The 450,498-nt window shown below is 66.7% G+C and carries 391 protein-coding genes, 2 tRNA genes, 4 pseudogenes and 3 riboswitches (2 of these 400 running past the window's edge); of the genes and pseudogenes, 192 read left to right on the top strand and 205 right to left on the bottom strand.

Going from position 1 to position 450,498, the window contains the following annotated elements; all coding sequences use genetic code 11:
* Positions 1-218 carry the final stretch of a LysR family transcriptional regulator gene (locus ACRSCF_RS16455; protein ID WP_244451707.1) on the top strand. The gene continues 724 nt to the left of window position 1, outside the view, so only the last 218 of its 942 coding nucleotides appear in the window; its start codon lies beyond the left edge, outside the window; the stop codon is at positions 216-218.
* On the opposite strand, the gene ACRSCF_RS16450 is transcribed toward ACRSCF_RS16455, so the two are convergent.
* Genes ACRSCF_RS16450 through ACRSCF_RS16440 form a run of 3 tightly spaced genes read right to left on the bottom strand, consistent with a single transcriptional unit; the run spans position 215 to position 3,499 of the window.
* A complete protein-coding gene (locus ACRSCF_RS16450; protein WP_244386101.1) occupies positions 215-1,780 on the bottom strand; it encodes a PhnE/PtxC family ABC transporter permease in 1,566 nt (521 codons plus the stop codon). The genes ACRSCF_RS16455 and ACRSCF_RS16450 overlap by 4 nt on opposite strands.
* Entirely contained in the window at positions 1,771-2,595 is an 825-nt protein-coding gene (locus ACRSCF_RS16445; protein ID WP_034363970.1) for a phosphonate ABC transporter ATP-binding protein, read from the bottom strand. Before ACRSCF_RS16445 ends, ACRSCF_RS16450 begins: the two co-directional genes overlap by 10 nt.
* 19 nt (positions 2,596-2,614) lie before the next feature.
* Positions 2,615-3,499, bottom strand: a complete 885-nt coding sequence (locus ACRSCF_RS16440) for a putative selenate ABC transporter substrate-binding protein (RefSeq protein WP_034363968.1) — start codon at positions 3,497-3,499, stop codon at positions 2,615-2,617.
* Between the two features lie 587 nt (positions 3,500-4,086).
* On the opposite strand from ACRSCF_RS16440, the gene lldP reads away from it, so the two are divergent.
* The 4 genes from lldP to dld all read left to right on the top strand — a co-directional run bounded on the left by lldP (position 4,087) and on the right by dld (position 9,698).
* Complete coding sequence (lldP, locus tag ACRSCF_RS16435; RefSeq protein ID WP_432675064.1) at positions 4,087-5,790, top strand: L-lactate permease; 1,704 nt, start codon at positions 4,087-4,089, stop codon at positions 5,788-5,790.
* A gap of 185 nt (positions 5,791-5,975) precedes the next feature.
* Positions 5,976-6,782: a transcriptional regulator LldR gene (gene lldR / locus ACRSCF_RS16430; protein WP_016446781.1), complete on the top strand. Its 807-nt coding sequence runs from the start codon at positions 5,976-5,978 to the stop codon at positions 6,780-6,782.
* Positions 6,783-6,792: 10 nt separating this feature from the next.
* Positions 6,793-7,932: an FMN-dependent L-lactate dehydrogenase LldD gene (lldD, locus tag ACRSCF_RS16425; RefSeq protein WP_016446782.1), complete on the top strand. Its 1,140-nt coding sequence runs from the start codon at positions 6,793-6,795 to the stop codon at positions 7,930-7,932.
* The gene (dld, locus tag ACRSCF_RS16420) at positions 7,929-9,698 is read left to right on the top strand and encodes a D-lactate dehydrogenase (RefSeq protein WP_244386100.1); all 1,770 of its coding nucleotides are present in this window, start codon (positions 7,929-7,931) and stop codon (positions 9,696-9,698) included. The genes lldD and dld overlap by 4 nt, the downstream gene beginning before the upstream one ends.
* Before the next feature lie 41 nt (positions 9,699-9,739).
* On the opposite strand, the gene ACRSCF_RS16415 is transcribed toward dld, so the two are convergent.
* The 4 genes from ACRSCF_RS16415 to ACRSCF_RS16400 all read right to left on the bottom strand — a co-directional run bounded on the left by ACRSCF_RS16415 (position 9,740) and on the right by ACRSCF_RS16400 (position 16,765).
* Positions 9,740-11,248: an aldehyde dehydrogenase family protein gene (locus tag ACRSCF_RS16415; protein ID WP_034363964.1), complete on the bottom strand. Its 1,509-nt coding sequence runs from the start codon at positions 11,246-11,248 to the stop codon at positions 9,740-9,742.
* Between the two features lie 43 nt (positions 11,249-11,291).
* On the bottom strand, positions 11,292-12,173 hold the full coding sequence (locus tag ACRSCF_RS16410) for a transporter (protein WP_034363963.1): 882 nt from the start codon (positions 12,171-12,173) through the stop codon (positions 11,292-11,294).
* 115 nt (positions 12,174-12,288) lie between these two features.
* A complete protein-coding gene (locus ACRSCF_RS16405) occupies positions 12,289-14,412 on the bottom strand; it encodes a PQQ-dependent dehydrogenase, methanol/ethanol family (protein WP_244386098.1) in 2,124 nt (707 codons plus the stop codon).
* Positions 14,413-14,554: 142 nt separating this feature from the next.
* Positions 14,555-16,765, bottom strand: coding sequence for a TonB-dependent receptor domain-containing protein (locus ACRSCF_RS16400; RefSeq protein ID WP_244386096.1), 2,211 nt, complete (start codon positions 16,763-16,765; stop codon positions 14,555-14,557).
* A gap of 125 nt (positions 16,766-16,890) precedes the next feature.
* Between ACRSCF_RS16400 and ACRSCF_RS16395 the strand changes: the two genes are divergently transcribed.
* Positions 16,891-18,057, top strand: a complete 1,167-nt coding sequence (locus ACRSCF_RS16395) for a helix-turn-helix domain-containing protein (RefSeq protein WP_244386095.1) — start codon at positions 16,891-16,893, stop codon at positions 18,055-18,057.
* Here the strand turns inward: ACRSCF_RS16395 and ACRSCF_RS16390 are convergent.
* A complete protein-coding gene (locus ACRSCF_RS16390) occupies positions 18,054-18,962 on the bottom strand; it encodes a LysR substrate-binding domain-containing protein (RefSeq protein WP_070080360.1) in 909 nt (302 codons plus the stop codon). The two genes, ACRSCF_RS16395 and ACRSCF_RS16390, sit on opposite strands and share 4 nt — an antisense overlap.
* A 105-nt stretch (positions 18,963-19,067) precedes the next feature.
* Between ACRSCF_RS16390 and eno the strand changes: the two genes are divergently transcribed.
* Positions 19,068-20,411: a phosphopyruvate hydratase gene (gene eno / locus ACRSCF_RS16385; protein WP_244386094.1), complete on the top strand. Its 1,344-nt coding sequence runs from the start codon at positions 19,068-19,070 to the stop codon at positions 20,409-20,411.
* Here the strand turns inward: eno and ACRSCF_RS16380 are convergent.
* A complete protein-coding gene (locus ACRSCF_RS16380) occupies positions 20,348-21,325 on the bottom strand; it encodes a class I SAM-dependent methyltransferase (protein WP_203399483.1) in 978 nt (325 codons plus the stop codon). The genes eno and ACRSCF_RS16380 overlap by 64 nt on opposite strands.
* A gap of 156 nt (positions 21,326-21,481) precedes the next feature.
* The gene (locus tag ACRSCF_RS16375; protein ID WP_016446792.1) at positions 21,482-21,796 is read right to left on the bottom strand and encodes a hypothetical protein; all 315 of its coding nucleotides are present in this window, start codon (positions 21,794-21,796) and stop codon (positions 21,482-21,484) included.
* Between the two features lie 163 nt (positions 21,797-21,959).
* Here ACRSCF_RS16375 and ACRSCF_RS16370 point away from each other — a divergent pair, with 163 nt between their 5' ends.
* From ACRSCF_RS16370 to ACRSCF_RS16350, 5 genes are all read left to right on the top strand, one after another.
* A complete protein-coding gene (locus ACRSCF_RS16370) occupies positions 21,960-22,679 on the top strand; it encodes a methylated-DNA--[protein]-cysteine S-methyltransferase (protein WP_034363960.1) in 720 nt (239 codons plus the stop codon).
* A gap of 137 nt (positions 22,680-22,816) precedes the next feature.
* Complete coding sequence (locus ACRSCF_RS16365) at positions 22,817-23,608, top strand: SDR family oxidoreductase (RefSeq protein WP_016452876.1); 792 nt, start codon at positions 22,817-22,819, stop codon at positions 23,606-23,608.
* A 117-nt stretch (positions 23,609-23,725) separates the two neighbouring features.
* Positions 23,726-24,148: a PaaI family thioesterase gene (locus ACRSCF_RS16360; RefSeq protein WP_016446794.1), complete on the top strand. Its 423-nt coding sequence runs from the start codon at positions 23,726-23,728 to the stop codon at positions 24,146-24,148.
* Positions 24,149-24,246: 98 nt separating this feature from the next.
* Positions 24,247-25,263 (top strand): NADP-dependent oxidoreductase, encoded by a 1,017-nt coding sequence (locus ACRSCF_RS16355; protein ID WP_013802725.1) that lies wholly within the window; start codon positions 24,247-24,249, stop codon positions 25,261-25,263.
* A gap of 28 nt (positions 25,264-25,291) precedes the next feature.
* Complete coding sequence (locus ACRSCF_RS16350) at positions 25,292-26,197, top strand: SDR family oxidoreductase (RefSeq protein ID WP_244386086.1); 906 nt, start codon at positions 25,292-25,294, stop codon at positions 26,195-26,197.
* 3 nt (positions 26,198-26,200) lie between these two features.
* Here the strand turns inward: ACRSCF_RS16350 and ACRSCF_RS16345 are convergent, their stop codons facing one another.
* Positions 26,201-26,899 (bottom strand): DUF1566 domain-containing protein, encoded by a 699-nt coding sequence (locus ACRSCF_RS16345; RefSeq protein ID WP_017407324.1) that lies wholly within the window; start codon positions 26,897-26,899, stop codon positions 26,201-26,203.
* A gap of 183 nt (positions 26,900-27,082) precedes the next feature.
* On the opposite strand from ACRSCF_RS16345, the gene ACRSCF_RS16340 reads away from it, so the two are divergent.
* The 6 genes from ACRSCF_RS16340 to ACRSCF_RS16315 all read left to right on the top strand — a co-directional run bounded on the left by ACRSCF_RS16340 (position 27,083) and on the right by ACRSCF_RS16315 (position 36,343).
* Entirely contained in the window at positions 27,083-28,324 is a 1,242-nt protein-coding gene (locus ACRSCF_RS16340; RefSeq protein WP_034363958.1) for a multidrug effflux MFS transporter, read from the top strand.
* Positions 28,321-29,745, top strand: coding sequence for an MFS transporter (locus tag ACRSCF_RS16335; RefSeq protein ID WP_034363956.1), 1,425 nt, complete (start codon positions 28,321-28,323; stop codon positions 29,743-29,745). The genes ACRSCF_RS16340 and ACRSCF_RS16335 overlap by 4 nt, the downstream gene beginning before the upstream one ends.
* Positions 29,746-29,911: 166 nt before the next feature.
* Entirely contained in the window at positions 29,912-31,291 is a 1,380-nt protein-coding gene (locus ACRSCF_RS16330) for an efflux RND transporter periplasmic adaptor subunit (protein WP_244386083.1), read from the top strand.
* A gap of 18 nt (positions 31,292-31,309) precedes the next feature.
* Entirely contained in the window at positions 31,310-34,498 is a 3,189-nt protein-coding gene (locus tag ACRSCF_RS16325; protein ID WP_016446800.1) for an efflux RND transporter permease subunit, read from the top strand.
* An 8-nt stretch (positions 34,499-34,506) separates the two neighbouring features.
* Entirely contained in the window at positions 34,507-35,964 is a 1,458-nt protein-coding gene (locus ACRSCF_RS16320) for an efflux transporter outer membrane subunit (protein ID WP_411165063.1), read from the top strand.
* A 49-nt stretch (positions 35,965-36,013) separates the two neighbouring features.
* The gene (locus ACRSCF_RS16315) at positions 36,014-36,343 is read left to right on the top strand and encodes an antibiotic biosynthesis monooxygenase family protein (RefSeq protein ID WP_016446802.1); all 330 of its coding nucleotides are present in this window, start codon (positions 36,014-36,016) and stop codon (positions 36,341-36,343) included.
* Here ACRSCF_RS16315 and ACRSCF_RS16310 read toward each other — a convergent pair.
* Positions 36,328-37,410, bottom strand: a complete 1,083-nt coding sequence (locus ACRSCF_RS16310) for a DUF72 domain-containing protein (RefSeq protein WP_034363953.1) — start codon at positions 37,408-37,410, stop codon at positions 36,328-36,330. The genes ACRSCF_RS16315 and ACRSCF_RS16310 overlap by 16 nt on opposite strands.
* 205 nt (positions 37,411-37,615) lie before the next feature.
* On the opposite strand from ACRSCF_RS16310, the gene ACRSCF_RS16305 reads away from it, so the two are divergent.
* On the top strand, positions 37,616-39,967 hold the full coding sequence (locus tag ACRSCF_RS16305; protein WP_047218270.1) for a Tex family protein: 2,352 nt from the start codon (positions 37,616-37,618) through the stop codon (positions 39,965-39,967).
* A gap of 28 nt (positions 39,968-39,995) precedes the next feature.
* Positions 39,996-40,835 (top strand): HDOD domain-containing protein, encoded by an 840-nt coding sequence (locus tag ACRSCF_RS16300; protein ID WP_016446805.1) that lies wholly within the window; start codon positions 39,996-39,998, stop codon positions 40,833-40,835.
* Between the two features lie 15 nt (positions 40,836-40,850).
* Here ACRSCF_RS16300 and ACRSCF_RS16295 read toward each other — a convergent pair whose 3' ends face one another.
* The 4 genes from ACRSCF_RS16295 to ACRSCF_RS16280 form a co-directional block, all read right to left on the bottom strand.
* Entirely contained in the window at positions 40,851-42,095 is a 1,245-nt protein-coding gene (locus ACRSCF_RS16295) for an SEL1-like repeat protein (protein WP_016446806.1), read from the bottom strand.
* 47 nt (positions 42,096-42,142) lie between these two features.
* Positions 42,143-43,780 carry a DUF4384 domain-containing protein gene (locus ACRSCF_RS16290; RefSeq protein WP_034363952.1) on the bottom strand — a complete coding sequence of 546 codons (1,638 nt, stop codon included), beginning with the start codon at positions 43,778-43,780 and terminating at the stop codon, positions 42,143-42,145.
* Positions 43,781-44,022: 242 nt separating this feature from the next.
* Positions 44,023-44,448 (bottom strand): hypothetical protein, encoded by a 426-nt coding sequence (locus ACRSCF_RS16285; protein WP_016446808.1) that lies wholly within the window; start codon positions 44,446-44,448, stop codon positions 44,023-44,025.
* Positions 44,449-44,546: 98 nt separating this feature from the next.
* Positions 44,547-45,008 carry a hypothetical protein gene (locus ACRSCF_RS16280; RefSeq protein ID WP_016446809.1) on the bottom strand — a complete coding sequence of 154 codons (462 nt, stop codon included), beginning with the start codon at positions 45,006-45,008 and terminating at the stop codon, positions 44,547-44,549.
* A gap of 672 nt (positions 45,009-45,680) precedes the next feature.
* Here ACRSCF_RS16280 and ACRSCF_RS16275 point away from each other — a divergent pair.
* The 3 genes from ACRSCF_RS16275 to ACRSCF_RS16265 all read left to right on the top strand — a co-directional run bounded on the left by ACRSCF_RS16275 (position 45,681) and on the right by ACRSCF_RS16265 (position 50,114).
* Positions 45,681-46,460, top strand: a complete 780-nt coding sequence (locus ACRSCF_RS16275; RefSeq protein ID WP_016446810.1) for a LuxR C-terminal-related transcriptional regulator — start codon at positions 45,681-45,683, stop codon at positions 46,458-46,460.
* Between the two features lie 60 nt (positions 46,461-46,520).
* On the top strand, positions 46,521-47,390 hold the full coding sequence (locus ACRSCF_RS16270) for a sensor histidine kinase (RefSeq protein ID WP_227740768.1): 870 nt from the start codon (positions 46,521-46,523) through the stop codon (positions 47,388-47,390).
* Positions 47,391-47,540: 150 nt separating this feature from the next.
* On the top strand, positions 47,541-50,114 hold the full coding sequence (locus tag ACRSCF_RS16265) for an AI-2E family transporter (protein WP_034363949.1): 2,574 nt from the start codon (positions 47,541-47,543) through the stop codon (positions 50,112-50,114).
* A gap of 25 nt (positions 50,115-50,139) precedes the next feature.
* On the opposite strand, the gene ACRSCF_RS16260 is transcribed toward ACRSCF_RS16265, so the two are convergent.
* Entirely contained in the window at positions 50,140-51,276 is a 1,137-nt protein-coding gene (locus ACRSCF_RS16260; protein ID WP_016446813.1) for an iron-containing alcohol dehydrogenase, read from the bottom strand.
* Positions 51,277-51,548: 272 nt separating this feature from the next.
* On the opposite strand from ACRSCF_RS16260, the gene ACRSCF_RS16255 reads away from it, so the two are divergent.
* On the top strand, positions 51,549-52,553 hold the full coding sequence (locus ACRSCF_RS16255; RefSeq protein WP_244386081.1) for an alpha/beta hydrolase: 1,005 nt from the start codon (positions 51,549-51,551) through the stop codon (positions 52,551-52,553).
* Positions 52,554-52,599: 46 nt separating this feature from the next.
* Positions 52,600-53,463 carry a YbgC/FadM family acyl-CoA thioesterase gene (locus tag ACRSCF_RS16250; RefSeq protein ID WP_013802704.1) on the top strand — a complete coding sequence of 288 codons (864 nt, stop codon included), beginning with the start codon at positions 52,600-52,602 and terminating at the stop codon, positions 53,461-53,463.
* Between the two features lie 35 nt (positions 53,464-53,498).
* Here ACRSCF_RS16250 and ACRSCF_RS16245 read toward each other — a convergent pair whose 3' ends face one another.
* A complete protein-coding gene (locus ACRSCF_RS16245) occupies positions 53,499-54,446 on the bottom strand; it encodes a YgfZ/GcvT domain-containing protein (protein ID WP_244386079.1) in 948 nt (315 codons plus the stop codon).
* A gap of 46 nt (positions 54,447-54,492) precedes the next feature.
* On the opposite strand from ACRSCF_RS16245, the gene mltG reads away from it, so the two are divergent.
* The 6 genes from mltG (at position 54,493) to ACRSCF_RS16215 (ending at position 59,396) form a co-directional block, all read left to right on the top strand.
* Positions 54,493-55,494 carry an endolytic transglycosylase MltG gene (gene mltG, locus ACRSCF_RS16240; protein WP_016446816.1) on the top strand — a complete coding sequence of 334 codons (1,002 nt, stop codon included), beginning with the start codon at positions 54,493-54,495 and terminating at the stop codon, positions 55,492-55,494.
* A 69-nt stretch (positions 55,495-55,563) separates the two neighbouring features.
* Positions 55,564-56,250, top strand: a complete 687-nt coding sequence (tmk, locus tag ACRSCF_RS16235) for a dTMP kinase (RefSeq protein ID WP_016446817.1) — start codon at positions 55,564-55,566, stop codon at positions 56,248-56,250.
* Positions 56,247-57,296 (top strand): DNA polymerase, encoded by a 1,050-nt coding sequence (locus tag ACRSCF_RS16230; protein ID WP_034363947.1) that lies wholly within the window; start codon positions 56,247-56,249, stop codon positions 57,294-57,296. The genes tmk and ACRSCF_RS16230 overlap by 4 nt, the downstream gene beginning before the upstream one ends.
* A gap of 128 nt (positions 57,297-57,424) precedes the next feature.
* The gene (locus ACRSCF_RS16225; protein ID WP_034363945.1) at positions 57,425-57,784 is read left to right on the top strand and encodes a PilZ domain-containing protein; all 360 of its coding nucleotides are present in this window, start codon (positions 57,425-57,427) and stop codon (positions 57,782-57,784) included.
* An 83-nt stretch (positions 57,785-57,867) separates the two neighbouring features.
* Positions 57,868-58,674 (top strand): TatD family hydrolase, encoded by an 807-nt coding sequence (locus ACRSCF_RS16220; protein ID WP_244386078.1) that lies wholly within the window; start codon positions 57,868-57,870, stop codon positions 58,672-58,674.
* The gene (locus ACRSCF_RS16215; protein ID WP_160853397.1) at positions 58,671-59,396 is read left to right on the top strand and encodes an ankyrin repeat domain-containing protein; all 726 of its coding nucleotides are present in this window, start codon (positions 58,671-58,673) and stop codon (positions 59,394-59,396) included. The genes ACRSCF_RS16220 and ACRSCF_RS16215 overlap by 4 nt, the downstream gene beginning before the upstream one ends.
* A gap of 55 nt (positions 59,397-59,451) precedes the next feature.
* Here the strand turns inward: ACRSCF_RS16215 and msbA are convergent, their stop codons facing one another.
* Positions 59,452-61,269 carry a lipid A export permease/ATP-binding protein MsbA gene (gene msbA, locus ACRSCF_RS16210; RefSeq protein ID WP_016452860.1) on the bottom strand — a complete coding sequence of 606 codons (1,818 nt, stop codon included), beginning with the start codon at positions 61,267-61,269 and terminating at the stop codon, positions 59,452-59,454.
* Positions 61,270-61,458: 189 nt separating this feature from the next.
* On the opposite strand from msbA, the gene tolB reads away from it, so the two are divergent.
* From tolB to ACRSCF_RS16185, 5 genes are all read left to right on the top strand, one after another.
* Positions 61,459-62,778, top strand: coding sequence for a Tol-Pal system beta propeller repeat protein TolB (tolB, locus tag ACRSCF_RS16205; RefSeq protein ID WP_016446823.1), 1,320 nt, complete (start codon positions 61,459-61,461; stop codon positions 62,776-62,778).
* A 78-nt stretch (positions 62,779-62,856) separates the two neighbouring features.
* On the top strand, positions 62,857-63,399 hold the full coding sequence (gene pal / locus ACRSCF_RS16200; protein ID WP_016446824.1) for a peptidoglycan-associated lipoprotein Pal: 543 nt from the start codon (positions 62,857-62,859) through the stop codon (positions 63,397-63,399).
* Positions 63,399-64,181 (top strand): tol-pal system protein YbgF, encoded by a 783-nt coding sequence (ybgF, locus tag ACRSCF_RS16195; RefSeq protein ID WP_034363943.1) that lies wholly within the window; start codon positions 63,399-63,401, stop codon positions 64,179-64,181. Before pal ends, ybgF begins: the two co-directional genes overlap by 1 nt.
* Positions 64,181-65,008 (top strand): tRNA threonylcarbamoyladenosine dehydratase, encoded by an 828-nt coding sequence (locus ACRSCF_RS16190; RefSeq protein ID WP_244386077.1) that lies wholly within the window; start codon positions 64,181-64,183, stop codon positions 65,006-65,008. Before ybgF ends, ACRSCF_RS16190 begins: the two co-directional genes overlap by 1 nt.
* Positions 65,009-65,076: 68 nt before the next feature.
* Positions 65,077-65,152: transfer RNA gene (locus tag ACRSCF_RS16185), tRNA-Lys, on the top strand.
* A gap of 25 nt (positions 65,153-65,177) precedes the next feature.
* Here ACRSCF_RS16185 and ACRSCF_RS16180 read toward each other — a convergent pair.
* Both ACRSCF_RS16180 and ACRSCF_RS16175 read right to left on the bottom strand, forming a co-directional pair.
* A complete protein-coding gene (locus ACRSCF_RS16180) occupies positions 65,178-66,236 on the bottom strand; it encodes a tyrosine-type recombinase/integrase (RefSeq protein WP_034363942.1) in 1,059 nt (352 codons plus the stop codon).
* Between the two features lie 269 nt (positions 66,237-66,505).
* Positions 66,506-66,658, bottom strand: a complete 153-nt coding sequence (locus ACRSCF_RS16175) for a hypothetical protein (RefSeq protein ID WP_198818628.1) — start codon at positions 66,656-66,658, stop codon at positions 66,506-66,508.
* A gap of 66 nt (positions 66,659-66,724) precedes the next feature.
* Between ACRSCF_RS16175 and ACRSCF_RS16170 the strand changes: the two genes are divergently transcribed.
* From ACRSCF_RS16170 to ACRSCF_RS16125, 10 genes are all read left to right on the top strand, one after another.
* Positions 66,725-66,928, top strand: a complete 204-nt coding sequence (locus ACRSCF_RS16170) for a hypothetical protein (RefSeq protein WP_244386075.1) — start codon at positions 66,725-66,727, stop codon at positions 66,926-66,928.
* A 515-nt stretch (positions 66,929-67,443) separates the two neighbouring features.
* The gene (locus ACRSCF_RS16165) at positions 67,444-67,869 is read left to right on the top strand and encodes an IPTL-CTERM sorting domain-containing protein (RefSeq protein WP_244386074.1); all 426 of its coding nucleotides are present in this window, start codon (positions 67,444-67,446) and stop codon (positions 67,867-67,869) included.
* Between the two features lie 843 nt (positions 67,870-68,712).
* Positions 68,713-69,036: a hypothetical protein gene (locus ACRSCF_RS16160; protein ID WP_082254695.1), complete on the top strand. Its 324-nt coding sequence runs from the start codon at positions 68,713-68,715 to the stop codon at positions 69,034-69,036.
* Between the two features lie 7 nt (positions 69,037-69,043).
* The gene (locus ACRSCF_RS16155) at positions 69,044-70,132 is read left to right on the top strand and encodes a glycosyltransferase (RefSeq protein ID WP_244386072.1); all 1,089 of its coding nucleotides are present in this window, start codon (positions 69,044-69,046) and stop codon (positions 70,130-70,132) included.
* A 71-nt stretch (positions 70,133-70,203) separates the two neighbouring features.
* The gene (locus ACRSCF_RS16150; protein WP_244386070.1) at positions 70,204-70,872 is read left to right on the top strand and encodes a hypothetical protein; all 669 of its coding nucleotides are present in this window, start codon (positions 70,204-70,206) and stop codon (positions 70,870-70,872) included.
* The gene (locus ACRSCF_RS16145) at positions 70,869-72,218 is read left to right on the top strand and encodes a PBSX family phage terminase large subunit (RefSeq protein WP_324622357.1); all 1,350 of its coding nucleotides are present in this window, start codon (positions 70,869-70,871) and stop codon (positions 72,216-72,218) included. The genes ACRSCF_RS16150 and ACRSCF_RS16145 overlap by 4 nt, the downstream gene beginning before the upstream one ends.
* A gap of 84 nt (positions 72,219-72,302) precedes the next feature.
* Positions 72,303-72,800, top strand: coding sequence for a hypothetical protein (locus ACRSCF_RS16140; protein WP_244386067.1), 498 nt, complete (start codon positions 72,303-72,305; stop codon positions 72,798-72,800).
* Between the two features lie 68 nt (positions 72,801-72,868).
* Entirely contained in the window at positions 72,869-73,165 is a 297-nt protein-coding gene (locus ACRSCF_RS16135; protein WP_034363937.1) for a hypothetical protein, read from the top strand.
* The gene (locus ACRSCF_RS16130; protein WP_099733836.1) at positions 73,162-73,632 is read left to right on the top strand and encodes a lysozyme; all 471 of its coding nucleotides are present in this window, start codon (positions 73,162-73,164) and stop codon (positions 73,630-73,632) included. The genes ACRSCF_RS16135 and ACRSCF_RS16130 overlap by 4 nt, the downstream gene beginning before the upstream one ends.
* Complete coding sequence (locus ACRSCF_RS16125) at positions 73,629-74,141, top strand: hypothetical protein (RefSeq protein WP_082254121.1); 513 nt, start codon at positions 73,629-73,631, stop codon at positions 74,139-74,141. The genes ACRSCF_RS16130 and ACRSCF_RS16125 overlap by 4 nt, the downstream gene beginning before the upstream one ends.
* A 15-nt stretch (positions 74,142-74,156) precedes the next feature.
* On the opposite strand, the gene ACRSCF_RS16120 is transcribed toward ACRSCF_RS16125, so the two are convergent.
* Positions 74,157-74,888: a discoidin domain-containing protein gene (locus tag ACRSCF_RS16120; RefSeq protein WP_082254120.1), complete on the bottom strand. Its 732-nt coding sequence runs from the start codon at positions 74,886-74,888 to the stop codon at positions 74,157-74,159.
* 455 nt (positions 74,889-75,343) lie between these two features.
* A complete protein-coding gene (locus tag ACRSCF_RS16115; protein ID WP_158528222.1) occupies positions 75,344-75,781 on the bottom strand; it encodes a hypothetical protein in 438 nt (145 codons plus the stop codon).
* 215 nt (positions 75,782-75,996) lie between these two features.
* Here ACRSCF_RS16115 and ACRSCF_RS16110 point away from each other — a divergent pair, with 215 nt between their 5' ends.
* A complete protein-coding gene (locus ACRSCF_RS16110) occupies positions 75,997-76,275 on the top strand; it encodes a hypothetical protein (RefSeq protein ID WP_244386066.1) in 279 nt (92 codons plus the stop codon).
* The gene (locus tag ACRSCF_RS16105; RefSeq protein ID WP_034363934.1) at positions 76,272-76,541 is read left to right on the top strand and encodes a hypothetical protein; all 270 of its coding nucleotides are present in this window, start codon (positions 76,272-76,274) and stop codon (positions 76,539-76,541) included. The genes ACRSCF_RS16110 and ACRSCF_RS16105 overlap by 4 nt, the downstream gene beginning before the upstream one ends.
* A 300-nt stretch (positions 76,542-76,841) precedes the next feature.
* On the opposite strand, the gene ACRSCF_RS16100 is transcribed toward ACRSCF_RS16105, so the two are convergent.
* The 4 genes from ACRSCF_RS16100 to ACRSCF_RS16085 all read right to left on the bottom strand — a co-directional run bounded on the left by ACRSCF_RS16100 (position 76,842) and on the right by ACRSCF_RS16085 (position 79,399).
* The gene (locus ACRSCF_RS16100; protein WP_016446827.1) at positions 76,842-77,039 is read right to left on the bottom strand and encodes a hypothetical protein; all 198 of its coding nucleotides are present in this window, start codon (positions 77,037-77,039) and stop codon (positions 76,842-76,844) included.
* Between the two features lie 121 nt (positions 77,040-77,160).
* The gene (locus ACRSCF_RS16095) at positions 77,161-77,580 is read right to left on the bottom strand and encodes a hypothetical protein (protein ID WP_026062346.1); all 420 of its coding nucleotides are present in this window, start codon (positions 77,578-77,580) and stop codon (positions 77,161-77,163) included.
* Between the two features lie 263 nt (positions 77,581-77,843).
* On the bottom strand, positions 77,844-78,917 hold the full coding sequence (locus ACRSCF_RS16090) for a linear amide C-N hydrolase (protein ID WP_133072352.1): 1,074 nt from the start codon (positions 78,915-78,917) through the stop codon (positions 77,844-77,846).
* A 296-nt stretch (positions 78,918-79,213) separates the two neighbouring features.
* Positions 79,214-79,399 carry a hypothetical protein gene (locus ACRSCF_RS16085; RefSeq protein ID WP_017405224.1) on the bottom strand — a complete coding sequence of 62 codons (186 nt, stop codon included), beginning with the start codon at positions 79,397-79,399 and terminating at the stop codon, positions 79,214-79,216.
* Between the two features lie 266 nt (positions 79,400-79,665).
* Between ACRSCF_RS16085 and ACRSCF_RS16080 the strand changes: the two genes are divergently transcribed.
* Together ACRSCF_RS16080 and ACRSCF_RS16075 are read left to right on the top strand one after the other, a co-directional pair.
* Complete coding sequence (locus ACRSCF_RS16080; RefSeq protein WP_016446832.1) at positions 79,666-80,145, top strand: GNAT family N-acetyltransferase; 480 nt, start codon at positions 79,666-79,668, stop codon at positions 80,143-80,145.
* A 136-nt stretch (positions 80,146-80,281) separates the two neighbouring features.
* The gene (locus ACRSCF_RS16075; RefSeq protein ID WP_016454857.1) at positions 80,282-81,583 is read left to right on the top strand and encodes a UDP-N-acetylglucosamine 1-carboxyvinyltransferase; all 1,302 of its coding nucleotides are present in this window, start codon (positions 80,282-80,284) and stop codon (positions 81,581-81,583) included.
* Between the two features lie 24 nt (positions 81,584-81,607).
* On the opposite strand, the gene ACRSCF_RS16070 is transcribed toward ACRSCF_RS16075, so the two are convergent.
* Entirely contained in the window at positions 81,608-82,000 is a 393-nt protein-coding gene (locus tag ACRSCF_RS16070; protein WP_034363933.1) for a hypothetical protein, read from the bottom strand.
* A 165-nt stretch (positions 82,001-82,165) separates the two neighbouring features.
* Between ACRSCF_RS16070 and ACRSCF_RS16065 the strand changes: the two genes are divergently transcribed.
* Together ACRSCF_RS16065 and ACRSCF_RS16060 are read left to right on the top strand one after the other, a co-directional pair.
* Complete coding sequence (locus ACRSCF_RS16065; protein ID WP_016446835.1) at positions 82,166-82,531, top strand: Arc family DNA-binding protein; 366 nt, start codon at positions 82,166-82,168, stop codon at positions 82,529-82,531.
* Between the two features lie 132 nt (positions 82,532-82,663).
* Positions 82,664-82,843 carry a CsbD family protein gene (locus ACRSCF_RS16060; protein ID WP_016446836.1) on the top strand — a complete coding sequence of 60 codons (180 nt, stop codon included), beginning with the start codon at positions 82,664-82,666 and terminating at the stop codon, positions 82,841-82,843.
* A 111-nt stretch (positions 82,844-82,954) separates the two neighbouring features.
* Here the strand turns inward: ACRSCF_RS16060 and ACRSCF_RS16055 are convergent, their stop codons facing one another.
* Complete coding sequence (locus tag ACRSCF_RS16055) at positions 82,955-84,130, bottom strand: GGDEF domain-containing protein (protein ID WP_244386064.1); 1,176 nt, start codon at positions 84,128-84,130, stop codon at positions 82,955-82,957.
* Positions 84,131-84,482: 352 nt separating this feature from the next.
* On the opposite strand from ACRSCF_RS16055, the gene ACRSCF_RS16050 reads away from it, so the two are divergent.
* The gene (locus ACRSCF_RS16050; RefSeq protein WP_034363864.1) at positions 84,483-86,045 is read left to right on the top strand and encodes a methyl-accepting chemotaxis protein; all 1,563 of its coding nucleotides are present in this window, start codon (positions 84,483-84,485) and stop codon (positions 86,043-86,045) included.
* Positions 86,046-86,514: 469 nt separating this feature from the next.
* Here ACRSCF_RS16050 and ACRSCF_RS16045 read toward each other — a convergent pair whose 3' ends face one another.
* Positions 86,515-86,808, bottom strand: coding sequence for an H-NS family nucleoid-associated regulatory protein (locus tag ACRSCF_RS16045; protein WP_016446839.1), 294 nt, complete (start codon positions 86,806-86,808; stop codon positions 86,515-86,517).
* 795 nt (positions 86,809-87,603) lie between these two features.
* Between ACRSCF_RS16045 and ACRSCF_RS16040 the strand changes: the two genes are divergently transcribed.
* Positions 87,604-89,424, top strand: a complete 1,821-nt coding sequence (locus tag ACRSCF_RS16040; RefSeq protein ID WP_016454855.1) for a methyl-accepting chemotaxis protein — start codon at positions 87,604-87,606, stop codon at positions 89,422-89,424.
* Between the two features lie 32 nt (positions 89,425-89,456).
* Here the strand turns inward: ACRSCF_RS16040 and ACRSCF_RS16035 are convergent, their stop codons facing one another.
* Positions 89,457-90,944: a GGDEF domain-containing protein gene (locus ACRSCF_RS16035; protein ID WP_244386063.1), complete on the bottom strand. Its 1,488-nt coding sequence runs from the start codon at positions 90,942-90,944 to the stop codon at positions 89,457-89,459.
* Positions 90,945-91,648: 704 nt separating this feature from the next.
* Between ACRSCF_RS16035 and ACRSCF_RS16030 the strand changes: the two genes are divergently transcribed.
* Positions 91,649-92,128 (top strand): Lrp/AsnC family transcriptional regulator, encoded by a 480-nt coding sequence (locus ACRSCF_RS16030; RefSeq protein ID WP_016446843.1) that lies wholly within the window; start codon positions 91,649-91,651, stop codon positions 92,126-92,128.
* 176 nt (positions 92,129-92,304) lie between these two features.
* The gene (locus ACRSCF_RS16025) at positions 92,305-94,752 is read left to right on the top strand and encodes a penicillin acylase family protein (RefSeq protein ID WP_016446844.1); all 2,448 of its coding nucleotides are present in this window, start codon (positions 92,305-92,307) and stop codon (positions 94,750-94,752) included.
* Positions 94,753-94,856: 104 nt separating this feature from the next.
* Here the strand turns inward: ACRSCF_RS16025 and selD are convergent, their stop codons facing one another.
* Positions 94,857-95,915 carry a selenide, water dikinase SelD gene (gene selD / locus ACRSCF_RS16020; RefSeq protein ID WP_016446845.1) on the bottom strand — a complete coding sequence of 353 codons (1,059 nt, stop codon included), beginning with the start codon at positions 95,913-95,915 and terminating at the stop codon, positions 94,857-94,859.
* Positions 95,916-96,015: 100 nt separating this feature from the next.
* Between selD and ACRSCF_RS16015 the strand changes: the two genes are divergently transcribed.
* From ACRSCF_RS16015 to ACRSCF_RS16000, 4 genes are all read left to right on the top strand, one after another.
* Positions 96,016-96,828, top strand: coding sequence for a GNAT family N-acetyltransferase (locus ACRSCF_RS16015; protein WP_047218171.1), 813 nt, complete (start codon positions 96,016-96,018; stop codon positions 96,826-96,828).
* Positions 96,829-97,028: 200 nt separating this feature from the next.
* Positions 97,029-97,598, top strand: a complete 570-nt coding sequence (locus tag ACRSCF_RS16010; protein ID WP_016446847.1) for a YfiR family protein — start codon at positions 97,029-97,031, stop codon at positions 97,596-97,598.
* Complete coding sequence (locus ACRSCF_RS16005) at positions 97,595-98,824, top strand: sensor domain-containing diguanylate cyclase (protein WP_034363866.1); 1,230 nt, start codon at positions 97,595-97,597, stop codon at positions 98,822-98,824. The genes ACRSCF_RS16010 and ACRSCF_RS16005 overlap by 4 nt, the downstream gene beginning before the upstream one ends.
* Position 98,825: 1 nt before the next feature.
* A complete protein-coding gene (locus ACRSCF_RS16000) occupies positions 98,826-99,332 on the top strand; it encodes an OmpA family protein (protein WP_016446849.1) in 507 nt (168 codons plus the stop codon).
* Between the two features lie 32 nt (positions 99,333-99,364).
* Here ACRSCF_RS16000 and ACRSCF_RS15995 read toward each other — a convergent pair.
* The 8 genes from ACRSCF_RS15995 to ACRSCF_RS15960 all read right to left on the bottom strand — a co-directional run bounded on the left by ACRSCF_RS15995 (position 99,365) and on the right by ACRSCF_RS15960 (position 110,442).
* Positions 99,365-99,460: transfer RNA gene (locus ACRSCF_RS15995), tRNA-Sec, on the bottom strand.
* A 197-nt stretch (positions 99,461-99,657) separates the two neighbouring features.
* Positions 99,658-101,610 carry a selenocysteine-specific translation elongation factor gene (gene selB, locus ACRSCF_RS15990; RefSeq protein WP_244386056.1) on the bottom strand — a complete coding sequence of 651 codons (1,953 nt, stop codon included), beginning with the start codon at positions 101,608-101,610 and terminating at the stop codon, positions 99,658-99,660.
* Positions 101,611-101,620: 10 nt separating this feature from the next.
* Complete coding sequence (gene selA, locus ACRSCF_RS15985; RefSeq protein WP_034363867.1) at positions 101,621-103,075, bottom strand: L-seryl-tRNA(Sec) selenium transferase; 1,455 nt, start codon at positions 103,073-103,075, stop codon at positions 101,621-101,623.
* Positions 103,076-103,089: 14 nt separating this feature from the next.
* Positions 103,090-104,064: a formate dehydrogenase accessory protein FdhE gene (gene fdhE, locus ACRSCF_RS15980; RefSeq protein WP_244386054.1), complete on the bottom strand. Its 975-nt coding sequence runs from the start codon at positions 104,062-104,064 to the stop codon at positions 103,090-103,092.
* A 206-nt stretch (positions 104,065-104,270) separates the two neighbouring features.
* Entirely contained in the window at positions 104,271-104,897 is a 627-nt protein-coding gene (locus tag ACRSCF_RS15975; RefSeq protein ID WP_012205324.1) for a formate dehydrogenase subunit gamma, read from the bottom strand.
* Positions 104,894-105,823 (bottom strand): formate dehydrogenase subunit beta, encoded by a 930-nt coding sequence (gene fdxH, locus ACRSCF_RS15970; RefSeq protein ID WP_016454846.1) that lies wholly within the window; start codon positions 105,821-105,823, stop codon positions 104,894-104,896. Before fdxH ends, ACRSCF_RS15975 begins: the two co-directional genes overlap by 4 nt.
* A 10-nt stretch (positions 105,824-105,833) precedes the next feature.
* Complete coding sequence (gene fdnG / locus ACRSCF_RS15965; protein ID WP_080650104.1) at positions 105,834-108,899, bottom strand: formate dehydrogenase-N subunit alpha; 3,066 nt, start codon at positions 108,897-108,899, stop codon at positions 105,834-105,836.
* Between the two features lie 355 nt (positions 108,900-109,254).
* Positions 109,255-110,442 carry an AI-2E family transporter gene (locus tag ACRSCF_RS15960; RefSeq protein WP_046985511.1) on the bottom strand — a complete coding sequence of 396 codons (1,188 nt, stop codon included), beginning with the start codon at positions 110,440-110,442 and terminating at the stop codon, positions 109,255-109,257.
* A gap of 231 nt (positions 110,443-110,673) precedes the next feature.
* On the opposite strand from ACRSCF_RS15960, the gene ACRSCF_RS15955 reads away from it, so the two are divergent.
* The 5 genes from ACRSCF_RS15955 to ACRSCF_RS15935 all read left to right on the top strand — a co-directional run bounded on the left by ACRSCF_RS15955 (position 110,674) and on the right by ACRSCF_RS15935 (position 118,326).
* On the top strand, positions 110,674-113,553 hold the full coding sequence (locus ACRSCF_RS15955; RefSeq protein WP_016446856.1) for a 2-oxoglutarate dehydrogenase E1 component: 2,880 nt from the start codon (positions 110,674-110,676) through the stop codon (positions 113,551-113,553).
* A 54-nt stretch (positions 113,554-113,607) separates the two neighbouring features.
* Positions 113,608-114,873 (top strand): 2-oxoglutarate dehydrogenase complex dihydrolipoyllysine-residue succinyltransferase, encoded by a 1,266-nt coding sequence (gene odhB, locus ACRSCF_RS15950; protein WP_034363869.1) that lies wholly within the window; start codon positions 113,608-113,610, stop codon positions 114,871-114,873.
* A 90-nt stretch (positions 114,874-114,963) separates the two neighbouring features.
* On the top strand, positions 114,964-116,391 hold the full coding sequence (gene lpdA / locus ACRSCF_RS15945; protein ID WP_016446858.1) for a dihydrolipoyl dehydrogenase: 1,428 nt from the start codon (positions 114,964-114,966) through the stop codon (positions 116,389-116,391).
* Positions 116,392-116,486: 95 nt separating this feature from the next.
* Complete coding sequence (zapE, locus tag ACRSCF_RS15940; RefSeq protein WP_016446859.1) at positions 116,487-117,590, top strand: cell division protein ZapE; 1,104 nt, start codon at positions 116,487-116,489, stop codon at positions 117,588-117,590.
* A gap of 40 nt (positions 117,591-117,630) precedes the next feature.
* Entirely contained in the window at positions 117,631-118,326 is a 696-nt protein-coding gene (locus ACRSCF_RS15935) for a hypothetical protein (protein ID WP_026062213.1), read from the top strand.
* A 78-nt stretch (positions 118,327-118,404) separates the two neighbouring features.
* On the opposite strand, the gene ACRSCF_RS15930 is transcribed toward ACRSCF_RS15935, so the two are convergent.
* Positions 118,405-119,178 (bottom strand): PP2C family protein-serine/threonine phosphatase, encoded by a 774-nt coding sequence (locus ACRSCF_RS15930; protein WP_026062214.1) that lies wholly within the window; start codon positions 119,176-119,178, stop codon positions 118,405-118,407.
* Between the two features lie 136 nt (positions 119,179-119,314).
* On the opposite strand from ACRSCF_RS15930, the gene ACRSCF_RS15925 reads away from it, so the two are divergent.
* Complete coding sequence (locus ACRSCF_RS15925; protein WP_244386052.1) at positions 119,315-121,438, top strand: ATP-dependent DNA helicase; 2,124 nt, start codon at positions 119,315-119,317, stop codon at positions 121,436-121,438.
* Here ACRSCF_RS15925 and ACRSCF_RS15920 read toward each other — a convergent pair.
* Complete coding sequence (locus ACRSCF_RS15920) at positions 121,401-122,192, bottom strand: outer membrane protein assembly factor BamD (RefSeq protein ID WP_016446863.1); 792 nt, start codon at positions 122,190-122,192, stop codon at positions 121,401-121,403. The two genes, ACRSCF_RS15925 and ACRSCF_RS15920, sit on opposite strands and share 38 nt — an antisense overlap.
* A gap of 212 nt (positions 122,193-122,404) precedes the next feature.
* On the opposite strand from ACRSCF_RS15920, the gene dnaE reads away from it, so the two are divergent.
* The 5 genes from dnaE (at position 122,405) to sbcB (ending at position 131,864) form a co-directional block, all read left to right on the top strand.
* Positions 122,405-125,938: a DNA polymerase III subunit alpha gene (gene dnaE / locus ACRSCF_RS15915; RefSeq protein ID WP_017404787.1), complete on the top strand. Its 3,534-nt coding sequence runs from the start codon at positions 122,405-122,407 to the stop codon at positions 125,936-125,938.
* Positions 125,939-126,071: 133 nt separating this feature from the next.
* On the top strand, positions 126,072-126,449 hold the full coding sequence (gene clpS / locus ACRSCF_RS15910; protein WP_016454840.1) for an ATP-dependent Clp protease adapter ClpS: 378 nt from the start codon (positions 126,072-126,074) through the stop codon (positions 126,447-126,449).
* Between the two features lie 63 nt (positions 126,450-126,512).
* Positions 126,513-128,849 (top strand): ATP-dependent Clp protease ATP-binding subunit ClpA, encoded by a 2,337-nt coding sequence (gene clpA, locus ACRSCF_RS15905; RefSeq protein ID WP_126312738.1) that lies wholly within the window; start codon positions 126,513-126,515, stop codon positions 128,847-128,849.
* Positions 128,850-128,932: 83 nt separating this feature from the next.
* Complete coding sequence (gene cls, locus ACRSCF_RS15900; protein ID WP_126312737.1) at positions 128,933-130,387, top strand: cardiolipin synthase; 1,455 nt, start codon at positions 128,933-128,935, stop codon at positions 130,385-130,387.
* Positions 130,388-130,424: 37 nt separating this feature from the next.
* Positions 130,425-131,864 carry an exodeoxyribonuclease I gene (gene sbcB, locus ACRSCF_RS15895; RefSeq protein WP_244386050.1) on the top strand — a complete coding sequence of 480 codons (1,440 nt, stop codon included), beginning with the start codon at positions 130,425-130,427 and terminating at the stop codon, positions 131,862-131,864.
* 133 nt (positions 131,865-131,997) lie between these two features.
* On the opposite strand, the gene ACRSCF_RS15890 is transcribed toward sbcB, so the two are convergent.
* Complete coding sequence (locus tag ACRSCF_RS15890) at positions 131,998-133,227, bottom strand: nucleoside recognition domain-containing protein (RefSeq protein WP_017404792.1); 1,230 nt, start codon at positions 133,225-133,227, stop codon at positions 131,998-132,000.
* 148 nt (positions 133,228-133,375) lie between these two features.
* Between ACRSCF_RS15890 and ACRSCF_RS15885 the strand changes: the two genes are divergently transcribed.
* A complete protein-coding gene (locus ACRSCF_RS15885) occupies positions 133,376-133,771 on the top strand; it encodes a VOC family protein (protein WP_016454836.1) in 396 nt (131 codons plus the stop codon).
* Positions 133,772-133,790: 19 nt separating this feature from the next.
* Here ACRSCF_RS15885 and tam read toward each other — a convergent pair whose 3' ends face one another.
* Complete coding sequence (tam, locus tag ACRSCF_RS15880) at positions 133,791-134,564, bottom strand: trans-aconitate 2-methyltransferase (RefSeq protein ID WP_193616005.1); 774 nt, start codon at positions 134,562-134,564, stop codon at positions 133,791-133,793.
* 107 nt (positions 134,565-134,671) lie between these two features.
* On the opposite strand from tam, the gene ACRSCF_RS15875 reads away from it, so the two are divergent.
* Positions 134,672-135,580, top strand: a complete 909-nt coding sequence (locus tag ACRSCF_RS15875) for a LysR family transcriptional regulator (protein ID WP_193616004.1) — start codon at positions 134,672-134,674, stop codon at positions 135,578-135,580.
* A 9-nt stretch (positions 135,581-135,589) separates the two neighbouring features.
* Here ACRSCF_RS15875 and ACRSCF_RS15870 read toward each other — a convergent pair whose 3' ends face one another.
* Positions 135,590-136,507 (bottom strand): LysR family transcriptional regulator, encoded by a 918-nt coding sequence (locus tag ACRSCF_RS15870; protein ID WP_016446874.1) that lies wholly within the window; start codon positions 136,505-136,507, stop codon positions 135,590-135,592.
* Positions 136,508-136,582: 75 nt separating this feature from the next.
* Between ACRSCF_RS15870 and ACRSCF_RS15865 the strand changes: the two genes are divergently transcribed.
* The 5 genes from ACRSCF_RS15865 to ACRSCF_RS15845 all read left to right on the top strand — a co-directional run bounded on the left by ACRSCF_RS15865 (position 136,583) and on the right by ACRSCF_RS15845 (position 141,652).
* On the top strand, positions 136,583-137,452 hold the full coding sequence (locus ACRSCF_RS15865; RefSeq protein WP_016446875.1) for an HpcH/HpaI aldolase/citrate lyase family protein: 870 nt from the start codon (positions 136,583-136,585) through the stop codon (positions 137,450-137,452).
* Positions 137,453-137,533: 81 nt separating this feature from the next.
* Entirely contained in the window at positions 137,534-138,529 is a 996-nt protein-coding gene (locus tag ACRSCF_RS15860) for a tripartite tricarboxylate transporter substrate binding protein (protein ID WP_244386049.1), read from the top strand.
* Positions 138,530-138,587: 58 nt separating this feature from the next.
* Positions 138,588-139,751 carry a CoA transferase gene (locus tag ACRSCF_RS15855; RefSeq protein WP_034363872.1) on the top strand — a complete coding sequence of 388 codons (1,164 nt, stop codon included), beginning with the start codon at positions 138,588-138,590 and terminating at the stop codon, positions 139,749-139,751.
* Positions 139,751-140,596, top strand: coding sequence for an amidohydrolase family protein (locus ACRSCF_RS15850; protein WP_034363874.1), 846 nt, complete (start codon positions 139,751-139,753; stop codon positions 140,594-140,596). The genes ACRSCF_RS15855 and ACRSCF_RS15850 overlap by 1 nt, the downstream gene beginning before the upstream one ends.
* 63 nt (positions 140,597-140,659) lie before the next feature.
* Complete coding sequence (locus tag ACRSCF_RS15845) at positions 140,660-141,652, top strand: tripartite tricarboxylate transporter substrate binding protein (RefSeq protein WP_244386048.1); 993 nt, start codon at positions 140,660-140,662, stop codon at positions 141,650-141,652.
* A 20-nt stretch (positions 141,653-141,672) separates the two neighbouring features.
* On the opposite strand, the gene ACRSCF_RS15840 is transcribed toward ACRSCF_RS15845, so the two are convergent.
* A complete protein-coding gene (locus ACRSCF_RS15840) occupies positions 141,673-142,815 on the bottom strand; it encodes a PQQ-dependent sugar dehydrogenase (RefSeq protein WP_034363876.1) in 1,143 nt (380 codons plus the stop codon).
* 275 nt (positions 142,816-143,090) lie between these two features.
* Between ACRSCF_RS15840 and ACRSCF_RS15835 the strand changes: the two genes are divergently transcribed.
* Positions 143,091-143,792 (top strand): YebC/PmpR family DNA-binding transcriptional regulator, encoded by a 702-nt coding sequence (locus tag ACRSCF_RS15835; RefSeq protein WP_016446881.1) that lies wholly within the window; start codon positions 143,091-143,093, stop codon positions 143,790-143,792.
* 81 nt (positions 143,793-143,873) lie between these two features.
* On the opposite strand, the gene upp is transcribed toward ACRSCF_RS15835, so the two are convergent.
* From upp to ACRSCF_RS15820, 3 genes are all read right to left on the bottom strand, one after another.
* Entirely contained in the window at positions 143,874-144,503 is a 630-nt protein-coding gene (upp, locus tag ACRSCF_RS15830; RefSeq protein WP_012205354.1) for a uracil phosphoribosyltransferase, read from the bottom strand.
* A gap of 56 nt (positions 144,504-144,559) precedes the next feature.
* On the bottom strand, positions 144,560-145,537 hold the full coding sequence (locus ACRSCF_RS15825) for a threo-3-hydroxy-L-aspartate ammonia-lyase (RefSeq protein WP_034400215.1): 978 nt from the start codon (positions 145,535-145,537) through the stop codon (positions 144,560-144,562).
* Positions 145,538-145,684: 147 nt separating this feature from the next.
* Positions 145,685-147,208: a helicase HerA-like domain-containing protein gene (locus ACRSCF_RS15820; RefSeq protein ID WP_016446883.1), complete on the bottom strand. Its 1,524-nt coding sequence runs from the start codon at positions 147,206-147,208 to the stop codon at positions 145,685-145,687.
* A 78-nt stretch (positions 147,209-147,286) separates the two neighbouring features.
* Between ACRSCF_RS15820 and ACRSCF_RS15815 the strand changes: the two genes are divergently transcribed.
* The 9 genes from ACRSCF_RS15815 to ACRSCF_RS15775 all read left to right on the top strand — a co-directional run bounded on the left by ACRSCF_RS15815 (position 147,287) and on the right by ACRSCF_RS15775 (position 157,425).
* Positions 147,287-148,006, top strand: a complete 720-nt coding sequence (locus tag ACRSCF_RS15815; RefSeq protein ID WP_012205357.1) for a YebC/PmpR family DNA-binding transcriptional regulator — start codon at positions 147,287-147,289, stop codon at positions 148,004-148,006.
* A complete protein-coding gene (gene purD / locus ACRSCF_RS15810) occupies positions 148,003-149,286 on the top strand; it encodes a phosphoribosylamine--glycine ligase (RefSeq protein ID WP_126312730.1) in 1,284 nt (427 codons plus the stop codon). The genes ACRSCF_RS15815 and purD overlap by 4 nt, the downstream gene beginning before the upstream one ends.
* 4 nt (positions 149,287-149,290) lie before the next feature.
* A complete protein-coding gene (hemF, locus tag ACRSCF_RS15805) occupies positions 149,291-150,265 on the top strand; it encodes an oxygen-dependent coproporphyrinogen oxidase (RefSeq protein WP_052013937.1) in 975 nt (324 codons plus the stop codon).
* A 249-nt stretch (positions 150,266-150,514) separates the two neighbouring features.
* Positions 150,515-151,267: a ribosome silencing factor gene (gene rsfS, locus ACRSCF_RS15800; RefSeq protein ID WP_034363878.1), complete on the top strand. Its 753-nt coding sequence runs from the start codon at positions 150,515-150,517 to the stop codon at positions 151,265-151,267.
* A 21-nt stretch (positions 151,268-151,288) separates the two neighbouring features.
* The gene (rlmH, locus tag ACRSCF_RS15795; RefSeq protein WP_012205361.1) at positions 151,289-151,756 is read left to right on the top strand and encodes a 23S rRNA (pseudouridine(1915)-N(3))-methyltransferase RlmH; all 468 of its coding nucleotides are present in this window, start codon (positions 151,289-151,291) and stop codon (positions 151,754-151,756) included.
* Positions 151,757-151,860: 104 nt separating this feature from the next.
* Positions 151,861-152,475, top strand: a complete 615-nt coding sequence (locus ACRSCF_RS15790) for a Maf family protein (protein ID WP_046239338.1) — start codon at positions 151,861-151,863, stop codon at positions 152,473-152,475.
* A 136-nt stretch (positions 152,476-152,611) separates the two neighbouring features.
* A complete protein-coding gene (rng, locus tag ACRSCF_RS15785; protein ID WP_016453532.1) occupies positions 152,612-154,099 on the top strand; it encodes a ribonuclease G in 1,488 nt (495 codons plus the stop codon).
* A 179-nt stretch (positions 154,100-154,278) separates the two neighbouring features.
* Positions 154,279-156,180, top strand: a complete 1,902-nt coding sequence (locus tag ACRSCF_RS15780; RefSeq protein WP_244451696.1) for a LodA/GoxA family CTQ-dependent oxidase — start codon at positions 154,279-154,281, stop codon at positions 156,178-156,180.
* Positions 156,181-156,189: 9 nt separating this feature from the next.
* Positions 156,190-157,425, top strand: a complete 1,236-nt coding sequence (locus ACRSCF_RS15775; RefSeq protein ID WP_223275126.1) for an NAD(P)/FAD-dependent oxidoreductase — start codon at positions 156,190-156,192, stop codon at positions 157,423-157,425.
* On the opposite strand, the gene ACRSCF_RS15770 is transcribed toward ACRSCF_RS15775, so the two are convergent.
* From ACRSCF_RS15770 to lptF, 8 genes are all read right to left on the bottom strand, one after another.
* A complete protein-coding gene (locus ACRSCF_RS15770; protein ID WP_074922362.1) occupies positions 157,361-158,353 on the bottom strand; it encodes a Bug family tripartite tricarboxylate transporter substrate binding protein in 993 nt (330 codons plus the stop codon). The two genes, ACRSCF_RS15775 and ACRSCF_RS15770, sit on opposite strands and share 65 nt — an antisense overlap.
* Positions 158,354-158,786: 433 nt before the next feature.
* Entirely contained in the window at positions 158,787-161,006 is a 2,220-nt protein-coding gene (fauA, locus tag ACRSCF_RS15765) for a TonB-dependent alcaligin siderophore receptor FauA (RefSeq protein WP_244451695.1), read from the bottom strand.
* A 77-nt stretch (positions 161,007-161,083) separates the two neighbouring features.
* Entirely contained in the window at positions 161,084-162,046 is a 963-nt protein-coding gene (locus ACRSCF_RS15760) for a helix-turn-helix transcriptional regulator (RefSeq protein ID WP_244451694.1), read from the bottom strand.
* 83 nt (positions 162,047-162,129) lie between these two features.
* On the bottom strand, positions 162,130-163,296 hold the full coding sequence (locus tag ACRSCF_RS15755; RefSeq protein WP_244451693.1) for a pyridoxal phosphate-dependent aminotransferase: 1,167 nt from the start codon (positions 163,294-163,296) through the stop codon (positions 162,130-162,132).
* A 58-nt stretch (positions 163,297-163,354) separates the two neighbouring features.
* Positions 163,355-164,296 carry a CysB family HTH-type transcriptional regulator gene (locus ACRSCF_RS15750; protein ID WP_016445880.1) on the bottom strand — a complete coding sequence of 314 codons (942 nt, stop codon included), beginning with the start codon at positions 164,294-164,296 and terminating at the stop codon, positions 163,355-163,357.
* A 64-nt stretch (positions 164,297-164,360) separates the two neighbouring features.
* Positions 164,361-164,774, bottom strand: coding sequence for a sirohydrochlorin chelatase (locus ACRSCF_RS15745; RefSeq protein ID WP_016445881.1), 414 nt, complete (start codon positions 164,772-164,774; stop codon positions 164,361-164,363).
* A 10-nt stretch (positions 164,775-164,784) separates the two neighbouring features.
* Entirely contained in the window at positions 164,785-165,894 is a 1,110-nt protein-coding gene (lptG, locus tag ACRSCF_RS15740) for an LPS export ABC transporter permease LptG (protein WP_034363881.1), read from the bottom strand.
* A complete protein-coding gene (gene lptF / locus ACRSCF_RS15735; protein ID WP_016445883.1) occupies positions 165,894-167,021 on the bottom strand; it encodes an LPS export ABC transporter permease LptF in 1,128 nt (375 codons plus the stop codon). Before lptF ends, lptG begins: the two co-directional genes overlap by 1 nt.
* A gap of 23 nt (positions 167,022-167,044) precedes the next feature.
* Here lptF and ACRSCF_RS15730 point away from each other — a divergent pair, with 23 nt between their 5' ends.
* From ACRSCF_RS15730 to ACRSCF_RS15720, 3 genes are read left to right on the top strand one after another with little or no spacing between them, the layout of a single operon-like run.
* Positions 167,045-168,622 carry a leucyl aminopeptidase gene (locus tag ACRSCF_RS15730; protein ID WP_244451692.1) on the top strand — a complete coding sequence of 526 codons (1,578 nt, stop codon included), beginning with the start codon at positions 167,045-167,047 and terminating at the stop codon, positions 168,620-168,622.
* A gap of 45 nt (positions 168,623-168,667) precedes the next feature.
* Positions 168,668-169,099, top strand: a complete 432-nt coding sequence (locus tag ACRSCF_RS15725) for a DNA polymerase III subunit chi (protein ID WP_034363882.1) — start codon at positions 168,668-168,670, stop codon at positions 169,097-169,099.
* Positions 169,100-169,102: 3 nt separating this feature from the next.
* Positions 169,103-169,918, top strand: a complete 816-nt coding sequence (locus ACRSCF_RS15720) for a hypothetical protein (protein WP_034363884.1) — start codon at positions 169,103-169,105, stop codon at positions 169,916-169,918.
* A gap of 51 nt (positions 169,919-169,969) precedes the next feature.
* Here the strand turns inward: ACRSCF_RS15720 and ACRSCF_RS15715 are convergent, their stop codons facing one another.
* From ACRSCF_RS15715 to ACRSCF_RS15705, 3 genes are all read right to left on the bottom strand, one after another.
* Positions 169,970-170,986 carry a D-2-hydroxyacid dehydrogenase family protein gene (locus ACRSCF_RS15715; RefSeq protein WP_016445887.1) on the bottom strand — a complete coding sequence of 339 codons (1,017 nt, stop codon included), beginning with the start codon at positions 170,984-170,986 and terminating at the stop codon, positions 169,970-169,972.
* Positions 170,987-171,422: 436 nt separating this feature from the next.
* On the bottom strand, positions 171,423-171,941 hold the full coding sequence (locus tag ACRSCF_RS15710; RefSeq protein ID WP_410172269.1) for a DUF4124 domain-containing protein: 519 nt from the start codon (positions 171,939-171,941) through the stop codon (positions 171,423-171,425).
* The gene (locus ACRSCF_RS15705; protein ID WP_244451691.1) at positions 171,842-172,066 is read right to left on the bottom strand and encodes a DUF4124 domain-containing protein; all 225 of its coding nucleotides are present in this window, start codon (positions 172,064-172,066) and stop codon (positions 171,842-171,844) included. The genes ACRSCF_RS15710 and ACRSCF_RS15705 overlap by 100 nt, the downstream gene beginning before the upstream one ends.
* Before the next feature lie 167 nt (positions 172,067-172,233).
* Positions 172,234-172,297: riboswitch (Fluoride riboswitch) on the top strand.
* 81 nt (positions 172,298-172,378) lie between these two features.
* On the opposite strand from ACRSCF_RS15705, the gene crcB reads away from it, so the two are divergent.
* Both crcB and ACRSCF_RS15695 read left to right on the top strand, forming a co-directional pair.
* Positions 172,379-172,765, top strand: coding sequence for a fluoride efflux transporter CrcB (crcB, locus tag ACRSCF_RS15700; RefSeq protein WP_016445889.1), 387 nt, complete (start codon positions 172,379-172,381; stop codon positions 172,763-172,765).
* Positions 172,766-172,943: 178 nt separating this feature from the next.
* Entirely contained in the window at positions 172,944-173,495 is a 552-nt protein-coding gene (locus ACRSCF_RS15695; RefSeq protein WP_016445890.1) for an AAA family ATPase, read from the top strand.
* Between the two features lie 57 nt (positions 173,496-173,552).
* Here the strand turns inward: ACRSCF_RS15695 and ACRSCF_RS15690 are convergent, their stop codons facing one another.
* The 3 genes from ACRSCF_RS15690 to ACRSCF_RS15680 form a co-directional block, all read right to left on the bottom strand.
* The gene (locus ACRSCF_RS15690) at positions 173,553-174,530 is read right to left on the bottom strand and encodes a FecR domain-containing protein (RefSeq protein WP_034363887.1); all 978 of its coding nucleotides are present in this window, start codon (positions 174,528-174,530) and stop codon (positions 173,553-173,555) included.
* 4 nt (positions 174,531-174,534) lie between these two features.
* A complete protein-coding gene (locus tag ACRSCF_RS15685; protein ID WP_017405010.1) occupies positions 174,535-175,011 on the bottom strand; it encodes a sigma-70 family RNA polymerase sigma factor in 477 nt (158 codons plus the stop codon).
* A 157-nt stretch (positions 175,012-175,168) separates the two neighbouring features.
* Positions 175,169-176,050, bottom strand: coding sequence for an AraC family transcriptional regulator (locus ACRSCF_RS15680; RefSeq protein ID WP_046239634.1), 882 nt, complete (start codon positions 176,048-176,050; stop codon positions 175,169-175,171).
* 141 nt (positions 176,051-176,191) lie between these two features.
* Here ACRSCF_RS15680 and ACRSCF_RS15675 point away from each other — a divergent pair, with 141 nt between their 5' ends.
* Positions 176,192-177,373, top strand: coding sequence for an MFS transporter (locus ACRSCF_RS15675; RefSeq protein WP_034363889.1), 1,182 nt, complete (start codon positions 176,192-176,194; stop codon positions 177,371-177,373).
* 83 nt (positions 177,374-177,456) lie between these two features.
* On the opposite strand, the gene ACRSCF_RS15670 is transcribed toward ACRSCF_RS15675, so the two are convergent.
* Entirely contained in the window at positions 177,457-177,864 is a 408-nt protein-coding gene (locus ACRSCF_RS15670) for a hypothetical protein (protein ID WP_016445895.1), read from the bottom strand.
* Positions 177,865-178,026: 162 nt separating this feature from the next.
* The gene (lexA, locus tag ACRSCF_RS15665) at positions 178,027-178,701 is read right to left on the bottom strand and encodes a transcriptional repressor LexA (protein ID WP_016445896.1); all 675 of its coding nucleotides are present in this window, start codon (positions 178,699-178,701) and stop codon (positions 178,027-178,029) included.
* Between the two features lie 98 nt (positions 178,702-178,799).
* Here lexA and ACRSCF_RS15660 point away from each other — a divergent pair, with 98 nt between their 5' ends.
* Positions 178,800-179,789 carry an asparaginase gene (locus tag ACRSCF_RS15660; RefSeq protein ID WP_034363891.1) on the top strand — a complete coding sequence of 330 codons (990 nt, stop codon included), beginning with the start codon at positions 178,800-178,802 and terminating at the stop codon, positions 179,787-179,789.
* 90 nt (positions 179,790-179,879) lie between these two features.
* On the opposite strand, the gene adk is transcribed toward ACRSCF_RS15660, so the two are convergent.
* From adk to ACRSCF_RS15610, 10 genes and pseudogenes are all read right to left on the bottom strand, one after another.
* A complete protein-coding gene (gene adk, locus ACRSCF_RS15655; RefSeq protein ID WP_016445898.1) occupies positions 179,880-180,536 on the bottom strand; it encodes an adenylate kinase in 657 nt (218 codons plus the stop codon).
* Between the two features lie 256 nt (positions 180,537-180,792).
* Positions 180,793-181,587 carry a 3-deoxy-manno-octulosonate cytidylyltransferase gene (kdsB, locus tag ACRSCF_RS15650; RefSeq protein ID WP_034363893.1) on the bottom strand — a complete coding sequence of 265 codons (795 nt, stop codon included), beginning with the start codon at positions 181,585-181,587 and terminating at the stop codon, positions 180,793-180,795.
* 53 nt (positions 181,588-181,640) lie between these two features.
* On the bottom strand, positions 181,641-181,823 hold the full coding sequence (locus ACRSCF_RS15645) for a Trm112 family protein (protein WP_016445900.1): 183 nt from the start codon (positions 181,821-181,823) through the stop codon (positions 181,641-181,643).
* A 64-nt stretch (positions 181,824-181,887) separates the two neighbouring features.
* On the bottom strand, positions 181,888-182,904 hold the full coding sequence (lpxK, locus tag ACRSCF_RS15640) for a tetraacyldisaccharide 4'-kinase (protein ID WP_034363895.1): 1,017 nt from the start codon (positions 182,902-182,904) through the stop codon (positions 181,888-181,890).
* 13 nt (positions 182,905-182,917) lie between these two features.
* Positions 182,918-183,307, bottom strand: a complete 390-nt coding sequence (locus ACRSCF_RS15635; RefSeq protein ID WP_324623346.1) for an ExbD/TolR family protein — start codon at positions 183,305-183,307, stop codon at positions 182,918-182,920.
* A 17-nt stretch (positions 183,308-183,324) separates the two neighbouring features.
* A pseudogene (locus tag ACRSCF_RS15630) lies at positions 183,325-183,759 on the bottom strand (cytidylyltransferase domain-containing protein); the annotation flags it as partial.
* A 53-nt stretch (positions 183,760-183,812) separates the two neighbouring features.
* Positions 183,813-183,995 carry a Trm112 family protein gene (locus tag ACRSCF_RS15625; RefSeq protein ID WP_016445900.1) on the bottom strand — a complete coding sequence of 61 codons (183 nt, stop codon included), beginning with the start codon at positions 183,993-183,995 and terminating at the stop codon, positions 183,813-183,815.
* Between the two features lie 64 nt (positions 183,996-184,059).
* Positions 184,060-185,076: a tetraacyldisaccharide 4'-kinase gene (gene lpxK / locus ACRSCF_RS15620; protein ID WP_034363895.1), complete on the bottom strand. Its 1,017-nt coding sequence runs from the start codon at positions 185,074-185,076 to the stop codon at positions 184,060-184,062.
* A 13-nt stretch (positions 185,077-185,089) separates the two neighbouring features.
* Positions 185,090-185,515 (bottom strand): ExbD/TolR family protein, encoded by a 426-nt coding sequence (locus ACRSCF_RS15615; protein ID WP_012205405.1) that lies wholly within the window; start codon positions 185,513-185,515, stop codon positions 185,090-185,092.
* A gap of 22 nt (positions 185,516-185,537) precedes the next feature.
* Positions 185,538-186,170 carry a MotA/TolQ/ExbB proton channel family protein gene (locus ACRSCF_RS15610; protein WP_016445902.1) on the bottom strand — a complete coding sequence of 211 codons (633 nt, stop codon included), beginning with the start codon at positions 186,168-186,170 and terminating at the stop codon, positions 185,538-185,540.
* 395 nt (positions 186,171-186,565) lie between these two features.
* On the opposite strand from ACRSCF_RS15610, the gene xseA reads away from it, so the two are divergent.
* Both xseA and ACRSCF_RS15600 read left to right on the top strand, forming a co-directional pair.
* The gene (gene xseA / locus ACRSCF_RS15605; RefSeq protein WP_026062284.1) at positions 186,566-187,891 is read left to right on the top strand and encodes an exodeoxyribonuclease VII large subunit; all 1,326 of its coding nucleotides are present in this window, start codon (positions 186,566-186,568) and stop codon (positions 187,889-187,891) included.
* A gap of 318 nt (positions 187,892-188,209) precedes the next feature.
* Positions 188,210-188,791, top strand: a complete 582-nt coding sequence (locus ACRSCF_RS15600) for a Fe-Mn family superoxide dismutase (RefSeq protein ID WP_034363898.1) — start codon at positions 188,210-188,212, stop codon at positions 188,789-188,791.
* Between the two features lie 103 nt (positions 188,792-188,894).
* On the opposite strand, the gene ACRSCF_RS15595 is transcribed toward ACRSCF_RS15600, so the two are convergent.
* Positions 188,895-190,439, bottom strand: a complete 1,545-nt coding sequence (locus tag ACRSCF_RS15595) for an MFS transporter (protein ID WP_244451689.1) — start codon at positions 190,437-190,439, stop codon at positions 188,895-188,897.
* 113 nt (positions 190,440-190,552) lie between these two features.
* Here ACRSCF_RS15595 and ACRSCF_RS15590 point away from each other — a divergent pair, with 113 nt between their 5' ends.
* Positions 190,553-191,434, top strand: a complete 882-nt coding sequence (locus ACRSCF_RS15590) for a LysR family transcriptional regulator (protein ID WP_016445906.1) — start codon at positions 190,553-190,555, stop codon at positions 191,432-191,434.
* Between the two features lie 34 nt (positions 191,435-191,468).
* On the opposite strand, the gene ACRSCF_RS15585 is transcribed toward ACRSCF_RS15590, so the two are convergent.
* On the bottom strand, positions 191,469-192,689 hold the full coding sequence (locus tag ACRSCF_RS15585; RefSeq protein WP_034363900.1) for an MFS transporter: 1,221 nt from the start codon (positions 192,687-192,689) through the stop codon (positions 191,469-191,471).
* A 122-nt stretch (positions 192,690-192,811) separates the two neighbouring features.
* Here ACRSCF_RS15585 and ACRSCF_RS15580 point away from each other — a divergent pair, with 122 nt between their 5' ends.
* Entirely contained in the window at positions 192,812-193,408 is a 597-nt protein-coding gene (locus ACRSCF_RS15580) for a TetR/AcrR family transcriptional regulator (RefSeq protein WP_026062285.1), read from the top strand.
* A 17-nt stretch (positions 193,409-193,425) separates the two neighbouring features.
* On the opposite strand, the gene ACRSCF_RS15575 is transcribed toward ACRSCF_RS15580, so the two are convergent.
* The 3 genes from ACRSCF_RS15575 to ACRSCF_RS15565 are packed head-to-tail and all read right to left on the bottom strand — an operon-like array spanning position 193,426 to position 196,396.
* Positions 193,426-194,286, bottom strand: coding sequence for an isocitrate lyase/PEP mutase family protein (locus ACRSCF_RS15575; RefSeq protein ID WP_017405020.1), 861 nt, complete (start codon positions 194,284-194,286; stop codon positions 193,426-193,428).
* Positions 194,287-194,330: 44 nt separating this feature from the next.
* Positions 194,331-195,341, bottom strand: coding sequence for a Bug family tripartite tricarboxylate transporter substrate binding protein (locus ACRSCF_RS15570; protein WP_034363901.1), 1,011 nt, complete (start codon positions 195,339-195,341; stop codon positions 194,331-194,333).
* A 44-nt stretch (positions 195,342-195,385) separates the two neighbouring features.
* On the bottom strand, positions 195,386-196,396 hold the full coding sequence (locus ACRSCF_RS15565; protein WP_017405022.1) for a tripartite tricarboxylate transporter substrate binding protein: 1,011 nt from the start codon (positions 196,394-196,396) through the stop codon (positions 195,386-195,388).
* A 219-nt stretch (positions 196,397-196,615) separates the two neighbouring features.
* On the opposite strand from ACRSCF_RS15565, the gene prpR reads away from it, so the two are divergent.
* Complete coding sequence (prpR, locus tag ACRSCF_RS15560; protein WP_070080990.1) at positions 196,616-198,613, top strand: propionate catabolism operon regulatory protein PrpR; 1,998 nt, start codon at positions 196,616-196,618, stop codon at positions 198,611-198,613.
* Here the strand turns inward: prpR and ACRSCF_RS15555 are convergent, their stop codons facing one another.
* The gene (locus ACRSCF_RS15555; protein ID WP_016453509.1) at positions 198,614-199,534 is read right to left on the bottom strand and encodes a LysR family transcriptional regulator; all 921 of its coding nucleotides are present in this window, start codon (positions 199,532-199,534) and stop codon (positions 198,614-198,616) included.
* Between the two features lie 67 nt (positions 199,535-199,601).
* On the opposite strand from ACRSCF_RS15555, the gene ACRSCF_RS15550 reads away from it, so the two are divergent.
* A complete protein-coding gene (locus tag ACRSCF_RS15550; protein WP_026062287.1) occupies positions 199,602-200,534 on the top strand; it encodes a pyridoxal-phosphate dependent enzyme in 933 nt (310 codons plus the stop codon).
* 34 nt (positions 200,535-200,568) lie between these two features.
* Here the strand turns inward: ACRSCF_RS15550 and prpF are convergent, their stop codons facing one another.
* Complete coding sequence (gene prpF / locus ACRSCF_RS15545; protein WP_016453507.1) at positions 200,569-201,780, bottom strand: 2-methylaconitate cis-trans isomerase PrpF; 1,212 nt, start codon at positions 201,778-201,780, stop codon at positions 200,569-200,571.
* Between the two features lie 583 nt (positions 201,781-202,363).
* Between prpF and ACRSCF_RS15540 the strand changes: the two genes are divergently transcribed.
* The 5 genes from ACRSCF_RS15540 to ACRSCF_RS15520 all read left to right on the top strand — a co-directional run bounded on the left by ACRSCF_RS15540 (position 202,364) and on the right by ACRSCF_RS15520 (position 213,894).
* The gene (locus ACRSCF_RS15540) at positions 202,364-205,645 is read left to right on the top strand and encodes a bifunctional diguanylate cyclase/phosphodiesterase (RefSeq protein ID WP_046238712.1); all 3,282 of its coding nucleotides are present in this window, start codon (positions 202,364-202,366) and stop codon (positions 205,643-205,645) included.
* 133 nt (positions 205,646-205,778) lie between these two features.
* The gene (smc, locus tag ACRSCF_RS15535) at positions 205,779-209,306 is read left to right on the top strand and encodes a chromosome segregation protein SMC (RefSeq protein ID WP_244451688.1); all 3,528 of its coding nucleotides are present in this window, start codon (positions 205,779-205,781) and stop codon (positions 209,304-209,306) included.
* A gap of 57 nt (positions 209,307-209,363) precedes the next feature.
* Positions 209,364-210,704 carry a cell division protein ZipA C-terminal FtsZ-binding domain-containing protein gene (locus ACRSCF_RS15530; protein WP_016445918.1) on the top strand — a complete coding sequence of 447 codons (1,341 nt, stop codon included), beginning with the start codon at positions 209,364-209,366 and terminating at the stop codon, positions 210,702-210,704.
* Positions 210,705-210,751: 47 nt separating this feature from the next.
* Positions 210,752-212,887: an NAD-dependent DNA ligase LigA gene (gene ligA, locus ACRSCF_RS15525; RefSeq protein WP_034363903.1), complete on the top strand. Its 2,136-nt coding sequence runs from the start codon at positions 210,752-210,754 to the stop codon at positions 212,885-212,887.
* Positions 212,887-213,894 (top strand): patatin-like phospholipase family protein, encoded by a 1,008-nt coding sequence (locus ACRSCF_RS15520; protein ID WP_244451687.1) that lies wholly within the window; start codon positions 212,887-212,889, stop codon positions 213,892-213,894. Before ligA (ACRSCF_RS15525) ends, ACRSCF_RS15520 begins: the two co-directional genes overlap by 1 nt.
* Positions 213,895-213,913: 19 nt before the next feature.
* Here ACRSCF_RS15520 and ACRSCF_RS15515 read toward each other — a convergent pair whose 3' ends face one another.
* The 3 genes from ACRSCF_RS15515 to ACRSCF_RS15505 all read right to left on the bottom strand — a co-directional run bounded on the left by ACRSCF_RS15515 (position 213,914) and on the right by ACRSCF_RS15505 (position 218,378).
* Positions 213,914-216,724 (bottom strand): chemotaxis protein CheW, encoded by a 2,811-nt coding sequence (locus ACRSCF_RS15515; RefSeq protein WP_244451686.1) that lies wholly within the window; start codon positions 216,722-216,724, stop codon positions 213,914-213,916.
* A 247-nt stretch (positions 216,725-216,971) separates the two neighbouring features.
* Complete coding sequence (locus ACRSCF_RS15510) at positions 216,972-217,535, bottom strand: NUDIX hydrolase (protein ID WP_016453500.1); 564 nt, start codon at positions 217,533-217,535, stop codon at positions 216,972-216,974.
* Positions 217,536-217,682: 147 nt separating this feature from the next.
* Complete coding sequence (locus tag ACRSCF_RS15505; RefSeq protein ID WP_016445923.1) at positions 217,683-218,378, bottom strand: fumarylacetoacetate hydrolase family protein; 696 nt, start codon at positions 218,376-218,378, stop codon at positions 217,683-217,685.
* Positions 218,379-218,465: 87 nt separating this feature from the next.
* Between ACRSCF_RS15505 and maiA (ACRSCF_RS15500) the strand changes: the two genes are divergently transcribed.
* Positions 218,466-219,131 (top strand): maleylacetoacetate isomerase, encoded by a 666-nt coding sequence (maiA, locus tag ACRSCF_RS15500; RefSeq protein ID WP_016445924.1) that lies wholly within the window; start codon positions 218,466-218,468, stop codon positions 219,129-219,131.
* Entirely contained in the window at positions 219,128-220,009 is an 882-nt protein-coding gene (locus ACRSCF_RS15495) for a polyphenol oxidase family protein (RefSeq protein ID WP_052151630.1), read from the top strand. The genes maiA (ACRSCF_RS15500) and ACRSCF_RS15495 overlap by 4 nt, the downstream gene beginning before the upstream one ends.
* On the opposite strand, the gene ACRSCF_RS15490 is transcribed toward ACRSCF_RS15495, so the two are convergent.
* Positions 219,929-220,273 carry a hypothetical protein gene (locus tag ACRSCF_RS15490; RefSeq protein WP_016445926.1) on the bottom strand — a complete coding sequence of 115 codons (345 nt, stop codon included), beginning with the start codon at positions 220,271-220,273 and terminating at the stop codon, positions 219,929-219,931. The genes ACRSCF_RS15495 and ACRSCF_RS15490 overlap by 81 nt on opposite strands.
* A 144-nt stretch (positions 220,274-220,417) precedes the next feature.
* On the opposite strand from ACRSCF_RS15490, the gene ACRSCF_RS15485 reads away from it, so the two are divergent.
* The 3 genes from ACRSCF_RS15485 to phbB all read left to right on the top strand — a co-directional run bounded on the left by ACRSCF_RS15485 (position 220,418) and on the right by phbB (position 224,562).
* Positions 220,418-222,307, top strand: a complete 1,890-nt coding sequence (locus ACRSCF_RS15485) for a PHA/PHB synthase family protein (protein ID WP_034363921.1) — start codon at positions 220,418-220,420, stop codon at positions 222,305-222,307.
* Positions 222,308-222,430: 123 nt separating this feature from the next.
* The gene (locus tag ACRSCF_RS15480) at positions 222,431-223,612 is read left to right on the top strand and encodes an acetyl-CoA C-acetyltransferase (RefSeq protein ID WP_016445928.1); all 1,182 of its coding nucleotides are present in this window, start codon (positions 222,431-222,433) and stop codon (positions 223,610-223,612) included.
* Between the two features lie 212 nt (positions 223,613-223,824).
* Positions 223,825-224,562 carry an acetoacetyl-CoA reductase gene (gene phbB / locus ACRSCF_RS15475; RefSeq protein ID WP_016445929.1) on the top strand — a complete coding sequence of 246 codons (738 nt, stop codon included), beginning with the start codon at positions 223,825-223,827 and terminating at the stop codon, positions 224,560-224,562.
* Positions 224,563-225,274: 712 nt separating this feature from the next.
* Here the strand turns inward: phbB and ACRSCF_RS15470 are convergent.
* From ACRSCF_RS15470 to dapC, 15 genes are all read right to left on the bottom strand, one after another.
* A complete protein-coding gene (locus tag ACRSCF_RS15470) occupies positions 225,275-226,249 on the bottom strand; it encodes an isoaspartyl peptidase/L-asparaginase family protein (RefSeq protein ID WP_244451685.1) in 975 nt (324 codons plus the stop codon).
* Positions 226,246-227,328: an amino acid ABC transporter permease gene (locus tag ACRSCF_RS15465; protein ID WP_034363905.1), complete on the bottom strand. Its 1,083-nt coding sequence runs from the start codon at positions 227,326-227,328 to the stop codon at positions 226,246-226,248. The genes ACRSCF_RS15470 and ACRSCF_RS15465 overlap by 4 nt, the downstream gene beginning before the upstream one ends.
* Positions 227,329-227,345: 17 nt before the next feature.
* Positions 227,346-228,404, bottom strand: a complete 1,059-nt coding sequence (locus ACRSCF_RS15460; RefSeq protein ID WP_324622267.1) for an ABC transporter permease subunit — start codon at positions 228,402-228,404, stop codon at positions 227,346-227,348.
* 20 nt (positions 228,405-228,424) lie between these two features.
* Entirely contained in the window at positions 228,425-229,462 is a 1,038-nt protein-coding gene (locus ACRSCF_RS15455) for an amino acid ABC transporter substrate-binding protein (protein ID WP_244451683.1), read from the bottom strand.
* Positions 229,459-230,388, bottom strand: a complete 930-nt coding sequence (locus tag ACRSCF_RS15450) for a MurR/RpiR family transcriptional regulator (RefSeq protein ID WP_231574450.1) — start codon at positions 230,386-230,388, stop codon at positions 229,459-229,461. Before ACRSCF_RS15450 ends, ACRSCF_RS15455 begins: the two co-directional genes overlap by 4 nt.
* Before the next feature lie 282 nt (positions 230,389-230,670).
* Positions 230,671-232,743, bottom strand: coding sequence for an ABC-F family ATP-binding cassette domain-containing protein (locus ACRSCF_RS15445; RefSeq protein WP_160852510.1), 2,073 nt, complete (start codon positions 232,741-232,743; stop codon positions 230,671-230,673).
* 94 nt (positions 232,744-232,837) lie between these two features.
* Positions 232,838-233,848 carry a tripartite tricarboxylate transporter substrate binding protein gene (locus tag ACRSCF_RS15440; RefSeq protein ID WP_070080396.1) on the bottom strand — a complete coding sequence of 337 codons (1,011 nt, stop codon included), beginning with the start codon at positions 233,846-233,848 and terminating at the stop codon, positions 232,838-232,840.
* Between the two features lie 65 nt (positions 233,849-233,913).
* Entirely contained in the window at positions 233,914-235,137 is a 1,224-nt protein-coding gene (locus tag ACRSCF_RS15435) for an acyl-CoA dehydrogenase family protein (protein WP_016453489.1), read from the bottom strand.
* Position 235,138: 1 nt separating this feature from the next.
* On the bottom strand, positions 235,139-236,731 hold the full coding sequence (locus tag ACRSCF_RS15430) for a class I adenylate-forming enzyme family protein (RefSeq protein ID WP_034363907.1): 1,593 nt from the start codon (positions 236,729-236,731) through the stop codon (positions 235,139-235,141).
* A 162-nt stretch (positions 236,732-236,893) separates the two neighbouring features.
* Positions 236,894-237,901 carry a LysR family transcriptional regulator gene (locus ACRSCF_RS15425; protein WP_244451682.1) on the bottom strand — a complete coding sequence of 336 codons (1,008 nt, stop codon included), beginning with the start codon at positions 237,899-237,901 and terminating at the stop codon, positions 236,894-236,896.
* Position 237,902: 1 nt separating this feature from the next.
* Positions 237,903-238,880: a 50S ribosomal protein L3 N(5)-glutamine methyltransferase gene (prmB, locus tag ACRSCF_RS15420; RefSeq protein ID WP_034363908.1), complete on the bottom strand. Its 978-nt coding sequence runs from the start codon at positions 238,878-238,880 to the stop codon at positions 237,903-237,905.
* A 22-nt stretch (positions 238,881-238,902) separates the two neighbouring features.
* A complete protein-coding gene (gene dapE, locus ACRSCF_RS15415; protein ID WP_034363910.1) occupies positions 238,903-240,063 on the bottom strand; it encodes a succinyl-diaminopimelate desuccinylase in 1,161 nt (386 codons plus the stop codon).
* An 85-nt stretch (positions 240,064-240,148) separates the two neighbouring features.
* Positions 240,149-241,318: a PilT/PilU family type 4a pilus ATPase gene (locus ACRSCF_RS15410; RefSeq protein WP_016445943.1), complete on the bottom strand. Its 1,170-nt coding sequence runs from the start codon at positions 241,316-241,318 to the stop codon at positions 240,149-240,151.
* 180 nt (positions 241,319-241,498) lie between these two features.
* Positions 241,499-242,323, bottom strand: coding sequence for a 2,3,4,5-tetrahydropyridine-2,6-dicarboxylate N-succinyltransferase (gene dapD, locus ACRSCF_RS15405; protein WP_012205450.1), 825 nt, complete (start codon positions 242,321-242,323; stop codon positions 241,499-241,501).
* A 51-nt stretch (positions 242,324-242,374) separates the two neighbouring features.
* The gene (gene dapC / locus ACRSCF_RS15400; protein WP_026062293.1) at positions 242,375-243,580 is read right to left on the bottom strand and encodes a succinyldiaminopimelate transaminase; all 1,206 of its coding nucleotides are present in this window, start codon (positions 243,578-243,580) and stop codon (positions 242,375-242,377) included.
* Positions 243,581-243,768: 188 nt separating this feature from the next.
* On the opposite strand from dapC, the gene ACRSCF_RS15395 reads away from it, so the two are divergent.
* The gene (locus ACRSCF_RS15395) at positions 243,769-245,307 is read left to right on the top strand and encodes a methyl-accepting chemotaxis protein (RefSeq protein WP_034363912.1); all 1,539 of its coding nucleotides are present in this window, start codon (positions 243,769-243,771) and stop codon (positions 245,305-245,307) included.
* Between the two features lie 36 nt (positions 245,308-245,343).
* Here ACRSCF_RS15395 and rsxB read toward each other — a convergent pair whose 3' ends face one another.
* The 3 genes from rsxB to dusA form a co-directional block, all read right to left on the bottom strand.
* Positions 245,344-246,060: an electron transport complex subunit RsxB gene (gene rsxB / locus ACRSCF_RS15390; protein ID WP_154834383.1), complete on the bottom strand. Its 717-nt coding sequence runs from the start codon at positions 246,058-246,060 to the stop codon at positions 245,344-245,346.
* A 23-nt stretch (positions 246,061-246,083) separates the two neighbouring features.
* Positions 246,084-247,457, bottom strand: a complete 1,374-nt coding sequence (locus ACRSCF_RS15385; protein ID WP_016445947.1) for a polyhydroxyalkanoate depolymerase — start codon at positions 247,455-247,457, stop codon at positions 246,084-246,086.
* Positions 247,458-247,624: 167 nt separating this feature from the next.
* Positions 247,625-248,602: a tRNA dihydrouridine(20/20a) synthase DusA gene (dusA, locus tag ACRSCF_RS15380; RefSeq protein ID WP_034363914.1), complete on the bottom strand. Its 978-nt coding sequence runs from the start codon at positions 248,600-248,602 to the stop codon at positions 247,625-247,627.
* On the opposite strand from dusA, the gene ACRSCF_RS15375 reads away from it, so the two are divergent.
* The 3 genes from ACRSCF_RS15375 to ACRSCF_RS15365 all read left to right on the top strand — a co-directional run bounded on the left by ACRSCF_RS15375 (position 248,592) and on the right by ACRSCF_RS15365 (position 250,838).
* Positions 248,592-248,822, top strand: coding sequence for a hypothetical protein (locus ACRSCF_RS15375; protein WP_198818626.1), 231 nt, complete (start codon positions 248,592-248,594; stop codon positions 248,820-248,822). The genes dusA and ACRSCF_RS15375 overlap by 11 nt on opposite strands.
* Before the next feature lie 335 nt (positions 248,823-249,157).
* The gene (locus ACRSCF_RS15370) at positions 249,158-249,325 is read left to right on the top strand and encodes a hypothetical protein (RefSeq protein WP_156493777.1); all 168 of its coding nucleotides are present in this window, start codon (positions 249,158-249,160) and stop codon (positions 249,323-249,325) included.
* Between the two features lie 97 nt (positions 249,326-249,422).
* Positions 249,423-250,838, top strand: a complete 1,416-nt coding sequence (locus ACRSCF_RS15365) for an HD domain-containing phosphohydrolase (RefSeq protein WP_244451681.1) — start codon at positions 249,423-249,425, stop codon at positions 250,836-250,838.
* 42 nt (positions 250,839-250,880) lie between these two features.
* On the opposite strand, the gene ACRSCF_RS15360 is transcribed toward ACRSCF_RS15365, so the two are convergent.
* Positions 250,881-251,372 carry a hypothetical protein gene (locus tag ACRSCF_RS15360; protein WP_324622244.1) on the bottom strand — a complete coding sequence of 164 codons (492 nt, stop codon included), beginning with the start codon at positions 251,370-251,372 and terminating at the stop codon, positions 250,881-250,883.
* 166 nt (positions 251,373-251,538) lie between these two features.
* Between ACRSCF_RS15360 and ACRSCF_RS15355 the strand changes: the two genes are divergently transcribed.
* Positions 251,539-251,817, top strand: coding sequence for a hypothetical protein (locus ACRSCF_RS15355; RefSeq protein ID WP_016445950.1), 279 nt, complete (start codon positions 251,539-251,541; stop codon positions 251,815-251,817).
* A 60-nt stretch (positions 251,818-251,877) separates the two neighbouring features.
* On the opposite strand, the gene ACRSCF_RS15350 is transcribed toward ACRSCF_RS15355, so the two are convergent.
* Together ACRSCF_RS15350 and ACRSCF_RS15345 are read right to left on the bottom strand one after the other, a co-directional pair.
* Positions 251,878-253,344: an IPTL-CTERM sorting domain-containing protein gene (locus ACRSCF_RS15350; protein ID WP_244451679.1), complete on the bottom strand. Its 1,467-nt coding sequence runs from the start codon at positions 253,342-253,344 to the stop codon at positions 251,878-251,880.
* A 57-nt stretch (positions 253,345-253,401) separates the two neighbouring features.
* Positions 253,402-253,812: pseudogene (locus tag ACRSCF_RS15345) on the bottom strand (hypothetical protein); the annotation flags it as partial.
* A 188-nt stretch (positions 253,813-254,000) separates the two neighbouring features.
* Here ACRSCF_RS15345 and ACRSCF_RS15340 point away from each other — a divergent pair.
* Both ACRSCF_RS15340 and ACRSCF_RS15335 read left to right on the top strand, forming a co-directional pair.
* Positions 254,001-254,345, top strand: a complete 345-nt coding sequence (locus ACRSCF_RS15340; protein ID WP_244451678.1) for a hypothetical protein — start codon at positions 254,001-254,003, stop codon at positions 254,343-254,345.
* Between the two features lie 199 nt (positions 254,346-254,544).
* Positions 254,545-255,684: a hypothetical protein gene (locus ACRSCF_RS15335; RefSeq protein ID WP_244451677.1), complete on the top strand. Its 1,140-nt coding sequence runs from the start codon at positions 254,545-254,547 to the stop codon at positions 255,682-255,684.
* 212 nt (positions 255,685-255,896) lie between these two features.
* Here the strand turns inward: ACRSCF_RS15335 and ACRSCF_RS15330 are convergent, their stop codons facing one another.
* The 7 genes from ACRSCF_RS15330 to ACRSCF_RS15300 form a co-directional block, all read right to left on the bottom strand.
* Complete coding sequence (locus ACRSCF_RS15330; protein ID WP_209803569.1) at positions 255,897-256,586, bottom strand: ANTAR domain-containing response regulator; 690 nt, start codon at positions 256,584-256,586, stop codon at positions 255,897-255,899.
* 2 nt (positions 256,587-256,588) lie between these two features.
* Positions 256,589-257,737 carry a transporter substrate-binding domain-containing protein gene (locus ACRSCF_RS15325; protein ID WP_017405054.1) on the bottom strand — a complete coding sequence of 383 codons (1,149 nt, stop codon included), beginning with the start codon at positions 257,735-257,737 and terminating at the stop codon, positions 256,589-256,591.
* Positions 257,738-257,817: 80 nt separating this feature from the next.
* Entirely contained in the window at positions 257,818-259,542 is a 1,725-nt protein-coding gene (locus tag ACRSCF_RS15320; protein WP_244451676.1) for a nitric oxide reductase activation protein NorD, read from the bottom strand.
* Between the two features lie 12 nt (positions 259,543-259,554).
* Positions 259,555-260,412 carry a CbbQ/NirQ/NorQ/GpvN family protein gene (locus ACRSCF_RS15315; RefSeq protein ID WP_016454627.1) on the bottom strand — a complete coding sequence of 286 codons (858 nt, stop codon included), beginning with the start codon at positions 260,410-260,412 and terminating at the stop codon, positions 259,555-259,557.
* Positions 260,413-260,484: 72 nt separating this feature from the next.
* The gene (locus tag ACRSCF_RS15310) at positions 260,485-261,522 is read right to left on the bottom strand and encodes an aliphatic amidase (protein ID WP_012205469.1); all 1,038 of its coding nucleotides are present in this window, start codon (positions 261,520-261,522) and stop codon (positions 260,485-260,487) included.
* A gap of 307 nt (positions 261,523-261,829) precedes the next feature.
* The gene (locus ACRSCF_RS15305) at positions 261,830-263,239 is read right to left on the bottom strand and encodes a GntP family permease (RefSeq protein ID WP_016454628.1); all 1,410 of its coding nucleotides are present in this window, start codon (positions 263,237-263,239) and stop codon (positions 261,830-261,832) included.
* A 364-nt stretch (positions 263,240-263,603) separates the two neighbouring features.
* Complete coding sequence (locus ACRSCF_RS15300) at positions 263,604-264,791, bottom strand: IS481 family transposase (RefSeq protein WP_409354021.1); 1,188 nt, start codon at positions 264,789-264,791, stop codon at positions 263,604-263,606.
* A 416-nt stretch (positions 264,792-265,207) separates the two neighbouring features.
* On the opposite strand from ACRSCF_RS15300, the gene ACRSCF_RS15295 reads away from it, so the two are divergent.
* On the top strand, positions 265,208-267,442 hold the full coding sequence (locus ACRSCF_RS15295) for an NADP-dependent isocitrate dehydrogenase (RefSeq protein ID WP_016454629.1): 2,235 nt from the start codon (positions 265,208-265,210) through the stop codon (positions 267,440-267,442).
* A gap of 155 nt (positions 267,443-267,597) precedes the next feature.
* Here the strand turns inward: ACRSCF_RS15295 and ACRSCF_RS15290 are convergent, their stop codons facing one another.
* Together ACRSCF_RS15290 and ACRSCF_RS15285 are read right to left on the bottom strand one after the other, a co-directional pair.
* The gene (locus ACRSCF_RS15290) at positions 267,598-267,945 is read right to left on the bottom strand and encodes an RNA recognition motif domain-containing protein (protein ID WP_016445960.1); all 348 of its coding nucleotides are present in this window, start codon (positions 267,943-267,945) and stop codon (positions 267,598-267,600) included.
* Positions 267,946-268,057: 112 nt separating this feature from the next.
* The gene (locus ACRSCF_RS15285; protein ID WP_016445961.1) at positions 268,058-268,267 is read right to left on the bottom strand and encodes a hypothetical protein; all 210 of its coding nucleotides are present in this window, start codon (positions 268,265-268,267) and stop codon (positions 268,058-268,060) included.
* Positions 268,268-268,582: 315 nt separating this feature from the next.
* On the opposite strand from ACRSCF_RS15285, the gene ACRSCF_RS15280 reads away from it, so the two are divergent.
* From ACRSCF_RS15280 to fur, 6 genes are all read left to right on the top strand, one after another.
* On the top strand, positions 268,583-269,026 hold the full coding sequence (locus ACRSCF_RS15280; protein ID WP_126312237.1) for a Fur family transcriptional regulator: 444 nt from the start codon (positions 268,583-268,585) through the stop codon (positions 269,024-269,026).
* Between the two features lie 66 nt (positions 269,027-269,092).
* Positions 269,093-270,313 (top strand): zinc metallochaperone GTPase ZigA, encoded by a 1,221-nt coding sequence (zigA, locus tag ACRSCF_RS15275; RefSeq protein WP_026062298.1) that lies wholly within the window; start codon positions 269,093-269,095, stop codon positions 270,311-270,313.
* Between the two features lie 95 nt (positions 270,314-270,408).
* Positions 270,409-271,299 carry a GTP cyclohydrolase FolE2 gene (folE2, locus tag ACRSCF_RS15270; RefSeq protein WP_016445964.1) on the top strand — a complete coding sequence of 297 codons (891 nt, stop codon included), beginning with the start codon at positions 270,409-270,411 and terminating at the stop codon, positions 271,297-271,299.
* A 44-nt stretch (positions 271,300-271,343) separates the two neighbouring features.
* Positions 271,344-271,493 (top strand): type B 50S ribosomal protein L36, encoded by a 150-nt coding sequence (gene ykgO, locus ACRSCF_RS15265; RefSeq protein WP_013802515.1) that lies wholly within the window; start codon positions 271,344-271,346, stop codon positions 271,491-271,493.
* Positions 271,490-272,050 (top strand): hypothetical protein, encoded by a 561-nt coding sequence (locus tag ACRSCF_RS15260; RefSeq protein WP_016445965.1) that lies wholly within the window; start codon positions 271,490-271,492, stop codon positions 272,048-272,050. The genes ykgO and ACRSCF_RS15260 overlap by 4 nt, the downstream gene beginning before the upstream one ends.
* A gap of 17 nt (positions 272,051-272,067) precedes the next feature.
* Positions 272,068-272,517: a ferric iron uptake transcriptional regulator gene (gene fur, locus ACRSCF_RS15255; RefSeq protein ID WP_016454632.1), complete on the top strand. Its 450-nt coding sequence runs from the start codon at positions 272,068-272,070 to the stop codon at positions 272,515-272,517.
* Here the strand turns inward: fur and ACRSCF_RS15250 are convergent.
* The 7 genes from ACRSCF_RS15250 to ACRSCF_RS15220 all read right to left on the bottom strand — a co-directional run bounded on the left by ACRSCF_RS15250 (position 272,504) and on the right by ACRSCF_RS15220 (position 278,927).
* On the bottom strand, positions 272,504-273,289 hold the full coding sequence (locus ACRSCF_RS15250; protein ID WP_017405060.1) for a DNA alkylation repair protein: 786 nt from the start codon (positions 273,287-273,289) through the stop codon (positions 272,504-272,506). The genes fur and ACRSCF_RS15250 overlap by 14 nt on opposite strands.
* Positions 273,286-273,777 carry a MarR family winged helix-turn-helix transcriptional regulator gene (locus tag ACRSCF_RS15245; RefSeq protein ID WP_034367385.1) on the bottom strand — a complete coding sequence of 164 codons (492 nt, stop codon included), beginning with the start codon at positions 273,775-273,777 and terminating at the stop codon, positions 273,286-273,288. The genes ACRSCF_RS15250 and ACRSCF_RS15245 overlap by 4 nt, the downstream gene beginning before the upstream one ends.
* A gap of 23 nt (positions 273,778-273,800) precedes the next feature.
* Positions 273,801-275,333: a PepSY domain-containing protein gene (locus ACRSCF_RS15240; RefSeq protein WP_244451675.1), complete on the bottom strand. Its 1,533-nt coding sequence runs from the start codon at positions 275,331-275,333 to the stop codon at positions 273,801-273,803.
* Positions 275,334-275,347: 14 nt separating this feature from the next.
* Positions 275,348-277,561, bottom strand: coding sequence for a TonB-dependent receptor (locus ACRSCF_RS15235; RefSeq protein ID WP_034367388.1), 2,214 nt, complete (start codon positions 277,559-277,561; stop codon positions 275,348-275,350).
* Positions 277,562-277,659: 98 nt separating this feature from the next.
* Positions 277,660-278,031 (bottom strand): DUF2946 family protein, encoded by a 372-nt coding sequence (locus ACRSCF_RS15230; RefSeq protein WP_013802509.1) that lies wholly within the window; start codon positions 278,029-278,031, stop codon positions 277,660-277,662.
* 9 nt (positions 278,032-278,040) lie between these two features.
* On the bottom strand, positions 278,041-278,490 hold the full coding sequence (locus ACRSCF_RS15225; protein WP_126312310.1) for a DUF192 domain-containing protein: 450 nt from the start codon (positions 278,488-278,490) through the stop codon (positions 278,041-278,043).
* A 215-nt stretch (positions 278,491-278,705) separates the two neighbouring features.
* Complete coding sequence (locus ACRSCF_RS15220; protein ID WP_016445972.1) at positions 278,706-278,927, bottom strand: hypothetical protein; 222 nt, start codon at positions 278,925-278,927, stop codon at positions 278,706-278,708.
* Positions 278,928-279,136: 209 nt separating this feature from the next.
* Here ACRSCF_RS15220 and icd point away from each other — a divergent pair, with 209 nt between their 5' ends.
* Positions 279,137-280,399 carry an NADP-dependent isocitrate dehydrogenase gene (gene icd / locus ACRSCF_RS15215; protein ID WP_012205489.1) on the top strand — a complete coding sequence of 421 codons (1,263 nt, stop codon included), beginning with the start codon at positions 279,137-279,139 and terminating at the stop codon, positions 280,397-280,399.
* 66 nt (positions 280,400-280,465) lie between these two features.
* Here icd and ACRSCF_RS15210 read toward each other — a convergent pair whose 3' ends face one another.
* On the bottom strand, positions 280,466-281,233 hold the full coding sequence (locus tag ACRSCF_RS15210) for a DsbA family protein (protein WP_016445973.1): 768 nt from the start codon (positions 281,231-281,233) through the stop codon (positions 280,466-280,468).
* A 17-nt stretch (positions 281,234-281,250) separates the two neighbouring features.
* Here ACRSCF_RS15210 and ACRSCF_RS15205 point away from each other — a divergent pair, with 17 nt between their 5' ends.
* The 3 genes from ACRSCF_RS15205 to mnmH all read left to right on the top strand — a co-directional run bounded on the left by ACRSCF_RS15205 (position 281,251) and on the right by mnmH (position 284,413).
* Positions 281,251-281,958, top strand: a complete 708-nt coding sequence (locus ACRSCF_RS15205) for a retropepsin-like aspartic protease family protein (RefSeq protein ID WP_074922219.1) — start codon at positions 281,251-281,253, stop codon at positions 281,956-281,958.
* 39 nt (positions 281,959-281,997) lie between these two features.
* Positions 281,998-283,122: a serine hydrolase domain-containing protein gene (locus tag ACRSCF_RS15200; protein WP_034367391.1), complete on the top strand. Its 1,125-nt coding sequence runs from the start codon at positions 281,998-282,000 to the stop codon at positions 283,120-283,122.
* A 226-nt stretch (positions 283,123-283,348) separates the two neighbouring features.
* Entirely contained in the window at positions 283,349-284,413 is a 1,065-nt protein-coding gene (gene mnmH / locus ACRSCF_RS15195; protein WP_034367412.1) for a tRNA 2-selenouridine(34) synthase MnmH, read from the top strand.
* Positions 284,414-284,440: 27 nt separating this feature from the next.
* On the opposite strand, the gene ACRSCF_RS15190 is transcribed toward mnmH, so the two are convergent.
* Positions 284,441-285,076, bottom strand: a complete 636-nt coding sequence (locus tag ACRSCF_RS15190) for a LysE family translocator (RefSeq protein ID WP_034367414.1) — start codon at positions 285,074-285,076, stop codon at positions 284,441-284,443.
* Between the two features lie 126 nt (positions 285,077-285,202).
* Here ACRSCF_RS15190 and ACRSCF_RS15185 point away from each other — a divergent pair, with 126 nt between their 5' ends.
* A complete protein-coding gene (locus tag ACRSCF_RS15185) occupies positions 285,203-286,732 on the top strand; it encodes a PLP-dependent aminotransferase family protein (protein WP_016445978.1) in 1,530 nt (509 codons plus the stop codon).
* 112 nt (positions 286,733-286,844) lie between these two features.
* Complete coding sequence (locus ACRSCF_RS15180; RefSeq protein WP_411165106.1) at positions 286,845-287,642, top strand: hypothetical protein; 798 nt, start codon at positions 286,845-286,847, stop codon at positions 287,640-287,642.
* An 11-nt stretch (positions 287,643-287,653) separates the two neighbouring features.
* Here the strand turns inward: ACRSCF_RS15180 and ACRSCF_RS15175 are convergent, their stop codons facing one another.
* Both ACRSCF_RS15175 and ACRSCF_RS15170 read right to left on the bottom strand, forming a co-directional pair.
* On the bottom strand, positions 287,654-287,989 hold the full coding sequence (locus tag ACRSCF_RS15175) for a cupin domain-containing protein (RefSeq protein ID WP_016445980.1): 336 nt from the start codon (positions 287,987-287,989) through the stop codon (positions 287,654-287,656).
* A gap of 100 nt (positions 287,990-288,089) precedes the next feature.
* A complete protein-coding gene (locus ACRSCF_RS15170; RefSeq protein WP_034367400.1) occupies positions 288,090-288,542 on the bottom strand; it encodes an SRPBCC family protein in 453 nt (150 codons plus the stop codon).
* A gap of 221 nt (positions 288,543-288,763) precedes the next feature.
* Here ACRSCF_RS15170 and ACRSCF_RS15165 point away from each other — a divergent pair, with 221 nt between their 5' ends.
* The 5 genes from ACRSCF_RS15165 to ACRSCF_RS15145 all read left to right on the top strand — a co-directional run bounded on the left by ACRSCF_RS15165 (position 288,764) and on the right by ACRSCF_RS15145 (position 293,776).
* Entirely contained in the window at positions 288,764-289,747 is a 984-nt protein-coding gene (locus tag ACRSCF_RS15165) for a Bug family tripartite tricarboxylate transporter substrate binding protein (protein ID WP_034367403.1), read from the top strand.
* An 11-nt stretch (positions 289,748-289,758) separates the two neighbouring features.
* A complete protein-coding gene (locus tag ACRSCF_RS15160; RefSeq protein ID WP_052151727.1) occupies positions 289,759-291,054 on the top strand; it encodes a CaiB/BaiF CoA transferase family protein in 1,296 nt (431 codons plus the stop codon).
* Complete coding sequence (locus tag ACRSCF_RS15155) at positions 291,039-291,434, top strand: cupin domain-containing protein (protein ID WP_012205502.1); 396 nt, start codon at positions 291,039-291,041, stop codon at positions 291,432-291,434. Before ACRSCF_RS15160 ends, ACRSCF_RS15155 begins: the two co-directional genes overlap by 16 nt.
* A 57-nt stretch (positions 291,435-291,491) precedes the next feature.
* A complete protein-coding gene (locus tag ACRSCF_RS15150) occupies positions 291,492-292,655 on the top strand; it encodes an acyl-CoA dehydrogenase family protein (protein ID WP_016454642.1) in 1,164 nt (387 codons plus the stop codon).
* A 167-nt stretch (positions 292,656-292,822) separates the two neighbouring features.
* Positions 292,823-293,776 carry a LysR substrate-binding domain-containing protein gene (locus tag ACRSCF_RS15145; RefSeq protein ID WP_203399416.1) on the top strand — a complete coding sequence of 318 codons (954 nt, stop codon included), beginning with the start codon at positions 292,823-292,825 and terminating at the stop codon, positions 293,774-293,776.
* Here the strand turns inward: ACRSCF_RS15145 and ACRSCF_RS15140 are convergent.
* The 3 genes from ACRSCF_RS15140 to ACRSCF_RS15130 all read right to left on the bottom strand — a co-directional run bounded on the left by ACRSCF_RS15140 (position 293,757) and on the right by ACRSCF_RS15130 (position 297,917).
* Positions 293,757-294,089 carry a hypothetical protein gene (locus ACRSCF_RS15140; protein ID WP_244451674.1) on the bottom strand — a complete coding sequence of 111 codons (333 nt, stop codon included), beginning with the start codon at positions 294,087-294,089 and terminating at the stop codon, positions 293,757-293,759. The genes ACRSCF_RS15145 and ACRSCF_RS15140 overlap by 20 nt on opposite strands.
* A gap of 185 nt (positions 294,090-294,274) precedes the next feature.
* Positions 294,275-294,952: a hypothetical protein gene (locus ACRSCF_RS15135; protein ID WP_244451673.1), complete on the bottom strand. Its 678-nt coding sequence runs from the start codon at positions 294,950-294,952 to the stop codon at positions 294,275-294,277.
* Between the two features lie 472 nt (positions 294,953-295,424).
* Positions 295,425-297,917: a hybrid sensor histidine kinase/response regulator gene (locus tag ACRSCF_RS15130; protein ID WP_244451672.1), complete on the bottom strand. Its 2,493-nt coding sequence runs from the start codon at positions 297,915-297,917 to the stop codon at positions 295,425-295,427.
* A 63-nt stretch (positions 297,918-297,980) separates the two neighbouring features.
* On the opposite strand from ACRSCF_RS15130, the gene ACRSCF_RS15125 reads away from it, so the two are divergent.
* From ACRSCF_RS15125 to ACRSCF_RS15110, 4 genes and pseudogenes are all read left to right on the top strand, one after another.
* Positions 297,981-298,241: a hypothetical protein gene (locus tag ACRSCF_RS15125; RefSeq protein WP_158528296.1), complete on the top strand. Its 261-nt coding sequence runs from the start codon at positions 297,981-297,983 to the stop codon at positions 298,239-298,241.
* Positions 298,242-298,514: 273 nt separating this feature from the next.
* Positions 298,515-299,615, top strand: a complete 1,101-nt coding sequence (locus tag ACRSCF_RS15120) for a porin (RefSeq protein ID WP_324623341.1) — start codon at positions 298,515-298,517, stop codon at positions 299,613-299,615.
* Between the two features lie 123 nt (positions 299,616-299,738).
* Positions 299,739-301,319 carry an esterase-like activity of phytase family protein gene (locus ACRSCF_RS15115; RefSeq protein ID WP_244451670.1) on the top strand — a complete coding sequence of 527 codons (1,581 nt, stop codon included), beginning with the start codon at positions 299,739-299,741 and terminating at the stop codon, positions 301,317-301,319.
* A 517-nt stretch (positions 301,320-301,836) separates the two neighbouring features.
* Positions 301,837-303,614 (top strand): annotated as a pseudogene (locus ACRSCF_RS15110) (DEAD/DEAH box helicase).
* Positions 303,615-303,741: 127 nt separating this feature from the next.
* Here the strand turns inward: ACRSCF_RS15110 and ACRSCF_RS15105 are convergent.
* The 3 genes from ACRSCF_RS15105 to ACRSCF_RS15095 all read right to left on the bottom strand — a co-directional run bounded on the left by ACRSCF_RS15105 (position 303,742) and on the right by ACRSCF_RS15095 (position 307,718).
* The gene (locus ACRSCF_RS15105; protein WP_016454741.1) at positions 303,742-304,200 is read right to left on the bottom strand and encodes a sel1 repeat family protein; all 459 of its coding nucleotides are present in this window, start codon (positions 304,198-304,200) and stop codon (positions 303,742-303,744) included.
* Between the two features lie 136 nt (positions 304,201-304,336).
* Positions 304,337-305,785 carry a DUF1501 domain-containing protein gene (locus ACRSCF_RS15100; RefSeq protein WP_034367406.1) on the bottom strand — a complete coding sequence of 483 codons (1,449 nt, stop codon included), beginning with the start codon at positions 305,783-305,785 and terminating at the stop codon, positions 304,337-304,339.
* 43 nt (positions 305,786-305,828) lie between these two features.
* Positions 305,829-307,718, bottom strand: a complete 1,890-nt coding sequence (locus ACRSCF_RS15095; RefSeq protein ID WP_244451668.1) for a DUF1800 domain-containing protein — start codon at positions 307,716-307,718, stop codon at positions 305,829-305,831.
* Positions 307,719-308,312: 594 nt separating this feature from the next.
* Between ACRSCF_RS15095 and ACRSCF_RS15090 the strand changes: the two genes are divergently transcribed.
* Entirely contained in the window at positions 308,313-308,624 is a 312-nt protein-coding gene (locus tag ACRSCF_RS15090; protein ID WP_158528297.1) for a hypothetical protein, read from the top strand.
* Between the two features lie 467 nt (positions 308,625-309,091).
* Here ACRSCF_RS15090 and ACRSCF_RS15085 read toward each other — a convergent pair whose 3' ends face one another.
* Positions 309,092-312,703 (bottom strand): P-loop NTPase fold protein, encoded by a 3,612-nt coding sequence (locus ACRSCF_RS15085; protein ID WP_244451667.1) that lies wholly within the window; start codon positions 312,701-312,703, stop codon positions 309,092-309,094.
* Between the two features lie 680 nt (positions 312,704-313,383).
* Here ACRSCF_RS15085 and ACRSCF_RS15080 point away from each other — a divergent pair.
* Positions 313,384-313,761, top strand: coding sequence for a hypothetical protein (locus ACRSCF_RS15080; RefSeq protein WP_034367409.1), 378 nt, complete (start codon positions 313,384-313,386; stop codon positions 313,759-313,761).
* A gap of 109 nt (positions 313,762-313,870) precedes the next feature.
* Here ACRSCF_RS15080 and ACRSCF_RS15075 read toward each other — a convergent pair whose 3' ends face one another.
* From ACRSCF_RS15075 to ACRSCF_RS15035, 9 genes are all read right to left on the bottom strand, one after another.
* Positions 313,871-314,416 (bottom strand): PepSY domain-containing protein, encoded by a 546-nt coding sequence (locus ACRSCF_RS15075; RefSeq protein WP_016454747.1) that lies wholly within the window; start codon positions 314,414-314,416, stop codon positions 313,871-313,873.
* Positions 314,417-314,558: 142 nt separating this feature from the next.
* Positions 314,559-315,770: a tryptophan synthase subunit beta gene (gene trpB / locus ACRSCF_RS15070; RefSeq protein ID WP_244451666.1), complete on the bottom strand. Its 1,212-nt coding sequence runs from the start codon at positions 315,768-315,770 to the stop codon at positions 314,559-314,561.
* A gap of 434 nt (positions 315,771-316,204) precedes the next feature.
* Entirely contained in the window at positions 316,205-317,101 is an 897-nt protein-coding gene (gene mmsB, locus ACRSCF_RS15065) for a 3-hydroxyisobutyrate dehydrogenase (RefSeq protein ID WP_016446001.1), read from the bottom strand.
* Between the two features lie 37 nt (positions 317,102-317,138).
* On the bottom strand, positions 317,139-317,633 hold the full coding sequence (locus ACRSCF_RS15060; protein ID WP_034367515.1) for a DUF488 domain-containing protein: 495 nt from the start codon (positions 317,631-317,633) through the stop codon (positions 317,139-317,141).
* A gap of 22 nt (positions 317,634-317,655) precedes the next feature.
* Positions 317,656-318,120 (bottom strand): TfoX/Sxy family protein, encoded by a 465-nt coding sequence (locus ACRSCF_RS15055; protein ID WP_034367518.1) that lies wholly within the window; start codon positions 318,118-318,120, stop codon positions 317,656-317,658.
* A 23-nt stretch (positions 318,121-318,143) separates the two neighbouring features.
* Entirely contained in the window at positions 318,144-319,310 is a 1,167-nt protein-coding gene (locus tag ACRSCF_RS15050; protein WP_432676059.1) for an acyl-CoA dehydrogenase family protein, read from the bottom strand.
* An 83-nt stretch (positions 319,311-319,393) separates the two neighbouring features.
* Positions 319,394-319,795 carry a lysozyme inhibitor LprI family protein gene (locus tag ACRSCF_RS15045; protein WP_052151730.1) on the bottom strand — a complete coding sequence of 134 codons (402 nt, stop codon included), beginning with the start codon at positions 319,793-319,795 and terminating at the stop codon, positions 319,394-319,396.
* A gap of 61 nt (positions 319,796-319,856) precedes the next feature.
* Entirely contained in the window at positions 319,857-321,380 is a 1,524-nt protein-coding gene (locus ACRSCF_RS15040; protein WP_012205523.1) for a CoA-acylating methylmalonate-semialdehyde dehydrogenase, read from the bottom strand.
* A gap of 202 nt (positions 321,381-321,582) precedes the next feature.
* The gene (locus ACRSCF_RS15035; protein WP_223275353.1) at positions 321,583-322,122 is read right to left on the bottom strand and encodes a MarR family winged helix-turn-helix transcriptional regulator; all 540 of its coding nucleotides are present in this window, start codon (positions 322,120-322,122) and stop codon (positions 321,583-321,585) included.
* A gap of 122 nt (positions 322,123-322,244) precedes the next feature.
* On the opposite strand from ACRSCF_RS15035, the gene ACRSCF_RS15030 reads away from it, so the two are divergent.
* Together ACRSCF_RS15030 and ACRSCF_RS15025 are read left to right on the top strand one after the other, a co-directional pair.
* Entirely contained in the window at positions 322,245-323,225 is a 981-nt protein-coding gene (locus tag ACRSCF_RS15030; RefSeq protein ID WP_034367524.1) for a tripartite tricarboxylate transporter substrate binding protein, read from the top strand.
* A gap of 50 nt (positions 323,226-323,275) precedes the next feature.
* Positions 323,276-324,514, top strand: a complete 1,239-nt coding sequence (locus ACRSCF_RS15025; protein WP_034367527.1) for a flavin-dependent oxidoreductase — start codon at positions 323,276-323,278, stop codon at positions 324,512-324,514.
* Positions 324,515-324,528: 14 nt separating this feature from the next.
* Here ACRSCF_RS15025 and ACRSCF_RS15020 read toward each other — a convergent pair whose 3' ends face one another.
* The 5 genes from ACRSCF_RS15020 to ACRSCF_RS15000 all read right to left on the bottom strand — a co-directional run bounded on the left by ACRSCF_RS15020 (position 324,529) and on the right by ACRSCF_RS15000 (position 329,352).
* Positions 324,529-325,566: a Bug family tripartite tricarboxylate transporter substrate binding protein gene (locus ACRSCF_RS15020; RefSeq protein ID WP_244451665.1), complete on the bottom strand. Its 1,038-nt coding sequence runs from the start codon at positions 325,564-325,566 to the stop codon at positions 324,529-324,531.
* A 116-nt stretch (positions 325,567-325,682) separates the two neighbouring features.
* The gene (gene maiA, locus ACRSCF_RS15015) at positions 325,683-326,324 is read right to left on the bottom strand and encodes a maleylacetoacetate isomerase (RefSeq protein ID WP_034367530.1); all 642 of its coding nucleotides are present in this window, start codon (positions 326,322-326,324) and stop codon (positions 325,683-325,685) included.
* Between the two features lie 19 nt (positions 326,325-326,343).
* Positions 326,344-327,051 carry a fumarylacetoacetate hydrolase family protein gene (locus tag ACRSCF_RS15010; protein WP_126312313.1) on the bottom strand — a complete coding sequence of 236 codons (708 nt, stop codon included), beginning with the start codon at positions 327,049-327,051 and terminating at the stop codon, positions 326,344-326,346.
* A 38-nt stretch (positions 327,052-327,089) separates the two neighbouring features.
* Complete coding sequence (locus tag ACRSCF_RS15005) at positions 327,090-328,127, bottom strand: cupin domain-containing protein (protein WP_244451664.1); 1,038 nt, start codon at positions 328,125-328,127, stop codon at positions 327,090-327,092.
* Between the two features lie 16 nt (positions 328,128-328,143).
* Positions 328,144-329,352 carry a 3-hydroxybenzoate 6-monooxygenase gene (locus ACRSCF_RS15000; RefSeq protein WP_034367533.1) on the bottom strand — a complete coding sequence of 403 codons (1,209 nt, stop codon included), beginning with the start codon at positions 329,350-329,352 and terminating at the stop codon, positions 328,144-328,146.
* Positions 329,353-329,556: 204 nt separating this feature from the next.
* Between ACRSCF_RS15000 and ACRSCF_RS14995 the strand changes: the two genes are divergently transcribed.
* The 3 genes from ACRSCF_RS14995 to ACRSCF_RS14985 all read left to right on the top strand — a co-directional run bounded on the left by ACRSCF_RS14995 (position 329,557) and on the right by ACRSCF_RS14985 (position 332,133).
* Entirely contained in the window at positions 329,557-330,093 is a 537-nt protein-coding gene (locus tag ACRSCF_RS14995; RefSeq protein ID WP_034367535.1) for a MarR family winged helix-turn-helix transcriptional regulator, read from the top strand.
* A gap of 14 nt (positions 330,094-330,107) precedes the next feature.
* Positions 330,108-331,010: a LysR family transcriptional regulator gene (locus tag ACRSCF_RS14990; protein WP_016446014.1), complete on the top strand. Its 903-nt coding sequence runs from the start codon at positions 330,108-330,110 to the stop codon at positions 331,008-331,010.
* 76 nt (positions 331,011-331,086) lie between these two features.
* Positions 331,087-332,133 carry a patatin-like phospholipase family protein gene (locus ACRSCF_RS14985; protein ID WP_244451663.1) on the top strand — a complete coding sequence of 349 codons (1,047 nt, stop codon included), beginning with the start codon at positions 331,087-331,089 and terminating at the stop codon, positions 332,131-332,133.
* Between the two features lie 21 nt (positions 332,134-332,154).
* On the opposite strand, the gene glyA is transcribed toward ACRSCF_RS14985, so the two are convergent.
* From glyA to ACRSCF_RS14965, 4 genes are read right to left on the bottom strand one after another with little or no spacing between them, the layout of a single operon-like run.
* Positions 332,155-333,429, bottom strand: a complete 1,275-nt coding sequence (glyA, locus tag ACRSCF_RS14980) for a serine hydroxymethyltransferase (protein WP_034367537.1) — start codon at positions 333,427-333,429, stop codon at positions 332,155-332,157.
* A 46-nt stretch (positions 333,430-333,475) separates the two neighbouring features.
* Positions 333,476-334,714 carry an aspartate aminotransferase family protein gene (locus tag ACRSCF_RS14975; protein ID WP_244451662.1) on the bottom strand — a complete coding sequence of 413 codons (1,239 nt, stop codon included), beginning with the start codon at positions 334,712-334,714 and terminating at the stop codon, positions 333,476-333,478.
* A 57-nt stretch (positions 334,715-334,771) separates the two neighbouring features.
* Positions 334,772-335,623 (bottom strand): YggS family pyridoxal phosphate-dependent enzyme, encoded by an 852-nt coding sequence (locus ACRSCF_RS14970; protein WP_074922174.1) that lies wholly within the window; start codon positions 335,621-335,623, stop codon positions 334,772-334,774.
* Between the two features lie 4 nt (positions 335,624-335,627).
* On the bottom strand, positions 335,628-336,884 hold the full coding sequence (locus ACRSCF_RS14965) for a benzoate/H(+) symporter BenE family transporter (RefSeq protein ID WP_034367542.1): 1,257 nt from the start codon (positions 336,882-336,884) through the stop codon (positions 335,628-335,630).
* Between the two features lie 191 nt (positions 336,885-337,075).
* On the opposite strand from ACRSCF_RS14965, the gene ACRSCF_RS14960 reads away from it, so the two are divergent.
* Complete coding sequence (locus ACRSCF_RS14960) at positions 337,076-338,608, top strand: PLP-dependent aminotransferase family protein (protein ID WP_244451661.1); 1,533 nt, start codon at positions 337,076-337,078, stop codon at positions 338,606-338,608.
* 30 nt (positions 338,609-338,638) lie between these two features.
* On the opposite strand, the gene ACRSCF_RS14955 is transcribed toward ACRSCF_RS14960, so the two are convergent.
* Entirely contained in the window at positions 338,639-339,919 is a 1,281-nt protein-coding gene (locus tag ACRSCF_RS14955) for a serine hydroxymethyltransferase (protein WP_174538920.1), read from the bottom strand.
* 495 nt (positions 339,920-340,414) lie between these two features.
* Here ACRSCF_RS14955 and ACRSCF_RS14950 point away from each other — a divergent pair, with 495 nt between their 5' ends.
* The 4 genes from ACRSCF_RS14950 to ACRSCF_RS14935 all read left to right on the top strand — a co-directional run bounded on the left by ACRSCF_RS14950 (position 340,415) and on the right by ACRSCF_RS14935 (position 343,672).
* Positions 340,415-341,377 (top strand): AurF N-oxygenase family protein, encoded by a 963-nt coding sequence (locus ACRSCF_RS14950; protein ID WP_012205541.1) that lies wholly within the window; start codon positions 340,415-340,417, stop codon positions 341,375-341,377.
* Positions 341,374-342,453: a 2Fe-2S iron-sulfur cluster-binding protein gene (locus ACRSCF_RS14945; protein WP_034367551.1), complete on the top strand. Its 1,080-nt coding sequence runs from the start codon at positions 341,374-341,376 to the stop codon at positions 342,451-342,453. Before ACRSCF_RS14950 ends, ACRSCF_RS14945 begins: the two co-directional genes overlap by 4 nt.
* A 51-nt stretch (positions 342,454-342,504) precedes the next feature.
* Positions 342,505-343,209, top strand: coding sequence for a glutamine amidotransferase (locus ACRSCF_RS14940; RefSeq protein WP_034367554.1), 705 nt, complete (start codon positions 342,505-342,507; stop codon positions 343,207-343,209).
* Between the two features lie 94 nt (positions 343,210-343,303).
* Positions 343,304-343,672: an antibiotic biosynthesis monooxygenase family protein gene (locus ACRSCF_RS14935; RefSeq protein WP_012205544.1), complete on the top strand. Its 369-nt coding sequence runs from the start codon at positions 343,304-343,306 to the stop codon at positions 343,670-343,672.
* A gap of 211 nt (positions 343,673-343,883) precedes the next feature.
* Here ACRSCF_RS14935 and ACRSCF_RS14930 read toward each other — a convergent pair whose 3' ends face one another.
* A complete protein-coding gene (locus tag ACRSCF_RS14930) occupies positions 343,884-344,225 on the bottom strand; it encodes an H-NS family nucleoid-associated regulatory protein (RefSeq protein ID WP_016446025.1) in 342 nt (113 codons plus the stop codon).
* Between the two features lie 253 nt (positions 344,226-344,478).
* Positions 344,479-344,742, bottom strand: coding sequence for a hypothetical protein (locus ACRSCF_RS14925; protein ID WP_034367556.1), 264 nt, complete (start codon positions 344,740-344,742; stop codon positions 344,479-344,481).
* 212 nt (positions 344,743-344,954) lie between these two features.
* Here ACRSCF_RS14925 and ACRSCF_RS14920 point away from each other — a divergent pair, with 212 nt between their 5' ends.
* Both ACRSCF_RS14920 and ACRSCF_RS14915 read left to right on the top strand, forming a co-directional pair.
* The gene (locus ACRSCF_RS14920; protein ID WP_432676049.1) at positions 344,955-345,359 is read left to right on the top strand and encodes a hypothetical protein; all 405 of its coding nucleotides are present in this window, start codon (positions 344,955-344,957) and stop codon (positions 345,357-345,359) included.
* 155 nt (positions 345,360-345,514) lie between these two features.
* Positions 345,515-345,835 carry a heavy metal-binding domain-containing protein gene (locus ACRSCF_RS14915; RefSeq protein WP_012205554.1) on the top strand — a complete coding sequence of 107 codons (321 nt, stop codon included), beginning with the start codon at positions 345,515-345,517 and terminating at the stop codon, positions 345,833-345,835.
* A gap of 40 nt (positions 345,836-345,875) precedes the next feature.
* On the opposite strand, the gene ACRSCF_RS14910 is transcribed toward ACRSCF_RS14915, so the two are convergent.
* Together ACRSCF_RS14910 and ACRSCF_RS14905 are read right to left on the bottom strand one after the other, a co-directional pair.
* The gene (locus ACRSCF_RS14910) at positions 345,876-346,826 is read right to left on the bottom strand and encodes an ABC transporter substrate-binding protein (RefSeq protein ID WP_034367560.1); all 951 of its coding nucleotides are present in this window, start codon (positions 346,824-346,826) and stop codon (positions 345,876-345,878) included.
* A gap of 5 nt (positions 346,827-346,831) precedes the next feature.
* Positions 346,832-348,745 carry a TonB-dependent receptor domain-containing protein gene (locus ACRSCF_RS14905; RefSeq protein WP_034367574.1) on the bottom strand — a complete coding sequence of 638 codons (1,914 nt, stop codon included), beginning with the start codon at positions 348,743-348,745 and terminating at the stop codon, positions 346,832-346,834.
* Between the two features lie 70 nt (positions 348,746-348,815).
* Positions 348,816-349,041, bottom strand: a riboswitch (cobalamin riboswitch).
* 96 nt (positions 349,042-349,137) lie between these two features.
* On the opposite strand from ACRSCF_RS14905, the gene ACRSCF_RS14900 reads away from it, so the two are divergent.
* Complete coding sequence (locus ACRSCF_RS14900) at positions 349,138-349,527, top strand: hypothetical protein (protein WP_432676046.1); 390 nt, start codon at positions 349,138-349,140, stop codon at positions 349,525-349,527.
* Positions 349,528-349,552: 25 nt separating this feature from the next.
* The gene (locus tag ACRSCF_RS14895; protein ID WP_013802457.1) at positions 349,553-349,744 is read left to right on the top strand and encodes a helix-turn-helix transcriptional regulator; all 192 of its coding nucleotides are present in this window, start codon (positions 349,553-349,555) and stop codon (positions 349,742-349,744) included.
* A gap of 9 nt (positions 349,745-349,753) precedes the next feature.
* Here ACRSCF_RS14895 and ACRSCF_RS14890 read toward each other — a convergent pair whose 3' ends face one another.
* A complete protein-coding gene (locus tag ACRSCF_RS14890) occupies positions 349,754-350,560 on the bottom strand; it encodes a sulfite exporter TauE/SafE family protein (RefSeq protein WP_034367565.1) in 807 nt (268 codons plus the stop codon).
* A 128-nt stretch (positions 350,561-350,688) separates the two neighbouring features.
* On the opposite strand from ACRSCF_RS14890, the gene ACRSCF_RS14885 reads away from it, so the two are divergent.
* Positions 350,689-351,456 (top strand): AraC family transcriptional regulator, encoded by a 768-nt coding sequence (locus tag ACRSCF_RS14885; RefSeq protein ID WP_017406627.1) that lies wholly within the window; start codon positions 350,689-350,691, stop codon positions 351,454-351,456.
* On the opposite strand, the gene ACRSCF_RS14880 is transcribed toward ACRSCF_RS14885, so the two are convergent.
* Positions 351,453-352,664 (bottom strand): MFS transporter, encoded by a 1,212-nt coding sequence (locus tag ACRSCF_RS14880; RefSeq protein WP_151020440.1) that lies wholly within the window; start codon positions 352,662-352,664, stop codon positions 351,453-351,455. The genes ACRSCF_RS14885 and ACRSCF_RS14880 overlap by 4 nt on opposite strands.
* A 76-nt stretch (positions 352,665-352,740) precedes the next feature.
* On the opposite strand from ACRSCF_RS14880, the gene ACRSCF_RS14875 reads away from it, so the two are divergent.
* Together ACRSCF_RS14875 and ACRSCF_RS14870 are read left to right on the top strand one after the other, a co-directional pair.
* Positions 352,741-353,190: a winged helix-turn-helix transcriptional regulator gene (locus ACRSCF_RS14875; protein ID WP_034367568.1), complete on the top strand. Its 450-nt coding sequence runs from the start codon at positions 352,741-352,743 to the stop codon at positions 353,188-353,190.
* Positions 353,191-353,193: 3 nt separating this feature from the next.
* Positions 353,194-353,685 carry a rod shape-determining protein gene (locus ACRSCF_RS14870; RefSeq protein WP_244451659.1) on the top strand — a complete coding sequence of 164 codons (492 nt, stop codon included), beginning with the start codon at positions 353,194-353,196 and terminating at the stop codon, positions 353,683-353,685.
* Between the two features lie 95 nt (positions 353,686-353,780).
* Here ACRSCF_RS14870 and ACRSCF_RS14865 read toward each other — a convergent pair whose 3' ends face one another.
* From ACRSCF_RS14865 to ACRSCF_RS14820, 10 genes are all read right to left on the bottom strand, one after another.
* Positions 353,781-355,775, bottom strand: coding sequence for a TonB-dependent receptor domain-containing protein (locus tag ACRSCF_RS14865; RefSeq protein ID WP_034367571.1), 1,995 nt, complete (start codon positions 355,773-355,775; stop codon positions 353,781-353,783).
* Between the two features lie 310 nt (positions 355,776-356,085).
* The gene (gene cycA / locus ACRSCF_RS14860) at positions 356,086-357,546 is read right to left on the bottom strand and encodes a D-serine/D-alanine/glycine transporter (RefSeq protein WP_244451658.1); all 1,461 of its coding nucleotides are present in this window, start codon (positions 357,544-357,546) and stop codon (positions 356,086-356,088) included.
* 216 nt (positions 357,547-357,762) lie between these two features.
* A complete protein-coding gene (locus tag ACRSCF_RS14855) occupies positions 357,763-358,173 on the bottom strand; it encodes a polyhydroxyalkanoate granule-associated phasin (protein WP_016453442.1) in 411 nt (136 codons plus the stop codon).
* 123 nt (positions 358,174-358,296) lie between these two features.
* Positions 358,297-359,388 (bottom strand): MBL fold metallo-hydrolase, encoded by a 1,092-nt coding sequence (locus ACRSCF_RS14850; protein ID WP_016446038.1) that lies wholly within the window; start codon positions 359,386-359,388, stop codon positions 358,297-358,299.
* A gap of 169 nt (positions 359,389-359,557) precedes the next feature.
* Positions 359,558-361,168 (bottom strand): DHA2 family efflux MFS transporter permease subunit, encoded by a 1,611-nt coding sequence (locus tag ACRSCF_RS14845; protein WP_016453441.1) that lies wholly within the window; start codon positions 361,166-361,168, stop codon positions 359,558-359,560.
* Between the two features lie 45 nt (positions 361,169-361,213).
* Positions 361,214-362,569, bottom strand: a complete 1,356-nt coding sequence (locus tag ACRSCF_RS14840; protein WP_244451657.1) for an efflux RND transporter periplasmic adaptor subunit — start codon at positions 362,567-362,569, stop codon at positions 361,214-361,216.
* 132 nt (positions 362,570-362,701) lie between these two features.
* Positions 362,702-364,177, bottom strand: coding sequence for an efflux transporter outer membrane subunit (locus ACRSCF_RS14835; RefSeq protein ID WP_034367017.1), 1,476 nt, complete (start codon positions 364,175-364,177; stop codon positions 362,702-362,704).
* Positions 364,178-364,246: 69 nt separating this feature from the next.
* On the bottom strand, positions 364,247-364,783 hold the full coding sequence (locus ACRSCF_RS14830) for a MarR family winged helix-turn-helix transcriptional regulator (RefSeq protein WP_013802445.1): 537 nt from the start codon (positions 364,781-364,783) through the stop codon (positions 364,247-364,249).
* Positions 364,784-364,949: 166 nt separating this feature from the next.
* Positions 364,950-365,264 (bottom strand): DUF4148 domain-containing protein, encoded by a 315-nt coding sequence (locus tag ACRSCF_RS14825; protein WP_034366946.1) that lies wholly within the window; start codon positions 365,262-365,264, stop codon positions 364,950-364,952.
* A 10-nt stretch (positions 365,265-365,274) separates the two neighbouring features.
* The gene (locus ACRSCF_RS14820) at positions 365,275-365,583 is read right to left on the bottom strand and encodes a hypothetical protein (RefSeq protein ID WP_143044593.1); all 309 of its coding nucleotides are present in this window, start codon (positions 365,581-365,583) and stop codon (positions 365,275-365,277) included.
* Here ACRSCF_RS14820 and ACRSCF_RS14815 point away from each other — a divergent pair.
* From ACRSCF_RS14815 to ACRSCF_RS14800, 4 genes are all read left to right on the top strand, one after another.
* Positions 365,574-366,311 carry an AzlC family ABC transporter permease gene (locus ACRSCF_RS14815; protein WP_016446045.1) on the top strand — a complete coding sequence of 246 codons (738 nt, stop codon included), beginning with the start codon at positions 365,574-365,576 and terminating at the stop codon, positions 366,309-366,311. The genes ACRSCF_RS14820 and ACRSCF_RS14815 overlap by 10 nt on opposite strands.
* 3 nt (positions 366,312-366,314) lie before the next feature.
* Positions 366,315-366,611 (top strand): AzlD family protein, encoded by a 297-nt coding sequence (locus ACRSCF_RS14810; protein WP_034366948.1) that lies wholly within the window; start codon positions 366,315-366,317, stop codon positions 366,609-366,611.
* 62 nt (positions 366,612-366,673) lie between these two features.
* On the top strand, positions 366,674-367,018 hold the full coding sequence (locus ACRSCF_RS14805) for a FlxA-like family protein (RefSeq protein WP_016446047.1): 345 nt from the start codon (positions 366,674-366,676) through the stop codon (positions 367,016-367,018).
* A gap of 284 nt (positions 367,019-367,302) precedes the next feature.
* The gene (locus ACRSCF_RS14800; RefSeq protein WP_034366951.1) at positions 367,303-368,904 is read left to right on the top strand and encodes a methyl-accepting chemotaxis protein; all 1,602 of its coding nucleotides are present in this window, start codon (positions 367,303-367,305) and stop codon (positions 368,902-368,904) included.
* Positions 368,905-369,042: 138 nt separating this feature from the next.
* Here ACRSCF_RS14800 and ACRSCF_RS14795 read toward each other — a convergent pair whose 3' ends face one another.
* Both ACRSCF_RS14795 and ACRSCF_RS14790 read right to left on the bottom strand, forming a co-directional pair.
* Positions 369,043-370,986, bottom strand: a complete 1,944-nt coding sequence (locus ACRSCF_RS14795) for an AMP-dependent synthetase/ligase (protein WP_244451656.1) — start codon at positions 370,984-370,986, stop codon at positions 369,043-369,045.
* A gap of 219 nt (positions 370,987-371,205) precedes the next feature.
* A complete protein-coding gene (locus ACRSCF_RS14790) occupies positions 371,206-371,841 on the bottom strand; it encodes a GntR family transcriptional regulator (RefSeq protein ID WP_016446050.1) in 636 nt (211 codons plus the stop codon).
* 114 nt (positions 371,842-371,955) lie between these two features.
* Here ACRSCF_RS14790 and scpA point away from each other — a divergent pair, with 114 nt between their 5' ends.
* The 4 genes from scpA (at position 371,956) to ACRSCF_RS14770 (ending at position 379,019) form a co-directional block, all read left to right on the top strand.
* Positions 371,956-374,133 (top strand): methylmalonyl-CoA mutase, encoded by a 2,178-nt coding sequence (gene scpA, locus ACRSCF_RS14785; RefSeq protein ID WP_016446051.1) that lies wholly within the window; start codon positions 371,956-371,958, stop codon positions 374,131-374,133.
* 25 nt (positions 374,134-374,158) lie between these two features.
* Positions 374,159-375,169: a methylmalonyl Co-A mutase-associated GTPase MeaB gene (gene meaB / locus ACRSCF_RS14780; RefSeq protein WP_016446052.1), complete on the top strand. Its 1,011-nt coding sequence runs from the start codon at positions 374,159-374,161 to the stop codon at positions 375,167-375,169.
* 57 nt (positions 375,170-375,226) lie between these two features.
* Entirely contained in the window at positions 375,227-376,759 is a 1,533-nt protein-coding gene (locus tag ACRSCF_RS14775) for an acyl-CoA carboxylase subunit beta (protein WP_034366954.1), read from the top strand.
* A 211-nt stretch (positions 376,760-376,970) separates the two neighbouring features.
* Positions 376,971-379,019: an acetyl-CoA carboxylase biotin carboxylase subunit gene (locus ACRSCF_RS14770; RefSeq protein ID WP_016446054.1), complete on the top strand. Its 2,049-nt coding sequence runs from the start codon at positions 376,971-376,973 to the stop codon at positions 379,017-379,019.
* An 83-nt stretch (positions 379,020-379,102) separates the two neighbouring features.
* Here ACRSCF_RS14770 and ACRSCF_RS14765 read toward each other — a convergent pair whose 3' ends face one another.
* Positions 379,103-380,197: a LacI family DNA-binding transcriptional regulator gene (locus ACRSCF_RS14765; RefSeq protein WP_052151712.1), complete on the bottom strand. Its 1,095-nt coding sequence runs from the start codon at positions 380,195-380,197 to the stop codon at positions 379,103-379,105.
* A gap of 156 nt (positions 380,198-380,353) precedes the next feature.
* Here ACRSCF_RS14765 and ACRSCF_RS14760 point away from each other — a divergent pair, with 156 nt between their 5' ends.
* From ACRSCF_RS14760 to ACRSCF_RS14700, 13 genes are all read left to right on the top strand, one after another.
* A complete protein-coding gene (locus tag ACRSCF_RS14760) occupies positions 380,354-380,941 on the top strand; it encodes a gluconokinase (RefSeq protein WP_370690597.1) in 588 nt (195 codons plus the stop codon).
* An 18-nt stretch (positions 380,942-380,959) separates the two neighbouring features.
* The gene (locus ACRSCF_RS14755; protein ID WP_016446057.1) at positions 380,960-381,466 is read left to right on the top strand and encodes a TRAP transporter small permease; all 507 of its coding nucleotides are present in this window, start codon (positions 380,960-380,962) and stop codon (positions 381,464-381,466) included.
* Between the two features lie 12 nt (positions 381,467-381,478).
* Complete coding sequence (locus tag ACRSCF_RS14750; RefSeq protein WP_016446058.1) at positions 381,479-382,759, top strand: TRAP transporter large permease; 1,281 nt, start codon at positions 381,479-381,481, stop codon at positions 382,757-382,759.
* A gap of 28 nt (positions 382,760-382,787) precedes the next feature.
* Complete coding sequence (locus ACRSCF_RS14745; protein ID WP_034367023.1) at positions 382,788-383,807, top strand: TRAP transporter substrate-binding protein; 1,020 nt, start codon at positions 382,788-382,790, stop codon at positions 383,805-383,807.
* A 109-nt stretch (positions 383,808-383,916) separates the two neighbouring features.
* Positions 383,917-385,743: a phosphogluconate dehydratase gene (gene edd, locus ACRSCF_RS14740; RefSeq protein ID WP_244451654.1), complete on the top strand. Its 1,827-nt coding sequence runs from the start codon at positions 383,917-383,919 to the stop codon at positions 385,741-385,743.
* Complete coding sequence (locus ACRSCF_RS14735) at positions 385,728-386,366, top strand: bifunctional 4-hydroxy-2-oxoglutarate aldolase/2-dehydro-3-deoxy-phosphogluconate aldolase (RefSeq protein WP_133073874.1); 639 nt, start codon at positions 385,728-385,730, stop codon at positions 386,364-386,366. Before edd ends, ACRSCF_RS14735 begins: the two co-directional genes overlap by 16 nt.
* Before the next feature lie 87 nt (positions 386,367-386,453).
* Positions 386,454-387,356 (top strand): LysR family transcriptional regulator, encoded by a 903-nt coding sequence (locus tag ACRSCF_RS14730; RefSeq protein ID WP_244451653.1) that lies wholly within the window; start codon positions 386,454-386,456, stop codon positions 387,354-387,356.
* A 110-nt stretch (positions 387,357-387,466) separates the two neighbouring features.
* A complete protein-coding gene (locus tag ACRSCF_RS14725; RefSeq protein ID WP_034367026.1) occupies positions 387,467-388,450 on the top strand; it encodes a Bug family tripartite tricarboxylate transporter substrate binding protein in 984 nt (327 codons plus the stop codon).
* Between the two features lie 9 nt (positions 388,451-388,459).
* Positions 388,460-389,647, top strand: coding sequence for a CaiB/BaiF CoA transferase family protein (locus ACRSCF_RS14720; protein WP_034366958.1), 1,188 nt, complete (start codon positions 388,460-388,462; stop codon positions 389,645-389,647).
* Entirely contained in the window at positions 389,644-390,408 is a 765-nt protein-coding gene (locus ACRSCF_RS14715; RefSeq protein ID WP_034366961.1) for an enoyl-CoA hydratase, read from the top strand. The genes ACRSCF_RS14720 and ACRSCF_RS14715 overlap by 4 nt, the downstream gene beginning before the upstream one ends.
* A 156-nt stretch (positions 390,409-390,564) precedes the next feature.
* On the top strand, positions 390,565-391,401 hold the full coding sequence (locus ACRSCF_RS14710; protein ID WP_034366965.1) for a lectin: 837 nt from the start codon (positions 390,565-390,567) through the stop codon (positions 391,399-391,401).
* 9 nt (positions 391,402-391,410) lie between these two features.
* On the top strand, positions 391,411-392,253 hold the full coding sequence (locus ACRSCF_RS14705) for a YdcF family protein (RefSeq protein ID WP_034367029.1): 843 nt from the start codon (positions 391,411-391,413) through the stop codon (positions 392,251-392,253).
* Between the two features lie 76 nt (positions 392,254-392,329).
* A complete protein-coding gene (locus tag ACRSCF_RS14700; protein ID WP_026062485.1) occupies positions 392,330-392,800 on the top strand; it encodes a VOC family protein in 471 nt (156 codons plus the stop codon).
* A 6-nt stretch (positions 392,801-392,806) separates the two neighbouring features.
* On the opposite strand, the gene ACRSCF_RS14695 is transcribed toward ACRSCF_RS14700, so the two are convergent.
* Positions 392,807-394,786, bottom strand: a complete 1,980-nt coding sequence (locus ACRSCF_RS14695; protein ID WP_244451652.1) for a UvrD-helicase domain-containing protein — start codon at positions 394,784-394,786, stop codon at positions 392,807-392,809.
* Positions 394,787-395,200: 414 nt separating this feature from the next.
* Here ACRSCF_RS14695 and bioB point away from each other — a divergent pair, with 414 nt between their 5' ends.
* On the top strand, positions 395,201-396,262 hold the full coding sequence (gene bioB, locus ACRSCF_RS14690; RefSeq protein WP_012205605.1) for a biotin synthase BioB: 1,062 nt from the start codon (positions 395,201-395,203) through the stop codon (positions 396,260-396,262).
* A 36-nt stretch (positions 396,263-396,298) separates the two neighbouring features.
* Here the strand turns inward: bioB and ACRSCF_RS14685 are convergent, their stop codons facing one another.
* On the bottom strand, positions 396,299-397,450 hold the full coding sequence (locus tag ACRSCF_RS14685) for a site-specific integrase (protein ID WP_244451651.1): 1,152 nt from the start codon (positions 397,448-397,450) through the stop codon (positions 396,299-396,301).
* Positions 397,451-397,703: 253 nt separating this feature from the next.
* Between ACRSCF_RS14685 and ACRSCF_RS14680 the strand changes: the two genes are divergently transcribed.
* Complete coding sequence (locus ACRSCF_RS14680; RefSeq protein WP_034366969.1) at positions 397,704-398,684, top strand: DNA-binding protein; 981 nt, start codon at positions 397,704-397,706, stop codon at positions 398,682-398,684.
* Between the two features lie 32 nt (positions 398,685-398,716).
* Here the strand turns inward: ACRSCF_RS14680 and ACRSCF_RS14675 are convergent, their stop codons facing one another.
* Both ACRSCF_RS14675 and ACRSCF_RS14670 read right to left on the bottom strand, forming a co-directional pair.
* Positions 398,717-400,513, bottom strand: a complete 1,797-nt coding sequence (locus ACRSCF_RS14675; RefSeq protein WP_034366971.1) for a methyl-accepting chemotaxis protein — start codon at positions 400,511-400,513, stop codon at positions 398,717-398,719.
* A 118-nt stretch (positions 400,514-400,631) separates the two neighbouring features.
* Positions 400,632-401,957 carry a serine hydrolase domain-containing protein gene (locus ACRSCF_RS14670; protein ID WP_198818702.1) on the bottom strand — a complete coding sequence of 442 codons (1,326 nt, stop codon included), beginning with the start codon at positions 401,955-401,957 and terminating at the stop codon, positions 400,632-400,634.
* A gap of 166 nt (positions 401,958-402,123) precedes the next feature.
* Here ACRSCF_RS14670 and ACRSCF_RS14665 point away from each other — a divergent pair, with 166 nt between their 5' ends.
* Positions 402,124-403,080, top strand: a complete 957-nt coding sequence (locus ACRSCF_RS14665) for a LysR family transcriptional regulator (protein WP_034366977.1) — start codon at positions 402,124-402,126, stop codon at positions 403,078-403,080.
* On the opposite strand, the gene ACRSCF_RS14660 is transcribed toward ACRSCF_RS14665, so the two are convergent.
* The 9 genes from ACRSCF_RS14660 to ACRSCF_RS14620 all read right to left on the bottom strand — a co-directional run bounded on the left by ACRSCF_RS14660 (position 403,052) and on the right by ACRSCF_RS14620 (position 412,023).
* Entirely contained in the window at positions 403,052-403,624 is a 573-nt protein-coding gene (locus ACRSCF_RS14660; RefSeq protein WP_052151713.1) for a zinc-ribbon domain containing protein, read from the bottom strand. The two genes, ACRSCF_RS14665 and ACRSCF_RS14660, sit on opposite strands and share 29 nt — an antisense overlap.
* Before the next feature lie 37 nt (positions 403,625-403,661).
* The gene (locus tag ACRSCF_RS14655) at positions 403,662-404,441 is read right to left on the bottom strand and encodes a (2Fe-2S) ferredoxin domain-containing protein (RefSeq protein WP_244451650.1); all 780 of its coding nucleotides are present in this window, start codon (positions 404,439-404,441) and stop codon (positions 403,662-403,664) included.
* Entirely contained in the window at positions 404,428-405,216 is a 789-nt protein-coding gene (locus ACRSCF_RS14650) for an ABC transporter ATP-binding protein (protein ID WP_034366983.1), read from the bottom strand. Before ACRSCF_RS14650 ends, ACRSCF_RS14655 begins: the two co-directional genes overlap by 14 nt.
* Positions 405,213-406,298 (bottom strand): FecCD family ABC transporter permease, encoded by a 1,086-nt coding sequence (locus ACRSCF_RS14645; RefSeq protein ID WP_202758723.1) that lies wholly within the window; start codon positions 406,296-406,298, stop codon positions 405,213-405,215. Before ACRSCF_RS14645 ends, ACRSCF_RS14650 begins: the two co-directional genes overlap by 4 nt.
* Entirely contained in the window at positions 406,285-407,337 is a 1,053-nt protein-coding gene (locus ACRSCF_RS14640) for an ABC transporter substrate-binding protein (protein ID WP_160853893.1), read from the bottom strand. Before ACRSCF_RS14640 ends, ACRSCF_RS14645 begins: the two co-directional genes overlap by 14 nt.
* Complete coding sequence (locus ACRSCF_RS14635) at positions 407,337-409,463, bottom strand: TonB-dependent receptor (RefSeq protein ID WP_034366985.1); 2,127 nt, start codon at positions 409,461-409,463, stop codon at positions 407,337-407,339. Before ACRSCF_RS14635 ends, ACRSCF_RS14640 begins: the two co-directional genes overlap by 1 nt.
* 121 nt (positions 409,464-409,584) lie before the next feature.
* A riboswitch (cobalamin riboswitch) is annotated at positions 409,585-409,903 on the bottom strand.
* Positions 409,904-409,915: 12 nt separating this feature from the next.
* On the bottom strand, positions 409,916-410,599 hold the full coding sequence (locus ACRSCF_RS14630) for a 2OG-Fe(II) oxygenase (protein ID WP_034366987.1): 684 nt from the start codon (positions 410,597-410,599) through the stop codon (positions 409,916-409,918).
* Between the two features lie 14 nt (positions 410,600-410,613).
* Positions 410,614-411,264: a DNA oxidative demethylase AlkB gene (alkB, locus tag ACRSCF_RS14625; RefSeq protein ID WP_034366988.1), complete on the bottom strand. Its 651-nt coding sequence runs from the start codon at positions 411,262-411,264 to the stop codon at positions 410,614-410,616.
* 27 nt (positions 411,265-411,291) lie between these two features.
* Positions 411,292-412,023 carry a 2OG-Fe(II) oxygenase gene (locus ACRSCF_RS14620; RefSeq protein WP_034366991.1) on the bottom strand — a complete coding sequence of 244 codons (732 nt, stop codon included), beginning with the start codon at positions 412,021-412,023 and terminating at the stop codon, positions 411,292-411,294.
* Between the two features lie 205 nt (positions 412,024-412,228).
* Between ACRSCF_RS14620 and ACRSCF_RS14615 the strand changes: the two genes are divergently transcribed.
* The 3 genes from ACRSCF_RS14615 (at position 412,229) to ACRSCF_RS14605 (ending at position 416,653) form a co-directional block, all read left to right on the top strand.
* Positions 412,229-413,050, top strand: coding sequence for a hypothetical protein (locus tag ACRSCF_RS14615; protein WP_034366995.1), 822 nt, complete (start codon positions 412,229-412,231; stop codon positions 413,048-413,050).
* A gap of 148 nt (positions 413,051-413,198) precedes the next feature.
* A complete protein-coding gene (locus tag ACRSCF_RS14610) occupies positions 413,199-414,449 on the top strand; it encodes a hypothetical protein (RefSeq protein WP_016446084.1) in 1,251 nt (416 codons plus the stop codon).
* Positions 414,446-416,653, top strand: coding sequence for an AAA family ATPase (locus tag ACRSCF_RS14605; protein ID WP_279613728.1), 2,208 nt, complete (start codon positions 414,446-414,448; stop codon positions 416,651-416,653). The genes ACRSCF_RS14610 and ACRSCF_RS14605 overlap by 4 nt, the downstream gene beginning before the upstream one ends.
* A 105-nt stretch (positions 416,654-416,758) precedes the next feature.
* Here ACRSCF_RS14605 and ACRSCF_RS14600 read toward each other — a convergent pair whose 3' ends face one another.
* Together ACRSCF_RS14600 and ACRSCF_RS14595 are read right to left on the bottom strand one after the other, a co-directional pair.
* Positions 416,759-417,319, bottom strand: a complete 561-nt coding sequence (locus ACRSCF_RS14600) for a chemotaxis protein CheW (protein WP_034369077.1) — start codon at positions 417,317-417,319, stop codon at positions 416,759-416,761.
* Positions 417,320-417,368: 49 nt separating this feature from the next.
* Positions 417,369-419,231 carry a methyl-accepting chemotaxis protein gene (locus ACRSCF_RS14595; protein WP_209669250.1) on the bottom strand — a complete coding sequence of 621 codons (1,863 nt, stop codon included), beginning with the start codon at positions 419,229-419,231 and terminating at the stop codon, positions 417,369-417,371.
* A 341-nt stretch (positions 419,232-419,572) separates the two neighbouring features.
* Between ACRSCF_RS14595 and ACRSCF_RS14590 the strand changes: the two are divergent.
* A pseudogene (locus tag ACRSCF_RS14590) lies at positions 419,573-419,874 on the top strand (IS3 family transposase); the annotation flags it as partial.
* On the opposite strand, the gene ACRSCF_RS14585 reads toward ACRSCF_RS14590, so the two are convergent.
* Positions 419,822-421,000, bottom strand: coding sequence for a porin (locus ACRSCF_RS14585; protein ID WP_244451648.1), 1,179 nt, complete (start codon positions 420,998-421,000; stop codon positions 419,822-419,824). The pseudogene ACRSCF_RS14590 and the gene ACRSCF_RS14585 sit on opposite strands and share 53 nt — an antisense overlap.
* Before the next feature lie 116 nt (positions 421,001-421,116).
* Positions 421,117-421,569: a nuclear transport factor 2 family protein gene (locus tag ACRSCF_RS14580; RefSeq protein WP_034369080.1), complete on the bottom strand. Its 453-nt coding sequence runs from the start codon at positions 421,567-421,569 to the stop codon at positions 421,117-421,119.
* Positions 421,570-421,738: 169 nt separating this feature from the next.
* Here ACRSCF_RS14580 and ACRSCF_RS14575 point away from each other — a divergent pair, with 169 nt between their 5' ends.
* Positions 421,739-423,010 (top strand): LysR family transcriptional regulator, encoded by a 1,272-nt coding sequence (locus tag ACRSCF_RS14575; protein ID WP_244451647.1) that lies wholly within the window; start codon positions 421,739-421,741, stop codon positions 423,008-423,010.
* Between the two features lie 18 nt (positions 423,011-423,028).
* On the opposite strand, the gene ACRSCF_RS14570 is transcribed toward ACRSCF_RS14575, so the two are convergent.
* The 12 genes from ACRSCF_RS14570 to ACRSCF_RS14515 form a co-directional block, all read right to left on the bottom strand.
* A complete protein-coding gene (locus tag ACRSCF_RS14570) occupies positions 423,029-423,748 on the bottom strand; it encodes an alpha/beta fold hydrolase (RefSeq protein WP_244451646.1) in 720 nt (239 codons plus the stop codon).
* A complete protein-coding gene (locus ACRSCF_RS14565) occupies positions 423,745-424,617 on the bottom strand; it encodes a class III extradiol dioxygenase subunit beta (protein ID WP_244451645.1) in 873 nt (290 codons plus the stop codon). Before ACRSCF_RS14565 ends, ACRSCF_RS14570 begins: the two co-directional genes overlap by 4 nt.
* A gap of 1 nt (position 424,618) precedes the next feature.
* Positions 424,619-425,026, bottom strand: a complete 408-nt coding sequence (gene ligA / locus ACRSCF_RS14560) for a protocatechuate 4,5-dioxygenase subunit alpha (protein WP_047328087.1) — start codon at positions 425,024-425,026, stop codon at positions 424,619-424,621.
* Between the two features lie 76 nt (positions 425,027-425,102).
* Positions 425,103-426,443 carry an MFS transporter gene (locus ACRSCF_RS14555; RefSeq protein WP_244451644.1) on the bottom strand — a complete coding sequence of 447 codons (1,341 nt, stop codon included), beginning with the start codon at positions 426,441-426,443 and terminating at the stop codon, positions 425,103-425,105.
* Between the two features lie 290 nt (positions 426,444-426,733).
* Complete coding sequence (paoC, locus tag ACRSCF_RS14550; protein ID WP_034368911.1) at positions 426,734-428,986, bottom strand: aldehyde oxidoreductase molybdenum-binding subunit PaoC; 2,253 nt, start codon at positions 428,984-428,986, stop codon at positions 426,734-426,736.
* Positions 428,987-428,990: 4 nt separating this feature from the next.
* Positions 428,991-429,941 carry an FAD binding domain-containing protein gene (locus tag ACRSCF_RS14545; RefSeq protein WP_244451643.1) on the bottom strand — a complete coding sequence of 317 codons (951 nt, stop codon included), beginning with the start codon at positions 429,939-429,941 and terminating at the stop codon, positions 428,991-428,993.
* A complete protein-coding gene (gene paoA / locus ACRSCF_RS14540) occupies positions 429,938-430,582 on the bottom strand; it encodes an aldehyde dehydrogenase iron-sulfur subunit PaoA (RefSeq protein ID WP_047470280.1) in 645 nt (214 codons plus the stop codon). The genes ACRSCF_RS14545 and paoA overlap by 4 nt, the downstream gene beginning before the upstream one ends.
* Positions 430,583-430,828: 246 nt before the next feature.
* Entirely contained in the window at positions 430,829-436,375 is a 5,547-nt protein-coding gene (locus ACRSCF_RS14535) for a DNA repair ATPase (RefSeq protein WP_244451642.1), read from the bottom strand.
* A 166-nt stretch (positions 436,376-436,541) separates the two neighbouring features.
* Positions 436,542-438,617: a flotillin family protein gene (locus tag ACRSCF_RS14530; protein ID WP_016446960.1), complete on the bottom strand. Its 2,076-nt coding sequence runs from the start codon at positions 438,615-438,617 to the stop codon at positions 436,542-436,544.
* A 131-nt stretch (positions 438,618-438,748) separates the two neighbouring features.
* Entirely contained in the window at positions 438,749-439,417 is a 669-nt protein-coding gene (locus ACRSCF_RS14525; RefSeq protein ID WP_016446961.1) for a hypothetical protein, read from the bottom strand.
* A gap of 75 nt (positions 439,418-439,492) precedes the next feature.
* Positions 439,493-440,203, bottom strand: a complete 711-nt coding sequence (locus ACRSCF_RS14520) for a PspA/IM30 family protein (RefSeq protein ID WP_016446962.1) — start codon at positions 440,201-440,203, stop codon at positions 439,493-439,495.
* A gap of 40 nt (positions 440,204-440,243) precedes the next feature.
* Entirely contained in the window at positions 440,244-440,714 is a 471-nt protein-coding gene (locus tag ACRSCF_RS14515; protein ID WP_223275219.1) for a YjfI family protein, read from the bottom strand.
* 440 nt (positions 440,715-441,154) lie between these two features.
* On the opposite strand from ACRSCF_RS14515, the gene ACRSCF_RS14510 reads away from it, so the two are divergent.
* From ACRSCF_RS14510 to ACRSCF_RS14495, 4 genes are all read left to right on the top strand, one after another.
* A complete protein-coding gene (locus ACRSCF_RS14510; RefSeq protein WP_244451641.1) occupies positions 441,155-443,803 on the top strand; it encodes a bifunctional diguanylate cyclase/phosphodiesterase in 2,649 nt (882 codons plus the stop codon).
* 123 nt (positions 443,804-443,926) lie between these two features.
* On the top strand, positions 443,927-444,931 hold the full coding sequence (locus tag ACRSCF_RS14505) for a diacylglycerol/lipid kinase family protein (protein WP_133073226.1): 1,005 nt from the start codon (positions 443,927-443,929) through the stop codon (positions 444,929-444,931).
* A gap of 27 nt (positions 444,932-444,958) precedes the next feature.
* Positions 444,959-445,768, top strand: a complete 810-nt coding sequence (locus tag ACRSCF_RS14500) for a metallophosphoesterase family protein (protein WP_016453389.1) — start codon at positions 444,959-444,961, stop codon at positions 445,766-445,768.
* Positions 445,769-445,953: 185 nt separating this feature from the next.
* The gene (locus ACRSCF_RS14495; RefSeq protein WP_034368902.1) at positions 445,954-446,325 is read left to right on the top strand and encodes a response regulator; all 372 of its coding nucleotides are present in this window, start codon (positions 445,954-445,956) and stop codon (positions 446,323-446,325) included.
* A 45-nt stretch (positions 446,326-446,370) separates the two neighbouring features.
* Here ACRSCF_RS14495 and ACRSCF_RS14490 read toward each other — a convergent pair whose 3' ends face one another.
* The 4 genes from ACRSCF_RS14490 to ACRSCF_RS14475 all read right to left on the bottom strand — a co-directional run.
* The gene (locus ACRSCF_RS14490) at positions 446,371-447,501 is read right to left on the bottom strand and encodes a hybrid sensor histidine kinase/response regulator (RefSeq protein WP_432676018.1); all 1,131 of its coding nucleotides are present in this window, start codon (positions 447,499-447,501) and stop codon (positions 446,371-446,373) included.
* Between the two features lie 48 nt (positions 447,502-447,549).
* Positions 447,550-448,164 (bottom strand): chemotaxis protein CheB, encoded by a 615-nt coding sequence (locus tag ACRSCF_RS14485; RefSeq protein WP_034368905.1) that lies wholly within the window; start codon positions 448,162-448,164, stop codon positions 447,550-447,552.
* Positions 448,164-448,994, bottom strand: coding sequence for a CheR family methyltransferase (locus tag ACRSCF_RS14480; protein WP_016446970.1), 831 nt, complete (start codon positions 448,992-448,994; stop codon positions 448,164-448,166). The genes ACRSCF_RS14485 and ACRSCF_RS14480 overlap by 1 nt, the downstream gene beginning before the upstream one ends.
* 108 nt (positions 448,995-449,102) lie before the next feature.
* A protein-coding gene (locus ACRSCF_RS14475) for a response regulator (protein ID WP_034367184.1) crosses the window boundary here: on the bottom strand, positions 449,103-450,498 show its 3' portion. It continues 2,108 nt past the right edge of the window; the window shows 1,396 of its 3,504 coding nt (coding positions 2,109-3,504); the start codon falls outside the window, past its right edge; it ends in the stop codon at positions 449,103-449,105.

Genomic DNA, 450,498 nt, shown 5'->3' with positions numbered 1-450,498 from the left:
AGGGCATCGGCGTGGTAGCGGACTTTGCGGCGCAGGCGGCGCTGCAGGCCGGGCAGCTGGCGCCCGTGCTGCCGGGCTGGGCGCTGTGCGGCAAGTACGCGCCGCGCGTGGTGCATGCGGTCTATGCGCCCACGCGCCATGTGCCGCTGAAGCTGCGGGCGCTGATCGACTACCTGGTCGAGGTGGAGGGTGACGGCGCCACGGCCCCCGCCACCTAACCCATGCGCCTTCGCAGCGCCGCGCTGGCCCAGTCCACGGCCACGGACAGCGCCAGCATGGCGATGATGACGGTGCTGGCCTGGGCATAGTGGAACAGCGACAGCTCGAAGTACAGCAGCTGCCCCAGCCCGCCCGCGCCCACGAAGCCCAGGATGGCGGCCATGCGGATGTTCATCTCCCAGCGGTACAGCGTGTAGGCCAGCAACTGCGGCGCGGCGCCGGGCAGCGTCGCGTAGAGGAAGGCCATGGCGCGGCCGCTGCCGGACAGGCGCAGCGCTTGGGTGGGGGCGGCGGGCTGGTTCTGCAGGGCCTCGGCATACAGGCGCCCCAGCACGCCGGCCGTGTGCAGCGCCAGCGCCAGCGCGCCTGCGAACGGGCCCAGGCCCACGGCCAGGGCGGTGATGGTGGCCCAGACCAGCTCGGGCACGGAGCGCAGCACGTTGAGCACCAGGCTCCAGGGGGCGCGCCAGCGCGGCAGCGCCAGCAGCAGGCCCAGCACGGCCGCCAGCAGGGTGCCGACCACGGAAATGGCCAGCGTCTCCCACACGCCCACGGCCACCTTGCGCAGCCATTCGGCGCTGGTGTCGGGCGGGAAGAAGCTGATGACGAATTCCAGCATGGACCGGCCCGCCGCGCCGGTGAACAGCGAGGGCAGGTCCATCTCCAGCATGGCAAAGCTGGCGGCTACGCCCAGCGCCAGGGCGGCGCAGGCGAGGGCGCTGCGCCAGCCCCAGGCGCTGGCACGCGCGGCGGGTGGCGTGTCCAGCGCGCGGCGCAGGCCGCGCGAGAGCAGGTCGGCGCCCCAGACCAGCAGCATGAAGGTCAGCAAGATGGTGCTGGCCTCGCCGCCGTTGAGCATCTTCATGGCCTGGTCCATGAGCTGGCCCAGGCCGCCCGCGCCCACAAAGCCCATGACCACCGAGGCGCGTATGGCGCACTCCCAGCGGTAGACGGTGTACGAGGTCAGCTCGCGCGCGGCCTGGGGCAGCAGGCCGTACAGCATGGCCAGCGGCCGGCGCGCGCCGGCCTGCGCCAGGGCACGCGCGGGTGCGGGGTCGGCCGATTCCAGGATTTCCGCATAGACCTTGGCCAGCATGCCGCCATAGGTCAGGCCCAGGGCCAGCACGCCAGCGGCCGGCCCCAGGCCGAAGACGCGCACGAAGACCAGGGCCCAGACCAGCTCGGGCACGCCGCGCAGGATGGTGAGCAGGCCGCGCGTGACGGGGTTGAGCGCCCGCCGCTCGCGCGCGGCGCCCGTGACCAGGTAGGCCAGCGGCACGGCCAGCACAAAGGCCAGGGCCATGCCGGCTGTGGCAATGGCCAGGGTCTCCAGCGTGGCGCGGCCCAGGTAGCCGAGGAAGTCGCGCCCGGTTTCGGGCGGCAGGAAGGTGGCCAGAAAGCGGCTGATGACCTGCAGGTTGCCGGGATCGAACAGCGCGCCCAGGCTGAAGCCCGCGCCCTGGAACAGCGGCCACAGCACGACGGCGGCCAGCACCAGGGCGCCGAGGCGGCGGGGCGCGGCGGGATCACGCAGCGCGTGCAGATCGGAACTCAACGGCATGCGGATGCGGACAGCGGTGCGGCAAAGGCGGCGGGCGCGGGTGTCCACGCAGGGCGGGAGGGATCATCGCCAGCATGCTCGGACCCATACAGCGCACGCAGGTGTTCCTGCGTGACTTCTGCCGCCGGCAGGTCGAAGGCGATGGCGCCATCGCGGATGCCCACGATGCGCGCAAAGCAGGCCAGCGCCAGGTCCACGGCATGCAGGCTGGCCACCAGGGTGGCGCCGCGCGCGGCGGCTTCGTGCACCAGCAGTTGCACGGTGGACAGGGCCAGGGCCGGGTCCAGCGCGGCCACGGGCTCGTCGGCCAGGATCAGCTCGGCCTGCTGGTAGAGCACGCGGGCAATGCCCACGCGCTGCAGTTGCCCGCCCGAGAGCTGGTCGCAGCGCGCGAACAGCTTGTCTGCCAGCTGCACGCGGGCCAGGGCCTCGCGCGCGCCAGCGGTGTCCTGTGGGTACAGCAGCGAGGCCAGCGCCTTCCACGCCGGCCACCGGCCCAGGCGCCCGGCCAGCACGGCTGTGACCACGCGCTGGCGCGGCGGTATGGGCGGCGCCTGGTGCACCGTGCCGATGCGCGCGCGCAGCAGCCGGGGTGCGCCCGCGCTGGACGCAGGCACCTCGTCGCCCAGCACGCTGCGCCGGCCCTGGCTGGGCGCCAGCGCCGTGCCGATGACGGACAGCAACGTGGTCTTGCCCGCGCCCGAGGGGCCGATCAGCGCAATGGCTTCGCCCTGGCGTGCGGCCAGCGTCACGCCGCGCAGCGCAATGCCGCCGCCGGCGTGGGTCAGGCCCACGCCTTGCAGTTCAAAGCTCATGGATTGCGCCTGCCGCGGCTTACTTGAGCAGGCCGGCCGACTTGGCGGCGGCCTCGATGCCTTCGTAGTTCGAGGCCTGGGTGGGAATGAAGCGCGCGGCACGCTGCAGCTCCAGGATGGCCTTGTGCTCGGGCTTGGCCGGGTCCAGCGCCAGGAAGGCGTCGGTCAGCTTCTTGACCAGGGCCGGGTCCAGGTCGCCGCGCACGGTCCAGTTGTAGTCGAAGTAGGGCGGCGTGGTGGCGAACACGCGCACCTTGCTGGTATCGACCTTCTTGCTCTCCACCAGCTTGTCCCAGACCGATGCGTTGAGCACGCCGGCCTCGGCCTTGCCTGCAGCCACGAAGGCCACGGTGGCGTCATGCGCGCCGGAGAAGGCCACGGTCTTGAAGTCCTTCTCGGGGTTGATGCCGTCCTGCTGCAGGAAAAAGCGCGGCATCAGGCTGCCCGAGGTGGACGAGGGCGCGCCAAAGGCAAAGCTCTTGCCCTTGAGGTCGGCCAGGGTCTTGATGGCGGGGTTGGCCGTGATGAACTTGGAGGTGAACCTGGCGTCTTCCTCGCGCTGCACGATGGGGATGGCCGTGCCGTTGGTGCGGATCTTGGTCTGCACGAAGGTGAAGCCGCCCAGCCAGGCCAGGTCCAGCTTGCGCGTGGCCAGCGACTCGACCACGGCGGCGTAGTCGGTCACGGGCGTGAACACCACCTTCATGCCGGTCTGTGCCGAGAGGTACTTGCCCAGCGGCTCGAACTTGCGCTGCAGCTCGGTGGGGGCTTCATCCGGGATGGCCGAGACGCGCAGCACGGCGGGTTCGGCGGCCAGCGCAGGCAGGCTGGACAGGGTGGAGGCGGCCAGCACGCAGGCAGCCGCCTGGCGCAGCGCCGAGCGGCGCGCAGGAATGTGGTTCATGGATGGGCTCCGTTCAATCAGCCACCGCCGTCCGGATACACGGCGGTTTAATAAGGCGCCCGGGGTTGACACGGGCGCCGAAGGTACAAGGGCGGTACACCGACCGCTGAGGCTGCATTGTAGGGAGCGGGCTTTTCCGTTGGGGAGCGTCAGGCTTGAGCGCCGGACCTGCCGGCACAGCGCGGCCGCCGATCTTTTTCCCGCGTGCGCTGCGTTTGTGCACCGCCTGGGACCTTGCTTGGTCGGGGACTTGAACATGCGTTGCACCAAAATATCCATTATTGGTATGACCAATAAATATCCTGGTGCGTTATCTGCACTCTTTTAGGTGTTTACCCTGTTCATCTGCCCACTTGAAAGCTCTGAGAATCGCACCACTTCGCGCAATGGTCTGAATTTTGGCTTAATTGGTTGGACCAATTTGCCAATGGCCCACAAGGCGCCAGCGCGGGGAACACTCCCAGACACCGTTGCAGCCAGCCAGCAGACATCCTGTGCGGATCGCACCGTGTGCCAACGCTGCAACGAGAGGGAGTGGCCGACAAGGGGCGCTTACCGCGCCCTCCCCATCATCTAGAGACACGGTCATGCAAACCATCTGGCAGCAGAACTACGATCCCGCCGGGAACATCTGGATCTCGGCGCTGATCGCGCTGATTCCCATCATCTTTTTCTTCCTGGCGCTGACCAGGTTCCGTCTCAAGGGCTACCAGGCTGGCACCGTCACCGTGGCGCTGGCGCTGGGCGTGGCGCTGCTGTTCTACAAGATGCCCGTGAGCGCGGCACTGGCCTCGGCCGTGTACGGCTTCTTCTACGGCCTGTGGCCCATTGCCTGGATCATCGTGGCGGCCGTGTTCCTCTACAAGATCTCGGTCAAGACGGGGCAGTTCGACGTGATCCGCTCGTCCATCCTGTCGGTCACGCCCGACCAGCGGCTGCAGCTCATCCTGGTGGGTTTTTGCTTCGGCGCCTTCCTGGAGGGCGCGGCCGGCTTCGGCGCGCCCGTGGCCATCACGGCCGCGCTGCTGGTGGGCCTGGGCTTCAAGCCGCTGTATGCGGCGGGCCTGTGCCTGATCGCCAACACGGCGCCCGTGGCCTTCGGCGCCATGGGCATTCCCATCATCGTGGCGGGGCAGGTCTCGGGCGTGGATGCATTCGCCATCGGCCAGATGGCCGGACGCCAACTGCCCTTCATGACGGTGCTGGTGCTGTTCTGGCTGATGGCCATCATGGACGGCTGGCGCGGCGTCAAGGAAACCTGGCCGGCCGTGCTGGTGGGCGGCGGCTCCTTCGCCGTGGTGCAGTTCCTCACGGCCAACTACATCGGCCCCGAGCTGCCGGACATCACCTCGGCCATCGTCTCGCTGGTGGCGCTGACGCTGTTCCTCAAGGTCTGGCAGCCCAAGCGCATCTTCCGTTTCGACACGGAAGGCGAGGGCGGCAAGGCTGCTGCCATTGCGAAGACAGCCAAGGCGGTCAAGGCTCCCGCCGCCGCTTCCGGTGCACCGCTGACGGCCGGTGCCGTCATCAAGGCCTGGTCGCCCTTCATCATCCTCACGGCCATGGTGACGGTCTGGAGCATCAAGCCCTTCAAGGCGCTGTTCGCCGCAGGCGGCCCGCTGGCCTCCACCGTCATCAACATCCCCGTGCCCTTCCTGCACAACCTGGTGAAGAAGACGCCCCCCGTCGTGGCCGCCGCTGCGCCCTACGGCGCGGTCTACACCTTCAACTGGCTGCTGGCCACCGGCACGGCCATCCTGATCGCGGCGCTGATCACCATCACCTTCACGCGCCTGTCTCCCGCCAAGGCCGTGGCCACGCTGGGCGAGACCTTCAGGGAACTGGCTGTGCCGATCTACTCCATCGGCATGGTGCTGGCCTTCGCCTTCGTGGCCAACTACTCGGGCCTGTCGGCCACGCTGGCCCTGGCGCTGGCACACACGGGCCAGGCGTTCACGTTCTTCTCGCCCTTCCTGGGCTGGATCGGCGTGTTCCTCACGGGCTCGGACACTTCGGCCAACGCGCTGTTCGCCGCGCTGCAGGCCACCACGGCGCAGCAGCTGGGCCTGCCCCAGGTGCTCACGGTGGCGGCCAACACCACGGGCGGCGTGACGGGCAAGATGATCTCGCCCCAGTCCATCGCCATTGCCTGCGCGGCCGTGGGCCTGGCAGGGCGCGAGTCGGACCTGTTCCGCTTCACGGTCAAGCACAGCCTGATGTTCGCCGTGATCATCGGGGTGATCACGACGCTGCAAGCCTATGTGTTTACGTGGATGATTCCGGGGTATTGACATGAAACACCCCCTGAGTCGCTGCGCGCCTTCCCCCTCTCTACCCGCTTCGCGGGGGAGGGGGACGACACCCTCGCGGCGGGGCGGCCCTTGCTCGGTGTCCCTGGCTTGGGCAGTGCGGGTTTCATGCGATGAGGCTGGCGCATAGCGCCGTGAATCACTGAAAACCAATTCTGAGAATCCCCATGCGCGTTGCCGATCAAGTTGTCGAGAAATTGCTTGCCCTGGTGCAGGCCAGCGGAGTGCAGCCCGGACAGCGGCTGCCCGCGGAGCGGCAACTGGCGGCCGAGCTGGGCGTCTCGCGCACCTCGGTGCGCGAGGCGATACAGAAACTCACCAGCCAGGGCGTGCTGGTGGCGCGGCGCGGCGATGGCACCTACCTGCAGGAGCCGGCGCCGGCTGCCGAGCCTGCGGACTGGCTCAAGGACGCCATGCGGCCGCTGGCCGGCCTGATGGAGTCCGACTCCCACTACCGCTACGACGTGCTGGAAACCCGCCACGCGCTGGAGACCAGCACGGCCTGGCTGGCCGCCCAGCGCGCCACGCCGCAGGACAAGGACCATATCCAGCGCTGCTTCGAGGTGATGATCCAGCACCAGCAAAGCGGCCACGCCGAGCTGGCGGCGCGCGCCGACGCGCAGTTCCACCTGGCCATTGCCGAGGCTTCGCACAACCTGGTGCTGGTGCAGGTCATGCACAGCCTGTTCACCGTGGTGCTGTCCACGGTGGAACGCAACCGCCACGACATGTTCCGCCTGAGCGCGCCCCAGACCCTGCAGGAGCTGACCGTGCAGCACCAGAGCCTCATGCAGGCCATCCTGGACGGCGACCCGCAGCGCGCCCGCGAATGCATCGGCGAGCACCTGGAGCATGTGCGCACCACCATCCAGCGCCTGGACGAGGACCGCGCGCGGCGCGAGCGCTCCATGCGGCTGCCTCTGGACGCCGCGCCTGCGCTGCTGCCCACTTCAGACCTGATACGAAAGACATGAGACACCCATCATGATCATCTCCTCTACCTCCGACTACCGTGCGGCGGCGCAAAAGCGCCTGCCGCCTTTCCTGTTCCACTACATCGACGGCGGCGCCTATGCCGAGCAGACGCTGCGCCGCAATGTCGAGGACATGGCCGCCGTGGCGCTGCGCCAGCGCGTGCTCAAGGACATGAGCCGGCTGGACACCAGCATCGAGCTGTTCGGCGAGAAACTGTCCATCCCCGTGGCGCTGTCGCCCGTGGGCCTGACGGGCATGTACCGCCGCCGCGGCGAAGTGCAGGCCGCGCGCGCGGCCGACGCCCATGGCATTCCGTTCACCATGTCCACGGTCTCGGTCTGCCCCATCGAAGAGGTGGCGCCCAGGATCAAGCGCCCCATGTGGTTCCAGCTCTATGTGCTCAAGGACCGGGGCTTCATGCAGAACGCGCTGGAGCGTGCCCAGGCGGCCGGCTGCTCCACCCTGGTCTTCACCGTGGACATGCCCGTGCCCGGCGCGCGCTACCGCGATGCGCATTCGGGCATGAGCGGCCCGAATGCCGCCATGCGCCGCTACTGGCAGTCGGTCACGCATCCGGCCTGGTCCATGGACGTGGGCCTGCTGGGCCGCCCGCATGACCTGGGCAACATCTCGGCCTACCGGGGCAGCCCCACGGGCCTGGCCGACTACATCGGCTGGCTGGGCGCCAACTTCGATCCCTCCATTTCCTGGAAGGACCTCGAATGGATACGCGCCTTCTGGAAGGGGCCCATGGTCATCAAGGGCATCCTGGACCCCGAGGACGCCAAGGACGCCGTGCGCTTTGGCGCCGACGGCATCATCGTCTCCAACCATGGCGGCCGCCAGCTCGACGGCGTGCTGTCCTCGGCCCGCGCGCTGCCGGCCATTGCCGATGCGGTCAAGGGCCAGATCAAGATCCTGGCCGACTCCGGCATCCGCAACGGCCTGGACGTGGTGCGCGCCATCGCCCTGGGCGCCGACTGCGCCATGATCGGCCGCGCTTTCATCTACGCGCTGGCCGCTGCCGGCGAGGCCGGCGTCAAGCACCTGCTGGAGCTGCTGGAAAAGGAGATGCGCGTGGCCATGACGCTGACCAGCGTCAGCAAGGTGGCAGACATCACCGGTGACCTGCTGGTGCGCGAAGCATGAGCGCGCCGGCCATCTCCGCCATGCCCCAGGTGTCCCGCGAAACCCTGCTGCAGCAGCTGCGCCAGGCCGTGGGCGCGGCCCATGTGCTCACCGACGACCAGGCCACGCGCCGCTTCCGCAAGGGCCACCGCACGGGCGAGGGCCCGGTGCTGGCCGTGGTGCGGCCCGCGACGCTGCTGGAGCAGTGGAAGGTGGTGCAGGCCGCCGTGGCGGCCGGGCGCATCGTCATCATGCAGGCCGCCAACACGGGCCTGACGGGCGGCTCCACGCCCGACGGCGCGGACTACGACCGCGAGATCGTGCTCATCAACACCTTGCGCATCACCGGCGTGCAGGTCATTGGCGGCGGCGCCCAGGTGGTGTGCCTGCCCGGCGCCACGCTGGACCGGCTGGAGCAGGCGCTGGCGCCGCTGGGGCGCGAGCCGCATTCGGTGATCGGCTCGTCGTGCATCGGCGCCTCGGTGCTGGGCGGCATCTGCAACAACTCGGGCGGCGCCCTGGTACGGCGCGGCCCGGCCTACACCGAGCTGGCGCTGTACGCGCGCGTCTGCGACGACGGCTCGCTGGAACTCGTCAACCACCTGGGCATCGCCCTGGGCCGCACGCCCGAGGAAATCCTCACGCGGCTGCAAAACGGCGACTACACCGAGTCCGACATCGCTCACGATGCGCAGCGCGCCGCCTCCGACCCGCGCTATGCCGATGCCGTGCGCGCCGTGGACGAGGACACGCCCGCGCGCTTCAACGCCGACCCCTCGCGCCTGTTCGAGGCCTCGGGCTCGGCCGGCAAGCTGTGCCTGTTCGCCGTGCGGCTGGACACCTTCCCCAAGGAGCCCAGCACCGTCTTCTATATAGGCAGCAATGCGCCCGACGACCTCACGGCCGTGCGCCGCGAGCTGCTGACCGCGCTGCCGCGCCTGCCGATCGCCGGCGAGTACATCCACCGCACGGCCTACGACATCGGCGAGAAATACGGCAAGGACACCTTCCTGCTGATCGACCGCTTCGGCACGGCCAGGGTGCCGGCCGCCTTCGCCCTCAAGAGCCGCATGGACGGCTTCTTCGAACGCTTCGGCCTGCGCGGCGTCACCGACCGCGTGATCCAGGCGCTGACCAACCTGCTGCCCAGCCACCTGCCCGCGCGCATGCGCCAGTGGCGCGACCGCTATGAGCACCACCTGCTGGTGCGCGTGTCCAACGACACGGCCGAGGCCACGCGTGAATTCCTCACGCGGCACTTCAGCGGCAGCACCACGGGCGGCTGGTTCGAGTGCGATGCCGACGAGGGGCGCAAGGCCTTCCTGCACCGCTTCGCCATCGCGGGCGCGGCCATCCGCTACCGCGAGGTGCACCGCGCCCAGGTGGAGGACATCGTGGCCCTGGACGTGGCCCTGCGCCGCAACGACCGCGAATGGGTGGAGCAACTGCCCGCCGAGGTCGAGCGCGACATGGTCCACAAGCTCTACTACGGCCACTTCTTCTGCCATGTCTTCCACCAGGACTACATCGTCAAGAAGGGCGTGGACCCGCTGGCCATGGAGCACCGCATGTGGGAACTGCTGGACGCGCGCCGCGCCGAGTACCCGGCCGAACACAACGTGGGCCACTTGTACGTGGCCAAGCCCGCGCTGGCAGGCTTCTACCGTGAGCTGGACCCCACCAACACCTTCAACCCCGGCATAGGCCACACCTCGCGCAAGCTGGGCTGGGAGGAGTGTTGCGACCGGCCGGGGGGATGGCCCAAGGGGTATTCGGAAACGCCGTAGAGCAGGAGCAGGCGGGCCCGGGGGCAGCCCGCCGCACCCCCTCACAGATTGATGAACACCGACTTGGTCTCCAGATAGGCATCCAGCGCGGTGCGGCCCATGTCGCGGCCCATGCCGGACTGCTTGTAGCCGCCGAAGGGCATGCCCGGGTCCAGGGTGCTGTGGCAGTTGACCCAGACCGTGCCGGACTGGATCTTGGGGATCAGCCGGTGGACCTTGGACAGGTTGTTGGACCAGATGCTGGCGCCCAGGCCGTAGGGCGTGTCGTTGGCCCAGGCGGCGACTTCGTCGAGGTCGTCATAGGGCATGGCCACGAGCACGGGGCCGAAGATTTCCTCGCGTGCCACGCGGTGGTCGTGCTGCACGCCGGTCATCACTGTGGGCTGCACGAAGTAGCCGCGCTGGCCTGAGCGGGCGCCGCCCGTCACCACCTCGGCGCCCTGGCTGCGGCCTATGTCGATGTAGCTGCAGACACGCTCCATCTGCTCCTGCGAGACCAGCGGGCCCATCTGCGCGCGGGGGTCCAGGCCATGGCCCAGGGTGAGCCGGGCGGCCTGGTCGGCCACGTCGGCCACCACGCGGTCGAACATGCTTTTGTGCACGTACAGGCGCGAGCCCGCGCAGCAGACCTGGCCGTGGTTGAAGAAGATGGCATTGGCCGCGCCCGCCGCCGCCGTGGCGGGGTCGCAGTCATCCAGCACGATGACGGGGGACTTGCCGCCCAGCTCCAGCGTAATGCGCGTCATGTTGTCCATGCAGGCATGGCCGATGAGCTTGCCCACCTCGGTAGAGCCCGTGAAACTGACCTTGTTGACCAGCGGGTGCGAGACCAGGGGCGCGCCGGTACCGGGGCCGTCGCCCGTGACCACGTTGAACACGCCGGGCGGAAAGCCCGCTTCCTGGATCAGCTCGGCCAGCATCAGCGCGGTCAGCGGCGTCTGCTCGGCGGGCTTGAGCACCAGGGTGCAGCCTGCGGCCAGCGCGGGCGCCAGCTTCCAGCTGGCCATGAGCAGGGGGAAGTTCCAGGGCACGACGGCGGCGACCACGCCCACGGGCTCGCGCAGGGTGTAGGTGAACATCTGGGCCTCGGGCGCGAAGGGCACGGAGTGCTCGTGCGTCATGCCCTCGATCTTGGTGGCCCAGCCGGCCATGTAGCGGATGGAGTCGATGGCCATGGCGATGTCCACGGCGCGCGCAATGGCGGCGGACTTGCCGTTGTCCAGCGATTCGACCTCGGCCAGGGCCTGGGCATGGGTCTCCATGAGGTCGGCCAGGCGCAGCATCAGGCGCTCGCGCTCCACGGGGCGCATGCGGCCCCAGGGGCCCAGGTGCAGCGCGCGGTGCGCGGCGCGCACGGCCAGGTCCACGTCCGCCGGGCCGGCGCTGGCGACTTCGGCGATCACGGCTTCGGTGGCCGGGTTGACGGTGGACAGGCGCTGGCCGGTCCGGGCCGCCACCCATTGGCCGTCGATGAAGAGGTCATGCGTGCCCCGGTTGAGGAAGGCGCTGGCGCGCTCGGTGATCTGGTGCTGGATGTCGCTGAGGTTCATGGTGTGCTCCTTGGGGGTGAACGGGGGAAAGGGGGGTGTGGGATCAGAAAACCTGCAGCAGGCGCAGGTTGATGCGGGCGTTCTCCTTGAAGCCCTGGCGCACATGCAGATCGCGGCCCACGGTGGCCAGCAGCTGCGTCTTGGGCGCGACAAAGACCGCGCCGCCGAATGAGACCTTGGTGGTGGACTGGCGGTCGCCTTGCGACACGCCGTTGACCTGGGTCTCGCCGCCCGTCAGGTGCGACAGGCCCAGGCGCAGGTCCGAGGTCTCCGACAGGTGGTAGCGCAGCAGGCCCTGGAACTGGAACTGCGCCTTTTGCTTGAGCGTGGCACTGTGGGCGCCGAAGTCGTCGTTCTTGCCGAAGACGGTGACATCGGCCGCCAGGTCCATGGTCACGCTCTTGCCCAGCGGCTTGATCCAGCCGGCCTGCAGCGCGGCCTTCCAGCGGTTCTCGCCCAGGCTCAGCGGGTCGTTGCGGTTGTACTGGCCCGTGGGCAGCCAGACAAAGGGGGTGATGCCGAAGTGCTCCTTGTCGCCGGGCTTTGTCAGCCACAGGGTGGCGGCCAGCATCAGGTCGCCCACGCCGGTGTTGCTGCCCATGGCCGCGATATCGCGCGAGGCCGACAGGCGCCCGAAGGGCAGCAGGAACTGCGGGTCGATCACGTAGTCGCCCAGCTTCATGAAGTGCACGCCGCGCGCTATGCCGATGTCCGAGGTCAGCCTCGGCCGTATGGGCGCCTGGTCGCCATTGGCATAGAGGCTGTCCCGCGTGGCGTGCTGGTAATAGACCATGCCCAGCGTGGTGCCGGGCGGCAGGGCGGTGTAGTCGCCCGCGTCGATATCGACGGCGTGGGCATTGAAGGTGGCGCATGCGGCCATGGCTGCCAGGGCCAGGGATGCGCGGGTGAAGGGCTTGGATGGCATGGCGAAGAGTCCGGTCCGGTGTTTTCAGGCAAAGCCCTGCCCAGGCCTGCTGCAGGACAGCAGGGCCGGGGAGGGGAATGGGAGGTTGGGGGAGGGGGAGGGCGGCTCGCGCTGGCTACTTGGGCCGCACTGCGTCGGCCGTGCCCTGGATGAAGGCCTTGATCTTTTCCACGTCGTCCATGCTCAGCTTGCCCGTGAAGTCGGGCATGCCGCGCGACATGGCCGGGCCCTTGAAGATGAACTTGTCCAGGTGCTCGATATAGGCCGGGTCCAGGTAGCCCAGGTTGGGCAGGTTGCCCCCCCGGTCCACGCCGGGCACGCCGTGGCAGAAGGCGCAGTTGCTGACGTACAGGGCCGTGCCTTCGGCCACCAGGCTCTTGTCGTAGGGCACGCCCTGCAGCAGCTTGCCCTGCTGGTAGGCGACGAAGGCAGGCGCCTCGGCCTTGCCGTCCAGCGCGAAGGTGTAGACCGTGCCCGGGCCCTTGCGCTCGGTGTGGCGCGCGGCCAGGCCGTAGACGCCGCCCCAGCCCACGGCGATGGAGACGTACTGCCGGCCATCGACCTCATAGGTGATGGGTGCGGCCACCACGCCCGTGCCCGTGGGCTTTTCCCAGAGCTTCTTGCCGTTGCGCGCGTCATAGGCCACGAAGCGGCCGTCGGCCGTGCCCTGGAACACCAGGTTGCCTGCCGTGGCCAGGGTGCCGCCGTTCCAGGGCGAGGCATGCTCCACGCGCCAGCGCTCCTTCTGTGCCACCGGGTCCCAGGCGATCAGGCGGCCGAAGGGCGTGCTCTTGGGCGGCTCCATGTTGACCAGCGTGGCCGTATTCCAGCCGATATTGCTGTGCGGCTCGGGCAGGGAGCCGCCGTTGAACTTCCAGTTCTTGTTGTCTTGCAGGGTCAGCGGCACATGCTGGGCCGGCAGGTAGGCCAGGCCCGTGTCGGGGCTGTAGGACATGGAATGCCAGTTGTGCGCGCCGAAGGGGCTGGGGATCACGTCGCGCGCGCGGTCGCCGCTGCGCGCAATCGGTGTCTCGATGGGGCGGCCCTTGGCGTCGTAGCCGCTGGCCCAGTTCACGTCGACGAAGTTCTTGGCCGAGATGAACTGGCCGTTGGTGCGGTCGATCACGAAGAAGAAGCCGTTCTTGGGCGCATGCAGGATGACCTTGCGCGGCTTGCCGCCGATCTTGATGTCGGCCAGCACCATGGGCTGGGTGGAGGTGAAGTCCCAGCTGTCGCCCGGCGTTTCCTGGTAGTGCCAGACGTACTCGCCCGTATCGGGGTTCAGCGCCACGATGCTGGCCAGGTACAGGTTGTCGCCACCGGCCGGGCTGCGCTTGGCTTGCGCCCAGGGCGAGCCGTTGCCCGTGCCGATGTACATGAGGTTGAGCTCGGGGTCATAGGCCATGGTGTCCCAGGCCGTGCCGCCGCCGCCGGCCTCCCACCACTTGCCGGCCGGGTCCCAGGTCTTGGCGGCGCGGGCCATGGCCTCGTTCTCGAAGGGCTTGGACGGGTCGCCGGGCACGGTGAACCAGCGCCATTGCTGGGCACCGGTCTCGGCGTCATAGGCCGTGACATAGCCGCGCACGCCGTACTCGGCGCCGCCGTTGCCGATCAGCACCTTGCCCTTGATGACGCGCGGTGCGCCCGTGATGGTGTACGAGTAGGCGCGGTCGATGATGGTGTCCTGCTCCCAGACCTTCTGGCCCGTGGCCGCGTCCAGCGCCACCAGGCGGCCATCGAAGGCGCCCACATACACCTTGCCCTTGTAGACCGCCACGCCGCGGTTGACCACGTCGCAGCAGCCCTTGAAGCCGTTGGCACGGTCCACGCCGGGGTCGTAGCTCCACAGGCGCTTGCCGGTGCGCACGTCCACCGCATGCACCACGCTCCAGCTGGCCGTGACGTACATGATTCCATCGATCACCACGGGCGTGGACTCCACGCCGCGCGTGGATTCCAGGTCATACGACCAGACCAGGCCCAGCCGCTTCACATTGGCCGTGTCCAGCTGCCTGAGTTTGGAAAAGCGCGTCTCGCTGTAGTCCATGCCGTAGCTGGGCCAGTCCTTGGAGCTGCGCGCGTTGTCGCGGATGCTCTGCGAGTCGATGCGCGAGGTGACGGCGCGTATGTGCTCGGGCGAGCCTTTGCTTGGCAGGCCTGCCTGTGCCAGCGCGGCGCCGGGCAGGGCCAGCGCCAGGCCGGCGGCCAGCAGCGTGGAGGAAAGCACGTGGGTCTTCATGTTGTCTCGTCTCCTGTGTGGTTTGTTTTTGCGTGCATGGCGCTGGGGGCAAGGGCACCATGTGGGAGACGATAAAAAAAGCGGCCTTCGGTCACAACATTCGGACTTTCCCGGGGGCGGATGTGTACCGCCATGGAACAGCTCAGAACGTCCGGCTGACCGTCACCCCGGCCGACAGCCCGCGTCCTGCACCCGGTTCGAAGAACCGCTGGTTGCCCTCGTTGACGATGACCGACCCCGCATAGCGCCGGTCGAACAGGTTGTCCAGCCGCACAAAGGTCTGGGCGCTCCACTTCTGCCATTGCCGTGACCAGCGCAGGCTGGAGCCCCAGACGGTGTAGCCGGCCGCGCGGTCGGTGTTGCGGTCGTTCACGGCCACGGGGCCGCTGTGCAGCATGTCCACGGTCCAGGTCCATTGCGGCGACAGCTGCCAGGCCAGCTCGCTCCACAGGCGGCGCGGCGCGGTGCCGGCCAGGCGCGCGCCGGCATCCACCGGGGCGGTGGGCGTGGTGCAGGGCGTGGCCTCGCAGGTCAGGAAGCTGTCGCGGTAGCGGGCCTGCAGCAGGGTCAGGGCGGTGCTGGCCGTGAGCGGCCCCCACTGGGCGTTGCCCGAGAATTCCAGCCCCCGGCGCAGCGTGCGGCCTGCGTTCTGGTAGGTGGCGCGCCCGCCCGTGTTGGACAGCACGGTGAGTTCGCGCTGGGTATGGGTCTCGAACAGCGTGAGGTTCCAGCCCGCGTTGCCATGGCGCCCGCGCAGGCCGACCTCGACGGTGTTGTGGGCGCTGGCGTCCAGGCCGGTGTTCAGGCCGCTGTTCATGCCATTTTGGCTGCCGGGCCGGTAGGCCACTTCGTTGAGCGTGGGCGTTTCCATGCCCCGGCCCACCGATGCGTGGGCCACCAGGTCCGGCAGCAGGTTCACGCGCAGGCCCAGCGAGGGCAGCCAGCCGCGCCAGGCCATGCTGCCGCTGTCGTCGCCATTGCCTGCGACTATGTAGTGGTCCTCGGAGCGGTAGCGCACCCGCGCCTGGCGCAGGCCGGCGCTCAGGCCCAGGCTCTGCGTGCTCCACTCGGCCTGCAGGTAGGGGTCGGCGGAGCGCGCCTGGTTGCGTTCGTCGCGGCGCAGCCGGCCCTGCACGCCGAGCTGGCTGCCGATGAAGTTCTCGTAGCCGCGCCGGGTCTCGCCCTGCCAGTCGTAGGCCAGGCCTGCCGACCAGTCCAGCCGGCCGCCGGCCACGTCCTCATGGGTGCTGCGCCAGCGCAGGTTCATGCCCGCGTAGTCGCGGTCCAGGTCGATCACGCCGCCTGAATGCGAGGGCGGTGCCTGCGTGGCCATGGGAATGGACTGGTACTGCAGCACGGAGCGCGTACCCGCATAGGCCATGAGTTCCAGGCGCTGGCCCGCGCCGAACTGGTGCTGCCAGGCGGCGCCCAGCTGGCGCTGGCGCACGCTTTTGCGCGTATTGAAGCGCAGCGCGCTGGCCGTGGTCTGGCCGGGGTCGGCCTCGAACTCCGCGCGTGTCAGGCCCAGCGGGTCCTGGGCGCTGGAGCGCTGCTCCTGGTACTGCAGCAGCCACTGGTCGTCGCCCTGTTTGCGTGACAGCTTCATGTGGGCCGTGCTGCGGTCGGTGGCCGACTGGGGGCGCATGCCGTCGGTGGCGAAGCGCTCGATGTGGATGGCATAGCGCCATGGGGCGGAGCCGCCATCCGCCTGGTCCGGCTTTCCGCCCCCGATCGTGCCGCGCAGCTGGGTGGACAGGCGCCACAGCCCGTCCGGCCCCACGGCCATGCCGCTGCGCCACAGGCCGGGCTCCTCGCCGTCTTCGGTGTACAGCAGCAGTGCACCGCCTGCGCTGTTGCCGTAGAGCACGGCGGCCGGGCCGCGCACCACGTCCAGGCGCGCGGCGTTGCCCAGCGTGAAGTTGGCGGCCTGGCCCTGGCCGTCGGGCGCGCCGGCCGGGATGCCGTCCACGTACAGGCGCAGCCCGCGCACGCCAAAGGTGGAGCGCGCACCGAAGCCGCGCACCGAGATCTGCAGGTCCTGGGCGAAGTTCTGGCGGTTCAGCACCACCAGGCCCGGCACGCGCGCCAGGCTTTCGGACAGGTTGACCTGCATCTGCCCCTCGCGCAGCACCGTGCCGTCCACGCTGTCGATGGCGGCCGTGGCGCGCCACAGGTCGGGGCCGGTGCCGGGCTGGCTGGCCGTGATGACCACGGGGGCGAGCAGGGCCTCGCTGGAGTCCTGCGCTGCGTTTGCCGCCTGGGCGGGCAGGGCGTGCAGCGTGCAGGCCAGTGCGGCGCCCAGGGTGGGCAGGGCGGGCCGGGGGTGTCCTGTGCTGTGGGGGGAGCGTGTCATTGCGGGCGGGCCTGTGGCGATGCCCGAGGTTACCGAGCCCGGCAAGCCGTTCCAACACGGGTGATTTCCCTAGTGCTGTCCTGTGCCGTGGCGGAACAACAATCGCGGCAGTTTTGATGTCCGTCATGCAACAGCCGCCTCCCGCCCCACTGCCCTCCAACCCCTTCTATGCCTCGCGCCAGGACCGGGTGGCGCTGGCGCGCGAGCGCTATTTCGAGCGCGGCGAGCGCCCCTCGGGCCTGGTGTCCGAGCCCGTGCTGCAGTCCTGGACACGCTGCCTGGGCGCCAGCCGCAGCCCCGACGAGAAGATCAGCTTCGACCCGGTCAGCAAGATCCGCACGGCCACCTTGCTGACCCACAACCGCGCGCTGATCGAGGCGGCGCGCGACCCCATCGCCGAACTCGAGACCGTGATCGCGGGCAGCCAGGCGCGCGCCATGCTGACCTGCAGCGAGGGCGTGGTGCTGATCGCCTCGCGCCCCACGCCGGGCGACGGCCCGCTGCTGCTCACTGCGGCTCGCGTGGGCGTGAACATCGCCGAGGATGCCGTGGGCACGGGCGCACCCGGCGTGGCCGTGCGCACGGGCGAGGTCTGCCATGTGCGTGGCGGCGAGCATTTCTTTCGCTGCCTGGCCTCGCTGCACTGCGCGGCCGCGCCCGTGCGCGACGCCAGCGGGCGCACCGTGGCCATGCTGGACCTGAGCAGCGAGGCGGGCCCCTTTCGCTTCGACGCAGGCGCCATGGCCCACATGTACGCCACCTGCATCGAGAACCGGCTGCTGGTGGGCGCCGCCCGCATGCACCTGCTGCTGCGCTTCCAGTCCAGCCGCAGCATGTTCGGCACGCCGCTGGAAGGACTGGCCGCCGTGGATGGCGACGGCATGGTGCGCTGGTTCAACGGCGTGGGCGCCCAGTTGTTCGACTGCCCGCGCCGGCCCGCCGAGGGGCTGGCGGCAGAGGAAGTCTTCGGCCTGGGCCTGAACCAGTTGCTGGAGCTGGCCCACCACGGCCAGGCGCGCCCGCAGATGCTGCCTACGGGGCTGACGCTGTGGATGCAGGTGCAGCTGGATGAGGCATCTCCCCCGATCGAGGAGGGGCTGCCGGCCATCGAAGCCCTGCCGCCGCCCGCCGAGGCGCCGTCCGAGGCACCGTCTTCCCTGGGCGAGGCCAGCCGCGAGCTGATCGAGCAGGCCCTGGCCCGCTGCCAGGGCAATATCTCGCAGGCCGCCCGCATGCTGGGCGTCTCCCGCGGGCTGCTGTACCGGCGCCTGCGGGAGTGGGGGCGGCTCTAGCTGGCCAGCGCGCTGCGCATCCATTCGATGAAGACCCCTGCCTGGGCGGGCAGCGCACGCCCTGCGGCGGGCACGGCGCGCAGGCCACCCTCGAAGGGCACGAAGCCATGGGGCGCCACCAGCAGCCCCTCCTGGAGCTCGCGTGCGATCAGCCGCTGCTCCACGAGGGCAACGCCCAGGCCCGACAGTGCTGCCTCTATGCACAGGTGGGTGTGCGGGAACGCCAGCGTCTCGCCCAGGGCCACGGGCTGGCCCGTCAGGGCTTCCCATTGGTTCCAGGCGCTGGCCGTGTACTCATGTGCAATGCGCGCGCGGTTGGCGGGCCGGCGCCGGGCATAGGCCGGCGTGCAGACTGCGCCGAAGTGCACGGGCGCCAGTTCGATGGCGCGGCGGCGGTCTGCCTCGCCGTAGGTGGACAGGTCCCAGGCAATGATCAGGTCGGCGCCTTCATTGCGCATCTCGCGCGCCGAGGTCATTGACAGGCGGATGCGGATATGCGGGTGGCAGCGGTAGAACACCGCCAGCTGCGGCACCAGCCAGCGCATGGCAAAGGTGGCGCTGCAGGCTACATGCAGCCCCGGTGCCTGGGCGTCGCGCGCCAGCTGGGCATAGGCGGTCTCCAGCTGGTCGAAGGCCGTGCGCACCGAGGCATGGAAGGCGGCGCCGGCCTCGGTCAGGCGCAGGCCCGTGCCTTCTTTCTCGAACAGCGCCGCGCCCGCGTGCTCCTGCAGCAGGCGCAGGTGGCGGCTGATGGCACCGTGGCTGCGGCACAGTTCCTCGGCCGCGCGGGTCACCGAGCCGGTGCGGGCAATGGCCTCGAAGGCGCGCAGGGCGGCCAGCGGTGGCAGTTGTCTCATGGCAATCAATTCGTCAGAAAAGCTGACGCATGGGCAGAAAAACTGCATTGTCCCGCATCGCCGTGATTTCTAGCATGGGTGCCTGTGTATTGGAGTTTTGCAGGCTTGCCAGCTCCTTTGCACAGTTCAATTTATTGACGAAAAGGAGTTTCCATGCAGATCACCGATATCGCGGCCCATGAGGCGCTGGACAGCCGGGGTCACCCCACCGTGGAGGTCGAGGTCGAACTGGAGGACGGCGCGCGCGGCCTGGCCCTGATGCCCTCGGGCGCCTCCACGGGGCGGCATGAGGCGCTGGAGCGGCGCGACGGCGATGCCTCGCGCCATCTGGGCAAGGGCGTGCTGGGGGCGGTGCAGGCCGTCAACACCGAGCTGCGCGATCTGCTGCGCGGCATGCAGGCCGACGCCCAGGGCCGGATCGACACGGCCATGATGGCGCTGGACGGCACGCCCGGCAAAAGCCGGCTGGGCGCCAACGCGCTGCTGGGCGTGTCGCTGGCCGTGGCGCGCGCGGCGGCGGCCAGCCAGCGCATGCCGCTGTGGCGGCACATGGGCGGTGCCCAGGCGCGCGTGCTGCCCGTGCCCATGATCAATGTCATCAACGGTGGCGCCCATGCCGACAATCCGCTGGACTTCCAGGAGTTCATGCTGCTGCCGGTGGGGGCGGACAGCTTCGGTGAGGCGCTGCGCATGGGCGCCGAGGTCTTCCACACGCTGCGCCATGCGCTCAAGGCCGCAGGCCACAGCGTCAACGTGGGCGACGAGGGCGGCTTTGCGCCCGCCCTGCGCAGCGCGCCCGAGGCGCTGGACCACCTGATGGCCGCCATCGAGCGCGCCGGCCTGCGCCCCGGCAGGGACATCGCCCTGGCCCTGGACCCTGCGGCCAGTGAATTCCATGGCGAGGACGGCTACCGCTACGCGGGCGAGGGCCTGGTGCGCAGCCGCCAGCAGCAGGTGGACTACCTGGCGCAACTGGTGGAGCACTACCCCATCGTCTCCATCGAGGACGGCATGGCCGAGGACGATATCGAGGGCTGGCAGGCCCTGGGCCGGCGCCTGGGCGGACGCTGCCAGCTGGTGGGCGACGATGTGTTCTGCACGAACCCCGGCCTGTTCGAGAGCGGCATTGCCCGGGGCGTGGGCAATGCCATCCTGGTCAAGATCAACCAGATCGGCACGCTGACCGAAACCTGGGACGTGCTGCGCCTGGCGCATGGCGCCGGCTACGGCGTGGTGATGTCGCACCGCTCGGGCGAGACCGAGGACACCAGCATTGCCGACCTGGCCGTGGCGGCCCAGTGCGCCATGATCAAGACCGGCTCGCTGTCGCGCGCCGACCGCACGGCCAAGTACAACCGGCTGCTGCGCATCGAGCGCGAACTGGGCCCGGCCGCCGTCTATGCGGGGCGCCGTGCGCTCAAGGGCCGGGCGGGTCAGGAAGCCGTGTCGGCCGCTGCGGGTGTTGCGGGGGTTGCGGGGGTTGCGGGCGCCCTGTAGACCAGCACCTTGAGGCTGCGCTCGGCGTCGATGTCGGCGAAGGTGGCCGGATTGGCCAGGCGCTCGACGAACTCCAGCTCGGGCGCCACTTCCTGCATCTGCGATGTCAGGAACTGCGTGCCCATCTCGGGCGCGTTCAGGCACAGCAGCACATGGCCGCCGGGGCGCAGCAGGTCGGGCAGGCGGCGCATCAGGCGGGCATAGTCCTTGGTGGCGACGAAGCTGCCCTTCTGGTAGCTGGGCGGGTCCACCACGATCAGGTGGTACGGCCCGCCGCGCGTGATCTTGCCCCAGCTGCTGAAGATGTCGTGGGCCAGGAAGCTGGCGCCCGACAGATCGTTGAGCCGGTGGTTCTGCTGGCCCGTGGCCAGCGCGCCCTGGGCCATGTCCATGTTCATCACATGGCGCGCCCCGGCCTGCAGGGCCACCACCGAAAAGGCGCAGGTGTAGGCGAACAGGTTGAGCACCTTGATGCCATGGCGGTGCTCGGGATGGTTGGCCACATGCGCGTGCACCCAGCGCCGGCCTTCGGCCATGTCCAGGAACAGGCCGTGGTTCTGGCCGCGCAGCACCTGCACGCGGTAGCGCGTGCCGGCCTCGGTGACGATGTGCGGGTCTGGCACTTCGCCGGCCATGAGCCGGGTTTCGGCGGGCGCGGCGGGCTGGCGCAGCTGGTAGACCCAGTTCAGGGGCTGGCCCGGTGCCAGTTCGCTCCAGCGCAGTGACAGCGCCGTGCCGATGGCGGCCAGGGCGTCTTCGTCCAGCGGCTGGAAGCTGGTGAGCACCAGCACGGGCGGAAAGGCATCGAGCACCAGATGCTCGCAGCCCGGGTACAGGCCGCCACGGCCGTGGAAGATGCGTTGGGCGTCGGAGGGCAGGGCCATCCGGGCGATGGCGTCGAGCAGGGCTTGCATGGGAAAGGCTGGGTCTGGCAGGGGCGCCGGGCATGCCCGGTGGAACCGCTTGGAACCAGGCAGGGGCCGACGAAAAGGTCTGCCAGTGTATGCAGTTTGGGGCCCAGCCCAGGCAAACCCGGGCTCAGGCCCCATTCAGCGGTGCTGCGGGCAGGCTCAATGCCGCCAGCCGCGGCGCACCTCGAAGAAGCTGCACTCGCCATCGCCCAGGCCCTGCATGCCGGCCTCGGTGGCGGCGCGGGCGGCTTTCATCCAGCGGGTGAAGGCGAGCTTGGCGTCTTCGCTGATTTCCTCTGGAGGCATGTCCTCCAGCCCCTGTACAAGCGACAGGGTTTCGCTGACCTGCTCGGCACTGCCGAGCTGGCGTTCGAGCACGCGGGCATAGCGTGCCTCGGCCTTGTTGCGTTCCTGCTCGGGCAGGTTGGGGTAGTCACACAAGGTGACGGTGAAGGCGGCTTCTTGCATGTCCATGGTTCATGAGATGAGGATGATGACTGGCGAAATATACAGTAATAACTGGCTGCACATCCAGTATTTATCCAGTGTTTTTTTACAGTGTCGTGCCGGTGGGGTCGCTGCGGGCAGCGGCGGCAGCCATGCGGCCACAATCGCCTGCAAGGAGAAAACCACCGCCATGACGAACGAATCGACCACGGGCAGCCCGGCCTGGGACCCCGAAGCCACGGGCCATGCGCTGTTTGCCACGCGCTTGGGGCCCTGCGGCGTGGCCTGGGGCGAATGCGGCCTTGCGGCCTTTCAGTTGCCCGAGGTGGACGGCCCGGCTGCCACGCGCATGCGCATGCTGCGCGGCGTGCAATTGCGCAGGCCCGGCAGCTATGCGGCAGCGGTGCGCGCCGAGGACCTGCCGGCCGCCGTGGCGCAGGCCATCGCCGGCGTGCAGGTGCTCATGGCGGGCCATGGCGAATGGACCGTGGAGCCTTCCGCGCCCAGCGCGCAGCAGTTGCGTGACGGCCCGGTGCTGCCCGATCTGCGGGCACGGCGCATGCTGCCCGCAGGCCTGGCATTGCCGGATCTGGCCGAACTGGCGCTGGACTGGCACGGCGTGTCGGAATTTCACCGCCGCGTCTACGAGCTGACGCGTGCCATCGCTCCCGGCCATACGCGCACCTATGGCGAGATCGCGCGCGAGTTGGGCGAGGTGGGCCTGTCGCGCGCCGTGGGACAGGCGCTGGGCCTCAACCCCTTCGCGCCCGTGATTCCCTGCCACCGCGTGCTGGCCGCCGGCGCCCAGCCGGGCGGTTTTTCGGGCGGCGCAGGTGCGCTGACCAAGCTGCGCATGCTGGAGATCGAGGGTGCGGCCTGGGGCGGCACGCGCTCGCTGTTCGGGGATTGACGGGCCGGACACGCATGTGACATGCGGCACGGCGGGGCGGCTTGCACAATCGCCGCTGCAGGCCGTCCCGGCAAGGGAGGGCCGCCCTCCATTCCACCCATGACCGGCACACAAGACCCGGACCAGGAGACAGACGAATGACTCGCAATGTGCAGCAACTTTTCGACCTCACCGGCAAGACCGCCCTGGTGACCGGCGGCTCGCGCGGCCTGGGCCTGCAGATGGCCCATGCGTTGGGCGAGGCGGGCGCCAGGATCATGCTGAGTTCGCGCAAGGCTGCCGACCTGGAGGAAGCCGCCGCCGAGCTGCAGGCCGCCGGCATCGACGCCCGCTGGATTGCCGCCGACTGCGCCAACGAGGCCGACATCGAGCGCCTGGCCGCCGAGACGCTGGAGCGCCTGGGCCAGGTGGACATCCTCATCAACAACGCGGGCGCCAGCTGGGGCGCGCCGGCCGAGGAGCACCCCGTGGCCGCCTGGGACAAGGTGATGAACCTCAACGTGCGCGGCTACTTCCTGCTGAGCCAGCAGATCGCGCGGCGCAGCATGATCCCGCGCAAGACCGGGCGCATCATCAACCTGGCCTCCATCGCAGGCCTGGGCGGCAACCCGCTGGGCATGAAGACCATTGCCTACAACACCTCCAAGGGAGCCGTCATCAACTTCACGCGCGCGCTGGCCGGCGAGTGGGGCGTGCATGGCATCACCGTCAACGCCATCTGCCCGGGCTTTTTCAAGACCAAGATGGCCAGCGTGCTGATCGAGACCCTGGGCGAGGACGAGATGAAATCCCATGCCCCGCTGCGCCGCCTGGGCGACGACGAGGACCTCAAGGGCCTGACCCTGCTGTACGCCAGCGACGCGGGCAAGCACATCACGGGCCAGTGGATGGCCGTGGACGGCGGCGTCAGCGCCCTGGTGGGCGGCTGAACGCGGTGGCGCTGCTGCCGAGGTGACAGTTTTTCCCGCAGATCGTGCCGCCGCGCGCCATGGTGCCTTCGGGCGCCCTTATGCTCACCTGCATTGCGATCTGAACTGGAGAATTTCGTGCTGGATTTTGGCCACCCCATCCCCTTCGTCGACCACCTGGGTTTCACCCTGCACCGCATGGAGGACGGGGAGTCCGAACTGCGCTTCGAGGCGCGTCCCGAGCACCTGAACACCTTTGACGTGACCCACGGCGGCGCCACCATGACCCTGCTGGACGTGACCATGGCCGTGGCCGCACGCAGCCTGCAGCGCGACATGGGCTGCGTGACCATAGAGATGAAGACCAGCTTCATGCAGCCGGCGCGCGGCCCCCTGGTGGCCAAGGGCGTGGTGCTGCACCGCACGCGTTCCATGGCCTATACCGAGGCGCGCGTGTTCGATGCCTCGGGCCGGCTGTGCAGCCATGCGACCGGAACGTTCAAGTACATGCCGCGCGTGGCCAAGCCGGCCGCCGCCGAGACAACCCTCGCCACGGACTGATCCGCACGGCGAATTTGCCAGATACCCAATGCCACACGCCAGCCCCGGCAGCACCGGGAACTGGTTCCATTGTTTGTGATGCCACCGGAGGTTTTCCCATGCCCGTGAACCAGCAGATCCTGCTCGACAACCGCCCCGAGGGCGAAGCCGTGGAAAGCAATTTCCGCCTTGCCAAGACCGAGACCCCCGCGCTGGCCGAAGGCCAGGTGCTGGTGCGCCACCACTACCTGAGCCTGGACCCCTACATGCGCGGCCGCATGAATGACAGCAAGAGCTACGCCCAGCCGCAGCCGCTGGGCGAGGTCATGATCGGCGGCACCGTGGGCGAGGTGGTGGAAAGCCGCCATCCCAAGTTTGCCGTTGGCGACAAGGTCGTGGGCATGGGCGGCTGGCAGGAATACAGCGTGGTCGATGGCGATGCGCCCGGCATGCTGCGCAAGGTGGACACCACCCATGTGCCGCTGTCGCACTACCTGGGCGCCGTGGGCATGCCTGGCGTGACGGCCTGGTACGGCCTGGTCAAGATCATTGCCCCCAAGGCCGGCGAGACCGTGGTGGTCAGCGCCGCCACGGGCGCCGTGGGCAGCGCGTTCGCAGCCCTGGCCAAGGCACGCGGCTGCCGCGTGGTGGGCATTGCGGGCGGCCCCGAGAAGTGCCGCTACGCCACCGAGGAGCTGGGCTTCGACGCCTGCATCGACTACCGCGAGCACCCCGACACCAAGACCATGGCCAAGGCGCTCAAGGACGCCTGCCCGCAGGGCATCGACGGCTACTTCGAGAACGTGGGCGGCTACATCCTCGACGCCGTGCTGCTGCGCACCAACGCCTTTGCGCGGATCGCGCTGTGCGGAATGATCGCGGGCTACGACGGCACGCCGCTGCCCATGACCAATCCCGCGCTCATCCTGATCAACCGCATCCGCATCGAAGGCTTCATCGTCAGCGAGCACATGGAAGTCTGGCCCGAGGCGCTGCAGGAACTGGGCCGCCTGGTGGGCACCGGCAAGCTGCGCCCGCGCGAGAGCATTGCCGAAGGCATTGCCTCCGCACCTTCCGCTTTCCTGGGTCTGCTCAAGGGCAAGAACTTTGGAAAGCAACTCGTCAAATTGATCTGAACCACCACAAAAACCAGGAGACAAGGGAATGATCAAGAACTTCAAGGGCAAGACGGCGGTGCTGACGGGCGCAGGCTCGGGCTTCGGCCTGGAGTGCGCGCGCATCGGCGCGAAGCTGGGCATGAACCTGGTGCTGGTCGATGTGCAGCAGGAAGCGCTGGACAGGGCCGCCGCCGAGTTCGAAGGGCAGGGCGTGCGCGTGCTGGCGCGCCGCGTGGATGTGTCCGACGCAGCCCAGATGCAGGCCCTGGCCGATGAGGTGCGCCAGCAGTTCGGCGCGCCGCACTTCGTGTTCAACAACGCAGGCGTGGGCGCGGGCGGGCTGGTCTGGGAGAACACGCTGGAAGATTGGCAGTGGGTGCTGGGCGTCAACCTCTGGGGCGTGATCCACGGCGTGCGGCTGTTCACGCCCATGATGCTGGAGGCGGCCAAGGCCGACCCGTCCTTCGAGGGCCACATCGTCAACACGGCCAGCATGGCCGGCCTGCTGGCGCCGCCCAACATGGGCATCTACAACGTCAGCAAGCATGCCGTGGTGAGCCTGACCGAGACGCTCTACCAGGACCTGGCCCTGGTCTCCGACCAGATCAGCGCCAGCGTGCTGTGCCCCTTCTTCGTTCCCACGGGCATCAGCCACAGCGAGCGCAACCGGCCCAGCCACCTGGCCGCCCAGCCGCTGACGGCCAGCCAGAAGATCGGCCAGGCCATGAGCGAGAAGGCCGTGGGCTCGGGCAAGGTCACGGCCCCCGATGTGGCGCAGAAGGTTTTCGACTCCATTGCGGCCAACCAGTTCTACATCTACAGCCATCCGCAGGCGCTGGGCTCGGTCCAGACCCGCATGGAGGATGTGGTGCAGGGCCGCAATCCCACCGATCCGTTCGCGCACAAGCCCGAACTGGGCGCCAGCTTGAAGGCCTCGCTGCGCGCGGCCTGAGCGTCAGTCCTCCTCGTCCGGGTCCGGCCGGTGGGGGGCTGGCCTGGCGGGAGCCTCGGCCTTTTCCTCTGGCGGCGCGGAGGGCAGGGGCCGCACCAGCCGCACCATGAGCTGGTTGCCGCGCCCCATGTCGGGCCGCGTCTCCAGGCTGTCGAGGTCAATCGCCCAGGCCTGCTGGGCCGACAGCTGCGTACCGGCGCTGCCCGAGATGTTGCTGTAGTTGTAGGGATTGACGGGCCGTGCGTTCACCGCTGCCGTGCCCGTCCAGTGCCAGCCGCGCGGCGCGCCCGGGAACAGCTCGGGCGACAGGCCTTGCGGCCGTATATCGCGCGAGATCAGCCGGCGCATCTCGTTGACGCGCGGCAGGCGCCAGCGCACGCCGTCCTGCTTGGCCCGCTCGGCGGCCAGGGCCTGCGCCTGCTTGTGCGTGAACAGCTCCGGCAGGCCCGCGCAGGTCTTGCCATTCCAGTGCATGCCTTCCACGCAGCGCGGCCACAGCAGGCGGGCGCGGCGGTCGATCACGTCGCGGCCGTCTTCGGACACTTCCAGCATGGCAGTGGCGCCGGCCTTGGCGTCACCGCGGGCCTGCGGCGGCGCCGCATGGGCCGGGCCCTGCATGCACGCGCCCAGCAGCAGGGCGGCAAGCAGGGGCCTTGGCAATGCGTTGAGGGTCGGCAGGAAGAGGGGCGTGGATGAGTGCATGGGGTGTCTATGCTGCTGTGTTGGCAATCTCGTATCCGAGCGTAACAGGGTTGCGGCCCCGCAAACTTGTGCCACGGCAAGCCGGCAGCGCCGCACGCGCCGGCCTGCCTGCCCAGGAAATGTGAGCACCGCCCTGCAGCCCGCAGCGCTTGCCGCCACAATGGCGCGTCTATGTCTGCGTCTATGCCTTCTCCCTCTTCGTCTCCCGCTTCCCCTGATTCCCACACGCTGCGCCTGGTGCTGATCCTGGGCCTGCTCTCGGCCATCGGTCCGTTTGCCATCGACATGTACCTGCCCGCGCTGCCCCAGATCGGCAGCAGCCTGGGTGCCCAGGTGGGCGCGGTGCAGGCCAGCCTGACGGCCTTCTTTCTTTCGCTGGGCGTGGGCCAGCTGCTGTACGGGCCGGTCTCGGACATGGTGGGGCGCAAGCCGCCGCTGTACTTCGGCCTGGCCGTGTTCGCGCTGGCCAGCGTGGGCTGCGCCATGGCCACCAGCATCGAGACGCTGGTGGTGCTGCGCTTCATCCAGGGCCTGGGCGCGGCCGCCGGCATGGCCGTGCCGCGCGCCGTGGTGCGCGACCTGCACACCGGCCATGCGGCGGCCCGCATGATGTCGCTGCTGATGCTGGTGTTCAGCGTCTCTCCCATCCTGGCGCCGCTGGCCGGCAGCGGCGTGATCGCCGTGAGCAGCTGGCGCGGCGTGTTCTGGGCCGTGGCCGTGGCGGCCGTGATCGGCCTGGCGGCCGTGTTCATGGGCCTGAAGGAAACGCGCGGGGCCGCCGCGCGGCTGGACAGCAGCGTGGCCGGCGCACTGCGCGCCTACGGCGTGCTGCTGCGCGACTGGCATTACCTGGGCCTGGTCTTCATCGGCGGCTGCGCCATGGCGGGCTTTTTCGTCTACCTGGCTGGCTCTCCCTTTGTGCTGATCAACTACTACGGGCTCAGCTCCACCCAGTACAGCCTGGCCTTCGGGCTCAACGCCATCGCCTTCATCGGCGCGGCGCAGTTCACGGGCTGGCTGGGCCAGCGTTTCGGCCTGGTGCGCGTGGTCAAGGTGGCGGCCACCGGCTCGGGCCTGGTGATGCTGTCGCTGCTGTCGTACTACCTGCTGGGCGGTGAGCGGCTGGCCGTGCTGATCGGCCTGTACTTCGTGGCCAGCGCGCTGATGGGGCTGGTGATTCCGACGACCTCGGTGCTGGCGCTGGAGGAGCACGGCGCCATCGCCGGCACGGCCTCGGCGCTGCTGGGCACGCTGCAGATGCTGTCGGGTGCGGCGGCCATGCAGATCGTGGGCCTGTTCTCCACGGGCAAGCCCCTGCCCATGGTGGTGGGCATGGCCACGGGCGCGCTGATCGGCGTGGCGCTGGCCTGGATCACGCTGGGCGGCGCACGTGCCCACCGCGTGGGTGCAAAGGGCCATTCATGAGCCTGGCACCCGCGGCAGAGGCTGCGCCTGTCCACGATGGACTTCCGTCAGGCCCTCGCGGCCAGTCGATGCTGGTCATCATCCTGGGGCTGACGCTGTCGGTGCTGGACAGCACCCTGGTCAATCTGGCACTGCCTGCCATGGCGCGCGAGCTGCAGGCCAGCTCGGCCCATACGCTGTGGGTGGTCAATTCCTACCAGCTTGCCAGCCTGGTGCTGCTGCTGCCGCTGGCGGCCCTGGGCGAACGCCTGGGCTACCGCCGCGTGTATCTGGTGGGCATGCTAGTGTTCTCCCTGGCCTCGCTGGCAGCCATGCTGGCCACATCGCTGCCCACGCTGGTGGCGGCGCGGGCGCTGCAGGGCCTGGGCGCTGCGGGCGTGATGAGCGTCAATGCCGCCCTGGTGCGGCTGATCTATCCGCGTGCCTTGCTGGGCCGGGGCATGGCCGTCAATTCGCTGGTGGTGGCCACGGCATCCATGGCCGGGCCCTCGGTGGCGGCGGCCATTTTGTCGGTGGCCAGCTGGCCCTGGCTGTTTGCGGCCAACCTGCCGCTGGGCCTGTTCACGCTGTGGCTGGGACGCCGGGCGCTGCCGGCCAATGCGGTGCCGGCACACGCGGGCGCGCGGCTGTCGCCGCTGGATGTGCTGCTCAACATCCTCATGTTCAGCCTGATCTTCCTGGGCGGCGAGCAGCTGGGCATGCGCGCCGGCGGTGCCCAGTCGTCCCTGCCTTCGGGTTGGTGGCTGCTGGGCGCGGGCCTGCTGGTGGGGCTGTGGTATGTGCGCCGCCAGTGGCGCCTGCCTGCGCCGCTGCTGCCGGTGGACCTGCTGCGCATTCCGGTGTTCGCGCTGTCCATGTGCGGATCGGTGAGCGCCTTCTGCGCGCAGATGCTGGCCTACCTGGCCCTGCCTTTCCTGCTGCTGGAGTCGCACGGCATGTCGCCCATCGAGGCCGGGCTGCTGATCACGGCCTGGCCGCTGGCCACGGTGATGACGGCGCCCATTGCGGGCCGGCTCATCGGCCGCTATGCGGACGGGCTGCTGGGCGGCATCGGCATGGCCATGTTCGCCTGCGGCCTGTGGGCGCTGGCGGCCATGCCCGATGCGCCCTCGACCCTGGACATGGTCTGGCGCATGCTGCTGGCGGGCAGCGGCTTTGCGCTGTACCAGTCGCCCAACAACCACACCATCGTGACCTCGGCGCCGCTGGCGCGCAGCGGCGCGGCCGGCGGCATGCTGAGCTCGGCGCGGCTCACGGGGCAGACGCTGGGGGCCGTGGTGCTGGCCACCATCTTCACCGTCTCGGGCGGGCATGGCGGCCATGCCGAAATCGTGGCCCTGGCCGTGGCGGGCTGCTTTGCGGCCATGGCGGGCGTGTTCAGCATGCTGCGCGTGCGCACGGCGCCCGCCGCCAGGCACTGAACAGACCGGCAAATGGCATTGAACTTGCATGTGTCGGCGCGCTCCGACACCTGCATCATCCTGGATGGTCTTGCCGCGAGACTGCGGTGGCATGCCATCCACTTTACAAACAAGAAATATGGGCACTGCACAATCGTGCGATGCCCCCAACGACTTCGCTGTTCCTATGAATTTTGACGTGCCTCTTTCGCCGAGTACGCGCCTTGCGGCGCCTTCCGATTCCCAGCCCGGCGCAGGGCACGCACAACCTTCTGCCTCGCTTGCACGCAGCAAGCGCCCCGGTGCTGCCGTGCTGTGCGCGCTGGCACTGGCCGCCAGCCTGGCCGCCTGCTCCAGGCAGGATGCAGCGCCCGCCGCCGCAGCCAAGGCTGCGCCCGAGGTGGGCGTGGTCACGCTGCAAAAGCAGAGCCAGCAGCTGGAGGCCACGCTGCCGGGCCGCACACGCGCCTCGCTGACCGCCGAGGTGCGGCCCCAGGTCTCGGGCATCGTGCAAAAGCGCCTGTTCACCGAAGGCGCCCTGGTGCGCCAGGGCCAGCAGCTCTACCAGATCGACGCGGCCTCGCTGCGCGCCACCGAGGCCAGCGCCCAGGCGGCCCTGGCCAAGGCCGAGGCCAGCGCCCGCACGCTGGAGGCCACGTCGCGGCGCAATGCCGAGCTGGTCAAGATCGATGCCATCAGCCAGCAGGCGTTTGAAGAAAGCCAGGCCGCCGCAGCCCAGTCGCGCTCGGACGTGGCCGTGGCCAAGGCCAATCTGGAGACCGCGCGCATCAACCTCAAGTACAGCCGCATCGAGGCGCCCATCAGCGGGCGCATCAGCCTGTCCACGGTGACGCCGGGCGCGCTGGTGACGGCCAACCAGACGGAGGCGCTGACCTCCATCGTGCAGCTGGACCCCATGTATGTGGACTTCACCCAGTCCACCAGCGAGCTGCTGCAGCTCAAGCGCGACTGGGATGCCGGGCGCTTCCAGAAGGTGGAGGGCGACAAGGTCGCCGTGCGTATCCGCCTGGACGATGGCACGGAATACGGCCACCAGGGCAAGCTGCAGTTTGCCGGCGTGATCGTCAATGCCACCACGGGCAGCGTCACGCTGCGCGCCGTGGTGCCCAATCCGCAGGGCCTGCTCATGCCCGGCATGTATGTGCAGGCGCTGCTGCCCACGGGCCTGGCGCCCGAGGCGTTGCTGGTGCCGCAGCAGTCGGTGACGCGCGACCTGACCGGCAAGGCCAGCGTGCTGGTGGCCAAGGCCGACGACGTGATCGAGCGCAGGCCCGTGAACATCGACCGCGCCGTGGGCAATATGTGGCTGCTGCAGGACGGCCTGTCGGCCGGCGAGCGCGTGGTGGTCGATGGCTTCCAGCGCATCAAGCCCGGCGACAAGGTGCGTGCCGTGGAGGTGGACCTGCGCGCCAAGGCCCAGGCCCGCAATGGCAAGCCCGCTGATGGCCCGGCAGCGGCGGCCGCGCCTGGCGCTGCCGACAAGGCTTCCGCGGCCGCTGAACCAGCTCCTGCACCCGCAGCGGCTCCGGCCCCTGCGGCCCGGTAAGCCGCAGGAACCCGTCACATGGCTCAGTTCTTCATCAACCGGCCCATCTTCGCGTGGGTCATCGCCATCGTCATCATGCTGGGCGGCGCGCTGTCCATCTTCACGCTGCCGCTGGAGCAATACCCCGACATCGCGCCGCCGCGCGTGACCATCGGCGCGCAGTACACGGGCGCCTCGGCCGAGACGGTCGAGAACTCGGTGACCCAGATCATCGAGCAGCAGCTCAAGGGCATCGACAACATGCTCTACATGAGCTCCACGTCCGACGCCTCGGGCCGCGCGCGCACCACGCTGACCTTTGCGCCGGGCACCAACATCGATGTGGCCCAGGTACAGGTGCAAAACAAGCTGCAGTCCGCCGTGAACCGCCTGCCCGACGCCGTCAAGAGCCGGGGCGTGTTCGTGAACAAGGGCGGCCAGGACTTCCTGGTCACCTACAGCTTCTTCTCCAAGGACCCGGCCATGACCGCGGTCGACATCGGCGACTACCTCACCAGCAACCTGGTCGACGTGATCGGCCGGCTGGACGGCGTGGGCGATGTCAACGTCTTCGGCACCAACTATGCGATGCGCATCTGGATGGACCCGGCCAAGATGGAGAAGTACGCGCTGATGCCGTCGGACCTGGTCAATGCGCTGAACTCGCAGAACGCCCAGGTCTCGGCCGGCCAGCTGGGCGCGCTGCCTGCCGTGGCGGACCAGCAGCTGAACGCCACCATCACGGCGCGCACCAAGCTCAAGACGGTGGAGCAGTTCGAGGACATCGTCCTGAAGTCGTCCGTGGACGGCTCGGTGGTGCTCATGAAGGACGTGGCCCGCGTGGAGCTGGGCGCCGACAACCTGACCATCAAGGCCAAGCTCAACGGCCTGCCGGGCGCGGGCATGGGCATCGTGCTGGCCGATGGCGCCAACGCCATGAACGTGGCCGACACCATCGCCGCCAAGCTGGCCGAGCTCAAGCCCTTCTTTCCCAACGAGATCGACTACTTCGTCAGCTCGGACTCCACGCCCTTCGTGCGCGCCTCCATCAAGGAAGTGGTCAGCGCGCTGGGCGAGGCCATGATCCTCGTGGTCATCGTGATGTTCATCTTCCTGCAGAACTTCCGCGCCACGATGATCCCCGCCATCGCCGTGCCCGTGGTGCTGCTGGGCACCTTCGGCGTGCTGTCGCTGGCCGGGTACTCGATCAATACGCTGACCATGTTCGCCATGGTGCTGGCCATCGGCCTGCTGGTGGACGATGCCATCGTCGTGGTGGAGAACGTCGAGCGCGTGATGCACGAGACGGGCATGTCGCCCAAGCAGGCCACGCGCCAGTCCATGCGCGAGATCACGCCAGCCCTGGTGGGCATCGGCGTGACGCTGTCGGCCGTGTTCGTGCCCATGGCCTTCTTCGGCGGCTCCACGGGCGTGATCTACCGGCAGTTCTCCATCACCATCGTCGCGGCCATGGCGCTGTCGGTGTTCGTGGCGCTGACGCTCACGCCGGCGCTGTGCGCCACGCTGCTCAAGCCGCCCGCAGCGGGCGGGGCAGGGCATGACCGCCCGATCCGCAGCGGCATCCTGGGGGTGAACGACCGGTTCTTCCGCTGGTTCAACCACCATTTCGACGCCACGGCCGCGCGCTACCAGGGCACGGTGGCGTACTCGCTGCGCCGCGCCAAGCGCATGATGCTGATCTTCCTGGCCGTCTGCGGCGTGGTCTGGCTGCTGATGGCGCGCCTGCCCACGTCCTTCCTGCCCGACGAGGACCAGGGCTTTGTCTTCGTCAACATCAACCTGCCCTCGGGCGCGGCCGACACGCGGCTGCAGGGCGTGCTCGACGAGGTGCGCGACTACTTTGCCAAGCAGCCCGACGTGCTGAGCTTCTACCAGGTCTCTGGCCTGAACGGCGACCAGGCCTCGGCACGCGCCTTCGTGCGGCTGAAGACCTGGGAGGAGCGCCCGCTGCCGGGCCAGTCGGCCTCCGAGATCGCGCACCGGGCGACCCGGGAGCTGGCCTCCATCCGCGATGCGCGCGTGCTGGTCATGCTGCCGCCGGCCGTGCGCGGCCTGGGCTCCAGCTCGGGCTTCAACTTCATGATCAAGGACATGAACGGCCTGGGCCACCAAGCGCTGCTGCAGGCCAAGGAAAAATTCCTGACCGAGGCCCGCAAGCGCCCCGAGCTCACCAATCTGCGCATGACCAACCTGGAGGACGCCAGCGAGCTGCGCCTGGACATCGACGACCGCAAGGCCGCTGCGCTCGGCCTGTCGTACACCGACATCAACAGCGTGCTGTCCAGCGCCATGGGCGGCACCTATGTCAACGACTTCCTGAACAACGAGCGCGTCAAGCGCGTCTACATCCAGGGCGATGCGCCGCACCGCATGCTGCCCCAGGACATCGCCAAATGGACGGTGCGCAACGGCAAGGGCGAGATGGTGCCGTTCAGCGCCTTCTCCAGCAGCTACTGGGCCTACGGTTCGCCCCAGCTCATGCGCTACAACGGCAACCCGGCCTACGAAATGGAAGGCCGCGCCGCGCCGGGCGTCAGCTCGGGCACGGCCATGCAGATCGTCGAGGACATCCTGCGCACGCTGCCGGCCGGCATAGGCTACGAGTGGACGGGGGCCTCGCTGCAGGAGCGCCAGTCGGGCGCGCAGGCGCCGCTGCTGTACGCCATCTCCATCCTCTTCGTGTTCCTGTGCCTGGCGGCGCTGTACGAGAGCTGGACCGTGCCGCTGTCCGTGATGCTGGCCGTGCCGCTGGGCGTGGTGGGCGCGCTGGCCGCCACCTATACGCGCGGGCTGACCAATGACGTGTACTTCCAGGTGGGCCTGCTGACCACGGTGGGCCTGGCATCCAAAAACGCCATCCTGATCGTGGAATTTGCCGTGCAGCTGCAGGAGCAGGGCAAGAGCATCTTCGACGCCGTGGTCTCGGCCGTGCGCCTGCGCCTGCGGCCCATTTTGATGACCTCGCTGGCCTTCGGCTTCGGCGTCATTCCGCTGGCCATCGGCACGGGTGCCGGCGCGGGCGGGCGCAATGCCATCGGCACGGCCGTGCTCGGCGGCATGCTGGCCTCCACGGTGCTGGGCATCTTCCTGGTGCCGGTGTTCTTCCTGCTGATCCGCAGCTGGTTCAAGAGCCACTCGCGCACGGATGAAGAAAGCCCGCAGCAGGCAACCGACTCACCCCATACCACCAAGGAGAGCGCAGCATGAGGCGCCGAATGCACCGTTCCACCCTCGCCGCTGCGGCCGCGCTGGCGGCCCTGCTGTCCGGCTGCAATCTTGCGCCGCAGCACCGCACGCCGGACATGCCCGTGCCCGACACGGTGGGCAGCACCGCAGCCAATCCGGCACAGGCCGACGAGGCCAGCCTGCAGGCGGCCGCCGCGCTGGACTGGGTGCAGTCCCGGCAGCTGCGCGAGGTCATTGCGCTGGCCCTGGCCAACAACCGCGACCTGCGCGTGGCCGTGGAGAATATCGAGCGCGCGCGTGCCCAGTACGGCATCACGCGCGCCGACCTGCTGCCCAGCGTCAACGCCCAGGTTCAGGCCAGCCGTGCGCGCACGGCCGCCGGCATGACCAGCGCCACGCAATCGGCATCTGTCACCACCCAGTACACGGCCCAGCTGGGCTTTGCCAGCTACGAGATCGACCTCTGGGGCCGCGTGCGCAACCTCAGCGAGGCCGCGCTGCAGCAGTTCCTGCAAAGCGAGCAGAACCGGCGCAATGTGCAGATCGGCCTGGTGGCCGACGTGGCCAACGCCTGGCTCACGCTGGCCGCCGACCAGGCCCGCCTGCAGCTGGCACGCGACACCCTGGCCAGCCGCGAGAAGGCCTACGAACTGACGCGGCGCATGCATGAGATAGGTTCGACCTCGGGCCTGGTGCTGGCCCAGAACCAGACCACGGTGGACACGGCGCGCGGCGACGTGGCCAGCTTCACCTCCCAGGTGGAGCGTGACCGCAACGCCCTGCAGTTGCTGGTGGGCGGTCCGCTGCCCGACAGCCTGCTGCCCGGCGCCGCCACGCTGCGCGCCGGCGCCCAGCCTGCGGCGGCGCTGCAGCCCGTGCCTGCACCGCTGCCCTCCAGCGTGCTGCTGGTGCGCCCCGATATCCAGGCCGCCGAGAACAACCTGCGCGCCATGGAGGCCAACATCGGCGCCGCCCGCGCAGCCATGTTCCCCACCATCAGCCTCACGGCCAGCGTGGGATCGGGCAGCCGCGAGCTCGATGGCCTTTTTGGCGGCAGCAGCAGCACCTGGAGCTTCATCCCCCTGGTGCGCCTGCCCATCTTCGACGGTGGCCGCAACCGTGCGGGCGTGCAGGTGGCCGAGGCCAACCAGCGCATCGCCATCGCCCAGTACGAGAAGGCCGTGCAGACGGCCTTCCGCGAGACCGCCGACGTGCTGGCCGACCGCGCGCAGTGGGACGAGCGCCTGGCCGCCCAGACCAGCATGGTCGCGGCCACGCAAAAGGCCTTCGACCTGTCGGAGGCACGCTTCAAGGCCGGCGTGGACAACTACCTCACCGTGCTGGATGCGCAGCGCAGCCTCTACACGGCCCAGCAGACCCTGATCGGCCTGCGCCTGTCCGAGCAGCTCAACCGCGTCACGCTGTGGAAGGTGCTGGGCGGCGAGCAGGTGCAGGCGCCGTCCGCCTCTGAGCCGGCGAATTCCTGAGCGCGGGCGGTGTATTCTGCGGGCCCGCAGAACTTGCCGCCCGACCACGATGAGCCCCTTTGCCAACACCCCCGAGCCGCCTTACTACGCCGTCATCTTCTCGTCGCGCAGAACGCCGGACGACGATGATGGCTACGGCCTCATGGCCCAGCGCATGGTGGACCTGGCCGCGCAGCAGCAGGGCTTCCTGGGTGCGGAAAGCACGCGCGGCGAGGACGGTTTCGGCATCACCGTGTCCTACTGGTCCACGGCCGAATCCATCGCGCGCTGGAAGCAGGATGCCGAGCACCTGGTCGCCCAGCAACTGGGCAAGGACGCCTGGTACGAGCACTATGAATTGCGCGTGGCCCGCGTGGAGCGCGCCTACGGCAAGCGCTGAACCCGGGCCGCCTCCGCCTGGACCACGGCATCGGCCAGCAGCGCGATGGAGCGCGGCGCGCAGCCCTCTGCATCGTTGCTCACCGTCACGAAGGCGGGCAGCCCGCGGCTGGTGATGCCATCGATGGTCTTGGCGAGGATGGCACGCGTGTGCGCATCGGGCGTGCGGATCTCGTCGAAGGGGTCGTGCTTCTTTTGCGCATCGGGATAGCCGTAGGCACCGAACTCGCGGTTCAGGTTCCAGCGGCAGACCAGCGGGGTGGGCCACAGCCCGCGCAGAAAAACCAGTTGCTCCTCGATGGGGGGCATCTTGCCGTGCAGTCCCAGGCAGAAGGTGGCGCCACTGGCGCGCAGGGTATCTGCCAACTGCGGCGTCAGCAGCTCCGGGTCGCGCACCTCCACCGCCACGATGATCTGCGCGCCCAGCGGATGGGCGGCCAGCGCCGCGCGCACGGCCTCCAGCATGGCCTGCAGCCGCGCCAGCAGTTCGGTGGGGCGGCTGAGCAGGCCCCAGGTCATCGGGCTGAGCTGGAACACCAGCACGCCCAGCCGCTCGCCCAGCCCTTCGAGCGTGGGCTCGACGAAGCTGGTGACGGCCAGATCGGGTTGAAGGAACACCGGGTTCAGCGACATGCCCTTGCCGTCCTCGTCACGCACCTGCGCGTCGGTAACCACGGATGGGCACTTGACCACGAAGCGGAAATCGGCCGGCACCTGGCCCGCGAAGGCCAGGTACTGGCTGGCCGTCAACGGCCTCCAGAAGCTGCGGTCCACGCAGACCGTTCGCATCAACGGATGCCGGCCATAGGCCTCCAGTCCCTTCTTGGCCAGCACGCTTTTGTCATAGGCGCCATCCCAGATCAAGCCTTCCCAGCCCGGGTAGGACCAGGTGGAGACCCCGATGCGCAGGCCCTGCGCAAGCTGGTCCGCCAGCGCCTGCCATTGCAGGGCCTGGGGCGCCAGCTGCACGGCGCCGGCGGCCTTGCGCGGTGCCGGTGTGCGGCCGGCAGGCGCAGGCGGCGGGGCAGGGGCCGATGGTGGGGGAGAACCGAACAGATCGTCTTGCATTCGAAGCTGGTGATTGTGGCAGAGGGTGCCTGCCTGCCGCAGGGCCCCGGCAAAAGCAGGCAGTGGATTGATTTTGCAAGCCCTTGAATTCATTGGCCTGCAAGAAATGCTTGCATTTGCGGGTCGGCCGTGAGCGGCCCGGCCCGAATCGCGTGTGGCACACTTGGCCGCTTTTCCGGATTCCACGCCACGGGGCGCCTCTCGAATGCAAAAAATCATTGCCCAAATCGCCGCAGAACTGAATGTCAAGCCGCAGCAGGTGGGTGCCGCGGTCGAATTGCTTGATGGCGGAGCCACGGTTCCGTTCGTCGCGCGCTACCGCAAGGAAGTCACGGGCGGACTGGACGACGCTCAGCTGCGCCAGCTCGACGAACGCCTGGGCTACCTGCGCGAGCTGGAGGACCGCCGGGGCGCGGTGCTCAAGGCCATCGACGAGCAGGGCAAGCTGACCGACGCGCTGCGCCTGGCCATTGCCAATGCGCCCACCAAGCAGGAGCTGGAGGACATCTACCTGCCCTTCAAGCAAAAGCGCCGCACCAAGGGACAGATCGCCAAGGAATTCGGCATCGAGCCGCTGGCCGACAAGCTGTTTGCCGACCCCACGCTGGACCCGCACAAGGAGGCCGAGGCCTTCTGCAAGCCGGCCACCACCCTGGACGACGGCAAGCCGGGCCCCGATTTCTCGACCACGTTGGCCGTGCTCGATGGTGTGCGCGACATCCTGTCGGAGCGCTGGGCCGAAGACCCGGCCCTGGTGCAGAAGCTGCGCGAATGGCTGTGGGAAGACGGCCTGCTGCGCTCCAAGAAGGTCGAATCCAAGAACGAGAACGACCCCGAGGTCGCCAAGTTCCGCGACTATTTCGAATACGACGAGCCCATTGGCCGCGTGCCTTCGCACCGCGCGCTGGCGGTGTTCCGCGGCCGCGCGCTGGAAATCCTCGAGGCCAAGCTGGTCCAGCCCGTGGAGCCCGAGCCCGGCCAGCCCAGCCTGGCCGAAGGCAAGATTGCCCTGCACCTGGGCTGGAGCCACGCCAAGCGCGCCAGCGACGACCTGATCCGCAAGTGCGTGGCCTGGACCTGGCGCGTCAAGCTCAGCCTGTCCACCGAGCGCGACCTGTTCTCGCGCCTGCGCGAAGACGCCGAGAAGGTGGCCATCAAGGTCTTTGGCGACAACCTGCGCGACCTGCTGCTGGCCGCCCCTGCGGGGCAGCGCGCCGTGATCGGCCTGGACCCGGGCATCCGCACGGGCGTCAAGGTGGCCGTGGTGGACAGCACGGGCAAGCTGGTGGACACCACCACCATCTACCCGCACGAGCCGCGCCGCGACTGGGACGGCTCCCTGGCCGTGCTGGCCCGCCTGGTCGAAAAGCACCAGGTCAACCTGATCGCCATCGGCAACGGCACGGCCAGCCGCGAGACCGACAAGCTGGCCGCCGACCTGATCAAGATCGCCAGCAAGGCCGACCGCCAGATCGAGAAGGTCGTGGTCAGCGAGGCCGGCGCTTCTGTGTATTCCGCCAGCGAGTTCGCCTCGCAGGAAATGCCCGACGTGGACGTGAGCCTGCGCGGTGCCGCCAGCATTGCGCGCCGCCTGCAGGACCCGCTGGCCGAGCTGGTCAAGATCGACCCCAAGAGCATTGGCGTGGGCCAGTACCAGCACGACGTGAACCAGAGCGAGCTGGCGCGCCAGCTCGACGCCGTGGTCGAGGACTGCGTGAACTCCGTGGGCGTGGACCTGAACACGGCCTCGGCGCCGCTGCTGTCGCGCGTCTCGGGCCTGTCGGGCAGCGTGGCCAAGTCGGTGGTGCGCTGGCGCGATGCCAACGGCTCCTTCAGGAGCCGCAAGCAGCTGATGGACGTGGCCGGCCTGGGCGCCAAGACCTTCGAGCAGGCGGCGGGCTTTCTGCGCATCCGCGGCGGCGACAATCCGCTGGACATGACGGGCGTGCACCCGGAAACCTACCCGGTGGTCGAACGCATCATTGCCACCACGGGCAAGAGCGTGGACCAGCTCATGGGCCGCTCCGAAGTGCTCAAGGGCCTGAAGGCCGAGCAGTTCGTGAGCGAGCAGTTCGGTGCCATCACCGTCAAGGACATCCTGGGCGAGCTGGAAAAGCCCGGCCGCGATCCGCGTCCGGACTTCGTCGTGGCCCGTTTCAATGACGGCGTGGAGGACATCAAGGACCTCAAGGAAGGCATGACGCTGGAGGGCACGGTCAGCAACGTGGCCCAGTTCGGCGCCTTCGTGGACCTGGGCGTGCACCAGGACGGCCTGGTCCACGTCAGCCAGATGAGCCACAAGTTCGTCGAGGACGCTCGCGAGGTGGTCAAGACCGGCCAGATCGTCAAGGTCAAGGTGCTGGAGGTCGATGTGGCGCGCAAGCGCATCAGCCTGACCATGAAGCTCGATGCGGCACCGGCGCGGCGCGACGGCCCCCGTGACAACCGCTTCGAGAGCGCAGGCCGCGGCAGCCAGGGCGGGCAGCGCCGTGCGCCCGAGCCGGTGCAGCAATCGGCCATGGCCTCGGCCTTCGCCAAGCTGCAGACCCGCAAGTAGTCCCGCGCACGGCAAGGCAGGAAACGCGATGGCTGCGCATGCACTGGACCTGCAGACGCTGTTGGCACAGGCCCTGGCCCTGCCGGCGCAGCCGCGCATCGTGGCCTTGCTGCTGCGCGAGCTGGTGCCCGAGCAGCCCAGCCTGCGCCGGCTGAGCCAGCTCTTCGCAGCCGATCCTGCGCTGGCCGCCGGGCTGCTGGCCCAGGCCAACGGCCCGGTGTTCGGCATGGCGGGACGTGTCACCGGCATTCCCGAGGCGCTGGCCCTGCTGGCGCCCGCGCAGCTGCGCCAGATCGTGCGGGGCATACCGCTGGGCGTGGGCGCCCATGCCGTGCCGGGCATGGCCATGCCGGCCTTCTGGCGCTACAGCGTGGAAGCCGCCCGCGTGGCGCGCGCGCTGGCCGGCACCGTGCAGGCCAGCCCCACGGCGGCCTATGCCGCAGGGCTGATGCACGGCCTGGGGGAGCTGGCCATGCACATGATCGACCCCGGCCGCGCCGCCACCATCACCGAACTGGTCGGCCCGCTGGACCCGCGTCGCGCCGAGCTGGAAATGCGGCTGTGCGGCTACACATACAGCCATGTCAGTGCGGGCCTGGCCCGCCGCTGGAACCTTCCGCCACTGCTGGCCGATGCGCTGCAGCACCTGTACGCGCCGCTGGCCCAGCCGGGCTTCGATCCGCTGGCCTGCGTGCTGCACATCGCTGCCTGGCGCGCCCGCTCGCGCGAGGCGCAGTGGGACGAGCGTGCCCTGGCCGTGAGCTTTCCCGGCGAAGTGGGCGTGGCCCTGGGCCTGGACATCGACATGGTCCTGCGCCAGGACCCGGTGGACTGGATGGCCGACACCGGCCTGGACGTGGTGCTGTAGCGCCTCGCTCCTGCCTCAGTGCCTGTGCCAGGGCGCCGGCACCATGTCGAACAGCGGCGTGGGATCGCGCCGGTAGGGCGCGGGGCTGACGGGCGCCATGGGCTGCATGGTCATGGGGTCTATGCGCGCCAGCTGCTGCATCCATCCGATGTCCACGCCGCCGCCCGGTGCGGGGCGCGAGTAGATCAGCTCCAGCATGCGACGCGATGCCACATGGCCGTGGGATGCGGCCTGCTGGTACAGGCGCAGCGCCTCGGTGTAGTTGGCCGGCACCCCGTCGCCGCGGTGGTAGCGCTGCGCCTGCTCCCATTGCTGCTGGGCCGTGACGGGCTGGCGCACCTGGATGTCCTGCTCGCTGGGCGCTCCACTCAGCTGCGGCGTGCGCTGCATGGCCTGCGGCCCCTGCGCTGCAGGCGTGGAGCTGCCCTGCGCCGACACCAGCTGGCCTGCGGGCCGCAGGCGCTCGCCCAGCATCTGTGCATTGGTCGCGGCGCTGGATGAGCGCGCCGCTGCCGCGCGGAACTGGCGCAGCGCTGCCTCGGGCTCGTCCTGCGCGAGCAGGGCCAGGCCCCATTCCAATTGGGCGCCGGGGCTGCCGGAGCGCGCTGCGCGCTGCAGCAGTTCCTGGTCGGGCGTGCCTGCCACGGCCAAGGCCTCGCCCACGGGTTCGGCCGTGGACAGCGGCGCCAGGCGCCGCGCCAGCAGCCATTCCAGATATTGCGCACGGGCCGGGTCGGTCTTGGCCAGCTGGGCGATCCAGGGTCTTGCGGCCGGTGGGTCGGGCGGCTGGCCGCAGCCATCCATGGCGCACCAGGCCAGTCCCGCACTGGCCAGCGGATGGCCGGCGCGCTGCGCGCGCTCGAACCATTGCCTGGCCTGCGGCCCGTCCTGCGCCATGGCAATGCCATGCAGTGCCAGCAGGCCCATCACCCATTGCGCCTCGCGCTGCGTGGCCAGGCTCACGCCCTTGCCTTCGGCGCGGCTGCGCAGCTGGGACAGGGCCCGTTGCTGGGCGGTGTCGGAGGTGGATGAGATATTGCTGGTGCCGGGCTGTGCGCTGAACAGGCCGGTGGTTGCCACCCGGATGGGGGCCACCGGCGTGAAGCGTGCGGCAGCCTGCACATGCGCCGGCATGGCGGGCGTCACGCCGGGCGGCAGGACCAGCAGGCCCGCCAGCACGAGCCTGACGGACAACCGCAGCGCAGTTGCGAGCCGCTGCGCACGGGCGGCGCACAGCGGTTCGTGGGCGTGGGACGGCATGGCGTGTGCCTCCGGTGGGTTCGTGGACGGGGCGGTTGTCAGGCGCATCAGCGCTTGGCCTGGGCCGGAACCACTTGCCAGAAGCGGGCCATGCCTGTGTACTGGTCGGCGCCCAGTCCGCTAGCCATGGCCTGGTTGACATCCTCCAGTGTGCGCATGCCCGGGATGGCGATGAAGGCCTTGTTCTGCAGCAGTTGGGGCAGCTTGTCGCTCATGTTCTGCTCGGTGGCAAAGCAGGCCACGCCTTCCTTGCCTGCCGGGCCGGCATTGATCACATAGCCGGGGTTGGGGCTCATCCAGTCGGGCAGGCGCACGGACTGGGCGGCCGTGATCCAACCCGAGCGGTTCACATCGTTGGGCAAGAGCCTTACCACCTCGCCGTCGGCACCCGCCATGAAGCACGACAGATAAGAGGCGCGCGACACGGTGGCGGACAGGAACAGTTGCTCACCCGTCTCGAAGGAGGTGCGCGTGGGCGTGATGTTCTCCAGCCACAGGTCCAGCTTGCGGTCGGGCGCGGGGGCGCCGTAGCGGTAGTCGCCCGTGGCCACGGCCACGTTCTCGGCGGCAGCGGTGACCGGTGCCGCGCTCTTGGTGTTCCAGCCGATGCGCGTCATGTGTCCATCGGCGCTGACGGCCACGAAGTCTCGCAGTGCGCGCTCGTAGGTGCTGAAGTCCACCACGCCATTGACCACCATGCCGCTGTCGGCCTGGAAGCGCCCTATGGCCTCGCGCCACTGCGGGTTGCCTGCGGTGAAGGCCGGTGCGTCGGGCGGCAGATAGCCCTTGCTGATCAGCGATTGGCGTACCAGCTCCTGGTGGATGCCGGCCCCGCCCTCCTCATACCAATCGCGCAGCTGGCGCTGGAAGTCGGGATGGGTCTGGTCCAGCGTCAGGCACTGCCAGTAGGGCAGGCGTGACCATTTGCCCAGCAGTTCGATCATGCCCAGCTCGACCAGCGTGCGCACGGCCGGGCCCGAGCCCTGGGCATAGTCGCGGCCCACGCTGAACTGCACGCCGTAGGAGCCGATGCGGCCGGCCAGATCCAGACCCTGGCTGCCGTTGCCGATGACGACTTCGTTGGCCGAATCCAGGCCCGGAATGATGGTGCGCGTGCGGAAGTCGCCCAGGTGCAGCTCCATGCCCAGCACGGCGCCGCTGCGGTTGGCGCTGTAGCCGGTTTCCAGGCGCGAGGCGCTGGTGCCTATGTCCACGTTGTTGCGCAGCACGTTCTGGTCCATGAAGGACACGGCGCCCGACACATACAGGGCCGGGCGCTGCAGCTGGATCTGGTTGTTGTTGAGCAAGATGGTGGTGAGGTTCTGCACCGTGTCCTGGCGGGCGATGTCCACCTCATAGTCCACGTAGCGGAAGGCGCTGCTGACGCGCGACATCTGGGACAGGGCGGTGACCACCATCTCCTTGGCGGCCACGGCCACGCGGCCCGTGTAGTCGGGCAACTGCTTGCTGGTGATCAGCACCGTGGGCATGTGGCTGTTGCGGAACATCCTGTCCATGCACATCAGCGAATCGGAGAAGCTCGATATGGAGCGCACCGGCCGCACCACCGGGCGGTCGGCCGCATAGACTTTTTCCAGGTATTTGGAATCCTTGCGCGCATCCAGCGGCGCGCAACCCGACAGCAGCACGATGGAGGCTGAAACGGCGCTGGCGACAACCCGCATGCAGCCCTGTCTGCCAGACCATCGCTGGCGCCAAGCCCCTCGGTAGTCCGCGTGGCCGCTGTCTGCCGGCCGGGGCGCGGCATCGTGGCGGGGAAGTCCTGGCGATGGGAGGCTGTTGCGCATGATGGACCTCTGCTGGAAAACGGCGAGCCAGTGCACAGGCGCGCACAGGCGCCGGCGCCGGAAATATGGGACGAGAGTGGCGGGGCGGCCCAGAGCCCGATGGCTGGCCGCCGGCCGCGCTATCGGCAGACGTTGACCAGATCACCCTTGAGAACCACGATCTGGTCCTTGGTGGTCTGTGGCCCGTAGCGATTGAATGCGCTTGCGTTGGTATTGCTGGCAATGTCCTGCGTGCAGGTGCGCTTCATGCCGGCACTGCTCATCGTGGTGGTGGTCACCACGTCGGCATCTGTGGCGACGCCCGGAGCATTGTTCATCGACATGGCTTCATAGCGCGCTATCTTGGCCTTGATGTTGATGGGTATGTCGGTCACGGTTTCCAGCCCCGTCGATGTCGTGGGCTTGGCCGTCGGCAGCCTCAGATAGTCCACGGGCTTGTTCAGTACCACCGGGTCTTCGCCCGGAGCGGCTGCGTGGATGGAGGACGCTCCGAGGGCGAGCCAGGCCAACAGGGCAGCCGAGCAGAGAATGGCGGCGTTATGCATGGTGGGCTCTCCTGGTGCGGAGGGCTGGGTCGGTGCCGGGAAGGCTATGCCGGTTGGCCGGGGGCCGTCCGGCAGTTGCCTTCACCCGGCAGCCAGGCTCAGCGATTGTTGTAGCAGGTCACGCAGCCGTTGTTGCTGGAGATGTTCTGCACTGCGGTGGAGCCGTTGCCGGCATAGTTGACGATGCCAGAGTTCTTGGCCGCCACGACCTGAATCGACAGGTCATTCACGTCGACTTCGCCGTAGTTGGAGGCGAGGTTGTTGACGGCCACGGCGCCCCAGCCATTGGCGACGTTCATGATGCCGGTTCCCGAGGCTGCCACGATCTGCAGAGAGCTGCCGCCGTTGTCGATGGACACATTGCCCGCATTGCTGGCCAGATTCTGGGAGGCCTTGCCGCCACCCGTGGCCATGTTCAGTACCCCGCTTCTGTTCAGCACCGTGACCTGGACGCTGGGTCCGTCGATTTCGATCTTGGAGCTGCTGCTGTAGCGGTTGTCTTGATCTGCCATGGCGGCGGTTGCGATCAGGCACAGGGAAAGAATTGCAAGCGATTTCATGATGGCTCCTTGGAAGGATCGGACTATCAGGAAGAGGTGTGTAAGCACCCGTTTTTCAGACACTTTGCGGAGGTTTCCGGCCTTGTCTCCCTGGACCCCAGCTCGTTGTCTGGACTCCAATGTGCTTGGGGTGCCCCTGCCGTTCCATCTCTTGTACGGGGTAGCCGTGAGCGCTGAGCCACGTGGCGGGTACTTACCCGTCCAAACCTTTGATTGGTGGGCTGCATCGCGTTAAAGCAGCGGCATTGGGAGGTGAATGGAGTTGGGTAGTTTCAAGGTGTAACGACAGAAAATTTGCAGTTGCAGCTTCGCTTCAGGCCGTTGATCCGGCGGGCATGGGGCCATCCAGACAACCCGGTGTATCGAATTGCATACGCTCGGTGCAGGCGCAGGAGGAAGGCGTTGGACCGGCGGCTGTCATGGGCCCGGATCCAGGGGAGGATGGCGGGCATCGGCAAGGGTATGGCCTGCCAGGCCCGACAGGCCTGCCGGTCAGGTGATCAAGAAAGTACGGACCCGGCTTCTCACACAAATGTGTTAATTTGCAAGCTACGCAATCTTTCACAAACTTCGTCAAAGATTGTGGATATCGGTGGCGATTTCTCTTAATGTGAAAGGCGCGTATGTGATCGGTTGCGTCATATACATGACGTGACATTTGAGGAGAACAGCATGAATCCATCCGACGTTCCCGCCGATGCCCGTCCCCTGATCGCCGATTCCTCGCGCGCCCAGGCCATGCTGGGCACGGGTCTGAGTTCCGCCATGTGGCCAGACTATCTGGCCGGCCAGCCCGACAAGCCCGTGCGCGTGCTGCTGGTCGATGACGATGCCCACATCCGCATGGTCATTGCCCAGGAAATCATGAACGACCCGCGCACCCTGGTCGTGGCCCAGGCCGGAAGTGTCCGAGAGGGTCGCAAGGCCATTCGCCAGCACGAGTTCGACGTAATGCTGGTCGACCTGAACCTGGGCGACGGCGAGGGCTTCGAGCTGCTGGACATGATGAAGACCGTGCGGCCCACGGCCGAGGCCGTCATCATCTCCGTGATGGAAAACGACGAGCAGGTGCTGCGCGCCTTCGAGCTGGGTGCCACGGGCTACCTCGTCAAGAACTCCTGGTTCGGCAACTACCCCCAGGCCGTGCTGCAGGTGGCCAATGGCGGCGCATCCGTCACTCCCAGCCTGGCGCGCAGGTTGCTGCAGCGCTTCGACAAGACCCAGGGCGCCGAGCCCAAGCGCCGCTCGCCCGACGAGGCAGACCGCCTGTCCACCCGCGAGCGCGAGGTGCTGCGCATGGTGGCCAGCGGCTACACCAGCGCCGAGATCGGCTCGCGCCTGATGATCAGCGCCATGACGGTCAACACGCACATCAAGAACATCTACCGCAAGCTGCAGGTGCGCACACGCGCCCAGGCGGTGCGCTTTGCATCGCTGCGCGGCCTGTTCTGATTGGCTGGCGGCGCAGGGGCCCGTGCGGACCGCCCCGCCGCCGCTTCCCACCGCATGGCCATGAAGGACTCCCTTCGCGCATTGGCAGTCTGCCTGGCACTGGGCCTGCTGCAGATGCTGGCGCTTTGCGCCTGGCTTTGGCAGCAGGGCGACCAGGCTCCGCTGTGGCTTCGCCTGTGCAGCCTGTCCCTGCTGGTCTTGACGGCCTTGCTGTGTGCGATGGGCGCCTCGCGCCTGCGCAGGCTGCTGCTGTGGCGGCGCAGGCGCAGCCCCCGGCCCTCGCGTGAGGTGCAGGCCGAGCGCCGGCGCATTGCCGCCGATCTGCACGACGGCGTGGGCGGCCTTCTGGTGAATGCCATGGCCTTGCTGGAGCCGAGCGAAACCCGGCAGCGCCAGGCGCAGGAGTTGCTGGAGCAGGCCTTGCTGGACCTGCGCCTGCTGGTGGACGCCATGGACGCCGTGGAGGACGCCTTGCCCGTGCGCCTGGCGCGCCTGCGCCACCGGCTGCAGCCCGTGCTGGACCGCCGTGGCATGCAGATCCGCTGGAGCGTGGCCGATCCGCAGTCCGAGCCGGGCCTGCCCGATCTGCCCGATCTTCCTCGAGGCCAGTCGTCCCAGCACCTGCTTGCCATCACCCAGGAGGCCGTGAGCAATGTGCTGCAGCACGCACAGGCCAGCACGCTGTGGCTGGTGCTGCAGCCCCTGGAGCCGGGTATTGCGCGGGCGAACGGCGCCCATCCCGGCGCGCGCCGCGAGCTGCGCTGGGAGTTGCGCGTGGAAGACGACGGCCGCGGCCTGCCGCCGCGTACACCCGATGAGGCGCAGGGCATGGGCCTGGCAGGCATGCACCGCCGTGCCCACGCCATAGGGGCTACGCTGGACCTGGCGCCGCGTGCTGGCGGCGGCACGGTGGTGCGTGTGCGCTGGTGAGCTGGCGCGCTGTGGCAGCGACGGCGGCGGAGTTCCAGCGATTGCGGTGCCCGCTGACAGGGCCGGCCCGCAGCGCGCTGTGCAATCCCACGATGGGCGCAAGTGCGGCAGCATCCACGCACGTATCCAAGCCCTGATGCCTGTCCCCCCATGAATCCACATCCCGACCTCACACCAGCGCCTTCCAGAAAACCAGGCGCTGAGAACGCCGCAGCCGATGCGGCCGGCAACGCGGCCGCTGCCGACGCGGCTTTCGCACGCAGCGTGCGTTCGGCCCTGCCGGGCCTGGCACAGCTGGCCGACATGGTGCCTGCGCTGCGCCTGCTCACCGGCCTGCTGGTGGCCAGCATCATCATCGCGGGTCTGTATTTCGGGCAGGGACTGCTGATTCCGCTGGCCCTGGCGCTGCTGTTCGGCTTTTTGCTCGATCCTGCGGTCTCCCGGCTCAGGCGCTGGGGCCTGCCGCGCATGGCGGCGACGCTGCTGGTGGTGGTCATGGCACTGGCAACGCTGGCCGGAATGGGTACCTATCTGGGCAGCCAGGTGCAGCAGCTCAGCGCCGACCTGCCCACCTACCAGAGCACCATCCGCGACAAGCTGCGCAGCCTGCGCAGGAATGCCAACATGCCCAGCGCCTGGGACGGCGCCCTGCGCACCTATGACACGGTGGAGCGTGAGATCTCCCGCGGCGCCACCACGCCCCGCGTGCAGAAGGTGGAGATCCAGTCGCCCGAGCAAAAGCCCACGGCGCGCATGCTGCAGTGGCTGGGCCGAGTGGCCGAGCCCGTGACCACGGCCGGCATCGTGCTGCTGTTCGTGATCCTCATCCTGCTGGACCGCGATGACCTGCGCGACCGGCTGCTGCGCCTGATGGGCGGCAACCTGCATGTGGCCACCGACGCGCTGGACGAGGCCTCGCAGCGCATAGGCAAGTACCTGCGCATGCAGTTCGTGGTCAACATCACCTATGGACTGCCCATGGCGGCGGGGCTGTGGTTCATCGGCGTGCCGGGCGCCATTCTCTGGGGGGTGCTGGCGGCCATCATGCGGTTCGTTCCCTATGTGGGCGCCATGATCTCTGCCGCCTTCCCGCTGGCGCTGGCCTTTGCGGTGGATCCGGGCTGGCAGATGCTGCTGATGACGCTGGGGCTGATCATGGCGCTGGAGCTGATCAGCAACAACCTCATCGAGCCCTGGCTGTATGGCAGCAGCACGGGCCTGTCCACGCTGTCCATCATTGCGGCCGCGACCTTCTGGACGGCGCTGTGGGGGCCGATAGGGCTGATCCTGTCCACGCCGCTCACGGTCTGCCTGCTGGTGCTGGGCCGCTACATACCGGCGCTGCAGTTCATGGAGGTGCTGCTGGGCAGCTCCCCCGTGCTGGGTCCGGCCCAGCGGCTGTACCAGCGCCTGCTGGCCGACGATGTGGAAGATGCGGTCACGTTGGCGCATGAACTGGTGGACGCAAGGCTGCCAGCGCGGGCCTCGGCGGACGAACGCTCGGCCGCAGTGGCCGGCTTCTATGACGAGGTGGCGATCCCCGCGCTGCGCCTGGCCACCCAGCAGCACCTGGAGTCGGCCACGGCCGAGCACCGGCTGCGCCTGTCCAGCGGCATGGATGCCTTGGTCGAGGAGCTGCGGGAAAGCCATCCCGCGCCCGCAGACCTGTCCTCGCGGGCCCTGCGCATCCATTGCGTGGGTGCGCGCTGGGAGGTCGATGCCCTGGCAGCGGCCATGGTGGCGCACAGCGAGGCGCTGCGCGGCCACGTGGTCAGCTGCTCGGACTGGGCGCTGGCGGCCGATCCGCAATGGCGCCAGCTGGGGCAGGGCGAGGGCGGCGGCCTGCCGCAGGGCCATGCAGGCGCACAGGCCCTTGCCGAGGCGCAATTGCTGGTGCTCTCGGTCTTCAGCGCCCAGCCCCAGACCGTGGCGCGCCAGATCATGCGGCGGGTGCGCCGCCACTGGCCGCATCTGCGCGTGGTGCTGGCGCTGTGGAATGCGCCGGCCGTGGTGTCCGACCCCGAGTTCGCGCGCCACTGCGGCGCCGCCGCCTGCGTGTCCAGCCTGCGCGAGCTGCAGTTGTGGGTGGACGCCTTGCGCCTGCCCGACGCGGCAGGCCAGGGCCTGGCCGCGCCCATTCCCGATGACGATGAGCAGCGCGTGCGCCAGCTGCGCGACAGCGGCGTGCTCGGGCCCGGCCTGCCGCCGCTGTACCACGAGGCAGCCCAGCAGGCCGCCAATGCCTTCGACGTGAAATGGGCCCAGGTCTCATGGGTCGATGCCGACCGCGTGCACACGCCCGGCAGCCTGCTGGTGGCGGACCAGGGCGACCCCGCATCGGCCGGGATGCCGCGCGGGCAGTCCATCTGCTCGTATGTGGTGCACGGCGGCGAGCCCCTGGTGGTGCACGACGCAGCGCGCGACCCCCGGTTTGCCGGCAACCCCGCACTGCAGGCCATGCGGCTGCGCTTTTACGCAGGCGTGCCGCTCAGGAACCGCCACGGCGCGGTGCTGGGCAGCTTCTGCATCATGGACGACGCACCGCGCGAGGTCTCGCCGGCAGATCTGGAGCTGCTGGCCGTCATGGCCGAGCAGCTGATGCAGACCGTGGAAGTGCGCCGCATGATGGAAAGCGGCGCAGCGCCGGCGCCGGCTCCCGCTCCCGCGTCTGTACCGGCGCCGCCACCGGCCCAGTCACCGGAGCAGTCACCGCCCGGCCACTGAGCCCGCTCACAGCGGCTACGGCGGCTCACAGCGAGGTGGCCAGCATCTGCTCGTAGTCGTCGGCGCTGGCCAGGCGCGGGTTGGTGCCGTGGCAATGGTCCTTCAGCGCCCCGCCGATCACGGCCGCGAACTGGGCGCGCTCCACGCCCATGGCGGCCAGGCCCGTGGGCAGGCCCAGGCGGGCGTTCATGTCGCGTATGGCTTCGGGAATGTCGCTGCCCGAGGCCAGACCCATGGCGTGGGCCATTCGCTGCAGGCGCTGTTCGGCGCGCACGCTCTCGGCCTCGGCATTGAAGCGCACCACGGCGGGCAGGAACATGGCGTTGAGCGTGCCGTGGTGCAGGCGCGGGTTCACGCCGCCCAGGCTGTGGCTGAGGCTGTGCACGCAGCCCAGGCCCTTCTGGAAGGCCATGGCGCCCTGCATGCTGGCGCTCATCAGCTGGCGGCGTGCCTCGGCGTCCTGGCCATTGCGGGTGGCGCGTTCTATGTGCGCCCAGCCGCGCGTGAGGCCGTCCAGCGCAATGCCGTCGGCAGGCGGATTGAAGGCGGCTGCCATGAAGGTTTCCATGCAGTGGGCGATGGCGTCCATGCCCGTGGCGGCCGTCAGCATGGCGGGCAGGCCGTAGGTCAGTTCCGGATCGCAGATGGCGGCGCGCGGCACCAGGTGCCAGCTGTGAAAGCCCAGCTTGCGGTGGTCGTCCACGATGATGATGGCGCCGCGCGCCACCTCGCTGCCCGTGCCGCTGGTGGTGGGCACGGCAATCAGCGGTGCCACGCGCTCGGTGATGCGCGGCGAGCCGCCCTCGATGGTGGCGTAGTGCGACAGCGGCCCTTCGTGCGTGGCCGCAATCGCCACACCCTTGGCGCAGTCGATGGCGCTGCCGCCGCCCACGGCGATCAGGCCGTCGCAGCGCTGCTCCTGGTAGATTGCAGCGGCCGCACGCACGGCAGCCTCGGTGGGGTTGGAGGGCGTCTGGTCGAACACTGCGTGCGGCATGTCGCCCAGCCCATCCAGCGCCTTTTGCAGCACGCCGGCCGCCTTGACGCCCTGGTCAGTGACGATCAGCGGCCGCGTGATGCCCACGCGCTCGCACTCCTGGCGCAACAGGCGCACGGCGCCGAAGTCAAACTGGATCTGGGTGACGTAGTTGATGAAAGCCATGGTCGGTGACTCGTTGCGGGCCGCTGCGGCCCGTGGTGGGGATCAGTGGGAGTGCGCCGAATCTAGACCGCGCGTGCTGCACTGCAAACAAAGCAAACCCTGAGAGGGCGCCTGCGCGGTCACGGGGGCGACAGCACGGGCGTGCACTGCCATCGCATGGCTGCCAGGGCCTTGTGCTCGCGGCACAATGCCTGCTGCGCGGCGCCTGCCGTGCCTTGCCGGCCGCGCCGCATTGCCTTGCCAGATGGCTCCGATCGAACCTGTCCCTGAACTTGCTCCTGAACGTGCCCCAGCCCGAATCCCGCCCCCACGCCACGCCGCTGCCGGCGTCCCTGACCCACCAGATGCGCGATGTGCTGCGTCGCATGGAGCGCGCCGCACGCACGCCCATGCACCAGCTGGGCGCCGAGGGTGCGCGCGCCGCCTATGAGGCGGGCGCCGGCGTGCTCGAAATTCCCAAGCCCGTCCTGCCGCGTGTCGAGGACCTGCAGATTCCCGCGCGCGATGGCGCCTTGCTGCCCGCTCGGCTCTATGCGCCTGAGGAGCGTGCCCAGGCACCGGCCCCTGGCCTGCCCGTGCTGCTGTACCTGCATGGCGGCGGCTTCACCGTGGGCAGCGTGGCCACGCACGACGTGCTGTGCCGCCAGTTGGCCCACCTCTCGGGCGCCATGGTGGTCTCGCTGGACTACCGGCGCGCGCCCGAGCACAAATTCCCCACGGCCCACAACGACGCCTGGGATGCGCTGCAATGGCTGGCTTCGCAGGCCGCCTTGCTGGGCGCCGACCCTGCACGCCTGGCCGTGGGTGGCGACAGCGCGGGCGGCACGCTGGCCGCAGCCTGCGCCATCCATGCGCGCGATGCAGGCCTGAAGCTGGCCCTGCAACTGCTGATCTACCCGGGCACGACGGCCCACCAGGACACTGACTCGCACCGCCGTTTCGCCCACGGGCTGGTCATTGACGAGCCGGCCATCACCTGGTTCTTTGCCCAGTACCTCAACAGCCCTGCCGACCGCGAGGACTGGCGCTTCGCCCCGCTGCTGGCGCCTGACGTGGACGGCGTGGCCCCGGCCTGGATAGGCCTGGCCGAATGCGACCCGCTGGTGGACGAGGGCGTGGAATACGCCGACAAGCTGCGCATGTCGGGCGTGCCCGTGGATCTGGAGATCTACCGGGGCGTGACCCATGAATTCGTCAAGATGGGCCGCGCCATTGCCGAAGCGCGCCGTGCACATGCCGACATGGCGCGCGCCTTGGCCGACGCCTTCGCGGCCTGAGAGCCAGGGCACCCAAGACACCCAAGACAACAGGAGAGAAAAACCCATGCAACGCCAAGATTTCCGCACGCTGCAACGCATCGAAGTGCGCTGGTCCGAAGTGGACGCCCAGAAGATCGTCTTCAACGCCCACTACCTGATGTACGCCGACGTGGCCGTCACCGACTACTGGCGCCAGCTGGGCATGCCCTATGAGTCATCCTTCGCGGCCCTGGGCGGCGAGCTGTTCGTCAAGAAGGCCACTACCACCTACCACGCATCGGCCACGCTGGGCGACGTGCTGCATGTGGGCATACGCTGTGCCAGGCAGGGCAATACCTCGCTGTTGTTCGAGGCCGGCATCTTCCGGGGCATGGAACTGCTCAACACCGTGGAACTGGTCTATGTGTTCGCCGATGCCACCACGCGCCAGCCGCTGCCCGTGCCGCAGCAGCTGCGCGACGTGCTCACCGCCTATGAGGCAGGCCAGAGCGTGGTGCGCGTGGCATCGGGCAGCTGGAACGACCTGGGCCGCGACGCCGAGCGCCTGCGCCTGGCCGTGTTCGTGCACGAGCAGGGCGTGCCGCGCGAGATCGAGATCGACGAGTTCGACCCCGTGGCCCGCCACGCCGTGGTCTACAACGGCCTGGGCCAGCCCATTGCCACCGGCCGCCTGGTCAGCGACAGCCCCGGCGCGGGCAGGATCGGCCGCATGGCCGTGGACCGCAGCGTGCGCGGCGGCCGCTGGGGCCGCATCGTGCTGGACAGCCTGGTGGAGGCCTCCCGCCAGCGCGGCGACCGCGAAGTCGTGCTGCACGCGCAGCGCCATGCCGAGTCGTTCTACCTGCGCGCGGGCTTCACGCCCGAGGGCGAGCCCTATGAAGAGGCCGGCATTCCCCACATCACCATGAGGAAAGTGCTCACCGCCTGAGCTGCAGGCAGCTCAGGCGGTGCAAGGCCCAAATCTCAAATGTCCTCGCGCAGCGCGTAGGGCAGGGGCTTGAGTTGCAGCGCCACGGCCTGCGCGGCATCGGCGCGCTGGCCCTCGCCCAGGGCGGCGTGGGCCAGCAGGCGCTGCTCAGCCGAGCTGATCTGCATGGAGACAATGGCGTCCCAGCCGCCGCCGGGCGCCGGGGCGGCCTGGACCACGGTGCCGTTGGCCTGCTCCAGATCCTCGGGCGTGAAGACTTCCATGCCGGCTGCCAGCGGCTGCTGGGCATGGGCGATGTAGGCGCGGCGCTTGAGCGTGCCCCGGAACTGGCTGCGGGCCACCACCTCCTGGCCCGGGTAGCAGCCCTTCTTGAAGTTCACGCCTTCCACCGATTCGTAGTTGAGCATCTGCGGCACGAAGGCATCGACCACGGGTGCCGACAGCGTGGCGATGCCGCTGGCGACTTCGCTCCAGAGCCAATCGGCCTCACTGAGTGCGGGGCCTTCGTGCAGGGGCGCACCGACAGGGGCCACGCGCAGGGCGCGCGGCTGGCCGGCGGCCGGGTACAGGGCGATCAGGCTGGCGTCGCCGTCATCGGTCTTGGTCCAGGGCACGGCTGCCGGGCCCATGGCCTGTACGGCGGCATCGCCAGCCAGCCCGTGGAGCGTGAATTCGGCCGTGGCATCGCTGAGCTTGCACTTGGCGCGCAGCACGAACATGGACAGGCGCTTGAGCGTGGGTGCCAGCAGGCTGCGGTCGCACAGCAGCAGGATCTCGTCCTTGCTGCGCTTGAAGCCGATGAAGCTGGCCAGCATGCGGCCCTTGGCCGTGCAGAACGCCGCCAGACGCGCATGCTGCAGATCCAGCAGCGCGAAGTCGTTGGTCAGCTGGCCATGCAGGAATGGGGCGGCGTCTTCGCCGAGGGCGCGTATCACGCCGAGATGGGAAACGGGGGCGATGCCGTTCAGTAAAGGCTGGGTCATGGCTGAATTATGATCAGCCGCTCTATTGCTTGCTTGGACCGAGGTTGTGCGCTTTATCTTTCGCGCTTTGATGATGCTGCTGGTGCTGGCAGCCGTGCTGGCCGGTGCCGGCTGGTGGTGGCTGAACCAGCCCCTGCCGCTGTCCCAGCCCACGCTGGAGCTGGAGGTCGAACCCGGCACCACGCCGCGCGGCGTCGCCCGCGAAGTGGTCAAGGCCGGGGTGCAGACCGATGCGCGGCTGCTGTATGCCTGGTTCCGCGTCTCGGGGCAGGACCGGCAGATCAAGGCCGGCAACTATGAACTGACCACGGGCCTGACCCCCTATGTGCTGCTGCAAAAGCTCGCGCGTGGCGAGGAATCGCTCAAGGCGCTGACCCTGGTCGAGGGCTGGAACTGGCGCCAGGTGCGCGCAGCCCTGGCCCGCGAGGAATTCCTGCGCCAGGAAAGCGCGGGCATGGACGATGCGGCCCTGATGCAGGCCCTGGGCCGTCCCGGGGTGGCGCCGGAGGGCCGGTTCTTCCCCGATACCTATACCTATGCCAAGGGCAGCTCCGACCTGGCCGTGCTGCGCCGGGCCCTGCATGCCATGGACCGGCGCCTGGCCGATGTCTGGGCGCTGCGCTCGGCCGACACGCCACTCAAGAGCCCCGACGAGGCCCTGACCCTGGCCAGCATCGTCGAGAAGGAAACCGGCCGCGCGGCCGACCGTGCCCAGATCGCAGGCGTGTTCACCAACCGCCTGCGCATCGGCATGCTGCTGCAGACCGATCCCACCGTGATCTACGGCCTGGGCGAGAAATTCGACGGCAACCTGCGCCGCCGCGACCTGCAGACCGACACGCCCTGGAACACCTACACCCGCGCGGGCCTGCCGCCCACGCCCATCGCCATGCCCGGCAAGGCCGCCCTCATGGCCGCCGTGCAGCCCAGCCAGACCAAGGCGCTGTATTTCGTGGCGCGCGGAGACGGCACCAGCCATTTCAGTGCCTCGCTGGACGAGCACAACCGCGCCGTCAACCGCTACCAGCGCGGCCAGCAAAAGCCCTGAGCAAAAGCCCTGAGATATTCCCCAGGGCTGCTGCGCTCTGCGCAGCGCTTGCGTATCCTCTCTTTCCATATGACCAATGCAACCCCCGCCGGCCTGTTCATCAGCTTCGAAGGCATCGATGGCGCCGGCAAGTCCTCGCACATCGCGTCGCTGGCCCAGGCTTTCCGTGACCAGGGCCGCACGGTGACGCTCACGCGCGAGCCCGGCGGCACGCCGCTGGCCGAAAAGCTGCGCGCGCTGATGCTGCACGACGCCATGGACCCGCTGACCGAGGCGCTGATCGCCTTTGCCGCGCGACGCGACCACCTGGTGCAGGTGATCGAGCCCGCGTTGGCGCGCGGCGAGGTCGTGCTCTGCGACCGCTTCACTGATGCCACCTTTGCCTACCAGGGCGCAGGCCGTGGCTTCGACCTGCAGCCGCTGGCCACGCTGGAGCGCATGGTGCAGACGGGCACCGCCCCCCAGCCCGATCTGCTGCGCGAGCCCCACCTGACGCTCTGGTTCGACCTGCCCGCCGAGGTGGCCGCCGAGCGCCTGGCCTCGGCCCGCGTGCCGGACCGCTTTGAGTCCGAACCCGGCAGCTTCTTCGCCCGCGTGGCCCAGGGCTATGCGTCGCGCGCTGCAGCAGCGCCCCAGCGCTTTGCCCGCATCGACTCCAACGCCAGCCGGCATGCGGTCTGGCAGCAGATCACGCAGGTCATGGTGCGCCGGGGCTGGCTGGCCATCATGGTCGGCGGCCAGGGAGGTGCGGCATGAACGAAGCCCTGCCACAGCCGGCCGAGACCGACACCTCCTGGATTGCCGAACAGCGCACACGCCTGCTCGCACAGCGCGGCCATGCCTGGCTGCTGCAGGGGCCTTCGGGCCTGGGGCAGTACGCGCTGTCGCTGTCACTGGTGCGTGCCTGGCTGTGCGAGTCGCCGTCGCCGCAGGGCGCCTGCGGCCACTGCGGCAGCTGCCATGCCATCGACGTGCGCGCCCATGCCGACCTGTGCGTGCTCATGCCCGAGGTGCAGATGATGGCGCTGGGCTGGCCCCTGCCCGAGAAGGCCCAGGCCGACATCGACGACAAGAAGCGCAAGCCCAGCAAGGAAATCCGTGTCGAGGCCATGCGCGACGCCGTGGAGTTCTGCCAGCGCACCAGTGCGCGCGGGCGCGGCAAGGCCGTGCTGGTCTATCCGGCCGAGCAGATGAATGCCATCACGGCCAATGCGCTGCTCAAGACGCTGGAGGAGCCGCCCGGCGATGCGCGTTTCGTGCTCGCCAGCGAGGCATCGCACCAGCTGCTGCCCACCATTCGCAGCCGCTGCCTGATCCACACCATGGCCTGGCCGGATCAGCAAGAGGCCCTTTCCTGGCTGGACACGCAGGGCGTGCCCCCTGAAGCGGCCGCCGTGGCGCTGCGCGCAGCAGGCGGGCGGCCCGGCGATGCGCTGGCATTGGCGCAAAGCGGTGGCGGCAGCGACATGGCGTCGTGGTCACAGCTGCCGCGTGCGCTGGCCAAGGGCGATGTGGCGGCCCTGGCCGCCTACGCGCCGCCCCATGCCGTGGAGGCCTTGCAAAAGATCTGCCACGACCTGATGGCACTGGCCGCAGGCGCCGCGCCGCGCTACTTCACGCCGGCCGACCTGCCTTCGCGGCCGCTGGACATAGGCCTGCTTTCCGAATGGTCGCGAACCCTGGCCCAGGCCGCGCGCACGGCCGACCATCCCTTCAACGCAGGCCTCATGGCAGAAGCCCTGGCCGCAGAAGCGCGGCGCGTGCTCATGTCCGGCCAGCCTGCCCGCCAGCGCCGGGCATGAAGGGAGGGGCACGGGAGAACATGGCCAGGCGCTTTTCGCCACATGAAAGCCCGGCCTGTTAACCTACGGCCCTGGGCCCGGTGCCGATTGCGCCGGCCGCTCACCGAACCAATGTCTGCAAACCATCCATGAGCACCGCACCCTCCACACCCCGTCCCAGCGTGATGCAACTGGCGATCAAGGAAAAGGCCGCGCTGTACGCCGCCTACATTCCCATGTTCGCCGAAGGGGGCGTTTTCGTGCCCACGCAGCGTGAGTACCGTCTTGGCGATGATGTCTACGTGCTGCTGACCCTGCCCGACGAGCCCCAGCGCTATCCCGTGGCCGGCCGCGTGGCGTGGATCACGCCCGCGCGCGCCTCGGGCAACCGCACGCAGGGCATAGGCATACAGTTCCCCAAGGACGAGAAGTCCGCCGAGCTCAAGGCCAAGATCGAGAACATCCTGGGCTCGGCACTGGCCTCGGACAAGGCCACGCAGACGGTCTGAGTCCTGCGCCTGCCTCTGCCCGCATGCCGACACGGAGGAAATGCTCTCCGGTCGGCATGCCTGTTTCTGAACCACGAGATTCCATGTTTACCGATTCCCACTGCCATCTGAATTTCCCCGAGCTGCAAAGCCGCCTGCCCGAGATCCGCGAGGCCATGGCGGCCGCGCGCGTCACGCGTGCGCTGTGCATCTGCACCACGATGGAGGAGTTCGGCGATGTGCACCAGCTGGCGCTGGACCACGACAATTTCTGGGCCACGGTGGGCGTGCACCCCGATACGGAACACATGACCGAGCCCAGCGTGGCCGACCTGGTCGAGCGCGCCGCACTGGCGCGCGTGGTGGCCATCGGCGAAACGGGACTGGACTACTACGGCATGGAAGACCGCAAGGGCGGGCGCACCATTGCCGACCTGGAATGGCAGCGCGAGCGCTTTCGCGTGCACATCCGCGCGGCGCGTCAGACGCAAAAGCCCCTGGTCATCCACACGCGCAGCGCCTCTGATGACACGCTGGCCATCCTGCGCGAAGAAGGCGAGGACGGCTCGGCAGGCCAGGCTGGCGGCGTGTTCCACTGCTTCACCGAGACCATGGAGGTCGCGCGTGCGGCGCTGGACCTGGGCTACTACATCTCCATGTCGGGCATCGTCACCTTCAAGAACGCCCAGCACCTGCGCGACGTGGCCGCCTTCGTGCCGGCCGACCGCCTGCTGATCGAGACCGACAGCCCTTATCTGGCGCCCGTTCCCTATCGCGGCAAGACCAACAATCCGTCGTATGTGCCGTACGTGGCCCAGCAGATTGCACAGGTGCGCGGCATTCCGGTCGAGGAGGTGGCGGCCCTGACCAGTGCCAACTTCGATCAGCTTTTCAAGGGGGTTGTCGCATGAGACTGAATGCTGCGGCCGTCGGCCGCGTGGACCGTCGCCGCTGGCTGGCCCGGGCCGGCCGCGCCCTGACGGCCGTGGCTGCAGCCGGTGCCGGGCTGGCGCACGCCAGCCAGTACGACGACTACGTGCGTGCCATCGTCAGCGACAACGAGCGCGCCATGGTCAACCTGATCTTTCGCGGCTTCGATCCCAACACGCGCGACACGCGCGGCCGCCCGGGCCTGGTTGCGGCCCTGCACCAGGGCTCCCTGGGCGTCTTCGACGTGCTGCTCAAGTCCCCCGGCATCAAGGTCAACGAAGCCTCGCAGCAGGGCGAAACGCCGCTGATGATGGCCTGCATCAAGGGCCACCTGGACCTGGTCAAGGAACTCATACGCCGGGGCGCCGATGTCAACCGCCCCGGCTGGACACCGCTGCACTACGCCACCTCGGCCGACCTGCCCCAAACGCTGGACATCATCAAGCTGCTGCTGGACAAAAGCGCCTACATCGACGCCGAATCGCCCAACGGCACCACGCCGCTGATGCTGGCTGCCCAGTACAGCAGCGAAGCCGTGGTGGACCTGCTCATCGCCGAAGGCGCCGACGTCATCCTGCGCAACCAGCGCGGCTTCACCGCCGCCGACTTCGCCAGGCAGGTGGACCGCCAATACATGGTCGACAAACTCACCAAGGCCATCAAGGCCGAACGCAAGACCCAGCCCTCGCGCGGGAGCTGGTAGCCGCCAGCTGCAAGCCGCAAGCGAAAGCGGCGTGGCCGCCCCCAATCCTGTCCGCTCAGGTGGCGTGGTTCCTGCTCAACCTGGCATACAGCCCGTCGCGCGCCAGCAGTTCGGCATGCGTGCCTTGCTCGGCGATGCGGCCGCGCTCCATCACCACCACACGGTCGGCATGCTCGATGGTGGACAGCCGGTGGGCGATGACCAGCGTGGTGCGGCCCTGCATCAGCCGTGTCAGCGCCTCCTGCACCAGGCGCTCGGATTCGTTGTCCAGTGCCGAGGTGGCCTCGTCCAGAATCAGGACCGGCGCATCCTTGTACAGCGCCCGCGCAATCGCCAGCCGCTGGCGCTGGCCGCCGGACAGCTGGCTGGCGTTGTGTCCCACCACCGTCTGCAGGCCCTGGGGCAGGCCGCGCACGTGCGAGCCCAGGTTGGCGGCGTCCAGCGCCGCCCACAGCAGTGCCTCGTCTTCCACGCCACCCAGCGCCACATTGGCGGCAATGGTGTCGTTGAACATCACCACGTCCTGGCTGACCATGGCGAACTGCTGGCGCAGGGCGGCCAGATCCCATTCGGGCAGGGGGGTGCCGTCCAGCAGCAACTGCCCATCCGTGGGCTGCAGAAAGCGCGGCAGCAGGTTCACCAGCGTGGTCTTGCCCGCGCCAGAGGGGCCGACCAGGGCCACTACCTCGCCCGGGCGCACGCGCAGGTCCACATGGCTCAGGGCGGGCGCCTTGTCCTCGCCAAACTGAACGGACACGTCGCGCAGCTCGATCTCGCCACGCGCCTTGCCGGGCACCTGGGTGCCGCCGGTCTCGTCGCCCGAGCCCTCCAGCAGATGCAGGCCCCGCTCCAGCGCCGCCACGCCGCGCGTGATGGGGTTGGCCACATCGGCCAGGCGGCGGATGGGGGCAATCAGCATCAGCATGGCCGTGATGAAGGCCGCGAAACTGCCCACCGTCACATCCTGCACATTGGCCGCGGCGGCTCCCGTGCCCCGGCTTTGCCACAGCGCGATGCAGATCACGGCCGACAGGGCAGCAGCGGCCAGCAGTTGGGTCAGCGGCGTCATCGCCGCAGAGGCGATGGTGGCCTTGATGGCCAGCTTGCGCAGTTGCCCGCTCAGGCCGCCAAAGCGCTTTTGCTGGCCCTGCTGCGCGCCATGCAGGCGCACCATGCGGTGGGCCAGCACGTTCTCCTCCACCACATAGGCCAGGGAGTCCGTGGCTTCCTGGCTGATCTTGGTGATGCGGTACAGGCGGCGCGACAGCGTCTTCATGATCCAGGCCACGCCCGGCACCACGGCGGCCACCACCAGCGTCAGCTGCCAGTTCAGATACAGCAGGTAGCCCAGCAGCGCCACCAGGGTGAAGCCATCGCGCGAGATGCCCAGCATGGCCTGCACCAGCAGGGTGGAGCCGGTCTGCACCTCATAGACCACGGTGTTGGACAGCGATGAGGCCGACTGGCGCGAGAACAAGGCCATGTCGGCCGCCAGCAGCCGCTCGAACAGGCGCCTGCGCAGCGCCAGCATGCCCTCGTTGGCAATGCGCGCCAGCGCGTACTGGCCCACGAACTGCGACAGGCCCCGCACCAGGAACACGCCGATGATAGCCAGCGGCACCGACCACAGGGGCAGCGTGCCGTCGGTGAAGCCGCTGTCCAGCAGCGGCTGCAGCAATGCCGGTATCAACGGCTCGGTGACCGCACCCACCAGCGTGGCGGCCACGGCCATCGTCCAGGCCAGGCGCTGACCACCAAAATAGGGGGACAGGCGCTTCAGGCGCTGCGACAGGGTCAGGGTGCTGGCGAGATCATGGGCCGCCGGTGCGGCGGACGGCGCAGGGGCCGGCGGCGGTGAGGATGGTGCGTGCATGAAGCGCGGATTTTACGGCGGGCTTGCCTGGGGCTGCCCCATGGGGAACCGATGCGGCTGGCGGGGATCGACAAAGCCTGGGCCGACAGACCCTACAGTGCACGTTCTTACATCGTGACGCATCCAGTGTGTGTAACATTCGCACCTGTGCAAGTACCGGGGTCTTCCCGTAGATATTGATGAATGCCAATGACTATTGACCGACTCCTTTCTCCTTCCTCCCTGGCGGCCGTGCCGCGCCCTTCGCGCCGAACCCTGCTGGCCGCTCTTGCCTCCACTCCTGCAATTCCCGCGCTGGCCCAGTTCCGCGTCGAAGTGACGGGCGTGGGCCTGACCCAGTTGCCCATCGCCATTGCAGCATTCAAGGGAGAAGGGCAGGCGCCACAGAAGATCTCGGCCATCATCCAGGCCGACCTGGAGCGCAGCGGTCAGTTCCGCGCCGTGGACACGGCCGGCGTGCAACTCGATGAAACCTCGCGCCCCGATGTCGCCATGTGGCGCCAGAAAAGCGCAGATTCCCTGGCCGTGGGCAGCATCACGCGCCTGGCCGATGGCCGCTACGACGTGCGGTTTCGCCTCTGGGACGTGGTCAAGGGCCAGGACCTGGGCGGCCAGGGCTTTGCCGTCACCACCGGCGACCTGCGCCTGGTGGCCCACCGCATCTCCGACTACATCTACGAGAAACTCACGGGCGAGAAAGGCGTGTTCTCCACACGCATCGCCTACGTGACCAAGGCAGGAAGCAACTACCGCCTGTGGGTGGCCGATGCCGATGGCGAGAACGCGCAGTCCGCCCTGTCCAGCCCGGAACCCATCATCTCGCCCGCCTGGTCGCCCACCGGCACCCAGCTGGCCTATGTGTCCTTCGAGTCGCGCAAGCCCGTGGTCTATGTGCACGATGTGGCCAGCGGCCGCCGTCGCCTGGTCGCCAACTTCCGGGGCTCCAACAGCGCGCCGGCCTGGGCTCCCGATGGCAACTCGCTGGCCGTCACGCTCAGCCGTGATGGTGGTTCGCAGCTGTACCTGATCAGCGCCCAGGGCGGCGAGCCCCGCCGCCTGATGCAAAGCAGCGGCATCGACACCGAGCCGAACTTCTCCAGCGATGGCCGCTCCATCTACTTCGTCAGCGACCGTGGCGGCGCCCCGCAGATCTACAAGGTGCCGGCTTCCGGCGGCAGCGCGGAGCGCGTCACCTTCACCGGCAACTACAACATCTCGCCCAGTGTCAGCCCCGATGGAAAGTGGCTTGCGTACATCTCGCGCGTGGGCGGCGGCTTCAAGCTCCACGTCATGGACCTGGGCACCGGCACCGTGAATGCCATCACCGACACCACGGCGGACGAAAGCCCCAGCTTCGCTCCCAACAGCCGCCTGATCGTCTACGCCACGCTGCAGCAGGGCCGCGAGTCCCTGATGACCACCACGCTGGACGGCAAGATCAAGGCGCGGCTGGCAGGGCAGGGCGGAGACATCCGCGAGCCCGACTGGGGTCCGTTCCAGCGCCAGTGATAGCCCGGCTTCCTCGATTTCTTTTCAGTCAACAAGTCAACTCAGCACGAAGTCCATCCGGACATACGGAGATTTTTCATGATCACCATCAAACGACTTTCCCTGGCACTTGCAGTCACCGCACTCATGGCAGGTTGCAGCTCGGGCGTCAAGCTCGACGAAACCCCGGTCACCGACGCGGGCGCCTCCAGCACGGGCCAGGGCAGCGGTGCCGGCACCGGCAGCACCTCGCAAAGCGGCATCTCGGGCGTGGACCTGACCGGCTCGGCTGCCGACAAGGCAGGTCCCCAGGGCGTCAGCCGCATCGTCTACTTCGACTTCGACAGCTACGTCGTCAAGGCCGATGCCCAGCCCCAGATCGAAGCCCATGCACGCTTCCTGAAGGCGTCTTCTGCACGCAAGGTCCAGATCGAAGGCCATACCGACGAGCGCGGCGGCCGCGAATACAACCTGGCCCTGGGCCAAAAGCGCGCCGAAGCCGTGCGCCGCTCGCTGGGCCTGCTGGGCGTGAGCGACGCGCAGATGGAAGCCGTGAGCTACGGCAAGGAAAAGCCTGCCTCCGAAGGCCATTCCGAAGACGCCTACGCGCAAAACCGCCGCGCTGAACTGTCCTACCGTTGATGAACATGCAGCGCTCCCCGATCCTGCATCGCACCGCGCTGCGCACGCTGCTGGCTGCCGGCCTGATGGCCGGCTACGCCGCCAGCGGCCATGCCGCGCTGTTCGGCGATGACGAGGCGCGCCGCGCCATCCTGGAAATGCGCCAGCGTGTCGACAGCATGCAGCAGTCGCAGCAGCGCATGACCGAGGAAAGCGCGCAAACGCGCCGTGGCCTGCTCGAACTGCAGTCGCAGATCGAGCAGCTCAAGTCCGAGCAAGCCAAGCTGCGCGGCCAGAACGAGCAGCTGCTGCGCGATGTGGCCGAGCTGCAGCGCGGCCAGCGCGACATCGCCAAGGGCGTGGACGAGCGCCTGCGCCAGTTCGAGCCGGTCACGGTGACGGTGGACGGCCAGGAATTCGCGGCCGACCCGGCCGAGAAGCGCGACTTCGAAGCCGCGCTGGCGCAGTTCCGTGCCGGCAGCTTTGCCGAAGCCGGCACGGCATTCTCGTCCTTCCTGAACCAGTGGCCCAAGAGCGGCTACGTGCCCTCGGCACGCTTCTGGCTGGGCAACGCGCAGTACGCCAATCGCAACTACAAGGACGCGATCTCCAACTTCCGCGCGCTGCTGGCGGCAGCCCCCATGCATGGCCGGGCGCCGGAGGCGGCGCTGTCCATCGCCAACTGCCAGATCGAGATGAAGGACACCAAGGGCGCGCGCAAGACGCTGGAAGACCTGATCAAGGCCTATCCCAACGCCGAAGCCACAGCCGCGGCCAAGAACCGTCTTGCCAGCCTCAAGTGATGAGCGATACGGTCTCTTCATCCCCTGCGGGAGAAGACAAGACAGCGCCTGAAGCAGGCGCTGTTTTTTCTGATGCCGACCTGCAGCGCCGCTTCGGCGGCCTGGAGCGCCTGTATGGCGTGCCGGGCGCCGCGCGCATCCGCGCCGCGCACGTCGTCGTGGTGGGCATCGGCGGCGTGGGCTCCTGGACTGCCGAGGCGCTGGCGCGCAGCGGTGTGGGCGAGCTCACACTCATCGACATGGACCATGTCGCCGAGTCCAACATCAACCGCCAGATTCACGCGCTCTCCACCACCGTGGGCCAGGCCAAGATCGAAGCCATGCGCGAGCGCATTGCCCAGATCAACCCGGCCTGCCGCGTGCACTGCATCGACGACTTCGTGGATCCGGACAACTGGCTGCGCCTGCTGCCCCAGAACGCGGACGCCGTCATCGACGCCTGTGACCAGGTCAAGGCCAAGACTGCCATGGCCGCCCATGCGCGCGCCACGCGCCAGTGCTTCATTTCGGTCGGAGCGGCCGGCGGCAAGCGCCTGGCGCACAAGGTGGACATCGAAGACCTCAGCGCCACCACGCACGACCCTTTGCTGGCCCAACTGCGCTACCGCCTGCGCCGCGAGCATGGCGCACCCAAGGAAGGCAAGCGCATCGGCATCGCCTGCGTCTTCAGCCGCGAGGCCGTCGCCCCGCCCGATGCCTCTTGCGCCATCGAAGGCGACGGCACGCTCAACTGCCACGGCTACGGCTCGGTGGTAACCGTCACCGCCACCTTCGGCCAATGCGCCGCAGGCTGGATCATCGATCAACTGAGCCGCATCAAGAATTGAGGCGTAAAATTTGGTGCTAGAATCTATGTCTTCGCTGAGCAGCATCTGATGCATGCAAAGCGTGGTTCGGGTCTTTAGCTCAGTCGGTAGAGCAGCGGACTTTTAATCCGTTGGTCGCGAGTTCGAATCTCGCAGGACCCACCAACTAAATACCAATGAAATCAAGCCCTTACGCCACAAGCGTAGGGGCTTTTTTCTTGTCCTCGGTGGTCTGCTCTGACCAAAACATGACCGCGTTTGCGTACTGGGCCAAGTGCTCCGGCGCCAGGTGGGCATATTTCTTCACCATCTCCAGCGTCTTCCAGCCTCCCAGCTCCTTCAGGACGAACAGGGGCGTGCCGGATTGGACATGCCAGCTCGCCCAGGTGTGCCGCAGGTCGTGGAAGCGGAAATTCTCGACACCGGCAGCGGCGAAGGCCCGGGCAAGAATTCGCGCATCGACCTGCTTCACAGGTGCCCCGGTAGGCCGCGTGAAGACGTTGACGCCTTTGGGGCGCGCGTTCAGCACGTCGAGCGCTTCGCTGTTGAGTGGGACCACTCGCGCGGAACCCGACTTGGAGGCGTCGGCGCTGACCCAGGCCGTGGAGCGCTTGAGGTCTACCTTGTCCCAGGTCAGCGTGAGGATCTCTGCGCTTCGCATGCCCGTGGCAAGGGCGAAGCGGCAGATGTCCCGCATCCAGTCCTGAGACAAGGCCATGATGAAGGCGCGGGCCTGCTGGCGGGTCAGGAACCGAATGCGAACCGCCGGCTCCCGGTAGTTGCTGAGAATGGGCGCGCGGCCAAGCCACTGCATCTTCTCGCACATGTTGAGCAGCGTCCGCAGTGTGGCGATGTACCGATTCTTTGTGCTCTGCGATGTGGGCCGCTGCATCGTGGAGCCGTGGCGCACGAAGTGCGTGGGCAGGTTGTCAAGGATCACGTCGCTTGTTAAAGAGCTGATGGGCTTGCCGCCGAAGACGGTGCGCCAATATGCGACGTGCCGAACCTTGGTGTCGTAGTCGCTCTGTCCAGCAGAGGCGCGCAGGAATTGAACGGCAGCTTCCTCGAAAAGGCGCTGCGGCTGCTCCCCCAGCTTGTCCTGCCGCCACATCTCCGCCTTCAGGCGGTCGTGGTATTCCTGAGCTGCCTTGCGCTCGGTCGTTTTAGAAGATCGTCTAACTCTTTCGCCGCTTGGCGTGCGTAGATCGATCCACCAGATTCCGGAAGTTTGATCTTTGCGGATGGGCATTCACTATCCTGGTTCCGCAACGATAGCCGGGTGACATTGTTGCGAGGTTTATTGAGGGCCGCAAGGGCAGATGGCCAGATGCGCCATATGCGCGATCCGGGTAGGCGAAAGGCGATCTCATGCCGCCTTTCGAAGACGGTTCCGTAGGAAACCTGCAGCCGTTCGGCCGCCTGTTTGAGGGTGAGAGCGGTTTCACTCATGTGGCGTGCTGCGGTTCAGCAATGCAAACGCCCCGCCAGGTGGCGGGGCGTGGTTGACGGGGTGGTGGGTCAGTGGGGCAGGTCCGTGGCCTGGAGTCCCTGCAGCTGGATCTGCTGCAGCAAGCTGGCGTGCTCGTCGGTAAAGGCCTGCCAGGCAGCTGCAGGAATGGTGATTCCCTCGCCCTCGTGTTCCGGTAGCTTGGCCAGCTGGAGGGCTGGCACGAGGAGGGGGCACGACACAACAACCCGCGCCCCGCGGGCGTCATCCGCCCGGGAAGTGGCACCGACGTGCTGCTGCGGTTTCTGCGCCAGGCCCCCGGGCGCTGGTTCTTCCATTCCGAACTGGTGCTGGCCCTGGGCCGCAGCAAAGGGGAGATCGATTGGGCACTGCTGTACCTGGTGCGTGAGGGCCAGGTGGAAAGCCGGCTCACCGAGCTGCCGGCGCGCAAGCCAGTGCTTCGCTACCGACTGAAAGAGGGATCGGCAATATGACCACAACCACGGAGCCCAGCCCCAGGTGGGCGACACCTACGCATAAAGAGTGCACGCCTTTAGATAGCGCGCTAATAGTTAATAGCTTTCGATAAATGAAACGAGGCTATCAATTGTTAATTTTTGTTAACTAAATGCTATTTTGTATCTGATGATCATGCCGCTGGGGCCTGCACCAGGGAGGTTGCGTGCCCGCTTGAAAACTTAGGGGCCTTACGCCCCGTCGCGGAGATCATCAAATGGTAGGACTTGGTAAGCGTAGCTTTGCTTCGCTGGTTCTGAGCGCAGCGGTGTGTGGATCGGCATGGGGACAGATGGTCATGCCGCCGGGGAGCAGCATTGATCTTGCTGGAGGCTCTTTTCAGCTTCCTTGCACGGCGGTCATCATGCAGGGCGAGTTGACTTTGGGTACGGGGAGTTTTGACACTGGCTCGTTCGCTTTCGACTCAGGGGCTACGGTCACTGGGACAGGGGGGCAACTGAACGTCAGTGGTGACCTTACGAGCACAGTGCCATTGAACCTGGGCACCAGCAGCGTGGTGCTGTCGGACACCTGCGCACCTGGTTCCACCCTTCAACTGAGCGGCAACATCGTCGTGAAGGACCTGACGTTGATCAGCACGGGTCCCTTGCCGCCCACCATCGTCCTTCCTGCGGGCACCAACCTCACGGTGCTGGGCACACTTACCCTTGGCACGCCTGGAAAGCCGGTGATCCTGACCTCTTCGGGCCCCGGCACTGCCGTCGTCACGATGGGGCCTGGCGCCACGCTGTCAAACCCCAGTGGAAGCATCGTGCCTGGCAATGTTCAGATCGGGGCTGTTGTAGCAGCCTCTCCGGCCAGTATTCCAACGCTCAGTACCTACGGGTTGATGTTGCTGAGCCTGATGCTCGGTGGTGTGGCTGTTCGTCGACAAAGCCGCACCCGCACAACGTCTTGAACTGATCCTTCGTTTTCGTCCTCGTGTGGCTGTTGTGAGCCTGCATGGACGTGCTTCTATCTCATCGGCAGCTAAACCATGTCCCGTAAAGAAACTTCTATCCCCTCACGCCTTATGCTTGCTATGTGCATGGGCGCCGGTTTCCTGGCTCCCACAGCGCATGCTGCAGACATCAGCATCACGATGCCTGCAGGCGGCAATTTCGTGATCAAGAATTCGGCAGGCGCCGAGCGGTTGCGAGTGCAAAACACCGGCGAAGTTCTGGTACCAGCACTGCCTGCTGATGCGGCCACTGGCAACCAGCTGCTGTGTGTTGACGGCGCGACTGGACAATTGGTGCATTGCGCTCCCGGCGTGGGTGGAGGGGCTACTGGAGCGACAGGTGCCACGGGCGCGACGGGGGCAACAGGCGCTATTGGCGTGACGGGCGCCACGGGGGCCACAGGACCCACTGGGCCTACGGGCGCAACGGGTCTCACTGGCCCGACTGGGGCCACCGGTGCTGGCACACCAGGCGCCACGGGTTCGACGGGGGCCACTGGCGCGACTGGACCTACCGGACCTACAGGGGCCACGGGTGCAACCGGCCCGACGGGCCCGACCGGCATGACAGGAGCTACGGGCGCGACCGGGGTCCAGGGTGACACAGGTCCCACAGGGCCCCAGGGCGCGCAAGGCATTCAGGGAATCCAGGGCATCCAGGGCGTGACGGGTGCCACAGGAGCTGGACTTCAAGGCCCCACAGGCCCTGCAGGAGTCCAGGGGCCTGCAGGCTCGGGTGGGTTTTTCCAGACGTATACAACTCCTGCCCGCGGCAACAGCGCTGGCAACGGCACAATTTATTTGTTTGCCAACGGCGGCGGTAACACATTCGAGACCGATGCGCAGCGCATGGTACACACCTCATGCACCAATGCATCATTGCGCGCCATGCTGACAGAGAACAGGGCGTTGAGCCTGACGCTGCAGCTGCGTCGAGGCGTGAACGAGAACTTCTCCAATGTGTCGGGCGTGCCGATCTGTACGCTTTCCAATGCCAACCCCACATGTGATGTGTCCGGCCCCGCCACTTACGCACCAGGCGACACCATGACTGTGCAGTTGGTTGGCACCCAGGCCTTCAATACGGCGGTTACCGGTTTGATCGTGGTGGCCTCCTGCCAGTGAGCTCGCTATGCGACCTGCGCGCCGCGTCCATATCTGCCTGAACATGATCGTCAAGAACGAGGCCCCGGTGATCGCGCGTTGCCTGGCCTCGGTCAAGCCGTGGGTGGACCATTGGGTGATCGTGGACACGGGCTCCAGCGATGGCACGCAGGACCTGGTGCGCCAGTGCATGGAGGGCATACCCGGCAGCCTGCACGAGCGGCCCTGGGTGGACTTCGCCCACAACCGCAACGAGGCGCTGGAGCTGGCGCGGCCGCACGGTGACTACCTGCTGTTCATTGATGCCGACGAGCAGCTGCGCGTGCCCGAAGGCTTTGCATGGCCGGCGCTGGAGGCGGACGGCTGCATGCTGTCCTGCCACATGGCGGGCACCGAATACCAGCGCAATGCGCTGATCGCCACGCGCGTGGACTGGCGCTGGGAAGGCGTGCTGCACGAGTACCTGACCGCCCCGGCGCACCAGGCCTGGCAGATGCTGGCGGGGCCGTACATCGATGTCTCGCACGACGGCGCGCGGGCGCGGGACCCGCAGACCTACCTGCGCGACATCGCCGTGCTCGAAAAGGCCGTGCGCGAGCAGCCTGGCAACACGCGCAACGTGTTCTATCTGGCGCAAAGCCACCGCGACGCGGGCCAGATCCAGCCCAGCCTGCATTGGTACCGGCAGCGCGCCGCCATGGGCGGCTGGGCCGAGGAGCAGTGGTTTGCGCTGTTCCAGATCGGCGTGCTGCTGGAGCGCTCGGGCGCCGAGCCGGCCGCCGTGCGCGAGGCCTATCTCACCGCCTATGCCGCGCGACCGCAGCGGGCCGAGCCCCTGTGCGAGCTGGCGCGCTACCACCGCGAGCGATCCGAGTTCGCCCTGGCCTGCCTCTATGCGCGCCAGGCCGCCGCGCTGCCGCGCCCGGCCGAGGACATCCTGTTCATCGACGCCCAGGTTTATGCCTGGCGCGCACTGGACGAGCTGGCCGTCAGCGCCTTCTACACCCCGCTGCGCGACCTGGGCCGCGCCGCGCTGCAGCAGTTGCTGGCCGAACGCCGCTACCCCGCCAGCGAGCAGGCACGCATCGAAGCCAACCGCCCGTTCTACGGCCTGTAGAAGACTCGAAAGTGCACTGACTTTAGTGCTCGAGTAGTTTGAAGCGTCCCAAGCCTGCCAGCTTCGGGCGGATGAGCAAGGAACACAAGCAGTCCCCCCAGTGGGAGCGCATCGAGCTGGACTACAGGGCGGGCATCAAGAGCCTGAGGCAGATCGCAGCGGAGCAGGGCATCAGCGAGGGGGCGATCCGCAAGCGGGCCAAGCGTGACGACTGGAGCCGTGACCTGTCGGAGCGCATCCAGGAGAAGGCAGAGCAGCTGGTACGCAAAGAGGCGGTACGCAGCGAGGTACGCGCGGAGCGTACTGCGTCCGAACGTGAGGTGGTGGACGCGAATGCGCAGGCTGTGGCCACCATCCGGCTGGCGCACAGGCGGGACATCCAGCGGGCACGCAAGATCACCAACGCGCTGCTGGATGAGCTGGAGCAGATGGCAGACGCGGACACGGTGGCCTACCTGCAGGAGCTGGGCGAGATGCTGCGCGCGCCAGACGACAACGGCATGGACAAGCTGAACGACCTCTACCAGAAGGTCATCAGCCTGCCGGAGCGCTCCAAGACCATGAAGGTGCTGGCCGAGAGCCTGCGCATCGTGGTGGACATGGAGCGCCAGGCCTTCGGCATGAACGACAAGGACGCGGGCAAGGGGCCGAACGGTGGCGGCAACGTGGGCCACTTCGAGCTGCACTTCGTGGATGCGCCAGCGCGTGAGCACGACCCGCGCGACGGGGAGGGCGCATGAGCTTGCTGTCTGCCAGCATGCAGGCCGCGCACCTGGCCGGCGAGGACCCGGAGCCAGATTTTGCCGAGGACTACGAGGTAGACCGCTCGCGCGTTCGTGTCGAGTTCCCCTCCAAGCTGCGCGGCCTGTTCCAGCCCAAGCGCTTCAAGGTCATGTACGGCGGGCGCGGCGGCGCCAAGTCCTGGTCTGTGGCCATGGCCCTGCTGGTGATGGGCAGCAACCGGCCGCTGCGCATCCTGTGCGCGCGCGAGATCCAGAAGTCCATGCGGGACTCGGTACACCGCCTGCTGTCCGACCAGATCGCGGCGCTGGGCCTGGGCGGCTTCTACGAGGTGCTGGACACGGAGATCCGCGGCGCCAACGGCACGCTCATCCTGTTCGCGGGCCTGCAGAGCCATACGGTGGACTCCATCAAGTCCTACGAGGCCATTGACATCGTGTGGGTGGAAGAGGCCCAGAGCGTCAGCGCGCGCAGCTGGGAGGTGCTGGTGCCGACCATCCGCCGGCCTGGCTCGGAAATCTGGCTCACGCTGAACCCGGACCTGGCCACGGACGCCACCTATGCGCGGTTCATCGAGGCCGCCGACAGCGACACCTGGCTGTGCGAAATCAACTGGCGGGACAACCCCTGGTTTCCGGAGGTGCTGGAGAAGGAGCGCCGCCGGCACTTCAAGCGCGACCCGGACACCTACTGGAACGTGTGGGAAGGCCGCCCCAAGCGCACCCTGGCCGGCGCGATCTACGCCAAGGAGGTGGAGCGCCTGTACAACGACGACCGCGTGTGCCTGGTGCCCTACAACCCCAAGCTGCCCGTGCACACGGTCTGGGACCTGGGCTGGGCCGACAACATGGCCATCGCCTTCGTGCAGCGCACGGCCATGGATTTCCGCGTCATCAACTTCATGCAGGACAACCAGAAGACGCTGGAGTGGTACGTGGAGCAGATGGAGAAGCTGCCGTACCGCTGGGGCACGGACTTCCTGCCGCACGACGGCGCCCACGGCGACTTCAAGACCGGGCAGACGGCCCAGCAGATCCTGGAGGACATGGGCCGCGAGGTCGAGGTGCTGGAGCGCGCGGGCCTGGAGTCGGGCATCCGCCTGGCGCGCGGCATCTTCTCCTCGGCCTACATCGATGCCCAGCGCTGCGCCAAGCTGCTGGACTGCCTGAGCCGGTACAAGCGCCAGATCGACCCGCGCACGGGCGAGCCGGGGCCGCCGCTGCACGATGACGCCAGCCACGGCGCAGACGTGTGGCGCTACATCAACATGGCCCTGCCGCTGATGGACAACGACACAGCGGGCGCTGTGCCTCTCAGGCGACGCGCGGGCGGCATGGCGCGCTGATCCCGTACCAAGCCTGCCACTTTCGCGGGCATGCCTGCATGTATCGACCTGCGCAAAGCGCACCTTCACCGCCAGCATGGGGACTTGCTGGCCGTCTACACCTGGATCAACGCCGAGCGCGCGCTGGTCCTGATCCCGGCCTACCGCCCCAAAGCCCCGTGGTACGTGGTGATGGAGAGCGCGGCCTATCTCTACGATGACCCCGCCTACCTGGCCAAAGCCTGCGTCAAGGCCTGCGAGGTGCTAGGCATCGAGCCCATCGCAACGCCCGAGGTTGCGGAGCAGCTGCATCAAGGCGCTTGGCGCGTAGCGGCCGAGCCGTACGAGCCCACGCCTTCGGTGGCGCACATCTCCTGCACTCGTCGCCAGGGCCGGCTCGCGCTGCTGATGCTGGGCCTGCTCGAAGCCGCAGAGGCAGCCATTGCCGCAATGCCCGATGGCGCCGACAGGCGCGCGGCTCAGATCGAGTACGAGGCGGACACCTGGGAGCGGCACAGCCCGTTTCTGTCCGCTCTTTGGGCGCAGCTCGGCGGCACGCCGGAATCGCTCGATACCGCTTTCGGTCTCGCTGTGACGCTCTGATCCACCCCTACCAACACCAACCCGCTTCGGCGGGTTTTTTCATGCCCGAACAGCCCGGAGGAGGGCCAATGCAAGACGACTACGGCGATGCCATCAACACGCAGACAGCTGCGGCGATCAATGCGCGACTGGATGAGGGGGACGCGCGAATGACTCGCATGGAGCGGGAGCTTTCCGCGAATACGGCGGCCACCGAGCAGGTGCGGGCGAACACGGCCGACCTGGTCGAGGTCTTCCGGGCCGCACAGGGCGCTTTCCGCGTCCTGAACTGGATCGGCAAGGCTGCGAAGCCGCTGGGCTACATCGCTTCAGCCTGCGCCGCGTGCCTCGGCTTCTGGGCGGCGCTGAAAGGACACCTGAAATGAGCAACAAGGCAAAGCTGATCGCCGCCATTGGCGCGGCCGCTGCGGCACTGGCTGTACCTCTGGTTGCCAAGTACGAGGGCGCGGTGCAGGCCACATACCGCGACCCCATCGGCATCATCACCGCCTGCACTGGGCACACTGGCCCAGAGCTGGCCATGGGCCAGACGTTCACGCGCGAGCAGTGCGAGGAAATGCTCTACAAGGATCTGCTCAAGCACACGGCCGCGCTGGAATGCGTGCGACAGCCCATGACGGACGGTCAGAAGGCCGCATTCCTGAGCTTTGCGTTCAACGTGGGCAATGGGGCGTTCTGCGGAAGCACGCTGGCACGCAAGGCCAATGCTGGCGACATGGCAGGCGCGTGCGCGGAGCTGAGCCGCTGGACCTGGGCGGGTGGCAAGCAACTGCCGGGCCTGGTCAATCGCCGCGCAGCTGAGCGGCAGCTTTGCGAAAGGGGGCTGTCGTGATCCCCGCGCTCTACACCCACCTGGGTGCCGCCGCCGTGGCCGCTGCGCTGGTGTGGCAGCTCCAGGGCGCGCGCCTGGGCACCGAGCTGGCCGAGGCCCGTCTGGAAGCCGCCACCCAGCAGCTGGCCACCAGCACCGCGCAGCGCGCGGCCGACGCCCGCGTGCGCCAGGCCGAGCAGGCCATGAACACGAAGTACCAAGGAGCACTCAATGCCGCCCGTGACCGCGAGGCGCTGCTGCGCCGTGATCTTGACCAGCTGCGCGCTGTTGCTGACGGCCTGCGCGAGCAATCCGCAGATGCCGCCCGCCGACTTGCCAGCGCTCCCCCTGCTGCCGTCCTTGAGTACGCCGCTGCCCTCGGAGTCGTATTTGAAGACTGCCGCGCAGCGTATGGGGACATGGCAGCAAAAGCTGCAGGGCACGCAGCTGATGTCCAAACCCTCGGCGTCGCCTGGCCCGTGACGCCGAGTATGCTGGCCGCAGACTTCTCTGAAGACAGCAATCGATGACCAAATTATTGCGATTTAATCTTTCCGCAATATGAAGCGTTCGGAGTTCTGATAGGCATCGCATTGCCCGCTGAATTTCGAACTGCTGACTATTGTCCAACCTTGTAGGCCATAAAGCGAGCAACTATTTATCAGAGTCCCTGATGGTTGATTTCTGACGTCACGATACTTGACGAGAAAATGACCTTGTGTATCGGGACATTTGCTTGACCCAGGAAGTGTGGCATAAATGGCCCAACCATAGCCATGTTCGTTCGAGTAGCAAGACTCAGATAGATCTCCTCCATCATAGACTTGTATTTCTCTCCATGCTACCCAAGAATTGACCTGTGTTGTGAGCACACGAACATATCTCACAGGTATCTCTAATTGATTGAATATCTCAATCCATTGATTGTCTTTGGTGAAGTTCCCATATGTAGTGAAATTTACCTCCTGTCCCGCCGAGGTTTTGCCAATGATTCTGTGGACGCTGTAGCCTGGATCGCTCTGCGCGGGTAGCAAGCGTACCCTTGAGAACATTCGATCAGAGCCTAGGTCTACCTCTATAAATTGTGGAGCTGGACCTTGAGAGTTCCACATAGTGTTGGGATTGCCGTCAACTGCGCTATTGACCTCGTTCCAGCCACCTGATGCGTTTACTACAGTAAGCGGGAGAACAACATTTTGGCCGAGCGACGCTGTCGCTGTGAGCCCGAGGAGCACCGAGAGCGATAGTGAGGAAAAGAGCTTTGATTTGAGATGCATTTGGATATGTGTCTTGCAAATTTATATCCTCCTACCGTATCACGGAAATTTGGTGTCATCAATAAAAATTACAATTTTCCGCAGAACAAAATCGCATAGCATGCAACCTAAATTCCGAATCCTCATTGAGATGCAAATGCTCACTTGGTAGAAATTACGCATCGTTTAAAGTTTCAGCAGGAAAATCATTGCTTCTTGCTTTGTGCTCACGACTCGTCAATCCGTAGTTGTCATTTCGATGGTGAATTAGGTATAGATGTTGCCGTGTGGTGAGTGCTGGCTTCAGCTTTGCTGAGAGTCCTTTGGAAGTCGTCCCGTACCAAGCCTGCCACCCTGCCGTGATCCAAACCACGAAAGGGCGTACACATGAGCTCGAACGACGACCACCTGCGCGCCCTTTCCGATACCGAGCGCTGATGGCGTGCACGCGGCCGATCAGGCAGTAGCTTTGAGGTTCACTCGACGTACCACTGCATCTGTGCGTTGATGGTATTCCGAGACACCACCGATCCATTGCTCACTTGCATGTCCACCTGCGCATACTGACCAAGGGTGTTAGCTGCAAAGAATGCGAATTTGGTGGGATTCGGTACTTGGCCGAACTGCGCCCCTGGTGTCACGTCGATGTGAAATTCGCTGCCTTTGGTGCAGATTACCGCCTGTGTTGAGTCATTCCTCACGGAAACATGCGCACATGGAACCTGCCAAGTGTGGCCCGCCGTCAGAACGAGCACCTTGACCGATGAACCGCCATTGGCAGCAGCACGAAGGGCTTGCAATGAGCCTGCAGTGGTAGCACCGCTTGCATCGTTTGCATACACCAAGCTCCAGGCGTGGGATGTACCTGCGCTGAGAGCCAAAGCTGCAATTGCGATAGTCTGTTTGATGAACATGATTGTTTCCGGGTGTAAGTGAGCCCGCATTGTATGCAGGCTTCATTTGCAAATCAGTCCTCGGGACACCGCTCCATAGCCCAGTCCAGAGCCGCCTCGGCCGATTCGTGCGGCCCGTCGAAGGTTTTGACGCCGCACTCATCGTCCCAGCGCGCGCCAGTCCATCGCCGTGCAGCCGGGAAGGGCAAGCGGCTGGTCTCACGTACCATGTACCCATGAGCCTCGATCAGATCGCAATTGCCCTGCTGGGCGCCCTGGCGGCCTGGCTCTCCCAGGCCCGGGGAGAGGGCTCGCGCAAGTGGGCGCCTGTGTTCGGCATGCTCGGTCAGCCCTTCTGGTTCTATGCCAGCTGGCAGGCCGAGCAGTGGGGCATATTCGCCGTGTCGATCATCTATGCCTGCGCCTGGGCTCGGGGTCTGTGGGTCTACTGGATCTCGCCGCGGCGGCAGCATGGGACGGGCTCAATCCAACTGGTGCTAGGCCGAAAGCCATGATCCTCACACTGCACATAGACAAGGAAGAGCCCGGCCTCTACACGGCTCGCGTTCTACATTGCCAGGCTGAAGTCGAGGAGTTCCAGTCCGGAACGATTTCCGAAGCTATTCGCAATTGTGCGGAGGCGTCTCTGCAGGGCCTCGATGGATTCCATATCTGGTACGGCCATGTCTCCATCGGCACGACGTCGCTCTATGCCATGCGCCACGACGCCGAGACGCTGGCTCAGCGGCTAGTCAGCCTGCATTCTCAGTTCGATGTTTAGGCATGTTCCATTTAGGCCCTCCCCAAAGGCTGTGGGTGCGGGAATAAGCCCTTGGAGGGCCCATCTGTGCTTGCGCTAGTTTCAGTAAATATTCCCGAAAATTCACGTAACCCATTGATTTATATGGTTTGCGGGCCTGACTTTTAATCCGTTGGTCGCGAGTTCGAATCTCGCAGGACCCACCAAAGAACACAAGGCCCCGTAGCGATACGGGGCCTTTTTTCTTTGCTATCGAAGAAGTAGCAAGATGGGGCCGAGGTTTACAGGCCGCGTTCCCCAACTCTCCCCGTGTTCCGCAATTCACCGAACGGGCTTCACCTTCTTGCCCACCTTGTGGCGGATGTACTGGGCGGCCATGCGCTCCGTCGTGTGCTCCAGCCGTATCCCGCCGTCGTCATCCAACGTGGTGGCGGCCGTGGCGCGCAGGCCCCGAGGCTGGAACTGCGCCTTGGGAATGCCGGCGGCATCCCGAGCGGCGTCGAAGCGGTCGCGGAGCATGTTCTTGGTCAGAGGCTGCCGGCTTCGTTGAGCTGGCCGAGCAGGATTCGAACAAGCCGAGCATGTGTTGCGCGTGTCTGCGGGACGAGCAGGTTGTGGATCGTCTTGACGCCGCGCTACGTCAATCTACTACGGAAATCTTGAGCGCGTACGCCGAAGACTTGCCTTGGCGGGCGGCTGCGCGGTTGAGGAAGACACGCACACGGTAGTCACCGCTGGCGGGCAATGCACCGGTCCATGTGGGGCCGTCTGCCACCTCGCCCCGATACAGCGCTTCCTCGCTGCCGGGCGGCAGCACGTTGAAGTAGGTGGAGGTGGATTTCGTCTCCATGTGCACGGTCATCTTCTGCCCGGCAACCGCACGCACTATGTAGTCGTGCGCCTGCTCCTTGTTGCCTTGGAGCTTGCCTTGGACAGTCGCGCCCGACGTGCCTTTCTTGAAGGTCACCGCAGTGGACGGAACGTCCGCCTGGGCGATCGCCGGCATTTGTACAAGCGTGATGGCAGCGAAAAATGCAGCTGCGCAAATTCTGGAAAGCATGCTGATCCTTTCTAAGAGGCACTGATCGCCTCGCTTGCATGCAGGCTACCAGATGATTTTCCGCTTGGGCGCACCCGACGGGCGCGGTTTGCAGGAAGAACTCCGATCAGTGCCGAGGCCTGCCCTGACGGGCCCTTCCGTCGCGCCGCCCGCGCCGATGACGGTAACGGTCATGGTTGTGATGCCTGCAGGCACCGTGCAAAGTTGGGGGCCGCCAGCGGCCGTTGTTGATTTGGTGTTTCTGGTCGCATTTTTCCTCTTCCCTAGATGCCTAGAAATTGAAACGGTACTGATTCCTGAAACTGCCGCGTGGCATCGCCCGAGAAGGTGTGGTTCTGGTCTGGGCCCAGATCCAGCTTGAGAACCTTGCCGGTTTTCTGGCTGAAGTCGAGTGCCTTGAGGTCTATCCAGAAGGTATTTGGCGTCAACGCTGATTCGAAGAAGTAGAGCTTGCGCTGGTGGTCGAAAACGGTTCTCCAGCGGGTTGACGAGATATTGGGTTCCTCGGGCGTATTCAGGCCGTAGGGCACCGAGGCGTTGCGGATCACGCTGAAGACGCTGGCCAGCGCCTTGTTGGGGTCCTGACTTTTGGGGATGGCGTTGACGTAGAAGGATGCGCGGGCAAATCGATCGGCGGCGCGATTGGTGCCGGGCAGCATGGTGGTGCCGCCCACTTGCTGCCAATAGGTGTTGAGAGCCAATTGCTGATCAAACGTCGGTGAATTGGTCATGACCTGGTATTGCCGGCCGTGATGTATCACCTGCCGGCCATTGATGTACTCGACGATGGCGCTGTCGCCGCTGGCGTCGGACATCGAGAGATGCAGCGTCGTCAGCCGGTTCTCTCCGGGAACGTTGTCGGAGACGATGGTGAAAGGTTCTTTCTCCAGCGCCGCAACGGCTTCCTGGACGGTGGCGAAGTTGTCTAGCACGTATTGCGCCCAGGCTGCAATGGTCAGGCCAGGCTTGCTGCCCGCACCGAAGGCCGGGTATTGGGACTCCACCAGCCAGAGCAGGTTGGCGTTGAGGCCGGCTTCATTGACTCCATCGGTGGTGGAGACGTCATAGCCCGAGGTGATGACGCTTCCGTATTTGGACGTCCAGCGCAACGAGTTGGGGCCTGCCTTGCCTGAGCGCTCCATTCCACGCGGGAGCACCCAGAGATTGCTGACGATGTCGCTTTTCCAATCCATGGAGCGCGCGGTGACGACCTGGCCATTCGCACCAAGAAAGACAAGGCGGGTGCAGGCCCAGGTGCTGGGCAGGGCCGTAAGGCCGGCAATTCCCATCAGCAATGCGCCCACTACGGGGTGAATCTGCAGTCTGCGTTTCTTCATGGCAACTCCTTTGCAGGCAAATGGACTGGCGCAGTGTAGTGCGTCATTCGTACCCAGGTCAGAAGTGGCCGCCTTGTGAAAAGGCGGGCCGGCAAACTGGCGGTCATTGGAGATGCCGCGCATGGGCCTGCGCGCATGCGGGTGCAGAGGGCACCGCTGTCAGATGGCGTGGCTGAACATGGGGCTGGCCAGCATCGCCACCGCAAAGGAGATGGCGCAGATTGCAGACCACAGGAAGACGAGGAAGAGGTGGCGCATCGTGCAGCTCTCGGGAGTGTTTGGTGGTTCTTGCCAGTTCAATTGCGGATGCGGTTCAGAATGCGCAGCCCGAGCATTGAAAGGCGTTCCAGCAGAGGCCGTGGCTCCATGCGCAGCAGCAACAGCTGCTGGCCGCCACGCACGGGAAAGGCTTCCAGCAGGCTGCGGTGGTAGCGGGCATCCGGGTCCGGGTTGAAGCTTTCTGTGGGAACGACTCGATGCATCTTGTATCTCCGTCATGTGATTTCGGAAGCCTTTGGGGAGCGCGGCCTCTGACGGGATCTATTTCAATTGGTTTCGCGGCGTTTCCGTGCGGGTCAAGTTTGTGGCCGCATGTAGGCCGGGTCTGTACGCTGCGTATGTGTTTTGCGCACGCGCTGTGCGGCCTGTCCGCAGGTCTTCACAGGTGTGAGCAGCGCGTCTGCAACGGCTTTGCGGCGGCTGGCAGTCCCTAGAATTCGGGATCCCCATCTCATTTGCCAGGAGTTCCATGTCCTCCGTTCCCACGCTTCAGATCCGGCCCGTTGCACAGGCGGACCATCAGCAATGGCTTCCTCTTTGGCAGGGCTACAACGCCTTTTACGGGCGCGCTGGCGAGACGGCGCTGCCCGAGGACATCACGCAGGCGACCTGGGAGCGCTTTCTCAATCCGCTGGAGCCGGTGTTTGCGCTGGTGGCAGAGAGCGAGGGTGAGCTGGTGGGCCTGGCGCACTACCTGTTCCACCGCAGCACCACGCGGCTGGAGCCCGTGTGCTATTTGCAGGATCTGTTTGCCGATGCACGCCGGCGCAAGCAGGGCATAGGCAAGTCGCTCATCCGCGCGGTCTACGAGCAGGCATCCCTGGCGGGAGCGCGCCGTGTCTACTGGCAGACGCAGTCTTCCAACGAAGCGGGCCGTGCGCTGTATGACCAGGTGGCCGAGCATCGTGGCTTCATCGTCTACGGGCACGAACTCCAGGGCAGAGCCTGACGCTTTGTTGTCAGGTTGGCGATCCAGAGAAGAAACCTGTTGAAACAGCGGGTGCGCGCAGCCGATGCAGGTCCGCCGGGGGGCTTGGCAACCCTAGAATCACGCGTTGTCCTTTCGCTGCTTGCGCTGCACCCCCATGTCCAATCTCATCGTCCACGGCGGCACGCCCTTGCGCGGCCGCGTCGTTCCTTCCGCCAACAAGAATGCCGTGTTGCCGATCCTGTGCGCCACGCTATTGACCGATCAGCCGCTGCGGCTGCATGGCGTGCCGGACATCACCGATGTGCGCAAGATCCTGGACATCTTCCGCACGCTGGGCAGCGAGGTGCAACTGGACGAAACCACACGCACGCTGCAGTTGCATCATCGCGATACGCGCTTTGATGCATCGTCGCATCGCCTGCCGGAGGAGATGCGCTCTTCCATCATGCTGGTGCCGCCGCTGCTGGCGCGCTTTGGCGTGGCGCGGCTGGAGGACAACGTCAAGGGCTGCACGCTGGGCGTGCGCGAGATCGATCCGCACGTGGACATCTTCCGCTCCTTCGGAGGTGAGGTGGAGCGCGCCAGCGGCTCGCTGCTGATCCACAGCGCACAGCCGCTCAAGGCCGTGCGCCACTGGCTGGACTACGCCTCCGTCACGGCGACAGAGAATTTCGTGCTGTGCGCCGTGGCCGCGCAGGGCGAGTCCATGCTGACCAATGCGGCCTGCGAGCCGCATGTGCAGGAGTTTTGCCGCTTCATGGTGATGATGGGCGCCGACATCGACGGCATCGGCACCTCGCGGCTGACGGTGCGTGGCGGCGCACCGCTGAGCGGCGGCGAGTTCACCTTCGAGGAAGACTTCCACGAGATCACCACCTTTCTCGCGCTGGGCGCGATCACGGGCGGCGATGTGGAGGTGCGCAACAGCACGCCGGACAACTTTCCGCTGATCGACCGCACCTTCGCCAAGTTTGGCGTGCAGGTGGAGCACAAGAACGGCTGGTCACGCGCGCTGCGCTCTGGGCCGCTGAAGGTGCAGACGCCGTTCACCAGCAATGTGCTTACCAAGGTGGAAGCCGCTCCCTGGCCGTACTTTCCGGTGGATCTGCTGCCCATCTTCATTGCGCTGGGCGTGCATGCGCAGGGCAATGCGCTGTTCTGGAACAAGATCTACGACGGCGCGCTGGGCTGGACGGGCGAGCTGTCCAAGTTCGGCGCCCATGTGTTTTCTTCGGACCCGCACCGTGTGGTCACCTTCGGCGGCAATCCGCTGACGCCGGCCGTGGTGGAGAGCCCCTACATCATCCGCGTGGCGATTGCGCTGTTCATGGTCGCCAGCAGCATCGAGGGCCGCTCGGAGATCCGCAACGCCACGCCGATCCGCCGGGCGCATCCGCACTTCGTGGAGAACCTGCGCAGTCTGGGCGCCCGGGTGGAGTGGACCAACGAGGAGTGATGGAAAGCGGCGATGCGCAGGCTGCTAGGCCTGCGGCGCCGCATCCGAGAATCTCTTGGCCGCCCTGAGCAGGTAGCTCACGGCATAGAGGATGGGGTCGTCCGTCTCGTCGTCGTTCACGCGGTCAATGATTTCCAGCAGGCCTTGAAGGTCGGCGGACATCTGTGGCAGCACGCTGCTGGCCAGGGCCTCCACCGGTTGCTCGGCAGCGGCGCGGTCCGCCTTGTAGTGATAGCCGCGCAGCAGGTCGCGGACACCGATCAGCATGGCGCGGCTGGATCTTTCCACATGCATTTCCAGCACGCTCAGCGCTGCGCTGATGTGGCATAGCGCGTCTGTTGCCAGGGTCTCCGGGTCGGGCGGGCTGGCGACGGCCTGCGCAGGATGCACGGAGGCTGGCATGTCTGTGTCCGGCATGGTTCTGTCCTTGCGCAATGTGTCCTGGATTCAGGGCTGGTGGTTCGAGGGCGTGGATGTGGGCTTGCACAGCCCCCGGGCGGGTCGTTTCGAGTTTTATGCCAACTTGGAATCATGTCAACTAGGCATGAATCTGAATTTGCATCCGGCAGGTACCATCGCGCAATGCAACGCAAACCCTTTCCCAGCGAAACCCAGGAGCGCTTCATCGTCCGTTTTCCGGATGGCATGCGTGATCGCATCTCGGAAGCGGCAAAGGCCGGCCACCGTTCCATGAATGCAGAAATCGTTGCGCGCATACGGCGCAGCTTCGAATTGGACGAAGCCGGCGATGCCGACCAGGCCGGGGTCGAGCAGGGTGCGGCGGGATTGAGAGAGGAAATTTCGCGCCTGTGCCAGTTGCTGCAAGAGCACAAGGACGCTGCGGCAGGCCTGTTCGAGGCGCACAAGGAAGCGGTGGTGGACGAGGCACTGAAACGCCTGCGCTCCGAAACAGGCATGGCGGCAGGCCGCGCCCCGGGGAAGAGATGAGGCTGTAGGCCTGAGACCACGCTCATCGTTGCCGAGCGCTGGCGCCTGTCCTTGCGGGGCGCGCTTATCGTTGCGTCGGGTCTGCAAGGATCCATCCCTTTTTTAGAAGCTCTTGCAGCAAAGGACGCAGCTATGAACACGGATCAGATCAAGGGCACGCTCAAGGATGCCGCAGGCAAGGTGCAGCAAAAGGCTGGCGAGTTGATCGACAGCCCCGAACAGCAGGCCAAGGGCATTGCCAAGCAGGTCGAAGGCACGGCTCAGAAAAAGCTGGGCGATGTGAAGGAAGCCCTGAAGGATGCGAAAAAGTAAGGCGCCCACGCTGCCTTGATGACGAACAAGCCCGCCACTGCCTGGCGGGCTTTTCTTTTCAGCGAGTTTTGACGGGCGCAAGCCCGAGCAAGGCGTTCCTTGCTTCCTTTGTCAGGCGGTCTGGGGCAGCTTGCGGCCGGGGTCCGCGGCCACGTGCACACGGTCACGGCCTGCCTGCTTGGCGGAGTAGAGCAGGGCGTCGGCGCGCGTCAGCGCATCGGTCAGGGCGGTGTTGGCGGCCACGGGGGCGATGCCGAAGCTGATGGTGATCCGCTGGCCGGCTGCCAGCACATAGCCGTCCGCGCTGAGCTGAGCGCGTATGCGCTCGGCCACGCGCTCGGCCTCCTCGGGCGTGGTGCGCATCAGCAGCAGCACGAATTCCTCGCCGCCAAAGCGTGAGACCAGATCGTCGCTGCGCACATGCTGCTGCAAGGTCCTGGCCACGGCCTGCAGAACGCGGTCGCCACAGTCATGGCCCCAGCTGTCGTTGATGCGCTTGAAGTGGTCTATGTCGCCGATCAGCACGGAAACCGGCGCCATGTGCGAATCGGCCAGGCGCAGTTCGGCGGCCTCCTGGAAGGCGCGACGGTTGAGCAGGTTGGTCAGCGAGTCGTGGTTGCGCTCCTGGCGCAGCGCGGTGAAGACATCGCGCACCGTGCAGGCCAGCAGCATCAGGGTGAACAGCAGAGCAAACGACAGCGTGCTGACCAGAGTCACCAGCCAGTAGGTGGAGCGAGCAATCTCATTGAGGTCGGTGCTGCCCAGGGCCAGCACCAGCAGCGGCCGGGCGGCGGTGTAGCCGGCAAACACCACGTAGGACCAGTAGAGCATTCTCTCCAGCCAATCCTGCGGTGGCCGGCGCCGCAGCATGGCGGGCGCCGGCAGCAACTGCAGCAGGCCCAGGCCTGTGTTGAGCCAATGCACGCGTACCCACAGATCGACCTGGATCCGGCTGTAGTAGTACAGCGCGGCCAGAACCACCGCACCTATGAGCAAACCCAGCACGGGATGGGCCGAGACCCCGTAACGCCCCGCCATGCAGCGCGCAAAGCACCAGGTGCCAAACAGGTACATGGCGCCTGTGTACACGGCCCAATGGTGGAGTTGTTCGCGGGGGGCAATGCTCTGCCATGCAAGCGCCAGGGAAACCAGGGCATAGCCGCCGGCAATCCACAGCAGATAGCGCTGGCGACGCTGCACCAGCCAGCACACGGCCAGCGTGCAACCGAGCAGCAAAATGCTCAGCGGCGCAATCAGTACATAGAGGCGATCGGTATCGAGTGACACATCCACAGCGTGTTATGCACTTGCAGGTGCGAAAGACGGCGGCTGGCAGCTTCCAAGCCCAGGCATTCAATGGCGCGGCAGCCGCAAGCGTCATTGCATTTTGCATCCGATGTCACCGGCGCTTGCCACTGCATATGCACTGTTCCGCGTTGTGCACAGCGGGTGATATCGGGTCTGCCCGCGCGCAGCCTCAAGTTCCGGGTATTTCTGACGAAAAAGCAAGTCATCTTTTCCGGATTGATGGGCCATGTCGATATGGCGGGGCTTTTCACCGGAAGACGGCCGGCGCTAGTGCGCGTGGCCTGTTGTTTCACCTTTCCTCTGTTCAGTTTTTCCGACGAGAGTTCTACGAATGAAATTTGATCAATGGAGCGTGTCCGCCAAGCTTTGGGGCACGCTGGGCGGCTTGTTGGCGATGATGCTTGCGGTATCGCTGTGGGCACAGTTTGCGGCGGCCCGCGCCATGGACCAGGGCATGCAGACGCTGTCCGAATATGAGAACCGCATCGGTCTGGCCATTCAATGGAAGGGCGCAACGGAAACCACGGGCGAGCGGGTGCTGGCCAGCAATGCCTCCACCGATGAGGAATTGACGCGCCTGCTCGACGGCCGGGTCAAGGAGGGCTCTGGCCTGATCACCAAGCTGCAGGCCGAGATCGTCAAGGGTGCCAGCGAGGCCGACAAGGCTGCGCTGGAGCGCATCGCCAGCATCCGTGCCGAGGTGCTGGCGCTGAACAAGCGGGCCCGCGAGATCAAGTTGACGGGCGATGCCGCGGCGTTCCGCGAGTTCGTCCAGCAACAGTACCTGGGTGCCATCGGCCGCTATGTGGACTCGCTGGAAGTCTTTGTGCAGCTGCAGCGCAGCCAGCGCGATGCGGCCATGGAGCAGGCCCACGCCGCGCGCCAACAGGCCAGTGTGCTGGCCTGGATTGTCCAGGGCGTGGTGCTCCTGGCCGGACTGGCGCTGGCTTTCGTGCTGACGCGTGCCATCACGCGTCCGCTGGAGCGAGCCGTGCAACTGACCGATGCCATTGCGCAGGGCGACCTTACCGTGTCGGCCGAGGACAGCCGCAAGGACGAATTCGGTCATCTGCTGCGCTCGGTCTCGGGCATGGCGGCACGGCTGCGTGGCCTGGTGACGGAGGTGCGTGACAGCGTGCACTCGATCTCCACTGCATCCACCGAGATTGCCGCCGGGAATCACAACCTGTCTTCGCGCACCGAGCAGACGGCGTCGAACCTGGAGGAAACGGCCGCCAGCATGGAGCAACTGACCGCGACCGTGGGCCAGGCCGCCGACACCGCGCGCCAGGCCAATCACCTGGCCGGCAGCGCCGCCCAGGCGGCCGAGCGCGGGGGCGCCGTGGTGGGCCATGTGGTGGCCAGCATGGACCGCATCAGCGACAGCGCACGCCGCATCTCCGACATCATCGGCGTGATCGACTCCATTGCTTTCCAGACCAACATCCTCGCGCTCAATGCCGCCGTGGAAGCGGCCCGCGCGGGTGAGCAGGGCCGTGGCTTCGCTGTCGTGGCTGGCGAAGTGCGGGCCCTGGCCCATCGCAGCGCAGAGGCCGCCAAGGAGATCAAGGGGCTGATCAGCACCTCGGTCGATGCCGCGCAGGAAGGCTCTGCCCAGGTCGCCCAGGCCGGCCAGGTGATGGATGACATCGTGGGCAGCGTGCGCAAGGTCTCGGACATGATTGGCGAGATCACGGCGTCTTCCACCGAGCAGCGCGACGGTATTGGCCAGGTCAACCAGGCCGTCAGCCATCTGGACCAGATGACGCAGCAAAACGCTGCCCTGGTGGAGGAGTCCGCAGCGGCAGCGGCCGCACTGAGCGACCAGGCGCAGCGCCTGTCGGGTATGGTGGCCGTGTTCAAGGTTGGCAACGCTGTGCCAGCCCTGCGATAGCGCGTGCAGAAAAAAAGGACCGCCGGGGGCGGTCCTGTTGCAGAGAAAAGCCGTGGCCCTTGCGGGGCCTGCCAGGGTAAGTCAGTGAGAGGGGAGAGAGGAGATAGTCTCCCTGGCTCGGCTGGAAAATGGTTCGTGGTGGTGGCGGATTGCTCCAGTGGCCGTTGGGGCCTTGCCGTTGCGTGACGGGATGCCCATGGCTTGCGGGTGCTGCACTGAAGTGGGCATCATGATTTTGGAGAGTGCAGGTGTAGGACAGTTCCCTGTGCGATACCTGCTGTTTCCCTTGTTGTGATTGCTTGGGTACCGAAACATGCAGGCACCTCTCGGCTCACACATCAGCACTACATTGAAGAATTTGTAACTTCTGGGCAATAGGGTTAACCCCTTGCTTCTGGCAACAAAAAGCCCGCACTTGGCGGGCTCTGTCGCAGCTTCGTGGCTGCCGGAAGGCGTGGCAGGCCGCATCTCATATGGCGAAGGGAGTGCGGTCCTTGCCTTCAATCCAGCGGGGCTGCTTGCCGCGGCCGGTCCAGGTCGCACCGGTGGCGGGATCGCGGTACTTGGGAACGCCGACCACGCGGAAACCAGCGCCAGTCTTGGCTTTGGACGAGGGGAAGACATCGGCCTCGGTCAATCCGTATTGGTCGATGATGGTGCGCACCTGGGCAATGGCTCCGGACTTTTCGGTCTTGAGCACTTCGGCGATCTGGGCTTCGAGCTGGGCTTTCTGCTGCAGCAGTGTCTTGTAGTCTGTGGTCATGTATATCAATGAATGTTGATCTGCCAATATAAAGGAATCCGGGAGAGCTTTTGGCAAAGTGAGCCTACACTGCCGCGCAACACCCGGATGACGACAGGCGTATTGTCAGAGAGCCTGTTTGAGAACAGGTTCCCATGTTGCCTGAGTCTAGGCGAGTCTGACGCTGATTTTTGTGGCGTATGGAAACCGGGTCATCGCATCTGCCACCGCTGCGCAGGTGCTGGGAAACAGGGCCGTGTAGCAGGCGCCGGCCACTTTGATGATGCATCGCTTCATGTTTCTCTCCCCTTGAATGACAGGTCTGCCTGCTTATCGGCATCTTTGCATCAAGATGAAACATTTTGTATCCTGCTCCCTGCCGATCCTGGTCAGGGGCCTTCATGGATCCATGGCAGTCCAGGAAGGGCAAGAAAAGGCCGCATGGTGCACCCCAAAAATATGAGGGAGGGAAAAACACAGGGTGCGCGGCGCAAACGGCAGGACCCTGTTGCAAGGCCCTGGCGTTTGCGACAAAAAGATCCCGCCTGCAGGGCGGGGAATGTCTGTGTTACAAATTGACACTATAGCATGCATCCGTCCAGGATGTGACGATAACTTGCAAAAACCTGACGACTCAGGTCCCGGTGGCGTTGCGAGCAAAGCGCTGCTTGCTCGAAGGGGGGCAGCGGATCACCTGCAGCCAGGAAGCGTGCAATTGCAAGGGCAAGTACGCACTCTTTGAGCTCTGGCGGCCGGTGTGTCTCGGATAGGCTCGGTGGGCATCCACAGCCCTCGTTTTTGCCTTTACTACGCATCATGTTTCAAACACTTCGTGCCCGCCTGATCCTCATCTGCGTGGCAATCACAGTGGCCGCGCTGTTCGCGCTGTCCATGGCCACCTTCTGGACGGCGCGCGGCAGCACGCTGTCCGGCATCGACGAAAACATCGGCCAGCTCACGCAGGCCCATGCAGCCGCATTGACCGACTGGGTCCAGGACAAGCAGCGCATCACCGGCTCGCTGAAAACGGCGGTGCAACAGCCGGACCCGATTCCTTTCCTGCTGGCAGGCCAGCAGGCCGGCGGCTTCGATGACGCCTACTTCGTGCATGCGGACAAGCGTGCCGTGTTCACCCATCCCATGCCGGAGAACTACGACGGCACCCAGCGCGACTGGTTCAAGCAGGCCGTGCGGGAAGGCCGTCCGGGCGTCACGCCAGCCTACGTGGACGCCAGCACGGGTGAGCTGACGATCAGCTTTGTCGATCCGGTCGGGGCCTCGGGCGCGATCACGGCCGTCGTCGGCACCGATGTGCGGCTGGCGGCCATGTCCAGGAAAGTGGCGGCCATACGCCCCCAGGAAAAGAGCTTCGCCTTTCTGATGGACGGCGAAGGCCGTCTGCTGGCCTACGCCAGGCCCGAGCTGGCGCTCAAGCCCGCTTCGGCGATTGCACCGGAGCTCGATGCGGCCCTGATCAAGCGCCTGGCCGAGCAGGGCGGACGTGCCGACCTGGTGCTCGATGGAGAGCCGCAGATGGTCTATGCCGCCAAGGTGGAGGGCACGCCCTGGACGCTGGCCGTGGTGATCGACCGCGCACAGGCCACGCATTCCGTAAGCGCGCTGCTGCAGGTGGCCGCCTTCATCACCGCGCTTTCCGTGCTGGGTACGGCCGTGCTGTTGACCGTGGTGCTGCGCCGGATGCTCATGCGCTTGGCCGTGGCGCGCGATGCCTTGCAGGACATTGCTTCCGGCGAGGGCGATCTGACCCGCCGCCTCACGGCGGCAGGCCGGGACGAACTGGCGCAGATCGGCCAGTCCTTCAATCAGTTCGTGGACAAGATCGCCACGGTGCTGCTGCGCATTCGCGAATCGTCGGAATCGGTGCGCATGGCGTCGGCCGAGATCGCGGGCGGCAACCAGGACCTGTCGTCACGCACCGAGCAGCAGGCCAGCTCGCTGGAGCAGACGGCAGCCGCCATGGAGCAGATCACGGCAACCGTGCAGCAAAACGCGGCCAATGCCCGCCAGGCCAGCGAGCTGGCCACCAGCGCCTCGCAGATCGCCACGCAGGGCGGTGAGGCCGTGGGCCAGGTGGTGCAGACCATGGGTGGCATCGAGGCGTCGGCACGCAAGATCGAAAGCATCATCGGCGTGATCGACTCCATCGCCTTCCAGACCAACATCCTCGCGCTCAATGCTGCCGTCGAAGCGGCCCGTGCCGGCGAGCAGGGCCGTGGCTTTGCGGTGGTCGCCAGCGAGGTGCGCACGCTGGCCCAGCGCAGCGCCACGGCGGCGCGGGAGATCAAGGCGCTGATCGACGATTCCGTGGGCCAGATCGACACGGGCAGCCGGCTGGTGCGCAATGCGGGCACCACCATCGACCAGGCCGTGGACGGCGTGCGCAAGCTCAGCACGCTGGTGGCCGAGATCAGCAACGCCAGCCAGGAGCAAAGCCGTGGCATTGCCGAGGTGGGTAGCGCCATTGGACAGATGGACCAGGTCACGCAGCAGAACGCCGCCCTGGTGGAAGAGGTCACGGCGGCTGCGCAATCGCTGCAGCAACAGGCCGTGCAGCTGGCCCAGGCCGTGGCGGGCTTCAAGCTCGACGAAGGAAACGGCGCCCGCCGCCTGCGCTGAGCGCGGGCAAAACGCCGAGGCGGCGCCTGGTGTCAGGCCGCCTTGGCGCCCCCGGAATGCTCGCAGGCAAAGGCCGGTGTACCGGCCTCGTCCGGCCGCTCGCCCGCCACGAAATACCGGTCCCGGCCGCTGGCCTTGGCCTGGTACAGCGCCGTGTCGGCCGTGCGCAGCAAGGCGCTCAAACCCAGCGGAGGCTGGGCCATGTTCGTGCAGGCGATGCCAATGCTCAGCGTGGGGCAGATGGTTGCGCCATCGCTTGTCTCGATGCGGATTTCGCGCGTGGCTTCGCACAGCCGCTGGGCCACGGCGCTGGCCGTGGCGCAGTCGGCGCCAGGCAGCAGCACGGCGAATTCCTCGCCGCCCAGGCGGCCTATGAGTTCATGCGGGCGCAGCGCCTGCGACAGGCGGGCCGAGACTTCCTGCAGCACCCGGTCGCCAGCGGCATGGCCGTGGCGGTCGTTGGTGTGCTTGAAGTGGTCCAGGTCCAGCATCAGCATGGCGCCCGACTGGTGCTCGCGCTGCAGGCGCTCCAGCGTGCGCTGAGCGCGCTCCAGAAAGCTGGTGCGTGCCAGCAGGCCGGTCAGCGCATCGTGGTTCACTGCATGGCGCAGTTTGCTGAGCATGTCCTTGAAGGCCATGAGCGTGCAGGCCACGGCCAGCGGGCCTATGGACAGCATGGCCAGGCCCAGGCGGAACGAGAACGTGGTCTCCAGTTCGGAACTGGGCGAGTTGAGCAGTACATCTGAAAATGTGGCCAGCTTGATGGCACAGCTGGCGAGGTTGAGCAGGGCGACCACGAACAGCCGGTAGCGCATGGCACACAGCAGCATGGCCGGCATGCTCAGGGACAGCGCGCCCGGCCCGCCCAGGTAGATGGCAATGGCCTCGGAGATCACCAGGGCCAACAGCGGCAGCAGGGCCTGCACGGTCTGCCTGAACGGCTGGCCACGCCAGGACAGCGGCTCCAGGCTTGCGGGAAAGCTCAACAGAACGGGCAGCAACAGGGTCATGTGCATCAGCTCGCTGCTGAACCACATGGCCATCATGGGCTGCCAGGGCCAATGCATCAGCTGGTGCATGCCCACCGAGCCCAGCACGGCGCCGACCACGCTCACAAGCAGGCTGCACATCACCAGGTGCAGCACCGATGAGGGGGAGCGCATCTGCCGCACCCGCAGCGGCAGGCGCCGCATCATCACCCAGCCGCAGGCCACGGCTGCCAGATCGGCGAAAGTCAGCCACAGGGTCTGGTCAAGCGGGCTGCCCGACAACCATTCGGCCAACGCCATGGCCACGGCGGCCGCCGTCCAGCAGTGTCTATGGCTGTAGGCGGGGCTGCGCAGCATCCAGCCCAGGAGCAGGGCGTTGGACAGCCACAGAGATGACAGATGCCCCGGAGAACGCAGGCCCAGCGCCACGGCCGAGCACAGAAACAGCACCCCGCCCAGCACAAAGCTGTCCCGCCAGGGCGTTGCAGCTTGTGAAATCCACGGATCTCCAGATACGGCGCGATATGACATATGTCTCCCCTGTGGAGACTGAATGGAGGCACCGGACACTGCGCGCGTTCGTCGGGCATGCCGGGCATGCCCTTGTCATGGGGAACGAGCGGTCCGGCGGGCAGCGGGAAATCGGAAAACCCTCCTTTGGCGTGCTGCGGCAAGTCGCGTAACTGCGGGCAGGCCATGCGTCGGAAGCCGACGGATGTGAGGTAACTTGAGTTCACAAAATTTACGCCTGCGGGGCCAATCTAGCGGAAATGCATGTATTTGCAAGTACTGATCCATCATGCGTGCTGCGCCTTCCCAAGCGGTTTGCCGTGTTCCGTCGAGCCCGGCCAGTACGGCCGCAGGCAGGCAGCCCTGCCCGCGGGGCAGCGTCGCCAAAGGAAGGATGGGATGCATGCTAAGTATTTATGCGAGGTCCCAGCCGGGTGACATGCAGCGGTGGAGCATCGGGGTATGTCGGGGTATTTGTAATTAGTTACTTTTGTTTCTGCTAGCCATTACTCTTGCCTGGTGGTGCCCATGTGCCGTCGCTGCTGGGCGATGCGGGATGGGGATGCATTCCAGATGCGGCGGTATCGGATGAAACGAGGATCTTGTTGATGAAAGCGACGATTTGCAGCGCATAGAATTGCCGGATTGGTGGATATCTCTGCCGAAATGTTGAACACGTCCGAGCCGCCGCCATAGGCTCTTGCCGTTGACGTCCAGGGAGCTGCATGGAATACCGTCTTGATGAAACCGACCGCCAACTGCTGCGCCTGCTGCAGACCAATGCGCGGGCTTCCACCGCGCATCTGGCCCGGCAGATGAATCTGGCGCGCACGACGGTGGTGGCCCGCATTGCCCGGCTGGAGCAGGAAGGCGTGATCGCCGGATACGGCGTTCGCCTGGGTGCGCGCGTGGAGCAGTCTGCGGTGCGCGCGTACTGCGGCATTCGCGTGCAGCCCAAGACAGCCACTTCAGTAATGCAGGCACTCAACCGTTTCACCGAGGTCGAGGAGGTCTCCGCCGTCAGCGGCCAGTACGACTACATGGTGTTCGTGCGCTGCGAGAGCAACGAAAAGCTCGACGCGCTGCTGGACCGCATAGGCCTGATCGACGGCATACAGCAGACCTATACCTCGGTGGTGCTCAGCCGCAAGATCGACCGGCGCATGACGGCGGCGCTGAGCCAGCTGGCTGAATCTGCCGCCTGAGTCTTCTGCCCGTGCCGGCCGATGGAGAGCCGGGTGGCTGTCCGCATCGACTGTCGGGCATCAGACATTTCCTAGTGAAACTGCCGGGTAGGCAGTGCCTTGCCTCGCTCCTATGCTGATGCGGGCCCCGTGGCAGACCGGGGCCTTTGTGTACGCATAACACCAGGAGACAAAGCATGCACCCAGCGCTTCGCAGTGGATGGAAACCCTTGTCATTGATAGCCCTGGCCGCCTTGGCGGCCTGCGGCGGTTCGGGAGACGGCTCCGGCAGCAAGTACAGCGCAGAGATCCGCCGCACGGAGATGGGCATTCCGCACATCAAGGCCAAGGACTGGACGGGCCTGGGCTATGGTGCGGGCTATGCCCAGGCGCAGGACAACCTGTGCACCATGGCCGACTCCTTCCTGACCTACCGCGGGGAGCGTTCGCGCCACTTCGGCGGCGATGCCCAGGCCGTCTATGACAGCACCATCGACCGGCCGCGCAACATCGATTCGGACTTCTTCTTCCGCCATGTCGTCTCCGACGACGCCGTGGCCGCCATGATCCAGGCCCAGCCCGACAAGCTCAAGCAACTGGTCGATGGCTTCGTGGCCGGCTACAACCGCGTGGTGCGCGAGACCCCGGCCGGGGCCAAGACCAATGCGGCCTGCGCGGGCCAGCCTTGGGTGCAGGCCATCACCGCGCAGGACATCTGGCGGCGCATGTACACGGCCAATCTGGCCGGCGGCTACAGCAATTTCGTGGCCCAGATCGCCAATGCCGTGCCGCCTGCAGCGGCTGCGGCGGCAACGGCCTCGGCCAAGCCGGCGAAGGGCCGGTCGGCCGCGACGCAGCTGGCCGCGCTCAAGCCGGGCCAGGTGGTGGCGCCATCATTGCAGGTGGGCGGCACCACGGGCATAGGCAGCAACATGTACGGCTTCGGCCAGCAGGCCACGGGCGGCAGCAGCGTGCTGTTCGGCAATCCGCACTGGTACTGGAAGGGGCCGGACCGCTTCTACCAATCGCAGCTCACGATTCCGGGCGAGATCGACGTCAGTGGCGCCAGCTTCCTGGGTATCCCGATGGTGCTGATCGGCTTCAACAACGACGTGGCCTGGAGCCACACCGTGTCCACGGCGCGGCGCTTCGGCCTGTTCATGTACCAGCTGGCGCCCAATGATCCGACCCGCTATGTGCGCGACGGCAAGACCGAGGCCATGCAGGCCAGCAGGATCACGGTGAGCGTGCGCAATGCCTCCGGCGGGCAGGACCAGGTCACGCGCACGCTGTACAAGACCGTGCACGGCCCCGTGGTCAACCTGGGCGCCATGGACCCGGCGCTGGGCTGGACCACGCAGAGCGTGTTTGCCATCCGCGACATCAACGCCTACAACTACCGCACCTTCCGCAACTGGCTGCGCTGGAACCAGGCCAAGTCGCTGGACGAGTTCATCCGCATCCAGAAGGAGGAGTCGGCCATTCCCTGGGTCAACACCGTCGCTGCGGGACGCGGCAACGCCCAGGTCTGGTATGCCGACATAGGCGCCGTGCCCAACGTGCCGCCCGCGCAGTTGCAGGCCTGCGCCACGCCGGCCTCGGCGGCCATCAACGCGGCGCTGCCCCAGGTGCCGGTGCTGGCCGGCGGCAGCAGCCAGTGCGACTGGGGCTCGGATGCGGATTCGGTGCAGGCCGGCGCCATCGGCCCGGCACGCATGCCCAGCCTGCTGCGTGGCGACTACGTGGGCAACATGAACGACAGCTACTGGCTGTCCAATGCCTCGGCACCGCTGACCGGCTATCCGGCCATCTTCGGCTCCACCTCTTCTGCCCAGAGCCTGCGCACGCGCCTGGGCCACACCATGGCGCTGCAGCGGCTGGCGGGCACGGACGGCTATCCGGGCAAGCTGGCCACCAGCGACATCGTTCGCCAGATGGTGCTGGACAGCCGTGTGTACAGCGCGCGTTTCAAGGACGAGGCATTGGCCCAGGTCTGTCCAGGCCCCGTGTCCTCGGCGGGTGAAACGGTGGACGTATCGGCTGCCTGCACGGCGCTGCAGGCCTGGGACGGCACGGGCACGGCGGCATCCAGGGGCTCCCATGTCTGGGACGAGTTCTGGAAGCGCGTGGCCAGCCAGATCAAATCGGCCGACCTGTATGCCGTGCCCTTCGATGCGGCCGACCCCGTCAACACGCCGCGCGGCATCAAGCCCACGGCCAAGGCGGCGCTGCAAAAGGCGTTCGCCGAAGCAGTGAAGGCCGTGCAGGCCAGCGGCTTTGCCATGGATGCGGCGCGTGGCACCGTGCTGTTCTCGCAGCGTGGCGGAGAGAAGACGGCGCTGTATGGCGGATGCGGCGAGGTGGGCTACTTCACCATCACCTGCTCGGAAAACAAGATAGAGCAGGGCGGCTACAGCATGGACGGGCAGCCGCACGGCAACAGCTACATGCAGGTGGTGAGCTTCCCGGCGGCCGGAGTGGAGGCCCATACCTTCCTGACCTTCTCGCTGTCGGACGATCCTGCCTCGGCCCACTATGCGGACTACACCAAGGCCTACGGTGCGCGCCAGTGGCTCAAGCTGCCGTTCACCGACAGCGCCATCCAGGCCAGCCCGGCCTACAAGACGCAGACCGTGAGCGAGTGACATCCGCTGTCCGGCGTGATGCAGTGCCCGCCTGAAGGGGCTGCATCAGGCATGCAATGCAAACGGGGGCCCAGGTCCCCGTTTCGCTTGACTGGTTGCCTGACTCAGTCCACCACGACGCGGGCCTGGCCCGCTTCCATGCGGCCGACGATGGCTGCATCGCCAAAGCCCTGTTCGGCAAACAGCGCAAGCACCTGGTCCGCCACATCGGGCGTGCACGATACGAGCAGGCCGCCCGAGGTCTGCGGATCGGTCAGCAGCGCGCGCTGGGCATCGGTGATGCCGGCGCCCAGCACCACCTGCGTGCCATATGAGGCCCAGTTGCGGCCCGAGGCGCCCGTAATGACGCCCTGCTCGGCAAAGCCCTGCACCGTGGGCAGCACGGGCAGGCTGCGGCTGTCGATGCGCGCCGTCAGGCCCGCGCCGCGTGCCAGTTCCAGGCCGTGGCCCAGCAGGCCGAAGCCCGTCACATCGGTCAGCGCGTGCACGCCGTCCATCTTGCCCAGCGCCGTGCCGGGGCGGTTGAGCAAGGTGGTTGCCTCCACCATGGCGCGGTAGCCGGCTTCGTCCAGCAGGTTCTTCTTGAGCGCGGCCGACAGGATGCCCACGCCCAGCGGCTTGCCCAGGATCAGCACATCGCCGGCCTTGGCGTCGGCGTTGCGTTTCATCTGGCGCGGGTTGACGATGCCGATGCCCACCAGGCCGTAGATGGGCTCGACCGAGTCGATGGAGTGGCCGCCGGCCAGCGGAATGCCGGCATCGCGGCAGACCGATTCGCCGCCTTCCAGGATTTTGGCAATGGTGTCGTGCGGCAGCACATTGATGGGCATGCCCACGATGGCCAGGGCCATCAGCGGCTGGCCGCCCATGGCGTAGATGTCGGACAGCGCATTCGTCGCGGCGATGCGGCCGAAGTCATACGGATCGTCCACGATGGGCATAAAGAAATCCGTGGTCGCCACGATGGCCTGCTCGTCGTTGATGCGGTAGACGGCGGCGTCGTCAGCGGTCTCCGTGCCCACCAGCAGGTCCGGGAAGAACTGCTTGGGCAGCGCGCTCTTGCCGATCAGCTCCGCCAGCAGGCCCGGCGCGATCTTGCAGCCGCAGCCGCCGCCATGGGACAGCGAGGTGAGTCGGGGAGCTTGGGAGGTGTCTGTGGTCATGGAGCAATCCGGCGAACGGGGGCGATCGCAGTAGTGGAAAAAGTGTGCCTGCCGCCAGCGCGGCGGCGCGGCATATTATGGGCGGGCACGGCGGGCGGCCATGGTACAAGCGGGCATGTCCAAGTCTTTCGCTCATGACCGCGCATCCGTGGACTGCGATCCCGAGACGGTGGTCGGCGTGGAGCAGCGCGGCTTCAACGCCTGGCCGGCCCAGCGCACCGTGCTCTGCGGGGACTGGCTGCTGCGCGCCGCGCAGGGCCATACCAAGCGGGCCAACTCGGCCAATGCCCATCAGCCCGGCGCCCGCCTTGGCGCCTTGCTGGCGCAGATCGAAGCCTTCTACCAACGCCAGGGCCTGCCGCCCGTCTTCCGCCTCTCGCCCCTGGCCAGCCCCGAGGCCGATGCCCAGCTGGCGCAGGCCGGCTACCTGCTGGCCGATCCTTCGCTCGTGATGCGCGCAGCCTTGGCGGACATGGCGCAGCCGGCGGACGAAAAAGGCTGGACCCTCGCCATGGATGCCCGGCCCGGTGCGGCCTGGCTGCAAGGCTTTGCCGAGGCCGGCGCCGTGCCGCCCCGGCACAGGCAGGCGCATCACCACATGCTGCAGTCCATTGCCTGGCCCGCCGCCTTTGCCACGCTGCGCGTCGGGGGCGAGGTGGCCGGGTTCGGTCTGGCCGTGCTGGAGCGCGGCTGCGTGGGCCTGTATGACATCGTCATCGCACCTGCAATGCGCGGGCGGGGGCTGGGCCGTGCGCTGGTGTGCGGCCTGCTGCACTGGGGACGGACGCAGGGGGCGCAATGGGCCGAGCTGCAGGTGCGGGCTCCCAACCGGGTGGCGCGCGGGCTGTATGAAAGCCTGGGCTTTCATCCGCTCTACGCCTATCACTACCGCCTGCCTGCCGCGGCACCTTGATGTGCCGCAGCGACTAAGAAAGGATGATGACCCAGCGCGACACTCCGGGTGCTCCGAGGCGGGCGATATGTGAAAAAATGCTTCGATGCGCCGTCGTGGTGCAATGCATGGATTTCCCGTTCAAGGAGCCTTGGTTGGCTGTTCGCATAAATCGCTCACAGCGCTCGCAGCGCTCACTTCTCCCATCCCGCAGGTGGTGCATGGGTGGCAGGATCAAGGGCCTGCCGCCCGCCTGGGCCTGGGTGGCCGTGTGCCTGCTGGCGCTGCAAACGGGTTGGGTGGGGCTGGTGGGGCAGGCGCATGCCGAACCATCGGCCGACGAGCATGAGCTGGGCGTGACACGCACAGTCTTAGGCATCCTGGGCTACACGCGCTGGCCCACGGAAAGCGCGGTGCTGCGGCTGTGCGTGGTGGGCTCCACCGAATATGCCGATGATCTGCTCAATGGTGCCCCGCAGACCGTGGGCAGCCAGCGGCTGGAAGTCCGGCGCGTCGTGCTTTCCGATGCGCGCATCCTGGCCGAATGCGAAGGCATCTATGCCGGCCAGCTCGATGAAGCGGCCTGGCGCAAGCTCATGGAGCAACTGGCCGGACGGCCGCTGCTGACCATCAGCGAGCGGGGCGAGCTGTGCCGCATCGGCGCCATGTTCTGCCTGCGCCGCCGTGGCGAGGGCGCGGGCTTCGAGGTCAGCCTCGACTCCGTGGCACGCAGCGGCCTGCGCGTCAATCCCAAGGTGCTGCAGCTTGCGCGCCACAGGACGTTGCCATGAAGTTGTTCCTGTCCGGCAGCGCCTCCCTGCGCAACGTGATCCGCCGCGCGCACATGCGCATGGCGGCGGTGGCCATTGCGCTGGCGGGCGCGCTGCTGCTCATCGTCGGCGTGGCCACCCTGCGTCTTTACCTGTCCAACAACCTGCATCTGGTGGCACGTTCGCTGTCCTATACGGTCGAGGCATCGCTGGTCTTCGGTGACCGTGACGAGGCTGCCCGCGTGCTGGACCAATTGCTGCGCGGCGAAGGCGTGGCCCATGCCGAGGTTTTCGATGCCGAGCAGCGCCCGTTCGTGCAGTGGTCGGGCCATGGCGGCTCGGCGCTGTCCAGCGTGGGTGAACTGCTGGCCATAGGCATAGGCCTGCCGCGCGCCGAGGCCGATGTGCGCCAGGATGGCCGCCTGGTCGGGAGCGTGCAGCTGTCCAGCGATGGCGTGGGCCTGGTCCGCTTTCTGGGCGCAGGCTTCATCGTGCTGGTGCTGTGCGTGGGCGTGAGCGGCTATGTGGGGCTGCGCCAATCGCGCCGCATGCTGCGCGACATTGCCGAACCGCTGCAGCAGTTGGCGCGCGTGGCGCACGCCGTGCGCCATGACCGCTCCATGGACCAGCGCGTGCCGCTGGCGCGCATTGCCGAACTGCGCGAGTTGGGAGACAACTTCAATGCCCTGCTGGCCGAGCTGCAGACACGCCACGAGCGGCTGCAGCAGCAAAACTCGGCCCTGGAGCGCCAAGCTTCGCGAGACAGCCTCACGGGGCTGGCCAACCGCCTGCATTTCGAGCAGCGCCTGCAGCAGGCGCTGGACAATGCGGCCGAAACCGGGCAGAAGCTGGCCGTGCTGTTTCTGGACAACGACCGCTTCAAGCAGGTCAACGACGCGTACGGCCATGCTGTGGGCGATGTGCTGCTCAAGGCCGTAGGCGCAAGACTGCGCTCGCAGGTGCGCGAGAGCGATCTGGTCGCGCGGCTGGGTGGCGATGAGTTCGCCATCCTGCTCTATCCCGTGGGCGGAGGCGGCGATGCGCAGATGGTGCGGGACAAGATAGAGGCCGCCATGCATGAGCCTTTGGTGGTCAGCGAAGGCGTGGTGCTGCAGCCTTCGGTCAGTGCGGGCGTGGCCCTTTTTCCCAAGCATGGCCAGAGCATGGAGACGCTGATGCGCCATGCCGACCAGGCCATGTACCAGGCCAAGGCCATGCGCCAGGCCGAACGAGTCACAGGAGGATGACATGTTGAAACGACGGAGCTGGACCCGGATGTGCGGCGCAGGTGCGGCCGCTGTGCTGGCCCTTGCGCTGGCGGGCTGCAAGGCGGCGCCCGAGGCGCCGCCTACGCCGCAGGGCCTGACCGAGCAGCAGCAGCAAGTGCTGCGCAGCCAGGGCTTTGCACAGGCGGAGCAGGGCTGGGAGCTGCAGATGTCGGGCAAGCTGCTGTTCGGCTTTGACTCGGCCGAAGTCGGCGCCCAGGCGCGCACCAAGGTGCTGGAACTGGGGCGGGCGCTCAAGGGCGTGGGCATAGAGCGGCTGCGCGTGGAAGGCCATACGGACGATCGCGGCAGCGATGCCTACAACATGCGCCTGTCGCTGCGCCGCGCCGAAGCCGTGGCCGATGTGCTTGCCGAAGCCGGCCTGGCGCGCCAGGATATCGAGGTCAAGGGCCTGGGCCGCGCCATGCCCGTGGTGCCCAGCGATGCGGCGGAGAACCGCCGCGTGGCCATCGTCGTGCCCTTGCAATAGCCGTAACCTGGCTGGAATCAGAGTCGGGGGATTGGCGGAAAGCAGCAGGAGTCGAACCTACCCAGGAGCGGCTGACGCCCCTGACCGGGTTTGAAGCCCGGGCGCACCACCGGGTGCGTATGCTTTCCAGGATGTTAGGCACCCCCTGAGCGGCTGGCGCCGCTTCCCCCTCTCTACTCGCTGCGCGAGGGAGGGGGACGACGCCATCGGCTAGGCGCCCCCGCCGCGAGGCGGCTCTTGCTCGGCGTCCCTGGGTTGGGCCGCGCCATTACAGGTGCTATGCCCAAAACCGGCTATTGTAGCGGTCCCATGGGAGCGTTATGGCTCAGCTTTTGGGTGGGGTGAGCGAATTTCCGCCAGTGGTCCACTGCACATCGGGGCGCAGCAGGTGGGCGTCGCGCAGGCGGCGGGTGTAGCCGATGCGGTCGAAGAATTCGAGGATCTGGATGGCGCGCTTGCGGCCCAGGCCTGTGGCATCGCGAAAGGCGTGGGCCTGGATTTCGCCGTTGGGGGTGGCGGCGGCCAGTTCGCGCACCAGGGCGGCGAGTTCGTCCGTGCGGGCGGCGGAGTAGAACAGGTCCTTGGTCACCTGAAACAGCAGTCCCTGGCGCGCGAGTTTGCGCAGCAGCTGGCGCACGGTTTCCTCGCCGATGGCGTTGTCGCGTGCCAGGTCGCGCACCCAGGGCGGGTCGTAGCGGCCGGCTTCGATGGCCGGCAGCAGTTTCTGGGCGATCTGTGTTTCGCTGTCCGACAGCTGCACGCTGTGGCCGGGCAGGTGCAGCCAGGCGCCGCTGGAGGCCAGGCTGCCATCCTGCAGCAGCGTTTGCAGCAGGCCTTTCCACAGCGCGTCATGTCCTGCATGGACCAGGCCGGACAGTGCCATGCGGCGCAGGCGTGCCGCGTTCACACCGGGCTCGTCGGGGTTTTTTTCGTGAAAGCGCGCCATGCTGTCCAGCACCTGGCCGCGCAGCTGCGTCCAGCGTGCGTCACCCAGCAACAGCGTGTCGCCCTCGGCCAGTGGAAGTCGGTGCAGCCGGTGCCCGCCGTTGTCCGTGGCCACGGATGCGCGGCCTGTCAGGCGCATGAGCTGCGACGTGGCAATGCCGTGCGCCGCGCCTTGCACCAGCGCGCTGGCGTCCCCGGTGGCAATCAGCGATTCCAGTGCCTGCAGATAGGCCGTGCGCTCGGGGCTGCGGCGCTTGCGTGCGGGTGCAAAGGGGTCGATGACGCTGCCGCCGGCAATGGTGCGGCTGGCCTGGGCATTGCGCACGATGAGCCGGTCGCCGGGTTGGGCATGTACGGGCATGTCCAGCACCAGTTGGACGATGGCCTGTTCGCCCGGGCCCAGCGGCTGGTCCTGCAGCAGGGCCACGTGGGCCGTGCAGCGCGCGGTGCCCATGTGCACGTGGACAGGCGTCCACTGCCTGAGCTCGGGCGCGTCGGCCAGCAGTTGCAGTTGCACATCGATGCGGTCGCTGGCCTGCAGCAGCCGTGCGTCGGCGATCCAGTCGCCGCGCGTGATGGCTTCCTTGGCAATGCCCGACAGGTTGAGCGCGCAGCGCTGTCCGGCCAGGCCCTGTTCGCTGGCCTGGTTCTGGGCATGCAGGCTGCGCACGCGCACCTCGGTGCCCGAGGCCGAGTGCACCAGCGTGTCGCCGACTTTCACCTGCCCGCCGAACACGGTGCCTGTGACCACGGTGCCCTGGCCCGGCAGCGTGAAGCTGCGGTCCACGGCCAGGCGGAACAGTCCGTCGCTGGCCCGCGCGGGAATGGACTGGGCACGCGCCATGAGGTGCTCGCGCAGCTGCGCCACGCCCGCGTCACCGGGCTGGGCGGCGGCGGTGGGAAAGACCGGGGCGCCGGCCAGCGGCGTGGGCGCCAGCAGGGACTCGATCTCGGCACGCACCTGCTGCAGGCGCTCGGGCGTGGCGCGGTCGGCCTTGGTCAGGGCCACGGTGGCTTCGCGCACGCCCAGCAGCTGCAGGATGTCCAGGTGCTCGCGCGTCTGCGGCATGACGCCGTCGTCGGCCGCCACCACCAGCAGGGCGTGGTCTATGCCCACGGCGCCTGCGGCCATGGTGTGCACGAATTTTTCGTGGCCGGGCACGTCGATGATGCCCAGTACCTCGCCATTGGGCAGCGGCGTGTAGGCATAGCCCAGCTCGATGGAGATGCCGCGCGCCTTCTCTTCCTTGAGGCGGTCGGTGTCCACGCCCGTGAGCGCGCGCACCAGGGTGGTCTTGCCGTGGTCGATGTGGCCGGCGGTGCCGATGATCATGCGTTCGTCCTCAGGCGATGTGCAGCAGCGGCAGCTGTTCGGTGAAGGCCGGCTCGTCGGCTGCCTCCAGGCAGCGCAGGTCCAGCCACAGCGCGTCGTCATGCAGCCGGCCGATGACGGGGCGGGGCAGGCCGCGCAGGCCCGCTTCAAGCCGGGTGAGCTGGCGGCCGGCCTGGCGACCGTCGGCCGGATGCAGGCGCAGGCCCCAGCTGGGCAGTTTCTCCACGGGCAGGGCGCCGCTGCCGATCTGGCTGTTCATCTCGGCGGTTTCCACCACATAGCGGCTGCCCAGCGCCTGCTGCACCAGCGGCTGCAGCGCCTGCGCGCGGGCCTGCATGTCGGCCTGGGGGCGCGTGAACAGGCGCAGCGTGGTCAGGCGCTCGGCCAGCTTTTCGGGGTGCAGGTACAGGCGCAGCGTGGGCTCCAGCGCGGCCAGGGTGAGCTTGCTCACGCGCAGCGCACGCTTGAGCGGGTGTTTCTTGATGCGGGCGATCAGGTCCTTGCGGCCCACGATCAGGCCGGCCTGCGGACCGCCCAGCAGCTTGTCGCCACTGAAGGTGACGATGTCGGCGCCCGACTCGATGGTCTCGCGCACCGTGACCTCGTAGGGCAGGCCCCATTCGCGCAGATCGACCAGGGTGCCGCTGCCCAGGTCCACCACCATCTGCAGGCCGTGCGCATGGGCAATGGCTGCCACCTCGGCGTCGCTCACGGCCTTGGTGAAGCCGGTGATGGCGTAGTTGCTGCAATGCACCTTCATGAGCAGGCCGGTGTGTTCGCCGACGGCGCCTTCGTAGTCGCGCGCATGGGTGCGGTTGGTGGTGCCCACCTCGACCAGGGTGGCGCCCGCGCGCGTCATCACGTCGGGGATGCGGAAGGCCCCGCCGATCTCCACCAGCTCGCCGCGCGAGACGATGACCTCGCGCCCGCCCGCCAGCGTGGCCAGGGTCAGCAGCACGGCGGCGGCGTTGTTGTTGACCACGGTGCAGGCCTCGGCGCCCGTGAGTTCGCAGACCAGGGATTCGATCAGGTCGTCGCGGTCGCCACGGCCGCCGTCCTCCAGGTCGTACTCCAGGTTGGCCGGCGCCGTCATGGCGGCCACCACGGCGTCCACGGCCTCCTGCGGCAGCAGGGCGCGGCCCAGGTTGGTGTGCAGCACCGTGCCCGTGAGGTTGAAGACCGTGCGCAGACGGGGTGCAAAGCGCCGCGCCAGGCGCAGGCCGGCCGCCTGGATTACCTCGGTGATGCCGGGCGCGCCTGCATCGGGCTCGCCGGACCGCAGCCGCTGCTGCGCATCGGCCCGCATCTGTGCCAGTGTCTCGCGCACGGCCTGGGTGCAGGCATCAAGGCCGTGGCGCTCGCGCAGCGCGAGCATGTCGGCGCTCAGCAGCACCTTGTCCACGGCAGGCAGGCGCAGCGCGGACGGGGTGGAGGAAGCGGCAGAGGTGGCGGCGGTATCGGTCATGGTGTGCGAAAGGGTCAGGCAGCAGGCGTGGCGGGGTCGATCAGCGCGTCGCCGGCCTCGTCCTGCTCCTCGGCAAAGGCCACGTAGAGCAGGGGATTGGCGCTGGCGCGCTGAAAGCGCGTCTCCTCGCCCATCAGCAGGTCCAGCATCAGCGAGGCCAGGTCGTCGGCCAGGGGCTCGGCCATGGGGTCCTTTTCCTGGTTGACCACCTTGCGGTAGCTGCCGCATTCCTCGCAGGTCTCGGCCAGCACGGTATCGCCGGCGCCATCGATGCCCTGGTACTCGACGCCCTTGGTCGACTCGCAGTGGGAGCACTTGACGCGCACCATGTGCCACTCCGTGCAGCAGGTGCCGCAGTGCAGGTAGCGATGGCCTGCGGCCTTGCCGCCAATGCGCAACACGCTGGCCACGGGCTCGCTGGCGCAGACGGGACAGATCGAGGCGGGATCGGTATAGGGCACGTCGCGTGCGTTCAGGCCGCTGGCGCGCGTGGCAAACACCACCTGCAGCGCAGCCATCACAAAGGGCGCCATGCCCACGTGGCGGGCCGCCACTTCCTTTTGCAGCAGCCGCTGCGCGATCTCGTCACGCCCGGCCGTGTCCAGCGCGCGCAACTCCTGCAGCAGCGGCTGCAGCGGCGCAGGCAGGCCGTCGGCGCCCGACAGGGCATCGAGCATGCGGTCCAGCACGCCATGCCAGGCGGCATCGATATGGTCGGCGGCAGGCAGCAGCGGCATGGAATGCTCCTGCGCCCGCGCGATCAGCGCCGCATCGGGCTCGGCCAGCGTCAGTTGCCCGGCCGCCTTGGCCTGCGCGTCCACGATCTGCGCCACAAACCGCAGGTAGTCGGCAATCGGATTGCCCTCGGCCAGCTGCCGCAGCCGCGCCGCCCGCGCGACGAACAGCCCCGGCAACTGCGGCAGCAGCACGCGCGGAAAACTGGTGTGGTCCAGCGACTCGATATCGCCGGGTTGAAGAATGCGTTGCATTGGAATGAATCCCAAAAAAACAGCCGCCCGGATCGCTGGGCGGCTGGGTGCTCAGGCTGATGCCTAGTATGACGCCATGTCTGTGAAAACTGGCGCGGCCCAAGGCGAGGGGCACCGAGGAAGGGCCGTCCCGCACCGAGGGTGCCGTCCCCCTCCCTCGCGCAGCGAGTAGAGAGGGGGAAGCGGCGTAAGCCGCTCAGGGGGTGTCAGTCATTATCACCGGTCATCTTGCGATACCACCCCCGGTGGTGCTGCTTGGCCCAGGCCCGTGTCACCGTGCCGTACAGCATGGCGCGGATGGTGCCCCGGGTCCAGATGGCCGCGTACACGTGCATGATGATCAGGCCGATCATCCACACGCCCGCAATGGCGTGCACCACCGAGGCGGCGCGCACCACGTTGACGGGCAGCGTCCACCAGGCGCGCCACATGAGCGCGCCGGTCACGGTGATCGCCAGCATGCCGATGACCAGGCCCCAGAACAGCAGCTTCTGGCCGCCGTTGTACTTGCCCTGCTCGGGCATGTCGTGGTCGTCGCCGTCGATCATCTTGTTGACGTTCTTGAGCCACTCGATGTCGCGCGGCTCGACCACGTTCAGGCGCCAGAAGCGCAGCGCCATGATGATGAAGAACAGCGCCATCACCACCCCGATGTAGGGGTGCAGGATGCGTGTCCACGGCCCGCCGCCGAACAGCTGCGTGAGCGGGAAGAAGGCCGGGTGGAAGAACGCCAGGCCCGACAGCGCCAGCAGGATGAAGCAGATGCCGACCACCCAGTGGTTGGCACGCTCCGATGCGTTGTAGCGCACCAGGTCACGTGGGTTGCGTTTCATCGGCGGGCCTCCTTTTCAGCGGCTTCCTGGTCCTTGCGGTCCATTTCGTCTTCCAGTTCCTTGGACACGTCGTTCGGGCCCTTGGTGATGTAGTGGAACAGGCTGCCGACGGCAGCTGCGCCCAGCGCGGCCATGGCCAGCGGCTTGGCCACACCCTTCCACAGGGACACCATGGGGCTGATCTTCGGGTCGTCGGGCAGGCCCTTGTACAGCGAAGGCTTGTCCGCGTGATGCAGCACGTACATCACATGGGTGCCGCCCACGCCCTGCGGGTCATACAGGCCCGCCTCGGCATAGCCGCGCCGCCTGAGGTCGCCGATGCGGTGCTCGGCCTGGTCCTTCATCGCCTCCTTGGTGCCGAACATGATGGCGCCGGTGGGGCAGGTCTTGACACAGGCAGGCTCGCGGCCGACGGCCACGCGGTCCGAGCAGAGCGTGCACTTGTAGGCCTTGTGGTCCTTCTTGGAGATGCGCGGAATGTTGAACGGGCAGCCCGTGACGCAGTAGCCGCAGCCCACGCACTGGTCCTGCTGGAAGTCCACGATGCCGTTGCTGTACTGCACGATGGCGCCCGGCGAGGGGCAGGCCTTCAGGCAGCCCGGGTCCTCGCAGTGCATGCAGCCGTCCTTGCGGATCAGCCACTCCAGGTTGCCGGTCGCTTCGTTCTCGTACTCGGTAAAGCGCATGACGGTCCACGACTGATCCGTCAGATCGGTCGGGTTGTCATAGACGCCGGCCGCGCAGGTGCCGATTTCGTCGCGCAGGTCGTTCCACTCCATGCAGGCGGTCTGGCAGGCCTTGCACCCGATGCACTTGGATACATCGATGAGCTTGGCCACCTCGCCGCTGTGCGTTTCGCGCGCACTGGGAGCAGGCGTCGTCGTGGCCGAGCGACGCTTGATATCGAGAGACATGGTTGATGACATCAGCTGCTCCTTAAACCTTTTCCACCTTCACAAGGAAGGTCTTGGATTCCGGGGTAAGGCTGTTGCCATCGCCCACCGATGCCGTCAGGTTGTTGGCCATGTAGCCCTTGCGGCCCGTCGACGAGAAGCCCCAGTGAATGGGCACGCCCACGTGGTGGATGGTCTTGCCATCGATCTTCATGGGCTTGATGCGCTTGGTCACCACGGCGGCCGCCTTGACGAAGCCGCGCTTGGAGCTGACCTTCACATGCTGGCCCGTCTCGATGCCCAGTTCCTTGGCCAGCGCCTCGCCGATTTCCACGAACTGCTCGGGCTGAACGATGTTGTTCAACTGAACGTGCTTGGTCCAATAGTGGAAGTGCTCGGTCAGGCGGTACGTCGTGCCCACATGCGGGAACTCGCTGGGCGAGCCTGCCGAATCCTTGGCGGAGTCGAAGATGCGGGCGGCCGGGTTGATGACAGCCAGCTTGTTGTCGGGATACATGGGGTTGTATCCCAGCGGGTTGTCGAAGGCCTCGTAGTGGGTGGGGAACGGTCCCTCGTTCATGCCCTTGCGGGCGAAGAAGCGCGCCACGCCCTCGGGGTTCATGATGAACGGATCGGTGGTCTCCGGCGGCATGGTCGGACCCATGTCGGGCACGTCGGCGCCGCCCCAGGCCTTGCCGTTCCAGCGGATCAGCGTGCGCTGGGGATTGAACGGCTGGCCGTTGCGGTCGCACGAGGCACGGTTGTAGAGCACGCGGCGGTTGGCCGGCCAGGCCCAGGCCCAGTTCAGCGTATTGCCTATGCCCGTAGGGTCGCTGTTGTCGCGTCGGGCCATCTGGTTGCCGGACGAGGTCCAGCAGCCAGCCCAGATCCAGCAGCCGCCCATCGTCGTGCCGTCGTCGCGCATCTCGCCGAAGCCGGCGAGCTGCTCGCCGGCCTTGCGGATGAGCTTGGTCGGGTCCTTGGGGTCGAACAGGTCCACCAGCGCGCGGCCGTTGTACTCCTTGGCGATCTCTTCCGAAGTCGGATGATCGGCATGGGCATACGGCCACCACAGCTTGGTGATCGGCTCGGGGAACTTGCCGCCGTCCTTCTCATAGGCCTGCTTCAGGCGCAGGTGCAGGGCCGACATGATGGCGATGTCGGTCTTGGCTTCGCCCGGGGGCTCGGCCGCCTTCCAGTGCCACTGCAGCACGCGCGAGGAACTGACGACGGCGCCGTCTTCCTCAGCAAAGCAGGTCGTGGGCAGGCGGAACACCTCGGTCTGGATGGATGCCGAATCCACGTCGTTGAACTCGCCGTGGTTCTTCCAGAATTCCGACGTTTCGGTGACCAGCGGGTCCATGATCACCAGGAACTTCAGCTTCTTGAGGCCTTCGCGCACATTGTTGCTGTTCGCAAGAGCCGCCAGCGGGTTGAAGCCCTGGGCGATGTAGCCGTTGATCTTGCCCTGCGCCATCATGTCGAACACCTGCAGCATGTCGTACTGCTTGTCCAGCTTGGGCAGGTAGTTGAAGGCCCAGTTGTTCTCGGCCGTGGCCGCCGGTCCCCACCAGGCCTTCATCAGGCTCACGTGGAACTTGGGCGTGTTCGACCAGTAGTTCATCTGGCCCGGGCGCATGGCCTTGGGCGTGCGCGCGTCGATGTACTTCTGGTAGTCCTGCTCGCCCTCGTTGGGCAGCGTCAGATAGCCTGGCAGCGAGGCAGACAGAATCCCCAGGTCCGTCAGGCCCTGGATGTTGGAGTGCCCGCGCAGCGCATTCATGCCGCCGCCGGCCACGCCGATGTTGCCCAGCAGAAGCTGCACCATGGCGCCCGTGCGCAGGATCTGCGCACCCGTGGTGTGCTGTGTCCAGCCCAGTGCGTACAGGATGGTTGCGGCGCGGCCCGGCACTGCCGTCGAGGCCAGCTTCTCGCACACATGCAGGAATTTTTCCTTGGGCGTGCCGCAGGCGCTCTCCACCTTCTCGGGCGTATAGCTGGCGTAGTGGCGCTTGAGCCATTGGTACACGCAGCGCGGATGCTGCAGGCTGGCGTCCACCTTCACGTAGCCATCGGCGTCGAGTTCATAGTCCCAACTGGACTTGTCGTACTTGCGGGTCTGCGGGTCGTAGCCCGAGAAGATGCCCTCGTCGAACGCAAACTCCTCCTTCACGATGTACGAGAAGTCGGTGTAGTTCCTCACGTACTCGTGATGGATCTTGTCGTTCGTCAGCAGATAGTTGATCACGCCACCCAGGAACACGATGTCCGAGCCCGACCGGATGGGGGCGTAGAAATCGGCCACGGAGGCGGAGCGGTTGAAGCGCGGATCGACCACCATGAAGTGCGCACCGTTGTGCTCCTTCGCTTCGGTCACCCACTTGAAACCGCAGGGATGTGCTTCAGCGGCATTGCCGCCCATGATCAGGATAACGTCCGCGTTCTTGATGTCGACCCAATGGTTCGTCATCGCTCCACGGCCAAACGTCGGGGCAAGACCTGCCACCGTCGGGCCGTGTCAGACACGTGCTTGGTTATCGAGTGCGAGCAGGCCCCAGGAGCGGGCCACCTTGTGTGTGACGTAGCCGGCTTCGTTGCTGGAGGCCGAGGCGGCCAGCATGCCGGTGGTCAGCCAGCGGTTCACCGTCTGGCCCTTGTCGTTTTGCTCGACGAAGTTCGCGTCGCGGTCGTCCTTGAGCAGCTTGGTGATGCGGGTCAGCGCCTCATCCCAGGACATGCGCTTCCACTCGGTGGAGCCGGGCGCGCGGTACTCGGGATACTTCAGGCGGTGCGGGCTGTGGACGAAGTCCAGCAGCGATGCGCCCTTGGGGCACAGCGTTCCGCGGTTGACGGGGTGGTCGGGATCTCCCTCGACGTGGATCACCGACAGCTTGGCGTTCTTGACGCCATCGCTCAGCGAATACATCAGGATGCCGCAGCCTACCGAACAGTAGGTGCAGGTCTGGCGGGTGACCGTGGTGGCGGCCAGCTTGAACTGGCGCACTTCAGCCAGGGCGGCCGTGGGCGAGAAGCCCATCAACGCCAGGCTGGATCCGGCCAGAGTCGAACCAGTCACTTTCATGAACTGGCGTCTGGAGAATTGGACCATGTGGGGTACCTTCTAATAGAAATTGACGCTTGTAAGCAAATTCTACGAGTGCACCCCGAAAACAATCCGGGAAATAACCCTTAATCCCGAGTCGGCCTGTGCGGCATTCATGCGCGGCCTCCCCGCTGCACCTTGCTGCGCGGGGCTTGCCGGCCCGGTGTCCGGCTGATTCATCAGTTGAATTGATTATCTGGTTTGAAGGCTTCGGATATTTTGTTTTATATCAATCCGGTATTCATTGGCTGGCTGAATGGCATCGATCAATACAGTCTATTGGGTGAATGCGAACCATTTGCGTCGATTGAATTGCCGAATGGGGTTTTTGGCCTCCCCCGGGAGCGGAGGCCGGGGTGGATCAGCGTGCCGGCGGGCCCGGATCGCGCGGGGCATGCTTGAGGCCCAGATCATCCGACGTCTGATATTCAGCATGCGCCAAACCCGTCTTGTTCACCGATGGGTTCACCGTTTGGGCCATTTGGCGGCGCCTTTCCTCATCCTGCAGTTGCATGCGCGTGAACATGTCCCAGATTGCCATGAACAGCGCCGCGATCACGGGTCCTATCACAAAACCCGTCAGTCCGAAGAGAGCCATGCCGCCCAGTGTCGAGATCAGCACGATGTAGTCGGGCATCTTGGTGTCCTTGCCCACCAGCAGCGGGCGCAGCACGTTGTCCACCAGTCCGATCACCAGCACGCCGTAGGCGATCAGGATCAGGCCCTTGCCCATGTCACCGGTGGCCAGGAAGTAGATGGCCACCGGCGCCCAGATCAGGCCGGCGCCCACGGCGGGCAGCAGCGACAGGAACGCCATCACCACGCCCCACAGCACGGGCCCCTGGATGCCCAGAATCCAGAAGATCAGCCCGCCCAGCGCGCCCTGGGCGGCCGCCACGGCCAGGTTGCCCTTGACGGTGGCGCGGATCACGGTGGTGAACTTGCTCGACAGCTCGGCCTTGTGGTCGGACTGCAGCGGGATGGCCATGCGGATGCGCTGTGTCAGGTCGCGGCCGTCACGCAGCAGGAAGAACAGCAGGTACAGCATCACGCAGAAGCCGACCAGAAACCCGAAGGTGTTCTGGCCTATGCCCAGCGCCTTGGTGGCGACCAGCTTGGAGGCCTGCATGGCGATGCTGGACAGCTTGTCCTGCAGCTCGGCCAGCGAACCCAGGTGCAACCTCTCCAGCCAGGGTGTGACCCAGGAGGGCAGGGCGTCCATGATCTGTTGCACATAGGTGCCTGCATCCAGGTTGCCGCTGTTGACGCGCTCATAGATCAACGAGGCCTCGCGCACCAGCGAGGCGCCGATCAGCGCCAGCGGCAGGATGGCCACCACCAGGCACAGCAGCAGGGTGGACAGGGCGGCGAGATTGGTGCGCCGTGGCATTCGCGCCAGCAGGCGCCGGTGCAGCGGCGAAAACAGGATGGCCAGGGCGACGCCCCAGAAGATGGCCCCCATGAACTCCCAGAGCACGGCACCGAAGCCTATGGTTGCCGCAATCAGCAGCAGCATGAAAGTGCGTTTGTGTAGGGGCAGCAGGTTCATCTGGCGGTCCGTTCGGAAGATGCGCCAATGTACGCGACTGCGGGAACTCCCGGAGAGTTCAGGTAATCACTTGGTAACTGCCCTGCTGCGATGTTTGAACGGTGGCACAATGGCGGTCGCAACCAGGCCCTTCCCCAGCCACAGTCGCATCCGCCAATCGGTACAGCCGTGTCGCGGAAGGTTCCACAAACCAGCTAATGCCTCCCTCAGGGAGGCTGAGGTCAGCGCAATATGAGCGATCAGACGTCGGTCTACCAAGCCTACCAAGGCAATACCTACCTCTTCGGCGGCAATGCCCCCTACGTCGAAGAAATGTACGAAAACTACCTGGCCAATCCCGGTAGCGTGCCGGATTCCTGGCGCGAGTACTTTGATGCACTGCAACATGTGCCCGCAGTCGATGGCACCGACGCCAAGGACGTTCCACACCAGCCCGTCATCAACGCTTTCGCCGAGCGCGCCAAGCAAGGCGGCACCAAGGTGGTCGTGGCCTCCGGCGCCGACTCCGAGCTGGGCCGCAAGCGCACCGCCGTCCAGCAACTGATCGCCGCCTACCGCAATGTCGGCGCACGCTGGGCCGATCTGGACCCCCTCAAGCGCACCGAGCGCCCCGAAATTCCCGAGCTGGAGCCGTCGTTCTACGGCTTCACCGATGCCGACCAGGAAACGGTGTTCAACACGAGCAACACCTTCTTCGGCAAGGAAAGCATGTCCCTGCGCGAGCTGATGAACGCTCTGCGCGAAACCTACTGCGGCACCATCGGCTCCGAGTACATGTATGCCACGGACCAGACGCAAAAGCGCTGGTGGCAGCAAAAGCTGGAAACCAGCCGTACCAAGCCCAGCTTTGATGCCAGCCGGAAAAAGCGCATCCTTGACCGCCTGACGGCTGCCGAAGGCCTGGAACGCTACCTGCACACCAAGTACGTCGGCCAAAAGCGCTTCTCGCTGGAAGGTGGCGAGAGCTTCATCGTCGCCATGGACGAGCTCATCAACGCTGCCGGCCAGAAGGGCGTGCAGGAAGTCGTGATCGGCATGGCCCACCGCGGCCGCCTGAACGTGCTGGTCAACACCCTGGGCAAGATGCCCAAGGACCTGTTCGCCGAGTTCGACCACACCGCCCCCGAGGACCTGCCCGCCGGTGACGTGAAGTACCACCAGGGCTTCAGCTCCGACGTGTCCACCGCAGGCGGCCCCGTCCACCTGTCGCTGGCCTTCAACCCCTCGCACCTGGAAATCGTCAACCCCGTGGTCGAAGGCTCGGTGCGCTCGCGCATGGACCGCCGCGACGACCCGCACGGCAAGCAGGTGCTGCCCGTGCTGGTGCACGGCGATGCAGCCTTCGCCGGCCAGGGCGTGAACCAGGAAACCCTGGCGCTGGCCCAGACCCGTGGCTACACCACGGGCGGCACGGTGCACATCATCATCAACAACCAGATCGGCTTCACCACCTCCGATCCGCGCGACACCCGCTCCACGCTGTACTGCACCGACATCGTCAAGATGATCGAGTCGCCCGTGCTGCACGTCAACGGCGATGATCCGGAAGCCGTGGCGCTGGCCGTGCAGCTGGCCCTGGAGTTCCGCATGGAATTCTCCAAGGACGTGGTCGTGGACATCGTCTGCTTCCGCAAGCTGGGCCACAACGAGCAGGACACCCCCGCGCTGACCCAGCCGCTGATGTACAAGAAGATCGGCGCCCACCCCGGCACCCGCAAGCTGTACGCCGACAAGCTGGCCGCACAGGGCCTGGGCGAATCGCTGGGCGACGACATGGCCAAGGCCTACCGCGCCGCCATGGACGAAGGCCGCCACACCGTGGACCCGGTGCTGACCAACTTCAAGAGCAAGTACGCCGTGGACTGGAGCCCGTTCCTGGGCAAGACCTGGACGGACGCCGGCGACACCGCCATCCCGCTGACGGAATGGAAGCGCCTGGCCGAACGCATCACCACCATCCCCGAGACCGTGACGCCGCACGCGCTGGTCAAGAAGGTCTATGACGACCGCGCAGCCATGGGCCGCGGCGAAGTCAACGTGGACTGGGGCATGGGCGAGCACATGGCCTTCGCATCGCTGGTCGCATCGGGCTACCCCGTGCGCCTGTCGGGCGAGGACTGCGGCCGAGGCACCTTCACGCACCGCCACTCGGTCATCCATGACCAAAAGCGCGAGAAGTGGAGCGAAGGCACCTACATCCCGCTGCAGAACGTGGCCGACAGCCAGGCTCCGTTCACCGTCATCGACTCCATCCTGTCCGAAGAAGCCGTGCTGGGCTTCGAGTACGGCTATGCGTCGAACGACCCCAACACCCTGGTGATCTGGGAAGCCCAGTTCGGCGACTTCGCCAACGGCGCCCAGGTCGTGATCGACCAGTTCATCGCCTCCGGTGAAGTCAAGTGGGGCCGCATCAACGGCCTGACGCTGATGCTGCCGCACGGCTACGAAGGCCAGGGCCCCGAGCACAGCTCGGCCCGCCTGGAGCGCTTCATGCAGCTGGCCGCCGACGCCAACATGCAGATCGTGCAGCCGACCACGGCCAGCCAGATCTTCCACGTGCTGCGCCGCCAGATGGTGCGCCCGCTGCGCAAGCCGCTGGTCATCATGACCCCCAAGTCGCTGCTGCGCAACAAGGACGCCACCTCGCCGCTGTCCGAGTTCACCAGCGGCGGTTTCCAGACCGTGATCCCCGAGCAGGACGAAGCCGTCGTGAAGAACGCGGCCAAGGTCAAGCGCGTGATCGCATGCTCCGGCAAGGTCTACTACGACCTGGTCAAGAAGCGCACCGAGAAGGAAAGCAAGGACGTCGCCATCATCCGCGTCGAGCAGCTGTACCCCTTCCCGCACAAGGCTTTCGCCGCTGAACTGAAGAAGTTCGGCAACGCCACCGACATCGTCTGGTGCCAGGACGAGCCGCAGAACCAGGGCGCCTGGTTCTTCGTGCAGCACTACATCCACGAGAACATGCTCGATGGCCAGAAGCTGGGCTACTCCGGCCGCGCTGCCTCGGCATCGCCCGCCGTGGGTTACGCCCACCTGCACCAGGAGCAGCAAAAGGCCCTGGTGGAAGGCGCGTTCTCCAAGCTCAAGGGTTTTGTCCTGAACAAGTAAGGCAGCCCCCACCCGCTACGTATCAGTACAGAACACTTTTGGAAAGAATCACAAATGGCTATCGTTGAAGTCAAAGTTCCCCAGCTGTCCGAGTCCATCGCTGAGGCCACCATGCTGACCTGGAAGAAGAAGGCCGGCGAAGCGGTTGCAGTCGATGAGATCCTCATCGAGATCGAAACCGACAAGGTCGTGCTCGAAGTGCCCGCGCCCGCCGCTGGCGTGCTGGCCGAGATCGTGCAAGGTGACGGCGCCACCGTGGTGGCCGAGCAACTGATCGCCAAGATCGACACCGAAGGCGTGGCCGGTGTGGCCGCTGCTGCTCCTGCCGCAGCCGCCGCTCCCGCTGCCGCAGCGCCTGCTGCTGCTCCCGCCGCTGCTGCTGCCACTGGCGGCAGCAAGGGCGATGTCGCCATGCCCGCCGCTGCCAAGCTGCTGGCCGAGAACAACCTGTCGGCCGCCAACGTGGCTGGCTCCGGCAAGGATGGCCGCGTGACCAAGGGCGACGCCCTGGCCGCCGTCAAGGGCGGCGTGCAGTCCACCGCTGCCGTCATCCCCACCGGCGTGCCCACCAAGGCGCTGCCCCAGGTGTCGGCTCCCGCTGCCAAGGAAGACCTCAGCGGCCGCCCCGAGCAGCGCGTGCCCATGAGCCGCCTGCGTGCCCGCGTGGCCGAGCGTCTGCTGCAGTCGCAGTCCACCAACGCCATCCTGACCACGTTCAATGAAGTGAACATGGCCCCGGTGATGGATCTGCGCAAGAAGTTCCAGGACGCCTTCACCAAGGAACACGGCACCAAGCTGGGCTTCATGTCCTTCTTCGTCAAGGCGGCCGTGCACGCCCTGAAGAAGTACCCGGTGCTCAACGCATCCGTGGACGGCAACGACATCGTCTACCACGGCTACTTCGACATCGGTATCGCCGTGGGTTCGCCCCGTGGCCTGGTGGTGCCCATCCTGCGCAATGCAGACCAGATGAGCTTCGCCGACATCGAAAAGAAGATTGCCGAATTCGGCAAGAAGGCTGCCGAAGGCAAGCTGGGCATTGAAGAAATGACCGGCGGCACCTTCTCCATCTCCAATGGCGGCACCTTCGGCTCGATGATGTCCACCCCCATCATCAACCCGCCCCAGTCGGCCATCCTGGGCGTGCACGCCACCAAGGACCGTGCCATGGTCGAGAACGGCCAGGTCGTGGTGCGCCCGATGAACTATCTGGCCATGTCCTATGACCACCGCATCATCGACGGCCGCGAAGCCGTGCTGGGCCTGGTGGCCATGAAGGACGCGCTGGAAGATCCTTCGCGCCTGCTGTTCGACCTGTAATTCCACAGGGTTCGACACGACGAAAACCCACCCTTGGCCGCGCGCCCTGCGGTGGGTTTTTTCATGCATCACAGACAAGAGATTCCTGAAATGAGCAAGCAATTCGACGTCATCGTCATCGGCGCGGGCCCTGGCGGCTACATCGCCGCCATCCGTGCCGCGCAACTGGGCTTCAACGTGGCCTGTATCGACGAGTGGAAGAACGCCGCCGGCGGCGCCGCTCCGGGCGGCACCTGCACCAACGTGGGCTGCATTCCCTCCAAGGCCCTGCTGCAGTCGTCCGAGCACTTCGAGCACGCCAACCTGCACTTTGCCGACCATGGCATCTCCACCGGCAAGGTCGAGATGGACGTGGCCAAGATGATCGCCCGCAAGGATGCGGTCGTGAAGCAGAACAACGACGGCATCCTGTACCTGTTCAAGAAGAACAAGGTCACGTTCTTCCACGGCCGTGGTTCCTTCGTCAAGGCCGTCGAAGGCGGCTACGAGATCAAGGTCGCCGGCAAGGAAGAGGAAGTGCTGACGGGCAAGCAGATCGTGGTGGCCACCGGCTCCAACGCCCGCGCTCTGCCCGGCGTGCCCTTCGATGAAGAGAACATCCTGTCCAACGACGGCGCCCTGCGCCTGGGCAAGGCCCCCAAGAAGCTGGCCCTGATCGGCGCCGGCGTGATCGGCCTGGAAATGGGCTCGGTATGGCGCCGTCTTGGCACCGAAGTCATCGTGCTCGAAGGCATGGACAAGTTCCTGCCCGCCGTGGACGAGCAGATCGCCAAGGAAGCCAAGAAGGCCTTCGACAAGCAGGGCCTGAAGATCGAGCTGGGCGTGAAGATCGGCGAAGTCAAGTCCGGCAAGAAGGGCGTGTCCATCGCCTACACCAACGCCAAGGGTGAAGCCCAGGCGCTGGAGGCTGACAAGCTCATCATCTCCATTGGCCGCACGGCCAACACCGCCGGCCTCAATGCCGAGGCGGTGGGCCTGGCCCTGGACGAGCGCGGCTGCATCGTGGTCGATGACGACTGCAAGACCAGCCTGCCCGGCGTCTGGGCCGTGGGCGACGTGGTGCGCGGCCCGATGCTGGCGCACAAGGCCGAGGAAGAGGCCGTGGCCGTGGCCGAGCGCATCGCCGGCCAGCATGGCCATGTGAACTTCGGCACCATCCCCTGGGTGATCTACACCAGCCCCGAAATCGCCTGGGTGGGCCGCACCGAGCAGCAACTGAAGGAGCAGGGCGTCAAGTACAAGGCCGGCACCTTCCCCTTCCTGGCCAACGGCCGTGCGCGCGCCCTGGGCGACACCACGGGCATGGTCAAGTTCCTGGCCGATGCCGAAACCGACGAGATCCTGGGCGTGCACATGGTCGGCCCCATGGTCTCGGAGCTGATCTCCGAAGCCGTGGTTGCCATGGAGTTCAAGGCATCGAGCGAAGACATCGCCCGCATCTGCCATGCCCACCCCTCGCTGTCCGAAGCCACCAAGGAGGCTGCCCTGGCAGTCGACAAGCGTACGCTGAACTTCTGAGTGCCAGGCTAGCCATCTAGCCAATCCGAGACCTGAAAGCGCTTGCTCTGCAAGCGCTTTCAGCTTCTGAATACATAGCAAATGGTTGATGCTGCATGAGCGTTTCAGTGCGAGAGGCCTACGAGGCCGAACTGGTAGCCAAGGGCTTTCACAGTGATCCTGCGCAACTGCGCGCCGTCGAGGCGCTGCAGCGCTGTGCCGACGACTGGACGGTCTACCGCCAGCGCCGCTCCAACGCCTTCAAGAAGCTCATCAACCATCCCGAGATCCCCCGTGGCGTCTACATGTACGGCGGGGTGGGGCGCGGCAAGAGCTTTCTCATGGATTGCTTCTTCAACGCCGTGCCGCTCAGGCGCAAGGTGCGCCTGCATTTCCATGAATTCATGCGCGAGGTCCACCGTGAACTCGCCGTGCTGCAGGGCACCCAGAACCCGCTGGACGTGCTGGGTGCGCGCATCTCCAAGAAGTACAAGCTGATCTGCTTCGATGAATTCCACGTGGCCGACATCACGGACGCGATGATCCTGCACCGGCTGCTGGTGTCGCTGTTCGCCAACGGCGTGGGCTTTGTCACCACCTCCAACTTCAAGCCCGACGAGCTGTACCCGGGCGGCCTGCACCGCGACCGCATCCTGCCGGCCATCGACCTGCTCAACGAGCGCATGGAAGTCGTCAACGTGGACAACGGCACGGACTACCGCCGCCGCACGCTGGAAAACGCCAGGCTCTACCACACGCCGCTGGGTGCCGAGGCCGATGCGGCCATGACCGAGACCTTCGACAAGCTGGCCGAGGTCAAGGACGAGGACCCGGTGCTGCACATCGAGGCGCGCGAGATCCGTGCGCGCCGCCGCGCCGGTGGCGTGGTCTGGTTCGACTTCCGCGAGCTGTGCGGCGGCCCGCGCTCGCAGAACGACTACCTGGAGATCGCAAGCCAGTTCCATACCGTGCTGCTGTCCGATGTGCCCTATATGCCGGTCAACATGGCGTCGCCCGCGCGGCGCTTCACCTGGCTGGTGGACGTGCTGTACGACCGCAGGGTCAAGCTGGTCATCTCGGCCGCCGTGCCGCCCGAGCAGCTTTACACTGAGGGCCCGCTGGCCCATGAGTTCCCCCGTACCGTCTCGCGCCTGAACGAGATGCAGTCCAAGGAATTCCTGGCGCTGGAGCGCCGCGTGGTGGATACCAGCCTGACCTGAGGCAGGTGGCCGCGCCTGGCGTCGTTTGCCGGACCTGTACATGCTGAAACTGCCCACCTCTGCTTTTGTCCTTGTGAAGAAACTGCCCGTTCCTTTGGGCGCCGCGCTGGCCTGCCTGGCCTTGGCGGGCCCGGCCGTGGCGGCCGATGCCGCGCGGGAGCCTGGCCAGGCGGCCAGGCAGGCCCAGGCCGAACGCAAGGCCGCGCGTGCCGACATCGCAGCCCAGCGCGCCGTCATCGAGCGCCGGCGCACGGCCCTGGAGTCCGAGTGCTACCAGCGCTTTGCCGTGGAAGACTGCCTCAAGCAGGCGCGCGAAGAGGCCCGTGAGCAGGATCGTCCGCTGCGCGAACGCGAGCTTCAGATCAACGACGAGGAGCGCAAGGAGCGCGCCGTCCAGCGCCTGGAAGACATCGAGGCCAAGAAGGCGCAGAAGGCAGCCTCCACCATGGAGGCCAAGGAACGGCCGCCGGCCGTGCAGCGCGATACCCAGGCCCTGCGCGCGCAGCGCGCCCAGGAGGCGCAGCAGCGCGCCGCCCAGCAGGCCAGCCACCAGCGCGAACGGCAGGCCCAGATGGAGCAGCGCCAGTCCGCCCAGGAGCAGGAGCGGCGCGCGGCATCGCGTGCGCAGTTCGAAGCCAAGCAGAAGGAAGCGGCCGAGCGCAAGGCCCGTGCCGCCGAAGCGGCCCGCGAGCGCGGTCCCCAGGCTGCGCCGCTGCCGGTGCCGCCTGCTCCCTGATCCTTTTTTTCTCTGCCACGCGCCAACAGGCCAACCGGGTGGGGGCTGGCGTGAGGGCCTGGATGCTCCAACCCCGGTTCAAGCCGTCTGGGCCGACTCCAGCGCCTCGAGCTTGAGCACCACCAAGGACAGGTTGTCGCCCCCGCCCTGGGCGCGCACGCGGGCCTTGTCGATGAGGAACTCCGTGGCCTCGCGCGGAGTGAGCGCGTTGAGCACGGTGCCCAGTTCCTCGGCCGTGTAGTAGTGCCAGACGCCATCGCTGCAGGCCATGAGGGTGGTGCCCGGATACACGCGCTCGATCACATGGTGGCTCATGGGCGGTTCGGCCTCGGTGCCCAGGCAGCCCAGCAGGATGTTGGACTTGGGGTGCACATGGGCCTCGAATTCGGTGAGCTCTCCCCGGTCCACCAGCGACTGCACATAGGAATGGTCCTTGGTGCGGTGGACCATGGTCGCGTCCTGGTAGTGGTAGATGCGCGAATCGCCCGAATGCACCCAGTGGCAGCGGCCCTGGGGCAGCAGGACGAAGGCGGCGATGGTGCTGTGCGGCTCCTGCTCGGCCGAAATGGCGGTCAGACGGATCACCGTGTGCGACTCGCGCACGATGCTCTCCAGCAGCGCTGTGCAGTCCTCCTTGCCCGGCTCGAAGCGCTCGAACAGCTGGCGCGCCGTGAGCATGACCTGGTCGGAGGCCTTGCGCCCGCCGCTGCGCCCGCCCATGCCGTCGGCCAGAACGCCCAGCAGGCAGCCGTGGACATACGGGTGGGCCATGAGCATCACCTGGTCTTGCTGGTATTGCCTGTCACCGCGATGGATGCCTGTGGCGGCTTGGAGTCGGTACGCTGGCTGCATGGTCTCTGGTTTGGTGGGCTCTTGGGGCGGTGGATGGGCACACCAGTGGCATGGCGCATATTATCGGAGCGCTGCCCCCGGTGCCGGCTCGCCCGGCTCCCGTGGCGCTGTCTTTTTCAACAACCGGACCTGTCCTGTGCATTCCCTGACCGCCGCCGTGCAGGCGGCCTTCGCCCCGCAAGGCCTGCTGTCGCGCGCCGAGGCGCAGTTCCTGCCGCGTGAAGGCCAGACCCGCATGGCCCTGGCCGTGGCCCAGGCCATCGAAGAGCGCCAGACCCTGGTCGTGGAGGCCGGCACGGGCGTGGGCAAGACCTATGCCTATCTGGTGCCGGCCCTGCTCAGCGGCCAGCGCGTGCTGGTGTCCACGGCCACGCGTGCGCTGCAGGATCAATTGTTCGCACGGGATCTGCCGCGTCTGGTGGCCGCCCTGGGCATGCCGCTGCGCATGGCGCGCCTCAAGGGGCGCAGCGCCTACCTGTGCCTGGAGCGGCTGGAGCGCGTGCGCCAGGGCCGCACGGCGCCGCAGGACCCGCAGGTGCTGCGCAGCGTGGCCCTGGTCGAGCGCTGGGCGCGCACCACGCGCACAGGTGACCTGGGCGAGCTGCCCGCGCTGGACGAGCGCTCGCCCGCGCTGCCCCTGGTCACCTCCACGCGCGACAACTGCCTGGGCTCGGACTGCCCGCACTGGCAGGACTGCCATGTCAACGTGGCCCGCCGCACCGCGCTGGACGCCGACGTGGTGGTCATCAACCACCATCTGATGTTTGCCGACCTCGACGTGCGCGATTCGGGTGTGGCCCAACTGCTGCCCAGCGCGGGCGTGGTGGTGGTGGACGAGGCCCACCAGCTCAACGACACCGGCGTGCAGTTCGCTGGCCTGAGCCTGTCGGGCCAGCAATTGACGGGCTATGCCCGCGATGTGCTGCGCGCCGGCCAGGAACTGGCACGCGGCATGGCCGACTGGATGATGCTCTCGGCGCGTGTGGAGCAGGCACTGCGCGAGCTGCGCCTGGCCGCAGGCAAGCCCCCTGTGGGCGGACGTCTGTCCTGGCAGGGCGTGACGCCGCAGGGACTGGACGCCCAGAGCTGGCGCACGGCCCTGGTCACGCTGGGGCGCAGCCTGCGGGCGCTGGTGGAGCCGCTGGTGCAATTGCAGGTCAGCGATCCCGAACTGCGCAGGCTGCTCGAGCGCGGCAGCGAACTGCTGCGGCGCCTGGCCACCTTCGCGGCGGCGGCCGTGCAAGACACGGTGCGCTGGCTGGAATTGGGTAGCCAGCAGATGCGCATGCTGGAGTCTCCGCTGACCATTGCACACATCATGCGCACGCGGCTGCTGGGTCCGACGCAAGAGCAAGAGCATCAGGAAGGAAGCGGGCAAGACGCCGAGCCGCAGGAAAACGCACCCACCGCCGCGTACGAGCCGCCAGCGGGCACCGCCTGGATCTTCACCTCTGCCACGCTGGGCGACGACGAGCGGCTGAGCTGGTTCACCGAGCCCTGCGGACTGCGAGAGGCCCAGGTGCTGCGCGTGGACAGCCCCTTCGACTATGCGCGGCAGGCGGCGCTTTATGTGCCGCGGCCTTTTGCCGAGGCAGGAAGCCCGGCCCACAGCGCCGAGGTGGCACGCCTGGCGCTGGATGCGGCCCAGCGCCTGGGCGGCCGCACCCTGGTGCTGACCACCACGCTGCGTGCCCTGCACGCCATAGGCGACACGCTGCAGCAGTCGCTGGGGCTGTTCGGTGAACTCGATGTGCTGGTCCAGGGGCAGGCGCCCAAGCTGACCTTGATCGAGCGCTTTGTTGCAGCGGGCGAAGGCAAGGGCGCCAGCGCGGGGCGCGGCTGCATTCTCGTGGCATCGGCCACTTTCTGGGAAGGGGTGGACCTGCCTGGCGATGCGCTGCAGCTGGTGGTCATCGACAAGCTGCCGTTTCCGCCGCCCGACGATCCGCTGGTCGAGGCGCGTTCGCGCAGTCTGGAATCCGTGGGCCGGCAGGCCTTTGCCGACTACATGCTGCCCGAGGCCGCGATGGCGCTCAAGCAGGGCGCCGGGCGCCTCATCCGGCGCGAGACGGATCGCGGCGTGCTTGTGGTCTGCGATCCCAGATTGACCGCCAAGGGTTATGGGCGGCGGCTGCGCGCTGCGCTGCCGCCCATGCGGACCCTGGAGGACGAGGCGGCCTTTGTTCAGGCCCTGCAGGCGCTGGCGCAGCCTGCGCCGCAGGTCACCACAGTTTCCACCACGACTTCTGCTTTGCCGTGACGTCCTTGTCGGCGTCCTGGCCGTACGAGGCGGTCAGCACGCGCTGCGCATCGTCACGCAGCTGGGTCATGCCCAGTGCATCGTATGAGTTCACCAGGATCTGCATGGCCTCGCGCACGGCGGGCACGCCCTGGTAGTCCTTGACGGCGGTCTGCGCACGTGCGATGGCGGCCACGTAGGCGCCGCGTCCGTAGTAGTAGCGGGCCACATGGACTTCGTACTGCGCCAGCGAGTTGACGATGTACTGCATGCGCAGCCGCGAGTCTTCGGCGTAGCGCGACTCGGGGAAGCGCGTCACCAGCTCGCGGAATGACTCGAAGGAGTCCTTGGCGGCCTTCTGGTCGCGCTCGGACAGATCCTGGCGCGACAGCCAGGAGAACATGCCCAGGTTGTCATTGAAGTTGACCAGGCCCTTGAGGTACAGGGCGTAGTCGGTGGCGGGGCTGGCCGGGTGCAGCTTCAGGAAGCGGTCCAGCGTGGCCGTGGCCTGGACCTTGTCGCCGCTCTTGTACTGGGCATAGGCCTTGTCGAGCTGGGCCTGCTGGGCCAGGGGCGTGCCGGCGGCACGGCCTTCGAGCTTCTCGAACAGCGGAACGGCCTTGTCGAACGCACCGGACGCGGCTTCGTCGCGCGCCTCGGTATAGATGCGGTCCGGGGTCCACTTGGCAGTAGGGTCTTGTTGCGTACTGGAGCAGGCTGTCAGGACGCCTGCGACCAGCACGGCGGGAACGATGGACAGGGGAATACGCTGCATGGTGGACGTTTCTCGGGCAATCGAAGGGCGGTGAGAGGGTTGGCGGGCAGGGACGCGGGCCGCGCTGAGGGGCCGCATGAAGCCTGATTTTCCCGCAACCGGGCCGAGGCATTGTAACGGCCTGCGATGCCCGCCCCGCAGGCGGGGGCGGCGGCAAAGGCATGGCCGCGAACGGGTCCCGGCATTGCGGAGCTTTCTACAATGGCGCCCATATGTTTGTCCATTTGCGCCTGCACACCGAATTTTCCGTCGTGGACGGAACCAACCGCATCAACGCCATCGTCAAGGCCGCCGCCGAGGATGGGCAGGTCGCACTGGCCGTCACAGACTTCAACAACCTGTTTGGCGGCGTCAAGTTCTATCGCGAAGGCCGGGCCAAGGGCGTCAAGCCCGTGCTGGGCGCGGAAATCCAGATCGAGGGCGAAAACGGCGCCGCGATCTCGCGCATCATCGTGCTGGTGCAAAGCCCGCTGGGCTACCACAACCTGTCCGAGCTGCTGGCCCGGGGCTGGACCCGCAATGTGGTCAAGGGCCAGGCCGTGCACACATGGGCCTGGCTGCAGGAGCTGGGCGAAGGCCTGATCGTGCTGGCCGGCGCCCAGGCCGGCCCGGTGGGCCAGGCACTGATGCGCGGTGACGAGGCCGGCGCAGCAGCCGTCGCCCAGCGGCTGGCGAGCATGTTCCCGCACCGCTTCTTCATCGAGCTGCAGCGCGCAGGCCGGCCTGACGACGAAGCCCATGTGCTGGCCGCCGTGCAACTGGCCGATCGCCTGAACCTGCCCGTGGTCGCCACGCACCCCATACAGTTCTTCGGCCCCGACGACTACGAAGCGCACGAGGCGCGCGTGTGCATCGCCGAGGGCGAGATCCTGGCCAACCCCAAGCGTGTGCGCCGCTTCACGCGCGACCAGCATTTCAAGACCGTCGCGCAGATGCAGGCGCTGTTCGCCGACATTCCCAGCGCCATCGCCAACACCGTGGAAATCGCGCGTCGCTGCAGCCTGACGCTGGTGCTGGGCAAGCCGCAGCTGCCCAACTTCCCCGTGCCCGAAGGCATGACCATGGACGAGTTCTTCCGCCAGGAGTCCTTTGCGGGACTGGAGGAACGCCTGGTCCATCTCTATCCCGACCCCGCCAAGCGCGAGGCCCAGCGCGAACGCTATGTCGAGCGACTGGAGTTCGAGATCGGCACCATCCTCAAGATGGGCTTTCCGGGCTACTTCCTCATCGTGGGCGACTTCATCAAGTGGGCCAAGCTCAACGGCTGTCCCGTGGGTCCGGGCCGCGGATCGGGCGCCGGCTCGCTGGTGGCCTACGTGCTCAAGATCACGGACCTGGACCCGCTGGAATACAACCTGCTGTTCGAGCGTTTCCTCAATCCCGAGCGTGTGTCCATGCCCGACTTCGACGTGGACTTCTGCCAGGCCAACCGCGACCGCGTCATCGACTATGTGAAGCAGCTGTACGGCCGCGACGCCGTCAGCCAGATCGCCACCTTCGGCACCATGGCCGCGCGCGCGGCCATCCGCGACGTGGGCCGCGTGCTGGACATGAGCTACACCTTCTGCGATGGCATCTCCAAGCTCATTCCCAACAAGCCTGGCCTGCACGTCACGCTCAAGTACCCGCCCAACCCCAAGAAGGAGGGCGACAAGTACACCTACGCCATCGAGGCCGAGCCCATGTTGGCCGAGCGCATCGACAAAGAAGAAGACGTCAAGACACTGATTGAAATGGCCCAGAAGCTCGAAGGCATGACACGCAACATTGGCATGCACGCGGGCGGCGTGGTGATTGCCCCGGGCAAGCTGGCCGATTTCTGCCCGCTGTACCAGCAGCCGGGCAGCGACTCGGCCGTGGCCATGTACGACAAGGACGATGTGGAGGCCGTGGGCCTGGTGAAGTTCGACTTTCTGGGCCTGGCCACGCTGACCATCCTGGAGATTGCGCGCGAGTTCATCATCAAGCGCCACAAGGGCCAGGAGAACTTCGCATTCGAGAACATCCCGCTGGACGATGCGCGCACCTACCAGCTGTTTTCCGAGGGCAAGACCGAGGCCGTGTTCCAGTTTGAATCGCGCGGCATGCAGGGCATGTTGCGCGACGCCAAGCCCAGCCGGCTGGAAGACCTGATCGCCCTGAACGCCCTGTACCGCCCGGGACCCATGGACCTGATTCCCAGCTTCGTGGCGCGCAAGCACGGCAAGGAAGTGGTGGAGTATCCGCATCCGCTGGTCGAAAAGGTGCTGGCCGAAACCTACGGGATCATGGTCTACCAGGAGCAGGTGATGCAGACCGCCCAGGTGCTGGGCGGCTACTCGCTGGGCGGCGCCGACCTCTTGCGCCGTGCCATGGGCAAGAAGAAGGTCGAGGAAATGGTCATGCACCGCGGGATCTTCCGCGAGGGCGCGGCCAAGCAGGGCATCAGCGAGGAAAAGGCCGACGAGGTCTTCGACCTGATGGAGAAGTTCGCGGGCTACGGCTTCAACAAGTCGCACGCCGCCGCCTACTCGCTGCTGGCCTATCACACGGCCTGGCTGAAGGTGCACTACACGGCCGAGTTCTACTGCGGGAACATGACCGTGGAAATGGACAACACCGACAAGCTCAAGGTGCTGTACGAAGACGCGCTCAAGATGGGCATCAGCTTCGAGCCGCCGGATGTCAACCGCGGCATGTACCGCTTCGAGCCCGTCACCGACAAGGTCATACGCTATGGCCTGGGTGCCATCAAGGGCACGGGCCAGCAGGCCATCGAGGCCATCATCGCGGCCCGTGAAGGCCGTGGCGTGGGCCCGCGCGGCGCCGACAAGGGGCCGTTCAAGAGCCTGGCCGACTTCTGCGTGCGCGTGGACCGCACGCGCCTGAACAAGCGCACGCTGGAAGCCCTGATCAAGGGCGGTGCCTTCGATGCCATCGAACTGAACCGCGCGGCCCTGGTGGCCTCCATCGACCATGCCTTCGAGTTCGCCAACAAGACGCTGGCCAATGCCAACCAGGGCGGGCTGTTCGACATGATGGGCGAGGACGCCGTGGGCTCCAGCACCCAGGAGCCGCCCCTGGCCGATGCCTTGCCCTGGGGCGTGAAGGAGAGGCTGACCCAGGAAAAGACCGCCGTGGGCTTTTACCTGTCGGGCCATCTGTTCGACGAGGTCGAAAAGGAGGTGCGCCGCTTCGTGCGCACGCCGCTGGCCGAGCTGCGCGACAGCCGCGAGCCCCAGACCCTGGCCGGCATCATCAGCGACTTCCGCGCCATCAACGGCCAGCGCGGGCGGCTGGGCCTGTTCAAGATCGATGACGGCTCGGGCGTGATCGAGGCCTCGGTGGACGAGAACACGCTCAATACCTATCGCGATCTGCTCAAGGACGACGAATTCGTCGTCATCACCGGGCGCCTGCAGCTGGACCACTTCAGCGGTGGCCTGCGCATGAAGGCACAGCAGCTGTTCAACCTGGCCGATGCGCGCTGCCGCTTCGCGCGCTACCTGCAGGTCAGCGTGGGCGAGAAGATGCCCGACGTGGTCGGCCTGCTGCGCCAGTTTCCCGCCGTGGTGGAGCAGGGCGAGCATGGCGAGCTGCAGCGCGGCATGAAAGTGCGCCTGGGACTGGTCTGCGAGGACGAGCGCGGCTCGGCCAGCTGCGAGCTGGCCCTGGGCGATGGCAGTCGCTTCTATCCCAGCGACGCGGCCCTGGCCGCCTGGTATGCCCAGGCGGGCAGCGCCCAGGTCAAGGTGGTCTACGAATGACGCGCAAGGTGGTGCAGCGCCCGTTGGCGGCAAGCAGGCACTGCTTTGGTGCGTGCTGGCCAGGCCGGGCAGGCGCCGCGCTTGAATTCTTCAGGCACGCCTCGCATATCCCTTCCGGAAAACAGTGGCTCCGATGGCTAGAATGATTTTCATGGCAACCCAACCCCCTTCGACCCCTCCTGCCATTCCCACAGTGCGGCCCGTGTCCGATGACGACGGCGCCGTGGTGCTGGAGCGGCGGCGCCAGCGCGTGCAGCCGCCGCAGATGTACCAGGTCGTGATGCTCAACGATGACTTCACGCCCATGGAATTCGTCATCATCGTCCTGCAGGAACTCTTCGGCAAGGACCGCGAAACGGCCACCCAGATCATGCTCAAGATCCATCTCGACGGCCGCGGCGTCTGCGGCGTGTACTCGCGCGATGTGGCGGCCACCAAGGTCGAGCAGGTGCTGCAGGCCGCCCAGAAAGCGGGCCATCCGTTGCAGGCCATGTTCGAGCCTGTTGAATAAACCCGGGCCGCCCTGATTTATGGTTGCAGTCAATAATCCCCAGCAAGCGAAAAGGAGTCATCAATGATCGCCCAGGAACTGGAAGTCAGCTTGCACATGGCCTTTGTCGAAGCACGCCAGCAGCGCCACGAGTTCATCACCGTGGAACACCTGCTGCTGGCCCTGCTGGACAACCCCAGTGCAGCGGAAGTGCTGCGCGCCTGCTCAGCCAACATCGATGACCTGCGCTCGGCCCTGTCCAACTTCATCAAGGACAACACGCCCCAGGTCGCGGGCACCGACGAAGTGGACACGCAGCCCACGCTGGGTTTCCAGCGTGTGATTCAGCGCGCCATCATGCATGTGCAATCGACCGGCAACGGCAAGAAGGAAGTCACGGGCGCCAACGTGCTCGTGGCCATCTTCGGTGAAAAGGACTCGCATGCCGTCTACTACCTGCACCAGCAGGGCGTGACGCGCCTGGACGTTGTCAATTTCATCGCCCACGGCATCAAGAAGGGCGAGCCGCCCGAGCCTGCGAAGGCGGAGAACCCTGCGGAATCCGAAGAGGGTGCCGGTGGCGAACGCAACGAAAAGGCCTCGCCCCTGGAGCAGTTCACGCTGAACCTCAACCAGGCGGCCAAGGACGGCAAGATCGATCCGCTGATCGGGCGCGACTACGAGGTCGAGCGCACCATCCAGATCCTGTGCCGCCGCCGCAAGAACAACCCGCTGCTGGTCGGCGAGGCCGGCGTGGGCAAGACCGCGATCGCCGAGGGCCTGGCCTGGCGCATCACCGAAGGCAAGGTGCCCGAGGTGCTGACCGAGGCCGTGGTCTATTCGCTGGACATGGGCGCGCTGCTGGCAGGCACCAAGTACCGTGGCGATTTCGAGCAGCGCCTCAAGGGCGTGCTCAAGTCGCTGAAGGACAAGCCCAACGCCATCCTGTTCATCGACGAGATCCACACGCTGATCGGCGCGGGCGCCGCTTCGGGCGGCACGCTGGACGCGTCCAACCTGCTCAAGCCGGCGCTGTCCAGCGGCCAGCTCAAGTGCATCGGCGCCACCACGTTCACCGAGTACCGCGGCATCTTCGAGAAGGACGCGGCCCTGTCGCGGCGCTTCCAGAAGGTGGATGTGGTCGAGCCCACGGTGGCCGAGACCGTTGACATCCTCAAGGGCCTGAAGTCGCGCTTCGAGGAGCACCACAGCGTGCAGTACGCCGCCGCCGCCCTGCAGGCTGCGGCCGAGCTGTCGGCCAAGTACATCAATGACCGCCACCTGCCCGACAAGGCCATCGACGTGATCGACGAGGCCGGCGCCGCGCAGCGCATCATTCCGGTGGAGCAGCGCAAGCAGACCATCGACAAGGCCGAGATCGAGGCCATCGTGGCCAAGATCGCGCGCATTCCGCCTGCCAACGTGTCCAACGACGACCGCAGCAAGCTGCAGACGCTGGAGCGCGACCTCAAGAGCGTGGTCTTCGGCCAGGACAAGGCGCTTGAAGCGCTGGCCTCCTCGGTCAAGATGGCGCGCTCGGGCCTGGGCAAGCCGGACAAGCCGATCGGCTCCTTCCTGTTCTCGGGCCCCACCGGCGTGGGCAAGACGGAAGCTGCCAAGCAGCTGGCCTACATCCTCGGAGTGGACCTGATCCGCTTCGACATGTCGGAGTACATGGAGCGCCATGCCGTCAGCCGCCTGATCGGCGCGCCTCCGGGCTATGTGGGCTTTGACCAGGGCGGCCTGCTGACCGAGGCCGTGACCAAGAAGCCGCATTCGGTGCTGCTGCTCGACGAAATCGAGAAGGCGCATCCGGACATCTTCAACGTGCTGCTGCAGGTCATGGACCACGGCACGCTGACGGACAACAACGGGCGCAAGGCCGACTTCCGCAACGTGATCCTCATCATGACCACGAACGCGGGTGCAGAGACCATCAACAAGGCCTCGATCGGCTTCACCAACCCGCGCCAGGCCGGCGACGAAATGGGCGACATCAAGCGCCTGTTCACGCCGGAGTTCCGCAACCGTCTGGACGCCATCGTCAGCTTCAAGCCGCTGGACGAGCAGGTCATCCTGCGCGTGGTCGACAAGTTCCTGCTGCAACTGGAGCAGCAGCTTGCCGAAAAGCGCGTGGAGGTCACCTTTACCGACGCGCTGCGCAAGCACCTGGCCAGGAAGGGCTTCGATCCGCTCATGGGCGCCCGTCCCATGCAGCGCCTGATCCAGGACACCATCCGGCGCTCGCTGGCCGACGAGCTGCTGTTCGGGCAGCTGGTCGACGGTGGCCGCCTGGAAGTGGACTGGGTGGCCGACGCCGACGATGCCGACAAGGGCGAGGTCAGGCTCGACATCACGCCCCAGCCCAGGCAGGATCCGGCTTCCGAGCCGGCCGAGCCCAAAGAGGCCACCGCCGACTGATGTGCATCGCCTGATGCCCATCGCGCAAGCCGACAGCCCCCCGGGCTGCCGGCTTTTTCTTTGATCCGCCCGAAGGAGTCTTTGTGGAGTGGCTTCGTCAGTACCTGACCCATGAGAATGCGCTGCTGCTGCTGTCGGTGACCTGGTCGGTCTATGTGGTGATCGTCGCGGTGTGGATCCTTTTGCAGCGCAGCGCGCCCGTGGCCACGCTGAGCTGGCTGCTGTCCATGGCGGCGATTCCCGTGGGCGGGCTGGCCATCTACTATTTCTTCGGCCCGCAGCGGCTCAAGCGCCAGCGCATCAAGCGGCTGCGCGCGCGCAAGACATCGCGCGTGCGCTCGGGCGTGCAGCGGCTGCGCGAGCGCATGCCCGGCAGTCCCGAGCGCCTGCACCAGGTCGCGCGACTGGTGGCCGCCACCAGCGACTTTCCGGTGAGCACGGCCACCGACCTGCGGCTGCTGGTCGGTGGCGCGGCCACCTTCGACGCCATCATCGACGCGGTGAATGCCGCGCGCCACCACATCCACCTCGAGTACTACATCTTCGAGCCCGACCAGACCGGCACGGCCCTGCGCGACCTGCTCATACAGCGGGCCCGCGCAGGCATACAGGTGCGCCTGCTGGTGGATGCCCTGGGCTCCAAGAAGCTGGGGCGGCGCTTTCTGCAGCCGCTGGAGGATGCGGGCGCCGAGGTCGCGCTGTTCCATGGCACCAAGATCGGCCGGCGGCTGCGCCCGGTCATCAACTTCCGCACCCACCGCAAGATCCTGGTGTGCGACGGCAAGGTGGGCTTCACGGGCGGCGTCAACGTGACCGACGAAGAGAACGCGCGTGTCATGCCCGATGCCTACCACGACGTGCACCTGCGCCTGGAGGGCGCCATCGTCAACTGGCTGCAGACCGTGTTCCTCGAGGACTGGGCCTACGCCCTCGAAAAGGACCCCAAGAGCGAGCCCGCCGACATCGACCTGCTGCTGCCGGACGCGCCCGAGGGCCCGCTGCCCGTGCAGATCATCACCTCCGGCCCCGACAACGGCCTGCAGGCCATCTACCGCGCCCATCTTGCGGCCATCAACGCGGCCGAGGAGCGTGTCTGGCTGACCACGCCGTACTTCGTTCCCACGGAGGCCGCGCTGGCCGCGCTCACCAATGCCTCGCTGCGCGGCGTGGATGTGCAGCTGCTGGTGCCGCGCCGCTCCGATTCGGCCCTGGTCACGGCGGCCGCGCGCTCCTACTACGACGAACTGATCCGCTGCGGCGTGCGCGTCTACGAATACAAGGCGCGCATGCTGCACTCCAAGACGCTGGTGGTGGACGGCAGCATCTCCATCATCGGCACGGCCAACTTCGACTACCGCAGCTTCTTCCTGAACTACGAAGTCTGCGCCATCGCCTACGGGCCCCAGCTCAATGGCGACCTGGCGCGCCAGTTCGAGCTGGACCTGGAGCAGGCGCAGCGCGTGCATTTCAAGCGCGACCTGGGCTTCGCACTGCGCCTGTTCGACTCCGGCGCGCGCCTTTGCTCACCCTTGCTGTGATGTCCGGACGCACTTTTTTCGCAGGCATACTCGCCCGATGGCCCATACCTTCTTCTGGCACGACTACGAGACCTTCGGCGCCCAGCCGCGCTATGACCGGCCCGCGCAATTCGCGGGCATCCGCACCGATGCGGAACTCAATGAAATCGGCGAGCCCGTCATGTGGTACTGCCAGCCGGCAGGCGACTACCTGCCCGATCCGCAGTCCTGCCTGATCACCGGCATCACGCCCCAGCAATGCCTGGAGCAGGGCATGCCCGAGGCCCAGTTCGCCGCCCGCATCGAGGCGGAACTGGCCCAGGCCGGCACCGTGGGCGTGGGCTACAACACCATCCGTTTTGACGACGAGATCACGCGCTTCATGTTCTGGCGCAACCTCATCGACCCCTATGCGCGCGAATGGCAAAACGGCTGCGGGCGCTGGGACCTGCTCGACGTGGTGCGCATGGTCTATGCGCTGCGCCCCGAAGGCATTGTCTGGCCGAAAAAGGAGGATGGATCTCCAAGCTTCAAGCTCGAGGACCTGGCCCGCGCCAACGGCCTGCTGCACGAGAAGGCGCACGACGCCCTGTCCGACGTGCGTGCCACCATCGGGCTGGCCCGACTGATCCGCAAGGTCCAGCCCAGATTGTTCGACTTCGCCTTCTCGCTGCACAAGAAGGACCGGGTGCTGCAGGAAATGGGCCTGCCGGCCGAGCCGGCGCATGCCAGGCCCTTCCTGCACGTCAGCGGCATGATCCGGCCCGAGCGCGGCTGCATCGCCGTCATGTGGCCGCTGGCCACGCACCCCACCAACAAGAACGAGATCATCTGCTGGGATCTGGCGCAGGACCCGTCCGAGCTGGCCTCCATCGACGTGGAAACGCTGCGCCTGCGCCTGTTCTCGCGCGCGGCCGACCTGCCCGAAGGCATGCAGCGCCTGCCCATCAAGAGCATCCACGTCAACAAGTCGCCCATGGTGGTCGGCAGCCTCAAGACGCTGAGCCCGGCCATGGCCGCGCAATGGGGCATCGATGTGGAGCAGTGCATGGGCCATGCGGCCATTGCACGGGACCTGCCCGACATGAGCGCGCTGTGGCGTGCCGTTCACCAGCGCCCTGCGCAGGAAGGGCTGGATGCCGACCAGGACCTGTACGGCGGTTTCGTGGGCAATGAGGACCGGCGCCGCCTGAACCACCTGCGCAGCCTGTCTGCGCAGGAGCTGGCGCTGGACCGCACGGGCTTCGACGATGCACGCCTGACCGAGCTGCTGTTCCGCTACCGCGCCCGCAATTTTCCCGCCAGCCTGAACCCGGCCGAGCGCCAGCGCTGGCTGCAGCACTGCGCGGCCTGCCTGATCGAAGGCAAGGGCGGCGCACGCACGGCCGAGCAGATGTTTGCCATGGTCGATCAGCTATCGGAAACTGCCGACGAGCGCGGCGAGGAGATCCTGGGGGCGCTGTATGACTATGCCGAGGCGATCATGCCGGAACTTTAGTTCCCCCTGAGCCGCTGCGCGGCTTCTCCCGAGAGGTGCGACACCCTCGCGGCGGGGTGGCCGGCGTAGGCACTTGCTCGGTCTTCCTCGCCTTGGACCGCGTCGGCTTCAGGCGCAGCGCCCATTTGTGCCTTCAGCCAAAGAACTTGTAGCAGACCACGATGGCCGCCACCACGCCGGCCAGTTCGGCGATGAGGGCGCAGGGCACGGCGTGGCGGGCACGCTGTATGCCCACGGCGCCGAAGTAGACGGCCAGGACGTAGAAGGTGGTTTCGGTGCTGCCCTGGATGGTGGCGGCCACCAGGGCGGCGAAGCTGTCCACGCCCTGGGTCTGCATGGTCTCGATCAGCATGGCGCGCGCCGCGCTGCCCGAGAAGGGTTTGACCAGGGCCGTGGGCAGGGCGTCCACGAAGCGGGCGTCCATGCCCATGGCATCGACCACCCAGCGTATGCCCGACAGCGCATACTCCAGCGCGCCCGATGCGCGGAACACGCCCACGGCGCAGAGCATGGCCACCAGGTAGGGCAGCAGGCCCTTGGCCACGTCAAAGCCTTCCTTGGCGCCCTCGATGAAGCTGTCGTAGACCGCGACCTTGCGCCAGGCGCCCAGGGTGACGAACAGCACGATCAGGGCAAACAGCGTCAGGTTGCCCAGCAGCGATGACAGCTGGGCCAGTGCGGCCGCCGACAGCGTGGCCAGAAAGGCCATGAAGCCCGCCAGCGCCAGGCCCAGCGGCAGCAGATAGCCCAGCACCACGGGGCTCCACAGCGGCAGCCTCTGCACGGCGGCCACGGCCAGCAGGCCGACCAGGGTCGAGGCCGAGGTTGCCAGCAAGATCGGTAGAAAGACCAGGGTGGGATCGGGCGCACCCTGCTGCATGCGGTACATGAAGATGGTCACGGGCAGCAAGGTCAGCGACGACGCATTGAGCACCAGGAACAGGATCTGCGCATTGGTGGCGGTGTCGGGCCGGGGATTGAGCTCCTGCAGCGAGCGCATGGCCTTCAGGCCCATGGGCGTGGCCGCGTTGTCCAGTCCCAGCCCGTTGGCCGCGAAGTTCAGCGTGATCAGGCCCAGGGCCGGATGGCCGCGCGGCACCTCGGGCATGAGCCTGGCGAACAACGGGCCCAGCACGCGCGCCAGCCACTCCACCACGCCGGCCTTCTCTGCGATGCGCAGAAAGCCCAGCCACAGCGTCAGCGTGCCGAACAGCAGCACCATGACCTCGACCGACAGCCTGGCCATGGCAAACAGCGCCTGCACCATGGCCGAGAAAATCCCGGCCTGGCCGCCGACCAGCCATTGCGCCAGCGCAGCCACGGCCGCCACCAGAAAAAAGCCCAGCCACAAGGCATTCAGCATGGATTCCCGTCCCTCACGAGGCAATTGCAAGCCGCCATTGTGGGGCCAGCCGCAGGGCTTACGGGCCAGGGCGGCAGGGCATTGACAGGGCTCCGTTATCCTCGCGGCCCCGTGGTCCGAGGACCGCACCATTGCTGCAAAGGATTCCATGCCCCAGGTGATAGGACAGGTGAGCGTCGCCGTGCGCGACTATGACGAGGCGCTGCGCTTTTATGTGGGCGCGCTGGGCTTCGTGCTGATCGAGGACACCGCCCTGTCCGAGGGCAAGCGCTGGGTTACCGTGGCCCCCGGTGGCGGCGGTGTGCGCCTGCTGCTGGCCCGTGCCACGAATGAGGAACAGGCCGCGCGCGTGGGTAACCAGACGGGCGGGCGCGTGTTCCTGTTCCTGCAGACCGACGACTGCCTGCGCGACTTCGAAGCCTACCGCTCGCGCGGCGTGCGCTTTGTGCAGGATCCCCAGCGCAAGCCCCACGGCACCGTGGCCGTGTTCGAAGACCTCTACGGCAATCTGTGGGATCTCATCGAGTTGCATCCGGCGCGCTGAGGGCCGAAGGCGCGCTGCTTCAGCGGCTGGCCACGATGAACAGCCTGGGGAAGGGCAGCAGCACCGTGCCATCGTCCAGCGCGGGGTAGGCCTGGGAGATGGCCTGCAGATACGCTGCGTAGAAGCCGGCCTTTTGCTCCTCGTCCAGCGGCGCGACGAAGGGACGCAGCGCCGAACCCTTGAACCACTCAACCACCGCGGCATGGCCGCCCGCCAGCGGGTGGAAGTAGGTGGTGCGCCAGACATCGACGTTGCTGCAGTGCGGGCGAAGCAGGGCGTAGTAGAAGTCCGCGCTGTGACGTGCGGGGTGGCGCACATCGCCAATCGTGGCAGCCCATGGGCCGCTGGCGGCCACTTCGCGCGCCAGCCGGTGGGCCGGTTCTTCCAGGTTGTCCGGCGTTTGCACGGCCAGGCTGCCACCGGGGGCCAGGTGGCTGACAAGGCGCGGGTAAAGCTGCTGGTGGTCGGGCAGCCACTGCAGCGAGGCATTGGCCAGGATCACGTCCTGCGGCTGGTCGGGCTGCCAGGTGGCGATGTCGGCCAGGCAGAAGGCCGTGCCCGGCAGCCGCTTGCGTGCGGCATCCAGCATGTCCTCGGAATTGTCCAGTCCCGTCATGGTGGCCCCGGGGAAGCGCTGGGCCAGGACCTCGGTGGAGTTGCCGGGGCCGCAGCCCAGGTCCACGGCCAGCCGCACGGCGCGGCCAGGCAGATCGGGAATGGCGGCCACCAGGTCGCGCACGGGGCGGGTGCGTTCCTGCTCGAACGTTGTGTACTGCTTTGCGGACCAGGTCATCGTGTTGCCTTTCAGGTAGGTGTGCTTGTGGGGCGCGAGCGTAAATCCGTCCATTCATGATTGCAAATGCCACAATCGAAGCCTTCCCATACCTTGAAAGTATTGATGTGCCCGAGCTTCGCCAACTGCGCGCCTTTGTCGCCATCGCCGAGGAAGGCCACATCACCCGCGCGGCCGAGCGCCTGGGCATGCAGCAGCCGCCGCTGACGCGATTGCTGCAGGGCCTTGAGCACGAATTGGGCGTGGAGTTGGTGCAGCGCCTGCCGCGCGGCGTGCGGCCCACGGCGGCGGGGCTGGCGCTGCTGGAAGAGGCCAGGGCGCTGCTGGCCCGCTCCGATGGGCTGGCCGAAGTGGTGGGCCGTGCCGCCCGCGGCGATACGGGCCGGCTGGCCGTGGGTTTCACCAGCTCTGCCGCACTGCATCCCTTCGTGCCCGGCGTGCTGCGCATGTTCCGCCAGCAGGTGCCCGGCGTCGCGGTGGCGCTGGAGGAGGCGGGCACGGGCGAGCTCATGGATGCATTGCTGCAAGAGCGGCTGGACGCGGCCTTTGTGCGCTCGCCCCTGCATGGCAGCCAGGGGCTGCAGGCCGTGCCGATTCTGGAGGAGCCCATGCTGCTGGCCCTGCCGGCAGGGCATGCGCTGGCACGCCCATTGCGCCGGCCCGTGCCTTTGCCGCAGCTCGCCTCGGAGGATTTCGTGCTGTACCGGCGCAGGGTGGGGCAGGGCCTGTACGACGCCATTCTCAAGGCCTGCCTGGAGGCGGGTTTCAGCCCGCGCGTGGTGCAGGAGGCGCCGCGCATGACGGCGACGCTGAGCCTGGTCTCGGCAGGGCTGGGGCTGTCCATCGTGCCGGCCTCCATGCAGCGCCTGCGCAGCGACGGCATTGCCTACCGCACGCTGTCGCAATGCCCGGGGCTGGCCGCTCCGCTGCATCTGGCCACGCGCGTGGGCGATGCGTCTGCGGTGCTGCGCAGGTTCCAGGACCTGGTTGCCACGGCGGCCGTGGCGGAGTCCTGAAGGTGCGGACTATGGTGACCTGGTTGCTGCGCGTGCGGCAGCGCGAGGACCGCCGCGCTGCCTGACCACGGTGCGCGCGCATTCCACCAGCTTGTGGATCAGCGGCAGGCGTGCCGAAGAGCGCAGCCACATCACACCGAAGCGCCGCGACTGCGATTCCTCGGGCAGGGCCAGCCGCACCACGCCCTGGCCATCGGGCAGGTTCAGGGCTGTGTCGGGCACCAGGGAGACGCCCAGGCCCCTGTCCACCATCATGGCAATCGCCACCAGCGAGCTCAGTTCAAAGCGCTCCTGGGGAGCGATCTGCGCGGCGCGCAGGTAGCGCTCCACCATCTGGCCGCCGCCCAAGCTGCGGTCATAGCGGATCAGCGGCTGGGTGCGCAGCAGCGTGTGCGGGTCCAGGTGCGCCAGCTGGCGCGGCACCAGCAGCACCAGCGGCTCCTCGCGCAGCAGTGTCCAGTCGAAGGTCTTGGCCAGGGCGAACGAGGGGTGCAGGCAGACCGCCGCATCCAGCTCGCCCTGCCGCACGGCCTCGTACAGCTCGCGCGTGGTGGCCGACCGCAGGAACACCTTGGCGTCAGGGCACTTCTTCACGAAGCCGGCCAGGATGTCGGGCAGCAGGCTGTGCAGCGCCGTGTTGATGGTGCCTATGACCAGTTCCCCGGCCGTGCCTTCCTGGCTGACATGGGTCTTGGCATTGGCCAGTTCGCGCAGCAACTGCGGCGCGGATTGGGCCAGGCGGTGGCCGGCCGGGGTGGGCAGCACGGTGCGGCCTGCGCGGGCCAGCAGGGGTGCGTCGAACTCGCGCTCCAGGATGCGGATCTGCTGGGCCACGGCGGCGGCCGTGATGTCCAGGCGCCGCGCGGCCTCGGCCATGGAGCCGGTCTCCACCACGAGCAGGAAGCTGTGCAGGTAGCTGGTTTCCATAAACAAAGAATTTGTATGGTTTGAACAAATATTACCTGTGTTTCTCTTGGCTTTCTGCCGCCCACAATGCGGGCCATGAGAAGCAAACTGTTTGTTCCCGCATCGCGTCCCGAGCTGTTCGCCAAGGCCCTGGCCGGCGAGGCCGACGCGCTGTCCTTCGACCTGGAGGACGCGGTGGCCGAAGCGCGCAAGGACGAGGCGCGCAGCCTGCTGCGCAGCTTCCTGCTCAGCCCTGAAAGCCGGGGCCATGGCAAGACGCTGATCGTGCGCGTCAACGCCATGGATACGCCGCATTTCGGCGCCGACATCGCCGAGATGGTGCGCGACGGCGTGCACCTCATCAACCTGCCCAAGCCCGAGACCGTGCAGCAGGTGCGCGAGGCCGCACAGCGCATTGCCGATGCGGCAGATGCCAACGGCGTGCCCCAGGCGCCTGGCCTGCTGCTCAACATCGAAACACCCCGCGCCCTGCGCTGCGCTGCCGAACTGGCCGGCGCCCACGCCAGCGTGGCCGGCCTGCAGATGGGGCTGGGCGACCTGTTCGAGCCCTTTGGCGTGAACCGGCGCGAGCCCGCCGCCATTGCCCAGGTGCTGCTTGCCGTGCGCATGGCCGCTGCCGAGGCAGGCATCTATGCCTATGACGGCGCCTTTGCCGACATCCGCGACAGCGACGGCTTCAGCGCCGAGGCGCGGCTGTCGCGCGGCCTGGGCTTTCTGGGCAAGACGTGCATACACCCCAGCCAGGTCGCGCTGGCCAATGCGGTCTACCAGCCGACCGAGCAGGAGATTTCCCACTCGCTGAAGGTGGTCCAGGCGGCCCGCGAGGCTGACGCCAATGCGCTGGGCGCCTATGTGGTGGACGGAAAGATGGTGGACAAGCCCTTTGTGCTGCGTGCCCAGGCCATCGTGGCTGCGGCGCATGCACAGGGGCTGCTGGTGGCCTGAATAGGGTTCTGGCATTCCGGTGTACCGGCGTCCTGCATGCCGGGCAACACAACGACAAGAAACAGGACAGGAGACAAAGACATGAGCATTTCGCATTGCCGCACGCGGCGCAGGCTGGTGGCGCTGGCGGCCACGGCAACGCTGGCCGGGCTGGCTTCGCCGGGATTGATGGCGCAGGGCGCCTTCCCGTCCAAGGCCATCACCATGGTGGTTCCCTATCCGCCGGGAGGCTCCAACGATGTGTTCGCACGCCAGGTGGCCAAGGAAATGGGCGATCTGCTCAAGCAGACCGTGATCGTGGACAACCGGCCCGGCGCCAGCGGCAACACCGGCACGGCCTCGGTGGCCAAGGCGGCGGCGGACGGCTACACGCTGGTGGCGGTGTCGTCGAGCATGACCACGAATGCCGCGGTGCAGGCCAAGATGCCCTTCGACCCCGTCAAGGACCTGGCGCCCGTGGCCATGTTTGCCAAGGGCCCGCTGGTGGTGGCCGTGAACAACGAATTCCCGGCCAGGACGCCGCAGGATCTGGTGCGCGCCATCAAGGCCAGCCCGGGCCAGTTCAACTACGCCACCTCGGGCACCGGCAGCATCAACCACTTCGCGACCGAGATGATGCGCTCCATGGTGCCGGGCATGGACATCATGCATGTGCCCTACAAGGGCCAGGGTCCGGCTGTGACCGATGTGATCGGCAACCAGGTGCAGATGCTGGTCTCCAGCGGCCCGTCCATCCTGCCCATGGTGCGCAACGGCAAGCTGCGCGCCATCGGCATCACCAGCCTCAAGCCCAGCCCCATTGCGCCGGACCTGACGCCCATGGCAACGGCCATCCCGGGCTACGAGTTCGATCTGTGGTGGGGGCTGCTGGCGCCTGCGGGCACGCCTGCCGACATCGTGGACCGCCTCAACCAGGCCGTGAACCAGGTGCTGGCCAAGCCGACCATCCAGGCCAGCTTCCTGCGCGAAGGCGCCATTGCCAACCCAGTGACGCCGCAGCAGTTCGCACAAGTGATCCGCAGCGACGTGGCGCGCTGGAAGCAGCTCGCCAAGGACCGCAATATCCAGGCCGATTGAACCCGGCCTTTGGCGGGAGGCGCCCCAGGCCTTCCCGCTTCCCTATCAGGAGAAACGAATGAGTTTTGTGCCCGGTGAACGCCAGGGACCGAAAGGCCCGCTCAGCGGTGTGCGCGTGCTGGATCTGAGCGCCTATATCGCGGGGCCTTATGGCTGCTCGCTGCTGGCGGACCAGGGCGCCGAGGTGATCAAGGTCGAGCCGCCCGTGGGCGACAACCTGCGCAAGTACCCCTCCACGCTGGAGGCCGAAAGCCGCGCCTTCCTGGGCGTGAACCGCAGCAAGTGGGGCATGGTGCTGGACCTGAAGAACGAGGCCGACCACGCCGTGCTGCTGCGCCTGGTGCGCGAGGCCGATGTGCTGGTCCACAACTTCCGGCCCGGCGTGCCCGAGCGGCTGGGCATCGGTTTTGCGCAACTGGCCGCCATCAACCCACGCCTCGTCTATTGCAGCGTCACCGGCTATGGCAGCCGCGGGCCGCTCAAGGCCAAGGCGGGCTACGACCAGGTGCTGCAGACCATGACCGGCATGTGCGCCATGCAGGGCAAGGCAGGCGGGCCGCCCGAGATTCTCTACGGCTCCGTGGTGGACTACTACGCCTCGGCCCTGGTGGCGGGCGGCGTGTCGTCGGCGCTGTACGAGCGCGAGAAAAGCGGGCTGGGCCAGCATGTGGGCGTGTCTCTGCTGCGCGCGGCGCTGACCATGCAGTCCGCACGCATGGTCTGGGCCGAGGGCGAGCCGCGCGAGGTGGGGCGCGACATGCGCTCCGGCGGCATCACGGGCATCCACCCGACGCGCGAAGGACATCTCTACATCTCGGCCAATACCGCGCATTTCTGGGAGGCGCTGTGCCGCAAGCTGGGGCTGCCCGAGCTGGCCGGTGACGAGCGCTACGACTCCGTGCGCAAGCGCGCCCAGCACCGCGACGTGCTGGTGCCCCTGCTGCGCCAGGCGCTGGCGGGGCGCAGCGCACTGGAATGGGAGGCCTTGTTCGGCGAGGAAGTGCCCTGCGCGGCGGCGCGCACGGTGGAAGACATGTTCGACGACCCGCAGGTGCAGGCCGAAGGCATGGTCACCCGTTTCGAGCATCCGACCCTGGGCAGCTACCGGGGCTTTGCCGGCGCCGTGGAGTTCGACCGCACGCCCGGCCCGCCGGCCTTTGCCGCGCCCACGCTGGGCCAGCATACCGAGGCCCTGAAGGCCGCCGCGCAAGAGAGCCGCTGATGCAGGCACTGCCCGCAGGCGCCTGCGACGCCCATCTGCACGTCTTCGATCCGCGCTTTGGTACGCGTTTTTGGGCCGAGGCTCCGCAGGCCATGCGCGCCCATGCCACGGCGGCCGACTATGCGCAGCTGCGCGGCGCCATGGGGCTGGAGCGCGCCGTCATCGTCCAGCCGCGTGCGCATGGCACGGACAACCGGGCCACGCTGCACGCCATCCAGTCGCTGGGCGCAGCAAGCACGCGTGGCATTGCCGTAGTGCACCCCGAGATCACCGACGCCCAGTTGCAGGCGCTGCATGACGGCGGCATTCGCGGCATCCGCTTTTCGCTGCACACCGAGCACGATGCAGCCGTGCGGCTGGACATGCTGGAGCCGTTGGCCGAGCGCATTGCCGCGCTGGGCTGGCATGTGCAGCTGCACTGGCTGGCCAGCCAGATCGAGGCCCATGCGGCGCTGCTGCAGCGGCTGCCATGCACCCTGGTGTTCGACCACATGGCGCGGCTGGCTGACAGCACTGACGGCGCAGGCGTGCACCAGCCCGCCTTCGGTGTGGTCCGTGGGCTGGTGCAGCAGGGCAGGGCCTGGGTCAAGCTCTCGGGCCCGTATCTGAACAGCCGGGCGGGCCTGGCCGCAGGCTATGCCGATTGCGACGCGCTGGCGCAGGCCTGGGTGGCCGAGGCCCCGCAGCGCCTGGTCTGGGGCAGCGACTGGCCCCATGTCACCGAAGCTGCCCATCCGCCGCAGACCCCCATGCTGCTGGCCCTGTTGTCACGCTGGATTCCCGATGCGGCGCTGCGCGCCCGCGTGCTGGTGGACAACGCCGCCGAGCTGTACGGATTCGATTGAGGGCGCGGGGCACGCAAGCCTCGCAGCCCAGGTTTTCACCATGGAGCAACAGGAGACAGAAACGTGAAGAAGATCAAGACATTGCGGCCCGCCATGACGGTGCTGGCCTTGGGGTTGGGCCTGGGACTGGGACTTTTCCAGGGCACGCTGTATGCGGCTGACTATCCGGCCGCGCAGGCCATCACGGTCGTCGTGCCGTTCTCGGCCGGCGGCGGTGCGGACAATGCGGCGCGCATCATCGCCAAGGCGCTGGGCGAGGTCTCGGGCCAGACCGTGGTGGTGGACAACAAGGCCGGCGCCAGCGGCGCCATTGGTGCTGCCCTCGTGGCGCGTGCCAAGGCCGATGGCTATACGGTGCTGTATGACGCATCGTCCTTCGCCATCAACCCCGCGTTGCGCAAGCTGCCCTATGACCCGGCCAAGGACTTCATTGCCGTGTCCCAGGCCATCAGCGTGCCCAACATCCTCGTGGCGGCGCCGTCCTCGCCCTACAACAGCCTGGCCGACTTCATGAATGCCGCGCGGCAAAAGCCCGGCAGGCTCACCTATGCCTCCTACGGCCCGGGCAGCCTGGCCCAGATGGCGACGGAACTGCTCAAGGCAGACGCCAAGTTCGATGCCGTCCACGTTCCCTACAAGGGCGGGGCGCCCGCCATCGTCGATGTCATGGGCGGCCAGGTCGATGTGTACTTTGCCAACGCCGCCTCCAGCATCAACTATGTCAAGGGCGGCAAGCTCAAGGCGCTGGCCGTGTCCTCGGCCAAGCGCATGCCGGACCTGCCCGACGTGCCCACGGTGGCGGAAAGCGGCATCAAGGGCTTCGAGGTCACGGAGTGGAACGGCTTCTTCCTGCCCGCAGGCGCCGCGCCCGAGACCGTGCAGAAGCTGCAGGACCTGGTGCAAAAGGCCCTGGCCCTGCCGGCCACGCGCGCCAGCCTGGAGAAACTGGGCCTGACGCCCGTGGGCAGCTCCTCCGCCGCCTTCACGGGCTTCGTGGCCGCCGAGCGCAAGCGCTGGGATGCCGTGGTCAAGGCCAACGGCATCACCGTGCAGTGAGCCGCCGCGCGTGACGGGACTCAGGGCGTGGCGGTGACGCGCAGCAACTGCCCGCCCTGGGCGTCCGTCAGCAGGTAAAGCCAGCCGTCCGGTCCCTGGCGCACATCGCGCACGCGCTGGCCCAGGCGCGGCAGCACCTGCTCGCTGGCCGTCACCTTGCCGGACCTGATCGTCAGGCGCTCCAGCCGCTGGAACTTGAGCGAGCCCACGACCAGCGATCCCTTCCATTGCGCCCCATACCGGTCACTGGTCACAAAGGCCATGCCTGAGGGGGCGATCGACGGGACCCAGTAGTGCAGCGGCTGCTCCATGCCCTCCTTGCGCGTGATGCCGGCGCCGATCCTGCCGCCGCCATAGTTCTCGCCGTAGGTGATCACGGGCCAGCCGTAGTTCCTGCCGGGCTCGGGCCGGTTGACCTCGTCGCCGCCCTGCGGGCCGTGCTCATGCATCCACAGGCTGCCATCGGGCGCCAGCGCCGCGCCCTGGGCGTTGCGGTGGCCGTAGCTCCAGATCTCGGGCCAGGCATCCGCGCGGCCGACAAAGGGGTTGTCCCTGGGCACGCTGCCGTCCTTGGCAATGCGCACGATCTTGCCCAGGTGGCTTTGCAGGTTCTGGGCCTCTTCCTTGTAGCGCGAGCGCTCGCCCAGCGCCAGGAACAGCGTGCCATCGCTCTTGCCGTCCACCCTGCGCTCCACGATGCGGCAGCCGAAATGCAATGCGCTCGCGTACCTGGGGCGCTGCGAGAACAGCACTTTCACCTGCTCCAGCCGGCTGGCATCGTCGGACAGCCGGGCGCTGGCCAGCGCCGTGCTGTTCTTGCCGCTGTCGGCGCCGCTGCCGGGCTCGGAGTAGCAGAAGTACAGCTGGCGGTTGCGCGCGAAGTCGCTGTCCAGCACCACGTCCAGCAGGCCGCCCTGGCCTGCGGCCTCCACGGCCGGAAGGCCCGCCAGGGGAGCGCCCAGCCTTCCGTCGCCCTGCACGATGCGCATGCGGCCCGGCCGCTCGGTCACCAGGTAGCGCCCATCCGGCAGGAAAGCCATGGCCCAGGGGTGCTCCAGGCCTTCGGCGACGATTTCTGTGGAGAGGTTGGGGCTGGCGGCCCACAGTGCGCCGGACAGGCCCAGGGTGCTGATGGCGAGGGCGGCGGATAGGGATGGCGGCATGCCGATGCTCCTGTGATGAGGGGACAAGACGGGAAGCCGGATGCACCGCAGTGGACGTCGGCGGCGGTGCAGCGCAGGCAGGGGGCTTCGCACAAGCCAGCATCATGCACGACGCCACCAGAGCCTGCGGCGACCTGTCAACCACTGCGCAAAAAGCCCGCGCAGCCACTTGCGCGGGTGTATAAACAGCGCTCTTTCGGCGCCGGGCCGGGTCCCTGCGGGGGCGGGCGGCGGCGCCTCCTACCCACCAGAGAATCCGCAAGGGAAAAGCAGCCATGGGCGCGCAATGGAAAGCAAAGGGCAAGGCGCTGGTCGCCGACGCCAAGGGAAAGCTGTTTGGCAAGCTTGTCAAGGAAATCATCGTCGCGGCGCGCGCCGGCGCCGATCCGGCAGGCAACTCGCGCCTGCGCATGGCGGTGGAAGCCGCACGCAAGGCCTCCATGCCCAAGGACACGCTCGAGCGTGCCATCAAGAAGGGCTCGGGCGTGGGTGCCGATGCCGTCAACTACGAGCGCGTGGTCTATGAAGGCTACGGCCCCAACCGCGTGCCGGTGATGATCGAGTGCCTGACCGACAACGTGAACCGCACGGCGCCCAACATGCGCGTGTGCTTTCGCAAGGGCCAGATGACGGCCGTGGCCTGGGACTTCGACCATGTGGGCATGATCGAAGGCGAGCCCGAAGGCGGCGCCGATGCCGAACTGGCCGCCATCGAGGCCGGTGCACAGGACTTCGAGCCCGGCGAGGAAGAGGGCACGACGCTGTTCATCACCGACCCCACCGACCTCGATACCGTGAGCAAGGCGCTGCCGGCCCAGGGCTTCAAGGTGCTGTCGGCCAAGCTGGGCTACAAGGCCAAGACGCCGGTCAGCATGGCCAGCCTGTCGGCTGAGCAGCAGGAGGAAGTGCAGGACTTCCTGGCCGGCATCGAGAACGACGATGACGTGCAGAACGTCTACGCGGGCCTGGTGGATTGATGACGCTGTCCCCGCTGCCAAGCAAAAAAGCCGCACATCGTGCGGCTTTTTTGTGGGTGCAGGCGCCCAGCGCCCGGCGGCTCACTTGGTGCCGAAGATTCGGTCGCCCGCGTCGCCCAGGCCCGGCAGGATGTAGCCGTGGGCGTCCAGCTGGCGGTCCACGGCGGCCGTGTAGATGTCCACGTCGGGATGGGCCTTCTGCATGGTGGCCACGCCTTCGGGCGCTGCCAGCAGGCACATGAACTTGATGGACTTCGGGTTCAGCTGCTTCAGGCGCGCCACGGCGGCGGCGGCCGAATTGCCCGTGGCCAGCATGGGATCGACGACCAGCACGTCGCGCTCTTCCATCTCGGAGGGCATCTTGAAGTAGTACTCGACGGGCTGCAGCGTCTCGGGGTCGCGGTACAGGCCGATGTGGCCAATGCGCGCGCCGGGCACGACGTTGAGCATGCCGTCGAGGAAACCGTTGCCGGCGCGCAGGATGGACACCAGCACCAGCTTCTTGCCGTCGATGACCTTGCCGGTCATGGTCTCCAGCGGGGTCTCGATCTCGATGTCCTGCAGCGGCATGTCGCGCGTGATCTCGTAGGCCATCAGCGTGGACAGCTCGCCCAGCATGCGGCGAAAGCTGTTGGTGCTGGCTTCCTTGCGGCGCATCAGCGTGAGCTTGTGTTGGACCAGCGGGTGGTCGATCAGGTGCAGAGTACTCATGGTTTTCTTCTGGAAAAAAGGGCGCCGGTATTTTGGGGCCGGCGCCAGGGGTCGGTTCAGTCGTGCAGAAAGCGCGCGTAGCGCGCCAGGTCCACATTGCCGCCGCTGATGAGAATGCCCACGCGTGCGCCCGACAGCGCAACCCCGCCATGCAGGGCGCCCGCCAGCGAGAGCGCACCCGTGGGTTCGACCACGATTTTCTTGCGTTCCGCGTAAAAGCGCATGGCCTGCACCAGATGCTCGTCCGCCACGGCCAGGATATCTTCGACATGCTCGCGGATGATGGCGAATGTGATATCGCCGATGGACTGGGTCTGCGCGCCGTCGGCAATGGTGTGGGGCGTGGGGATCTGCACGATCCGGCCTGCGCGCAGCGACTGGCGGGCATCGTCGCCGGCCTGGGGCTCGACGCCGTAGACCTTGCAGCGCGGGGCGAGCTGTCCGGCTGCCAGCAGGCTGCCCGACAGCAGGCCGCCGCCGCCCAGGCAGACGAACAGGTAGTCCAGATCGGGCACCTCCTCGAACAATTCCTTGGTCGCCGTGCCCTGGCCGGCAATCACGTCGCGGTGGTTGAACGGCGGGATCAGCGTCATGCCGCGCTCGTCGGCCAGGCGCCGGGAGATGGCTTCGCGGTCCTCGGTGAAGCGGTCATAGGTCACCACCTGGGCGCCGTAGGAGCGGGTGGCCGCCATCTTGGAGGCAGGCGCATCCTCGGGCATGACGATGAGCGCGGGCATGTCCAGCATCTGCGCGGCCAGTGCCACGGCCTGGGCATGGTTGCCCGAAGAGAAGGCCAGGGCGCCGCGCTTGCGCTGCTCGGGCGTGAACTGCGACAGCGCGTTGTAGGCGCCGCGTATCTTGAAGGCGCCCGTGCGCTGCAGGTTCTCGCACTTGAAGAACAGCTGGGCGCCCAGCAGCTCGTCGGCGGTGCGGCTGCGCAGTATGGGGGTGCGGTGGGCCACGCCCTCCAGCCGGCTGGCTGCGGCGGCAACGTCGTCATAGGTGGGCAGCGAGGGAGGGCTGTTCGTCGTCATGGCGTGCGGTTCCGCAAAGTGGATGGAGGCGGTTTCGATCATAGCCGCATGCGCAGGCTTTCAGCGCCCTGAAATGCGCCAGCCGTTGCATGGCAACGGCTGGGTGCTATGGTGTTTGATGCGGCGCAGTGCCGGTGCGCCAGCGCTTCAGCGCTTCTTGTTGCCCAGGATGCCGCCGAGCACGCCGCGCAGGATTTCCTTGCCCAGCGAATTGCCCATGGTGCGCATGGTGGACTTGGCCATGGTCTGCACCAGGCCGTCGTGCTTGCCTCCGCGCGGGCCTGTGGTGCCGAACAGAAGATCCTTGAGCCCGTCCATCATGGCGCCGCCGCCTTCGCTGGCGGCGGGTGCGGCTCCGGCAGGGCCTGCCGGCGAGGCCCCGTCGCCGGATGCTGCCGTGCGTCCGCGCAGCACTTCGTAGGCCGATTCGCGGTCCACCGCCTTTTCATAGACACCTGCCACCAGCGATTGCGCCAGCAAGACCTTGCGCTGCTCCTCGCTGATCGGACCGATCTGGCTGCCCGGTGGAATGACATAGGCGCGTTCGGTGATGCCGGGGCGGCCCTTTTCATCGAGGAAGCTCACCAGGGCCTCGCCCACGGCCAGCTCCGTGATGGCGGCCTCGATGTCCAGCCCCGGCTTGGGCCGCATCGTGGTGGCCGTGGCCTTGACGGCCTTCTGGTCGCGCGGCGTGAAGGCGCGCAGCGCGTGCTGCACGCGATTGCCCAGCTGGGCCAGCACGGTGTCGGGCACGTCCATCGGGTTTTGCGTGACGAAATACACGCCCACGCCCTTGGAGCGCACCAGGCGCACCACCAGCTCGATGCGTTCGAGCAGCACCTTGGGCGCATCGTTGAACAGCAGGTGGGCCTCGTCGAAGAAGAAGACCAGCTTGGGCTTGTCGGGGTCGCCGATCTCGGGCAGGCGCTCGAACAGCTCGGACAGCATCCACAGCAGGAAGGTGGAGTACAGGCGCGGCGAATTCATCAGCTTCTCTGCCGCCAGGATGTTGACCACGCCCTTGCCGCCCGCATCGGTCTGCATCAGGTCGTTGATGTCGAGCATGGGCTCGCCAAAGAATTTGTCGCCGCCCTGCGACTCGATGGCCACCAGCCCGCGCTGTATGGCCCCCACGCTGGCGGCACTGATGTTGCCGTACTCGGTGGTGAACTGCTTGGCGTTGTCGCCCACGTGCTGGAGCATGGACCGCAGGTCCTTGAGGTCCAGCAGCAGCAGTCCGTTGTCGTCGGCAATCTTGAAGACCAGGTTGAGCACGCCCATCTGCGTGTCGTTCAGGGCCAGCATGCGCCCGATCAGCAGCGGCCCCATGTCCGAAACCGTGGCGCGCACCGGATGGCCCAGCTCGCCGAACACGTCCCACAGCGTGGTGGGGCAGGCCAGGGGCTGGGGAATCTCGATGCCGCGCTCCTGCAGCGAAGCCGCCATCTTGGCGCCCGTGCTGCCGCTTTGGCTGATGCCCGACAGGTCGCCCTTGATGTCGGCCATGAACACCGGCACGCCGATTTCGGAGAAGCCTTCCGCCATTTTCTGCAGCGTCACGGTCTTTCCGGTGCCCGTGGCGCCGGTGATCAGGCCATGTCGATTGGCCAGTGCGGGCAGCAGCAGGCATTCTGTGGCAGAGTGGCGGGCGATCAGAAGTGGAGCGGCCATTTCGGGTTTCCTCGGGGGAGCATGCGGTCAAAAGTAAAATCCCAGCCGCAAGGTTAAATCAATATCAAAGGACAGCCTGTGGCAGGACACAGTAAATGGGCCAATATCCAGCACCGCAAAGGCCGCCAGGACGAAAAGCGCGGCAAGGTCTGGACTCGCATCATCCGTGAAATCATGGTGGCGGCACGCACGGGAGGGGGCGATCTCAGCGCCAACCCGCGCCTGCGCCTGGCGGTGGAAAAGGCCAAGGCGGCCAACATGCCGGCCGACAACATCAAGCGCAACATCGACAAGGCCACGGGCAACCTCGAAGGCGTGACCTACGAGGAAATCCGCTACGAAGGCTACGGCATTGGCGGCGCGGCCATCATCGTGGACACCATGACCGACAATCGCGTGCGCACTGTGGCGGATGTGCGTCACGCCTTCAGCAAGTACGGTGGCAACATGGGCACGGAGGGTTCCGTGTCCTTCCAGTTCAAGCATGTCGGACAACTGATCTTCGCTCCCGGAAGCGACGAGGACCAGATCATGGAAGTGGCTCTGGAGGCCGGCGCCGAGGACGTGATCACCGATGACGAGGGAGCCATCGAGGTGCTGACCGCACCCGCAGAGTTCGAAACCGTGCGCGACGCGCTGCAGGCCAAGGGCCTGACGCCGGAGGTGGCTGAAGTCACCATGCGCCCGGAAAACACCATCGCCCTGCAAGGCGATGACGCAGCCCGCATGCAAAAGCTGCTGGACATGATCGAAGACCTGGATGACGTACAGGACGTCTACCACAACGCTGAACTATGAAAATTCTTGTGATTGGTGGCGGAGGCCGCGAGCACGCCCTGGCGTGGAAACTGGCTGAATCGCCGAAATCGACCAAGGTCTATGTGGCCCCCGGCAACGGTGGCACGGGCCTGGCCGGCGGCAAGGTGGAGAACCTCAACATCACCGACCCGCAGGCGCTGCGCGAGTGGGCGCAGGCCGAGAAGGTCGCGCTGACCGTGGTCGGCCCCGAGGCTCCGCTGGCTGCCGGCGTGGTCGATGAGTTCCGCGCCCACGGCCTGCGCATCTTCGGCCCCTCCAAGGCGGCCGCCCAGCTGGAAAGCTCCAAGGCGTTTTCCAAGAACTTCATGGCGCGCCACGGCATCCCCACGGCGCTCTACGAGACTTTCACCGACCCGGTTGCTGCCCACGCCTATGTGGATCGCCTGGGTGCGCCCATCGTGGTCAAGGCCGACGGCCTGGCCGCAGGCAAGGGCGTGGTCGTTGCGACCACGCTGCAGGAAGCCCACGACGCCGTGGACTTCATGCTCGTGGACAACAAGTACGGCGTGGCCCACAACGACGGCGGTGCCCGCGTGGTGATCGAGGAATTCCTCGCCGGCGAGGAAGCCAGCTTCATCGTGCTGTGCGACGGCAAGAACGTCCTGGCCCTGGCGACCAGCCAGGACCACAAGCGCCTGAAGGACGGCGACCAGGGTCCGAACACGGGCGGCATGGGCGCCTACTCGCCCGCGCCCGTGGTCACGGCCGACGTGCATGCCCGCGCCATGCGCGAGATCATCCTGCCGACCATCCGTGGCATGGAAAAGGACGGCATTCCCTACACCGGCTTCCTGTATGCGGGCCTGATGATCGATGCATCCGGCCATCCCAAGACGCTGGAGTTCAACTGCCGCATGGGCGACCCCGAGACCCAGCCCATCATGATGCGTCTCAAGAGCGATCTGGTGGACGTCATGCTGGCGGCCACCGATGCCAAGCTCGACCAGGTCGAGCTGCAATGGGACCGCCGCACGGCGCTGGGCGTGGTCATGGCCGCAGCAGGCTACCCCGAGGACCCGCGCAAGGGCGATGCCATCAGCGGGCTGCCGCAGGACGCCGCCGATGCCATGGTCTTCCATGCCGGCACCCAGCTCAAGGACGGTGTGCCCGTCACCAGCGGTGGCCGCGTACTGTGCGTCACCGTACTGGCCGACAGCGTCAAGCAGGCCCAGCAAAAGGTCTATGACGTGGCGCGTGGCATCCATTTCGATGGTGCCCAGTACCGCCGCGACATCGGCTTCCGTGCCGTGAAGAACTGAGTCCATGGCAGAGCAATCGACCGGGCAGGCGCTGCCCGTGGCCCGGGTGCGCGAGTACCTGACGGGCCTGCAGGCCCGCATCACGCAGGCGCTGGAACAGGTGGAAGGCGAGGGCGGTGCACGCTTTCTGTCCGACGCCTGGAGCAAGGGCCCCGGCGAGCGCCTGCAGGGCGATGGCATCACCCGCATCATGGAAGGTGGCCGCGTGTTCGAGCGCGCGGGCTGTGGCTTCTCGCATGTGCGCGGGCCGCAGCTGCCGCCCTCGGCCACGCAGCACCGGCCTGAGCTGGCCGGTGCGCCGTTCGAGGCCATGGGCGTGTCCCTGGTCTTCCATCCGCGCAATCCTTTTGTGCCTACGGTGCACATGAATGTGCGAATGATTGCAGCCGGCTCAGGTGCGGCCGGCTCAGGTGCGGCAGGGCAGCCGGGCAACGAACCCACCTGCTGGTTCGGCGGCGGCATGGACCTGACGCCGGTCTACGGCTTCGAGGAAGATGCACAGCACTTTCACCGCGTCTGCCGCGATGCGCTGGCGCCTTTTGGCGACACGCTTTACCCGCGCTTCAAGACCTGGTGCGACGAGTACTTCCGCCTGAAGCACCGCAACGAGCAGCGCGGCATCGGCGGCATCTTCTTCGACGACTTCTCGGAGCTGGGCCAGGCGCGCAGTTTCGACATGCTGCGCTCGGTGGGCGATGCCTTTCTGGAGTCCTACCTTCCCATCGTCGAGCGCCGCCAGGCCATGGACTACGGGCAGCAGCAGGTCGATTTCCAGCGCTACCGCCGCGGCCGCTATGTGGAGTTCAACCTGGTCTGGGACCGGGGCACGCACTTCGGCCTGCAGTCCGGCGGGCGTACGGAGTCCATCTTGCTGTCCATGCCACCGCATGCGAGCTGGAGCTACCAGCGCGAGGACGCGCCCGGCACCCCCGAGCGCGCTTTGCTGGAGCAATTCCTGGTGCCCCGCGACTGGCTTTGAGCCCGAGAGCCGCCATCCCGAGCGGCGTGGCGAAATCCGCGCGTGCAAGGGAATAGGCGGCAAAACTATAATTTCAATAGCTTGAGGCGCAGCGTTGGCTGCGTTCTCCACTTTCTTCGGCGCGAAATCTTCCGGCGATCTGTGGGCGAACTCCATGCATTTTGGAGCGCCGCTACAGCCCAGCCCTCTACGGGCCGCACGGCGCTCGCGCTATATTGATCCCATTCCTATTCCATTGATCACCGCCTGATGACCACTTCCACCAAATCGGATTCCGCAGCCAAGCGCGACGTGACCAAGCTGCAACGCGCCATTGTTGACGGCCTCGAAAACGTCAAGGCCCAAGACATCCAGGTCTTCAATACCGAAAAGCTCTCGCCGCTGTTCGAGCGCGTGATCGTGGCTGCGGGCACCTCCAACCGCCAGACCAAGGCGCTGGCCTCCAGCGTGCGCGACGCCGTCAAGCAGGCCGGGTTCCCCGTGCCGCGCCAGGAAGGCGAAGAAAACGGCGAGTGGATCATCGTGGACTGCGGCCAGGCCGTGGTCCATGTCATGCAGCCGGCCATCCGCCAGTACTACCGCCTGGAAGAGATCTGGGGCGAGACGCCTGTGCGCCTGAAGCTGGGCGCTCCCAAGCCCACGCGCTCGGCTGCCACCGACAAGGCGGAAGAAAAGGCCAAGAAGGCTGCAACCAAGAAGGCCGCGGCAACCGCTGCCAAGCCTGCAGCCAAGAAGGCCGCTTCTGGCGCAGCCTCCGCCGCCGCCAAGAAGCCCGCTGCCAAGAAGGCGGCCCCTGCCAAGGCCGCTGCACCCCGTTCCGCAGCGGCAAAGCCGGCTGCTGTGAAGTCGGCCGCAGCCAAGTCGCCGGCCGGCAAGACGGCGGCGCCCAAGGCCATCAAGACCGTGGTGGTCAACCGCGCCCCCGCCAAGGCCAAGGCCGGCGCCGCTGCCAAGCCTGCCGCCAAGCCGGCAGCCAAGCGCGCCCCCCGCGCCAAGGCCTGAGCGGTTCAGGGCTGACGCTGCATGAAGCTGTTGATCGTGGCCGTGGGCCAGCATGTGCCCGACTGGGCGCAGACAGCCTACGACGACTACGCCAAGCGTTTTCCTCCGGAACTCAAGGTGGAGCTCAAGGCCGTCAAGACGGAGCCACGCGGCTCCAAGACGGTCGAGACCCTGTATGCGGCCGAGCGCAAGCGCATCGAGGCCGCCATTCCGCGCGGCACGCGCATCGTCGTGCTCGATGAGCGCGGCACCAATCTGACGACCAAGGCCCTGGCCCAGCGCCTGCAGGGCTGGCAGCTGGAGGGCGATGACGTGGCCCTCATCATCGGAGGCCCGGACGGTCTGGACCCCGCTTTCAGGCAGGCCGCACACGAGCGCATACGCCTGTCGGACCTGACCCTGCCGCATGCCATGGTGCGGGTGCTCCTTATCGAGCAGCTGTACCGTGCCTGGTCGGTCAACGCCGGCCATCCCTACCACCGGGAATAGCGGCAGCGGCGGTGTCATGCGGATCGGAAGATCTCGTGATACTATGATTTTGATAGCCTTCGGCGCTTTGATACAAAGGGCTGAAGGCATTTCTCATTTTCATCATGCCGCCCTTCATCTACCTAGCCTCCCAAAGCCCCCGCCGCCGCCAACTGCTGGAGCAGCTGGGCGTGGCCCATGAGCTTTTGCTGCCCAATGCGGATGGCGACATCGCCGAAGATGCCGAGGCCATGGAAGCCGAGCTGGCCGGCGAGGCAGCGCGCGACTACGTGCAGCGCGTGACCGCCCTCAAGCTCGACGCTGCCGTGGCCCGCCACGCGCGCCGTGCGCTGGCTGCCGCTCCCGTGCTCTGCTCGGACACCACGGTGGCGCTCGACGGCCGCATTCTGGGCAAGCCCGCCGATGCCGAAGATGCACGCCGCATGCTGACGGGGCTTGCCGGCCGAGAGCATGAGGTGCTGACGGCCGTGGCCATACAGCATGGCGCGCGGCGCCTGGCTGCGCTGTCGGTCTCCCGGGTTCGCTTTGCGGCCATGAGCGCTCAGCAGATCGACGCGTATGTGGCCTCGGGCGAGCCCATGGGCAAGGCCGGTGCCTATGGCATACAGGGCCGTGCGGCGGCCCATGTGCAGTGGCTGCAAGGCAGCTACTCGGGCATCATGGGCCTGCCGCTGTTCGAGACGGCGGCGCTGTTGCGCGAGCTGGGCTGGGCGCTGTAGGCCAGCTCCCCGACCTGGGCCCCGAGGGGCGTGCAGGCAGGCGCGCACGGCCGATGGCAGCGCGCGGCACGGCAAGATGTCTGCCGGGCCGCTCCGGCCGAGAAATACAAACGACAAAGCACACCACAGGCACAGCATGCAGCAAGACATTCTGATCAATTGGTCGCCACAGGAAACGCGCGTGGCCATCATCGAGAACGGCGCCGTCCAGGAACTGCACATGGAGCGCCCGCTGGAGCGCGGCCTGGTCGGCAACGTGTACCTGGGCAAGGTCTCGCGTGTGCTGCCGGGCATGCAGTCGGCCTTCATCGACATCGGCCTGGAGCGCGCGGCCTTCCTGCACGTGGCCGATGTCTGGCAGCGGCAGGAAGGGGGCGAGGCCCCCATGTTCGCGCGCAAGGACATGCCTGTCGTGCCCATCGAAAAGCAGGTTTTCGAGGGCCAGACCATCATGGTGCAGGTCATCAAGGATCCGATCGGCACCAAGGGCGCGCGCCTGTCCACGCAGATCAGCATTGCGGGACGCCTGCTGGTGCTGCTGCCGCAGGACGACCACATCGGCATCTCGCAGAAAATCCCGCAGGGCGAGCGCGATGCCCTGCGCGCCCGGCTGCAGGGCCTGGTCGGCACCAAGGAGACCGGCGGCGGCGGCGGCTTCATCCTGCGCACCAATGGCGAGGACTCCAGCGACGCCGAGCTGGCCGACGACATCCGCTACCTGCGCAAGACCTGGAGCCGCATCAAGGAGGCCTCGGTGCGCCTGCCGCCCATGTCGCTGCTGCACCAGGACCTGAACCTGCTGCAGCGCGTGCTGCGCGATCTGGTGGGCGAAGGCACGCAGAGCATCCGCATCGACTCCAAGGAGCAGTTCGCCCTGCTCATGACCTTCGGGCAGGAGTACATGCCGGCGGCCGTGCCCAAGCTGCAGCATTACCGCGGCGAGCGGCCCATCTTCGATCTGTTCGCCATCGACGAGGAAATCGCCCGCGCGCTGGGCCGGCGGGTGGACCTCAAGTCGGGCGGCTACCTGATCGTGGACCAGACCGAGGCGCTGACCACGGTGGACGTCAATACCGGCGGCTACGTGGGCGCGCGCAACTTCGACGACACCATCTTCAAGACCAACCTGGAAGCCGCCCACCAGATCGCGCGCCAGCTGCGCCTGCGCAACCTGGGCGGCATCATCATCGTGGATTTCATCGACATGGTGCGCGACGACCACCAGGCCGAGGTGCTGTCCGAATTCAAGCGCCAGCTCGGGCGCGACCGGGTCAAGACCATGGCGGGTGGCTTCTCGCAGCTGGGCCTGGTGGAGATGACGCGCAAGCGCACGCGCGAATCGCTGGCCCACATGCTGTGCGAATCCTGCCCGGTCTGCCAGGGCAAGGGCCATGTGAAGACCGTGCGCAGCGTCTGCTACGAGGTGCTGCGAGAAATCCTGCGCGAGGCGCGCCAGTTCAACCCGCGCGAGTTCCGCATCGTGGCCTCGCCCAAGGTGGTCGAGATGTTCCTGGACGAGGAAAGCCAGCACCTGGCCGGCCTGTCCGACTTCATCAAGAAACCCATCTCGCTGCAGGCCGAGACCGCCATGGCACAGGAGCAGTACGACATCGTGCTGCTGTGAACCGGTATTTATCTTGCCAATTCATTATCAATAGCGATTCGGCATCTTTTGCGCCAATGGGTTCATATGAATCGATTTGCGCGCTGCTATGGATTGTCGATTCCCGATAATTAACTTTGTCTCGGCATTTTTGATACCATTTGTTGCAATCAGTGCCTCAGCAACTGAAAGGGCGACAAATGGGAATCGACTCCACCATTGTGCGTGCTGCCATACACCCGGGAATTGGTGTGGCGCGTATTGGCAATAGCCCGGATGAGTACTATGTCGGCCCCGAGCTGATGCATGTGCCGCCCATGGCGCCGGGCAGCCTGCGTGATGCGCAGGGCGCGCTCAAGCGCCAGGCTGCGCGCTTTCGCATCTACGGCTACAACGCCGCGGGCGAGGTGGTGCGTGAACTCACGGCCGACCAGGACGAAATCGAATGGGAAGTCGAACTGGCCAATACCAAAGCCGCCTGGTATCAATTCCAATTGGCGCTGGACGTGCCTGAAGCCGCAACGGCCGATCCCACGATTTTGCGCAATGCCACGGTGAAGGACCGGAAAAGCCTGGCCATTCGACCGGGAGCCCGCCGAATTGCCAAAGGCTCGGCCCCGGTGGCATTCGATAGCGGTAGTTTCTGCGGCAAGCCGGTTTATCTGGGCGAATTGCGCATTGAAAAGACGGGCCAGCTTCTCGTGCTGGGAGGCCGGGGCGTCTCTGCCTCCGTGGATGGCTCCAAGGCCACCACGTTTGCGAACAACGAGGGCTGGCATGACGATGTGGCCGACGGCCCGGTGCGCGCGAAGGTCGTCGTGGCCGGCGTTTCCGTGCCGGTGGATGCGGCATGGGTCACGGTTGCGCCGCCCAACTACGGCCCGCAGATGAAGTCGGTGCGCACCATGAAGGACCTGATGGAGGATGTGTACATCCACTCGGGCATGGCCGCCTTCCCGCTGCACGTCTCCTTCAGCCGGCACATCCTGCCCATACTCCAGCGCCAGAGCAGCCTGCAGTGGGCGAACAAGGGCTTTGCATCCCAGTTCGGCTGGGGCGGGGCGGCCAGTGCAGATGACGAAGCGTGGATCGCCAGGCTCAACAGCCCGGGCACGACCTGGGCCGAGCTGCGCCAGCAGGTTGCGAATGCCTTCCGCCGTTTTGACCGTGATGGCGCATCTCCCCAGCCCTGGCCCTGGCTGTATGGCGACGCCATGGCCGTGCCGCCGGCCGACACGCCGCGCCAGCATGCGGCGCTGACGGCCACGCAGCTGAGGATGCTGGACCTGTGGGCCGCAGGCCACTTTCTCTCCGACTGGACGCCCGGACAGAAGTACCCGGCCCAGCTGTCCGATGTGCCGCTGCAGGAGCAGCCCACCATGCTCGACCATGCCGCCATGGACGACTGCCTGGCCGATGCCTTTCACCCGGGTTGCGAGATCACCTGGCCCATGCGCCACGCCAGCATGTACCGGGCGCCATTTCGCATCCGCGAGGCGGCCGAGAACCCGCCCGAGCTGCAGCTCTACGGCTCGCGGCTCACCCCCGCCGTGGCGCTGTCCGAGAGCGGGCCGCTGTATGCACAGGTGGCCGGTGACCTCACGCGCTGGATGGCCGTTCCCTGGCAGACCGACACCGCCAGCTGCCGCAGCGGCTACTACGCCGGCTACGGCCCGCGCTACGACCCCTACCTGCCCACGTTCTGGCCGGCCCGCGTGCCCAACCAGGTGCTGACGCAGGAGGCCTATGAAAAGGTCATCGATACCGAACTGCCGCGCGAGCAGCGTGTCGCCGCCTTCAACCGGCGCGAGTCGTGGTTCCGCACCCTGGGCGAGGGAGGCTATGAGAGCGAAATCAACCGCATGATCAGCCACTTCGGTGACATGGGCGTCATCGAGAATCGGCCGGGCCCGCGTGGCGACAAGGACTTCCCGCCGGTGATGCAGGTGGAAAACCGCATCGCCCCGGCGCCGTCGCACATGCTCAAGACTGCCGTGCAACCGGCCGGGCAGGAAGCGCCTCCCCGCATCGAGCCCTTCGACGCAGACAACGAAGAGCAGCTGCGCGCCCTGACGCAGCGCGGCCCGGTGCTGCCGCGCTGAATGGCGGCCATGTCTATGTCTGCGCATGCCATGGCCACCGCGCCGCTGCCGGATGAACTGGATGTGCTCGTCGTGGGCGCGGGACCGGCGGGCGCGGCCGTTGCCGCGCAGCTGGCAGGGCATTGCCGCGTGGCGCTGGTAGGACGCGCCGTGCAGGCTGGGCGGGCCATTGGCGAAACCCTGCCCGCTGCGGCCCGGGTGATTCTGTCCGACCTGGGCGTGTGGGATGCGTTCGCGGCACAGGGCCACCGTCCTGCCTGGTCGCGGCGGTCATTGTGGGGAAGCTCCGAGGTCATCTTTCAGGACGCACTGTTCGACCCGCATGGCGCGGGCTGGCACCTGGACCGCAAGCGTTTCGACGCCATGCTGCTGGAGGCTGCGCGCAGCCGTGGCGTGCCCTGCCTGGTGCCCGCCACGCTGCGCAGCCTGCAGCGCCAGCCACCGGGCGCACCCATGCGCTGGCGCTGCCTGATCGATAGGGCGCAGGGCGACCCGGCGCACGGCCCGTTGGAGCTGTCCTGCCGCATCGTGGTCGATGCCACGGGCCGCGCGGCCCGGGTGGCCCGGCAGGCGGGTGCCGAGGTCCGCCGCGACGGCCGCCTGGTCTGTTTTCACGCCTGGGTGGAGCCGCCATCGCATGAGCATGCAGGCACCACCATGATCGAGTCGGATGCCGAAGGCTGGTGGTACAGCGCCGATCTGCCTGATGGCAGTTGCGTGATTGCCTGGCAGACCGATATCGACCTGCCCGAAGCCCGCCGCCTGCGCAGCACGGCGGATCTGCTGGACATGGCCGATCGCACGGCCCTGGTGGGCGCGCGCAGCGTGGGCAGCCAGGTGCTGGAGCCGTTGCGGGTGGCCGCCGCCCACGAGCAATGGCTGGATGCAGCCAGCGGGCCGGATTGGCTGGCCGTGGGCGATGCCTGCCTGTCCTTCGATCCGCTGGCATCGCAGGGCCTGCTCAACAGCCTGGTCACCGGCAGCGAGGCCGCCCTGGCCGTGCGCCGCAGCCTGGCGGGCGACGCCGGTGCGTTGCCTGCCTGGGATGCGTGGATCCGGCCGATACGCGCCGCGTACCGCAGCCATCACGAGCACTACTATGCGCTGGAGCCGCGCTGGGCGAACGAGACGTTCTGGGCCCGCCGCCAGCGGGCGCCGGAGGCGGGGACCGGAGCCGGCGTTATTGCCGCTCCAGCTTCGCCGTCTGAACGATGGCATTCCAGCGCTGGTACTCGGCCCGCGTGAATTCGCGGAAGGCCTTGGAGTCCAGCAGGCGCACTTCGCCGCCCAGCGCCGTCACCTTGGACTTGAAGTCGGCATGGCCCGCCACCTTGAGCGTGGCCTCTTCCAGGCGCTTGACGATGGCGGTCGGCGTGCCCTTGGGTGCCAGCACGCCGTTCCAGGTGCCGGTCACGAAGGCGGGGTAGCCGCTTTCCTTCATGGTCGGCACATCGGGCAGGGCGGGCAGGCGCTGCTCCGAGGTCACGGCCAGGGCCTTGAGCTTGCCCGACTGCACGAAGGGCAGGGCGGGCGTGACGTTCTCGAAGATGAAATCGATCTGGCCGCCCAGCAGGTCGGTCAGGGCCGGCGCGCTGCCCTTGTAGGGCACATGCACCATGTCCAGCTGGGTGGCGCTCTTGAACAGCTCGCCCGACAGGTGGACCGTGGAGCCGCTGCCCGGCGAGCCGTAGCTCATGCCGGTCTTTTGCGCGGCGGCGCGTGCCACCAGGTCCTTCACCGTCCTGGCCGGCGTGCGCGCCTCGTTGACCACCAGCACGTTGGGGATGGTGGTGACCAGGGCCACGTATTCGAAATCGCCCAGGTTCTTCTCGCTCAGGTTCTTGTACAGGCTCTGGTTGATGGCCTGGGTGCCGGCCGTGCCGAACAGCAGCGTATAGCCATCATTGGCCGCCGAAGCCACGCGGCTGGCGCCGATGGAGCCGTTGGCGCCGGAGATGTTTTCCACGATCACGGGCTGGCCCAGCGACTCGGACAGGCCCTGTGCCACCATGCGCGCCAGCACATCGGTATTGCCGCCAGGGGCGAAGGGCACGACCAGCTTGACCGGTCGGGTGGGATAGGCATCCGCCCAGGCCTGGGGCAGGGGCAGCAGCGTGGCGCCAAGCAGCGCGGCCGCGCGCAGGAATTGCTTGCGTGAAAGGGTACGGGGCATGGGGGATGTCTCTTTGTCGATGTTCTGGTGGCGCAGCGGCTGGGGCCAGCGGCGGATTTTTCAGGCGGGCCAATGCTGGGCGGTGGCTGTCTTGACGTCAATCAATGTTTTGGCAGGACGTCATGCGGCGGGCGAATGACCTGTCCGGCCTTGCTCGGCAAATGAGAAGGATTGCGTTGACATGCGCCCGTCATTGCGCCCGTCATTGCGCCTGCCATCACGGCGCAAGGCTCCTGGACTCGCCTGTGGCAAGGACCGCACCGCTGCTGAATCCGCCTCCGGCGCTGCCGTGCAACTGCCCGCGAACATGCGGCTTTGCGGCGCCTGCGTGGACGTGCACGATGCGCCCCATGGCATGGGCCGGCGCCCGTTACGGCGCCGGGGTTGGGGCGGGCATTGCCGATGTCCATGCCGACGCCAATGCCGATGCAGCTCAGAAATCCGCCCTCAGGCTCACCGTCAGGTTGCGCGGCTCGCCCCACCAGCCCTGGTTGTAGAAGCCGATCTGGCTGTAGTACTGGCGGTCCAGCAGGTTGTTGAGCTGCACGCTGGCCGACCAGGTGGGGTCGATGCGGTAGTGGGCCGAGAGGTTGACCACCAGGTAGCTGCCCTGGCCGACCTGCACGCTCTGGCGCAGCGGGTTGGTCACGTTCTGCCAGATGCGGCTTTGCCAGCGCAGGTTGCCGCCCAGGCTCAGGCCTTGCAGCGCACCCTCGAAGCTGCGCATGGCCGTGAGCTTGACCAGGCTGCGCGGGTGCGTTGTGTTGAAGGCGGCGCCGCTGGCGCTGCGCGCCGTGTAGTGCGTGTAGCTGGCGCCCAGGCGCCAGCCCCGGGCCGGCTCGCCGCTGAGTTCCAGGTCGATGCCGCGCACCTGCGCGCCCTTGACGCCGCGATAGGCCTTCTGGTCTGTGGTGCCGTCGATGAATTCGCCCGTGTCCTGCGCCAGGTTGTCCTGGCGGGTCTGGAACAGCGCGGCAGAACCCTGCAGCCGGTCCTGCAGCCAGGAGCCCTTGAGACCCAACTCGAAGGCCTGGCCGGTGACGGGGTCCAGGATGCTGCCTTGCTTGTCGCGGTAGTTCTGGGGTGTGAAGATTTCCGTGTAGCTCAGGTAGGCCGTGTGCCGGGCATCGATGTCCCACAGCAGGCCGGCGTAGGGCGTGATTTCGTTGCTGTAGCGGTAGTCGCGCAGGCTGCCGAAGTAGTTCTGGCGCGTGGACCAGCGGCTCAGGCGGGCGCCGGCCACGGCCGTCCAGCCATCGGCCAGCGAGAAACGCCCCACGGCATAGCCGCCGCTTTGGCGCATGCGGCTGTCGTCGCCGCCGTTGGAGACGTCGGACCAGCCGGGCTCGGCCAGGCTGCCGTTGCGCCAGTCGAGGAAGTTGTCCGTGGCAGGCGGCGTGCCCAGCGGTGCGTAGCGGCGGATGTCGATGTCGTCGCGCACATGGTTCCAGCCCACGGCAATCTCGTGCTGGCGCCCGAACAGCGCGACCGGGCCGCTGGCCGTGAGGTGCAGGCTGTCGCGCGAGCGGTCGCCCCGGTACTTGATGAAGGAGTTGGCCATGCCCAGGCCGGTGCTGGCGTCCGGCGCGCCGCCCCGGTAGACGTAGCGCATGTCGTAGTTGCCGTCGTTGCGGCTGTAGGCGGCGCGCAGCAGCCAGCGGTTGTCCAGGCGGTGCGTCAGGTCCAGCGTGGCCGTGGTGTTCTCGGTGCCGAAATGCGACCAGCGCGTGTTGTTGGACACCGAGCGGTCGAAGTCCGTGCGGCTGCCGTCCGCATGGAACAGCGGAAAGCCGGCGCCCATGCCGGGGCTGGTGTTCTTCTGGTATTCGAGGCTGGTCACGAGCCGGGTGGCGGGCGTCAGGGCCGCGCTCACCACGGCGTACAGGCCCTGCCTGCGCTGGCCGAAGTGGCTGACGTAGCTGTCGCTGTCCGATTGCACGGCCACGACGCGGCCATGCACGCGGCCTTCGCGGTCCAGCGGCAGGGACAGATCGGCCTCGGCGCGGCGCAGGTTCCAGCGGCCCAGCGTCAGCGATGCATGGCCGCCCGCCGTCTCGCGCGGCTGCTTGCGCACGAAGTTCACCGTGGCCGACGGATCGCCCGAGCCATTGAGCAGGCCCGTGGCGCCGCGCACGATTTCCACGCGGTCGTAGAAGGCGGTGTCCATGTCGGTGGCGCCGAAGTTCCACAGGCTGTTGATGGGCGAGGCCAGCCCGTCGAACTGGAAGTTGCTGACGCCGAAGCCGCGCGAGGAAAACTGGTAGCGGTTGCTGTCGCTGCGGCTCACCGACAGGCCGGGCGCGGAGGCCTCCAGCGTCTGCGAGACCGTGAGCTGGCCTGCATCGTCCATGAGCTGGCGCGTGATCACGCTGACCGACTGCGGTGTCTCGCGCGCCGACAGTTGCAGGCCCGTGGCCGTTCCCGTGGAACCGCTGGTATAGCGGGCCGTGCCTTCGGTGGTGCCCGCATCGGCGGCGGCGCGCACGGTGACGGTGCCCAGTTCGGTGTCGCCTTTCCTGGCAGCGGGCCTGTCCTCGTCGGCGGCCCAGACTGCTGGCGCAGGGGCGGCACAAAGGGCACAGATCAGCAGGGACAGGGGGGGCCGCGCGCCTTGTGGGTGTCGCGGGGCGGAGTTTTGGATGCGAATACTCATCATTTCCATGGTCCTGGGCGTGAGCCCGGATTGTGGGAAATGTGCACCGCCGCCGCCTGTTCCCGGCGACGCCAGTCCTATGGCTTGTGACGCAGGCTGCCTTGGCTGGGCGCGTGGCCGAAGCGCTGGCGAAAGGCCGTGGCGAAATTGCTGGCGTGCTGAAAGCCCACGCAGTCGGCCGCTTCCTGCACGCTCCAGCCCTGTGCCAGCCGTTCGCGCGCCAATTGCATGCGGCGCTCGCGCAGCCAGCCGAACACGGTCTGGCCGTAGGCGGCCTGGAATTTCTCGCGCAGCGTGGTCGGGCTCATGCAGGCCAGGCGCGCCAGGTCGTCCAGGCTGTACGCCTGGCCCGGCGCTGCATCCATGCACTCGCGCACGCGCTCCAGGCCGCGCCTGTCCCGGGGATGGATGCGCGGCAAGGGCGCAGGCCGCGGCTGCGCATGTGCCTGCAGCGCGCAGGCCAGCACCTGCAGCGCAATGCCTTCGCGGTGCAGCCGGGCCAGGCTGCCGCTCCAGACGCCATCGAGCAGCTGGCGCAGCGACACCGCCAGATGCTCGGGCAGTGACCAGGCATGCAGTGGCGGGCCGGGTTGCCGCATGGCCTGGTGCAGCAGCTCGGCCAGTTCGGCATCGGCGCAGGCCTCGGGCGCCTCGATGGACAGGTTGAAGCCGCGCACCGTCTGGCCTGCGGCATGGGTGGCCTTGAGAATCTCGGTGTCGCCGCACGAGAATGCCGCCGCCGCATGGCGCGTCACGCTCAGTGCACGGCGGGCGCCCGGCAACTGCAGCTCGGCCTGGCCGTCGAGCAGGACCACGGCGGTGAAGCGCCGCGGGTGCTCGGATGTCGATTCATAGCCGTGGTCGATGCGGATGTCGGAGCTGACCAGTTGCAGGCCCGAGGGCAGCTGGTGCTCCTGCACCTGCCCCTCGAAGATGCAATCGTTTTCGGAGACGGCAGAGAGAAAGCGCACGCTGAAACCGTGGCGCTGGCGCATGGCGTCGAGCTGCGCCGTGGTGTAGCGCTGGGAGGAGGAGGGCATGGGTGAGCGGAACAAAAGGCCCGCAGCTGGATTCGAGAATGCTTCTCATTATCCGGGGCTGCAGGCCCGCTCGCCCACAAACCTCAGAGTTTGCGCAGCCGATCCAGTGCCGCGCGCAGCGTGCTGTCCTGCTTGGCAAAGCAAAATCGCACCACGCGCTGGTCGAAGCCGTCGCCATAGAAGGCCGACAGCGGGATGGCCGCCACGCCATGCTCCCGGACCAGCCACTGGCAGAACGCGGCTTCGTCCAGCTCCGACACGGCCGAGATGTCGGCGCAGACGAAATAGGTCCCCGCCGTGGGCAGCAGGCGCAGGCGCGAGCCTTCCAGGCCCTGGCGGAAAAGATCGCGTTTGGCCTGATAGAAGGCGGGCAGCTGAAGATAGGGCGCGGGGTCGGCCATGTAGCTGGCCAGGCCCGCCTGCATGGGTGTGTTGACGGTGAAGACGTTGAACTGGTGGACCTTGCGGAACTCGGCCGTGAGTGCGGCCGGCGCGGCGACGGTGCCCACCTTCCAGCCCGTGACATGGTAGGTCTTGCCGAAGCTGGAGACGATGAAGGCGCGCGCCGCCAGGCCGGCAAAGCGCGCGGCGCTCTGGTGCTGGCGGCCGTCGTAGACCATGTGCTCGTAGACCTCGTCGCTGATCAGCAGCACGTCGGTGGGCGCCAGCAGCTCCTGCAGCTGCAGCATCTCGGCATCGCTCCAGATGGTGGCGCTGGGGTTGTGCGGGCTGTTGATGATCAAAAGCCGGGTGCGCGGCGTGATGGCGGCGGCAATTTTGGCGAAGTCGGGCTTGAAGCTGCCCGGCGTCAACGGTACGCGCACGGGCACGCCGCCGGCCAGCTCGATGTTGGGCACGTAGCTGTCGTAGCAGGGGTCGAGCACGATGACCTCGTCGCCAGCATGCACGGTGGCCAGGATGGCGGTGAGGATGGCCTGCGTGGCGCCGGCCGTGACCGTGATCTCGGTGCCCGCATCGTAGCTGCGGCCGTACAGCGCCTGCATCTTGTCGGCCATGGCCTGGCGCAGCTGGGGCAGGCCGGGCATGGGCGGGTACTGGTTGTGGCCGGCCTGCATGGCGGCCGTGACGGCATCGACCAGCCTGGGGTCGCAGCCGAAATCGGGAAAGCCCTGGCCCAGGTTCACCGCCTGGTGCTCGGCGGCCAGGGCCGACATGGTGGTGAAGATGGTCGTGCCCACATGGGGCAGGCGGCTGGGGAAGGCGGGCGTGCGGGGCGTGGCAGAAGTCATGGCGGAAACAGCGGACAGCGGGAGCGGACCCGCACTGCAGGTCCGGTGGGGCGGAGGATCAGAGTTCGTAGTCGTGCACGTGGCCGTTCATGGCGCGCATGATGAGATCGCGCGTCAGGCGGTCGCTGAGCAGTTCGGCGAATCGGTAGACGAAATTGCGCAGGTAGGCGCCTCGCTTGATGGCCACGCGTGCCACGCTCTGGCCGAACAGGTGGCCCATGGGGCGCACGACCAGGTCATTGACCGGGTCGTCGCGCATGGCCATTTCGGCCACGATGCCGATGCCCAGGCCCAGGCGCACATAGGTCTTGATCACGTCGGAGTCAATGGCCTCCAGCACGATGCGCGGACGCAGGCGGCGCGTGGCAAAGGCCTGGTCGATCTTGCCGCGACCCGTGAACGAAGGGTGGTAGGTGATCAGCGATTCGTGGGCGATGTCGTCCAGCGTGATGCGCTCTTTCTGCGCCAGCGGGTGGCCTGTGGGCATGACCAGCACGTGCTGCCATTCGTAGCAGGGCAGGGTGACGAGATCGGGGTAGTCGGCCAGGGATTCGGTGGCCATGCCGATGTCGGCCACCTCGTCGATGACCATGCGCGCCACCTCTGCCGGAGTGGCCTGGTGCAGGCTGATCGTGACCTTGGGATACAGGTCGCGCAGCCGTGCCACGGCAGGCGGAAGCACGTAACGGGCCTGTGTGTGGGTGGTGGCAATCGACAGCGTGCCGCTGTCCTGGGCGCTGTACTGCTCGCCGATGCGCTTGAGATTTCCGATCTCGCGCATGATGAGTTCGATGCTCTTGAGCACCTCCAGGCCGGGTTCGGTGATGCGCTTGAGGCGCTTGCCGTGGCGCGCAAAGATGTCGATGCCCAGCTCCTCCTCCAGCTCGATGATGGCCTTGGAGACGCCTGGCTGCGAGGTGTGCAGGGCCTTGGCCGCCTCGGTGAGGTTGAGGTTGCGGCGCGCCGCTTCTTGGACGAATCGGAATTGGTGCAGGTTCATGGCGGTGACAGCAGGGTGCTGCGCGCCATTATGCTGCATTTATATAAAGAAGCGATTCGTTATTTCAGCTTCCCGGCGCGCCACGGGGCTCCGTGGCCACCAGTGCCAGTTCTGCCAGCAGGGCCGTGACACGCGGATGCTCGCCCACGGCCGGCTGCAGGTCCACGGCCACCTGCGGATGGGTATCGCTTATCTCCTGCACCAGCTTCGGGATGTCCTCGCGCGCATGCTTGCCCGTGCCAAGGAACAGGGGCAGCACGGTGATGTGCGTGGCGCCGGCCTCGACCAGCCCGCGCGCGGCGGTGGGCAGGTCGGGCGCGCAGGCCTCCAGGTAGGCGCAGGCGGCCAGGGATTGGGGATGCGTCTGCTGAACGGCCTTCAGCACGGCCTCGATGGGTTGGCGCCACAAGGCGTCGCGCGAGCCGTGTGCCAGCAGGATCAGTCCGGTCCTGCCGGCAGATGTTGTCTCGTTTTGCATGGCAACGGTCCTAGCGGCGCAGCACCAGCCAGGTGAAGGCCGTCAATGAAAGAAGGCTGTAGAGCAGGCCCGGCGCCGCAGCGGTCAGCCAGGGCGACCAGGTCTGCAGCGTGCCGATGTAGCCGAACACGTTGTTCAGCAGGAAGAAGCTGATGCCGGCCATGACGCCGCCGAACACATAGGCCGCGATGCCGCCCGAGCGGAAATGCAGGTAGGCGAAAGGCAGGGCCAGCACCACCATCACCAGGCAGCTCATCGGGTAGAAGACCTTGCGCCAGAACTCGATCTCGTACTTCTGCGCAGCCTGGCCGTTGGCTTCCAGGTGGCGCACATACTGGAACAGCGAGATGGTGGACATGCGATCGGGCTTGAGCAAAGCGGCCGAGACCATCTCGGCGCTGATGCCCGTCTTCCAGTTCATGCTGTCTTCTTTCTCGCGCTGCAGCACCATGCCGCCGTCGGCCTTGGCCGTCAGGCGGCTGGCCTGCACGCCCTGGAGCATCCAGGATTCTCCGTCTTCGCTCACCTGCGCCGATTCCGCATGGATCTGGGCAGAGATGCGGCCCTGGCCGTCAAAGTCGAAGATGCGCACATTCGAGAAATCGCCCGGCCCGCGAATGGCACGCACGTTGATGGCAATGGAATGATCGCCCTGGCGCTCCTTGAGCCAGGCACCCGTGGCCCCGCGTGACAGCTGGGCCAGGTGGATGGCGCGGATGTTCTGGCCCGCGTTCTCGGCCGCAGGTGCCAGGTAGTCGCCCGTGCCGAAGGTGACCAGCACAAAGCCCAGGCCCAGCACCATCAGCGTGCGCAGCGCCAGCCAGGGGCCCATGCCGCTGGTGCGCATGATGGTGAATTCCGAGCTCTGGGCAAAGCGCGCCATCACGTAGATGGTGCCGATCAGCACGGTGATGGGCATCAGCTCGTACAGGTGGCTGGGAATGCGCAGCACCACGAAAAGCAGCGCGTGCGTGATCTTGTAGCCGTTGTCGCCGCCGCGCCCGACCCATCGCAGCTCATCGACCAGATCGAAGAAGAAGAACAGCGCCAGGAAGGCCAGCGTCACATAGCCGACGGCCGCGATGATGTCGCGGTACAGCAGGTTTCTCAGAACTCTCATCATGGCACCGCCTTCGCGTCGTCCAGGGCAGTCGGCTTGCAGGGCCTGCGCCACAGATCGCGCGGCGACCAGCGCCTGTGCCGCACCAGCAGCACCAGCAGCGCCAGCAGCAACGTGCCGCCGTGCAGCAAGGCCGTCATGGCGGGCATGCTCAGCTTGCCCGAGGCCACCCAGTTCTCGCCCAGCGTCATGAGGTTGTAGTACACGATGAAGGCGAACAGCGCGAGCATGAGGCTGCCGCTGCCACCGGCACGCGGGTTCACGCTGGCCACGGCCAGGCCCAGGATCACGAAGTTCAGCGCCGCCAGAGGCAGGCCTATGCGCCAGCCCAGTTCGGCGCGGTAGATGGGTTCGGTGCGCGGCAGCAGCTCATGCGTGTACGTGCTGCGCGCGGCCATTTCCTCGGCGGCGGCCAGATTGTTGCCGCTGCCGAGCTGCGTGCCGTATTCCTTGAACTCGCTGATCTTCACCGAGCCGTCGCTGGTCTGCGTCTCCATGCGCTGGCCGTCGGTCAGCACGGCCATGCGTTCGCCCTTGACCACTTCCAGCCGCGCCCCGCGCGCCGAGGTCACGGACTCGCGCCCGCGCTCATTGGCCACGATGAACACATTGTTGGCAGCGGTGGCGCTCGGCACGTCCTTGTCGATGAAGAACACGCGCGAGCCGCCGGCAGACTCCTGGAACTCACCGGGAGCGATGCGGTCGATGTCGCTGCGCTGCTCGAACTGGGTCTTGATCTGCTCGATCTGCTGATTGGCCCAGGGCAGGATGCCCAGGCCCAGCACGGCGATCACGGCCAGCACCGGCCAGGCAAAGCGCAGCAGCGGGCGCAGCAGGCTGGCCAGTCCCTGGCCTGCGGCGAACCAGATCACCATCTCGCTGTCGCGGTACATGCGCGACAGCGAGCCGACCACGGCCACGAAAAGTCCCAGGCCCAGGATGGTGGGCAACTGGCCAAGCACCGTATATCCCATGACCAGCAGAACGTCGGAAGGGCTGACATTGCCCTTGTAAGCCTGACCCAACGTGCGGATCAGCATCATGGTCATGACGACCGTGATCAGCACCACGACCGTGGCACCGAAGCTGCGGGCCAGCTCTTTGCGTATGGATGAATCGAATAACATTGGCTGAAAGGAAAACGCCGATTATGAACTTTGAACTGAAGCCGTTGACGACTGCCGCTGCAGTACGTGAAAAGTGTGACCTGTTGTTGGTGCTGGTGACCGAAGCCACGGCCACGGGCAGCGACGCGCTGTCCACCCTGGTCGCTCACGCGGTCAAGGCCGGAGATTTCGAAACGGCAGCCGGCAAGCAGTTGGCACTGTACGGCCTGCCGGCCGTGGCCGCCCGCCGCGTCGTGCTGCTGGGCGCGGGCAGCGGCTCGGCCCGCGACGTGCGCCAGGCGGTGGCAGGCGCAGGCTCGGCCCTCAAGGCAAGCGGCGTTGGCAAGGCCGTGCTGTGCTTCGGCTTCGAGGCCACGGGTGGCGCTGTTGCAGCAGCGGTGGTGGCCGCGGCCGATGCCTGCTACAGCTATACCCACACCAAGCCCCAGGCCAAGCCTGTGGCGCTCAAGAAGCTGGTGATCGCGGCGACCGGCGCCAGTGCCGCGTCCGGCAAGTCCGGCGACAAGGGCGGCATCGCCGCCGCTTTCAAGATCGCCGTGGCCCAGGCCGAAGGCATGGCCCTGGCGCGCGAATGGGCCAATCGCCCGGCCAACCACGCCACTCCCATGCTGCTGGCCGACGCAGCCCGTGCCCTGGCCAAGCTGCCCGGCATCAGCTGCAAGATCCACGGCCCCGCCGAAGTCGCCAAGCTCGGCATGGGCGCCTTCATGGCCGTGGCCCAGGGGTCGGAGCAGCCGCTGCGCTTCATCGAGCTGCACTACAACGGCGGCGCCAAGGGCGCCGCGCCCGTGGTGCTGGTGGGCAAAGGCATTACCTTCGATACCGGCGGCATCTCGCTCAAGCCTGCCGCCGAAATGGACGAGATGAAGTTCGACATGGGCGGTGCCGCCAGCGTGCTGGGCGTGTTCCAGGCGCTGGCCCAGCTGCAGCCGGCCATCAACGTGGTCGGGCTCATTCCGGCCTCCGAGAACATGCCCGGAGGCGCAGCCGTCAAGCCGGGCGACGTGGTCACCAGCATGAGTGGCCAGACCATAGAAATCCTCAACACCGATGCCGAAGGCCGCCTCGTGCTCTGCGATGCGCTGACCTACGCCGCCCGCTTCAAGCCCCGCGCCATGGTGGACATCGCCACGCTGACCGGTGCTTGCGTCATCGCCCTGGGCGGGCTGCGCAGCGGCATGTTTTCGACCAGCGACGAGCTGGCCCGTGCGCTGGAGCAGGCGGGCGATGCCGCGCTCGACCCGTGCTGGCGCATGCCGCTGGACGAGGAGTATGGCGAAGGCCTCAAGAGCAATTTCGCCGACATGGGCAATGTGGCAGGCCGCGCAGGTGGCGCAGTCACGGCGGCCAAGTTCCTGCAGCGCTTCGTGGGAGACATTCCCTGGGCTCATCTTGACATCGCCGGCACGGCCTGGAAGAGCGGCGCCGCCAAGGGCGGTACGGGCCGCCCCGTGGGCCTGCTGCTGCACTACCTGCTGGCCAGCGTCGATGCCGGCAAGGCGCCATCCAGGGCCGGCGCGCCCAAGTCGGTTGCGGCGCCCAAGGCCGGCTCTGCCAGCCGCCGCAAGGCAGCCGCTGCAGTCCAGCCGGAGCAGGCCTGATGGCATCGTCCCCATCCGCACGGGCCTGCGCGAAAGGAGCGTCGCTTGACTGAAGTGGCGTTCCATTTCAACGCGCCTGACAAGCTGGCCTATGTGTGCCGTCTTGCGCGCAAGGCACTGCGGCATCGCACGCAACTGGTGGTGCTGGGATCTTCCGCGTCGCTCAAGGCCTTGTCGCCCAGGCTCTGGAGTGTCTCGCCCACCGATTTCCTTGCCCACGCCGTCGAAGGCGATGGGGCCGGCATTGTGGCCTTCTCGCCCATCGTGCTGCTGGAGCGGCTGGACAGCGCGCCGCACCACGACATGCTGGTCAATCTGGGCGGCGATGTGCCAGAAGGATTCGAGCGCTTTGCGCGTGTCGTTGAAGTGGTGTCTGTCACCGATGAGGAAGACCGGCATCTGGCCCGGCAGCGCTGGAAGCATTACGTGGCGCAGGGGATTTCCATCAAGCGCCATGACCTGGTCCTCAAGGAGTAAGCCATGAGCGCTCCCTCCAAAACCCCGCCACGCTTTGTTCCCACGCTCACCGATGTCGTGCCGGTCGATGCGGCGCAGTCGCCGGTGGCAGAACCGCCCGCTGTCGCTGCGTCCGAACTGCCGCACAGCGGCGAGACCGATTCCTGGGCGAGCGAAGGCATGCTTGCGCCACGCCGTGGCCTGGTTTCCATGCCCGCGTCCCTGCCGCCGCTGCCCCTGGATCTGCAACCCCAGCGGTCCATGGTCGCCGAGCCTGCGCCGCCTGGACAGGGCCCGCGGCCTGCAGTGCAGCCCGTGCATTCCGACTATTTGCCGCCCAGTGCGCCGTCCGTGGAAATGCAGCTGGCCCAGGAGAGCCGTCTGCTCGAAGTGGCCGAAGTTGCCGAACCGGCCGATGTGCCAGAGGTGGCCCCGGCCGCATCGATCGAGGATGCCATTCCTGCCGCGCCGGTGGTGCAGGCCGACGCTGCCACGCAAGGGGTCGAGCCGGATCCGGCATCTGCGGCACCTGGAGCACCTGGGGCATCACCCGCCTGTGCATTGCCCACCATGGAGTCCATCTGGGACAGCCACGCGCAGCAGGTCACCGAGGAGTATCTGGTCCATCGCCTCATGCAGCGCGTGGACCTGGTGCTGGACCAGCGCCTGCGCGATGCCATCGCCACGGTGGTGCAGCAGCAGACGCGATCCATCGTCGTGCGCCTGCGCGAAGAGGTGGAGTCGGTGGTGCGCCAAGCCGTCTACGAGGCCGTGGCCGACGAACTGGCCCACCGGGCGAGTGCCGCACGCGGCGATGCTGTACAGGGCGGGGGGCGTTGATCCGTGATCGGGTAGGCGGGTGAAGGGCGAGGTGCCCGCCTGACCCGGCCTTCAGCCTGCGCGTGCCGGGCCTGAGAACACCTCGGGATTGAGGATGTTGCTGGGCTGGCCTGCAGCGAAGTTCACCACATTGTCGAAGGCGGCGCGGAAATACAGCTCATAGCTGTCTTGCTCCACATAGCCGATGTGCGGCGTGCAGATGCAGTTCTCCAGCCGCAGCAGTGCGTGGCCCTGGAGAATGGGCTCGCTCTCGAAGACATCCACGGCCGCCAGGCCGGGGCGGCCACGGTTGAGCGCGCCCAGCAGCGCATCGGCCTCCACCAGTTCGGCGCGCGAGGTGTTCACGAACAGGGCTGTGGGTCTCATGCGCGCCAGATCCTGCGCCGTGACGATGCCGCGTGTGGCCTCATGCAGGCGAAGATGCATGGACAGCACATCGGATTCGGCAAAGAAATCCTCGCGCGAAGCAGCGGCCGAAAAGCCGTCGGCCTGGGCCTTCTGGCGCGAGGACTCGCTGCCCCAGACCAGAACCTTCATGCCGAAGGCATGGCCATAGTGGGCCACCAGCCTGCCAATGCGGCCATACCCCCAGATGCCCAGCGTGCGCCCGTGCAGCACGCTGCCCAGCCCGAAATTGGCGGGCATGGACGCCGCCTTGAACCCCGATTGCTGCCATGCGCCGTGCTTGAGGTTGGCGATGTACTGCGGCAGCCGCCGCGTGGCCGCCATGATCAGCGACCAGGTCAGCTCGGCCGGTGCGATGGGTGAGCCCACGCCCTCGGCAATCGCAACGCCCTGGTCGGTGCAGGCCTGCACGTCGATATGGGCGCCGGCCTTGCCGGTCTGCGCGATCAGCTTCAGGCGCGGGAGTTTTTCCAGCAACTGCCGGCTGATCTGCGTGCGTTCGCGGATCAGCACGATGATGTCCGCATCGCGCAACCGCACCGACAACTGGCCCACACCCTTGACGGTATTGGTGAAGACCTTGGCGTTGAACGGCTCCAGCAGCCGCGCACAGTCCAGCTTGCGTACGGCGTCCTGGTAGTCGTCAAGAATGATGATGTTCATTGCCTGTGAATCTCTCATAAGCCTTTGATTTATCTCCGGGTTGCCGCGCAAGAGGTTGTCGGCAAATGTTCTGATCCGCTTTTGTGCTTTGCCCTGGGCATCATCAACGCCTACCTGAACCGGCCTGCCTGACTATTGTGTGACGCTTGCGCAGCCAGGGCCCCGAGGCCCGACGGTCACATTGTCGTTCAAGCAGCCCCGGGCTTGAGGCTGAAGGCTTCGGCCCGCGCCAGATCGAGCAGCAGTGGTTACACAAGCCGCGCAGATGCCGGCAAGCCCTGGCAGGTGAAACCGGTCACTGGCACGCTCTGTCGCCCGCGCAGCTGTATCAGCGAATTACACCCTGCAACGCCTTGCGGACCCCTGGTCAGACGGGACTTGGGGGTTGCCACCTGCCGGCGAAGCCGGTGAAGGCCGAGAGTGTGATGGACCGCGCTCAGTCGCACTCAATCATGGTTCCACCCAGTATTCGGCAGCTCCGCCCTTGACTGTCACTGATGAATTGGCCGTTGCGGTTGTAGATTCCGCCATTGCTGTCGTAGCAAAGTGCACCATTGCAACTGGATAGAGGAACAGGCTGGGCCGCCCGCGGTGTGAAAACCGGCTTCGGTGGTTCCTGCATCAGCGGCGTATTGGAGCCGCATGCAGCATTGACGCTGGTGATTGCTGCATTGGTGCGTATCCGTTTTTCATCCAGGGAAAGGGTGCGAATGCTGGATACGAATTCCAGCTCCTTGCGCGCCTCCTTGCACTGGGAGGATGCGCCGAGCTGCTCCGGTGCAGGAGCATTCGCCTTGCGGGCCTGCTGTTCGATGACGCGCTGCTGGCTCTCGATCTGGCGCTGCTGCATTTCGTTCATCTGGCGCTGCTGCTTTCGCTCATTGGCCTCCGCGGCCTCGGCCCGTTCGCGGTAGATTTCATCGTCCGATTTTTGCGCTGTATCAGTGCGCCGGATTGGTCGCTGCTGCAGGGGCTGTCTGAAAAAATCAGTTTTCCAGAAACATCCTTGCATTGATAGACCTGGGCGGCGGCAGGTAAAGCCAGAAATGTCGCAACGATTGTCAGAGTCAATAGGCGCATATGCATCTCGTTGAATGAATGGGAGTGATGGTATCCCTGTGCGGTGAATCGGTTGAGATTAAGTTATTCCAATAGGCCGCTGCAAGGGATGCAGGGTCGGTATTGCCGCCACGGGATGGCTGCCTGTGCTCGCTTGCCCGGAGTAAACTCGACCACCGCAGCAATGGCTGCACGATGGGAATGGAGCTTCCCGAAACCGCCCTGCAAGGGGCTGATGGCTCCTGCCTTGGTGGGGCGTGTCCTGCCGGTGGCAGGGCCGTGTCTTGATCCTGCCCGGCGCGCCCGTCCCGGTTGTTTGATGAAAGGACGGTCATGGGTATCTACGGTTTCATTTTGGTGTTCGTGGGCGGCGGCCTCGGCTCCGCGCTACGGCATGGTTCGAACCTGCTTGCACTGCGGCTGGTGGGCAGTGCCTATCCGCTGGGCACCTTGGCGATCAATGTGCTGGGCGCTTTCGTGATGGGGGTGGTGGTGGAGTGGTTTGCGCTCAAGACTTCGCTGCCGCAGAGTGCGAGGCTGTTCATCACCACGGGCATTCTGGGCGGCTTCACCACGTTTTCGACCTACGCGCTGGAGATCGGCATGCTGTACGAGCGCGGCGACTGGCTCGCTTCCGTGCTGTATGCGCTGGGTTCGCTGGTGCTGGGCGTTGCCGCGCTGTTTGCGGGGCTGGGGCTGGTTCGGATGGTGGCCCATTGAGGCACCCTGATTGCGCTATGCTGTGCGCCATGGCCCGCCTGAACGCAACGCAGATTATTCGCACCATCCATTGGATGGTGGGTTAGCCAGCGGCCTTCGGCGCCATGCAACCCGCCCAGAGGAGGCGGGTTTTTTCATTCCGCCTCCAGGGTTTTCACAAGCCTTTCAGGAGATGGATATGCAGGTTCTCGAACCGTCCCGCCATGCGGACGACGCCCAAGCCGATTCCCGCGCTGCGCGGCCGGCCACGCTGCACATGGTCTGCGGCAAGATCGGCTCGGGCAAGTCGACGCTGGCACGGCAACTGGCGGCGCAGCCCGGCACGGTGCTGGTCAGCGAGGATTCCTGGCTGGCCGGTTTGTATCCCGGCGAGATGCAGTCGGTGGCCGACTACGTGCGCTGCAGCGCGCGACTCAAGGGATTGATGGGGGCGCATGTGCAGGCGCTGCTGGATGCCGGCGTTTCAGTGGTGCTGGACTTTCCTGCCAACACGCTGGAAGGCAGAGGTTGGGCGCGCAGCGTGTTCGAGAGGGTGGGTGCCTCCCACCGCCTGCATTTCCTGGATGTGCCCGATGAGGTCTGCAAGCAGCGCCTGCGTGCGCGCAATGCGGCGGGGGATCATCCCTTTCAGGCCAGCGATGAGCAGTTCGACCTGATCACCAGCTACTTTGTCGCGCCTTGCGCACAGGAGGGCTTCGACGTTGTGCATCACCCGTATGTGCGGGCCTGACCGCAAAGGCCGTGCGGCCGCCGGCTCGCCCACTGGAACGCCTCCTCGATCGCCTACTCAATCCCCGCCAGACCGTGCCTGCACTTGCACCCAATAGCGTGTACGGGTGCTCAACTGCAAGGGGAAGCGGCTGACGAGCGCGGCCAGGGCGCGATCGGTGTCGTCCACGGGAAAGGCGCCCGAGACACGCAGGCCTGCCACCTCGGGCGTGCAGCCCAGGTAGCCGGGCCGGTAGCGGGCGAGGGCGTCGATCAGCTGGCCCAGCGGCATGTCCAGCGCGATCAGTCCGCCTTCGTGCCAGCTGGCGGCAAAGGGATCGGCAGACGCGGGTGGCTGGGCGGCGCTGGCCGAGAAGGCGGCGTGTTGCCCGGCCTGCAGCTCGGTGGGGGTGGCTTCGCTGTCCAGGGGCTGCAGGCGCACGGTCTTTTCCTGCACGTTGACATGGCACAGGCCGTCGTCCGCGACATGGACCGTGAAGCGCGTTCCCAGGGCCAGTACATGGCCTTGCGGGGTTTGCACACTGAAGGGGCGGCCCAGTGCGTCTGGCCCGGTGGCGACGAGGATGCGGCCGCGGTAAAGGCGCAGCAGGCGCTGGCGGTCGTCGAAAGCCACGTCCACGGAGGTGGCTGTATCCAGGGCCACCAGGGAGCCGTCGGGCAGCGTCAGGTCGCGGCGCTCGCCAGTGGCGGTGCGATGAGCTGCCTGCCAGTGCTCGAGCGGCGCGCCTTTCCAGGCGAGCCAGGCCGTGGCACCGCTGCCCAGGCCAAGGGCCACAGCACGCACCGCAGAACGGCGATTGGGGTCGGAGCGGCGGCCCAGCGCCTGGCGCGCCAAGGGTGCGGGCAGATGCGACAGCTGTGCGGTGACGGATTGCACGCGCAGCCAGGCGCGCTGGTGGGCGGGGTCGGCCTCGTGCCAGTCCGTCCATGCCTGCTGCAGGCTTGGCGTCACCGCGGTGCCGCGCAGTTTCACGTGCCAGGCAGCGGCCTCATGCAAGGCCCGTCGGTCGTTGCTTTCCAAAGATCCCTCGCCCATGTGGCTATGCCAGGACCAGGCAGCAATGCTCCATCGCCCGGGTCAGGTAGTTGCTGACGGTGCGCAGCGACACGCCCAGGCGCTCGGCGATCTCGGGGTAGCTCAGTTCCTCGAAATGGGACAGGACGAAGGCTTCGCGCACCTTGGGTGCAAGGCCCTGGAGCATGCGGTCCACGTCGAGCAGGGTCTGCTGGACGATGGCCTGCTCCTCGGGCGAAGGCGCCAGCGACTGCGGCAGCTGTGCAAGATAGTCCAGATAGGACTGCTCCAGCGTGCGGCGGCGAAACAGGTCGGTGACCAGGCCGCGGGCGATGGTGGCCAGGTAGCGCCTGGGCTCGCGGATGTCCTGCTGCGGCACTGGCGAGCGCAGCAGGCGCACGAAGGTGTCCTGGGCCAGGTCGGCCGCATCGTCACGGTTGCCCAGGCGCTTGCGCAGCAGGCTTTCCAGCCAGGGATGGTGATTCTGGTAGAGGCTGTGCACGGAGAGGGCTTGTGCGAAAGAAGCGGGGAGGCCGGGCGTAGAAGCCGAGATGGGCAACGTGGCGGTCTCGGTTGCAAAAGATAATAAGAATGCTTATCAATTATCTTTCACGCAGGCTTTACTCCTGAGGACTGGGTATCTTTCTGTTGCATGTGCGCTACAGGGAGATGCTGGCGGAACTTCCACGCCGGCCCTGCGCCGGGCGATTGCGCTGGTAGGCGCTGGGCGGAGCGCCAAAGCTGCGCCGGAAGACGGCGGTGAAGGCGCTGGGACTGTCGTATCCATGGGAGAGCGCCACTTCCAGGACCGAGGCGCCAGCGGCCAGCCGGGGCAGGCTGAGCAGAAGACGGGCCTGGCGGCACCATGCCCCGAAGTTCATGCCGGTCTCGCGCAGGAACAGGCGTGCCAGCGTGCGGGGATGCATGTGCAGCCGCTGTGCCCAACTGGCCAGGCCGGCGTCCTGCGATGGGTCGTCCACAAAGCTGCGGCAGCAGGCGGCCAAGGCGCCATGCCGGGGCATGGGCACGTGCAAGGACAGGGCGCGGGCGCGCTCCATTTCGTCGAGGATCAACTGCATGACACGCTCCTCCCTGCCGCCCAGCGGGTAGTCCATGGGCAGCTCGATGGCCTCCAGCACGAGTTCGCGCAGCAGGGGCGTGACCTGCATCACTCGGCAGTCTTGCCACAGGCCGGGCCGCAGCCCCGGCTCCACGAACACGGTGCGCATGGCCACGGGGCCGGCGGCCATGTGGATGGCGTGCAGGGCCTGTGGTGGAACCCAGACGGCGCATCCCGGGGGGACGACCCAACTGCCCGAATCCGCGCGGATCAGCATCACTCCCTCGGTGGCATGCAGCAGCTGGCCGCGGCGGTGGGCATGCGGTGCGATGGCAGCGCCGGCCGCCATGTCTGTGGCAAAGGCCACGACCGGGCGGGCCGTGTGCTCGCCGTGCGGGGGCAATGGAGCGGCCGCAGGCACGTCATCCAGGCAGGCGCGTGTGCGGGCATGGGAAAGTGAGCCACTTTGCCGGGTTGTCATTTTCTCGACGATTGTTGTTGCTTCGTAGCAGGAATGCAGATCATGCACTTTCTACGATGACCCACTTTCAATCCGCAGGAAAGTGGCAGGTATGGAGATGATTTCCCTTTCGAGAATGACGGACGTGACAGGAGGCAGGGCATGAACCGCGCACGTCTGGGGCTGCTTACGGGCACGCATGCCATCAACGACCTCTACCAGGGACTGGTTCCTGCGCTGTTGCCCTTCATGGTGCTGGAGCGCGGCTACAGCTATACGGAAGCCAGCGGCCTGATGCTGGCGGCCACGGGCCTGTCGAGCATGGTCCAGCCGCTGTTCGGCCTGTATGCCGACCGGTCGCCACGGCCCTGGATGGTGCCGGCCGGCTTTGTGGTGGCCGCCCTGGGCCTGGCCCTGGTGGGCATGAGCCCGGACTACTGGGTCAGCTGGTTGGCTGCCGTGCTGTGCGGCCTGGGGATCGCGGCCTACCATCCGTCCGCCACGGTGGCGGCCCGCATGGCGGGCGGCAGCTCGCAGAAGGCGATGAGCGTGTTTTCGGTGGGCGGAACGGCGGGGGCATCGTTCGCTCCCATGCTGGCGGCGGCCGTGGTGGGCGCAGGCGCCTTGCACCGCAGCTGGATGCTGGCCCTGCCTGCAGCAGCCATGCTGGTGCTCTGGTATGCATGTACCTGGCGGGATGGAGCCAAGGACCATTGCGCCATCCGGCGCCCGGCCGTGGCGCAGGGCGAATTGCCGGCCAACCACTGGCGCGCCTTCTTCCTGTTGTGCGGGGTCATCGTCTGCTGGTCGATTCCCTATGTGACGGTGCTGTCCACCCTGCCCATGTTCGTGACGCGCGAGCTGGGCGGCTCGGACTTCATGGGAGCGGCCACGCTGACCTCATTCACAGCCGCTGCGGCGGTGGGCACTTTGCTGGGGGGCACGCTTGCAGATCGCCGGGGGCGCATGCAGGCCATCCGCGCCGGCTACCTGTTGGCATTGCCTGCTCTGGCGGCCCTGGCCCTGGCCTCCACGCCATGGATGGCGCTGGCCTGCACCATGGCCCTGGGCGTGTGCATGTTTCTTCCGTTTGCCGCCCAGGTCACGCTGGCCCAGGACTATCTGCCGCGCAACCAGGCCACGGCCAGCGGGCTGACCCTGGGGCTGGCCATGTCGATAGGCGGCATGGTGGCGCCGTTGTTCGGCATGCTGTCCGATGCGCGCGGACTGCGTTTTTCGTTGAGCGTCGTGCTGTGCATTCTGTGCGTTGCCGCGGCGCAGGCGTGGTGCATGCGCAATCGGCGCAGCGAGGGGAGTGCTGCACCGGCGGCTGTCAGGGCCTGATGCGCAGCCCCTGCCGCTGGGCAAGGCAAGAGACAGGCCCGGGCTCTCGCAGACCGGGTGGACGGGTTGGTCTCAGGGCGACCTCAGGCCGGTGTCTGCGCGCCGTGCGCTTCCATGCGTTCCAGGGCGGCACAGACATCGGCCATGCGGCCCGAGATGAACAGGCATTCGGGCTGCTCCTGCGGCGAGCGCTGGATGATGCGCAGACCCGAAGGCAGGGCCTGATCTGCCGGAAGGGAGGGCAGTTCGGGTTGCAGGGGCAGCAGCAGCTGCGCATCCCTGTGTTCTGGTAGCCGTGCTGACTTGCTGCGCCGCTGCTGGCTGCGGCGGCGGGCCTTGCTGAAGGACAGGATGGTCGCCTGCTCGGATTGCACAGGCGATTCGGGCTGGATGGTGCGCATGGCGGGCTCCATGGCGGCGGCGGGCAGGCGAATGCCCTGTGCCAGGCGCAGGAAGGACAGAGAAGACAGTGTTGGCAGAGCGAATCCCATGTGACGACTCCTGTTGGCGTATTTCAAAGAGGCATGGACACAGGCAGGATTGCGGTTTGCGGGCAAAGCTCCGCCCAGGGCGAAGCTGCAAGGCTTCGCGCCTACCACCTGGGCGGTGCATGAAGTAGGGGGTGGCAACCCGTGCAGGGCTGCCTGTCCGGTTTACATGGACATGCTGTTGCGGATCAGCCCCACGGCCAGGCCTTCAATGGCAAAGGCCTCTTCGGGAGCGACGCGGATCACCGGGTAATCGGGGTTTTCCGGCAGGAGCTCCACGCCCTGCGTGGTGCGGCGCAGGCGCTTGACGGTGACTTCATCTCCCAGGCGTGCCACGACGATCTGCCCGTTGCGGGCTTCATGCGCGGACTGCACGGCCAGCAGATCGCCGTCCATGATGCCCGCGTCGCGCATGGACATGCCGCGCACGCGCAGCAGATAGTCCGGGCGGACCTGGAACAGGCTGGGTTCGACGGAATAGGTCTGGTCGATATGTTCCTGGGCGAGAATGGGCGAGCCCGCCGCAACGCGGCCCACCAGCGGCAGCATCAGCGGCGCCAGGGCCGACAGCGGCAGCCCGAAGCTGGTGCCGCGTGCGGCATTGATGTTGCGCACGGTGTCGGTACGCAGGCGAATGCCGCGGGAGGTGCCGCTGACCAGTTCGATCACGCCTTTGCGGGCCAGGGCCTGCAGATGTTCCTCTGCTGCGTTGGCGGACTTGAAGCCCAGCGTGTTGGCGATTTCCGCGCGGGTGGGGGGCGCGCCCGTGCGGGAGATGGCGGCCTGGATCAGGTCCAGGATCTGTTGCTGGCGGGCGGTGAGCTTGGGATGGTCGAGCATGGCGTGCGTCCGGTCCTTGAATTCAGATGGCAGGCAGAGAAGTCATCTGATGATTTATACAGTATCTGTATTTTTAACCAGTTTTCCAAGAGGTGCAAGTGGGGCAGTCAAAGTTGGTGATTCTTGGCACGGGCGGCACCATCGCCGGCCGGGCGGATTCGCAGTCGCAGGCAGTGGGATACAAGGCCGGACAGATCACGGTGCAGTCGCTGCTCGATGCCGTGCCGGATCTGGAGCAGCAGGCGCTGGGGCCTGTGCAGACGCAGCAGATCGCGCAGGTGGACAGCAAGGATATGGACTGGCCCGTGTGGCGCGCGTTGCTGCGTGCCTGCACGCAGGCGCTGGAGGATGCGGATACACGCGCCGTGGTGATCACGCATGGAACGGACACGCTGGAAGAGACGGCCTGGCTGCTGCACAGCCTGCTGCCTGCCACCAAGCCCATCGTGCTCACTTGCGCCATGCGCCCGGCCACGGCCCTGCTGGCCGACGGACCGCAGAATCTGCGCGATGCCGTGACCGTGGCCGCCAGCGGCGGGCGCAGCGGTGTGTGGGTGGTGGCCGGCGGCGAAGTGCATGCGGCGGCCCAGGTGCAAAAAGTCCACCCTTACCGACTGCAGGCCATGCGCTCCATGGAAGGTGGCCCGCAGGCCGTGGTGGAGGAAGGACGCGTGCGCTGGCTGGTGCCTGATGCGCCGGTCACGCCAGTCGCCCCCGTTGCGCGGATGGTGACTTCCGCTCCCGCTCTGTCTGACCTGCTGGCGCTGGATGAGCTGCCCTGGGTCGAGGTGGTGTTCAGCGGTGCTCTGGCGCGTGCCTGCGGCGTGGATGCGCTGGTGGCCGCAGGCGTGCGCGGCATCGTGGTGGCCGGCACGGGCAATGCGACCGTTCACGAAAGCATGGAAGCGGCCTTGCTGCGTGCGCGCGACAAAGGCGTCTGGATCTGGCGGGGCACGCGCTGCGCCGAAGGCCTGCCCGTTGCCTCGGGGCTTGGCACGGACCCCGCAGAGGCCGATCTGGTCCAACTGCCCGTGGCCAAGGCGCGGATTGCCATGATGCTGGCGCTGGCCGCGCAGCCGCGCGACTGATCCTCCGGGCGTCGCCGGCGCTTCAGATGCAGGCGGGCAACAAAAAAGCACCCGGCGGGTGCTTTTCTGGGGTCTGGCGCATGGCCTGCGTCATTCAGCCAGTGCTGCCAGGGCGCGCTGGGTGATGTCTTCCACCGAGCCCAGGCCGCTGATGGCGCGGTACTTGGGGGCTGCTGCGGCTTCCTTCTCGGCCCAGGCGCGGTAGTAGTCCACCAGCGGGCGGGTCTGGCTGCTGTAGACGTCCAGGCGCTTCTTGACCGTTTCTTCCTTGTCGTCCTCGCGCTGCACCAGCGGCTCGCCGGTCACGTCGTCCAGGCCTTCGACCTTGGGCGGGTTGAACGTGACGTGGTAGGTGCGGCCCGAAGCGGGGTGGGAGCGGCGGCCGCTCATGCGCTCGATGATGGCATCGAAGGGCACATCGATCTCGAGCACGTAGTCCAGCTTCACGCCGGCGGCCTTCATGGCGTCGGCCTGGGGAATGGTGCGGGGAAATCCGTCGAACAGGAAGCCGTTGGCGCAATCGGGCTGGGCAATGCGCTCCTTGACCAGATTGATGATCAGGTCGTCGCTGACCAGTTGGCCGGCGTCCATCACGGCCTTGGCCTGCTGGCCCAGGGGCGTGCCGGCCTTGACGGCGGCACGCAGCATGTCACCGGTGGAGATCTGGGGAATGCCGTACTTCTGGCAGATGAAAGCGGCTTGCGTGCCTTTGCCGGCGCCGGGTGCGCCCAACAAAATCAGTTTCATGGAAGTCCTTGAGGAGAGTAGAAATTCTTGTCTGCCGGATCGGCCCACCGGGGCGGACAGTCCATGCGTCATATTTTTGTCGCGGGCAAGGATAGCACGCACAGGGCCAACACTGGCTTACACGCACGGGGCAAAACTGTCGCCTGTGCAATCGCCAAAACCTGCGTTTTGCTGTCCGACAAAACCGCATGGGCGGTGTTGCTGCAAATGGCGATGCCCGGCATCGCCATTTGTGCGTTTTCAGCGGCCGGCCGATTCAGGCCGACGGATTGGACAGCTGGGCGCGCACCCGCTCCAGATCCTCGCGCGTGTCCACGCCAGGGCCGGGTGCATGGGGTGTGACATGGACGGCGATGCGGTGGCCGTGCCACAGCGCACGCAACTGCTCCAGGGCCTCCAGTGCCTCGGTGGGTGCCTGGGAAAGCTGGGGGAAGCTGCGCAGGAAGCCGGCGCGATAGCTGTAGATGCCGATGTGGCGCAGCGGTGCGAAGCCGGGGTGGCCCAACGCTGCCGATGCCGTCTCCCACCATGCCTGGTCCGCATGCTCGCGCGCGAAGGGAATGGGCGCACGGCTGAAATAGTGGGCCATGCCCTGGGCATCGCAGACGACCTTGACCACGTTCGGGTTGACGAAGTCGGCAAGGCTGTCAATGGCATGCGCCGCCGTTCCCATGCTGGCCGAAGGTTGCCGGGGCAGCAGGGCGGCCACGGCGTCGATGAGTTCGGGGGCGATCAGCGGCTCGTCGCCCTGGACATTGACCACGATGTCATCGCCATCGAGACCCAGCAGCGCGCAGGTCTCGGCCAGTCGGTCGCTGCCGCTGGCATGGTCGTTGCGCGTGAGCACGGCCGCCACGCCATGCGCGGCACAGGCGGCGAGGATGCTTTCGTCATCGGCTGCGACCACGCACCGTGCGGCGCCGCTGCGGCTGGCGCGCTGTGCCACGCGCACGACCATGGGAAGCCCTGCAATGTCGGCCAGGGGCTTGCCCGGCAGGCGGCTGGAAGACAGGCGGGCGGGAATCAGAACCGTGAAGGGCGCGGAGGACATGGTGCGTGCAGGAGTGAGGCGAAGGCGTGGGGCGGCGCAGGTGATGGGAAAAATCAGTCCTCGATCTCGTCGTCGTCCAGCGTGCGGGCCTCGGTTTCCAGCAGCACGGGAATGCCGTCGCGCACCGGGTAGGCCAGGCGCGCGCTGCGCGAGACCAGTTCCTGGTGCTCGCGGTCAAAGCGCAGCGGGCCTTTGGTGACGGGGCAGACCAGCAGTTCGAGAAGTTTGGCGTCCATGGCGGATCCTGTGTTTTGAAGGGAAAGGGCGGGCCGTGGCAGCCAGCCGAGACGGAGATGATAGTCAGGCGGGGCAGGGGCGCAGTGCCTGCAGCCGCTCATCCAGCAGCGCCCAGAAATCCGCCGGCAGCTGCAATTGCAGCGCAACCGCCCAGGCCTGGGGATGGGTGCGCCACAGCTTGACGGCATCTTTTTCGGTGCAGACCAGCGGGTCTTCGTTGCGCCCCAGGCGCTGGAAGCTCTCAAAATTATAGTGATCCGGCAGCGCCTGGACATGCTCCAGCGTCAGGCCTTGCTCGCGGGTCAGCATGGAGAAAAAGCCCTCGGGCCGGGCCACGGCGGCCACGGCCTCCACGGGCCGTCCGCGCAGGGTCGCCAGGGGAATGCGCTCACCGCGCGCATTGACGCCTTCAGCGGCCAGTTGGCGATGCATGGCAAAGGCGGGTGCATCCGTTGGCGGGCAGGTACCCGCGTGCAGCACGGCGGTGACGGGGCGCGGCCAGGGCTCGCGCAGCGGGCCGGCCGGCAGCAGCCAGCCGTTGCCGATGCCGTCGTCATTGAAGACGCACAGCTCGATGTCGCGGGCCAGGGCCAGGTGCTGCAGGCCGTCGTCGCTGATGACCACATCCACCTGCGGATGGCGGGCGCGCAGGGCCTGGACGGCCTCGATGCGCTTGCGGGCCACGAAGACCGGCACGCCGCTGGCACGCGCCAGCAGCGCGGGCTCGTCACCCACGTCGGCGGGGGCGCTGTCAGGACGGGCCTCGCGGCAGTCGTCCGTGCTGCGGCCATAGCCGCGCGAGACGATGCCGGGACTCCAGCCGCCATCGCGCAGATGGCGGGCCAGGGCGAGCGTGACGGGGGTCTTTCCGGCGCCGCCCGCAATCACGTTGCCGACGACGATGACCGGAATGCCGGCCTGGCCCCCACGCCTGAAGCCCAGTGCATATGGCAGCCGATGCAGGGCCAGCAGGGCACGGTACAGCAGGGACAGGGGAAGGAGCGCGCAGGCCAGCGGGCCGCGGCGGCGCCAGGCCGCGCGAAGCCCCCGGGCTGCGGGCGCAGGACCAGTCCGGGGCATGGCGGCCTTGCCTTCAGCGCCCGGCGCTGGCCGAGGTCTGCGTGGCGAAGGTGATCTGGGACAGTCCGGCGCGGCGCGAGGCTTCCATCACCGATACCACGGACTGGTGCGGCGCAGTGGCATCGGCGCTGATGATGACCACGCTGTCCTTGCCGGCGACGGCCGCTGCGGCCAGCGCCTGGGTCAGGCCGGTGACGCTGCGGTCTTCCACGGCGGTCTTGTTGATGGCATAGCGGCCATCGGCTGCGATGGCGACGATGATTTCGCGGGGCCGGTCGCGCTGCTGCTCGACGTCGGCCACCGGAAGGGTCAGCTGCAGCTCGGTGAACTTGCTGTAGGTGGTGGACAGCATCAGAAAGATCAGCACCACCAGCAGCACGTCGATGAACGGGATCAGGTTGATCTCGGGCTCGTCACGGCCACGTTCGGGTTGACGAAGTCGGCAAGGCTGTCAATGGCATGCGCCGCCGTTCCCATGCTGGCCGAAGGTTGCCGGGGCAGCAGGGCGGCCACGGCGTCGATGAGTTCGGGGGCGATCAGCGGCTCGTCGCCCTGGACATTGACCACGATGTCATCGCCATCGAGACCCAGCAGCGCGCAGGTCTCGGCCAGTCGGTCGCTGCCGCTGGCATGGTCGTTGCGCGTGAGCACGGCCGCCACGCCATGCGCGGCACAGGCGGCGAGGATGCTTTCGTCATCGGCTGCGACCACGCACCGTGCGGCGCCGCTGCGGCTGGCGCGCTGTGCCACGCGCACGACCATGGGAAGCCCTGCAATGTCGGCCAGGGGCTTGCCCGGCAGGCGGCTGGAAGACAGGCGGGCGGGAATCAGAACCGTGAAGGGCGCGGAGGACATGGTGCGTGCAGGAGTGAGGCGAAGGCGTGGGGCGGCGCAGGTGATGGGAAAAATCAGTCCTCGATCTCGTCGTCGTCCAGCGTGCGGGCCTCGGTTTCCAGCAGCACGGGAATGCCGTCGCGCACCGGGTAGGCCAGGCGCGCGCTGCGCGAGACCAGTTCCTGGTGCTCGCGGTCAAAGCGCAGCGGGCCTTTGGTGACGGGGCAGACCAGCAGTTCGAGAAGTTTGGCGTCCATGGCGGATCCTGTGTTTTGAAGGGAAAGGGCGGGCCGTGGCAGCCAGCCGAGACGGAGATGATAGTCAGGCGGGGCAGGGGCGCAGTGCCTGCAGCCGCTCATCCAGCAGCGCCCAGAAATCCGCCGGCAGCTGCAATTGCAGCGCAACCGCCCAGGCCTGGGGATGGGTGCGCCACAGCTTGACGGCATCTTTTTCGGTGCAGACCAGCGGGTCTTCGTTGCGCCCCAGGCGCTGGAAGCTCTCAAAATTATAGTGATCCGGCAGCGCCTGGACATGCTCCAGCGTCAGGCCTTGCTCGCGGGTCAGCATGGAGAAAAAGCCCTCGGGCCGGGCCACGGCGGCCACGGCCTCCACGGGCCGTCCGCGCAGGGTCGCCAGGGGAATGCGCTCACCGCGCGCATTGACGCCTTCAGCGGCCAGTTGGCGATGCATGGCAAAGGCGGGTGCATCCGTTGGCGGGCAGGTACCCGCGTGCAGCACGGCGGTGACGGGGCGCGGCCAGGGCTCGCGCAGCGGGCCGGCCGGCAGCAGCCAGCCGTTGCCGATGCCGTCGTCATTGAAGACGCACAGCTCGATGTCGCGGGCCAGGGCCAGGTGCTGCAGGCCGTCGTCGCTGATGACCACATCCACCTGCGGATGGCGGGCGCGCAGGGCCTGGACGGCCTCGATGCGCTTGCGGGCCACGAAGACCGGCACGCCGCTGGCACGCGCCAGCAGCGCGGGCTCGTCACCCACGTCGGCGGGGGCGCTGTCAGGACGGGCCTCGCGGCAGTCGTCCGTGCTGCGGCCATAGCCGCGCGAGACGATGCCGGGACTCCAGCCGCCATCGCGCAGATGGCGGGCCAGGGCGAGCGTGACGGGGGTCTTTCCGGCGCCGCCCGCAATCACGTTGCCGACGACGATGACCGGAATGCCGGCCTGGCCCCCACGCCTGAAGCCCAGTGCATATGGCAGCCGATGCAGGGCCAGCAGGGCACGGTACAGCAGGGACAGGGGAAGGAGCGCGCAGGCCAGCGGGCCGCGGCGGCGCCAGGCCGCGCGAAGCCCCCGGGCTGCGGGCGCAGGACCAGTCCGGGGCATGGCGGCCTTGCCTTCAGCGCCCGGCGCTGGCCGAGGTCTGCGTGGCGAAGGTGATCTGGGACAGTCCGGCGCGGCGCGAGGCTTCCATCACCGATACCACGGACTGGTGCGGCGCAGTGGCATCGGCGCTGATGATGACCACGCTGTCCTTGCCGGCGACGGCCGCTGCGGCCAGCGCCTGGGTCAGGCCGGTGACGCTGCGGTCTTCCACGGCGGTCTTGTTGATGGCATAGCGGCCATCGGCTGCGATGGCGACGATGATTTCGCGGGGCCGGTCGCGCTGCTGCTCGACGTCGGCCACCGGAAGGGTCAGCTGCAGCTCGGTGAACTTGCTGTAGGTGGTGGACAGCATCAGAAAGATCAGCACCACCAGCAGCACGTCGATGAACGGGATCAGGTTGATCTCGGGCTCGTCACGGCGGCGGGGACGGAAGTTCATGTCAGGTCTCTCGCGTGCTGGTTCACTTGCCGCCGACGCGGGTGAGGTGGCGCACGAACTGTTCGGAAGCCAGCTCCATGCCCAGCAGGTAGCCGTCGACGCGGGCGCGGAAGTAGCGCCAGAAGATCAGGGCCGGAATGGCGACGATCAGGCCGAAGGCCGTGTTGTACAGGGCGATGGAGATGCCGGCCGCCAGCTGGGCGGGGTTGCTGCCGCCGGTGGCCGATGCGCCGCCTTGCGAGCCGAAGATCTCGATCATGCCGATCACCGTGCCCAGCAGGCCCAGCAAAGGGGCGGCAGAGGCGATGGTGGCCAGTGCGCTCAGGTGCTTTTCCAGCGTGTGGGCGGCGGCGCGGCCGGCGCCTTCCATGGACGCGCGCAGCTCTTCCTCGCTGCTGTCCGGATGGGCCTGCAGTGCGCGCAGCCCGCTGGCCAGGACCTCGCCCAGCGTGGAGTTCTGTGCCAGTTGCTGCACGACTTCCTGACTGGGCAGGCCGCGCGAGGACACGGAAATCGCCTCGCCCAACAGGGCAGGCGGCGCAACACGGGCTGTTTTCAGCGCCACGAAGCGTTCAAAGACCAGGGCCAGAGCCAGGATGGAGCAGGCAATCAGTGGCCAGATCGGCCAGCCTGCGGCTTGTATGATCGACAGCAAGTTGTTTTCCCCCCGCGTTTAACTGCAGCCGACGATTATGGCCCAGCCATGTGGCCGGTCCAGGCGTCCCGGCTGCGCGATCGGCCTAAAACTGTGACCGGGCGCAGCATCCAGGCAACGGGCGGTGTCCCGGTTTCCGGCCTCGGGCTTGCTCATATAGCACAATTTTCTGTGGATAACTTTGTTATCAAGCTGCCTGCGCAGATGCGGCGGCGACGGCGAATGACCACTGTGACAAATGTGAATTCTTTGTTTCAGTAAAAAATCTCTTATTAATCAAATGCTTGCGAGGTATTCTTGAGATTGCTTGTGCAAATCATCGCCAAAGTGCCTCTTCAAGGCTGCATCTGCCGGCCTGTGGAGAATGTTGCACTGCATGCTGACCGGGAGCCCGCATGAGCGGTGCATTTGGCGCAATGAATCCAGCAGCGGCGCCGCTGGTCTGGGAAGTCGGCGCGCTGTGCCGCGCCGTGAGCGATGCCTTGCAGGCGCGCTTCAATCCGGTGGCGGTGCGCGGCGAGATCAGCGGCTTCTCGCGCGCGGCCAGCGGCCATTGCTACTTCAGCATCAAGGACGCCGGCGGGCAGATCCGCTGCGCCATGTTCCGGCGCGCGGCCCAGCTCATGGACTTTTCGCCGCGTGATGGCGAGCTGGTCGAGTTGCGGGGCCGGCTGGGTGTCTACGAGCAGCGCGGTGATCTGCAACTGGTCGTCGAAAGCATGCAGCGTGCAGGCCAGGGCGCACTGTTCGAGCAGTTCCTGCGGCTGAAGGCGCAGCTGGAGGCCGAAGGCCTCTTCGATGCGGCGCGCAAGCGCAGCCTGCCGCCGCTGCCGCGCGGCATTGGCGTGGTGACTTCGCCGGGGGCTGCCGCGCTGCACGACGTGATCACCGCGCTGCGCCGCCGCGTGCCCCACATCCCCGTGGTGCTGGTGCCGGCCCTGGTGCAGGGCGCGCAGGCACCGGCCTCGCTGATCGACGCGCTGCAAAGGCTTTATGGGCTGGCGCAGGAAGGCGCGGGATCGGTGGCCGGCGCGCCGCACATCGACACCATCTTGCTGGTGCGCGGCGGCGGCTCCATCGAAGACCTCTGGGCCTTCAATGACGAGCGCCTGGCCCGCACCATCGTGCAAAGCCCGGTGCCGCTGATCAGCGGCGTGGGGCACGAGACCGACTTCACCATTGCCGACTTCTGCGCCGACCTGCGCGCGCCCACGCCCACGGCGGCGGCAGAGTTGGTGAGCCAACCGCGCGACGTCTGGCTGGGTGCGCTGCAGCTCATGCAGGGCCGGCTGGAGGACGGGGTGCAACGGCTGCTGGACCGCCAGCAGCAGCGCCTTGACCTGGCGTCGCAGCGCCTGGGCCGGCCCAGCGAACAGCTGGCGCGCAGCCGGCTGCAGCTCAGCCGCCAGGCGCAGCGCCTGCGCCATGCCATGCAGTTGAGGCTGCAGCGCATGGACCACGCGGGGCAGGGCCTGCAGGCGCAGCTGCCTGCGGGCATGCGCCGCGGCCTGGACAGGCGCGCGGACCACCTGGCGCGCATGGAGCTTCGCCTGCAACTGCTGGACCCGCGCCTGGTGCTGCAGCGCGGCTATGCCCTGCTCACCGATACCGAGGGCCATCCCGTGACCGAGGCGCGCCGTGCGCCACCGGGCACGGCGCTGCAGGCGCAACTGGCGGACGGCAGCCTGGACCTGGTGGTGACGCAGCCGCGCCTGCTCTGAACTGCGGCCCGCTGTGTGCAGCGTTCGGCGTGCAGGGAGTGGCGGGCGGCAGGCGGTATCCGTGTAGGCCGATTGGCCGGATTGCGGTCAATTCACATCCACCCTCGCGGCAGCGGGCCAAGATGGCCGATTTGGAGCGCGCTTTCGCCGCAGGGTCACGAACTTGTTCCTACAATGCCCGTTCGGGTGCGTGAGGGCCAGGGCTCGCAGCAATGCGCGCAATGCAGGCCCCGCGCGACGGTCACGGCAGGCGCTGCATGCGCTCTGCGCAACAGGTGCTGGCCCGTCCTAAAAGATTTCAACCACGAAGGAAACACCATGGAACATACCTTGCCCCCTCTGCCCTATGCGATTGACGCGCTGGCACCCCACTACAGCCAGGAAACGCTGGAGTACCACCATGGCAAGCACCACAACGCCTATGTGGTGAACCTGAATAATCTGCAAAAGGGCACCGAATTCGAAAGCATGACCCTGGAAGAGATCGTCAAGAAGTCTTCCGGCGGCATCTACAACAACGCAGCCCAGATCTGGAACCACACCTTCTTCTGGAACTGCATGGCCCCCAACGGTGGCGGCGAGCCCACCGGCGCCCTGGCTGACGCCATCAACAAGAAGTGGGGCGGCTACGCCGCCTTCAAGGAAGCCTTCGTGAAGTCGGCCGTGGGCAACTTCGGCTCCGGCTGGACCTGGCTGGTGAAGAAGGCCGATGGCTCGGTGGACATCGTCAACACCGGCGCCGCCGGCACGCCCCTGACCACGCAAGACAAGGCCCTGCTGACCGTGGACGTCTGGGAACACGCCTACTACATCGACTACCGCAACCTGCGTCCCAAGTTCGTCGAGACCTTCCTCGACAAGCTGGTGAACTGGAAGTTTGCCGAGCAGAACTTCGCCTGATCGAAGCACCTGCCTGCAATGTGCACGCGCAACGTGCACGCAGCGCCCAAAAAGCCCCGAAAGGGGCTTTTTGGCTTTCTGGCTGAGGCCGGGGTGCCGCCGTTCAGCGGCGCTGACCGCGCAGCCGCCACCCCGTCCACAGCGCCGTGCACACCAGCAGCAGCGTGGCGCCGGCGATCACGGCGCTGAAACCCTGGCCGAAGGCCGTGCGTGCCAGTTCGGTCAACTGGTGCGCGGCCTGAGGCCTCAGCTGTTCGGCGGCCAGCAGGGCTTCGTCCAGGCTGTCGCGCACGGAATCGGGCAGGGCCAGGCCCAGCCCCTCAGGCAGGCGCAAAGAGCCTGCGTACACGGCCGACAGCAGGCTGCCCATCAGCGTCACGCCCAGGGCGCCGCCCAGCTCGTATGACACCTCCTCGACCGAAGCCGCCATGCCTGCACGGTCTGCGGGAGCGCTTTGCATGATGGTGCTCGACGCCGTGGTCATGGCCGCGCCTATGCCCAGGCCCAGCAGGGCCAGCGCTGCCGCCTGCGGCCACCAGCCCATGTCATGGACCAGCAGGTAGCCGCCCATGCCCAGGCCCGACAGCAACAGGGAGGCCGGCAGCATGCGGGCCCCACCCACTCGCGGCAGCCAGTGGCCTGCGACGGGGCCGGCCACAAAGGCGGCCAGCGGCAGCGGCAGCACGGCCAGGCCCGCCTGCAGCGGAGACAGGCCCTGCACCAGTTGCAGGCGCTGGCTGAAGACCAGTTCCATGCCGATCAGCGCTGCCGCTGCCACCAGGGCCGAGGCCACGGCCGTGGCAAAGGCCGGGTTGCGGAACAGGGCGAAGTCCAGCAGCGGGTCGCTGCTGCGCCGCTGGCGCCGCACGAACAGGGCAAGAAAGCCCAGGCCCAGCACCAGGGTCACGGCGGCCAGGGCCCAGTCGGGCGATTGCTTGCCAGCCTCCTTGATCGCGTAGGTGCTTGCCACCAGGCCTGCCATGACCTGCAGCGAGCCCACAAAGTCCCAGGGCCGCTGCGAGGTGGCGCCGCCTGCGGGAATCAGCCACCAGGCCAGGGGCAGGGCCAGCAGCACGATGGGCACGTTGATCAGGAACACCGAGCCCCACCAGAAATACTCCAGCAGCAGCCCGCCTACCACGGGGCCGAAGGCCGCACCGCCCGATGCCACCGAGGCCCAGATGCCGATGGCCAGCGCGCGCTCGCGCTCATCGGCAAAGCTCAGGCGGATCAGGGACAGCGTGGCCGGCATCATCATGGCCGCGCCCACGCCCAGCAGCGCGCGCGCCGCAATCAGCAGGGCGGGCGAGGGCGCAAAGGCCGCGCACAGCGATGCCAGGCCGAACACGCACAGCCCGGCCATGAACAGCCGCTTGTGGCCGAGCCTGTCGCCCAGCGTGCCCATGCCCAGCAGCAGGCCGGAAACCACCAGGGCATAGATATTGACGATCCACAGCTTGGCGGAGGCCGTGGCCGCCAGGTCATGCGTGAGGCGCGGCAGTGCCGTGTAGAGCACCGTCATGTCGATGACGATGAGCAGCAGCGCCACCGAGACGATGGCCAGCACCAGCCAGCGGCGCGGGTCGGCCGCCAGAGATTTGGAGGGATGCCCCGCAGCGGGGACCCGGGTTTGCGTCGTGAACGCCATAAAGCACCTGTTTGCCCCTGGCCTTGTGGGCCGGAGCTTCCTTTGGATGAAAGCGGCAGTTTCCATCAATAAAATGCTTTATCAAAGTTTGATTCAATCCATAAAATTGATAGATGGAATGGACACTGGACAGACTGAGGCATTTCGTGGCGGTGGCCGAGGCCGGCACCATGACCGAGGCTGCGCGCCGCCTGGGCCGTGCGCAATCGGCCGTGAGCACGGCCATCGGCCTGCTGGAGGCCGATCTGGGGCTGGAGCTGTTCGACCGTGTGGGACGCCATGTGCGGCTCACGGCCGCAGGCGAGGTCATGCTGCTGGAGGCCCGGTCCCTGCTGCACCAGGCCCAGGCCATGGACCACCGCGCACGCGCCCTGGCCGCGGGCGGGCAGGCGCGCCTGGCCGTTGCGCTGGACGAGGCATTGCCCTATGTGCCGCTGGCCCAGCTGTTCAAGGAGCTGGCGGCACGCTTTCCGGCCATGGAGCTGACCGTGCTGAACGGCACGGCCTCCGAAGTGGCCGAGCATGTGGCGGCGCAGCGCGCCCAGGTCGCCTTCCAGTTCGACCGAGCGCCTGCGCCGGCCACCTGTGCCCAGCGCCATATCGGCAGCGTGCCGCAGACCATTTGCGTGGCCAAGGGCCATGTGCTCGATGGCGCAGAGCCCTTGACGCGCAGGCAGCTGGCCGCGCACCGCCAGTTGCTGATGCACATCGAGGGCGTGGAGGACACCGTGCTCAGTCCCGCCGTCTGGCGCTCCAACAGCTTCTATGTGATTGCCGACATGGTGGCCGACGGCCTGGGCTGGGCCATCCTGCCAGTCAATATTGCCGAGTTCGGCGATCTGCGCCCGCATCTGCGGCAACGCGCCTGCGAGGGGCTGGCGCTGCCGCCGCTGACCGTGCGCATGCTCTGGCTGGAAGGGCTGGCGCCCGGGGTCGAAGCGCTGTGGATGCGCCAGCGCCTGGCCGAGCTGCTGGCCTTGATGGCCACGGCCTGAGCGGTCTGGGCTGGCGCGGGCGTTGGGGCCGTGTTCAGGTGCAGGCAGCGGCTGCGTCTTCGGCAGGCGGGCTCTCTTTCGCTCGTGCCTGGCGTGCGGCCAGCACGCCCAGGGTCCACATGACAGCACCGGCCAGCAGCGCCACCACGAAGGAGATGCGCGCGCCCCACAGGTCGGTGGCCCAGCCGGCGGCGGCCGCGCCCAGGGCCACGCCCATGGCAATGCCGGTCAGCAGCCAGGTCATGCCTTCGGTCAGGCGCTGGGGCGGCACCTGCTGCTCCACCAGGCCCATGGCCACGGTGATGGTCGGGCCGAAGGTAATGCCGGCCAGCAGCACGGCCAGGGTCAGCGTGAACACATTGGTGGCCAGCAGCAGGGGCACGGCCGTGATGCAGACCGAGGCGCCCACCCAGGCGATCTGGCGGTGCAGCGGCGCCTTCAGGCGCAGCGTGCCGAACACCAGTCCCATCACGCAGGAGCCCAACGCATAGAACGAGAGCACGATGCTGGCCGCCGCCGGCTGGCCCTGCTGCGTGGCAAAGGCCACGCTGGCCACGTCGATGGTGCCCACGATGATGCCCTGGGCCAGCATGAACAGCGCCAGCGTGCGCACCACGGGATGGCGGGCCAGCGACTGCTGGCGCGTGCGCCGCTGCGATGTGTCCACGGGTGGCTCTGTACGGCGCTGGGCCACGAACAGCGCCACGCCCACCAGCAGCAGCAAGGAGGCGGCCAGCGGCCCGGCCTCGGGGAACAGCACCATGCTCAGGCCGACCGACAGGGGCGGGCCGACGATGAAGCAGACATCGTCCAGCACGGCCTCCAGCGCATAGGCCGTCTGCAGTTGTGGCGTGCCGCGCAGCAGCACGGTCCAGCGCGCACGCACCATGGCCGGCATGCTGGGCAGGGCACCCACCAGCGCTGCCAGCACCAGCAGCAGCCACTCCGGTCCCTGCCAATGCGCGCAGGCCAGCAGCGCAAACATGGCGGCAGCACTCACGGCCGCTGCCCAGGGCAGGACCTTGCGCTGGCCATGGCGGTCCACCAGGGCCGAGATGCGGGGCGCCAGCACCGCGATGGACAGCGCAAAGCAGGCGGCGACCGCGCCGGCCAGCGTGTAGGCGCCGCGCTGCTGGGACAGCATGGTGATCAGGCCGATACCCGTCATGGAAAGGGGCAGGCGGGCCAGGAGACCGGCCAGCACAAAGGCGGCCGTGCCGGGCCGGGAGAACAGCTGGCGGTAGGCGTGGAACATGGAAACCTCGGAAGACGGACAGGCCGCTGCAATCACATACGCGGCGTATGTCAGCGATTCTACGGGTTGCCCATGACGCGCCGTATCATTGGCATACGTTTTGTATGTGAATGGAGTGCGCCATGCGCAAAAGCCGGGCCAGCATGATCGAGGAGACACGCGCCAAGCTCATCGAGGCTGCGCGCGAGGCCTTTGGCAGCCAGGGCTATGCCCAGGCCTCCATGGACGAACTGACGGCCAAGGCCGGCCTGACGCGCGGCGCGCTGTACCACCATTTCGGCGGCAAGCCGGGCCTGCTGGCCGCCGTGGTGGCGCAGATGGATGCCGAGATGGACGCACGCCTTGAGCAGGTGCTGGCCGACCATGCAGATCCCTGGGAGGGGTTCCTGGCCTACTGCCGTGCCTACCTGGCCATGGCGCAGGAGGGCGAGATACGCCGCATCGTGCTGCAGGATGCGCGCGCCGTGCTGACGGGCACGGACCAGGGCGAGCAGCACCGTGCCTGCATCGCCTTCGTGGCCGGCTACCTGGAGCAGCTCATGGAGCGCGGCGTGATCGTGCGTGCCAATCCGCTGGCCATGTCGCGCCTGCTCAATGGCTGCCTGGTGGAGTCGGCATTCTGGATTGCCGAGGAAGGGGCGCCCCCCGAACGCCTGCAGCAGGCGCTGCAGGCGCTGGAGCTGACGCTCAAGGGGTGGAAGGCGCCTGCGAGGGGCTGAGCGCCCTCGCTCGTGCTTCACTCGTACTTCTTTTCCAGCGCATCCCAGAACGGCTTGTTGACCAGGCGCTGGCGCTCGGCAAAGGGGGCGACCACGGCGGGGTTCTCGTCCACCCTGCGCTCGTTGCGCAGTTGGCCCAGCGCCTTTTGCATGCCGGCCACGGCGCCTTGCAGCGCGGCATTGGCATACAGCACCAGGCCATAGCCCAGGTCTGCCAGCTCGCCCGCGTCGGTGATGGGCGTCTTGCCTCCGATCACCATGTTCATCAGCTGCGGCGTGGACAGGCGCCGGGGCAGGGCGCGGATTTCTTCGGCCTGGGTCACGGCCTCCACGAAGAGGATGTCGGCTCCCGCCTCGGCAAAGCGCTGGGCGCGCTCGACGGCAGCCTCGAAGCCCTGCGTGGCGCAGGCATCGGTGCGCGCCATGATCAGCGTGCCCTGGTCGCGGCGCGCGTCCACGGCGGCCTTGATCTTGCCCAGCATTTCCTCGGTGGAAATCACTTCCTTGCCATTGAAATGGCCGCAGCGCTTGGGGCTGATCTGGTCCTCGATCTGGATGCAGTCGGCGCCCGCGCGCTCCAGCGTGCGCACCGCATGGTAGGTGTTGAGCGCGTTGCCGAAGCCGGTGTCGGCATCGACGATCAGCGGCAGATCCACGGCGTCGCGGATGCGGGCCGTGTGGTCGGCGATGTCGGTCAGGCCCATGAAGGCCTGGTCGGGCAGGCCGAACCACATGTTGGTCACGCCGGCGCCGGTCACATAGATGGCCTCGAAGCCGAGATCGGCCACGACGCGCGCGGACAGTGCGTTGAATGCGCCGGGCACGAGCACGCCGCGGCGCGCTTCGGCCAGGGCCTTGAGTTGTTGCTTGGTGTTCATGGAGGGTTCTGTTGGATGAGGAAAAGCGATGCGCGGGCTGGCGCTCAGTCCAGCGTGATGTTGGCGTTCTTGATCACCGGGCCCCACTTGGCGCGCTCGGCCTCGATGAACTTTCCGTAGGCCTGGGGCGTGCCGCCCATGACCATGCCGCCCGTGTTCTCGATCATGGCGCGCACCTCCGCGTCCTTGAGGGCCTCGTTCACAGCCTTGTTCAGGCGCTCGATCACGGCCGGCGGCGTGCTGGCCGGCGCGATCATGCCCAGCCAGTTGTATGACTCGAAGCCCTTGATGCCCGCCTCATCCAGCGTGGGCACGCCGGGCAGCACTTTCAGGCGCTGCTTGCTGGACACGGCCAGGGCCTTGACCTTGTCGCCCTGGATGGCGGGCAGGGCCGCATAGCCCATCTCGAACATGAAGGCCAGGTGGCCGCCCATCAGGTCGGTGGCCGCCAGCGCGCCGCCCTTGTAGGGCACATGGACCATTTCCGTGCGCGTCTGGAAGGCCAGCAGCTCGCCCGACAGGTGGTGGGCACCGCCCACACCCGACGATCCATAGGTCAGCGTGCCGGGCTTGCCCTTGGCTGCCGCGACCAGTTCGGCCACGGTCTTGAACGGCTGGTTGGGCGCCGTGGTCAGGATCAGCGGCGCCTCTTCGATCAGGATGATGGGCTGCAGGTCGCGTGCGGCGTTGTAGGGCAGCTTTTTCATCAGCATGGGATTGGTCACCAGCGGACCCGGCGAGCCGAAACCGAAGGTATGGCCGTCCGTGGCCTTGGCGATGGCATCCGTGCCCGTCACGCCGCCCGCGCCGCCGCGGTTGTCGATCACGATGGGCTGGCCCAGGCTCTGGCCTATCTTGTCGGCGATCTTGCGGGCCCGCGTATCGGCAAAGCCGCCGGCCGCATAGGGCACGATGAGCTTGATGGGGCGCGAGGGCCAGGCATCTGCGCCCTGGGCCATTGCGGTGGCGGGGGCGGCGAGCAGGGCGGCAGCGGCGGCGGTGGCGCTGAGGGCCAGGCCCATGCCCAGGCGGAGGGTGTTGCGGCGGGTATTCATGGTGTCTTGTCTCGGTTGGGATCGATGGTGATGGCGCAAGCGGTTCACTTTTCCTGCATGTTCGCGGCCTTGACGATCTCGCCCAGGCGCTTGCGTTCGGCGTCTGTGAACTTCACGAACTCGGCGCGCGTGCCGCCGATGGGCTCGATGCCCAGGCCCTTGAGCTTTTCCACCGTGGCCGGCTCCTTCATGGCCTTGTCCACGGCAGCGGCCAGCTTGTCCAGGATGGCGGGCGGCGTCCCCTTGGGTGCATGGATGCCGGCCCAGTGCGCGATCTGCAGCTCGGCAAAGCCCTGCTCCACGGCGGTGGATAGCTGCGGATAGGCCGAGATGCGCTGCGTCCAGGTGGTGGCCAGGGCCTTGAACTTGCCTTCGTTGAGGATGTGGGGCAGGGCGATGATGCTGGCCTCCGACGTGCCCTCCACCTGCCCGCCCAGCACGGCCGTCGTGCTCTCCGACCCGCTCTTGTAGGGCACGGGCTGCAGCTGGGCGCCGTACTTCACGTTCAGCATCTCGGCCACGAAATGCGGCGTGCTGCCCGTGCCGGCCGTGGCGAAATTGAAGCCCTGGCCCTTCTTCGATGCCTCGACGAAATCGCGCAGGTTCTGGTAGGGCGCGTTCTTGGGAACCACGATCACGGACGGCGCCAGGCCGATCATGGCCACCGGAACCAGCGCATCGTCCTTGAACGGCATGGTCTTCTTGATCATGCTGTTGGAGATCACGCCAGCCGCGCTCACCAGCAGGGTGTAGCCGTCGGGCTGGGCCTTGGCCACGATGTCGGCGCCCACCGTGCCTCCCGCACCCGCGCGGTTGTCGACCACCACGGGCTGGCCCAGGATCCTGGACGCGCCTTCGGCAGCCGATCGTGCCATCAGGTCATTGGCGCCGCCTGCCGAGAACGGCACCACCAGGCGAATGGGGCGGGTGGGCCAGGCATCGGCGGCGCCGGCAGCCCGTGCAGCGACGGAGCAGGTCACGCCGGCCAGCGGCAGCGCGGCGGCAAGCAGGGTGGCCAGGGCGGTGCGGCGGGGCAGGCGGGATGGCTGGTTCATGGGGTCTCCTGGAAATGCTTGAAATGATTGAAACGCCTGCCCTGTTTGCAAGTGGCATGCCACCGGATCAAAGGGTAAACCCTTGATATCGCAAGTTGTTGATGTGAATGGGTTTTGTGATTCTTGAAAAGTCTGCTCTGCAGGCATTCACCGATTCGCCCGGTGCGGTGTTGCATGAATGAAATAATCGGTTGCATGAACGAATCAGTTGTGCCTTCCATGCATGCAACCCCTGCCGGCCCCCGCGCAGCCTGGCCGCGCGTCGTCACCGTGGGCCGCCATCGCATCGGCCGCGTGCTGGAGCGCATGTCGCTGGCCGTGGGCGACCAGGTGCGCGTGGAGCATGTCAGCGCGGCCTTTGACGATGCCGTGCAGGCCGTGCGTGCGCTGCAGGCGGTCGAGCCCATAGACGCCCTGGTGGCCGCAGGGGCCAGCGGCGCCTGGGTGCGCGAGCGGGTCGATATCCCCGTCGTCATGATCGAGGTGCGCGGGTTCGATCTGCTGCAGGCGCTGGCCAGCGCACGTGCACTGGCCCAGTCCGGCGGCACGCCGCGCATCGGGCTGGTGTCGTTCGACCATCCCTCGCCGCATCTGGCCCAGTTCGACGCGCTGTTCGGCGCCGGCATTGCGCAGTTCAGCTACCACGGACCCGAAGATGCCCAGGCCTGCGTGCGTGCGCTGCAGGCCGCCGGCGTGGGCGCCGTCGTCGCGCCCGGCCTGGTGGCCGACCTGGCCGAGCAGGCCGGCATTCCCAGCGTGCTGCTGTACTCCGATGGCGCCGTGCTGCAGGCCCTGCGTGATGCCGTGCTGCTGGCCCGCCACCGCCATGCCGAGCGCGCCCGCCACCAGCGGCTGGAAACCGTGCTCGGCCAGTTGCAGGACGGCGTGGTCGCCGTGGACACGCAAGGCCGCATCCAGGCCCTGAACCCCACCATGGCCGCGCTGCTGGGCGCGCCCGCCAATGCGCTGCATGGCCGGCTGCTGGACGAGGTGGCACCCGCGCTGGCACTGGCACAGGCGCTGCAGTCGCAGTCCCTGGAGCCCGAAGGCAGTGAAGACGTGGTCCAGCTGGCCATGCGCACCCTGGTCGTGCGGCGTGCGCCCATCGTGGAAAACGGCCAGCTCACGGGCGCCTTGCTGGTGTGCCGCGACCCGGCCACCATCCAGCGTGCCGACCGCCACCTGCGCGCCAACCGCAGCCTGCGCGGCGCGGGCGTGCGCTGGCGCATCGAAGATTACGCGGGCGACAGCGAACCCGCCCAGCGCGTGCGCCGCCTGGCGCGCCAGTTCGCGGCCAGCGATGCCACCGTGCTCATCCAGGGCGACAGCGGCACGGGCAAGGAGTTGCTGGCCCAGGGCATGCACCGCGCCAGCCGGCGCGCGGCCCAGCCCTTCCTGGCGGTGAACTGCGCGGCCCTGGGGGAAAGCCTGCTGGAGAGCGAACTCTTCGGCTACGACGAAGGCGCTTTCACCGGCGCGCGGCGCGGCGGCAAGACCGGGCTGATCGAGGCGGCCCATACGGGCACCTTGTTCCTGGACGAGATCGGCGATATGCCGCTGGCCCTGCAGTCCCGCCTGCTGCGCGTGCTGCAGGAGCGCGAAGTGCTGCGCGTGGGCTCCACCACGCCCGTGCCGGTGGACCTGCGCGTCATCGCCGCCACGCACGCCGATCTGGCGGCCCTGGTCGAGCGCGGTGAATTCCGGCGTGACCTGTTCTACCGCCTGGCCGTGCTGCGCCTGTCCATGCCCGGACTGCACGAACGCGGCCCGGCCGATGTCCAGGCCCTGGCCCGCGCCATGATGGCGCGGCGCCTGCGCACGCAGTCGCTGCAGGCGGAAGGGCCATCGCTGGAGCCCTTGCTGGCGGCCTTGCTGGAGCTGGCATCCGGCCACCGCTGGCCCGGCAATGCGCGAGAGCTGGACAACTGGGTGGAACGCCTGCTGGCCTGCCGCCACGACCTGCGCGACAGCGCGGGCCGCGTGGACATGGGCCGCTTGCGGGAGCTGTTTCCTGAATGCGGCGGGGCTGGGCAGGGTACCGTTCAGGCCCTGCCAGCGCAGCAGCGGCAACTGCAACTGCGCGAGGCCCGGCGCGATGCCGAGCGCCAGCGCATGCGCGAAGTGCTGGAGCAGGTACAGGGCGACCAGCGCCGCGCCTGCGAGATCCTGGGCATCAGCCGGGCCACGTTGTGGCGCAGGCTCAAGGCGCCGGACTGATCAGGGTGCATGGCCACCCAGCCGCTCGGCCAGGAAATCCATCAGTACGCGCAGCTTCAGTGGCAGATGTCTGGTGGGCGGGTGAAGAATCCACAGCTGGCCGCTGTAGTTGGGCAGGAAGCTCCAGTCCGGCAGCACCTGCACGATGCGCCCGTCCGCCAGGGCCTGCCGTGCCGTGAAGCGGGGCAGGCTGGCGATGCCGATGTGCTGCAGCACGGCGTCCAGCCGCACACCGGTGTGGTTGGCCGCATAGCGCCCGCGCACGGCCACGGTGACGGTCTTGCCGCGGCCGCGCAGCTTCCAGTGCGCGTCGCCGGGCTCCTCTCCCAGGTAGATGCAGCTGTGGGCCTTGAGGTCCAGCGGATGCGCGGGCGTGCCGTGCCGGGCCAGGTACTGGGGCGAGGCGCACAGCAGATGGTCGATGTCCATCAGGTGGCGGCCCATGAGGCCTGGCGGCGGGTGGTTGGTGATGCGTATGGCCAGGTCCACGGGGTCATCGATCAGGTCCATGTAGCGGTCTTCCAGCCGCATTTGCACGTCGACCTCGGGATACAGGGCCAGGAAGTCGGGCATGTGGGGATGGACCACGGTATGGCCCACGGCCTTGGGCACGCTGATGCGCACCAGGCCGCGCGGCTGCGCGTCCTGAAGCAGGGATGCAGCCATGACGGCCTGCGCGGCGCCCACCATATCCAGGCAGCGCGCATGCACTTCGCGGCCGGCCTCGCTCAGGCGCAGCTTGCGCGTGGTGCGTTCCAGCAGGCGCAGGCCCAGCGCCTTTTCCAGCCGCGCCACGCCCCGGCTGGTGGCCGATGGCGTGCTGCCCAGCTGGCGCGCGGCCTCGGAGAAGCTGCCCGTGTCCACCACCTTGACGAAGATGGCCATTTCCCCGAACAGGGGCAGGGCTTGATTTGTGCTCATGGTGCAAAGAATATTTGGAATACCGGGGGATTATCGCGATGGCAGCCCAGTTCTACACTGCCGCTCCATGCCTTTGCACACCTCCACTCCCCTCATCGAATCCCATGCCCTGGGCCAGGCCAGCGGCCAGAACATCTGGCTCAAGCTGGACGCGCTGCAGCCTTGCGGATCATTCAAGCTGCGCGGCATAGGCCATGCCTGCGAGACCCTGGCGGGCCAGGGCAAGAAGCGCTTTGTGGCCTCGTCGGGCGGCAATGCCGGCATTGCCGTGGCCTATGCGGGACGGCAGCTGTCGATGCCCGTCACCGTGGTCGTTCCCCAGACCACGACCGAGCATGCACGGGCATTGATCCGCGCCCAGGGCGCCGAGCTGATCGTGCATGGCTCCGTCTGGGACGAGGCCAATGCGCTGGCCCAGTCCCTGCTGGGTGCCGACGATGCCTTTGTCCACCCGTTTGACGATCCGCTGCTGTGGGCCGGGCATTCCACCCTCGTCGACGAACTGGCCGCAGCCGGCTTCAAGCCCGACGCCGTGGTGCTGGCCGTGGGCGGCGGCGGCCTGCTGGCCGGCGTGGTGCAGGGCCTGGAGCGCCATGGCTGGACCGATGTGCCCGTGATCGCGGCGGAGACGGCCGGCGCCGATTCCCTGGCGCAGTCCCTGGCCCAGGGCCGCCGCGTACTGCTGGACCGCATCACCAGCGTGGCTACTTCGCTGGGCGCGCGCCAGGTCTGCCAGAGGGCCTTCGATCTGGCGCAGGTGCACCCCGTGCGCAGCGCCGTGGTGACGGATGCGCAGGCGCTGCAGGCCTGCCTGCGCTTCATTGACGACCATCGCCTGCATGTGGAGCCGGCCTGTGGCGCCGCGCTGGCCCTGGCCTACGGGCGCGCTCCTGCGTTGCAAGGCTTCCAGCGCGTGCTGGTGGTGGCCTGCGGCGGCACGACGAACACGCTGGAGCAGCTCCAGGCGTGGCGTGGGGCGGCGCTGGCAGCCGAGGCGTGAGCACGGCTGCGGCCTGAAGTCCCGGCCCGCGCATTCATGCGGCGTTCAACACCTCGCCGGGGACCCTGATCCAGCCTTCCATCAGGATACGTGCGCTGCGGCTCATCAGGGCCTTGGTCACCTGCCACTGGCCGTTCACCAAACGGGCCTCGGCGCCCACGCGCAGCGTTCCTGAGGGGTGGCCAAAGCGCACGGCGCTGCGCTCGCCGCCGCCTGCCGCCAGATTCACCAGCGTGCCCGGCACGGCCGCTGCGGTGCCGATGGCCACGGCAGCCGTGCCCATCATGGCGTGGTGCAGTTTGCCCATGGACAGGGCGCGCACCAGCAGGTCCACGTCACCCGATTCAATGCGCTTGCCGCTGGATGCCGTGTAGGCGGCCGGTGGCGCCACAAAGGCGATCTTTGGCGTGTGCTGCCGTCTGGCGGCCTCGGCCAGATCCTTGATCAGCCCCATCTGCAGCGCGCCGTGGGCGCGTATGGCCTCGAAGCGGGCCAGGGCCTCGTCGTCCGTATTGATGGCGTCCTGCAGCTCGCAGCCCGTGTAGCCCAGGTCCTGGGCGTTCAGGAAGATGGTCGGAATGCCCGCGTTGATCAGCGTGGCCGCCAGACTGCCCACGCCGGGCACGTCCAGCCGGTCCACGAGGTGGCCTGTCGGGAACATGGCTCCGCCATCGTCTCCTTCATCGGCGGGATCCAGGAACTCCAGCGCCACTTCGGCGGCCGGGAAGGTCACGCCATCGAGCTCGAAGGAGCCGGTCTCCTGGACCTGGCCTTGCGTGATGGGCACATGGGCCACGATGGTCTTGGCGATGTTGGCCTGCCAGATGCGGATGGTGACCGTGCCGTTGCGAGGAATGCGCGCGGGATCTATCAGCCCCATGTGGATGGCGCAGGGCCCCACGGCGGCCGAGAGGTTGCCGCAGTTGCCGCTCCAGTCCACAAACGGCTGGTCGATGGCGACCTGGCCAAACAGATAGTCCACGTCATGGCCTTCCCGCTTACTGGGAGCCAGGATCACGGCCTTGCTGGTGCTGGACGATGCATTGCCCATGCCGTCGATCTGCTTGCCGTACGGGTCGGGGCTGCCCAGGGCGCGCAACAGGATGGCGTCGCGTACGGGTCCGGGGTGCCGGGCCGCCTCGGGCAGATCCTGCAGGCGAAAGAACACGCCCTTGCTGGTGCCGCCGCGCAGGTAGGTGGCGGGAATGCGCAACTGGGGAAGAAAGGTTTCGGGGATCGCGCCCATCTCAGGCCTCCTGTGCTGTTGTTCGTATCTGTGTCTGTTCTTGCGGTCTGCCGATCGCCGGAGCGCGCAGCCTCTGGCGGCGGTTGATGCCCATGGAGACGGTGTCCCCTGCGGTGTCAGGCGATGGCAGTAGGCCAGGTTTGTTGCAAGCGCCATGCCATCCGCATCAAGGGAAAACCCGTGCAAGCCTTGCAGCGCGCCAGCACAGGGCGTGTGCACTGCGGTGCTGGCTGCCGCCGCAACATTCGTTTCACTGTCGTTTCAAAATTGCTGCTTTTGATTTCATGGATGAGGGAGCGTGCAACGGTTCGGTCCTCCAGTCCCACGCCGGCCTGCGGTGCTCTCTAGGGTTTGCCCGGGCCAGCCTTCAGCAAGTGTGCTTGCAGACGATAGAGGAAGGGTGTTTGTAGGATTTGTCTTATCCATTGTTCGCCTGCCGCGTGCCGAAATCCATTTATCCTCGCGCTCTGCTCCATATGGCCTGTACTGCCCTTTCCGGTGAACCTGCCATGGGGCTGGCAACGAGCGGTTCCGTGCTCCTGGACCGATTTCCCGTGACCGCCTATTCCGCCTTAGCCGCTCCATGTCAGTTTTTGCCCAGCGCACGCTTGTAGCCATCCGGGCCGCCTGGCCAGCCGCAACCGTCATGGCGGTGGGCATGTGCCTGAGCGCTGTGCTTGCCTTGCAGCAGCAGCGGGCGCTGGAGCGTATCGACCTGCAGCGCCATACCCAGCAGGCCCAGTCGGCCCGCCAGGCGCTGGAGATGCGCCTGGATGCCTACGCGGTCATGGTCCAGCATGTGGCCAACCAGCTGGCCGCCTCTCCCGAGATGGGGCAATCGGCCTTCGCGCGCATGGCGCAGGCGCTGCGCATACAGGCGCAGCCGGGCATGCAGGCGCTGTCCTTTACACGGGCCGCAACGCAGCGCGGTCTGCCCGGCCAGGATCAGGCCTTCACCGCCCGGCCCGGGCCCCACTATTTCTTCATCGACTATCTCTGGCCGCTGGAGGGCAACGAGTCCATTGCCGGCCTGGACATGCACGACCGCCCCAGCCTCATGGCCAGCATGGTGCGCAGTCGCGACAGCGCGGCCGCCGTGGTCTCGGCACCGTTTGCGCTGAAGCAGCCCGGCGAGCATGCCACCGCCGTGCTGGTGCGCGCGCCTGTCTTTGCGCTTGTGGACCACCAGTCCCCGGACGGGGAGGCCGCGCAGCCGCTGTTTCTGGGGACTGCCGACGTCAGCGTGCGCGTGCACGACCTGGTGCAGGACCTGCATGAACGCGGCTTTCTGCGCCGGCTTGCGCTGGCCATGCATGACGCAGGCCCGACCTCGCCCCTGCCGCCGGCCGGCATATCGCCGCTGCCGCTGTACCTGGGCGCGGCCTGGCCGGAGCGCGGGCAGGAGGCGGCCGGCATGGGCGACACCGGCCAGGTGGTGCTGGAGCAGACGCTGCAGGCCCAGGACCGGCTGTGGCGGTTGAACTTCATTCCCATGGGGACGGCCCTGTCCTGGACCGAGCGTGTCCAGCCCCTGGTTCTTTTCGCGCTGGGCATGCTCGTGTCGGCCCTGCTGGCGTCGCTGGCGGCAGCCTGGTGGCGGCGCCATCCTTCCAGCTGGGCCCAGCTGCGCGCCTCCTCCCGCAGCATGCGCGAGAGCGATGCCCGCTTTCAGGCCCTGTTCGAGCAGGCTGCCGTGGGCGTGGTGCAGGTCGATGCGGCCAGCGGCAACGTCCTGCATGTGAACCGCAGGTACTGCGACATTACCGGCCATGAGGCGCAGCAGCTGTGCCAGCGGCCCCTGCTGGCCCTGTTGGCGGCCGAAACCCTGGAGGGCGACCGGGTGCTGCTGCAGGAACTGACGGCGGGCCAGCGCGGGGCCCTGCAGATCGAGCGGCAGCTGCGGCGCCGCGACGGCACCCTGGTCTGGGTGGAGCTGCATATCTCCGCGCTGGGCCATGGCCCGTCCCGGCGGCTGATGGCGCTGGTGCAGGACATCAGCGCGCGGCGCCACCTGCAGCAGATGCAGCGCGATGGATCGCGCCATCTGCGCATGGTCATCCAGCGCCTGCCTCTGGGCCTGGCCATGCTTCAGGACGACGGCCGCTTCGCCTATTGGAACGAGGAATTCATGCGCCTGGCGGGCCACGGTGCCACGGCCGGCATGGATGGTGATGGCTGGTGGTGCAACATGTGTCCCGATGAAGCCCGCCGCCTGCGCATGCAGCGCCGCTTCGAGGCCGCGCAGGCGAGGGCGCGCGTGGCACAGAGCCTGCACAGCGGCGAGTCCGACAGCTGTGGCACCCTCAACTGCGAGGAATACCAGCTCATGGGCAGCGATGGCCGCACGCGTTCCGTATCGATAGGCGGCATGCTGCTGGACGAAGGCTGCCTGCTGATCCTGCAGGACCAGAGCCAGCGCAAGACCGCCGAAGAGGAAATCCGCCGCCTGGCCTTCCACGACGCGCTCACCGGCCTGCCCAACCGCCGCCTGCTGGTGGACCGGTTGCAGCAGGCGCTGGCCTCCAGCCGCCGGCGCGGGCGCTGCGGCGCCGTCATGCTGCTGGACGTGGACAACTTCAAGGCCTTCAACGACAGCCTGGGGCTGGAGCTTGGCGATGTGCTGCTGCGCATGATTGCCGAGCGCCTGGCGCAGTCCCTGGGGCCCGAGGCCACGCTGGCCCGCCACAGCGGCGATGACTTCGTCGTGCTGCTGGAGGACCTGGGCAAGGACTCCATGCATGCGGCCTCGCAACTGGAAGGCGAGGTCCAGCGCATGCGTTCGCTGCTGCAGCAGCCGCTGCAGTTGGCAGGCCAGTCCTGCCACATCACGATGAGCATTGGCGCCAGCCTGTTCGGCGAGCAGGAACTGAGCGCCGACGAGGTGCTGCGCCGCGCCGAAATGGCCATGTACCAGGCCAAGGGCATGGGGCGCAACACGCTGCAATTCTTCGATCCGCAGTTGCAGGCCGTGCTGCGCTCGCGCACGGCCATGGAGCAGGAAATGCGCGAGGGCCTGGTGCGCAGCCAGTTCGTCCTGTACTACCAGCCGCAGATGGCGCACGGACGCATCGTGGGCGCCGAAGGCCTGCTGCGCTGGAACCACCCGCGCGAAGGGCTGGTGCCGCCCTCGCTCTTCGTCTCGCTGGCCGAGGAGACCGGCCTGATCCAGCAACTGGGCGAATGGGTGCTGGGCGAGGCCTGCAGGCAGCTGGCGCAATGGGCGGCGGACCCCGAAATGGCCTGCATGGTGCTGGCCGTCAACGTCAGCCCGCGCCAGTTCCACCAGGCGCGCTTCGTGGAGCAGGTGCTGCAGGCGCTCAAGGAGCACGGCGCCAACCCGCGCCTGCTCAAGCTGGAGCTGACCGAAAGCCTGCTGCTGGCCGACGTGGACGACACGGCCGCCAAGATGGCCACGCTCAAGGCCCACGGTGTCGGCTTCTCGCTGGATGACTTCGGCACAGGCTATTCCTCGCTGGCCTATCTCAAGCGCCTGCCGCTGGACCAGCTCAAGATCGACCGCAGCTTCGTGCGCGACGTGCTCAGCGACCCCAACGACGCGGCCATTGCGCGCACCATCGTCGCCCTGGGCACCAGCCTGGGACTGCAGGTCATCGCCGAAGGCGTGGAAACCGAGGCGCAGCGCCAATTCCTCGAAGACCAGAGCTGCCACGTCTGGCAGGGCTACCTGCTCAGCCCGCCCGTGCCCGTGCGCAGCTTCGAGGCCCTGGTGCGCGAGGCCGCCCCCTTGCAGCGCCCCCCGGCCTTGAGCCCCGCATGCCTGACCCAGCCGGCGCAACACCGGCCCGAAGTGGTGGAATGCACGGACGCCAGCACGGGGCCAGAGGTCCCTTCAAACCATTCTTGACATTCGCAGCGGCCCCGCCCGGGCCGCTTTCCATTCTTGAGAGGGGGTGGCGCGCGGTATCATCCCGAGCTGCCTTGTTCTTTCCCCACCTCCTTGTTTGTCCGTTCGCCGCGGACCGCTTTGTGCCTGCATCGTGCGCCTGAATTCCATCAAGCTGTCCGGCTTCAAGTCCTTCGCCGAGCCCACCAACTTCATGCTGCCGGGTCAACTGGTGGGCGTGGTGGGCCCCAACGGCTGCGGCAAGTCCAACATCATGGATGCGGTGCGCTGGGTGCTGGGCGAGAGCAAGGCCAGCGAGCTGCGCGGCGAGTCCATGCAGGACGTGATCTTCAACGGCACCACGCACCGCAAGCCGGCCAGCCGCTCCAGCGTGGAGCTGGTGTTCGACAACAGCGACCACCGTGCGGGCGGCCAGTGGGGCCAGTTCGGTGAGATCGCCGTCAAGCGCGTGCTCACGCGCGAGGGCAACAGCAGCTACTTCATCAACAACCAGGCCGTGCGCCGCCGTGACGTGCAGGACGTGTTCCTGGGCACGGGCCTGGGCCCGCGCGCCTACGCCATCATCGGCCAGGGCACGATCAGCCGCATCATCGAGTCGCGCCCCGAAGAGCTGCGCCTGTTCCTGGAAGAGGCCGCAGGCGTGTCCAAGTACAAGGAGCGCCGGCGCGAGACCGAGAACCGACTCTCGGCCACCACCGAGAACCTCACGCGCGTGGAGGACATCCTGCGCGAGCTCAACAACAACCTCGACCGGCTGGAGAAGCAGGCCGAGGTGGCGGCGCAGTACAACGCGCTGCAGTCCCAGGTCACGCTCAAGCAGCAGCAGCTGTGGTTTCTCAAGCGCGCCGAGGCCGAGGCCGAGCAGGACCGCGTGCGCGTGGAGGGCCTGAAGGCCGTCAACGAGCTGGAAGAGCGCATGGCCGACATCCGCAACAACGAAAGCGGACTCGAAACCCTGCGCCAGGCCCACTACGACGCCAGCGACCAGGTCAACCAGGCCCAGGCCAAGCTCTACGAATCCACGGCCGAGGTCGGCAAGCTGGAGGCCGAGATCCGCTACGTGCTCGAAGGCCGCCAGCGCGTGCAGCAGCGGCTGCAGCAGCTGTCCGAGCAGGTGCTGCTGTGGAACAGCCGCCGCGAGGAGGCCGAAGCCGAAATCGAAAATCTCGACGGCGCCGGTATGGACGCCGAGGAACAGGCCGAGATGCTGGCCGCCCAGGTCGAGGAGCAGAGCATGCGCCTGCCCGACCTGGAAGAGGCGCTGCGCAATGCCCAGAAGGCCGATGCCGACCAGCGCGCCAGCGTGGTGCAGGTGCAGCAGCAGATCCAGGTGCTGGCCGCCGAGCAGCGCAGCCTGGACGAGCAGCGCCGCCAGTTCGAGACCCGCTTCGAGCGACTGCGCGCCGACCGCAATGCGCTGGAGACACCCGACGAGGCCCGCCTCAACAATCTGCAGTCCCAGCTGGACGAGGCCCGCGAACTGGCTGAAATGGCCGATGCCGTGCTCAACGAGCTGCAGGACTCCGTGCCCCAGCTCGATGAGGACCGTCGCACGCGCCAGCAGGCCGTCAATGCCGAGGCCGCGCGCCATGCCGACCTGTCGGCGCGGCTGGAAGCCCTCAAGGCCCTGCAGGAAAAGGTCAAGACCGACGGCAAGCTCCAGCCCTGGCTGGCCAGGCACGGCCTGGACGGCATGCAGGGCCTGTGGAGCCGCATTGCCATCGAGCCCGGCTGGGAAAACGCGCTGGAGGCCGCGCTGCGCGAACGCCTGGGCGCGCTGGAAGTGGGCCGGCTCGACATGGTGCGCGGCTTCCTGGGCGCAGGCGGGCACGATGCGCCCCCCGCGCGCCTGGCCTTCTTCAGCCCGCCGCAGGGCGCCCCCGCGCCCGCGCCGGGGCGCTGGCAGCACCTGTCCGATCTGCTGCGCGTGAACGATGCCGGCCTGCGCGCCGTGCTCGGCGACTGGTTGCAGGACTGCTACACGGCGCCCACGCTGGAGGAGGCGCTGTCGCGCCGCGGCGAGCTGCGGCCCGGCGAGACGGTCTATGTGCCCACGGGCCATGCCGTCAGCAGCCACAGCGTGAGCTTCTATGCGCAGGACTCGGAGCAATCCGGCCTGCTGGCACGCGCCCAGGAAATCGAGCACCTCGAAAAGGAAGTGCGCGCCCAGGCGCTGATCTCCGACGAATCGCGCACGGCCCTGGTGCGTGCCGAAAGCGCCTATGCCGAGGCCTCGCAGCGCCTGGTCAGCGCCCGGCGCGAGGCCAGCGAATCGCAAGGCCGCGCCCATGAGCTGCAGGTCGAGACCCTGCGCCTGTCGCAGCTGGCCGAGCAGGCCCGCGCGCGCAATGCCCAGATCAGCGCCGACCTGGCCGAGGTCGAGGCCCAGCTGTCCGACATCGAGGAGCGCCGCGTGGCGGCCGAAGCCCGCTTCGAGGAACTGGACATGCAGCTGGCCGACAGCCAGGAGCGCCATGCCCAGCTGGGCGACAAGGTGCTGGAGTCCGAGCGGCGCCTGAACGAATCGCGCGAGCAGCTGCGCACGCTGGAGCGCCAGGCCCAGGAGGCCACCTTCTCGCGGCGCAGCCTGGAGGCGCGCCGGGGCGAACTCAGCCGCACCATAGAGACGGCCAGCCAGCAGGCCCGCTCGCTGGCCGACGAGCAGCAGCGCGCGCAGGACGAACTCACGCGCCTGACCGATGCCGCCGCCCAGGGCGGCCTGCAGGACGCGCTGGATCTGAAGATGCAGCGCGAGCAGGCCGTGGCCGCGCGCCGCAGCGAATATGACGACCTGACCAACAAGCTGCGCGCCAGCGACGAACGCCGCCAGCAGCTGGAGAAGGCGCTGGACCCGCTGCGCCAGCGCATCACCGAATTCCAGCTCAAGGAGCAGGCCGCGCGCCTGGGCCTGGAGCAGTACTCCACCCTGCTGGAGGAGGCCGGTGCCGACCTGGCAGCCGTCTCCCAGTCCATTGCCGAGGCCAATGTGCGCATGCACGGCCTGCAGGGCGAAATCGACCGGCTGCACCGCGAGATCGCCGCCCTGGGCGCGGTCAACCTGGCGGCGCTGGACGAGCTGAAGCTGGCGCGCGAGCGCAAGACCTTCCTCGACGCGCAGACCGAGGACCTGACCCAGGCCATGAACACGCTGGAAGATGCCATCCGCAAGATCGACGCCGAGACGCGCGAGCTGCTGTCGGGCACCTTCGAGACCGTGAACGGGCACTTCGGGCGCATGTTCCCCGAGCTGTTCGGCGGTGGCCAGGCCAAACTGGTGATCACCGGCGATGAAATCCTCGACTCGGGCGTGCAGGTGATCGCGCAGCCGCCCGGCAAGAAGAACCAGACCATCCACCTGCTGTCCGGTGGCGAAAAGGCGCTGACGGCGATTGCCCTGGTCTTCGCCATCTTCCAGCTCAACCCGGCGCCGTTCTGTCTGCTGGACGAGGTGGACGCGCCGCTGGACGACGCCAACACCGAGCGCTATGCCAAGCTGGTGGCCAGCATGAGCAAGGGCACGCAGTTCCTGTTCATCAGCCACAACAAGATCGCCATGGAAATGGCGCAGCAGCTCATCGGCGTGACCATGCAGGAGCAGGGCGTGTCCCGCATCGTGGCCGTGGACATGGAGTCCGCGCTGTCCATGGCTGAGCTATCCTGAGCATGTCCGCAACCTTCCGAACCCATTTGCTGGAACGACGTTTCATTCCTTCATTCCATGAGTAACCTGCAAATCAGTCTGGCCGTCCTGGGCTTTGTGGTGCTGGCCCTGATCATTGCCTACAACAGCTGGTCCGCACGCCGCAACGCACCCAAGCGCGCTGACCCCGTCGAAGAGGCGCAGCGCGATCCCTCGCGCCATGAACCCGGCATGGACACCGTGGGCCACGGCCCGGACCTGACGCACAGCCTGCGCGAGCCCGTGCTGGGCGACTTCGGCACCGCAGCCCCGGGCCAGAGCCCTGCCGCCGTGGACCGCTTTGCCGAAACCGATGCCGAACTGGCCCATCTGGTCCAGCTCGAAGAGCAGCAGCGCCAGGCCGAGGCCCAGGCCGCTTTGGCGGCCAAGGCAGCCCAGGCGGTGCAGACCGCGCAGGCTGCCCATGCCCTGCAGGCGGCTGAAGACGCCAGCGCATCGGCACCCGCATCTGCGTCAGTGCCTGCGCCATCCCCGTTGGCACCGCAGTCCATCGAGCCTTCCCTCAACGACGCGGCCCTGACCAGCGCTGCGGCCAGCCGGCCAGGCCTGGATGCGCTGATCGATGCCATTGCCCCCGTGCAGGTCGGCCAGGCCGTGCCTGGCGAGCTGGCGCTGCAGGCCCAGCCGGCCACGCGGCGCGCGGGCAACAAGCCGTTTGCCATCGAAGGCATGAACCAGTCCACCCACCAGTGGGAGCCGCTGCAGCCCGGCCAGCGCTACCTGGGTTTCCAGGCCGGCGTGCAGCTGGCCAACCGCACGGGTGCGCTCAACGAGATCGAGTTCTCCGAGTTCGTTGCCAAGGTGCAGCGCTTTGCCGACGCGCTGGGCGCCACGCCCGACGTGCCCGACATGCTGCAGGAAGTGGCGCGTGCGCGCGAGCTCGACCAGTTCGCCAGCGAGCACGATGCCCAGCTCACCTTCATGCTGCGCGCACGCCAGGCCTCCTGGAGCGCGGGCTATGTGCAGCAGAACGCATCGCGCCAGGGCTTTCTGCCGGGCTCCATGCCCGGGCGCATGGCCCTGCCTTCGCCCACGCCCGGCATGCCGCCGGTGCTGGTGCTCAACTACGACCCGCAGGCGGCCATGGCCGACGACCTGGACACCTCGGTGGTGCGCGAGTTCCTGCTGAGCCTGGACGTGCCCCAGGTGCCGCGCGGCGAGCAGGCCTTCGTGCAGCTGCGCCAGGTGGCCGAGCGCCTGTGCCAGACCATGGATGGAGTGCTCTGCGACCAGAACGGCTACCTGCTTCCGGCCATGGCGCTGGACCCCATCCAGCACGACCTGGAACAACTCTATGACAAGCTCGACAGCCGCGAGCTGTCGGCGGGCTCCATGCTGGCGCGGCGACTGTTCAGCTGACGCGGCGCGGTGCCCCTGGTGCACAACAGGCTCCTGGCCTCAACCCCATGAACGACAATCTGGATCTCTTCTCTGGCGCAGCCCCCGCGGCGCCGGAGTCCGGGGCCGCCCCCGACAAGGTGCTGGCCAAGGTGCAGGCGCTGCGCGCCCAGCTCAACCAATGGGCACATGAGTACTACGTGCTGGACACGCCCACCGTGCCCGACGGCGAGTACGACCGCGTCTTCCAGCAATTGCAGGCCTTGGAAGGTGCCTACCCCGAACTGGTCACCCCGGACTCGCCCACGCAGCGCGTGATCGGCGCCGTGCTCGACGGCCTGATGCCTGTGCGCCATGCCGTGCCCATGCTCAGCATCCGCACCGAGACCGACAACGAGGCCACGGGTGCCGAGGCCTTCGACGCACGCATCCGCAAGGAGCTGGAACTGGCCGAAGGCGCACCGCCCGTGGAATACGTGGCCGAGCCCAAGTTCGATGGCCTGGCCATGAACCTGCGCTACGAGAACGGCCGCCTGGTGCAGGCCACCACGCGCGGCGACGGCGAGGTGGGCGAGGACGTCACACACAACATCCGCACCATCCGCAAGATTCCGCTGTCCCTTCCCGAAGGCAAGGGCGTGCCGCCCGTGGTCGAGGTGCGCGGCGAGGTCTACATGGGCCGCGCCGACTTCGTCCGGCTCAACGAACGCCAGCAGGCCGCCGGCGGCAAGAGCTTTGCCAATCCGCGCAATGCGGCGGCGGGCTCGGTGCGCCAGCTGGACTCGGGCATTGCTGCGCAGCGACCGCTGTCCTTCTTCGCCTATGGCCTGGGAGAGATCACGCCGGCCGCGCAGGGCGGCCCCGACTTCGGCACCCACTACGCCATGCTGCAGACGCTGCGCGACTGGGGCTTCCCGGTGGCGCCCCAGGTCTGCATTGCCAAGGGTGCGGCCGAGCTGGTGGCCTTCCACCAGCGCATGGGCGCCGAGCGCGCCACGCTGCCCTACGAGATCGACGGCGTGGTCTACAAGGTCAACAGCCTGGCCCAGCAGCGCCAGCTGGGCTTTGTCTCGCGCGAGCCGCGCTGGGCCGTGGCCCACAAGTACCCGGCCGAGGAAATGCCCACGCGCATGGAAGGCATCGACATACAGGTCGGCCGCACGGGCAAGCTCACCCCCGTGGCGCGCCTGGCGCCCGTGGCCGTGGGCGGCGTCATCGTCACCAATGCCACGCTGCACAACCTGTTCGAGATCCGCAAGAAGCGCGTGCGCACCGGCGACACCGTGGTCGTGCGCCGCGCCGGCGATGTGATTCCCGAAGTCGTGGGCCGCGTGCCCGGCGACCGGCCGGCCTATGTGCCCAACTTCCGCATGCCCGCTGCATGCCCCATCTGCGGCAGCGCGGTGTCGCGCCCCAAGGGCGAGGCCAACCACCGCTGCACGGGCGGCCTGTTCTGCCCGGCGCAGCGCAAGGAGGCCATCCTGCACTTCGCCGCGCGGCGCGCCATGGACATCGAGGGCCTGGGCGACAAGCTGGTGGACCAGTTGGTGGACGGCCATGTGGTGCGCACGCTGCCCGACCTCTACCGCCTGGGCCTGGTGGCCCTGGCATCGCTGGACCGCATGGCCGAGAAGTCGGCCCAGAACGTGCTGGATGCGCTGGAGAAATCCAAGAAGACCACGCTGTCGCGATTCCTCTTCGGCCTGGGCATCCGCCAGGTCGGCGAGTCCACGGCCAAGGACCTGGCCCGCCATTTCGGCCAGCTGGACGCCATCATGGACGCCAGCGTCGAGCAACTGCTGCAGGTGCGCGACGTCGGGCCCATCGTGGCCGAGAGCATCCACACCTTCTTCGCGCAGCCCCACAACCGCGAGGTGGTCGAGCAGTTGCGTGCCTGCGGCGTGCACTGGGAAGAGGGCGCGGCGCGCGAGCAGACCGCCCAGCCCCTGGCCGGCATGACCGTGGTGCTCACCGGCACGCTGCCCACGCTGGGCCGCGACCAGGCCAAGGAGATGCTGGAGGCCGCTGGCGCCAAGGTCTCCGGATCGGTCAGCAAAAAGACCAGCTACGTGGTCGCGGGCGCTGAGGCCGGCAGCAAGCTGGCCAAGGCCGAGGAACTGGGTGTGCCCGTGCTGGACGAGGCCGGCATGCTGGCCCTGCTGGCGGGTGACCCCCCTGCTGCAGCCGCAGCGGAGCAGGGCTGATGGCGCTGAGTCCGCGCAAACCCGTGGTCGGCCTGGCGCTGGGCAGCGGGTCGGCGCGCGGCTGGGCGCATTTCGGCGTGCTGCGCGCGCTCGAGGATGCGGGCCTGCGGCCCGACATCATCTGCGGCTCGTCCATCGGCGCCCTGGTGGGCGCCTCCTATGCGGCCGGTGAAATGCAGCGCTTCGAGGAATGGGTGCTGGGCCTGGGCATGCGCAAGGTCTTCGGCTTCATGGACTTCAACATCGCGGGCGGCATGCTCAAGGGCGAGAAGCTGATCTCGTTCTGGCGCGAGCATTTCGTGGACTCGGCCATCGAGGATCTGAAGATTCCCTTCGGCGCCGTGGCCACCGACCTGCATTCGGGTGCCGAGGTCTGGCTGCGCAAGGGCTCCATCGCCGATGCCGTGCGCGCCTCCATCGCGCTGCCCGGCCTGTTCACGCCCGTGCAGCGCGAAGGGCGGCTGCTGGTCGATGGCGGCATCGTCAACCCCGTGCCCGCCTCGCTGGCGCGCGCCATGGGCGCGGACATCGTGATCGCGGTCGATCTCAATGCCGACATCATGCGGCGCCACATGCGGCCGCTGGCGCCCGCTGCCGCCATGGCCGCTGCGCCGTCGCTGGAGGAGGCCCCGCCCGCCGTGGAGCAGGGCGTGGCGCCCGAGGACCTGTCGGGCCAGGCCAGCGCCGTGGCCGGCTCGGCCTGGATGCGCCGGCTGCAGCGCGGCGTGATGGGGTGGATGCCCGGCCACCACCGCGACGAGGCAGGCCGCGAGACCGAGCCCCCGCCCCGGCCGCCCTCGCTGCTGGACGTGGTGATGACCAGCGTCAACATCATGCAGATGCGCATCACGCGCAGCCGCATGGCGGGTGACCCGCCCGAGCTGGTGATCGCCCCGCGCCTGTCCCACCTGGGCCTGCTGGACTTCCACCGCGCCCGCGAGGCCATCGACGAAGGCTACGAGGCGGCGCAGGCCGCGCTTCCGGGCCTGCGCCACTGGGGTCTGTGAGGCCCCGGGGGAACGCGCCCTATGCCGCCTGGGCATCCCAGGCCGCATCGCGCTCCACTGCTGCCGCGCTGCGGTCTGCGTTGGCCGCCGCGCCGCGCGAAGGCTGCAGCCGTTGCATCAATGCGGCCGGATCCAGGCACTGGATCAGCGGCAGGCCCGCGCCGGCATGCACCAGCTCCCGCACCAGGGCCGGCGTCGTGGAGGCCACGCTGAGCATGGGCGATTCCACCAGCGCGCTGGCCGGCAGCCGGTGCACGCCTTGCAGCGCGCTGACCAGCAGCCCCACGCGCAGGCCGCCGTGCTGGACCACGATGACCTGCGACTGCTCGGTGACCACGCCGGGCCGGCCCTGCAGCAGCGCGGCCAGGTCGAACACCCAGACATAGCCGCTGACGCTGCCCTGGCTGCGCCGCGCCAGCGCACCCACGCAAAACGGCAGCCGCCCTGCCGCCACGGGCGAGATGGCGCTGGCGGGCAGGGCCTCGCAGACATCGGCCGCGCGCAGGGCCAGCAGGCTGGCGCCCACGTAGAAGCTGGCCAGTTCCACCGGCGCATCGCCACCGCCGTGCGCGGCGAGCGCACGCGCGACAGGACGCGAGCCATCCAGCCGCGTGGCCGGCGCCAGGCGCAGGGCGCGGTTGCGCGCATCGGCATGCACAGGCCCCAGCCGCTGCAGGCTCAGGCTGACGAGGCCGGCCAGTGTGTCCTCCGTTGCGCTTTCCTTTGCATCGCGTGCCGCGCCCTGGTCCAGCCGGAACTCGCGGTAGCCTCGCCCGGCGGCCATGCCGACGATGCAGTAGTGGCCTTCGATTTCCTCGATGCTGCTGCGTACCTCTCCATCGGCCAGCGTTGCCAGCCCGGCCACGCCTTCTATGCAACTGCCCAGCGGCCGACCGCCGTGGCTGGCGGCGATGATGCGGCCGTCGCGTGCCACGTAGAAAGCCTCCATCGGCAAACGGGGCAGGCCGTGGTCTTCGGGGCCGGCGTCTTCGGACTGCTCCGGTGCAGCGGCCTGCAGCATGGCCTGCAGTTCTCGGCGCGTGTGGAACAGCAGGGCAATGCCGCCGATGGCGGGGCCCTGATCTGCGCCCTGCCCATGCCCATGTCCATTGGTGGTTGAGGGGGCGCGCAATGCGGCGTGGTAGACGTGGACGGGCAGGCCCCCATCGTCCAGCTCCTGCACGTGATAGGCCTGGGCATCGCGCAGCGCCATGGTGGCCTGCAGTGCCGAGGCCTGCACGCGCACGCCGGGTGACAGCGGCAGACCGGGTTCGTCCTCATGGCTGCAGGCCAGCACCAGGCCCTGGGCGTCATACAGCGCAATGCGCGCATAGACGGTGTACAGCGCATTGAGCTGCTCCAGCAGACGCTGCGCGGCGTCGTGTGCCTGTACCGACAGGGCCAGGCAGCCGCTGTTGTCTTGCAGCACTTTCTGCAGGCCTGGCGTCAGGGCCCACCAGCGGCAATCGTTGGCGCGTTCGTAGAGATTGCGCTCCAGCAGGTCCATCAGCAGCCGGTTCAGCGTGGTGTGCTCCTGCAGCCGCGTGGACAGCGCCGTTTCGTGCAGGCCGTGGATGGCGCGCGTGAACACGGCATGGGTCAGGTCGCCGGTCTCGCTCATCTGCTCCAGCACGGCCTGCAGCGGGTCCGGGTGGGCCGTGCCCTGCACGGGGGACTCCGGTGCCTGGCTGGCAGCCAGCACCTGGCCGTTCCAGACCACGCGGCGTATGTCGTCGGCCGCGCGTGCCATGGCGTGCAGGGGCGGGCAAAAGCCCCGGGACTGGGCCATCAGTCCTTCGGCGATGGCAGGCTCCAGTGCCTGCAGGACCTGCGGCCTTTGCTGGGTAGCGAAGGCCAGGTCCAGCGGCGCCATGACCTGGGTCTGCCAGCCCTCGGGGCCCGCATAGCCCTGGTAGGGCAGGGCGCGGGCCGTACGCACCAGATAGGTGCGGCCGGCGTGGATCAGCGGCTGCACGGCATCGCCGTGGTGCATGGGCACGCGGCTGCCGGGGGCGATCCAGTGGTCATCGCTGCTGGCAATGACCACTCCAGCCGCATCCAGCAGCAGTCCCACCTGGGCGCGCGGCCCGCCCGAGGCAAAGATGGCCTGCATCTCGGCCGCGAAGTCGAAGCTCAGGCACAGCACGCCGAGCACCGCCATGGTGCGTGGATGCAGCAGGCGCTGCGCGTAGATCAGGCGGTCTGCGCCGGGCAGCACGCAGCTGGCGCCGAAATGGCTGACATGGCCGGCCTGCTGCAGGCACTGCTGGAACCAGCCCTCGGCGCAGGGCGGCAGCGGCTTGTCGCCTGCCTGGGCGCGTGCGCAGACCTGGCCCTGGGTGTCCAGCAGCAGGATGTCGTCGTAGACCGTGTACTTGGCACGGTAGGCCTGCAGGTGCAGCTGCAGCGGAGCCTGCCAGGCGTGCAGGCCGCCCGCGGCCATGTCCAGCAGGATGTCGCCATCGCCGAGCTGGGCCATGGCCTCGCACAGCACGGAATCGGCGGCCAGGAAGCCGACATCGGCCGTGCGCTCGTAGAGGCTGCGCACCAGCAGGTCGATGGCATGGCTGGACTGCATGCCCAACTGGGCCATGGCTTCCTGCGCGGACTGGGCCAGCTGCGACTGCAGCAGGCCTTGCTCCAGCTGCTCCAACCCCTGGCGCGTGTCGGTCAGCATGGACACCAGGGCCTGTCCCTGCTGCGAGGCCTGCATGCGGGCCGAAGCCTCGATGAGACGCCACATGAGCCGGATCTCGCGCAGGTCGGCGGCGTTGCGGTTGAGTTCCCGCAGGTGGGGAAGAATCAGGTCGGTGGGCAGGGATGTGGCCATGGGGCGCTCCGCAGTCAGGTTCAGGTTTGGTAAACCAACTTTTCCGCTCAGGGAAAAGCCCTATGCAAAGAGCAAGAAGGAGGCCAGTTTGTGACTAAATGTGTCTGCAAGGTGACATAGGGGTGACGGACCGCCGCCTGCTCCACGCCCGCAGCCCGTCCGGTGCCACACCGGGGCATGGCCCGGCATCACCGCAGTGCGTACGCCGGCGCCGTGCAGCACTGTGGTGCCTGGCGGCCGTGCAGGCCTACAGGCTCAGGTCGATGGAATGCACCCGGTGCGCGTCCAGCAGGCCGGCAGCCCGGTCGGCGAAGTAGCGCTCCAGCGTCACGCGCACGGTGCGGAAGGCCAGTTCTTCCCAGGGAACATCGGCCTGCGCAAACAGGCGGGCCTCCATGGTCTCGGGGCCGGGGTAGAACTGCTCGCTGCGCAGACGGGCGCGGTAGAACAGATGGACCTGGCTGACCTTGGGCACGTCCACGATGGAAAACAGCGGCCCCATCTCGATGTCGGCGCCGGCTTCCTCGTCGGTCTCGCGCTGGGCGCCGCGTGCCGTGGTCTCGGCCAGTTCCATGAAGCCTGCGGGCAGGGTCCACAGGCCCCGGCGTGGCTCGATGTTGCGCTTGCACAGCAGCACGCGGCCGTCGTCGGTCACGGGGATGGTGCCCACCACGTTCAGCGGGTTCTCGTAGTGGATGGTGTGGCAGTGCGGGCACACGGCGCGCTCGCGCGTGTCGCCATCGTCAGGAAGGCGGTAGACCACCGCCGTGCCGCAGGCTCGGCAGAACTTGATGGGGCTGCGAAAAATCATGCCGACACCATGAAAGTGAAAGCGCCGCCAGACGGAAGGCAGTAAGGCATTCCGTGCGGCGGACCGTGGGTTCAAACACAAAGGCCGGCAGGCCGGGGAGCGTGCTCCCTGCTGCCTTGCCGGCCTGTCGCCAGGCTCAGGGAAAACTCAGGCGATCTTGACGCTCAAGGGGCTCAGCCCGTCGATGCGGCCTTCCAGCAGGTCACCGCGCACCACGGCGGCCACGCCTTCGGGCGTGCCCGTCATGATCAGGTCGCCGGGCTGCAGTTCCCAGGCCGCCGACAGGTGCTCGATGGTCTCGGCAATGTTCCAGATCAGCTTGCCGATGTCGCTGCGCTGGCGGTCGGCGCCATTGACCTGCAGCGAGATCGCGGCCTTGGCGATGTCGCCGGCCTCGGCTGCCGGGGTGATGGGGCCGATGGGTGCGGCATGCTCGAAGGCCTTGCCGATGCACCAGGGTCGGCCCTGCTTCTTCATGTCGTTTTGCAGGTCGCGGCGCGTCATGTCCAGGCCCACGGCGTAGCCCCAGATGTAGTCCAGCGCATCGGCTGCCAGGATGTTCTTGCCCGCCTTGCCGATGGCCACGACGAGCTCGATCTCGTGGTGCAGGTTGGAGGTCAGCGTGGGGTAGGGCATGGTGCCCGTGGTGCCGGCCTCGACGGGCACGATGGCGTCGGCAGGCTTGAGGAAGAAGAAGGGCGGCTCGCGGCCGGTGAAGCCCATCTCCTTGGCGTGTTCTTCGTAGTTGCGGCCCACGCAGTAGATGCGGTGCACGGGGAAGCGCTCGGGGCGGCCCAGGACGGGTACGCTGGCCACGGCGGGCGGGTTGAAAACGTAGCTCATGTCGGTGTTCCTCTGGCGCCTTGTCTCTTGGGCGCCGCCGCAAGTGTGCCATGCATCGGCGCGGCTGCACGGTATGCTTTGCAGTCTATGAAGCTCCACACCTACTTCCGCTCGTCGGCCTCCTACCGCGTGCGCATTGCGCTGCAGATCAAGGGCCTGGACTATGAATCCGTACCCGTGCACCTGCTGCGCGGCGACCACAAGGCGCCGGCCTATGCCCAGCATGTCGGCGATGCGCTGGTGCCGGCGCTGGAGACCGAGGACGGCCACTGGCTGACCCAGTCCATGGCCATCATCGAATATCTCGATGAGACCCATGCCGAAATACCGCTGCTGCCGCGTGACGCCCTGGGCCGTGCCCATGTGCGCGCACTGGCCCAGATGGTGGCCTGCGAGATCCATCCGCTCAACAACCTGCGCGTGCTCAAGTACCTGGTGCGCAACCTGGGTGTCTCCGACGAGGCCAAGAGCGGCTGGTACGTGCATTGGGTGCGATCGGGCCTGGAGGCCTTCGAGCGCCAGCTGGACCTGCTGGCCGCCGAGCGCGAGGCGGCCGGCCTGCCGCCTTCGCTGTTTTGCTGGGGCGACACGCCCACGCTGGCCGATTGCTGCCTGGTGCCGCAGATCTTCAACGGCCGCCGCTTCAACGTGAGCCTGGACGGCCTGCCGCGCCTGGCGGCCATCGTCGATCGCTGCGAGGCGCTGCCGGCCTTCCAGAAGGCCCATCCCTCGGCCTGCCCCGACGCGGAATGAGCGCGGCCCGGCCTGACTCCATCCCCGGCACCATCCCCGTATCCTGGCTGGTGCCCGACTGGCCCGCGCCGCCCGGCGTGCACGCGCTGTGCACCTCGCGCGAAGGCGGCGTCAGCACGGCGCCCTGGGGCAGCCTGAACCTGGGCGACCATGTGGGAGACGACCCGCAGGCCGTGCGCGCCAACCGCCAGCGCCTGCAGGAGATCGTGCGTGCGGATACGCCGGATGCCTGCGCGGTGTTCCTGCAGCAGGTGCATGGCGTGGATGTCATCGCACTGGATGCAGGCAGCGCGCAGGGCCAGGCCTTCGATGCCTGCGTGACCAGCGCCTCGGGCGTGGTCTGCACCATCATGGTGGCCGACTGCCTGCCCGTGCTGCTGGCCCATCGCAGCGGCGCCGTGGTGGGCGCGGCCCATGCGGGCTGGCGCGGTCTGGCCGGAATGCCGCCTGGCCATGCGGGTCAGCCGTTGGCAGGCGGTGTGCTGGAGTCTCTGTTCAAGCGCTTTGCCGATCAGCTCCGGACCGCGCCCGAGCAGGTGGCGCCGCAGACCCTGGCATGGCTGGGCCCTTGCATCGGTCCGCGTTCCTTTGAGGTCGGTGCCGAGGTGCGTGCTGCCTTCATCGCGCATGACGCCGCCGCCGCCGCGCATTTCACCGCCATACCTCAGGCGGGCGAGGGCACCCCCAAGTACCTGGCCAGCCTGGCCGGGCTTGCGCGACAGCGCCTGGCGGCGCTGGGCATCACGGCCATCCATGGCAATGACGGCAGCGACGCATGGTGCACGGTGCTCAACGACTCACGGTTCTTTTCGCACCGGCGCGACGCTGCCCGCCTGGGCAGCAGCGGCCGATTCGCCGCCTGCATCTGGAAGGACTGAGGGCGCGGGCGCGTCCGGTGCGTCCGCCGTGCCCTGCGAGGCCTGCTGCTGCGCCAGCCAGGCCTGGCGCTCGGCCAGTTCGCGCGCATGGCGCTTTCGGTTGCGCGCGGGCGTACCCATGATGTAGATCACGATGGACAGCGGCAGCAGTCCATACAGTGCGAAAGTGACCAGGGCGCCGAGTATGCTGCCCGTGGGGCTGGCGGCTTCGGCCACGGCCATCATCAGCGTGACATACAACCAGGCGATAACAACGAGATACATGGTCGATTCGAAAAAGGCGCACCGGGCACGGGTTTTTGTGGAGGGCTGTGCCGGGCAACGGGGGGCTCGCCTGGGTCACAATCAAAACGGATGCCCCGCAAGCCCCAGGCTATTGCGAACGGCATCCGCGAACAAGGATGCAGCATGAATTTTGACCCACTCGCAGGCCTGCCAGGCCAACCCATCCAGCAATTCTGGAACGAGCAATGGAGCCGGACGCTGCAGATACTGCAGCAGATGGGATCACCGGGAATGCCGGGAGCACAGGGCGCGGGCATGCCGGACATGGCCCAGGCCTGGAAGGCTGCAGTCCCCGAACCCGGCGCCTTGCCCGAGAACGCGCTGTCGCTGGACCCCGAAAAGCTGCTGGAGCTGCAGCGCCAGTACCTGGACGGCGCCAAGGCCATGTGCGAGCAGGGCGGCGCCCAGGCGCTGCTGGCCAAGGACAAGCGCTTCAACACCCAATCCTGGGCCGACAACCCGCTGACGGCGGCCACCGCAGCCACCTATCTGCTCAACAGCCGCATGCTCATGGGCCTGGCCGAGGCCGTGCAGGCCGACGAGAAGACCCGCAACCGCGTGCGCTTCGCTGTCGAACAGTGGCTGGCGGCCATGTCGCCCAGCAACTTCCTGGCACTCAATGCAGAGGCGCAGAAGAAGGCCATCGAAACCCAGGGCGAGAGCCTGGCCCAGGGCGTGGCCAACCTGCTGGCCGACATGCGCCAGGGCCATGTCTCCATGACCGACGAGAGCCTGTTCACCGTGGGCAAGAACGTTGCCACCACCGAAGGCGCCGTGGTGTTCGAGAACGAGCTGTTCCAGCTCATCGAGTACAAGCCGCTGACGGACAAGGTGCACGAGCGTCCCTTCCTCATGGTGCCGCCGTGCATCAACAAGTTCTACATCCTGGACCTGCAGCCCGACAACTCGCTGATCCGCTATGCCGTCAGCCAGGGCCACCGCACCTTCGTGATGAGCTGGCGCAATCCCGACGACAGCCTGGCGCACAAGACCTGGGACAACTACATCGAAGACGGCGTGCTCACCGGCATCCGCGTGGCACGCGAGATCGCGGGGGCCGAGCAGATCAACGTGCTGGGCTTTTGCGTGGGCGGCACCATGCTGTCCACCGCGCTGGCCGTGCTGCAGGCACGCCACGACCGCGAGCATGGTGCAGCTGCTGCTCCGGCGGCCAAGGCGCCTGCGGCCAAGCGCGCGGCTGGCAGCCGCAGCGCCGCCCGCACATCCACAGCCCGCGCCACGGCGCCGGCCGGCGTGCCGTTTCCCGTGGCCAGCGTCACGCTGCTGACCACTTTCATCGACTTCAGCGACACCGGCATCCTCGATGTCTTCATCGATGAGTCCGTGGTGCGCTTCCGCGAAATGCAGATGGGCGAGGGCGGCCTCATGAAGGGCCAGGACCTGGCATCGACCTTCAGCTTTCTGCGTCCCAACGATCTGGTCTGGAACTACGTGGTGGGCAACTACCTCAAGGGCGAAACACCGCCGCCGTTCGACCTGCTGTACTGGAACAGCGACTGCACCAACCTGCCCGGCCCGTACTACGCCTGGTACCTGCGCAACCTCTACCTGGAAAACAAGCTGGTCCAGCCCGGTGCGCTGACCGTCTGCGGCGAGCGCATCGACATGCACCAGCTGCGCCTGCCGGCCTATATCTACGGCTCGCGCGAGGACCACATCGTGCCCGTGGGCGGCTCCTATGCATCGACCCAGGTGCTGGGTGGCGACAAGCGTTTCGTCATGGGCGCATCCGGCCACATCGCGGGCGTGATCAATCCGCCGGCCAAGAAAAAGCGCAGCTACTGGCTGCGTGAGGACGGCCAGCTGCCGCCCACGCTCAAGGAGTGGCAGGCCGGCGCCGACGAGTACCCGGGCAGCTGGTGGGCCGACTGGAGCCCCTGGCTGGCCGAGCACGGCGGCAAGCTGGTCGCGGCGCCAAAGCAGTACGGCAAGGGCAGGGAATACACGGCCATCGAGCCGGCCCCGGGCCGCTACGTGCTGGCCAAGGCCTGAGGCACAATCGTTTCGATGCTGCAGCGCAATAACGCCGCGGCTTGAATGCAGGGTGCCGCTGCCGCAGCTTCGGCAGTGCGCGCCCGGGCATCCCTTCAAGAGTCCAAAGAAAGGTCCGTCATCATGGAAGACATCGTCATCGTTTCCGCTGTCCGCACTGCCGTTGGCAAGTTCGGCGGCACCCTTGCCAAGATCCCCGCCACCGAACTGGGCTCCATCGTGATCCGCGAGGCTCTGAGCCGCGCCAAGGTCGGCACCGACCAGGTCGGTGAAGTCATCATGGGCCAGGTGCTGGCCGCTGGCGCAGGCCAGAACCCTGCACGCCAGGCCATGATGAAGGCCGGCATCGCCAAGGAAACCCCGGCCCTGACCATCAACGCGGTCTGCGGCTCGGGCCTGAAGGCCGTGATGCTGGCGGCCCAGGCCGTGGCCACGGGCGACAGCGAGATCGTCGTGGCCGGCGGCCAGGAGAACATGAGCCTGTCCCCCCACGTGCTGCCGGGCTCGCGCGACGGCCAGCGCATGGGCGAGTGGAAGATGGCCGACACCATGATCGTGGACGGCCTGTGGGACGTCTACAACCAGTACCACATGGGCATCACGGCCGAGAACGTGGCCAAGGAAAAGAGCGTCAGCCGCGAACAGCAGGACGCCCTGGCCCTGGCCAGCCAGCAAAAGGCCACGGCCGCGCAGGACGCCGGCAAGTTCGTGGATGAGATCGTTCCCGTCAGCATTCCCCAGCGCAAGGGCGATCCCGTGGTCTTTGCGGCCGACGAGTACATCAACCGCAAGACCAACGCCGAGGCGCTGGCAGGCCTGCGTCCGGCTTTCGACAAGGCTGGCTCGGTGACGGCCGGCAATGCTTCGGGCCTGAACGACGGCGCCGCCGCCGTGGTGGTGATGAGCGCCTCCAAGGCCAAGGCCCTGGGCCTGACGCCGCTGGCGCGCATCGTCTCCTATGCCACCAGCGGTCTGGACCCCGCCACCATGGGCCTGGGCCCGGTGTTCGCCTCGCGCAAGGCGCTGCAGCGCGCCGGCTGGTCTGCGCAGGACGTGGACCTGTTCGAGCTGAACGAAGCCTTCGCGGCACAGGCCTGTGCGGTGAACCAGGAGCTGGGCATCGATCCGGCCAAGGTCAACGTCAACGGCGGGGCCATTGCCATCGGCCACCCCATCGGCGCATCGGGCGCCCGCATCCTGGTGACCCTGCTGCACGAGATGCAGCGCAGCGGCGCCAGGAAGGGTCTGGCCGGCCTGTGCATCGGCGGCGGCATGGGCGTGGCCATGACCGTGGAGCGCGTCTGAAAGGCTCCGGGAAAACGTTAGCAAGCTTTCAGGGTAGATCCTAGGCTTGACTAGGGCCTGCCCGAAGAGGGGCGCAGCGCACGCGCTGCATACTAGCCATGCGAGGGGGCCGGGCCCAGAGGCTCAGGCACCCTTGGCGATAACCGGCGTCAATGTTCCGGTTGTCATGGATAGATTGATCTGAAGCAACCATTGATTGACAGGAGAGAAGAATGGCTCAAAAAGTAGCGTATGTCACAGGGGGAATGGGAGGCATCGGAACGGCCATCTGCCAGCGTCTGCACAAGGAAGGCTTCAAGGTCATCGCAGGTTGTGGTCCGTCGCGCGACTTCCAGAAGTGGCTTGACGAGCAAAAGGCGCTGGGTTTCACCTTCCATGCATCGGTGGGCAATGTGGGCGACTGGGCTTCCACTGTCGAAGCCTTCAGCAAGACCAAGGCCGAGCACGGCAGCATCGATGTGCTGGTCAACAACGCCGGCATCACGCGTGACCGCATGTTCATCAAGATGACGCCCGAAGACTGGCAGGCCGTCATCGAGACCAACCTCAACTCCATGTTCAACGTGACCAAGCAGGTCGTGGGCGACATGGTGGAAAAGGGCTGGGGCCGCATCATCAACATCAGCTCGGTCAACGGCGCCAAGGGCCAGGCCGGCCAGACCAACTACTCGGCCGCCAAGGCGGGCATGCACGGCTTCACCATGGCGCTGGCGCAGGAGATGGCCACCAAGGGCGTGACCGTGAACACCGTGAGCCCCGGCTACATCGGCACCGACATGGTCAAGGCCATCCGTCCCGACGTGCTGGAGAAGATCGTGGGCACCATCCCCGTCAAGCGCCTGGGCGAGCCCAGCGAGATCGCATCGATCATCGCCTGGCTGGCTTCGGAGGAAGGCGGCTATTCCACCGGCGCCGATTTTTCGGTCAACGGTGGCCTGCACATGCATTGAACCTGCAAGGGTTCGCGCTGCAAAGGAGCCTCCGGGCTCCTTTTTTGTTGGGCAGCCCCGCGGCAAATGTCCCAGAAATGACAAAACCCGCTGAAGCGGGTTCTGTGGAAGAGGGGGTCTGCACGGAAGGCCGTCAGACCGGTGGTGTCAGAGACTGGGGCACCGTGTGCGCCAGCCAGCGCCTTAGCGCTTGCGATCGCGTTCGTCTTCGGGCCAGATGGACATGATGGCGTTCGTTTGCATGGAAACTTCTCCTGTATTGCTCTCTTAACGCGGGCTGGATTCAGCTGGTTGACAGGTTTTTAAAAAATTTTCGAAGGAAGTCGAAACTTTTTCGTGACCCGGTTTTCAAGCGCTGCGGGGGCCGCGCTTGCGGTCACGGTCATCCCATGGCCAGACAGCTTGGGCCAGCGCAGCGGCTGCAAAGCGGGTCTGCAGGGCGGTGTGGGAAAAGATGTCGGTCATTGCAGTCACTCCTTTGCGTGTTCAACGCGGGGCAGTGGCGGCAGGTTGACTCAGGGATTGCCCCAGGACGCAAGCAATTGCAAGCCTGGAGGTGGGGATCTGTCAGTTTGAAGACAGATTTTTGGCGAGGTGAGAAAAAATCCGTTTCCTGACAGAGGCTTACGGGCGTGGCGGGCCGATGTCGATGCTGTTACGCCTCGTTGCCCGCAATGCGTGGGCACAGGTCAACCCGGGGTGAAAACGTCCATCAGGCAAAAATCAGGGTCACGGCAGGCGCGTCGTCCACGATGTAGCCGCGGTACATGCCGGCGCTGTTGAAGGGGCAGTGCACGCGTCCGTCGCTGTCCACGGCCACCACGCCGCCCTGGCCACCGATGTGTGTCAGCGTGCCCCGCACTGCGGCGTCGGCTGCGAATTCCAGGCTTTGCCCCAGGTAGCGCATGCGCGCATGGATGTCGTGCGCGAGGGCTGCGCGCAGGAAATGCTCTCCGGTTCCGGTGGCCGCCACGGCGCAGGTGGTGCTGTCGGCGTAGAAACCTGCGCCCACCACGGGCGTGTCGCCCACGCGCCCGGGGCGCTTGTTGGTCAGCCCGCCGGTGGATGCCGCAGCGGCCAGGTTGCCATGCACATCGCGCGCCACGGCGCCGACCGTGCCCATCTTGCCGTTCTCGTTCAGCGGAGCAGGGTGCGCCGCCAGTCCGCTGGCGTCGTGGTCCAGCAGCGCGGTCTGGCCGGATTGCGCCTGCACCCGGCGCAGCTGTGCCAGGCGCTCGGCAGAGTCGAAGTAGCCTGCATCCATCCGCGCCAGCCCGCGCTCATCGGCAAACCGCTGCGCCCCTTCGCCGACCAGGAGCACGCACTGGCCATCGTCAAGAACATGCCGCGCCAGCGCAATCGGATTGCGCACCTGGCTGACGGAAGCGACTGCGCCGGCCCGCAGGTTGCTGCCGTCCATCAGGCCGGCGTCCATCTCGTGGCGCGCGTCGCGCGTGTAGACGGAGCCGCGCCCGGCATTGAACAGCGGGCAGTCTTCCAGGGACTGGCACGCGGCCTGGACGGCGTCCAGCGCGCTGGCGCCGCGCCGCAGCAGGGCGGCGCCCGCCTCCAGCGCCTGGGCCAGCGCGGCGTGGTAGGGGGCCTCGTCGGCCTGGCCCTGGATGACGGTGCCTGCGCCGCCGTGCACGGCAATGGAAAATTTTCGGGAGTTCTGGGGCATGTTCATTGGAGTGCGTAGCGCGATTCCAGGAAGCGGCCATAGCGGGCGATGCCCAGGCCGATGAGCAGGTAGACGGCACAGACCACCATGTACATCTCCACGAAGTACGCAATCCAGTGGGGGTCGCTCATGGCCATCTTCAGGGAGCCAGTGATGTCGTAGATGTTCACGATCGCCACCAGGGAGGTGTCCTTCACCGCGCCGATGAAGTTGCTCACCGTGGGCGCGATGGTCACGCGCAGCGCCTGCGGCAGGACCACGTGGCGCAGCACCTGCACCCTGGTGAAGCCCATGGCCTGGGCCGCCATGACCTGGCCTTGGGGCACGGCCTGCAGCCCGCCGCGAAACACCTCGGCAAGATAGGCCGCGCTGAAGGCCGCCAGGCAGACGGCGATGCGGACCATGGGGTCCACCCTCCATTGCGCGGGCACCAGCATGGGCAGCACGAAGGCCCCGAAGAACAGCAGCGTGATCAGGGGCACGCCGCGCACGGCCTCGATGAAGCCCGTGCACAGGATGCGGATCAAGGGCAGGCTGGAGCGCCGGCCCAGCGCCAGCAGAACGCCCAGCGGAACGCCGGCCAGGCAGGCGATCACGGCAAGGAACAGGGTCAGCGGCAGGCCGCCCCACAGATCGCTGGGCACGGGTGCCAGGCCGGCCACACCGCCGGCCATCAGCACGCCAAAGCCGGTCAACCCGGCCAGCAGCATTGCCATGCCGGCGCGGCCGAAGAAGCGCGGTAGCGCCGCCACGCCCACGCTGCCCAGCAGCCAAAGGCTGGCGGCGACGGGGCGCCACTGTTCGGCCACGGGATAGCGGCCCAGGAATACCAGGCGGTATTTCTCGCGCACCACGCCCCAGCAGGCGCCGGCCGCAGCGCGGCATGTGTCGGGGTTGGCTGCGGTTTCGGCGTCGAGCAGGCCCCAGGCCAGCAGTTTCCAGCCCGCCCACAGCGCGGCCAGCAGCAGCGTGGCGGTGATGAGCCCGGAGAGCGCATCCGGAAACAGGCTGGCGCGCAGGCGCTGCGCCAGCGGAACCCGGGGCGGGGCCACCGGCAGGGCCGGTGCGCGGAGTACGGCACTCATGGGCAGGTCTTTCCCGGCTAGCGTGTGATAAAGGCACTGCGCTGGTTGAAGGCATTCAGTGCCAGCGAGGTCAGCAGGTTGATGGCCAGGTAGACCACCGCGATGATGGTCACGCATTCGATGGCCTGGCCGGTCTGGCTCATGGCGGTGTTGGCGACCATCACCACGTCGGGGTAGCCGATGGCCACGGCCAGCGAGGAGTTCTTGATGGTGCTGAGCGCCAGGTTGGTATAGGGGGGAATGATCACCCGCAGGGCCTGCGGCAGCACGACCAGGCGCAGCTGCTGGCCGCGGCGCATGCCCAGGGCCGAGGCAGCGTTCCATTGCCCGCGCGGCATGGCCTGCAGACCGGCGCGCACGATTTCAGCGCAATAGGCGGCGGCATACAGGCCCAGGGCGCCCACCAGGGCCAGGAATTCAGGCGTCAGCGCCAGTCCTCCGTCGATGCCGAACATGCCCGGTTGCGGAGAACTCCAGTGCCAGCCAGCCGCGCTGTCGTACACCGGGCCGGGCAGGGCCAGCCCCGCCTTGCTCAGAAAGCCCAGGGGGCCGATGGCCAGAGGGTGGTCCACATCGGGCAGCAGCGAAGTCAGCGCGAAATACCACAGCAGCACCTGCACCAGCAGCGGGATGTTGCGCGCCACATCGACATAGAGGCGCACGGCGCCGCGCAGCAGCGGATGCCTTGCCACGGCGGCCACGCCCAGCAGCAGGCCCAGCACGGTGGCCAGCGCGAGCGCGGGCACGGCGGCGCGAACCGTGTTGGCCACGCCGGCTGCGACCGCACGCAGGTAGCTGTCGCCGGGCTCGTAGGGCAGCAGCCCTTCGGAGATGGAAAAGCCGGCTGTCTGCTCCAGAAAGCCGAAGCCCCCGGCAATGCCGCGCGCGGCCATGTTGCGGCTGGCGTTGTGCGCCAGCCAGCCCAGCAGCAATATCAGCAGCCAGCCGATGGCGAGCTGCAAGGCCAGCCGGCCCCAGCGTGGCCGGGTGGGGGCCGGTGGCTGCCGTGCCCCGGTGTCGATGGCATTCACGGCTTTCACAGCATCCACAGCGTTCGCGGCGTTCGCGGCGTTCATGGCAGGGTGCCCTCGGCGCGTCAGTTCATCGGCGGCGACATCATCAGGCCGCCCTTGGTGAACAGCGCGTTCTTGCCGCGCGGCACGTTCAGGCCCGACCTGGCGCCCAGGTTGCGCTCATAGCTCTCGCCATAGTTGCCCACGGCCTTGACGATGCGCAGCGCCCATTCCTTGTCCAGCCCCAGCTGCTTGCCCAGGTCGTCGCTCTGGCCCAGGAAACGCTTGACCTGAATGCTGTCGGAGCGGGTCTTGAGCTCGTCGGCATTGGCCTGGGTGATGCCCAGTTCCTCGGCCTCGATCATGGCGTTGAGTGTCCAGCGCACGACGGCGAACCATTCGTCGTCACCGCGGCGCACGGCCGGGCCGGCCGGCTCCTTGGAGATGACTTCGGGCAGGATCACGTAGTCGTCGGGGTTGGCCAGCTCCTTGCCGCGCAGCACGGCCAGGGCGCCGAGGTCGCCGGTATAGGCCTGGCAGCGTCCGCTGCTGAAGGCCTGCAGGGCGGCTTCGGGGTTGTCGAACACCACCGCCTTGTAGTTGAGCTTGTGGGCGCGAAAGTACTCCGACAGGGTCTTTTCCGTGGTGGATCCGCTGATTACGCAGATGGTGGCGCCAGAGAGCTGCTTGACGCTGTTCAGGCCGGGCTTCTTCCTGGCCATGAAGCCCTGGCCGTCGTGGAAATTGATGCCCGCCCACATCAGGCCCAGGCCGTTGTCGCGTGTGAAGGTCCAGGTGGTGTTGCGTGCCAGCAGATCGATCTCGCCGGACTGCAGCGCCGTGATGCGTGTCTGGCCGCTGGTGGGGATGAATTTCACCTTGGTGGCGTCGCCCAGGGTGGCGGCCGCCACGGCGCGGCACAGATCCACGTCCAGCCCGGACCAGTTGCCGCTGCCGTCGGCCAGCGCAAAGCCTGCGCGCCCCGTGTGCACGCCGCAGGCCACGGCGCCGCGCTGCTTGATGCCATCCAGCGTCTTGCCTGCGTGGGCCGGCGCGGCAGCGAGCGTGGCCGCGGCGGCCATCGAGGCGAAAAGAAAGCGGAAACGGGCAGGGGCATTCATGCGGAGTCCTTTGCGGCGGGATGGGGGGCCTGGGGTTGCGGCTTGCTCGCCGCAGGTGAAGCGGGGCTGCTGTCCGGTGTCAGGTAGGGAAGCACCGACTCGGACAGTTCGACCAGGCTGCGCACGGCCTGGGGCGTGGCGCGGATGACCTGGGTGGCCAGCGCTTCGACCATGGCCATGGCCGCCAGCACCGACGATGGCAGCAGAGGGTGGGCGGCAGGGGCCAGCAGCACGTAGTCGGCTTGGCCGGCCAGCGGGCTGGTGGCCTCGTCGGTGATGGCGATGGTCAGGGCGCCCCGCTGGCGCGCATGCGCCGTCAGCTCCACCGCTTCGCGTGAGTAGCGCGGCAGCGAGATCGCGATCAGCACGTCCTGCTCCGTCAGCCCCGTCATGCGCCGGACGGCTTGCTCCGTGCCGCCTGCGCACGCCACTTCCAGCACCTGGGGCAGATAAGGCTGCAGCGCGTCGGCGCCAAAGGCTGCCACATGGTGGGAGCTGCCAAAGCCCATGAACAGGACGCGCCGCGCGCGGCAGATGCGCTGGGCCAGTTGATCGAGCAGGCCGGGGTCGCAGGCCTGTGCGGCCGCCTGCAGATTGCGCTGCGTGTGCTCGAAGGCCTGCGCTCCCACGGCGCTTGCGGCAGGCTCGTGCGCCGCGCGCAGCTTGTTCACGGGCTCCAGGGCCTGTTGCAGCTGGCGGCCCAGGTGCAGGCGCAGATCGGCAAAGCCTTCGTAGCCGGCGTGCTTGGCGAAGCGGTTGACGGCAGCCAGGGAGCCTCCGCAGGCATTGGCCACTTCCTCGGCGCTCAGCGTGACGGCCAGGACCGGATGCGCGGCCATCCAGCGGCCGACCCGGGCGACGGCGGGCGAGCCATCGACGCTGGCGCGCAGCAGTTCCTGTACGGCGGGGTGGGGGTGGAGTTCCATGAATGAATGAAATTGAATGGTCTCTTTCATTAATTATTTTTTAGGAATGAAATCTTTCATTTAGGGGAAACCCTGAACCGAACGATCCATGCGTTCCGCTGGCTACGGGGGAGTGCGAGGGCGTGAGGGGAGTGGGGGGAGGGCGGGGCCTCAGGGGCGCACTTGGGTGGAGCCGAAGTGGAGCGCCGTCTTCACGCGGGACGACGCTGGTGGCAGACGGTCATGGGTGCGAGCAAGGGCCTCGCACCCATGGGGCCGCCTGATTTTCGGGAACGACTGGAATCAGTCGGACATCGCGGCCGACAGCTGCTCGATCTGCTCGCTCAGTTCCAGCCAGCGTTCTTCCAGGCTGTCGATCTCGTCGTTGCAGGCCTTGAGGCTGCGGCCTGCTTCGGCCATCTCGGCGGGCGAGATGGGCTGGCTCAGCAGGCCCTCCAGCCGCGTGCGTTCGGCCTGCAACTGGGGCAGGCGCTTGTCCAGCTGTTCCAGTTCCTTCTTGAACGGCCGGGTCTTCTCGGCCATCTGCTGGCGGGCCAGGGCGGCCAGGCGCCGTTGCTCGCGCTGGTCTCCGGCACTGGCGGCCGGCGGCGTGGATGGGGCAGCGGGGGCCGGGGCCAGCGCAGCAGCCACGGGGGCCTGCACTGCAGGTGCTGCAGCTGCTGCACCTGCTGCGGGCTCCACCTGCGCTGCCGCCTTGCTGGTGGCCGCAGCCGCCTGTTCGGCCTTGCGGGCTTCCTCGCGCAGGCGGCGGGATTCTTCCAGCAGGTAGCGCTGGTAGTCGTCCAGGTCGCCGTCGAAGGGGCCGACCACGCCACGGCCGACCAGCCAGAAGTCCTCGCAGACCGAGCGCAGCAGGGCGCGGTCGTGGCTGACCAGCATGACGGTACCGTCGAAGTCGTTGATGGCCATGGCCAGGGCCTCGCGCGTGGCCAGGTCCAGGTGGTTGGTGGGCTCGTCCAGCAGCAGCAGGTTGGGGCGCTGCCAGACGATCATGGCCAGCACCAGGCGCGCCTTCTCGCCGCCGCTCATGCTGCCCACGGCCTGCTTGACCATGTCGCCGCTGAAGTTGAACGTACCCAGGTAGCTGCGCAGGTCCTGCTCGCGCGCCTGCGGGCCGGTGGCGCCGGTGTCCCGTGCCAGGCGGATCATGTGCTCCATGGGGTTTTCGCCGGGGCGCAGCACGTCCAGTTCCTGCTGGGCGAAGTAGCCGATGTTCAGGCCCTTGCCTTCGGTCACGGTGCCGGCCAGGGCCTTCATCTCGCGCGCGATGGTCTTGACCAGGGTGGACTTGCCCTGGCCGTTGGCACCCAGGATGCCGATGCGCTGGCCCGCCAGCACCGAGCGGTTGACGCCGCGCAGGATGGTGGTCGCCTGGCCTTCGTCGTCCAGGTAGCCGAATGCGGCGTCCGTGATCGCCAGCATGGGGTTGGGCAGGTTGGCGGGCGGCTTGAACTCGAAGGTGAAATCGGCGCTGGCCAGCATGGGTGCGACCTTTTCCATGCGCTCGATCTGCTTGACGCGGCTTTGCGCCTGCTTGGCCTTGGAGGCCTTGGCCTTGAAGCGGTCGATGAATTTTTGCAGGTGGGCGATCTTTTCCTGCTGGCGCTCGAACGAAGCCTGCTGCAGCAGCATCTGCTGGGCGCGCAGTTCCTCGAACTTGCTGTAGTTGCCGCCATAGCGCGTGACCTGCGCGTTTTCGATGTGCAGCGTGGTGTTGGTGATGGCGTCCAGGAATTCGCGGTCATGGCTGATCACGACCAGGGTGCCGGGGTAGCGCTTGAGCCAGGCTTCCAGCCAGACCAGGGCGTCCAGGTCCAAGTGGTTGGTGGGCTCGTCCAGCAGCAGCAGGTCGGAGGGGCACATCAGCGCGCGCGCCAGCTGCAGGCGCATGCGCCAGCCGCCCGAGAAGCTGTTGACGGGGTGCTCCAGCTCGGAGACCTTGAAGCCCAGGCCCAGGATCAGGGCCTGTGCGCGCGGCACGGCGTCGTGCGCGCCGGCATCGGCCAGGTCCACGTGCGCGTGGGCAATGGCCATGCCGTCCTCGCTGGCCTCGGCGGCCGCGAGCTGGGCGTTGAGCTCGCTCAGGCGGGTGTCGCCGTCCAGCACGAACTGGGTGGCCGTCTCCGAGGTCTCGGGCATGTTCTGCGCGACCTGGCCCAGGCGCCATTGCGAAGGGATGGAGAACTCTCCGCCGTCCTCGGCCAGGCTGCCGTTGAGCAGGGCGAACAGACTGGACTTGCCGGCGCCATTGCGTCCGACAAGGCCGACTTTTTCACCGGGGTTGATGGAGACGGAGGTGCTGTCCAGCAGCACGCGGGTGCCGCGGCGCAGGGTAATGTTGCGAAGGCTGATCATGAATGGGCAGGATTATCCCAGCGATTGCGCCAGGGCAGGATTGCCGCCCGCCATGCCCGTGCCCGGCCACGGTGCAAAGCCCTGGTACCAGGCCCTAGATCGGCTGTATGCCCACGCGCTGCATCATGGACTGGGTGAACTGGATCTCGCGCTCGAAGCCCTTGGCATAGGCTTCGGCACTGGTGATGGCGACCTTGCCGCCTTCCTGCTCCAGCAAGGCGATGACCTTGGGCTGCCTGAGCACCTCCTCCAGCGCCGTGCGCAGCCGCTGGACGATGGCATCGGGCGTGGCGGCCGGCACGGACACACCGCCCCAGGACGTGAGGTTGACGTCGGGCACGCCCAGCTCGGCCAGGGTCTGCACCTGGGGCAGCTTGGCGTTGCGCTGGGGGCCGGCAATGGCCAGCGGCACCAGCCTGCCCGCCAGCACCTGGGGATAGGCCACGGAAAACAGCGGGGCGCCGAAGGCCACCTGCTGGCCCAGCACGGCATTGACCAGCTCGGACGCGCCCTTGTAGGGCACATGGTTGACCTGCAGGCCCATGCTGGAGGCCAGCATCTCCACGCCCAGGTGCGATGGCGTGCCCACGCCGCCCGAGGCATAGTCCAGCGCGCCCGGCCTGGCCTTGGCGCGGGCGGCCAGGTCATCCAGCGTGCGCATGCCGGAGTCGGCATGCACGACGACCAGGATGTCCGAGCGCGACATGCCCAGCACATGGCGGAAGTCCTTGAACACGTCGTAGCCCGGGCTTTTGTACATGCGCATGGCGGCGGCCATGGGCGAGCCCGAGTACAGCAGGGTGTAGCCGTCCGCCGGCGCCTTGGCCACCTGGCGGGCGCCGATGTTGCCGCCCGCGCCGGCGCGGTTGTCTATCACCACGGGCTGGCCCAGCTGGGCCGACAGCGCCTCGGCCACGATGCGCGCGGCCGTGTCGGGGCTGGTGCCGGCCAGGTAGGGCACCACCCATTTGATGGGGCGCGTGGGCCAGGCGCTGTCGTGCGCGGAGGCTGTGGCGGCCCAGGGCAGGCCTGCCGCAAGCGATGCGGCGCCTGCAGCCTGCAGGAATTGGCGGCGGTCCTGGCCGCTGCTGGTGATGTGTGGCATGGCTTTGTCTCCTGGTCTTTTGTCTTTTCTGTTTGCTGGGGGAGTGCTGGGGCTGCCGGTCAGCCTCAGGCGCCGGCCCGCTCCAGCAGCTCCTTGGCGATGGTGTTGCGCTGTATCTCGCTGGTGCCCGTGAGCACGCGGTACATGCGCAGCATGCGGAACAGGAATTCCACGCGCCTGCCCTGGACGATGCCTTCGCCGCCATGGATCTGCACGGCGCGGTCGGCGATGCGAAACGCCGTCTCCGAGCAGAACAGCTTGCTCATCGAGGCCTGGGCGCGCGCGTCGATGCCGGCGTCGATGGCGCGGGCCGTCTGCACCATCAGCGCGCGCGCGGCCATCCATTCGGTGGCCATGTCGGCCAGCATGTGCTGTATGGACTGGAACTGGGCAATGCTGCGGCCGAATTGCTGGCGCCCCAGCGCATAGTCGCGCGCATCGCGCAGCGCCACCTGCGCCAGCCCCAGCATGGCCGGGCAGTGCAGCAGGCGGTTGACGGTGATGCGGCCCAGCGCCAGGGCCAGGCCCCGGCCCGGCTCGCCGATCAACTGGGCAGCGGGCACGCGGCAGCCGTCGAGCACGATGTCGCCCGTGCTCGATTGACCGGCCATGGTCTTGTAGCCGCTGACCACCTGCACACCCGGTGCATGCAGGTCCACGAAGAAGGCGCTGATCTCGCGCTGCGGGCTGCCCTCGGGCGCGGTCGAGGCCATGAGCACGGCGAAGTCGGCAAACGGCGAGCCCGAGATGAAGCGCTTGCGGCCGTGGAGCACGTAATGGTCGCCTTCCAGCACGGCGCGCGTCTCCAGCGCGCCCGCGTCCGAGCCGGCCGCCGCCTCGGTCAGCGCAAAGCAGATGGACTTTTCGGCGCGTGCCACGGGCAGGATGAACTGCTCCATCTGCAAGGGCGTGGCCTTGCGGATCAGCGCGCCTATGCGCGGCGGGCCGCTGAGTTCGCCCAGCACATGGGGCGCGAAGGGCGATCCCGTGGCGTAGATGGCCTCCTTGACCAGCACCTGGTCGAGCACGGACAGGCCGGCGCCGCCCATGGCCTCGGGCAGGGTCATGCCGTAGAAGCCGCGCGCATGCGACAGCTTCCAGACCTGGCGCAGCAAATCGGTGGAGGCGCTGTTTTCATGGTCCACACCATGCGCGCGGGCGAGGTCGGCCAGTTCGCCGTGGATGAAGGCGTTGAGCGCGTCGATCAGGCCGGCTGCGCGCTCGGAGCCTTCAAAGGGCATTTCCAGCAGGGCAGCGTTGGCGGTGGGGAGTGTGTCCTTGGCGTTCATCTCAGTTCACCTTGCGGGCGTGGTTGGCCCAGTAGGGCGCCTGCACGGCGCGGCGCATGACCTTGCCGTTGGGGTTCTTGGGCAGCTGCTGCACGAATTCGATGTGGCGCGGGCGCTTGAAGCCGCCCAGGCGCTCGGCGCAAAAGCGGTCCAGCGCGGCACTGTCGCCGGCCAGGCCGGGCTTGAGCACGATGTGGGCGGCCACGGCCTCGCCCCATTTGTCGTCGGGAATGGCGAACACGCAGGCATCGGCCACCGAGGCATGTTCGTAGAGCACGGACTCCACCTCGGACGGATAGACGTTGAAGCCGCCGCTGATGACCATGTCCTTCTTGCGGTCCACGATGTAGACAAAGCCCTGCTCGTCCATGCGGGCCAGGTCGCCCGTGTGGTAGCGGCCGTTCCTGAGCACCTCGGCCGTCAGCTCGGGCGCGCGCCAGTAGCCTGCGAAGACATCGGCGCCGCTGACCACGATCTCGCCGATCTCGCCCTCGGGCACGCGGCGGCCTTCGTCGTCCACCACCTCCACCAGGGATTCCAGGAAGGGCCGGCCGCAGGATGCCAGCCGCTCGGGCCGCGACGCGCGCGCCTGCAGGTGGTCCTGCACCGTCAGGCCGCAGACGCCGGAGGTGGTCTCGCCCGCGCCGTAGCCCTGGGACAGGATGGGGCCGAACACGTCCATGGCCTGCAGGATGCGCGCGGGCGCCATGGGCGCTGCGCCGTAGCCCAGGCGTTGCAGGTCGGGCAGCGGGCGGTAGCGGCCGCCGATCTCGGCCAGCAGCATGTTGATCATGGTGGGCACCATGAAGGTATGGGTGACGCGCCGCGCCTGCATCTCGGCCATGAAGGCGCCAGGCTCGAAGCCCGAGAACAGGTGGATGGTGGCGCCCGTGCACAGCGCCGGCACCATCTGCATGCCCGAGGCGTGGGTGACCGGCCCCACCAGTCCCAGCACATGGCCGGCCTGCATGCCCTCGCCGCGCATCAGGAATTTGCGCAGCTGGGCCAGGCGGTTGCCGAAGGTCTGCATGGCGGCCTTGAGCACGCCCGACGAGCCCGAGGTGTAGTGCAGCACGGCCACCTCGTGCTCGTGCACGTCCACGGGCTGGAAGCGGTCGCTGGCGCGGGCGAGCAGCGCTTCGTAGTTGCTGTCGGCAGGGCCGTCCAGCAGCAGCAGGCGCACGTCGGCAGACTGCAGGTGCGGCTTGAAGGCCTCGGCGCGCGCGGCCGTGGTCACGATGATGGAAGCATCGCTGTTGGCCGCGATATCGCCTACTTCGCGTGGAGACAGGCGTGCGTTGAAGGGCGCCTTGATGAGCCCGGCCTTGTAGCAGGCGATCTCGATCTCCACGATTTCCACGCAATTGGGCAGGTAGATGCCCACGCGGTCGCCGCGGGCCAGCCCCTGGGCAAGCAGGGCGTTCGCCAGGCGGTTGGAGCGCTGCTCAAGCTCTGCGTAGCTGATGCTGCGCGTGGCGCTGGTCACCGCAGGTTGCTCGGCATGGGCCCTGCAGCTGCGTGCGACGAGTTCGCCGACATTGGGTATGGGGAGGGAATGGGGGTGGCCTGCGGTGGGCCGGGATGTCTCGTGCATGGCATTCCTTGGCTGAAGCCGCGCGTTTTGCGCGGCGTGCCATGCACTGTTGCAGAAGAGGACCGGGCCGGGGAAATACCGATTAGTGATTCAGTTGCATCAGAAAAATTGATGTCCAGACCAACCCTTGCCGTTTTTGCTGATGACCATCGGACTGCTGCATCACATCTGCTGCGGATGCTGCCAGCGCGCCTGCCAGAGGCCCGCCGTGATCAGTTGCCGGGCCTGGTCCAGCAGTGCCTGCCGGACCACCTGCAGTGCCGGGTCACCGCCGCGGTTGGCCTGCACGGCCAGGAAGTAGCGGCGCAGCAGCGCGGGCGCCGCGACCTGGGCCACGATCCAGCCGGGCTGGAGGCCCGTGGGCGCCGCCTTGGCGCCCTCGCGCAGCCAGGCGGGCGCATCGCTCAGCGAGCAGGCGGGCGTGAAGGTGAAGCCCGCGCCGCAGTGGTAGAGCGAGCGGATGACGCGCGCGGAATCGTGTTCGTGGACGATGTTCAGCCGCAGCTCCCGCGCATCGGCGGCGGCCTCCACGGTCTGGCGGATGGAAAAGCGGCGCGACTGCAGCACCAGCGGCAGCTGGCAGGCATGGGCAAAGTCCATGTGCGGCAGGCCGCCGTCCGGCGCCGGGCGCAGCAGCGGGGCCACGCTGCCATCGACATCCTGGCCGCAGACGTAGATGGATTCCTCTGCCATGGGCTGCACCTGCAGGTCATGCAGGCTGGCCGTGTCCACAAGAATGGCCAGGTCGGCGCGCCGGTCCAGCATGGCCTTTTGCACCATCAGGCTCAGGTCGTCGAGCACGAAGATGCGTATGCGCGGGTGGGTGTGGCGCAGGCTGGCAATCAGGGGGCCTGCCAGCAGGCTGGTCAGCAAAAAGGGCAGGGCGATGGTGACCGAGCCTTCGGGGCCTTGGGGCAGGCGCTGTATGCGCTCGCGCATGGCATCGGCGTCGGACAGCAGGCGGCGGGCATCCTCGTACAGCTGCGCGCCGGCCGGGGTGGGGGTCACGCCGGCGTGGCTGCGCTCCAGCAGTTGCGCACCCAGCTCGCCTTCCAGCTTCTTGATCTGCGCCGTGAGCGCAGGCTGGGCCACGTACAGCGAGTGCGCGGCGCGCGAGAGGCTGCCAGCCTCCAGCACGGCGATGAAGTAGCGCAGCGCCCGCAGGTCCATCTCAGCCCAGGGGGCGGTATTGCGGGCGCAGGGCCTCGATATCGCCTTCGGTCCAGGCGCGCAGTGCCTCCTGGGTGATCAGCAGCACCTGCTCGTCGCCCGAGCTGGTGTCCAGCCAGAACACGGGCAGGTCGGGGAAGGCGGCTTCGAAGAAGTCCTTTTCATTGCCGATCTCCAGCACGACCACGCCTTCCTTGGCCAGGCGCGAGGGCAGGTCCTGCAGCAGGCGGCGGATGAAGTCCATGCCGTCGGCACCGCCGGCCAGCGCCAGCTCGGGCTCGGCCTGGTACTCGGCGGGCAGGCGCGACATGCTGTCGGCGTTCACATAGGGCGGGTTGCACAGCACCAGGTCCCAGGGGCCGGGCAGGGCGGCCAGGCCGTCGCTTTCCAGCAATTGCACGCGCTCGGCGAGTTCATGGCGGTCCACGTTGATGCGGGCCACGGCCAGCGCGTCGGCCGAGATGTCGGCGCCCGTGACCTCGACCTCGGGCCAGGCCATGGCCGCCAGGCAGGCCAGGCTGCCGTTGCCGGTGCACAGGTCCAGCACGCGGCGCGTGCGGTCGGACAGCCAGCCGTCGATGCTGCCGTCGGCCAGCAGTTCGGCAATGAAGCTGCGCGGCACGATGGCGCGCTCGTCCACGTAGAAGGGCACGCCCTGCAGCCAGGCCTCGCGCGTGAGGTAGGCGGCGGGCTTGCGCGTTCGGATGCGCTCGGCGAACAGCGCAGCCACTTCGGCCTGCTGCTCGGCGCTCACCGGCTGGCTGGCCAGGGACTCGGGCGCGCCCGGCGCCAGTTCGCTGTCCAGTGGCAGGCCCAGCTTCCAGAGCGTGAGCCAGGCCGATTCGTCTTCGGCCGTGGCCGTGCCGTGGCCAAAGGCCACGCCGGCCGCCGTGAGCGCCGCGGCGCCCGAGGCCACGAGGTCGGCGATGGTGCTGCCCGAGATGGCGGGAATATTGGCAGGGGTGGGGGCGGATGTCATCGTCGGCTCCTTGGGCGCGCGTTCAGGCGGCCTGCTGGCGCTGCAGCTCCTGGAGCGTGCGGCGGTAAATGTTCTTGAGGGGCTCGATGTCGGCCACCACGATGTGCTCGTCGATCTTGTGGATGCTGGCGTTGGGCGGGCCCACTTCCACGACCTGGCTGCAGATCTGGGCGATGAAGCGGCCGTCGCTGGTGCCGCCCGTGGTGGACAGCTCGGTCTCCAGGCCGGTCTCGGCGCGGATGGCCGCCTGCACGGCATTCACCAGCGTGCCCGGCGTGGTCAGGAAGGGCTGGCCGCCGATGGTCCAGGCCAGCTCGTACTCCAGTCCATGGCGGTCCAGCACGGCGTGCACGCGCTGCTGCAGCGATTCGGCCGTGGACTCGGTGCAGAAACGGAAGTTGAAGTCGATGGTCACATGGCCGGGGATGACGTTGGATGCGCCCGTGCCGCCATGCATGTTGCTGATCTGCCAGCTGGTGGGCGGGAAGAAGGCGTTGCCCTCGTCCCAGCGCGTGGCGGCCAGTTCGGCCAGGGCCGGCAGGGCCTGGTGGATGGGGTTGCGCGCCAGCTGCGGGTAGGCGATGTGGCCCTGGATGCCCTTGACGGTGAGGCGTCCGCTCATGGTGCCCCGGCGGCCGTTCTTGATCATGTCGCCCGTGCGGTCCACGGAGGTGGGCTCGCCCACGATGCACCAGTCCAGGCGCTCGCCGCGCTCGCGCAGCAGCTCGACCACGACCTTGGTGCCGTCCACCGAAGGGCCTTCCTCGTCGCTGGTCAGCAGCAGGGCAATGTCGAAGGAGGGAGTTGGCGTCTCGGCCAGGAACTCCTCCAGTGCCACGACAAAGGCGGCGATGGAGGTCTTCATGTCGCTGGCGCCGCGGCCGTACAGCTTGCCGTCGCGGTGCGTGGGCACGAAGGGCGGGCTGTTCCACTGCTCCAGGGGGCCGGTGGGCACCACGTCGGTATGACCGGCAAAGACCAGCACGGGCCGGTCGGTGCCTGCGCCGGAGCGCCTGGCCCAGAGATTGCGCACGCGAAAGCTGTCTGGGCCGCTGTCGATGCGCTCGCAGGCAAAGCCCATGGGCAGCAGGGCATCGGCCAGGAGTTCAAGGCAGCCGGCGTCTTCCGGGGTCACGGATGGCAGGCTGATCAGCTGCTCGGTCAGTTGCAAGGTGCGGGACATGGTGGGAAGGTCAAAAAACAAAAAAGTCGGAGGGCTGGCTGGCGCCAGCGTGCTCCGACATTGTGAACGCTGCAGGCCCGGCCGTTCAGTTCGGCTTGACTTCCAGCATGATTTCGGTGAACGAGGGCATGTCGTCCTCGCCGGGCGTGGCCAGTTCGGCGAACTGGCTGGACGGCGCGGCATGGCCGGCCTTGACCACGTCGTTTTCCAGGCGCCACATCAGGTTGGTGGGCGAGTCGGCAAAGGCCAGTCCCTCGGCGCGGTCGATGCGGCCCGAGCGGATCAGCTGGGCCAGCGCCTCTTCAAAGGTCTGCGAGCCTTCGGCCATGGATTTCTCCATGGCCTCCTTGACGCCCGAGAAGTTGCCGCGCTCGATCAGGTCGGCGATCAGCTTGGTGTTGAGCATCACCTCGACGGCCGGCATGCGGCCGCCATCCACGGTGCGCACCAGGCGCTGGGAGATCACGCCCTTGAGCGCTGCCGACAGCTCGCCCAGCATGGTCGGCCGGATTTCCTCGGGGAAGAAGGACAGGATGCGGTTGAGCGCGTGGTAGCTGTTGTTGGCGTGCAGCGTGGCAAGGCACAAATGGCCCGACTGCGCAAAGCCCATGGCCGAGGACATGGTCTCGCGGTCGCGGATCTCGCCGATCAGGATCACGTCGGGCGCCTGGCGCAGCGCATTCTTGAGCGCAACCTGCAGCGATGCCGTGTCGGATCCCACTTCGCGCTGGTTGACGATGGAGCGCTTGTTGCGGAACTGGTATTCGATGGGGTCCTCGATGGTGAGGATGTGGCCCGTGAGCTTTTCATTGCGCGCGTCGATCATCGAGGCCAGCGTCGTGCTCTTGCCCGAGCCCGTGGAGCCCACGACCAGCAGCAGGCCGCGCTTTTGCATGATCAGCTCGCCCAGCACGGGCGGCAGGTTCAGCGTGTCCATGGGCGGGATGTGCTGGGCGATGAAGCGGATCACCACGGCGCAGCTGCCGCGCTGGTGCATGGCGCTGACGCGGAAACGCCCCACGCCGCGCAGCGGCACGCCCATGTTGAGCTCGCCCGTCTCGTCCAGCTCCTGCAGGCGCTCGGCCGGCACGATCTCGGCCAGCAGGCTGCGCGGCGCATCGGGCGGCAGCAGCTGGTTGTTGATGGGGACGCATTCGCCGTTGATCTTGATCAGCGCCGGCGCGTTGACCGCCAGGTAGACGTCGGACGCCTGCTTCTCGCCCATCAGGCGCAAAATCCTCTCCATCGTGCCCATGTGTTCCCCCAAATTCGTGTGCTGTAGCTGTTCTTGGATCGTTGTCACGCGCTTTTGACGTGAAACGGGCGTCCGCTGCCTGGTGGCCGGGGACGCCCTCGAGAGTATGCCTTGGTCCATCCCCTGAACAGGGGATGTTTTGGCGCCGCAACCACGCCTTTGGCGCGGTCCGGATGCAGGTCAATCGCGCAGCAGGTCGTTCAGGCTCGTGGTGGAGCGTGTCTTGGCATCGACCTTCTTGACGATGATGGCGGCGTACATGCTGTAGCGGCCGTTGTCCTTGGGCAGGTTCCCCGACACCACCACCGAGCCGGCGGGCACGCGGCCGTAGCTGGTCTCGCCGGTCGCACGGTCATAGATGGGAGTGGACTGGCCGATGTACACGCCCATGGAGATCACCGAGTTCTCTTCCACGATCACGCCTTCGACGATTTCGGAACGCGCGCCGATGAAGCAGTTGTCCTCGATGATGGTCGGGTTGGCCTGCAGCGGCTCCAGCACGCCGCCCAGGCCCACGCCGCCGGACAGGTGCACGTTCTTGCCGACCTGGGCGCAGGAGCCCACGGTGGCCCAGGTGTCGACCATGGTGCCTTCGTCCACGTAGGCGCCGATGTTCACGTAGGAGGGCATCAGGATGGCGCCCTTGGCCACGAAGCTGCCACGGCGGGCCACGGCCGGAGGCACGACGCGCACGCCGGTGGCGGCGATCTCGGCCTCGGTCATGCCGGCGAACTTGGTGGGCACCTTGTCGAAGAAGTTCAGGTCGCCGGACTGCATCAGCACGTTGTCCTTGAGGCGGAAGGACAGCAGCACGGCCTTCTTGATCCACTGGTGCACGGTCCACTGGCCCACGCCTTCGCGCGTGGCCACGCGCAGCTGGCCGTTGTTCAGGGCTTCGATCACGTGGTCCACGGCCTCGGTCACTTCCTTGGGCGCGGCAGCGGGGGAGAGGCTGGCACGGTTGTCCCAGGCGGTGTCGATGATGGATTGCAGCTGTTGCGTCATATGGCTTTGGTGATCAAAGGGTTTGTGAGGAAAGGGGTGGCCAGGCGTGGCTCAGCGCTGGCGTGATTCTATGAATTGTGCAATGCGCTGGGCCGCCTCCAGGCATTCGGCGGTCTCGGCCACCAGGGCCATGCGCACGCGCCCGGCGCCCGGATTGCGGCCATTGGCCTCGCGCGCCAGGTAGCTGCCGGGCAGCACGGTCACGCCGGTGGCGGCATACAGCTCGCGGGCAAAGTCGGCGTCGTCCAGGCCCAGCGATTCGGGAATGCCGGCCCACAGGTAGAAGCTGGCATCGGGCAGGCGCACATCCATCACGCGCGCCAGCACGGGGGTGACCTGGTTGAACTTTTCGCGGTACAGGCGGCGGTTTTCCTCGACATGGGCCTCGTCGGCCCAGGCCGCGATGCTGGCCGTCTGCACCACGGGGCTCATGGCGCCGCCGTGGTAGGTGCGGTACAGCAAAAAGGCCTTGATCAGGGCCGCATCGCCCGCCACGAAACCGCTGCGCAGGCCAGGCACATTGCTGCGCTTGGACAGGCTGGTGAACATCAGCAGGTTCTTGTAGTCCGTGCGGCCCAGGCGCTGCGCGGCTTCCAGTCCGCCCAGTGGAGGCGTGCCGTCGAAGTAGATCTCGCTATAGCACTCGTCGCTGGCAATCACGAAGCCATGGCGGTCGGACAGCGCAAACAGCTTTTCCCATTCGGCCAGCGGCATCACCGCGCCTGTGGGGTTGCCGGGAGAGCACACGAAGATCAGCTGGGTCTTTTCCCACACGTCGGCGGGAACGCTGTCCCAGTCCACCGCGAAATTGCGCGCAGCATCGCTGGGGGCGTAGTACGGCTGGGCGCCGGCCAGCAGGGTGGCGCCTTCGTAGATTTGATAGAACGGGTTGGGGCAGATCACGCGCGCGCCGTCCTGGCTGGCGTCCACCACGACCTGGGTGAAGGAGAACAGGGCCTCGCGCGAGCCGTTGACCGGCAGCACCTGGGCGGCGGCGTCCAGCGCAATGCCGTAGCGCTGGCGCGCCCACTGGGCGCAGGCTTCGCGCAGCGCGGGCTCGCCGGCGGTGGCCGGGTACTTGGCCAGGCCGCCCAGGTCGGCGCTCAGCGCCTGTTCGATGAAGGGCGGCGTGGCATGGCGGGGCTCTCCGATGCCAAGGCTGATGGGGCGCACGCCCGCCGGTGGCTGGACCCCGGCGAACAGTTTGCGAAGACGCTCAAACGGGTAGGGCTGGAGTCGGGAGAGCAGGGGATTCATGGGCTCGCATTATGGATTGATGCGCTTTCGGCATGCCATTGTCACAGGGGACTGCGGGTCTGCACGCTGGCTTTTTTGCATTCTGTTACCTATTCTGGCATGGTCTCGACTGGGGCCATGCCAACTCGTGTGGCGGGGCCTCGCAAACGGTGAATTCCAGATACCAATGACAAGAGAGGCAGACAGCTATGCAGGCAGGCGCTGGCATGGAAAAAGATGGAAGCAGGCATCGTAAGCATACATCCGGCCCAGGTGCCGGCTTCCTCGTATGCACGGTGTGGGCATTGGCGGGACCGGCGCTGGCGTTGGTGGCCGATTCGATGGGCCTGGGGCCCTGGGTTTGGGCAGCCTTGCTGCTGTGGGCCGGGCTGCTGCTGGGCGGCATGCACAGGCTCTGGTCGCGGGTGATCGGCGAGCGCGAATTGCTGCAGCAGGCCATGCAGGGCATCGCCCAGGGAGACCTGAGCCAGCGCGTGGCCGTGGAGGCTGCGGCCTCCCAGGAGGGCGCAGGCGACGTCCAGACGCCCAAGGCCTTGCTGGGCGGCATGGTGACCTCGCTGTCGGGCATGGTGGCCGATGTGCGCAGCAATGCGGCCCTGGTGGCGCAGGCCGGGCAACAACTGGTGAACGAGCACCAGGCGCTGTCCGATCGCACCGAGCTGCAGGCCACCAACCTGGCCCAGACCGTGGTCAGCGTGGAGCAGTTGAGCAGCGCCGTGCAGCACAACGCCGATGTGGTGGGCGTGGTCCATCACCAGGCCAGCGCCGTGCGCGGCGCCGCCGATGAAGGCGTGGTGGCCATGGGCCGCGCCGTGGAGTCGGTGGAGACCATTGAAAGCAGCGCCGGCCGCATGCGCGAGATCATCGGTGTGATCGACGGCATTGCGTTTCAGACCAACATCCTGGCGCTGAACGCGGCCGTGGAGGCGGCGCGTGCGGGCGAGCAGGGCCGCGGCTTTGCCGTGGTGGCCAGCGAGGTGCGCTCCCTGGCCGGCCGCTCGGCTGAGGCGGCCCGCGAGATCCGCCACCTGATCGGCGATGCGCTGGCCCAGGTGGAGCACAGCACCGAGTTGATCCGCACGGCCGGACGTGGCATGGAGCGCGTGACCGAAGGCATCCGCCAGGTGGCCGAGCACATGGGCGAGCTCTCGCAATCGACCGGCAGCCAGAGCACGGGCCTGGCCGAGATCAGCCGCGCCGTGCACCAGATCGACGAGATCACCCAGCACAACGCGCAGATGGTGGGCCACGCGCTGGACCAGGCACGCGCGCTGCAGCAGCGCGCGCAGATGCTGTCAGGGGCGGTGTCGCGCTTTCGGCTGCAGCAGGGCACGGCGGAGGAGGCCGTGGCCCTGGTCGAGTCGGCCCTGGGCCTGGCGCGGCGCGGAGTGGCCACCGAGGCACTGCTGGCCGCCGTGAACGACCCCGGCCAGCCCTTCCATGACCGCGATATGTACGTTTTCGCCCTGGCCGCCGACGGCAGCTACCGCGCCTTTGGCGGCAACCCTGCGCGTGTGGGCGTGCGCGTGCAGGAGCTGCCAGGCGTGCGGGGTGAGCAGCTGCTGGCCGACATCATTGCCCAGGCCGAGCGCGGCCCAGGCTGGGTGGAGTACGACTTCAGAAACCCTGCCACGCAACAGGTACAGACCAAGATGTCCTTCGTCTGCAAGCATGGCGGGCTGTACTGGGGATGCGGCGTCTACAAGAGTCTGGCGCTGGCGGCCTAGCCTTGGCCTGGAAGGCAGACTGCCGCCTGGCGGGCTTCACTGGCACGCGTTCGGCGATGAACCGCCGCCCGCGCGCTGGGCACGTGCGCGGGCCAGGATGGCGGCGATGGTGGCCTGCTTGCTCTCGGCCACGGGAGGTGCGGGGCAGGGTGCTTGAGGGCTGGCGTCGTCGGCTGCTGCCTGCTCTGCCTGCGCAAGAGGCGTCGCTGCCCGGCTTGCACTCAAACGCTCGCGCTCCACTTCACGCTCGCGGTGCAGCACATAGCGCTGGCGCGCATGCTCGGCCTGCTGGGGGCTCCAGGCAGACCAGCCTGTGGCCGGGCCGCTGGCGTTGTGCAGTTCGATGCAATCGACCGGACACACGGGAATGCACAGTTCGCATCCCGTGCAGTGGGCTGCGATCACCGTGTGCATGAACTTGTTGGCCCCCAGGATGGCATCCGTGGGGCAGGCCTTGATGCACAGGGTGCAACCGATGCACCAGGCCTCGTCGATCACGGCCACGGTGCGCGGGGCTTCCATGCCGTGCTCGGCGCTCAGCGCAACAATAGGCCGACCCGTCAATGCGGCCAGCCGTTCCACGCCCGCAGCGCCGCCCGGTGGGCACTGGTTGATGCCAGCCTCGCCCGAGGCCACGGCCTGGGCGTAGCTGGCGCAGTCAGGGTAGCCGCAACGCGTGCACTGCGTCTGCGGCAGCGCGGCGTCTATGCGCGCTGCCAGATCGTCGCGGGCGAGCATGGCGGTGGAGGACATGGCGTGGCGGGCTTGCTCGGGAATCAGCCTGCCTGCACCTTGGCGCCACGCTTGCGTGGCTGCTCGGCGGCCGTTGGCGCGTCATCGCTCAGGCTGCTGGCATGGCCTGCAGCGCTGGCGGCGGTGGCGCTCTCGGGCTGGTGGGTGCTGATGAATTCGCGCACCTGCGGATAGACGATCTCTCGCCAGCGGCGGCCGCTGAAAATCCCGTAGTGTCCCGCGCCCGGCACTTCAAGGTGCCTGCGCTGATCCGCGGCAATGCCCGTGCACAGATCGTGCGCAGCCCGCGTCTGGCCGGAGCCGGAGATGTCGTCCAGCTCGCCCTCGATGGTCAGCAGGGCGCTGCCCTTGATGTCCTGCGGGCGCACCAGTTCAACCTTGTCCTCGGGCGAACGCACTTCCCAGGTGCCATGGACCAGCTTGTAGTCCTGGAACACCGTGGCGATGGTCTCGAGGTAGTAGTCGGCATCCATGTCGAGCACGGCGTTGTACTCGTCATAGAACTTGCGGTGGTGCTCGGCGCTGGCGTCGTCACCCTTGATCAGGTCCTTGAAGTAGTCGTAGTGGCTCTTGGCGTGGCGATCCGGGTTCATGGCCACGAAGCCCGAGTACTGCAGGAAACCGGGGTAGACGCGGCGACCCACGCCCGGATAGCCTTCGGGCACGCGGTAGATCACATTGTTCTCGAACCACTCGAAGCTGCGGTTCTGCGCCAGGTTGTTCACCGAGGTCGGCGAGCGGCGCGCATCGATGGGGCCGCCCATCATGGTCATGGACAGCGGAGGCGTCTCGCCACGGCTGGCCATCAGCGACACGGCAGCCAGCACCGGCACCGTGGGCTGGCAGACGCTGACCACATGGCACTGGCCGTACTTGCCCTGCAGGTAGCGGATGAACTCCTGCACATAGTTCACGTAGTCGTCGAGGTGGAACTCGCCATCGGCCAGCGGCACCAGGCGGGCGTTCTTCCAGTCGGTGATGTAGACCTTGTGGTCGCCCAGCATGCTTTGCACCGTATCGCGCAGCAGCGTGGCGTAGTGGCCCGACAGCGGCGCCACGATCAGCACCACGGGCTGGCTCAGCATGGTCTGCAGTGTCTCGGTGTCGTCGGAGAAGCGCTTGAAGCGGCGCAGCTCGCAAAACGGCTTGTCCACTTCGACCCGCTCGCGGATCGTCACGTCCACGCCGCCGACATCGACGCTGCGCAGGTTGAACTCGGGCTTTTCGTAATCCTTGCCCAGGCGGTAGAACAGGTCGAACCCGGCGGCCATGCGCTGGGACATCGGACCCTGGCTCAGCAGCGAGTGGGGGTTGCTGTAGAGCTTGGCTGCAGCCTGCGCGAAATCGGCAAAGGGCTCGACCATGGCGCGCTGGATTTCGTAGAGCTGATAGAGCATGGATACAAGGGGTTGTTTGGATTTGTTGCAGTGCAATATATCAGCAGCACGCTAAGAAAATTGGTAGTAAAACCCCTCTAATGCTGTCGCTTAAGTGATAGCTTGACTGATGGTTGTAAGCTGGCGGCCGCCCAGCCCCCGGCATTCCTGCAATGCAGTGCGGCGCGCTAGGCGGCAAGCGCCGCTTCGGCCGGTTTGGTGCGCGCAAGCCGCATCACCTCTGAAGGCGGCAACTGCTTGAACTGGTGGTTGCTCCACACCTGGCGCCAGCGCCGCGCACCTGCCAGCCCGTTGCGCAACCCCAACATATGGCGGGCTATCGAATACCAGTGCGTGCCGTGCGTGCGCGCCTCTCGCTCCATGTAGGCCACCATCTGCTCCTCGATGGACTCGCGCGTGTGCTCCACGCCAGCATCGCCGTAGTACAGCGCATCCCACGAGGCCAGCCACCAGGGGTTGTGATAGGCCTCACGCCCCACCATCACGCCATCGACCTGCTGCAGCAGCTCCTGCACGGTGGCGTCGGACTTGATGCCGCCATTGATGGCAATGGTCAGCTGCGGAAAATCCTGCTTGAGCCGGGCCACGATCTCGTAGCGCAGCGGCGGGATCTCGCGGTTTTCCTTGGGAGACAAGCCTTTGAGCCAGGCATTGCGTGCGTGAACGATGAACACGCGGCATCCCGCATCGGCCACCGTGCCCACGAAGTCACGCACGAATCCGTAGCTCTCGTCCTTGTCGATGCCGATGCGGTGCTTCACCGTGACAGGCACGTCCACCACATCCACCATGGCCTTCACGCAATCGGCCACCAGCGGCGCCTCGTTCATCAGGCAGGCGCCAAATGCACCGCGCTGCACCCGCTCGCTGGGGCAGCCGCAGTTCAGATTGATCTCGTCATATCCCCACTGCGCTCCCAACCGCGCAGCCTGCGCCAGATCCGACGGCTCGCTGCCGCCGAGCTGCAACGCCACCGGATGCTCCTCGGCCTCGAACCGCAGATGCCGTGGCACATCACCGTGCAGCAGTGCGCCCGTGGTCACCATCTCGGTATACAGCAGGGTATGGCGGCTCAGCAGTCGGTGCAGGTAGCGGCAGTGCTTGTCAGTCCAGTCCATCATGGGCGCAACGGACATGCGCCACATGCTGGCAGGTGCTTGGTTTTCTACGTTTGTCATTGATCTGATTGGGTTTTTTGCTCTGGCGTCGTTGTCTGGTTCTTCGCCATCCAACCCCGTTTTTGCTGATTTTCTCGCTGGCTTTGCCACATCCTTCACCTGTCGCAAAACAGATGGGACCATCACTTCACGCAAGCGCACGGATGGCTTGCTTGCCCGCTTGCCTGCACCGCACAGATCCGGCTGATGGAGAACGGCACGTTTGTCCACCGCGAAAGCCAGGCCTACCGTCGGAAAGTGCTGGCCAATGGGTGGCTGCGCAGGCGCGAGCACGAGATGGACCGGGAGCACGCTTCTGGCCAGGCGCCAGGCCGTGCGCAAGAAAATTTCAGTGGGGGAGCCACAGCGGGATTATGTCAGTGCGGTCAAAAACGTGACTGAGTGGGGCCGTTGCAAAAAGGCCGGCATCGCGCGACTGCAGGCCTCTGGTCGGGCCGACCTCCAGGCCGCCAAGCTCACGGTGCAGGATCTGATGGGCCACACCAAGAAGCGGCGCACGGAAGACGAGGCCGGCCCGCCGCCGTGCTCAATGACATGGTGTGGCTGCGCCAGGTCTTCCTGCATGCTTCGGCCGCGCGCGGCATTGATGCGCCGCTGCAGGTGCTGGACCGCGCCAGGCTCAAGCTGCTGCGCACGCGGGTGCCCGCCTACGCGGCCGGGCTTCAAGCGTGGCCGACAAGACTGCCTTGAATCCAAGTGAGAGCTCTCCCTGGAGCAAATTTCATCCATTGCGCGAAACTGGGGTAATGGTAGCTAGATGTAAGTGAGTGGCGAGAAGCGGATAAATTTGATCTTCATTCATTTGGTGTTGGTAAAGAATTTCTATCTGCACATTGCTTTTCGATGGCATATTGGCGAGGCCATGCATCGAATAAGACAAATGGAGGCACGCCAAATGAATGTTAGAGAGAGGCAAGAATCATTCGCGCCGCAATCGCGGTTGCAAGCATTGATGGTTGATTGCGAGGTGGAAGATTTTTCAGGGTTGGGCCTGTTGCTCGGTCAGGCTGGATATGATATGCGAATGGCGGCAAGTGCGCCGGAAGCGTTGGCTGAGTTTGCTGGTGGACGAATTGACTTGTTGATATGCAATACGCGTGTAATTGACAAGGATGGTGGGCAGTGGCTGGAAAATCTCGTTGGGCAGTCCCCTGATCTGTTCGTGATTTTTCTTTCGGAATGCAGTCCTGTGGCAATTACGAAAGGCCTTGGTCGGTTGCTGGGCTTGCACCGCCATATAGTCAAACCTTGGAATAGTGAGCAATTTTTGGCTGTCATTGAGCAACTGAATGATCAAAAAATTACACGCTATGAGAATATTCGGCTAGAGCAAAAAAATAGAGCGCTGACGAAGGAGTTGGCAGAACTAAATGCAGCTGTTGAGCTGACTGCCCATGAGCATGACGACGAATTGTTGGAGGCGCATAGGAAACTTAAAAAAAGCTTCGTCGCATCGATCCGAATGTTTTCAAATCTGCTTGAGTGGCGAGGGGGGATACTTGCCGGACATTCAAGACGCGTTGCGGATCTAACCCGCCGAACCGCAAGTATTATGCAGCTAAGTGAAGCAGAGCAGCAGAATGCTTTTGTCGCTGCGCTCATTCATGATATCGCTCATATTACTCTTCCCGATGGGATGTTAAGCAAGCCCGTCCCAAGTTTAAGTCATGAGGAACTGGATAAGTATAGAAACCATAGCAGTTTGGGAGAGCAACTGCTTCTGTCGATAGATGATGCGCATCTTGTCGCTACTCTCGTCAGGTCTCACCATGAGCGATTCGATGGGGCAGGTTACCCTGATGGCCTAAAGGGGAAGGATATTCCAATAGGTGCTCGCATAATTGCGGTTGCTGATTTTTACGATGACCTGATGGTGGGGCATTTGAGCAGTAAGCCGCTAACTTGCGCAGAGGCAAGAACGCTCATTTCGCATAGTAGAGGAGCACAATTTGATCCAGAGGTTGTGGATGCTTTCTTGCAAATTGTGATTCAGGCGACCCCTGCTCCCGACCCGGCTCCAATTAATGTTCCCTGTTCAGAATTGAGGCCAGGGATGATTTTGGCTCAAGACTTCGTATCGAGGGAAGGCTTGGTCTTGCTTACAGCAGGTCGAGTTTTGACGCCAGAGTTGATACGCAGAATGCAATTACGTGTTGATCTTGGTCGAAAGTTTCCAATTCGTGCTGTAGCGACGGCTGTTTGATTGGATTGAGTAATTATTTTGGTCTGGACTTGGTCCAGTTTTTTATAGCCTTCGCTCTCTGGTTGTTTTTGAGAATTTGAGTAGAATTTCTCCATTGGTTGTAATTGCTTGTTTTTCTGATATGTCAGCTATAAGTGAAGGCGGTACTTCTGTTGAATACAGCTTGTTTTTGCTTATTCTGTATAAAATCCTCGTTTTTCCGACTATGAATTCATCTCCTTCGATTATTCCTATATACCGGCCATTTTTTGTATAGGCTTTCCACCATCCGCCTTCGATCAATTTATGCCTCGCTGTGCTGTGATTTATTATTGGCGCCACCATGCCAATTCTTGAGCATGAAATGTTATTATGAAAGCCGCTCGATATTTCAATTGATGCAAAATTTGACAAAGTAATTGATTTTGATAATTTATTATCAAAATCACGCTTGGCAAGAGTAATATCTGGATATACGTGGAAACACGGATGGTCACTTGGCGTAAATCTCGACGTCGTGCCTACCAAGGCTGCCACCTTCGGCAGGATGAGCAAGGAACACATGCAGGCGCCGCAGTGGGAGCGCATCAAGCGGGATTGCTGGGGCCGGTCCTCGCTGCGCGTCCGTAGGACTCTCGCCACCGGAATCTTGCCCAGGGACCGACAGCCTGCAGCCTGTTGCTGGCACACCATGACAGCTCTGAAGCAACAGGAGCAATGAATGGCGATTTCAGAAAAGATCCAGGACCTGCGCAAGTGGGACGACTCTCGCAAGGGATTCACGGGAGAGCATTGGCTGGTGCTCGGTGCCGGCCTCTTGGCGCTGCGCCATGCCCGGCGCGCGGAAAGTGGCATGGGCCGCCTTGTGAGTGGTGCGCTGGGCACGGCACTGATAGCGCGCGCAGCCACGGGCCGCGACGGTGTATTGGGAACGGCAGGACGATTGGCTGCAAAGCCCACGCTGGCCGAGCGCCTGCTGATCGCCGCGCGCCGCCTGTAGACGCCCGGACAAAGGAAAGGCCCGCAGTTGCGGGCCTTGCTTTTTCAAGTCAGGCCTGCATCAGCGCTGGCGGCGCATGCGGCGCAGGCCGAATATTGCCAGCAGGGCAGACATCAGGATGGCGCCCCATTCGCTGAGCGTGGGAACGGCTGCTGCGCCGCCTGTTGGGGCTGCTGCCAGCACGGGCACGAGCGGATCGGCGATCACGCCCACGGCAGGGTTGGTGTCACCAGGGCCGTTGTCCGTGATGGTGTAGGTCACCGTGGTGCGCGCGCTGTCCACGATCACGTTCAGCGCGGTCGCAGGGTCAAACCAGCCGCCGACACCATCGGGCTTGCGGAACTGCACGCCTTCGGGGAGAGCGCTGGGATAGGTGAGAGTCATCGTCACAGATCCGGTGCAGTTTTCGGCGCTGAAAGCGAACTGTCCGCTGGGCGCTTGCAGGTTCGGTGGGGTGGAGGTCACAGGTCCGAAGCCGCCGCCAGGTTGCAGCGTGCAAGTGGTGCCGCCGCCGGACATCGTGGCAGACGGTATGCCGGTCATGCCAGGCACGCTGCCGGGCGCGCTCACCAGTTGCAGTTTGCGTGGCGTGGCTTGTGTGCTTGCAGAGGCTGCACCGGTTGTCCCGTTGGAGGCTGCGACCGTGAAGTTATAGGTGAAGCCATTGCTCAGGCCAGCCACGACGATGGGGGATGTCGTTCCTTGCTGAGTGATCACGCCAGGCGCACCGGGCACGGCCACGGGGGTCGCGATCACGGTATAGCCTGTGATGGGCGCGCCGCCATTGGAAGCAGGTGCAGTGAAGGTTACCGTAGCCTGCCCGTCGTCTGCAGCGATGTTGCCGATGGTGGGGGCTCCGGGTGCCGCTGCATTCACCATGAAGGTTTGAGACACCTGTGATGCAGGCAGGTAGCTTGCGTTACCACTTTGGTTCGCATCAACGGTGCAAGAGCCTGTGTTCACAAAAGTCAGCGTGCCGCCCGTGGTGACCGTGCACACCGCAGTTGTGTTTGCGCTGAAGGCCACCGGCAGGCTGGAGCTGGCCGTCGCGGTCAGTGTTGGCGTTGTGCCGAAAGTTTGGTCGCCGGGGTTTGGGAACGTGATGTTCTGGTTTTGCTGTCCATTCACCAGTACGCCGGTCGTGGCGCCTACGTTCGCCAAATTCAGCACAACGTTGGTGCCACCGCTCGTCATCGTGCTCCCATTGAGATCGATAGCGGTTCCTAACGACACTCCATTTGCGTCAACATCACCTGGCTGCACGGTATATATGAAGGTCAGGGCGGAGCTGTTGCTGCCACCGACGAAGTTCGCTTGCCGCAGAGTTGAACCAATCGTCAAAGGAATTGAGGGTGTGCCGCCAGCTGTGACGGTCACGGGAGCGCTGTAGGTCACAGTGAACTGCAGGTTCTGTCCAGCACTATAGGTTCCGTCGGGGGGAACACTTACTGATTGCACTGAGGCGGCAGGAGCTACAAGCGTGTAGCTCAGCGTGGTTTGGCAGGCTTTGGAGTCTGTGATGGTCACCGAATATTGACCGGGAGCCAGTCCTGTCGCGGTTGCCGCTGCGCCACCGGAGGGGGTCCATGAGTAAGCGTAGCCAGGAGTCCCCCCTGTCGCGACAACTGTTGCGCTACCGTTGTTGCCTCCAACGGGATTGATCTGCGACTGCGTGCCTGACAATGTTTCAGGCTGTCCAACGGTCGTAGACGCTGTTCCTTGCAGGCCGTTATTGTCAGTAACCGTAACTGTATAGGTGCCTGCTGTGAGCCCTGTTGCGGTAGCGTTTGTGCCTCCAGAGGGGCTCCATGAGTAGCTGAAGGGCGCAACACCGTTCTGGGTGATTTGGGCAGTGGCCGTGCCGTTGTTTGCCCCGTTACAAGAGGCATCGGTGTGGGACGCGGACAAGATCAGCTGTGCGCTTGCAGAGCCGGCGTAGGTGACAAGAGCAAAGATGCCGCCTAGCACCCCTGTGCGGAAAGCCCCAGAAGACATGTTGTTCCCTTACTTTGGAGATCGGCGCAATCTCTCTAGCTCTGTTTGCTGAACTTTTGTTTGATGACCAAACGCGCTGCAAATTGTATGAATTTGTGTATATTGTGTCTATCACTGAAACTTGGTAGTTACTCCGGCTAGGCGGCCTGGCCCTGCGGTGGTCGTCCTAAGCCTGCCAGCTTCGGGGGATGAGCACGGAATACAAGCAGTTTCAGCAGTGGGAACGCATCGAGCTGGACTACAGGGCCGGCATCAAGGGCCTGAGGCAGATCGCAGCAGAGCAGAACATCAGCCAGGGGGGCGATCCGCAAGGCGCTGAGCGTGATGAATGGAGCTGGGTGCTGTCGGAGCGCATCCAGGACAAGGCCGAGCAGTCGGTACGCAAGGAGGCGGTACGCAGCGAGGTCTGCGCGGAACGCAGGGCGTCCGAGCGGCCCACGGCCCTTGTGCGCTCACTGCGACGGCCAAGAAATACGGCAGGACTGAGAGCCATTATTCGAACTCTTCGGCGCCCGAGGAATGATCGTTTCTGAATGGCAGGCTTCGCTTGAGAATAGATCCGCAGGTGGTGATGACTGGACAAAGCGTCAACTTCCGGAGGGTGCTCTGAGGCTATATTCCGTCTGCGGGAAGCTGCGTTCGTAACTTGAACGCATGCGCCTGGGAGGGCGTTTCATGCGTGCGCCTGAAGCTGTGTCAAGGCTTGCGATAAATATTCAGAGGAAATTGGCAATGGGTATCGCTTTTCGTCAGACTGAAATCAACATCAAGATTGCCAAGAAGCAAGGCAAGGAGATTTCCAAGCTTCTGCAGGACAAGGGATGGATTGCCGAGGATATGCCGTTGGATGCCGCAATGGCAGCTATTGGCTGGCATGGAAAATATCAAAAAACTCTGCTAATAATTGATGAGATTGATGTTGATAAAATAACCAAACAGGTATCCGAACAGTTTGAGGCGCTGGCTTCTTTTGTGCGAGATGGAAGCTTCGTCCGTTTTGAATCAGAGGAGAGCAGTAAAGACTACGCTCTATGTGTTTTCGAAGGGGGCAAGGCTCATGGCTATGGATGGTTGGGAACCCATGAAAAGACCGCAGTGGTTGCCGCCATCGGAACTGTGCCCAGCGGTCCATGGAATGAGTATATTCATGACGAATCGCCTTCCCGAGAGAAGCTGACAGATCACCGCTATTGGGCAGTGGTGGCTTGGGAAATGGCAGAAAATATTCAGTTCATTGCCCGGAGTTCCACGAGCTTCAGTGCCAAAGACAAGGATCTATCTTACTGGATCATCCGGGCTTGTGAGGAGGCAAAAACCTCCCTGATCGGGAAACGTCCTCTCCTTGTTCAGGATATCCAGATGTATGAGAAGGGTGTGAGCCAGGTTCCGCAGCGCATTACGAGCGATGTACATGAAATGAAACTGCGCTGGCTAAAAGTGCCGCGCAAGAAGTTGGCAGCGCTGGATTTTGACATCAATGCTGATGAGCTACAGGAGCTTCTCCGTTATCGTGATACTTTTGCGCCAGGGAAAGAGTTCTTGGTTGATGGGCAGGAGGGTGTATATCAACCTGAAGTACTTGAATTCCTAGAATACCTGCGTGGAGCATCTTGGTTTCAGCAGCTTTGCAAGCTGGCGAAGGATGGCGAGAAACGTATGGAGATCATTACGGAATTTCACGGGCTGATGTCTGATGTAATGGAGTCTGCCGATATGAAGGAGCTTTTGTTTAATCTGCATTGGAGCGCTTCCGCTGAGAAGGGAAGCGCTGCCCTCGTTCCTGGCGTTAGCAGTGAAGTGATTTCTTCGTATATGGCTGGCGAAATCTACAACGCAATGCAGAGAATCAGCCAACTGGCCGCGACAAAGTAAGGTTGCTGAGAGGCTTCTCTTGTAGGCGAAAGCACTCTGCTATCAACCGACCATGTGAAGCCTCAGTTAGCGAGCATCAGCACGTCGTGCCGAGCCCGACAGCCTCGGCGTCGGGGGCACTTTTCTTGACACGCTGCATGCGTTCAAAAGAAAGAGGACCCTGGTTCCCCGGGGTCAAGCCATGGCTGCTGGCGGCAGGAGTCCTGCGTGATTTACCCGCCCACGCCCTTGCCCAGCGACAGTATTTCGCTCGCATGCACGATGGCTTGGGCAATCTCCTCCACCGAGCTGCGCCGGCTCATGGCCTGGGCGCGGATCATGTCGTAGGCCTGGTCTTCGTTGATGTGGTGGGTTTGCATGAGGATGGCCTTGGCTTCGGCCACGCGGCGCTGGCCCAGCAGCTTGGCCTGGAGCTTGGCGATGCGCTGCTGCTGCTGGCGTGATTCCTTGTGGTTTCTGCGCGCCAGCACCAGGGTGGACAGCAGGCCGAAGGAGCGGATGGGCGTGGGCAGGATGGCCTGCACTTGCAGTTCCAGCACGGCGGAGACGATGGTGGGGTTCTCGTAGTTGACCACGGCGATGGCGGTGGGCGGGCTCTCTCCCTCGCCCTGGGTCCAGGTGTAGTTCAACTGCAGGTGGTCGGGGCGAACGGCCAGGAAGACCACGTCCGTGCCTTCGGGCAGGCTGGGCTGGGGCGGCCAGATGGCCTGGACCTGGCAGCCTATGCGCTGCAGTTGCTGGGCCAGCAGTCGGCCGTCCGCGTCGTCGGGGTGGACGACGGCAATGCGCAGCTGGCGCAGTTCCTTGAGCTGGGGCGAGGTGGCGCGCAGCAGCGGCTTTCTTTCCAGCAGCGGCCGGCCTGTGGCAGCGCTGCCGGTTTCCTTGTTCGGTGCGGCATCCACGCTCAGTTCTCCAGGGCACCGAGGCTGGCAGTCCAGTCGCCCAGTGAATGGGTCACCAAATAGGGGTCGGGCGAGACGGCCCGGGTGGCTTGGCGCACGATGGTGAAGCCGCCTTGGGCATTGGCGCGGCCCACGCGCGGGTACAGCCAGGTGTGGTGGTTGCCGGGATCGAGCCGGATGCGGCCCTGGGGCGCGTCGAACTCGCTGCCCAGCAGATGGGGCAGCAGATCGCCGATGCGGTCGCTGCCGGCCTGGCGGAAGGCGTTGGCGAACAGGTGCATCTGAAAGTAGGCGGCTTCCCAGCACAGGTTGGGCCGGCAGTCGTCGCCCAGGCGCTGGCGCAGCCGGGCCAGGCAGCGCGCATTGGCCGGTGAATCGATGGACTGGAAGTAGGGCGCGGCCGTGAAGTGGCCGGCCGCCACGTCGGCACCCATCTGGGCGATCTCGGCCTCGGAGGTGGTGAGGCTGGCAATCGGCATGGTCTGCGGATTGAAGCCTGCCTCTGCATAGGCGCGGTAGAGGCTGGCCGTGGAGTCGCCGACCACGGTGGAGAAGATGAAGTCCGGCTGCCTTGCGCGGATGTCCTGCATGATGGCCGCGTAGTCGCGCTCGGTGGCGTCCAGCGGCAGGTAGTGTTCGCCCAGCTTGTCGCTGCCCGGGTGCTGCATGACCAGCTCGCCCATGATGCGGTTGGACTCGTAGGGATAGATGTAGTCCGAGCCGATGAGGTAGACCCGCGCGCCGAAGCTGCTGGTCATGTAGTCGGCCAGCTGCACGCTGTTCTGGTTGGGCGCGGCGCCGGTGTAGATGACATTGCCCGAGAACTCGAAGCCTTCGTAGAGCGTCGGATAGAACAGCAGCCGGTTCCACTTCTCGACGATGGGGATGACGGCCTTGCGGCTGCTGGACATGTAGCAGCCGAAGATGACGTTGATGCCGTCGCGCACGATGAGCTGCTCGGCCAGCGCCGCATAGCGGGCCGGCGTGGAGGCCGGGTCGTAGCGCACTGCCACCAGTTCACGCCCCAGCAGGCCGCCCGACTCGTTGATTTCGTCGATGGCCAGCTGCGCGCCCTGCAGCTGGGACTGGCCTATGGTCGATGTGGTGCCGGTGGCCGAGTAAAGAATGCCGACTCTGACGGGGTCGTTCATGGGTTCCTTGTATGCCAGGTGCTGGCGTGCGTTCTTTGCAGGCTTCAGGTTAATCGAGATTTCCGTGGCGCTTGCCGTGGTCAGCGGCCGGCTGCGAGCCTTGCGCCCATCTGGGACAGCCGCCTTGGCAGATGCCGCGCGTCGTCGGCAATGCCGTAGTTGCGCCCGCCAAAGATGTGGCGCACATAGCCGTCGGCCTGGCTGTCCACGGCCAGGCAACTGATGCGTATGCCTGCGGCGCGGGCCTGCTGCACGGCGCAGCGCGCGTCTTCGATCAGGTAGCGGTCGTCATGCACGTCGATGTCGGCGGGTGCTCCATCGGTGATCACCAGCAGATGGCGCTGGCCGGCAGGCTCGGCCGCCAGCAGGCTGCTGGCGTGGCGCAGGGCGGCGCCCAGGCGTGTGGAATGGCGCCCCTGCAGTGCCTGCAACCGGGTGGCCGCTGCTGCGGCAAAGGGTTGGCCGAAGTCCAGCAGGCGCAGGTAGCGGACTTCGGCGCGCGTGTTGGACGAGAAGGCGTGGATGGCCAGGCGGTCCACGCCGGTCCTGCGGCCTGCGCGCGACTCGGCCAGCATGAGGGCCGCCTGTTTCTCCAGCTCCAGCAGGCTGGCGCCGTGGAGGCCGGGCGTGTTGACCGATTCGGAAGCGTCCATCAGCACCAGCACGCTGGTGGGGCGCGGGCCTTTGCCGGCCCGCATGAAAAGGCGTGGTTCCGGGCGCAGGTTCAGGCGGCGGTCCACCTGGACCTCGATGGCGGCGTTGAAGTCCAGGTCGTCGCCTTCCCACTGGCGGCGCAGGCGCTGGCGCCGGTCCAGCTGGCGTGCGGGCGGCAGCGGCAGGGGCGGCAGTGTCTGTCTACCGGCCTGGGAGCCTTTGCCGGCCAGAGCCTCGGCCTGCCATGCGGGCAGGGTGTCGATGACGGTGCACCAGTCCGTCTTCAGGCGCTCCAGCCTGCGATCCCATTCGGGGTAGCTGTGGCGGGACAGTTCCAGGCCTGGGTCCAGGTCCAGCGACTGGCCTTCCTGTGCATCGGACTGCTGTCCTGCGCCGGCCGATGGAGGAGGGGCCGCACGCGCAGCGGACTGCTGCAGCGCGAGTGTGTCTTCCTCGCCCTGGGGCGACTCCGGATGCTGCCAGAGATAGCTGTTGTCATCACGGTAGGTGCTGGGCACGGCATGGTGCTGCGGGTCCATGCGCACGCGCATCTGGCCCAGGTCGTTGGCCAGGATGGAGGCAATGGCCCGGAATGCGGCGTAGTCCTCCAGGCCATGGCGCGTGGCGGTGTCCTCGAACAGGTCACGGGCCTTGTGGATCCAGTGGTTGCCGTCCATGCGCTCTGGCCACAGCAGCATGCGGTCCAGTCGGGCCATGAAGGCGGCAAAGCCCAGGTCGGATGGGTCGGGCTCGGGCGCGATGCAAGCCTCGAACCAGTGGCGCACGCCGGGGTGCTGCAGGCACAGCAGCCGCTCCACGCGCGCATCTTCCAGTGCGCCCACCACGGCCTGGCCCATGGGCTTGAGGGCGCTGCTGTCTTGGCGGGCGGGTGAAAAGCGCAGATGGGCTGCGGCATGGGCCATCGTTGCTGCGTGCAGGTTTGCCTGAATGGGCAAGTTGGCGGGAATCAGCAGCCGGGCAGGCTGGCTGATCAGCACGGCGCGCGGCGGCAGGGCGTGGGCCTGGCCCGGCGCCGGAGCCCTGGCCAGCGCCTGCACGGCGACAGGCTGGCGCGCGAGGCCGCTGGCCAGCAGGCCCAGCGTGTGCAGCTGACGGGACTCTTCGGGCAAGACAGCGGAGACGATGGCCATGGCGCGCGGCCCTCAGGCGCCGAACTCGGCTTCGACCAGCTGGCGCAGCGCGGCGGCGGTGTCGGGGTCGTCGGTCAGGGCGCTGGTGATGGTCATGTCGCAGCTGTCATGCACCGGCATGCCGTCGCGCATCAGCAGGCCTGCGTAGATCAGCATGCGGGTGGAGGCGCCTTCGTCCAGGCCCCGGTGGCGCAGTTCGCGCGTGCTGCGTGCCAGGCTGACCAGGCTGCGAGCGGTGGCCGGGGCAATGCCGGTCTCGTGGGCCACGATGTCCGCCTCGATCTCGGGCGCCGGGTAGTCGAAGTCCAGGGCCGCGAAGCGCTGGCGGGTCGATGGCTTCATGTCCTTGGCGCTGCTCTGGTAGCCGGGGTTGTAGGAGACCACCAGCTGGAAGTCGGGATGGGCATGCACCACCTCGCCCTTCTTGTCCAGCGGCAGGGCACGGCGCGCATCGGTCAGCGGGTGAATGACGACAGTGGTGTCCTGGCGGGCCTCCACCACCTCGTCCAGGTAGCAGATGCCGCCGTGGCGCACGGCCAGGGTCAGCGGGCCGTCGTGCCAGGCCGTGCCGTCGGCATCCAGCAGGTAGCGGCCCACCAGGTCGGAGGCCGTCATGTCCTCGTTGCAGGCCAGCGTGACCAGGGGGCGCTTGAGCGCCCAGGCCATGTACTCCACAAAGCGCGTCTTGCCGCAGCCCGTGGGGCCCTTGAGGATGAGCGGCATGCGGTGCTGGTAGGCCTGGCGGTACAGCTGCACCTCGCGGCCCGAGGGGCGGTAGAAGGGCTCTTCCTCGATGCGGTAGGCCGCCAGCGGGTCGGCGGCCTGGTTGGCAGGAGCGTGCAGCGGGCCTGTGGTTGTTGTCGTGCTCATCTTCACTCTTCACCTTTCCGTGTTCATATGCGGGCCTGCCCCCAGGCCTGCAGGCTCGGAGGCAGGACGCTGTCAGCGGTGCTTGGGCGCCTCGTGCGGAATGCCTTCGATGGGGCATTCGGGCGTGCCTACGGTGGTGCGCGTGAAGGACTCCACCATCTCGCGCGTGCCCTCGGGATCGTTGACCCACTGGCTGTAGAAGTTGTAGGGGCAGGCGGCCACGCCCTTGTCCCCGTCGCCGGAGTTGATGGTACCGGTGTAGCCCCGGTGCACCAGCTTGAACAGGTGGTTCTGAGACTGGCCGTTCTTGCGCGCATCGCGGATCAGGTGCTTGGACAACTCGGCGTACTGGATGCCCATTTCCTCCTCGCCGGTCTCGCCCAGGGTGCGGCCGTCGAAGCCGATGATGGCCGAGTGCCCGAAGTACGAGTACACGCCGTCGAATCCCGCCGCATTGGCCACGGCCACGTAGCAGTTGTTCATGAAGGCCATGGCCTTGGAGACCATGATCTGCTGCTCCTTGGCCGGGTACATGTAGCCCTGGCAGCGCACGACGAGCTCGGCGCCGCGCATGGCGCAGTCGCGCCAGATCTCGGGGTAGTTGCCGTCGTCGCAGATGATGAGGCTGATCTTCAGGCCCTTGGGGCCTTCGCTCACATAGGTGCAGTCGCCCGGGTACCAGCCCTCGATGGGCACCCAGGGCATGATCTTGCGGTACTTCTGCACGATCTCGCCCTGGTTGTTCATGAGGATCAGGGTGTTGTAGGGCGCCTTGTTGGGGTGCTCCTCATGGCGCTCGCCGGTCAGCGAGAACACGCCCCAGACATTGGCCCTGCGGCAGGCGTCGGCGAAGATTTCTGTCTCTTCGCCCGGGATGGCGCTGGCCGTGTCGTACATCTCCTTGGCGTCGTACATGATGCCGTGCGTGGAGTACTCGGGAAAGATCACCAGGTCCATGCCCGGCAGGCCGCGCTTCATGCCTACCAGCATGTCCGCGATCTTGCGGCAGTTGTCCAGCACCTCGGCCTTGGTGTGCAGGCGCGGCATCTTGTAGTTGACCACTGCCACGCCGACGCAATCGTTGCTGCTGGAAATATCTCCGTGTCTCATGCTGCTGCTCCTGAAGGGGTTGAGGGGGCGGCGTGCGGCATCGCTGCCCCTTCGATTCCCGGCCAACAAAAAAAGGCCCGAACCGCTCCAGGTCAGGGAGCGGCTCGGGCCTTGTTGCCCGACATCGGCGCTGGCAGCTTTGGCAGCGGATGTCGTCTTGTCGGTGATGCGGGAATGAAGCGGGGCGATGCCTTATCGCCGTGCATGCATTGTTGCCATGCACCCGCCCCGCGCATATACGTCATATGCCGGTTGTGGCGGGCGCGATGCCGTGGTATTTCCCGCGCGCGCTCTGCGCCCTGGTCCCTCAGAAGGACCCGAACATGGTGCCGAGCGTGATCACCAGCACCAGGGCCAGCAGGGGCGCGCCTATGGTCATGATGGCGATGTTGCCGTACGACTGGCGGTGCGTGAGGCCGCAGATGGACAGCAGCGTGATGATGGCGCCGCTGTGCGGCAGGGTGTCGAAGCAGCCGGCCGCCATCACGGCCACGCGGTGCAGCAGCTCGGGGCTGATGCCCAGCTGGGCGGCCATGGCCAGGTAGTCCTTGCCCAGCGTGGACAGTGCAATCGACAGGCCGCCCGACGACGACCCCGTGATGCCTGCCAGCACGTTCATGGCCACGGCCTCGGAGATCAGCGGGTTGTGGGGCGCCACGTTGAGCACGGCCTCGCGGATGATGGCAAAGCCGGCCAGGCTCGCGATGACGGCGCCGTAGCCCACTTCCGAGGCGGTGTTGAAGATGGGCAGCATGGAGCCCAGCACGCCCTTGTTCACCGACTCCTTGAGATTGCGCCAGCGGCCCAGGCCCAGCAGCACCAGTGCGGCGCAGGCCACGGCCAGGGACAGGATCAGCGCCCACAGGCCCGTCTGCTTGGCCGGGTTCACGGCAGGAAAACGGTCCTTGAGGAAGCCGAAATCCATTTGCGGGAACACGCCGTAGGTCAGCAGCGCGTTGACCGCGATCACCAGCACCAGCGGCAGCAGGGCCAGCAGCAGCGGCAGGTCCCGGCGGCTGTGCAGGGCGGGGTCGCTTTCGTCATGCAGGCCCTGCTCGACGGCATCGTCATGGTCGCCGTAGCCTTCGCCGGCCACGCGCGCCTTGGCCGCGCGCGACTGCAGCCACCACAGGCCCAGGGCCAGCATGGTCATGCCGCCGATGATGCCCAGGCCCGGCGCCGCGAACACGTTCGTGCCGTAGTAGGGAATGGGAATGGCGTTCTGGATGGACGGCGTGCCCGGCAGCGCCGTCATGGTGAAGGTGAACGAGCCCAGCGCGATGGTGGGCGGTATCAGCCGCTTGGGCACATGGGCCGCGCGGAACAGCGACTTGGCAATCGGATAGATGGCAAAGGCCACCACGAACAGCGACACGCCGCCATAGGTGAGCACGGCGCAGGCCAGAACCACCGTGAGGATGGCGTGCTTCTCGCCCAGCACGCGCATGATCCAGTGCGATATCGCGGTGGCCGCGCCCGAGTCCGCCATCAACTGGCCGAACAGCGCGCCCAGCAGGAACACGGGGAAGAACTGCAGCATGTAGTTGCCCAGGGCGCCCATGAAGGTGCTGGTGTACAGCGGCAGCATGTGGCCCAGGTCGCCGGACAGCAGCACGGCCACGGCAGCCATCAGGGGTGCCAGCAGCAGCACGGAGATGCCTCGATAGGCCAGGAACATCAGTCCCGCCAGTGAAATCACGATTGCCAGGGTACTCAAATCGTCTCCAGTCCAGTAGTTCTAGTCAAAAAGACAGAATAAAGGCGGATGGATGACAATTTGGCGTAATTGGCGTGCTTTGTAGATGACTTGGCGCAATATGTCGCCACGTTTACCCGTGTTCCCGGGCATTGGCGTGCGATTGCTGCCCCAGACGCCGGTGCTGGCCGGGGGCGTTTCCGACCCGGCCTGTGTGTGCCGTGAACAGCGCTTGATCAGCGCCTGATCACGGGGTTTTCGCCGGGGGTGTTTGCCCGCCGCTTCGCGCATGATGAATCGTTGTGGATGTATCGGCTCTGGGTGTGGCCCGGTGCTCTGCCATGCTTGCGTGTGTACGTGTCAAGGACATGGGTAACAACTCAGCTCACAGACATGGGTAACACTTCAAGCTCACATAGTCCTTCTGGGGTCCTCGCACATCCTCTTCGTTGAAGCAGCCCAGTCGCACCGGCCCCAGATACACATCCCACTGGCCAGCGGCCACCTCCTGCATCCCGATCCACTGCCCCGCCAGCAGGTAGCCTATGTAGACCCGCAGCGCTCGCCAGTAGATCAGGCCGTTGTGGCTGACTCGAACTTTTTCCCAATGCTTCGGGTACTGCAGCTCCGGTAGCTTTGAGGGGTATGGCCTGGCCGAGTCGCTGTAATGCTGGGCCGGCATGCTTTGCTGCAAGGCCTCATGCGGGCGCTGCTGGTTGTAGTGCTCCACAAAGGCATCGAGCTGCATCTGCAATGCCGCTTTGTCCGCCGCAGGCTCTTTGCCCAGGGCATGCTTGAGCGTGCGATGCATCCGCTCGTGGCGACCGTTTTGCTGTGGCTTGCCCCTCTCGATGCGCTCCGGCCTGATGCCCAGCCTTATCCACCATATCGCCAGGCGTGACAGGCCCGCCACGCCAGTAGTCGCGAACGGCGGACCGTTGTCACTGCGTATGCGCTCGGGCAGTCCGTATTGCCGAAACACCTGTTCAAAGCTGCGTTTGGCATCCTCGTAGTTGGGGCTGTCGTAGACATGCACGGCCAGCAAATAGCGGCTGGCGTGGTCCATGATGGTCAATGGATAGCACCAGTGACCATCGGCTGTCTTGAACTGGCCTTTGTAGTCTGCACTCCACACCCCATTGGGCTGCTTGCTCGTTCGCAAGGGCTGGGCCGTAGGCACCGAGCGTCTGCGTACACGCCTGCTGCAAACAAGCCCCTCAGCCTTCAGCACGTTGTAGATGGTGGTTTTGCTGGGTGTCTCCTGTGGGCCCCAACGCTGCAGGAGCAAAGCGTGCAGCTTCTTGGGCCCCATCTGTGACCTTTGCTGCGTGCGCAGCTCAATGATGGCCCGGCGCTGTGCATAGCTGATCGCCTGATTGTTCCCGTGGGGCCTGCGACTGCGCTCTTGCAATCCATCCATGCCCAGTTGGCGGTATCGCTCAACCCACTTGTAGGCCGTCTTGCGGCTGATGCCGTAGCGCCTGCACAGCTCGCTCAGCGGCACGCCACTGCGCAGATGGTCGGCTATGAAGAGCAGTTTCTCGTCCATGGGTGCGCACTCCTTCCAGGGCATGGTGATCGCTCCTTGGCTGCTGTTGGCTCCAGCTGCCAAGCTTGGATCTGTTACCCATGTCCTTGTACTGATGTGTCACCTATGAGTGTGAGTCGTACCCGTGTCCGTCACGCCACAGCATTTTTTGCATGGCAGAAAACGCAGGGGCTCCAAGCCGTTTCCCTGTGAAAACAGGGCCTGAATGCCGCTGTAAAACCCTAAGTCTTCTACAAGACTTAAAAAATCCGGCAGGTTCCGCTTAGAATTTTGTATTGTGGGATCGCATTGCAGAAAACGCCGGGGCAGCATGCTGGCGCGACGGGGCATTGCGTGACGGTCCTACAGCGTCAGGCTGCACCGGCCCGTTTCCCCTAGCGAATGCCCGGTTCGACGGCCTGCGGCGCGACCCCTACCTTTTTCACTACCTGAGACAAGAGATGAGCACGCAGCAACCCACCATCATCTACACCCTGACCGATGAGGCCCCGCGCCTGGCCACCAGTGCCTTCCTGCCTGTGGTGCGCGCCTTTGCAGCACCCGCCGGCGTGAATGTCGAGACCGCCGACATCTCCGTGGCCCACCGCATCCTGGGTGAGTTCTCCGAATTCCTGGCCGAAGACCAGCGCGTGGCCCACACCCTGTCCGAGCTCGGCAAGAAGACGCTGGAGCCCGATGTCAACATCATCAAGCTGCCCAACATCAGCGCCTCCGTGGCCCAGCTGACGGCTGCCATCAAGGAGCTGCAGGGCAAGGGCTACGCACTGCCCGACTACCCCGAGAACCCGTCCAACGACCAGGAAAAGGACATCAAGGCGCGCTACGGCAAGTGCCTGGGCTCGGCCGTGAACCCCGTGCTGCGTGAAGGCAACTCCGACCGCCGCGCTCCCGCCGCCGTCAAGAACTACGCCAAGAAGCACCCGCACTCCATGGGCGAGTGGAAGCAGTGGTCGCAAACCCATGTCTCGCACATGGAGCACGGCGACTTCTACCACGGCGAAAAGTCCATGACCCTGGACAAGGCCCGCGACGTCAAGATGGAGCTGACCACCAAGAGCGGCAAGACCGTGGTGCTCAAGCCCAAGGTCGCGCTGCAGGCCGGCGAGATCATCGACTCCATGTTCATGAGCAAGAAGGCGCTGTGCGACTTCTACGAAAAGGAACTGGACGACTGCCGCGACGCCGGCATCCTGTTCTCGCTGCACGTCAAGGCCACGATGATGAAGGTCTCGCACCCCATCGTGTTCGGCCACTGCGTGAAGATCTACTACAAGGAAGCCTTCGAGAAGCACGGCAAGCTGTTCGACGAGCTGGGCGTCAATGTCAACAACGGCATGTCCACGCTGTACGAGAAGATCGAGACGCTGCCCGCCTCGCTGCGCGAAGAGATCATCCGTGACCTGCACGCCTGCCAGGAACACCGTCCCGCGCTGGCCATGGTGGACTCCGCCAAGGGCATCACCAATTTCCACTCGCCCAACGACGTGATCGTCGATGCGTCCATGCCCGCCATGATCCGCCAGGGCGGCAAGATGTGGGGCGCCGACGGCAAGCCCTACGACTGCAAGGCCGTGATGCCCGAGTCCACCTTTGCCCGCATCTACCAGGAGATGATCAACTTCTGCAAGTGGCACGGCAACTTCGACCCCAAGACGATGGGCACCGTGCCCAACGTGGGTCTGATGGCGCAAAAGGCCGAAGAGTACGGCTCGCACGACAAGACCTTCGAGATCGAGGAAGACGGCGTTGCCAACATCGTCGACCTGGCCACCGGTGAAGTGCTGATGAGCCAGAACGTGGAGCAGGGCGACATCTGGCGCATGTGCCAGGTCAAGGATGCGCCCATCCGCGACTGGGTCAAGCTGGCCGTCACGCGTGCACGCAACTCCGGCATGCCTGCCGTGTTCTGGCTGGACCCCTACCGTCCGCACGAGGCCGAGCTGATCAAGAAGGTCAACACCTACCTCAAGGACTACGACACCACGGGCCTGGAAATCCACATCCTGTCGCAGGTCCGCGCCATGCGCTACACGCTGGAGCGCGTGGCCCGCGGCCTGGACACCATCTCGGTGACCGGCAACATCCTGCGCGACTACCTGACCGACCTGTTCCCCATCATGGAACTGGGCACCTCCGCCAAGATGCTGTCCATCGTGCCGCTGATGGCCGGTGGCGGCATGTACGAAACCGGTGCCGGCGGCTCCGCTCCCAAGCACGTGCAGCAGCTGGTGGAAGAAAACCACCTGCGCTGGGATTCGCTGGGCGAGTTCCTGGCACTGGCCGTGTCGCTGGAAGACCTGGGCATCAAGAACGGCAACGACAGCGCCAAGCTGCTGGCCAAGACCCTGGACGAAGCCACCGGCAGGCTGCTGGACGAGGACAAGTCGCCTTCGCGCCGCACCGGCGAGCTGGACAACCGCGGCAGCCAGTTCTACATCGCCCTGTACTGGGCGCAGGCCCTGGCTGCCCAGACCGAGAACGCCGAGCTGGCCGCCAAGTTCGCTCCCCTGGCCAAGCAGCTGGCGGACAACGAGTCCAAGATCATCGAAGAGCTGCGCGCCGTGCAGGGCAAGGCCGTGGACATCGGTGGCTACTACCAGCCCGACGTGGCCAAGATGGACGCCGTGATGCGCCCCAGCGCCACCTTCAACGCCGCCATCGACGCGCTGCGGTAAGCCACTTCGCCTTTGCCGGGGCCAGACCCCGGCAGACTTGAAGCATGACCGGCCGGCCCGCAAGGGCGGCCGGTTTTTTCATGCCGACATCGGCGGAAAACCGCAGGCGAAAAAAAACCGGCCCAAAGAGCCGGTTTTCTTGGAATTGGACGCTATCAGTAGCGACCGCCGCCGTGGCCGCCATTGCCATAGCCGACGTCGGCACGCTTGCCTGCATAGCCTTGCGGGCTGTAGCCACCCGAGCTGCGGCCTTCTTCGCGAGGACGTGCCAGGTTCACGACAATCGAGCGTCCGTCCACGGACATGCCGTGCAGGCCGGTGATGGCGGCCTGGGCCACTTCGGCAGAAGCCATTTCCACAAAGCCGAAGCCTTTGGAGCGGCCGGTTTCGCGGTCCATCATGACCTTGGCGGAAGCCACGCTGCCGAATTCGGCGAAGTTGCTTTCCAGGCTGGAGTCGGTCACGGAGTAGGGCAGATTGCCCACGTAGATTTTGGTGGTCATAGGAAAACCTCTTTGCTTAGATGTGCGCAAACGGGCGCACCGTTGGAATGCAGGCGGAGGACTGTGCAATCCGCCGCAGGAAATGGATAGGGGGTTCGCAGCAAGCGGGCCATCAGCACGCAGGCGGGTGCTGCATGCAGGTCTGAAGCCAGCCTTGGGTGACGGCAAACAGCCGTGCCGCTTCGCTGGAGGCGAATGCCTTGTCGAAACGGAATACGCGGCAGTAGCTGCCGTTGCCCTGGGAGCGATGGACCGAGAAGGAGGCGCGGAAGCGGCCGCAGTCGGTCGGGTGTGTCGAGGGCGAGACGACGTACTTGCCCATGGGAATGCCGGTGTTTGAAATGTGGTTCAGTCAGGTTCGCAGCCTTGAAAAGGTCTGCGTGAGCATCTAGGAACTCGGTTGGCTGCAGCTCTACAGACCAACTGGGCGACAAAGGTCGCGAAACACATCCTGCAGGAAGCGGCTGGCAAGCCGTTGCGCGGGAGATGTGGTTGCCGACTCAGGTACTGGGTACGGGTCTCGACAACGGTGCTGACTATATCCTGTTGAATATTTAAACGCAACTTAATATTCTTTTTAATTGTAAAAACCTGCCTGACAGCTGTTGTTTTGTTATGTTATAACGTCACAATTCTGATGTGGCGCAACATCGCCAACCGTTTTCTGGAACAGGAAATCACCATGCCCACCCCTTTGACCGCCAACCAGCAACGGGTGCTCGACGCCCTGCGCCAGGCCGGTGCACCGCGCACGGCCTATGCACTGCTCGACCAGCTGCGTGACCACGGGCTGAGCGCCCCCACGCAGGTCTACCGCGCGCTGGACAAGCTGGCCGAGCAGGGCGTGGTCCACCGCCTGGAGTCGTTGAACGCCTATGTGTGCTGCTCGCACCCGGATGAGGGCAGCCATGACTTCTCGGCCTTCGCGATCTGCGACAGCTGCGGGCAGGTGGACGAGTTTGTCGACGACGCGCTCAACCGCTGCCTGGGCAACTGGGCGCACGGCCATGCGTTCGCGTTGGCCCATTCGAACATCGAGCTACATGGCAAGTGCTCTGCCTGCACTGCGCTGCACGCCTGAGGCCCTGCCTGCCGCACGCGGCTGCAGTGCCAGCAGCGTGCTCCCTTTCCCTGCTTGAGAGATTCCATGATGCATACCGTAGCGCCGGTTCAGCCGCCGCATGCCCGATTGCCGGTGACCGTACTGTCGGGCTTTCTGGGCGCGGGCAAGACCACCTTGCTCAACCACATCCTGCACAACCGCGAAGGTCGGCGCGTGGCCGTCATCGTCAACGACATGTCCGAGGTCAACATCGACGCGGCCCTGGTGCGTGATGGCGGGGCCGACCTGTCGCGCACCGACGAAAAACTGGTGGAGATGAGCAACGGCTGCATCTGCTGCACGCTGCGCGAGGACCTGCTGGTGGAGGTGGCGCGGCTGGCGGGCGAGGGCCGCTTCGACCAGCTGGTCATCGAGTCCACGGGCATCTCCGAGCCGCTGCCGGTGGCCGAGACCTTCACCTTCGCGGGCGAGGACGGACGCAGCCTGGGCGATGTGGCGCGGCTGGACACCATGGTGACCGTGGTCGATGCCTTCAACTTCCTGCACGACTATGGCTCGCGTGACAGCCTGCGCTCGCGCGGCGAATCGCTGGGCGAGGAGGACCGCCGCACCGTGGTCGATCTGCTGATCGAGCAGGTGGAGTTCTGCGATGTGATCGTGCTCAACAAGATCGACCTGGTCACCGACGAGGACTGCAGCCGGCTCATGGCCATCCTGCGCGGGCTCAACCCGCGTGCCAGGCTGGAGATCGCGTCCTTCGGCCAGCTGCCGCTGGATCGCGTGCTCGATACGGGGCTGTTCGATTTCGAGGAGGCCTCCAGGGCGCCGGGCTGGCTGCAGCAGTTGCGTGGCACGCACCAGCCCGAGACCGAGGCCTATGGCGTTGCCAGCTTTGTCTACCGCGCCCGCCGCCCCTTTCATCCCCGGCGCTTCTTCGGCCTGGTGCAAAGCGAATGGCCGGGCGTGGTGCGCTCCAAGGGGTTTTTCTGGCTGGCCAGCCATCCGGCGCTGGCCGGCTCCTGGTCGCAGGCCGGCGCCGTGGCCCGCCATGGCCCGGCCGGGCACTGGTGGGCCGCCGTGGAGGCCGAGCGCTGGCCGCGCGACCCCGAAAGCGTGCAGCGCATCCTGGACAAATGGGTCGATGGCGTGGGCGACGCGCGCCAGGAACTGGTGCTGATCGGCATGGGCATGGACGAGCAGGCGCTGCGCGCACTCCTGGACGAATGCCTGCTGACCGATGCGGAAATGGCCATGGGCCCGCAGGCCTGGACGCAGTGGGACAACCCCTTTCCCGGATGGAACTGATGCCCGGCCGGTACCGAGCCGGCCCTGAGTCGGCCCTGAGCCGACATTGAACGCTTGCCGCGCCGCCCTCGCGGGCGTGGCCCCTGGAGCCCCGAATGCTTGCACCTCTTCCCGATGTTTCCCTGACCGATCCCGCGCCCAGCCTCAGCCCGCTGCAATGGGTGGGCATGCAGGGCATAGACCTGCCCGTGACCGTGGCCGAGCCCGGCTACTGGCGCGAGCTGCATGCGCGCGCCGATGTGCAGGTCGATCTTCCTGCGGCCCATGTCAAGGGCATACACATGTCCCGGCTGTACCGGCAACTGGACAGCCTGGCCGAGGAATCCGCGCTGTCTGCCCTGGCGCTGCGCCATGCGCTGCAGGCCATGATCGACAGCCACCTGGACTGCCAAAGCCGCAGCGCCCGGCTGCGCCTGTCGCTGGACCTGCTGACCCAGCGGCCCGCCCTGGTCACCCACGATCTGTCGGGCTGGAAGTCCTATCCCGTGCGCCTGGACGCCACGCTGGCGCAGGGCGTGTTCCAGCTGCGGCTGCAGGTGGGCGTGGGCTATTCCTCGACCTGCCCCTGCTCGGCGGCACTGTCGCGCCAGTTGCTGGAGCAGGGATTTTTGCAGGCCTTTGCGGGCGAGCCGCTGGTGGAGCCGGACCAGGTGGCTTCCTGGCTGCGCCGGCACGGCACGCTGGCCACGGCACACAGCCAGCGCAGCGAGGCCCAGGTCAGCGTGGACCTGGCCTGTGATGCGCCCGACCTGGGCATCCTGCCCCTGATCGCCCGCGTGGAGCAGGCGCTGGGCACGCCCGTGCAGACCGCCGTCAAGCGCGCCGACGAGCAGGCCTTTGCCGCGCTCAACGGCCGCAACCTGATGTTTGTCGAGGATGCGGCGCGCCGCATACAGGCCGCGCTGGAAGGCAGCTACGCCCAGCCGCGCGTGCATGTGCGCCACATGGAGAGCCTGCATCCGCACGACGCCGTGTCCTGGGCATGACCGGCGAGCCGGCCCCCGTTTGTCTACAACCCAAGGAGTTTCCCATGCAAGTGCTCTCGTCCCTCAAGGAAGCCAAGCTGCGCCATCGAGACTGCCAGGTGGTGCGCCGCCGCGGCCGCATCTACGTCATCTGCAAGAGCAACCCGCGCTTCAAGGCCCGCCAGGGCGGCGCAAAGAACAGGCGCAAGGGATGATCCGCAAGAACCCGCGCGGCGACCTGCCGCGCATCCATGCCAGCGCCTTCGTGGACCCCACGGCCATCCTGTGCGGACTGGTGATCGTGGAGGAGAACGTCTTCATCGGCCCCTATGCGGTGATCCGTGCCGACGAGATGGATGCGGACGGCCACATCGATCCCATCGTGATCGGTGCCCACTCCAACATCCAGGACGGGGTGGTGATCCACTCCAAGTCGGGCGCGCGCGTCAGCGTGGGGCAGCACACCTCGATCGCCCATCGCGCCATCGTCCACGGACCCTGCACCGTGGGCAATGGCGTGTTCATCGGCTTCAACAGCGTGCTGTTCAACTGCGTGGTCGATGACGGCTGCGTGGTGCGCTACAACGCCGTGGTCGATGGATGCCACCTGCCGCCAGGCTTTTATGTGCCGTCCACCGCGCGCATAGGCCCGGAGACCGACCTGTCCACGCTGGCCCAGGTGCCCGCCGACGCCAGCGATTTCTCCGAGGACGTGGTCCGCACCAACAACGAACTGGTGCGCGGCTACAAGGCCATCCACAATGAGTTCTGACCGGCCGGGAGGGCTGCATGTCCGATTCCGCTGACCTCAAGAACCTGGGGCTGAAGGCCACGCTGGCGCGACTGTGGGTGCTGGACATCTTTCGCCACGGGGACCAGCGGCATCTGGCGGCGGAGGAGGTCTATCGCCAGCTGCATGACCAGGGCCGGGGCACCAGCCTGGCCACGGTCTACCGCGTGCTGGCGCAGCTGGAGCAGGCCGGGCTGCTGCGGCACCAGCGCTTTGCGGCGGGCAAGGCGGTCTATGAACTCGATGACGGCGAGCACCATGACCACCTGATCTGCACACGCTGCGGCCTGGTGCAGGAGTTCCACGATGCGGTGATCGAGCAGCGCCAGAAGCTGCTGGCGCGCTCGCATGGCTTTGCCATCGTGGAGCACTCCCACATCCTCTACGGGCGCTGCGTCAAGCCCGACTGCGAGCGGCTGGCGGGCCGGCAGGCACCTACCGCTCCTTGAGGCTGCGCTGCGCACGCTCGCAGATGCGGCGCGTGGCGGGCACGGGCGATTCCTGGAGCCATTGCGCACACAGGGCGCGCACCCAGTCAGGCCGGCTCTTGGCCGCGTCGTTGAGCCAGTTGGCCACCGAGTCCTGCACATAGGGCGAGGCATCGGCGCGCAGCCGCTGCAAAAGGGGCAGGGCGATCTCCGGCTGCTGCTTGAGCGCCGCGATATGGCTGCACCAGACGCCGCGCGGCCGCAGGGCCTCGCTGGCGAAGCGGCGCAGGCGGTCGGAGGGCCGCCTTGTCCACCGGGACAACTCGGCCACAGCCTGCGGCAGATCGCTGGCCAGATGCGGGCGCACGCCCATCCACGACCATTCGCGCACGCCGAAATGCGGGTCATCGGCCAGCGGCTGCACCAGCTCCAGGCGTTGGCTCAGGGTCAGGCCCGGCTGCGCACCGGCCATGAAGCAGGCCCAGCCGCGCACCGTGTCAGAGCGGTGCGTGAGGCAGCGCTGCCAGCCGGCCTGGCCCAGCGCCTGCCACAGCAGGCCGCCAATGCACTCCATGCGCTTGAGAATGCCAAGCTGGCCCAGCGCCTGCGCCGTGTCCTCCAGTTGCGGCCACGCGTCGGGAAAGACGGCCTGCAGCAGCCGGGCCTGGTCCACGGCCAGGCTTTCGGTCAGCGTGGCGGTCTCGATCTCGCCCAGGGACAGGGCCTGCAGCAGTTCGGGAGTGATATCGACCTTGCGGTTGGCGCCCTTGCGCCGGGGGGCGGGCGCCTTCATGCGCTGGCCTCCAAGCCTGCGGCGGCCTTGGCCAGCAGCTTTCCCAACTGGCCGCGTTCGGCGGGCGACAGGTTGGAAAACAGGCCGGCGAACCATTGGCTGTGCCGGGCAAACAGCTTGCGCGCCAGCTGGCGGCCCTTGGCGGTGAGCTGCACGCGCAGCGCGCGGCGGTCGGCCGGGTCGGGCAGGCGCTCGGCCAGGGCCTCGCGTTCCAGGCCGTCCAGCAGGCCGGTCACGGTGGCGCGGGTGATGCCGGCCTGCTCGGCCAGGTGGTTGGGGGCCAGCCCTTCGCTGGCGGATTCCAGCAGGAACAGCAGCACGAAGCGCCCTTCGGACAGGCCATGGGGCGCCAGCAGCGCGGCGCAGTCACGGTCGATGCGCGCAGCCAGGGACAGGGTCTGGAAGCACAGCCGCATGCTGTCCACGTCGTCCAGCTTGCGGCGCGCGGCCTCGGCCAGCAGGGCCTGGTATTTCTGTTCGAGTTGCATGTGGCAAGCATACAGTATGGTGGCTAACCATGTGCGCCCGCCTTGGCCGTTGCCGGCATCCGGGCTCCGTGGCTGCGCTTTTTGCGCAGCCGGCGCAGGCCGATGACCACGCCCGTGGCGCTCATCAGCAGGCCGCCCAGGCTGAAGGCCAGCAGCAGCGCATCCCACAGCGGCCGGCGCTGCAGCAGCGGCAGCCAGTCCCAGCTGTGCAGCATGGCGAACAGCCAGCGCTTGAGGCGCTGGATGCCGTCCAGCCGGCCCAGCACCTGGCCCGTGTGCGGGTCGATGTGCACCCAGCTGGCCGCGGCATCGCCAAAGACCACGCGCAGAACGGGCAGGGGCTTGTCATGGCCGCCCATCATGGTGTGCTCGGCGCGCTCGTACCAGTACAGGTCGTGCGCGGTCAGCCATTCACTGCGCAGCACGGGTGCGTCGATCAGCACGGCCGCGCGGTCCAGCAGGGCCTCGCGCGAATGGGCTGCGGGCGCGGCGCTGGCGCTGTCCAGCACCAGGGGCGTGCCGGCTGCGGGCTGGGCCAGCACCTCGGTGCGGCCTGCGGTGCGCAGCCAGCGCAGTTCGCGCACGGGACCGCCCGCCGCGGCGATCAGCGACTGCGGCGTGGCTTCGTCCCCGGTCAGGCGCAGCGGGCCCTGCTGCCACCGGGCCATGTGCAGTGGCGGCGTGCCCGTGTCGAACAGGCGCCAGGGGTTCATGGACATCAGGCCGCTGAAGATCCAGGCCAGCGTGGTCAGCGCGAACAGCAGGCCCGCCACATGGTGCCAGCGCATGGCGCGGCCCGGGTACGGCGTGCGCAGGCCGCTGCGGTAGGGCTGCCTGAACCGCCAGCGCATCACCCCGACCACGGTGCCGGTGATGGCCACGGCAATGCCTACCAGCGACAGCACGTTGACGATGTCGGCCCAGGCGCCGTCAAAGGCATTGCCCCGGAACATGTACAGCCAGTGCAGCCAGGCGCCCAGGTAGTTCCAGCCGCGCTCGGTGCGCGTGGCATCGCGCACCACCTCGGCCGTCCGGCCGGAGATGTAGAGCAGCGTGCCCTGGGCATCGTCCATCTGCACGCGGTGCAGGGGGCGGTGGATGTCCAGCGCGCGCGAGTGGCTGAAGGCATCCTCATCCACCGTGCCCAGGTAGTGCAGGCCCGTGCCGTCCCCCGCGAAGGCGCGGGCACTGGCCAGGGCCTGTGCCTGGCTGGTGGCGCCCAACACCTGGCCGCTGGCCGCATCGATGGCCACGGGCTGGCGCCGCCCCTCGGGCGTGACCAGGTAGCTGGCACGGCCGGCGCTGCCGGCATGCAGGCGCAGGTCCTTGAGCGGGCCGTCGATGCCGGCCGCGCGCAGCGCCTCGGCGGGCGCGAGCAGGGCGGCGTTGCCATCGAGCGCCGGCAGGTGGCGCAGCCGCTCGGCCTGCGTGAGCTTGGGGTAGCCCACGTACATCATCACCATGCCCGAGACAAACCACAGCGCAAAGAACAGGCACAGGGCAATGCCCAGCCAGCGGTGCAGCAGGAACAGCCAGCGTTTGAGGTGAAGGCGCATGGTGCGTCTCCTGCTCAGAAGGCCACGCGCAGCGAAATGTCTGCCGTGCGCGGCGCGCCCAGGTAGGCCATGGTGCTGGTCAGGCTGGCGGCGTAGACGCGGTCCGTGGCATTGCGCAGCCGTGCAACCACGGTCATGCGCGGGTCGATGCGGTAGCTCAGGCCCAGGTCCAGCAGGGTGTAGGCGGGCCAGGACAGCGTGTTGGCCGCATCGGCATAGATGCCTCCCACGCGGCGCAGCCCGGCGTTGACCTCCAGCGCCGGCGTGATGCGGTAGCTGGTCCAGAGGTTGAGCACGCTGGCGGGCGTGTTCGTGGGTCGCTTGCCCGCCAGGGACACGCCGCCTTGCTGGTAGTTGTCATAGCGCGCGTCCACATGGCTCCAGTTGCCCTGGATGGACCATCGCGGCGTGGGCGCCAGGCCCATGGACAGCTCCACCCCGCGCGAGGACTGCTGGCCCACCAGCACCGTGCGCGTGCTGTCCTGCGGGTCCTGGGTGGAGATGTTGCGGCGCGTGATGCGATAGACCGCCAGCGCCGCCGTTCCCTTGCCCTGCCAGAACGACAGCTTGCTGCCCGCCTCCACCTGGCGGCCCGTGGTCAGCCCGGTGTTGTTGATGGCATCGGCAAACGAGGCGCCCATCAGCATGCCCGACGGCGGATCGGCCGCCGTGGAGAACTGTGCGTAGAGATTGGCCTCGGGCGTGGCATCCCAGACCAGGCCCACGCGCCCGGTCGTCGGGCTATAGCTGCGGCTGTAGCTGGCGGGCAGCGCGGGCGTCACATCGCGCCGGTTGGTCAGGTCCACCTCGATGCGTTCATGGCGCAGCGCCGTCAGCAAGTGCAGGGCAGGAGTGAGGGCCGTGCGGTTTTCCAGGTAGAGCGCGGTGGTGGTGACCTTGTTGTCGCGGTCGGGCCTGAAGCCGGGCGCCATGCCGGGAATGTCGTAGAAGTTCTCTGTCGTGAAATCGTAGGGATTGACCGTGCTCACCGTGCCCGACAGGCTGTTCGGAAAGCGCGTCTGCCGGTTCACGCTCACATCCAGCCCAAAAGCCCATTCGCTGCGCCGGCCGGCCAGCTCGCCCAGGTAGCTGCCTTCGATGCGGTCACCCACCATGCGCTGGTCATGGCGCTGGAGCAGCGCCGCCGAGCGCACCACCGCGGTGTTGTCGGGCGTGAAGCGGTAGGTCTCCACGTTGCGGTAGTCGCGCAGCGCGTCATAGGCGTAGAAGGTGTTGCTCAGCTTGAGCCGGTCGCTGGCCCGCCATTCGGTGATGGAGCGCAGCCACTGCACGCGCTGGGCGTACAGGCCGTCGGCGCTGTTGTAGTTCTTGCCGAGGGTCGCCTCGTCAATGCGCGCCTGGCCGCGCAGCGGGTTGAGCAGCGGCGTGCCCCAGTAGGGGCGGTCCACGCGCTCATGCTGGGCCTCGTAGGCCAGGGTATGCGTCAGGCCGCCACCCAGGTCGGACAGCAGCGAGGTCGCCAGCTGCGTGGAGCGCGACTGCGTGCCGCCCACCCAGCTGCCGGCGTCGCGGTGGTTGAGGTCCAGGCGCAGGTAATGGGTGGTGCCCTGGCTGTCAGTGGCATCGCCCAGGCGGCGGTTCAGCCCGACGGAGGCTTCCTTCAGCCCGTAGCTGCCCAGGCGCAGCTGGCCTTCGGTGAAGCTGTCGCGCTGGGCCAGCTTGGTGATGTAGTTCAGCGTGCCGCCCACGCCGCCTGCGCCATAGAGAAAGCCGGAGGCGCCGCCCACGGCCTCCACCCGGTCGTAAATCCAGCTGTCCACGGGCCGGGCCGCAATGGAGTACTGCAGGTTGATGCCGTTGAACAGCTGGCTGACCGACCCCGTGCCGAAGCCCCGGTAGCTGATGCCGATGTTGCCGGGCGGGCTGTAGGCCGTGACGCCCGGAATGGAGCGCAGGATCTCCTGCGTGTCCTGGGCGCCACGCGCCTCGATGGCTGCGCGGTCCACGATGTGCACCGAGGCCGGCGTCTCGCGCGCCGTCAGGCCCAGGCGGCTGGCCGTGCCCACGGTCTTGTTCAGCGGCAGCAGGCCGTTGGCGTCGGCCGTGGCCTGGTCAGAGACCTCGACGGGAGCCAGCGGGATATCGGCCTGTGCCTGCGCTTGCGCTTGCACGCCAGGCGTCCAGGCCGTGCCCAGCGCGCAGCACAGCGCTACGGCCAGGGGATGGGGGCGAAAAAGGGTTTCAGGCAGGCGCAGCGGCGCTGCCATCGCGGGGAAGGGGAGGGAATTCACGAACTGACTCCGGGTCTTGCGCCGCGCATGCGGCGCAGGCGGGCCGGGCGCGCATCAGCAGGCCCGGCGGCGATTCAAGAGAACACGGCAGTCAGCGGAGGAGGGCCGCGCGCCGGCAGCGGCGCGCGTGTGACGGAGGCAATGTGCGCCGCCACCAGCGGCAGCAGCGCGTGGGCCAGCGGCTGCTGGTGGGGCACGGCCATCTGCGGCAGGGCCGGCGGCGGTGCGCCAGCGGGCAGGCACATGGGGCAGTCAAGCTGGTGGTGGCCCATGCCCGGGGCTGCGCTGTCGCCCAGCGCCACCAGCTTGACGTCGCCGCTGGCCGTGCAGACCAGCTCGAAACCCTGGGGATGGACCAGGGGCGAAGCCACGGCAACGCCCAGCGTCACGGCAAACCAGGCCAATATCAGCCGGGTGAGCCAGAACGAGGAGCGAAGCGCTTGCATGGGCCGTGATTATGGCTTGGCGGGCGCGGGCGTGAACAGGCTGCCGCCCAGCTTGACGCCGGCCTTCAGGCCGCGCTTGGCGAACCAGCCCTGGTTCATCTCCAGCACATAGCGCACGGGCTTGGCCGAGCAGTGCGAGTCCTCGGTCATGGGCTTCATGTCTGCCAGGTTCACGATGGTGCCGTCATCGGCCACGAAGGCGGCGGTCAGCGGCAGCAGGGTGTTGCGCATCCAGAAGCACTGCACGGCGGGCACCTCGAAGACGAAGATCATGCCCTCCTGCTGGGGCATTTCCTGGCGGAACATCAGGCCGATGGCGCGCTCGCGGTCCGAGGCGGCCACCTGTGCGTCGATGCGGTGGATTCCGGCCGTCAACTCCACGCGGCGCAGGTTCATCTGGGGGCTGCCCTGGGGCTGTGCGCCTGCCGATACGGCGGCGCCGGCCAGGCAGGCGGCCATGAGCAACCGCTGCAGCGCGCGGCGGGAAAGGGATGTGTGGAGGGGTGTCGAAGGCTTCGTCATCTTGCACATTCTGTCGCAGGGGGCGCGTGGCCGGACGCAAAAATCGGCCTGGCCGGGCCATCATGGCCGGGCGGGCGGCAAAAAGCCCGCAGTGCATTGCTGACTTGCGGGCTTTTTTTGAGGGGATGCCAGCGGGCATCCCGGCGCCTGGATCAGGCCACGGCCTTGTGTGCCTTCTTGGTGGAACGCTTGGCGTGCTTCTTGCCGGAATGCTTGCCGCTCTTGGCGACCTTGGCCTTCTTGGCTGTGTGAGCGGGAGCAGCTGCGGAAGCGGCCGTGGGAGCCGACATCGGCGTTTCGGGTGCTGCGGCGGCCTGTGCAAAGGCGCCTGCGGCAAACGAACCGGCGACCAGGACAGCGAGGAGTTTTTTCATATATGCCATTTCCTAGAAAAGCGGTAGAAGCCAAGTTGAACCAGACAGCGGTGCGAAATTGTTGATGCACCGCAGATGCTCAACGCACTGACTGTATCGCCGTTGACAGGAAGGCGGCCCGATTGTCGTTAGAATTTTCTGCACCAAATTTGTGCCCATTCCGGGCATTCACTCTTGCCTCGTGCACCAGCCAACGGAGACCCGTCCCCATGAACCGCTTCCAGCACATCCAGGTGCCGGCCGAGGGCCAGAAGATCACTGTCAACGCCGACATGTCGTTGAACGTGCCAGACCAGCCCATCATTCCTTTCATCGAAGGCGACGGCACCGGCGTGGACATCACGCCCGTGATGATCAAGGTGGTGGATGCCGCCGTGGCCAGGGCCTATGGCGGCAAGCGCAAGATCCAGTGGATGGAGGTCTTCGCGGGCGAGAAATCCACGCGCATCTACGGCCCCGATGTCTGGCTGCCCGAGGAAACCATGCAGGCCCTGCGCGAGTACGTGGTCTCCATCAAGGGCCCGCTGACCACGCCCGTGGGCGGCGGCATCCGCTCGCTGAACGTGGCGCTGCGCCAGGAGCTGGACCTCTACGTCTGCCTGCGCCCCGTGCAGTATTTCAAGGGCGTGCCTTCGCCGTTGAAGGAGCCCGAGAAGACCAACATGGTCATCTTCCGCGAGAACTCCGAGGACATCTATGCTGGCATCGAGTACGAGGCCCGCAGCGACAACGCCAAGAAGCTCATCGACTTCCTGGTCAAGGAAATGGGCGTCAAGAAGATCCGCTTCCCCGAGACCTCGGGCATCGGCGTCAAGCCCGTGTCCATCGAGGGCACGGAGCGCCTGGTGCGCAAGGCCATCCAGTACGCCATCGACAATGACAAGCCCAGCGTGACCCTGGTCCACAAGGGCAACATCATGAAGTTCACCGAAGGGGGCTTCCGCGACTGGGGCTACGCGCTGGCCGCGCGCGAGTTCGGCGCCCAGCCCATCGACGGCGGACCCTGGCTCAAGTTCAAGAACCCGCGCACGGGCCGCGACATCGTCATCAAGGACTCGATTGCCGACGCCTTCCTGCAGCAGATCCTGCTGCGCCCGGCCGAGTACTCGGTGGTGGCCACGCTCAACCTCAACGGCGACTACATCTCGGACGCGCTGGCGGCCCAGGTCGGCGGCATCGGCATTGCGCCCGGCGCCAACATGTCCGACTCCGTGGCCTGCTTCGAGGCCACGCACGGCACGGCCCCCAAGTACGCGGGCAAGGACTATGTGAACCCGGGCTCCGAAATCCTCTCGGCCGAGATGATGCTGCGCCACATGGGCTGGCGCGAGGCGGCCGATCTGGTCATCAGCGCGCTGGAAAAGGCCATCCAGAGCAAGCAGGTGACCTACGACTTCGCCCGCCTGATGGACGGCGCCACCCAGGTGTCATGCTCCGGCTTTGGTGAGGTGATGATCTCCAAGATGGATTGACGGGCGCCCGCGCTCCATGAAAAAACCGCGCCAGGGCGCGGTTTTTCTTTGACGGGCGTTGACGGGTCAGCTCTTGGGTAGCGCACAGCCATCGGGCCCGCAGTCCTCGCCTTGGGGCGCGGTCTGCTCGCCGGCGGTGATGGCCGCCACCTGCTGCACCCACTCGCCCAGCTGCGTTGCCCAGCCCTGTGCATCTCCCAGCCAGGGACCGATGTCGATGCGCTGGATGGCGCGCTGGCCCGGCTGCTCGGCCTCGGGGTGGTCGAACTCCAGCGCGAAGGTCGGGAAACCCTGGCCCTGTGCCAGGTTCAGCCATTCGCGCGCCTGGGTGATATGCGCCTGGGTGGCAGCGCCGGACAAGCGCTGGAAGGCCTGGGCAAAGGCCTCGCCGTCCAGTCCCAGGTCACGGGCCAGTTCCTGCAGCACGGCGGGGTCGCTGATGCGGCGGCCTTCCACGTAGTGGGCCTGCTGCTGGCGCGCCAGCATGTCCAGGCCCCGGCCCGCCAGTTCCTCCGCGGCCAGCAGGGCCGTGGTGGGCGGCTCGGAGTCCAGCACGGCGCCCAGGTCGTTGAGCAGGCCGTCGAAGTAGGCAGGGCCGAACGGCTGGCCCGTCATCTCGGCAATGCGCTGGTCGTGCGGCATCACATGGCCGCGCCAGTCGGCCGTGATGGTGCGGGTGTGGGCGCCCGTGAGCATGCCGCCGCCATGCCATTGCAGCGTGACGCCGGGCACGCTGCGCGCGGCCTTGACCAGGGGCGCGGCGGCATAGCACCAGCCGCACAGCGGGTCAAAGATGTAGTGAAGGACAAAGGGCGGCTGCGCGGTCGTGGTCATGGCAGGAGCGGGCTGTGATGAAGGCGCCCACTGTAGCGGCTATTGGCTTGCCCGTGACGGGGCAGGGCCGCAGGCAGAATGGGCGACTGCCGCCGTGCAGCCACCGTGCTGCCATCGTCGATCCCGTCTGCATTGCCATGCGCCTCAAGTCCACGCCGCCTCCGTCCGATCCGTCCGACCCGTCCGCTTCCTCTGCACCGGCCGCCGAGCCCAGTGTCCAGTCCGTCGCCCGGCGCGGCATGCTGGGTTTTCTGCTGTTCTGGCTCCTGGTCATGGGCGTGCTGTACTGGGCCATGCAGATGTACCTGAAGCCGGCCGGCGTCAAGGTCCAGGCCGATGGCACGGTGGCCATTGCGCGTGACCGCGACGGGCATTTCCGCGTGGAAGGGGCCGTCAACGGGCAGCCCGTGCTGTTCCTGGTGGACACGGGCGCCAGCATGGTCGGCGTGACCGAGCCGCTGGCCGAGCGCGCAGGCCTGGACGGCGGCGAGCCGGTTCGCTTTCGCACCGCCAATGGCGAGCGCGACGGCCGCATGGTGGTGGCCGATCAGGTGCGCGTGGCCTCCCTGGTGGTCAGCGGCCTGCGCGTGGGTACGGGCTATACGGGCAGCACGGACAGGGATGCGCTGCTGGGCCAGAACTTCCTGCGCCAGTTCGATGTGGAAATACGCGGCGACCGCATGCTGATCCATCCGCGCGGCAGCGGGTCTTCGCCCAAGCAGTAAGCAACCAACTAACTAACTAAGTAAGTAAGGGAGAGGGACATGACAAACAACGGCTTTCGCACCGACAGGCGCAGATGGCTGCAGACGGGCGCAGGCCTGGCGGCGCTGGGCTGCACGGCCTGCGCCAGCGTGGGGCAGGGCGGTGCCTTTTCCACCGGCACCGGCACTGGCACCGGCCTGGCCGAGGACCTGGGCGAACGCCTGGACCAGGGCGTGCAGAGCGGAGAACTGGCGAACCTGCACGCCGTCGTCGTGATGCGCCACGGCCGGCTGGCGCTGGAGCGCTATTTCGAGGGTGAGGACGAACGCTGGGGCGAGCCGCTGGGCAAGGTGGCCTTCAACGCCGACTCCCTGCACGATGTGCGCTCGGTCAGCAAGAGCATCGTCGGCCTGCTGTACGGCATGGCCTTGGCCGAGGGCAAGGTGCCCGCGCTGGACACGCCCCTTGTCCAGGCTTTTCCCGCCTACGGCGATCTGGCGGCCGATGGGCGCCGGCGCGCCATCCTCATCTCCCATGCCCTGGGCATGACCATGGGCCTGCAATGGGACGAGGACCTTCCGTATTCCGACCCGCGCAACAGCGAAATCGCCATGGAGCGCAGCAGCGACCGCTACCGCTACGTGCTGGAGCAGCCCGTCGTCGCCCCGCCCGGCGAACGCTGGTGCTACAGCGGCGGGGCGACGGCACTGCTGGGCCATCTGATCGCGCAGGGCAGCGGCATGCCGCTGCTGGACTATGCGCGGCACAAGCTGTTTGCTCCGCTGGGCATCGACAAGGCCGAGTGGACGCCTGGCACCAACGGCGAGGCGGCCGCCGCCTCCGGCCTGCGCCTGCGGGCGCGGGACCTGGCCCGCATCGGCCAACTGGTGCTGCAGCAGGGCGAATGGCAAGGCCGGGCGCTGGTGGCCCGGCATTGGATTGTGCAATCCATGCAGCCGCGCGTGGACGCCTGGCCCGGCCTGCGCTACGGCCACCACTGGTACGTGGGGCAGACCCGCGCCGGCCTGGCGTACTACATGGCCATCGGCCTGGGCGGGCAGCGGCTGGTGGTCGTGCCCCAGCATTCGCTGGTGTATGCCGTCTTCATGGGCAACTACGACAGCCCCCAGCAGGTGCAGCGCGTGGCGGCCGTGCAGGGCCTGGTCGCCGCTGCCTTGCGTTGACTGCCTTGCCCTGACAGCCGTGCGCGGGCACGGCCGGCGTGCGAGAATCCCCGCTTCCAAGGTCGGCCGCATGCCCGGCTCGCGCAAGCAGGGCGCGAAGCGGGGCGGGCCGGTGCGTGTCGAGGCTCGATCCACTTTCCTGGTTCCGGTGCCGGCCCATGAGCCCCAGAGGCCATGGCGCCGGTTGTTTCTGCCTCCCGCATGATCGCCAGATCACCGTTTGCCCGTGTCCCACCGCCAGCCCATCCGCATCGCCGACCGCCACCAGTTCGACACCCTGATCGACGCCCGTTCGCCTGCCGAATTCGCACAGGACCACATTCCCGGTGCCATCAACTGCCCCGTGCTCGACAACGAGGAGCGCGCCCGGATCGGCACCATCTACAAGCAGGTCAGCCCCTTCGAGGCCAAGCGCCTGGGCGCGGCCATGGTCTCGGCCAACCTGGCGCGCCATCTGCAGGAAACCTTCGCCGACAAACCGGCCAACTGGAAGCCGCTGGTCTACTGCTGGCGCGGTGGCCTGCGCAGTGGTTCCATGGTCACCTGGCTGCGCCTGGTCGGCTGGGATGCCCAGCAACTGGCCAACGGCTACAAGTCCTATCGCGGCCATGTGATCGAGCTGATCGACCGCCTGGTGCCCCAGCTGCGCCTGCAGGTGCTGTGCGGCGCCACCGGCAGCGCCAAGACCCGCGTGCTGCATGCCCTGGCCGAGGCCGGCGAACAGGTGCTGGACCTGGAGGGCTATGCCAGCCACAAGGGCTCCTTGCTGGGCAACCTGCCCGGCGTGGAGCAGCCCAGCCAGAAATACTTCGAGACGCTGCTGGCCCAGCAGCTGGAGAGTTTCGACACCGCACGCACCGTGTACGTGGAAGGCGAGAGCGCCAAGATCGGCCGCGTGTCCCTGCCGCTGGTGCTGGTCGAGCACATGCGCCAGTCGCCCGTGATTGCGCTCGATGCCACGCCCGAGGCACGCCTGGCCTACCTGCTGCGCGACTACGCCTACCTGGGCGACGATCCGCAGATGCTGGCCGACAAGCTGGGCTGGCTCAAGGAGCTGCAGGGCAAGGAGACCATCTCGCGCTGGCAGGCCTGGGCGCATGAGCGCAGCCTCTCGCCGCTTTTCTCCGAGCTCATGGCCCAGCACTACGACCCGCACTACGAGCGCTCGCAGGAGCGGCATTTCACGCAGTGGCGCACGCGCCGCAGGGTGCAGGCCGACGACCTCAGCGAGGCCGGCATCACCGCGCTGGCGCGCCAGATACTGGCGCTGGATGGGGCATCGGCCGCATGAAGCAGCCGCGTGAATCAGGCGTTTGAATCAGCAGTGTGAGTCGGCCAGCACCGGATACAGCGACAGCAGCAGCAGGGCCGCCATGCACCAGTTGAAGCGGCGCAGTGCCTGCGGCGAGCGCAGCGCGCGCCCCACGGCGCTGCCGAACAGCGTCCAGACGCTGACGCTGGGATAGTTCACGATGCCCAGCACCAGGGCGGCCAGCACCAGGTTGATGAAGAAATCCTCGCGCGGCGTGTAGGTGGCAATCACGCCGATGGCCATGATCCAGGCCTTGGGGTTGACCCACTGGAACGCCGCCGCCTGCCAGAACCCGAAGGGCCGGGCACCCGCGTTGCCGCCGTCGATGCCGCCGCTGCCCGCGATCTTCCAGGCCAGCCAGACCAGATAGGCCGCGCCCAGGTACTTGAGCGCGGTGTAGATCACCGGCAGGCGCTCGAAAACCGCGCCCAGGCCCGCGCCCACCAGCAGCACCATGACCACCACGCCCACGGTGATGCCCAGCATGTGGGGCACCGTGCGGCGGTAGCCGAAGGTGGCGCCCGAGGCCGTCAACATCACATTGTTGGGGCCGGGCGTGACGGAGCTGACGAAGGAGAACATGGCCAGTGGCAGCAGGAACGAGGTGTGGGCGGTATCGAAGGGCATGGTGGCAACAGGCATGACAGGGAATCCGGCGCCCTGTCTGCGCATGCCGCAGGCCGCGGCGCCGTCAGGCCATGCTAATGGCAGTGTTCGGTACAGTAGCAGTACACTTTGCCAGAACAATTTGCCAACTGGCCTGCCCACATGACCCTGACACTTGATCCCGCAGCCACGCCGAAGCAAGCGCAGGCACAGCAGACACCGCAGACATCGAGTGCATCCTCCGCTACGGCTTTCCAGGCCGCTGCGCCCTGGCGTCCGCTGCGCTCCTCCGATCTCTCGCTGGTCGAGCAGCTCGTGGACCACTACGGCAGCCTCATCCGCCACCATGGCCTGCGCGCGGGCTCGCGGCTGCCCTCGGTGCGCGCGCTGGCGCAGCAGGCCGGCGTCAGCCGCGATACCGTGGTCCAGGCCTACGACCGGCTGGCCGCCCAGGGCCTGGTGCATTCGCGGCGCGGCTCGGGCGTCTTCGTCAGCGCCCGGCGCGCGGCCCAGGCCGTGCCGCGCGCCAGCCAGGGTCTGCCCACGCTGGAGCAGGGCGCCGCCTTCGATACCGCCTTTCTGTTGCGCAGCATGTTCCGCGAAGGCACGGAGCATTCGGGCGACGCCGGCATGCTGCCGCCGGAATGGCTGGACCAGGAGATGCTGGCCTCGGCCCTGCGCGCCGTCGGCCGCAGCACGGGCACCAGCCTGCTGACCTATGGCGTGCCCCAGGGCTATCTGCCGCTGCGCCAGCAGATCGCCTCGGTGCTGCAGGCCCAGGACGTGCCAGCCCACCCCGAGGCCCACCTGATGACCGTGGCCGGTGTCACGCAGGGGCTGGACCTCATCGTGCGCAGCCTGGTGCGCCCTGGCGATACCGTGCTGGTGGAAGACCCCGGCTGGTTTCTCATCTTCGGCCGGCTCAACGCCCTGGGGGTGAACGTGGTCGGCGTGCCCCGCCTGCCCGGCGGCCCCGACGTGGAGGCGCTGGAGCGGCTGGCCCGCCAGCACCAGCCCCGGCTTTTCATCCTGAACACGGCCGTGCACAACCCCACGGGCCAGACCCTGTCGGCCGGCGTGGCCCATGAGGTGCTGCGCATTGCCGAGCGCCACGACTTCTACCTGGCCGAGGACGACACCTACTCCGACTTCCTGCCCGGCGTGCCCGTGCGCCTGGCCGCCATGGACCGGCTGCAGCGCGTGCTCCTGGTGGGCGGCTACTCCAAGACCCTGGCCGGCAGCCTGCGCGTGGGCTATGTCGCGGCACACACCGACCTGATACGGCGGTTGACCGACCTCAAGCTGCTGGGCGGCCTGACCACGGCGCTGCCGGGCGAGCAGGTGGTGCACCGCGTGCTGGCCGATGGCCAGTACCGCAAGCATGTGGACCGCCTGCGCGAGCGCGTGGACCGCGCGCGCAACCGCTGCCTGCGCATGCTCGAAGCCCTGGACTGCCGGGCCCCGCACGAACCGCAGGCCGGCATGTTCGCCTGGGTGGACTGCGGCGTGGACTCGGAGGTGCTGGCCCGCCATGCCGCGCCGCAGGGCCTGCTGCTGGCGCCGGGCCTGCTGTTTTCGCCCAGGCAGGCCGCGGGCAGCATGCTGCGCATTCCCGTGCCCATGGTGGAGCAGCCCCAGACCTGGAAGATCCTTGGCCACCTGCTGGCGCAGCACCGGGGCGGCGGTGGATGAGTGGACGGTGCAGCAACACTGCCTGACGGGAGGTTGACGCTGCCGGCGCCAGGGCGTGTAAGACAGGGCATCGGGCCTCGGCGCCCCGGTAGGGCGCTGCTATCGTTCCGGGATGACTATTGAGCTTGTCTTGCCAGGGGAGGCCGGCCGCAGAGCCGGGGTGAATGACAGCCGGCCCCGACCGGGAGGCGGTGCGGCGCGCCGCCTGGCGCCCGTGCTGGCGCTGCTGCTGACGGCGGGCTGCGCCGACACGCCCGCGCCGCGCGGCAAGGTGGAGGGCGCCTCGTTCGAGCCTAGCGAAATCGTGCAGTCCGACAGCAACCGCATGGCCACGCTGGCCATGAAGGAGAACCTGGACAGCCTGATGCGCATCATGGACAAGCTCTACCTGCGTAACCCCGCCGAGTGGAAGAAAACCGCCGAAAGCCGCGAGGCCGCATCCGCCTACGTGCGCATCGCCATCACCGAGCGCCAGCCCTGGGCCGACCTGCACGGTGCCCAGGACGTGGCCGCGCTCTCGCTGGCGCTGCAGCCCGACTTCAAGGGCGACCGCGTGGCCGCCTTCGTCCATGCGCTGGCCGACACCATCATCACGGCCCACGGCGGGCGCACCAGCTTCACCCTGGTCCATGGGCTGGACCCGCAGCTGATCTACAACGCCGCGCGCAACGTGGAAGTGGCCAACTGGATACTCAACTCACGGCGCAATGCCGCAGGCGGGCCGCTGCTGCTGTCCAACCACCTGGGCGACGACGCGCGCAACCTGAGCTTCGAGCGCGAGATGGGCAAGGTCATCGGCCGGCTGGACCTGATCGCCAACTACACCACCGAGCGCTACAGGCGCTCCTTCATCGGCTACGGGCAGGGACTGGTGGCGGGACCCTTCATGCAGTTCCTGCCCGTGCGCTGAGGCGGCAGGCGTCAGGACTCGTCACACAGAACGATGGTAACCAGAGCGGAGGTGTCTTCGATGGCGCGTACCGCATGCGCCATGTTGGCCGGCAGGTGCATCAGCTGGCCGGCCTGCAGGGACTGGCGGCTTTCGCCGAGCATCACCTCCAGCTCGCCTTCCAGGCAATGCAGGCTGACGCTGCCAGGCACCTTGTGCGGCGGCAGCGACTGGCTGGCGCGCAGCACCACGCGGATGACCTCCATGTCCTGGGACTTGAACAGGGCACAGGTCCGGGCACCCGCCAGCCGCGCACCAAACGGCAGGACATCGATGGCTTGAGCGGTCAGTGCAAAGGGGGTGGCCATGGCGGACCTCCAGGCGTTGGCGGGCAATACTGCCATTGTCCTCCGAAGCACCGCAATCCATCAACCGCAGCTGTGTGACAGCAGGGGCTTGTGCAGGGTCTCAGCCCGGCACGCTGGCCTCCACCAGCAGGGTCAGCAACTGCAGCGACTCCTGCCAGCCCAGGTGACAGGCCTCGGCGGGAATGACGGCGGGCACGCCTTCCTGGGTCACATCCATTTCAGTGCCGCAGAACACCTCGCGCAGCGTGATGGTGGTGATCATCTCGCCAGGCAGTTGCGGGTCGTCGAAGCGGTCGGTATGGCGTACCAGCCGGCCGGGCTCCAGGTCCAGGAACTCCCCGCCGAAGCCGCTGCGCCCGCCCGTGGACAGATTGACGAAGGCCATGCGGTAGCGCCCGCCGACCCGGGCGTCGAACTCGGGCACCTCGCAGATGTAGCCGTGGGGCGGCAGCCATTTGGCCAGGGCAGCGGCCGTGGTGAAGGCCTTGTACACGCGCTGCGGCGGCGCCTTGAGGACGCGGTGCAGCCGGATGGTGTGGACGGTGTGTGACATGCGGAACTCCTTGGCGTGGTGTCGTGCAGGGCTGCCAGCCTCGCACCGATGCAGTCCTTGCGCAAGAGGCGGCACATGGAGCCTGATGCAGGATTCAATGATTCATAAATCGAATCCTTGCTTGGTTTTAAAGAATTGGACTTGAATCATTGACGCCCGCACCATGGCGGCGAGCGCTGGATACACAGCGCCGCCTTCCATAGGAAACAGGAGACAAGCAAATGAAGCATTCCCCGTTGCGCAGGGCCCTGGCCCTTGGCGCTCTCAGTGCCATGGCCGTCGTTGCAGCGCCCGCTGCGCAGGCCCAGGGCAGCTATCCCTCCAACCCCATCACCCTGGTCGTGCCGTTCGCGGCCGGCAGTGGAACCGATGCCGTGGCGCGCGTGGTGGCTACCCGGCTGGGCGAGCGGCTCAAGCAGCCCGTGATCGTGGACAACAAGGCCGGCGCCAATGCCCAGATTGCCGCCAACCATGTGGCCAAGGCCAAGCCGGACGGCTACACGCTGTTCATGACCACCAACACCTCGCACTCGGCCAACCCCTGGCTGGTCAAGGGCCTGAAGTACGACCCGGTAAAAGACTTCACGCCCGTGGCGCGCGTGGGCGAGCTGCCGTTTGCGCTGCTGGTCCACCCCTCCGTTCCTGCCAAGACCGTGCAGGAACTCATCGACTACGCCAAGGCGAATCCCGACCGCCTGTCCTACGGCACGCCCAACAGCACCTCGCTGGTGGCCTCGGAAACCTTCAAGTACGTCACGCACGCCCAGATCACCTCGGTGCCCTACAAGTCCAGCCCGCAGGCGTTGACCGACCTCATGGGCAACCAGATCCAGGTCTACGTGGCCGACCTGGGCTCGGCCTGGGGCACGATCAAGACCGACCGCGTGCGAACCCTGGCCGTGACGGCGGCCAAGGGTTCCACCCTGCTGCCCAATGTGCCGGCCATCGACAAGACGCTGCCGGGCTTCGACATTACGTCGTGGAACGGCATCTTCGGCCCGGCCGGGATGCCGGCCGAGATCACCGAGCGGCTGAACACCGAGCTGCAGGCCATCCTCAAGGACAAGGCCGTGCAGGAGCAATTGGCCCAGGTCGGCTTCGAGGTCTGGCCCACGGCCACGCCTGCCGAGTTCGCCACCTATGTGAAGGACCAGATGGCCCGCTGGGGGCAACTGGTCAAGCAGGCGGGCATCGAGGCGCAGTGAAGGAGAGCCGCATGGAACAAGCGCAGCAAGGGCAGCAAGGCCCTCTTGCAGGGGTGAAGGTGCTGGACATGACCTCGGTGGTCATGGGCCCCTTTGCCACCCAGATCCTTGCGGGCCTGGGGGCCGAGGTGATCAAGGTCGAATCGCCCGAGGGCGACAACATGCGTCACGTCGGCCCCATGCGCAACCCCGCCATGGGCCACATCTTCCTGCAGGCCAACCAGGGCAAGCGCTCCGTGGTGCTGGACCTCAAGCAGGGCGCCGCGCGCGAGGCCCTGCTGCGCCTGGCCGAAGGCTGCGACGTGCTGGTCAGCAACGTGCGGCCCCAGGCCATGGCGCGCCTGGGCCTGGCCTACGAGGACGTGGCGGCGCGCAACCCGCGCATCATCCACGTGAGCTGCTGCGGCTTCGACCAGCGCGGCCCCTACGCGGCCCGGCCCGCCTATGACGACCTCATCCAGGGCGCCACCGGCGTGCCCTGGCTGGCGCAGCAATACGGCGGCGGCGAGCCGGCCTATGCCCCCATGACCCTGGGCGACCGCGTCACCGGCCTGCACGCGGTCTACGCCGTCACGGCCGCCCTCTATGCGCGCGAGAAGACCGGCAGGGGCCAGGCCGTGGTCGTGCCCATGTTCGAGGCCATGACCCAGTTCATCCTGGGCGACCACATGGCGGGCCTGTCGTTCGAGCCGCAGCTGGGCGGCCCCGGCTATGCGCGCCTGCTCACGGCCCACCGCAGGCCCTATCGCACCAGCGACGGCCACCTCTGCGTTCTCATCTACAACGACAAGCACTGGCACAGCTTCTTCAACGCCATAGGCCAGCCCGAGCGCATGGCCGAGCCCATCTTCGCCACCCACAGCCAGCGCGCGCTGCACATCGATGCCGTCTATGCCGAAGTCTCGCGGCTGATGGCAGGGCGCACCACCGCCGAATGGCGCACGCTGCTGGACGCGGCCGACGTGCCCAACATGCCCATGGCCTCGCCCGAGGACCTGATTGCCGACCCCCAGCACCAGGCCACCGGCTTCGTGCACGAGATAGACCACCCCAGCGAAGGCCGGCTGCGCACCACGGCCAGCCCCACGCGCTGGAGCGCCACGCCGCCCGCAGAACGCGCCGCCCCCGCGCCGCGCCTGGGCGAACACACCCTGCAGGTGCTGCGCGACGCGGGCCTGACCGAGGCCGAACTGGCCGCCCTGCAGGCCAGCCGCGCCTGCAGCCAGGCTGCCGCGCTGCAAGACGCCCCACCACAAACACAAGCACAAGCACAAACAGAAGGAAACCGCCCATGCCCCGCTACCTGATCCGCGAACAAGACGTGCCCGGCTACAGCCCCGCCAACCACCACGGCACCGTCAACCGGCGCCTGGTCAGCGCCGCCAACGTGGGCGCGCGCCACATGGAGCTGGTGCTGGGCACGCTGGAGCAGGGCGGCGGCGCGCTGCCCCATGCCCACCCCGGCATGGAGCAGGCCTGCTACCTGCTGGCCGGAACGGCCGAAGTGGAAATCGACACCCCGGACGGCAAGGAACGCTTTGCCATGCAGCCCGGCGACACCTGCTTCTTCCCCGAGGACTGCATGCACATCTTCCGCGTGACCAGCGCCGAGCCCGTGCGCCTGCTGGTCTTCTACAGCCCGCCGTACGGCGAGAACCCGGAGCGCGTGCGCCGGCCGGCAGCCTGAGCGCCGTCACCCCACAGACACAACAAGCGAACAGCTACAAGCAACGGAGAACACACCATGGACTTTCTGTGGAACGAAGAACAGGAACAGATACGCGACGCCGTCGAGCGCGCCTGCGCACCCTTCGATGCCGACTACTGGCTGCGCAAGGACCATGAAGGCGGCTTCCCGCACGACTTCCACAAGGCCCTGGCCGACGCGGGCTGGCTGGGCATTGCCATGCCCGAAGAGTTCGGCGGCGCAGGCCTGGGCATCAGCGAAGCGGCGCTCATGATGCACACCATCTCGGCCACGGGCGCGGGCCTGTCGGGCGCCTCGGCCGTGCACATGAACATCTTCGGCCTGCACCCCGTCGTCGTCTTCGGCACGGACGAGCAAAAGCGCCGCTGGCTGCCCCCGCTGATCGCGGGCACGGACAAGGCCTGCTTCGGCGTCACCGAGCCCAATGCGGGCCTCAACACCCTCAAGCTGCAGACACGCGCCGTGCGCGATGGCGACGTCTACGTGGTCCATGGGCAGAAAGTCTTCATCTCCACCGCCCAGGTCGCCAACAAGATCCTGCTGCTGGTACGCACCAAGCCCGTGGAAGAGTGCAAGGGCACGGAAGGTCTGAGCCTGTTCTACACCGACCTGGACCGCGAACGCATCGAGGTGCGCGAGATCGACAAGCTGGGCCGCAAATGCGTGGACACCAACCAGCTGTTCATCGACGGCCTGCGCATCCCCGCCCAGGACCGCATCGGCGAAGAGGGCAAGGGCTTCTCGTACATCCTGCACGGCCTCAACCCCGAGCGCATCCTCATCGCGGCCGAGGCCGTGGGCCTGGGCCGCGCTGCCCTGGCGCGCGCCACCCAGTACGCCAAGGAGCGCGTGGTCTTCGACCGCCCCATCGGCCAGAACCAGGGCATACAGCACCCGCTGGCCCAGGCCTGGATGGGGCTTGAGGCGGCCCACCTCATGGTGCAAAAGGCCGCCTTCCTCTACGACAGGGGCCTGCCCTGCGGCGCCGAGGCCAACGCCGCCAAATACCTGGCAGCCGAAGCCTGCGCCAAGGCCTGCGAAACCGCCATCTTCACGCACGGCGGCATGGGCTACGCCAAGGAATACCACGTGGAGCGCTACATGCGCGAATCCTGGATTCCCCGCCTGGCGCCCGTCAGCCCGCAGCTCATCATGTGCTTCATCGCCGAAAAGGTATTGGGCTTGCCTAAATCGTATTGACCCCCTGAGTCGCTTCGCGCCTTCCCCCTTCTCGCTGCGCGGAGGGGGACGACACCCTCGGTGCGGGGCGGCCCTTCCTCGGTGTCTCAAAGTTTAGGTGCGCGGGTTTTGTGGCTGCGAACCATCTGAAGTCCCATGATTTATCAATCTGTATTTCAGAGGTAGCCATGGTGCAAGATGCCATCTCGCTTGCTCCCCATCCGCCGCCTCTCATGAAGACCCACCTGCTGCGCTATTTCGTCGCCCTGGCCGAGGAACGTCACTTCGGCCGCGCGGCCCAGCGGCTGTGCATCACCCAGCCGCCGCTGAGCATGGCGCTCAAGACCCTGGAGCAGGACCTGGGCGCCAGCCTCATGGACCGCGACGCCAAGAACGTGCGCCTCACCCCTGCGGGCGAGGCCTTTCTGGTCGAGGCACGCAAGGTGCTCGCCCAGCTGCAGCACGCGGCCGACGTGGTGCGTGGCGTGGCCGAAGGCATGCAGGGCCGGCTGGACGTGGGCATCACCGGCTCCATGGTCTACCGCCAGGTGCCCGACTTCTGCCGCGCCTTCCGCGCAGAGCGCCCCCTGGTCGAAGTCTGCCTGCACGAAATGTCCACGCGCGAGCAACTGCAGGCCATTGCCAGCGGCCAGATCGACTGCGGCTTTCTCAACATAGGCACCCCGCCAGACGGCCTGCAGACCCTGTCGATTGGCGAGGAACCCTTTGTCTGCTGCCTGCCCGCCACGCATGCGCTGGCCCGGCAGCCTGCCATCGACCTGCGCGAACTGGCCCGCGACACTTTCGTCATGTTCGCCCGCGAAGTGGCCCCGGCCAACTACGACAACGTCATCGCCTGCCTGCAGCAGGCCGGCATCCACCCCCACACACGCCACGCCGCGCGCCAGTGGCTCACCGTCATGGCCCTGGTCTCGGCAGAGCAGGGCGTGGCCCTGGTGCCCAGCTGCATGCAGCGCGTGGGCATGAACGGCGTGGTGTTCGTGCCGCTGCGCGGTCCGCAGCAGGCCATGACGCCCGCTGTCATGGCCTGGCGGGCGGACCAGCCTGCGGCGGTGCTGCAGGCTTTCATTGAGAGGGTGAGGGCGATGGCCTCCACCGCCGTCAAGGGTGGTAGGGGTTGAGGGCTGTCACCTCTACAGACCCTTCGCAGTAGTGCATGGCGAAAACCACCAGCTCCTTACCATTCGATTGGGTGATGGCCTCCACGTGCCAAAAAGGCACTTTTTCTCCTGGAGAAAACGTCACCTTGGTGATATCGAATGCGTACTGAGGAAACTTCTCTTTCAGTTTTTTCAGTACATTCGTCCGAACCAGATTAAGGTCATGGTTTTCGCAAGCGGTTGCGTTTTTTGCGTCCCCGTATGCGGTGACCAGCAAGACTGCGCCAGCCAACACACTGCGCAAAAAACTGGATCTTGTCAGAGCTTTTTTCATATCAACGGCCTGTGAAGTAATTGACCAAGGCCGTTGATGGACGAATGCTGGCTGAAATTATGCGCGGATGTGCGGCGTTGTGCGGGCACCATCATCCAAGACGGGTTGCCATGGTAATTTCTCCTGTTTTAGCCTGAAGAAGGCACCATGGCTTCCTGGTGTCATACACTTGGTTTATTATTGCTTCAATAGATTTCCATTATCCCATTCTCATTGGCCGAGTATTTGCTTTCCGAAACTGCTCGAGCAGAAACGACCTTTCCCCCTGTGCCGGCCAAATGAGGGTACATGTAGCACAGAACTGCGACTTGCAAATTTGCTACTGGAATGCTACCAGCCATGGTGAAACCATTGTTATAGCAAGTTGGAATTCCTCGAACTCCAACGGCGAGTGAAAGATCGCCACCTCTCGCGACAGAAAAGTCAACTCCTGCACTTGCAGATACTCTTGTATATGAACCAGCACGTGGGTAAGGATCGTAGCTTAGAGATAGAACAGGTCTGTAGTCCCATTGGCCACCAGGCATGTAATAGTAGTTGGAATGTTGCTTAAATGACATTTCCTTTTGCAGGGAAGCCGGTTCACAATGAAGGGGTATATTCCTTTCATCGCTACCAATTACCATTTTTCCAGGAGATTCTGGATTTTTGTCTCCGTACATTTCACACAACCTCTTGTTGAATTCAATTGCTTCATCATTTTGATTGGTGGTTTCGTAGAGATACGATCCATTTGATAGCTTGACTAGATTGATGGTCACAGTACCATTCATTCCAGCCATGCTGCCAGAAATACTTCTGGCGACCATTGGCATGCCGTTCTTTTCAATTTCCTCATTCCCTATCAGAAAATCTTGAGCCATTGCAGAGATTGATACGAGAAAAAGTATAGATCCGGTCAGAATTTTACTTGGCATAGCTCCCTCTGTGCTGAAATGTTAATAGGCCTTTGCTGCCACATGGCAGTGAGTGACGCTATCAGTCTAAGTTCTTTCGAATTTTCAGATCAAGTGGAGAATGCTGTCGTTTTCTATTTTTCTGAAAAATAAGATACTTCCTAGGAATTTGCGTGAATTGACGATCAGCGGTCTAAACACAAGCATTCGGATTCAAGATGAGCAAGGCTTTTGCTGATTCGCAGGCTTGATGAATCCGTAAGTTTCTGGGGCCGTACATCTGAGTGCTCTTGCCGCTTTGGCAGTACCCCTGCGTCGTCGCCGATCGAGTCTGCCCACGTTGCCACTACGCGGGCCGAGGGAGATGCGATGTGACGGGGTTTGAACTGAGAGACAGGCGCCCGGAATCTGCCGGTCACCACGGCCCCAGCCACACGACTCAGTCCGATGGCACAGCGTCGGTACTGCCCAGAATCTCCGCCACCTTGAGCGCCAGCGCCTCCAATGTGAACGGCTTGGTCAGAAGCTGCGTACCGGGGTGCAGGTTTTCCTGGCTGAGCGGAGATGCCTCGGTGAACCCGGTGATGAAGAGCACCGGCAGGTCGGACCGGGCCAGGCGTGCCTCGTCGGCAAGCTGCTTGCCGTTCATTCCGCCGCGAAGCCTCATGTCCGTGATCAGCATGTCCACCCGGGTTCCGGCACGCAGCACCTGAAGCGCGGCGGCTGCATCGGCCACGGCAAGCACCGTGTAGCCCAGGTCGACAAGCGCCTCGTCGATGAGATGGCGGATCGGGGCTTCGTCATCCACGACCAGCAAGGTCCTTTGGGCAGGAACCACCACCTGCCTTGCCGCATCGACCGCGCGTTCTGCAACGGGCGCGGCGTCGCACCTGGGCAGATACAGGCAGACCGTGGTGCCCTGGCCCGGCTGGGAGAAGATCCTGACCGCTCCTCCCGATTGCCGCGCGAAGCCGTAGATCATCGACAGCCCCAACCCTGTTCCATGGCCCACCGGCTTGGTGGTGTAGAACGGCTCGAAGGCGCGTGCCATGGTCTGCTCCGACATGCCGGTGCCCGTATCGGTGACGCATAGCGACACATAGCCGCCCGGCGGAAGATCCCACTCCCGGGCTGCCGCCTCTTCAAGCTCGATATTGGCTGTCCTGATGGTCAGCCGGCCGCCTTCGGGCATGGCATCGCGGGCGTTGATGCACAGGTTCAGGATGGCGTTCTCCAGCTGCGTTCCATCGATTTGCGCATGCCACAGATGGGCTGCCGGCACGATGTCGATGTCCACGCTGGCGCCCACGGTCCTGCGCAGCAGGTCCTCCCAATCGGCCAGGAGCGCGGCCATATCGGTGGGCTTGGAGTCCAGGATCTGCCGGCGCGAGAACGCAAGCAGCCGCTGCGTGAGCGTGGCGGCGCGCCGCACCGCCCCCTGCGCTCCATGGATGAAGCGTGTGAGGTTGTCCACCTGGCCGCGCGCCAGCATCCGCTGCAGCAGCTCCAGATTGCCCATGACGGCCGCCAGCAGGTTGTTGAAGTCGTGCGCAAGGCCACCCGTCAACTGGCCCACGGCCTCCATCTTCTGCGACTGGCGCAGTTGCTCCTGCACCTTGGCCAGCGCTTCGGCCTTGGCCATTTCGGAGGTGATGTCGCGGCCCACCGCATTGATGCGGCCTGCCGCCGAACGCGTGGACCAGGAGATCCAGCGGTAGCTCCCGTCCCGATGGCGGTACCGGTTGTCAAACCGGGCATGCGCCATGCCTGTGGCCAGCTCCTGCGTGTCCTGGATGGTGCGCGCCAGATCTTCCGGATGGATGAGATGAAAAAGCGTGGTGCCCAGCAGCTCGTCTTCACGCCAGCCCAATACCTCGGTCCAGGCCGGGTTGACCGCAGTGATGATGCCCTCGAACGTGCAGCGCATCATGATGTCGGATGACAGCTGCCACAGCGCGTTGCGGTCGGCCGTGCGCTCTGCCACCTGTTCCTCCAGCGTGGCATTCAAGCGCTCCAGCGCGGCCTGGGCCTGCTTGCGCTCGGTGATGTCGGAGGCCGCTCCCAGCCAGCCGGTGATGGCGCCTGCGGCATCGAACAGCGGCACAGCGCGCGAGAACGCCCAGCCCACGCTGCCATCGACTTGGTTCACCCGGTGCTCGATCACGTAGTCCGTCTTCGTGCGGATGGCCCGCGCGATCTCCGCGCGCACCAGGTCGCGGTCCTCCGGGGGGATGTAGTCTTCCAGCCAGTTCGTGTTGGACGCCTGCGTGTCGGGGATGAACCCGCCGCCTGCCAGCTGGTGCAGCTCGCTCCAGTCCGCACTGATGGAGTAGCGCACTTCCGAGGAGGAGCGTACCAGCGCATCCAGCCGCTCCTCGCTCTGGCGCAACATGTCCAGCGCCCGCCGTTCCGCATCGATGTCCAAAATGGCGATGGCCGTGGCCACGACTTCCTTGTCCGCATTGCGCAGCGGCACCCCGAAAACGCGCGTCCATACCTCGAGCCCCTGGGGCGTGTCATAGACACAGTCAACGCCCGGCACCACCAACTCACCGCGGAACGCGCGGGCGGCCACAAACTGGTCGCGGGGAACGGGCTTGCCATCCTTGTCCCAACTGCGCCAGCGCCCGCGGTCTTCCTCGGCCGACAGCAGCGAAGGGATGGGGGTGTCTGGCAGGAAATGGCGGTAGGCCGGGTTGGACATCAGCACCTTGCCACCCTTGCCCACCAGGCACAGGCCTATCGGCAGATGCTCGATGAAATCCGAGAACAGCGTCTTCTGGTCCGCGACCTGCGCATCGAAAGGGTCCTGATCGCTGGCGCCCGCGCCCTGTACGGCGCTGGCATGGCCCGCCGTGGCAATCGCCAGCTGCGCCCGCAGCCTGGCGTTTTCCTCGCGAAGCAGGGCAATCTCTTCGGACTCTTGGATCATGGGGGGGTGGAGCGGGGCGTTGGGTGGAGGAGAGGGGGCAGCTCGCCGCTGGCGGGGACGGCGATGCTGCTGGGGATCATAGCTGTGACTGCTGGTGCGACCGATGTTGAGGCTGCAGTCCTCGGTGCGGCAATTCTTGTGGGACTTCGCCCTCCCAGGGACTATGGGGTTGAACTGGCTGTGCAATGGGCTGAATTTGGGTCCCCAATGACCGATGAATCGATCGACGAACGCTCGAAATGTGCCATTGAAAATATGGAAGTCGAGAAACTTATTGAGAAAATGGCAAAAGGATGCATATTTCCGCCAATTTCTCGAATATGAATCAAACAAATCGGCAATGAATGATCTGCCCCGTCGTGCGGGCCATGGCTGAAGGGTGGCGGCGATAGGGCTTCCCTGCAGGAAACGTGCCGCAGGCACCGCCGCTGCTGTGACTTTCATGTCACACGGCACAGCTGTCACGAAGAATACTTATGTGTTGCCTAGAGTTCCCGCAGCGGTGGCAGGAGGCTACCGTCATTCTCATTAATAAGTTCAGTTCGTATCTCGCCAATGAAAAATCAAAAAACGTGCTCGCGCATTCTGGGACTCGCGATGGGCACCTTCTTCGCCTCTTCTTCCAGCCTGGCCTTGGCACAATCTTCCGTCACCATTTTTGGTGTGGTGGACGTCGGTGTCACCATTGCCAAGTCCGGCAGCAACAGGCTCAATGCACTGAACTCCAGCCAAGGCAAGACCAGCTTGCTTGGCTTGCGCGGCACGGAGGACCTCGGCGGCGGCAACCGAGCTCAGCTCTGGCTTGAAGGCGGCCTCAACCCCGATGTCGGCACTGGCGGCAGCAGCGGCTCCCTTGGCTTCGAGCGCCGCTCCACGATCGGGCTGAGCAACAATTCCTGGGGTGAAATCCGGCTGGGTCGCGACTACACCCCCAGCTACAACATCTTCACCGCTTTCGCGGGCCCCGACACCACCACCGGTGTGCAGGCCAATCTGTTCCAGACGATCCGCCAGACTGCCTACAACGCCGCCAGCCAAAGCGGCGTGGTCGACCGCACGCGCATCAGCAACGCCGTGGGCTACTTCCTGCCGAGCGACCTGGGCGGTATCTATGGCCAGTTCTCGGTTTCCTTTGGCGACGAGAACGCCTCCGGCTCTGGCGCAAGCAAGGCCCGCAGGTACATAGGCGGCAACCTGGGCTATCGCTCTGGCCCGCTGAACGTGGGTATCGGCTACGGCCGGATCGACGGTACCGCGGCCGTGGCTTCGCCCAGCGCCATCGCTGCAACCAGCGATCTGGAAGACCTGGTGCTGGGCGCCTCGTACAACTTCGGCAGTTTCCTGCTCAATGGCGGATACAACAGCCTGAAGTGGGAGCCCGTCAACGGCGCAACCTCCGGGAAGGTGGACGGTTTCTACCTGGGCGCGACCATCCCCATGGGGCAAGGCAGCTTGCGCATCAAGTACGCCAGCGCCAAGTTCAGCGGCAACGCCTCTGCCCTCACGCGCAGCGGCGGCAAGGCCGACAAGTATTCGATCGGATATGTCTATGACTTCTCCAAGCGCACCTCTCTGTACGCAGGGCTGGCGCGTGTCAACAACAAGAACGGTGCCAGCGTCGGCCTGATCGGCGGCCCTGCGGGTGTGGCCAACGCCGGCTCGACCGGTGTGGATCTGGGCATCAGCCACTCGTTCTGAGCGGCGCAGCGCCTTTTTCCATAGACAAAGCCTTCAAGCTTGGGCAGGCCCTTGCCACGCAGGGCCTGCCGATCTGCCTATCTACCTGTCAGGCTTGCCTCTTCTTCTCAAGACCTACTCGCCATGCGACCCCCCACTTCTTCTTCCTGCCTGGTGGCAGTGATCGCCGCCGCGGCTGCCTTGCTGAGCGCCTGCGCCGACACCCGCCCGCTCCAGGTCGCCGGCTCCGAGACGGTGGCGCAGACCACCGGCGTTGGCAGCATCCGCGCCATCGTCACGCGCCAGGACGTCCAGTTCGACGACAGGTTCTATTTCCCCTACGAAGGCCAACACCCCGCCACCAAGGCCGATTTCCCCAAGGGCTTTCTGCCAGCCTACGGTTCGGGCCTGGCCTTGAAGGGCAGGCGTGCCGACGGCACACTGGAGTTCTACGCCATCACCGATCGCGGCCCGAACGCGACCACCGGCCCGGTCACGCCGATCACCGACGGCTCCAATCCCGCGGGCTTTGCCAGTTCCACGGTGTTTCCCTCGCCCAACTTCATTCCGTCCATCGGCGTGATCGCCCTCGGAAAGGACGGAGCCAGGCTCGTCTCCACCCTGCCGCTCAGATTCAGCGCCACACAGAACGCCAACGGCCGCGTGCAGCCACGGGGCATCACAGGCAACACGGGCGAGCAAGTCCTGGACGACTCCTTCACCTATCCCGGCAAGGCCAAGGGCTACAGCGAATTCGGCCTGGACACGGAATCCGTGGTGGTGGATGCCGCACGCAATGCGCTGTGGGTGTCCGACGAATACGGACCCTTCATCGTGAAGATCGACCCGGCGACCGGCATCATCCAGAAGAAATACGGGCCCGGCACCGGCGCGGCCGATCTGCCGGCCATTCTCGCCAAGCGCCGCGCCAACCGTGGCATGGAGGGGCTGAGCATCGATGCGGCCAGCGGCAAGCTGCACGGTTTCCTGCAAAGCCCCCTGGACGACGGCAAGGCCGACTACACCACCGCTGCCGTTGCCGACGCCACTGGCAAATCGGAGAACGTGCGCGACTACGCTCGCTTTGTGCGTTGGGTGGAGTTTGACCCGACCACCGAGAAAACCCGCCTGTTTGCCTTGCCCGTGGACAGCCGCTGGTACAACCAAGGCAAGACCGGCAATGCCAAGCTGGGTGATGTGGTCTCACTGGGCAAGGGGAAATTCATCGCCATCGAGCAAGGCACGGGCAAGAACAAGAAAGTCTTCAACGACCTGGTTCTGATCGAGTTTCCGGCCAACGCCACCGACATCACCGCGCTGGGCTCCGACCTGGAAAAGAGCAGCCTGACTGGCAAGCCGGTCAATGGCTCGGACTATTCCAAGGTCGTGACGCTCAAGAAGACCCGGCTCTTCAACCTGAACGCCACCGGCTGGGTGGCCGAGAAGGCCGAAGGCCTGGCGCTGGTCGATGACTACACGCTGGCGCTGACCAACGACACCGACTTCGGTGTTTCGCTGGCCGTGCTGGACGCCAGCGGCAAGGAAATCGAAGGCTCGAACGTCACCAAATGCATGGTGGACGCCGAAGGCAAGATCGTGAAGGACGGCCAATGCGCCAAGGGCGCGGCGAGCCTTCGCTTCACCACCAATGACGTCAACGATCGCACGCAGCGACTGTGGACCTTTAGGTTCAGCAAGAAACTGAGCGAATACGGCGCTCCCTGAACGACTGCGACTGGGATTGGGACTGTATGGCATAGGCAAGACAACGGGGCCAAGGCGATCCAGGGCGGTTCGTCCAGCGCGAAGGCGCTGCGACGGGCCGCAACGCTGATGTCGCCTCCTCTGGCATCTGCACGGAGCAGCGCCGCCGTTGCGGCGCAAGTGTGGGCTTGCCGCAATGACTGGTCCTTTCTACCTTCGGCAGTGTTCCGGCATTGCCCAAAGCGGTAGTCTTCGAGTGCGTAGATGGCAGGCATACGTCCGAGCCAAGCACTTTCACAATCAAATCCTCCTCTGCTTGGCCATTTCAGAAGCGCCTTCAAATTCCATACTGGTTTCCTCGCGAGTCGAGGAAATTCAACAGAGAGCCGTTCAGAATCCAATTCCGGATTTTCGATGGCTTGGGATTGGCCAGTCATCGAATTCCTGAAGAGATAGTGCGTGCGGTATCCTCAGCCGCTCTGTGGAGGAGAAGAAAGTGGCGGTACTGATTCCTGCGATGGGGGCGTGCGTTGGGCGCATGACGCCTGGCGAGCGACGCCTGGCGAGCGACGCCTGGCCGAGCGGTTGGAGCAAAAGCTCGAAGACGATTACATGCTCTGGTATGACGTGCCCATCGGCCCCAAGCAGACGCATCCTGACTTTGTCGTCATTCATCCACGCAGGGGCGTTTTGATTCTTGAGACCAAGGATTGGCGGCTCGAGACGGTTCAAGAGGCGACCAAACAGGCCTGGACGCTCATCGTGGATGGAAGGCCCAAGGTCGTCATCAATCCGGCAGCCCAGGCGCGACACTGCGCCATTCAAGTGGTCAACGCACTGGAGCGAGATCAGCAACTCATTCACGGCGAAGGCCCTCATCAGGGAAAGCTGGCATTTCCCTGGGGCAGCGGCGTGGTGTTCACCAACATCACGCGCAAGCAGTTTGAAGAATCTGCACTGGACCAGACGATTGATGCGCATCTGGTCATCTGCAAGGACGAGATGCTGGAATCCGTTGATGCGGAGGCTTTTCAGCAGCGCCTGTGGAACATGTTCCCCCACGCTTTCGGCAAAGCCATGTCGGTGCCGCAGCTCGAGCGCACGCGGTGGATCATGTTCCCGCAGGTGCGTGTTCCGGTGCAAGGCAGCCTTCTGCCGGAAGACGCGGACGAGTTGCCGGACATCATGCGCGTCATGGACTTGCAGCAGGAGCAACTCGCGCGCAGCCTGGGCGATGGGCATCGCGTGATCCACGGAGTTGCCGGCTCAGGCAAGACCATGATTCTTGGCTATCGTGCGGAACACCTGGCCAAGACCGCTTCGACCAAGCCCATCCTCGTGCTCTGCTACAACGAGCCCTTGGCCGTGAAGCTCAATGCCTGGTTTGCGGCCAAGGGCCTGGCCGACCGGGTGCATGCCCGCAACTTCCACAAGTGGTGCCGCCAGCAGTTGGTGGCCTATGGCCAGACGCTACCCGCTCAGGGCCCAGGCATGTTTGATCAGATGGTGGAGTTTGTGATTCGCGGCGTGGATCGGCAACAGATTCCGTCCGGGCAGTACCAGGCCGTGATGGTCGACGAGGGGCACGACTTTCAGCCTGAATGGCTCAAGCTCGTCACCCAGATGGTGGACCCCGAGACCAACAGCCTTTTGATCCTGTACGACAGCGCCCAGAACATCTATGGCAAGAGCAAGGCGCGTGGGTTCAGCTTCAAGAGCGTGGGAATCCAGGCCTCTGGGCGCACGACCATTCTCAAGATCAACTACCGCAACACCAGGCAGATTCTGCAAATTGCCAACCGCGTCGCCGCCGAGTTCCTGCAACCCAATGCCCAGGATGATGACGGTGTTCCGCTGGTGCAACCCATCAGCTGCGGCCGCGAAGGGCAGGAGCCGCTGATCGTGCGCCTGCCGAGCTTGCGGGACGAACCCGCCAAGATCGCCGAGCTGCTGGCTGCGGCGCATCAGGAAGGCCACGCCTGGGGTGACATGGCCATCCTGTGCCGCGATCACGACTCCATGAACCAGTGCGCCATGGCACTTGGCCGCCGAAAACTGCCGCATCGCGTGCGACATCGTTCAGGTGACTTCGATCCACTGGCCGACACCATCAAAGTGATGACAATGCACGCCAGCAAGGGATTGGAGTTCCCGGTCGTGGCCGTTGCAGGAGTGGGGCAGATGCCGCGTGAAGGCGAAGATGCGGCGGACGAGGCCAAACTGTTCTATGTGGCTGCGACTAGGGCGACACAAAAACTGGTATTGACTGTGGCGGGTCAAGGGGCGTTTGCGAAGGCGCTGGTGAATGCGGGTTGAGGGCAGGGCGAGGACAGGCACAAGTCCGTGGTGCGGTGGTCAGGGCTCCAGGCGTGGTCCCAGTAGCGTTGCACCCGCAGCGCATTCTTGAGGATGGCGCTGCGATCCGAAAAGGATTTAGTGCCTATTACCCTTCCCACTCGGATGTGCAAGCCATCTTGCCACTCGGCGCATTGCGCAGGCGGTTCAGGAAATCCAGCTGGCTTTTGGCCGTTTGATTCCCTTTTGCCACGGCTTGCCGCAGCCAGTGCACTGCTTCACAGCGATCCGCTTTCACCGCGGTGCCATACAGGGTTGGGCCTGCCAGAAGAATCCATGCCAGTGTTTCCTGGGCTTGTGGCTCGCCATCCCGAGCCGCCTGGCGCAGCAACGCGAGCATGGAGGCGTAGTCACCCGCAGTCTGGGCCTCCAGGGCCAGTTGAAACCGCTGCTCGGAAGTAGTGGCCATGTCCAACGGCAGCGGTGCCGCCTGCGCCAGCGCGCCGGACAGGGCCGCTGCGATGAACAAGCCATGCCGTGCATGCCGGGCCAGCGTGGCAATTGGGGTGGCAATTGGTGTGGCAATTGGGCGGAATTCGAATCGCATTTTTGTCTCCACTTGAACTGAGTGGCCCCATCGTCTTCGCAATCCCGGTCCCTGAAAATTCGGAATTGTCAAAGGCGCCCTCAGGGCCACCCAGAGGCTGACTCGAATCGGCCGTGCAGGCCCGGCGCGCACGGCTTCAGCCCATGAACCCCAGATCGATGGGATACGTCGAGCCGCCGAAGTTGCCGATGTGCGGCAGCACCCCCGCCAGCTCGGTATTCGCCACGCCGAACCAGCGCGCCAGGGTGGCGGCGTACTGGTCCACGGCAGTGCTGGGCAACAGGCGCCCCTGGCCGACATGCCACTGGTCCTCGCTGCCGCTGCCGTTGCCCACGCTGATGGGCGGCGGCGCGCCATAGAAGGACGCGCCACGCACCGCGCCGCCCACCACGAAGTGGTGGCCGCCCCAGCCATGGTCCGAGCCGTCGCCGTTGGACGTCAGCGTGCGGCCGAAGTCCGACGCGGTGAAGGCCGTGACCTTGTCGGCCACGCCGAGTTCGGCCGTGGCGTTGTAGAAGGCCGTCATGGCGCTGCTCACCTTGTCGAGCAGCTGCGGCTGGTTGGCGATCAGGTTGTCGTGCAGGTCGAACCCGCCCAGCGAGACGAAGAACACCTGCCGGCGCGTGCCCAGCGCGTTGCGTCCGGCGATGAGCCGGGCCACCACCTTGAGCTGGTCGGCCAGCGGGTTGTTGGCAGGGAAGGCGGTGGACAGGCTGGCGCTGGAGAGGGCTGAAGAGATCTGCCCCTCGGCACTGATGGAGCGCTGCGTGACGCGGGCGTACTCGGCCTCCATCGCGTGGCTGCCGGCCGTCTGCACCAGCTCGCTCAACAGGCCGCGCACGGCGGTCGATCCATAGACGCTGGTGCCCTTGACGGCGTTGATGGGCACGGCGCCGCCCGGGCTGATCTGGTACTGCAGCGCCTGGTCGCCCGAGAGAAACACGGCGTTGCCCGTGGCCGAGATACAGGTGAAGAGCGACGTGGCGTTGGACGACAGCGCCAGGTCGCCCAGGTTGCCGCCCCAGCCCAGGGTGGAGCCTTCTGCGCCCTGCGACTGCCACACCGACTGCTGGTCGTTGTGCGAGAAAAGCTTGGGCGGCAGCGGGTAGCTGCGCCGGTCGCCGGTGGCATATTGGGCCCGCGTGAGCGGCACCAGCAGCGGGCCGACGTTCAGTTGCACCGCAGCGCGGCCCGCGTTGAAGAGGCCGGCCAGGCCCGTCATGGATGGGTGCAGCGCGTACTGCATGCCACCGGCCAGCGCCGTGCGGGGCTGCAGCAGCGTATTGCCCAGCGCGGCGCGGGCCAGGGCAATGCCACCGGCCGTGCCATCGCTGTTGCCGCCGCGGATGGCGGAGTACTGCCCGTAGCGGGTGCTGTCGTAGGGCACGACGGTGTTGGCGTAGTCGCAGCCGCCATAGAGGAAGACGCAGACCAGCGCCTTGTAGTCGCTTGCCTCGAAGGCGGCGGCCTCGCCCAGCGCGGCAAGATTCAGGGCGAGGGGCAGGGCGGTACCGGCGGCGGCCAGTTGCGTGCTGCGGCGCAGGAATGCGCGGCGCGTGTGGCGGGCGGGGTCGATGAAATTCATGGAGATGTCGCTTTGCTTTGCAGACGTTCGGTCACTTGTTCGGTCACTTCTGCACCAGATATTCGGGGCTGGCCATCACCAGCAGCACGGCGGCTGCCACGCGGTTGAGCTGGGTGGCGGTGTTGCTGGTGGCCGTCACCGGCGTGGCATTGAGCGCTGCCACGATGCGCGCCTGCGTGGCGGCCGATACCTGCCCTGCCGACAGCAGCAGCGCCACCTTGCGCACCAGCGCGGCGGCGTCGGCCACCAGGGGCAGCAGGTTGGCGTAGCTGCAGGTGATGTCGAAGCCGTTGGCTGCGCTGCTGCCGCCCTGGGGCAGGTCTGGCGCGTTCACGTAGTAGCCGAAGCGGATCACGTTCTGCATGAAGTTCAGGTAGCCGCTCACGCTGGTCTCGGTGACGATCTGGAACTCCGGCGCCACCTGGCCCGTCGTGGCCAGGGGCGTGGAGGGCGGCACGTAGCCCGGGCGGAAGAAGTTGAACACCGAGCCCGAGCGCAGCGGGCTCTGGCCCAGGCGGGTGGCCGGGTCGCTCAGGTTGTCGATCTTCCAGGTGCCGCGTGCCGACCGCAGCCCGAAGGTGCGGCCCCACTGCACGAAGCGCACCATGGGCTCGCGCAGGCGGCCGTACTGGGGGCTGGCAAGCCCTGCCGCGCCGCGCGCCTCCGGGTCCAGCAGCACGGTGGCAATCACGGCGCGCAGGTCGCCCCGCGTGCCGCTGCCGTTGTCGGCGAAGGCGGCGGCCACGCGCCCCACATAGGCAGGGCTGGGGTTGCTGGTGACCAGGCGCTGGATCAGCTGGCGCCCGATGAAGGGCCCCACGTTGGGGTGGTTGAACAGCGTGTCCAGCGCCGCCTTCAGCGCCGCTGGCCCCGACGTGCCCGCAGCCACGGTGGTGCCCAGGAAAGTGGCGGCCAGCGTGGAATGGCGCGCGGCGTTGAAGGCCATGGGCAGCAGCGCCTGCTGCAGCCCCGTCACCGTGCTGCCGCTCAGGTTGGTGGGCTGGTTCTTGCTGGTGTCGTAGTCGTAGCCGGTGAAGACGCGCGCCAGGTTGCTCACATCGGCTGCCGAATAGGTATCGATGCGATTGCCGTTGCCGTCGCGCTGCTCGGTGCCGTCGGGGTTGAGGCGGTAGAGGCCGATGGTGAACAGCTGCATCACCTCGCGGGCGTAGTTCTCGTCGGGCTGGCGGCCGCTGCGGGCGTCTTCCTTCTGGTTGCCGCGCGTGCTCAGGTAGATGCCCATGGCCGGGCTGAGCGTGACGGCCTCCAGCAGCGTGCGGAAGTTGCCGAAGGCATGCTGGTTCAGCAGATCCCAGTAGCCGGAGGCCAGGAAGATGCTCCAGGGCTGCTCCAGCCCCGTGGTGGAGACCACCATGATCTCCGACAGCGCCAATGCCACACGCTTGCGCACGGCGTCGCGCTCCGTGAAAAGCTGGCTCCAGAGCATGAAGTCGGAGGGATACGAGACGTTGTCGTAGCGCGTGCCGGCCTCTGCCACGCCGTAGCCGCGCTGCATCAGCCAGGCCGTGCCCGTGGTGTCCACGGGCAGCGCGAACTGCTCGGCCAGCCAGGGGCCGTAGCCCTTGGCGCGCAGCGCTGCGATCTCCTCGTCGGTGGCCGAGAACTGCGCCTGCAGCAGGAAACGCGCGGCTTCTTCATCGCTGGCGGGGGTGGCCGTGGTGCCCGTACCGGTTCCGCCACCAGGGCCGGCGCCCGTGCCGCCAGTGCCGGTGCCGGGGGCTGAATCGCCCCCACCGCCCCCGCAGGCCACCAGCAGCGCGGCCGCAAGGGAGGAGGCCAGGGCGGGAGGAATCAGGGAGCTCTTCGGTTCGTGGCCGAGGTGGCCGGGCTCTGCGCAGGCAGGCAAGGAATCCGCGGGCGCGCGGTCGGGCGGCTGCAGCGTGGAGGCTGCAGCCTGTGGTGTGGGGTGCATTGTGGGCTTTCAGGCAGAGGCCGGGGCGTGGCAACGAACTGCCTCGCTCTTCGGCGCGTGGCGCAGAGTGTTCCAAGGATTTCGGAGGTGCGCAGCCACCTTGCAGCCCAAAAGCGTGTCAAGACGTTATACGGCGCAGGGGCGTCAGGGGGCTGTATGCAGGGTTGACGCTGTGGAGCCTGGGCAAAACCCGATGTGGGCCGCTCGCCTGCCGGTGTTCTGAGGGGATGCGCAGCGTTGTGCGGGTGCAACCATTCGGGCGGATTGTCATAGGGCTTTCTCCTGCTGCAGGCTGAAGAATGCGGCTTGACGTCTTGGGGCCGTACACCTGAGTGCGGTGCGTCTGCACGGTGCCGCGTTGCCGAGCGGCATCTGTCGCCTGGCGTTCGCATGGCAAGGCTCCTGAACGCTGCACGCAGGCTCAGCCACTTCCGGGATGCCAAGGTCAGGCAATCTTCAGGTTGCTAGTGCGTGTAGGGTGAAGTCATCCGTGCAAGTTACCTGAAGCTTAGGTTTTGCACTTCATATTTGAGACCGCCGTAAATCAACTGTACAAAGACAATGATGAGAATCTTCTTTATGTTGGTGGGGATCATGATTTCCGGCACCACGTCTGCTGGTGAGAAAAATTCACCACCAATCCAAGATTTAAAAGAAGTAAAGAGATCTGCAGATGAATTCTTGATAAAGGAAAACAGGCAGAAGAGAGCGCAATTCACTGCTGTTCGAATCAATCCAAAAATAGTAGTCGAACAGTGCGCTGTTCCACTTGAATCGGACTGGGCATCTTCAGACAGTGGAGTTCTAGGAAAAAGAGTTCAAGTTGCCTGCAGATCGACATTGCACGACAAAAAGGGTTGGCGTGTTCTGGTGCCAATTGCAGCGTCAGCCACACACAATAATTAGAGTGAAATTCCATGCGTCAGGAATGCTTGGCTACCGCGCAAACGAAGGGCGAATCCTAGAGGCGCTGATGCCGATCAGTAGCGCCGTTGTTGTAGCGCAATGCCACTGGATAAGCTCTAGGTTGCTGCAAGGGCTGGCACGCAGCGCCTCGCTCGCTCGCCGCTGGTTCAATATCATGACCTCGCGCGGCTTTGGCGGCGCTTTCTGAGAAGCTGAGGTGAATGGAGTGACTAATATGGGCCAAGGTGATCCATGGCCACGAGACTATGCCGATTGCTGGCTGTCGGAAGTCGACCCTTTGCGGTCGTTCCATGAACTTCGGTCAAGGCCCGCCGTAGCAGCGGCTGCTGCCCATCACGGAAGAGGTTTCCACGACTGCCGAAGGGCAAAAACTGTTAATACGTCATACGGCCGCTTATGGTGAGGTATAAGCGATGCCGAGGCGGTGCATATTTTAAAAGCCGCTTTTAACGTCTATGAAGATTAATTTTTATATTATCTGTAAATAAACGGTCTTCACCCCAGGATGAAATAAATTTTCTTGAGTGAAGCCATTTTACGAGATCTAGATTCTCAGGGCTATTTTTAAGCCTCGGCGTAGCATAGCCTGGTTTAATCTCAGAGAATGGATGCGGCAAAATGGCCAAAATATGACGAACTTCTCCAACAGACATAAGAGAATGATATTTGTTAAGCAGTGAGATTTGCGCTGTTACAGGGCGAGAATGAATTATCAATGACTGAGCAATGCTGCTATCAATTTTTGATATATTTCCGCCCGTATTGAAAATAAGCTGACCGATAAGTGCCGATCGTTCTGGAAATTGTTCTAGCGCTTCCAAGTTCATCAATGCGACTATTCGGAGCTTAGCTGAACTATGAATATCAGATCGTAGAAGCTTCTCATGTAAATCGTCGTCAAGTGAAAAGCTGTTGTGATCATTAAGATAAATTTCGATGTTGTTCTTGAGAAAAATGGCATCCAAATCCTCAATATCAGCCATTGCATCAAAATTTTCTTTTGTGAATGTGATTTTTTCTTCAGATATCAGAATTCGAAGCTTGGCTGGTTTAAGTCCTTGAGGCAGATTTTGGATCGGCTTCGGCAGGGCTTGGATATAAGCTTTATAGGCAGAATCAGACAGCGAATCTGCATCAAGAAGGAAATGATGCAGCCTTGATAAATCCGCATCGCTTGGTATGGGATGTTGCAGGATAGCCTCACGTACAACTTCTAAATCAAGAAAATCAATTAGACTATTTGCCTCAAACCCAGCAGATTCTATGAATTCGAGGCAGTTGGTCCAAGTTGCTTCTATCGAATTTAGCTGGAAAAGTGTCGCCAGCAATGTCACGGGAACACCCTCTAGAGTCGGCAGCTGGGCTCTCTGCATTTCAAGAAATTTTTGAAGAGTGCTGTGATCAAGTGAATCTTGATTAAGAATGGCTAGAATCGCAGGGACATCCTCATCTGAATTTTCTTGCAACTCTAAAAGAATATTGTTCAGGTAACTATTAAAATTTCGCTCCACCCTATTTATCAAGGCTATGTTGTTCATCGAACGAATGGTGGTGAAATTCCTTACGCGCATTGGCTTCAGGTCGCTCTGTATCAAGATTTCTTGATAGATATATTCAAGATTCGTTATCGTGAGCTCGTATCTTCCTTCATCGAACATGAAGCGTACAATTTCAGGATAATCCTTGATGTCAGTTAGATTACTCACCTCAAAATCTAGACAATCAAAGCGGTCGGGTTCTAAATCTGGAATATTTGCCAGAATTTTGGGAAGATTCGCAGCAACAAATTTCGATAGATCGCTAAAATCATTTGCGAGTGTTTTTAGTGATTCTATCGGTATATTTGCGATCAGTTGGCTCACGTGAGAAATATTGTTAGGGCTGGCAATTAGATTTGGTATAAGATTTTTCCAAGCGTCGGCCAATTCCTGTAGAAGCACAGAAACGTTAACGCCGCTGGCGTAATAAGCGCTGAGAAATTCTTCGCAGCTCTCGAAATTTGATGAGAGAAAATCAAAAAATTTCTGTGCTTGAGTAAGGTTAATACTCTGGTCGCTTAGAAGGTTATCGACAAGCCTAACATTCAAGACATAGCGTTGCCGAAAATCTTCATCTCGCATTGCCGCAATGACCTCTTTGGGATTGTCAAGCGGAAAGTTTGGGTCAGGCGCGACGAATGCCCTTATTTGAATTAAAAACCTGTTGTCATTGGGTGACAGGCGGCCTGAGTGAAAAAGCGAAGTGTATTGATAGTAAGTGTCATCGAGATGGCCTTCTAAAATCAAAAAACGAGCGAGTTCCCCGTTCTCTTCAAAGCATTTGAATAGCTCGTCTATGTAGTCGGCGTTCAAGCGCAACAGCTCATTTAGCTTTGCCACTCGGAGTTGTGGGATTTTTGATCTGAGATCGTGAATTTTTTTCAGAATCCTATTTTTTTTATCAGACTGCTTATTTTCGATCTCTTCCTTGCGCTGAAAGTAGGATTTTTGAGAATCCACTTCGGATTGCAGATTGGGATTGTCAATCCAAGACGAGTTATTATTGGGAATGTGCCAATATATGCGTGGTGCCACAATCAGTTGTTCGAACGCGTCGCTACTTACTAATTGAGTCAGCGAAATCAATGTGTTCCGATCAATGCCAACATTGGCAACGCCTGCCGGAAGCTTCTCAATAAGAACCATGGCATAGACCTGGCGCAACTCTCGCAAATCTAAAGGCGTTTGCCGCTCGCTAATTTCAATTATTTTTTCGAGCTCCTCGATCTCTTTCCTATATCTGGTTTCGCCTTGTCTAATGAGTTTATGCTGATGCTTCAATATTTCAGCGAGATTTCCTTCATCGCGGTGCAGTCGCTCAAAATCCCTTGGATAGACATTTTTATAGATCAGTATCGCCAGAAGCTTGTTGGCATCGAGCAGGTTATCTCCGTCGGTTTCCAAATTGGCAGCATAAATAGTGTACTCATTAAATATATTGTTAATCAACCTCAGGTCGTTTAGGTAGCGTGAGACCTCTCGCAGAAATTGTCGATCGAGACGTTCGTCAAGTGCAAGTCTTCTCCCTTGCTTCAAAACCATGTCGATCGAATTTGACGTGTTGATAATTGGAATTACTGGAATAATAAATTCAAAAAACTTGGTTCGATCGGTATTAACAAACATGTCGTCGCGCAAGGCGTAGAGAAATCTGACGGTCCGGTTTATACCCGCATTCTCATTTACGAGGCTATTTATTTCGCGTAATGTTACGAAAATTTCGCTATCATTGAATCGATCCAGATCCTCGATAATTACGAGATCGTAATCGGTTGACTGAAAGAAGTATAGGATTTCATCCAAGTGACGGTTTAGTATTGATGTTTGGTCATCATGCGCAGGCCGTATCTCAACGTCCTTCAATGAAACGCTTTTAAGAGATAAGCCGAAGCTGGCAACATAAAAATGATGCAGCGCCATCCATAAGAACATTATTGCGAATGTACCGATCCCCAGATTGAATCCATTGCTAAATGCGAGCGGGGTGAAAAATTTTCCACTAATAATGTCCAGTCTTTTGCTAAACACGAAAAAAAGAGCGAGAATTCCCAGTGTTATATATAGCGATTTAAAGATGGACCAAAAACTAGGCGACTGGATTCTTTTAAACCGTGATAGCGGGAGCTTGTTAGCGTCAGCGCCATAAAGCATCTGCTGCAGAATACTTCTCTCAATTTCTTGGCGGCTTACCTTCTCCTCACCCGAATTGGTCTCGGGGACAAACGTCGCAAGAGAGATATGAAGAGCAGGCCGTCGATAATTTTTCAAAAAAGATTGAATAATGCTGCTCTTTCCCGATCCGTAGGGGCCAGTTAGGGCAATATTGGAAACCTTCGCATTGTTTGTTGCAAACAGAATCGCCTCGGAATAAACGCCAGCGTTGTCCGCCTTATCAGTTGGCGCGAGATCCAAGAACTTGGTGTGGATGTCGGTGGAGCCATCTTTAGCTTCCAACCAAGACAATACACTATTGAGGCTGTTTGCAAGCATGCGGATTAGAGGGAGAAGATTTTTCTTCATAAAAAGCTCATCCATCCAATTTTCAAGAATAGCATTGCATTTCTCCCTAAATTTTTAAAACTATCTGAGGATAACCTGGCTCCTATCATTGAGCATTTTTAATGCGCTTGATCAGGGCAGAACACTATCGTGCTCACTTTATGGCGGTTTCCTACGAGGATCGAAAGATTGCTTTTTGTCGCAAGCGCCTGTCCGTACGAGGTTGTAGAGAGCATCCACCAACAACTGACAGCCATTGTGCTGCAACTCACTCGCTACCTGTCGTTAGACAGTCGCCAACGTCAATGCTCGGATGGCGGATTGAGCGGCGTCCGCTCCCTGAACACTTCCGCGGACCGACAGCGACCAGCCTGAAGGAGGCGGCCAAGCGGGCATTGCCACTGGTAGCCTTTGGCTGGCAGCACTCCTTGACAAAGCGTCACCGCCACACCTTTCTACTCGCCTATCCACCTCACCCATTACATCCCCCGGCGCAACCCCAACATCTTGCACAGCTTGAAGGCAGACCGAAGGCTTGGCCTCGTATCACCTTCTGTGAAGAGCCTTCCCTGCCTCTTTACAAAATTCCAACTACAGGTGGCAGACAGAGACTTGGTAAAGCCGGAAGCTTTGCTGTCCGGTTCTCTCGCTTCCACTGCGTGCAGTGGCTCTGGGACCGGGACCCTCTCGACAGGACTCCAATGCCCCAGCCAACCCCCGCCACCACACCCCCACCCAAACTCGAAGACCTCGCCATAGACGCCGTCCTGCACATGGGCGCCGCGCTGGATGTGCTGGACCTGCACGCTCGCCACAAGGTCACGGCCATCAATTGCGTGTGCCGCGATCTGCTGCGCATCTACTACGTGAAGGCCGACCAGGCGCAGTCGCTGGAGCCGGAAGACAGGGAACTGGTGGGACTGCTGCACGACACGGCGGTGAACCTGGGCTATGCCATTGAGGTGGTGGAGCATCTCAATGGCGATGAGGCCGACGACCCCATTCTTTATGCCGTGAGCTATCTGCTCAGGGCGGCGAAGCGGTTTGCGGATGAGGGTGTGTCGGTGGCGTTGGCCTGAGGAGTGCTGCAGGCGCGGATGGCCTGCGGACATGGCGGGAACGAGGCAAAAAATGGGCGAAAAAAAGCGCGCCCCATGCTGAAGCGCGCTGCCGGGTGGGGGCCGTGGGTCAGTCCTTCTTGGCCCGGATGACTTCGCCGCCCACGGCGTCGATCTTGACTTCCATGAGCGTGCCGTTGGCCTGCAGCACTTCGACCTGGTAGCTGGTCTGGCCCCAGTGTGAGTCCAGTTCCGCGCTGACGGGCGTGCCGGGGGTGTGGCGGGTGGCGGCCTGGATGGCCTGCTCAATGGTGGACTTGGCCTTTTCCAGGCGCTGGCGGTCCTTGCGCTTGGCGGCGCCGTCGTTCTTGTGCTGGGCTGCCTGGCCGGTGATGGCGTTGACCCAGACTTCCACGCTGTCGCCGGCCGGGGTGATGACTTCGATTTCGTAGCGCGGGCCCGTGCCGTCGCCGTCGTCCAGCTGGGCTTCGATGGCCTTGCCGGGTACGGCCTGGGTGGCGCGGGTGATGGCCTGCTCCAGCGGGATCTTGGCCTGGCTGGTGATGGTCTGCCATTCGGCCACCGACTTGGCTGCGGCGGGCAGGGCGGCGGTGGCGCAGGTCAGGGCCAGGGCGATGGAGAGGGCGGCGGTGCGTGCGAACGGGGCAGGCTTCATGGGTGTGGGCTCCTTCGGGAATGGGGTTGGACAAGACAACGGTCGGGGCCATTGTCTCCACCGTCCCGGAGAGCGGTTGTCGGAGAGGGCGCCCTTTGCCCCCTCCGGGGTGCTGCGGTTTGATCCAGCACAACCTCTGCGTTCAGAGGCCCAGCACCTTGGCCACGTAGTCGGCGTCCTTGTCGCCCCGGCCCGAGAGGTTGATGAGGATGTGCTGGTCCTTGGGCAGGCCGGGCGCCACGCGCATGGCCCAGGCCACGGCGTGGGCGCTTTCCAGCGCGGGGATGATGCCTTCCACGCGCGACAGCTGCATGAAGGCGTCCAGGCATTCCTTGTCGGTGACGGATTCGTACTGCACGCGGCCCAGGTCCTTGAGGTAGCTGTGTTGCGGGCCCACGCCCGGATAGTCCAGGCCCGAGGCAATGCTGTGCACGGCAGCCGGCGTGCCGTCTGCGTTTTCCAGCACGTAGCACTTCATGCCGTGGATTTCACCGGGCTTGCCCATGCTGAGGGTGGCTGCGTGGCGGCCGGGCTTGTCCGTGCCTTCGCCCGAGGGCTCCACGCCGACGAGCTTGACCGAGGCATCGCCCAGGAAGGCCGTGAAGATGCCCATGGCGTTGGAGCCGCCGCCCACGCAGGCGGCCACGTGGTCGGGCAGCTTGCCGTGCCTGGCCTGGAATTGCTCGCGCGCCTCGCGGCCGATGATGCTCTGGAAGTCGCGCACCATCATCGGGAACGGGTGGGGGCCGACCACGGAGCCGATGGCGTAGATGTAGTCGGTGGGGTTGGTGAGGTATTCCTCGAAGGCGCTGTCCACGGCCTCCTTGAGCGTGGCCGCGCCGCGCGTGACGGGCACGAGCTTGCAGCCCAGGATGCGCATCTTGGTGACGTTGGGGTGTTCCTTCTCGATGTCCACCTGGCCCATGTGGATCTCGCAGGGAATGCCCACCAGTGCGCAGGCCGTGGCCAGGGCCACGCCGTGCTGGCCGGCGCCGGTTTCTGCGATGACCTTCTTCTTGCCCATGAACTTGGCCAGCAGGGCCTCGCCCAGGCAGTGGTTGATCTTGTGGGCGCCGGTGTGGTTGAGGTCTTCGCGCTTGAGGTGGATCTGTGCGCCGCCGAGCTGCTCCGACAGGCGCCGCGCGTGGAAGATGGGGCTTGGGCGGCCCACGTAGTCGGCGAAGAGCTGGGCCAGTTCCTGCTGGAAGTCTTGGCGTTTGGTGATTTCGGCGTAGGCGGTGTTGATGTCGTCCATGGCCTGCTTGAGGTGGGGCGGGACCAACTGGCCGCCGTAGGGGCCGAAGTAGCCTTCGGTGTTGGGCATGGGGGCGAAGTTGGGGGGTGTAGTGGTCATGGTTGCTGGCGGGTGTTCTGTGGAATGGCGGATGTTGGCGGTGGCAGCTTACGTAGGGCTGCCATGGGTCTGAAGAGAGAAAACCCCGGTCGGGGTTTCTTGTTTTTGACCCTGCCGGGTGGTTGTTTTTCGAGGCCGGGTTTCGGCCCGGCGGCCGACCTACCTTTCTTTGATTCGTCAAAGAAACGTAGGCCAAAGAAAGACGACCCGAATGCCCGCGACCCCTTCGCTGCGCTGCGGGGCAACCTGCGTCGGGCCGCCTGCGGGGTTCGCCGCAGAACTCACTGCGCGCTGCGCGCTCCGTTCAGACAACTGCGGCGAGTCAGTTGACGAAGCAGTCCTGTCCTGCGGCAGGACTGCAACCCCGCAGACGGCCCGACGCAGGCGCGGGCATACGGGATTGGGGGCGGGGAGATGGGGCGGGGCCGGGGGCGTCAGCCGTTCTTTTGCAGGGAGCGGATGACGCTGGAGAAGTCCAGGGCGCCGTTGCCTGCGATGGAGTGCATAGCGTACATGGCGCGGGCCATGCCGCCCAGGGGCGTGGAGGCTTTGACGGCCATGGCGTTTTCCTGGGCCAGGCCCAGGTCCTTGAGCATGAGGTCGGTGCCGAAGCCGCCTGCGTAGTTCTTGGAGGCGGGGGCGTTTTCGTGGACGCCGGGGAAGGGGTTGTATTTTTCCAGGGCCCAGTTGCCGCCCGAGCTGCGGCGCATGATTTCGCTGAGGACCTTGGGGTCCAGGCCGTTGGCCACGCCCAGGGCGATGGCTTCGCTGGTGCCGATCATGAGGATGCCCAGCAGCATGTTGTTGCAGATCTTGGCGGTCTGGCCCGCGCCCACGGCGCCGGCGTGGAAGATGTTGGCGCCCATTTTTTCGAGCAGGGGGCGGGCGCGCTCCAGGTCGGCGTCGCTGCCGCCGACCATGAAGGTGAGGGTGCCAGCAATGGCGCCGCCCGTGCCGCCGGAGACGGGGGCGTCGATGAAGGCAATGCCTGCGGCTTCGGCGGCCTTGGCGACCTTTTGGCTGGTGGCGGCGGCGATGGTGGAGCTGTCGATGATGAGCGCGCCCTTGGCAATGCGCTGCAGCAGGCCGGCTGCGCCGTCACGGCCGAGGAAGAGGCCTTCCACGTGCTGGCTGGCGGGCAGCATGGAGACCACGGCTTCTGCGCCCTGCACGGCGTCTTCGGCGCTGGCGGCAATGCTCACGCCCTCTGCAGCGACCTTGGCGCAGGCGTCCTTGGAGAGGTCGAAGGCCTTGACCGTGTGGCCGGCCTTGTGCAGGTTGATGGCCATGGGGCCGCCCATGTTGCCGAGTCCGATGAATGCGATCTGCATGTGCTTGTCTCCTGTGTTGTGAAGCTTGTGGTGTGTCTCAGTGGCCCGTGTCGCCGGTGTACTTTTCGCCGGTGTCCATGTCGCCGGTGTCCATGTCGCCGGTGTCCTTGTCACCGTTCGCAATGTCGGCGCCGCGTTCCTTGAGCAGGGAGCGCAGGATGCCGCGGTGGCAGCGCGCCTCCTGCTCGCAGTAGCAGCCGATGGCAAAGGCGCTGTGCTGCGAGAGGGCGGCCAGCAGGTCCAGGGTGCGGCTGGCGGCGGGCTCGGCCATTTCCTTGCGGAATTTGCGCACGAATTGCTGCCAGAGCTTGTCGGCCTCGGCCTGCTGGCCGTGGTCCTGCAGGCGGTGCGATTCGAGCGCGGTGTGCATGGTGTCGGGCTGGGGCGAGAGTTCGGGGTACCAGACGTCGTAGTAGTCGCGGCTGGCGAATTCGGCCTTGGGCACGCCGCGCGGCGGGCGGCGCACGGTGCCTATGCGCAGGCCTTCATCGGCGTGGCGGGGGCTGCCTAGCTGGACGATGCGGATGGGCATGGGGCTCTCCTGCAAAGGGGGCTTATTCGTCGCCGAAGATGGGGTGCCTGCGTGTGCGGCGCCCGGCCGGGGCGGGCGGCGCCGGCGGTGTCTTTGCGTCGGCGGGCGCGGGTTCGCTGGCCTGGGCCTTGCGCTTTTTCGGGGGCGTGGCCTTGGCGTGGGGGTTGAAGGCCAGGGCCTGGGCAATCCAGTGCTGCCACTGCTGGCGCGTGGCGTAGGCGGCGGGGCCGATGAAGAAGTAGCCGTCCATCTGGCCCTTGGATGAGAGCGGGCGCAGGCCCGGCGTCTCGGCCACGGCCGCGTGCTGCGAAGGCGGCAGGCGCACCAGCAGTTCGTCGTCTTCCACGCCCAGGCACAGCTTGCCGTTGACCATGAAGACATGGCAGCCGAACATGCGCTTTTCCTGCACGTCGTCGCAGCCGGCCAGGGCTTCGCGCACGGCGTCTATGAGGTGCAGCGTGGTGTCGGAGAGCGGGCGGGCGGGCATGGCGCGGGCTGGATGTGGATGGATCAGCGGATCATGTCCGGCGCATCGCCTTCCAGCATGCGCCGCGCGATGATGACGCGCATGATTTCGTTCGTGCCTTCGAGGATCTGGTGCACGCGGGCATCGCGCATGAGGCGCTCCAGCGGGTATTCGCGGATGTAGCCGTAGCCGCCGTGCAGTTGCAGGGCTTCGTTGCAGACCATGAAGCCGGCATCGGTGGCAAAGCACTTGGCCATGGCGCAGTAGGTGGAGGCGTCGCGCGCGCCGGCATCGAGCTTGGAGGCGGCCAGGCGCACCATCTGGCGCGCGGCCACGAGTTCGGTGGCCATGTCGGCCAGCTTGAACTGCAGGGCCTGGAAGCTGGCAATGGGCTTGCCGAACTGCTTGCGCTCGTGCATGTACTGCTGGGCCTGGGTGAGTGCGCCCTGGGCGGCGCCCACGGAGCAGGTGGCGATGTTGATGCGCCCGCCGTCCAGGCCCTTCATGGCGATCTTGAAGCCTTCGCCCTCGCGGCCCAGCAGGTTGTGCGCGGGAATGCGCACGTTGTCGAAGCTGATGACGCGCGTGGGCTGGCTGTTCCAGCCCATTTTTTCTTCTTTCTTGCCGTAGCTGATGCCGGGCAGGTCGGCGGGCACGGCAAAGGCGGAGATGCCGCTGGCGCCCGAGCCGGCGTCGCCCGTTCTGGCCATCAGCACCAGCATGTCGGTGCTGCCCGCGCCGCTGATGAAGGCCTTGGCGCCGTTGATGATGTATTCATGCCCCGCCAGTTCGGCCCGGGTCTTGAGCGAGCCGGCGTCCGAGCCCGCGCCGGGCTCGGTCAGGCAGTAGCTGGCCAGCTTGCGGCCGCTGGTCAGGGCCTCGCCCCATTCGGCGCGCACGGCGTCGGTGGCCCAGGTGCCCAGCATCCAGGTGGCCATGTTGTGGATGGTGATGAAGGCGGTGGTGGAGGGATCGACGGCGGCCAGTTCCTCGAAGACCATGGTGGCATCCAGGCGCGGCAGCTGCAGGCCGCCGGCGTTCTCGGGCGCGTACAGGCCGCAAAAGCCCAGTTCGCCCGCCTTGGCGATGGCCTCGCGCGGGAAGATGGATTCACGGTCCCAGTGCGCGGCATGGGGCGCGAGTTCGGCCTGGGCAAAGGCGCGGGCCGATTCGGCAAAGGCGCGCTGGTCGTCGTTGAGTTCGAAGTCCATGGCTGGCTTGTCTCCTGCGTTGGGCTCTGGGGCCCTTGTTGTTCTGGGGGGGGCTGTCGGTGGCTGTGGGGGGCGTGCGGCGGTCAGTGCTGCAGCCAACGCTCCAGCGCCTGCATGCGCTCCTGTGTCGCGGCCGTGAGGCATTCGTGGTACAGGCGCGGGCCTTCAGGCTGGGTTTCGCTGTCGCGCGTGGCGGCCTTGCAGCGCGCCGTGCGGCCCTTGATCCAGCCGTTCTGGTCGTGGCGCAGGCCCGTGCGCTTGCCCTGGGGCAGTTGCTGCATGACGTCCAGGTAGCGGATGTTGAGCGCGGTGTCGGCCTCCTGGAAGGCCTGGACCGCGCAGGCATTGCGGCTGGCGGCGGCGGTGGAGGCCGGGTCGCAGGCTGCACCGGCCTGCGCGTGAAGGGTCAGGGGCAGGGCGGCCAGGGCGGTCAGCAAGGCGGCACCCAGGCCCCGGGAGAGGGAGGCGGTCATTGGAAAACGCATGCCGCCATCATCCCAGAGCCGGGGCCTGCCTCGGATCAATCCAGGCCCGCCCATCCGTGCATCAGCGCAGGCTGATGGTGGTGTTCACGCCCTGGCTGGTGGTGCTGTCGTCGAACCAGCGCGCCGTGACGGTCTTGGTCTGCGTGTAGAACAGCACGACCTGCTTGCCGTAGGGACCCAGGTCGCCCAGCTTGGAGGCGCGGCTGCCCGTGAAGGAGAACAGGGGAACCGGCACGGGAATCGGCACGTTGATGCCGACCTGGCCCACGTCGATGTCTTCCTGGAACTTGCGCGCCGCAGCGCCCGACTGCGTGAAGATGGCCGTGCCGTTGCCGTTGGGGTTGGCGTTGATGAACTCGATGGCCTCGTCCAGGCTGTCGGCAGCCGCCAGGCACAGCACGGGGCCGAAGATTTCCTGGTCATAGACGCTCATGCCGGGCTTGACGCCGCTGAACACGGTGGGGCCGACGAAGTTGCCCTTGTCGTAGCCGGCCACCTGGGGCTTGCGGCCGTCCAGCTCCAGCTTGGCGCCGTCGGCCAGGCCGCGTTCGATCAGGCTTTCCACGCGCGACAGCGCCGCGCAGGACACCAGCGGGCCCACGTCGGTGCCGGGCTCGGTGCCGCCGCTGACCTTGAGGGTCTTGGACTTTTCCACCAGCTCGGGAATCCACTTCTGCGCATCGCCCACCAGCACGGCCACCGACAGCGCCATGCAGCGCTGGCCTGCCGCGCCGAAGGCTGCGCCCAGCAGGGCGTTGAGCGTTTGCTCCTTGTTGGCGTCAGGCATGACGATGGCGTGGTTCTTGGCGCCCATCATGCATTGCACGCGCTTGCCGGCCAGGCTGGCACGGTTGTAGACATGGGTGCCGACCTTGGTGGAGCCCACGAAGCTGATGGCCTTGATGTCGGGGTGATCGCAGATGGCGTTGACCACGTCCTCGCCGCCGTGCACCACGTTGAGCACGCCGGGCGGAATGCCGGCTTCCAGGGCCAGCTCGCACAGGCGCATGGTGACCATGGGGTCCTGCTCGGAGGGCTTGAGCACGAAGGTGTTGCCCGTGGCAATGGCCATGGGGAACATCCACAGCGGAATCATGGCCGGGAAGTTGAAGGGGGTGATGCCCGCGCACACGCCCAGGGGCTGCAGCACGGAATAGGTGTCCACGCCGTTGGCCACGTTGTTGGCCAGCTCGCCCAGCTGCAGCGAGCCGATGTTGGCCGCATGCTCCACCACTTCCAGGCCGCGGAAGACATCGCCCTCCGCGTCAGGCAGGGTCTTGCCCTGTTCGGCGGTCAGCAGCGCGGCCAGCTCCTTCATGTTCTCGCGGATCAGCTGCTGCAGCTTCAGGAAGATGCGGGCGCGCTGGCCAATGGGGGTCTTGCGCCAGGTCTTGAAGGCTTCCTTGGCGTTGGCGACGGCGGCGTTGACCTCGTCGGGCGTGGCAAAGGGCACGCGGGCCAGCACTTCCTGCGTGGCCGGGTTGACCACATCGCGCCATTGGGTGCTTTGGGATTCGACCAGCTTGCCGTTGATCAGCAGCTTGACCGTGGGCGCCAAAACCTTGGCGGACGTGGATGCATTCATGGCTTGTCTCCTGTTGCGGTGGTGTCGGCCCGGCATGCCGTGCGCCGGGCGTTCATCGCATGGTAGCTGTGCGGTTTTTCGCAAGCAATGGAGATGTTTGCAGTATGCATGTGCGTTTTTGCACATCGGCATGCCAACTCGGCCACGCCAAAAAACATGGCCTGCGGTGTTCGCAGGCCATGCGGGTTCAGGGCTTGAAGGCTCAGTCCGTACCGGTGGCCGGCAGGCGGTCGTCTGCAGCGGGGCTGGAGTGGTGTACGGCGCGGGCGGCGGGCTTGTGCAGCGGCTCCAGCTTCACGCGGGCGCTGGCACCCAGGCCGGACTCCAGCTTGGTCAGCAGGCGCAAAAGCTCCTGCAGTTCCTCGTCTTCCAGCGGAGAGACCAGGCGGTGGTAGGCCTGGTCCACCAGCGGCACGCTGGCGGCCAGCAGGGCCCGGCCCTTTTCGGTGAGCGTGAGCTGGTGCTGGCGGCGGTCACGCGTGCTCAGCGCGCGGTGCACGTACTCGCGCTCTTCCAGCCCGCGCACTAGGCGCAGCGTGGTCACCTTGTCGAAGCCCATGGCGCGCGCCAGGGAGCTTTGGTCGGAGCCGGGGGAGGCGTCGATCAGCACCAGGGCGCCGTACTGGGGCGGCGTCAGTCCCAGGGGGCGGCATTGCTCTTCAAAAATGCCGACCGAAATCTGGTGGGCGCGCCGCAGCAAAAAGCCAGGGCGCTGATATAGCGGCAGTGGTGCAGGCGTCATCGTGTCCATATGCGTCTAGTATTCTTGCAGAGATGTCCAGTATTCATTCGATTTCCACCAATTGTGCCCATTCTGGTGCATGATTACCATGCGTTTGCATGCTAACTACAAAAGAGGTCTACATGCGAAATTTTGTTGGCAGACGGCAATTTTTGAAGACAAGCGGATTGGGAGTATTGGGTTTACCCGTAGCAGGCGCCATCGCCAGCACCGAGAGTGTGCCTCTGAAATTGATTGTGCCTTTCACTCCGGGGACTGGAATCGACACGATTGCGCGAACGATCGGGCCTTTGCTGGCCAAGCGCCAGGGCCGGTCCGTGGTGGTGGAGAACAAGCCGGGCGCCTCTGGAAATATCGGAACCGAGGCCGTTGTGCGCTCGCCCGCCAATGGCCAGACGCTTTTGGTGACAGTGAATACCCTGGTGATGAACGCATCGCTGTATCCCAAATTGCCATTCAATCCGCTGACGGACCTCGAGCCTGTAACGCTGACCAGCTGGGGACAGCTGATTTTGGTGACGCCCACGGCCTCCGCCTATCAGACGGCGGCCGATCTGGTGAAGGCGGCCAAGGCCTCGCCGGGCCGCATCAATTACGCATCGCCGGGAGTGGGCACTCCGCACCATATGGCGATGGAGCTTTTCAAGAGCACGGCGGGCGTATCGATCACGCACATCCCTTATCGCGGAACAGGCCCGGCGCTGACGGACCTGCTGGGCGGCCAGGTGGAATGCATGTTCCTGCCCATTCATGTGGCATTGACGCATGTGAAGGCCGGCAAGCTGCGCGCGCTGGGCATTGGCAGCCAGCGGCGCCACCCGCTGCTGCCCGATGTGCCCACGCTCAAGGAGGCCAAGGCGGGCGATGTGAACGTGGATATGTGGTACGGCGTGTTTGCGCCGGCCGGCATGCCGGCGGACCAGGTCGATGCCCTCAATCGCGAGATCCGCGCGATTTTGGCGTCGGAGGAAGTCCGGCATGCCTTCGCGCCCCAGGGCATGGATCCGGCCGGCAGCACGCCGGCCGAGTTCAAGGCCCTGGTGCAAAAGGACGCCCGGCGCTGGGCCGATCTGGTCAAGGCGCGGGGGATTACCGCCGAGTAGGCGGGGCGGGCGCCAACAGCGCCCCTGGAGAAAGCATGGAGAGTCAGCGGATGAAAGTAGCGATCGTGGGGGGCGGCATCGGAGGCCTGTGCCTGGCATTGGCCCTGCATCAAAGAGGCATTGCCTGCGAAGTCTTCGAGGCCGTGCCCGAGGTCCGCGAGATCGGCGCGGGCATTACCCTGCTGCCGCATGCCATGCGCGAACTCAGCGACCTGGGCCTGCAGCCGCAGCTGGAGGCGCTGGCGATCGAGAACCTGGAGAGCGTGTTCTTCAACCGCTACGGCCAGTTCGTCTACCGCGAGCCGCGCGGCCGCCATGCCGGCTATGAGCTACCCGAACTGGGCATCCACCGTGGCCGCCTGCACCGCGTTCTCTTCGAGGCCGCCGTGCAGCGCCTGGGCCCGGGTGCCGTGCACACGGGCCACCGCTGCGTGCGCGTGGACCAGTCGGCCCATGGCGCCACCGTGCATTTCGCGCCGGATGCCCAGGGCCATGTGCCGCCGTCGGCCACGGCCGACATCGTCGTGGCCTGCGATGGCGTCAACTCCGCCGTGCGGCGCCAGTTCTATCCGCAGGAGGAGCTGGCCTTCGGCGGCATCAACACCTGGCGCGGGGTCTCGCGCTTCAAGCCCATCCTCACGGGCAAGAGCTATCTGCGCATCGGCTCGGTCGATACCGGCAAGATGGTGATCTATCCCATCGAGGACAACGTCGATGGCCAGGGCATGCAGCGCATCAACTGGGTGGCCGAGATCCGCGACCCGCAGATGCGCATGAACGACTGGAACCGCGCAGGCCGCATGGAGGATGTGCTGGAGATTTTTGGCGGCTGGACCTTCGACTGGCTGGATGTGCTGGCCCTGATCCGCTCGGCCGAGACCATCTTCGAGTACCCCATGGTGGACAAGGACCCCGTGGAACAGTGGAGCTTCGGCCGCGTGACCCTGCTGGGCGATGCCGCCCACCCCATGTATCCGCGCGGCTCCAACGGCTCGGCCCAGGCCATGCGCGATGCGCGGGTGCTGGCCGACCTGCTGGCCGCCGACCCGCAAGGCGACCCGCTGGCGCTGCTGGCCGCCTATGAGGCCAGCCGCCTGCCCGCCACCAGCCAGGTGGTGCTGACCAACCGCTCCACGCCGCCCGACTTCATCATCATGAAGGCCGACGAACTCAGCGGCGGCCAGCCCTTCGGCCATATCGACGAGCTGATCAGCCAGGACGAGCTGCGCGCCATTGCCCGCCATTACGAGCAGGTGGCGGGGTTTGCGAATCCGCAGTCTCAGGGCTGAGGCAGGCGGCGGGCTCAATCCAGGCTGATATTCGCCTTCTGGATCAGCAGCTTGTACTGGTCCGCCTTGGTCCTGGCGAATTTCTCCATCTCCGGCACTTCCCAGGTGATGGGCTGGAAGGCGAAGGTGGCGAATTTCTCGCGCACCTGCGGGTCCTGCAGCACGGCGACCACGTCGGCGTGGATCTTGTCGCGCAGGGTGGCGTCCACGCCCTTGGGCGCCAGCAGGGAGACGAAGGAGTTCACGATCAGTTCGGCGGGGCCGCCCGATTCGGCCACGGTGGGCACGTCGGGCACCTGGGCGATGCGCTGGGGCGCGGCCACGGCCAGGTAGCGGATCTTGCCGGATTTGTAGATGCCCTGGCTGGAAGGAAGGCTGGCAAAGCTCCAGGCCGGATCGCCATTGGCCACCGAGGTGTAGAGCTGGCTGACCTCGCGGTAGGGCACATGGGTCATCTTGCTGCCGGTCAGGAAGTCCAGCCATTCGCCGCCCAGGTGGCCGGGGCTGCCCACGCCCCAGGAGCCGTAGCTGACCTTGCCGGGCTCGGACTTGGCCGCCTTGATCAGGTCGCCCATGCTCTTCCAGGGCGAGTTCGTGGGCACGGCGACGAAGAAGGGCGTGAGGAACAGCGGCGCCACGGGGTCGAAGTGCTGCAGCGGATGGAAGTTGCGCTGCTTGTAGAGGTAGGGCAGGGCGGATACATGTTCGCTGTCGAGCTGCAGCAGGGTGTAGCCGTCGGGCTTGGCGCGGCGTGCGGCTTCGATGGCGACAAAGCCGCCGCCGCCTGGGCGGTTGTCCACGGTCACACCCTGCTTCCAGCGCGCGGAAAGCTTTTCTCCCACGATGCGCAGCACGGCGTCCGGGCCGCTGCCCACGGCAAAGGCCGTGATCACGGTGACGGGGCGCGTGGGAAAGCTGGCGGCGCTGCTGGAGCCTGCCTGCGCCCAGGCGCAATGCAGCGGGGCGATGGAGGCCAGCAGCAGGGCGGCGCCTGCGAGGGCCTTGCGGCGGGAGGTGGCGGTGCCGAGGCGGCTGGATGGGGATGCTTTCACAGTCTGTCTCCTGTTGGATCTGCTTTTTTCACTGCTTGCAATGCCACGGTCCTTCTGGCGAGGACTCGGGGCGGGTTAGGGCTGCCGGCAAAGGTGCGGCGGGGTTCAGGCGAAGTTCAGCCGGCGTCAGGCTGGGCCAGGGGCGCGGCCTGCGCAAAGGCGGGCAGGGCCGCGCAGGCCCTGTCCACTGCGCTGATCAGCGGCCAGCGGTCCAGGTCCACGCCAAAGCGGCGTGCGCTTTCGATCTGGGGCACGAGGTAGACGTCGGCCAGCGTGGGTGCGTGGCCGAAGCAGAAGTCGCCGCGCCGCGTGTCGCGGGCCAGCAGGGCATCGATGGCGTCGAAGCCGTCGGCAATCCAGGTGGCGCACCAGGCATTGATGGCGGCTTCGTCCGCACCGAACTGGCGGCGCAGGGTCTGCAGGATGCGGCGGTTGTTGATGGGATGCACGTCGCAGCCGACGATGGCGGCCAGCGCGCGCACCTGGGCGCGGTCCTCGGGGTCGGCGGGCAGCAGCGGCGGCTCGGGGTGGCGCTCCTCCAGCCATTCGATGATGGCCGGCGACTGGATCAGCGTGCGGCCATCGTCCAGCGTCAGCGCCGGCACCAGGCCCTGCGGGTTGACCTGCTTGAACGGCGCCTGGGCCTGCTCGTCCACGCGCAGGTCCACGGGGAAATAGTCAGGGCGCAGGCCTTTGAGGTTGAGCGCGATGCGCAGGCGGTGCGAGGTGCCGCTGCGGAAAAAGCTGTAGAGCTTCATGGTGGTGGTCTCCCCGGCCTTATTCAGGCTCGCCCACGGTGAGCGCGATCTCGCCCACGCCCTGCACATGGCCCGTGATGCGGTCGCCCGGCAACACGGCACCCACGCCTTCGGGCGTGCCCGTGTAGATGAGGTCGCCGGGCTGCAGGTGATAGAACAGCGAGAGGTCGGCAATGATTTCGCGGATGTTCCAGATCAGCTTGTCCACGTCGGACTGCTGCCTGGTCTCGCCATTGACGGCCAGCGCAATGGCGCCGGATTCGATCACCTGGCCCGGCATGGGCACGATCTCGCTGGCCACCGAGGACTGCTCCACATCCTTGCCCAGGTCCCAGGGCCGGCCCTTGTCGCGCGCCACCAGCTGCAGGTCGCGGCGCGTCATGTCCAGGCCGCAGGCGTAGCCGTAGATATGTTCATGCGCCTGGTCCGCCGCAATGCGAAAACCCGCCTTGCCGATGGCCACCACCAGTTCCATCTCGAAGTGGTAGTTGTTCGTCTCGGGCGGGTAGGCCACGGTGGCTCCCGATTCGGTCAGCGTGGACGGCGCCTTGGTGAAGTAGAAGGGCCGCTCCACGCTTTTGTCCACCGGGCGGCCCATCTCGACGGCATGGGCGTGGTAGTTGCGGCCCACGAAGAACAGGCGGTTCACGGGCAGGCGCTGCGTGCTGCCGCGCACGGGCAGGGATTGGACGGGGGGCGGGGTCCAGAGGTATTGGGGGGCGGTCATGGTATTGGCGATGGGGGAGTAAAGAGACATCGGAGGATTCAAGGCCGGACTTCGTAGAGGCCCAGCTTTCGGTGCAAAGGCGCCTCGTCGGCCAGGAAGAGGAAGGCGGGCTCGCTGGCGCTGGCATTGGCCAGCGTGGCGGGCGCCCAGCCGGGCACGCAGCAGGTGTCGGCCGGGGCCAGGTCGAAGTGGCGGTCCACGGCGGCCACGCTGGCGCCGCCCTCGATGACATGGAACACGCAGGCCGGCGAGCGCGCGGGCAACTGCAGCGTCTGGCCCGGGCGCAGCATCAGCGCGTAAAAGCCCAGGATGTTTTCGCAGTCGGCCCCGGTCTCGGGGTTGGTGTAGGCCAGCTGCACGCAGTCCAGGTCCGGCCGGTCGGCGGCCAGCTCCAGCAGGGCGGCACGCGCATCCTTCCATGGGTAGCGCAGCATGGGGTAGGCCTTGGCGCTGCGGGCGAACACCTGCGTGGGTGCCAGGCCGCCGCGCGCATACGCCCGGTCGCCACGGCCGGGCAGGGCGGGCTGGCGCGGGCCGTCCACGTGGTAGGTGACTTCCAGGTAGTAGGCCAGGGGCAGGTCCAGCACATCGAGCCAGACCACGGGCTCGTCGCCGTCATGGCCATGCTCGTGCCACAGGCCCGTGGGCGTGAGGATCAGGTCGCCGCGCTCCATGGGGCATTTCTCGCCGTCGACCAGGCTCCAGGCGCCCTGGCCTTCCACCACCATGCGCACGGCATTGGGCGTGTGGCGGTGCGAGGGCGCCCACTCGCCGGGCAGCAGCAGCTGCATGCCCAGGTAGATGGAGGAGCTGGCCTGCATCTTCTCCAGCCCATGGCCGGGGTTGGCCAGCACCAGCACGCGGCGCTCGGCCTTTTCGATGGGCGTCAGCTCGCCCGCCTGCATGAGCAGCGGGCGGATGGACTGGTACGGCCAGGCAATCGGCTGGGTGCGCGGGCGCGGCGTGTGCGGCGGCATCACGTTGCGCAGGCTGGGCCACAGCGGCACCAGGTTGTTGCGCGTGAGTTCGTCGCGGTAGTCCTGGGGCAGGTCGTCCAGGCGGCCAAGTTCTTGCATGGCGGTCTCCTTGTGTTCAGTCTTCGGCGAGGCAGGTTTCGGCCTTCCAGCCGTACAGCCATTCCATGGCGTCGTAGAAACGCTGGGGCGTGCGGCCCTTCCAGAGGTCGTTGCGCACCAGGCGCTCCACGCCGCTGGCGTGGAAGATGCGGCCCATCTCGCGCGCGGACAGCACCACGCGCGCCGTGCGGGCGATGCGCGAGCGCTCGTACAGCCGCAGCGCCTCCGGCCAGTCGTTGCCGCAGCGCTTGAGCGCCTGGCCCAGCGTCACGGCGTCTTCCAGCGCCATGCAGGCGCCCTGGGCGATGTACTGCAGGGTAGGGTGGGCCGCATCGCCCAGCAGCGTGGCGCGGCCGAAGCTCCACTGGCCAATGGGCTCGCGGTCGGCCGTGGCCCAGCGCTTCCAGCTTTTGGGCAGGTCTATGAGCTGGCGTGCGCGCGGGCAGCAGTCGCTGTAGTAGCTTTGCACCTCTTGGCGGCTGCCTTCGCGCACGCCCCATTCCTCGTGCTCGCGGCTGTGGAAGGTGACGACCACGTTGTACTGCTCGCCGCCGCGCAGCGGGTAGTGCACCAGGTGGTAGTTGGGGCCGACCCAGATGCTGGCCGCGTTCCAGCGCAGGTCCTCGGGGAAGTCGTTCTTCTCCACCACGGCGCGGTACACCACGTGGCCGGAGACACGCGCCGCATCGCCCACGTACTGCTGGCGCACCACGGACTTCACGCCATCGGCGCCGATCAGGGCCTGGCCCACATGGACCTGGCCGTGCTGGTCGCGCACGGTGACGGTGTCACCCTCCTGCTGCACGGCTTCGATGCGGGTGCCCGTCAGCGTCTCGATTTGGCCGTGGGTGCGCGCACCTTCGAGCAGCGAGGTGTGGATGTCGGCGCGGTGGATCACCGCATACGGGTTGCCGAAGCGGGCACGAAACGCCTCGCCCGTGGGAATGCGGCCGACCAGCCGCTCATCGAGCGCGTCGTGCATCACCATCTCGTCGGTATAGACCGCGCGGCCACGGGCCAGCTCGCCAATGCCCAGCGCGTCGAAGGCCGCGAATGCGTTGGGCCCCAGTTGTATGCCGGCGCCGATCTCGCCCAGCTGCGGCGCCTGCTCCAGCACCTTGACGGCGAATCCCTGGCGTGCCAGGGCCAGCGCGGCCGCCACGCCGCCAATGCCGCCGCCTGCCACAAGAACGGGCAGCGCCCGGGAAGAAATGCTGGTGCTCATGGATGTCCTGTGCTTCGTGGTGCGTGTCGCTCGCCTGGGGGTCAGATGCGTCGCGACTAATTAAACAGTATGCTGACGATGAGTGTAGTGTTGATTTGCATCAGGCCAGCCTGGGGTTTCCCTGGATGCAGGCCAAACGGTGGTGGACAGCATGTCCGGGTGAATCACCTGTCCGCCAGCCAACGCCAACGGAGGGCGCGGTTCATGCGAACATCTGCGCTTGCCCGCAGGGACCCGGAAAAGAGCGCAATGGCCATGGACTACCAACCCGCAGAACTAGAAAACTACCCCGGCTACCACATCCGCCGCCTGCAGCAGATCGCGGTAGCCGTCTTCATGGAAGAGACCCAGGAATTCGGCGTGACCCCCGTGCAGTACGCGGCGCTGTCTGCCGTGCTGCGCCAGCCCGGCGTGGACCAGCGCACGCTGGCGCGGATGATCGGTTTCGACACCTCCACCATTGGCAGCGTCATCGACCGGCTGGAGGCGCGCGGCCTCATGGTGCGCAACACCAGCCCGGCCGACCGGCGCGTGCGCCTGCTGTCGGTCACCGCGGAAGGCGCTGCGCTGCTGGCCGCTGCCGAGCCCTCGGTGCTGCGGGCCCAGCAGCGCATGCTGGAGCCGCTGCCGCAGGAGCAGCGGGGCCTGTTCATGGAAATGATGGCCGTCCTGGTGCGGCAAAACGACGAGCTGGCGCGTGCGCCCAGCACGCTGGCCGCGCGCCGCGCCGCTGCCGACTGAGGCGACCTCGACCCATGGACTGGGACCATCTGAGATTCTTTGGCGAGCTGGCACGCAGCGGCAGCATGGCCGCCGCCGCGCGGCAACTGGGCGTGGAGCACACCACGGTGTCGCGCCGCATCCAGGCCCTGGAAAAGCAGCTGGGGGCCGTGCTCTTCGAGCGCGAAGCGGGCCAATGGCGGCCCACGGAGGCCGGCCGACAGCTGCTGGGCGTGGCAGACGCCATGCAGCGCGCCGCTGCCGGGCTGGAGCGCATGCCGCTGGCGGCGGAATCCACCAGCCAGGGCCCGTCCGGCCTGGTGCGCGTAGGCGCCACGGAGGGCTTCGGCACCCAGCTGCTGGCCCCGCAGTTGGCCGCGCTGACGCAGCGCCATCCGCTGCTGAGCATCGATCTGCTGGCCCTGCCGCGCCTGCTGCACCTGTCGCGGCGCGAGGCGGACATCGTCATCTCGCTGGAGCGCCCCACCCGCGGCTCGGCCGTGGTCACCAAGCTCACGGACTACCGGCTGTTCCTCTACGGCCAGCGCGAATACCTTGCGCGCCGTCCGCTGGTGGCGCGCACCGAGGACCTGCGCCACCACAGCTTCATCCACTACGTGGACGACCTGCTGTTCACGCGCGAGCTGCAGCTGCTGTCCACCCTGTTCCAGCCCGAGCGATTTGCCTTTCGCAGCACCAGCATCACCGCCCAGTACGAGGCCGTGCGCGCCGGCGCCGGCCTGGCCGTGCTGCCCGCCTTCATTGCCGACCGCGACCCCGTGCTCAGCCGCGTGCTGCCCGCCGAGGCCTGCTTCACCCGCACCTTCTGGATGAGCATGCCCTCGGATGCCCGGCAGGTTCAGCGCATCGAGGCGGTCTGGGGGTTTCTGAGGGAGGCTGTGCAGGGCATGGGCGGCTTGCTGAAGCCCAGAGCCTGAGGGCCTGCGGCGGTCAGGCCCCTGCCGCTATACTGCCCGCCCCGAATCTCGTCATCCGACAGCAGGATCTTCCGGCATGCGCCTCCAAGCCCTTTTGCGTCCACTGGTGTACCTGAGCCTGGCGGGGCTGGCCGCTTGCGGCAGCAACCCGCCCAGCCCCTCGGCGGCCACGCCCGAGTCCACGCCCATCGCGCCGGGCACACCCGTGGCACCCATCAGGATCGGTCTGGCCCTGGGCGGCGGGGCCGTGAAGGGCTTTGCCCACATCGGCGTCATCAAGATGCTGGAAGCCAATGGCCTTGCGCCCGCGGTGGTGTCCGGCACCAGCGCGGGCAGCGTGGTGGGGGCGCTGTATGCGGGCGGCATGAACGCCTTCGATCTGCAGGAAAAGGCCGTGGCGCTGGATGAGACCAAAATCCGCGACCTGCAGCTGTCCTCGGGCGGCCTGCTGGTGGGGCAGAAGCTGGAAGACTATGTGAACGAACAGGTGGGCCGCAAGCCGTTGGAGCAACTGGCCAAGCCCTTCGTGGCCGTGTCCACGCGGCTGGAAGACGGCGAGCGCACCGTGTTCGCGCGCGGCAATACGGGGCAGGCGGTGCGTGCCTCCAGCAGTATTCCGGGTGTGTTCCAGCCCGTGGCTATCGGCAAGTTCCACTTCGTCGATGGCGGCATCACCAGCCCCGTGCCCGTGGACGCCGCGCGCCAGCTGGGCGCCGATCTGGTGATCGCCGTGGACATCTCCAACAAGGCCCGCGGCAAGGCGCCCGAGAACATGCTGGGCGCCCTGGGCCAGTCCATTGCCATCATGGGCCAGAAGCTGGGCCAGGCCGAGCTGGCCCGCGCCGACATCACCATCCGCCCCAAGGTGCTGGACATCGGCCCGGCCGACTTCACCCAGCGCGCCAGCGCCATTCTTGAAGGCGAAAAGGCCGCCGTGGCCGCCATGCCCCAGATCCGCGAGCGCATCGCCCAGCTGCAGGCCGAGCGCGCCAAGGCCGCGAAGCTGGCCCAGCAAAAGGCGGCCGAAGCCCAGCACCAGGCCTGCCTGGACCAGCGCTCGCGCATGCAGAAGCTGGCGGAGATGGCGGGGATGGACGGCGCCTGCGCCAACCCCAACCCCTGATCCACCACGGCTGCGCGCGGGCTATCCGTACACCGGATAGCGGGCGCAAAGCCCCGTCACCTGCTCCCTGACCTGCGCCGCCACCTTGGCAAAGCGGGCGCCTTCCTGCGCATCCAGCGCATCGAGTACATCGCACAGCCAGCCGGCCAACTGCTTGCACTGCGCCTCGCCGAAGCCGCGCGTGGTGACGGCGGGCGTGCCTATGCGCAGGCCCGAGGTCACGAAGGGCGAGCGCGGGTCGTTGGGCACGGTGTTCTTGTTGGTGGTGATGTGCGCCTCGCTGAGCGCGGCGTCGGCGTCCTTGCCGGTGTAGCTGCGGTCGGACAGGTCGATCAGCATCAGGTGGTTGTCCGTGCCGCCCGAGACGATGCGGTAGCCGCGCTGCTGGATCACGGCGGCCATGGCGCGGGCGTTGGCCAGCACCTGGCGCTGGTAGGCCTTGAAGCCGGGCTGCAGCGCCTCCTTGAAGGCGACGGCCTTGGCGGCGATCACATGCATCAGCGGCCCGCCCTGCACGCCGGGGAACACGGCCGAGCTCAGGCGGCGGTTGAAGGTTTCGTCCTGTCCCTTGGACAGGATCAGGCCGCCGCGCGGGCCGCGCAGCGTCTTGTGCGTGGTGCTGGTGACCACATGCGCGTGGGGCAGGGGGCTGGGGTATTCGCCCGCAGCCACCAGGCCTGCGACATGGGCCATGTCCACCCAGAACACGGCGCCCACCTTGTCGGCAATGGCGCGCATGCGGGCCCAGTCCTTGTGGCGCGAGTAGGCAGAGAAGCCGCCTATGAGTATGCGGGGCCGGTGCTCCAGGGCGATGCGCTCCATCTCGTCGTAGTCGATCAGGCCCGTGGCGGGGTCCAGGCCGTAGGGGACGATGCGGTAGTGGCGGCCCGAGAAGTTGGACGGGTTGCCATGCGTCAGGTGGCCGCCCTGGGCCAGGTTCATGCCCATGACGGTGTCGCCGGGCTGGGCCAGCGCCAGGAACACGGCGGCATTGGCCTGGGCGCCGGCATGGGGCTGCACGTTGGCGTAGTCGCAGTCGAACAGCGCCATGGCGCGTTCCACGGCCAGGCGCTCGGCCACGTCCACGTTCTCGCAGCCGCTGTAGTAGCGCTTGCCGGGGTAGCCCTCGGCGTACTTGTTGGTGAAGACCGAGTTCTGCACCGCCATCACCAGCGGGCTGGCGTAGTTTTCGGAGGCGATGAGTTCCACATGGTCTTCCTGGCGGCGTTTCTCGTTCTGGATGGCCTTGGCCAGCTGCAGGTCGAAGTCGGCCAGGGTCAGGGATGCGTCGTACATGGGTGAGTGGTTCCTGTGTCGGGGCAAGGGCTGGGGGAGTCGATGGTCATGCAGCTGCCAGCTGGCCTGCGGCGGGGGCGCCTGCCTGCGCGGCGCTGGCCGGCTCCAGCAGGCAGGCCAGGCGGGCGACGATGTCGTCGATCTGGCGCTCGTCGCATATCAGCGGCGGCAGCAGGCGGATGGTGGATTCGCGCGTCACTGTGATCAGCAGGCGCTGCTGGGCCAGCGCGCGGCCCACCAGGTCCTGGCAGTTGCGGTTCAGCTCGATGCCCACCATCAGGCCCTGGCCGCGCACGGCCAGCACGTCGGGGTGGCCGTGCAGCGCCTGCTGCAGGCCGTTGAGCAGGCGCCGGCCCAGTTGCCTGGCGCGGCCGGGGATGTCCTCGGTCTCCATGATGTCCAGCACCGTGCAGCCCACGCGGCAGGCCAGCGGGTTGCCGCCGAAGGTGGAGCCATGCTGGCCGGGCGAGATCAGGTCGGCCGCAGGCCCGCGCGCCAGGCAGGCGCCGATCGGAATGCCGTTGCCCAGGGCCTTGGCCAGGGTCATCACATCGGGGGCGATGCCCGCGTGCTGGTGGCCGAACCAGGCGCCGGTGCGTCCCAGGCCGGTCTGGATCTCGTCGAGCATCAGCAGCCAGCCGTGCCGGTCGCACAGGCTGCGCAGCTGGCGCAGGTAGTCGGGGCTGGCCAGGCGGATGCCGCCTTCGCCCTGCACGGGCTCGATCAGCACGGCCACGATGTCGCCATGCTGGGCGGCGGCGTGGTGCACGGCCGCGATGTCGTCATAGGGCACGCGCACGAAGCCCGGCATCAGCGGCTCGAAGCCGCGCTGCTTGGCCGGGTTGCCCGTGGCCGACAGCGTGGCCAGCGTGCGGCCGTGAAAGCCGTTGTCCATCACCAGGATCTGCGGCCGCGCCACCTGCCTGCGGTGGCCGTGCAGGCGCGCCAGCTTGAGCGCGGCCTCGTTGGCCTCGGCGCCGGAGTTGCAGAAGAAGGCCGTCTCCATGTCGGCCAGGGCGCACAGGCGCTGGCCCAGGCGTTCCTGCCAGTCGATGCGGAACACGTTGGAGGTGTGCAGCAGCAGGCCGGCCTGCTCGGCGATCACGGCGGCGATCTCCGGGTGCGCGTGGCCCAGGGCGGTCACTGCCACACCGGCAATGGCATCCAGGTATTCGGTGCCGTGCTCGTCCCAGAGCTGGGCCCCACGGCCACGGACGAAGGACACGGGCTGGCGGGCATAGGCCTTCATCAGGCGGGAATCAAGGGGTTGCATGGCTTTTTGCATGTCAAGGTCCTCAAGCGGGGTCAGGGTTGAATCGAAAAGGGTGGCGAGGGGGCGCGTTCAGGGCAGCGCCAGGGCGGTGGGATCAGGGCCGCCGGCGGGCCAGTAGAAGCTGTCCGGCTGGGCGCGGGCGCCGAAGATGGCCTGGCCCACGCGCACCACGGTGGCGCCTTCCTCGATGGCGATCTCGAAGTCGCCGGACATGCCCATGGACAGCTCATCCAGCGAGATGCCCGCCGGCGCGCCCTGGCGCAGCTGGTCGCGCAGGCTGCGCAGCAGCACGAAGCACTGGCGCACGCGCTCGGCCTCGCTGGAGAACAGGGCCAGCGTCATCAGGCCGCGCACGCGCAGCGCACTGAAGGCGGGCAGGGCCTGGAGGAATCCCTGCACCTCGTCGGGCGGCAGGCCGTATTTGCTGGCCTCGCCCGAGGTGTTGACCTGCACGAACACGTCCAGCGCTCGGCCTTCGGCCTGCAGGCGGCGGTCCAGCGCCTCGGCCACGCGCAGGTTGTCCAGCGCCTGGAACTCGCTGGCAAAGCGTGCCACGAGCTTTGCCTTGTTGGTCTGCAGGTGGCCGATGACGGACCACTGCAGATCGGCCAGGTCCTGCATGGCCTCCCATTTGCCGAAGGCTTCCTGCACCTTGTTCTCGCCCAGCATGCGGCAGCCCGCCGCGTGGGCCAGGCGCAGGCTGGATTCGGGCTTGGTCTTGCTCACGGGCAGCAGGCGCACGCTGGCCGGGTCGCGCCCTGCGCGGCGGCAGGCAGCGGCCATGCGCGCCTGCACGGTGGCCAGGTTGTGCCGGAAATCGTCCACCGTCTCGGCCTGGGGGTAGCGGCCGTGCTGGTCGTGGCGCGTCAGGGTGTCGGCGGCTTGGGCGGTGCCGCCGGTGGTGTCTTGTGTCGCAAGCATGGTTTCAGCTCCTTTTGATGGCGGCATCGGCGGCGGGCACGTTGCCGGTGCCCGCCTCGCTGCGGGCGGTCCGGCGCGGCCACTGGCCGTTGAGCACGGCATGGGCCACCAGGCCGATGACCAGGCCCCAGAAGGCGCCGCCTATGCCCAGCATGGAAATGTTGGCGGCGGCGGCCAGGAAGGTGATCAGCGAGGCCTCGCGGGTTTTGGCATCGGCCAGCGCATTGGCCAGGCTGCCGCCGATGGTGCCCAGCAGCGCCAGGCCCGCCAGCGTGGTGATGAAGGTGGCCGGGAACGCCATGAACACGGCCGCCAGCGTGACGCCGAACACACCCACCAGGATGTAGAACACGCCCGCAGCGATGCCTGCGATCCAGCGCCTGGACGGCTCTTCATGCGCCTCCTTGCCCGTGCAGATGGCGGCCGTGATGGCGGCGATGTTGAAGGCGTGCGAGCCGAACGGCGCCATCAGCAGCGAGCCCAGGCCCGTCAGCGTGACGATGGGGTTGGCGCTGGTCCTGAAGCCGTCGTTGCGCAGCACCAGCATGCCGGGCATGTACTGGCCGGTCAGCGTGATCAGGAACAGCGGCAGGGCCACGCTGAGCAGGGCGTTGAGCGTGAACTCGGGCCGCGTGAACACGGGCGCCGCGAATTGCAGCTGCAGCCCGGACAGGTCCACACGGTCCTGCGCCAGCAGGAACGCCAGGCCCAGCGCCAGGATGCCGACCACCGCATAGCGTGCCGTGAGCCGCTTGAGCAGAACGTAGGCCACGATCAGCAGGCCGGCCAGCACCGGGTCCACGCTCATGCCGCCAAAGGCCTTGATGCCGAACTGCAGCAGGATGCCCGCCAGCAGGCCCGAGGCCACGCCGGGCGGAATCAGCCGGATCACGCGCTCGAACCAGCCCGACAGTCCCAGCACCACGAAGGCCGCGGCCGACACCACATAGGCGCCCACGGCCTCGGCATACGGCGTGGTGGCCAGGGCCGTCACCAGGAAGGCGGCGGCCGGCGTGGACCAGGCCGTGATGATGGGCTCGCGCGAGAGCCAGCTGAGCACCAGCCCGGTGACGCCCACGCCAATCGAAATAGACCACACCCACGAAGCCGTGAGTTCCGGGTTCAGGCCGGCCACCTTGGCGGCCTGGAACACCAGGATGAAGGTGCCGCCGTAGTTGACGATGACCGAGATCAGCCCGGCCACCACGGGGTGGATGAGGTCGCTGAAGCGAAGGGGTGAGTGTGTGTCTGATGAAGGCATGGTCTTCTCGTTTTCCTTGGGGGTTGGATTCCTGGCTGTCTGGTGAAAGGGGTATTTGAGCGCTGAAGTGGACTGAATGATCCATACACTTCGCTCTCTTGTTGCAGACCACTTTGCAATGGGTGCGCAGCATTTGCGTCAGTACAATGGCCTGCCAAAGAGGTGCAATGAGATGAAAGGCGGCAGACCGCATGAGCAAGACCTTCGAGCTTGAGACCCTGAAGATCCGCATGGGAGATGCCGACCTGCGCCAGCTGGACCTGCACCAGCGGGTGCAGCGCGCCATGCGTGCGCTGATCCTGGATGGGGCGCTGCTGCCGGGCCTGAAACTGCCGGCCACGCGCTCGCTGGCCGACTCTCTGGGCATTGCCCGCGACACGGTGGAGAACGCCTACACCCAGCTGCACCGAGACGGCTTCATCGTGCGGCGCCAGGGATCGGGCAGCTATGTCTCCGAGACCATCGGCACCGAGCTGCGGGGCCGGGCGGCGCGGCGCGGCCGCTTGCCCGAGCACGAGCGCAGCGCCCATGCGGCCGGTGCTGCCGGTGCTGCCGGTGCCATAAGGGCCGGTGCCGGCCTGAGCCGGCGCGGCCAGGCCATTGTTGACGGCGGCGGCATCGCCGACCAGCAGACCATTCGGGCCTTTGCCACCGGCCTGCCCGAGACGCGCACTTTTCCCACCGATGTCTGGGAGCGGCTGCAGCGGCAGGCGCTCAAGGACTACCGGGCCAGCGTCCTGCTGCACGGCGACCCGCAGGGCGCCGAGCCGCTGCGCAAGGCCATTGCCACCTACCTCAACCTGGAGCGCGGCGCCAAGGTGGACGCCGGGCAGATCGTGGTGCTCAGCAGCACGCGGCAGGCGCTGTTCCTGTGCGCGCAGCTGCTGGTGGATGCGGGCCGGCCCATCCTGCTGGAGAATCCGGGCTACTTCGGCGCCCGCAAGGCCTTCGAGTCGGCCGAGGCCAAGGTCCTGCCCATCGACGTGGACGCGCAAGGCATTCGCACCGACCTGCTGCACGCCGACCGCAGCGGCGCCACCTGCGTGTATGTCACGCCATCGCACCAGTACCCCACGGGCGTCACCATGCAGCTGGAGCGGCGGCTGGACCTGATCCGCTGGGCATTCGAGCGCGGGCGCTGGATCATCGAGGACGACTACGACAGCGAATTCCACTACGACGGCATGCCCACCGCCTGCGTGCAAGGCCTGGACAAGCACGCGCGCACCATCTACATCGGCACCTTCGGCAAGACCCTGTACCCGGGCCTGCGCATGGGCTACATGGCCTTGCCGCAGGAGCTCGTGCGCGCCTTTGTCCAGGCGCGCAGCATCATGGACGGGCACACGCCCCAGATCCAGCAGCTGACGCTGGCGCGCTTCATGGAAGACGGCCACTACAACTCCCACGTGCGGGCCATGCGCAAGCTGTATGCGGGGCGGCGCGAGGTCATCCTCGAATCCATAGGCAGGCACCTGGCCGGCATCGTCACCGCGCCAAGGCCCCAGGGCGGCATGCAGGTGCCCTGCCTGCTGGAGCCCGGCTGGTCCGAGGAAGACACCATCCGCCGCGCCGCCGCGGCCGGCGTGCTGCTGCAGGGGCTCAGCCGTCTGTACGCGGGCGAGCAGCGGCAGCCGGGCTGGCTGCTGGGCTATGCCTCGCTCACGGCCTACGAGATCGAGGCCGCCGTGCTGCGCCTGGCCAACGCGCTGCGAAAACCCTGACAGGTTGGGAGACGCCGGACGCTGCATGCCTCAGTAGGGCAGGGGAAAGCGCCCGGTCAGGTCGGACACGCCTTCGTGGATGGACTTGAGCGTGCGCGCGTTCATGGTGCCGCTGCGTATGCCGCCCAGCGTGGCAAGAATCATGTCGCCGATCTCGCGGAACTCGTCGGCGCCCATGCCGCGCGTGGTGCAGGCCGCGCTGCCCACGCGGATGCCCGAGGTCACCAGCGGCCGCGCGCCATCGCCGGGCACGGCGTTCTTGTTGACCGTGATGCCGATCTGCTCCAGCGCCGTTTCGGCGGCCTTGCCCGTCAGCTCCCAGGGGCGCAGGTCGATCACGCCCAGATGGCAGTCCGTGCCTGCGGACACCACGGACAGCCCGCCCTGCGACAGCCGGTCGCACAGCACGCGGGCGTTGTCCACCACGGCCCGCGCATAGGTACGGAAGGCGGGCTTGAGCGCCTCGCCCAGCGCCACCGCCTTGGCCGCCACCACATGCATCAGCGGCCCGGACTGCAGGCCCGGAAACACGGCGGCGTCTATGCGCCTGGCGATCTCGGCGTCGGCCGAGAGGATCATGCCGCCGCGCGGCCCGCGCAGCGTCTTGTGCGTGGTGGTCGTGGTCACATGGGCGTGCTCCACGGGCGAGGGGAACACGCCCGCGGCCACCAGCCCCGCCACGTGCGCGATGTCGGCCATGAAGATGGCGCCCACCCGGTCGGCAATGCGCCGGAACTCGGCCCAGTCCATCTGCCGTGAATAGGCCGAGCCTCCGGCAATGATGAGCCTGGGCCGCTCCTTCAGCGCAATGCGCCGCACCTGGTCCATGTCGATGAGTTGGGAGCGGGCGTCCACCTCGTAGCTGATGGACTGGAACCACTTGCCCGACACGCTCACGCTGGAGCCATGCGTCAGGTGCCCGCCCGAGCGCAGGTCCAGCCCCATGATCTTGTCGCCGGGCTCCAGGAACGCCAGGTACACGCCCTGGTTGGCCTGGCTGCCCGAGTGCGGCTGCACGTTGGCGTGCGCGCAGCCGAACAGCGCCTTGGCACGCGCAATGGCCAGGTTCTCCACGGCATCGGCATTGGCGCAGCCGCCGTAGTAGCGCACGCCGGGATAGCCCTCGGCGTATTTGTTGGTCAGCACCGAGCCCTGCGCCTCCATCACCGCGCGGCTCACGAAGTTTTCAGAGGCAATCAATTCAATCGAACGCGCCTGCCGTGTCCGCTCGGCCGCTATGGCGTCCCAGGCCTCGCTGTCCGCGTGTTGGAGTTCCAGGGAATTGATTCTGGGGAGCGATAAATCGTCCATGTCGCATTGGCTGTCTTGGAGGCGCTGAAGCACGGGAATCGGCAGCGCCCGGATTATGGAAGGATTTGGAAACCAGGGCGCATCGGTAATGGGCAGTCTACAAAGTGCAGCGGCCTTGATTCCGACCATGTTTCAGCGGGTGAGCAGACCAATTAAGGTGGCATGCCAATGTAAGCCGTTGAAAAAAGCGGTCTGGTTCATTGGCGAAAATAGGTCTGTTTGAATCCACGCTCTCTCCATAGAATTCGCCGCCAGACGTTGAAAGTCATGAGATCCAATACCGCCAGGAATCATCCGCAATCTGCAGTCGGGGAGATTGATTCAAGGTGGAATATGACAGAGTGAAGAAATCCATGACAACGTATCTGCCATCTGCAGCGTCAATTGCAGTGCCATTTGCGGCGCCATTGGTGATTGCGGCAGATGGAGAAAGCGGGGGGAGGGAATAGGCGATTTGACTCAGATCAATCAAGTTCAATCACACGGAGTTGAAAAATGAATCTCGATATCTCTCGGACAGATGACGCCGTGCGCGATGCGCTCAAAAAGCTGTCCCTGCTCTGGAAGTCAAGAGCGGCCGTGAATCAGGACCTGCCTGATTACTGCGGCTTGGCGTTCGACCCCGCCCGGCAGGACTTCACCGCCTCGCTGCTGCCGTTTCGCGATCACCAGGCATGGGTGGAGGCACCACAGCACCTGCGCGACCAATGCCTGTCCTACGCCTGGGGCATCTACAACCTCAAGACCATCTACATCGAGTGCAACGTGGTCACGCCGGCCTGCGAGGACATCATCAAGACCCCGCCGCCCAGCGCCAACCGTGCGCTGCTGCAGGACGTCATGTCCCAGGCCCTGCTGGACGAGGCCCTGCACACCCGCATGTCCATCATGGCCTGCAACTACATCTACGAGATGCGCGGCCTGGCGCCGCTGGACTACGCGGACTTCAACCTCGTCGGCTGGCGCAACGGCGTGCTGGCGCAGTGCGGCGCGGAATGGGAGCGCCGCCTGGCCCGCTTCGCCATTGCCTGCGCCAGCGAGACCCTGATCACCGACTACCTCAAGACCATGGCCGAGGACCGCTCCATCCAGCCCATCTGCCACGAGGTCACGCGCACCCACGCCGTGGACGAATGGAGCCACTCCAGCGTCTTCAGCTCGGTGGCCACCGACATCGTCCAGGGCCTGAGCAACCGCGAGCGCAGCTACCTGCGCTCCATCATCCTCAAGACCGTGCAGATGTTCGCCAACAACGAACTGGGCGCCTGGTCCACCGTCTTCACCATGGTCGGCATGCCGCATGCGCGCGACATCCTGCACGACGTGGGCGACAGCAACGAGATCGGCGTCTACACCGACTCGGTGCAAAGCCTGATCGACCGCATCGGCCTGGCGGGCCGCAACCTGGGCGGCAGCGTGGCGCTGGTGTCCTCGGTCCTTGAGGAGATGCAGGCATGAGCGCCGCCCTCCAGGCAGGCAGCATGCTCGCGCGCTGCGCCGCTGCACGGGCAGAGGCGGGCGGCGTCATGGTCTACACCCTGCGCGTGCAGGGCGCCTCGGCGCAATTCCTCGGCGGCCTGCGGCCCGGCCGGCATGTGGCCATCGAGCATGCAGACGCCAGTGGCACCATGCAGCAGCGGCTGTACTCCATCACCCGCTACGAGCCCTGCAGCGAGCACGACGGTGCCGGCCAGTTCGACATTGCCGTCAAAAGCTCGGGCCGGGGCAGCGTCTCCGACCACATGCATGCGGTGCTGCGCGTAGGCTCCACGCTGCCGCTGGGCGGCGTGGCCGGCGACATCACGGCCGACCTGGTGCTGGGCCTGGACTCCCTGGTCATGCTGGCCGGCGGCATCGGCCTGACCTTGCCGCTGGCGCTGCTGCGCGAACTGGACCGGCTGCAACAGCAGGGCCAGCGCGTGCCTCGCACCACGCTGCTGCTGTGCTTTGCGCGCATGGCCGACATTCCGTTCCTGCAGGAGCTGCAGCAGCTGTGCGAAACGGCCCCCTGGTTCGACCTGCGTATCCACATCACGCGCGAAGACATTGCCGCCCACGGCCCCTTCGTGCCGGGCCGCCCCTCGCAGCAGTCCCTGCTGGCGCTGGGCCAGCCCCAGGCGGTGGTCATCTGTGGTGGACATGCCTTTGCGCAGACCTTTCGCGAACATGCGCGGGCCTGCTTTCCCGGTGCCATACAGCACATCGAGGCCTTCACGCCGCCTGCCGCATCCACCGCCCAGCCAGGCGAGACCGCGCAGGCATGCCAGCTGCAGATCGCGCACAGCGGGCAGGTTGTCGAAGCCGCGTCCGGCAAAAGCCTGCTGGAGATCCTGGAAGGCGTGGGCATTGCCATCCGCAGCCAGTGCCGGGCCGGCATCTGCGGCAGCTGCCGCATCCGCATCACGGGAGGCAGTTCACGGCTGGAGGCGGACTTTTGCCTCAGCGATAGGGAAAAGGAAGCCGGCTATGCCTTGGCCTGCTGCACCTTCCCCTCGGCAGGCCATATCCACGTCGATCTCAAGCCCGGCGCCTGACGGGCTCCGCACGTTCCAAGCCACCCTCCTGTATCCACCTGAGTTCCTCCCATGAAAAAAGCCATCGCGCTGCGCCACATCCACTTCGAAGACCTGGGCACCCTGCATGCCGAGTTCGCCAGCCGCGGCTACGAAGTGCAGTACGTCGATCCCAGCATCGGCGAGCTTGACACCCTGGACCTGGGCCGTGCCGACCTGCTGGTCGTGCTGGGCGGCCCCATAGGTGCCTATGACGAGGCGCTTTATCCCTTCGTCGCCCAGGAGCTGGCGGCCGTGCGCCGCTGGCTGGACAGCGGCAAGCCGCTGCTGGGCATCTGTCTGGGCGCCCAGCTCATTGCGCGCGCGCTGGGCGCCAGGGTCTATCCGCTGGGCGTCAAGGAAATCGGCTTTTCGCCGCTCACGCTTACCGACGCCGGCCTTGCCTCGCCCCTCGCCAAACTGGACGGCGTGCCCGTGCTCCATTGGCATGGCGACCAGTTCGACATTCCCGAAGGCGCCGTGCACCTGGCCGGCACCGCCATCGGCGCCAACCAGGCCTTCGCAGTCGGCTCGCAGGTGCTGGGCCTGCAATTCCATCTGGAGGCCGACGCGGCCCGGCTGGAGCGCTGGCTGGTCGGCCATGCCTGTGAGCTCGGCATGGCCAAGGTGGACCCGCGCACGCTGCGTGCCGATGCCCAGAAATACGGCGGCCTGCTGGCCCTGGCCGCGCGCGATGTGCTGGCCGCCTGGCTGACCCACCTGGAGCGCAGCCGCTGAACCTGCGGCGCCGCCCATTCACCCATTTCCCCCACGCCGGAGCCGCCGCTGCGCGGCACCGGAATCTCTGTTCCCGAAAAAAGGAGAGTTGAAGATGGTTGTCGTACTGTTCGAACTGCAGGCCTTGCCCGGCCAGAACCAGACCTATGTGGACCTGGTCAACAAGCTCACCCCCATGCTCAAGCCCATGGAGGGGTTCATCTCCGTGGAATGCTTCCAGAGCACGCTCAACCCCGAGAAAGTCATGTCCGTCACCACCTGGCGCGATGAGGAAGCCGTGGTCCAGTGGCGCAACGTGGAAGCCCACCTCAGCGCCCAGCGCGCCGGCCGCGACAAGATCTTCAAGGACTACCGCGTGCGCGTCACCCAGGTACTGCGCGACTATGGCCTGAACGACCGCGCGCAGGCGCCTGCGGACAGCATCATGGGCAAGGCAGGCAGCTGCCCCGTCAGCCACGCCTGAGCGCTGGCGGTGCCGCAAAGGCCCGGCTGGTCCCCCTGCCGGAGCGCGATGCACGCCATCGAAAGATGCCGGCAGTGACTACGCTGCCGGCGCCAGGCCGGAAAAAAAGCCCGCTGAATGCTCAGAGGGCTTTTTTCGGAAGGCACAGATCCTTCGCATCGGAACTCCACCGCACCGCACGGCATCCTGCGTGCCGCCGTGTGCAGCGCTTTCAGTTGCGCGCTGCCGCCGCCGCCATTTCGGCGAGGAACGGGCCTTGGGCCGCCTCGGGTTTGCGTTCGATGAGGAAGTCGTCGCGATCCTGGTCCTTGATCCAGTTCGGAGGCTTGCCGCGACCTGTCCACGTTGCTCCTGTAGACGGATCGCGATACTTCGCCGGCGCGCTGGTTTTTGCTGGGATGTAGGGGAACACTTGCTGCTGGGTGAACCCGAAATCGGTCACCAGCTTCTGGACCTTGGACAGGGCTGCGTCGGCCGCCGAGGTGCGGGCCTTGGCAATTTCCATGTCCAGCGCGGCCTTGGCCGCAAGGAGTTCTTTGAGGGACTGTGTCATAGGGGTGCGAAATTTTTGAAGCCAGATTATGGGGCTGTTCGGGCGAGACATGCCTGTCTTCAGGGTCATGCCGGGCGACAAAAGGCAGGCGAGGAAGGCATGGGGCACTGCTGCCGTCATGTGGAAGCTGCGCCAGGCATGAAAAGGACGGCCCTATCCTCGGTGGCTCGCGCCCGCACCACCCGGCACGGCACGGCCGCAGCGATCACGCCAGATGGAATATCCCGCGTTGTACCGGCCTGGCAAGGCAGCCCTAAGCTTCCAAGCTGCGGACGAATTCACTCCCCGCTTCGACTCCTAGAAGCGAGTCCACGGCCGCCACCCGCTTCAGCGCTTCGTCGGCGCTGAAGCCATTTCCCTCCAGCACGGCCAATGCATCGTTGTGCAGGGCATAGGCCAGGTGCGCTGCGATCCGTACGCTCGGATCCGCATCCACGTTGCTTCCCAGATATCCGCTCAGGAGAAGACGGATCTCGTATATGGCTTTCGCCAGGATTTTTGACTCATTGGTGCGCATGGGATGGTCCTGCCATGAATACTGGCGACTGTGTGCCGGAACCATGAATGTACGTACTTGGGCCATCTACGGCCCTGCGTGATGGCGGGCACCAAGGCAAATCGCGCCGTACTTTGCGACACAATCCGCCTCTTGAATACCTCTGAAGGAGACGGCCTGTGCCAGCGCCCCGCCATTGGATCGAATTCGTTGAGGACTGGCGTGCCGAACCCATGGCCTACTGGGTGCATGTCGAGCAAGATGTTGGGCTCTGGTGCCGCGCCAGCCGTTACCTGCCCTCGGCACCTCCTCACATTCCCCACAAGGGCTTTGCCGTTCTCTGTGTGGAGTTCGGGACGCATGTACTGCGTTTTTCCTCTGCGGCTCAGCTCGATGAGTGCATTCGTGTACTTTCCATGAAACCCTTGCCCACATCGCGCCAGTTGTCCAACCTGCGCGTCACGTCGCTGGGGCCAAACGGGCATTGGTTGAGCCGGCTGCCGGTGGCGATCAAATCCGGAAAGGCAAGAGGGCGGGTGGTGATGGGGCTTGAACAGACGCGGGCAGCGATAGTAGGCAAGTCCGATGGATGGACGTGCCAGAACTCGGCTGAGCGGACCAATGCCCTGGCGAGCTGACAGCATCATTACAACTGGCACAGACTGCACCGCAGCAGCGGCCAAGTCGCTCCGTGTCTAGGATCAAATCTCCAAACAATCGCTTGACGGTTCACAGCTAGTCCGGCCGAGTGGCGAAAGCTCGGCACTCCCATCACCAACACCCAGGAGCTTCAATGATCATCACCACCACCCCCCAGATCGAAGGCCGCCGCATCACCCGCTACTGCGGCGTGGTTGCGGGCGAGGCGATTTTGGGCGCCAATGTGTTCAAGGACTTGTTTGCCGGGCTGCGCGACATCGTGGGCGGGCGCTCGGCTACGTATGAGCGCGAGTTGCAGCGGGCGCGCGAGATTGCGCTCAAGGAGCTGGAGGAACGCGCCCAGGAACTGGGCGCGAATGCCGTGGTGGGGGTGGACCTGGATTACGAAGTGCTGGGCCAGGGCAACGGCATGTTGATGGTGTCTGCCAGCGGCACGGCCGTGGTGCTGGAGTAGGCAGGGCCATCGGCCAAGCGGGCCAAGCAGGCCAGCGAAGTCAACGCGGCGCCGTGCCCCGCATCTCCAGGCAGCGGGCCAGCGCCCGCGCCGCCTCGCCCAGGCGCGGGCCGGGGCGGGAGACCACGTCCGTCTCGACCAGGTCCAATGCGCAGATGCGGCCCGAGCGCACGGCGGGCATGCGGCTCCAGCCGGGGCGGGTGGAAAAGCTGGCCGATGGCGTCTGCGGCGTGTGGATGATGAGTTCGGGCTGCTGGCGCAGCACGTATTCGGGCGTGATGCGGGGGAAGGGCCCCAGGTTGGGCGGCAGCACATTGCGCGCGCCCAGGCGCTGCAGCAGCTGGCCTATGAAGGAGTCCGGCCCCGCCGCATAAGGCGTGGCGTCCACCTCGAAATACACCTTCTGCCCGGCGGGCGCGTGCGCAGCCAGCGCCTTGGCCTGCTGGTCCACCTGGGCCTGCATGCGCGCCAGCAGGGCGTTGGCGCGCTGCACCTGCAGCAGCTGGTCGAGCTTGTGCAGTACCTGCTCCAGCTGCGCCATGTCGTTGGCGTCCAGCGCCAGCACCGGAATGCCGAAGCGCTCCAGCTGCGCGATGACGGGTGCGGAATACGCCATCAGCACCACGTCGGGCCTGAGCCGCACGGTGGCCTCGACGAGCGGGGCAAAAGTGTGGCCCAGCTTGGGCAGGGCGGCCACGCGCGCCGGGTGGTTGGAGAACTCGTCCACGCCCACGATGCGCTCGCAGGCGTCCAGCGCGCACAGCGATTCGGTCAGCGAGGGCAGTAGCGAGACGATGCGCTGCGGCACCCGCTCCAGGCGCACCTGCCGCCCGCGCATGTCTGTGACGGCGTAGGCGGTGGTTGCCCCGCCCGTTCCCGCATCCGCCGCCTTTTGCGCAAAGGCGTTGCCCGTGCCGCCCGCGCAGGCCAGGACGGCGGTCAGCAGCAGGATGCGGGGCAGGCGCGAAAGCAGGCGCACAAGCAGGTGCATGGCGGTCAGGGCAGGGGAGTCCAGCGCACGCTGACGAACACAGTACGGCCTGCGTTCGCATAGCCGCGCGTGGGGGCGTAGTCGCGGTCGGCGATGTTGTTGACACGGGCCAGCAGCGTCCATTGCCTGGTCAGCTGGCGCTGGGCGTAGAGGTTGACCACGCCGTATCCGCCCAGCTTGAAGGTGTTGGCCTCGTCGGCATAGCGGCCGCTGTACAGCTGCGCTTCGCCGCCCAGCGTCCAGCCGGCAGCCTGGGTGTCGGCGTTGAGCTTGAGCATGCGCTTGGAGCGGTAGGGCAGCAGCTTGCCGGTCTCCAGGTTCTCGGGGTTCATGAAGTCCAGCGAGGCGCCCAGATTGGCGCTGCCCAGGCGCGTGCTGCCCGCCAGCGTCAGGCCGGTGGTCTCCACGCTTTGCCAGTTGCGGTAGCAGTTGCAGGGAACGGCGCTGTTCCAGTCGTAGGTGATGAGGTTCTTGAACTTGTTGCGGTAGACCACGGCCGAGAGGCGGTTGGCACCGGCCGCATAGTGCAGGCCCGTTTCCACGTTGGTGCTGCTTTCGGGCTTGAGGTCGGCCGCCGCCTGGCCCGTGAAGCGTTCGTACAGCGTGGGCGTTCTGAAGGCCGTGCCGGCCGATGCCACCCAGCGCCAGCGCTCGTCGATCTGCAGGCCGTAGCCCAGGCCGCCCGTGGTCTTGTTCTGCTGGTCGCGCACCTGGTCGTGGCGCAGGTTGGCGTCGAACTGGTGGCGGCCCTCGGTCAGGCGCCAGCCGGCCGACAGGGAGTTCTGCACGCGCCGGCTGTCGGTGTTCTGCGTCCAGGCGTATTGGGTGTCCAGCTTGTCCTCGCGGCGCTCCAGGTCGATGTTGAAACGGTGCTGGCCCAGCGTGAACAGGTTCTGCAGCAGGTAGTTGGTGGAGCGGCCCTTGGCGCTTTCGGGCGACTGGGTGTGGCGGTCGCTTTGGCTGTCGGTATGGGAGATCTGGACCACGCTCTTGTACATGGCGTTCCAGCCGGCCTGCCAGCGCAGGCTGCCGGTGGTGTTCTTGACCACGTCGTAGTCGTCGAAAGGCGGCGGGCTCTGGTCGTAGTGCGTGCGCAGGCGGCTGTGCAGCAGGCTGGCATCGATCTGGTGGATGCCCGTTTTGTAGCCCGCGTTCAGGCCCAGCGAGGTGTTGCTGTAGCCATCCTTGTCCGGGTTGGGCGAGAAGGTGTTGCCGGGGTAGACGTCAAAGCCGTCGCTGCGCTCGTCCGCCAGGTTCAGCCCGTAGGTGAAGCCGTTGGCACCGCCCTGGAATCCTGTGGCCAGCTTGCTGGTGCCCTGGTTGCCTATGCCGGCCTCGGCATAGGCGCGGGTCTGGCCGTCCGCCCGCTTGGTGAAGATCTGGATCACGCCGCCCATGGCGTCTGAGCCATAGATGGCGGCGGCCGGGCCGCGCAGCACTTCGATGCGCTCGATCTGCGCCAGCGGCAGGGTGGACCAGACCGCGCCGCCCTGCAGCTCCTGCGAGCTGTAGCGCACGCCGTCGATGAATACGGCAGTGTGCTGGTTGCTGGTGCCACGCAGGTAGACCGAAGTGACCTGGCCCGGCCCGCCGTTGCGGTTGATCTGCACGCCCGGCACCTGCACCAGCAGGTCGGCCACGCCCGTGGCGCCGCTGCGGGCAATGGTCTCGGCGTCGATCACGGTCATGTCGGCCGTGACGGTGCGCAGGGACTGCTCGCTGCGCGAGGCGGTGACGACCACGGTATCGAGCTGGGAGGCCTGTGCGCGCTGCGCCTGTTGTGCCTGTTGTACCTGTGCTTGGGCCTGGCAGGCCAGCAGTGAGGCCGCAGCCAGGGCAGACAACGTGCGCAGTACGGGGAACGCCGAGGGCGAGCGAAGAGCGGCGCCAGGGGCGCGCGCGAGGGCGAGGGTGTGCATGGATGCGAGCCAGTTGCGCGCCAGCGACCCCGCCGGCACGGAAACCACAAAGACCGGCTGCGCTGCATGCGCGGCCGGCCGCCTGTTGGCCGGTATCCAGACTGGTGACGCACTCGCCAAGGCCTTCCCGGGCTGTACGCCCAGTGGCACGGGTTTGGCGGGGGCCGGTGCCATGCACGCGGCGTTTCACTCACTGTTGCGGGGGCAGTACATGCGGGCGGCTTTATCTGGCCGCCCCATGTTTCCCGTTTAACCGCAGCCCCTGGGGCTGCTGGCACCAACGGCGGCGATTGTACGGCGGGGCGTTCAGTGCCGATGTAAAGCTTGCTTGACATGCCCGCGGGTGGCATCGCACAATGTCAAGCATCCTTTACACATTGCGAGAGACTTCCATGAATCAAACAACGGTCACCAACCGCCGCTACCAGAAGGAGCTGGGATTTGCGCTGCTGCTCCACATGGCGCTGTTGGTGGGGGCGCTTTTGCTCAGCGCCGACATGCAGGCCGGGGCCCCGCGCACGGCCGTGCTGCTCAGCCCCATGCTGGCGTTTGCGCTGGCCGTGCGGGCCATCGTGCGCCTGGTGCGGGATACCGACGAGTTCCTGCGCAAGTCCATGCTGGAGCAGCTGGCGATTGCAGCGGCGGGCACGGCGGGCCTCACCTTCACCTACGGATTCCTGGAAATGGCAGGGTTTCCCAAGCTCAGCATGTTCATGGTGTGGCCCTTGATGGGTGCGCTCTGGGTGGCTGCCTCGGTGGCCCACTGGCTGCGCAGCCGATGAGCCGCGCTGCAGAGGCGGCCCGGCGATGAAAAACACCATCCGTGAACTGCGCGCCGAGCGCGGCTGGAGCCAGGCTGCGCTGGCGGACCTGCTGGGCGTGTCGCGCCAGACCGTCAATGCGATCGAGACGGGTCGCTACGACCCCAGCCTGCCGCTGGCATTCGCCATTGCCCGGGTGTTCGAGACCCGGATCGAGGCGATCTTCCAGGAGGGTTGAGCGCAGCGCTCAGGCCACGATCATGACCAGCAGCACCAGGCCCAGCAGGGCCAGGTAGGCCTTGGCATGCAGGGCATCGGGAATGCGGCCGATCAGCGGGGCCGCCAGCCTGATGCCGGTCCACGATCCGGCCGTCAGCAGCGCAAAGGCCTGCAGGTCCACATAGCCCACATGCCAGGGGCCCAGCCCCGCGCCCCGCGATGCCAGCATGTAGGCAGCGGTGCCCGCCACGGCCATGGGCAGGGACAGCGGGCTGGCCATGGCCGTGGCCGCCGCCATGCTGGCGCCGCGCCGGCGCATCAGCGGCACGGTCATCACGCTGCCGCCCACGCCCAGGAAGGCCGCGATCGCACCAATGGCCAAGCCCGCCGTGGCCGCCGCCCGCCGGCCCATTGGTTGCATGCCGGCGGTGGTGCCGTGCACGAAGCCCGGGCGCAGCAGCGCGTCGGCGATGGTCAGGGCCAGGTAGGCGATGAAGGCCCAGCGCACCCATTCCCCGCTGATCCAGGTGGCGGCCGCCGCGCCTGCCACGGCGCCGGCCGCGATGAAGCCGGCCAGCGGCCGCACCTGATCCCAGGGCAGGGCGCCCGCGCGGTGCTGGCGCAGCGTGGCCATGGAGGCGCCAAAAATCATCACGCAGGTGGAGGTGGCCACGGCAATGTGCATGGCAGCCTGGCCAACGGCGGAGTCCGCGCCGTGGATGGAGGTCAGCAGCGCATAAAGCAGCGGAACGGCCACGAAGCCGCCGCCAAAGCCGAAGAGCACGGTGGTCACGCCGGCAAGCACACCGAAAGCCAGCAGCAGGAGAGGGAACACAGACAGTCCTTTGGAAAAAACGAGCAAGGACTGAACCTTAGGATGCCGCGGTTTGGCCTGCTTTCGCGGATAGGTCAATAATCCTCGAATTCCTGCCAAAGCCTGTTGGCTGTTTTCCGGACATTCCCATGCTCAACATTCCGCTGCATTCCGTGGACGCCGTGGCGCGCGATGTGCTGGCCATCGGCACCGACTACACGCCTGGCACGCTGCTGCCCACGCACAGCCACCGGCGTGCCCAGTTTCTCTACGGGATGAGCGGGCTGATGGAAGTGGAAACCGACGACGGCGCCTGGACCATCCCGCCCTACAGCGGCGTGTGGATTCCGGCCAGCAAGCCGCACAGCGTGCGCATGCAGGGCGTGAGCACGCGCAGCCTGTACATCGAACCGGCTGCTGCGCCCCGCCCGGGTGTGCATTGCGAGGCCCTGGTCGTCACCCCGCTGCTGCACCAGTTGCTGCTGTCCTGCGCCGACCTGCCGGCGCTGTACGACGAAGCGGGCCGCGACGGCGCCCTGGTCACGCTGGTGCTGCACGAGCTGGCCTCGGCCCGCAGCCTGCCGCTGTTCGCGCCCATTCCCCGCGACGAAAAGCTGGCCGCCCTGTGCAAGCAGTTCCTGGCCCAGCCCAGCATCCGCGCCACGCCGCAGGACTGGGCACAGGCGCTGAACAAGAGCCTGCGCACCTTCAGCCGGTTTTTCCAGCAGCACACAGGCATGGCCTTTGGCGCCTGGCGCCAGCAGGCCTGCCTGCTGGCAGCGGTGTCGCGGCTGTCTGCGGGCGCATCGGTCACCCAGGTGGCGCTGGAGCTGGGATATGACAGCCCCAGCGCGTTTTCCACCATGTTCCGCAAGGCATTGGGGCGGGTGCCTTCGGAGCTGGTGAGCCGGGTCTAGGCGGGAACGCTGGCCTGGGCAGCCGTCTCCCGCGTCATGGCCCAGAACACCAGGGCCGCCAGGCTGAACGCCGCCCCCGCCACGCAGACGCCGTGCCAGCCAAACCGCGCGTAGGCGTTGGTGGAAATCAGCGCGCCCAGCCCGCTGCCCACGGCATAGAACAGCATGTACAGCCCCACCAGCCGGCTGTGGGCCTGCGGGTTGCTGCGAAAGATCAGGCTCTGGTTGGTCACATGCAGGGCCTGGCCGCCCAGGTCCAGCAGCACGATGCCGGCGACCAGCGCCCACAGCGATTGTTCCAGCAGCGCAATCGGCGCCCAGGCCAGCAGCAGGATCACCAGCGCGCCCAGGCTGGTGCGCTGCGCGAAACCCTGGTCGGCCCAGTGGCCGGCACGGGCCGCGGCCAGTGCGCCCACCACGCCGGCCAGGCCAAAGGCGCCGATGGCCGTGAGCGACAGGCTGTAGGGCGGTGCGCTCAGCGGCAGGACCAGGGCGCTCCAGAAGATATTGAAGGTGGCAAACATCAGCAGGGCCAGCATGCCCCGCGTGCGCAGCATGCGGTCCTGGCGCAGCAACTGGAGCATGGATGACAGCAATTGCGTGTAGCCGGGCACGGGGGAGGGCACCGCCAGCCGGGGCAGTTGCCGCCACAGGGGCCAGGCCAGGGCCAGCATCAGCAGGGCCGAGCAGGCATAGACGCCACGCCAGCCAGCCACGTCACCCACGGCACCGGCAAACACGCGCGCCAAAAGCAGGCCGATGAAAACCCCGCCCTGGGCTGCGCCCACCACGCGCCCGCGCTCATGCGCCTGGCTGGCGCTGGCCGCATAGGCGATCAGCCCCTGCGTCATGGCCGTGCCCAGCAGGCCCACGGCCAGCATGCCCGCCAGCAGCAGAACGGCCGAACGCGCGGTGCTGACGGCCGCCAGGGCCAGCACCAGGCCCAGCAACTGCAAAAGCATGAGCCGCCGCCGCTCCAGCCGGTCGCCCAGCGGCACCAGCAGCAGCAGTGCCAGCGCGCAGCCGGCCTGCGTGGCCGTGACCACCCCGCCCACGGCCGCATGGCTGATGCCGAAGTCGGCCGCCAGCGCCTCCAGCAGCGGCTGGGCGTAGTAGACATTGGCCACGCTCAGGCCGCTGGCAGCGGCGAACAGCAGCACCAGGCTGCGCGGCATGCGGACCGTGTCCGGGGCAGGGAAGGCGTTCATGGGTTAAATCCAGTTGCAAAATAAAACTGGTTGGATGCTAGTTGAACCAGTTTTGAAATGCAACCAAAATAGCCGCATGAAAGAAGACATCCGTCCTGACACGCCGCAGCCCTGTCCGGTGGCCCGCTCCCTGGATGTGATCGGCGACCGCTGGTCGCTGCTCATCGTGCGCGATGCCTTCGATGGCATCAGCCGCTTTGGCGATTTCCAGCGCAGCCTGGGCGTGGCCCGCAATATCCTGGCCGACCGGCTGCGCCGGCTGGTGGAGGCCGGCATCCTCGAAACTCGACCGGCCGCCGAAGGCTCGGCCTACCTGGAATATGTGCTGACGGCCCGGGGGCTGGACCTGTTCCCCGTCATCGTGGCCTTGCGGCAATGGGGCGAAGGCCATTTGTTTGCGCCCGGCGAGGCACATTCGCTGCTGCTGGACCGCCACAGCGGCCTGCCTGTCGAGCCCATGCTGCCGCGCGACGGGGATGGCCGGGCCTTGCTGCCGGGCCAGACCGCGGTTCAGAAAATCGATTGATGGATGTCCATGCTCTCTGCCTTCCTGCCACTCATCTACGTACAGATTTCTCCCGAGCGCCTGACGCTGACAAATCCGAAAACGGGCCAGACCCTGTCGGAGGTTCCCGAGCTGGCCCTGAGTCCGCCGCCCCGGCGCCGGATTCTCGCGGCCGGCCCGCAGGCCAGGCTTGCGGCTGCATCGGAGCCTGCGGAAGTCGTCAATCCGTTCGCGCATCCGCGCTCGCTGATATCGGACTTCGTGCTGGCCGAGCATCTGCTCAAGTACCAGCTCAGGCGCATGCAAGCCGGGGGCTGGCTGGCGGCCTCCCCGCACATCGTCATCCATCCGCTGGGCGACCCCGAGGGCGGGTTCACCCAGGTGGAGCTGAGGGCCTTGCGCGAGCTGGGCAGCGCGGCCGGGGCCTCTAAGGTGAATGTCTGGACAGGCCGGCCCTTGACAGACGAGGAATTGCTGGCGCGCAAGCCCCCTGCGCAGGGCGGCATCTGGGAGTGAGGCCCTGTTCCTCGCCATGAAAAAAGCGCCCGTCACAACGGGCGCTTTGTCTGGGTCAGCGCAAGGGCCGATAACGCGCTATCAGAACCGCGCCATCAGAACCTGGCCGTCATCCCCACGAAGTAGGTACGGCCGCCGTTGTCGTAGTTGGCGCCGATGGTGCGGGTTTCCTTGTCGGTCAGGTTGATGATGCCGGCGCGCAGGGTCATCGAGTCGGTGACGTTGTAGTTCATGGACACGTCGAACGTCGTGTAGGCCTTGGCGAAGGTGGTGGCCGTGCCCGTGGTCACGACTTCCTTGCCCACGTGGCGGGCGCTGAACATGGCCGACCAGCCCTGGCGGATCTGCCACTGCAGCGACGAGTAGATGGACAGCTCGGGCACGGCCAGCAGCGAGGCGCCCGTGCTCAGGTTCTTGGACTCGAACATCTTGGTGATGTTGGTGTTCCAGGTCAGGCCCTTGGCCAGGGGAACGTTCACGAAGCCTTCCAGGCCGCGCGTGCGGGCACGCTGGGCGTTGGCCATGCGGGTCCACCAGAAGCCGTTGTAGAAGCCCAGCGGCTGGTAGTCGATCTTGTTCTTGAAGTTGGTGTGGAAGTAGGTGGCACCCAGGGCCCAGCCATTGCGGTCCCAGCTGGTGCCCAGCTCGAAGTTGGTGCTGGTCTCGGGCTGCAGGTCGGGGTTGCCGGCCATGTAGCAGCCGCGCGTGCCGTCGGCATTCACGCTGGTGCTGGTCCAGCCCATGCCGGACAGGCTGCGGCAGCCGTTGCCCCCGGATTGCGTGGCGGCGCTGGCCGAGTTTTCCTTCAGGTTGGGCGCACGGAAGCCGCGCGAGACGCCGCCGCGCACTGTCCACTCCGATGCCGGGTGGTAGACCAGGTAGGCGCGCGGGCTCCAGTTGTTGCCGTATTTCTGGTGGTGGTCCATGCGCAGGCCCAGCGTCAGCGCCAGGTTGTCGCGCAGGAAGATCTGGTCCTCGCCGAACAGCGCCCAGGTGGTGGCGCTCAGGCCCGAGCCCGAGACCGGGCGCCCCGCGTAGTCGATGGGCGCCAGGCCGATGGTATCGCGGTTGTCCAGCGACTCGCGGCGCCACTGCATGCCCAGCGTCATGGCCTGGTCCAGGCCCCACAGCTTCAGGGGCTTGTCGATGCGGCCGTCCAGCGTGGTTTCCTTGGAGTTGTTGCCGATGGTGTCGCCCTTGTCCTCGTACTTGTTGTGCACGAGGTTGAGCTTGGAGGTCATGTCGCCCCAGCGGCCATCGTGGCTGAGGCCGAACTTGGTCTGCTCCAGCTTGCTCAGGCCCCATTGCGATACCACGGGGCGTCCATTCACCAACCGATCGGAGCCCGTGGCGCGCTGGATGCCTTGCGCGGCCTCGATGCCGATCACCTGGTCGGGCGTGAGCTGCCAGTTGAGCAGGGCGTTGAGGTTTTGCTTGCGCGAGCCGGCCGTGGACTGGTAGGTGCCCGGGAAGCCGCCCGTGCCCTCGTCGGCAGCGCGGTCCGTGTAGTTGCCGCCCAGGCGCAGGCCGAACTTGTCGGACAGCGGGCCGCTGATGTTGAAGCCCAGCTGGCGCGTGTCGCCGCGGTCGCCGTCGGAGGGCTTGCTGTAGTTCAGCGTGGTCGAGCCGCTCCAGCGCTTGCCGATCTTGCGCGTGATGATGTTGATCACGCCGCCCATGGCGTCGGAGCCGTACAGCGAGGACATGGGGCCGCGCACCACCTCGATGCGCTCGATCATCTCGGGCGAGATCCAGTCCAGGTCCTGCGAGCCCAGGTCGTCGCGGTAGTTGATGCCGGCCGAGTTGCCCTGGCGCTTGCCGTCCACCAGGATCAGCGTGTACTTCTCGGGCAGGCCGCGCAGCTTGATCTTGGACTGGGCGCCCGTGCCCGACAGGCCGCCTGTCACGCCGGGAATGGTGGACAGCAGCTCGCCGATGCTGGTGACGGGCTTGCGCTCGATGTCTTCCCGCGTGATCACGCTGATGCTGGCCGGCGCCTCCTTGATGTCCACGGCCGTGCCCGAGGCGGTCACCACCACCGTGGACAAGGACGTGTCGGCCTTGCTGTCGGCTGACTGGGCATGGGCCATGGCTGTGCATGCCAGGGCAGCGCAAAGTGGAAGAGGGCGGAGCACCGAGATTTTGACCATCTTTGTAAAGTTCCGTATGGGTTAAAAATCAAGGTGCGAATGATAACGATTTGTATCTACATCTTTCTCTTCACGTAAAGACAGTTGTTTTTTGTTCACGCGTTATCTAATCGCTGGACACGCCTGAGGCGTTGTGCACAAGTCTGGTGCACAAAATGACGGGGGTCGGCAGGGCACTGAGAGAAAGCACGGGGTGCGGCACCTCCGTGCAAAGGCCGCCCCGGAGCGCAGGGGGCGGCCAGAAACCAGGTCAGCGCGGCTTGGCCACGGCGCCCGGCAGGGCGCTGGAAGGCTCAGCGCAGCTGCCCGAGGGTTGGCTCGATGCCCGGCGGCGCACGAACTGGTAGGCAATGGCCAGCAGGGCAAACCAGGCCGGCGTCACCACCAGCGCCTGGCGCGTGTCGGCCTGCAGGGTGAGCAGGCCCAGGATGGCCGCAAAGAACGCCAGGCAGGCCCCGCACATGGCCACGCCGCCCGGCATCTTGTAGCGCGAAGCCTCATGCAGGGCCGCGCGCTGGCGCCGGTAGGCCATGTACGACAGCAGGATCAGCGACCACACGAACATGAACAGGATGGCCGATACCGTGGTCACCAGCGTGAAGGCCTCCACCAGGTCGGGCACCACCCACATCAGGAAGGCGCCGGCCAGCAGGCAGGTGCAGGAAAACAGCAGCCCGCGCGAGGGCACGCTGCTGCGCGACAGCCGGTGGAAGGACTTGGGCGCATCGCCCTTGAGCGCCAGGCCGTAGAGCATGCGGCTGGTGGAGAACACGCCGCTGTTGGCCGACGAGGCGGCCGAGGTCAGCACCACGAAATTGATCACGCCCGCAGCGGCCGGCAGGCCTGCGAGCACGAACAGCTCCACGAACGGGCTCTTGCCCGGCACCACGTCGCGCCAGGGGGTGACGGCCATGATGGCGATCAGGGCCAGCACGTAGAACACGATGATGCGCACGGGAATGGAGTTGATGGCGCGCGGCAGCGTGCGCTCGGGGTCCTTGGCCTCGGCGGCCGTGGTGCCCACCAGCTCGATGCCCACGAAGGCGAACACGGCGATCTGGAAGCCCGCGAAAAAGCCCATCATCCCGTTGGGGAACATGCCGCCGTCGTTCCAGAGGTTGGACAGGCTGGCCGCACGCCCCGCAGGCGAGACGAAGGCGGCACCCACCATGTACAGCCCCGTTGCCACCAGGGCCACGATGGCCACGATCTTGATCATGGCGAACCAGAACTCGATCTCGCCGAACAGCTTCACCGTCAGCAGGTTCAGGCCCAGCAGCAGGCCCACGCAGGCAATGGCCGGGGCCCACTGGGGCAGGTCCGGGAACCAGAACTGCGAGTAGGCCGAGATGGCGATCACGTCGGCAATGCCCGTGACGATCCAGCAGAACCAGTACGTCCAGCCCGTGAAGAAGCCCGCCCAGGGCCCCAGCAGATCGGCCGAGAAATCGATGAAGGATCGGTACTGCAGGTTGGACAGCAGCAGCTCGCCCATGGCCCGCATCACGAAGAACAGCATCACGCCGATGATGGCGTAGACGAAGACGATGGACGGACCCGCCAGGCTGATGGTCTTGCCCGAGCCCATGAACAGGCCCGTGCCGATGGCACCGCCGATGGCGATGAGCTGGATGTGGCGGTTGGTGAGATTGCGCTGCAGGTCGTCTTGACCGTGCAGGCCCTGGCCGGTTGGCGGGGCCTTGTGTGTCATCAGAGAACTCCGGGGAAGACTGGCAAAGCGATGGCAGAAAGGGGGAAATCCGCCTGCCGCGGCCGTGTTTTCAGTCTCTGCATGGAGTCCATGCCTGGAAATGCGGCAGCGCAGCAAAACGGAACGAAGGCCGCGAGGATACCTGAACCTCGCCCCCGCATCAGCCCTGCCGCGCCGTGCCGCTCCAGTCAATGAAGCGGGTTTGATATGGGTGGATCAGCCGCGCGCCAGGCGCCGGGCGTTGGCCACTGCAGTGCGGTGCACGGGCGCCATGCCCTTGCCCACCACGCCCCACATGGCGTTGCTCCATTGCGAGGCCTGCGATGCCAGTGCACCCCCATTCCAGGTGGAGGCGCTCCAGGGCATCCACCACATGCGCATCCAGGCCTGCATCAGGGCCTGGCTGGCGACCATGGACTGCAGGCCCATGGCGGCCCAGGATTGGTGGAAGGCTGTCTGTTTCTCGGACACCATGCGCGTGAATTCGCGCCGGTCCCGTGCGGAGGGATTGGCCCCGGCCAGCGCCATGCGGGTGAGCCTGTGCGCCACCACCTGCGGCGCGGCAATGGCCAGATCGGTGGCCTGACGGGCCACCGAAGCAGCCTTGGAAGATTTGCGGTTTGCCATTTGCGCTCCTGAAGCTCTGGATCCATTTGCCGGATCTACCTGCCAGATCCACTTGCCGGTTCCACTTTAGCCAGATGCATGCCGGTCCGCGTAGGCCGATGACGCAATGCAGCAAAAACGCGTTTATCGCGGCTGGGGCCGGGGTGCCGGCGCGGCTCCGTCCTGCGTGACCTCAGATACCAGGGCGCGCCACCAGCGCTCGCCTGCATGGGGGGCGGCCAGGTCCACGCGCTCGCCCATCATGGGCGTGGCCACGGCAATGCCGTGCTCGGCGCCCAGGGCCAGCACGCGCTCGAAGGGGTCCCACCAGGCATGCATGGCCAGGCTGAAGGTGCCGTTGTGAATGGGCAGCAGCCAGCGTCCGCCCAGGTCGCGGTGGGCCTGTACGGTCTGGGCCGGGTGCATGTGGACATAGGGCCAGTGCGGGTCGTAGGCGCCGGTCTCCATCAGCGTGAGGTCGAAGGGGCCGAAGCGCCGGCCGATTTCCGCAAAGCCGTCGAAATAGCCGCCGTCGCCGCTGAAGAAGACACGCAGCGTGTCGGCGCTTGCCAGGTCCTCGATGACCCAGGACGCCCACAGCGTGCGGTTGCCGTCGCGCAGGCCCCGGCCCGAGAAATGCTGGGCCGGCGTGGCCGTGAAGCGCAGGCCGTCCACCTGCACGTCCTGCCACCAGTCGAACTGGCGCACCTTCTCGGGGGCCACGCCCCAGGCCATGAGCCGGTCGCCCACGCCCAGCGTGCACAGGAAGAAGTCGACCCGGGGCGCCAGGGCGCGGATGGTGGCACGGTCCAGATGGTCGTAGTGGTCGTGCGAGAGCACCACGCCGCGCAGCGCGGGCAGTTCATGCAGGGCGATGGGCGGCGCATGAAAGCGCTTGGGGCCGATGAAGGAAAAGGGCGAGGCGCGCTCGGCAAACACCGGGTCGGTGATCCACCAGCCGCCGCGCAGTTTCATCAGCAGCGTGGAGTGGCCCAGGCGGTACAGGCTGCGCTCGGGCGCGGCGGCCAGGTCGGCCGGGGTGAGCCGCTGCACGGGCAGGGGCGCCGCAGGCTCGGTGTCCTTGGGCTTGTTGAAGAAGAAGTCCCACATCACCTTGGCGTCGGGCTGGGGGGCATTGGCCGGGCGGGGATGGATGTTGCGAAAGCGCCCGGCCGACGATTGGGGCGATTGGGAGTAGTCGGCAATCGGGGCGCGGAAGATGCGGGTTGTTTTCACGGTGCTCCGTCGGTGTTCAGGCCGCCGCCATCATGGAACCGATGGCGCAGCCCTGTCGAGATGGTGGTCTTGGCGGCCCCGTTCAAGGCGCCTTGCGTGTCGTCATGTAAACAAAAAAGGAGCTGCCCCTGCAGGCAGCTCCTTGTGGTGATGGCCCGGAGGCTGGTCATCAATGGGCGCCGGCCGCCTCGGCACCGCCGGCATGGCCCGCGGGGCGCCTGGTCATCCAGATCAGCACGATCAGCACCAGGAACAGCACGGACGACGCCAGGAAGATGTCGTCGGCGGCGCGCGTGTAGGCCTGCTGGTCCACCAGCCGGTTGATCTGGGCCAGCGCCTGCGCCTGGCTCAGGCCTGCGGCCTGCAGCCCCTGCAGGGTGACGCCGAACACGCCCTGGCCCTGGACCAGCCCTTCTGTCAGATGGGCGTGGTGCAGCGCGGCGCGGTTTTCCCACAGCGTGGTGGCGATGGAGGTGCCCATGGCGCCCGCCGTGATCCGCACGAAGTTGCTCAGGCCGGCGGCGGCCGGGATACGGTCCGGCGAGATGCCCGACAGCGTGATCGTGGTCAGCGGAATGAAGAAGAAGGCCATGGCCGCGCCCTGGATCAGCGTGGGCACCAGGATATGCATGAAGTCCGTCTCCACCGTGAAGCGCGAGCGCATCCACAGCACCAGGGCGAACACGATGAAGGCGCCCGTGGCCATCCTGCGCGGGTCCCACTGCGTGACCTTGCGGCCCACCAGCGGTGTCAGGATGATGGCGAAGATGCCCACCGGCGCCAGTGCCATGCCGGCCGTGGTGGAGGTGTAGCCCATCCACTGCTGCAGCCACAGGGGCAGCAGCACCACGTTGCCGAAGAACAGGCCGTAGGCAATCGACAGCGCCACCGTGCCGGCCGCGAAATTGCGGCGCATGAACAGGCGCAGGTCCACCACGGGGTGGGCATCGGTCAGCTCCCAGACCAGGAAGACCACGAAGCTCACGATGGCCAGCACGCACAGCGTGATGATCTCGCCCGAGGCGAACCAGTCCAGCTCCTTGCCCTTGTCCAGCATCAGCTGCAGCGCGCCCACCCACAGCACCAGCAGGGCCAGGCCCACGGAGTCGATGGGCAGCTTGCGCGTGGGGGTCTCGCGGCTGCGGTAGATGCTCCAGGTCATCAGGGCCGACAGCAGGCCCACCGGCACGTTGATATAGAAGATCCAGGGCCAGGAGATGTTGTCCGTGATCCAGCCGCCCAGCAGCGGGCCGACCACGGGGGCCACCAGGGTGGTCATCCCCCACAGCGCCAGGGCCACCCCGGCCTTGGCCGGGGGATAGCTGGACAGCAGCAGCGTCTGCGACAGCGGGATCATGGGGCCGGCAACCAGGCCCTGGAGCACGCGGAACAGCACCAGCGTCTCCAGCGACGAGGCAAAGCCGCACAGCCAGGACGTCAGCACGAACAGCAGCACGCTCATGGTGAACAGGCGCACGGCGCCGAAGCGCTGGGTGAGCCAGCCCGTGAGCGGCACCGAGATGGCGTTGGCCACGCCAAAGCTGGTGATCACCCAGGTGCCCTGGCTGGGGCTGACGCCCACGTCGCCGGAAATCGCCGGAATGGCGACGTTGGCGATGGACGAGTCCAGCACGTTCATGAAGGTGGCCAGCGACAGGGCCAGCGTACCCAGGGCCAGCTGGGCGCCCTTGAGCGGGACCGGCCGTGCAGGCATGGCCGGCGGCGCCGAGGGGGCGACCGGCGGCGCCGGCTCCGGCACGGCGGTGGTAGAGGAAGTCATAGGCAGTCCGCGTAGGTTCTGGGAAGGCGGGGGAGCGATGCCTGCTTACCTGGTCTGCATGGCCTGCGCGTCAACCGGCGCGGAGGCCACGGCGGCTGGCGCCTTGCCCTGTGCCCTGTCCTGCACCTCGGCCATGGCCACTGGCGGCAGCTCGGGCAACTGCTTGAGCGGTGCCACGTTCTGGCCCGCCACGATATGGGCAATGCGCTCCTCGGCCTGCGGCAGCGCCATGTCGTAGACGGAGGTCTGGGCCACGGGTGCGTTGCGCGTGGTCGTTGCCAGCACCTCGCCCTGCTGGTCTCGCACGTCCACCTTGACTTCCATGGACAGGCCCACGCGCAGCGGGTGCTGTGCCAGGTCTTCCGGCGCCAGCGCAATGCGCACGGGCACGCGCTGCACCACCTTGATCCAGTTGCCGGTGGCGTTCTGCGCGGGCAGCAGCGAGAAGGCCGCGCCGGTTCCTGCGCCCATGCCCACCACGGTGCCGTGGTAGCTGATCTTGTCGCCGTAGACATCGGCCGTCAGCTCGGTCTTCTGGCCTATGCGCAGCTGGGCCAGCTGGCTTTCCTTGAAGTTGGCATCCACCCAGAGGTTGTGCAGGCCCACCACCGTCATCAGGGGAGCGCCCGAGGCCACGCGCTGGCCCAGCTGCACGCCGCGCTTGGCCACATAGCCTTCCACGGGCGAGACCAGGCGCGTGCGCTGCAGCGCCAGATAGGCCTCGCGCACCTTGGCGGAGGCGGCGATCACGCTGGGGTGCTCTTCGGCGCTGCTGCCCTTGGTCTGGGCTTCGGCAGCCGTCAGCTGCGCCTTGGCGGCGCGCACGGCGGCTTCGGCTGCCGAGGCGGCATTGCCGGCCGTGCGGGCCAGGGACTGGGCGTGGTCGAACTCTTCCTTGCCCACGGCGCCCGTGGCCAGCAGCGGGCGCCGGCGCTCCACATCCTCGCGGGCGCGGGCGGCATCGGCCTGCAGGCGGGCCAGATCGGCCTCACGCTGGGCCACCTGGGCGACCAGGGGGGCATTGTTGGCGTACAGCGTGCGCACCTGGCGCACGGTCTGGGCCAGCTGCGACTCGGCCTGGGACAGGGCGACCAGGGCATCGGCCGAGTCCAGCTGCACCAGCAGCTGGCCGGGCTTGACGTAGTCGGTGTCGTCGGCGCCGATGCTGATCACCGTGCCGCCGACCTGCGGCGTGATCTGCACCACGTTGCCCGCCACATAGGCGTTGTCCGTGGTCTGGTAGTTGCGGGCCACCATCCAGTGCCAGCCGCCCCAGGCGACGGCGGCCACCGCGACGGCGGCGGCCACGATGGTCAGGCCCTTGCGGCGGCCCTGCGGGTTGGCCACGGGCGAGGCTGCGGCAGCGGGTGCATTGGATGCTTGCTTGTTGGTATCGGTCATGGTGTTCGGCGCTTTGTTATCTGTGAATGTGGTTGTGCGGCCGGGGCAGGGGGCTGGCGGTCTGTCACGCTGGCTGGCGGTCTGCCCGGTGGAGGGTCAAGAGTGCGGTGGGTTCCTGTGCGGGTTGCGATCTCAGTGCTGGCTGACCTGCACGGCATCCGTGCCATCGGTCCAGCCGCCGCCCAGGGCCTTCATCAGCGACACGCGCGTGTCCAGCGCACGGGCGCGCAGGTCCACGTCCAGGCGGCGCTGGGTGATCACCTGGGTTTCGGTGTTCAGCACCGTCACCTGGCTGGCCAGGCCGGCCTTGTAGCGCTGCACGGCAAAGTCGTAGGCGCGTTCGGCCTTCTCCAGCGACTCGGCCTGCAGCTGCTGTTGGCGCACCAGCGATTGCACGGACGTGATGGCGTCACCCGCTTCCTTGACCGCATCGAGCACCACGCCGTTGTACTGGGCAATGGCGGTGTCCAGATCGGCCTGCGTGCCGCGCAATTGGGCGCGCAGGCGCTTGCCGTCGAACAGGGGCAGGCGCAGCGCGGGCGTCACGCCCATCTGGCGCGAGCTGCCCTTGAACAGGTTGTCCAGCCCGACGGCATTGAGGCCGATGAAGGCCGTCAGGTTGATATCGGGATAGAAATCCGCCCGCGCGCTCTCTATGCCCTGCGTTGCCGACTCCACGCGCCAGCGTGCGGCCACCACGTCGGGGCGGCGGCCCAGCAGGTCTGCGCCCAACTGGCCGGGCATGGCCAGGATCTGCAGCGCGGCCAGACGGGGCGCCAGCTGCAGCTGCGCCTCGGGCGCCTGGCCGCAGAGCACGGCGATGGTGCGGCGCGCCAGCGTGATCTGCTCGTCCAGCATCTCGATCTGCGTGCCGGCATCGGGCAGGCCGGCCTGGGCCTGGGTCAGCTCCACCTGGCTGTCCAGCCCGGCGCGCGTGCGCTGCTGGCTCAGCTCCAGCAGAGACTGGCGCTGGGTCAGCGTGCGGCCGGCCACCTCCTTCTGGGCAATCAGCCGGGCCAGCGCCACATAGCTGCGCGCCACCTGGGCGGCCAGCTGGTTGGCAGCGGCGGCGCTGTCGGCCTGGGCGGCGCGGGCCTGGCCCAGGGCGGCCTGCAGGTCGGCCGCATGGCGGCCAAAGAAATCCGGCGTCCAGCTCAGGCCGGCCTGCAGGTTGCCGGTGTTGTAGGTATGGCCGGCAATGGGTGCGGGCACCAGGCCGTTGGCGCTGTAGCGCTGGCGCGTGGCGTCGACGCCGAGCGTGCCGCGCACATCGGTGGCCGTGCTGGTGGCCGTGGCCAGGGCGGCAGCCTTGTCGAAGCGGGCGCGGCTCATGGCCAGGCTGGGGCTGCCCTGCAGCGCCTGGGCGATCAGGCCGTCCAACTGGGCATCGCCCAGGGACTTCCACCAATCGGCGGCGGGCAGGCTGGTATTGGCGCCTGTCTCGGACTGGGCCGTCAGACCCAGGTCGGAGGCGCCCAGCCGGGCCAGCGGCTCATGGGCCGGGCCCTGGGAAGCACAACCGGCCAGGGCCAGCGCGGCGCACAGGGTGGCCGCTGCGGCGGCCACGCGGCGGGGCGCGGCGGACACGGAAACAAAGGATTTGGGCATGGTGGTCTGCCTGTTGGGGGTCAAGAATCAGGAAATCGGAAACCGGGGCGGAAAAAGGGGCTGGCGCTGTCAGGCCGCGGGCGTGGCAGGCGCAGGGGCTGGCGGCGCAGCTTCCGGCGCGCGCATCGCATCGCCATTGGCCAGCAGGCGGCGCAGCATGTCCAGCAGCTGGCGCGACTCGTCATGGCTGAAGCCGGCCATATGGGCATTCATCACGCTGGACAGCACCTGCGGCACCTTGGCCGCCATGGCGCGGCCTTCATCGGTCAGCACCAGCTTGACCACGCGCCGGTCCACCGTGGAGCGCTCGCGCCGCAGCATGCCCTTGGATTCGAGCCGGTCCAGCGCCCGCGTGATGGAGGCCGGATCCAGCCCCAGGTCACGTGCCATGCCGGCATTCGTGGCGTCGCTGCACAGCAGCAGCTTGTACAGCGGCAGCCACTGCACATAGGTCAGCTCATGCTCGGCCAACTGCGCATCGGCCTGCTGGAGGATGGAGCTGAGCACCTTGCGCATGAGGAACCCCACGCTCTCGAAGGGCGTGTAGCTGCCGGGGCTGTAGAAGTCCGAGGGCTGCAGGCCGTTGGGCAGGGGTGGCTGGGTCATGGTGTCTTGCAAGTGAAATGATTGACTGAGCAATGATTGTTGCGGCAATTATTGCAGAAACACCGAATGGCCGCATGGCTCGCGGGTGCCGGGGACGAGGCAAGGGTTTTCCATCAGGCCGGTGGCTTCCTGACCCCTGTTCGACCACCGGCCACACCGACAACGCTCACTTGTCTTGAGCCACCGCATGCCCTTTCTCCAGTCTGGCCACGGCCTCGCGGTAGGCGGGGCTGGCGCGCAACTGCTGGTAACGCTCCAGGCCGCGCTGGTATTCGGTGGAGCGGACATCGATCTCGCGGTCCGAGACATAGGTGAGTCCGGCGCGGTGCCACATTTCCAGGTCGGCCAGCACCTGGGCGCGGCTGAGGTCGGTGGGGGCAGCAGTGGACGAGGGCGTGGCTTCCTGGGCGAGGGCGGTGCCGGCCAGGCCCAGGCTGAGGACGGCCGGGGCGATGAAGCGGGTGAAGTGGGAAGTGCGCATGGGGAACCTTTCAGGTGAAGCGAAGTAATGAGGGCTTCATGGTCCCGCTGCCGCCCTGGCCGGCACAGCCGTTTGCGACGCACTGCAGCATGGCGGGAGCCAATGGCCGTTGGGTTTCGTGAAATGCCTGGAGGGCAGGCGCGGCCATCCGAGGAGCGCCGCCAGCCATGGAAATGCTTTGATCAGCCTGTGTGCGGCAGATTATTTCCAGTTGTTCGAATAAATCGGCATAAACATCTGTGAAATGGCTGGTGGAAGCATGAATCGGCAGCAAATTCCAGCGGCACAGGCCGACAATCGCCGCTCTCCATGTCTTCATCCATTCCACTTTCCCCCGCTGCCGTTTCGGCAGATTCCGTCTCCCGCAGTTCCGAGGCCTTTCGCGGCTTCAGGGATGCGATTCCCGTGATGCTGGGTTTCGTGCCCTTTGCCCTGGTGCTGGGCGCCCAGGCCGTGCAAAAGGGGCTTGCACCGCTGGAAGTTCCTCTCATGACCGGGATGAACTTCGGCGGCGGCTCGGAGTTCACGGCCATACGGCTGTGGACCTCGCCGCCGCATGTGCTGCTGATCGTCGCCATGTCCTTCCTGGTCAATTGCCGGCACATCCTGATGGGTGCGGCGCTGGCGCCCTATCTGCGCCATCTGCCCAGGCGCCGTGCGCTGCCGGCCCTGTTCTTCATGTGCGACGAAAGCTGGGCGTTGGCCCTGGCAGACGCCCAGCGCAGTGCCGCGCGGCGCGTGAGCCTGCCTTACTACATGGGCGTGTCGGCAGGCCTGTACATGGCCTGGGTGTCGTGCACGGCGGCCGGTGCCTTTCTGGGGCCGCGCATTGGCGACCTGGAGCAGTACGGCTTCGACATGGCGTTCACCGCCGTGTTTCTGGTGCTGCTGCGCGGCATGTGGAAGGGCGTCAGGCCTTGCCGGCCCTGGCTGGTGAGCCTGCTGACGGCGGCCCTGGTCTACAAGCTGGTGCCTGGCGCCTGGTATGTGGCGGCCGGCGCCGTTTCGGGCCTGATCTGCGCGGCCTTGCTGGCGCCCAGGAGCTGAGCGATGGAAGCCACAACCTTGCTGACGCTGGTGCTCATGGCGTGCAGCACGTATTTCACGCGGGTGATCGGCTACCTGCTGCTGCGCGGGCGCACGCTGAGCCCGCGCATGCAGTACGTGATGGAAAGCCTGCCGGGCTGCGTGCTGATCTCGGTGATTGCCCCGGCGTTTGTGTCCGAGCGTCCGGCCGATCTGCTGGCCCTGGGGGTGACGCTGGTGGCGGCCAGCCGGCTGCCCATTCTGCCGACGGTGCTGATCGGCATTGCATCGGCGGGTGCGCTGCGGCACTGGCTGGGGTGATGGCGGGTGGGGCGGGGCGTTTTGGGCCTTCAGTTCGCCCGCCAGTGGTCGATGTATGGGGCATGCAAGTCTCATCCTCCACCTCGGCTTCCGCCTCGGGAGCCGCTTCATCTTCCGGCGGCAATGACATCGCTGCGTTGCAGCGCAAGCTCAAGGAGCTGCAGCAGGCGCTCAAGGAAGTGGCCTCCGAGAACATCGACGCCAAGGCCAAGCAACAGAAGTCCAAGCTGCTGCAGACGCAGATCATGATGGTGCAAAACCAGATCGAGGCGCTGATGCGCGCCAGGCAGCAGGCCCAGCTCGACAAGCAGCGCGAGCAGCAGCAGGCCGCCGAGGCGCCATCGCAATCCCCATCGAAGGGCGGGAAGGCGCCCGGGCTGGGCGGCGTGGTCGACGTCTACGTCTGATCCAGTGAGATGGCCCGTGTTTTCACGGGCCGTTTTTCAAGACATTCAATGTAACTTACATGAAAATGCTGTTCGAACTTTGAGAGGGTTGGCTCTGCAACACGGATGGGGAAGGGGGCTTGCCTGCGGGGCGGTAGCCGCGAGCGTCGCAACTCCTATGGAACTTATTGATTTTTGACTCTCAAGAAACCGGCGGTTGCTACCGATAAGGCAAGCAATGTGACTGCCGGGATGCGATAGCGATGGCCTATACCGATGGCGTCACGGGGACAGAGGGATCTGCGATGAAAAAACTCGGCGATGTGCGTATCGGTACCCGGCTTACCGGTGTTTTTCTTGTTCTGCTGATCTGCCTGATGGCCGTGGGCGCCGTCGGCGCAAGGGCGCTGGGCCATGTGTTCTCGGGCACGCAGACCATGTACCAGGACCGCGTGGTTCCGCTCAAGCAGCTCAAGCAGATTGCGGACGCCTACGCCGTCAACGTCATAGATACGGTCAACAAGGCGAATGCCGGCCTGATCACGGCGCAGGAGGCAGCGGCGAGCATTTCCGGCACGCTGCCCGCGATCGACGCGGCCTGGCGCAGCTATTCGTCCACACAGCTGACCTCGCAGGAGGCCGTGCTGGCCAACCAGGCGCAGGCGCTGTTCGCACCTGCCAACCAGAGCATCGACAGGCTGCTGCAGCGGCTCAAGACGCTGGATGGAAAAAGGGCCGGCAGCCTGGACGAGTTCGATGGCGCGCTGTATGCCAGCGTAGACCCCATCAGCGCCAAGATCGGCGAACTGGTGGAGCTGCAGCTCAAGGCATCCGAGGATGTGTATGCGGACTCCCGCCAGGTCCTGGCGCAGTCGCAGATGCTGATCTACGGCTTTGTCGCGGCCGCTGTCATCCTCGCCGTGGCGCTGGGCTATGTGGTCACGCGCTCCATCACCGTTCCCCTGAAGTCCGCCGTGGAGGTGGCCCGGCACATCGAGCACGGCGATCTGGCTTCCGAGATCCAGGCCACGGGGCGCGACGAAGTCGGCGACCTGCTGCGCTCCATGAGCGCCATGCGCGAATCGCTGGCCAGCATCGTTGGCGATGTGCGGCGCGGGGTGGAGTCGGTGACCACGGCATCCAGCCAAATCGCGGCAGGCAACCAGGACCTGAGCAGCCGCACCGAACACCAGGCCTCCAGCCTGCAGGAGACGGCGGCCTCCATGGAGCAGCTGGCAGGCAATGTGGGCCAGAGTTCGGAGAATGCGCGGCAGGCCAGCGCCCTGGCCGTGCGCGCCAAGGAGGTGGCGGGCGTGGGCGGCGGCGCTGTCGCCAGGGTCGTGGGCACCATGGACGAAATCTCGGCCAGCAGCGGAAAGATTGCCGAGATCACGGGCGTCATCGATTCCATCGCCTTCCAGACGAACATCCTGGCGCTCAACGCAGCGGTGGAGGCCGCGCGGGCGGGCGAGCAGGGCAGGGGGTTTGCCGTGGTGGCCGGGGAAGTGCGCTCCCTGGCCCAGCGCAGCGCCGCAGCGGCGCGTGAAATCAAGGCGCTGATCACGGCCTCCACCGAGACGGTGCGAATGGGCGGCAACCAGGTCCGGGAAGCCGGCAAGGCCATGGACGCCATCGAATCCCAGGTGCGCGAAGTGGCGTCGTTGATCGAGGCCATCTCGGCCGCCAGCGTGGAGCAAAGCGGCGGCCTGGGACAGATCAGCGAGGCGGTCTCCCAGATGGACCAGGTCACGCAGCAAAACGCTGCCCTGGTGGAAGAGTCTGCCGCCGCAGCTGCCAGCCTGGAGCGACAGGCCCGCGTGCTGGCCCAGGCGGTGGCCACGTTCAGGATCAGCGAGTTCAAGGAGATCGGCATGGCGCCCGCCGGCAGGGCATTGGCCGTTGCCTGAAGCGGGCAAGGCAAGAGCGCGGACAGGGCGCTCTTGCCTTCCTTCTTATCAATTCAATGTAACTTACATAATTTAATTTTCAGATCAGAGATAAGGAAAGCCACGGTTTTCAGGCGGCGGCTTGTCAAGGGCTGGGGGTCACCCCGCGCTGTTGCGGCCTTGCCAGCGCTCGGCGGGCTTGGTGTACATGGCGGCAATCTGCGATTCAAACCGCGCCATGAGGTTGTTGCGCTTGAGCTTGAGGGTGGGCGTCATCAGCCCGTTCTCAATGGTCCAGGGCTCCAGTTCCAGGTGCACGGCACGGGGGACCGCATAGCGGGCAAAACTGGCCACCTGTTTCTCGATGCGGGCCAGCGCTTCACGCTCGGCGGCGGCGTGGTTCAGGCTCTTGGGATCTTCGGGATCCAGGCCCAGGCGCTGGGCCATGGCCTGCCATTCACCACGCTCGATGACGGCCACGGCGGCGATGAAGGGGCGGTCTTCGCCCACGACAAACACCTGGGTGAAGAACGGGTCGCCGGTGATGGCCAGCTCCAGGTCGGCCGGTGGAATCTTCTCGCCGGTGGAGGTGACGATGATTTCCTTGATGCGGCCCTGGATGCGCACGCGCCCATCCTCGATCACGGCCTGGTCGCCGGTGCGCAGCCAGCCGTCGTCTGTGAAGGTCTTGGCGGTGTCTTCGGGGCGTTGCCAGTAGCCCCGCATCACGCAGGGCCCGCGCACCTGCAGTTCCCGATTCTCGCCAATGCGCACTTCCACGCCCGGCAGGGCGCGGCCCACGGTGGCCGGGTGGTTGTCCTCCAGCGTGTTGGCGCAGACCACGGGCGAGGTCTCGGTCATTCCGTAGCCCTGGATCAGCGGCAGGCCCAGGCCGAGAAAACAGCGCGCAATCGTGGGCGACAGCGGCGCGCCACCGCTCACGGCCACGCGCACACGCCCGCCAAACTGGGCCAGCAGCGGCTTGGCCACCAGATGGCTGAGCACGGGCCAGGGCAGCCATTGCATCCAGCCCGGCACGTCGGGCTGGGGCGCCTGCGCATCGGCAATGCCTTGTGTTTCACAAAAGCGTTGCCAGCCCCTGGCCTGGGCCAGTTCGAACAGCTGGGCCTTGAGCGGTGCGCGCGCCAGCGCCTCCATGACCTTGGCGTGCACGCGCTCGTAGATGCGCGGCACGGAGACCAGCACCGTGGGACGCTGGGTCTTGAGATCCTCGGCCAGCTGAGCCACGGAGCGCGCATAGGCCACGCAGGCGCCCACGGCCATCGCCAGGTAGTAGCCTGCCGTGCGCTCGAAGGTGTGCGACAGCGGCAGGAAGGACAGGAAAACATCATCGCTGCGCGGCAGCAGCCGCTGCATCACGGCCTGTACGTTGGAGACCACGTTGCGGTGCGTGAGCATCACGCCCTTGGGCTTGCCCGTGGTGCCCGAGGTGTAGACGACGGCGGCCAGGTCCTCGGCAGAGGGAGGCGGGGGCAGGGGGACTGCGCCGCCCTCAGCCAGCCATTGGGCCAGCGGTTGCACGGGGATCTGCCCCAGGGCCTCCAGGACGGCGGCATCGCCTTCGGTTTCAGGCTCTGCGGCCCGGGAAGCCGGCTTGGCCGATGCCACGACCACCTTGCGCAGCGCGGGCAGGGCCTGGCCCGTGGCGCAGATCTTGTCCCAGGTGGATTGCTGTGCCACGAACAGCATGGACACCTGGGCATTGGCCAGGATGTAGGCAATGCTGCCTGCGTTGTCTATGGAATGCAGGGGCACCGGCACATGGCCGCAGCGCAGGCTGGCCAGGTCGATGGACATGGCATCCAGCCCGTTGGGCAAAAGAATGGCAATGCGCGAGCCCGGTGCCAGCTCCTGCGCGGCCAGGGCCTGCGCCCACCGGGCCACGCGCTCGCCGGTCTGCGCCCAGTTCAGGGACTTCCAGCTGCGCGCATCCTCGTCATAGGCCCGATAGGCCTCGCCTGCGGGCGTCTGCTGCACGCGCAGGGCCAGCATTTCCACCAGGGTGGCGGCCGTGGCCATGCTGGCATCGGCAGGCAGGCTCATGGCCAGGGAAAGGGCGCGGGCTGGATCTTGGATGCTCATGCGAAGAGGTGCGGACCGAAGTGGATGGTGCCGCTGATGATAGCTGCCGGTTACCGCAGGCCCCGGCGTCAGCTTCGGACATGTGCAGAGTTGGCAGCGAGGTTTATGCTGCACTGCAGCGTTCTCGGGCGATGCGCCTGAAGCGAACCAGGAGCCGCATGCCCGCCTACGTCGCCACTGTTGCCCAGCCAGCCAGCCAGGGTTCAGATGAACCCGAGTTCAGGACGCTGCAGCCAGACCGTTCCTGAAGTGCTGACGCATGGCCTGCGCGGCGGCCGCGCCATCGCGGCGCAACAGGGCCTGCATGACGGTCTCATGCTCGGCCAGCGAGTCCTCGATGCGGCCCTGCTTGAACAGCGATTTGTGGCGGTTGAGCTTCATGACCTTGCGCAGGTCGGCCACCAGCTGGTTGCGCCAGCGGTTGTCGGCGATCTGCAGCAGCTGCATGTGAAAGCTCTCGTTGAGCTCGAAGAAGCGGTCTGCATCGCGCATCTGCGCCTTGAGTTCCTCATGGGTCTGCTGCAGGGCGGCAAGTTCCTCATCGCTGCCCGATTCGGCCACGACCTGCACGGCATCGGATTCCAGCAGGCTCAGCAGGTGATAGACATCGGCAATGTCCTTGGACGACACCTCGGTCACATAGGCGCCACGGCGCACCTTCATGGTCACCAGGCCCTCGGCGGCCAGCACCTTCAGGGCCTCGCGCAGCGGGGTGCGGCTGATGCCGTATTCCTCGGCAATCTTCAGTTCGTCGATCCAGTCACCAGGCGCCAGTTCGTGCGCGAAGATGCGCAGGCGCAGCTTCTCTGCCACCTGTTCGTAGAGCGCGCGGGGAGTGAGGGTGTTTGTCGACATGTGGCCCGGATTGTATCGGCAAAGATATTTTGAATGAATAATTATGAATGATGTAAACTGCGGCAGCTCTGGGGCATGCCCTCAAGGGCACCTGTCATTCACGAGCCTGAGAACATGAGACAAGACCATCCGACAGCGCAGAACGGCCAGGAATTCGCAACTGCCGACCTGCAGAAATGGGCCCAGGCGGCCGCCAAGGCCGCTCCAGGGGGCGACATCCAGGCCCTGCACTGGACCACGCCCGACGGCATCGACGTCAAGCCGCTGTACACGGCGGCCGACACGGCGGATCTGCCCCATACGGATAGCCTGCCAGGCTTCGAGCCCTACATTCGCGGCCCCCAGGCCACCATGTACGCGGGCCGGCCCTGGACCATTCGCCAGTACGCGGGCTTTTCCACGGCCGAGGAGTCCAACGCCTTCTACCGCAAGGCGCTGGCCGCCGGCGGGCAGGGCGTGTCGGTGGCCTTCGACCTGGCTACGCACCGGGGCTACGACAGCGACCATCCGCGTGTCACGGGCGACGTGGGCAAGGCCGGCGTAGCCATCGATTCGGTCGAGGACATGAAGGTGCTGTTCGACCAGATCCCACTGGACAAGATCAGCGTGTCCATGACCATGAACGGCGCCGTGCTGCCCGTGCTGGCCGGCTACGTGGTGGCGGCCGAGGAGCAGGGCGTGGCCCAGGACCAGCTGTCGGGGACCATACAGAACGACATCCTCAAGGAGTTCATGGTCCGCAACACCTATATCTACCCGCCCCAGCCGTCGATGCGCATCATCGGCGACATCATCGAGTACACGAGCAAGAACATGCCCAAGTTCAACTCGATCTCGATCTCGGGCTATCACATGCAGGAGGCGGGCGCCAACCAGGCGCTGGAACTGGCCTTCACGCTGGCCGACGGCAAGGAGTACGTCAAGACCGCCACGGCCAAGGGCATGGATGTGGACGATTTCGCGGGCCGGCTGTCCTTCTTCTGGGCCATCGGCATGAATTTCTACCTGGAAATCGCCAAGATGCGCGCGGCCCGCCTGCTGTGGTGCCGCATCATGAAGGGCTTCGGCGCCAAGAAGGCCAAGAGCCTGATGCTGCGCACGCACTGCCAGACCTCCGGCTGGTCGCTGACCGAGCAGGACCCCTACAACAACGTGGTGCGCACCACCATCGAGGCCATGGCCGCCGTCTTCGGCGGCACGCAGAGCCTGCACACCAACAGCTTTGACGAAGCCATCGCGCTGCCCACCGAGTTCTCGGCCCGCATTGCGCGCAACACGCAGCTGATCATCCAGGAAGAGACCCACATCACCAATGTGATCGACCCCTGGGCCGGCAGCTACATGATGGAAAAGCTGACCCAGGACATGGCCGACGCCGCCTGGAAGATCATCGAGGAGGTCGAGGCCATGGGCGGCATGACCGCCGCCGTGGATTCGGGCTGGGCCAAGCTCAAGATCGAGGCCGCCGCCGCCGAGAAGCAGGCGCGCATCGACTCGGGCAAGGACGTCATCGTCGGCGTCAACAAGTACAAGCTGGCCAAGGAAGACGCCATCGACATCCTCGAGGTGGACAACGTCAAGGTGCGCGACAGCCAGATCGCGCGCCTGAACCAGATTAAGGCCAGCCGCGATGCCGCCAAGGTCGAGGCCGCCCTTCAGGCCCTGACCCAGGCCGCCGAAAGCGGCGAGGGCAACCTGCTGGACCTGTCCATCCAGGCCGTGCGCCTGCGCGCCACGGTGGGCGAGGTCTCGGATGCACTGGAGAAGGTTTTCGGGCGCCACCGCGCCGATACGCAAAAGGTGACCGGCGTGTATGCAGCAGCCTACGACTCGGCCGAGGGCTGGGAAAAGCTCAAGGGCGAGATCGATGCATCGTCCGAGCAACTGGGCCGACGCCCGCGCGTGATGATTGCCAAGCTCGGCCAGGACGGCCATGACCGCGGCGCCAAGGTGGTGGCCACGGCCTTTGCCGACCTGGGCTTCGACGTGGACATGGGCCCGCTGTTCCAGACGCCCGAGGAATGCGCGCGCCAGGCCATCGAGAACGACGTGCACGCCGTGGGCGTGTCCACGCTGGCGGCAGGCCACAAGACCCTGGTGCCGGCCATCATCGAGGAGCTGCGCCGCCAGGGCGCGGACGACATCATCGTCTTCGTGGGCGGCGTGATTCCCGCGCAGGACTACGACTTCCTCTACAACGCCGGCGTCAAGGGCGTCTATGGCCCGGGCACACCCATCCCGGCCAGCGCCAAGGACGTGCTCGAGCAGATCCGCCAGGCCAACAGCCTCTGAGCCCGTCGCAGTGACTCCCGAGCAAATGCAAGACGGCATCCTGAACGGCAACCCTGCCGTTCAGCGCCGGGCGATGGCCAAGGCCATCACCCTTTTGGAATCCACGCGCACGGATCACCGCGCTGCGGCCGATGGGCTGCTCACGGCCCTGCTGCCGCATACGGGCGGGTCTTTCCGCCTGGGCATCAGCGGCGTGCCGGGCGTGGGCAAGAGCACCTTCATCGAGACGCTGGGCCTGTTCCTGATTGGGCGCGGCCTTCGCGTGGCGGTGCTGGCCATCGACCCATCGTCCACCGTGTCGGGCGGCTCCATCCTGGGCGACAAGACGCGCATGGAGCAGTTGTCCGTTCATCCGGATGCCTACATCCGCCCCAGCCCCAGCAGCGGCACACTGGGCGGCGTGGCCGAGAAAACCCGCGAGGCCATGCTGGTCTGCGAGGCGGCTGGCTACGATGTGGTCATCGTCGAGACCGTGGGCGTGGGCCAGAGCGAGATCGCCGTGCAGGGCATGTGCGACATGTTCTGCCTGCTGCAACTGCCCAATGCGGGCGACGACCTGCAGGCCATCAAGAAGGGCGTGATGGAGCTGGCCGACCTGGTGGTCATCAACAAGGCCGACATCGACCCGCATGCCGCCACGCGCGCCCAGGCCCAGATCACCTCCAGCCTGCGCCTGCTGGGCATGCACGGCAACCCCGAGCATGCCCACCACGACGAGCGCCTTTGGCAGCCCCAGGTCATCACCATCAGCGCGCTCAAGAAGGAGGGCGTTGAAGGTTTCTGGGGTGCGGTGGAGGAATTCCGCCGCCTGCAGCAGGCCAACGGGCGCCTGGCGCTGCGCCGCGAACGCCAGGCGCTGTCCTGGATGTGGGAGCGTATCGACTCCGGCCTGAAGCAGGCCTTCCGGCAGCATCCGCAGGTGCGGGCGCTGCTGCCCCAACTGCAGGCCGACGTGGCAGCAGGGCGCATCGCGGCCAGCACGGCCGCCAGAAATCTGCTGCAGGCGCAGGCCGGCCCCGTGGCGGCGCCGCAGTGACGGCCGACAAGACAAGACCAGACAAACCTTACCGTTAGACGTTAGAGGAATCGCAGCATGCAAGACATCCTGGATCAACTGGAGACAAAGCGCGAACAGGCCCGCCTGGGTGGCGGCCAAAAGCGCATAGATGCACAGCACAAGAAGGGCAAGCTCACGGCGCGCGAGCGCATCGAGCTGCTGCTGGACGACGGCACCTTCGAGGAATGGGACATGTTCGTCGAGCACCGCTGCACCGACTTCGGCATGGAAGACAGCAAGATCCCCGGCGACGGCGTGGTCACCGGCTACGGCATGATCAACGGCCGCCTGGTCTTCGTCTTCAGCCAGGACTTCACCGTCTTCGGCGGTGCGCTGTCCGAGACCCATGCCGAGAAGATCTGCAAGGTCATGGACCAGGCCATGAAGGTCGGCGCCCCCGTGATCGGCCTCAACGACTCGGGCGGCGCCCGCATCCAGGAAGGCGTGGCCTCCCTGGGCGGCTATGCCGACGTGTTCCAGAAGAACGTGCTGGCCAGCGGCGTGGTGCCGCAGATCTCCATGATCATGGGCCCCTGCGCGGGCGGCGCCGTGTATTCGCCGGCCATGACGGACTTCATCTTCATGGTCAAGGACAGCAGCTACATGTTCGTCACCGGCCCCGAAGTAGTGAAGACCGTGACGCACGAGGAAGTCACGGCCGAGGAGCTGGGCGGCGCCATCACCCACACCACGCGCAGCGGCGTGGCCGACATGGCCTTCGACAACGATGTGGAGGCGCTGATGATGCTGCGCCGCCTCTACAACTACCTGCCGCTGAACAACCGCGAGAAGGCGCCCGTGCGCTACACCTCGGACCCCGTGGACCGCGCCGACAAGTCGCTGGACACCCTGGTGCCCGACAACGCCAACAAGCCCTACGACATGAAGGAGCTGATCCTGAAGACCGTGGACGACGGCGACTTCTTCGAGCTGCAGCCCGACTACGCCAAGAACATCATCACCGGCTTTGCGCGCATGGACGGGCAGACCGTGGGCATCGTCGCCAACCAGCCCCTGGTGCTGGCCGGCTGCCTGGACATCAAGAGCTCCATCAAGGCCGCGCGCTTCGTGCGTTTCTGCGATGCCTTCAACATCCCCGTGGTCACCTTCGTGGACGTGCCCGGCTTCATGCCCGGCACCAGCCAGGAGTACGGCGGCATCATCAAGCACGGCGCCAAGCTGCTGTACGCCTATGCCGAGGCCACGGTGCCCAAGATCACCGTCATCACGCGCAAGGCCTACGGCGGCGCCTATGACGTGATGGCCTCCAAGCACCTGCGCGGCGACGTCAACCTGGCCTGGCCCCATGCCGAGATCGCCGTGATGGGCGCCAAGGGCGCCGTGGAGATCATCTTCCGCGAGGACAAGAACGACCCCGCCAAGCTGGCAGCGCGTGAGGCCGAGTACAAGGCCCGCTTCGCCAACCCCTTCGTGGCAGGCGCTCGCGGCTTCATCGACGATGTGATCCAGCCGCATGAGACGCGCAAGCGCATCTGCCGCTCGCTGCAGATGCTCAAGAACAAGCAGCTGGAAAATCCGTGGCGCAAGCATGGAAACATCCCCTTGTGAAGCACCCCCTGAGCGGCTCCGCCGCTTCCCCCTCTCTAACTCGCTTCGCGAGGGAGGGGGACGACACCCTCGGTGCGGGGCGGCCCTTCCTCGGTGTCCCTCGCGTTGGTCGCGCCGGTTACTGACAGTGCTGGCGAAGCGCAAAACAGGGACAGCGAAGCTGACGACAGCTCCGGTTCCCATGATTTAGTTCCAAGAATGGGCTAAGAAGATGTTCAAGAAGATCCTGATTGCCAACCGCGGCGAGATTGCCTGCCGCGTCATCGCCACCGCCCGCAAGATGGGCATACAGACCGTGGCGGTGTACTCCGATGCGGACCGCGAGGCACGCCACGTCAAGCTGGCCGACGAGGCCGTGCACATCGGTGCCGCTCCCAGCCGCGAGTCCTACCTGCAGGCCGACCGCATCATTGCCGCCTGCAAGCAGACCGGCGCGCAGGCCGTGCACCCGGGCTATGGCTTCCTGTCCGAGAACGAGGCCTTCGCCCGGCGCGTGGAGGAAGAGGGCATCGCCTTCATCGGCCCCAAGCACGCGGCCATCGCGGCCATGGGCGACAAGATCGCCTCCAAGAAGCTGGCCGACAAGGCGGGCGTGAGCACCATCCCCGGCTACAACGATCCCATCGCCGGCCCCGAGGCCGCCGTGGAAATCGCCAAGGGCATCGGCTACCCCGTGATGATCAAGGCCAGCGCCGGCGGCGGCGGCAAGGGCCTGCGCGTGGCCTACAACGACAAGGAAGCCTTCGAGGGCTTTGCCAGCTGCCAGAACGAGGCACGCAACAGCTTCGGCGACGACCGCATCTTCATCGAGAAGTTCGTGCAGGAGCCGCGCCACATCGAGATCCAGGTGCTGGGCGACGGCCACGGCAACGTGATCTACCTGAACGAGCGCGAATGCTCCATCCAGCGCCGGCACCAGAAGGTGATCGAAGAGGCGCCGTCCCCCTTCATCAGCGACGCCACGCGCCGCGCCATGGGAGAGCAGGCCGTGGCCCTGGCCAAGGCCGTGGGCTACCAGAGCGCGGGCACGGTGGAGTTCGTGGTGGGCAAGGACCAGGATTTCTACTTCCTGGAAATGAACACCCGCCTGCAGGTGGAGCATCCGGTGACCGAGTGCATCACCGGCCTGGATCTGGTCGAGCAGATGATCCGCGTGGCCGCTGGCGAGAAGCTGGCCATCGCTCAGGAAGACGTCAAGCGCGATGGCTGGGCCATCGAGTGCCGCATCAACGCCGAGGACCCGTTCCGCAACTTCCTGCCGTCCACCGGCCGCCTGGTGCGCTTTTCGCCGCCCGAGCAGACCATGTGGCAGGCCGACACCGGCCACCTGCACGGCGTGCGCGTGGATACGGGCGTGTATGAAGGCGGCGAAATCCCGATGTTCTACGACTCGATGATCGCCAAGCTCATCGTGCACGGCAGCGACCGCAACGACGCCATCGCCAAGATGCGCGAGGCGCTCAACGCCTTCGTGATCCGGGGCATCAGCTCCAACATCCCGTTCCAGGCCGCGCTGCTGGCCCATCCCAAGTTCAAGAGCGGCGAGTTCAACACCGGATTCATTGCCGAGCACTACGCCCACGGCTTCCACGCCGAGGATGTGCCGCACGGCGACCCCGACTTCCTGGTCGCCCTGGCAGGCCACATGAACCGCCGCTACCGCGCGCGCGCCGCCACTATCAGCGGCCAGATGCGCGGCCATGAGCTCAAGGTCTCGGCCGACTACTGCGTGGTCGTGCTGGGGGCCGATGGCAAGCACCAGTACCGCGAGGTGCAGGTTTCCGACTTCGACGCGGAAAGCCGCGCCAGCACCGTCACCGTGGACGGCAAGCCCTACACCTTCCGCAGCGAGACGCCGATGCGCGCCATGTGCGTGCAGGGCAGCTGCAACGGCAAGCCCTTCACGGCGCAGGTCGAGCGCGGCACGGCCAGGAACCCACTGGCCCTGCGCGTCATCCACAACGGCACGCAGATCGACGCCCTGGTGCTGTCGCCGCGCGGCGGCGAACTGCACCGGCTCATGCCCTACAAGGCACCGCCGGACCTGTCCAGGTTCCTGCTGTCGCCCATGCCGGGTCTGCTGGTGGACGTGGCCGTGCAGCCGGGCCAGAAGGTGCAGGCCGGCGAAAAGCTGGCCGTGATCGAGGCCATGAAGATGGAAAACATCCTGTTCGCGTCGCAGGACGGTGTGGTCAGCAAGATCAGCGCCGGCAAGGGCGACTCGCTGGCCGTGGACGATGTGATCCTGGAATTCGAGTGATGTCCGCGTGATTCCTGCGCCGCAGGCGTCGACCAGAGAAAAGGCCGGGCAGCAGACCCGGCCTTTTCATCTCCACTGTCGCTTCAACTGCTTTGCCGCACCACCAGCTCATATCCCAGATCCAGGCTGTGCAATGGCAAGGCCTCGCCGCGCATCAATTGCAGCAGCATGCGCGCGCCTTCGGTTCCGATATGGCCGCGCGGCGTGCGGATGGTGGTCAGTGGCGGCACCATCTGGTCGCTGCCGGGCAGGTCGTTGAAGCCGGCGATGGCGATCTGCTGCGGCACGCGGATGCCGCGGCGCAGGGCTTCGAGCAGGGCGCCCTGGGCGATGTCATCGTTGCAGAAGAAGAGGGCATCGACGGATGGAGCCAGCCGCAGGGCGGCGTCCAGCAGCTCGGCGCCCAGCGCCATCGAAGTGGGGCGGGGCCACAGCAGTTCCAGGGCCGGGTCGTGCAGGCCCGCGTCCTGCAGGGCCTGGCGGTAGCCAGAGGCGCGCTGCATCACGCGGGCATCGAGCTGGCCTGCGCAAAAGGCAATGCGCTTGTGCCCGCGCTCCATCAGATGCCGGGTGATGGCGGCTCCGGCTTCGGCCTGCGAAAACCCCACGCTGGGCGTGCCCGGCTCGCCGCCCAGCTCCATCAGGTGCACGCAGGGCACCTTGCTGGCCTGCACGAGTTCGCGCGCAGCGGGACTGCGGTCAAAGCCGGTGAGCAGCAGGCCGGCAGGGCGCATGGGCAGGTAAGTGCGCAGCAGTTGCTCCTCTTCGGCCCGGTCATAGTGGGTCACGCCGATCAGCGCGTGGTAGCCGGCGGCGAACAGCACCTTGTGCACAGACTCGATCAGGTCCACGAACAAGGTGTTGGACAGCATGGGCACCAGCACCAGCACCTGGGCACTTTTCTGGGAGGCCAAAGCGCGCGCGGCAGGGTCGGGCACGTAGCCCATGCGCGCGGCGGCGGCGCGGATTTTCTCGACCAGGGCCGGGTCCACGCGCCGCTCGCCGCGCAGGGCGCGTGAGACCGTCATGGGGCTGACGCCGGCCGCCTGTGCCACATCGCTGAGCGTGATGCGCCCGCTGGCCCGCGAGGAGCGGGCGCGGCCCGTGGCGGGCAGGGCCGGGTCGCAAGGATCGGCGCAGGACGATTCTGGAGATGCAGGCGGAATCTGGCGGGCCAAGGGAATGTCCTAGGTCGGTGGCGAGAGGGTTGGGGATTATGATAGCGCTATCCCAATCATTCGAAGGCCCGCAGTCCTGCGTGTAAACCCGGACGAAAGCCTCTGAAGCACACCGAAATCCAAGGCAGACCCTGGTCTGCCAATTTTTGCAAGAACATGGATAGCGCTATCCCAACAACAACCGACGCCACCGCCGCAGGCAGCCGCCCACGGGCGCTGGTCGTCATGGGCGTTTCCGGCTGCGGCAAGTCGAGCGTGGGGCAGGCCCTGGCCGATGCCCTGGGCTGGACCCTGCACGAGGGCGATGCCCACCATGCCGAGGAAAGCATCCGCAAGATGCAGGCGGGCATCCCCCTGACCGACGACGACCGCAGCGGCTGGCTGGACCGGCTGGCACGGCTGCTGGCCCAGGCCATGCCGGGGCAGGGCGTGGTGCTGACCTGCTCGGCCCTCAAGCGCAAGTACCGTGACCGCCTGCGTGCCGCCGGCCCGGCCGGCGCCGTGGGCTTCGTTTTTCTGGACCTGGACTACGGCACGGCGCTGCAGCGCGTGCAGGAGCGCGCCGGCCACTTCTTCTCGCCCGAGCTGGTGGCCAACCAGTTCGCCACGCTGGAAAGCCCGGCAGGCGAGCGCGCCGTGCTGTCCGTGGACGCCACGCTGCCGCTGGCCGACATCGTGCACCGCGCACAGGACTGGCTGGTCCATCCGGCGCCGCAGGCCGCCCCTCTCTCCCAGAACCCATAACGCCAGGAGACAAAAACCATGCAATCCGATTCCCCCGCAGTCCGGCCCAAGCCGCGCCTGCAGCACTTTGCCGAGGTGCTGATGGTGCTGGCCCTGGCCGGCATGGTCATTGCCGTGTTCGTCAACGTGGTGCTGCGCTATGTGTTTCATACCAGCATCGTTTCCTATGAGGAAATCTCGCGCCTGCTCTTCGTCTGGCTGGTGGCCATTGGGGCCATCGTGGCCGCTTTCGAGGGCAGCCACCTGGGCTTCGACCTTGTGACATCCCGCGTGGGCCCTGGCGCGCGCAAGGTGTTGTTCTGGGTGTCGCAGGCGCTGGTCCTGGTCTGCATGGGCCTGCTGCTGTGGGGCTCATGGGCCCAGGTGCAGGCCGGGCTGAACAGCTACAGCACGGTGCTGGGCTACCCGCTGGCCCTGGGCGCTGCGGCCACCCTGGTGCTGGCCGTGGGCCTGCTGTTGGTGTCGCTGCGCGACCTGCGCCGCGGCGCGCCGGCAGAAAACCATGGCGAGACTTCGGTCGAGTAAGGAGCAGGCACCATGGTTGTGACCCTGATCTTTCTGGCCGTGCTGATCGGCGGCATGGTGATCGGCATGCCCATTGCCCAGGCGCTGGTGTTGACCGGCGTGGCGCTGATGTGGCATCTGGACTTCTTCGACTCGCAGCTGCTTGCGCAGAACCTGCAGGCCGGCTTCGACAACTTCCCGCTGCTGGCCGTGCCCTTCTTCATCCTGGCGGGTGAGCTGATGAACGCGGGTGGCCTGTCGCGCCGCATCATCGACCTGGCGCGCGCCTATGTGGGCCATATCCGTGGCGGCCTGGGCTACGTGGCCATTGGCGCCGCCGTGCTGCTGGCCTCGATGAGCGGCTCGGCCATTGCCGACACCGCTGCCCTGGCCACCATCTTGCTGCCCATGATGCGCGAGCAAAAGTACCCCGACAGCTACAGCGCGGGCCTGCTGGCCTCGGGCGGCATCATTGCGCCCATCATTCCGCCGTCCATGCCCTTCGTGATCTACGGCGTGACGACCAACACCTCGATCAGCAAGCTGTTCCTGTCGGGCGTGGTGCCGGGCCTGATCATGGGCGTCTTCCTGATCTTTGCCTGGTGGTCCATCGCCCGCAAGTTCGACCTGTCGCGCGGCGAACGCATGGCCTGGGGCCCGCGTCTGAAGGCACTGGCCAAGAGCTTCTGGGCCATGATGATGCCGGTCATCATCCTGGGCGGCCTCAAGGGCGGCGTGTTCACGCCCACCGAGGCGGCCGTGGTCGCAGCCGTCTACGCGCTGTTCGTGTCCATGGTGATCTACCGCGAGATGACATGGAGCCGTCTGTACGCCGTGTTCCTGGCCGCCGCCAAGACCACGGCCGTGGTCATGCTGCTGTGTGGCGCCGCCACGGTGACGGCCTACATGATCACCCTGGCCGACCTGCCCAACATGCTGGCCGACAGCTTCTCCGGCCTGCTGGGCAACCCCATGCTGTTCATGGCCACGATGATGCTGTTCCTGCTGGTGGTGGGCACGGCCATGGACCTGACGCCGACCATCCTGATCTTCGGCCCCGTGTGCGCGCCGCTGGCCGTCAAGGCGGGCATCGACCCCATCTACTTCGGCTTCATGTTCATCTACGTGGGCTGCATCGGCCTGATCACGCCGCCCGTGGGAACGGTGCAGAACGTGATTGCCGGCGTGGGCCGGCTGCGCATGGAGACCGTGATCAAGGGCACGAACCCGTTCCTGATGGTCTATGTGCTGCTTGCCGTGCTTTTCGTGATTTTTCCGCAAATCATCCTGGCCCCTCTGCGCTGGATGCACTGACCCCCCACTACAACCCAAGGAGATGAACATGCGTATTCCCTTTGCACTCGCCGGCCTGATGGCCGCCATCACCACGCTGGCCGCCACGGGCCAGGCCATGGCCCAGGACTTCAAGCCGCGCATCGTGCGCTTCGGCTACGGCCTGGTCGATGACTCCAACCAGGGCCGCGCGGCGCGCTTCTTTGCCAAGGAGGTCGAAAAGGCCACGGGCGGCAAGATGAAGGTGCGCGCCATCGGCAATGCCTCGCTGGGATCGGACACGCAGATGCAGCAGGCGCTGATCGGCGGTGCCCAGGAGATGATGGTCGGCTCCACCGCCACCCTGGTCGGCCTGTCGCCCGAGATGGCGGTCTGGGACACGCCGTTCCTGTTCAGCAGCACCAAGGAGGCCGACGCCGTGCTCGACGGCCCCGTGGGCGAGAAGGTCAAGGCCACGCTGGAGCCCAAGGGCATGGTGGGCCTGGTCTACTGGGAGAACGGTTTCCGCAACCTCACCAACAACAAGCGCCCCATCGCCAAGCTGGAAGATCTGGCCGACGTGAAGCTGCGCGTGATGCAGAACAACGTCTTCCTCGACAGCTTCAAGGCCCTGGGCGCCAACGCCGTGCCGCTGCCGTTCTCCGAACTGTTCACCGCGCTGGAAACCCGCGCCGTCGATGGCCAGGAAAACCCGTTCAACACCGTGCTGTCCAGCAAGTTCTACGAGGTGCAGAAGTACCTGACCATCTCCAACCACGTCTACAGCCCCTGGATCGTCACCGTCAGCAAGAAGTGGTGGGACACGCTGACACCGGCCGAGAAGAAGGTGCTGCAGGACGCCGCCGTCAAGAGCCGCGAGTTCGAGCGCAAGGACACGCGCGAGGAAGCGGCCAAGGCCCTGGCCGATATCAAGACCAAGGGCATGCAGGTCAACGAGCTGCCCGCCGCCGAGGTGGGACGCATGCGCGACAAGCTCGCCGCGGTCAATGCCGGCATTGCCAAGACCGTGGGCCAGGGTACCTGGGATGAGGTACAGGCCGCCGTCAAGCAGGCGCGCGCAGTGAAGTAAGCTTCGATTCAGGGCCGGACGCACCTGGGAGGGATGCCCCGGCCGACATCCACCACAAAGACAACGCGACACAGAGAAAACGCGCATCAGCGCATCCTCAGGACACCCCATGAGCACCATCCACCCCATCGTCGACCAGGTCACGCGCCGCATCCGCGAGCGCAGTGCCGAATCACGTGCCGCCTACCTGGAACAGGTGGACGCCATGGCCGCGCGCCCGCCCGGCGCGCAGTCCATGGGCTGTGCCAACGTGGCGCATGCCTTTGCGGGCATTCCAGGCGGCGACAGGATACGCATCGTGGAGGAGAAGGCGCCCAACGTCGCCATCGTCACCGCATACAACGACGTGCTGTCGGCCCACGCACCGCTGGCCCGCTATCCCGACATCCTCAAGGACGAGGCGCGCAGGCTGGGCGCCACGGCGCAGGTCGCCGGCGGCGTACCCGCCATGTGCGACGGCGTGACCCAGGGCGCGCCCGGCATGGAGCTGAGCCTGTTCAGCCGGGATGCCATTGCCATGGGCACGGCCATCGCGCTCTCGCACGACGTATTCGACGCTGCGCTGATGCTGGGCATCTGCGACAAGATCGTGCCGGGCCTCTTGATCGGCGCCCTGCATTTCGGGCACCTGCCCACGGTCTTCGTGCCGGCCGGACCCATGACCTCGGGCCTGTCCAACGGCGACAAGGCCAAGGTGCGCGAACAGGCCGCGCAGGGCCTGGTCGGCCGCAAGGAGCTGCTGGCCGCCGAATCGGCTGCCTACCATGGCGAAGGCACCTGCACCTTCTACGGCACGGCCAACAGCAACCAGATGCTGCTGGAGGCCATGGGCCTGCACGTGCCGGGCACGGCCTTCATCAACCCGGCCGACGGCGAGCGCGAACTGCTCACGCGCGAGGCCATGCGCAGCGTGCTGGCCATCACCAGGAACAAGCGCTTCGCCCCCATCGGCCGCGTGGTGGACGAGTGCTGCATCGTCAACGCCATGGTGGCCCTGCTGGCCACGGGCGGCTCCACCAACCACCTGATCCACTGGGTGGCGGTGGCGCGCGCTGCGGGCATCACCATCGACTGGAACGATTTTTCCGAGCTCTCGGGCGTGGTGCCGCTGCTGGCCCGCGTCTATCCCAATGGCAGCGCCGACGTGAACCAGTTCCAGGCCGCAGGCGGTCCGGGCTATGTGATCGGCCAGTTGCTCAAGGCCGGCCTCATGCATGGCGATGTGCTCACAGTGCGGCCCGATGGCCTGCAGGAGTTCGCGCGCATTCCGGCCGTGGACAACGGCCAGTTGGCCTGGCACGCGGCCGAAGTCTCCGGCGACCTGTCCGTGCTGCGCCCGGCCGATGCGCCCTTCAGCGCCACGGGCGGGCTCAAGCTGCTGTCCGGCAACCTGGGGCGCAGCGTGATCAAGGTCAGCGCCGTGCCCGAGGACCGCCATGTGGTCGAGGCGCCCGCACGCGTCTTCGACTCTCAGGAAGCGCTGCAGCAGGCCTTCAAGGCCGGCGAACTGGACCGCGATGTCATCTGCGTTGTGCGCTGGCAGGGGCCGTGCGCCAATGGCATGCCCGAGCTGCACAAGCTCACTCCGCCCCTGGCCGTGCTGCAGGGCAAGGGCTACAAGGTGGCCCTGGTCACGGACGGCCGCATGAGCGGCGCCTCGGGCAAGGTGCCTGCGGCCATCCACGTCTCGCCCGAGGCCTGCGTGGGCGGGCCGCTGGCGCGCCTGCGCGATGGCGACCTGGTGCGCCTGGACGCCGTGGCCGGCACCCTGGCCGTGCTGGTCGATGAATCCGAATGGCAGCAACGCCTGGTGGCCACCATGCCCCGGGCGCTGCGCCAAGCCAATGGCCGGGGTTTCGGCCGCGAACTGTTTGCCGGATTCCGGCGCCACGCGCTCAGCGCAGAAGAGGGAGCTTGCACATGGATCAACGACTGACGGCCTTGGAGCTCATGCAGGACGCGCCGGTCATCCCGGTCATCGTTCTCAACGACCTCGCGCATGCCGTTCCCATGGCCCAGGCCCTGGTCGCGGGCGGCATCCGCGTGCTGGAGGTCACGCTGCGCACGCCCCAGGGCCTGACCAGCATCGAGGCCATTGCGCGCGCCGTGCCCGAGGCCATCGTCGGCGCCGGCACCGTGCGCAGCGCAGCCGATGCGCGCGCCTGTGCCCATGCCGGCGCGCGCTTTGCCGTGAGCCCCGGCTACACCAGCGCACTGGGCCAGGCCTGCCAGGACCTGCAGTTGCCGCTGCTGCCCGGCGTGGCCACCAGCGGCGAGATCATGGCCGCCCAGGCCGACGGCTTCAACGAGCTGAAATTCTTCCCAGCCGTGCAGGCGGGCGGCACGGCCATGCTCAAGGCCTGGCAGGGTCCGTTCGGCGATGTGCGCTTTTGTCCCACGGGCGGCGTGTCGCCAGCCAATGCCCAGGAGTTCCTGGCCCTGAAGAATGTGGTCTGCGTGGGCGGCTCCTGGCTGGTGCCCACGGATGCGCTGGAGCAGGGCGACTGGAGCCGCATCACGGCGCTGGCCCGCCAGGCCAAGGCTCTGCGCAAAGCCTGACGAAAGGGCCGGTGGGACGCAGCGGGGCGCTGCGGCACAATCGTCGCCCTCCAGCCAGACGAGAAGCCAGACGAGAAGGCCGCCGCCATGATGAAGATCGACTCCACCACCGTGCAGCTCGTGCTGGCCATTGCCGAGGAGGGCAGCATCTCGCGCGCTGCCGACCGGCTGCAGCTGGCGGTGGCGGCGGCCTCGCGGCGGCTCAGTGATCTGGAGGCCCAGCTCGGCACGCGCCTGTTCAAGCGACAGCCCCATGGCGTGCAGGCCACCGAGCCCGGCCTCAAGCTGCTGGCCCATATCCGTCAGATTGGCAACCTGGTCGATCGCCTGGAGGGCGATGCCGAGGCCCTGGGCCGCGGCCGTGACGGCCGCATCATCATCGGCGCGCCCAAGTCGGTCATCCTGCAGTTCCTGGCCGCCGACATCGCGGCCACCCAGCGCCGCTATCCCCACATCACGCTGCAGGTGATGGAAGAAAACAGCCGCATCGTCCAGCAACTGCTGCGCGACAAGGTCATCGACATCGGCATCTTCGAGAAAACCAGCGGATTCGTGGACCTGCCGCGCGCCGACTACCGGCGCGACAGCCTGGTGCTGGTCTACAGCCGCAGGCATTTCAGCTTCGGCGACCAGCCCGTGGAGCTGGACCGGCTGCTGGAGTGCCGCATCGTCAGCCTGGGCCGGGGCTCGGCCATCCTGAATGCCCTGCGCCGTGCCCATCACAGCCGGGGCAGGGTGTTCCGCAATGATTTCACGGTCAGCGGCTTCGACACCATGCTGGCCCTGGTGCGCGAAGGCCTGGGCGTGGGCCTGATGCCGCCAGGCGTGCTGCGCAGCTTCCACCCCGGGCCGGAGCTGGGCTGGGCCGCGCTGGAAGGCGACTGGCACGAGCGCAGCTATGTGCTGTCCTTCATCGAAGGGCAGGCCCAGCAACAGGCATTGCACAACGTGGTGGCGGCGCTGCTGCATCCCGCCTCCGAGGCGAACTGAGAGCGTCACGGTTTCGCATATGGCGAAACCAGGCATGCGTTCCACAGGCTTGCGGCGAATCCGGCGCGCGGCGACAGTGGCTGCACAACAACGATGTGCAGGAGACCGACATGAGACGCCGCGACTTCATCGCGGCCGGCGCCGCCGCGCTGGCCGCTCCCTGGGCAGGGGCCTCGCCCCCGGGCTCCGACCTGCCCAAGGGCCCCGTCAAGATCCTGGTGGGCTGGGCGCCCGGTGGCGGCACCGATGTGTTCGCGCGCATCGTGGGCCAGAAACTGTCCGAGGTCTGGGGCCGGCCCGTGGTCGTGGAGAACAAGCCCGGCGCCACCGGCTCGCTGGCGGCCGAGTACTTCGCCAGGACGCGCTTCACCGAAGGCATCAACCTGCTGATGGCCCATGTGAACACCCATGCCATCTCGCCGCAGATCTTCAAATCCATCACCTATGACCCGCTCAAGGACTACGCGCCCATCGCCCTCATCGGCGCCACGCCCCACATCCTGGTGACCAGCAGCAGGAACAGCCATGGCTCGGTGCAGGAGGTGGTGGAGCTGTGCCGCAAAAGCCCCGGCAAGATCAGCTTCGGCTCGTCGGGCACGGGCTCGGTACAGCACCTGGCGGCCGAAATGTTCAACATGGCGGCTGGCGTCAAGAGCATCCACGTGCCCTACAAGGGCTCCGGCCCCATGCAGACCGACCTCATCGGCGGCCAGATCGACTTCAGCTTCGACACCATGACGGCCGCCACCGCCCAGGTGCGCGCCGGAAAAATGCTGGGCATCGCCCAGACCCGCGTAAACCGTGCCAAGGGATTCCCGGCCATGCCCACCATGGACGAGCAGGGCTTCAAGGGCTTTGACGCATCGAGCTGGTACGGCGTCGTCGGCCCGCGCGACATGTCCAGGGAACTGGCCCAGCGCATCAATGCCGACATCAACCGCGTGCTGGCCATGCCCGACGTGGTCAGCCGCTTCGACGGATACGGCGTGGAGGACGGCGGCGGCTCCGTGGACAAGTTCGCGGCCTTCATGGCTGCCGAATACAGGAAGTGGGGCGACGTCGTTCGCGCCGCAAAAGTGACCGAAGAAAGCTGAGGACCCGGCATGAGCAATCCCCAATCCAACCCGCAACAACTGCCCCTGCAAGGCATACGCGTGCTTGACGTCAGCCAGGTCATGGCCGGGCCCTTTGCCTGCATGCTGCTGGCCGACCTGGGCGCCGATGTCATCAAGGTCGAGCCTCCGGGCACCGGAGACCAGACGCGCGGCGCCATGGGCTTCAAGATGAAGGGCCCGGACAGCATGGGCTTTCTGAACATGAACCGCAACAAGCGGTCGCTGACGCTGGACCTCAAGAGCGAGGAGGGGCGCGAGGCCTTCTACCAGCTGGCCGCGACGGCCGACGTCATCGTCGAGAACTACCGCCCCGGCGTTGTCCAGCGCCTGAAGATCGACTACGAAAGCATCCGCCGCATCAATCCGCGCATCGTCTATGTCAGCATCTCGGGCTTCGGCCAGAGCGGGCCCTGGGCCCAGCGGCCGGGGTTCGACCTCATGGCCCAGGCCATGTCGGGCGTGATGAGCGTCACCGGCTACAAGGGAGAGAAACCCGTCAAGGCCGGCGTGCCCGTGGCCGACATCGGTTGCGCGCTGTTCGCCACCTACGGCCTGCTGGCCGCGTATATCGGCGCGCAGAAGACAGGGCAGGGCCAGCACATAGACGCCTCGCTGTTCGACTCGGCCATGGCTTTCTCGATCTGGGACATGTCCGAATACTGGGGCACCGGCGTGCCGCCCGCGCCGCTGGGCACCAGCAACAAGATGAGCGCCCCCTACCAGGCCGTGAAGGCGCGCGACGGCTACTTCGTCATGGGCGCCACCAACCAGAAACTCTGGGCCAGGCTGTGCGCGCTGATCGAGCGCCCCGATCTGCTCGAGCACCCCGACTACGCCACCGTGGCGCTGCGCCTGAAGCACCGCGAGGCACTGATAGGGGAGCTGGAAGCGGAATTGGCCCACCACGACAGCGCCGACTGGGTGGACCGCATGCTGGAGGCCGGAATTCCCGCCGGCCCGCTGCTCACCTATCCGCAAGCCTTCGAGGGCGAGCATGGCCGGCACCGCGGCATGTGCATGGAGATCGACCACCCCATCGAGGGCAAGGTCAAGAACATCGGCTTTCCCGTCAAGATGCTGGGCACCCCCCAGCAGGTGCGCCGCCATCCGCCCCTGCTGGGCGAGCACAACGCGGAAATCATGGCCGAACTCCGTGCCCTGAAGGCCGCCGCATGAGCACAGCCCTGCATGAATCCGTGGCGCTGACCGTTCACGCCGGGGGCGCGGCCGAGATCCTCATCGACCGCCCCGAACGCCACAACGCCATGAGCATGCCCATGTACGAGGCATTGCTCACGGCCCTGGAGCGCTGCCAGGCCGACTCGGCCATCCGCTGCGTGATGCTGCGCGGTGCGGGCGGCAAATCCTTCATCTCGGGCACGGACATCGCCTACTTCAAGGACTTCCATGACGGCCAGCAAGGCATTGCCTATGAAGCCTTCGTGGAGCGCGTGATCGACGCCGTGGAGCGCATCGCCGTGCCCACTATCGCCGTCATCGACGGCTGGGCCGTGGGCGGCGGCCTGGCCCTGGCCACGGCATGCGACTTTCGCATCTGCAGCACCGGCTCGCGCTTCGGTGCGCCGATTGCCAAGACGCTGTCCAACACGCTGTCGTCACGCAACATCGCCCGCCTGGTGGCCAGCCTGGGCGTGCCACGCGTCAAGCGCATGCTGCTGCTGGCGGACTACCTGTCAGCCGAGCAGGCCGAGGCCTGCGGGTTCGTGCATACGGTGGTGCCGGCAGATCAATTGCAAGCCCAGGCACAGGCGCTGGCCGAGCAGCTCATGGCCTTGTCGGCAACCACCCAGTCAGCAGTCAAGGAAAGCCTGCGGCGCATCGTCGTGGAGCAGCGGCTGGATGATGAGGATCTGGTGTCGGCGGTGTATGGGAGTGGGGAGTTTCGGGCGGGGGTGGCGGGATTCAACAGGCAATGATTTGAGCCAGCCTTGCCAGAATCTGGCGCAATCCTACAAATTGCTTGGCTAAACTCCACAGCCTGGAAAGAGGCGGTGGCTGCATTCTTGGCCTGAAAGAAAAGGCCGGTTGCTGCGCGTAGCCGCCCCTCAGATCAACGCAGCCCGAGAAATCCCATGCAAATCAATAAATGCATTTCCGTCCTGCTGGCCAGCAGCTTCATCCTGCCGGTTCTGCCTGCGCATGCAGGCGAAGAGACGGTGCAGCTCATGTCCAACGGTCGTTATCAGACCTACAGCCTGCCCGACGACGCGCAGCAGGTCCAACTGGTCGAGACCTTGGCGGGCAACTGCAGCTACAACCAAAACTGGGGCTATGACCTGGGCCGCCGGGAGATGTGGGTCAAGGGTGGCTGCGGCGGGCGTTTCCGCATCCTGACCGGCCTGCCCCAGGGCGCGCAGGGCCAGGAAGGCGGGAGCGACAACACAGGCGCATGGATCGCCGGTGCCGCCGTGGCAGCCATCGCCGGCGCCGCCATTTTGGCGAACAAGCGCGACAAGGACCGCGAACGTGAACGCGACGAGCAATGGAACGATGACCACTATCCGGGCTACCCGGGCCATCAGCCCGGCTACCCGTCGTGGGGCGGACGGGAGGTGCGGGGCCAGAACGGCCTGTGCCTGGATGTGTCGGGTGGCCTGCGCCCGGGCAACGGCCTCATCGTGTACCACTGCAGCGGCGGCGAAAACCAGCGTTTCACGCTGACGCGTGATGGCGAGATGCGCGTGGGCGACCTGTGCCTGGACGTCGCCGACGGAAGCACGCGCAATGGCGCGCGCGTGATCGCCTGGCAATGCCGCAACCAGCCCAACCAGAAATGGGACTGGAGCCGTGGACAGATCCGCAGCCGCTTTGCCAACAAGTGCCTGGACATCGAAGGCGGCAATGCCCGGCCGGGCCAGCCCGTCATCGTGTGGTCCTGCGCCGGCGGCCCCAACCAGCGCTGGAACTGAGGACGCTTGTTGCACAAGCTCTCTGCCGCGCCCGGGCCAGTGCCCGGCCGCAACGCCGTCGCGGGCATTCGGCGGCTGGGGTCCTTGCAGTGGCTGGGCCTGATCACTGGCGCCGTGCTGCTGGGCGATGCCGTGGTGCTGATGGCACGCGGCATGTTCAATCTGGGCGTGACGCTGCCAGCGGTGCTGGGCCTGCTGTTCATGGCGTGCAGCTTCTGGCGCGCGGCCATTGCGCGCAGGCTGCGTGCCAGTGCCTGGCTGCAGCGCGCCTGGTGGCTGGGCTGGGCGGCGTTGGCGATGTGGCTGGTCAGCCTGCTGGTGTTCTGGGCGCACCTGCTGTCCGCCTCGTCCGGGTTGCCACCGGACGAGCCGGTGCAGGCCATCGTGGTGCTGGGCAGCGCCACGCGTGAGGGACAACCGTCGCTGACGCTGGCCCAGCGGCTGGACCGCGCCGCCGAACTGGCTGCAAGCCAGCCCAAGGCGCTGGTGGTCACCAGCGGCGGCGTGGACTTTGGGGAAAGCGAGAGCGAGGGCGCCGTCATGGCGCGCTATCTGCAGCAACGCCACGGCATTGCGCCAGAACGCCTGCTGATGGAGCAGCGCAGTACCAGCACGGCGCTGAACCTGGCGTGGAGCCTGCCCCTGCTGCAGGAGCGCGGCGTGGCCCCGGACGCGGCGATTGCCATCGTCACCAGCGATTTCCACACGCTGCGCGCGGGCTGGATCGCCGAGCGCAGCGGCTACGGCCAGGCCTTCACCGTGGGCGCGCCCACGCCGGCGACGATCCGCGCCAACGCCTGGCTGCGCGAGTACTTTGCGGTGATCAGCGGATGGGTGCTGGGGGAGTTCTGAGCCGCTGTGCGATGGGCTGCGGCCTTGCGGATTGGCTCCACAATGTGATTCTTCATACATCAACAGGAGCGAGACAGTGGCAAGCGAACAGCGTCCTTTCCGGGTTCTGGGCATACAGCAGGTGGCCATCGGCGGCACCGACAAGCAGCGCATGAAGCGCCTGTGGGTGGACATGCTGGGGCTGACCCAGACCGGCACCTTCCAGAGCGAGCGCGAGAACGTGGACGAAGACATCCTGGCCATGGGCCAAGGCGCGCACAAGGTGGAGGTGGACATCATGCAGCCGCTGGACATCGACAGGAAGCCTGCCGTCCACACCACGCCGCTGAACCATATCGGCCTGTGGATCGACGACCTGCCGCTGGCCGTGCAGTGGCTGACGGAGCAGGGCGTGCGCTTTGCGCCCGGCGGCATTCGCAAGGGCGCGGCCGGCTACGACATCTGCTTTCTGCACCCCAAGAGCAATGACGAGTTCCCGATTGCCGGCGAGGGCGTGCTGATCGAGCTGGTGCAGGCGCCGGCCGAGGTGATCGCCGCGCTGGGCTGAGGCGCCTCAGGCAAAAGGCTGTACGCGCCGCTGGACATGTTCCAGCAGCCACAGCTTTTTTCGGGCGCGCGTCATGGCCACGTACAGGCGGTTGCGCTCCAGAAAGGCCAGCGCGTGCGGGGCCGTCGCCGGAAAGCGGCCGGGCTCCATGAAGGGCAGGGCGACGTGGTCGTACTCCTTGCCCTTGGCTTCCTCGATGGTGCTGAGATGGAAGTCGAATCCGCGCTCGGCCCGCACGGCACGCTCGAAGCGCGTGGCCATGGCCGCCACCTGGGCCAGCATGTCGGGCACGGCCATGCCCGCCACCGAATCCATGAAAGCCTCCACGCGCTGACGCAAGGCCGCCGACTGGGCCTGAGACAGGGCCACGCCGGCAAACAGCCCCCAGACATCGGCCTGCTCCAGCAGGCCCCGCGCATCGGACTGCAGGGCCAGCGGCAGCTGCAGAAAGCTGCCGAAGGCCTTGAAGTTGCGTTGTCCGCCCTGCAGGCTCGATTGGTCGCTCAGGAAGCGCCAGATGATCTGCGGGTTGTGCAGCATCTCGCCTGCCATGCGCTGGGCCAGCGTGTGGCGGCTGGATGGATCGGCCATGTCACCGCCTGCCACGCTGCCCTTGCCGTAGAACAGCGCACCTTCCACGAAGGCCGCCAGGATCTCGCTGCCCAGCACGCTGGTCTCGGCCTTCCAGGACAGCGCCTGCATGCCATGTGCATAGCAAAGGCCCAGCAGCAGGGCAATCTCGCGCTGCAGGTACAAACGCTTGAAGCCGTAGAAGCTGGCGGACTTGCCGGCGCGGTGGATGGCCCATTCCAGCGCGCAGGCGTCCTGCTCGTAGCGCAGGATCACGGTCAGCGAGGGATTGCGCGCGCTGCCAGAAGGCGGCTCGCCCGGCGCAGCGGGTTCGGTGGCACGTGCCAGGCTGGCCTGGATCTGCAGCAGCTGGTCAATGCACTCGCTGTCGTCGGAGTGCTGCAGCTGGTGCACGGCGCTGAAGCGCGTGGGCGCCGCTGTCAGGCCCACATTGAAAAGCGCATTGACGGCCTTGGCCACTTGCGGGCCGAAGCGCCGCGACTGGGTCAGCGCCAGCGTGGCCGTGGCCTGGGGCAGGAAATCATCGAGCTGGTGGAGCTTGTCGCGGAACACGGACCAGGCCTGTGCCTCGATGTGCTGGTTGAAGTCGCCTGCGCCCAGGAATGCGCAGCCGCTGGTTCCGGCCAGGGCGCGCAGCACCTGCAGCGAGGCCGGGTCCAGGTCATGCATCTCGTCGAACACCACCAGGTCGTAGCGCGGCAGGTCCAGCGCCTGGCCCTGCAGGGCGTCGCTGGCCAGTGCATGGCTGCAGTCGCCTTCGGCGTAGTACAGCGGGTCGCCGCAGTGATCGATGCGGCGGCGCTCGTACTCGAAGAACAGGCAGGCCAGGCGATAGTCGAGCAAATACTCCTCGCAGAAACTCGCCAGTCCCATGCCTTCCTCGGCCAGGCGCTGGGGCAGCAACGACTTCTTGGCGCCGAGGTTGAAGTCCCAGAAGGCGTCCAGATCCAGATCGCCGGGCTGCTCGAACAAAGGGTCGGGCTGCCAGGCCAGCCGCTCGCACAGCGCGGCATGGGCCTCGCGCACACGGGCCTGCAGTGCCACGCGGTCGGCCAGAAAGCGGGCAGCAGGGTCGCGGCGGCGGATCTGCTGGGCCGCCCAGCGCTCCACCGTGGTGATCTGCACCTGGGGCGGCACCTCGCGCACCAGCTGCTGCAGCCGGTGATGGAAGGCCGCCACGCCGGAGCGCGAATACGCCAGCACCAGAATGCGCTGCGCCTGGCCGCTGCGGCAGGCCTGGACCACCTTGCAGGCCAGCGTCGTGGTCTTGCCCACTCCCGCCAGCGCAGCCACGATGGCCGAACGCCCCTCATGCGCCAGGATGGCCTGCTGCTCGCGCGAGAGCAGCAGCGGCTTGCCGTGATCGGTAGGAAATTCCAGGGAGCGCAGGGACATGTGAGGGAAATCTGAGCAAAAGCGGCGAAAGCAGAGGGAAGCGGTTCAGCCGCAGGCCGGCAGAGCTGAAAGCCGCTGTGGCGACGACGGCGGGCACCCATTGTGGTCGTTTTGGAGAGGCATCTGGCAGGTATTGGGAATCCGTTGCCGCGCCTGTCCACGCATCTTTTGAAGCGCTCATCGGACAATTGAGCGATGTTGACCGCCAATAGCTGCGTGCTTGCGACAAGAAGAAGTCACCGAGAAGAACTTCTGCCAAAACATCCCCAACATCGCTCAAAAATAAGCGAAGTTCGCTTTTTTTGCAGGCCATGAAAACGGGGCAACTATTTTTGTCAAGGAGCCGGCTTTTTCATTCCCAAGGCTTTTTTTGCTCATCAGAATGAAAAGAGCAGACCCACAAAGGAGTTTTTGATGACCGCCTGCAGCACAACCCCGACGACTTCCGCCACCTCCGCACAGCCTGCGGCCGGCAGCCCCCTGCAATGGCATGCACGCCCCTCCAAAAGCGACACGCTGCCGTTTGAAGGCGCCTGGAGCGTGCAGGCCATCCAGGAACTGCTGGACAAGCCCTTCATGGACCTGATGTTCCAGGCCCAGAGCGTGCACCGCGAGCACTGGCCTGCGGGCGATATCGAACTGGCCACGCTGCTGTCGGTCAAGACCGGAGGCTGCCCCGAGAACTGCGGCTACTGCCCGCAGGCGGCCGAGTTCGACACCGGCGTCAAGGCAGAAAAGCTCATGAGCGTGGACGAAGTCACGCGCGCCGCCCAGGCGGCCAAGGACGCGGGCGCCACGCGCTTTTGCATGGGCGCAGCCTGGCGCGCGCCCAAGGACCGCGACATCGAGAAGATGAACGAGCTGATCGGCGCCGTGAAGGGCCTGGGCATGCAGACCTGCGCCACGCTGGGCATGCTCCAGCCCCACCAGGCGCAGTCGCTGCGCGAAGCGGGCCTGGACTACTACAACCACAACCTGGACACGGCGCCCGAGTACTACCAGGACGTGGTCAGCACGCGCCAGTACCAGGACCGCCTGGACACGCTCAAGGCCGTGCGCGGCGCAGGCATCAGCGTGTGCTGCGGCGGCATCATCGGCATGGGCGAGGCGCCCGTGCACCGCGCGGGCCTGATCGCCCAGCTGGCCAATCTCAATCCGCATCCCGAGTCGGTGCCCATCAACAGCCTGGTGCGCGTGCCCGGCACGCCGCTGGCGGACAGCGAGCCTGTCGATCCGCTGGACTTCGTGCGCGTGATCGCGGTGGCCCGCATCACCATGCCTACGGCGCGCGTGCGCCTGTCGGCGGGCCGGCAGCAACTGGGCGACGCCGTGCAGGCCCTGTGCTTCATGGCCGGCGCCAATTCCATCTTCTACGGGGACAAGCTGCTGGTGACCGGCAACCCCGATGTGGAGGCCGACACCACACTGCTGCGCAAGCTGGGCCTGAGCGGCACGCGGACCTCGGTACAGGAGTGAGCTTTTTGAGAGTTTGAGCTCTTTTGAGCCAGCGGCTCAGGATTGCGGCCGGCCGCTGCCTTGCGCGGCGGCGGCCGCATCGTCGTCGCCGGCATCGAGCAGCCGGGCCGCACGGTTACTCAACGCGGAATCCGCACGGAAATAGCCCAGCACCGTATTGACGCTGCTGTGCCCCGTCAGCGCCATGGTGTCGGGCAGGGGCACGTTCTGGCGCCCGGCCTCGGTCACAAAGCCCGAGCGCAGGGAATGCGCCGAGAAATCTCCCTCCACGCCCGCCAGCGCGCAGCGCTGCTTCACGATGTCGCGCACGGCCGCTGGCGACAGGGGCTCGCCCACATGGCCGCCCTTGCGGATGCGCCGGAAGATCGGCCCTTCCTGTATGGCGGCGGCACGCAGCCAATCGGCCAGCGCCTGGGCCGCGCGCCCGGTGACGGGCTTGTGGTTCTCGGGCGCGTCCCGTCCGGACTGGTTGGTCTTGGAGTGGGTCAGCGTGTAGATGAATTCCTGCGGCCCCGCGGCCCGCAGGTGGCGCATGTCGGCCCCGGCCACCTCCGAGCGGCGGCGCCCGCCGCTGGACCAGGCGAACAGCAGCAGGGCGCGATCGCGGCGGCCGCGCAGGCTGTCGTCACAGGTGTCAAGCAATTGCTCCAGCAAGTCGCGCGTCAGCGCATCCTTCTTGGCGGGACCTTCACCGCGCCGCGCATAGGCCTTTCGCGTGCGCGACATCAGCTCGCGCACCGCACCGTCCTGGCAGGGGTTGGCCAGTCCATGCACCTGATGGGCCTTGGACAGCACCGCCATGCGGTGCACCAGCGTGTTGTGCGACAGGGGGCCTTCGCGGGCCTTGTATCCGGCCTCGACCAGGGCGCGGTCCATGTGCGCCGGCATTTCACTGGCCAGGCCCGCGCCGGTCTGCCGCTGGGCATGGTCAATGATGAATTGCAGCACACAGGCCACATCCAGCGGCAGCTGCATCTGCCGGTCAAACCGCAGCGCATGCCAGGCGGACCAGTAGCGCATGGCGCTTTGGTAGCTGTTTCTGGTGTTGGCGGATTCGCCCTCGTGCATCAGCTCGCGCACGGCCTGCCGGGCAGCAGGCTCCAGGCCGGCGGACGGCAGGGCGTTGCCTTCCTGGATGTCGTCCAGGGGCTGAGGTCGGGAGGTCAGCGAAAAAGGGCCGGTGCGCATCCATGGATTGTCGCCCGACGCCGCCCGGGCAATCCCTTGCGGGCCTGCAGCGATCGGCACGACGCAAAGTTCACTTTCCAGCGACCAGGAGCGGCCTTTTTGCGCCACAAATCCGTGTAATGTGCGCATCCATACTGTATGAAAATTTCATATGTAATATTTAATACATCTAACATATGATGTATTACATAAAGTTAAAATAACTCACGATAACAATCACTTATCGTTGGTAATCTTGGAAATAGTTCACGATATGCAGAAAACATCCACCCGTGGCGTGCAGGAAGCCGATGTCTGGGCTGCGGCAGACGCCTTGATCGCCCAGGGCCTGCGGCCGACCATCGAGCGCGTGCGCCAGCACATTGGCCGGGGCTCGCCGAATACCGTCAGCCCCATGCTGGAGACCTGGTTTGCCACGCTGGGCCAGCGCCTGGGCGTGGCGGCAGGGCAGGGCGAGCTGCTGCCGTCGTCGGTGCCCGATCCCGTTCAGCGCCTGGCGCAGCAGCTGTGGGACGCCGCCCAGGAAGAGGCCATGGAGGCTGCCCGCGCCGCCCTGCAATCCCGGGAGGAAGCGGCACAGGCCACGCAGGCCGAGCTGCAGGAGCAGCAGGAGCAAATGGCGCGGCGCGAGGCGTCCATGCAAGCGCAGAAAGAGGCCATGGACCAGGCCCTGCAAGTGGCCCAGGCCCAGTCGCAGGACTTGTCGCGCCGGCTGGATGAAATGCAGCAGCAGCTGCAGGACCGCGACGAACGCCTGGAAGAAATGCGCGATGCGCTGGCCGAAGCCGCCCGCCAGCGCGAGGCGCTGCAGCAAAAGCATGGCGAGGAAATGCAGTCCGCCGCGCTGGAGCGCCAGCGCATGGCCGAGCAGTACGCGGGCAATGAGCGCCACATGCTCAATGAGGTGGATCGTGCGCGGCAGGAACTGGCGGCCGCGCGCAAGGCCGCCACCGAGCAGGAGCGCAAGGCAGCGACCCGCCTTGCAGAGCTGCAAAGCCGCTATGAAAAGAGCGAGGAGGAGCAGCTGAGCCTGCACTCCCAGCTGCAGACCGCCCAGAATGCGGCCGCCCTGGCGCAGGAGCGGGCAGCGGACCTGCGCAGCCTGCTGCAGGCGCAGCAGCGATTGGCCGGTGCGGCCATGCCCGAGGCGGGTGCTGGACTGCCCATGGGCCGGCGCGCAAGCCTGTCTGCGGCGCGCCGCTCCATGACGCGCCTCAAGGACAGGCGGGGCTAGCAGTCAGGGCCTGCGCCCCTGGCTGGGCCCGGTCAGGACTGGAGCCGGAACCCCGCCACCACATCCGCCAGCTGCGCGGCCTGCTGCTGCAGCGACTGGGCGGCGGCCGTGGCCTCTTCGACCAGGGCCGCGTTCTGCTGGGTGGACTGGTCCATCTGGCTGACGGCGGTCCCGATCTCGGCAATGCCCGTGCTCTGTTCCTGGCTGGCATTGCTGATCTCGGTGACGATGGCGGTCACGCGCTGCACGCTTTCCACCACCTTGCCCATGGTGGCGCCTGCGTCCTGCACCAGCCGGCTGCCGGCATCGACCTGGCCCACGGAGTCATCGATCAGCGCCTTGATTTCCTTGGCGGCCGTGGCGCTGCGCTGGGCCAGCGTGCGCACTTCAGAGGCCACCACGGCAAAGCCGCGGCCCTGCTCACCGGCACGGGCTGCTTCCACAGCGGCGTTGAGCGCGAGGATATTGGTCTGGAACGCGATGGAGTCGATCACGCCAATGATGTCGGCAATGCGGTGCGAGGATTGTTCGATGCCGCCCATGGTGCGCACCACCTCGTCCACGACCGTGCCGCCATGCGTGGCGATGTCGGAGGCGCTGCTGGCCAGTTGCCGCGCCTGGCGCGCATTCTCGGCGTTGTGCTGCACGGTGGCCGTGAGCTGCTCCATGGCGGCAGCCGTTTCCTCCAGCGAGCTGGCCTGCTGCTCGGTGCGTGCCGACAGGTCCTGGTTGCCGCTGGCGATTTCGGTGGAGGCATGGCGCACGGTCTCGGACGATTCCCGGATGCGCACCAGCACCGAGGCGATCTTGTCGGTGAAGTGGTTGAACGCGCGTGCGATCTGCGTCAGTTCGTCATTGCCTTGCACCGACAGGCGGCGCGTGAGATCGCCGTCACCCGAGGCGATGTCTTCCAGCGCATCGCGCACCACGGCCAGCCGGCGCGTGACGCGGGCAATGACGACGCCCAGCAGCGCAATCGCCAGGATCAGCGAAATGGCAACGATGGCGCCCGACACCTTGAGCAGCGAACCCAGCGCGGACAGCGCCTCGTCGCGCTGCACGGCCACCACCAGTTGCCAGTCCGTGCCGGGCACGCCCTGGCCGTAGAGCAGGAAGTCCTTGCCGCCGACGGCCGTGCGCATGCCGGAGTCCGCCTTGGGCAGGGCCTGGATGGCGTCGGCACCCAACTGGGGCGAGAGCGCGGAGACGGGCTTGAGCGTGAGTGCCGGATCGGGATGGGTGACGATGGCGCCCGCCTCATCCACCAAGAAGGCAAAGCTGCCCGGCGTGGGCCGGATGGCGCCCACGGTGCGCACCACGGTGGTAAGCAGCACGTCGGTGCCGACCACGGCGACGGGATTGCCGGCCGGGCCCACGGGCTCGGCAAAGGTCACGCCCACTTCGGGTGGAGAGACAAACAGATAGGGCGCCGTCACGATGGGGCGGCCTTCCTTCAACGCCTGCCTGAACCAGGGGCGGGCCGTCACGTCGTAGTCGGCAGCCATCTCGTTGAGGAAGAACATGCGCTTGTCGGTGTAGCCGAAGTAGGCATCCGAGAAGCCGCCGCCGTCGCGCAGCGCCTGGACCACGGCACGCGGGTCCGGCGTATCGACGGCCTGGGCCAGCGTATGCGTCAGCAGGCGCTTGGTCGCCACCCATTCGCCCAGCACCTGGGCCTGGGCGTTCACGAGCTGGCGGCTCTGGTCGTCGAGGGTGGACAGCACATGGCGCTGCACCGTGAGGAAGTTGGCAATGGCCAGGGCCAGCATGGCCACGGTGACGATGGCCACGCTGAGCGCGATGAGTCGCGCACGCAGGGACTGGAACATAGAAGAATTACTTATTGCAAGAAGATGCTACATACGTTAGCAAATTTTCTTGACAATACGCGTTCTTGCAGGCGGTGCCCCCTGGCCGCCGAAGCCTATGCGGGAAATTCGCTCCCCTTCAGCGCTCCCCCGCCAGCAGCCTGCCCAGCGCCTCGTAGGCGGGCAGCGAGGTCGGGTCATTGGCCGCATTGCCAGCCACCGGATGGGAGGCAAAGCGCGCAATCACCATCTGTGCCTTGGGATCGATGTAGACGGTCTGGCCATGCACGCCGCGCGCCGCGAAGGCGCCATGGGCGTTGTGCGTGACCCACCACATGTTGCGGTAGGTCCAGCCCGGCAGCAGCTTGTAGCCGGCCTTGGCAAAGGCCGCCGCATCGCCGCCCCGGCGGATATCGTCCACGGCGGCTGCGGGAACGATCTGCTGGCCGTTGAACTGGCCCCGGTTGCGCAGCATCTCGCCAAAGCGCGCCAGGTCCCGCAGGCCCAGGTTCAGGCCGCCGCCTGCAAAGGGCGTGCCCGTGGAGTCCACCGACATGTAGGCATCCTGCTCGGCGCCCAGGCGGCTCCAGATGCGCTCGGACAGCAGATCGGCCACCGATTGGCCGCTCACGCGCGCCAGCACCCAGCCCAGCGCATCGGTATTGGCCGTGCGGTAGCCGAAGGCCTTGCCGTGCACGCCTTCGGGCTTCACGGTCTGCAGGAATTCGTAGTAGCTGCGCGGCCCGGTGTAGTCCTTGGCCTTGGGCAGCGGGTTGCCCGCGGCCGCGTGCGCCCAGACCTCGGCCTGGGGGTCCGCATAGTCTTCGCTGAAGCGAATGCCCGTGGTCATGTCCATGAGTTGGCGCACCGTGGCATTGCCGAAGGCCGAGGCCCCCAGCTCGGGCACGTATTCCGACACGCGGCGCGAGGGGTCGAGCTGCCCCTCGGCAGCCAGCATGGCCGCCAGCGTCCCGACGAAGGACTTGGTCACCGACATGGCGCCGTGCTGGCCTTCAGGTTTGAGCACGCCAAAGTAGCGCTCATAGACCACGCGGCCCTTGTGCAGCACCACGATGCCGTCGGTGTAGTTGGCCTTGAGCGAATCGCGCCAGGTCATGGGCTGGCTGGCACCCAATGGCGTGAAGCGCAACTCGTCGATGTCTTCGCGCAGCGCCTGGGCCAGCGGCGCTGCAGGCGCCAGGCCGCGCGACACATTCACCGTGGGCATGAGCTGGCGAAAGTGCGAGACGCTCCAGCGCATGGCGGGAAACTGGAAATAGGAGCCGTCGTCGAAGCGCAGCATCCGGTCCGGCGGTGGCGGCGAGCCCACCATCCAGCCCAGCTTTGCGGGGTCGCTGGCATCGGCATCGGGATAGGAGGGGGTCTTGGCTGCGGTGACCCCTGCCGTGGCTGTGGCGAACACAAGGCTGCCAGCCAGGGCACCGGCGAAATGTTTGAGCTGCATGGCGGCAACCATACTACGGTTGCCGCGGCGCCAAGATCCCCTGCCAAAGGATGGAAGCCGGCTTCCATCCCAGGCCGTGCGCCCAGTTGGCGCAAGCGCGACAAATGGCCTTCTCGTTGGACTAAGCTTCAAATAGTTTTTGAAAATCAAAGCCTGGCGAACGCCCATGAAAAGCCTGCAAGACCTGGATATCTTCGTGCGCACCGCAGACAGCGGCAGCCTTTCGGCCACGGCGCGCGCCCTGGACCTGACCCCGGCTGCGGCCAGCGCAGCGCTCAAGCGGCTGGAGGCAGAGCTGGGCGTGACCCTGTTCGTGCGCTCCACGCGCAGCTTGCGGCTCACGCAGGAGGGCGAGCTGTTTCTGGAGCACTGCCGCCCCGCGCTGGCCGGCCTGCGCCAGGTGCGCGACCAGTTGGCTGGCGGCCAGGCCGCTTTGCGCGGCACGCTGCAACTGGCCGCCCCCTCCGACCTGGGCCGCAATGTGCTCATGCCCTGGCTGGACGAGTTCCAGAGCCAGCACGCAGGCGTGGATCTGCGCCTGCACCTGTCCGACCGCGCGGCCAATGTCTACAGCGAGCCTGTGGACGCGGCATTTCGCTATGGCAGGCCGCAGGATTCCAGCCTGGTGGCCTTGCCGCTGTCGGACACGCACCGCCGCGTGCTCTGCGCCGCGCCCTCCTATCTGCAGCAGCGCGGCGCCCCCGCCACCCCCCACGACCTGGCCGGCCATGACTGCCTGTGCTTCATGCTGGGCGAGGAAGTGCACGACCGCTGGAGCTTCTGGCCGGCAGGGCAGGGGGCTGCCGTACCTGAGCCCGTCCATGTGCGGGTGCGCGGCCGCAATGTGGCCAATGACGGAGATGCCGTGCGGCGCTGGGCCGTGGCCGGGCGGGGGATTGCCTACAAGTCGTATTTCGACGTGGCCGAGGACCTGGCCCGGGGCCGCCTTCTTGCGCTGTGCACCGACTGGACGACCGAGTGCGTTCCGCTGTTCCTGGTCGCCCCCAGTCGCAGGCAGTTCACGCCGCTGGTGCGTGCGTTGCGGGATTTTGTGGCGGTGAGGCTGGCTAAGCTGGAGACGGCACAGCCTGCCGTCAAGAAGACCCTGCCCGCAGGCACCTGAGGGCCTCTTCCAACTGCCTGGTGCCGCTGTACTCAGGCATGCGTGCCATGGCCCGGTTTTTCAGTTGCCCCAGTCTGGAGAGATTCTTGAGAAAGCCGGCCTGGAGCAAGTGGACTGTGTTGTCCACAAAATGCATGAACTCCTCGTCGCTCAAATCCTTCTTTTTCGCAAGATGTGCATGGAGGGTCACGCGTCGTTTAGCCCTGCGCCGCGATTTGCCGCACTCCGTGCAATGGACGCAGTCAGCATCGACATAGAAACGCAAGGTCTCGAACCAGTGCTTCTGCTCCATCGCAAAAAAGATGAAGGGGCGGTCACAGCCTCTGCAATGCTTGAGGATGTCGACGTAGCAATAGCGGGGGAAGACGTTGTAATTTTGCTTGGTGGTATCAGCGATGAGGGCTGATTCCGGGAAAAAGCGTTCACTGCCATAGCTCCAATGAGCGCGGGCAAAGACCGCATTGGGCAGGCTGACGCCTGAGTGCATCGGCTTCGAGCCATATAGGGGATGGGCAACGATATCGTCGGGCAGATCAAGCGTCATCGGATTTGATCAGGGGAATGCTTGGCGAAATATGGTCTCACGAGTCCGAGAAAAGCTCCACAGGCCCGTGCACGTGGTGCTCCGCACAGACCTGCCGCGAGAGCACATGGGTTTCGATCACTTCGGCGGCATTCTCGGCCGTGAGCCGCCCGTACCAGACGCCGTCCGGATAGACGATGGCCAGCGGGCCATGGTTGCAGGGGTACTGGCAGCTGGTCTGCAGCAGGCGCAGCCTGGCACGCAGTTCGCTGCTGGCCTGCACGGCCTCGCCCAGGCTTTGCCAGACGGCCACGGCGCCCAGGGCGGTGCAGCGCGGTCCCGTGCAGACCAGGGCATGGTGCTGGTGGTCCGGCACCTGGGACCAGGCCTGGGGATCGTGCTGCCATTGGTCGCCAGCGGTCTCGGCAATGTCGGGGGCCTGAAGGGCCTGGGCCATCTGCGACAGCAGCAGCGCGGGCATGGCGGCAGCGCCCAGCAGATGGTCGGCAAACCGCACCTGCACGCCCTGGTCCGGCAACTGCGAGCGCCAGCGCATGGCCAGCTTGTGCAGCCAGCGCAGCAGGGCAGGCTCGTCGGGCGAGAACAGGGGCAGCACGACGATGGAGCGCGCCGGCAGGCATTGCTGCAGCGCCTCGGGCAGCGAGGGTGCGGCCTTGTCCACGAACGATGTGACGACCTTGCAGGCCGGCTCCAGCGTCTGGCGCAAGGCATCGGCCAGTTCGATCAGGCTTTGGCGCGATGCTGCGCCCGTGCCGCCGCGGCCCAGCACGATCACGGCGTCGGGCCCGGGCGGGATGGAAGTTTCAGAGGAGTTCATCGGGAATGAAGCTGATGCGCAGCCGGCCGGTGGCGGCATGGATGTCCACCTCGGCAGCCACGCCGTAGACCTGGCCGATGGTGGCCGGGGTCAGTACCTGGGCCGGTGTGCCATGGGCAACGATGCGGCCTTGTTCCATGAGATAGAGACGGTCGCAGTAGTGGGCGGCGATGTTGAGGTCGTGCAGGGCGACGATGCTGCTGATCTGCAGGCGCCGGACCAGTGACATCAACTCCAGCTGATGGCGTATGTCCAGGTGGTTGGTGGGCTCGTCCAGCAGCATCAGCCGTGGCTGCTGGGCCAGCGCGCGGGCCACGAGCACGCGCTGCTTTTCGCCGCCGGAAAGGCTGGAGAAGCGACGCGCCTCCAGCGCCAAGGCATTCACCTGGGCCAGCGCCTGGCGCATGCAGGCGAGGTCCTCGGCGCTGTCGCCCGCCCAGGGGGACTGGTGGGGGATGCGGCCCATCATCACGGCTTCGCGCACGGTGAAGTCAAAGCTCTGCGGCGCCTCCTGCGCCAGGACCGAGACCTGGGCCGCGAACTCGCGCGCCGTCATGTCCCGGATGTCGCGCTGGTTCAGCAGCACGCAGCCTGCGTCGGGCCGCAACACTCGGTAGAGCATGCGCAGCAGGGTGGATTTGCCGCTGCCGTTGGGGCCGATGAGCCCCACGCATTCGCCGCTGTGCAGGGCGAGGCTGGCCTGGTCCACGATGCGCCGGGCGTCGGCACGCCGGGCATCGGCACTCCAGCACAGGTCCTGGGCTTGCAGCTTCATGGGCCGCGCCCTCCCTGCACCGGCTGGCGCACCAGCATCCAGACGAAGAAGGGTCCGCCGATCAGCGAGGTGATCACGCCCACGGGCAGTTCCATGGGCGCAAAGGCCGTGCGCGCGACAAGATCCACCAGCACCAGCAGCAGGGCGCCGGCCAGGGCGGCCACGGGCAGCACGCGCCGGTGGTCCGTGCCCACCAGCATGCGCGCGGCGTGCGGCACGATCAGCCCCACAAAGCCGATGGCGCCGCTGACCGCCACCATGGTGCCCGTGAGCAGCGACACCGCCAGGAACAGTGCGCGCCGCAGCCGTGCCGTGTCCACGCCCAGCGTGGCGGCGGCCTCGTCACCGGCCAGCAGGGCGTTGAGCGGGCGCGTCTGCAGCCCCAGCCAGAGCATTCCCGCAGCCAGCACGGCGGCGGGAATGCCCAGTTCCTCCCACTGCGTGCCGGCCAGGCTGCCCAGCGTCCAGGTCAGCAGGGCATTGGCCAGGTCGCGCTGGCCCGATGACAGGGTGATCAGGCTGGTCACGCCCGCCAGCACATAGCCGATGGCCACGCCACCCAGGATCAGCCGCGTGGCATGGATGCGGCCCTGGGAGCGCGCCAGCAGGTAGACGGCGACGGTGGCCGCCAGCGCCCCTGCAAAGGCCCCGGCCGTGAGGGCGTACATGCCGGCCGAGGCCAGCGCACCGAAGGCCAGCACGGCCACGGCGCCCACCGACGCACCCGAGGACACGCCCAGCAGATAGGGATCGGCCAGCGGATTGCGCACCATGGCCTGCATGATGGTGCCCACCACGGCAAGCCCCGCGCCCACCAGGGCCGCCAGCAGCACGCGCGGCATGCGGATCAGCCAGACGATCTGCTGGTGCTGCGGCGTGATGCCCTCCAGCGGCGGCGGCTGCATGCCCAGCGCCTGCAGCAACCGGCTCCAGGCAATGCGCCAGACCGTGCCGGCCGGCATGTCCACGGGCCCCCAGGTGATGGCCAGCGTCATCACCAGCAACAGGGCCGCGAACAGCAGCAGGCACCAGAGGCGGGCGGCGCCCGGGCGCCTGGGCCAGCGGGAGTCAGTTGGCCGCATGGCTGGGCGCCGGCATGCGGTCGGGGTGCAGGGCCTGCGCCAGGGCGCGGGTCCGAGCGATGTTGCGCGGGCCGGGCGTGGCCTCGGCATAGGTCATCACGAAGAACCGCTTTTCGCGAATGGCATCGACGCCGGCCAGCTCGGGCTTGGCCAGCAGGAAGTCGATCTTTCCCTGCGCATGGGGCTGGCCGTAGTCGATGATGACGATCCACTGCGGATTGCGCTGCACCACGTCCTCCCAGTTGCCTGCGGGCCAGTTGCTGGGAATGTCGTCGAAGATGTTGCGCCCGCCCGCTTCCTCGATCATGGCCTGCGGCATGCCGTAGCGGCCCACGGTCACGGGGATGTCCTGGCCGCTGTCGTAGACGAAGACCGAAGGCCGCTGCCGCACGCCCTGCATGCGCTCGCGCAGGTCCTTCAGGTCGCGCTCCAGCCCCTGCGCCAGTTGCTCGGCATGGGCGTCGATGCGGAAGATGCGGCCCAGGTTGCGCAGGTCGGTCAGGCCGTCTTCCAGCGCCACCTGGCTGCGCGGCCCCACGCGGATGCACGATTCGGACAGCACGTACGAGGCAATGCCGTGGCGCTGCAGCACCTCGGGCGTGACCTGGCCCTGGCGAAAACCGTAGCTCCAGCCGCCGAAGACGAAGTCGGCCGAGGCGCCCAGGATGGCCTCCAGGTTCATCTCGCGCTCCGCCAGCCGCGGCACGCGGGCCAGCTGGGCCTGAAAGGCCGGGTCGATCTGCTTGGCCTGCGTGATACCGCTGTAGCCCACCAGCCGCTCGCCCAGGCCCAGAAAGAGAAACATCTCGGTGATGTTCACGTCATGGGTCACGGCGCGCAGCGGTGCGTTGGCGTAGGTCACGGGGCTGCCGCAGACATTGACGGTCACGGCCGCCTGCGGTGCGGCAGCCGGTGCCGGCAGTTCACTGGTGGTGCCGGAATCGCTGCGCGAGCAGCCGGCCAGCAGCAGGGTGGCCGCCAGGGCGCCAGCGCACAGGCCCTGGAGACCGTGGAGGCTTTTGGAGCGCGGCATGGCCATCAGAACCGGATATGCGCCGCGATCTCGAAGCGGCGGCCTTGCCCGACCAGGAACTGGCTGCCGTAGCTCGATCCCACATAGACCCTGTCGGCCAGGTTGCGGCCGATCAGGCTCAGGGTGGTGCGAGGATCCACCTGCCAGCTCAGCGCGGCGTCGGCCACGGTGTAGGCGGGCAGGTTCACGGTATTGGCGTTGTTGCCAAAGCGGTCACCCACGTAGCGCAGGCCCAGCGAGGCCTGCCAGGCGCCCACGCGGTAGTGGCCCCAGAGGTTGGCCGTGGTCTTGGCCACGTTCTGCGGGCGGTTGCCGGCGCGGTTGCCGCCAGCCTCGATGAGCTTGTCGAACTGGGCATCCACATAGGACAGGTTGCCCTCCAGGCGCAGGGCGGGCGTGGCCTGGAAGTTGGCAGTGACCTCGGCGCCGCGCGAGGACTGGCTGCCGCCCTGGATGGAGATGGCCGGGCGGTCGGGGTCGCGCGTGATGATGTCGTCCTTCTTGATGTCGAACACGGCCAGCGTCCATTCGCCGCGCCCGCCTGCCACCTGCTGCTTGATGCCGATCTCGGCCTGGCGGCCCTTGCTCAGCTTGTAAGCCGTGTTGGCCAGGTTCAGCGAGACCAGGCTGTTGACGGGATCATGGCCCGAGCTGATCTGCCCATAGACATGGGTGTCGCGGGCCAGCTCATAGGTCAGGCCCAGGCGCCAGGAGGTGGCGGCCAGCGTCTTGTTGAAATCCGTGCCGCCCACCAGGGAATGGCTGGCAAAGCTGTAGACATCGCGGCGCAGTCCGGCCATGGCCAGCCAGCGGTTGCTGATGCGCCAGGCATCCTCCAGGTACAGCGCATGCTGGGTCACGCCGGTTTCGGTCTTGGCCTTGGTGACATCGGGGCTGGCCCAGCTGCCATGCACGGGGTCCCAGGCCGAGACCGTGGACGAGCCGCCATAGGGCGAGTTGTTGGACAGCCGCAGGTTGATGCGTGCGGCCTCCCATCCCATGGCGATCTTGTGCGATCCCCGGTCCACGTTCAGGCCCAGGCGATTGCCGGTCTGCTCCAGGTCGTGCAGGATTTCGAGGTAGTCGGAGCGGCCCACGGTCCAGGTGGCGGGGTTGAGCGCGTAGGCCTCGATGTTGCGCCAGTGGCGGTCCGACTGCACGTGGTACAGCTCGTTGCGCACCGTCAGCCAGTCATTGGCCTTCCATTGCACCTTGGCGCGCAGGCGCTCGTCGGCATAGCGCAGCACGCTGTCTTCGGCGTTGTAGTTGCGGTCGCGCAGGGACTCCACCACCTTGCCGTCCAGGCCCGGCGTGCCCCAGTAGCGGCTGGGCTTTTGCACGCTGCGGTCGGCAATCAGGTCGATCTGCAGGTCGCTCGTGGGCTCCAAGCGCAGCGTGCTCATGAACTTGCCGTTGCGCGACTGGTCCAGGTCGCGCTCGCCCGCGCTGCGCGCGGTGTAGCTGTCGATGCGGTAGCTGGCATAGGCGCCCAGGGCGCCGGTCACGCCCAGGCCCACGCGCAGCGTGTCGTCCGTGCCCGCGCCCAGCAGCACCTCGGCCGAGCTGGTGCGGCTGGGCTGCTTGCGGATGGCGTTGACCGTGGCGCCCATGGTGCCGCTGCCATACATCAGCGAGGCCGGGCCGCGCAGCACGTCGATGCGCTCGTAGCCCCAGCTGTCCCCGGGATAGGCCGTGGTGCCGGCGGCCACGCCCAGCACCATGCCGTCTTCGGCCACGCCCACGGAGTTCACGCCCGCAAAGCCACGGCTGCTGAAGGACAGGCCGCCGTTGCCCGGCGTGCTGCTGGAGGTCAGGCCCACGGTGCGCGTGACGGCGTCCACCAGGGCGTAGTCGCCGCGCTCCTGCATCTGCTCGGCAGAAACACCATCCACGCTGGCAGGCACTTCCTGGTTGGAGACGCCGGTATGGCTGGCCGAGCGCGCAGGCTGGGCCAGTTGCTGGCCGATGCGTTCGGCCTGGCCGGTGACCTGCACTTCGGGCAGGACAGTCTGTGCCTGCACAGGAACGGACAGGAAGGCGCAGGCCAGGGCCAGCGGGCTCAGCCGAAGGCAAAGGGAATCGGCAGCACGGGTGCTGGGAACGCAGGAAAGGGAGGAATGCATTTCGAACATCGGTCTTCGACCGCCTGATGCGAAAGCAAGGCACTGCCGCCTCTCCAGCCAGCGTGCAAGGATAGGGTGCAGGACATTGCCATCCGCACCCCGCAGACAGTCAAGAAAGCGCCCGCTCAGCGGGCGCGAAACGCAGCAGGCCGGTCTCCGGGCTCACAAGCGGCGCAAGGACATGCCTTGCGCCCAGCGCCCCGTCTTCCCAATCCACCCGCGAAAAGCTGCATGTTGCAGACCACGCCATGGACCAGTGACAGCCTGTCATCGCCCCTCCGCAGGGTTGCGGAGACTGGCGGGACAGGCGTGGAGCGCCTTGACTTGTTTACCGTTGCGGGGGCAGCCAAGGCCTGTGCCGGCAGCGCAAAAAGCATTTGCTGGCAGTCACCTTGTTCCCGTTTCATCCCCATGGCTGGCATGTGGACACCTGTTGCACGGATGCCTTTGCAGGCGCGGCATTATAGCCAGCGGTCTGTTTGCAGAGCCTTTGGCGCCTGGGGCACGTCGTGCAAAAGCAGCTCCAGACCCAGCCACTCGCCACGGTGAACGCGGCTGATTGCATGCCGCAGGTGCACACGGTAAAAGCCCGCCGCACCGCGCACCGGGCGCGGCCCCGTGGCGATGATGGCCGCATCCCCCAGGCCCAGCGGCAGCACCATGGGGCGCGATTGCATGCGCGGTCGCTGCTCGGTCATCACGAACTCGCCGCCCTCGAAATCCTTGCCCGGCCGGGACAGCAGCAGCACCAGCTGCAGCGGGAACACCGCCGCTCCTTCGCTGTATGAGCGCAGCGGGGCATGGCCCGCCTGCGCCACATGCAGCAGGTGCGACTGCGGATGCATCTGGCCGCGCTGGCGGCCCAGCTGCCCGAAGGCCTCGAACGAGGCGGGCAGGGCAGGCTGCATGTCCATTTGGGCACGCCAGCGATTGGCAATGGCAAGCAGGTGCCGGTACAGCACCGGGCGCCATGTGTAGAGGGAGGGCGGCAGGCCATTGCGCATGGCCGCCTCGCTAGCCAGGGCGCGGCTTTCATCCGCATTCAGCAGCCGTGGCAGCAGGCAATGGCCCTCTGCATCGAGCTGGGTGGCAATGCGGCCCCAGTCCAGGCCGGCGAAGCGATCACTGCTGTTCAGCCCATCCATTTCGACCCCTCCATTCAACCCGCCTTGCGAAAAGTGAGATTGATGCGCCGCCCGCCCAGCAGCGGGTGAGGCTGGTCCTTGAGCGGCAACACGCCGTGGTGGCGCAGCCGATCCATGCCGCCCCAGACCACCACGTCGCCATGCTGCAACAACACCCTGGCCGTCTTGTCCGCGCGCGCAAGCCCTCCAAACAGAAATGTGGCCGGCATGCCCAGTGACACCGAGACGATGGGCGCGACAAGGTCACGCTCGTCGCGGTCCTGGTGCAGGGACAGGCGGCTGCCGGGCAGGTACTGGTTGATCAGGCAGGCGTCGGGCGCGAAGCCCTCGAAGCCCGCAGCGGCGGCCGCTTCGCCCGCCAGCTGCGCAAACACGGCCGGCATGGCGGGCCAGGGCTGGCCGCTGACCGGGTCGATGGCGCTGTAGCGGTAGCCGCGCCGGTCGCTGGTCCAGCCCAGCGTGCCGCAGTTGGTCATGGCCACCGACATGGTGAAGCCGCCCGGCGTGACCAGATGGCGCAGCGGCGCCTGGGCCATGACGCCGTCCACCGCAGCCAGCAGTGGCGCCGCATGGGGCAGGGCATGGCCGCGCAGCACCACGGACTGGGGACCAATGGGTTCGATGCCCATGGGAGGTTCATCGGCAAAAAGATCCAGCGTGCTCATACCGGCCGTCCATCAAAGTGCGTCATATCAGAGTGCGTCATGAAAGATCAGTCCCACGGTATGGCGATGGCCGCTTCGGACGCGGCTGACGCCATGGCGCATGGCCGCGCGGCGGTAGCCTGAGCGCCGCCCCGGCACGGGCCGGTGGCGCACGGCCAGGACCAGCGCATCGCCCTGGTCCAGCGCCATCACATCGGCCCGTTGCCTGTCGCCATCGGCCTGGGTGATGACGAATTCCCCGCCCGCAAAGTCCTGCCCCGGCCGCGACAGCAGCAACACCACCTGCAGCGGAAACACATGCTCTCCATAGACATCCTGGTGCAGGCAGTTGTAGTCGCCCTCGCCGTATTGGAGGATCAGCGGCGTGGGCCGCAACTGCCCGTGCGCGTGGCAGCGCGCCAGGAAGTCCTGCAGCCGGTCCGGATAGCGCACATCCAGCCCCATGCGCTGGTTCCAGCGGTTGGCCACCAGCACCAGGCGGGAATACAGCTGTTCGCGCAGCCGCTGCAGCAGAGGTGGCAAGGGGTAGTCGAAATACCGGTATTCGCCACGCCCGAAACCGTGGCGGGCCATGACGATGCGGGAGCGAAAACCGTCTTCCCTGGTGTAGAGGGCCGCCAGGTCACGGCATTGCTGCGCGTCCAGCAGGCCGGGCAGCCGGGCACAGCCGTGCTCGTCGAGCTGGTGCTCCATCTGCGTCCATTGGCAGGGCGGGGCGGATTCGCAAGCTTCGTTGTCGAAAAGACGGAGGTTGTGCATGGCGGGCGCGGTTGGCGGCATGGGCGCTGTGGGCAATTGCCGCAGTCTAGGGCGCCGCCGCAGCGCCTGCATCCCGCTTCTTGCAGTGGACAGAATGTCAACCGGCGGCAGCGCCTGCCAGCCGCGTGCTGGACAGGCCTGGGAGGGCCGGCTGGCAGCTGCAATTGAACAATCGCGGCATTCCTGCAAACGCCTCAGGCCCGCCATGTCCAGCAACGTCCATCACCTCTATCTTTTCTTCGATACGCCCCTGCAGCTGCGCCGCGTGCAACTGATCTGCCAGTACCTGGCCCGGCAGTCCTGGGAGCAGGCCGAGCGCTGGATCCATGAGCTGGACCCCGCCCTGGACCGGTCCGCGCTGTGGGATGACGACTGGGCCAATGCCAGCGCCCTGGGCCACCCCCAGCACCTGGAGCTGGGCTTTGACACCCGCACCACAGCCGGCATGCCCTGGCGGCTGCTGGAGACCTTGTTCCAGCACGGCCTGCAGGCGGCGGTGCTGCATGTCTTCTATGACCAGGTGGGAGAGAGCGAGCGCTATCACTTCGATGCCGGCCAATGGGTCAGCCACCATGCCTGGCTGGCCCGCTACCCGGAGCGCCAGGTGCTGGTCGATCCCGACGCAGAGGTCTATCCGCGCCCGGGGCAGGAAGAGGGCAACGATGGCACCTCACTCAGCAATCCCGCCCAGCCCATGGCCATCAGGCAACTGCGCGAGCGTGACCAGGAACGCGATCGCCAGGCCCAGGAGTCCGTGCAGGCCCTGCTGGAGACCATGGCCAGCCTGCGCAAGAGCGGCGTGTCGCCGGTGGACGGCATCGCGGGCCTGTTCATGCTGCGGGCAGGCTTTCGCGGACTGTGCGAGGCCGTCGCGTTCACCGTGGTTGCCGCCCTGGCTTTCAGAGGCAAGGGTCTGTGGCTCTGGCTGGCCCTGGGATTGGTACTGGCGGTCGTACTGCCGCTGTACCGGATGGCCAGTGCGCAGCGGGAGTTCGCGGGGCAGGGCGGCAGCGACCCGGCATCCTGAGACAATCCGCGCTCGGCAGAATGAAACAAATTGCACAAGATCCGGCAAAGTCCCAGGAGAGGGTGAACAGGATGTGGATACCGACCGTCGTCACGGCAGGATGGACATGCGCCATCAGGCGCCGTCTTTTTGAGCAGGGCCAATGCTGATGCAGCCCACCGCAATCGAGCAGGGCCCCGCCGTGGCAGCAGGCGTTCACGAGGATTTCGGCCATCTTCTGGGTCTGTACATGCGCCGCATCCGTGCCAGCGCTTCGGGGGTGGCCACCGAGATCGGGCTGAGCCGGGAAGCCGTCAACAACTGGAGGAATGGGGTTTCCCTGCCCAATCCGCGCTCGCGCGACCGGCTGGCCGCCTGCGCCCAGTATCTGCGGCTGACGGAGGCGGAGACCAATCGCCTGTTCTCCGCCGCCGGCTTTGCCACGCAGTTCCCGCTGCAGGCGCCAGCCGCTGGCGCCCAGCCTTTTGCCGGCTTCATGGACCGGCTTTTTGCCCAGCTGGCCCAGGCCTCGCCCTATGCCATCACCATGCTGCTGTCTCCCGCGCACTGGGGGCAGCCCCCGTTCCGCCAGGAATTGCTGCTGCGTGCCCGCGCCCAGTACGGCGCCGAGGCGGTACTGCACATCCAGCCGCCGTACAGCGTGAGCACGGCCCCGGCCGACTACTTTGCGGCCCTGGGCCGGCAGTGCGGGCTGGGCGAGGTGGGCTCGGACTATGAATTCGAGGCCCTGCTGGAAAAGCGCCTGCTGGCAGGCGGCCGCCTGTTCTGCCTGGTCAGCCGTTTCGAGCAAGGCACGGCCGCACTGCGCGAGACGCTGGCCGGCATCCTGCGCAGCCTCAGCGAAATGCACAGCGGCCGCCTGCACCTGCTGCTGTGCGGCAGCGAGGCGCTGGCCGACCTCAAGTACCGCAGCGGCGACCTGTCCCTGCTCAACATCGGCCAGGTGGCGCACTGGCCCGACCCCACGCTGGAAGACCTGGCCCTGATGGCGCGCCAGCGCTGGCCGGCAACAGCCTGGCCGGTCGAGGTCATCGAGGCGCTGCAGGCCCTGACGGGCGGGCATCCCGCGCTCTTCGAGGAAGCGCTGCAATGGCTGGTGGAGCAGGGTGTGGGCATCGCTGCCGTGCACTCGCCACTGCTGCGCGCCCATCTGGTGGCCAGTGCGCGCCTGTGGCAGACCCTGCTGCCCCTGGCGCAGGAGCCGGCCGCACGCGATCAATTGCGAAGCCTGGTGGATGCGGCATCGCTGGGCCGTGCGCGGCCTTATCTGCAGGATGCCGTGCTGCGGCGCCTGTTCTGGGGCAACCTGCTGCAGGTGCGCGGAGCGGGCGAGGGCGCCCACCTGCACTGGCGCTGCGACATCGCCCGCGAAGCCGCAATGGCAGTGCTGCAGGCATGAGCGGCCCGGCCCGCCTTCTGCAGCTGCCCCGATCCTATTGGCGCGCCGCGCTGCTGGCCTTGTTCACGCTGTTCATAGGCACCGCCATACTTTTGCCCCGCTACAACCCCGTTACCCGCGGCAGCCTGCAGGGCGCGGAAAGTTCAGGGCGGGTCTGGAACGAAATCATCCTGTGGCGCCTGGCCCTGATGGAGCATGTGCGCCAGCATGAAAGCTGGCCGCAGGACATCGCCAGCGTGGCACCGGAGATTGCCGAGCCCCGCGTGCGCATGAGTTCGCCCAGGCCCTTCGTGCTGCAGGCGGACATCGTGCGCGACAGCCAGATGGGCGTGCTCTCAGGAACCCAGGTCCTGCTGCAGCTGAACATGCCCAGCCAGGACTGGAGCTGCCAGGGCGGCCAGCCACCCACCCCGCCACGCTATCTGCCGCTGAACTGCAGCCCCTCGCCAAGCCAGCCAGAGCACGAACCCTTTGGCTGGCTGCGCAACATCATCTGGACCTGCGCCCTGGTCTTTGGCGGCCTGGCCCTGCTGTGGCTGGTCCGCCATCCGCTGATAGGCCCGGCGCAGCTCAAGCCCGGGCGCCTGCGCCGCAAGCCGTATCAGCATCTTCCCCAGCTGGACCGGCTGCTGCGGCTCACCGGCCGGCGGTCCGCCGTGCTGCGCGCCGCAGGCATACGCCCGCCCGACTGGCAGCGTGCCCTGCGCCTTGCCAGCGCCAGCCCCGCCGCCCGCGTGCGCGCCCTGGCCGAACGACTGTCGGCCACCTGCAAAACCGCCGAGGGCGAATGGCCCGTGCCCGGTGGCATGTTCGAATGGACGCTGCCGCCGGACCTGCCCATCGCCCTGGGCCGCTGCCTGGTCTATGCGCTGCCAGAGCAGCTGGAAGAACTGGAAGAGGGCGAACTCGTGCGCCAGCTGCGCCTGCTGCAGACCGGCGGCGACGTGGTGCTCATCGTGAGCCCCCAGCATCCCCAGTCGCCCATGCCGCTGCTGCAGCGCCATGCCGAGGACCGCGCCAATCTGCACGCAGTGCTGGACAGCCCCGGTCAGACCGAATGGCTGATGGGCGGCGAGCCCGCGCAGGTGCTGCTGCGGCTGCTGGCCGCGCAGCTGCAGGTCACGCGCATCTCGCCCTACCAGACGCGCGGCGGCGTGACGCGCGAGGACGTGTTCTTCGGCCGCGAGCGCCTGCTGGCGCGCATACTCAACCGCGAACCGGCCAACTACCTGGTCGTGGGAGGGCGCCAGCTCGGCAAAAGCAGCCTGCTCAAGGCCGTGCAACGGCGCCTGCAGGAGCATCCGTCCATTGCCTGCCACTACCTCTCGCTGCGCGACCACCGCCTTACGCCGCGCCTGGCCACCCAGTTCGGCCTGCCCGTGGAGACACCGCTGGAGGCCATCATCGAACACCTGCAGTCGCAATCGCAGGGCAGGCGGCTGTACCTGCTGATCGACGAGGCCGACCTGTTCTTCCGCGATGAGGCCCGCAACGGCTATCCCCAGCTCAGCGCCTTGCGCGCACTCAGCGAGGAGGGCCGTTGCTGGTTCATGCTGGCTGGATTCTGGGATCTCTATGCGGCCGCGTTGCTCGACTACCAGTCGCCGCTGCGCAACTTCGGCGACATCCTGGCCATCGGCGGCCTGGAGCCGTCCGCATGCCAGGCACTGGCCACCGAGCCGCTGCGCAGGTTGCGCGTGGGCTACGCCAACGACGCCCTGGCCGAACGCCTGATCGAGGCCAGCGGCAGGCGGGCCAATCTGGTCGCCATCCTCTGCCAGGAATGCCTGCAAGCCCTGGGGCCCGACGAACGCGTGATCGAAGAGCGCCACCTGCGCCAGGCGCTGGAATCCCAGCCCGTACAGGATGCGCTGGTCGGCTGGGGCCGCCTGAGCACCGACGAACAGGCCTGCCGCTTGGACCGCATCGCCGTCTATCACACGGCCCAGCAAGGTCACACCAGCCTGACCGCGCTCGACGCCCTGGTCCAGGCCCACGGCGCCACCGGCCAGGCCCAGGCCTTGCGCCGATCCCTGGCCCGCCTGCAACTGGCCTACGTCCTGCGCCGCGATGAAACCCACGGCTTGCACGACGCACGCTACGTCTTCACCATCCCGCTGCTGCAACGCCAGTTCGAACCGCAGGAGACGGAGTTGTTGTTGAGGCAGGAACTGGAGAGCCTGGGAAGAGGGTTGAACAGCTGAAAAAAGAGGCGGAAGACAGGCAGGCCTGGTGCAGGAAGAGTGCCTTACCTGGGTTTGGACAGTGCTAATCGCAACTGTGATTTAACATAATATACATCGTATCAATCAAAGCATCGCGGCCTCCATCAACCCCATCTCGGCGCTGCTCATGAGCGCTTCGATGTCGGTCAGAATCAGCATGCGTTCGACATCGCCGCTCTTGAAGCATCCCATACCCATGATGTAGCCGGCATCCACCGAGGCACTCATCTGGGGCGCCGGCTTGATGTTGTCCGCGCCCAGCGCCAGAACGTCCGACACCGAATCGACCACCACGCCGATGACCCGTCCGCGCACGTTCAGCACGATGACGACGGTGAAATCGGTGTACTCGGCCGACTCGCAACCGAGCTTCAGGCGCAGGTCGACGATGGGCACGATCACGCCACGCAGGTTGATCACTCCCTTGATGAAATGCGGTGCGTTCGCAATGCGGGTGGGTGCCTCGTAGCTGCGGATCTCCTGTACCCGCAGGATGTCGATGCCGTATTCCTCGCCACCCAGGCGGAAGCTGAGGAACTCGTTGGGCATGGCGACCACTGCATTGGCAGCCCGGGTTGATGAGGCGGCTGTCGTCTGCGCCGTAACCGGTGCTACCGTTGGGCGCTCTTCAATCATGGCGGTCATCTTCGACTCCTTGGAGATTGGGGGCGGGTTCTGGCGCGGCGAGCCGCGCTCAGAACGACGTCCAGTCGTCAGTGCCGGTCTTGGCAGGTGCGATAGCGAGCCGGCTCGACTCAGAGGTCGATGCTGGGGCTGCAGCAGCCTTCGCCTTGAATGCCGGCCGGGCGATGTTCTTGGCACGGTCCGGGCCGCGACGCTCGACGGCAGCAGCGTTGGCCGCTGGGGCCGCAGCGTGGGTCGAGCCTCCAAGTCCTTCATGCGACAGCTTGAACACCGCCACGGCCTGCACCAGTTTCTGGGCCTGGCCCTTCAGGCTCTCTGCGGCGGCAGCGCTCTCTTCCACAAGCGCCGCGTTCTGCTGCGTCACCTGGTCCATCTGGCTGACGGCCTCGCCGACCTGCCCGATGCCGGAGCTCTGCTCGACGCTGGCCGAGGTAATCTCGGCCACGATGTCACTCACGCGTTGGATCGAGGCGACGATCTCGCCCATGGTCTTGCCGGCCTCGTCCACCAGCACGGTGCCTTGCTCCACCTGCTCGACGCTACGGCCGATCAGGGCCTTGATTTCCTTGGCAGCCTCAGCGCTGCGCTGCGCGAGGCTGCGCACTTCAGACGCCACGACAGCGAAGCCGCGGCCCTGCTCACCTGCGCGGGCCGCCTCGACGGCTGCGTTGAGCGCCAGGATGTTGGTCTGGAAGGCGATGCCGTCGATCACGCCGATGATGTCGCCGATCTTGCGGCTGCTGTCGCTGATGCCTTGCATCGTGGTGACGACCTTGCCGACCACCTCGCCACCTTGCGCAGCGACGGCCGAGGCGCCCTGAGCGAGTTGATTGGCCTGCTTGGCGTTGTCGGCGTTGTTGCGGGTGGTGGTGCCCAGCTCCTCCATCGTGGCGGCCGTTTGTTGCAGGGCACTGGCTTGCTCTTCGGTGCGCTGGCTCAGGTCCTGGTTGCCCTGTGCAATCTCGGAGCTGGCTGTCGCCACGCTGTCGGCACCACTGCGAATGGCGCCCACCACGCTAGACAATTGCTGCTGCATGCTGCCCATAGTGCGCAGCAGGTCACCTTCTTCACCCCTCACTCCGAGATCGATCGACTGATCAAGCTCCCCTGCCGCAATGCCCGATGCCACACGACTGACGTCGCCAAGCACGGCGCTGGTGCGACGACGCAGATAAAGGAGCCCGGCGAGCAGGCTCACGATGAGCAATGCCGTCGAGGCCATGGCAAGTTTCGACCATTGCTGCCGCGCCGCCACGGCTGCGGCCAGCTGTGCTGACGTGCGCTCATCGAGAAGAATCAGGAACTCGTCCACGGGTTTCATGATCTTGGCTTTGTACTGGTGGTACGCCAAGTCGTGCATCATCCCCAGAGCCTTGGCCTTGTCGGGTTCAGCTTGGCGCGTGAACCCACCTTTGCCGTCGTCATAGAGGCCCTTCACCATGTTCATGGCGATGGTTTCAGTGCGCACCAGATCATCTGAGTTGGCCTTGGCTTCGGCCAGCTTGGCGAGTTCGTTGTCTGCAAAGCCGGCCCGCTTCATCAGATCAAGCAGCGGCACCGTTTCGCCTGCAGGACGCACGTTTTGCGCATCGGCTGCCCGGAAGTCCCAATAGATCCGCTCGTAGGCCTGAGGCCGTGGCAGCTTGCCATTGCGAATATCCAGAATCTCGATGTATTGCTTCTCCCACTTGGCGTCACCCGTGGCCACGTAGGTGCGCGCCAATCGGGTGAGGTCGTCAGAGCTTTGCCGCAACTCATCGGCCAGCAGGTAGGACTGGTATCGCCTGGCGGCGGTTTCGTCGGCAAGAGCGCTGCTGCGGTTGCTCATGATGGCTGCGCCAATGGTGGCTGCGCCAAGAACCAGCAGGAGAGCGGCACCAAAACTGTAGGCTTGTCTGATCTGGAGTCTCATTGTTGTTCCTTCCACTGTGCTCTCGCCCTCGACCAGGACGATGGAGTTGAGTTCGCCATGCAGGCTTGACCTGGCTTGGCGCAGAGCATGGGGCTTGCGACTTTTCAGCCCCCCTGCCCTGCGCTGTCCCGCGTCACCCTGAACTGGCCGGATCGGCGCAGCCACATGCTGCCATTGAATGCCAAAATTGATCCGATGGCTGCATCATAGATATCAATTTAATCAAATATGAATTAAATTTTTCTATCAATTTGAGGAAATTGCTACTTATGCGCGTGAGCACATCTCCGGTCCACAACTCGGCATGTACGGATATCAAGGAGTCCGCTGTCGGTGTCTGCGCGGAAATAGCCAAGCTGCAGCGCGTGCTCGGCAAGACAACCTTGGAGAACGAAATCCTCAAGGAAGCCGTGCGGTACGCCGCAGAAAAAAGTGGATTGCGCTCGCCTGTGCACGACCTGCCTGGGCGCGGTGAGGCTGGGCCGATGGCCGCAGCCATCGCACACCCGGCGACGACGCCGGGCTGCTCGCCGAACTGCGCCAGGAAATTGCCGACTTGCCCAGCTGGCCTGTTGTATTTGCCTTCGGTTTCAGAACGAGTGGCGCATGCCAAGCATCAGGCCGGTCTGCGATGCGCCCGCCAGCGGGCTGCCGCCGGCTGCGGCCGAGCTGACCGAGATGGCCAGGCGCTGTCCGTTGTCAATGCGCGCGGCCTGGGCATAGACCGCCGTGCGCTTGGAGAACCTGTAGGTGGCGCGCAGGGCCAGCAGGGTGGAGCGGTCGCCGCCCCGGGCATAGCGCAGTTGCTGCAGCTGGCCATCGACCACGATGGCGGCGCTGGGGGACCAGGACAGGCCGCCCCAGGCCAGGGTGCTGCGCGGCGTGGCGCCGTTGCTGGCCGAGGCCGCCTGGGCCGCGTCGTTGTCGCGGCGCATGAGGCCGGCGCCCAGCTTGATGGTGGGTGACAGCGCGGCATAGCCGTTGAGCATGATGCGGCGGTCCTTCAGGTCCGAGCGCGTGAGCCCTGCAAATGCACCGGCGCCGCCGCGCATCTCGTCCACGGCCAGGGCAAAGCCCCAGGGCGCGGTGTCGTACTTCAGCATGGCCGACCACTGGCGGCAGGCCTGCCTGTCCGTGGCCGATTCGCCGGCGCAGTTGGTGCCGGCCGGGCTGGGGCCGGCGTTGACGGCATCGCGTCCCAGGCTGTAGGCGGCGCCCAGGCTCCAGGCGCCGAAGCGTCCCCGGTAGGCCAGGGAGTTGTCGGTGCGCGTGTTGGGGATGTAGCTGTCCAGGCTGCTCAGGCCGAAGGCGTTGGGGCCGAGCAGGTCGGCATCGAACAATGCCCAGTACAGCATGGTGTAGTTGCGCCCCAGCGAGACACTGCCCCAGCCTCCGGACAGCCCCACCCAGGCCTGGCGCCCGAAGCCCCGCCCGCCCTGGTTGAAGGTGCCGGCATCCGGGCCAAAGCCTGACTCCAGCGCAAAGACGGCGCTCAGGCCGCCGCCCAGATCCTCGCTGCCGCGCAGCCCCCAGCGCGACGGTGCCGTTCCCGTGAGGCCGGGCATGCGTGTCAGCGATCCGCCGCCTTGCACATTCGTCAGGTGCTCGATGCCGGTGTCCAGATGGCCGTACAGCGTCACCGATGAGGCGGTCTGGGCCTGGGCGCCGCCTGCTGCTGCCAGCATGGCGAGCGGGGCGAGGCGGCCCAGACAAGCCCGCACTGGGCGCCTGGCTGGGGGTTGGGGAATGCTCTTGAGAGTGCGTTTCATGCTTGTGTCTCCTGTCGTTGTCGTTGCGGAATCGGCACGCCGCAACGCTGCGCCTTGAGAAAGGCGAGAGTGGCGGGCACGGGGAAATGGGAGAAAGCGGCTGGGCGCCCTGCTCTTCAGGCGCCCGGGAGGTCCCGGTACATGACGAAGCGCGCCACGCGGCGCGTGATCAGCCAACGGCCTTCAGGACTGCGGCCGAAGGTGTCATCGAACTCGCCTACGAGCTGGCGCGGTTGCGCCGGGCGGCCGTGCGGCGTGATGGCATCGGCCTCGTCGCAGGACCACAGCAGCACATGGCTGCGCGCGCTGGCGCGGTCCGGGCCTTGCAGTTCCACCAGCGTGTTGGTGACCAGATGCCGGGTCATGCGGCCCGCAGGACGCCGGGAGTACGCAGCGGCGATGGCCGTGCGCCCGCCCAGCACCTCGCCGCCGGGCCGTTGCAGTTGGCCGTCTTCGGCAAACAGCCGGGCCAGGGCCTGGGCATCACCGGCATCCGCAAAGGCAGCAGCGCGCAGCACCAGATCCAGGCAGGCCTGGCGGGCCAGCAGCCGTTCGATTTCATGGTTCATGTTTCTTGTCTCCCCGGAATCCGCAGCCTGCGATGGGCTGTCTTGATCCAGGCACCAAGCATTCCACGCCGGCATCGATCCGGCCAATGCCGGAGCCCCGGCCATCAATGCGTTTTTCTTATGGGAAAATCAAAACACGTTCTTCCAACGTACCGCGAAGCGCCTTTCAATGAACCTTTCCCTTGCCCCCTGGGCCAGCAGCAATCCCTCGCGTTTTCCCGAGTTGGGAGGCCATTTGCGAGCCATGCGCGCCATGCTGGGCGTGGTGCGCCACGGCAGCACCACGCGGGCCGCCCAGGCTATGCATCTTTCTCAGCCGGCCGTGGCGCGTTCGGTACTGCAACTGGAAGAGGCCTGCGGCATGCCGCTGTTCATGCGCGGTGCGCGCGGCATGATGCCGACCCCGCTGGGCAGCCAGCTGGCCGCCCGCATAGAGGCCATGCTCCAGCATCTGGGCAGCGGCGCGGCCGACGCCCAGGCTGCCGCCACGCTGGCGGCCAGGCGCCCTCCCCTGCCCGAGCGTTTTGCCGAGACCGTGCCTGCGGGCCAGCTGCGCGCCCTCATGGCCATTGCCGACTGCGGCAGCGAATCCCTGGCCGCGCAGTGGCTGGGCCTGACGCAGCCCGCCGTGCATGCGGCGCTGCAGGGGCTGGAAACCAGTCTGGGCATGCAGCTGTTCTACAAGCTGGCCTTCGGCACGCGGCTGACGCCGTCCGGCGAAGCGCTGCTGCGCCGTGTCAAGCTGGCCCTGGCCGAGGTGCGCGGCATGGACAGCGATATTTCCGCCTGGCGCGGCGAGATCCGGGGGCGCGTGGTGGTCGGCGTGCTGCCGCTGTCGGTGGGAATCTTCCTGCCGCGCGCTGTCGACAGCCTGGCCGCCAGCCACCCGGACATCGAGGTCAGCATCGTGGACGGCACCTACGAGAGCCTGGTGCAGCATCTGCTGAGCGCCGACATCGACGCCATCGCCGGCGCCCTGCGCGCCGATATGCCCTCCGATGAGGTACGCCAGCTGCACCTGTTCGACGATGACCTGGTCGTGGTGGCACCGGCCGGCCATGCCTGCCTGGGCTGCGGCCAGCTGGTTCTGGAGGACTTGCTGCAATGGCCCTGGGTGTCGCCCCTGCCCGGCACGCCGGCCGACCGCGCCATGGTCCAGCTGTTCCGCAGCCAGGGCCTGGAGCCGCCGCGCGCCAGCCTGCGCGCCAGCAGCCCGACCATGACGCTGGCCTTTGTGCTGCAGACGGGCCGGCTGGCCCTGGCCTCGCGCGGACAGGCCCTGCAGGATGACCACGGCGGGCAGTTGTCCATCGTGCCCGTGGACCTGCCTTCCACACGCAGGCGCATCGGGCTGGCCACGCGTGCGCTGAGCACGGCATCGCAGGACCTGGAGCTGTTCATGCAGGCCTGCCGGCGGGCCGTGGGCGATCTGCCGGCCTAGGCTGAGCGCAGCGCTCGCTCAGCGCCCCATCCAGTCGAGCAGTGCCCGCGACACCTGGTGCGGCTGCTCCATGGTGCTCATGTGGCCGCTGTCCTCGATCACCACCAGCTCGGCGCCCGGGCACAGGGCCTGCATGCGCTCATGGCGTGACAGCGGGCTCCAGGCATCCTGGCGACCGCAGGCCAGCAGGGTCGGGCAGCGCAGCTGCCTGAGCACATCGCCCGCATCGGGGCGGTTCAGCAAGGCATTGATCTGCGCGGCGAACACCTCGGGCGTGAAGCGCGCCACCATGTCGAGCACCTCACTGAACAGCGGCGTATCGAGCCGGTCCGGATGCACCATGCCGCGCGCCCATTGCAGGCCCATCTCGCGCATGCCGCTGTGCCGGGCGATCTGCAAGAGCGCCATGCGCTTGGCGCGTTCGCTCTCGCCGGCCTCGCCCGGGGCGATGGGGTCCATGCCGGTGTCCAGCAAGGCCAGCCGCTCCACACGCTGGGGCGCCATGCCGGCAATGGCCAAGGCCACGCGCCCGCCCATGGAATGGCCCGCCAGCGAAAACCGCTCGGCCGCCACGCCATCCAGCACCAGGCGCGCCATGTCTTCGATGGTGGCCGCCGCGCCATAGGACGGAACAATGCACTCGGCAACACCGGCAAAGGACAGGGCCGCATGCTGCTCGCGCCAGACCGTCTCGTCGCACAGCAGGCCCGGCAGAAGTACCACGCAAGGCCGGCTCATGCAGCGTTCTCCAGGATGAGGTGTCCCACGGCCGTATTGGACGCGGGCACATGGTAGAAGCGGTGGTTGACCCTGGGCAGCGGCGCGGGGCCATCCACATCGGCCATGGCACCGCGCGCGATCAGCCACATCACCAGCTCGATGCCTTCGGAGCCAGCCTCGCGCACGTAGTCGATATGCGGCATCTTCGCCAGGCCGGCCGGGTTCTCGATCAGCAGGTCCAGGAAGCGGTTGTCCCACTCCTTGTTGATCAGGCCCGCACGCGCGCCCTGCAGCTGGTGGCTCATGCCACCCGTGCCCCAGATCTGCACGTTCAGGTCTTCGTCGAAGCTTTCCACGGCGCGGCGGATGGCACGGCCCAGGTTGAAGCAGCGCTGGCCCGACGGCACGGGGTACTGCACCACGTTGACGGCAAACGGAATCACCGGGCAGGGCCAGGCGCCCGTGTGCGCGTCCTGCTCGCCGCACATCAGCGACAGCGGTACGGTCAGGCCGTGGTCCACGTCCATCTTGTTGACGATGGTCAGGTCGAAGTCCTGCTGGATCACCGACTGCGCAATGTGGCTGGCCAGCTCCGGATGGCCGACGACCTTGGGCACGGGGCGCGGGCCCCAACCTTCGTCGGCGGGCTGGTATTCAGCGGCCGTGCCGATGGCAAACGTCGGGATGAAATCCAGGCTGAACGCGGCCGCGTGGTCGTTGTAGACCAGGAAGATCACGTCGGGCCTGTTGTCCTTGAGCCATTGGCGCGAGTGCTCGAAGCCCTTGAACAAAGGCTGCCAATAGGGGTCGCCCACCTTGCCCAGGTCCATGGCCGCGCCGATGGCGGGCACATGCGAGGTGTAGACGGATGCGGTGATGCGCGCCATGTCAGTTGCCTTTTTCCTGTCGTTCCTGCTCATGCAGGTAGCGGTTTCCATTGATGCTGCGTCCGCCGCCCAGCATCATCTGGCGGTAGTCCTCCTCGTTCATGCCACTCATGGTCGAGACCATGTTCTGCACGCTGACGCCGTCGGTGGCGCCGATCTTCACGAGGAAGTAGATGTTTCCGCCCAGCGCAATGCAGCGGTTCAGGTCGCGGTCCAGCACGGCCTGTCTTTGCTCGGCCGTCATGGCCCATTCGCCCAGATAGGCGCGCTCGTCAGCCCGAAAGCGCTCGCGGTTCTCGGCCTTCATCAGCGACATGCAGAACTGGTTGAGCCAGTAGCCCTGGCGGGATTGCTCGGCGTCGAAGACCGTGGTTCCCGGTACGTCGAGATAGGGTTTGTCCAATGCCATGGAAGTGTTTCTCCTGCGCTTGAGCGCTTGAGCGCTTGGGCGCTCGGGCGCGTGCTCACGGATAGGGGTTCAAGGATCAAGCACCAGGCGCTCGCAGCGCGCCACCCATCGGCGCCAGGGTGCGGCCGGCGCCCGTGGCCCACACGGCCAGCCCCGCGGCAATCAGCGGCAAGGCAAAGACGTAGTACAGCGACGCAGGCTGCCAACCGCCGTCCAGCAGCAGGCCGGCCATGGCGGGCGCCACGATGGCGCCTATGCGCCCAATGCCTATGGCCCAGCCCATGCCGGTGGCGCGCACCTGGGCCGGATAGGTGGCCGGCACCAGCCCGTACAGCCCGGCCATGGAGGCGAACAGGAACACGCCCACGCCCACCGCTGCGGCAAACGCCCAGCCCAGGCTGGCCGAGGCCAGGCCGAACAGCGCGGTGAACAAGGCATTCAGCAGCAGGCTGCCCATGGCCAGATGCCGCAGCCTCACCTTCACTGCCAGCAGGCCGAACAGGCTGCCGCCGGCAATGCCTCCCAGGTTGAGCAGCACGCCGCCCGTCACGCCCTGCTGTGCCGACAGGCCGGCCTGCACCAGCAGCTTGGGCGTCCAGCTCAGCGAAAAATAGACGCTGAACATCAGCAGGAAGAAGCCGGCCCAGAGCATCAGCGTGGGGCGCGCCAGGCCGTTCCTGAACAGGGCAGCCACGGTGTTGCCCTGCCGGAATTCGCCGCCGGCCTGTGCAGGCAGCTGCAGCAAGGCAGGATGGCCCATCAGCGCCATCAGCCGGTTGAGCTTTTCCAGCGCACGTGCCGGGCGGCGGCCCAACAGAAAGTCCACCGACTCCGGCAGCCGCCACAGCACGATGGGCACCATCAGCGCCGTGGCCAGGCCGCCGAACACAAAGACCGAGCGCCAGCCATGGTGTGCCAGCAGCCAGGCGGCCATGAGCCCGCCCAGCGTGGCGCCAATCGGATAGCCCGTGGCCTGCAGCGCAATCGCCGTGCTGCGCCATTTGTTCGATGAATACTCCGAGGTGATCACCCCCACGCTGGCCAGCATGCCGCCAATGCCCACGCCCGTCATGGCGCGCAGGGCTGCCAGTTCCACATAGCTGCGCGCTGCGGCAGAAAGCAGCATGCCCACGGACACCACGACCAGGCACAGCACGATGACGGGTTGCCGGCCACGGCGGTCGGCCACGGGCGCCAGGAACAGCGAGCCTATGGCCATGCCGATCAGCCCGGCACTGAACAGCACGCCCAGCTGCGCCCCGTTGAGCTTCCACTCGGCAGCGACGGCCGAGGCGGTGAAGGCCATCACCAGCACATCGAAGCCGTCCAGCATGATGAGCAGGATGCAGATGGCCACGGCGAGCCACTGGAACGGCGCCATGGCGCCCTCGTCCATCGTCTTGCGGATATCTTTCATACAAGTCCTTGTCGGAGCAGGTTGTCTCTTTGCCCTGGCAGGCGCTTTGCACCCAGGCCAGGTTCTGTTGTAGGGAAACCGGGGCGGCCTGTGTTCGGAGTGCACAGCGCCGACATTTCCCAGTGCAAAAAGTATCTCCACGCCAGCCTCTCCAGGCCAATGCCGACGGACGCGCAAGCTATGCGTTCTATTGATGGCTACATGCAAAAAGGCCGGCCACCCAGAGGTGACCGGCCTTCGTTCATCAAGAATCCAGGGCCTGAGCGGGCTGCCTCAGGTGCACTCCCCTGTCATGCCAGCCTCCCCAGCCCCGCCAGCAGCTTGTCGAGCGTGACCGGATAGTCACGCACGCGTACGCCGGTGGCGTTGTAGATGGCGTTGGCAATGGCCGCGCTCACGCCGCAGATGCCCAGCTCGCCCACACCCTTGGCCTTCATGGGCGAGGCCATGGGATCGACCTCGTCCAGAAAGATCACTTCCTGGTGCGGGATGTCGGCATGCACGGGCACCTCGTAGCCCGCCAGGTCGTGGTTGACGAACAAGCCCAGGCGCGTGTCCACGGCCAGCTCCTCCATCAGGGCCGCGCCCACGCCCATGGTCATGGCGCCGATGACCTGGCTGCGGGCCGTCTTGGGATTGAGGATGCGGCCGGCCGCGCAAACGGCCAGCATGCGGCGCACGCGGACCTCGGCGGTGAATGCGTCCACGGCGACCTCCACGAAGTGGGCGCCAAAGGTGGACTGCTGCATCTTCTTGTCGAGCACGCCGAATTCGATGGCATCCTCGGCCGTCAGGTCGCCGTCGCCGGCAGCGCTGGCCAGGGCCCGGCGCTTGCCGCCCGCCTGCACATGCCCATCCGCGAATTCGGCCGTCCCCGGGTCCATGCCCAGCTTGCGCGCCACGGCCTCGCGCAGCTTCACGCAGGCGGCATAGACGCCGGAGGTGGCACTGGCCGCGCCCCATTGCCCGCCCGAGCCGGCAGACACGGGAAAGCCGGAGTCGCCCAGCCGCACGCGCACCTGCTGCAGCGGCAGGCCCAGCATCTCGGCCGCCGTCTGGGCAATGATGGTGTAGCTGCCCGTGCCGATGTCGGTCATGTCGGTTTCCACGGTGAGCATGCCCTGCCTGTCCAGGCGCACGCGGGCGGCGGACTTCATGACAGGCGCGCCACGGTAGGCGCCGGCCATGCCCAGGCCGATCAGCCAGCGCCCTTCGCGCCGTTGGGCCGGCTGGGGATTGCGCTTGCTCCATCCGAAGCGCTCGGCGCCCGTGCGCAGGCACTGCACGAACTCACGGCGGGAAAACGGCTTGTGCTCCTGGGCAGGGGTGCCCTCCTTCGCCTCGGGTTGCGGCTTCTTGCCGCTGTCCGGCACCACCTGGGTGTCGTTGCGGATGCGCAGCTCCACGGGGTCGATGCCGAGCTTTTCCGCCAGCTCGTCCATGGCAACTTCCAGGGCCATGTGCCCCGTGGCTTCGCCGGGGGCGCGCATGGCATTGGCCTCGGGCAAGTCCAGCACGGCCAGGCGCGTGGCGGTCATGCGATGGGTGCCGGCATACATGCGGCGGGTCTGGTCCACGGCACCGTCCGCCGATCCTCCGGGCTGGTCGCCCGACCAGCTTTCGTGGCCGATGGCGGTGATCCTGCCGTCCTGCCCTGCCGCGATGCGCACACGCTGGATGGTGGCCGGGCGGTGCGTGGTGTTGTTGGCCATCAGCGGGCGCTGCAGTGCGACCTTGACGGGCCGGCCTGCCGCGCGGGCGCCCAATGCGGCCAGCAGTGCATCGGCCCGCAGGAACAGCTTGCCGCCAAAACCGCCGCCGATGAATGGCGAGACCAGGCGCACCTTGTCCTTGGGAATGCCCAGCGTCTTTGCCAGCTCGCCCTGCCCCCAGGCAATCATCTGGTTCGAGGTCCATACCGTGAGCTGGTCGCCCTTCCATGCGGCCAGCGTGGCATGGGGCTCCATCATGGCGTGCGACTGGTCTGGCGTGGTGTATGTGGCGTCCACCTTCACGGGGGCAGAGGCGAAGGCGCCTTCGAAATCGCCAATGGCCGTGTCCGGCGCATCGCCATTGATGCTGTCGGGTGGCACGGCGGAGTCCCTGGCCTTGGCCAGGTCATAGGCGCCAGCCACGGGCTCGTAGTCCACACGGACCAATTGCGCGGCAGCGCGCGCCTGCTCGAAGGTTTCCGCCACCACCAGGGCCACGGCCTGGTGGTAGTGGGCCACCTGGGGGCCTGCCAGCAGCGGCGCGGTGTTCATCTTGCCCTGGCCCAGCTTGCCAGCGGTCTGTGCGGTGACGATGGCCAGCACGCCGGGCGCGCGGCTTGCCTGCGCCAGCCCGATGCTGCGGATGCGGCCCTTGGCGATGGCCGAGCCCACCACATAGCCATAGGCCGGGTGCTGGACCACGTCATGCCGCTCATAGGCATACGGCGCCGTGCCGGTGGTCTTGAGCAGGCCGTCGATGCGGTTCATCGGCTGGCCGATGATCTTGAGCTGGTCAATGGGGTTGACCGTTGCGGGGGTGTCGAATTTCATGGCGTCAGTTCCTGGCCTGGTCCAGCACGGAGGCAAGCGTGCGCTCGGCCAGCGTGAGTTTGAAGGCGTTGTCGTGCGTGGGCCGGGCGCCTGCCAGCAGGCGGTCGGTGACGGCCTTGGCGCCCTGCGGCATCAACGCTTCGGCAGCCTCCAGACGCCACGGCTTGTGCGCCACGCCGCCCAGGGCCACGCGCCCGCTGCCGTCGCGCTGCACGATGGCGGCCACCGACACCAGCGCAAAGGCATAGGAGGCGCGGTCACGCACCTTGTGATAGATGTGCGTGCCGCCTGGCGGCGGCGGCAGGGTGACGGAGGTGATCAGTTCGCCGGCCTGCAAGGCCGTCTCTACATGCGGCGTGCTGCCGGGCAGCCGGTGGAAGTCGGCAATGGGGATGACGCGGGCCTTGCCGTCGGCCTGGATGGTTTCCACCGTGGCGTCCAGCGTGCGCAGCGCCACGGCCATGTCGCTGGGGTGGGTGGCAATGCAGGCCTCGCTGCCGCCGATCACCGCATGCTGGCGGCTCACGCCGGCAATGGCCGAACAGCCACTGCCCGGCACACGCTTGTTGCACGGCATATTGGTGTCGTAGAAATACGGGCAGCGCGTGCGCTGCAGCAGATTGCCGCCTGTGGTGGCCATGTTGCGCAGCTGGCCCGAGGCGCCGGCCACCAGGGCGCGCGTCAGCACGCCGTAGTCACGCCGCACGCGCGCATGGGCGGCCAGGTCGCTGTTGCGCACCAGCGCGCCTATGCGCAGCCCGCCCTGCGCGGTGGGCTCCACGGTGTCCATGCCGGTGCCGTTCACATCGACGAGATGCACGGGGGTTTCTATCTGCAGCTTCATCAGGTCCAGCAGATTCGTGCCCCCGGCAATGAAGCGGGCGCCCGGCCGGGCCGCCACGGCGGCGGCAGCCTGCGCGGGGGATTGGGCGCGTTCGTAGGTGAAGGCAATCATGTCCGCCCCTCCCCCGCCACTTCGGTGATGGCATCGACGATGTTGGAATACGCCCCGCAGCGGCACAGGTTGCCGCTCATGCGTTCACGCAGTTCATGGGCCGACACCAGGGGCTGGGCCACGATGTCTTCGCTGGCATGGCTGGGCATGCCTTGCCGGATCTCGTCGAGCATGCCCACGGCAGAGCAGATCTGCCCCGGCGTGCAGTAGCCGCACTGGAATCCGTCATGCCGCACGAAGGCGGCCTGCATGGCGTGCGGGGATTGCGGCGTGCCCAGGCCTTCGATGGTGGTCACGGCGGCGCCCTGGTTCATCACGGCCAGGCTCAGGCAGGACACCACCCGCCGGCCATTGACCAGCACCGTGCAGGCCCCGCACTGGCCATGGTCGCAGCCTTTCTTGGTGCCGGTCAGGTGCAGATGCTCGCGCAGGGCGTCGAGCAGCGTGGTGCGGGTGTCCAGGTCCAGGCGGTGTTCCTGGCCGTTCACCTGCAGGGTGACGGGCAGTTGGACCCCTTCGGGGATGGAGGGAGGCTGCACTTGCGCGCCGGCCGATCGAGGCACGGCCGTTGCCGCAGCCGTGGAGGCACCTGCAATCAGCAGGTCCCTGCGCGAAACGGAAAGCTGGGAGTTGTGTTCCATGGGGCGTCCATCGTGTTGGCTCTTCGTGGGGCGTGCACACTGCTGCGAACACGCCACTCCAAGCATCGGTTCGGGACGCGCCCCGGGTTGTAGGTGATGGTCCAACGTCCGGGACATCGGGTTGTCCGATGACGGATCAGCGCATGCAGACGTGCGAGGGCCCCCGGCCCATGCAAAGGCAGCGCCAGCAAGGCGCCCCAGCCTTTGCCGATGGGCCCTCCCCCGGCCCCGGCCCCGGCGCTGCGCCTAGGCCGCAGGCGGCATGTCGCCGCGCTGCATGCGCTCGAAGGCCTTGTCGATTTCCTCGGAGCGTATGGCGCCCGCAGCCGGCACGGGACGGCCCGCGCGCTGGGCGTCGATCTGCTCCTGCATGCGCGTGGCCACCTGCATCAGCACGCGGTGCAGGCCCAGCTGCTGTCGGCGGGCCTGGTCCAGGTGCGTGACCACGGGTTGCAGGGACTGGGCCAGCGACCGGGTCAGCAGTTGGCCCAGCATGTGAACCAGGGCCTGACGGTCCTGGGCGGCCTGCACCTCCGACGGGGTGCCGGCCTGGGTGCTGGCGGGCTCGCTGGCCGCCCTTTGCGCCATCAGCTCGCGTATGCCGTGCAGCGAGTCGCCTGCGGCGCTTTGCGTCTGCAGCAGCCGGGCCAGCAGTGCCTGCAGCGCTTGCAGGAGCTGGGACTGTTCGGCGGCGCCTTCCTGCATCGCCTGCTGCTGGGGCTGGGCCACCGACTGGGCCACCTCGCGCGTGGCGGCGACCAGATCGACCAGCTGCGCCGTCACGCGCGTGGCGGCGTCGGCATTGGCGCCGCCTGCGGCCTGGCGGCGCAGGAACTGCTGGCGTATCTGCTGCCAGCGGGCGCTGTCCTCGTCGCTCATCTGCCCGCGCAGCTCGGCGAGCTTGAGCAGGTTCTCCTCGGCGCCCGTGGTCAGCATCTGCGCTTCGCCCTGGTAGTGGTCGGCCAGCATCTGCTGCATTTCCTGGTCGTTCATCACCGGGGTGATTTTTTCGGCCAGCTTGTTCATGTTGCGGTAGCTGCCCTGCAGCCTGAAGGCCGGCTCGGTGCGGTAGCCGTCGTCCTGCGCGGCGCTCTGGATGTACTGCTGGTTGACCTTGAACACCAGCTCGCGCACCTGCACCATGCGGGCCAGCACGGCCTCGATCTCGCGCAGCTCGGCCGATGAATAGTCGTGCGACAGCGCGTTGCCCGAGACATCCCTGCCCTGCGCCTTGTCCAGCAGCAGGTACAGGTCCTGCAAGCTGCGCGTGGCCATCGGCGCCAGCACGGCGTTCGAGGTCATGCTGTTTTCGATATAGCTGAGCTTGAACACCTCCTGCATGCCGCCCAGCACATCGCCCAGGTTGTAGATGTCGGCACGGTTGGCCAGCATGTCGGGGATCTTGAAGACCTCGCCCGACTCGGTGTACGGATTGCCCGACATGACCACGCAAAAGCGCTTGCCGCGCATGTCGTGGGTGCGGGTCTGGCCCTTCCACACGCCCTCGATGCGGCGCGTGCCGTCCGACAGCGAGATGAATTTCTGCAGGAACTCGGGGTGCGTGTGCTGTATGTCGTCGATGTACAGCATCACGTTGTTAGCCATCTCCAGCGCCAGGTTGAGCTTTTCCAGCTCCTTGGCCGCCGTGGCGTCCGGCGCCTGGGCCGGGTCCAGCGAGCGCACGGAGTGGCCCAGCGCCGGGCCGTTGATCTTCATGAAGATCAGGCCCAGGCGGTTGGCCACGTACTCCATCAGCGTGGTCTTGCCGTAGCCGGGCGGCGAGATCATCATCAGCAGCCCCATCTGGTCGGTGCGCTTGTTCTCGCCAGCCACGCCGATCTGCTTGGCCAGGTTGTCGCCGATCACGGGCAGGTAGATCTCGTTGATGAGCCGGTTGCGCACAAAGGACGACAGCGGCCGGGCCTTGAATTCGTCCACCCGCACGCGCGAGCGCCAGTCCTGCAGCAGCTGCTGGCGCAGCGCCTGGTAGCGGCCGAATTCGGGGACAAAGCTGCGGAAATGGCGCGCGGCGCGCTGGCCCAGGTCGTCGATCTGCAGCCACATGCGGCCGTCCGCAATGCGCGGATGCTGGCCCAGCAGGCCCGGCACTTCATGGCGCAGGTCCACATTGCTGACCTTGCAGGGCAGTGGGCCGGCGCAGCACAGCCAGGCGGCGGCTTCGCCGCAATAGGCCAGCCAGGCCTGCCCTTGCCCGTCGTCCAGCGCGCGGCAGGCGGTCTGCAGCCAGTGCAGCGCGCTGCGCCAGCGCTGGTCCAGCGGCGCCAAAGGCTTGTCGTGCCGGTCCTCGCCCTGCCAGTAGGCCTGCATTTCCTCCCAGCGCTGCAGCGGCTGGGCCTGCTGCTGCACGGCGGCCTGCAGTGCGGCAATGGCCGACTGGCTGTAGCTGGAGAAGGAAAAGCGCACGGCCTTTTGCGCCAGCTCGGCCTGCAGGTAGTCGGCGGCGCCGTGGATGAGGCTGTCGATATCGCTGTCTGCGGGCGCCGCCTGTCCTGGCAGCAGGTCGCGCAGCAGGCCCCGCTCGTCGGCATAGGCGCGCAGGCGCTCGGCAATGTCGGCGCGCAGGCTCAGCTGCTCGGCCTCGCTGCCGAACATCTGCTGCATGGCCTGGGCCTGCTGGGCGCGCAGCGGCCACTGCGCCATGGCGGCAGCCAGCTGCGGCTGCTGCACCTGGGCATGTGCGCTCCAGAACAGCAGGGCCAGCGCACGGGCGTGGGGCGCAAAGCGCAGCACGCCGGCGGCATCGCGCAGGGGCAGCAGCACCTGCAGGATGCGGGCCGCATCATGGTCGTGGATACCGCGCTCATAGCCTTCGCGGTAGCGCGGCGCGGAGAATTCGCGGATGGCCTGGGTCAGTGCCGCCTCGTCGGGCAGCAACTGGGCCAGCCGGGCCTCGCTCCAGCCGTCACGGCGCTGGCGTGCGGCCTGCACCACTTCCAGGGCCAGGTATTCACCGCGATAGAAGTCTGCCGATTCGGCCGGCGTGGAGGCATCCCAGTAGGCCTGCAAAGCGGCCAGCTCGGGGTTGTCCACGGGCTCGAAATACTCGGTGCCGACCAGGTGCAGGAACAGTGCGCCGTTGCGCGGCAGCAGGGTCAGGTCCAGTTCCTGGTTGCCCACGCTGAAGCGGTGGCGGCCCAGGCGGATGATGGCGCCGCCGCCTTCGTACAGCTCGCTGCGGTCCTGCAGCGCGCGAAACGCCTGGTCGCGCAGGTTCTTGACGCGGCCGTCGATATCGTCGGCCTTGACCGGGTCGTGCAGCTGCTCTCGCAGGCGCTGGGACAGCTCCTTGAGCTTGCCGATCAGCGGATCGCCTGCAAAGAACGCATGCAGCGCGTCGGCACTGGCCAGTTTCTCGGTGCGCTTGGGCAGGCTCTGCACGATGCGCAGCGCCGCGTCCAGCACGCCTTGCGCCTTGCGCTGGCGCTCGTCCTGCAGCGACTGGCGGCGCGCCTCGAAGCTCTCCAGCACTTCCTCGCGCTTGGCCATGATGTCGCCAAGGAACTGCTCGTGCTCGCCGAAGCGGCTTTCGATTTCCTCCAGCTGCACCAGCAGGCGCGCCAGCTGCTCGTCGCATTTCTCGGGCGTCTGCGCCAGGCCCAGGGCGCTGACGATGCTTTGCGAGAACAGCGCCAGCTGGGCCGCGAACTGGGCCACGTTCTCGGCGCCGCCCAGGCCCGACCTGCGCTGCTCGGCGCGTGCACGCACCTGGTTCAGGCGCGCGTAGACGGCCGAGATGCGGTCCACCACCTGGGTGCGCTGCGTGGCGTCGTCGATGGAAAGGCTGCCCATCAGCTCGGACAGCATGTCCAGCGCAGCCGCCATGTCGGCCATGCGCGCCAGCGGCTCGTTGATCTGCGCCACCGTGGCTGCCGCCTGCGCAGCCTGGTCCAGCGCCTGCAGCTGCTCGGCATAGGGCTGCATGGCCTCGTCGGTGGCAATGAAGGCGGCCGTGCGCTGGGAGACATCGGCCTGGGCCTCGTTGACGCCCTGCACCATGGTGTCGATGGCGGCCTGGTCCACATAGCGCAGGTCGCGCGTGGCCATGAGCTGGCCGCGCAGCTGGCCCAGCTGGGTGAGCGCATCCACGTATTCGCCAATGCCTTTCCAGTCCGCCAGGCGCAACTGCTTGAGCAACCGGCCATGGCGGCCGGACACCTCGCCCATGGCCTTGGCCGAGGCATTGCGGATGCTCTCGACCTTTTCGTACTCGTCGATGACCGCATCACCCGTGGCGACGATGCCCAGCAGGGTCTCGTGCACCCCCTTGAGCTGCGGCGCGCCCAGCCAGTGGTAGCGCTCGAACAGGCGGCGCGCGGCGTCGATCAGGCGCTCGTAGCGCGGCAGCGAGACCTCGGTGGCCGCGATTTCCTTGCGCACGCTGTACAGGTCCGAGATGCCGCTGACCAGCTCGGCATTGCCGATGCGGCCCAGGAAGCTGTCGCGCTGAGGCTGGCGCGCCGCGTAGTCGTCCGAGGCGAAGGGCGTGCGCCAGACCTGCATGGGGTGCACGCGCGAGGCTTCGTTGCTCTCGGCCGCGAAGATGACGATGCGCCCGTCGTCCATGCGCGCATGGCCGTGGCCGATGATGGGCGGCTGCAGGGCGCGCTCGATCAGGTTGTACTTGAACAGCGCCATGCGCCCGCTCTCGGGCTCGTAGAACACGTAGAGCACGTCCTCGCCGTTGGGCGATCGGATGCTGCGCCGGTAGCGCATGCCCTGCATGTTCTGCTCGAACGAGCGGTTCTCCCCGCTTTGCAGGTAGTAGCCGCCCGGGAAGATGATGCCGTGGTCCTGCGGCAGCTGGATGCAGGCCGCGCCGATGGCATCCATGCGCAGCACCTGGCGGGAGACGGTGTTGAAGATCAGGTAGCGCCACTGCTCTTCGCGGTAGGGCAGGATCTTCAGCAGGATCAGGCTGCCGACGGCGGCGTACTCGAACACGGCGTCGTCCAGCGACTGGTTCTTCTCCTGCACGGGCTCGCTGTAGATGCCCAGTCCGTCGTTGGTGTTGTTCTCGACCTTGATGGTCAGCGTGCCGCCCAGGGTCTCGACGAAGACCTTGTCCAGCACGTTGATGTGCGGGTGGCGCCCCTGCACGAGTTGCTCGCGCCCGGCGCGCTGCCATTCGAAGTCATGGGGCGCAGGCAGTTCGATGTCGCGCTCGCCGCGGTTGTCTATGTAGCGTATGGGCTGGCCGTCCACGGGCACGGACCAGCGGAACACGCGCACATCGGACAGGCGCTCGCCGATCTGGAAGCTCGCCAGCAGCTTGCCGTCGCGCACGGCCAGCTGCATCAGCCGCGTGTTCTTGTAGTAGGCGTACAGCTCCTGGAAGTCCTGCACGAAGCTCTGTATGCCCAGGAAACTGTCCTTGAGGTCCACGGGAGTGACCTCGTAGCCCTGCTCTCCCTCGTGCAGGCGGTACAGGCCGAACACGTCTTCCACGCGCGTGGACTGCTTCAGGCCCATGAAGACGTTGTAGCCGAACAGCAGGTAGCCGCCGACCTGGGCGATGTCGCGGCCCAGGCAGTTGTTTTCGGTGCGCACGCGCATGCGCCCGATGACTTCCATCTGGCTGCGGCCGAATTCCTCCAGCCGCTCCTCGTTGAGCTGGCGCACCAGCGCCTCCAGCGCCTGCCCCTGGCCGTCCAGGCGCTTGGCCAGCACTTCGTAGGAGCCGCCGCTGGCGACTGCCTGGTCCACGGCGGAGGCGGCAGTGTCGGGGGAGAGGGGCGGTGAGGACGGTGTGGACGATGGGGACAGTTGGGACATGGGCGTCACGGGCTTTCGCGTGTCAGGGACCATTCACGCCTTTCCCCGCCGGCCGGCAGACGGGCGGGCAGGCAGGCGAAGACGAAGGCGGATGCGGGAGGCTGGGCAGCCGGTGGAGGGAGCGGCCGGGCGGCCGCCCCGTTCAGGCGGCCGTTGAATCGACCGTTCAGTCGACCCTCGGCGTGGGCGGCAGGCCCTTGCCGTCGCCCAGCGCGTTGAGCAGCGATGCGCCGCCCTTGCCGCTGAGGAACTTGCCGATCAGGTCCTGCACGATGGGGCTCTTGCCCGCCACGCCTTCCACGGCCTTGCCCACGGACAGCGCCTTGGCGAAGTTGTCGAAGAAGGCGCCCTCGCCCCCCACGATGTCGATGTTGGCCTTGCTGAGCGCGGCCGACAGCACCTCGGACTGGTCCTTGGCCACGCTCTTGTTGGCTTCGATAGCGGCCAGCGCCTGCTCGAAATTCTTTTCCAACTGCATGCGGAACTCCTCATGCGAGCGCGCCTGGTCGGACAGCGAGGCCAGCGCGGTGAACTTCTCGGTCAGGCCCTTGGCCTCGGCGAAGAGCTTGTCGCGCAGCACATCGGCCTCGGACGTGCCCACGTCGCGGGTGACCAAGGCCTTGGTCGCGCCCACCTGGGCCTCGCCGCGCGCCTGGGCCAGCAGGCGTTCTTCCAGCACCTTGGCATCGGCCAGGCCCTGCTTTTCGTTGGCGTCGGCCGTGGCCTCGATGACGCGTGCCTCGGCCAGGCCCTTTTCCTGCTGGCCCTTGGCTTCGGCCATCATCTTCTCGGCGATCACCCTGGCCTGCGCCAGGCCTTCCTTTTCCAGGGCGGCGGCCGTGACTTCGCGCACCTTGGCATCGGCCAGGCCGGGCGCGGCGCGCTCGACCTCGATGGCCTCGGCCAGCTTCTTCTTGGCCTCGGCGGTCTTGCTGGCCGCCTCCAGCTCGGCCTGGGCCATGGTCGTGACTTCCACGGCCTTGTGGCGCGAGGCGGCCTCTTCGGCCTCCGCCTTCTTGACCTGGCGCACCAGGTCTTCCTCGGCCTGGGCCTGGGCAGTCAGCACGGTGACCTGCTTCATGCGCTCGGCCTCGGAGACCACGCGCACTTCCTTGATGCGTTCCTCTTCCTGGGCCACGGACTTTTCCACCACCACGCGCTCGCGCACCACGTTGGCGATGTTGGCCTTCTCGACCTCGATGGCCTTTTCCTTCTCGATGCGCTGCAGCTCCACCTCGCGCTGGCGGGCCACGATCTCCAGCTCCTTGGCGCGCGTGACCTTCTCGACCTCGATCACCACCGCACGCTCACGGTTTTGCTGGGCCACGGCCACTTCGCGCTGGCGGTTTTCCTCGCGGATGTCCAGCTGCTCCTGGGTCTGGATGCGGGCCTGCTCGGCCTTCAGGCGCTCTTCTTCCTGCACCTTCTGGGTCTCGGCCTGCTCGCGCGCCTGGATGGTGGCGATCTCGCGCTTTTGGCGGGCCTCGGCGTCGGCCTGCTGGCGCTCCAGCGCCAGCATGGCTTCCTTGGTCTCCACGTTCTTCTTGGTGATGGCCAGGTCGGAGTTGCGCTCGAGCTCGTTGGTGACGATGTTCTGGTTGGCCGTCAGCTCGGTGATCTTGCGGATGCCTTCGGCATCCAGGATGTTGTTGGGGTCCAGCGAGGACTTGGGAGTCTGCTCCAGATAGTCGATGGCCACGTCCTCCAGCACATAGCCGTTGAGGTCGTTGCCGATGACATGGATGATCTGGTCGCGGAAATCCTGGCGGTTCTCGAACAGCTTCACGAACTCGATCTGCTTGCCCACGGTCTTGAGCGCCTCGGAGAACTTGGCGTTGAACAGGTCGTTGACGGCCGTCTTGTCCGAGGCCCGGTCCACGCCGATGGCCTTGGCCACCTTGAGCACGTCCTCGGCCGTTTCATTGACGCGCAGGTAGAAGGCCACGGTGATGTCGGCGCGCATGTTGTCGCGGCAGATCAGGCCTTCCTTGCCGCGCCGGTCGATCTCCAGCGTCAGCAGCGAGATCTGCATGAATTCCTTCTTGTGGATCACCGGCAGCACCAGGCCGCCCGTGAACTTGACCTTGGGCTGCGAGGTGGTGTCGTTGATGATCAGCGCCGTGCCCTGCGGGACCTTGATGTAGAAGGCCTTGACCAGGGCGAACAGCCCGAGGATGACGACGAAGACGGAACCGATCACCACCCCGGCGACGATGTACCACTCCATGTTGCTCATGTTCATGCGAATCTCCCCTGTGAATTGCTATCTGTGAAAACGCTGAAAAACGCAAAGGCCGCGCCCGCCGCACGGGCGCCCGGGCCAATGGGAATCAATGGGAACGAATAGGAAGGAATTCCTGGAAATTCCTGGAGCTAGCGCGGCAGCTCGGTGCCGTCGAACTCGGCCTTGCTGACCACGCGCCAGGCGTTGTGCTCGGGCAGGTGCTCGATGAGCACGATCTCGGTGCCCCGGCCCAGTGCGCGCTCGGGCGAGCGCATCTGCACGTTCAGGCCGGCGCCGCCGTCCTCCACGCTGCCGTAGCCCTGCGTGCCGTCCACTACGGCGCTGCGCACCAGGCCGGTGCGGCCCAGCAGCACCTTGGGCTCCTCTGCAGGCGCCACCTTGTTGACGATGCCCCGCAGCGGGCGCAGCACCAGCACCGTGGCGGCAAAGCCCAGCACGGCAGCCGCCACGGCCACCAAGGTGCCGGTCAGCAGGTTCACCAGGGTCCAGCCCTGGGGCATGGGCACGAAATGGCACAGCACATACGAGGCTAGCCAGGACAGCAGGAACAGCGCGGTGAGGATGACCGTGAGCGGAATGCCGCCCAGGCCCACCTTGAGCAGCAGCCCGGCCAGCGCGCTGGCCGAGTGCTCCACGCCGTGCGCATGGTCGCTGCCGTCGAACAGCACCCAGTGGTCCAGCGAGTCCACCTCCAGCAGGCCCAGCATGGCGATCAGCCAGTACAGCAGCATGAACAGCAGCAAGGCGCCGAAGATGAAGGTCGGAAAGCCGAACGCGTATTGCAGGAATGCAGACATGTTTTATCTCCTCCCTTCAAACCCGGCAGCCAGGACGGCGGGCACGAAGCGGCCTGCCCGGACCACGGCCGCGCATCAAGCGCTTTTTCCGCCAGCGGCTGCGCGCTGCGCCTTCAGGCGTTCCAGCACCGATTGCGCATTGCCCGCCTGGGGCGTGATGCCGGCGGCGCGCAGCTTGGCATCCAGCGCGTCTTCGCTGCTGTCGCGCGCCAGCTCGGCCGCGCTTTCCATGCGCGCACCGCGCTCTGCCTGCTTTTGCTTGATGCGTTCCAGCGAGTCCAGCGCGCTTTGCACGCGCGTCTGCGAGCCTGCATAGCGGCCGGCCACCGTGGCCTGGGCGCGCTGCACGCTTTCCGTGGCCTTGACGGTGTCGGCCTGCTGCTTGAGACGCTTGATATGCGTTTGCGCCGTCTGTATGGCCACGCGCAGCTGCTCCACGCTTTGCGTGTAGGCGTCCAGCTGGGATTGCTCCTCGTCGCGCTGCGTCTCCAGCACGGAGACCTTGCCGGCCACTTCCAGTGCCAGCGCCTCGTCACTGGTGTCCAGCGCCTTGACGGCATAGCCCTCGTACTCGGCAATGCGTTCCTGGGTCTGCTTGAGCTTGCCGGCCGCCAGCTTTTGCTTGGCCATGATGTCGGCCAGCGCTTCCTTGGACTTGTTCAGGTCGCTGTCGGCATCGCGGATTTCCTGGTCCAGGATGCGCAGGGCCTGGCTGTCTGTCACCGCCTCGCCGGCCTCGTGCGCTGCGCCGCGCAACGCGGTCACCAGCTTGTTCCAGATGGTCATGATGATCTCCTTGGGGCTCAGTGTCTTCAACGGGCAGGCTTCAGGCCTGCACTGGCGCGGGCACCGGCGCAGGGGTCAGATAGTGGGCCAGCGCCTCGGTGGCCTGGATGACGCTGTCGGCCAGGGTGAGGATTTCGGCAATGATGTCGCCCTCGCTGCTGCTGGCATGCAGGGCGGCGAACATCACATAGCCCTCGCCGCCATGGGCCTGGGGTTCCAGCGCCATGGTGGTGAAGGGAAACAGCTTTTGCAGGCGCAGCATCTGCTCGTTGAGGCCGGCGCGGTCGTGCACCTGGTCGGCAGGCCAGAGAAAGGCCTCCACCACCAGCTGGTCGCCCGACAGGGCCACGTGGACCGGCAGATCGCCGAATTCGGGCAGGCTGATGAGCAGACTGGCGTCCGCGCCTTCAAGCACCTCGATATGGAGCCGGCCGCCCTGCACCAGCGTTGATTGCTGCAGGTCGCCCGCCAAGGCGTGAATATCCCGATATGCCTGTCTGCTGTTGTCCATGCTGCCCTCCTTGTGGATGAGAACCATTGAATCCGGTTGCAAGCCGGACACGCGCATTTGCTTTTCCAATTGCTGCAATGCAGCACCGTACTCTGGAAGAATCCAGACCTCCTTTTTCACCAGCCCCTGCTCGCGCAGCCGTTGCCGGTGCAGACGCTGGTAGTGGGCTGATGTCTTTTGTTCCATGCGGACACCATAGCGACCATTACATGTGATGTCTACATGTAATGAAGATCAATTTGTAAACGGATATGTAAAAGGAGTGCCGCAATGGAAGGCATTGCAGACGCCCTGACCATGCCTTTGCATCGCTGCAAATGCCCGTTCAGTATTCATTTTTTCTACTGAAAATCATTTATCGACAATTTTTCCTATCACCCACGGGAGAGCTCCTGCACAGGGGCGACAGCTGCCGCGAAAGGCTGCCGAGGCACTGCACAATGGCCGCTGTCGCAGGCAGACCCGGCCCTTGGCTGCCCGGCGCACGCTACGGAAACCTCTGCATGCCCGCCTTTCGGCTCTCACTTCGCACGGCAGTCACGGCCCCCTTCATTGCGGTGTTTGTGGTCACGGCCGGGCTATTGGCGGCTTGGCAGCAGCGCCAGGTGGACCAGCTCATCAATCGCGAAAGTCTGCGGCTGCTCGACTCCCTGTCCACCACCACGCGCCACCAATTGGCCGACTATCTGGAGACTCCGCTGCGCGTGCAGCAGGCCCTGGCCGAGACCGTGGCCCGGCAGGCGCTTTACACCCCCGGAGACCTGCGGCCCATCTATGGCTATCTGACACGCTCATTCACCGAGCTCTATGCCCAGCACCACCAGATCAGCCTGTTGAGCTTTGGAGGCGTGCAAGGCGAATACACGGGGGTGCGGCTGGAGCCCGATGGCCACTACCGCCTGATTCTTCAGGACCGCAGCACCCAGGGAACCTTGCAGATTTTCGAGGGACTGCAGCCGGGCCCGCCCATGTCCAGCCTTGCCGGCTACGACCCCCGCGTGCGTCCCTGGTACCAGCCCGCCATTCGCGAAGACGGCCCGCACTGGTCGCCCATCTACACGGTGACGGGGGACCGGGGTGATGCCACGATTTCCGCAGCCACTGCGGTGCGTGTGTCCGGCCAGTTGGCCGGCGTGCTGGCCGCCGATGTGCGGCTGAGCAGCATGAACCGCTTTCTGCGCGACGAGCCCCTGCGCGGCAATGGCCATATCGCCGTGGTCGATGCGCAGGGCTACATGGTGGCGCACTCCTCCGAGCTGTCGGTGCTGAAACGCCGCGAAGGCCCCTATGACCCGCCCGTGCGCCTGCGCCTGTCCGAAAGCCCCGACCTGGCGCTGCGCTCGCTGGCAGCCCGGCTTCCCGAGCACCTGCCCGGGCATGCGCGCGAGGGCTCGACGCCAGCCCGGGCAGGCCCTGACCGTGTCATCAACCTGAGCTTCACGGAGCAGGGCCAGATCTACCACGGGCAGGTCACCCCCTTCCACGATGTGCGCGGCATCGACTGGCGGATCCTGGTGCTGCAGCCCGAGTCCGATCTGGTCAGCAGCATGCGGGAGGACAGCCGCCAGACCCTTTTCCTGGCTTTCGGCCTGGCCTTGCTGGGGCTGGCGCTGGGCCTGTGGTGCCTGCGCAGGGCGCTGCGCCCCCTGGCCGTGACGGCCGACGCGGCCAACCGCCTGGCCCAGGGTGAATGGAGCGCGGTGAAGGCGCTGCCGGACACGTCCGTGGTGGAAACCTCGTCCCTGGTCTCGGCATTCCACAACATGGCGCAGCGGCTGCAGGAATCCTTCGAGCACATGCGCACCCTGCTGCAGTACGACAGCCTGACGCAGCTGCTCACGCGCGCCGGCCTGATCGAGCAGGCCGACGCGGCCGCCAACGCCGGCGCGCCCGTCCCTGCCGCGCTGTGCCTGCTGGAGCTGCAGAACTTCCGCAGCGTGCGCGACGATGTGGGCCATGGCACGGGCGAGCAGTTGCTGCGGGCCGTGGCCGAGCGGCTGCGCAACCACCATCTGCAATTTCCGGCCCTGCTGGCGCGCACGGCCAGCAATGAATTCGCCGTGCTGTGGCTGCACGAGTGCACGCCGCTGCAGGTACAGGACAAATGCCGCCATCTGCTGGAGATCTTCGACCAGCCATTTTCCGTGGGCAAGGACGACATCGTGCTGCGCGCCTGCGCGGGCGCCGTCAGCGGCGAGCTGCTGCCGGGCGCGCTGCCCGAGTGGCTGCGCAACGCCAGCATTGCGCTGGGTGAGGCGCAGCGCGGCTCGCATCCCTTCCTGCTGTTCGAGCCCAGCCTGGCGCAGAAAATGCTGGGCCGCACCCAATTGGCCATGGAATTGCGCCAGGCGCTGGAGCGCAACGAACTGCGCGTTTTCTACCAGCCCGTGGTGGATCTGGCCACGGGCCGCATGGTGGGTGCCGAGGCCCTGGTGCGCTGGGAAAGCCCGACGCGCGGCAGGGTGCCGCCGGGCGTGTTCATCCCGGTGGCCGAGGAGTCGGACCTGATCCTGAGCGTCGGCGAATGGGTGCTGCGCACGGCGGCGCACGATATTGCCCTGCACCTTGCACACCTGCCGGCCGACTTCGAGCTGCACGTCAACATGTCGGCACGCGAGCTGATCCAGTCCGACTTCGCCTGCACGCTGGAGCAGGCGCTGGCCACCAGCGGCCTGCCCGCCCGGGTGCTGACCCTGGAGCTGACGGAGTCCATGCTGCTGGACGACAGCGACGCCACGCTGCAGCGCATTGCCGCCATCCGCGCGCTGGGCGTGAAGATCGCCATCGACGACTTCGGCACCGGCTACTCGTCCCTGGCCTACCTGAGCCGCCTGCGCTTTGACTGCATCAAGATCGACCAGAGCTTTGTGGGCCAGCTGCCGGCTTCCGAGTCCGACAAGGCCATCGTGACCGCCGTGCTGCGCATTGCCCAGGGCTTTGGCGTCAAGGTGGTCGCCGAAGGTGTGGAAGAACAGGCCCAGGCGCAGCTGCTGCACGAGCTCGGCTGCGAGCATGCGCAGGGCTATCTGTTCGAGCGGCCCGTGCCGCTGGCGCAGATGCTGGACTACCGCGCCCCCTGGCGCGAGTGAACAGGTACAGTCAGCAGCCCGCAGACTGTCGGCTTTGGCTGACGCGCACCGCTTGCATGATCCGGTGCACCGGCAGGTGCCATCCACGGAACAATCGGCGCCTGTTCCAGCCCGCTTCCTTCCATGACGCCCTCATCTTGCGACAACCAGCCGCCCAGGCTTGATCCCGCCGGCCCCATCCACCTGATCGTGCCGCTGCGCCCCGGCGCCGACCTGGAGCAGCTGCGCGCCCGCCTGACCGGCGTGCAGGCGCTGCAGCAGCGCAGCGTGCATTGGCATGTGCCGGGCGCAAGGGCCGACATCGTGCAGTTGGCCGCCAGCGCCGTGGACAGTGCCCGCAGGGACGGCGGCCTGGTCGTGGCCGCCGGCGGTGACGGCACCATCAATGCCGTGGCCTCGGCCGCCTGGTCGCGTGGCGTGCCCATGGGCGTGGTGCCGCTGGGCACCTTCAACTACTTCGCCCGCGAGCAGGCGCTGTCACTGGAGCCGGCCCAGGCCGTGCAGGACATTCTCCAGGCGTTGCAGGCCGGCCAGATGCGGGCCGTGAACGTGGGCCTGGTCAACGAACGGCTTTTCCTGGTGAACGCCAGCCTGGGCCTGTACCCCCGCCTGCTCGACGAACGCGAACGCGCGTCCACCCGCTTCGGCCGCACCCGGCTGGTGGCCATTGCCGCCTCCATCTGGAGCATCCTGCGCGGCGGCAGCGTGCGCCGCTGGCGCGTGGCCCTGCGCCCCGACCGGGATGCGCCGTTGCAGCAACAGGAGCACCTGGCCACCACCCTGTTCGTCGGCAACAACCCGCTGCAGCTGGAGCGCGTGGGGATTGACGAGGCCCGCGCCGTGGCCGATGGCCGGCATCTGGCCGCCGTGCTGCTGCTGCCCCAGGCCAGCGAGGCCCCGGCGCGCGTGGTCTGGAATGCGGTAATGGGACGGCTGGCCCAGGACGATGCCGTCGCCAGCCTGGCCTGTACCGAGCTGGTGGCGGAGCCTGCAGGACGGCGTCCTCGCCGCATGAAGGTGGCCTTCGATGGCGAACGCGAATGGATGGCGCCGCCCATCCGCTTTCGCCTGGGCGAGAAGCCGCTGTGGCTGGTGGTGCCTGCCCCGGCAGAGCCCGCCTCCTCCTGACCGCCGAATGAGGAACAAGGAGCGCCCATGGCCTTGCTCATGCATTTGTCGGACCTGCATTTCGGCGCCCACGATCAGGCCGTGTGCGCCGCCGTGGCGAGACTGGCGGCCCGGCTGCCGGTAACGCTGCTGGTGGTCTCCGGCGACCTGACCCAGCGCGCCACGGCCGCGCAATTTGCCCAGGCGCGGGAGTTTCTCGACAGCCTTTCCGTGCCCCGGCGACTGGTGGTGCCCGGCAACCACGATCTGCCGCTGCTCGCCTGGTGGGAACGGCTGGGTGGCCACGCCCACGACCGCTATGTGCGCTGGATCGATTCCGAACTGCAGCCTTGGTGCGCCGTGCCAGGCTTTTGCGTGATCGGCGTGGACACCACACGCTGGTGGCGCCACCAGCGCGGAAGCCTGTCGGCCGGGCAGATCCTGCACGTGGCGCAGCGCCTGGAGCAGGCCAGCCCCGCCGACTGGCGCATCGTCGTCAGCCACCACCCGCTGGCTGCGGCCCACGAAGAGGACCGCAGCCACCGTCCTCACCGCGCCGCGCAGGCACTGGCCCGCTGGCGCGATGCCGGAGCGCAACTGGTGCTCTCGGGCCATGGGCATGACCCTGGCCTGGTCCAGCCCCTGCCCGGGCTGTGGGCAGCGCAGGCGGGCACGGCGGTCTCGGTGCGGCTGCGCGCCCATGCGCCCAACAGCCTGTTCACCCTGGAGCATCGGGATGGCGCCACAGGCCAGGACTGGCGCCGGCAGCTCACGCGCTGGGACTATTCGCGGCAGGCCGGTGAATTCCTGCCCGTGCAAAGGCATGTGCTGGATCCCCTGCCCACTGCCCGGACTTGAGATCGCACAGGCCGTTCGTGGGACTTGCCTTTGTATTGCACAATCCATCGCCTGGCGCGCACAGAAGGCAACCGTCGACCAAGTTTGCATGCTGTCCTACGTGATGGAGGGCGGCGGGTGTGGATGATCAGCCCTCGTCCATGCTGCCTTTTTGATAGCAGCATGACGCACTGCAACAAAGAGATATGCGAATCCTGTACGTTGAAGACAATGCCGACCTGCGAGAAACCATTGGCCTGCTGATGGAGAGCGAATCCCGTTTCGTGACCAGTTGCGCCACTGCCGAGCAGGCCCTGGAACTGGATGCGGGCCAGCCTTTCGACGTGGTGGTCTCCGATGTCAGTCTGCCGGGCCTGTCCGGCACCGATCTGGCGCGGCAGCTGCTGCAGGCCGATGCGCAGCGCTGGATCATCCTGTGCTCCGGCTACGACCTGGGACCCTACCCGGCCGCCTGGGGACCCCAGGTGCGGACCTTGCTCAAGCCCTTCGAGATCGAGGACCTGGAAACGCTGCTGGACTCCATACAGGAAGCGCTGCCCACCAGGCCCGTCCACTGAGCCCATTTTTCCGAGACCGGCCTGCCGGTCCATCGGCTCCCGCCGTCACAGCACGGTCTTGGAGCCTCCCGCTGCCATCTCGCGCGGCAACTCCACCCTGAAGCTGGTCACGCCATCGGCGGAGTGCACATCGATGCGCCCGTTGTGCGAACGCACGATCTGGTGCGCGATGAAAAGCCCCAGGCCCAGGCCCTGGTGCTGGCCCGGCTTGCGCTCTCCTCCGCGAAACGGGTTGAACAGGGTAGGCATCAGCTCCGCAGGAATGGTGCCGCCGTTGCGCACCGTGATGACCACGCAATGGTCCTGCCTGCCATCGGCCGTCACCTGCACAGGCTGCGCCGGATCGCCATGGTGCATGGCGTTGCCCACCAGATTGGTGAGCACCTGGCACAGGCGTTCGCCATCCCAGGTGCCATCGAGATTGCCCAGCATCTCGCTGTCCAGGCGCCGCTGCGGAAAACCCGTCTCCACTTCCTGCAGCGTGCGCTGCAGCAGCGCTTGCAAGCTGGTAGGCCGCGGTGACAGCGGCAGGCCTTCCGCCTGGCGGATGCGGGTGACGTCCAGCAGGTCCTCGATCATGCGCGACATGCGCTGGCTGCTGCTGAGCATGCGCTCGGCCATGCTGGCCACCTTGCCCGTATCGGGCTGGCGCGTGAGCAACGTGGCGGCGGCCTTGATGGATTGCAGCGGCGTGCGCAGGTCGTGGCTGAGCACGGCCATGAACATCTCGTTGATGCGCAGCGCCTCGGTGCGTTCCTGCAGCTGATGGGCCAGTGCCTGCTTGCGCTGGTGCAGCTCGAAGAACACATTGGCCTTGGTGGTCAGCATGTGGGGATCGATGGGCTTGTACAGGAAGTCCACGGCGCCGCTCTCATAGCCACGGAACTGCCAGTTGTGCTCGCGCGAGCCGGCCGTCATGAAGATGAGCGGGATATGGCGCGTGCGCTCGCTGCCGCGGATCAGCTCGGCCAGCTCGAAACCGTTCATCTCGGGCATCTGCACATCCAGCAGGGCCAGGGCCACGTCGCTGTGGTTGAGCAGCAGCTCCAGCGCCTCGGGGCCGGACTGGGCCTTGAGGAATTCGATGCCGTCGCGTTGCAGCAGCGCCTCGATGGCGATCAGGTTCTCGGCGATGTCATCGACGATCAAGCATTTGACGCGATCTGTATGGGGCATGGATTCTCTCTCGGTATTTAGTCTTGTGGGGGCGTGCCGGCTGGACATTCAAAGCCTTCCCTGGCGGTGCAGCGATGCAATGAGGGAGGCAATGCCTTCGGGCGCCAGCGCCTGGGCCTGCGGCACGCGGGCCAGCGCCGCCAGCGGCATGGTGGGCATGCGGGCGCCGTCGGGCGCCTGCACCACGGCCAGGCCACCGGCGGCGTGCACGCTGGCCATGCCCTGCGCGCCGTCGTCATTGGCGCCGGACAGCAGCACCGCCAGCAGCCGCTCGCCATAGCAATCCGCAGCGGACTCGAACAGCACGTCGATGGAGGGCCGCGAAAAATGCCAGGGCGCATCCAGCGACAGCGCCAGCCGGGGGCCGCTGTCCACCAGCAGGTGATAGTCGGCCGGGGCGAAGTACAGGCACCCAGGCTCGATCCATTGCTGGTCCTGCACCTCGCGCACCGGCACGGCGCAGCGCGGGCCGAAGAGCTGGCCCAGCAGGCTGCGGCGATCGCGCGGCAGGTGCAGCACCACCAGCACCGAGGCGCGCAGGCTGGCCGGCAGCGCGGGCAGCACCACCGATAGCGCATCGAGCGCGCCGGCCGAGCCGCCGATCACGATGGCCTCGTAGGCTGTGGCGGCGTCGGAGGCGGGTGTGTTCGTGGTCACGGGCATCACAGCCCGGCCTTCTTGCGGTAGATGCGGTCCTCGAGCACGAAGTCCTCGAAGGCCTCCGAATGCCCTGAAAACCGCAGCGACTCCTTGGAGCCCAGCCCCAGGAATCCGCGATGGCACAGCGCATCGCGGAACAGGCCCAGCGCCCGGTCCTGCAGCTCGCGCTCGAAATAGATCAGCACGTTGCGGCAGGACACCAGGTGCATTTCGGCGAACACGCTGTCGGTGGCCAGGCTGTGGTCGGAGAACACCATGTGCTCGCGCAGCCCCTTGTCGAAGACCACGCGGCCGTAGCGCGCCGTGTAGTAGTGCGACAGCGAGCTGTGCCCGCCCGAGCGCGCATGGTTGTCGGTGAAGGCCGCCACGCGCGACATGTCGAACACCCCCTGCTCGGCCGCGCGCAGCGCATGCGGATTGATGTCGGTGGCATAGATCAGGGTGCGGTCCAGCAGGCCCTCTTCCTCCAGCAGGATGGCCAGCGAATACACCTCCTCGCCCGCGCTGCAGCCGGCCACCCAGACCTTGAGCGAGGGATAGGTGCGCAGCAGCGGCACCACCTCGGTGCGCAGCGCCCGGAAATAGCTCGGGTCGCGGAACATGTCGCTGACCTGGACCGTGAGGTATTCCAGCAGCGCCGGGAACACGCTTGCATCATGCAATACGCGGTCCTGCAGCTGCGACAGCGTCTGGCAGCCGAACTGCACCAGGGCCGTCTGCAGGCGCCGCTTGAGCGAGGCCTGGGCATAGCCCCGGAAGTCGTAGTGGTAGCGGTGGTAGATGGCGTCGATCAGCAGGCGCTGCTCGATGTCGGCGGTGCGGGCTTTTTTCATCGCCGGGCCGCCCCAAGATGAAAAGCGGCCCCCTCGGGGGGCAGCGGACCTTGCGCAGCAAGGGGAGCGTGGGGGCTATTTTTCAGCTGAGGCATCGCGTCCTCCTTGCTACTTGGGCATCCACACCCGCACCAGCGACAGCAGCTTTTCCACGTCCAGCGGTTTGGCGATGTAGTCGTTGGCACCGGCGGCCAGGCATTTCTCCTGGTCGTCCTTCATGGCCTTGGCGGTCAGGGCGATGATGGGCAGGCGGCGCCATTGCGGCCGGTTGCGGATCTCGCGCATGGCGGTGTAGCCATCCATCTCGGGCATCATGATGTCCATCAGCACCAGGTCGATACCGGCCTGCGCCGCGCCGCGAGACTCCAGCGCCTCCAGCGCCTCGCGCCCGTTGCGCGCGATCTCCACGCGGATGCCCGTGGGCTCCAGGATGCTGGACAGCGCAAACACGTTGCGCACATCGTCTTCCACCACCAGCACCGTGCGCCCTTCCAGCGCAGACTCGCGGCTGCGCGCGACCTGCAGCATCTGGCGGTGCTCGGCCGACAGCTCCGACTCCACCTGGTGCAGGAACAGCGTGACCTCGTCGAGCAGTCGCTCGGGCGAGCGCGCGTCCTTGATGATGATGGACTTGGAAAAGCGCCGCAGCTGCTGCTCCTCATCGCGCGACAGCGCCCGGCCCGTGTAGACGATGACAGGCGGGAAGGAAACATCGTCCTGGTCCGTCATGCGCTGCAGCAGCTCGTAGCCGCTGATGTCAGGCAGGTTCAGGTCCATCACCATGCAGTCGAATGTGGAGCCGCGCAGATGATCCAGCGCGGCCGCCGCCGTGCCCGCGCAGACGATGTCCACATCGCTGCGGCTGAGCAGGTGGCGCACGCTCTCGCGCTGGCGCTCGTCATCCTCCACCACCAGCACGCGGCGCAGGTCCTGGGTGAACTTGGCCTCCAGCCGCTGCAGGGCGTGGACCAGTTCCTCGCGCTTGACGGGCTTGAGCGCGTAGCCGACGGCACCCCGCCCCATGGCTTCCTGCGAATAGTCCGCGACCGAGACCACGTGCACGGGAATGTGGCGCGTGGCCGGGTTGCGCTTGAGCTGGTCCAGCACGCCCAGGCCCGAGAAATCGGGCAGGTTGATATCGAGCACGATGGCGTTGGGCTGATTGTCGGCCGCCATGGACAGGCCGTCGGACGCCGTATTGGCCACGTCGCACTCGAAATCCATCTCGCGTGCCAGCTCCGACAGGATGTCCGCGAAGCGCAGGTCATCCTCGATCACGAGGATGCGGCGCCCGCTCTGACCCCTCTTGCGCAGGGCGTCCGTTGCCGCCGACGCGGCAGGTGCCATGGCAGGCGACATGGGCGGCGCGAACGCAGGTGCGGCGGGCGCAACGTTGGCCGTTGCGAGCACGGGCACGGACGACGCTGCCAAGGCCTCTCGCAGCCCCTGCGGCTGAGGCTGCGGTGCGGCAGTCGTGGCCGTGGCCGGGCCGGACTCGGCCGAC

The organism is Delftia sp. 11MD (assembly GCF_050907895.1).
GTDB lineage: Bacteria > Pseudomonadota > Gammaproteobacteria > Burkholderiales > Burkholderiaceae_C > Comamonas > Comamonas tsuruhatensis.
Note: the sequence above shows the minus strand (reverse complement) of the source record. Positions and strands in the feature narration are given on the sequence as shown.

Bases quoted from the DNA above. Each gene is read 5' to 3' on its own strand.
- ACRSCF_RS16450 (WP_244386101.1), bottom strand. From the start codon at position 1,780: ATGCCGTTGAGTTCCGATCTGCACGCGCTGCGTGATCCCGCCGCGCCC.
- ACRSCF_RS16445 (WP_034363970.1), bottom strand. From the start codon at position 2,595: ATGAGCTTTGAACTGCAAGGCGTGGGCCTGACCCACGCCGGCGGCGGC.
- ACRSCF_RS16440 (WP_034363968.1), bottom strand. From the start codon at position 3,499: ATGAACCACATTCCTGCGCGCCGCTCGGCGCTGCGCCAGGCGGCTGCC.
- lldP (WP_432675064.1), top strand. From the start codon at position 4,087: ATGCAAACCATCTGGCAGCAGAACTACGATCCCGCCGGGAACATCTGG.
- lldR (WP_016446781.1), top strand. From the start codon at position 5,976: ATGCGCGTTGCCGATCAAGTTGTCGAGAAATTGCTTGCCCTGGTGCAG.
- lldD (WP_016446782.1), top strand. From the start codon at position 6,793: ATGATCATCTCCTCTACCTCCGACTACCGTGCGGCGGCGCAAAAGCGC.
- dld (WP_244386100.1), top strand. From the start codon at position 7,929: ATGAGCGCGCCGGCCATCTCCGCCATGCCCCAGGTGTCCCGCGAAACC.
- ACRSCF_RS16415 (WP_034363964.1), bottom strand. From the start codon at position 11,248: ATGAACCTCAGCGACATCCAGCACCAGATCACCGAGCGCGCCAGCGCC.
- ACRSCF_RS16410 (WP_034363963.1), bottom strand. From the start codon at position 12,173: ATGCCATCCAAGCCCTTCACCCGCGCATCCCTGGCCCTGGCAGCCATG.
- ACRSCF_RS16405 (WP_244386098.1), bottom strand. From the start codon at position 14,412: ATGAAGACCCACGTGCTTTCCTCCACGCTGCTGGCCGCCGGCCTGGCG.
- ACRSCF_RS16400 (WP_244386096.1), bottom strand. From the start codon at position 16,765: ATGACACGCTCCCCCCACAGCACAGGACACCCCCGGCCCGCCCTGCCC.
- ACRSCF_RS16395 (WP_244386095.1), top strand. From the start codon at position 16,891: ATGCAACAGCCGCCTCCCGCCCCACTGCCCTCCAACCCCTTCTATGCC.
- ACRSCF_RS16390 (WP_070080360.1), bottom strand. From the start codon at position 18,962: ATGCAGTTTTTCTGCCCATGCGTCAGCTTTTCTGACGAATTGATTGCC.
- eno (WP_244386094.1), top strand. From the start codon at position 19,068: ATGCAGATCACCGATATCGCGGCCCATGAGGCGCTGGACAGCCGGGGT.
- ACRSCF_RS16380 (WP_203399483.1), bottom strand. From the start codon at position 21,325: ATGCAAGCCCTGCTCGACGCCATCGCCCGGATGGCCCTGCCCTCCGAC.
- ACRSCF_RS16375 (WP_016446792.1), bottom strand. From the start codon at position 21,796: ATGGACATGCAAGAAGCCGCCTTCACCGTCACCTTGTGTGACTACCCC.
- ACRSCF_RS16370 (WP_034363960.1), top strand. From the start codon at position 21,960: ATGACGAACGAATCGACCACGGGCAGCCCGGCCTGGGACCCCGAAGCC.
- ACRSCF_RS16365 (WP_016452876.1), top strand. From the start codon at position 22,817: ATGACTCGCAATGTGCAGCAACTTTTCGACCTCACCGGCAAGACCGCC.
- ACRSCF_RS16355 (WP_013802725.1), top strand. From the start codon at position 24,247: ATGCCCGTGAACCAGCAGATCCTGCTCGACAACCGCCCCGAGGGCGAA.
- ACRSCF_RS16350 (WP_244386086.1), top strand. From the start codon at position 25,292: ATGATCAAGAACTTCAAGGGCAAGACGGCGGTGCTGACGGGCGCAGGC.
- ACRSCF_RS16345 (WP_017407324.1), bottom strand. From the start codon at position 26,899: ATGCACTCATCCACGCCCCTCTTCCTGCCGACCCTCAACGCATTGCCA.
- ACRSCF_RS16340 (WP_034363958.1), top strand. From the start codon at position 27,083: ATGCCTTCTCCCTCTTCGTCTCCCGCTTCCCCTGATTCCCACACGCTG.
- ACRSCF_RS16335 (WP_034363956.1), top strand. From the start codon at position 28,321: ATGAGCCTGGCACCCGCGGCAGAGGCTGCGCCTGTCCACGATGGACTT.
- ACRSCF_RS16330 (WP_244386083.1), top strand. From the start codon at position 29,912: ATGAATTTTGACGTGCCTCTTTCGCCGAGTACGCGCCTTGCGGCGCCT.
- ACRSCF_RS16325 (WP_016446800.1), top strand. From the start codon at position 31,310: ATGGCTCAGTTCTTCATCAACCGGCCCATCTTCGCGTGGGTCATCGCC.
- ACRSCF_RS16320 (WP_411165063.1), top strand. From the start codon at position 34,507: ATGCACCGTTCCACCCTCGCCGCTGCGGCCGCGCTGGCGGCCCTGCTG.
- ACRSCF_RS16315 (WP_016446802.1), top strand. From the start codon at position 36,014: ATGAGCCCCTTTGCCAACACCCCCGAGCCGCCTTACTACGCCGTCATC.
- ACRSCF_RS16310 (WP_034363953.1), bottom strand. From the start codon at position 37,410: ATGCAAGACGATCTGTTCGGTTCTCCCCCACCATCGGCCCCTGCCCCG.
- ACRSCF_RS16305 (WP_047218270.1), top strand. From the start codon at position 37,616: ATGCAAAAAATCATTGCCCAAATCGCCGCAGAACTGAATGTCAAGCCG.
- ACRSCF_RS16300 (WP_016446805.1), top strand. From the start codon at position 39,996: ATGGCTGCGCATGCACTGGACCTGCAGACGCTGTTGGCACAGGCCCTG.
- ACRSCF_RS16295 (WP_016446806.1), bottom strand. From the start codon at position 42,095: ATGCCGTCCCACGCCCACGAACCGCTGTGCGCCGCCCGTGCGCAGCGG.
- ACRSCF_RS16290 (WP_034363952.1), bottom strand. From the start codon at position 43,780: ATGCGGGTTGTCGCCAGCGCCGTTTCAGCCTCCATCGTGCTGCTGTCG.
- ACRSCF_RS16285 (WP_016446808.1), bottom strand. From the start codon at position 44,448: ATGCATAACGCCGCCATTCTCTGCTCGGCTGCCCTGTTGGCCTGGCTC.
- ACRSCF_RS16280 (WP_016446809.1), bottom strand. From the start codon at position 45,008: ATGAAATCGCTTGCAATTCTTTCCCTGTGCCTGATCGCAACCGCCGCC.
- ACRSCF_RS16275 (WP_016446810.1), top strand. From the start codon at position 45,681: ATGAATCCATCCGACGTTCCCGCCGATGCCCGTCCCCTGATCGCCGAT.
- ACRSCF_RS16270 (WP_227740768.1), top strand. From the start codon at position 46,521: ATGAAGGACTCCCTTCGCGCATTGGCAGTCTGCCTGGCACTGGGCCTG.
- ACRSCF_RS16265 (WP_034363949.1), top strand. From the start codon at position 47,541: ATGAATCCACATCCCGACCTCACACCAGCGCCTTCCAGAAAACCAGGC.
- ACRSCF_RS16260 (WP_016446813.1), bottom strand. From the start codon at position 51,276: ATGGCTTTCATCAACTACGTCACCCAGATCCAGTTTGACTTCGGCGCC.
- ACRSCF_RS16250 (WP_013802704.1), top strand. From the start codon at position 52,600: ATGCAACGCCAAGATTTCCGCACGCTGCAACGCATCGAAGTGCGCTGG.
- ACRSCF_RS16245 (WP_244386079.1), bottom strand. From the start codon at position 54,446: ATGACCCAGCCTTTACTGAACGGCATCGCCCCCGTTTCCCATCTCGGC.
- tmk (WP_016446817.1), top strand. From the start codon at position 55,564: ATGACCAATGCAACCCCCGCCGGCCTGTTCATCAGCTTCGAAGGCATC.
- ACRSCF_RS16230 (WP_034363947.1), top strand. From the start codon at position 56,247: ATGAACGAAGCCCTGCCACAGCCGGCCGAGACCGACACCTCCTGGATT.
- ACRSCF_RS16225 (WP_034363945.1), top strand. From the start codon at position 57,425: ATGAGCACCGCACCCTCCACACCCCGTCCCAGCGTGATGCAACTGGCG.
- ACRSCF_RS16220 (WP_244386078.1), top strand. From the start codon at position 57,868: ATGTTTACCGATTCCCACTGCCATCTGAATTTCCCCGAGCTGCAAAGC.
- ACRSCF_RS16215 (WP_160853397.1), top strand. From the start codon at position 58,671: ATGAGACTGAATGCTGCGGCCGTCGGCCGCGTGGACCGTCGCCGCTGG.
- msbA (WP_016452860.1), bottom strand. From the start codon at position 61,269: ATGCACGCACCATCCTCACCGCCGCCGGCCCCTGCGCCGTCCGCCGCA.
- tolB (WP_016446823.1), top strand. From the start codon at position 61,459: ATGACTATTGACCGACTCCTTTCTCCTTCCTCCCTGGCGGCCGTGCCG.
- pal (WP_016446824.1), top strand. From the start codon at position 62,857: ATGATCACCATCAAACGACTTTCCCTGGCACTTGCAGTCACCGCACTC.
- ybgF (WP_034363943.1), top strand. From the start codon at position 63,399: ATGAACATGCAGCGCTCCCCGATCCTGCATCGCACCGCGCTGCGCACG.
- ACRSCF_RS16190 (WP_244386077.1), top strand. From the start codon at position 64,181: ATGAGCGATACGGTCTCTTCATCCCCTGCGGGAGAAGACAAGACAGCG.
- ACRSCF_RS16180 (WP_034363942.1), bottom strand. From the start codon at position 66,236: ATGCCCATCCGCAAAGATCAAACTTCCGGAATCTGGTGGATCGATCTA.
- ACRSCF_RS16155 (WP_244386072.1), top strand. From the start codon at position 69,044: ATGCGACCTGCGCGCCGCGTCCATATCTGCCTGAACATGATCGTCAAG.
- ACRSCF_RS16150 (WP_244386070.1), top strand. From the start codon at position 70,204: ATGAGCAAGGAACACAAGCAGTCCCCCCAGTGGGAGCGCATCGAGCTG.
- ACRSCF_RS16145 (WP_324622357.1), top strand. From the start codon at position 70,869: ATGAGCTTGCTGTCTGCCAGCATGCAGGCCGCGCACCTGGCCGGCGAG.
- ACRSCF_RS16135 (WP_034363937.1), top strand. From the start codon at position 72,869: ATGCAAGACGACTACGGCGATGCCATCAACACGCAGACAGCTGCGGCG.
- ACRSCF_RS16130 (WP_099733836.1), top strand. From the start codon at position 73,162: ATGAGCAACAAGGCAAAGCTGATCGCCGCCATTGGCGCGGCCGCTGCG.
- ACRSCF_RS16120 (WP_082254120.1), bottom strand. From the start codon at position 74,888: ATGCATCTCAAATCAAAGCTCTTTTCCTCACTATCGCTCTCGGTGCTC.
- ACRSCF_RS16115 (WP_158528222.1), bottom strand. From the start codon at position 75,781: ATGTTCATCAAACAGACTATCGCAATTGCAGCTTTGGCTCTCAGCGCA.
- ACRSCF_RS16110 (WP_244386066.1), top strand. From the start codon at position 75,997: ATGAGCCTCGATCAGATCGCAATTGCCCTGCTGGGCGCCCTGGCGGCC.
- ACRSCF_RS16105 (WP_034363934.1), top strand. From the start codon at position 76,272: ATGATCCTCACACTGCACATAGACAAGGAAGAGCCCGGCCTCTACACG.
- ACRSCF_RS16100 (WP_016446827.1), bottom strand. From the start codon at position 77,039: ATGCTCCGCGACCGCTTCGACGCCGCTCGGGATGCCGCCGGCATTCCC.
- ACRSCF_RS16095 (WP_026062346.1), bottom strand. From the start codon at position 77,580: ATGCTTTCCAGAATTTGCGCAGCTGCATTTTTCGCTGCCATCACGCTT.
- ACRSCF_RS16090 (WP_133072352.1), bottom strand. From the start codon at position 78,917: ATGAAGAAACGCAGACTGCAGATTCACCCCGTAGTGGGCGCATTGCTG.
- ACRSCF_RS16085 (WP_017405224.1), bottom strand. From the start codon at position 79,399: ATGCATCGAGTCGTTCCCACAGAAAGCTTCAACCCGGACCCGGATGCC.
- ACRSCF_RS16080 (WP_016446832.1), top strand. From the start codon at position 79,666: ATGTCCTCCGTTCCCACGCTTCAGATCCGGCCCGTTGCACAGGCGGAC.
- ACRSCF_RS16075 (WP_016454857.1), top strand. From the start codon at position 80,282: ATGTCCAATCTCATCGTCCACGGCGGCACGCCCTTGCGCGGCCGCGTC.
- ACRSCF_RS16070 (WP_034363933.1), bottom strand. From the start codon at position 82,000: ATGCCGGACACAGACATGCCAGCCTCCGTGCATCCTGCGCAGGCCGTC.
- ACRSCF_RS16065 (WP_016446835.1), top strand. From the start codon at position 82,166: ATGCAACGCAAACCCTTTCCCAGCGAAACCCAGGAGCGCTTCATCGTC.
- ACRSCF_RS16060 (WP_016446836.1), top strand. From the start codon at position 82,664: ATGAACACGGATCAGATCAAGGGCACGCTCAAGGATGCCGCAGGCAAG.
- ACRSCF_RS16050 (WP_034363864.1), top strand. From the start codon at position 84,483: ATGAAATTTGATCAATGGAGCGTGTCCGCCAAGCTTTGGGGCACGCTG.
- ACRSCF_RS16045 (WP_016446839.1), bottom strand. From the start codon at position 86,808: ATGACCACAGACTACAAGACACTGCTGCAGCAGAAAGCCCAGCTCGAA.
- ACRSCF_RS16040 (WP_016454855.1), top strand. From the start codon at position 87,604: ATGTTTCAAACACTTCGTGCCCGCCTGATCCTCATCTGCGTGGCAATC.
- ACRSCF_RS16035 (WP_244386063.1), bottom strand. From the start codon at position 90,944: ATGTCATATCGCGCCGTATCTGGAGATCCGTGGATTTCACAAGCTGCA.
- ACRSCF_RS16030 (WP_016446843.1), top strand. From the start codon at position 91,649: ATGGAATACCGTCTTGATGAAACCGACCGCCAACTGCTGCGCCTGCTG.
- ACRSCF_RS16025 (WP_016446844.1), top strand. From the start codon at position 92,305: ATGCACCCAGCGCTTCGCAGTGGATGGAAACCCTTGTCATTGATAGCC.
- selD (WP_016446845.1), bottom strand. From the start codon at position 95,915: ATGACCACAGACACCTCCCAAGCTCCCCGACTCACCTCGCTGTCCCAT.
- ACRSCF_RS16015 (WP_047218171.1), top strand. From the start codon at position 96,016: ATGGTACAAGCGGGCATGTCCAAGTCTTTCGCTCATGACCGCGCATCC.
- ACRSCF_RS16010 (WP_016446847.1), top strand. From the start codon at position 97,029: ATGGGTGGCAGGATCAAGGGCCTGCCGCCCGCCTGGGCCTGGGTGGCC.
- ACRSCF_RS16005 (WP_034363866.1), top strand. From the start codon at position 97,595: ATGAAGTTGTTCCTGTCCGGCAGCGCCTCCCTGCGCAACGTGATCCGC.
- ACRSCF_RS16000 (WP_016446849.1), top strand. From the start codon at position 98,826: ATGTTGAAACGACGGAGCTGGACCCGGATGTGCGGCGCAGGTGCGGCC.
- selB (WP_244386056.1), bottom strand. From the start codon at position 101,610: ATGATCATCGGCACCGCCGGCCACATCGACCACGGCAAGACCACCCTG.
- selA (WP_034363867.1), bottom strand. From the start codon at position 103,075: ATGACCGATACCGCCGCCACCTCTGCCGCTTCCTCCACCCCGTCCGCG.
- fdhE (WP_244386054.1), bottom strand. From the start codon at position 104,064: ATGCAACGCATTCTTCAACCCGGCGATATCGAGTCGCTGGACCACACC.
- ACRSCF_RS15975 (WP_012205324.1), bottom strand. From the start codon at position 104,897: ATGAAACGCAACCCACGTGACCTGGTGCGCTACAACGCATCGGAGCGT.
- fdxH (WP_016454846.1), bottom strand. From the start codon at position 105,823: ATGTCATCAACCATGTCTCTCGATATCAAGCGTCGCTCGGCCACGACG.
- ACRSCF_RS15960 (WP_046985511.1), bottom strand. From the start codon at position 110,442: ATGAACCTGCTGCCCCTACACAAACGCACTTTCATGCTGCTGCTGATT.
- ACRSCF_RS15955 (WP_016446856.1), top strand. From the start codon at position 110,674: ATGAGCGATCAGACGTCGGTCTACCAAGCCTACCAAGGCAATACCTAC.
- odhB (WP_034363869.1), top strand. From the start codon at position 113,608: ATGGCTATCGTTGAAGTCAAAGTTCCCCAGCTGTCCGAGTCCATCGCT.
- lpdA (WP_016446858.1), top strand. From the start codon at position 114,964: ATGAGCAAGCAATTCGACGTCATCGTCATCGGCGCGGGCCCTGGCGGC.
- zapE (WP_016446859.1), top strand. From the start codon at position 116,487: ATGAGCGTTTCAGTGCGAGAGGCCTACGAGGCCGAACTGGTAGCCAAG.
- ACRSCF_RS15935 (WP_026062213.1), top strand. From the start codon at position 117,631: ATGCTGAAACTGCCCACCTCTGCTTTTGTCCTTGTGAAGAAACTGCCC.
- ACRSCF_RS15930 (WP_026062214.1), bottom strand. From the start codon at position 119,178: ATGCAGCCAGCGTACCGACTCCAAGCCGCCACAGGCATCCATCGCGGT.
- ACRSCF_RS15920 (WP_016446863.1), bottom strand. From the start codon at position 122,192: ATGCAGCGTATTCCCCTGTCCATCGTTCCCGCCGTGCTGGTCGCAGGC.
- dnaE (WP_017404787.1), top strand. From the start codon at position 122,405: ATGTTTGTCCATTTGCGCCTGCACACCGAATTTTCCGTCGTGGACGGA.
- clpS (WP_016454840.1), top strand. From the start codon at position 126,072: ATGGCTAGAATGATTTTCATGGCAACCCAACCCCCTTCGACCCCTCCT.
- clpA (WP_126312738.1), top strand. From the start codon at position 126,513: ATGATCGCCCAGGAACTGGAAGTCAGCTTGCACATGGCCTTTGTCGAA.
- sbcB (WP_244386050.1), top strand. From the start codon at position 130,425: ATGGCCCATACCTTCTTCTGGCACGACTACGAGACCTTCGGCGCCCAG.
- ACRSCF_RS15890 (WP_017404792.1), bottom strand. From the start codon at position 133,227: ATGCTGAATGCCTTGTGGCTGGGCTTTTTTCTGGTGGCGGCCGTGGCT.
- ACRSCF_RS15885 (WP_016454836.1), top strand. From the start codon at position 133,376: ATGCCCCAGGTGATAGGACAGGTGAGCGTCGCCGTGCGCGACTATGAC.
- tam (WP_193616005.1), bottom strand. From the start codon at position 134,564: ATGACCTGGTCCGCAAAGCAGTACACAACGTTCGAGCAGGAACGCACC.
- ACRSCF_RS15870 (WP_016446874.1), bottom strand. From the start codon at position 136,507: ATGGAAACCAGCTACCTGCACAGCTTCCTGCTCGTGGTGGAGACCGGC.
- ACRSCF_RS15865 (WP_016446875.1), top strand. From the start codon at position 136,583: ATGAGAAGCAAACTGTTTGTTCCCGCATCGCGTCCCGAGCTGTTCGCC.
- ACRSCF_RS15860 (WP_244386049.1), top strand. From the start codon at position 137,534: ATGAGCATTTCGCATTGCCGCACGCGGCGCAGGCTGGTGGCGCTGGCG.
- ACRSCF_RS15855 (WP_034363872.1), top strand. From the start codon at position 138,588: ATGAGTTTTGTGCCCGGTGAACGCCAGGGACCGAAAGGCCCGCTCAGC.
- ACRSCF_RS15850 (WP_034363874.1), top strand. From the start codon at position 139,751: ATGCAGGCACTGCCCGCAGGCGCCTGCGACGCCCATCTGCACGTCTTC.
- ACRSCF_RS15840 (WP_034363876.1), bottom strand. From the start codon at position 142,815: ATGCCGCCATCCCTATCCGCCGCCCTCGCCATCAGCACCCTGGGCCTG.
- ACRSCF_RS15835 (WP_016446881.1), top strand. From the start codon at position 143,091: ATGGGCGCGCAATGGAAAGCAAAGGGCAAGGCGCTGGTCGCCGACGCC.
- upp (WP_012205354.1), bottom strand. From the start codon at position 144,503: ATGAGTACTCTGCACCTGATCGACCACCCGCTGGTCCAACACAAGCTC.
- ACRSCF_RS15825 (WP_034400215.1), bottom strand. From the start codon at position 145,537: ATGACGACGAACAGCCCTCCCTCGCTGCCCACCTATGACGACGTTGCC.
- ACRSCF_RS15820 (WP_016446883.1), bottom strand. From the start codon at position 147,208: ATGGCCGCTCCACTTCTGATCGCCCGCCACTCTGCCACAGAATGCCTG.
- purD (WP_126312730.1), top strand. From the start codon at position 148,003: ATGAAAATTCTTGTGATTGGTGGCGGAGGCCGCGAGCACGCCCTGGCG.
- hemF (WP_052013937.1), top strand. From the start codon at position 149,291: ATGGCAGAGCAATCGACCGGGCAGGCGCTGCCCGTGGCCCGGGTGCGC.
- rsfS (WP_034363878.1), top strand. From the start codon at position 150,515: ATGACCACTTCCACCAAATCGGATTCCGCAGCCAAGCGCGACGTGACC.
- rlmH (WP_012205361.1), top strand. From the start codon at position 151,289: ATGAAGCTGTTGATCGTGGCCGTGGGCCAGCATGTGCCCGACTGGGCG.
- ACRSCF_RS15790 (WP_046239338.1), top strand. From the start codon at position 151,861: ATGCCGCCCTTCATCTACCTAGCCTCCCAAAGCCCCCGCCGCCGCCAA.
- rng (WP_016453532.1), top strand. From the start codon at position 152,612: ATGCAGCAAGACATTCTGATCAATTGGTCGCCACAGGAAACGCGCGTG.
- ACRSCF_RS15780 (WP_244451696.1), top strand. From the start codon at position 154,279: ATGGGAATCGACTCCACCATTGTGCGTGCTGCCATACACCCGGGAATT.
- ACRSCF_RS15775 (WP_223275126.1), top strand. From the start codon at position 156,190: ATGTCTATGTCTGCGCATGCCATGGCCACCGCGCCGCTGCCGGATGAA.
- ACRSCF_RS15770 (WP_074922362.1), bottom strand. From the start codon at position 158,353: ATGCCCCGTACCCTTTCACGCAAGCAATTCCTGCGCGCGGCCGCGCTG.
- fauA (WP_244451695.1), bottom strand. From the start codon at position 161,006: ATGAGTATTCGCATCCAAAACTCCGCCCCGCGACACCCACAAGGCGCG.
- ACRSCF_RS15760 (WP_244451694.1), bottom strand. From the start codon at position 162,046: ATGCCCTCCTCCTCCCAGCGCTACACCACGGCGCAGCTCGACGCCATG.
- ACRSCF_RS15755 (WP_244451693.1), bottom strand. From the start codon at position 163,296: ATGACTTCTGCCACGCCCCGCACGCCCGCCTTCCCCAGCCGCCTGCCC.
- ACRSCF_RS15750 (WP_016445880.1), bottom strand. From the start codon at position 164,296: ATGAACCTGCACCAATTCCGATTCGTCCAAGAAGCGGCGCGCCGCAAC.
- ACRSCF_RS15745 (WP_016445881.1), bottom strand. From the start codon at position 164,774: ATGCAAAACGAGACAACATCTGCCGGCAGGACCGGACTGATCCTGCTG.
- lptG (WP_034363881.1), bottom strand. From the start codon at position 165,894: ATGAGAGTTCTGAGAAACCTGCTGTACCGCGACATCATCGCGGCCGTC.
- lptF (WP_016445883.1), bottom strand. From the start codon at position 167,021: ATGTTATTCGATTCATCCATACGCAAAGAGCTGGCCCGCAGCTTCGGT.
- ACRSCF_RS15730 (WP_244451692.1), top strand. From the start codon at position 167,045: ATGAACTTTGAACTGAAGCCGTTGACGACTGCCGCTGCAGTACGTGAA.
- ACRSCF_RS15720 (WP_034363884.1), top strand. From the start codon at position 169,103: ATGAGCGCTCCCTCCAAAACCCCGCCACGCTTTGTTCCCACGCTCACC.
- ACRSCF_RS15715 (WP_016445887.1), bottom strand. From the start codon at position 170,986: ATGAACATCATCATTCTTGACGACTACCAGGACGCCGTACGCAAGCTG.
- ACRSCF_RS15705 (WP_244451691.1), bottom strand. From the start codon at position 172,066: ATGCGCCTATTGACTCTGACAATCGTTGCGACATTTCTGGCTTTACCT.
- crcB (WP_016445889.1), top strand. From the start codon at position 172,379: ATGGGTATCTACGGTTTCATTTTGGTGTTCGTGGGCGGCGGCCTCGGC.
- ACRSCF_RS15695 (WP_016445890.1), top strand. From the start codon at position 172,944: ATGCAGGTTCTCGAACCGTCCCGCCATGCGGACGACGCCCAAGCCGAT.
- ACRSCF_RS15690 (WP_034363887.1), bottom strand. From the start codon at position 174,530: ATGGGCGAGGGATCTTTGGAAAGCAACGACCGACGGGCCTTGCATGAG.
- ACRSCF_RS15680 (WP_046239634.1), bottom strand. From the start codon at position 176,050: ATGACAACCCGGCAAAGTGGCTCACTTTCCCATGCCCGCACACGCGCC.
- ACRSCF_RS15675 (WP_034363889.1), top strand. From the start codon at position 176,192: ATGAACCGCGCACGTCTGGGGCTGCTTACGGGCACGCATGCCATCAAC.
- ACRSCF_RS15670 (WP_016445895.1), bottom strand. From the start codon at position 177,864: ATGGGATTCGCTCTGCCAACACTGTCTTCTCTGTCCTTCCTGCGCCTG.
- lexA (WP_016445896.1), bottom strand. From the start codon at position 178,701: ATGCTCGACCATCCCAAGCTCACCGCCCGCCAGCAACAGATCCTGGAC.
- adk (WP_016445898.1), bottom strand. From the start codon at position 180,536: ATGAAACTGATTTTGTTGGGCGCACCCGGCGCCGGCAAAGGCACGCAA.
- kdsB (WP_034363893.1), bottom strand. From the start codon at position 181,587: ATGTCCTCCGCGCCCTTCACGGTTCTGATTCCCGCCCGCCTGTCTTCC.
- ACRSCF_RS15645 (WP_016445900.1), bottom strand. From the start codon at position 181,823: ATGGACGCCAAACTTCTCGAACTGCTGGTCTGCCCCGTCACCAAAGGC.
- lpxK (WP_034363895.1), bottom strand. From the start codon at position 182,904: ATGCCCCGGACTGGTCCTGCGCCCGCAGCCCGGGGGCTTCGCGCGGCC.
- ACRSCF_RS15625 (WP_016445900.1), bottom strand. From the start codon at position 183,995: ATGGACGCCAAACTTCTCGAACTGCTGGTCTGCCCCGTCACCAAAGGC.
- lpxK (WP_034363895.1), bottom strand. From the start codon at position 185,076: ATGCCCCGGACTGGTCCTGCGCCCGCAGCCCGGGGGCTTCGCGCGGCC.
- ACRSCF_RS15615 (WP_012205405.1), bottom strand. From the start codon at position 185,515: ATGAACTTCCGTCCCCGCCGCCGTGACGAGCCCGAGATCAACCTGATC.
- xseA (WP_026062284.1), top strand. From the start codon at position 186,566: ATGAGCGGTGCATTTGGCGCAATGAATCCAGCAGCGGCGCCGCTGGTC.
- ACRSCF_RS15600 (WP_034363898.1), top strand. From the start codon at position 188,210: ATGGAACATACCTTGCCCCCTCTGCCCTATGCGATTGACGCGCTGGCA.
- ACRSCF_RS15595 (WP_244451689.1), bottom strand. From the start codon at position 190,439: ATGGCGTTCACGACGCAAACCCGGGTCCCCGCTGCGGGGCATCCCTCC.
- ACRSCF_RS15590 (WP_016445906.1), top strand. From the start codon at position 190,553: ATGGAATGGACACTGGACAGACTGAGGCATTTCGTGGCGGTGGCCGAG.
- ACRSCF_RS15585 (WP_034363900.1), bottom strand. From the start codon at position 192,689: ATGTTCCACGCCTACCGCCAGCTGTTCTCCCGGCCCGGCACGGCCGCC.
- ACRSCF_RS15580 (WP_026062285.1), top strand. From the start codon at position 192,812: ATGCGCAAAAGCCGGGCCAGCATGATCGAGGAGACACGCGCCAAGCTC.
- ACRSCF_RS15575 (WP_017405020.1), bottom strand. From the start codon at position 194,286: ATGAACACCAAGCAACAACTCAAGGCCCTGGCCGAAGCGCGCCGCGGC.
- ACRSCF_RS15570 (WP_034363901.1), bottom strand. From the start codon at position 195,341: ATGAATACCCGCCGCAACACCCTCCGCCTGGGCATGGGCCTGGCCCTC.
- ACRSCF_RS15565 (WP_017405022.1), bottom strand. From the start codon at position 196,396: ATGAACCAGCCATCCCGCCTGCCCCGCCGCACCGCCCTGGCCACCCTG.
- prpR (WP_070080990.1), top strand. From the start codon at position 196,616: ATGCATGCAACCCCTGCCGGCCCCCGCGCAGCCTGGCCGCGCGTCGTC.
- ACRSCF_RS15555 (WP_016453509.1), bottom strand. From the start codon at position 199,534: ATGAGCACAAATCAAGCCCTGCCCCTGTTCGGGGAAATGGCCATCTTC.
- ACRSCF_RS15550 (WP_026062287.1), top strand. From the start codon at position 199,602: ATGCCTTTGCACACCTCCACTCCCCTCATCGAATCCCATGCCCTGGGC.
- prpF (WP_016453507.1), bottom strand. From the start codon at position 201,780: ATGGGCGCGATCCCCGAAACCTTTCTTCCCCAGTTGCGCATTCCCGCC.
- ACRSCF_RS15540 (WP_046238712.1), top strand. From the start codon at position 202,364: ATGTCAGTTTTTGCCCAGCGCACGCTTGTAGCCATCCGGGCCGCCTGG.
- ACRSCF_RS15530 (WP_016445918.1), top strand. From the start codon at position 209,364: ATGAGTAACCTGCAAATCAGTCTGGCCGTCCTGGGCTTTGTGGTGCTG.
- ligA (WP_034363903.1), top strand. From the start codon at position 210,752: ATGAACGACAATCTGGATCTCTTCTCTGGCGCAGCCCCCGCGGCGCCG.
- ACRSCF_RS15520 (WP_244451687.1), top strand. From the start codon at position 212,887: ATGGCGCTGAGTCCGCGCAAACCCGTGGTCGGCCTGGCGCTGGGCAGC.
- ACRSCF_RS15515 (WP_244451686.1), bottom strand. From the start codon at position 216,724: ATGGCCACATCCCTGCCCACCGACCTGATTCTTCCCCACCTGCGGGAA.
- ACRSCF_RS15510 (WP_016453500.1), bottom strand. From the start codon at position 217,535: ATGATTTTTCGCAGCCCCATCAAGTTCTGCCGAGCCTGCGGCACGGCG.
- ACRSCF_RS15505 (WP_016445923.1), bottom strand. From the start codon at position 218,378: ATGAGCTACGTTTTCAACCCGCCCGCCGTGGCCAGCGTACCCGTCCTG.
- maiA (WP_016445924.1), top strand. From the start codon at position 218,466: ATGAAGCTCCACACCTACTTCCGCTCGTCGGCCTCCTACCGCGTGCGC.
- ACRSCF_RS15495 (WP_052151630.1), top strand. From the start codon at position 219,128: ATGAGCGCGGCCCGGCCTGACTCCATCCCCGGCACCATCCCCGTATCC.
- ACRSCF_RS15490 (WP_016445926.1), bottom strand. From the start codon at position 220,273: ATGTATCTCGTTGTTATCGCCTGGTTGTATGTCACGCTGATGATGGCC.
- ACRSCF_RS15485 (WP_034363921.1), top strand. From the start codon at position 220,418: ATGAATTTTGACCCACTCGCAGGCCTGCCAGGCCAACCCATCCAGCAA.
- ACRSCF_RS15480 (WP_016445928.1), top strand. From the start codon at position 222,431: ATGGAAGACATCGTCATCGTTTCCGCTGTCCGCACTGCCGTTGGCAAG.
- phbB (WP_016445929.1), top strand. From the start codon at position 223,825: ATGGCTCAAAAAGTAGCGTATGTCACAGGGGGAATGGGAGGCATCGGA.
- ACRSCF_RS15470 (WP_244451685.1), bottom strand. From the start codon at position 226,249: ATGAACATGCCCCAGAACTCCCGAAAATTTTCCATTGCCGTGCACGGC.
- ACRSCF_RS15465 (WP_034363905.1), bottom strand. From the start codon at position 227,328: ATGAGTGCCGTACTCCGCGCACCGGCCCTGCCGGTGGCCCCGCCCCGG.
- ACRSCF_RS15460 (WP_324622267.1), bottom strand. From the start codon at position 228,404: ATGAACGCCGCGAACGCCGCGAACGCTGTGGATGCTGTGAAAGCCGTG.
- ACRSCF_RS15455 (WP_244451683.1), bottom strand. From the start codon at position 229,462: ATGAATGCCCCTGCCCGTTTCCGCTTTCTTTTCGCCTCGATGGCCGCC.
- ACRSCF_RS15450 (WP_231574450.1), bottom strand. From the start codon at position 230,388: ATGGAACTCCACCCCCACCCCGCCGTACAGGAACTGCTGCGCGCCAGC.
- ACRSCF_RS15445 (WP_160852510.1), bottom strand. From the start codon at position 232,743: ATGATCAGCCTTCGCAACATTACCCTGCGCCGCGGCACCCGCGTGCTG.
- ACRSCF_RS15440 (WP_070080396.1), bottom strand. From the start codon at position 233,848: ATGCCACACATCACCAGCAGCGGCCAGGACCGCCGCCAATTCCTGCAG.
- ACRSCF_RS15435 (WP_016453489.1), bottom strand. From the start codon at position 235,137: ATGAACGCCAAGGACACACTCCCCACCGCCAACGCTGCCCTGCTGGAA.
- ACRSCF_RS15430 (WP_034363907.1), bottom strand. From the start codon at position 236,731: ATGCACGAGACATCCCGGCCCACCGCAGGCCACCCCCATTCCCTCCCC.
- ACRSCF_RS15425 (WP_244451682.1), bottom strand. From the start codon at position 237,901: ATGGACCTGCGGGCGCTGCGCTACTTCATCGCCGTGCTGGAGGCTGGC.
- prmB (WP_034363908.1), bottom strand. From the start codon at position 238,880: ATGACATCCGCCCCCACCCCTGCCAATATTCCCGCCATCTCGGGCAGC.
- dapE (WP_034363910.1), bottom strand. From the start codon at position 240,063: ATGTCCCGCACCTTGCAACTGACCGAGCAGCTGATCAGCCTGCCATCC.
- ACRSCF_RS15410 (WP_016445943.1), bottom strand. From the start codon at position 241,318: ATGGGCACGATGGAGAGGATTTTGCGCCTGATGGGCGAGAAGCAGGCG.
- dapD (WP_012205450.1), bottom strand. From the start codon at position 242,323: ATGACGCAACAGCTGCAATCCATCATCGACACCGCCTGGGACAACCGT.
- dapC (WP_026062293.1), bottom strand. From the start codon at position 243,580: ATGAATCCCCTGCTCTCCCGACTCCAGCCCTACCCGTTTGAGCGTCTT.
- ACRSCF_RS15395 (WP_034363912.1), top strand. From the start codon at position 243,769: ATGCAGGCAGGCGCTGGCATGGAAAAAGATGGAAGCAGGCATCGTAAG.
- rsxB (WP_154834383.1), bottom strand. From the start codon at position 246,060: ATGTCCTCCACCGCCATGCTCGCCCGCGACGATCTGGCAGCGCGCATA.
- ACRSCF_RS15385 (WP_016445947.1), bottom strand. From the start codon at position 247,457: ATGCTCTATCAGCTCTACGAAATCCAGCGCGCCATGGTCGAGCCCTTT.
- ACRSCF_RS15375 (WP_198818626.1), top strand. From the start codon at position 248,592: ATGCGCCACATGCTGGCAGGTGCTTGGTTTTCTACGTTTGTCATTGAT.
- dusA (WP_034363914.1), bottom strand. From the start codon at position 248,602: ATGTGGCGCATGTCCGTTGCGCCCATGATGGACTGGACTGACAAGCAC.
- ACRSCF_RS15355 (WP_016445950.1), top strand. From the start codon at position 251,539: ATGGCGATTTCAGAAAAGATCCAGGACCTGCGCAAGTGGGACGACTCT.
- ACRSCF_RS15340 (WP_244451678.1), top strand. From the start codon at position 254,001: ATGAGCACGGAATACAAGCAGTTTCAGCAGTGGGAACGCATCGAGCTG.
- ACRSCF_RS15335 (WP_244451677.1), top strand. From the start codon at position 254,545: ATGGGTATCGCTTTTCGTCAGACTGAAATCAACATCAAGATTGCCAAG.
- ACRSCF_RS15325 (WP_017405054.1), bottom strand. From the start codon at position 257,737: ATGAACGACCCCGTCAGAGTCGGCATTCTTTACTCGGCCACCGGCACC.
- ACRSCF_RS15320 (WP_244451676.1), bottom strand. From the start codon at position 259,542: ATGGCCATCGTCTCCGCTGTCTTGCCCGAAGAGTCCCGTCAGCTGCAC.
- ACRSCF_RS15315 (WP_016454627.1), bottom strand. From the start codon at position 260,412: ATGAGCACGACAACAACCACAGGCCCGCTGCACGCTCCTGCCAACCAG.
- ACRSCF_RS15310 (WP_012205469.1), bottom strand. From the start codon at position 261,522: ATGAGACACGGAGATATTTCCAGCAGCAACGATTGCGTCGGCGTGGCA.
- ACRSCF_RS15300 (WP_409354021.1), bottom strand. From the start codon at position 264,791: ATGCCCTGGAAGGAGTGCGCACCCATGGACGAGAAACTGCTCTTCATA.
- ACRSCF_RS15295 (WP_016454629.1), top strand. From the start codon at position 265,208: ATGAGCACGCAGCAACCCACCATCATCTACACCCTGACCGATGAGGCC.
- ACRSCF_RS15290 (WP_016445960.1), bottom strand. From the start codon at position 267,945: ATGACCACCAAAATCTACGTGGGCAATCTGCCCTACTCCGTGACCGAC.
- ACRSCF_RS15285 (WP_016445961.1), bottom strand. From the start codon at position 268,267: ATGGGCAAGTACGTCGTCTCGCCCTCGACACACCCGACCGACTGCGGC.
- ACRSCF_RS15280 (WP_126312237.1), top strand. From the start codon at position 268,583: ATGTGGCGCAACATCGCCAACCGTTTTCTGGAACAGGAAATCACCATG.
- zigA (WP_026062298.1), top strand. From the start codon at position 269,093: ATGATGCATACCGTAGCGCCGGTTCAGCCGCCGCATGCCCGATTGCCG.
- folE2 (WP_016445964.1), top strand. From the start codon at position 270,409: ATGCTTGCACCTCTTCCCGATGTTTCCCTGACCGATCCCGCGCCCAGC.
- ykgO (WP_013802515.1), top strand. From the start codon at position 271,344: ATGCAAGTGCTCTCGTCCCTCAAGGAAGCCAAGCTGCGCCATCGAGAC.
- ACRSCF_RS15260 (WP_016445965.1), top strand. From the start codon at position 271,490: ATGATCCGCAAGAACCCGCGCGGCGACCTGCCGCGCATCCATGCCAGC.
- fur (WP_016454632.1), top strand. From the start codon at position 272,068: ATGTCCGATTCCGCTGACCTCAAGAACCTGGGGCTGAAGGCCACGCTG.
- ACRSCF_RS15250 (WP_017405060.1), bottom strand. From the start codon at position 273,289: ATGAAGGCGCCCGCCCCCCGGCGCAAGGGCGCCAACCGCAAGGTCGAT.
- ACRSCF_RS15245 (WP_034367385.1), bottom strand. From the start codon at position 273,777: ATGCAACTCGAACAGAAATACCAGGCCCTGCTGGCCGAGGCCGCGCGC.
- ACRSCF_RS15240 (WP_244451675.1), bottom strand. From the start codon at position 275,333: ATGCGCCTTCACCTCAAACGCTGGCTGTTCCTGCTGCACCGCTGGCTG.
- ACRSCF_RS15235 (WP_034367388.1), bottom strand. From the start codon at position 277,561: ATGGCAGCGCCGCTGCGCCTGCCTGAAACCCTTTTTCGCCCCCATCCC.
- ACRSCF_RS15230 (WP_013802509.1), bottom strand. From the start codon at position 278,031: ATGCAAGCGCTTCGCTCCTCGTTCTGGCTCACCCGGCTGATATTGGCC.
- ACRSCF_RS15225 (WP_126312310.1), bottom strand. From the start codon at position 278,490: ATGGCCGCCTGCCTGGCCGGCGCCGCCGTATCGGCAGGCGCACAGCCC.
- ACRSCF_RS15220 (WP_016445972.1), bottom strand. From the start codon at position 278,927: ATGAAAAAACTCCTCGCTGTCCTGGTCGCCGGTTCGTTTGCCGCAGGC.
- icd (WP_012205489.1), top strand. From the start codon at position 279,137: ATGAACCGCTTCCAGCACATCCAGGTGCCGGCCGAGGGCCAGAAGATC.
- ACRSCF_RS15210 (WP_016445973.1), bottom strand. From the start codon at position 281,233: ATGACCACGACCGCGCAGCCGCCCTTTGTCCTTCACTACATCTTTGAC.
- ACRSCF_RS15205 (WP_074922219.1), top strand. From the start codon at position 281,251: ATGAAGGCGCCCACTGTAGCGGCTATTGGCTTGCCCGTGACGGGGCAG.
- ACRSCF_RS15200 (WP_034367391.1), top strand. From the start codon at position 281,998: ATGACAAACAACGGCTTTCGCACCGACAGGCGCAGATGGCTGCAGACG.
- ACRSCF_RS15190 (WP_034367414.1), bottom strand. From the start codon at position 285,076: ATGCCTGTTGCCACCATGCCCTTCGATACCGCCCACACCTCGTTCCTG.
- ACRSCF_RS15185 (WP_016445978.1), top strand. From the start codon at position 285,203: ATGACCCTGACACTTGATCCCGCAGCCACGCCGAAGCAAGCGCAGGCA.
- ACRSCF_RS15180 (WP_411165106.1), top strand. From the start codon at position 286,845: ATGACTATTGAGCTTGTCTTGCCAGGGGAGGCCGGCCGCAGAGCCGGG.
- ACRSCF_RS15175 (WP_016445980.1), bottom strand. From the start codon at position 287,989: ATGGCCACCCCCTTTGCACTGACCGCTCAAGCCATCGATGTCCTGCCG.
- ACRSCF_RS15170 (WP_034367400.1), bottom strand. From the start codon at position 288,542: ATGTCACACACCGTCCACACCATCCGGCTGCACCGCGTCCTCAAGGCG.
- ACRSCF_RS15165 (WP_034367403.1), top strand. From the start codon at position 288,764: ATGAAGCATTCCCCGTTGCGCAGGGCCCTGGCCCTTGGCGCTCTCAGT.
- ACRSCF_RS15160 (WP_052151727.1), top strand. From the start codon at position 289,759: ATGGAACAAGCGCAGCAAGGGCAGCAAGGCCCTCTTGCAGGGGTGAAG.
- ACRSCF_RS15155 (WP_012205502.1), top strand. From the start codon at position 291,039: ATGCCCCGCTACCTGATCCGCGAACAAGACGTGCCCGGCTACAGCCCC.
- ACRSCF_RS15150 (WP_016454642.1), top strand. From the start codon at position 291,492: ATGGACTTTCTGTGGAACGAAGAACAGGAACAGATACGCGACGCCGTC.
- ACRSCF_RS15145 (WP_203399416.1), top strand. From the start codon at position 292,823: ATGGTGCAAGATGCCATCTCGCTTGCTCCCCATCCGCCGCCTCTCATG.
- ACRSCF_RS15140 (WP_244451674.1), bottom strand. From the start codon at position 294,089: ATGAAAAAAGCTCTGACAAGATCCAGTTTTTTGCGCAGTGTGTTGGCT.
- ACRSCF_RS15135 (WP_244451673.1), bottom strand. From the start codon at position 294,952: ATGGCTCAAGATTTTCTGATAGGGAATGAGGAAATTGAAAAGAACGGC.
- ACRSCF_RS15130 (WP_244451672.1), bottom strand. From the start codon at position 297,917: ATGATCCAAGAGTCCGAAGAGATTGCCCTGCTTCGCGAGGAAAACGCC.
- ACRSCF_RS15125 (WP_158528296.1), top strand. From the start codon at position 297,981: ATGCTGCTGGGGATCATAGCTGTGACTGCTGGTGCGACCGATGTTGAG.
- ACRSCF_RS15120 (WP_324623341.1), top strand. From the start codon at position 298,515: ATGGGCACCTTCTTCGCCTCTTCTTCCAGCCTGGCCTTGGCACAATCT.
- ACRSCF_RS15115 (WP_244451670.1), top strand. From the start codon at position 299,739: ATGCGACCCCCCACTTCTTCTTCCTGCCTGGTGGCAGTGATCGCCGCC.
- ACRSCF_RS15105 (WP_016454741.1), bottom strand. From the start codon at position 304,200: ATGCGATTCGAATTCCGCCCAATTGCCACACCAATTGCCACCCCAATT.
- ACRSCF_RS15100 (WP_034367406.1), bottom strand. From the start codon at position 305,785: ATGAATTTCATCGACCCCGCCCGCCACACGCGCCGCGCATTCCTGCGC.
- ACRSCF_RS15095 (WP_244451668.1), bottom strand. From the start codon at position 307,718: ATGCACCCCACACCACAGGCTGCAGCCTCCACGCTGCAGCCGCCCGAC.
- ACRSCF_RS15090 (WP_158528297.1), top strand. From the start codon at position 308,313: ATGATTTCCGGCACCACGTCTGCTGGTGAGAAAAATTCACCACCAATC.
- ACRSCF_RS15085 (WP_244451667.1), bottom strand. From the start codon at position 312,703: ATGAAGAAAAATCTTCTCCCTCTAATCCGCATGCTTGCAAACAGCCTC.
- ACRSCF_RS15080 (WP_034367409.1), top strand. From the start codon at position 313,384: ATGCCCCAGCCAACCCCCGCCACCACACCCCCACCCAAACTCGAAGAC.
- ACRSCF_RS15075 (WP_016454747.1), bottom strand. From the start codon at position 314,416: ATGAAGCCTGCCCCGTTCGCACGCACCGCCGCCCTCTCCATCGCCCTG.
- trpB (WP_244451666.1), bottom strand. From the start codon at position 315,770: ATGACCACTACACCCCCCAACTTCGCCCCCATGCCCAACACCGAAGGC.
- mmsB (WP_016446001.1), bottom strand. From the start codon at position 317,101: ATGCAGATCGCATTCATCGGACTCGGCAACATGGGCGGCCCCATGGCC.
- ACRSCF_RS15060 (WP_034367515.1), bottom strand. From the start codon at position 317,633: ATGCCCATCCGCATCGTCCAGCTAGGCAGCCCCCGCCACGCCGATGAA.
- ACRSCF_RS15055 (WP_034367518.1), bottom strand. From the start codon at position 318,120: ATGCCCGCCCGCCCGCTCTCCGACACCACGCTGCACCTCATAGACGCC.
- ACRSCF_RS15050 (WP_432676059.1), bottom strand. From the start codon at position 319,310: ATGGACTTCGAACTCAACGACGACCAGCGCGCCTTTGCCGAATCGGCC.
- ACRSCF_RS15045 (WP_052151730.1), bottom strand. From the start codon at position 319,795: ATGCGTTTTCCAATGACCGCCTCCCTCTCCCGGGGCCTGGGTGCCGCC.
- ACRSCF_RS15040 (WP_012205523.1), bottom strand. From the start codon at position 321,380: ATGAATGCATCCACGTCCGCCAAGGTTTTGGCGCCCACGGTCAAGCTG.
- ACRSCF_RS15035 (WP_223275353.1), bottom strand. From the start codon at position 322,122: ATGACGCCTGCACCACTGCCGCTATATCAGCGCCCTGGCTTTTTGCTG.
- ACRSCF_RS15030 (WP_034367524.1), top strand. From the start codon at position 322,245: ATGCGAAATTTTGTTGGCAGACGGCAATTTTTGAAGACAAGCGGATTG.
- ACRSCF_RS15025 (WP_034367527.1), top strand. From the start codon at position 323,276: ATGAAAGTAGCGATCGTGGGGGGCGGCATCGGAGGCCTGTGCCTGGCA.
- maiA (WP_034367530.1), bottom strand. From the start codon at position 326,324: ATGAAGCTCTACAGCTTTTTCCGCAGCGGCACCTCGCACCGCCTGCGC.
- ACRSCF_RS15010 (WP_126312313.1), bottom strand. From the start codon at position 327,051: ATGACCGCCCCCCAATACCTCTGGACCCCGCCCCCCGTCCAATCCCTG.
- ACRSCF_RS15005 (WP_244451664.1), bottom strand. From the start codon at position 328,127: ATGCAAGAACTTGGCCGCCTGGACGACCTGCCCCAGGACTACCGCGAC.
- ACRSCF_RS15000 (WP_034367533.1), bottom strand. From the start codon at position 329,352: ATGAGCACCAGCATTTCTTCCCGGGCGCTGCCCGTTCTTGTGGCAGGC.
- ACRSCF_RS14995 (WP_034367535.1), top strand. From the start codon at position 329,557: ATGCGAACATCTGCGCTTGCCCGCAGGGACCCGGAAAAGAGCGCAATG.
- ACRSCF_RS14990 (WP_016446014.1), top strand. From the start codon at position 330,108: ATGGACTGGGACCATCTGAGATTCTTTGGCGAGCTGGCACGCAGCGGC.
- ACRSCF_RS14985 (WP_244451663.1), top strand. From the start codon at position 331,087: ATGCGCCTCCAAGCCCTTTTGCGTCCACTGGTGTACCTGAGCCTGGCG.
- glyA (WP_034367537.1), bottom strand. From the start codon at position 333,429: ATGTACGACGCATCCCTGACCCTGGCCGACTTCGACCTGCAGCTGGCC.
- ACRSCF_RS14975 (WP_244451662.1), bottom strand. From the start codon at position 334,714: ATGCAAAAAGCCATGCAACCCCTTGATTCCCGCCTGATGAAGGCCTAT.
- ACRSCF_RS14970 (WP_074922174.1), bottom strand. From the start codon at position 335,623: ATGCTTGCGACACAAGACACCACCGGCGGCACCGCCCAAGCCGCCGAC.
- ACRSCF_RS14965 (WP_034367542.1), bottom strand. From the start codon at position 336,884: ATGCCTTCATCAGACACACACTCACCCCTTCGCTTCAGCGACCTCATC.
- ACRSCF_RS14960 (WP_244451661.1), top strand. From the start codon at position 337,076: ATGAGCAAGACCTTCGAGCTTGAGACCCTGAAGATCCGCATGGGAGAT.
- ACRSCF_RS14955 (WP_174538920.1), bottom strand. From the start codon at position 339,919: ATGGACGATTTATCGCTCCCCAGAATCAATTCCCTGGAACTCCAACAC.
- ACRSCF_RS14950 (WP_012205541.1), top strand. From the start codon at position 340,415: ATGAATCTCGATATCTCTCGGACAGATGACGCCGTGCGCGATGCGCTC.
- ACRSCF_RS14945 (WP_034367551.1), top strand. From the start codon at position 341,374: ATGAGCGCCGCCCTCCAGGCAGGCAGCATGCTCGCGCGCTGCGCCGCT.
- ACRSCF_RS14940 (WP_034367554.1), top strand. From the start codon at position 342,505: ATGAAAAAAGCCATCGCGCTGCGCCACATCCACTTCGAAGACCTGGGC.
- ACRSCF_RS14935 (WP_012205544.1), top strand. From the start codon at position 343,304: ATGGTTGTCGTACTGTTCGAACTGCAGGCCTTGCCCGGCCAGAACCAG.
- ACRSCF_RS14930 (WP_016446025.1), bottom strand. From the start codon at position 344,225: ATGACACAGTCCCTCAAAGAACTCCTTGCGGCCAAGGCCGCGCTGGAC.
- ACRSCF_RS14925 (WP_034367556.1), bottom strand. From the start codon at position 344,742: ATGCGCACCAATGAGTCAAAAATCCTGGCGAAAGCCATATACGAGATC.
- ACRSCF_RS14920 (WP_432676049.1), top strand. From the start codon at position 344,955: ATGGCCTACTGGGTGCATGTCGAGCAAGATGTTGGGCTCTGGTGCCGC.
- ACRSCF_RS14915 (WP_012205554.1), top strand. From the start codon at position 345,515: ATGATCATCACCACCACCCCCCAGATCGAAGGCCGCCGCATCACCCGC.
- ACRSCF_RS14910 (WP_034367560.1), bottom strand. From the start codon at position 346,826: ATGCACCTGCTTGTGCGCCTGCTTTCGCGCCTGCCCCGCATCCTGCTG.
- ACRSCF_RS14905 (WP_034367574.1), bottom strand. From the start codon at position 348,745: ATGCACACCCTCGCCCTCGCGCGCGCCCCTGGCGCCGCTCTTCGCTCG.
- ACRSCF_RS14900 (WP_432676046.1), top strand. From the start codon at position 349,138: ATGAATCAAACAACGGTCACCAACCGCCGCTACCAGAAGGAGCTGGGA.
- ACRSCF_RS14895 (WP_013802457.1), top strand. From the start codon at position 349,553: ATGAAAAACACCATCCGTGAACTGCGCGCCGAGCGCGGCTGGAGCCAG.
- ACRSCF_RS14885 (WP_017406627.1), top strand. From the start codon at position 350,689: ATGCTCAACATTCCGCTGCATTCCGTGGACGCCGTGGCGCGCGATGTG.
- ACRSCF_RS14880 (WP_151020440.1), bottom strand. From the start codon at position 352,664: ATGAACGCCTTCCCTGCCCCGGACACGGTCCGCATGCCGCGCAGCCTG.
- ACRSCF_RS14875 (WP_034367568.1), top strand. From the start codon at position 352,741: ATGAAAGAAGACATCCGTCCTGACACGCCGCAGCCCTGTCCGGTGGCC.
- ACRSCF_RS14870 (WP_244451659.1), top strand. From the start codon at position 353,194: ATGTCCATGCTCTCTGCCTTCCTGCCACTCATCTACGTACAGATTTCT.
- ACRSCF_RS14865 (WP_034367571.1), bottom strand. From the start codon at position 355,775: ATGGCCCATGCCCAGTCAGCCGACAGCAAGGCCGACACGTCCTTGTCC.
- cycA (WP_244451658.1), bottom strand. From the start codon at position 357,546: ATGACACACAAGGCCCCGCCAACCGGCCAGGGCCTGCACGGTCAAGAC.
- ACRSCF_RS14855 (WP_016453442.1), bottom strand. From the start codon at position 358,173: ATGGCAAACCGCAAATCTTCCAAGGCTGCTTCGGTGGCCCGTCAGGCC.
- ACRSCF_RS14845 (WP_016453441.1), bottom strand. From the start codon at position 361,168: ATGACTTCCTCTACCACCGCCGTGCCGGAGCCGGCGCCGCCGGTCGCC.
- ACRSCF_RS14840 (WP_244451657.1), bottom strand. From the start codon at position 362,569: ATGACCGATACCAACAAGCAAGCATCCAATGCACCCGCTGCCGCAGCC.
- ACRSCF_RS14835 (WP_034367017.1), bottom strand. From the start codon at position 364,177: ATGCCCAAATCCTTTGTTTCCGTGTCCGCCGCGCCCCGCCGCGTGGCC.
- ACRSCF_RS14830 (WP_013802445.1), bottom strand. From the start codon at position 364,783: ATGACCCAGCCACCCCTGCCCAACGGCCTGCAGCCCTCGGACTTCTAC.
- ACRSCF_RS14825 (WP_034366946.1), bottom strand. From the start codon at position 365,264: ATGCGCACTTCCCACTTCACCCGCTTCATCGCCCCGGCCGTCCTCAGC.
- ACRSCF_RS14815 (WP_016446045.1), top strand. From the start codon at position 365,574: ATGTCTTCATCCATTCCACTTTCCCCCGCTGCCGTTTCGGCAGATTCC.
- ACRSCF_RS14820 (WP_143044593.1), bottom strand. From the start codon at position 365,583: ATGAAGACATGGAGAGCGGCGATTGTCGGCCTGTGCCGCTGGAATTTG.
- ACRSCF_RS14810 (WP_034366948.1), top strand. From the start codon at position 366,315: ATGGAAGCCACAACCTTGCTGACGCTGGTGCTCATGGCGTGCAGCACG.
- ACRSCF_RS14805 (WP_016446047.1), top strand. From the start codon at position 366,674: ATGCAAGTCTCATCCTCCACCTCGGCTTCCGCCTCGGGAGCCGCTTCA.
- ACRSCF_RS14800 (WP_034366951.1), top strand. From the start codon at position 367,303: ATGAAAAAACTCGGCGATGTGCGTATCGGTACCCGGCTTACCGGTGTT.
- ACRSCF_RS14795 (WP_244451656.1), bottom strand. From the start codon at position 370,986: ATGAGCATCCAAGATCCAGCCCGCGCCCTTTCCCTGGCCATGAGCCTG.
- ACRSCF_RS14790 (WP_016446050.1), bottom strand. From the start codon at position 371,841: ATGTCGACAAACACCCTCACTCCCCGCGCGCTCTACGAACAGGTGGCA.
- scpA (WP_016446051.1), top strand. From the start codon at position 371,956: ATGAGACAAGACCATCCGACAGCGCAGAACGGCCAGGAATTCGCAACT.
- meaB (WP_016446052.1), top strand. From the start codon at position 374,159: ATGCAAGACGGCATCCTGAACGGCAACCCTGCCGTTCAGCGCCGGGCG.
- ACRSCF_RS14775 (WP_034366954.1), top strand. From the start codon at position 375,227: ATGCAAGACATCCTGGATCAACTGGAGACAAAGCGCGAACAGGCCCGC.
- ACRSCF_RS14770 (WP_016446054.1), top strand. From the start codon at position 376,971: ATGTTCAAGAAGATCCTGATTGCCAACCGCGGCGAGATTGCCTGCCGC.
- ACRSCF_RS14760 (WP_370690597.1), top strand. From the start codon at position 380,354: ATGGATAGCGCTATCCCAACAACAACCGACGCCACCGCCGCAGGCAGC.
- ACRSCF_RS14755 (WP_016446057.1), top strand. From the start codon at position 380,960: ATGCAATCCGATTCCCCCGCAGTCCGGCCCAAGCCGCGCCTGCAGCAC.
- ACRSCF_RS14750 (WP_016446058.1), top strand. From the start codon at position 381,479: ATGGTTGTGACCCTGATCTTTCTGGCCGTGCTGATCGGCGGCATGGTG.
- ACRSCF_RS14745 (WP_034367023.1), top strand. From the start codon at position 382,788: ATGCGTATTCCCTTTGCACTCGCCGGCCTGATGGCCGCCATCACCACG.
- edd (WP_244451654.1), top strand. From the start codon at position 383,917: ATGAGCACCATCCACCCCATCGTCGACCAGGTCACGCGCCGCATCCGC.
- ACRSCF_RS14735 (WP_133073874.1), top strand. From the start codon at position 385,728: ATGGATCAACGACTGACGGCCTTGGAGCTCATGCAGGACGCGCCGGTC.
- ACRSCF_RS14730 (WP_244451653.1), top strand. From the start codon at position 386,454: ATGATGAAGATCGACTCCACCACCGTGCAGCTCGTGCTGGCCATTGCC.
- ACRSCF_RS14725 (WP_034367026.1), top strand. From the start codon at position 387,467: ATGAGACGCCGCGACTTCATCGCGGCCGGCGCCGCCGCGCTGGCCGCT.
- ACRSCF_RS14720 (WP_034366958.1), top strand. From the start codon at position 388,460: ATGAGCAATCCCCAATCCAACCCGCAACAACTGCCCCTGCAAGGCATA.
- ACRSCF_RS14715 (WP_034366961.1), top strand. From the start codon at position 389,644: ATGAGCACAGCCCTGCATGAATCCGTGGCGCTGACCGTTCACGCCGGG.
- ACRSCF_RS14710 (WP_034366965.1), top strand. From the start codon at position 390,565: ATGCAAATCAATAAATGCATTTCCGTCCTGCTGGCCAGCAGCTTCATC.
- ACRSCF_RS14695 (WP_244451652.1), bottom strand. From the start codon at position 394,786: ATGTCCCTGCGCTCCCTGGAATTTCCTACCGATCACGGCAAGCCGCTG.
- bioB (WP_012205605.1), top strand. From the start codon at position 395,201: ATGACCGCCTGCAGCACAACCCCGACGACTTCCGCCACCTCCGCACAG.
- ACRSCF_RS14685 (WP_244451651.1), bottom strand. From the start codon at position 397,450: ATGCGCACCGGCCCTTTTTCGCTGACCTCCCGACCTCAGCCCCTGGAC.
- ACRSCF_RS14680 (WP_034366969.1), top strand. From the start codon at position 397,704: ATGCAGAAAACATCCACCCGTGGCGTGCAGGAAGCCGATGTCTGGGCT.
- ACRSCF_RS14675 (WP_034366971.1), bottom strand. From the start codon at position 400,513: ATGTTCCAGTCCCTGCGTGCGCGACTCATCGCGCTCAGCGTGGCCATC.
- ACRSCF_RS14670 (WP_198818702.1), bottom strand. From the start codon at position 401,957: ATGCAGCTCAAACATTTCGCCGGTGCCCTGGCTGGCAGCCTTGTGTTC.
- ACRSCF_RS14665 (WP_034366977.1), top strand. From the start codon at position 402,124: ATGAAAAGCCTGCAAGACCTGGATATCTTCGTGCGCACCGCAGACAGC.
- ACRSCF_RS14660 (WP_052151713.1), bottom strand. From the start codon at position 403,624: ATGACGCTTGATCTGCCCGACGATATCGTTGCCCATCCCCTATATGGC.
- ACRSCF_RS14655 (WP_244451650.1), bottom strand. From the start codon at position 404,441: ATGAACTCCTCTGAAACTTCCATCCCGCCCGGGCCCGACGCCGTGATC.
- ACRSCF_RS14650 (WP_034366983.1), bottom strand. From the start codon at position 405,216: ATGAAGCTGCAAGCCCAGGACCTGTGCTGGAGTGCCGATGCCCGGCGT.
- ACRSCF_RS14645 (WP_202758723.1), bottom strand. From the start codon at position 406,298: ATGCGGCCAACTGACTCCCGCTGGCCCAGGCGCCCGGGCGCCGCCCGC.
- ACRSCF_RS14640 (WP_160853893.1), bottom strand. From the start codon at position 407,337: ATGGCCATGCCGCGCTCCAAAAGCCTCCACGGTCTCCAGGGCCTGTGC.
- ACRSCF_RS14635 (WP_034366985.1), bottom strand. From the start codon at position 409,463: ATGTTCGAAATGCATTCCTCCCTTTCCTGCGTTCCCAGCACCCGTGCT.
- ACRSCF_RS14630 (WP_034366987.1), bottom strand. From the start codon at position 410,599: ATGGATGGGCTGAACAGCAGTGATCGCTTCGCCGGCCTGGACTGGGGC.
- alkB (WP_034366988.1), bottom strand. From the start codon at position 411,264: ATGAGCACGCTGGATCTTTTTGCCGATGAACCTCCCATGGGCATCGAA.
- ACRSCF_RS14620 (WP_034366991.1), bottom strand. From the start codon at position 412,023: ATGCACAACCTCCGTCTTTTCGACAACGAAGCTTGCGAATCCGCCCCG.
- ACRSCF_RS14615 (WP_034366995.1), top strand. From the start codon at position 412,229: ATGTCCAGCAACGTCCATCACCTCTATCTTTTCTTCGATACGCCCCTG.
- ACRSCF_RS14610 (WP_016446084.1), top strand. From the start codon at position 413,199: ATGCAGCCCACCGCAATCGAGCAGGGCCCCGCCGTGGCAGCAGGCGTT.
- ACRSCF_RS14605 (WP_279613728.1), top strand. From the start codon at position 414,446: ATGAGCGGCCCGGCCCGCCTTCTGCAGCTGCCCCGATCCTATTGGCGC.
- ACRSCF_RS14600 (WP_034369077.1), bottom strand. From the start codon at position 417,319: ATGACCGCCATGATTGAAGAGCGCCCAACGGTAGCACCGGTTACGGCG.
- ACRSCF_RS14595 (WP_209669250.1), bottom strand. From the start codon at position 419,231: ATGAGACTCCAGATCAGACAAGCCTACAGTTTTGGTGCCGCTCTCCTG.
- ACRSCF_RS14585 (WP_244451648.1), bottom strand. From the start codon at position 421,000: ATGAAACGCACTCTCAAGAGCATTCCCCAACCCCCAGCCAGGCGCCCA.
- ACRSCF_RS14580 (WP_034369080.1), bottom strand. From the start codon at position 421,569: ATGAACCATGAAATCGAACGGCTGCTGGCCCGCCAGGCCTGCCTGGAT.
- ACRSCF_RS14575 (WP_244451647.1), top strand. From the start codon at position 421,739: ATGAACCTTTCCCTTGCCCCCTGGGCCAGCAGCAATCCCTCGCGTTTT.
- ACRSCF_RS14570 (WP_244451646.1), bottom strand. From the start codon at position 423,748: ATGAGCCGGCCTTGCGTGGTACTTCTGCCGGGCCTGCTGTGCGACGAG.
- ACRSCF_RS14565 (WP_244451645.1), bottom strand. From the start codon at position 424,617: ATGGCGCGCATCACCGCATCCGTCTACACCTCGCATGTGCCCGCCATC.
- ligA (WP_047328087.1), bottom strand. From the start codon at position 425,026: ATGGCATTGGACAAACCCTATCTCGACGTACCGGGAACCACGGTCTTC.
- ACRSCF_RS14555 (WP_244451644.1), bottom strand. From the start codon at position 426,443: ATGAAAGATATCCGCAAGACGATGGACGAGGGCGCCATGGCGCCGTTC.
- paoC (WP_034368911.1), bottom strand. From the start codon at position 428,986: ATGAAATTCGACACCCCCGCAACGGTCAACCCCATTGACCAGCTCAAG.
- ACRSCF_RS14545 (WP_244451643.1), bottom strand. From the start codon at position 429,941: ATGATTGCCTTCACCTACGAACGCGCCCAATCCCCCGCGCAGGCTGCC.
- paoA (WP_047470280.1), bottom strand. From the start codon at position 430,582: ATGGAACACAACTCCCAGCTTTCCGTTTCGCGCAGGGACCTGCTGATT.
- ACRSCF_RS14535 (WP_244451642.1), bottom strand. From the start codon at position 436,375: ATGTCCCAACTGTCCCCATCGTCCACACCGTCCTCACCGCCCCTCTCC.
- ACRSCF_RS14530 (WP_016446960.1), bottom strand. From the start codon at position 438,617: ATGAACATGAGCAACATGGAGTGGTACATCGTCGCCGGGGTGGTGATC.
- ACRSCF_RS14525 (WP_016446961.1), bottom strand. From the start codon at position 439,417: ATGTCTGCATTCCTGCAATACGCGTTCGGCTTTCCGACCTTCATCTTC.
- ACRSCF_RS14520 (WP_016446962.1), bottom strand. From the start codon at position 440,203: ATGACCATCTGGAACAAGCTGGTGACCGCGTTGCGCGGCGCAGCGCAC.
- ACRSCF_RS14515 (WP_223275219.1), bottom strand. From the start codon at position 440,714: ATGGACAACAGCAGACAGGCATATCGGGATATTCACGCCTTGGCGGGC.
- ACRSCF_RS14510 (WP_244451641.1), top strand. From the start codon at position 441,155: ATGGCCGCTGTCGCAGGCAGACCCGGCCCTTGGCTGCCCGGCGCACGC.
- ACRSCF_RS14505 (WP_133073226.1), top strand. From the start codon at position 443,927: ATGACGCCCTCATCTTGCGACAACCAGCCGCCCAGGCTTGATCCCGCC.
- ACRSCF_RS14500 (WP_016453389.1), top strand. From the start codon at position 444,959: ATGGCCTTGCTCATGCATTTGTCGGACCTGCATTTCGGCGCCCACGAT.
- ACRSCF_RS14495 (WP_034368902.1), top strand. From the start codon at position 445,954: ATGCGAATCCTGTACGTTGAAGACAATGCCGACCTGCGAGAAACCATT.
- ACRSCF_RS14490 (WP_432676018.1), bottom strand. From the start codon at position 447,501: ATGCCCCATACAGATCGCGTCAAATGCTTGATCGTCGATGACATCGCC.
- ACRSCF_RS14485 (WP_034368905.1), bottom strand. From the start codon at position 448,164: ATGCCCGTGACCACGAACACACCCGCCTCCGACGCCGCCACAGCCTAC.
- ACRSCF_RS14480 (WP_016446970.1), bottom strand. From the start codon at position 448,994: ATGAAAAAAGCCCGCACCGCCGACATCGAGCAGCGCCTGCTGATCGAC.